Annotated in this window: 429 protein-coding genes, 8 tRNA genes and 27 pseudogenes (2 of these 464 running past the window's edge); 209 read left to right on the top strand and 255 right to left on the bottom strand. The window is 63.0% G+C overall.

From position 1 onward, the window contains the following. Positions 1-780, top strand: the 3' portion of a protein-coding gene (locus tag K6I40_RS25055) for a hypothetical protein (RefSeq protein ID WP_255681861.1). Its footprint begins 150 nt before the window's first position; the window shows 780 of its 930 coding nt (coding positions 151-930); its start codon lies off the left edge, out of view; its stop codon occupies positions 778-780. A gap of 18 nt (positions 781-798) precedes the next feature. Here K6I40_RS25055 and K6I40_RS25050 read toward each other — a convergent pair whose 3' ends face one another. Continuing rightward, the gene (locus K6I40_RS25050) at positions 799-1,308 is read right to left on the bottom strand and encodes a DUF367 family protein (RefSeq protein WP_222917980.1); all 510 of its coding nucleotides are present in this window, start codon (positions 1,306-1,308) and stop codon (positions 799-801) included. A gap of 90 nt (positions 1,309-1,398) precedes the next feature. Next, positions 1,399-1,677, bottom strand: a complete 279-nt coding sequence (locus tag K6I40_RS25045) for a hypothetical protein (RefSeq protein ID WP_222917978.1) — start codon at positions 1,675-1,677, stop codon at positions 1,399-1,401. 162 nt (positions 1,678-1,839) lie between these two features. Between K6I40_RS25045 and K6I40_RS25040 the strand changes: the two genes are divergently transcribed. After that, positions 1,840-2,163: a nuclear transport factor 2 family protein gene (locus K6I40_RS25040; protein WP_222917976.1), complete on the top strand. Its 324-nt coding sequence runs from the start codon at positions 1,840-1,842 to the stop codon at positions 2,161-2,163. A 1-nt stretch (position 2,164) separates the two neighbouring features. On the opposite strand, the gene K6I40_RS25035 is transcribed toward K6I40_RS25040, so the two are convergent. After that, positions 2,165-3,358 carry a rhodanese-like domain-containing protein gene (locus K6I40_RS25035; RefSeq protein WP_222917974.1) on the bottom strand — a complete coding sequence of 398 codons (1,194 nt, stop codon included), beginning with the start codon at positions 3,356-3,358 and terminating at the stop codon, positions 2,165-2,167. 95 nt (positions 3,359-3,453) lie between these two features. On the opposite strand from K6I40_RS25035, the gene K6I40_RS25030 reads away from it, so the two are divergent. Next, the gene (locus K6I40_RS25030) at positions 3,454-4,983 is read left to right on the top strand and encodes a stage II sporulation protein M (protein ID WP_222917964.1); all 1,530 of its coding nucleotides are present in this window, start codon (positions 3,454-3,456) and stop codon (positions 4,981-4,983) included. Positions 4,984-5,009: 26 nt separating this feature from the next. On the opposite strand, the gene K6I40_RS25025 is transcribed toward K6I40_RS25030, so the two are convergent. Next, entirely contained in the window at positions 5,010-6,383 is a 1,374-nt protein-coding gene (locus K6I40_RS25025) for an MFS transporter (RefSeq protein WP_222917961.1), read from the bottom strand. 213 nt (positions 6,384-6,596) lie between these two features. Here K6I40_RS25025 and K6I40_RS25020 point away from each other — a divergent pair, with 213 nt between their 5' ends. Further along, positions 6,597-7,313: a DUF502 domain-containing protein gene (locus K6I40_RS25020; RefSeq protein ID WP_222917959.1), complete on the top strand. Its 717-nt coding sequence runs from the start codon at positions 6,597-6,599 to the stop codon at positions 7,311-7,313. A 133-nt stretch (positions 7,314-7,446) separates the two neighbouring features. On the opposite strand, the gene K6I40_RS25015 is transcribed toward K6I40_RS25020, so the two are convergent. Beyond that, positions 7,447-8,385 (bottom strand): branched-chain amino acid transaminase, encoded by a 939-nt coding sequence (locus K6I40_RS25015; protein ID WP_222917955.1) that lies wholly within the window; start codon positions 8,383-8,385, stop codon positions 7,447-7,449. A 188-nt stretch (positions 8,386-8,573) separates the two neighbouring features. Here K6I40_RS25015 and K6I40_RS25010 point away from each other — a divergent pair, with 188 nt between their 5' ends. Both K6I40_RS25010 and K6I40_RS25005 read left to right on the top strand, forming a co-directional pair. Further along, positions 8,574-9,062: a hypothetical protein gene (locus K6I40_RS25010; RefSeq protein WP_222917953.1), complete on the top strand. Its 489-nt coding sequence runs from the start codon at positions 8,574-8,576 to the stop codon at positions 9,060-9,062. 2 nt (positions 9,063-9,064) lie between these two features. Continuing rightward, a complete protein-coding gene (locus K6I40_RS25005; RefSeq protein WP_222917945.1) occupies positions 9,065-10,171 on the top strand; it encodes a site-specific integrase in 1,107 nt (368 codons plus the stop codon). Positions 10,172-10,349: 178 nt separating this feature from the next. Here the strand turns inward: K6I40_RS25005 and ribB are convergent, their stop codons facing one another. Next, positions 10,350-11,072: a 3,4-dihydroxy-2-butanone-4-phosphate synthase gene (ribB, locus tag K6I40_RS25000; protein ID WP_222917943.1), complete on the bottom strand. Its 723-nt coding sequence runs from the start codon at positions 11,070-11,072 to the stop codon at positions 10,350-10,352. Beyond that, entirely contained in the window at positions 11,069-11,776 is a 708-nt protein-coding gene (locus K6I40_RS24995; RefSeq protein ID WP_222917941.1) for a CTP-dependent riboflavin kinase, read from the bottom strand. Before K6I40_RS24995 ends, ribB begins: the two co-directional genes overlap by 4 nt. A gap of 704 nt (positions 11,777-12,480) precedes the next feature. Between K6I40_RS24995 and K6I40_RS24990 the strand changes: the two genes are divergently transcribed. From K6I40_RS24990 to K6I40_RS28745, 7 genes are all read left to right on the top strand, one after another. Next, positions 12,481-13,644, top strand: coding sequence for a glycosyltransferase (locus K6I40_RS24990; RefSeq protein WP_222917939.1), 1,164 nt, complete (start codon positions 12,481-12,483; stop codon positions 13,642-13,644). Beyond that, the gene (locus tag K6I40_RS24985) at positions 13,641-14,837 is read left to right on the top strand and encodes a glycosyltransferase (RefSeq protein WP_222917937.1); all 1,197 of its coding nucleotides are present in this window, start codon (positions 13,641-13,643) and stop codon (positions 14,835-14,837) included. Before K6I40_RS24990 ends, K6I40_RS24985 begins: the two co-directional genes overlap by 4 nt. After that, positions 14,834-15,928 carry a glycosyltransferase gene (locus K6I40_RS24980; protein ID WP_222917935.1) on the top strand — a complete coding sequence of 365 codons (1,095 nt, stop codon included), beginning with the start codon at positions 14,834-14,836 and terminating at the stop codon, positions 15,926-15,928. Before K6I40_RS24985 ends, K6I40_RS24980 begins: the two co-directional genes overlap by 4 nt. Further along, positions 15,925-17,427, top strand: coding sequence for a sulfatase-like hydrolase/transferase (locus tag K6I40_RS24975; RefSeq protein ID WP_222917933.1), 1,503 nt, complete (start codon positions 15,925-15,927; stop codon positions 17,425-17,427). Before K6I40_RS24980 ends, K6I40_RS24975 begins: the two co-directional genes overlap by 4 nt. A 61-nt stretch (positions 17,428-17,488) precedes the next feature. After that, complete coding sequence (locus tag K6I40_RS24970; RefSeq protein WP_222917931.1) at positions 17,489-18,598, top strand: sulfatase-like hydrolase/transferase; 1,110 nt, start codon at positions 17,489-17,491, stop codon at positions 18,596-18,598. Then, positions 18,595-19,017 carry an alkaline phosphatase family protein gene (locus K6I40_RS28750; RefSeq protein ID WP_255681860.1) on the top strand — a complete coding sequence of 141 codons (423 nt, stop codon included), beginning with the start codon at positions 18,595-18,597 and terminating at the stop codon, positions 19,015-19,017. The genes K6I40_RS24970 and K6I40_RS28750 overlap by 4 nt, the downstream gene beginning before the upstream one ends. Next, positions 18,936-19,511, top strand: coding sequence for an alkaline phosphatase family protein (locus K6I40_RS28745; protein ID WP_255681859.1), 576 nt, complete (start codon positions 18,936-18,938; stop codon positions 19,509-19,511). Before K6I40_RS28750 ends, K6I40_RS28745 begins: the two co-directional genes overlap by 82 nt. A 736-nt stretch (positions 19,512-20,247) precedes the next feature. Here the strand turns inward: K6I40_RS28745 and K6I40_RS24960 are convergent. Next, positions 20,248-20,322: transfer RNA gene (locus tag K6I40_RS24960), tRNA-Met, on the bottom strand. Between the two features lie 282 nt (positions 20,323-20,604). On the opposite strand from K6I40_RS24960, the gene K6I40_RS24955 reads away from it, so the two are divergent. The 3 genes from K6I40_RS24955 to K6I40_RS24945 all read left to right on the top strand — a co-directional run bounded on the left by K6I40_RS24955 (position 20,605) and on the right by K6I40_RS24945 (position 24,765). Further along, positions 20,605-21,615: a polysaccharide pyruvyl transferase family protein gene (locus K6I40_RS24955; RefSeq protein ID WP_222917929.1), complete on the top strand. Its 1,011-nt coding sequence runs from the start codon at positions 20,605-20,607 to the stop codon at positions 21,613-21,615. A gap of 152 nt (positions 21,616-21,767) precedes the next feature. Next, entirely contained in the window at positions 21,768-23,183 is a 1,416-nt protein-coding gene (locus tag K6I40_RS24950) for a sulfatase-like hydrolase/transferase (RefSeq protein WP_222917927.1), read from the top strand. A 100-nt stretch (positions 23,184-23,283) separates the two neighbouring features. Then, complete coding sequence (locus K6I40_RS24945) at positions 23,284-24,765, top strand: oligosaccharide flippase family protein (protein ID WP_222917925.1); 1,482 nt, start codon at positions 23,284-23,286, stop codon at positions 24,763-24,765. A 16-nt stretch (positions 24,766-24,781) separates the two neighbouring features. Here K6I40_RS24945 and twy1 read toward each other — a convergent pair whose 3' ends face one another. Together twy1 and K6I40_RS24935 are read right to left on the bottom strand one after the other, a co-directional pair. Beyond that, positions 24,782-25,834, bottom strand: coding sequence for a 4-demethylwyosine synthase TYW1 (gene twy1 / locus K6I40_RS24940; protein WP_222917924.1), 1,053 nt, complete (start codon positions 25,832-25,834; stop codon positions 24,782-24,784). A 52-nt stretch (positions 25,835-25,886) separates the two neighbouring features. After that, on the bottom strand, positions 25,887-26,222 hold the full coding sequence (locus tag K6I40_RS24935) for a hypothetical protein (protein ID WP_222917921.1): 336 nt from the start codon (positions 26,220-26,222) through the stop codon (positions 25,887-25,889). 251 nt (positions 26,223-26,473) lie between these two features. On the opposite strand from K6I40_RS24935, the gene K6I40_RS24930 reads away from it, so the two are divergent. Both K6I40_RS24930 and K6I40_RS24925 read left to right on the top strand, forming a co-directional pair. Beyond that, positions 26,474-26,836: a hypothetical protein gene (locus K6I40_RS24930; protein ID WP_222917919.1), complete on the top strand. Its 363-nt coding sequence runs from the start codon at positions 26,474-26,476 to the stop codon at positions 26,834-26,836. A gap of 88 nt (positions 26,837-26,924) precedes the next feature. Then, complete coding sequence (locus K6I40_RS24925; RefSeq protein ID WP_222917917.1) at positions 26,925-27,938, top strand: hypothetical protein; 1,014 nt, start codon at positions 26,925-26,927, stop codon at positions 27,936-27,938. An 18-nt stretch (positions 27,939-27,956) separates the two neighbouring features. Here the strand turns inward: K6I40_RS24925 and K6I40_RS24920 are convergent, their stop codons facing one another. The 4 genes from K6I40_RS24920 to glpK all read right to left on the bottom strand — a co-directional run bounded on the left by K6I40_RS24920 (position 27,957) and on the right by glpK (position 33,077). Next, positions 27,957-28,643: an HAD-IIB family hydrolase gene (locus tag K6I40_RS24920; protein ID WP_222917914.1), complete on the bottom strand. Its 687-nt coding sequence runs from the start codon at positions 28,641-28,643 to the stop codon at positions 27,957-27,959. 94 nt (positions 28,644-28,737) lie between these two features. Further along, the gene (locus K6I40_RS24915; RefSeq protein ID WP_222917912.1) at positions 28,738-29,985 is read right to left on the bottom strand and encodes a cyclase family protein; all 1,248 of its coding nucleotides are present in this window, start codon (positions 29,983-29,985) and stop codon (positions 28,738-28,740) included. Between the two features lie 473 nt (positions 29,986-30,458). After that, entirely contained in the window at positions 30,459-31,532 is a 1,074-nt protein-coding gene (locus K6I40_RS24910) for a hypothetical protein (protein ID WP_222917910.1), read from the bottom strand. A 3-nt stretch (positions 31,533-31,535) separates the two neighbouring features. Continuing rightward, positions 31,536-33,077, bottom strand: coding sequence for a glycerol kinase GlpK (gene glpK, locus K6I40_RS24905; RefSeq protein WP_222917908.1), 1,542 nt, complete (start codon positions 33,075-33,077; stop codon positions 31,536-31,538). A gap of 304 nt (positions 33,078-33,381) precedes the next feature. Between glpK and glpA the strand changes: the two genes are divergently transcribed. The 5 genes and pseudogenes from glpA to K6I40_RS24880 all read left to right on the top strand — a co-directional run bounded on the left by glpA (position 33,382) and on the right by K6I40_RS24880 (position 41,184). Then, positions 33,382-35,091 (top strand): anaerobic glycerol-3-phosphate dehydrogenase subunit GlpA, encoded by a 1,710-nt coding sequence (glpA, locus tag K6I40_RS24900; protein ID WP_222917906.1) that lies wholly within the window; start codon positions 33,382-33,384, stop codon positions 35,089-35,091. Next, positions 35,092-36,407: pseudogene (gene glpB / locus K6I40_RS24895) on the top strand (glycerol-3-phosphate dehydrogenase subunit GlpB). Positions 36,408-36,521: 114 nt separating this feature from the next. Beyond that, a pseudogene (locus K6I40_RS24890) lies at positions 36,522-37,854 on the top strand (anaerobic glycerol-3-phosphate dehydrogenase subunit C). Then, positions 37,854-39,026 (top strand): AAA family ATPase, encoded by a 1,173-nt coding sequence (locus K6I40_RS24885; RefSeq protein ID WP_222917904.1) that lies wholly within the window; start codon positions 37,854-37,856, stop codon positions 39,024-39,026. The pseudogene K6I40_RS24890 and the gene K6I40_RS24885 overlap by 1 nt, the downstream one beginning before the upstream one ends. Positions 39,027-39,094: 68 nt before the next feature. Further along, positions 39,095-41,184, top strand: a pseudogene (locus K6I40_RS24880) (hypothetical protein). Positions 41,185-41,953: 769 nt separating this feature from the next. Here K6I40_RS24880 and K6I40_RS24875 read toward each other — a convergent pair. Beyond that, positions 41,954-44,878, bottom strand: a complete 2,925-nt coding sequence (locus K6I40_RS24875; RefSeq protein ID WP_222917902.1) for an oligosaccharyl transferase, archaeosortase A system-associated — start codon at positions 44,876-44,878, stop codon at positions 41,954-41,956. Positions 44,879-45,049: 171 nt separating this feature from the next. On the opposite strand from K6I40_RS24875, the gene aglG reads away from it, so the two are divergent. Continuing rightward, positions 45,050-46,009 carry a glucosyl-dolichyl phosphate glucuronosyltransferase gene (aglG, locus tag K6I40_RS24870; protein WP_222917900.1) on the top strand — a complete coding sequence of 320 codons (960 nt, stop codon included), beginning with the start codon at positions 45,050-45,052 and terminating at the stop codon, positions 46,007-46,009. 84 nt (positions 46,010-46,093) lie between these two features. Here the strand turns inward: aglG and K6I40_RS24865 are convergent, their stop codons facing one another. The 3 genes and pseudogenes from K6I40_RS24865 to K6I40_RS29070 form a co-directional block, all read right to left on the bottom strand. Continuing rightward, positions 46,094-47,023 (bottom strand): glycosyltransferase, encoded by a 930-nt coding sequence (locus K6I40_RS24865; protein WP_222917898.1) that lies wholly within the window; start codon positions 47,021-47,023, stop codon positions 46,094-46,096. Then, positions 47,013-48,170 (bottom strand): hypothetical protein, encoded by a 1,158-nt coding sequence (locus tag K6I40_RS24860; protein WP_255681858.1) that lies wholly within the window; start codon positions 48,168-48,170, stop codon positions 47,013-47,015. The genes K6I40_RS24865 and K6I40_RS24860 overlap by 11 nt, the downstream gene beginning before the upstream one ends. Positions 48,171-48,237: 67 nt before the next feature. Continuing rightward, a pseudogene (locus K6I40_RS29070) lies at positions 48,238-48,351 on the bottom strand (antibiotic acetyltransferase); the annotation flags it as partial. Positions 48,352-48,816: 465 nt separating this feature from the next. Here K6I40_RS29070 and K6I40_RS24850 point away from each other — a divergent pair. The 6 genes from K6I40_RS24850 (at position 48,817) to aglJ (ending at position 56,666) form a co-directional block, all read left to right on the top strand. Next, positions 48,817-50,019, top strand: a complete 1,203-nt coding sequence (locus K6I40_RS24850) for a glycosyltransferase family 61 protein (RefSeq protein WP_222917884.1) — start codon at positions 48,817-48,819, stop codon at positions 50,017-50,019. 858 nt (positions 50,020-50,877) lie between these two features. Continuing rightward, positions 50,878-51,687 (top strand): sulfatase-like hydrolase/transferase, encoded by an 810-nt coding sequence (locus K6I40_RS24840; protein WP_222917880.1) that lies wholly within the window; start codon positions 50,878-50,880, stop codon positions 51,685-51,687. A 91-nt stretch (positions 51,688-51,778) separates the two neighbouring features. Beyond that, positions 51,779-53,227, top strand: a complete 1,449-nt coding sequence (locus K6I40_RS24835) for a flippase (protein WP_222917877.1) — start codon at positions 51,779-51,781, stop codon at positions 53,225-53,227. 166 nt (positions 53,228-53,393) lie between these two features. Further along, positions 53,394-54,128 (top strand): UTP--glucose-1-phosphate uridylyltransferase AglF, encoded by a 735-nt coding sequence (gene aglF / locus K6I40_RS24830; RefSeq protein WP_222917875.1) that lies wholly within the window; start codon positions 53,394-53,396, stop codon positions 54,126-54,128. Positions 54,129-54,223: 95 nt separating this feature from the next. Next, complete coding sequence (gene aglM / locus K6I40_RS24825) at positions 54,224-55,564, top strand: UDP-glucose 6-dehydrogenase AglM (RefSeq protein WP_222917866.1); 1,341 nt, start codon at positions 54,224-54,226, stop codon at positions 55,562-55,564. A gap of 94 nt (positions 55,565-55,658) precedes the next feature. Then, complete coding sequence (gene aglJ / locus K6I40_RS24820; RefSeq protein WP_222917864.1) at positions 55,659-56,666, top strand: S-layer glycoprotein N-glycosyltransferase AglJ; 1,008 nt, start codon at positions 55,659-55,661, stop codon at positions 56,664-56,666. 63 nt (positions 56,667-56,729) lie between these two features. Here the strand turns inward: aglJ and K6I40_RS24815 are convergent, their stop codons facing one another. After that, positions 56,730-57,059: a hypothetical protein gene (locus K6I40_RS24815; RefSeq protein WP_222917862.1), complete on the bottom strand. Its 330-nt coding sequence runs from the start codon at positions 57,057-57,059 to the stop codon at positions 56,730-56,732. 164 nt (positions 57,060-57,223) lie between these two features. On the opposite strand from K6I40_RS24815, the gene K6I40_RS24810 reads away from it, so the two are divergent. Both K6I40_RS24810 and K6I40_RS28740 read left to right on the top strand, forming a co-directional pair. Further along, the gene (locus K6I40_RS24810) at positions 57,224-57,433 is read left to right on the top strand and encodes a ribbon-helix-helix domain-containing protein (RefSeq protein ID WP_006186097.1); all 210 of its coding nucleotides are present in this window, start codon (positions 57,224-57,226) and stop codon (positions 57,431-57,433) included. Positions 57,434-57,543: 110 nt separating this feature from the next. Further along, a complete protein-coding gene (locus K6I40_RS28740; protein ID WP_255681857.1) occupies positions 57,544-57,675 on the top strand; it encodes a hypothetical protein in 132 nt (43 codons plus the stop codon). 85 nt (positions 57,676-57,760) lie between these two features. Here the strand turns inward: K6I40_RS28740 and K6I40_RS24805 are convergent, their stop codons facing one another. Both K6I40_RS24805 and K6I40_RS24800 read right to left on the bottom strand, forming a co-directional pair. Then, the gene (locus K6I40_RS24805) at positions 57,761-58,183 is read right to left on the bottom strand and encodes a hypothetical protein (RefSeq protein ID WP_222917860.1); all 423 of its coding nucleotides are present in this window, start codon (positions 58,181-58,183) and stop codon (positions 57,761-57,763) included. 73 nt (positions 58,184-58,256) lie between these two features. Continuing rightward, positions 58,257-58,940 (bottom strand): hypothetical protein, encoded by a 684-nt coding sequence (locus tag K6I40_RS24800; protein ID WP_222917858.1) that lies wholly within the window; start codon positions 58,938-58,940, stop codon positions 58,257-58,259. Positions 58,941-59,108: 168 nt separating this feature from the next. Here K6I40_RS24800 and K6I40_RS24795 point away from each other — a divergent pair, with 168 nt between their 5' ends. Continuing rightward, complete coding sequence (locus tag K6I40_RS24795; protein WP_222917856.1) at positions 59,109-59,795, top strand: VOC family protein; 687 nt, start codon at positions 59,109-59,111, stop codon at positions 59,793-59,795. A gap of 116 nt (positions 59,796-59,911) precedes the next feature. Beyond that, a complete protein-coding gene (locus K6I40_RS24790) occupies positions 59,912-60,328 on the top strand; it encodes a hypothetical protein (protein WP_222917855.1) in 417 nt (138 codons plus the stop codon). Positions 60,329-60,364: 36 nt separating this feature from the next. On the opposite strand, the gene K6I40_RS24785 is transcribed toward K6I40_RS24790, so the two are convergent. Together K6I40_RS24785 and K6I40_RS24780 are read right to left on the bottom strand one after the other, a co-directional pair. Continuing rightward, a complete protein-coding gene (locus tag K6I40_RS24785) occupies positions 60,365-60,655 on the bottom strand; it encodes a DUF5779 family protein (RefSeq protein WP_222917854.1) in 291 nt (96 codons plus the stop codon). A gap of 61 nt (positions 60,656-60,716) precedes the next feature. Continuing rightward, positions 60,717-61,172 (bottom strand): ferritin-like domain-containing protein, encoded by a 456-nt coding sequence (locus tag K6I40_RS24780; protein ID WP_222917852.1) that lies wholly within the window; start codon positions 61,170-61,172, stop codon positions 60,717-60,719. A gap of 525 nt (positions 61,173-61,697) precedes the next feature. Between K6I40_RS24780 and K6I40_RS24775 the strand changes: the two genes are divergently transcribed. From K6I40_RS24775 to leuD, 7 genes are all read left to right on the top strand, one after another. Further along, positions 61,698-62,903 carry a 2-isopropylmalate synthase gene (locus K6I40_RS24775; RefSeq protein ID WP_255682170.1) on the top strand — a complete coding sequence of 402 codons (1,206 nt, stop codon included), beginning with the start codon at positions 61,698-61,700 and terminating at the stop codon, positions 62,901-62,903. A 326-nt stretch (positions 62,904-63,229) separates the two neighbouring features. Further along, positions 63,230-65,038: a biosynthetic-type acetolactate synthase large subunit gene (ilvB, locus tag K6I40_RS24770; RefSeq protein ID WP_222917841.1), complete on the top strand. Its 1,809-nt coding sequence runs from the start codon at positions 63,230-63,232 to the stop codon at positions 65,036-65,038. Positions 65,039-65,138: 100 nt separating this feature from the next. Then, a complete protein-coding gene (gene ilvN, locus K6I40_RS24765) occupies positions 65,139-65,801 on the top strand; it encodes an acetolactate synthase small subunit (RefSeq protein WP_222917839.1) in 663 nt (220 codons plus the stop codon). Then, complete coding sequence (gene ilvC / locus K6I40_RS24760; RefSeq protein WP_222917822.1) at positions 65,794-66,849, top strand: ketol-acid reductoisomerase; 1,056 nt, start codon at positions 65,794-65,796, stop codon at positions 66,847-66,849. The genes ilvN and ilvC overlap by 8 nt, the downstream gene beginning before the upstream one ends. Before the next feature lie 15 nt (positions 66,850-66,864). Further along, positions 66,865-67,176: a hypothetical protein gene (locus K6I40_RS24755; RefSeq protein ID WP_222917820.1), complete on the top strand. Its 312-nt coding sequence runs from the start codon at positions 66,865-66,867 to the stop codon at positions 67,174-67,176. Beyond that, on the top strand, positions 67,173-68,594 hold the full coding sequence (gene leuC, locus K6I40_RS24750) for a 3-isopropylmalate dehydratase large subunit (RefSeq protein WP_222917818.1): 1,422 nt from the start codon (positions 67,173-67,175) through the stop codon (positions 68,592-68,594). The genes K6I40_RS24755 and leuC overlap by 4 nt, the downstream gene beginning before the upstream one ends. Next, positions 68,591-69,232 (top strand): 3-isopropylmalate dehydratase small subunit, encoded by a 642-nt coding sequence (gene leuD, locus K6I40_RS24745; protein ID WP_222917816.1) that lies wholly within the window; start codon positions 68,591-68,593, stop codon positions 69,230-69,232. Before leuC ends, leuD begins: the two co-directional genes overlap by 4 nt. 3 nt (positions 69,233-69,235) lie before the next feature. Here the strand turns inward: leuD and K6I40_RS24740 are convergent, their stop codons facing one another. Continuing rightward, complete coding sequence (locus K6I40_RS24740; protein ID WP_222917814.1) at positions 69,236-71,551, bottom strand: HEAT repeat domain-containing protein; 2,316 nt, start codon at positions 71,549-71,551, stop codon at positions 69,236-69,238. 93 nt (positions 71,552-71,644) lie between these two features. After that, on the bottom strand, positions 71,645-72,034 hold the full coding sequence (locus K6I40_RS24735; RefSeq protein ID WP_222917812.1) for a hypothetical protein: 390 nt from the start codon (positions 72,032-72,034) through the stop codon (positions 71,645-71,647). A 200-nt stretch (positions 72,035-72,234) separates the two neighbouring features. Here K6I40_RS24735 and K6I40_RS24730 point away from each other — a divergent pair, with 200 nt between their 5' ends. The 5 genes from K6I40_RS24730 to K6I40_RS24710 all read left to right on the top strand — a co-directional run bounded on the left by K6I40_RS24730 (position 72,235) and on the right by K6I40_RS24710 (position 76,409). Continuing rightward, positions 72,235-73,149: an EamA family transporter gene (locus K6I40_RS24730; RefSeq protein WP_222917810.1), complete on the top strand. Its 915-nt coding sequence runs from the start codon at positions 72,235-72,237 to the stop codon at positions 73,147-73,149. Positions 73,150-73,230: 81 nt separating this feature from the next. Next, a complete protein-coding gene (locus K6I40_RS24725) occupies positions 73,231-73,506 on the top strand; it encodes a hypothetical protein (RefSeq protein WP_222917808.1) in 276 nt (91 codons plus the stop codon). 183 nt (positions 73,507-73,689) lie between these two features. Beyond that, complete coding sequence (locus K6I40_RS24720; protein WP_222917806.1) at positions 73,690-74,019, top strand: hypothetical protein; 330 nt, start codon at positions 73,690-73,692, stop codon at positions 74,017-74,019. A 102-nt stretch (positions 74,020-74,121) separates the two neighbouring features. Beyond that, positions 74,122-75,105 (top strand): 3-isopropylmalate dehydrogenase, encoded by a 984-nt coding sequence (gene leuB, locus K6I40_RS24715; RefSeq protein ID WP_222917804.1) that lies wholly within the window; start codon positions 74,122-74,124, stop codon positions 75,103-75,105. Positions 75,106-75,323: 218 nt separating this feature from the next. Next, positions 75,324-76,409, top strand: a complete 1,086-nt coding sequence (locus K6I40_RS24710; protein ID WP_222917802.1) for an alpha/beta hydrolase — start codon at positions 75,324-75,326, stop codon at positions 76,407-76,409. A gap of 367 nt (positions 76,410-76,776) precedes the next feature. On the opposite strand, the gene dph5 is transcribed toward K6I40_RS24710, so the two are convergent. Then, positions 76,777-77,550: a diphthine synthase gene (dph5, locus tag K6I40_RS24705; protein ID WP_222920453.1), complete on the bottom strand. Its 774-nt coding sequence runs from the start codon at positions 77,548-77,550 to the stop codon at positions 76,777-76,779. Positions 77,551-77,875: 325 nt separating this feature from the next. Next, positions 77,876-78,421 carry a Rieske 2Fe-2S domain-containing protein gene (locus K6I40_RS24695; protein WP_222917800.1) on the bottom strand — a complete coding sequence of 182 codons (546 nt, stop codon included), beginning with the start codon at positions 78,419-78,421 and terminating at the stop codon, positions 77,876-77,878. On the opposite strand from K6I40_RS24695, the gene K6I40_RS28735 reads away from it, so the two are divergent. The 3 genes from K6I40_RS28735 to K6I40_RS24680 all read left to right on the top strand — a co-directional run bounded on the left by K6I40_RS28735 (position 78,406) and on the right by K6I40_RS24680 (position 80,356). Further along, positions 78,406-78,897 (top strand): hypothetical protein, encoded by a 492-nt coding sequence (locus K6I40_RS28735; protein ID WP_255681855.1) that lies wholly within the window; start codon positions 78,406-78,408, stop codon positions 78,895-78,897. The genes K6I40_RS24695 and K6I40_RS28735 overlap by 16 nt on opposite strands. Before the next feature lie 295 nt (positions 78,898-79,192). Then, positions 79,193-80,182 (top strand): class I SAM-dependent methyltransferase family protein, encoded by a 990-nt coding sequence (locus tag K6I40_RS24685; protein ID WP_222917796.1) that lies wholly within the window; start codon positions 79,193-79,195, stop codon positions 80,180-80,182. Between the two features lie 100 nt (positions 80,183-80,282). Further along, positions 80,283-80,356: transfer RNA gene (locus K6I40_RS24680), tRNA-Thr, on the top strand. Between the two features lie 612 nt (positions 80,357-80,968). On the opposite strand, the gene K6I40_RS24675 is transcribed toward K6I40_RS24680, so the two are convergent. From K6I40_RS24675 to K6I40_RS24665, 3 genes are all read right to left on the bottom strand, one after another. Next, positions 80,969-81,673, bottom strand: coding sequence for an energy-coupling factor transporter transmembrane component T (locus K6I40_RS24675; RefSeq protein ID WP_222917794.1), 705 nt, complete (start codon positions 81,671-81,673; stop codon positions 80,969-80,971). Between the two features lie 67 nt (positions 81,674-81,740). After that, entirely contained in the window at positions 81,741-82,445 is a 705-nt protein-coding gene (locus tag K6I40_RS24670) for an ABC transporter ATP-binding protein (RefSeq protein WP_222920452.1), read from the bottom strand. 7 nt (positions 82,446-82,452) lie between these two features. Continuing rightward, positions 82,453-83,040 (bottom strand): biotin transporter BioY, encoded by a 588-nt coding sequence (locus tag K6I40_RS24665; protein WP_222917792.1) that lies wholly within the window; start codon positions 83,038-83,040, stop codon positions 82,453-82,455. Between the two features lie 499 nt (positions 83,041-83,539). On the opposite strand from K6I40_RS24665, the gene K6I40_RS24660 reads away from it, so the two are divergent. Further along, positions 83,540-88,555 carry a CARDB domain-containing protein gene (locus K6I40_RS24660; RefSeq protein WP_222917790.1) on the top strand — a complete coding sequence of 1,672 codons (5,016 nt, stop codon included), beginning with the start codon at positions 83,540-83,542 and terminating at the stop codon, positions 88,553-88,555. A gap of 117 nt (positions 88,556-88,672) precedes the next feature. Here K6I40_RS24660 and K6I40_RS24655 read toward each other — a convergent pair whose 3' ends face one another. Further along, a complete protein-coding gene (locus K6I40_RS24655) occupies positions 88,673-88,963 on the bottom strand; it encodes a hypothetical protein (RefSeq protein ID WP_222917788.1) in 291 nt (96 codons plus the stop codon). Between the two features lie 125 nt (positions 88,964-89,088). Here K6I40_RS24655 and K6I40_RS24650 point away from each other — a divergent pair, with 125 nt between their 5' ends. After that, positions 89,089-89,232: a hypothetical protein gene (locus K6I40_RS24650; RefSeq protein WP_222917786.1), complete on the top strand. Its 144-nt coding sequence runs from the start codon at positions 89,089-89,091 to the stop codon at positions 89,230-89,232. A 54-nt stretch (positions 89,233-89,286) separates the two neighbouring features. On the opposite strand, the pseudogene K6I40_RS24645 reads toward K6I40_RS24650, so the two are convergent. Further along, a pseudogene (locus K6I40_RS24645) lies at positions 89,287-89,756 on the bottom strand (DUF5799 family protein). Positions 89,757-89,928: 172 nt separating this feature from the next. Between K6I40_RS24645 and K6I40_RS24640 the strand changes: the two are divergent. From K6I40_RS24640 to K6I40_RS24630, 3 genes and pseudogenes are all read left to right on the top strand, one after another. Then, complete coding sequence (locus K6I40_RS24640; RefSeq protein ID WP_222917784.1) at positions 89,929-90,405, top strand: universal stress protein; 477 nt, start codon at positions 89,929-89,931, stop codon at positions 90,403-90,405. 373 nt (positions 90,406-90,778) lie between these two features. Further along, a pseudogene (locus tag K6I40_RS24635) lies at positions 90,779-91,504 on the top strand (ABC transporter permease); the annotation flags it as partial. Further along, positions 91,491-91,871, top strand: coding sequence for a hypothetical protein (locus K6I40_RS24630; RefSeq protein WP_222917782.1), 381 nt, complete (start codon positions 91,491-91,493; stop codon positions 91,869-91,871). The pseudogene K6I40_RS24635 and the gene K6I40_RS24630, both read left to right, overlap by 14 nt. A gap of 37 nt (positions 91,872-91,908) precedes the next feature. Here the strand turns inward: K6I40_RS24630 and K6I40_RS24625 are convergent, their stop codons facing one another. Beyond that, positions 91,909-92,847, bottom strand: coding sequence for a biotin--[acetyl-CoA-carboxylase] ligase (locus K6I40_RS24625; protein WP_222917780.1), 939 nt, complete (start codon positions 92,845-92,847; stop codon positions 91,909-91,911). A 319-nt stretch (positions 92,848-93,166) separates the two neighbouring features. Here K6I40_RS24625 and K6I40_RS24620 point away from each other — a divergent pair, with 319 nt between their 5' ends. Further along, positions 93,167-93,877 carry a bacterio-opsin activator domain-containing protein gene (locus tag K6I40_RS24620; RefSeq protein ID WP_255681853.1) on the top strand — a complete coding sequence of 237 codons (711 nt, stop codon included), beginning with the start codon at positions 93,167-93,169 and terminating at the stop codon, positions 93,875-93,877. 21 nt (positions 93,878-93,898) lie between these two features. On the opposite strand, the gene K6I40_RS24615 is transcribed toward K6I40_RS24620, so the two are convergent. The 6 genes from K6I40_RS24615 to K6I40_RS24590 all read right to left on the bottom strand — a co-directional run bounded on the left by K6I40_RS24615 (position 93,899) and on the right by K6I40_RS24590 (position 100,802). Continuing rightward, positions 93,899-94,879: a tyrosine--tRNA ligase gene (locus K6I40_RS24615; RefSeq protein ID WP_222917778.1), complete on the bottom strand. Its 981-nt coding sequence runs from the start codon at positions 94,877-94,879 to the stop codon at positions 93,899-93,901. Between the two features lie 67 nt (positions 94,880-94,946). Beyond that, a complete protein-coding gene (locus K6I40_RS24610) occupies positions 94,947-95,144 on the bottom strand; it encodes a hypothetical protein (protein WP_222917776.1) in 198 nt (65 codons plus the stop codon). Between the two features lie 188 nt (positions 95,145-95,332). Continuing rightward, positions 95,333-95,620, bottom strand: a complete 288-nt coding sequence (locus K6I40_RS24605; RefSeq protein WP_222917774.1) for a HalOD1 output domain-containing protein — start codon at positions 95,618-95,620, stop codon at positions 95,333-95,335. A 296-nt stretch (positions 95,621-95,916) separates the two neighbouring features. Then, complete coding sequence (locus K6I40_RS24600; RefSeq protein ID WP_222917772.1) at positions 95,917-96,696, bottom strand: 4-phosphopantoate--beta-alanine ligase; 780 nt, start codon at positions 96,694-96,696, stop codon at positions 95,917-95,919. 46 nt (positions 96,697-96,742) lie between these two features. Next, entirely contained in the window at positions 96,743-99,658 is a 2,916-nt protein-coding gene (locus K6I40_RS24595; protein WP_222917770.1) for a DUF1508 domain-containing protein, read from the bottom strand. 316 nt (positions 99,659-99,974) lie between these two features. Beyond that, complete coding sequence (locus tag K6I40_RS24590; protein ID WP_222917760.1) at positions 99,975-100,802, bottom strand: pantoate kinase; 828 nt, start codon at positions 100,800-100,802, stop codon at positions 99,975-99,977. 303 nt (positions 100,803-101,105) lie between these two features. Between K6I40_RS24590 and K6I40_RS24585 the strand changes: the two genes are divergently transcribed. Both K6I40_RS24585 and K6I40_RS24580 read left to right on the top strand, forming a co-directional pair. After that, a complete protein-coding gene (locus tag K6I40_RS24585; RefSeq protein WP_222917758.1) occupies positions 101,106-101,975 on the top strand; it encodes an alpha/beta hydrolase in 870 nt (289 codons plus the stop codon). 307 nt (positions 101,976-102,282) lie between these two features. Next, positions 102,283-102,561: a hypothetical protein gene (locus K6I40_RS24580; protein ID WP_222917756.1), complete on the top strand. Its 279-nt coding sequence runs from the start codon at positions 102,283-102,285 to the stop codon at positions 102,559-102,561. 76 nt (positions 102,562-102,637) lie between these two features. Here K6I40_RS24580 and aspS read toward each other — a convergent pair whose 3' ends face one another. Beyond that, the gene (aspS, locus tag K6I40_RS24575; protein WP_222917753.1) at positions 102,638-103,942 is read right to left on the bottom strand and encodes an aspartate--tRNA(Asn) ligase; all 1,305 of its coding nucleotides are present in this window, start codon (positions 103,940-103,942) and stop codon (positions 102,638-102,640) included. A 297-nt stretch (positions 103,943-104,239) separates the two neighbouring features. Between aspS and K6I40_RS24570 the strand changes: the two genes are divergently transcribed. Next, the gene (locus K6I40_RS24570) at positions 104,240-105,040 is read left to right on the top strand and encodes a Sir2 family NAD-dependent protein deacetylase (RefSeq protein WP_222917751.1); all 801 of its coding nucleotides are present in this window, start codon (positions 104,240-104,242) and stop codon (positions 105,038-105,040) included. A gap of 22 nt (positions 105,041-105,062) precedes the next feature. Here the strand turns inward: K6I40_RS24570 and K6I40_RS24565 are convergent, their stop codons facing one another. From K6I40_RS24565 to K6I40_RS24535, 7 genes are all read right to left on the bottom strand, one after another. Further along, positions 105,063-105,710 (bottom strand): helix-turn-helix domain-containing protein, encoded by a 648-nt coding sequence (locus K6I40_RS24565; RefSeq protein ID WP_222917748.1) that lies wholly within the window; start codon positions 105,708-105,710, stop codon positions 105,063-105,065. Between the two features lie 79 nt (positions 105,711-105,789). Further along, positions 105,790-106,461, bottom strand: a complete 672-nt coding sequence (locus tag K6I40_RS24560) for a phosphoglycerol geranylgeranyltransferase (protein WP_222920451.1) — start codon at positions 106,459-106,461, stop codon at positions 105,790-105,792. Between the two features lie 256 nt (positions 106,462-106,717). Further along, a complete protein-coding gene (locus tag K6I40_RS24555) occupies positions 106,718-106,906 on the bottom strand; it encodes a hypothetical protein (protein ID WP_222920480.1) in 189 nt (62 codons plus the stop codon). Between the two features lie 122 nt (positions 106,907-107,028). Then, positions 107,029-108,219, bottom strand: coding sequence for a threonine synthase (locus K6I40_RS24550; protein WP_222917744.1), 1,191 nt, complete (start codon positions 108,217-108,219; stop codon positions 107,029-107,031). A 148-nt stretch (positions 108,220-108,367) separates the two neighbouring features. Continuing rightward, on the bottom strand, positions 108,368-108,544 hold the full coding sequence (locus K6I40_RS24545; RefSeq protein WP_006179941.1) for a 50S ribosomal protein L37e: 177 nt from the start codon (positions 108,542-108,544) through the stop codon (positions 108,368-108,370). Next, positions 108,541-108,768, bottom strand: coding sequence for an LSM domain-containing protein (locus tag K6I40_RS24540; RefSeq protein WP_222917742.1), 228 nt, complete (start codon positions 108,766-108,768; stop codon positions 108,541-108,543). Before K6I40_RS24540 ends, K6I40_RS24545 begins: the two co-directional genes overlap by 4 nt. A 109-nt stretch (positions 108,769-108,877) precedes the next feature. Continuing rightward, on the bottom strand, positions 108,878-109,063 hold the full coding sequence (locus K6I40_RS24535) for a hypothetical protein (protein WP_222917740.1): 186 nt from the start codon (positions 109,061-109,063) through the stop codon (positions 108,878-108,880). A 192-nt stretch (positions 109,064-109,255) separates the two neighbouring features. Between K6I40_RS24535 and K6I40_RS24530 the strand changes: the two genes are divergently transcribed. Beyond that, positions 109,256-109,564, top strand: coding sequence for a hypothetical protein (locus tag K6I40_RS24530; protein ID WP_222917738.1), 309 nt, complete (start codon positions 109,256-109,258; stop codon positions 109,562-109,564). A 73-nt stretch (positions 109,565-109,637) separates the two neighbouring features. Continuing rightward, on the top strand, positions 109,638-110,597 hold the full coding sequence (locus tag K6I40_RS24525) for a zinc-dependent metalloprotease (protein ID WP_222917736.1): 960 nt from the start codon (positions 109,638-109,640) through the stop codon (positions 110,595-110,597). 114 nt (positions 110,598-110,711) lie between these two features. On the opposite strand, the gene K6I40_RS24520 is transcribed toward K6I40_RS24525, so the two are convergent. The 3 genes from K6I40_RS24520 to K6I40_RS24510 form a co-directional block, all read right to left on the bottom strand. After that, the gene (locus K6I40_RS24520) at positions 110,712-110,933 is read right to left on the bottom strand and encodes a hypothetical protein (RefSeq protein WP_222917734.1); all 222 of its coding nucleotides are present in this window, start codon (positions 110,931-110,933) and stop codon (positions 110,712-110,714) included. After that, complete coding sequence (locus K6I40_RS24515; RefSeq protein ID WP_222917732.1) at positions 110,930-111,337, bottom strand: nuclear transport factor 2 family protein; 408 nt, start codon at positions 111,335-111,337, stop codon at positions 110,930-110,932. Before K6I40_RS24515 ends, K6I40_RS24520 begins: the two co-directional genes overlap by 4 nt. 104 nt (positions 111,338-111,441) lie before the next feature. Beyond that, on the bottom strand, positions 111,442-111,993 hold the full coding sequence (locus tag K6I40_RS24510) for a hypothetical protein (protein ID WP_222917730.1): 552 nt from the start codon (positions 111,991-111,993) through the stop codon (positions 111,442-111,444). Positions 111,994-112,138: 145 nt separating this feature from the next. On the opposite strand from K6I40_RS24510, the gene K6I40_RS24505 reads away from it, so the two are divergent. Beyond that, entirely contained in the window at positions 112,139-112,393 is a 255-nt protein-coding gene (locus K6I40_RS24505) for a hypothetical protein (RefSeq protein WP_222917728.1), read from the top strand. On the opposite strand, the gene K6I40_RS24500 is transcribed toward K6I40_RS24505, so the two are convergent. Then, entirely contained in the window at positions 112,390-112,962 is a 573-nt protein-coding gene (locus tag K6I40_RS24500) for a hypothetical protein (RefSeq protein ID WP_222917726.1), read from the bottom strand. The two genes, K6I40_RS24505 and K6I40_RS24500, sit on opposite strands and share 4 nt — an antisense overlap. Positions 112,963-113,169: 207 nt before the next feature. Here K6I40_RS24500 and K6I40_RS24495 point away from each other — a divergent pair, with 207 nt between their 5' ends. From K6I40_RS24495 to K6I40_RS24485, 3 genes are all read left to right on the top strand, one after another. After that, the gene (locus K6I40_RS24495) at positions 113,170-115,905 is read left to right on the top strand and encodes an AAA domain-containing protein (RefSeq protein WP_222917724.1); all 2,736 of its coding nucleotides are present in this window, start codon (positions 113,170-113,172) and stop codon (positions 115,903-115,905) included. 88 nt (positions 115,906-115,993) lie between these two features. Beyond that, a complete protein-coding gene (locus K6I40_RS24490) occupies positions 115,994-116,839 on the top strand; it encodes a phosphatase PAP2 family protein (RefSeq protein ID WP_222917722.1) in 846 nt (281 codons plus the stop codon). Between the two features lie 239 nt (positions 116,840-117,078). Further along, the gene (locus K6I40_RS24485; protein WP_222917720.1) at positions 117,079-118,248 is read left to right on the top strand and encodes a zinc-dependent alcohol dehydrogenase; all 1,170 of its coding nucleotides are present in this window, start codon (positions 117,079-117,081) and stop codon (positions 118,246-118,248) included. A gap of 30 nt (positions 118,249-118,278) precedes the next feature. Here K6I40_RS24485 and K6I40_RS24480 read toward each other — a convergent pair whose 3' ends face one another. After that, positions 118,279-118,476 carry a hypothetical protein gene (locus K6I40_RS24480; protein ID WP_222917718.1) on the bottom strand — a complete coding sequence of 66 codons (198 nt, stop codon included), beginning with the start codon at positions 118,474-118,476 and terminating at the stop codon, positions 118,279-118,281. Positions 118,477-118,585: 109 nt separating this feature from the next. Between K6I40_RS24480 and K6I40_RS29065 the strand changes: the two genes are divergently transcribed. Together K6I40_RS29065 and K6I40_RS24475 are read left to right on the top strand one after the other, a co-directional pair. Next, positions 118,586-118,933, top strand: a complete 348-nt coding sequence (locus K6I40_RS29065; protein WP_345779413.1) for a hypothetical protein — start codon at positions 118,586-118,588, stop codon at positions 118,931-118,933. After that, positions 118,882-119,751, top strand: a complete 870-nt coding sequence (locus K6I40_RS24475) for an ion channel (RefSeq protein ID WP_345779412.1) — start codon at positions 118,882-118,884, stop codon at positions 119,749-119,751. Before K6I40_RS29065 ends, K6I40_RS24475 begins: the two co-directional genes overlap by 52 nt. Here the strand turns inward: K6I40_RS24475 and K6I40_RS24470 are convergent. The 4 genes from K6I40_RS24470 to K6I40_RS24455 form a co-directional block, all read right to left on the bottom strand. After that, positions 119,715-120,716, bottom strand: coding sequence for an AIR synthase family protein (locus K6I40_RS24470; protein WP_222917716.1), 1,002 nt, complete (start codon positions 120,714-120,716; stop codon positions 119,715-119,717). The two genes, K6I40_RS24475 and K6I40_RS24470, sit on opposite strands and share 37 nt — an antisense overlap. An 896-nt stretch (positions 120,717-121,612) precedes the next feature. Then, on the bottom strand, positions 121,613-122,614 hold the full coding sequence (locus K6I40_RS24465) for a TIGR04024 family LLM class F420-dependent oxidoreductase (protein ID WP_222917714.1): 1,002 nt from the start codon (positions 122,612-122,614) through the stop codon (positions 121,613-121,615). A gap of 139 nt (positions 122,615-122,753) precedes the next feature. Continuing rightward, a complete protein-coding gene (locus K6I40_RS24460) occupies positions 122,754-123,767 on the bottom strand; it encodes an acyltransferase (RefSeq protein WP_255681852.1) in 1,014 nt (337 codons plus the stop codon). 646 nt (positions 123,768-124,413) lie between these two features. Further along, the gene (locus tag K6I40_RS24455) at positions 124,414-125,190 is read right to left on the bottom strand and encodes a glucose 1-dehydrogenase (RefSeq protein WP_222917712.1); all 777 of its coding nucleotides are present in this window, start codon (positions 125,188-125,190) and stop codon (positions 124,414-124,416) included. Between the two features lie 114 nt (positions 125,191-125,304). Here K6I40_RS24455 and K6I40_RS24450 point away from each other — a divergent pair, with 114 nt between their 5' ends. From K6I40_RS24450 to K6I40_RS24425, 6 genes are all read left to right on the top strand, one after another. Then, positions 125,305-125,478: a hypothetical protein gene (locus K6I40_RS24450; protein ID WP_222917710.1), complete on the top strand. Its 174-nt coding sequence runs from the start codon at positions 125,305-125,307 to the stop codon at positions 125,476-125,478. After that, complete coding sequence (locus K6I40_RS24445) at positions 125,475-126,197, top strand: HAD family hydrolase (protein ID WP_222917708.1); 723 nt, start codon at positions 125,475-125,477, stop codon at positions 126,195-126,197. The genes K6I40_RS24450 and K6I40_RS24445 overlap by 4 nt, the downstream gene beginning before the upstream one ends. 217 nt (positions 126,198-126,414) lie before the next feature. Further along, positions 126,415-127,476: a phosphotransferase family protein gene (locus K6I40_RS24440; protein WP_222917706.1), complete on the top strand. Its 1,062-nt coding sequence runs from the start codon at positions 126,415-126,417 to the stop codon at positions 127,474-127,476. Positions 127,477-128,052: 576 nt separating this feature from the next. Next, positions 128,053-130,005 carry a 3-hydroxyacyl-CoA dehydrogenase NAD-binding domain-containing protein gene (locus K6I40_RS24435; RefSeq protein WP_222917704.1) on the top strand — a complete coding sequence of 651 codons (1,953 nt, stop codon included), beginning with the start codon at positions 128,053-128,055 and terminating at the stop codon, positions 130,003-130,005. 3 nt (positions 130,006-130,008) lie between these two features. Then, a complete protein-coding gene (locus tag K6I40_RS24430) occupies positions 130,009-130,464 on the top strand; it encodes a PaaI family thioesterase (RefSeq protein ID WP_222917702.1) in 456 nt (151 codons plus the stop codon). Then, a complete protein-coding gene (locus K6I40_RS24425; protein ID WP_255681851.1) occupies positions 130,454-130,909 on the top strand; it encodes a MaoC/PaaZ C-terminal domain-containing protein in 456 nt (151 codons plus the stop codon). The genes K6I40_RS24430 and K6I40_RS24425 overlap by 11 nt, the downstream gene beginning before the upstream one ends. Positions 130,910-130,916: 7 nt before the next feature. On the opposite strand, the gene K6I40_RS24420 is transcribed toward K6I40_RS24425, so the two are convergent. The 3 genes from K6I40_RS24420 to K6I40_RS24410 all read right to left on the bottom strand — a co-directional run bounded on the left by K6I40_RS24420 (position 130,917) and on the right by K6I40_RS24410 (position 135,425). Continuing rightward, positions 130,917-131,441, bottom strand: coding sequence for a winged helix-turn-helix domain-containing protein (locus K6I40_RS24420; RefSeq protein WP_222917700.1), 525 nt, complete (start codon positions 131,439-131,441; stop codon positions 130,917-130,919). A gap of 30 nt (positions 131,442-131,471) precedes the next feature. Continuing rightward, positions 131,472-132,326 carry an alpha/beta hydrolase gene (locus tag K6I40_RS24415; protein ID WP_222917698.1) on the bottom strand — a complete coding sequence of 285 codons (855 nt, stop codon included), beginning with the start codon at positions 132,324-132,326 and terminating at the stop codon, positions 131,472-131,474. A 273-nt stretch (positions 132,327-132,599) separates the two neighbouring features. After that, complete coding sequence (locus tag K6I40_RS24410; protein ID WP_222917695.1) at positions 132,600-135,425, bottom strand: ATP-dependent helicase; 2,826 nt, start codon at positions 135,423-135,425, stop codon at positions 132,600-132,602. Positions 135,426-135,599: 174 nt separating this feature from the next. Here K6I40_RS24410 and K6I40_RS24405 point away from each other — a divergent pair, with 174 nt between their 5' ends. Beyond that, positions 135,600-136,895 carry a hypothetical protein gene (locus tag K6I40_RS24405; protein ID WP_222917693.1) on the top strand — a complete coding sequence of 432 codons (1,296 nt, stop codon included), beginning with the start codon at positions 135,600-135,602 and terminating at the stop codon, positions 136,893-136,895. Between the two features lie 308 nt (positions 136,896-137,203). Here K6I40_RS24405 and K6I40_RS24400 read toward each other — a convergent pair whose 3' ends face one another. After that, positions 137,204-137,464, bottom strand: coding sequence for a HalOD1 output domain-containing protein (locus tag K6I40_RS24400; protein ID WP_222917691.1), 261 nt, complete (start codon positions 137,462-137,464; stop codon positions 137,204-137,206). A gap of 575 nt (positions 137,465-138,039) precedes the next feature. Between K6I40_RS24400 and K6I40_RS24395 the strand changes: the two genes are divergently transcribed. The 3 genes from K6I40_RS24395 (at position 138,040) to K6I40_RS24385 (ending at position 139,922) form a co-directional block, all read left to right on the top strand. After that, on the top strand, positions 138,040-138,330 hold the full coding sequence (locus K6I40_RS24395) for a hypothetical protein (RefSeq protein ID WP_222917690.1): 291 nt from the start codon (positions 138,040-138,042) through the stop codon (positions 138,328-138,330). A gap of 606 nt (positions 138,331-138,936) precedes the next feature. Next, entirely contained in the window at positions 138,937-139,320 is a 384-nt protein-coding gene (locus K6I40_RS24390) for a type IV pilin N-terminal domain-containing protein (RefSeq protein WP_222917688.1), read from the top strand. 95 nt (positions 139,321-139,415) lie between these two features. Further along, a complete protein-coding gene (locus K6I40_RS24385) occupies positions 139,416-139,922 on the top strand; it encodes a type IV pilin N-terminal domain-containing protein (protein WP_222917686.1) in 507 nt (168 codons plus the stop codon). Between the two features lie 501 nt (positions 139,923-140,423). On the opposite strand, the gene K6I40_RS24380 is transcribed toward K6I40_RS24385, so the two are convergent. Both K6I40_RS24380 and K6I40_RS24375 read right to left on the bottom strand, forming a co-directional pair. Beyond that, positions 140,424-140,768, bottom strand: a complete 345-nt coding sequence (locus K6I40_RS24380; RefSeq protein WP_222920479.1) for a hypothetical protein — start codon at positions 140,766-140,768, stop codon at positions 140,424-140,426. Further along, positions 140,765-141,286 (bottom strand): hypothetical protein, encoded by a 522-nt coding sequence (locus tag K6I40_RS24375; RefSeq protein ID WP_222917684.1) that lies wholly within the window; start codon positions 141,284-141,286, stop codon positions 140,765-140,767. Before K6I40_RS24375 ends, K6I40_RS24380 begins: the two co-directional genes overlap by 4 nt. A 229-nt stretch (positions 141,287-141,515) precedes the next feature. On the opposite strand from K6I40_RS24375, the gene K6I40_RS24370 reads away from it, so the two are divergent. Further along, complete coding sequence (locus tag K6I40_RS24370; protein WP_222917682.1) at positions 141,516-141,719, top strand: Mn2+/Fe2+ transporter; 204 nt, start codon at positions 141,516-141,518, stop codon at positions 141,717-141,719. A 154-nt stretch (positions 141,720-141,873) separates the two neighbouring features. On the opposite strand, the gene K6I40_RS24365 is transcribed toward K6I40_RS24370, so the two are convergent. From K6I40_RS24365 to K6I40_RS24345, 5 genes are all read right to left on the bottom strand, one after another. Then, positions 141,874-142,113, bottom strand: coding sequence for a hypothetical protein (locus K6I40_RS24365; RefSeq protein WP_222917680.1), 240 nt, complete (start codon positions 142,111-142,113; stop codon positions 141,874-141,876). 109 nt (positions 142,114-142,222) lie between these two features. Next, positions 142,223-142,293, bottom strand: a tRNA-Pro gene (locus K6I40_RS24360). Positions 142,294-142,382: 89 nt separating this feature from the next. Beyond that, positions 142,383-143,291 (bottom strand): RNA-guided pseudouridylation complex pseudouridine synthase subunit Cbf5, encoded by a 909-nt coding sequence (locus tag K6I40_RS24355; RefSeq protein ID WP_222917678.1) that lies wholly within the window; start codon positions 143,289-143,291, stop codon positions 142,383-142,385. Further along, positions 143,291-143,866, bottom strand: coding sequence for a (d)CMP kinase (cmk, locus tag K6I40_RS24350; protein WP_222917676.1), 576 nt, complete (start codon positions 143,864-143,866; stop codon positions 143,291-143,293). Before cmk ends, K6I40_RS24355 begins: the two co-directional genes overlap by 1 nt. A gap of 117 nt (positions 143,867-143,983) precedes the next feature. Next, positions 143,984-144,934, bottom strand: a complete 951-nt coding sequence (locus K6I40_RS24345) for a DUF106 domain-containing protein (protein WP_222917674.1) — start codon at positions 144,932-144,934, stop codon at positions 143,984-143,986. Positions 144,935-145,179: 245 nt separating this feature from the next. Here K6I40_RS24345 and K6I40_RS24340 point away from each other — a divergent pair, with 245 nt between their 5' ends. Beyond that, a complete protein-coding gene (locus K6I40_RS24340) occupies positions 145,180-146,724 on the top strand; it encodes a hypothetical protein (RefSeq protein WP_222917672.1) in 1,545 nt (514 codons plus the stop codon). A gap of 6 nt (positions 146,725-146,730) precedes the next feature. Here K6I40_RS24340 and K6I40_RS24335 read toward each other — a convergent pair whose 3' ends face one another. Continuing rightward, positions 146,731-147,366 (bottom strand): adenylate kinase, encoded by a 636-nt coding sequence (locus K6I40_RS24335; protein ID WP_222917670.1) that lies wholly within the window; start codon positions 147,364-147,366, stop codon positions 146,731-146,733. A 59-nt stretch (positions 147,367-147,425) separates the two neighbouring features. Between K6I40_RS24335 and K6I40_RS24330 the strand changes: the two genes are divergently transcribed. The 3 genes from K6I40_RS24330 (at position 147,426) to K6I40_RS24320 (ending at position 151,791) form a co-directional block, all read left to right on the top strand. Then, positions 147,426-147,875, top strand: coding sequence for a hypothetical protein (locus K6I40_RS24330; RefSeq protein ID WP_222917668.1), 450 nt, complete (start codon positions 147,426-147,428; stop codon positions 147,873-147,875). A 461-nt stretch (positions 147,876-148,336) separates the two neighbouring features. Next, positions 148,337-149,308, top strand: a complete 972-nt coding sequence (coxB, locus tag K6I40_RS24325; protein ID WP_222920449.1) for a cytochrome c oxidase subunit II — start codon at positions 148,337-148,339, stop codon at positions 149,306-149,308. After that, entirely contained in the window at positions 149,308-151,791 is a 2,484-nt protein-coding gene (locus tag K6I40_RS24320; protein ID WP_222917666.1) for a cbb3-type cytochrome c oxidase subunit I, read from the top strand. The genes coxB and K6I40_RS24320 overlap by 1 nt, the downstream gene beginning before the upstream one ends. A 275-nt stretch (positions 151,792-152,066) precedes the next feature. Here K6I40_RS24320 and K6I40_RS24315 read toward each other — a convergent pair whose 3' ends face one another. From K6I40_RS24315 to K6I40_RS24305, 3 genes are all read right to left on the bottom strand, one after another. After that, positions 152,067-152,270: a hypothetical protein gene (locus tag K6I40_RS24315; protein WP_222917664.1), complete on the bottom strand. Its 204-nt coding sequence runs from the start codon at positions 152,268-152,270 to the stop codon at positions 152,067-152,069. 182 nt (positions 152,271-152,452) lie between these two features. After that, complete coding sequence (locus K6I40_RS24310) at positions 152,453-152,740, bottom strand: hypothetical protein (protein ID WP_222917662.1); 288 nt, start codon at positions 152,738-152,740, stop codon at positions 152,453-152,455. 70 nt (positions 152,741-152,810) lie between these two features. Then, positions 152,811-154,241, bottom strand: coding sequence for a hypothetical protein (locus tag K6I40_RS24305; RefSeq protein WP_222917660.1), 1,431 nt, complete (start codon positions 154,239-154,241; stop codon positions 152,811-152,813). A gap of 81 nt (positions 154,242-154,322) precedes the next feature. Between K6I40_RS24305 and K6I40_RS24300 the strand changes: the two genes are divergently transcribed. Further along, the gene (locus K6I40_RS24300) at positions 154,323-154,589 is read left to right on the top strand and encodes a cytochrome C oxidase subunit IV family protein (RefSeq protein ID WP_222917658.1); all 267 of its coding nucleotides are present in this window, start codon (positions 154,323-154,325) and stop codon (positions 154,587-154,589) included. A gap of 1,299 nt (positions 154,590-155,888) precedes the next feature. Here the strand turns inward: K6I40_RS24300 and K6I40_RS24290 are convergent. Continuing rightward, positions 155,889-156,392, bottom strand: coding sequence for a hypothetical protein (locus tag K6I40_RS24290; protein WP_222917654.1), 504 nt, complete (start codon positions 156,390-156,392; stop codon positions 155,889-155,891). Positions 156,393-156,636: 244 nt separating this feature from the next. On the opposite strand from K6I40_RS24290, the gene K6I40_RS28730 reads away from it, so the two are divergent. After that, positions 156,637-156,765 (top strand): hypothetical protein, encoded by a 129-nt coding sequence (locus K6I40_RS28730; protein WP_255681850.1) that lies wholly within the window; start codon positions 156,637-156,639, stop codon positions 156,763-156,765. A 272-nt stretch (positions 156,766-157,037) separates the two neighbouring features. Here the strand turns inward: K6I40_RS28730 and K6I40_RS24285 are convergent, their stop codons facing one another. The 26 genes and pseudogenes from K6I40_RS24285 to K6I40_RS24160 all read right to left on the bottom strand — a co-directional run bounded on the left by K6I40_RS24285 (position 157,038) and on the right by K6I40_RS24160 (position 172,206). After that, complete coding sequence (locus tag K6I40_RS24285) at positions 157,038-157,241, bottom strand: hypothetical protein (RefSeq protein WP_222917651.1); 204 nt, start codon at positions 157,239-157,241, stop codon at positions 157,038-157,040. Positions 157,242-157,644: 403 nt separating this feature from the next. After that, entirely contained in the window at positions 157,645-159,120 is a 1,476-nt protein-coding gene (gene secY, locus K6I40_RS24280) for a preprotein translocase subunit SecY (protein WP_222917649.1), read from the bottom strand. Between the two features lie 3 nt (positions 159,121-159,123). Beyond that, entirely contained in the window at positions 159,124-159,612 is a 489-nt protein-coding gene (locus tag K6I40_RS24275; RefSeq protein WP_222917647.1) for an uL15m family ribosomal protein, read from the bottom strand. 2 nt (positions 159,613-159,614) lie between these two features. Further along, a pseudogene (locus tag K6I40_RS24270) lies at positions 159,615-160,080 on the bottom strand (50S ribosomal protein L30). Then, on the bottom strand, positions 160,077-160,742 hold the full coding sequence (locus K6I40_RS24265; RefSeq protein WP_222917645.1) for a 30S ribosomal protein S5: 666 nt from the start codon (positions 160,740-160,742) through the stop codon (positions 160,077-160,079). The pseudogene K6I40_RS24270 and the gene K6I40_RS24265 overlap by 4 nt, the downstream one beginning before the upstream one ends. Next, positions 160,739-161,287: a 50S ribosomal protein L18 gene (locus K6I40_RS24260; RefSeq protein WP_222917643.1), complete on the bottom strand. Its 549-nt coding sequence runs from the start codon at positions 161,285-161,287 to the stop codon at positions 160,739-160,741. Before K6I40_RS24260 ends, K6I40_RS24265 begins: the two co-directional genes overlap by 4 nt. Beyond that, on the bottom strand, positions 161,287-161,736 hold the full coding sequence (locus K6I40_RS24255) for a 50S ribosomal protein L19e (RefSeq protein WP_222917641.1): 450 nt from the start codon (positions 161,734-161,736) through the stop codon (positions 161,287-161,289). Before K6I40_RS24255 ends, K6I40_RS24260 begins: the two co-directional genes overlap by 1 nt. Beyond that, the gene (locus K6I40_RS24250; protein ID WP_222917639.1) at positions 161,729-162,454 is read right to left on the bottom strand and encodes a 50S ribosomal protein L32e; all 726 of its coding nucleotides are present in this window, start codon (positions 162,452-162,454) and stop codon (positions 161,729-161,731) included. The genes K6I40_RS24255 and K6I40_RS24250 overlap by 8 nt, the downstream gene beginning before the upstream one ends. A 3-nt stretch (positions 162,455-162,457) precedes the next feature. Continuing rightward, positions 162,458-162,991, bottom strand: coding sequence for a 50S ribosomal protein L6 (locus tag K6I40_RS24245; protein ID WP_222917637.1), 534 nt, complete (start codon positions 162,989-162,991; stop codon positions 162,458-162,460). Positions 162,992-162,993: 2 nt separating this feature from the next. Further along, a complete protein-coding gene (locus K6I40_RS24240) occupies positions 162,994-163,386 on the bottom strand; it encodes a 30S ribosomal protein S8 (protein WP_222917634.1) in 393 nt (130 codons plus the stop codon). Position 163,387: 1 nt separating this feature from the next. Then, positions 163,388-163,573 (bottom strand): 30S ribosomal protein S14, encoded by a 186-nt coding sequence (locus tag K6I40_RS24235; protein WP_222917632.1) that lies wholly within the window; start codon positions 163,571-163,573, stop codon positions 163,388-163,390. Continuing rightward, positions 163,566-164,105 (bottom strand): 50S ribosomal protein L5, encoded by a 540-nt coding sequence (locus tag K6I40_RS24230; RefSeq protein ID WP_222917630.1) that lies wholly within the window; start codon positions 164,103-164,105, stop codon positions 163,566-163,568. Before K6I40_RS24230 ends, K6I40_RS24235 begins: the two co-directional genes overlap by 8 nt. After that, positions 164,098-164,799, bottom strand: a complete 702-nt coding sequence (locus K6I40_RS24225) for a 30S ribosomal protein S4e (protein ID WP_222917628.1) — start codon at positions 164,797-164,799, stop codon at positions 164,098-164,100. The genes K6I40_RS24230 and K6I40_RS24225 overlap by 8 nt, the downstream gene beginning before the upstream one ends. Then, positions 164,796-165,152, bottom strand: coding sequence for a 50S ribosomal protein L24 (gene rplX / locus K6I40_RS24220; protein WP_222917626.1), 357 nt, complete (start codon positions 165,150-165,152; stop codon positions 164,796-164,798). Before rplX ends, K6I40_RS24225 begins: the two co-directional genes overlap by 4 nt. A gap of 2 nt (positions 165,153-165,154) precedes the next feature. Continuing rightward, a complete protein-coding gene (locus K6I40_RS24215; RefSeq protein WP_222917624.1) occupies positions 165,155-165,553 on the bottom strand; it encodes a 50S ribosomal protein L14 in 399 nt (132 codons plus the stop codon). Then, on the bottom strand, positions 165,553-165,990 hold the full coding sequence (locus tag K6I40_RS24210) for a 30S ribosomal protein S17 (protein ID WP_222917622.1): 438 nt from the start codon (positions 165,988-165,990) through the stop codon (positions 165,553-165,555). Before K6I40_RS24210 ends, K6I40_RS24215 begins: the two co-directional genes overlap by 1 nt. Beyond that, positions 165,981-166,445, bottom strand: a complete 465-nt coding sequence (locus K6I40_RS24205; RefSeq protein WP_222917620.1) for a ribonuclease P protein component 1 — start codon at positions 166,443-166,445, stop codon at positions 165,981-165,983. The genes K6I40_RS24210 and K6I40_RS24205 overlap by 10 nt, the downstream gene beginning before the upstream one ends. Before the next feature lie 13 nt (positions 166,446-166,458). Further along, positions 166,459-166,689 (bottom strand): 50S ribosomal protein L29, encoded by a 231-nt coding sequence (gene rpmC, locus K6I40_RS24200; RefSeq protein ID WP_222917618.1) that lies wholly within the window; start codon positions 166,687-166,689, stop codon positions 166,459-166,461. After that, positions 166,689-167,669 (bottom strand): 30S ribosomal protein S3, encoded by a 981-nt coding sequence (locus K6I40_RS24195; protein WP_222917615.1) that lies wholly within the window; start codon positions 167,667-167,669, stop codon positions 166,689-166,691. The genes rpmC and K6I40_RS24195 overlap by 1 nt, the downstream gene beginning before the upstream one ends. Continuing rightward, the gene (locus tag K6I40_RS24190) at positions 167,669-168,148 is read right to left on the bottom strand and encodes a 50S ribosomal protein L22 (RefSeq protein ID WP_222917612.1); all 480 of its coding nucleotides are present in this window, start codon (positions 168,146-168,148) and stop codon (positions 167,669-167,671) included. Before K6I40_RS24190 ends, K6I40_RS24195 begins: the two co-directional genes overlap by 1 nt. 7 nt (positions 168,149-168,155) lie before the next feature. Then, positions 168,156-168,578, bottom strand: coding sequence for a 30S ribosomal protein S19 (locus K6I40_RS24185; RefSeq protein ID WP_222917609.1), 423 nt, complete (start codon positions 168,576-168,578; stop codon positions 168,156-168,158). Next, entirely contained in the window at positions 168,575-169,297 is a 723-nt protein-coding gene (locus K6I40_RS24180) for a 50S ribosomal protein L2 (RefSeq protein ID WP_222917599.1), read from the bottom strand. The genes K6I40_RS24185 and K6I40_RS24180 overlap by 4 nt, the downstream gene beginning before the upstream one ends. A 2-nt stretch (positions 169,298-169,299) precedes the next feature. Next, positions 169,300-169,554: a 50S ribosomal protein L23 gene (locus tag K6I40_RS24175; protein ID WP_180842253.1), complete on the bottom strand. Its 255-nt coding sequence runs from the start codon at positions 169,552-169,554 to the stop codon at positions 169,300-169,302. Beyond that, positions 169,551-170,303: a 50S ribosomal protein L4 gene (gene rpl4p / locus K6I40_RS24170; RefSeq protein ID WP_222917595.1), complete on the bottom strand. Its 753-nt coding sequence runs from the start codon at positions 170,301-170,303 to the stop codon at positions 169,551-169,553. Before rpl4p ends, K6I40_RS24175 begins: the two co-directional genes overlap by 4 nt. 3 nt (positions 170,304-170,306) lie before the next feature. Continuing rightward, positions 170,307-171,326, bottom strand: a complete 1,020-nt coding sequence (locus K6I40_RS24165) for a 50S ribosomal protein L3 (protein WP_222917591.1) — start codon at positions 171,324-171,326, stop codon at positions 170,307-170,309. Positions 171,327-171,330: 4 nt separating this feature from the next. After that, positions 171,331-172,206, bottom strand: coding sequence for an RNA methyltransferase (locus K6I40_RS24160; protein ID WP_222917588.1), 876 nt, complete (start codon positions 172,204-172,206; stop codon positions 171,331-171,333). A 304-nt stretch (positions 172,207-172,510) separates the two neighbouring features. Here K6I40_RS24160 and K6I40_RS24155 point away from each other — a divergent pair. Together K6I40_RS24155 and K6I40_RS24150 are read left to right on the top strand one after the other, a co-directional pair. Continuing rightward, positions 172,511-172,581, top strand: a tRNA-Gly gene (locus tag K6I40_RS24155). 456 nt (positions 172,582-173,037) lie between these two features. Further along, positions 173,038-173,108, top strand: a tRNA-Gly gene (locus K6I40_RS24150). A 522-nt stretch (positions 173,109-173,630) separates the two neighbouring features. On the opposite strand, the gene K6I40_RS24145 is transcribed toward K6I40_RS24150, so the two are convergent. After that, positions 173,631-174,074 carry a DUF4112 domain-containing protein gene (locus K6I40_RS24145; RefSeq protein ID WP_222917576.1) on the bottom strand — a complete coding sequence of 148 codons (444 nt, stop codon included), beginning with the start codon at positions 174,072-174,074 and terminating at the stop codon, positions 173,631-173,633. A gap of 349 nt (positions 174,075-174,423) precedes the next feature. Between K6I40_RS24145 and K6I40_RS24140 the strand changes: the two genes are divergently transcribed. From K6I40_RS24140 to K6I40_RS24120, 5 genes and pseudogenes are all read left to right on the top strand, one after another. Continuing rightward, positions 174,424-174,777 carry a HalOD1 output domain-containing protein gene (locus K6I40_RS24140; RefSeq protein WP_222917574.1) on the top strand — a complete coding sequence of 118 codons (354 nt, stop codon included), beginning with the start codon at positions 174,424-174,426 and terminating at the stop codon, positions 174,775-174,777. 170 nt (positions 174,778-174,947) lie between these two features. After that, positions 174,948-175,262, top strand: coding sequence for an MTH1187 family thiamine-binding protein (locus tag K6I40_RS24135; protein WP_222917572.1), 315 nt, complete (start codon positions 174,948-174,950; stop codon positions 175,260-175,262). A gap of 89 nt (positions 175,263-175,351) precedes the next feature. Beyond that, a pseudogene (locus K6I40_RS24130) lies at positions 175,352-175,547 on the top strand (heavy-metal-associated domain-containing protein). A 75-nt stretch (positions 175,548-175,622) separates the two neighbouring features. After that, positions 175,623-176,555, top strand: coding sequence for a methenyltetrahydromethanopterin cyclohydrolase (gene mch, locus K6I40_RS24125; protein WP_222917570.1), 933 nt, complete (start codon positions 175,623-175,625; stop codon positions 176,553-176,555). A gap of 2 nt (positions 176,556-176,557) precedes the next feature. Then, positions 176,558-176,983, top strand: a complete 426-nt coding sequence (locus K6I40_RS24120) for a hypothetical protein (RefSeq protein ID WP_345779411.1) — start codon at positions 176,558-176,560, stop codon at positions 176,981-176,983. 14 nt (positions 176,984-176,997) lie between these two features. On the opposite strand, the gene K6I40_RS24115 is transcribed toward K6I40_RS24120, so the two are convergent. The 5 genes from K6I40_RS24115 to K6I40_RS24095 all read right to left on the bottom strand — a co-directional run bounded on the left by K6I40_RS24115 (position 176,998) and on the right by K6I40_RS24095 (position 182,698). Next, positions 176,998-178,335, bottom strand: a complete 1,338-nt coding sequence (locus K6I40_RS24115; RefSeq protein WP_222917568.1) for a glutamate-5-semialdehyde dehydrogenase — start codon at positions 178,333-178,335, stop codon at positions 176,998-177,000. After that, positions 178,328-179,161, bottom strand: a complete 834-nt coding sequence (proB, locus tag K6I40_RS24110) for a glutamate 5-kinase (protein WP_222917565.1) — start codon at positions 179,159-179,161, stop codon at positions 178,328-178,330. Before proB ends, K6I40_RS24115 begins: the two co-directional genes overlap by 8 nt. After that, positions 179,154-179,906: a pyrroline-5-carboxylate reductase gene (gene proC, locus K6I40_RS24105; protein ID WP_255681848.1), complete on the bottom strand. Its 753-nt coding sequence runs from the start codon at positions 179,904-179,906 to the stop codon at positions 179,154-179,156. Before proC ends, proB begins: the two co-directional genes overlap by 8 nt. Before the next feature lie 221 nt (positions 179,907-180,127). Then, positions 180,128-180,823, bottom strand: a complete 696-nt coding sequence (locus K6I40_RS24100) for a TMEM165/GDT1 family protein (protein WP_222917543.1) — start codon at positions 180,821-180,823, stop codon at positions 180,128-180,130. Positions 180,824-181,093: 270 nt separating this feature from the next. Then, the gene (locus K6I40_RS24095; RefSeq protein ID WP_222917541.1) at positions 181,094-182,698 is read right to left on the bottom strand and encodes a GTP-binding protein; all 1,605 of its coding nucleotides are present in this window, start codon (positions 182,696-182,698) and stop codon (positions 181,094-181,096) included. 447 nt (positions 182,699-183,145) lie between these two features. On the opposite strand from K6I40_RS24095, the gene K6I40_RS24090 reads away from it, so the two are divergent. Together K6I40_RS24090 and K6I40_RS24085 are read left to right on the top strand one after the other, a co-directional pair. After that, entirely contained in the window at positions 183,146-183,325 is a 180-nt protein-coding gene (locus K6I40_RS24090) for a hypothetical protein (RefSeq protein ID WP_222917538.1), read from the top strand. A 27-nt stretch (positions 183,326-183,352) separates the two neighbouring features. After that, complete coding sequence (locus K6I40_RS24085) at positions 183,353-183,622, top strand: hypothetical protein (protein WP_222917535.1); 270 nt, start codon at positions 183,353-183,355, stop codon at positions 183,620-183,622. Between the two features lie 45 nt (positions 183,623-183,667). On the opposite strand, the gene pyrF is transcribed toward K6I40_RS24085, so the two are convergent. After that, a complete protein-coding gene (gene pyrF / locus K6I40_RS24080; RefSeq protein ID WP_222917532.1) occupies positions 183,668-184,468 on the bottom strand; it encodes an orotidine-5'-phosphate decarboxylase in 801 nt (266 codons plus the stop codon). Positions 184,469-184,648: 180 nt separating this feature from the next. Between pyrF and K6I40_RS24075 the strand changes: the two genes are divergently transcribed. Continuing rightward, positions 184,649-184,915, top strand: coding sequence for a hypothetical protein (locus K6I40_RS24075; RefSeq protein ID WP_222917529.1), 267 nt, complete (start codon positions 184,649-184,651; stop codon positions 184,913-184,915). A gap of 50 nt (positions 184,916-184,965) precedes the next feature. On the opposite strand, the gene K6I40_RS24070 is transcribed toward K6I40_RS24075, so the two are convergent. The 5 genes and pseudogenes from K6I40_RS24070 to K6I40_RS24050 all read right to left on the bottom strand — a co-directional run bounded on the left by K6I40_RS24070 (position 184,966) and on the right by K6I40_RS24050 (position 188,353). Next, positions 184,966-185,385: a VOC family protein gene (locus K6I40_RS24070; RefSeq protein WP_222917526.1), complete on the bottom strand. Its 420-nt coding sequence runs from the start codon at positions 185,383-185,385 to the stop codon at positions 184,966-184,968. 108 nt (positions 185,386-185,493) lie between these two features. Then, a pseudogene (locus tag K6I40_RS24065) lies at positions 185,494-186,422 on the bottom strand (ring-cleaving dioxygenase). An 88-nt stretch (positions 186,423-186,510) separates the two neighbouring features. After that, positions 186,511-187,346 (bottom strand): annotated as a pseudogene (locus K6I40_RS24060) (alpha/beta hydrolase). 115 nt (positions 187,347-187,461) lie between these two features. Then, entirely contained in the window at positions 187,462-187,752 is a 291-nt protein-coding gene (locus K6I40_RS24055) for a helix-turn-helix domain-containing protein (protein WP_222917523.1), read from the bottom strand. A gap of 118 nt (positions 187,753-187,870) precedes the next feature. Beyond that, the gene (locus tag K6I40_RS24050) at positions 187,871-188,353 is read right to left on the bottom strand and encodes a redoxin domain-containing protein (RefSeq protein WP_222917520.1); all 483 of its coding nucleotides are present in this window, start codon (positions 188,351-188,353) and stop codon (positions 187,871-187,873) included. A gap of 114 nt (positions 188,354-188,467) precedes the next feature. On the opposite strand from K6I40_RS24050, the gene K6I40_RS24045 reads away from it, so the two are divergent. Next, a complete protein-coding gene (locus tag K6I40_RS24045) occupies positions 188,468-189,490 on the top strand; it encodes an NAD(P)/FAD-dependent oxidoreductase (protein ID WP_222917517.1) in 1,023 nt (340 codons plus the stop codon). A gap of 36 nt (positions 189,491-189,526) precedes the next feature. Here the strand turns inward: K6I40_RS24045 and K6I40_RS24040 are convergent, their stop codons facing one another. Then, complete coding sequence (locus K6I40_RS24040) at positions 189,527-190,219, bottom strand: haloacid dehalogenase type II (protein WP_222917514.1); 693 nt, start codon at positions 190,217-190,219, stop codon at positions 189,527-189,529. A gap of 146 nt (positions 190,220-190,365) precedes the next feature. On the opposite strand from K6I40_RS24040, the gene K6I40_RS24035 reads away from it, so the two are divergent. Next, positions 190,366-191,247, top strand: a complete 882-nt coding sequence (locus K6I40_RS24035; protein WP_222917489.1) for a halocarboxylic acid dehydrogenase DehI family protein — start codon at positions 190,366-190,368, stop codon at positions 191,245-191,247. A gap of 18 nt (positions 191,248-191,265) precedes the next feature. Here K6I40_RS24035 and K6I40_RS24030 read toward each other — a convergent pair whose 3' ends face one another. Then, positions 191,266-192,066 (bottom strand): methyltransferase domain-containing protein, encoded by an 801-nt coding sequence (locus tag K6I40_RS24030; RefSeq protein WP_222917487.1) that lies wholly within the window; start codon positions 192,064-192,066, stop codon positions 191,266-191,268. A 127-nt stretch (positions 192,067-192,193) separates the two neighbouring features. Between K6I40_RS24030 and K6I40_RS24025 the strand changes: the two genes are divergently transcribed. Further along, positions 192,194-194,524, top strand: coding sequence for a cation-translocating P-type ATPase (locus K6I40_RS24025; RefSeq protein WP_222917485.1), 2,331 nt, complete (start codon positions 192,194-192,196; stop codon positions 194,522-194,524). A gap of 9 nt (positions 194,525-194,533) precedes the next feature. Here K6I40_RS24025 and K6I40_RS24020 read toward each other — a convergent pair whose 3' ends face one another. Next, a complete protein-coding gene (locus K6I40_RS24020; RefSeq protein ID WP_222917483.1) occupies positions 194,534-194,746 on the bottom strand; it encodes a heavy metal-associated domain-containing protein in 213 nt (70 codons plus the stop codon). A 121-nt stretch (positions 194,747-194,867) separates the two neighbouring features. Here K6I40_RS24020 and K6I40_RS24015 point away from each other — a divergent pair, with 121 nt between their 5' ends. The 4 genes from K6I40_RS24015 to K6I40_RS24000 all read left to right on the top strand — a co-directional run bounded on the left by K6I40_RS24015 (position 194,868) and on the right by K6I40_RS24000 (position 197,815). Continuing rightward, positions 194,868-195,569 carry an SDR family NAD(P)-dependent oxidoreductase gene (locus tag K6I40_RS24015; RefSeq protein WP_222917481.1) on the top strand — a complete coding sequence of 234 codons (702 nt, stop codon included), beginning with the start codon at positions 194,868-194,870 and terminating at the stop codon, positions 195,567-195,569. 101 nt (positions 195,570-195,670) lie between these two features. Next, on the top strand, positions 195,671-196,039 hold the full coding sequence (locus K6I40_RS24010) for a methylglyoxal synthase (protein ID WP_222917479.1): 369 nt from the start codon (positions 195,671-195,673) through the stop codon (positions 196,037-196,039). 135 nt (positions 196,040-196,174) lie between these two features. Beyond that, positions 196,175-196,834 carry an HAD family hydrolase gene (locus K6I40_RS24005; RefSeq protein ID WP_222917477.1) on the top strand — a complete coding sequence of 220 codons (660 nt, stop codon included), beginning with the start codon at positions 196,175-196,177 and terminating at the stop codon, positions 196,832-196,834. 198 nt (positions 196,835-197,032) lie between these two features. Then, positions 197,033-197,815, top strand: coding sequence for a hypothetical protein (locus K6I40_RS24000; RefSeq protein WP_222917475.1), 783 nt, complete (start codon positions 197,033-197,035; stop codon positions 197,813-197,815). 128 nt (positions 197,816-197,943) lie between these two features. Here the strand turns inward: K6I40_RS24000 and K6I40_RS23995 are convergent, their stop codons facing one another. The 3 genes from K6I40_RS23995 to K6I40_RS23985 all read right to left on the bottom strand — a co-directional run bounded on the left by K6I40_RS23995 (position 197,944) and on the right by K6I40_RS23985 (position 199,531). Then, positions 197,944-198,336, bottom strand: a complete 393-nt coding sequence (locus K6I40_RS23995; protein WP_222917473.1) for a hypothetical protein — start codon at positions 198,334-198,336, stop codon at positions 197,944-197,946. A gap of 23 nt (positions 198,337-198,359) precedes the next feature. Beyond that, positions 198,360-198,818 carry a DUF2240 family protein gene (locus tag K6I40_RS23990; protein ID WP_222917471.1) on the bottom strand — a complete coding sequence of 153 codons (459 nt, stop codon included), beginning with the start codon at positions 198,816-198,818 and terminating at the stop codon, positions 198,360-198,362. Between the two features lie 77 nt (positions 198,819-198,895). Continuing rightward, the gene (locus K6I40_RS23985; RefSeq protein ID WP_222917469.1) at positions 198,896-199,531 is read right to left on the bottom strand and encodes a ribonuclease H; all 636 of its coding nucleotides are present in this window, start codon (positions 199,529-199,531) and stop codon (positions 198,896-198,898) included. A 274-nt stretch (positions 199,532-199,805) separates the two neighbouring features. Between K6I40_RS23985 and K6I40_RS23980 the strand changes: the two genes are divergently transcribed. Together K6I40_RS23980 and K6I40_RS23975 are read left to right on the top strand one after the other, a co-directional pair. Beyond that, positions 199,806-200,171 (top strand): hypothetical protein, encoded by a 366-nt coding sequence (locus tag K6I40_RS23980; protein WP_222917461.1) that lies wholly within the window; start codon positions 199,806-199,808, stop codon positions 200,169-200,171. A gap of 141 nt (positions 200,172-200,312) precedes the next feature. Then, positions 200,313-201,239, top strand: a complete 927-nt coding sequence (locus tag K6I40_RS23975; RefSeq protein ID WP_222917460.1) for a DMT family transporter — start codon at positions 200,313-200,315, stop codon at positions 201,237-201,239. 9 nt (positions 201,240-201,248) lie between these two features. Here K6I40_RS23975 and K6I40_RS23970 read toward each other — a convergent pair whose 3' ends face one another. Beyond that, on the bottom strand, positions 201,249-201,524 hold the full coding sequence (locus K6I40_RS23970; protein WP_222917458.1) for a hypothetical protein: 276 nt from the start codon (positions 201,522-201,524) through the stop codon (positions 201,249-201,251). A 362-nt stretch (positions 201,525-201,886) separates the two neighbouring features. Here K6I40_RS23970 and K6I40_RS23965 point away from each other — a divergent pair, with 362 nt between their 5' ends. Both K6I40_RS23965 and K6I40_RS23960 read left to right on the top strand, forming a co-directional pair. Further along, positions 201,887-202,669, top strand: a complete 783-nt coding sequence (locus tag K6I40_RS23965) for a hypothetical protein (RefSeq protein WP_222917456.1) — start codon at positions 201,887-201,889, stop codon at positions 202,667-202,669. Beyond that, positions 202,666-203,124, top strand: a complete 459-nt coding sequence (locus K6I40_RS23960; RefSeq protein ID WP_222917454.1) for a hypothetical protein — start codon at positions 202,666-202,668, stop codon at positions 203,122-203,124. Before K6I40_RS23965 ends, K6I40_RS23960 begins: the two co-directional genes overlap by 4 nt. A gap of 145 nt (positions 203,125-203,269) precedes the next feature. On the opposite strand, the pseudogene K6I40_RS23955 reads toward K6I40_RS23960, so the two are convergent. The 3 genes and pseudogenes from K6I40_RS23955 to K6I40_RS23945 form a co-directional block, all read right to left on the bottom strand. Further along, positions 203,270-203,999: pseudogene (locus tag K6I40_RS23955) on the bottom strand (P-loop NTPase). Continuing rightward, positions 203,996-204,370, bottom strand: coding sequence for a hypothetical protein (locus K6I40_RS23950; RefSeq protein ID WP_222917452.1), 375 nt, complete (start codon positions 204,368-204,370; stop codon positions 203,996-203,998). Before K6I40_RS23950 ends, K6I40_RS23955 begins: the two are co-directional and overlap by 4 nt. Positions 204,371-204,442: 72 nt before the next feature. Then, positions 204,443-205,240, bottom strand: a complete 798-nt coding sequence (locus K6I40_RS23945) for a protein sorting system archaetidylserine decarboxylase (protein ID WP_222917450.1) — start codon at positions 205,238-205,240, stop codon at positions 204,443-204,445. Positions 205,241-205,633: 393 nt separating this feature from the next. On the opposite strand from K6I40_RS23945, the gene K6I40_RS23940 reads away from it, so the two are divergent. Then, positions 205,634-206,830 carry a polysaccharide deacetylase family protein gene (locus tag K6I40_RS23940; protein WP_255681847.1) on the top strand — a complete coding sequence of 399 codons (1,197 nt, stop codon included), beginning with the start codon at positions 205,634-205,636 and terminating at the stop codon, positions 206,828-206,830. A gap of 76 nt (positions 206,831-206,906) precedes the next feature. Here the strand turns inward: K6I40_RS23940 and K6I40_RS23935 are convergent. The 6 genes and pseudogenes from K6I40_RS23935 to K6I40_RS23910 form a co-directional block, all read right to left on the bottom strand. Beyond that, a pseudogene (locus K6I40_RS23935) lies at positions 206,907-207,528 on the bottom strand (ATP-binding protein); the annotation flags it as partial. A gap of 18 nt (positions 207,529-207,546) precedes the next feature. Continuing rightward, positions 207,547-210,386: pseudogene (locus K6I40_RS23930) on the bottom strand (DEAD/DEAH box helicase). 119 nt (positions 210,387-210,505) lie between these two features. Continuing rightward, positions 210,506-211,141, bottom strand: a complete 636-nt coding sequence (locus K6I40_RS23925; RefSeq protein WP_222917448.1) for a hypothetical protein — start codon at positions 211,139-211,141, stop codon at positions 210,506-210,508. A gap of 85 nt (positions 211,142-211,226) precedes the next feature. Then, entirely contained in the window at positions 211,227-212,456 is a 1,230-nt protein-coding gene (locus K6I40_RS23920; RefSeq protein ID WP_222917446.1) for an ABC transporter permease, read from the bottom strand. Beyond that, positions 212,456-213,739: an ABC transporter permease gene (locus tag K6I40_RS23915; RefSeq protein ID WP_222917444.1), complete on the bottom strand. Its 1,284-nt coding sequence runs from the start codon at positions 213,737-213,739 to the stop codon at positions 212,456-212,458. Before K6I40_RS23915 ends, K6I40_RS23920 begins: the two co-directional genes overlap by 1 nt. Then, positions 213,729-214,490, bottom strand: a complete 762-nt coding sequence (locus tag K6I40_RS23910; RefSeq protein ID WP_222917442.1) for an ABC transporter ATP-binding protein — start codon at positions 214,488-214,490, stop codon at positions 213,729-213,731. Before K6I40_RS23910 ends, K6I40_RS23915 begins: the two co-directional genes overlap by 11 nt. A 676-nt stretch (positions 214,491-215,166) precedes the next feature. Between K6I40_RS23910 and K6I40_RS28725 the strand changes: the two are divergent. Next, positions 215,167-215,319, top strand: a pseudogene (locus tag K6I40_RS28725) (MarR family transcriptional regulator); the annotation flags it as partial. A 219-nt stretch (positions 215,320-215,538) separates the two neighbouring features. Here the strand turns inward: K6I40_RS28725 and K6I40_RS23905 are convergent. Beyond that, positions 215,539-215,612: transfer RNA gene (locus K6I40_RS23905), tRNA-Tyr, on the bottom strand. 127 nt (positions 215,613-215,739) lie between these two features. Between K6I40_RS23905 and K6I40_RS23900 the strand changes: the two genes are divergently transcribed. The 3 genes from K6I40_RS23900 to ftsZ all read left to right on the top strand — a co-directional run bounded on the left by K6I40_RS23900 (position 215,740) and on the right by ftsZ (position 217,934). Continuing rightward, positions 215,740-216,366, top strand: a complete 627-nt coding sequence (locus K6I40_RS23900) for a zinc ribbon domain-containing protein (protein WP_222917440.1) — start codon at positions 215,740-215,742, stop codon at positions 216,364-216,366. A gap of 195 nt (positions 216,367-216,561) precedes the next feature. Next, positions 216,562-216,741 (top strand): ribbon-helix-helix domain-containing protein, encoded by a 180-nt coding sequence (locus K6I40_RS23895; protein WP_006185704.1) that lies wholly within the window; start codon positions 216,562-216,564, stop codon positions 216,739-216,741. A 2-nt stretch (positions 216,742-216,743) separates the two neighbouring features. After that, positions 216,744-217,934 carry a cell division protein FtsZ gene (gene ftsZ / locus K6I40_RS23890; RefSeq protein ID WP_222917431.1) on the top strand — a complete coding sequence of 397 codons (1,191 nt, stop codon included), beginning with the start codon at positions 216,744-216,746 and terminating at the stop codon, positions 217,932-217,934. Between the two features lie 488 nt (positions 217,935-218,422). Here the strand turns inward: ftsZ and K6I40_RS23885 are convergent, their stop codons facing one another. Beyond that, complete coding sequence (locus K6I40_RS23885) at positions 218,423-219,382, bottom strand: TIGR00269 family protein (protein WP_222917428.1); 960 nt, start codon at positions 219,380-219,382, stop codon at positions 218,423-218,425. A 282-nt stretch (positions 219,383-219,664) separates the two neighbouring features. Next, complete coding sequence (locus K6I40_RS23880) at positions 219,665-220,384, bottom strand: alpha/beta hydrolase (RefSeq protein WP_222917426.1); 720 nt, start codon at positions 220,382-220,384, stop codon at positions 219,665-219,667. A gap of 180 nt (positions 220,385-220,564) precedes the next feature. Between K6I40_RS23880 and K6I40_RS23875 the strand changes: the two genes are divergently transcribed. Next, positions 220,565-221,263, top strand: coding sequence for a hypothetical protein (locus K6I40_RS23875; protein ID WP_222917424.1), 699 nt, complete (start codon positions 220,565-220,567; stop codon positions 221,261-221,263). 19 nt (positions 221,264-221,282) lie between these two features. Here K6I40_RS23875 and K6I40_RS23870 read toward each other — a convergent pair whose 3' ends face one another. Beyond that, positions 221,283-221,642, bottom strand: coding sequence for a hypothetical protein (locus K6I40_RS23870; protein WP_222917422.1), 360 nt, complete (start codon positions 221,640-221,642; stop codon positions 221,283-221,285). 155 nt (positions 221,643-221,797) lie between these two features. Here K6I40_RS23870 and K6I40_RS23865 point away from each other — a divergent pair, with 155 nt between their 5' ends. Then, on the top strand, positions 221,798-222,439 hold the full coding sequence (locus K6I40_RS23865) for a helix-turn-helix domain-containing protein (RefSeq protein WP_345779410.1): 642 nt from the start codon (positions 221,798-221,800) through the stop codon (positions 222,437-222,439). Positions 222,440-222,456: 17 nt separating this feature from the next. On the opposite strand, the gene K6I40_RS23860 is transcribed toward K6I40_RS23865, so the two are convergent. From K6I40_RS23860 to K6I40_RS23840, 5 genes and pseudogenes are all read right to left on the bottom strand, one after another. Continuing rightward, on the bottom strand, positions 222,457-223,458 hold the full coding sequence (locus tag K6I40_RS23860) for a bile acid:sodium symporter (RefSeq protein WP_222917418.1): 1,002 nt from the start codon (positions 223,456-223,458) through the stop codon (positions 222,457-222,459). 42 nt (positions 223,459-223,500) lie between these two features. Next, positions 223,501-223,836: pseudogene (locus K6I40_RS23855) on the bottom strand (HAMP domain-containing sensor histidine kinase); the annotation flags it as partial. 193 nt (positions 223,837-224,029) lie between these two features. Continuing rightward, entirely contained in the window at positions 224,030-224,818 is a 789-nt protein-coding gene (locus K6I40_RS23850) for an ABC transporter permease subunit (protein ID WP_222920448.1), read from the bottom strand. Continuing rightward, entirely contained in the window at positions 224,811-225,794 is a 984-nt protein-coding gene (locus K6I40_RS23845) for an ABC transporter ATP-binding protein (protein ID WP_222917406.1), read from the bottom strand. The genes K6I40_RS23850 and K6I40_RS23845 overlap by 8 nt, the downstream gene beginning before the upstream one ends. 172 nt (positions 225,795-225,966) lie before the next feature. Further along, on the bottom strand, positions 225,967-226,770 hold the full coding sequence (locus K6I40_RS23840) for a class I SAM-dependent methyltransferase (protein WP_222917404.1): 804 nt from the start codon (positions 226,768-226,770) through the stop codon (positions 225,967-225,969). 107 nt (positions 226,771-226,877) lie between these two features. On the opposite strand from K6I40_RS23840, the gene K6I40_RS23835 reads away from it, so the two are divergent. After that, entirely contained in the window at positions 226,878-227,354 is a 477-nt protein-coding gene (locus K6I40_RS23835) for an SRPBCC family protein (protein WP_222917401.1), read from the top strand. Between the two features lie 45 nt (positions 227,355-227,399). On the opposite strand, the gene K6I40_RS23830 is transcribed toward K6I40_RS23835, so the two are convergent. Both K6I40_RS23830 and K6I40_RS23825 read right to left on the bottom strand, forming a co-directional pair. Beyond that, positions 227,400-228,284, bottom strand: coding sequence for a deoxyribonuclease IV (locus K6I40_RS23830; RefSeq protein ID WP_222917399.1), 885 nt, complete (start codon positions 228,282-228,284; stop codon positions 227,400-227,402). A 276-nt stretch (positions 228,285-228,560) separates the two neighbouring features. Further along, on the bottom strand, positions 228,561-229,400 hold the full coding sequence (locus K6I40_RS23825; protein ID WP_222917397.1) for a biotin/lipoate A/B protein ligase family protein: 840 nt from the start codon (positions 229,398-229,400) through the stop codon (positions 228,561-228,563). A 217-nt stretch (positions 229,401-229,617) separates the two neighbouring features. On the opposite strand from K6I40_RS23825, the gene K6I40_RS23820 reads away from it, so the two are divergent. Further along, entirely contained in the window at positions 229,618-230,526 is a 909-nt protein-coding gene (locus tag K6I40_RS23820; protein ID WP_222917395.1) for a serine/threonine-protein kinase RIO2, read from the top strand. Positions 230,527-230,766: 240 nt separating this feature from the next. On the opposite strand, the gene K6I40_RS23815 is transcribed toward K6I40_RS23820, so the two are convergent. Further along, the gene (locus K6I40_RS23815; RefSeq protein WP_222917393.1) at positions 230,767-231,459 is read right to left on the bottom strand and encodes a DUF2071 domain-containing protein; all 693 of its coding nucleotides are present in this window, start codon (positions 231,457-231,459) and stop codon (positions 230,767-230,769) included. Between the two features lie 407 nt (positions 231,460-231,866). On the opposite strand from K6I40_RS23815, the gene K6I40_RS23810 reads away from it, so the two are divergent. The 4 genes from K6I40_RS23810 (at position 231,867) to K6I40_RS23795 (ending at position 236,023) form a co-directional block, all read left to right on the top strand. Further along, positions 231,867-232,397, top strand: coding sequence for a hypothetical protein (locus tag K6I40_RS23810; RefSeq protein ID WP_222917391.1), 531 nt, complete (start codon positions 231,867-231,869; stop codon positions 232,395-232,397). Positions 232,398-232,621: 224 nt separating this feature from the next. Further along, the gene (locus tag K6I40_RS23805; RefSeq protein ID WP_222917389.1) at positions 232,622-233,212 is read left to right on the top strand and encodes a 50S ribosomal protein L15e; all 591 of its coding nucleotides are present in this window, start codon (positions 232,622-232,624) and stop codon (positions 233,210-233,212) included. 161 nt (positions 233,213-233,373) lie between these two features. Further along, positions 233,374-235,527, top strand: a complete 2,154-nt coding sequence (pdhA, locus tag K6I40_RS28830; protein ID WP_222917387.1) for a pyruvate dehydrogenase (acetyl-transferring) E1 component subunit alpha — start codon at positions 233,374-233,376, stop codon at positions 235,525-235,527. A gap of 61 nt (positions 235,528-235,588) precedes the next feature. After that, positions 235,589-236,023, top strand: a complete 435-nt coding sequence (locus tag K6I40_RS23795; protein ID WP_222917385.1) for a universal stress protein — start codon at positions 235,589-235,591, stop codon at positions 236,021-236,023. A 104-nt stretch (positions 236,024-236,127) separates the two neighbouring features. Here K6I40_RS23795 and glmS read toward each other — a convergent pair whose 3' ends face one another. The 5 genes from glmS to thrS all read right to left on the bottom strand — a co-directional run bounded on the left by glmS (position 236,128) and on the right by thrS (position 241,402). Continuing rightward, on the bottom strand, positions 236,128-236,574 hold the full coding sequence (gene glmS / locus K6I40_RS23790) for a methylaspartate mutase subunit S (RefSeq protein ID WP_222917383.1): 447 nt from the start codon (positions 236,572-236,574) through the stop codon (positions 236,128-236,130). Between the two features lie 191 nt (positions 236,575-236,765). Further along, positions 236,766-237,476 (bottom strand): phosphoribosyltransferase family protein, encoded by a 711-nt coding sequence (locus K6I40_RS23785; protein WP_222917381.1) that lies wholly within the window; start codon positions 237,474-237,476, stop codon positions 236,766-236,768. Between the two features lie 22 nt (positions 237,477-237,498). Beyond that, positions 237,499-239,175 carry a hypothetical protein gene (locus K6I40_RS23775; protein ID WP_255681846.1) on the bottom strand — a complete coding sequence of 559 codons (1,677 nt, stop codon included), beginning with the start codon at positions 239,173-239,175 and terminating at the stop codon, positions 237,499-237,501. Next, on the bottom strand, positions 239,172-239,351 hold the full coding sequence (locus K6I40_RS23770) for a hypothetical protein (RefSeq protein ID WP_222917377.1): 180 nt from the start codon (positions 239,349-239,351) through the stop codon (positions 239,172-239,174). The genes K6I40_RS23775 and K6I40_RS23770 overlap by 4 nt, the downstream gene beginning before the upstream one ends. Before the next feature lie 95 nt (positions 239,352-239,446). Beyond that, a complete protein-coding gene (thrS, locus tag K6I40_RS23765; RefSeq protein ID WP_222917375.1) occupies positions 239,447-241,402 on the bottom strand; it encodes a threonine--tRNA ligase in 1,956 nt (651 codons plus the stop codon). A 278-nt stretch (positions 241,403-241,680) separates the two neighbouring features. On the opposite strand from thrS, the gene K6I40_RS23760 reads away from it, so the two are divergent. Together K6I40_RS23760 and K6I40_RS23755 are read left to right on the top strand one after the other, a co-directional pair. Next, entirely contained in the window at positions 241,681-242,391 is a 711-nt protein-coding gene (locus tag K6I40_RS23760) for an HAD family hydrolase (RefSeq protein WP_222917373.1), read from the top strand. After that, complete coding sequence (locus K6I40_RS23755) at positions 242,388-243,029, top strand: class II aldolase/adducin family protein (RefSeq protein WP_222917371.1); 642 nt, start codon at positions 242,388-242,390, stop codon at positions 243,027-243,029. The genes K6I40_RS23760 and K6I40_RS23755 overlap by 4 nt, the downstream gene beginning before the upstream one ends. A gap of 39 nt (positions 243,030-243,068) precedes the next feature. On the opposite strand, the gene pyrE is transcribed toward K6I40_RS23755, so the two are convergent. Further along, positions 243,069-243,596, bottom strand: coding sequence for an orotate phosphoribosyltransferase (pyrE, locus tag K6I40_RS23750; RefSeq protein WP_222917368.1), 528 nt, complete (start codon positions 243,594-243,596; stop codon positions 243,069-243,071). 171 nt (positions 243,597-243,767) lie between these two features. On the opposite strand from pyrE, the gene K6I40_RS23745 reads away from it, so the two are divergent. Continuing rightward, on the top strand, positions 243,768-244,727 hold the full coding sequence (locus K6I40_RS23745) for an alpha/beta hydrolase (protein ID WP_222917365.1): 960 nt from the start codon (positions 243,768-243,770) through the stop codon (positions 244,725-244,727). 102 nt (positions 244,728-244,829) lie between these two features. Here K6I40_RS23745 and K6I40_RS23740 read toward each other — a convergent pair. Beyond that, positions 244,830-245,374: pseudogene (locus K6I40_RS23740) on the bottom strand (CDP-2,3-bis-(O-geranylgeranyl)-sn-glycerol synthase). A 211-nt stretch (positions 245,375-245,585) separates the two neighbouring features. Here K6I40_RS23740 and K6I40_RS23735 point away from each other — a divergent pair. From K6I40_RS23735 to K6I40_RS23725, 3 genes are all read left to right on the top strand, one after another. Further along, a complete protein-coding gene (locus K6I40_RS23735; RefSeq protein WP_222917362.1) occupies positions 245,586-246,767 on the top strand; it encodes a M24 family metallopeptidase in 1,182 nt (393 codons plus the stop codon). A 63-nt stretch (positions 246,768-246,830) separates the two neighbouring features. Beyond that, complete coding sequence (gdhB, locus tag K6I40_RS23730) at positions 246,831-248,117, top strand: glutamate dehydrogenase GdhB (RefSeq protein WP_222917346.1); 1,287 nt, start codon at positions 246,831-246,833, stop codon at positions 248,115-248,117. A gap of 122 nt (positions 248,118-248,239) precedes the next feature. Beyond that, positions 248,240-248,908: a DUF502 domain-containing protein gene (locus K6I40_RS23725; RefSeq protein ID WP_222917344.1), complete on the top strand. Its 669-nt coding sequence runs from the start codon at positions 248,240-248,242 to the stop codon at positions 248,906-248,908. A 10-nt stretch (positions 248,909-248,918) separates the two neighbouring features. On the opposite strand, the gene K6I40_RS23720 is transcribed toward K6I40_RS23725, so the two are convergent. After that, positions 248,919-252,095 carry an FAD-binding and (Fe-S)-binding domain-containing protein gene (locus K6I40_RS23720; RefSeq protein ID WP_222917342.1) on the bottom strand — a complete coding sequence of 1,059 codons (3,177 nt, stop codon included), beginning with the start codon at positions 252,093-252,095 and terminating at the stop codon, positions 248,919-248,921. A 1-nt stretch (position 252,096) separates the two neighbouring features. Then, complete coding sequence (locus tag K6I40_RS23715; RefSeq protein ID WP_222917339.1) at positions 252,097-253,092, bottom strand: D-2-hydroxyacid dehydrogenase; 996 nt, start codon at positions 253,090-253,092, stop codon at positions 252,097-252,099. A 126-nt stretch (positions 253,093-253,218) separates the two neighbouring features. Between K6I40_RS23715 and K6I40_RS23710 the strand changes: the two genes are divergently transcribed. Continuing rightward, positions 253,219-254,607, top strand: coding sequence for an amidohydrolase (locus K6I40_RS23710; protein ID WP_222917335.1), 1,389 nt, complete (start codon positions 253,219-253,221; stop codon positions 254,605-254,607). Further along, positions 254,604-255,899, top strand: a complete 1,296-nt coding sequence (locus K6I40_RS23705) for a threonine/serine dehydratase (protein WP_222917331.1) — start codon at positions 254,604-254,606, stop codon at positions 255,897-255,899. Before K6I40_RS23710 ends, K6I40_RS23705 begins: the two co-directional genes overlap by 4 nt. 572 nt (positions 255,900-256,471) lie before the next feature. On the opposite strand, the gene K6I40_RS23700 is transcribed toward K6I40_RS23705, so the two are convergent. The 4 genes from K6I40_RS23700 to K6I40_RS23685 form a co-directional block, all read right to left on the bottom strand. Beyond that, positions 256,472-257,833, bottom strand: coding sequence for an aminotransferase class III-fold pyridoxal phosphate-dependent enzyme (locus K6I40_RS23700; RefSeq protein WP_222917327.1), 1,362 nt, complete (start codon positions 257,831-257,833; stop codon positions 256,472-256,474). Positions 257,834-257,998: 165 nt separating this feature from the next. Further along, entirely contained in the window at positions 257,999-259,636 is a 1,638-nt protein-coding gene (locus K6I40_RS23695; protein ID WP_222917321.1) for a BCCT family transporter, read from the bottom strand. 391 nt (positions 259,637-260,027) lie between these two features. Further along, positions 260,028-260,675, bottom strand: a complete 648-nt coding sequence (locus K6I40_RS23690) for a hypothetical protein (RefSeq protein WP_222917319.1) — start codon at positions 260,673-260,675, stop codon at positions 260,028-260,030. A gap of 88 nt (positions 260,676-260,763) precedes the next feature. Continuing rightward, on the bottom strand, positions 260,764-262,044 hold the full coding sequence (locus K6I40_RS23685) for an amidohydrolase (protein ID WP_222917317.1): 1,281 nt from the start codon (positions 262,042-262,044) through the stop codon (positions 260,764-260,766). A 329-nt stretch (positions 262,045-262,373) separates the two neighbouring features. Here K6I40_RS23685 and K6I40_RS23680 point away from each other — a divergent pair, with 329 nt between their 5' ends. From K6I40_RS23680 to K6I40_RS23670, 3 genes are all read left to right on the top strand, one after another. Next, entirely contained in the window at positions 262,374-263,114 is a 741-nt protein-coding gene (locus K6I40_RS23680) for a hypothetical protein (RefSeq protein WP_345779409.1), read from the top strand. A gap of 173 nt (positions 263,115-263,287) precedes the next feature. Then, positions 263,288-263,890, top strand: a complete 603-nt coding sequence (locus tag K6I40_RS23675; protein ID WP_222917315.1) for a hypothetical protein — start codon at positions 263,288-263,290, stop codon at positions 263,888-263,890. Positions 263,891-263,928: 38 nt separating this feature from the next. Beyond that, positions 263,929-264,366: a DUF4870 domain-containing protein gene (locus K6I40_RS23670; protein WP_222917312.1), complete on the top strand. Its 438-nt coding sequence runs from the start codon at positions 263,929-263,931 to the stop codon at positions 264,364-264,366. 30 nt (positions 264,367-264,396) lie between these two features. Here the strand turns inward: K6I40_RS23670 and K6I40_RS23665 are convergent, their stop codons facing one another. Further along, entirely contained in the window at positions 264,397-264,786 is a 390-nt protein-coding gene (locus tag K6I40_RS23665) for a Rid family detoxifying hydrolase (RefSeq protein WP_222917303.1), read from the bottom strand. A 25-nt stretch (positions 264,787-264,811) separates the two neighbouring features. After that, a complete protein-coding gene (locus tag K6I40_RS23660; RefSeq protein WP_222917300.1) occupies positions 264,812-266,194 on the bottom strand; it encodes an aspartate aminotransferase family protein in 1,383 nt (460 codons plus the stop codon). A 261-nt stretch (positions 266,195-266,455) separates the two neighbouring features. On the opposite strand from K6I40_RS23660, the gene K6I40_RS23655 reads away from it, so the two are divergent. From K6I40_RS23655 to argS, 6 genes and pseudogenes are all read left to right on the top strand, one after another. Continuing rightward, positions 266,456-266,836: a hypothetical protein gene (locus K6I40_RS23655; protein WP_222917297.1), complete on the top strand. Its 381-nt coding sequence runs from the start codon at positions 266,456-266,458 to the stop codon at positions 266,834-266,836. Continuing rightward, entirely contained in the window at positions 266,833-267,669 is an 837-nt protein-coding gene (locus K6I40_RS23650) for a proline dehydrogenase family protein (RefSeq protein WP_222917293.1), read from the top strand. Before K6I40_RS23655 ends, K6I40_RS23650 begins: the two co-directional genes overlap by 4 nt. A gap of 231 nt (positions 267,670-267,900) precedes the next feature. After that, entirely contained in the window at positions 267,901-268,860 is a 960-nt protein-coding gene (locus tag K6I40_RS23645) for a succinylglutamate desuccinylase/aspartoacylase family protein (protein ID WP_222917291.1), read from the top strand. A 1-nt stretch (position 268,861) separates the two neighbouring features. Beyond that, on the top strand, positions 268,862-270,019 hold the full coding sequence (locus K6I40_RS23640) for a pyridoxal-phosphate dependent enzyme (protein WP_222917282.1): 1,158 nt from the start codon (positions 268,862-268,864) through the stop codon (positions 270,017-270,019). Between the two features lie 25 nt (positions 270,020-270,044). Beyond that, positions 270,045-270,580 (top strand): annotated as a pseudogene (locus tag K6I40_RS23635) (NUDIX domain-containing protein). A gap of 361 nt (positions 270,581-270,941) precedes the next feature. Next, positions 270,942-272,719 (top strand): annotated as a pseudogene (gene argS / locus K6I40_RS23630) (arginine--tRNA ligase). 107 nt (positions 272,720-272,826) lie between these two features. Here the strand turns inward: argS and K6I40_RS23625 are convergent. Both K6I40_RS23625 and minD read right to left on the bottom strand, forming a co-directional pair. Next, entirely contained in the window at positions 272,827-273,354 is a 528-nt protein-coding gene (locus K6I40_RS23625; protein WP_222920447.1) for a hypothetical protein, read from the bottom strand. A gap of 320 nt (positions 273,355-273,674) precedes the next feature. Then, the gene (gene minD / locus K6I40_RS23620; protein WP_222917280.1) at positions 273,675-274,541 is read right to left on the bottom strand and encodes a cell division ATPase MinD; all 867 of its coding nucleotides are present in this window, start codon (positions 274,539-274,541) and stop codon (positions 273,675-273,677) included. Between the two features lie 193 nt (positions 274,542-274,734). Between minD and prf1 the strand changes: the two genes are divergently transcribed. The 8 genes from prf1 to K6I40_RS23580 all read left to right on the top strand — a co-directional run bounded on the left by prf1 (position 274,735) and on the right by K6I40_RS23580 (position 284,762). After that, complete coding sequence (prf1, locus tag K6I40_RS23615; RefSeq protein WP_222917278.1) at positions 274,735-275,994, top strand: peptide chain release factor aRF-1; 1,260 nt, start codon at positions 274,735-274,737, stop codon at positions 275,992-275,994. 342 nt (positions 275,995-276,336) lie between these two features. Continuing rightward, a complete protein-coding gene (locus tag K6I40_RS23610; protein ID WP_222917276.1) occupies positions 276,337-276,783 on the top strand; it encodes a universal stress protein in 447 nt (148 codons plus the stop codon). 69 nt (positions 276,784-276,852) lie between these two features. After that, complete coding sequence (locus K6I40_RS23605) at positions 276,853-277,782, top strand: NAD-dependent epimerase/dehydratase family protein (protein WP_222917274.1); 930 nt, start codon at positions 276,853-276,855, stop codon at positions 277,780-277,782. A gap of 112 nt (positions 277,783-277,894) precedes the next feature. Then, a complete protein-coding gene (locus K6I40_RS23600) occupies positions 277,895-279,055 on the top strand; it encodes a lysylphosphatidylglycerol synthase transmembrane domain-containing protein (protein ID WP_222917272.1) in 1,161 nt (386 codons plus the stop codon). Between the two features lie 24 nt (positions 279,056-279,079). Continuing rightward, complete coding sequence (locus K6I40_RS23595; RefSeq protein ID WP_222917270.1) at positions 279,080-280,246, top strand: alpha-1 4-glucan-protein synthase; 1,167 nt, start codon at positions 279,080-279,082, stop codon at positions 280,244-280,246. A 25-nt stretch (positions 280,247-280,271) separates the two neighbouring features. After that, complete coding sequence (locus K6I40_RS23590) at positions 280,272-281,396, top strand: extracellular solute-binding protein (RefSeq protein WP_222917268.1); 1,125 nt, start codon at positions 280,272-280,274, stop codon at positions 281,394-281,396. Positions 281,397-281,409: 13 nt separating this feature from the next. Continuing rightward, a complete protein-coding gene (locus tag K6I40_RS23585; protein WP_255681845.1) occupies positions 281,410-283,629 on the top strand; it encodes a glycosyltransferase family 39 protein in 2,220 nt (739 codons plus the stop codon). Positions 283,630-283,718: 89 nt separating this feature from the next. Next, positions 283,719-284,762: a pentapeptide repeat-containing protein gene (locus tag K6I40_RS23580; protein ID WP_222917260.1), complete on the top strand. Its 1,044-nt coding sequence runs from the start codon at positions 283,719-283,721 to the stop codon at positions 284,760-284,762. Between the two features lie 89 nt (positions 284,763-284,851). Here the strand turns inward: K6I40_RS23580 and K6I40_RS23575 are convergent, their stop codons facing one another. The 3 genes from K6I40_RS23575 to K6I40_RS23565 are packed head-to-tail and all read right to left on the bottom strand — an operon-like array spanning position 284,852 to position 287,852. After that, positions 284,852-285,607 carry a dolichyl-phosphate hexose transferase gene (locus K6I40_RS23575; RefSeq protein ID WP_222917258.1) on the bottom strand — a complete coding sequence of 252 codons (756 nt, stop codon included), beginning with the start codon at positions 285,605-285,607 and terminating at the stop codon, positions 284,852-284,854. A 59-nt stretch (positions 285,608-285,666) separates the two neighbouring features. Beyond that, entirely contained in the window at positions 285,667-287,304 is a 1,638-nt protein-coding gene (locus K6I40_RS23570) for a GMC family oxidoreductase (protein ID WP_222917256.1), read from the bottom strand. After that, positions 287,301-287,852 carry a gluconate 2-dehydrogenase subunit 3 family protein gene (locus tag K6I40_RS23565; protein WP_222917254.1) on the bottom strand — a complete coding sequence of 184 codons (552 nt, stop codon included), beginning with the start codon at positions 287,850-287,852 and terminating at the stop codon, positions 287,301-287,303. Before K6I40_RS23565 ends, K6I40_RS23570 begins: the two co-directional genes overlap by 4 nt. A 233-nt stretch (positions 287,853-288,085) precedes the next feature. Here K6I40_RS23565 and K6I40_RS23560 point away from each other — a divergent pair, with 233 nt between their 5' ends. Further along, on the top strand, positions 288,086-289,720 hold the full coding sequence (locus K6I40_RS23560; RefSeq protein ID WP_222917252.1) for an iron ABC transporter permease: 1,635 nt from the start codon (positions 288,086-288,088) through the stop codon (positions 289,718-289,720). Positions 289,721-289,756: 36 nt separating this feature from the next. On the opposite strand, the gene K6I40_RS23555 is transcribed toward K6I40_RS23560, so the two are convergent. The 9 genes from K6I40_RS23555 to citZ all read right to left on the bottom strand — a co-directional run bounded on the left by K6I40_RS23555 (position 289,757) and on the right by citZ (position 297,881). Continuing rightward, the gene (locus K6I40_RS23555; RefSeq protein WP_222917249.1) at positions 289,757-290,509 is read right to left on the bottom strand and encodes an SOS response-associated peptidase; all 753 of its coding nucleotides are present in this window, start codon (positions 290,507-290,509) and stop codon (positions 289,757-289,759) included. A gap of 550 nt (positions 290,510-291,059) precedes the next feature. Further along, positions 291,060-291,140 (bottom strand) — tRNA-Ser (locus K6I40_RS23550). Between the two features lie 27 nt (positions 291,141-291,167). Beyond that, the gene (locus K6I40_RS23545) at positions 291,168-291,431 is read right to left on the bottom strand and encodes a hypothetical protein (protein WP_222917247.1); all 264 of its coding nucleotides are present in this window, start codon (positions 291,429-291,431) and stop codon (positions 291,168-291,170) included. A 7-nt stretch (positions 291,432-291,438) separates the two neighbouring features. After that, a complete protein-coding gene (locus K6I40_RS23540; protein WP_222917245.1) occupies positions 291,439-291,825 on the bottom strand; it encodes a Rid family detoxifying hydrolase in 387 nt (128 codons plus the stop codon). 92 nt (positions 291,826-291,917) lie between these two features. Further along, complete coding sequence (locus K6I40_RS23535; protein ID WP_222917243.1) at positions 291,918-292,922, bottom strand: cytochrome d ubiquinol oxidase subunit II; 1,005 nt, start codon at positions 292,920-292,922, stop codon at positions 291,918-291,920. Then, the gene (locus tag K6I40_RS23530) at positions 292,915-294,483 is read right to left on the bottom strand and encodes a cytochrome ubiquinol oxidase subunit I (RefSeq protein WP_222917241.1); all 1,569 of its coding nucleotides are present in this window, start codon (positions 294,481-294,483) and stop codon (positions 292,915-292,917) included. The genes K6I40_RS23535 and K6I40_RS23530 overlap by 8 nt, the downstream gene beginning before the upstream one ends. Before the next feature lie 169 nt (positions 294,484-294,652). Beyond that, a complete protein-coding gene (ilvA, locus tag K6I40_RS23525) occupies positions 294,653-295,864 on the bottom strand; it encodes a threonine ammonia-lyase (RefSeq protein WP_222917239.1) in 1,212 nt (403 codons plus the stop codon). A 255-nt stretch (positions 295,865-296,119) separates the two neighbouring features. Continuing rightward, positions 296,120-296,569 carry a gamma-glutamylcyclotransferase family protein gene (locus K6I40_RS23520; protein ID WP_222920445.1) on the bottom strand — a complete coding sequence of 150 codons (450 nt, stop codon included), beginning with the start codon at positions 296,567-296,569 and terminating at the stop codon, positions 296,120-296,122. A gap of 163 nt (positions 296,570-296,732) precedes the next feature. Then, positions 296,733-297,881 (bottom strand): citrate synthase, encoded by a 1,149-nt coding sequence (gene citZ, locus K6I40_RS23515; RefSeq protein ID WP_222917238.1) that lies wholly within the window; start codon positions 297,879-297,881, stop codon positions 296,733-296,735. A gap of 366 nt (positions 297,882-298,247) precedes the next feature. Here citZ and K6I40_RS23510 point away from each other — a divergent pair, with 366 nt between their 5' ends. Next, positions 298,248-299,456: an MFS transporter gene (locus K6I40_RS23510; RefSeq protein ID WP_222917235.1), complete on the top strand. Its 1,209-nt coding sequence runs from the start codon at positions 298,248-298,250 to the stop codon at positions 299,454-299,456. A 54-nt stretch (positions 299,457-299,510) separates the two neighbouring features. On the opposite strand, the gene K6I40_RS23505 is transcribed toward K6I40_RS23510, so the two are convergent. Next, positions 299,511-299,885 carry a VOC family protein gene (locus tag K6I40_RS23505; RefSeq protein WP_222917233.1) on the bottom strand — a complete coding sequence of 125 codons (375 nt, stop codon included), beginning with the start codon at positions 299,883-299,885 and terminating at the stop codon, positions 299,511-299,513. 187 nt (positions 299,886-300,072) lie between these two features. On the opposite strand from K6I40_RS23505, the gene K6I40_RS23500 reads away from it, so the two are divergent. Then, positions 300,073-300,339, top strand: a complete 267-nt coding sequence (locus K6I40_RS23500) for a hypothetical protein (protein ID WP_222917231.1) — start codon at positions 300,073-300,075, stop codon at positions 300,337-300,339. A gap of 85 nt (positions 300,340-300,424) precedes the next feature. Here the strand turns inward: K6I40_RS23500 and K6I40_RS23495 are convergent. Continuing rightward, positions 300,425-300,577 (bottom strand): annotated as a pseudogene (locus K6I40_RS23495) (bacterio-opsin activator); the annotation flags it as partial. A 722-nt stretch (positions 300,578-301,299) separates the two neighbouring features. On the opposite strand from K6I40_RS23495, the gene K6I40_RS23485 reads away from it, so the two are divergent. Beyond that, the gene (locus K6I40_RS23485; RefSeq protein WP_222917229.1) at positions 301,300-301,494 is read left to right on the top strand and encodes a cold shock domain-containing protein; all 195 of its coding nucleotides are present in this window, start codon (positions 301,300-301,302) and stop codon (positions 301,492-301,494) included. Positions 301,495-301,754: 260 nt separating this feature from the next. Here the strand turns inward: K6I40_RS23485 and sepF are convergent, their stop codons facing one another. Next, complete coding sequence (gene sepF, locus K6I40_RS23480) at positions 301,755-302,117, bottom strand: cell division protein SepF (RefSeq protein ID WP_222917227.1); 363 nt, start codon at positions 302,115-302,117, stop codon at positions 301,755-301,757. Positions 302,118-302,364: 247 nt separating this feature from the next. Here sepF and K6I40_RS23475 point away from each other — a divergent pair, with 247 nt between their 5' ends. Both K6I40_RS23475 and K6I40_RS23470 read left to right on the top strand, forming a co-directional pair. Next, on the top strand, positions 302,365-303,375 hold the full coding sequence (locus K6I40_RS23475) for a hypothetical protein (protein WP_255681844.1): 1,011 nt from the start codon (positions 302,365-302,367) through the stop codon (positions 303,373-303,375). 54 nt (positions 303,376-303,429) lie between these two features. Then, positions 303,430-304,194, top strand: a complete 765-nt coding sequence (locus K6I40_RS23470; RefSeq protein ID WP_222917225.1) for a DUF1028 domain-containing protein — start codon at positions 303,430-303,432, stop codon at positions 304,192-304,194. Between the two features lie 98 nt (positions 304,195-304,292). Here K6I40_RS23470 and K6I40_RS23465 read toward each other — a convergent pair whose 3' ends face one another. Continuing rightward, positions 304,293-304,772 carry an RNA-binding protein gene (locus K6I40_RS23465; RefSeq protein WP_222917217.1) on the bottom strand — a complete coding sequence of 160 codons (480 nt, stop codon included), beginning with the start codon at positions 304,770-304,772 and terminating at the stop codon, positions 304,293-304,295. Between the two features lie 142 nt (positions 304,773-304,914). On the opposite strand from K6I40_RS23465, the gene K6I40_RS23460 reads away from it, so the two are divergent. Together K6I40_RS23460 and K6I40_RS23455 are read left to right on the top strand one after the other, a co-directional pair. Continuing rightward, positions 304,915-306,342, top strand: coding sequence for a metallophosphoesterase (locus K6I40_RS23460; RefSeq protein WP_222917216.1), 1,428 nt, complete (start codon positions 304,915-304,917; stop codon positions 306,340-306,342). 74 nt (positions 306,343-306,416) lie between these two features. Continuing rightward, entirely contained in the window at positions 306,417-306,725 is a 309-nt protein-coding gene (locus K6I40_RS23455; RefSeq protein WP_222917214.1) for a hypothetical protein, read from the top strand. Positions 306,726-306,728: 3 nt separating this feature from the next. On the opposite strand, the gene K6I40_RS23450 is transcribed toward K6I40_RS23455, so the two are convergent. Together K6I40_RS23450 and K6I40_RS23445 are read right to left on the bottom strand one after the other, a co-directional pair. Then, entirely contained in the window at positions 306,729-307,520 is a 792-nt protein-coding gene (locus K6I40_RS23450; RefSeq protein WP_222917212.1) for an ABC transporter permease subunit, read from the bottom strand. Then, entirely contained in the window at positions 307,517-308,425 is a 909-nt protein-coding gene (locus K6I40_RS23445; RefSeq protein ID WP_222917210.1) for an ABC transporter ATP-binding protein, read from the bottom strand. Before K6I40_RS23445 ends, K6I40_RS23450 begins: the two co-directional genes overlap by 4 nt. A gap of 141 nt (positions 308,426-308,566) precedes the next feature. Here K6I40_RS23445 and K6I40_RS23440 point away from each other — a divergent pair, with 141 nt between their 5' ends. Then, positions 308,567-309,865, top strand: a complete 1,299-nt coding sequence (locus K6I40_RS23440; RefSeq protein WP_222917208.1) for a ribonuclease R family protein — start codon at positions 308,567-308,569, stop codon at positions 309,863-309,865. Between the two features lie 96 nt (positions 309,866-309,961). Here the strand turns inward: K6I40_RS23440 and K6I40_RS23435 are convergent, their stop codons facing one another. Further along, positions 309,962-310,504 (bottom strand): GNAT family N-acetyltransferase, encoded by a 543-nt coding sequence (locus K6I40_RS23435; RefSeq protein ID WP_222917206.1) that lies wholly within the window; start codon positions 310,502-310,504, stop codon positions 309,962-309,964. Positions 310,505-310,656: 152 nt separating this feature from the next. On the opposite strand from K6I40_RS23435, the gene K6I40_RS23430 reads away from it, so the two are divergent. Beyond that, positions 310,657-310,818, top strand: coding sequence for a hypothetical protein (locus tag K6I40_RS23430; RefSeq protein ID WP_222917204.1), 162 nt, complete (start codon positions 310,657-310,659; stop codon positions 310,816-310,818). A gap of 166 nt (positions 310,819-310,984) precedes the next feature. Here the strand turns inward: K6I40_RS23430 and K6I40_RS23425 are convergent, their stop codons facing one another. From K6I40_RS23425 to rtcA, 4 genes are all read right to left on the bottom strand, one after another. Continuing rightward, on the bottom strand, positions 310,985-312,157 hold the full coding sequence (locus K6I40_RS23425; protein ID WP_222917202.1) for a hypothetical protein: 1,173 nt from the start codon (positions 312,155-312,157) through the stop codon (positions 310,985-310,987). Positions 312,158-312,658: 501 nt separating this feature from the next. Further along, a complete protein-coding gene (locus K6I40_RS23420; protein WP_255681843.1) occupies positions 312,659-314,239 on the bottom strand; it encodes a PGF-CTERM sorting domain-containing protein in 1,581 nt (526 codons plus the stop codon). A 108-nt stretch (positions 314,240-314,347) separates the two neighbouring features. Further along, positions 314,348-315,271 carry a bifunctional 2-dehydro-3-deoxygluconokinase/2-dehydro-3-deoxygalactonokinase gene (kdgK1, locus tag K6I40_RS23415; protein WP_255682164.1) on the bottom strand — a complete coding sequence of 308 codons (924 nt, stop codon included), beginning with the start codon at positions 315,269-315,271 and terminating at the stop codon, positions 314,348-314,350. Positions 315,272-315,575: 304 nt separating this feature from the next. Then, positions 315,576-316,619: an RNA 3'-terminal phosphate cyclase gene (rtcA, locus tag K6I40_RS23410; protein WP_222917198.1), complete on the bottom strand. Its 1,044-nt coding sequence runs from the start codon at positions 316,617-316,619 to the stop codon at positions 315,576-315,578. A 657-nt stretch (positions 316,620-317,276) separates the two neighbouring features. Here rtcA and K6I40_RS23405 point away from each other — a divergent pair. After that, complete coding sequence (locus K6I40_RS23405) at positions 317,277-318,599, top strand: MFS transporter (RefSeq protein ID WP_222917196.1); 1,323 nt, start codon at positions 317,277-317,279, stop codon at positions 318,597-318,599. A gap of 57 nt (positions 318,600-318,656) precedes the next feature. Here K6I40_RS23405 and mutL read toward each other — a convergent pair whose 3' ends face one another. The 4 genes from mutL to K6I40_RS23385 form a co-directional block, all read right to left on the bottom strand. Beyond that, positions 318,657-320,858, bottom strand: coding sequence for a DNA mismatch repair endonuclease MutL (gene mutL, locus K6I40_RS23400; protein ID WP_222917194.1), 2,202 nt, complete (start codon positions 320,856-320,858; stop codon positions 318,657-318,659). A 184-nt stretch (positions 320,859-321,042) separates the two neighbouring features. Then, a complete protein-coding gene (locus K6I40_RS23395) occupies positions 321,043-321,978 on the bottom strand; it encodes a hypothetical protein (protein ID WP_222917192.1) in 936 nt (311 codons plus the stop codon). 110 nt (positions 321,979-322,088) lie between these two features. After that, positions 322,089-322,889, bottom strand: a complete 801-nt coding sequence (locus K6I40_RS23390) for a glucose 1-dehydrogenase (protein ID WP_222917190.1) — start codon at positions 322,887-322,889, stop codon at positions 322,089-322,091. A gap of 32 nt (positions 322,890-322,921) precedes the next feature. Next, positions 322,922-323,119 (bottom strand): hypothetical protein, encoded by a 198-nt coding sequence (locus K6I40_RS23385; RefSeq protein ID WP_222920478.1) that lies wholly within the window; start codon positions 323,117-323,119, stop codon positions 322,922-322,924. On the opposite strand from K6I40_RS23385, the gene K6I40_RS23380 reads away from it, so the two are divergent. After that, complete coding sequence (locus K6I40_RS23380; protein ID WP_255681842.1) at positions 323,099-323,890, top strand: YihY/virulence factor BrkB family protein; 792 nt, start codon at positions 323,099-323,101, stop codon at positions 323,888-323,890. The genes K6I40_RS23385 and K6I40_RS23380 overlap by 21 nt on opposite strands. Positions 323,891-324,014: 124 nt before the next feature. Next, positions 324,015-324,209 (top strand): hypothetical protein, encoded by a 195-nt coding sequence (locus tag K6I40_RS23375; protein WP_222917188.1) that lies wholly within the window; start codon positions 324,015-324,017, stop codon positions 324,207-324,209. 90 nt (positions 324,210-324,299) lie between these two features. Here the strand turns inward: K6I40_RS23375 and K6I40_RS23370 are convergent, their stop codons facing one another. The 3 genes from K6I40_RS23370 to K6I40_RS23360 form a co-directional block, all read right to left on the bottom strand. Further along, entirely contained in the window at positions 324,300-324,950 is a 651-nt protein-coding gene (locus K6I40_RS23370) for a DUF5806 family protein (protein ID WP_222917187.1), read from the bottom strand. A 404-nt stretch (positions 324,951-325,354) separates the two neighbouring features. Next, on the bottom strand, positions 325,355-328,096 hold the full coding sequence (gene mutS / locus K6I40_RS23365) for a DNA mismatch repair protein MutS (RefSeq protein ID WP_222917185.1): 2,742 nt from the start codon (positions 328,094-328,096) through the stop codon (positions 325,355-325,357). Positions 328,097-328,411: 315 nt separating this feature from the next. Then, positions 328,412-328,735 carry a tRNA-binding protein gene (locus K6I40_RS23360; protein WP_222917183.1) on the bottom strand — a complete coding sequence of 108 codons (324 nt, stop codon included), beginning with the start codon at positions 328,733-328,735 and terminating at the stop codon, positions 328,412-328,414. A 105-nt stretch (positions 328,736-328,840) separates the two neighbouring features. Between K6I40_RS23360 and K6I40_RS23355 the strand changes: the two are divergent. The 3 genes and pseudogenes from K6I40_RS23355 to K6I40_RS23345 all read left to right on the top strand — a co-directional run bounded on the left by K6I40_RS23355 (position 328,841) and on the right by K6I40_RS23345 (position 330,862). Further along, positions 328,841-329,607: pseudogene (locus K6I40_RS23355) on the top strand (universal stress protein). A 156-nt stretch (positions 329,608-329,763) separates the two neighbouring features. Then, positions 329,764-330,444, top strand: coding sequence for a helix-turn-helix domain-containing protein (locus K6I40_RS23350; protein WP_222917181.1), 681 nt, complete (start codon positions 329,764-329,766; stop codon positions 330,442-330,444). 169 nt (positions 330,445-330,613) lie between these two features. Next, a complete protein-coding gene (locus K6I40_RS23345; protein WP_222917179.1) occupies positions 330,614-330,862 on the top strand; it encodes an ArsR family transcriptional regulator in 249 nt (82 codons plus the stop codon). Between the two features lie 149 nt (positions 330,863-331,011). On the opposite strand, the gene K6I40_RS23340 is transcribed toward K6I40_RS23345, so the two are convergent. The 6 genes from K6I40_RS23340 to K6I40_RS23315 all read right to left on the bottom strand — a co-directional run bounded on the left by K6I40_RS23340 (position 331,012) and on the right by K6I40_RS23315 (position 337,270). Then, positions 331,012-331,770, bottom strand: coding sequence for a universal stress protein (locus tag K6I40_RS23340; protein WP_222917177.1), 759 nt, complete (start codon positions 331,768-331,770; stop codon positions 331,012-331,014). Beyond that, complete coding sequence (locus K6I40_RS23335; RefSeq protein ID WP_222917175.1) at positions 331,767-333,191, bottom strand: APC family permease; 1,425 nt, start codon at positions 333,189-333,191, stop codon at positions 331,767-331,769. Before K6I40_RS23335 ends, K6I40_RS23340 begins: the two co-directional genes overlap by 4 nt. Before the next feature lie 215 nt (positions 333,192-333,406). Beyond that, positions 333,407-334,402: a TIGR03560 family F420-dependent LLM class oxidoreductase gene (locus K6I40_RS23330; RefSeq protein ID WP_222917173.1), complete on the bottom strand. Its 996-nt coding sequence runs from the start codon at positions 334,400-334,402 to the stop codon at positions 333,407-333,409. Next, a complete protein-coding gene (gene thiD, locus K6I40_RS23325; protein WP_222917171.1) occupies positions 334,399-335,760 on the bottom strand; it encodes a bifunctional hydroxymethylpyrimidine kinase/phosphomethylpyrimidine kinase in 1,362 nt (453 codons plus the stop codon). The genes K6I40_RS23330 and thiD overlap by 4 nt, the downstream gene beginning before the upstream one ends. Before the next feature lie 83 nt (positions 335,761-335,843). Then, on the bottom strand, positions 335,844-336,041 hold the full coding sequence (locus K6I40_RS23320) for a hypothetical protein (RefSeq protein ID WP_222917164.1): 198 nt from the start codon (positions 336,039-336,041) through the stop codon (positions 335,844-335,846). Between the two features lie 194 nt (positions 336,042-336,235). Then, positions 336,236-337,270 (bottom strand): AIR synthase family protein, encoded by a 1,035-nt coding sequence (locus K6I40_RS23315; RefSeq protein WP_222920441.1) that lies wholly within the window; start codon positions 337,268-337,270, stop codon positions 336,236-336,238. A gap of 360 nt (positions 337,271-337,630) precedes the next feature. Between K6I40_RS23315 and K6I40_RS23310 the strand changes: the two genes are divergently transcribed. The 3 genes from K6I40_RS23310 to K6I40_RS23300 all read left to right on the top strand — a co-directional run bounded on the left by K6I40_RS23310 (position 337,631) and on the right by K6I40_RS23300 (position 340,622). After that, positions 337,631-338,734 carry a putative sulfate/molybdate transporter gene (locus tag K6I40_RS23310; protein WP_222917162.1) on the top strand — a complete coding sequence of 368 codons (1,104 nt, stop codon included), beginning with the start codon at positions 337,631-337,633 and terminating at the stop codon, positions 338,732-338,734. A 168-nt stretch (positions 338,735-338,902) separates the two neighbouring features. Beyond that, positions 338,903-339,382, top strand: coding sequence for a hypothetical protein (locus K6I40_RS23305; RefSeq protein ID WP_222917153.1), 480 nt, complete (start codon positions 338,903-338,905; stop codon positions 339,380-339,382). Positions 339,383-339,491: 109 nt separating this feature from the next. Then, complete coding sequence (locus K6I40_RS23300) at positions 339,492-340,622, top strand: IMP dehydrogenase (RefSeq protein WP_222917151.1); 1,131 nt, start codon at positions 339,492-339,494, stop codon at positions 340,620-340,622. A gap of 22 nt (positions 340,623-340,644) precedes the next feature. On the opposite strand, the gene K6I40_RS23295 is transcribed toward K6I40_RS23300, so the two are convergent. Further along, positions 340,645-341,196, bottom strand: coding sequence for an XTP/dITP diphosphatase (locus K6I40_RS23295; protein WP_222917149.1), 552 nt, complete (start codon positions 341,194-341,196; stop codon positions 340,645-340,647). A 106-nt stretch (positions 341,197-341,302) separates the two neighbouring features. On the opposite strand from K6I40_RS23295, the gene K6I40_RS23290 reads away from it, so the two are divergent. Further along, a complete protein-coding gene (locus K6I40_RS23290; protein ID WP_222917147.1) occupies positions 341,303-341,632 on the top strand; it encodes a cupin domain-containing protein in 330 nt (109 codons plus the stop codon). Between the two features lie 25 nt (positions 341,633-341,657). On the opposite strand, the gene K6I40_RS23285 is transcribed toward K6I40_RS23290, so the two are convergent. After that, positions 341,658-342,308: a helix-turn-helix domain-containing protein gene (locus K6I40_RS23285; RefSeq protein ID WP_222917145.1), complete on the bottom strand. Its 651-nt coding sequence runs from the start codon at positions 342,306-342,308 to the stop codon at positions 341,658-341,660. Positions 342,309-342,421: 113 nt separating this feature from the next. Here K6I40_RS23285 and K6I40_RS23280 point away from each other — a divergent pair, with 113 nt between their 5' ends. Further along, a complete protein-coding gene (locus K6I40_RS23280) occupies positions 342,422-344,062 on the top strand; it encodes an NADH-quinone oxidoreductase subunit D (protein WP_222920440.1) in 1,641 nt (546 codons plus the stop codon). A 193-nt stretch (positions 344,063-344,255) separates the two neighbouring features. On the opposite strand, the gene K6I40_RS23275 is transcribed toward K6I40_RS23280, so the two are convergent. The 9 genes from K6I40_RS23275 to K6I40_RS23235 all read right to left on the bottom strand — a co-directional run bounded on the left by K6I40_RS23275 (position 344,256) and on the right by K6I40_RS23235 (position 351,345). Then, positions 344,256-344,540, bottom strand: coding sequence for a DUF5808 domain-containing protein (locus K6I40_RS23275; RefSeq protein ID WP_222917143.1), 285 nt, complete (start codon positions 344,538-344,540; stop codon positions 344,256-344,258). 86 nt (positions 344,541-344,626) lie between these two features. Next, a complete protein-coding gene (locus K6I40_RS23270) occupies positions 344,627-346,447 on the bottom strand; it encodes a bifunctional N(6)-L-threonylcarbamoyladenine synthase/serine/threonine protein kinase (RefSeq protein ID WP_222917141.1) in 1,821 nt (606 codons plus the stop codon). Positions 346,448-346,518: 71 nt separating this feature from the next. Further along, entirely contained in the window at positions 346,519-346,653 is a 135-nt protein-coding gene (locus K6I40_RS23265; RefSeq protein ID WP_222917139.1) for a 30S ribosomal protein S27ae, read from the bottom strand. Beyond that, positions 346,654-346,968: a 30S ribosomal protein S24e gene (locus tag K6I40_RS23260; protein ID WP_222917137.1), complete on the bottom strand. Its 315-nt coding sequence runs from the start codon at positions 346,966-346,968 to the stop codon at positions 346,654-346,656. Positions 346,969-347,094: 126 nt separating this feature from the next. Next, positions 347,095-348,156 carry a glycoside hydrolase gene (locus K6I40_RS23255; protein ID WP_222917135.1) on the bottom strand — a complete coding sequence of 354 codons (1,062 nt, stop codon included), beginning with the start codon at positions 348,154-348,156 and terminating at the stop codon, positions 347,095-347,097. A gap of 7 nt (positions 348,157-348,163) precedes the next feature. Further along, on the bottom strand, positions 348,164-348,979 hold the full coding sequence (locus tag K6I40_RS23250) for a helix-turn-helix domain-containing protein (protein WP_255681841.1): 816 nt from the start codon (positions 348,977-348,979) through the stop codon (positions 348,164-348,166). A gap of 259 nt (positions 348,980-349,238) precedes the next feature. Then, positions 349,239-350,354, bottom strand: coding sequence for a GNAT family N-acetyltransferase (locus K6I40_RS23245; protein ID WP_222917133.1), 1,116 nt, complete (start codon positions 350,352-350,354; stop codon positions 349,239-349,241). A 286-nt stretch (positions 350,355-350,640) separates the two neighbouring features. Next, the gene (locus tag K6I40_RS23240; RefSeq protein ID WP_222917131.1) at positions 350,641-350,967 is read right to left on the bottom strand and encodes a HalOD1 output domain-containing protein; all 327 of its coding nucleotides are present in this window, start codon (positions 350,965-350,967) and stop codon (positions 350,641-350,643) included. Between the two features lie 183 nt (positions 350,968-351,150). Next, on the bottom strand, positions 351,151-351,345 hold the full coding sequence (locus K6I40_RS23235) for a hypothetical protein (protein WP_222917129.1): 195 nt from the start codon (positions 351,343-351,345) through the stop codon (positions 351,151-351,153). Between the two features lie 876 nt (positions 351,346-352,221). On the opposite strand from K6I40_RS23235, the gene K6I40_RS23230 reads away from it, so the two are divergent. From K6I40_RS23230 to K6I40_RS23220, 3 genes are all read left to right on the top strand, one after another. Beyond that, on the top strand, positions 352,222-352,881 hold the full coding sequence (locus K6I40_RS23230) for a hypothetical protein (protein WP_222917127.1): 660 nt from the start codon (positions 352,222-352,224) through the stop codon (positions 352,879-352,881). 199 nt (positions 352,882-353,080) lie between these two features. After that, complete coding sequence (locus tag K6I40_RS23225; protein WP_222917125.1) at positions 353,081-353,251, top strand: hypothetical protein; 171 nt, start codon at positions 353,081-353,083, stop codon at positions 353,249-353,251. A 74-nt stretch (positions 353,252-353,325) separates the two neighbouring features. Then, positions 353,326-354,111, top strand: coding sequence for a M48 family metalloprotease (locus K6I40_RS23220; RefSeq protein WP_222917123.1), 786 nt, complete (start codon positions 353,326-353,328; stop codon positions 354,109-354,111). Positions 354,112-354,500: 389 nt separating this feature from the next. Here the strand turns inward: K6I40_RS23220 and K6I40_RS23215 are convergent. From K6I40_RS23215 to K6I40_RS23175, 9 genes are all read right to left on the bottom strand, one after another. After that, positions 354,501-354,572: transfer RNA gene (locus K6I40_RS23215), tRNA-Ala, on the bottom strand. A 223-nt stretch (positions 354,573-354,795) separates the two neighbouring features. Continuing rightward, complete coding sequence (locus K6I40_RS23210) at positions 354,796-355,497, bottom strand: rhomboid family intramembrane serine protease (protein WP_222917121.1); 702 nt, start codon at positions 355,495-355,497, stop codon at positions 354,796-354,798. Positions 355,498-355,839: 342 nt separating this feature from the next. Beyond that, a complete protein-coding gene (rpsJ, locus tag K6I40_RS23205) occupies positions 355,840-356,148 on the bottom strand; it encodes a 30S ribosomal protein S10 (RefSeq protein WP_004215311.1) in 309 nt (102 codons plus the stop codon). Continuing rightward, entirely contained in the window at positions 356,149-357,414 is a 1,266-nt protein-coding gene (gene tuf, locus K6I40_RS23200) for a translation elongation factor EF-1 subunit alpha (RefSeq protein ID WP_222917119.1), read from the bottom strand. 452 nt (positions 357,415-357,866) lie between these two features. After that, entirely contained in the window at positions 357,867-358,814 is a 948-nt protein-coding gene (locus K6I40_RS23195) for a homoserine dehydrogenase (RefSeq protein ID WP_222917112.1), read from the bottom strand. Further along, positions 358,814-359,383, bottom strand: coding sequence for an amino acid-binding protein (locus K6I40_RS23190; protein ID WP_222917110.1), 570 nt, complete (start codon positions 359,381-359,383; stop codon positions 358,814-358,816). The genes K6I40_RS23195 and K6I40_RS23190 overlap by 1 nt, the downstream gene beginning before the upstream one ends. Positions 359,384-359,537: 154 nt before the next feature. Next, positions 359,538-359,903 (bottom strand): NifU family protein, encoded by a 366-nt coding sequence (locus K6I40_RS23185; protein WP_222917108.1) that lies wholly within the window; start codon positions 359,901-359,903, stop codon positions 359,538-359,540. 60 nt (positions 359,904-359,963) lie between these two features. Beyond that, entirely contained in the window at positions 359,964-361,421 is a 1,458-nt protein-coding gene (locus K6I40_RS23180) for a hypothetical protein (protein WP_222917106.1), read from the bottom strand. A gap of 126 nt (positions 361,422-361,547) precedes the next feature. After that, on the bottom strand, positions 361,548-362,525 hold the full coding sequence (locus K6I40_RS23175) for an ROK family protein (RefSeq protein WP_222917104.1): 978 nt from the start codon (positions 362,523-362,525) through the stop codon (positions 361,548-361,550). A gap of 148 nt (positions 362,526-362,673) precedes the next feature. On the opposite strand from K6I40_RS23175, the gene K6I40_RS23170 reads away from it, so the two are divergent. Next, on the top strand, positions 362,674-363,108 hold the full coding sequence (locus K6I40_RS23170; protein ID WP_222917102.1) for a hypothetical protein: 435 nt from the start codon (positions 362,674-362,676) through the stop codon (positions 363,106-363,108). 64 nt (positions 363,109-363,172) lie between these two features. Here K6I40_RS23170 and K6I40_RS23165 read toward each other — a convergent pair whose 3' ends face one another. Further along, entirely contained in the window at positions 363,173-363,637 is a 465-nt protein-coding gene (locus tag K6I40_RS23165) for a universal stress protein (RefSeq protein ID WP_222917100.1), read from the bottom strand. A 134-nt stretch (positions 363,638-363,771) separates the two neighbouring features. After that, a complete protein-coding gene (locus K6I40_RS23160) occupies positions 363,772-364,233 on the bottom strand; it encodes a universal stress protein (RefSeq protein WP_222917098.1) in 462 nt (153 codons plus the stop codon). Between the two features lie 120 nt (positions 364,234-364,353). On the opposite strand from K6I40_RS23160, the gene K6I40_RS23155 reads away from it, so the two are divergent. From K6I40_RS23155 to K6I40_RS23135, 5 genes are all read left to right on the top strand, one after another. After that, complete coding sequence (locus K6I40_RS23155; RefSeq protein WP_222917096.1) at positions 364,354-365,094, top strand: SDR family NAD(P)-dependent oxidoreductase; 741 nt, start codon at positions 364,354-364,356, stop codon at positions 365,092-365,094. Positions 365,095-365,137: 43 nt separating this feature from the next. Next, the gene (locus K6I40_RS23150; RefSeq protein ID WP_222917093.1) at positions 365,138-365,602 is read left to right on the top strand and encodes an MOSC domain-containing protein; all 465 of its coding nucleotides are present in this window, start codon (positions 365,138-365,140) and stop codon (positions 365,600-365,602) included. A 90-nt stretch (positions 365,603-365,692) separates the two neighbouring features. Continuing rightward, a complete protein-coding gene (locus K6I40_RS23145; protein ID WP_222920477.1) occupies positions 365,693-365,872 on the top strand; it encodes a hypothetical protein in 180 nt (59 codons plus the stop codon). After that, positions 365,869-366,468 carry a cysteine hydrolase family protein gene (locus tag K6I40_RS23140; RefSeq protein ID WP_222917091.1) on the top strand — a complete coding sequence of 200 codons (600 nt, stop codon included), beginning with the start codon at positions 365,869-365,871 and terminating at the stop codon, positions 366,466-366,468. The genes K6I40_RS23145 and K6I40_RS23140 overlap by 4 nt, the downstream gene beginning before the upstream one ends. Positions 366,469-366,541: 73 nt before the next feature. Next, complete coding sequence (locus K6I40_RS23135) at positions 366,542-367,009, top strand: pantetheine-phosphate adenylyltransferase (RefSeq protein WP_222917089.1); 468 nt, start codon at positions 366,542-366,544, stop codon at positions 367,007-367,009. Between the two features lie 24 nt (positions 367,010-367,033). Here the strand turns inward: K6I40_RS23135 and K6I40_RS23130 are convergent, their stop codons facing one another. From K6I40_RS23130 to K6I40_RS23115, 4 genes and pseudogenes are all read right to left on the bottom strand, one after another. Then, the gene (locus K6I40_RS23130) at positions 367,034-367,831 is read right to left on the bottom strand and encodes a ZIP family metal transporter (RefSeq protein ID WP_222917087.1); all 798 of its coding nucleotides are present in this window, start codon (positions 367,829-367,831) and stop codon (positions 367,034-367,036) included. 111 nt (positions 367,832-367,942) lie between these two features. After that, positions 367,943-369,195, bottom strand: a pseudogene (locus K6I40_RS23125) (digeranylgeranylglycerophospholipid reductase). A gap of 450 nt (positions 369,196-369,645) precedes the next feature. After that, the gene (locus tag K6I40_RS23120) at positions 369,646-370,062 is read right to left on the bottom strand and encodes a universal stress protein (protein ID WP_222917085.1); all 417 of its coding nucleotides are present in this window, start codon (positions 370,060-370,062) and stop codon (positions 369,646-369,648) included. A gap of 180 nt (positions 370,063-370,242) precedes the next feature. Next, positions 370,243-370,392, bottom strand: coding sequence for a ribbon-helix-helix protein, CopG family (locus tag K6I40_RS23115; RefSeq protein ID WP_222917083.1), 150 nt, complete (start codon positions 370,390-370,392; stop codon positions 370,243-370,245). A gap of 201 nt (positions 370,393-370,593) precedes the next feature. Between K6I40_RS23115 and K6I40_RS23110 the strand changes: the two genes are divergently transcribed. After that, positions 370,594-370,833: a hypothetical protein gene (locus tag K6I40_RS23110; RefSeq protein WP_222917081.1), complete on the top strand. Its 240-nt coding sequence runs from the start codon at positions 370,594-370,596 to the stop codon at positions 370,831-370,833. A 206-nt stretch (positions 370,834-371,039) separates the two neighbouring features. Here K6I40_RS23110 and K6I40_RS23105 read toward each other — a convergent pair. Next, positions 371,040-371,284, bottom strand: a pseudogene (locus tag K6I40_RS23105) (multicopper oxidase domain-containing protein); the annotation flags it as partial. 199 nt (positions 371,285-371,483) lie between these two features. Between K6I40_RS23105 and K6I40_RS23100 the strand changes: the two are divergent. After that, the gene (locus K6I40_RS23100; protein ID WP_222917079.1) at positions 371,484-372,590 is read left to right on the top strand and encodes an aminotransferase class V-fold PLP-dependent enzyme; all 1,107 of its coding nucleotides are present in this window, start codon (positions 371,484-371,486) and stop codon (positions 372,588-372,590) included. Between the two features lie 41 nt (positions 372,591-372,631). On the opposite strand, the gene K6I40_RS23095 is transcribed toward K6I40_RS23100, so the two are convergent. The 4 genes and pseudogenes from K6I40_RS23095 to K6I40_RS23080 all read right to left on the bottom strand — a co-directional run. Then, positions 372,632-373,561, bottom strand: coding sequence for a ribonucleotide reductase (locus K6I40_RS23095; RefSeq protein WP_222917077.1), 930 nt, complete (start codon positions 373,559-373,561; stop codon positions 372,632-372,634). 118 nt (positions 373,562-373,679) lie between these two features. Further along, positions 373,680-374,183 carry a hypothetical protein gene (locus K6I40_RS23090; RefSeq protein WP_222917075.1) on the bottom strand — a complete coding sequence of 168 codons (504 nt, stop codon included), beginning with the start codon at positions 374,181-374,183 and terminating at the stop codon, positions 373,680-373,682. 293 nt (positions 374,184-374,476) lie between these two features. Beyond that, positions 374,477-375,196 (bottom strand): hypothetical protein, encoded by a 720-nt coding sequence (locus K6I40_RS23085; RefSeq protein ID WP_222917073.1) that lies wholly within the window; start codon positions 375,194-375,196, stop codon positions 374,477-374,479. Between the two features lie 138 nt (positions 375,197-375,334). Beyond that, positions 375,335-376,027, bottom strand: a pseudogene (locus K6I40_RS23080) (transposase); the annotation flags it as partial. Between the two features lie 48 nt (positions 376,028-376,075). Between K6I40_RS23080 and K6I40_RS23075 the strand changes: the two are divergent. Further along, positions 376,076-377,221: an ISH3 family transposase gene (locus K6I40_RS23075; protein WP_222913923.1), complete on the top strand. Its 1,146-nt coding sequence runs from the start codon at positions 376,076-376,078 to the stop codon at positions 377,219-377,221. 191 nt (positions 377,222-377,412) lie between these two features. Here the strand turns inward: K6I40_RS23075 and K6I40_RS23070 are convergent. Next, a pseudogene (locus K6I40_RS23070) lies at positions 377,413-377,709 on the bottom strand (IS5/IS1182 family transposase); the annotation flags it as partial. 111 nt (positions 377,710-377,820) lie between these two features. Between K6I40_RS23070 and K6I40_RS23065 the strand changes: the two are divergent. From K6I40_RS23065 to K6I40_RS23050, 4 genes and pseudogenes are all read left to right on the top strand, one after another. Further along, a complete protein-coding gene (locus K6I40_RS23065; RefSeq protein ID WP_222917071.1) occupies positions 377,821-378,075 on the top strand; it encodes a hypothetical protein in 255 nt (84 codons plus the stop codon). A 55-nt stretch (positions 378,076-378,130) separates the two neighbouring features. Continuing rightward, entirely contained in the window at positions 378,131-378,550 is a 420-nt protein-coding gene (locus tag K6I40_RS23060; RefSeq protein ID WP_222917069.1) for a hypothetical protein, read from the top strand. A gap of 98 nt (positions 378,551-378,648) precedes the next feature. After that, positions 378,649-378,811 (top strand): annotated as a pseudogene (locus K6I40_RS23055) (ISH3 family transposase); the annotation flags it as partial. A 142-nt stretch (positions 378,812-378,953) separates the two neighbouring features. Continuing rightward, on the top strand, positions 378,954-379,856 hold the full coding sequence (locus K6I40_RS23050) for a hypothetical protein (protein WP_222917067.1): 903 nt from the start codon (positions 378,954-378,956) through the stop codon (positions 379,854-379,856). Positions 379,857-380,337: 481 nt separating this feature from the next. Here K6I40_RS23050 and K6I40_RS23045 read toward each other — a convergent pair whose 3' ends face one another. Next, the gene (locus K6I40_RS23045) at positions 380,338-380,571 is read right to left on the bottom strand and encodes a hypothetical protein (RefSeq protein WP_222917065.1); all 234 of its coding nucleotides are present in this window, start codon (positions 380,569-380,571) and stop codon (positions 380,338-380,340) included. A gap of 198 nt (positions 380,572-380,769) precedes the next feature. Here K6I40_RS23045 and K6I40_RS23040 point away from each other — a divergent pair, with 198 nt between their 5' ends. From K6I40_RS23040 to K6I40_RS23020, 5 genes are all read left to right on the top strand, one after another. Beyond that, complete coding sequence (locus K6I40_RS23040; RefSeq protein WP_222917063.1) at positions 380,770-381,420, top strand: hypothetical protein; 651 nt, start codon at positions 380,770-380,772, stop codon at positions 381,418-381,420. A 205-nt stretch (positions 381,421-381,625) separates the two neighbouring features. Beyond that, on the top strand, positions 381,626-384,589 hold the full coding sequence (uvrA, locus tag K6I40_RS23035; RefSeq protein ID WP_222917060.1) for an excinuclease ABC subunit UvrA: 2,964 nt from the start codon (positions 381,626-381,628) through the stop codon (positions 384,587-384,589). 58 nt (positions 384,590-384,647) lie between these two features. Then, the gene (locus K6I40_RS23030) at positions 384,648-385,064 is read left to right on the top strand and encodes a hypothetical protein (RefSeq protein ID WP_222917052.1); all 417 of its coding nucleotides are present in this window, start codon (positions 384,648-384,650) and stop codon (positions 385,062-385,064) included. An 82-nt stretch (positions 385,065-385,146) separates the two neighbouring features. After that, entirely contained in the window at positions 385,147-386,163 is a 1,017-nt protein-coding gene (locus tag K6I40_RS23025) for a hypothetical protein (RefSeq protein ID WP_222917050.1), read from the top strand. 87 nt (positions 386,164-386,250) lie between these two features. After that, entirely contained in the window at positions 386,251-386,616 is a 366-nt protein-coding gene (locus K6I40_RS23020; RefSeq protein ID WP_222917048.1) for a hypothetical protein, read from the top strand. Between the two features lie 24 nt (positions 386,617-386,640). Here K6I40_RS23020 and K6I40_RS23015 read toward each other — a convergent pair whose 3' ends face one another. The 4 genes from K6I40_RS23015 to K6I40_RS23000 form a co-directional block, all read right to left on the bottom strand. Beyond that, positions 386,641-387,675 carry a PAS domain-containing sensor histidine kinase gene (locus K6I40_RS23015; protein ID WP_222917046.1) on the bottom strand — a complete coding sequence of 345 codons (1,035 nt, stop codon included), beginning with the start codon at positions 387,673-387,675 and terminating at the stop codon, positions 386,641-386,643. A gap of 18 nt (positions 387,676-387,693) precedes the next feature. After that, positions 387,694-388,695 carry a histidine kinase N-terminal 7TM domain-containing protein gene (locus tag K6I40_RS23010; protein WP_222917044.1) on the bottom strand — a complete coding sequence of 334 codons (1,002 nt, stop codon included), beginning with the start codon at positions 388,693-388,695 and terminating at the stop codon, positions 387,694-387,696. 281 nt (positions 388,696-388,976) lie between these two features. Next, entirely contained in the window at positions 388,977-389,381 is a 405-nt protein-coding gene (locus K6I40_RS23005) for a CBS domain-containing protein (RefSeq protein WP_222917042.1), read from the bottom strand. Positions 389,382-389,913: 532 nt separating this feature from the next. Beyond that, positions 389,914-390,705, bottom strand: coding sequence for an IclR family transcriptional regulator (locus K6I40_RS23000; RefSeq protein WP_222917040.1), 792 nt, complete (start codon positions 390,703-390,705; stop codon positions 389,914-389,916). Positions 390,706-391,510: 805 nt separating this feature from the next. On the opposite strand from K6I40_RS23000, the gene K6I40_RS22995 reads away from it, so the two are divergent. Then, entirely contained in the window at positions 391,511-393,154 is a 1,644-nt protein-coding gene (locus tag K6I40_RS22995) for a thiamine pyrophosphate-binding protein (RefSeq protein WP_222917038.1), read from the top strand. Positions 393,155-393,183: 29 nt separating this feature from the next. Here K6I40_RS22995 and K6I40_RS22990 read toward each other — a convergent pair whose 3' ends face one another. Then, positions 393,184-394,356, bottom strand: a complete 1,173-nt coding sequence (locus K6I40_RS22990; protein WP_222917036.1) for an MFS transporter — start codon at positions 394,354-394,356, stop codon at positions 393,184-393,186. Between the two features lie 642 nt (positions 394,357-394,998). Between K6I40_RS22990 and K6I40_RS22985 the strand changes: the two genes are divergently transcribed. Genes K6I40_RS22985 through K6I40_RS22975 form a run of 3 tightly spaced genes read left to right on the top strand, consistent with a single transcriptional unit; the run spans position 394,999 to position 402,053 of the window. Further along, positions 394,999-397,257: a hypothetical protein gene (locus K6I40_RS22985; RefSeq protein WP_222917027.1), complete on the top strand. Its 2,259-nt coding sequence runs from the start codon at positions 394,999-395,001 to the stop codon at positions 397,255-397,257. Further along, positions 397,250-398,284 carry a hypothetical protein gene (locus K6I40_RS22980; RefSeq protein ID WP_222917010.1) on the top strand — a complete coding sequence of 345 codons (1,035 nt, stop codon included), beginning with the start codon at positions 397,250-397,252 and terminating at the stop codon, positions 398,282-398,284. The genes K6I40_RS22985 and K6I40_RS22980 overlap by 8 nt, the downstream gene beginning before the upstream one ends. Continuing rightward, complete coding sequence (locus K6I40_RS22975) at positions 398,277-402,053, top strand: UvrD-helicase domain-containing protein (RefSeq protein WP_222917008.1); 3,777 nt, start codon at positions 398,277-398,279, stop codon at positions 402,051-402,053. The genes K6I40_RS22980 and K6I40_RS22975 overlap by 8 nt, the downstream gene beginning before the upstream one ends. A 4-nt stretch (positions 402,054-402,057) precedes the next feature. On the opposite strand, the gene K6I40_RS22970 is transcribed toward K6I40_RS22975, so the two are convergent. From K6I40_RS22970 to K6I40_RS22950, 5 genes are all read right to left on the bottom strand, one after another. After that, positions 402,058-402,216, bottom strand: a complete 159-nt coding sequence (locus tag K6I40_RS22970; RefSeq protein WP_222917006.1) for a hypothetical protein — start codon at positions 402,214-402,216, stop codon at positions 402,058-402,060. A 270-nt stretch (positions 402,217-402,486) separates the two neighbouring features. After that, a complete protein-coding gene (locus K6I40_RS22965; protein WP_255681840.1) occupies positions 402,487-404,256 on the bottom strand; it encodes a PAS domain-containing protein in 1,770 nt (589 codons plus the stop codon). Beyond that, a complete protein-coding gene (locus K6I40_RS22960) occupies positions 404,199-404,612 on the bottom strand; it encodes a PAS domain S-box protein (protein WP_222917004.1) in 414 nt (137 codons plus the stop codon). Before K6I40_RS22960 ends, K6I40_RS22965 begins: the two co-directional genes overlap by 58 nt. Before the next feature lie 91 nt (positions 404,613-404,703). Further along, a complete protein-coding gene (gene folP, locus K6I40_RS22955; protein WP_222917002.1) occupies positions 404,704-407,322 on the bottom strand; it encodes a dihydropteroate synthase in 2,619 nt (872 codons plus the stop codon). Positions 407,323-407,613: 291 nt separating this feature from the next. Beyond that, positions 407,614-408,648 (bottom strand): endonuclease/exonuclease/phosphatase family protein, encoded by a 1,035-nt coding sequence (locus K6I40_RS22950; protein WP_255681839.1) that lies wholly within the window; start codon positions 408,646-408,648, stop codon positions 407,614-407,616. A gap of 330 nt (positions 408,649-408,978) precedes the next feature. Between K6I40_RS22950 and K6I40_RS22945 the strand changes: the two genes are divergently transcribed. Further along, a complete protein-coding gene (locus K6I40_RS22945) occupies positions 408,979-409,350 on the top strand; it encodes a cupin domain-containing protein (RefSeq protein ID WP_222916998.1) in 372 nt (123 codons plus the stop codon). Between the two features lie 277 nt (positions 409,351-409,627). Further along, positions 409,628-410,461 carry a hypothetical protein gene (locus K6I40_RS22940; protein WP_255681838.1) on the top strand — a complete coding sequence of 278 codons (834 nt, stop codon included), beginning with the start codon at positions 409,628-409,630 and terminating at the stop codon, positions 410,459-410,461. A gap of 119 nt (positions 410,462-410,580) precedes the next feature. On the opposite strand, the gene K6I40_RS22935 is transcribed toward K6I40_RS22940, so the two are convergent. Then, complete coding sequence (locus tag K6I40_RS22935) at positions 410,581-410,823, bottom strand: hypothetical protein (protein WP_222916988.1); 243 nt, start codon at positions 410,821-410,823, stop codon at positions 410,581-410,583. Between the two features lie 197 nt (positions 410,824-411,020). Next, positions 411,021-411,803 (bottom strand): ABC transporter ATP-binding protein, encoded by a 783-nt coding sequence (locus tag K6I40_RS22930; protein WP_222916986.1) that lies wholly within the window; start codon positions 411,801-411,803, stop codon positions 411,021-411,023. 165 nt (positions 411,804-411,968) lie between these two features. Here K6I40_RS22930 and K6I40_RS22925 point away from each other — a divergent pair, with 165 nt between their 5' ends. After that, positions 411,969-413,627, top strand: a complete 1,659-nt coding sequence (locus K6I40_RS22925; RefSeq protein ID WP_222916984.1) for a hypothetical protein — start codon at positions 411,969-411,971, stop codon at positions 413,625-413,627. Positions 413,628-413,660: 33 nt separating this feature from the next. Here the strand turns inward: K6I40_RS22925 and K6I40_RS22920 are convergent, their stop codons facing one another. After that, the gene (locus K6I40_RS22920) at positions 413,661-414,815 is read right to left on the bottom strand and encodes a hypothetical protein (RefSeq protein WP_222916982.1); all 1,155 of its coding nucleotides are present in this window, start codon (positions 414,813-414,815) and stop codon (positions 413,661-413,663) included. Positions 414,816-415,180: 365 nt separating this feature from the next. Between K6I40_RS22920 and K6I40_RS22915 the strand changes: the two genes are divergently transcribed. From K6I40_RS22915 to K6I40_RS22895, 5 genes are all read left to right on the top strand, one after another. Next, positions 415,181-415,978 carry an alpha/beta fold hydrolase gene (locus K6I40_RS22915; RefSeq protein WP_222916980.1) on the top strand — a complete coding sequence of 266 codons (798 nt, stop codon included), beginning with the start codon at positions 415,181-415,183 and terminating at the stop codon, positions 415,976-415,978. Between the two features lie 106 nt (positions 415,979-416,084). Continuing rightward, a complete protein-coding gene (locus K6I40_RS22910; protein WP_222916978.1) occupies positions 416,085-416,672 on the top strand; it encodes a GNAT family N-acetyltransferase in 588 nt (195 codons plus the stop codon). A gap of 162 nt (positions 416,673-416,834) precedes the next feature. Beyond that, positions 416,835-417,533 carry a CDP-alcohol phosphatidyltransferase family protein gene (locus K6I40_RS22905; RefSeq protein WP_222916976.1) on the top strand — a complete coding sequence of 233 codons (699 nt, stop codon included), beginning with the start codon at positions 416,835-416,837 and terminating at the stop codon, positions 417,531-417,533. Continuing rightward, positions 417,530-418,237: a PHP domain-containing protein gene (locus K6I40_RS22900; RefSeq protein WP_222916974.1), complete on the top strand. Its 708-nt coding sequence runs from the start codon at positions 417,530-417,532 to the stop codon at positions 418,235-418,237. Before K6I40_RS22905 ends, K6I40_RS22900 begins: the two co-directional genes overlap by 4 nt. Next, a complete protein-coding gene (locus tag K6I40_RS22895) occupies positions 418,177-419,049 on the top strand; it encodes a metal-dependent hydrolase (RefSeq protein ID WP_255681837.1) in 873 nt (290 codons plus the stop codon). Before K6I40_RS22900 ends, K6I40_RS22895 begins: the two co-directional genes overlap by 61 nt. Before the next feature lie 205 nt (positions 419,050-419,254). Here K6I40_RS22895 and carB read toward each other — a convergent pair whose 3' ends face one another. Further along, a complete protein-coding gene (gene carB / locus K6I40_RS22890; protein ID WP_222916971.1) occupies positions 419,255-422,482 on the bottom strand; it encodes a carbamoyl-phosphate synthase large subunit in 3,228 nt (1,075 codons plus the stop codon). Positions 422,483-422,749: 267 nt separating this feature from the next. Between carB and K6I40_RS22885 the strand changes: the two genes are divergently transcribed. Both K6I40_RS22885 and K6I40_RS22880 read left to right on the top strand, forming a co-directional pair. Continuing rightward, positions 422,750-425,107, top strand: a complete 2,358-nt coding sequence (locus tag K6I40_RS22885; RefSeq protein WP_222916962.1) for a PAS domain S-box protein — start codon at positions 422,750-422,752, stop codon at positions 425,105-425,107. Between the two features lie 98 nt (positions 425,108-425,205). Beyond that, on the top strand, positions 425,206-425,406 hold the full coding sequence (locus tag K6I40_RS22880) for a hypothetical protein (protein WP_222916960.1): 201 nt from the start codon (positions 425,206-425,208) through the stop codon (positions 425,404-425,406). A 264-nt stretch (positions 425,407-425,670) separates the two neighbouring features. On the opposite strand, the gene K6I40_RS22875 is transcribed toward K6I40_RS22880, so the two are convergent. From K6I40_RS22875 to K6I40_RS22860, 4 genes are all read right to left on the bottom strand, one after another. After that, entirely contained in the window at positions 425,671-426,207 is a 537-nt protein-coding gene (locus K6I40_RS22875) for a DUF5815 family protein (RefSeq protein ID WP_222916958.1), read from the bottom strand. A gap of 140 nt (positions 426,208-426,347) precedes the next feature. Continuing rightward, entirely contained in the window at positions 426,348-426,758 is a 411-nt protein-coding gene (locus K6I40_RS22870; protein WP_222916956.1) for a hypothetical protein, read from the bottom strand. Positions 426,759-426,843: 85 nt separating this feature from the next. Continuing rightward, positions 426,844-427,092, bottom strand: a complete 249-nt coding sequence (locus tag K6I40_RS22865; RefSeq protein ID WP_222916954.1) for a hypothetical protein — start codon at positions 427,090-427,092, stop codon at positions 426,844-426,846. Positions 427,093-427,270: 178 nt separating this feature from the next. Continuing rightward, positions 427,271-428,506 (bottom strand): FAD-dependent oxidoreductase, encoded by a 1,236-nt coding sequence (locus tag K6I40_RS22860; RefSeq protein WP_222916946.1) that lies wholly within the window; start codon positions 428,504-428,506, stop codon positions 427,271-427,273. A gap of 309 nt (positions 428,507-428,815) precedes the next feature. On the opposite strand from K6I40_RS22860, the gene K6I40_RS22855 reads away from it, so the two are divergent. From K6I40_RS22855 to K6I40_RS22845, 3 genes are all read left to right on the top strand, one after another. Further along, positions 428,816-429,370, top strand: coding sequence for a DUF6149 family protein (locus tag K6I40_RS22855; protein WP_222916944.1), 555 nt, complete (start codon positions 428,816-428,818; stop codon positions 429,368-429,370). 133 nt (positions 429,371-429,503) lie between these two features. Next, positions 429,504-430,784, top strand: a complete 1,281-nt coding sequence (locus tag K6I40_RS22850) for a polysaccharide deacetylase family protein (protein WP_222916942.1) — start codon at positions 429,504-429,506, stop codon at positions 430,782-430,784. A 72-nt stretch (positions 430,785-430,856) separates the two neighbouring features. Next, the gene (locus K6I40_RS22845) at positions 430,857-432,128 is read left to right on the top strand and encodes an MFS transporter (RefSeq protein ID WP_222916940.1); all 1,272 of its coding nucleotides are present in this window, start codon (positions 430,857-430,859) and stop codon (positions 432,126-432,128) included. 78 nt (positions 432,129-432,206) lie between these two features. Here K6I40_RS22845 and K6I40_RS22840 read toward each other — a convergent pair whose 3' ends face one another. Then, positions 432,207-433,553: an ABC transporter substrate-binding protein gene (locus K6I40_RS22840; protein WP_222916938.1), complete on the bottom strand. Its 1,347-nt coding sequence runs from the start codon at positions 433,551-433,553 to the stop codon at positions 432,207-432,209. A 727-nt stretch (positions 433,554-434,280) separates the two neighbouring features. Between K6I40_RS22840 and K6I40_RS22835 the strand changes: the two genes are divergently transcribed. The 3 genes from K6I40_RS22835 to K6I40_RS22825 all read left to right on the top strand — a co-directional run bounded on the left by K6I40_RS22835 (position 434,281) and on the right by K6I40_RS22825 (position 438,558). Then, entirely contained in the window at positions 434,281-437,169 is a 2,889-nt protein-coding gene (locus K6I40_RS22835) for a methyl-accepting chemotaxis protein (protein WP_222916936.1), read from the top strand. A 132-nt stretch (positions 437,170-437,301) separates the two neighbouring features. Continuing rightward, complete coding sequence (locus K6I40_RS22830; RefSeq protein ID WP_222916934.1) at positions 437,302-438,189, top strand: homoserine kinase; 888 nt, start codon at positions 437,302-437,304, stop codon at positions 438,187-438,189. A 6-nt stretch (positions 438,190-438,195) separates the two neighbouring features. Continuing rightward, positions 438,196-438,558, top strand: a complete 363-nt coding sequence (locus K6I40_RS22825) for a hypothetical protein (protein WP_222916932.1) — start codon at positions 438,196-438,198, stop codon at positions 438,556-438,558. A 291-nt stretch (positions 438,559-438,849) separates the two neighbouring features. Here K6I40_RS22825 and pdxS read toward each other — a convergent pair whose 3' ends face one another. Beyond that, on the bottom strand, positions 438,850-439,758 hold the full coding sequence (gene pdxS / locus K6I40_RS22820) for a pyridoxal 5'-phosphate synthase lyase subunit PdxS (RefSeq protein ID WP_222916930.1): 909 nt from the start codon (positions 439,756-439,758) through the stop codon (positions 438,850-438,852). A gap of 122 nt (positions 439,759-439,880) precedes the next feature. Further along, on the bottom strand, positions 439,881-440,636 hold the full coding sequence (locus K6I40_RS22815; RefSeq protein WP_222916928.1) for an acetoacetate decarboxylase family protein: 756 nt from the start codon (positions 440,634-440,636) through the stop codon (positions 439,881-439,883). Positions 440,637-440,734: 98 nt separating this feature from the next. Between K6I40_RS22815 and K6I40_RS22810 the strand changes: the two genes are divergently transcribed. After that, positions 440,735-441,439, top strand: a complete 705-nt coding sequence (locus K6I40_RS22810) for a DUF1405 domain-containing protein (RefSeq protein WP_222916926.1) — start codon at positions 440,735-440,737, stop codon at positions 441,437-441,439. Positions 441,440-441,468: 29 nt separating this feature from the next. On the opposite strand, the gene K6I40_RS28710 is transcribed toward K6I40_RS22810, so the two are convergent. From K6I40_RS28710 to K6I40_RS22770, 9 genes and pseudogenes are all read right to left on the bottom strand, one after another. Continuing rightward, entirely contained in the window at positions 441,469-441,591 is a 123-nt protein-coding gene (locus tag K6I40_RS28710; RefSeq protein WP_255681836.1) for a hypothetical protein, read from the bottom strand. Next, on the bottom strand, positions 441,579-441,818 hold the full coding sequence (locus tag K6I40_RS22805; protein WP_255681835.1) for a hypothetical protein: 240 nt from the start codon (positions 441,816-441,818) through the stop codon (positions 441,579-441,581). Before K6I40_RS22805 ends, K6I40_RS28710 begins: the two co-directional genes overlap by 13 nt. Positions 441,819-442,052: 234 nt before the next feature. Next, positions 442,053-444,704: a valine--tRNA ligase gene (locus K6I40_RS22800; protein ID WP_222920437.1), complete on the bottom strand. Its 2,652-nt coding sequence runs from the start codon at positions 444,702-444,704 to the stop codon at positions 442,053-442,055. Positions 444,705-445,009: 305 nt separating this feature from the next. Next, positions 445,010-446,532: pseudogene (locus tag K6I40_RS22795) on the bottom strand (NAD(P)H-dependent oxidoreductase). A 159-nt stretch (positions 446,533-446,691) separates the two neighbouring features. Beyond that, positions 446,692-447,597 carry a DUF6293 family protein gene (locus K6I40_RS22790; RefSeq protein ID WP_222916924.1) on the bottom strand — a complete coding sequence of 302 codons (906 nt, stop codon included), beginning with the start codon at positions 447,595-447,597 and terminating at the stop codon, positions 446,692-446,694. Positions 447,598-447,768: 171 nt separating this feature from the next. Further along, positions 447,769-447,996, bottom strand: coding sequence for a hypothetical protein (locus tag K6I40_RS22785; protein ID WP_222916922.1), 228 nt, complete (start codon positions 447,994-447,996; stop codon positions 447,769-447,771). A gap of 48 nt (positions 447,997-448,044) precedes the next feature. Beyond that, positions 448,045-448,689 carry a hypothetical protein gene (locus K6I40_RS22780; RefSeq protein WP_222916920.1) on the bottom strand — a complete coding sequence of 215 codons (645 nt, stop codon included), beginning with the start codon at positions 448,687-448,689 and terminating at the stop codon, positions 448,045-448,047. Positions 448,690-448,740: 51 nt separating this feature from the next. After that, positions 448,741-450,219 (bottom strand): sodium:solute symporter family protein, encoded by a 1,479-nt coding sequence (locus K6I40_RS22775; RefSeq protein ID WP_222916918.1) that lies wholly within the window; start codon positions 450,217-450,219, stop codon positions 448,741-448,743. After that, a complete protein-coding gene (locus K6I40_RS22770; protein ID WP_222916916.1) occupies positions 450,216-450,503 on the bottom strand; it encodes a DUF3311 domain-containing protein in 288 nt (95 codons plus the stop codon). The genes K6I40_RS22775 and K6I40_RS22770 overlap by 4 nt, the downstream gene beginning before the upstream one ends. 177 nt (positions 450,504-450,680) lie before the next feature. On the opposite strand from K6I40_RS22770, the gene K6I40_RS22765 reads away from it, so the two are divergent. The 4 genes from K6I40_RS22765 to K6I40_RS22750 all read left to right on the top strand — a co-directional run bounded on the left by K6I40_RS22765 (position 450,681) and on the right by K6I40_RS22750 (position 454,253). Next, positions 450,681-451,571: a helix-turn-helix domain-containing protein gene (locus tag K6I40_RS22765; RefSeq protein WP_222916915.1), complete on the top strand. Its 891-nt coding sequence runs from the start codon at positions 450,681-450,683 to the stop codon at positions 451,569-451,571. A 140-nt stretch (positions 451,572-451,711) separates the two neighbouring features. Next, a complete protein-coding gene (locus tag K6I40_RS22760) occupies positions 451,712-452,131 on the top strand; it encodes an ester cyclase (RefSeq protein ID WP_222916913.1) in 420 nt (139 codons plus the stop codon). Positions 452,132-452,492: 361 nt separating this feature from the next. Further along, positions 452,493-453,998 (top strand): DNA primase DnaG, encoded by a 1,506-nt coding sequence (gene dnaG / locus K6I40_RS22755; protein ID WP_222916911.1) that lies wholly within the window; start codon positions 452,493-452,495, stop codon positions 453,996-453,998. A gap of 63 nt (positions 453,999-454,061) precedes the next feature. Then, positions 454,062-454,253, top strand: coding sequence for a hypothetical protein (locus K6I40_RS22750; RefSeq protein WP_222920476.1), 192 nt, complete (start codon positions 454,062-454,064; stop codon positions 454,251-454,253). Positions 454,254-454,398: 145 nt separating this feature from the next. On the opposite strand, the pseudogene K6I40_RS22745 reads toward K6I40_RS22750, so the two are convergent. Next, positions 454,399-454,650, bottom strand: a pseudogene (locus tag K6I40_RS22745) (DUF92 domain-containing protein); it runs 1,073 nt beyond the window's last position.

Here is a 454,650-nt window from a genome sequence, read left to right as displayed (position 1 = left end):
CTCGCCGCGCTCGGGGTGTTCGACGGGTCGGCGCTGGCAGTGGCCCTAGTATTCGCGCTCGTCGGTGGGCCAGCGTCGCTGCTCTACTGGTGGGCTCTCGTGAGGTACGGGTCTAACGGATCGAAGTGGTTCGCACAGTACGCAGTCACATCCCAACTCACGAAACGGGGCGTGGCCATCGCGACGGTTGTCGGCGCGATCATCATCGCGACTTCGATAGCCATCGTGCCCGAACTACTGGCCCTGCTGTTCGCTGTCGTCGTACTATCGCTCGTTCTCGTCAGTCCGCTCGCGACAGCGGTCGACCTCGAGCCCGATGAGTGGCGGCTGACGCTCGGCGACGACGCGCAGTTCGGCGGCAAATTGATCGTGAACCTCGAGAACGTAATCAGCATTCGGCGACTGCCACTGGGTCCGCTATCCAGCTGGCGGGTCGTCGTGGTCCGCCGGGTTTACGGCTCGACGCTGTTCGTCCCGGTCCCGGACCGACACATCGAGACGGTCGATCAGGCCCTCGAACGGGGGCTCGCAGCGACCCCGACCGCGGAGCCGAAAACGCCGGGGACGACGCGGCCGATGCGAATCGTTCTAGCAACTATCGGAACTGGGTTCCTTGTGATCGCGGTCGGCTTCGGCGTCCTCGTCATCCGGACGGAGACGACGAACGGTGGACGTGCAGTCTATCCCGTCGTGCTCCTCGTCCTGTTCGCTGTCATCATGCTCGGCTACGCCGGCTACGAGTCGTGGCTCGCGCACCGCACCGCCGTGTCAGACGGGTAGACGATCCGTTCTTCCCCGTTACTCGTCTTCCTTGTCGGCCAGATAGTCCTCCTGGACCGCGACGACCTCGCTCGAGTCCGCACACTCGCTGTACCGCCGGAGCGGTTCCTCGTTGAGCGTCAGGAAGGTCTCGCCCCAGCGGAACGGCTCGAGCAGTTCCTCGGCTCGCTCCTGCTCATCGAAAATGCAACATGCACCCGCGAGCGCCTCGACGGTGGTCAGCCGGAACGGGCGACCATAGTTGATCGGGTTCGCAGCGACGAGAAACGGGAGCGCCCGATGGACCCCGCGCATCTGAAACGACGCTTCCTCGGCGGACTCCCAAGAGCAGTCGAGCGCGACCAGTGTCCCCAGTCCCTCCTCGAGATCGGCCGGCGAGAGCGCTTGCTCGGCGTGGGGGTTGAGCACGACCCCGTAGGGCACCTGCCCCATCGACCGGTACAGGGTCGCCTTGTCGAACTTCTCGAGGCGACGCGCGGTGCACTTCTCGGGGTCGTCGTCGCCCTCGTAGTAGACGTGACACTCCACACGAGGCGATAGGAACGGCCGAGAGAAAAGGATGTGGAACCGCGTCCAGAGGGGCAGAGCGGGCCGTCCAGTCGCCGGTTCCGAAACTCGTCAGCCGGGACTACCGTCGGACCGCCACCCCCGCGTCAACAAGTGCATCGCGAGGCTGCTGCTGAAGAGCAGCGTGGCGGGACCAAGCAGGACGAGCCCGGCCGGCTGGAGCACACCGTTGGCAGCGAGGAACGCACAGCCGATCAGCCCGTCGATGGTCGAGCGCGCCGCCGCCCACGAGTCGCGGCGCTCGCGGACGTCACGGATGAGGACGGCCGACACGAAGATGCTGATTCCGATCTGATCCCAGTGAATCCCACTTGCGAGTCCGTCGAGCATTGCTCTCCCGACCGATATCCCGTCGGGACTGGTTATCCCACTCACATGTATTTAATCGTTGCTTCGAAGGGGCGAACGGCAGCGCTCCGCGCTCGCGCGTCTCGAGCAACGACCGCGTCGGGAGAGTCCCACGCTTTTGTCGGTCGCGACGAAATGTCGGGTATGGATGCGGCCGCTCTCGTCCGGCGATACTACGACGCGATCGACGACCACGACTACGACGCACTCGAGACGGTCCTCTCTCCTGAGTTCGTCCAGAACCGCCCGGATCGAACGTTCGAAGACCGGAACGCGTTCGTCGGGTTCATGCGCGACGAGCGGCCGAACCTGGACACCAGCCACGAACTCGAGTCAGTGATCGCCGAGGGCGGTCACGTCGCCGTCCGTGGCCGCGTGATCGAGGAGGCCACCGTTCTCTTCGAATTCGCGGACTTCTTCGAGATCGAGGACGGGCAAGTCGTCCGCCTCGAGACGTATTCGCGGTAACTCACGCCGAACAGTTGTTCGGCCCGAGCTCGAGTTCGACCCGTTCCTCTGGCGGTAGCTCCCGCACGCCGCGATTGTACTCGATGATCTCTTCGTAGTTCGACGGCTTCTCGCCGGCGTCGGCCATGCGTTCGACGAACTCGTCTTCCGCGAGTCCGAGCAGGTCGATCTCCCGCCGCGCGTCGCGGACGGTCGTCCGGATCGGCTCGCCGGGCGCGCCGTGTTCGAACTCGCCGTCGGCGGTGACCGTTACGTGACCAGGCAGCACGACGAGGCTCTCCGGCTCAGCCAGAATCGTCCGGTGGAGCGTCTCGTAGAGCATTCTCGCACCCCTCTCGCCCTCGTCGTGGCTCGCGGTTTCACCGCTCGCGTCTTCCGAGGCACTACGTGCCTCGCTCTCCCCGAACTCGAGTTCTGTCCGCCCCGTCGAATCGACGTGTACCGTGTCGGCGGTCAACAGCGCCCGGTCATCCACCAGCAGATTGATCATCTCGCTTGTGTGGCCCGGAGCACACAGTGCCTTGATCTCGCGCTCACCGACCTCGAGCACCTCGTTGCGCTCGAGCGGCGTATACTCGTACTCGACGTCGCGTTCGCTTGCGCGCTCCCCGAGGTAGTACGGTACCTCGAGATCATCGGCGAGGTCACGGCTGCCGGAGATGTGATCGGCGTGGACGTGGGTATCGATCACGCCCGTGATCGTAAGCCCAGCCTCCTCGGCCGCGACCGCGTACTCATCGATATCTCCCGTCGGATCGACGATAACGGCCTCGCCCGTGGCCCCACAGCCGACGACGTAGCCCAGACACCCCTTCGCACGACGCTGGAGTTGAACGATCGTCAGGTCGCCCCCGACGTCGACCGAAACGTGGTCGTAGACGCCGCTCCAGCCCTTCATCCCGCCGTCGACGGTCGCCACGTCGTACTCGTCGGTCGCCGACTCGAGGCGCGTCGCGAGGTTTCCCGACGAGAGCCCTTTCGCACAGACGGTGATCACGCGCTCGGTGTCGCCAACGACGTCTCGGAGTTCCTCGAGGCGACCGTCGAGTTCTGCTTCCGGGTCGAAGGGGAAATTGACCGCCTCCGGGATGTGCCAGGCGTCGTAGCTGTCGGCGGGGCGGGTATCGAGGATGACGAACTCCGCGTCTTCGTCCTGCAGTTCCGCGAGCCGATCGGCGGAGAGTGTGGTGACCATGTGCGTCCGTACACCTTCGATCCACGTAAGTCTCGAGCGAACGGTGCGCGAGATCAGAGCGTTCATTTAACTGATATGGGCACGAAGGGTTCGGTATGGCTCTCTCCGATTTCGTCGCCGCCGTCGTCGCCGTCTTTCGCCGCCGCCCGGGCGACCTCCTGCCGATGTACGTCCTCGGCGTCGCGATCACTGCGATCGTTCGCGTCGTCCCGTTTACTGCGATCGGCGTCGCCTACCTCTATCTCGCGACGACCGGTCGGCTGGACACGATTCGAACCCAACTGGCCGAACTGGATCCCCCGCCGACTGATCCGACCACCGATCCCGAGGAGTTCGACGCGTGGGCCAGCGGCCTCGAGCCGATCCTCGATCAGATACTGACACCGCCGCTCCTTGCCCTCGCTGCGGTGACGGTCGTCGGAAGCATCGTGTTATTTGTCCTGCTGTCGGCCGCCGTCTCCGCAGGACAACTCGCGGCCTGTTACGGCCGATTGCGAAACGACCGCGGGCTCGTGGCCGGACTCGTGGGAGCCCGCCGCTACTGGTTGCGGTTTTTCGGGCTCTTCGTGCTCGAGTTCCTCTGTTGGAGTATCGTGCTCGTTACCGCCGGTATCGGGGCCGCACTGTTCGCCGGCGCGGTTTCGATCGCGACCGGGTCGACGCTGGGGTCCGTTTTGGTCGCCCTGCTTGCGGGTCTCGTAGCGGTCGTCATCCTCGTCGTCGTTCGGGCGCTGTTCGCGTTCGCACCGGTCGCGATCGTCATCGACGATGCGGGCGTCTTTGGATCAGTTCGAAGTGCCGGCGGATTCATCCGCGCACAGCCGGTGGAGGCGATCTTCTACTACGTCGTGGCGTTCCTGGCGATTGCCGGTCTGACAACAGTCACTGGTCTGCTCTCACTCGTCGACATCGTCGCGCTTGGGTCACTGCTCTCCGTGTTGGTCCTTCTTCCGGCACTTGATCTGTTGAAAACGGCCGTCTACTGTGACTATCGGGGGCGACTGACACCGCCGGACTCGCCAGCGCGTTCGCTTCGCGGCCAACTCTGGGCCGGACTCCGCCGCGGCTGGACCGAAATGACGTCGTTCGTTCGGACGACACCGGGAACACACGTTCTTGTCGTCGTCCTCGGCATCCTCGGGTTCTGGATCGGTTGGGCGGCCGCTGGCTCCTTCGTTGGGTCGTTCGAGACGTCGATCGCGGCCCGACTCGGGGGCTGGCTCCCGCCGGCGATGGCAGTCGAACTGTTCGGCAACAACTGGCTGGTCGCGCTCACGACAGCCTATGCCGGCGTCGCCCTCGCGATCCCGGCGATCGTCTCGTTGCTGTTCAACGGCGTCGCCCTGGGGATCATTGCTCGTCTCGAGGTCGATCCGCTGGAGCTCGCCGCCTTCGTCGTCCCCCACGGAATCATCGAGATTCCGGCGATCCTCGTCGCCAGCGCGCTCGGAATTTCCATCGGTGTCACCGCCTGGCGGACGTGGCGGGGTCACGTCGGACGGACGGCCCTCGCGGACGCGCTCGAGCGGGCGTTCTGGGTGCTCGTCGGCCTCGGTATTCTGCTGGCGATCGCGGCGGTCATCGAGGGATTCGTGAGTCCGTACTATTATCGGCTGTTCCTCTGACCGCCACACGACTGCATCGCGAGCGACTATTGATACGCCTCGAACTCCTTCCCGAACAATAGGAAGTAGGCAGTGCCGATCAGCCCGATGGCGGTCGCGATACCGAAGGCAACCGTCGGATCGCCAATGAACAGTTCGCCACCGGTCACGGGGTTCGAGACACCGCTCCACAGCAATCCACCGAGCGCGGCGCTCGGAATGACGATCAGGTTCCGCAGGAGGTAGTACGCCCCCGTCACCCGGCCGCCAGCGCCGGTCTCTGCTGGGCCGACGATCAGTGCTTTGTGCGCCGGCAGGCCAGCAAATCGCAGTCCGGAGAAGGCAAAGAGTCCCGCAAGGACGGTCGCATCGGCGGGCGCGTTGATCAACATGATCGGGAAGATCGCATAGACGGCGAAGCCGAGCGTGACGACCGGCTTGAGGCCGACCCGTTCGGCGGCCTTGGCGACGGGCAACATCGTCAGGAGGGCGACGAGCATCTCGATTCCAAGTAAGATCCCGAAGTACGACTGCGGCGAGAGGGAGACGGTGCCGACCGCCGGCAGAGACAGGGTGAGCCCCACCTCGAGAAAGCGAGTCACGACGATGACGAAGAAGACGTAGACCATGCCGTTGGCGAAGCGAACGAACGTATCGCCAACCAGCAGGGGCCGGAGTTCATCCGGCATCGACCGGAGATCCGCGAGCAACTGCGAGACGCCTTCGAACGCCTTGCCGACGTCGTCCTCGGGCCGATAGAGGACGTGCTGGACGACCGTTCCGAGCGCGCCGAAGACGACCGCGACGAGCAGGATGAGCTGAAACGCGGTGACGATTTCGCCGTCGCTCGAGCCGAACGGATAGAACAGCGCCGCGGCGAACAGGGGGCCAACGAGAAATGCCGTCCGGCGGAACGTCTCGGTGCTCGCGAAGCCGGCAGCCAGTTGCGAGGGCGACACCGCCTGTTTGACGATGGCGAAGGTGGCTCCGAGCCCGAAGGATTTCCAGGCCTGTGAGAGGAGCAATCCGAGAAAGATCACGACGATTGCCAGCGATACCGGACCGATCGAAACGTCTGCGAACGCGGGCGCGACCAGCCAGATAGCGAAGCCGACCGTCGAGCAGAGGCCGAACGCGGTCAGAGCGTATCGCGACCCAATCCGGTCCGAGATCGCCCCGCCGGGATAGGGATAGACGGCGCTGATAACATTCCCAAAGGACCCGAACAGGCCGATGACGACCGCCGACGCGCCCAGCGCTGACATGTACTCGGCCATGTATCGATTCGTCATCTGAAAGCCGAGACTGAACGCGAACATCGCCGCTGAGAGGACGAGCACGTCCCGCTCGAGCGCGAGGAACTGTCGAAACGGGTCCAGGGGATCAGCCGTTTCGTCCGGCTGGTCCTGTTCGAGGCTCATACGTCTCGGTGCGCAGCGAACGGGCTTGAAATTTGGTCCACCGGTAGCGTCGTACTCGACTGGTTCCGAACGGAACGACGTTCACCGACGGCCGTCCCGTTCGATGACCCACTCGAGACGGTGTCACCCGACAGCCGTCCCCGAATACTCGAGTTCGGGGGCCGGATACGACAAAGGGAAGCGCTCATTAGCCAGTAGTGTGAGTTTCGGCACATGGCTTCGTGGAAACGGGATTTCGCGAGCGGACTGATCGTTCTGGTCCCGATCCTCATTACGCTCTACGCGATCTATTGGCTCTACGGCCTCGTCGCCGGCCTGACGCCTGGACTCATTCTCGATCCAAACGCGCTCAAGGCGTTCATCCCCGGCGACGGCGAACAGGCGGTCCAAACCCGCGAGCAGGTCGCGCAGTTCCTCCGTGTGATCGTCGCCCTGACCGTCTTCATCATTCTGACGTTCTCTGTAGGCTATCTCATGCGAACGACCGTCGGGGGACTCGTCGAACGTCTCGTCGACAACATCGCGAACCGCGTGCCCGTGATTCGCGTCGTTTACAATGCCTCGAAGATGGCCGCCGAGACGGCCTTCGGCGAACAGGAATCGCTCCAGAAACCCGTCAAACTCGAGACCTGGGAAGGGCTCCGAATGACGGCGTTCAAGACGGGCAAGGTGGCCGACGACGGCCGCGAGGTGCTCTTCTTGCCGACCTCGCCGAACATCACGACCGGCTACGTCATCGAGGTCGAACCCGACCGGATCACCGAACTCGACGAGGACGTCGAGGACGCGCTGACACGCGTGTTGAGCGCCGGTTTCGGCGACGCTAACCACCGCGGCATGGATGCCGGCATCTCGATCGACGTGGTCGACGAAGCCAGAACCGACGGTAGGGACGGAGCCGAGCAGACGAACCAGGCTGACGACGACTAACGAAATTTTGCTCTCTCGCGATGCTCGAGGCGCGCTCCTAGACACGACAAGTACTTTCTCGAAGAACAGCAGGCAAGAGAGAGTCAAATAGAATTTCGAGACCGATCAGGCTCGTTTTACCGAAGAATAGCCCTTACACGTCGACGTATTCGAACCACTCGTCGTACTCCTCGGGGGCCTGTTCGACGATGTCGAAGAACTGCTGCTGGATTTCCTCGGTGACGGGGCCGCGAGAGCCGTTCCCGATGACGACGTTGTCGACCTTTCGGATGGGCGTGACTTCGGCGGCGGAGCCGGTGAAGAACAGCTCGTCGGCGGTGTTGAGTTCGCCGCGCGAGATGGAGACGTTGTCGTGGACGGTGTAGCCCAGTTCCTCCGCGATCCGGATCACGGAGTCGCGAGTAATGCCGTCAAGGATCGACTCCGACAGGCCGGGCGTGTAAACCTCGTCGTCGCGAACGAGGAAGATGTTCTCGCCGGGGCCTTCGGCGACGTTGCCCTCCTTGTTGAGGACGATCGCTTCCGCGTAGCCGTTCCGGCGAGCCTCCTCGCCTGCGAGCATGCTGTTGACGTAGAGGCCAGTGGTCTTGGCGTTGGTCGGAATCTGGCTCGAGGCGTGTTTCCGCCACGAGGAGATCATCACGTCGATGCCGTTCTCGAGGGCGTCCTCGCCAAGGTAGGCACCCCATGGCCAGACGGCGACGGCGGTCCGGGTGGGACAGTCTTTGGGGCTGACGCCGAGTGAGTTGTAGCCGTAGTAGGCGATCGGCCGAACGTAACAGGAGGGGAGTTCCTGGCGCTTAATGAGTTCTTTCGTCGCCTCGGTGAGTTCCTCCTTCGTGAACTCGATGTCCATCTCGTACGGTTTCGCGGACTGATAGAGACGATCGAGGTGTTCCTCCCAGCGGAAGAGCGCTGGCCCGTTTTCGGTGTCGTAACAGCGCGCCCCTTCGAAGACGCCCGACCCGTAGTGGAGGCCGTGTGTGAGCACGTGGATCTCTGCGTCGTCCCAGTCGACGAACTCGCCGTCCATCCAGATCGTATTCACAGATTCCATTTCATCGAAACTCATGACTGATACTCCCAACTTTCGCCAAATCACCCTTAACCCTTTCCGTAACCTGATCACAATATTTATTAGTAATTAGTACATTATATTAGTAATAATATCATTATACAATTTGACAATACTCCCCAAACAGATACTGGGAGAAATCATCGAAGACGACCGGTACAACTGACCAATGAGGTCGAATAGGCATGGCTACGTTGAATAGCGGTGCCCGGAAAAAGGGAATCCGAAAAGAACCGCTTGATAATCTCGGTGTGTTCAAGAGCATCGAGGAGGTTCCCGAACTCTACCATCTTTCAACGCACTCCAGGGAGTACGAAGATCGTGATGTGTGGGCGGAGTGGATGACGGACGAAAAGGATGGTCTTGCGGAATCCACCCGGAAGTACAAGTACGGTCGTGCTGAGAAATTGTGGAAGTCACACATGGAAAATCGGGGGCGTCACCATGCGCTTGCGAACCCATCAGATGTGGAATCATTCTTGGCCGACCAGTTAGATCAAGTTCAGAAGGAAACCGTGTGGAATAATCGATACGATCAGATCTATCAGTTTTATGACTGGTTGACGTTCCACGCCGATTATCCCCATGTATACAATCCCGTTCTCATGGCCGCTGTTAATAGAGGGGCCGCTCGAGAGATGTGGGACTATCGTGTTCAGAAATTGATCAAGTAACTATGCAGGAGTCTACTGAGAGCAAAAAGAGGAAGTTCGCACAACAGTTTGGAAACGAAACCGATCCATTGCAGGAGTTCGAGAATGGGTTTGAGGCAGTGAATGATAACCCGTTTGATTTATTCATAGATGAAGTCGTGGTGGAAAAAGACATCACCGAACAGTCGGTAAACAACTACACGTTCCCAATCCGAGAGTGGCAGGAGTTCATGCGTAAGGTAATCGATCGCCATCCTGCGTGTCCGAAGATTTCTCATGTTGAGAAGTACGCTCGGTGGTCGGTCGAGAAGGGTAATAGCCAGGCCTATGTGAACAAGAAGCTCCTGTTCATTGGGAAAGCGTTTGACTATTTCCAGAACGAGCCAGGGTTCCCACACGCCAAGACATATCACCCAGTCGACGCGGCTAAAGAGAAGATTGATTTCTCTCAGAAGAGCGAAAAGAAGCAGCCGTATCGACTGAGCAAGGAGGAGTTAGGTGAGAAGCTACGTGAGATCAAGCACATCCGAGATCGGGCAATCATCCTGCTGCAACTGAAACTCGGTCTTCGAGCATCGGAGCTGTGTAACATCAAGCTGTCCGAGACTCACATTAACAAGCCATATCTGCTTGACCACTACGATGAGATGGGCAAGTCACCGTCTCTTGACGGGCGTGAGAACGTGGTTTACATCCCGCACAACCGAGAGGGGAACAAGTCAAAGAGGTCGCGCACCTTGCCTTTAGACGACGAGGTTCGGGCGGTGTTATTAGAATACTTGTTAGCCCGACCGGATCCTGGAGAGCCGTGGCTGTTCCTCTCGAAGTCTCGAGGACATAAGATAGATGATACGATAGTGAACGACCGCTGGAAGCAGTATTGGCATCCTGAGTATGCTGAGTCGAAGAAGCACCGAGCGGTCACGTCTCACTTCGGACGGCACTTTTTTACGACGTGGTTCCGGGTTCGAAAGGACGCGCCGGAAGAGTTAGTCAAATACATGCGGGGAGATAAAACGGGTACTGGTCACGGGTCATATGGACAGGACGCTATCGACCATTACACTCACTCGTATTATGAGGATATTGAGCGATATTACCGGGACGAAATATTCAAAATAGCTTTATAATGAATCTACAGTATACGTGGATTAGATAGTTTCTTTCTATATGTAGTATATATGAACAATTCTCAGGATTCATATCGTGGTGACGTCCATCTCGTCGAATCCCACGATCGAGAATGTTGAACCAGACTGTACTACGCATTCGTGGGTCCGCTCGCGACCGGCGTCGAAAAACAGACGATTATCGACAGCGCTCGAGGACCTCGCTACCCTCGAGATAGGCGAAGCCGTTCCGATCGGCGTAGGCGCGGGCGTCGGCCGGTGAGAGCGCTTCGCCGGTTTTGTCGTCGAGCATCTCGCAGACGACGACGGCGGGCGAGCGGCCTGCAGCGTCGGCAAGGGCGAGTCCGAGTTCGGTGTGGCCCTCACGCTGGGCGAGCAGGTCGGGTGCGGCCTTGAGCAGGTGGACGTGGCCGGGGACCCGAAACTCGGCGGCGAAATCGGTCGCCTCGGGTGCCGCGGCGGCCGTCCCCAGTGCTCGAATCGTCGTCGAGCGGTCGTCGTCGGTGATTCCGGTATAGGTGTCTCGGTGGTTGACCGTCAGTGAGAACGACGAGCGCTCGTCGTAGCCGAGTTCGTGGTCGTCAGTCGCGGGGTGGTCGACGACGTCCGAGTAGAAAGGCAGATCAAAGGCTTCCGCGATGTCGTGGCCGAGCGCGACGCAGACCAGTCCGCCGGCGTCGTTGCGCAGTCGGGCGACGGCCTCGGGTGTGACGGCGTCGGCGTGGTAGATCAGGTCCGTCTCGCCCTCGCGGTCGGCCGCGTCGTGGACGAGGATCGGCTCACCCGCGCGCAACGACTCGAGGGCGTGTTCGAACGAGTTCACCGGCGCGTTCGCCTTCGAATTCGAGCCCGCCGCGCTGCCGTCGGCGTTTGACTGTGGGCCGGCATGATGACCAGTCATTCCCGATCACCCACCGAGACGGTGACGTGATCGCCGTCCTCGAGGGCGAGTTCCTCGCGGAGTTTGTCGGGGGCAATGACCTCGAGTTGGTCGTCGTCGTGGTGGGTGCGTTCGGGGGCGATAGTGTAGGCGTTCTCGTAGATGTCGCCCTCGGTCGTCTCGATCGTCGCGGGGTAACAGACGGCGGGGCCGTAGGTCCGTTCGTCCGATTCCCAGCCGTCGATGGGGACGGGCTCGAGCGAGGCCATGGCGCTGCGCCGGCGGACGCTGTCCTCGCGGAGGTCGACGTTCAGCGTGCCGGGGAACGGCTCGTAGCCGAGCCGTTCCTCGAACTGGTGCTTGTAGCCCGACAGGGAGATGTAGTGGCGACCCTCGCCCATCCCGCTAGTGACGGTGCCCTCGAGTTCGACCTGCGAGTCCGTCTCGAAGATGCGACGGTAGTCCTCGTACTCGGCGTGGAGCGTTCGCTCGCCGGTCTCCGTAATCTTGACCCACTGGCCGTCGCTGACCGTATCGCGATCGAGCAAGTCGGCACTCTCGAGGCGCTGGAGCCGCCGAGAGGCGGTCTGGTTCGATGCGTCGAGCCGTTCCGCGAGGTGAGAACAGGAGATTTTGACGTCGCCCTCGAGCCCGCCCTCGAGTGCGAGGAGTTTGAGCACGGCGAGTTCGTCGTGCCCGACGGCGGACTCAGCTATCACTGACATACACGCACCTATTCTCTAAGCTGGTAAAAGCATACCGAATGTGGCATGCGTCACGAAACTGTGACGAGGTTCACGAACGTTTATCGCGTACTCGGAGGTAGATGAGTAGGTGGAAAAAGCCACCGATCAGATAGATGCAGCTTCAGCTCCGGTTGGGTGATCGTGCTTCGAGAGGATGCAGATCGATCACACGTTCCGCTCGACTGGCACAATGAATTGCCACGCTCTCTCCAATCGACTCGCTCGCTATCGAGGCGTTCACTCCGTTCACCCCATGCAGCGCTTGCTCATACTGTCGGACAGAACTAGTTGACTATCGATCGCTGAATTCGTCCGTCTCCACAGTCGACGGACGATCTTTCGCGATCGACTCTGCAGTGACTTCTGTCCGACAGTATCAACCAGTGGAAGATGCATTTCGTCTTCCAAGCAGTCGCTCGTCGACTCGCGACGACCTCGCACATATTCGGGCCGCGGTTCGCCAGTAGCTCACGGCCTAGCGCGCCATGGGCACGGCCAGTCCGACGTGAGAATGACCCAACGAACGGTATTCTAGAATCCGTTCGACGACCGTTCATCCGATTGGTCCGCCTCTGAAGCGAGCTATTGGTCTTTCAATACGGGTGGGATAATGGTCATAACCTCTTGCACAATGCAAGCCGACGGGCTTTGCAGCGGACCGTTGAGCGTTGAGGCGTACTCGTATGAAGCGTCTCCTCGAGGCACTGTTTGGTTTAGTTGCGCTGACCGGTCTCCCGTATCTGATCTACCTCGGCGTCTACTATCTCAGGCGGCCGTCGGGAACACCCGCCGAGACGTGGCCCCGAGAGCCGTCGGTGAGCATCGTCTTGCCGACCTACAACGAGGCGGCGATCGTCGAGTCGAAACTCGAGGAACTCGTCGAACTGGACTATCCGATGGATCGGGTTGAGATCGTTGTGGTCGACTCGAGCGACGACGGGACGGCTGATCTGGTCGAGGCCTTCTTCGCCGGCCGGCAGGAACCGAAGTTAACGCTCATCCGCGAGGACGAGCGGCGGGGGTTGGCACCCGCGCTGAACGAGGCCTACGCCGCCGCGGCGAACGAGGTCGTCATCAAGACCGACTGCGACTCCCGGATCGCACCGGACGCTATCCGGAAGGCCGCCGCGAATCTCGACGATCCGTCCGTCGCGGCGGTGACCGGACGCAACGCCGAAGTCATCGGGGACAGCGAGGTTGAGCGAGGCTACCGCGACATCCAGACGATGATTCAAGTCTTGGAGTCACATATCGACTCGACGCTGATCTTCCACGGGCCGTTCTCGGCGTTCGAGCGCGACGCGATCGTCCCGATAGACGAGGACTCGATCGCCGACGACAGCGAACTCGCCCTCAAAATACGCCGCAACGGGGGGCGAGTCATCTTCGATCCGGACATTCACTACAAGGAAGCGGCTCACTCCGAGTTCGGCAAGCGCCGCGAGCAGAAGGACCGGCGCGCGATGGGGCTGCTCCGACTCCTGTGGCGACAGCGCGACGCGCTCGGCCGACATGGGGCCTACGGTCGCGTCGTCCTGCCCTTTAACTGGTGGTTCATGGTGGTCTCGCCGTGGCTCGTCGCGACTGGGATCGCCGTGGCAACGGTCGGCTCGCTGGCCGTCCTCGGGCCGTTCGGACTAGCGACTCCCGCCGGCGTCCTCACGTTCACGGCGCTCGGCTCCCGCGATGCCCTCGGCCCGCTCCAACCGCTGTACTCGCTGTTCGACAGCCAGATCTCGCTGTTTCGCGCGAGCGTCTCGCTCGTCCGCGCTCGCGCCAACGGGGACGAGGAGACCCACGACGGCACCTGGTCGCCCGACCGAGAGCTCCGGGAGGTGTTACAGTGACCGACGTGGCGATCCTCCACGACCGCTTCCCCGGCATCGGCGGCGGTGAGGAGTTCGCCATCGAGGCCGCCCGGGTGCTCGACGCACCGATCTACACGACTTACGTCGCGGTGGGCACGGAGATCCCGGACGACGTCGACGTGATCCCGTTCCAGCAGGCCAAATACACCTCGCTGCCGTGGCGGCCCTTCCTCGAGTGGAAAAACGAGGGCATGAACCCTCTCGAGACACTGAACGTGGCGCTGGACCTGACCGACGCCCACCCGGACCTCGCGGAGTACGACGTGGTCCTCGAGAGCGCGCCGCTGTCGAAGTACTACGTCCCCGAAGTCGACCAGCGGATCGTTCACTATCCCCACAGCCCGCCACGATGGCTCTACGACCTCTATCGAGACCGGCTCTCGTCGTTCGAATTGCCGTTCGTCGAGATCGGACTCAAGGCGTACGCGAAGGCGTGGCGGGCGCTGGACAAGGAGGCGAACGACTACGTCGACCGCTTCGTCGCGAACAGCGAACTGGTTCGGGACCGCATTCGGCGGTTCTACGACCGCGACGCGACCGTCGTCTATCCACCGGTGACCGGCGACTGGCGCAACGACGGCGATGAGGGCTACTTCGTCACGTGGTCCCGGCTCGCCCCCGAAAAGCGGATTGACATGATCGCGAAAGCCTTCGCCGGACTCGACGAGCGCCTCGTGATCGCCGGCGACGGGAAACAGCGCGAGCGACTCGAGGAGTTCGCGTCGAACTACGACAACATCGAGGTGCGGGGCTACGTCGAGGACATCGAGTCGCTCGTCGCGCGAGCGACCGCGGTCGTCTACGCGCCAAAACAGGAGGACTTCGGCCTCGTCGGAGCCGAGGCCATGATGGCCGGCAAGCCCCTGCTCGGCGTCAACGAGGGGTTCACCCGGTACCAGGTCCGGGAGGGACGGACCGGGCTGTGCTTCGAGCCAACCGTCGCGTCGATCCGCGAGACGGTTCGGCGGTTCGATCCCGATGACTTCGACGCCGGCGAGATCCGCGAGGAAGCCCGGCGCTACGAGTACGATCGCTTCGCGGCGGGACTACGTGAGGTTGTCGCCGAGACGGCGGCCGTCGACGCTCCACCGGAACGGGACCGAGAAACGGACCGCGCGGACGACGCTCGAGGATTCGGACAGCAGCGTGCCGAGGGGGTGCTCGATCAGTGACGGCGAGCACGACTGCCCGCGACCAGGACAGTGACTCGACAATTCGGACGGAAACCAAGATGTCGCGTCCGCGGCGAGCGGCGACGAGCGATCGGTGTCTGCTCTATCAGAACAGTGACGCACACCCCGCTCACCGGGTCTTCGCCGATGCCGTGAGCGCCGACCGCCGCCACTTCGAAACCGGCACTCGACCGCCCGAACCGGGCGGCAACACCGACCGGACCGTCGATCGGCTTCGGACCGCAGGGACGCTGCCCGCGTACGAGACGGTCATCGCGGAGGGGAGCGCGCCGCTCCAGACCGGACTCGCGTACAAATTGCGCCATCCGGGAACGACCCTCGTCTACCTCGCCGCGGACGAGACCTTCTATACGCTCTCCGAGCGGCCGACGCGATACCTCTGGCACGGACTCAGGCCGCTCTCGAACCGACTACTCGACGGCGTGATCGCGGTCGGCCGAGACGTCTCCCGCTGGGCGCGACCCTACATCGGCGATGTCCCGGTCGCGTACGTCCGGCCGCCGATCGCCGACGAGAAGTACGAGCGGCTCGTGTCGCTCTCCCCAAGTTCGCCCGCGGACCCGTTTACGATCCTCTCGGCGGGCGAAGCCAAACCCGCGAACGGCTACGATCGGCTGGCTCGAGCGGTCGGGCGGTTCGCCGGGACCGTCGATGCCGACGTTCAATTGGTTATCCTTGGGGACGGCCACGACGAGCAGCCGTATGCGGCATTGCCCCGCGTCGTCACACCCGGCTTCGTCGATCTGGACGGGTTCGCTGACTGGTTCGACCGCGCAAGCGTCTACGTCCAGTCGTCGCGGGGCGATGCGTTTCCCGTCGCAGCGCTCGAAGGAATCCTCTCGGGAACGCCAACGGTCGTCACCGAGGCGACCGGCGTCCGGGAGCTACTGCCGTCTCGACAAGTCGTCGCGCCGACCGAGGCGGGCCTGTTCGACGGGCTAGTGGCGTTCGCCGACCTGTCGCCCGCGGAGCGGCAGTCCATCGCGAGCGACCAGCGGATCCTCGTCACTGACCTGACCGAAACGAACCAGGGAGAACGATTCAGCGCCGCACTCGCACAATTCACATGACCGGAGACGCCCGCCCGAACGTCGTCGTCCTCTGTCTGGACACCGTCAGGAAAGACGTCTACGACCGGTATGCAACCCGCCTCCGAGAGATGGCGACCGTCCGCTTCGAGGGGATGCGGGCGCTCGGCGGCTGGAGCGTCCCGAGCCACGCCGGACTCCTGACGGGTTCGGTTCCGTCGGAAACGGGCGTCCACGCACACCAGCGTCGGTTCGACCCGATCGACGCCGAGAACACCTGGATCGCACCCCTCGAGCGGCAGGGGTACGAGTCTGTCTGTGTCACGTCGAATATCTACGCCAGCCCCGTCTTCGGGTTCGATCGTTTCTTCGATCGAACGGTTCCCATCTCGCCGAGTCGCAGGCTCCCCGCGGGGATGGACGTCCAGCGACACATTTCCGATCGATCGACCGACGGCATGGAAGCCTACGCTGATTTCGTCCGGCAGGCCCTCGCACACGACCATCCGCTGCGGTCGCTGTGCAACGGCGTCCTCCTCAAACTGGACGACGTGAGCCGGAAGCTGCCGATCGAGAAGCCGACCGATTTCGGCGGTCGTTCGATCGCTCGAGCCCTCGAGCGGGAGGTCACTGAGCCCGACGGCCCGGTGATCGCCTTCGCCAATCTCATGGACGCCCACGGCCCGCATACGCCGTTTCGCGGGTTAGACGACTCGATTCACGGCGTTTCCGCCGACTTCCACTCGAGTTCGTTCCGTGATTCGGACGTGAACGTCGCGGACGGCCTCGGCGAATACGCCGCCGATGTCGAGCGCGTTCGCCAGCTGTACGCGGCGACGATCGACTACCTTGATCAGGTCGTCGCGGACCTCGTGACTGCACTGGCGACCAGTGACGACCGCGAATCGATTCTGATCGTGACGGCCGACCACGGCGAGAATCTCGGCTACGAGTCCGACGGCTATCTCATGAATCACATGAGCAGCCTCTCCGAGGGGCTGTTACACGTCCCGTTCGACGTCATCACGACTGGTGATCGCGACATCGATCTCGCGGTTGACGGCACTGATACCCGTACCGGGTCCGGCGAGCGGAGCGCATCCGACGACACCACTGCCCGTCCCGTCGACGTGGATGGGCTCAGTTCCCACGCCGATCTCGGGGGCGTGATCCGGTCGCTCGCGAGCGAGGACCCCTTCGATCCGTTCGCCTTCGAGCGCGAGCGCGCTCGAGCCGAGATCGTCGGCTCCGGCTCCGGCATCCCGGAGGGCGGCGACGAATCGTACTGGGACCGGGGCCAGCGAGTCGTCTACCGGGACGATCGGAAGTACTACCGTGACCAACTCGGCACCGAGGCGGTGTACGACGTCTCCGGGCCGCCGTCGAAGCAGGTCGAGCGCCCCGACGAGACGGTCCCGGACGGCCTCTTCGAGTCCACCTTCGGCGACTGGGTCACTGATGACGAACACGACGAGCAGGCGTTCGGCGAAGAGGTAGACGCGGCGAGCCGCGCGCGACTGGAGGATTTGGGCTATCTATGAGCACGAGAGGATCGCGGAGACCTGTGAGTACGAGTCCGCTTCGGACGGTGAACACGAACCCATGACGGATACTACCCTGCTAGTCACGGTCGATTCACTCAGGACCGATCACGTCCAGTACATGCCCCGAACTCTGGACTTTCTGGACAACACCCACGATGCCGCCTTCGCCACGAGCACCGCGACACCCGGCAGCTTCCCGGCGATTATCGGCGGGGAGTATCCGGCCGGGAACGGACTTGAGTCGGCGGCGAGCGTCGCCCACGAGTTCGACGCCCCCTGCGTCGGGATCACGACAAATCATCTGCTCTCCCAGGAGTACGGCTACGCGGCCGGCTTCGACTCGTTCACGTCGCCGAAAGGCGGCGGCGAGTCGCTGAAGGACAAGGGTGCAATCTTGCTCGAGCGGGGATCGCTCCCCTACAAGATCGCCAGTTGGGGCTACAACCGATACCAGCAGCTCCGGAGCTACGTTGAGGAGACCGAGAAGTCGTTCCGGCCCGCGGACGCCGTCGTCGATCAGTTCCTGGCCGAGATCGACGGCCGCGAGGAGTGGTTCGGCTGGCTGCACTTCATGGAACCCCACCATCCGTACGATCCGGACGGCGCGGATATCGACCGGGCGACAGCACAGCGGCTCACCCGCCGCGTGCTCTCAGGCCGCGGATCCGACGAGGACGAGACCGCCGTCCGAGAGCTCTACCGACAGGAAGTCGTCGACCTCGATGCCCGTCTCGAGACCCTCTGGGACGCGATCCCGGACGGGACGCGCATCGTCTTCTGTGGCGACCACGGTGAACTGCTCGGTGAGGACGGGCTGTGGGGCCATCCTGGCGAGATGCGCCCGGAACTCCTGAACGTCCCGTTCGGCACGCGGAACGCCCCCGATCTCGGCGAGGTCGTCTCGCTGGTCGACGTTCCGACAATCCTGACCGGCTCCGAACACGGCGTCGGCACGCTCGATCGCGAAATCGCCTTCGCCGCCTACGGGGACCGAAAGGCCGCGATGTCAGCCGATCACATCACGACTGGCGAGGGAACATATCGACTCGAGGATACCGAACCGGTGGACGACCCCAGCCTCGAGCGGGAATTCGAGCGGTTCGATCCCGCCTACGTCGTCAAGGAAGACGCACTGCAGGAAGATCTGGAGGACCTGGGATACGCATGACGGTTGTCGTACTGGCGCTCGACGCGCTCGATGCCGGACTGGTCGACCACTTCGACCTCGACGCCGTCCGCCTCGAGTCGGGCGGCGAGATCGAGACCTTCGCGAACACGCAGGACGTTCCGTACACGCCAGAGGTCTGGGCGACCGTCGCGACCGGGCTCGAGCCGGCCGAACATGGGATCACCGGCGGCGGGACTAGCGAGTGGGCGAATCCGGCGCTCGACCTTGCCTCGACGGTCACTGGTCGCCTCGACGAGTCGACTCGGGGGACGCTCGGCAACTCGTTCGGTCACGGACCGGCACGCGCGAGCGCATCGGCGAGACGGACCGCGAGTCGATGTTCGACGCCGACGACGCGGTCGTCCACAACTGGCCGGGCGTCCACGATGGCCGGCCACTCCAGCGCGCCTGGGACCTGATGAATGCCGTGGCGGAGGGGATGTCCCGAAGCGAGTTCGAGCGCGAACTGTTCGGCCTCTGTGCCCAGCAGTTTGGCTGGGCCCGCGAGATGCTCAAACACCCGGTCTCGATCGCCGGGGTCCACGTCCACACGTTGGATGCGGCGGGCCATGCCTACGCCGACGACGAGGACGCATTGGGCCGCGCCTACGACCGCGTCGGCGGGTTCGTCGATGAAATCGTCGCCGCCCTCGGTGAGGACGACGAACTCCTCGTCGTCAGCGATCACGGCATGCGCGCCGCATTCTATCCGCCCGACGCGGGCGAGAAACCGGCGAGTCACTCCTGGCGCGCGTACGCGAGTTCCACGGCAGATACCTATCCGAAATCGGTCTACGACGTGCGGCGGTGGGCGGAGGAACGCGCGGCGGAGTCCGGCACGGGCGCGTCCGGTACCGACGAGGGGATCGATATGCCGACCGACCGCCTGCGCGAACTCGGCTATCTCGACTGACCGCTAGCACCGACCCTCTCGGCTGTCAGTCAGTATCGTGATTCGTCGGACTGTCCTCGACGAATTACAGACTCCGTATCTGTGGTCGATGTGTTACTCCGCCTGACCAACCGACATGCGGTGGCGCGCGCTGTCGGCTGGCCGAACGACAGTGAGGACAGCTGACGATACCGTGCGAGGGATAAGCGAACGAGTGTCGCGAGTGAGTGAATCGGCTGGGGAGGGCGTGGCCATTCCCTGTCGCCACGATAGCAGGCCGCTCATCGTCACCGTTTCTCCGGTACCGCTTCGTCTCTCTATTCTCACGTGTGTACAGCAGCTGTCTCCGCCGTTTGCAGACGGTAGTCGCGTTCAAACCTCTGATTATCCGAGTTCAGAGAGTTATCACCTCGAGTCCGGAGTTTCTGGACGATAGCAGAGGTAGTGTTCGCCTCGAGAAATAGCGGGAGGGAGATTTGAACCACGCCAACGTCGGTCGCTTCGCTCCCTCGTTGTCTACTTCAAATCTACTCTGAACTACTTTTGACGCTCACGTCACTCGTCATGGTTCGAAAGATGCGGAGCATCTTTCGTCATCAAGCGAAACCACCGGTTTCGCGGACAGGGCGATTCCGGAGGAATCGCTTGCAGTCGGCGCAACGCGCCGACGACCTCGCGAATCTTTGATTCGCTCAGTCACGAAACGACGAAGCCGTTTCGAACGACTCTGTTCCTCGTTGTTGTTCGCGTCGAGAAGTAGCGGGAGGTAGATTTGAACTACCGATCTGCGGGTTATGAGCCCGCCGGAATCTCCTGGCTATCCCATCCCGCTGTCTGTCTCTCTCTGCTGGCCACGATTAAGGGTTGGTATTCTCTTGCCGTTTCTGAAAGACAGGTGATCACTTCCCGTGAGATCCGCTATGGATACGTCAGTGGTGTATTACCGTGCGAATCGGTCTCCGATACCCTCTCAGAAACGGTTTCAGGCGACAGTCTATGTACCGCGGTTCGACCCGCGAGCGTCGTCTGTAAACTGACATTCCGATGTCGAACTGGTCACTTGCGGATTGTAGCCACCGTATAATTATGTCCCGTTCCGGTGGAGAGGACCGCAATGCGAATCCTGCTTTTGCGGACGTGGACGACGAACATCGGGAACGGCTTCATCGACTATGGGGCGAGAGCAATGCTCGAGCGGGCATTCCCCGACGCGGAGATCGTTGAAACGGGCGGCTATCCCAACCACGCAGCAGACACCGCGGCGCTGTGGGGCGGTACCCGGAAGCTCGCGCGGATGACGGGGTACGATCGATCCGACTACGAGTCCCCGACGCACCCGATTCGACGGAACACGGTGAATATCAGCGAACTGATCGACGCCGACCTAGCCGTCCTTCCGGGCTGCGTGCTCTCGAGACCGACGTTCCGGAAGTACTACGACACGCTTCGGCAGCTCAGGGAGCGAGACATTCCAATCGTCGTCATCGGCGGGGGCGGTGAAGAGTACGACGAGGACGAACGGAAATACGTCGAAGCTGTCTTCGACGCGCTCGATATCGACGTCCTGCTCACGCGGGATCGAACCGCCTACGAGGAGTACGGCGACCTCGTCGAGTACCTGTACGACGGCATCGACTGTTCGCTGTTCCTGGGCGACCGGCACCAACCGCCCGAGGCGAATCAGCCCTTCGACGTCCACACGTTTGACAAACAGGAGGAGCCCGACATCGACGGCGCATCGACGATCATCCGACCAGATCACGCCCCCTTCGACGAACCGTACCACTTCCCGGTCGGTGAGCGAGCGAGGGAACTGGTCGGCCTCGAGACGCCGCTGTTCGAGGCCGAAAACGTGTTTGTCTCCGATCTCGTGACCGATTACCTCTTCCTCTACGCCAACGCGGACGTGGTGCGGTCCGATCGGATCCACGCCTGTCTCCCAGCCCTGACCTACGGCAACAGGGCGCAGTTCTACTTCGACACGCCGCGAGCGAACCTCTTCGATCGGGTCCCGATCGAGGGAGACGTCACGAGCGAGCCGGTCCGGTTCGATATGGACGAACTCGAGCGCGAGAAGGACGCACAGGTCGAGGCGCTCGAAGAGGGGATCGCGACGGTCCTGTGAGCGTGACCGGAACTGCGACCGGAATCCGACAGTCGCCGTCTGGTGGAGAGGCGGGGCTGAAGCCAGCGACTGGGGCCCGCATTCGACGGCGACTACTGGTGTCGCATTCGGTTCGATTGCCAGGGACAGGTTCTTTGTGGGGGTATGGTAGGATGAGCGGACACGCGACCATGGGAGACGAGCCATCTATCGCCCTCGTCGTGCTCGATACGCTTCGAGCAGATTCCTTCAACGAGCACTTCGACTGGCTGCCAGGCGTGCAGTTCACGAACGCGTGGAGCACGAGCCACTGGACGGCCCCGGCCCACGCCTCGCTGTTCACCGGTCGCTACGCGAGCGAGGCCGGCGTGACGATCAAATCGCAGGACTTCGACCGACACACGACTCGCCTCCCTAAACTGCTCCAAGATCAGGGCTATCGGACGCGGGCGTTCAGCTGTAACGTCAACATCTCGGAACGGCTGGGCTGGCACCACGGATTCGACGAGTTCGACGGCGGCTGGCGGCTCCGCGGCCTCGGCGAGAACGTCTTCGACTGGGACGAGTTCATCGCCGAACACCAGTCCGACGGCCCGGAACGCTACCTCAGAGCGCTCTGGCACTGCGTCGACGGCGACTGCGATACGACCCAATCGCTGAAACAGGGGGCCCTGATGAAGCTCCGAGACATGGGGTTCAAGGGACGCCACCGCGACGACGGCGCGGCGGAATTACTGGCGTACGTTCGCGACCGATCGTGGGGCCGAAATCGGGAGTTCCTCTTTGCGAATCTCATGGAGGCCCACCGACCCTACGACCCGCCCGACGAGTACCGCACCTATCCGGACGAGGACCCGCCCCATTTCGACGGCGTGAAGGCTACGCTCGAGGAGCCGCCACACGATCCAGAGCGGATCACGACCGCGTACGACGACGCCGTCCAGTATCTGTCGGACATATACCGGGACATCTACCGGGAACTCGCCACCGACTTCGACTATATCGTCACGCTCGCCGACCACGGCGAAGCCCTCGGCGAGTACGATGCATGGGAACACGGCAGCGGGCTCTATCCGCCCGTGATGAGGGTCCCGCTCGTCGTCTCCGCACCCGGGCCGCGTGCCGACCATCGGACGCCCGACGCGAACGGGGAGCGAGCGACGCGGGACGCTCTCGTGAACCACCTCGACGTCTACGCGACGCTGCTCGACCTCGCCGGAATCGAATCGAACCGCCGTCGGGGCGAGTCGTTCCGACCGCTGCTCTCGAGCAACCCCGCTGCACCCGAACTCGAACTGCGGTCGAACGCGCTTTCAGAGTTCCACGGCATCTCCAGACGGCGGCGGCTCTCGCTCGAGGAAGACGGCTACGAGGTCGCGCCGGTCGACACCGAACGCCACGGGCTCGCGACGGCCGACTGTTACTACTTCGAAGACCTGACCGAGACCCGGACGATCGGCGACTGCGACCCAGCTGCCCTCGAGTCAGAACTCGATCGGCAGGTCGGCGATCTCGAGCGGCGAGAGGGCCTCTCGGAGGCGGACCTCTCCGGCCTCGAATCCCAGCTCGAGGAGCTGGGGTATCTGTGACCGTGGTTCCGATGCGAGCGACCGACCGAGTCGGCAATGGCTCTGCCCGGCCGTTGTCAGTGCGACCGAATGAGCGACTGCGAACGAGTCTCCAGCAGCGATGAGTGACGCGACATCGGTCAGTCTCGGCGGCGAGACGATCAAGGCGACGACCGCGAAGTTCGCAATGGCCGCGATCGGGTTTCTCGGAACGATCGTCTTCGCACGGATGCTCGGGCCGACCGGGTTCGGCGGCTACTATCTCCTCTTTTCGCTGGTGAAGATCGCCGATCGGGCGGTCAACGGATGGGGAACGGCGGTGAAAAAGCGGTATTCGGAGGCCGACGCCCCGTCGGGAGAGCTGATCGGCAGCCAGGGCCTGTTCACGGTGGTATGGACGGCACTGGCCGTCGCAGTCGCCGTCGTCACCTCGAGCTGGCTCGTTTCCTATACGGGGCTCCCCGAGGCACCGGTACTGTTCGTCCTCTTGCTGTTCGCGGTCACGCTCTTCGAACCGCTGGATCTGATCGTGCAAGCGCGCGGCCGCGTCGGGGCTTCGATGTGGACCGATACGCTCCGATCGCTTCTCACCTTCCCGTTCCAGCTAGGCCTGATCATGCTCGGGTTCGGCGCTGCGGGAATGGCGTACGGACTCGCCGCCGCGACGTTCCTGACGGTCCCAGTCCTTTGGTATTTCATCCGGACGCGGCCGGTCGCACCGGCCCGGGAGACCGTTACGAGCCTCTGGTCGTACGCTAAATACAGCATTCCGAACTCGTTTCTCGGGCAGGCCTACGATCGGTTCGACATCATCCTACTCGGCTACCTGCTCGCGCCCGCGGCCGCCGGCCACTACGAGGTCGCGCTCAAGCTCACGGTGCCGGCGACGTTCGTGACGATGGCCGCCTCGAGCGGGCTGATGGCCCGCGTGAGCCACCGTCACAGCGAGGGCGAGACGCTTGGAGCCGACATCTCGAACACGCTCTCCTTTACGAGCATCATTGCGATCCCGATGTTCTTCGGTGCCGTCGCGATGCCGGAACGACTCGTCGTAACGCTCTTCGGAGCCGAGTACGCCGCGGCCGCAGCGCTCCTCATTGGACTCGCGGCCTACCAGATCGCGAAGACCCAAGCCGGCGTGCTCACGAGCGTGCTCTACGGAATCGACCGGCCGGACATCAACACCCGGATTTCAGCCGTGACGCTCGCCCTCAACATCGTCCTCGGCGTCGCGCTGACGCTCGCCTACGGTGCGATCGGCGTCGTGATCGCGACGGCCGTCGCCGAGACGCTCCGGTACGCCCTCTCGGCCGTCGTCATCAAACGGCAGCTCTCCTCGGTCATCCTGTTTCCTCGGACGCTCGGCGAACAGTTCGTGGCCGGCCTCGTGATGTTCGCCGTGATCGTCCCCGTAGAGCGCGCCGCCACCGTCGACCAGTGGTATCACCTCCTCGCGATCGTCGCGCTGGGCGCGGCGGTCTACGGGACAGTGCTACTAGCGATCAGCAAAAAACTCCGCGTTACGATCGTCGGCATTCTCCGGGGGTCGCGACTCGAGCGGTGGCTTCCAAGATCGTGGTCGGAGCACGGTGTAATGGACTAACCGTGGGCCGGGACCGTTAGTCGCCGGTGACCGGATCCCGCTCCCAGAACTCGCTTCCCTTCTGTAATTTCGGCACCCACGTGTCATTGGTCTTCGAGAGCAGGGCGACCCGAGAGGCCGGCACTCCCATGACCTCGTCGAAGCCGGGCATGTACTCCTGTATCTCTTCGGCGAACTCGATGACTTCCTCGTGCTCGGGCATCGCGGACCGATCGAGTCGACCTCGCGAGTGACCGACGTGCATGTAGGCTTTCAGCTCGATAAAGTCGGGGTCGGCCTGCTGATAGAAGCCGGCGTACCAGTCCGGGTTGTGCATGTTCTCGCCCTTGACGAGCGTTGTCCGGAGCACGGTCCGGGTCTCGTCCTTGTCCGCGAGAACCTCCATCGTCTCGAGGAGCTTCTCCCAGGCGTCGTCCTCCATCGCGCCGACGACCTGATCGAAGGTGTGGCGTTCGGGGGCGTCGACGCTGACGTAGAGCTGGGTCGGGTCGCAATCCCGGAGCATCTCCGGTCGAGTGCCGTTCGAGACGAGGAAGGTGGTGATGTCGCGGTCGTGGAAGGCCTCGATGAGTTCGGGCAGGTAAGGGTACAGCGTCGGCTCGCCGTCCAGAGAGATGGCGACGTGGCGGGGCTCCATCGCCTGGTCGAACACCTCGCGGGGGACCTCCTCGTTGCCGCCGAAGCCCGAGAGCAGTTTCTTCTGGAGTTTGATCGAGGCGTCGACGACTTCCTCGGGGTCGTCCCACTGGACGTCGTCCATCTCGTAGGAGTGGCCCTTGTGGTCGCGCCAGCAGAAGACGCAGCGCTCGTTACACCGGACGACCGGGGTCATCTGGATGCAACGGTGGGACTCGATACCGTAGAAGATGTTCTTGTAACACTTCCCCTCGCCGCGCATGGCGTTGGCCGTCCAACCGCAGGTCTGGGCGGCCGTGTGATTCTCGCTGTGGTAGTCCGGGCTCGAGACCTGTGCCGGTCCGCCACCGTCGCCGTCGCCATCGCCGCCGTCGGCCTCGGCGGTGGCGTCGGCGCTCGCTCCGTCGGCCCCGGGATTCGCGGAGTCGCTCATGTTGCCTGTCGTTGGGCGGGCGCGGGCAAAAGGTGTGTGGTGTCTGGGCCGACTACTCCTCGTTTCGGCGCTCGCTCGCGGAGTCGCCGCCGGGCCCGTCCGGCAGCGCGTGCGGATCGGCGGGCTCGTCGCCGTGTCTCACGTCGTCGCGCTCGAAGAGGTAGAGCGCCGGGCCCGCGATCACTATCACGAGCAACCCGGGAATCGGCACGTCCGGGGGGGCCAGATACGTGGCCAGCCCGCCGCCGCAGGTGACGACCACGAGCCCCGCCCACAGTGCCGGTCTCGAGACCTCGAGCCGGGTCGCGTCCCGGTAGACGGCGGCGGCACAGCCGAGGACAATCGCGAACCCGATGACGGTGACGGCGATCACCTGCAGCGAAACCATATCTCGAGATATACTGCCGGCCGTAAGTCAGTGTAGCGATTCGGCGGACCGTTCGCGGCAGATCGCCCACCCAGTTACGACCGGCAGTAGACGGAAACGACGGCAAACGCGTTCTGAGACGCACACTGGTGACGAGAGCGACGCTGACGGAACCGAACCGAGCATCGGCCTCGATCCGGTTCGCCGTCACCGATCGCCCGCTTCCGTACGAAAGCCTCGCGTTCTTCCCCGTTCCGGTCCAACACTCATGCATGATTGGAGCCTACACGATCGGCAAGAAAGCAGTCACGTTCGGCTACAAACGCTACGGCGTGCCGGGTGCGGTTGCATCGGGCGGCGCGGCGCTGGTCGGATACCTGATCGTCCGGCGAGCGCTGAAGTCGTCGACGAGCGACGGGAACGTCGACTCGGCGATCGACGCCGGCGAGATTCAGTCCGCGGTCGAGGAGAAGGGACTGGGCGCGGTGACCGAGAAGGGGACCCTCGATCGGGCGATCAACGAGGAGGTAGTCGGCTCCACCTTCGACATGAACGACGTCCAGTCGTCGGCCGAAGAGGAAACCAACGAGTTCGCCGACAGCGCGGGCGAGAGCGACTCGAGCGCCGAGAGCTAACATACAGCACAGACACGGACTTACTCAGCTATCGCGAGGCGGTGATGCGTTCCCGTGTAGACTCAATCGGCGTCCCTGATTCAGACAGATGACCCAGACAGAGACCTCCGAAACCGGCGACGATGCCGGCGTCAGGACCGTGCAGAACAGCTCGAGAATCGGCCGTGAGTACGCCTCGCGGACGCTGGAGTACGCCCGCGGTGGTGTCGGATCGGGTATCCCGGTGGGCGTCGGTGGCGGCGTAAGTCTCCTCGCGGGCGTCCGATCGGTCCGTCGGGGCAATTCCGAGCGCGGCTTCGGCCGACTCGCTCTGGGCGGCGTGCTCGTCGCGATCGCCCTCGCCCAGCGCCGATCGGCGGGCGAACGCGCTGACGGTCGAACCGGTATCGACCAGACCGACGTCGTCAGCACCGGCCCCGACATCGACGATCTCGAGCGGCGAGACGCCGGCGGGAGCCAGCACGCCAGCAGCGACGAGGCCCGAGAAATCGCTGGTACCGCTATCGACATCGAGGGCGCGGTTGACACCGAGGACGTGGACTCGAGTCCCGAACCCGAGAGCGATGTTGACGCAGCAGGGATCGACCAGACCGACGTCGCGGGGAGCGGCCCCGACGAGGAACGACTCGCTGATGCGGCCGCCGAGTCCGCCGGTTCCGAGACTGAGTCTGAGGCGGCAGAACGCGAGCCTTCGGCGGCCGAGCCAGAATCGTACGAGCGACTGGGTGCGGCAGCGTTCGACGAACACAGCAGCGAGATCCCGGTTCCCCAGCGCGCGTTCAACCGGAACATCCTGTCGCTTCGCTCCGAAGTATTCTGGGGGATTCGCGACGACGACGCCGTCTTCGTCTCACAGCAGTTCGATCCGATTCAGGACGGAGACGGGATCCGGTACGTTGCGAGCACCGAGATCGACGGCGACCGGAGCCTGACGATTCCCGACGCCGTGTTGAACCACTGGGACACGGTCGCGGGCGGCGGGATGGCCGTCGCCTCAGGCAACGACATCACGTTTCTCACGACCGATTCGCTGCAGGCAGATAGTCAGGTCCGGCTCGTCCCTGAGCAGTGGCTCGACGATGTGCTCGCGGACGAGGACTAGCGACGAGTCGTCGTCCCGTTACGTTCCGCCGCCTCGGACTCGCTCGAGGAGGGCGAGCGTCCCGTCGGCGTGCACATCGTCGAGCACCTCGTCGGCGGCCGCTTTCGCCGCCTCGTCGGCGTTTTCGACGGCGAACCCGCGACCGACGGTCTCGAAGGTCGAGACGTCGTTGATCGAGTCGCCGACGGCCACGCAGTCCGCGAGGTCGATACCCACGTGGTCGGCGATCGTCGTGATCCCCTCACCCTTGTTCGGATCGGTGTCCTTGACGTGGTAGGCGTAGCCAGTGTCGATCACCTCGAGCCCGTGTTTCGCGGCGATCTCGCGAAGGGGTTCGATCGGTTGCTCGAGGTTGACGGCGATCTCGGTCTCCCGCCAGCGGTTGACGGTGTCTTCTGCGCCCCAGCCAAGGTCGTAGCCGGCGGCCCGGTACTCCTCGGTGACGGCCCGGGCGGCCTCCCGGTCGGCAGTAAAGAAGACATCGTCGCCGGTGTAAACAACGCCGCCGTTCTCGGCGACGACGAGTTCGGGGATGCCGATGAAGTGACAGAGGGCGACGGGGTAGGGGAAGGCCTTCCCGGTCGCGATCACGACGGGCGCGTCCCACTCGCGGAGCGGGTCGAAGACGCGGGGATCGATCCCCCAGCCTTCGGGGCGGGTCAGCGTGCCGTCGATATCGAGGACGAGCGGCGGATCGGCTGTCATACCGGCAGATGAGGAGTCCGGCACCTAAAACGGTCGGGTCAGTGAATCGGCGTCCTGCTGGACTCGCGACAGCGACGAGAGGTCACCCCGTCGATCAGTCCCGCTTCTTCTCGGGCTTGGTTGCTTTGAGCGCGACGGGATTGACCGGACCGCCCGTGGCCCGTTCGACGTGTAGCGGTGCCGACGCGAAGAGGAAGTCGTAGATTCCGTCGTCGGCACACTGCGCTGCGAGGTCTTCGAGGCGCATGACCTCATTGAGCGAGACGCCCAGATCGCGAAGGAGCGCGCCGTGCAGCGGGATGACGTACTGGTCGCCGTCGATGGTCTGGGTGACCTTCTCAACGGCGACGTTGTCCGCGCCGATTAGCGGGATCTCCATGTCGTGCACCCAGCGGACGAGGTCCTCGCTGAAGGCCAGTCCGGGCTCGTTCAACGGGTCCCACTCCGCCTCGGAGTCGGTCACGCGCTCGATCGCGCCGGTCCGGAACAGGATGATGTCCCGCTTCCGGAGGTCGACTCCCTGGGCATCGGCCGTTGCCCGGAGATCCTCGAGCGTCACTTCCGCGCCGAGCTCGAGCCAGCCGCGGTCGTTGCCCCGCATGCGACCGACGTCGAGGAGGACGCCCCGACCCGCGACGCCGGCCTCGGCCAGCGGGGAGATATCGGCGGCTGAGTGGCCCCGCGTCTCGCTCACTTCGCCGGGTTCGCCGTCCACGCAGCCGGGAACCGCGCGATCGAACTCCTTCGTCTGGGCCGTGACGGTCTCGTCGTGGCCGTTGTAGACCTCGTCGCCGTACCAGGCGTGGCCCAGCGCGTCCATGTGGGTCGCGCCGTGAAGGAACAGCTCCGTGACGAACCGGTCGTCGGAGTACTTGATACCGCCCGGATTGGGCGTGACATCGCCCTCTGCGTAGGATTTCGCGTCCTGCGTGTTGTCGCGACGCCCAGGGGTCCGACCCGGGAACAGCGGATCGCCGGTATCCGTCGTCGGCGCGTCGGCGTCACCGGTGAGAACGTTGATCGTGTCGCCGGTCATTGGCAACTGGAGCGTGAACCGCTCGATCCCCTTCGGGCCGCGCCGCATCGCCGCCTCCATCCCCCTGTACGCCTGTTCGCTCCCCAAGAGATTGAGCGCGCCGAGTTCGTCGTCCTCTCCCCACCGCTCCCAGTTGTCCGGCAGGTCCGCGAGCACCGCCCGGAGATCGGCGTCCGTCGCCGCAACGGAGTCGACGCTCAGTCCGGCCGCTGCCATCGCCGCGACCGCACCGCAGCCTCGCATGAAGTTACGTCGATCGACGCTCGAGTCACCGCTCGGACCAGTCTCGTGATCGTGTCCAGTCATCGTGTCACGTGCTACCACTAGACTTGAAACTTGGGAATAAATGGCACTGTCTAGATAAGAGAAACCGCAATACAGGGAGGTAATGAAGTGACGATATCAATTGTAAAATTACCATCTTGGATCTGATATAGGGGACTCTGTTCTACGAGCAGCGATAGTTCGGCTGCTTCAGCAAACTTCCCATAATCAGTGACGATTTCAGATCTCACCGGTAACGATGTAACAGGCTCTGAAACGCTCCTCTACGTCGGAATCGAGTAACTAGACAGTGCCGAATAAATCGTCTCATCAGTTACACGAGGTGAATTGCCACCGTACGTTTATTATCGATTCAGTACTCAAGACCGCTGGAAAGAGGCATTCGGAGTTCAAATTATATACGATTACTCGAGTATTGAGATTGTCTCGTAGTGTAAAATACCGCAATAGTGGCCGTCTGAGAGAGGGCGAAATCGCGGAATCGATGCGCTCGTTCAGAGACCGAGGTAGCCCGCGTTGGGCAACAGACCGGCCAGATAGAGGACGCCCAGAATCAACATGAACGCCGCGATGGCCATTGCCGGCGGGTCGACGTGCGTCCCAGAGTGCGAGTAGAATACGCGCTGACTTACCTCGCCGATGAGGCCGCTGATCGCACCGAACGCACCGGCGACGAGCAAGGCAGCCGGCTCGCTGCCGATGGCTGGCATCGCGATCACTGCGCCCACAGCGCCCAGGAGCGTAATGTGGTGAGTGACCGGAATCTTCTCGACGCCGAGGTTGAGAAACAGCAGGCTCATCGCGGAGATGGCATAGCCCATGAAGATACTCCCCGTCTCGAGCCAGATGAAGCCGCCGAGGATTCCGCCGACGATTCCGATCGCAGTGACGCCGGACCACTCATACTGGTGGGGGAGCCAGGGCTCGGTCGCCAACCGATCGGTCTCGGTACCGCCGTCGGCCACCATGCGTTTCTCCTCACGCTCGAACGGCGACATGTCGAGAATGTTCGAGCCACTGATCCTGCCTACGAGCGGGTAGCCGAACACGACTCGAGCCAGCAGCGCCGTCGCGACGACCGAGAGCGCGATGTTGTCGGTCGGAAACCCGATCCCGGCCATCACACGGGTGATGAGCATTCCGAGCGCGCCGAAGATCGCCCCGACCGCGAGGATGTCGGGTTTGGTCCCGAACGCGTACAGGATGTTCTTCCCGAAGTGGTAGTCCCAGTCGTCGGGCTCCATCTCGGGGTACTTCCGCCCAGCGTACGCCGTCGCGGCGACGCCGCCGGCGAAGGCGATGTGGGGACCGGTCACCGCGCCGAAGCCGATCGTGTCGGTTATGCCAGTCGCGAGTTCTCCCGACGAGACGGCCTCAAGCCCTCCGACCTCTCGCTGGAGAACAGCGATCCCCTCGCCGAGGAAGACGACGAAACCCGTGAAGACGAACGAGGGCAGCGCGCCGAGCGCCGCGCCGAACGCACCGCCGGCGAGCGCGGCGATGAGCAGGACGGCGAACGCTTCGAACTCCATGCCGATGACGGGAACCTGCAGTAGCACCTGTATCATGGCTCACTCCTCTCCGTCCCGTGCCCAGTCGCGAGATCGTTCGACGGCGTCCGACCAGCGGTCGTACCGCCGGTCGGCCGTCTCGGGATTCATCGACGGTTCGAACTCCGCGTCGACTTGCCAGTTGCTCCGCAACTCGTCGGGATCGCTCCAGTAACCGACGGCGAGTCCGGCCGCGTACGCCGAGCCCAGCGCCGTCGTCTCGTCGACCACGGGCCGAACGATCCCCGAGCCGATGATGTCCGACTGGAGCTGACAGAGGAAGTTGTTCTTGACCGCGCCGCCGTCGACCTTCAACGACGTCATCTCGATGCCCGAGTCGGCCTCCATGGCCTCCGCCACGTCCCGGGTCTGGTACGCGATCGACTCGAGGGTCGCCCGAACGACGTGTTCCTTCCGCGTGCCCCGCGTCATCCCGACGATAGTACCGCGTGCGCGCTGGTCCCAGTGGGGTGCTCCCAGTCCCGTAAACGCAGGGACGACGTAGACGCCGTCCGTCGAGTCGACGCTGCGGGCGAGTTCCGCCGTCTGGGCGGGATTGTCGATCAGCGACATGTCCTCGAGCCACTCGATCGCCGCGCCGGTGATGAAGATCGACCCCTCGAGCGCATATTGGACGTCCTCGCCCGAGCGCTGGAAGCCGATCGTCGTCAGGAGGCCGTGATCGGATTCGACGGCCTCGCTCCCGGTGTTCATCAGGAAGAACGAACCGGTGCCGTAGGTGTTCTTCGCGTCACCGGCGTCGAAACAGGTCTGACCGAACAGCGCCGCCTGTTGATCACCGAGCGCGCCCGCGACCGGCACCTCGGCCTCGAGGAAGCCCTCCGGATCGGTCGATCCGTAGGTCGCGTCGTCGCTAGACGGGCGGACCTCGGGCAGCATTTCTTCGGGGATGTCGAACTCCGCGAGGAGGTCGTCGTCCCATTCGAGGTCGTGGATGTTGTACAGCATCGTCCGCGAGGCGTTCGTGACTTCGGTGATGTGCTCGCCGGTGAGGTTGTAAATCAGCCACGTGTCGATGGTACCAAAGAGGACGTCGCCTTTCTCCGCGCGGTCGCGGATATCCTCGGGCCGGGAGCGCTCGAGTTTGATCGGATCGGCGTTGTCGAGCAGCCACTCGGCTTTCGTCGCCGAGAAATAGGCATCGGCTTCGAGGCCGGTCTTGTCGCGAATCGTCTCGACCAGTTCGTCGTCCTCGAGTTGCTCGACGCGGTCGGTCGTCCGCCGGTCCTGCCAGACGATGGCGTTGTGAACCGGGCGGCCGGAGTCGGCATCCCACAGGAGCGTGGTCTCGCGCTGGTTGGTCACGCCGATGGCCTCGAGCTGGTTGGGGCTGATCCCTGCCTGTCCGAGCGCCTGTCGAATGACGTCTTTGGTGTTGTCCCAGATTTCCATCGGATCGTGCTCGACCCAGCCGGGTTCCGGATAGATCTGTTCGTGTTTCTCGTAGGCGTTCGCGACGACTTGCCCCTCGTGATCGAACACGATGAAGCGCGTGCCGGTCGTCCCCTGGTCTACCGCACCGACATAGGTATTATCTGTCATAGGTAGTCACCCGCACTCCCACAGACTGTTTTACTAGTGGAAGCGTGCTACTGGTAAACATTCCGACGATCATTATAAATGTTTTCAAAATCATAATTCATAGTTCATATAGGGTTGTGAAGTGGTCTCTCCATCGGCAGCTAGAAGTGCGGTTTTCGGCAGAATTTCGGCATCATATACAGCGCCGTCGGCCATTCGGCCGATTGACCGAGACGGACAATCTTCGAAACCAGTCAATTGTTATGGCCGTTGTCGCATCGCCGATAAAATAAAGATGGAGGTGTCCGTAGGGGCTACTGACAGAATGGCACGGGATACCGAGGTCCTCGTTCTCGGCGGTGGCTCGACTGGCTGTGGCATCGCCCGCGACCTGGCGATGCGCGGCCTCGAGGTCACACTCGTCGAGCGGGGGAACCTCACGGACGGAACGACCGGTCGGATGCACGGTCTCTTACACAGCGGTGGGCGGTACGCCGTCTCCGACCAGGCCAGCGCGACGGAGTGTATCGAGGAAAACGAGATCCTTCGGGAGATCGCCGGTCACTGCGTCGAGTTGACCGGCGGCCTGTTCGTCCAGCGGCCGGAAGACTCGGACGACTACTTTCGGGAGAAACTCGAGGGCTGTCGAGAGTGTGGGATTCCCGCCCGCGTACTCTCCGGGACGGAAGCCCGCGAGGTCGAACCGTACCTCGCGGATGATGTCAAACGAGCGATCGAGGTCCCCGATGGCGCGGTCGACCCGTTCCGGCTCTGCGTCGCGAACGCGATCGACGCAGAGAACCACGGCGCGCGGGTCGAGACCCACGCCGAGGTGGTCGACCTCTTGCGTGACGGCGACGACATCTATGGGGTCGAGGTGCGCCATGAGTCCGGTCCCGGTAAGCGCACGCACGCCGCGCCCGGCACCACCGAGGAGATCACCGCCGACTACGTGGTCAACGCGACCGGCGCGTGGGCCGGGCAGATCGGCGCGATGGCGGACCTCGAGATCGAAGTCCGACCCTCCAAGGGCGTGATGACGATCATGAACGTCAGGCAGGTCGACACCGTGATCAACCGCTGCCGACCGAAGGGCGACGCGGATATCGTCGTGCCCCACGAGACGACGGCCATCCTCGGGACGACCGACGAGGAGGTCGACGACCCGGACGACTACCCCGAGGCGGGGTGGGAGGTCGACCAGATGATCGATACCCTCTCGGAACTGGTTCCGATCCTCGAGGAAGCCCGAACGATCCGCTCATTCTGGGGCGTCCGTCCCCTCTACGAACCGCCGGGAACCGGCACACAGGACCCAACGGACATCACGCGGGACTTCTTCCTGCTCGATCACGCCGACCGAGACGGCGTGTCGGGGATGTCCAGCATCGTCGGCGGCAAGTTCACCACCTACCGGGCGATGGCCGAGGAGATCTCTGATCACGTCTGCGAGAAACTGGGCGTGAACGCTGCCTGTGCAACCGCCGACGAACCTCTCCCCGGTAGCGAGAACATCGAAACGCTCGAGGCGGGAATGGACGACTTCGGCCTTCGTTCGCCGGTGGCCCGCCGGAGCAAGCAACGACTGGGAAGCCGGGCGAGCGAGGTGCTCGAGACGGACGAGCCGAACCCGGTCATCTGCCAGTGCGAGGGCGTGACCCGCGCGGAGATCCGGGACGGGATCTCGCAATCTGGCTCGGACCTGAACGCGGTTCGCCTCCGGACACGCGCCTCGATGGGGAACTGTCAGGGCGGCTTTTGCTGTCAGAACATGGCGAACGAGCTTCACCCGACGTACGACGAGGAGACGGTCCGCGAGGCGCTGGACGAACTCTTTCAGGAACGCTGGAAGGGCGAACGCCACGCGCTGTGGGGCGAACAGCTCTCGCAGGCGATGCTCAACTACGCGCTCCATGCGACGACGATGAACCGGGATCGGGATCCCGCGAGCGCGAGCGGAGACATCGACTTCGCGGCCTTCGACGGCGGCCGAAGCGATCGGAATCGCGTCGACGGCTCTCGGAGGGCCGACTGAATGGCGATCGAGGACGACGTGCTCGTCATCGGCGGCGGACTCGCCGGGGCGACCGCCGCGCTCGCCGCTGCAGAGCGGGACGTGCAAGTGCGACTCGTCTCGTATAAGCAGAGTACGCTCCGCAACGCCAGCGGATTGATCGACGTGCTGGGCTATACGCCGGCGGGCGACGGGCCACTCGTGGATCCCTTCGAGGCACTCGAGACCCTCCCCGAGGGGCACCCCTACGAGCGGGTCGGGAGCGAGGTGGTCCGCGACGCCCTCTCGTTCTTCGATGACATCGCAGGCGACGCTTACGCGGGGTCGCATACGGACGCGAACGCGCTTGTCCCGACCCACGGCGGCACCGTTAAGCCGACCGCGCGGTATCCGACGTCAACCGCGGCCGGGCTGGCGAGCGACGACCGCGATACCCTGCTCGTCGGCTTCGAGACGCTACCGGACTTCGAGGCCCCGCTGGCGGCGTCTCATCTCGAGGCGGCCGGTGCCCCTTCACGGCCCGTGGCGTGACGGTTCGGTTCCCCGGCATCGTCCGGGACGACGCGAAGATCACGCGGTACGCACACTTGCTCGACCACGACGAAGCCGTCGAGACGACAGACGGAACATCAGCGGGTGAGACGACTGCTCGCACAGCCCTTGCCGAGACTATCCGAGCGCATCTCGAGGGCGAGTCCCGCGTCGGCTTCCCCGCGATACTCGGCGACGACCGCGCCGACGAGGTCAGGGCCGACCTCGCGGACCGGCTCGGCGTCGAGGTCTTCGAGGTCCCAATGGGTCCACCGAGCCTACCCGGAATCCGGCTCGAGGACCTGCTCTACGAGGCACTCGAGGAGGCGGGCGTTCGCGTGACCACGGGCGTCCCCGTGGTCGACTACGAGACCGACAGTGACGGGCCGAGCGCGAACGGGTCCGAACGGATCGATCACGTCATCGTCGACCGAAACGGGGCCGAGGTTCCCCACCGCGCCGAACAGTATGTGCTCGCGACGGGCGGACTGGTCGGCAAGGGGGTACAGTCGGATCGCGAACGGGTGTTCGAACCGATCTTCGACTGTCACGTCCCTCACGCGACGGACCGCTACGACTGGTTCGTCGACGACGTTTTCGGCGACCAGCCCTACGCGCGGTTCGGCCTGCCGGTCGACCGAGACCTCAGACCGCTCGACGCCGGCGACGATCCCGAATTTTTGAACCTGCACGCGGCGGGTGCGGTACTCGGCGGCTACGACTTCGCCGCGGAGAAGTCCGGGAGCGGCGTCTCGCTGGCGACGGGCTATGTCGCCGGTCAGCGCGCCGCGGAGGGGAGCCGATGACGGCCGTATCGGCCCGCTTGTGGAGGGTATCGGTCGACGAACGACCGACGGACGAACAACCAACGGACGAACGACCGACGCGAGCGACAGCGACGGACCGACCTACGTAATCCCATGAGCGACGCAGAACAGCCGACCGACGACGGCGTATCGGGCGACGACGAATTCGAGCCGATTCAGGTCTTCCCCGAGGCCGAGGAGATGGACCTCCGGCCGGGAGCCGATAACTGCTACAAGTGCTCGACCTGCGACACCAACTGTCCCGTCGCCGAGGTCGACGACGAGTTCCCCGGACCGAAGTTTCAGGGGCCCGAGCAGTGGCGACTCAAGCGCCAAGACGATCAGGACATCGACGACTCGGTGATGAAGTGCTCGAATTGCATGCGCTGTGACAGCGCCTGTCCCTCCGACGTGCCGCTCTCGCAGATGCACAACACCGCTCGAGGGGAGTTCGTTGAAGAACAGATGGAGAAACTCTCGCGGGAGTACATCCGCAATCGGATTCTCGCTAACTACCGGCGGCTCGCCCCCTGGGATCGATGTTTCCGCGGACGACGAACTTCGTGATGGGGCTCTCAGCGACGCAGTGGCTCGGCGAGAAGATGCTCGGGATCACGGGCGAGCGGGAGTTCCCTGAGTTCGCGACGGAGACGTTCCGCGAGTGGTGGACAGCACGCGGTGGCGCACAGGTCCAGAGCGACGAAAAGCGGATCGCGTACTTCCACGGCTGCTATTCGAACTACAACACTCCCGAGGTCGCGAAGGCGCTGGTCCACGTCTACGAACACTTCGGCTACGAAATCATGGTTCCCGACCAGCACTGTTCGGGGACACCGATGTTCGCAAACGGCATGCTCGAGGACGCGCGCCGATCGGCCGAGACGAACGTCCGCGAACTCGGTGCGGCTATCCGGGATGGCGCGGACGTCGTCGCCTCCTGTAGCTCTTGTTCGATGTCGCTGCGTCAGGAGTACCCCGAACTGTTCGACTTCGAGGGACCGAGGAGGTCGCCGAAAACACCTGGGACGCCGTCGAGTACCTTCGGGTTCACGAGGACCTCGAAGCCGAACTCGAGGGCACCTCGGTTGGCGACGAGTTCGACGACTTCGCCTACCACGCGCCCTGTCACGCTCGGAATCAGGGACTTGACGGCCAGACGACCGAAGTACTGGCCGCCATCGACGGCGTCGATGCCCACGACGTTGGCGACTCCTGCTCGGGCATTTCCGGTACATATGGCTGGAAGGCGGAGAACTACGAAACCTCCATGAAAATCGGGGACGAAATGTTCGACCACATGGAAGATTCGGAGGCGGAAACGGGGCTCACAGAGTGTCCGACTTGCTCGATGCAGATGGAACACGGAACTGGCTACGAAATTTCCCATACACTCGAGGTGCTTGAGGCAGCGCTCGTCGGGGAGATAACGGAGGCGGCCGCGCAGTAATGGACTTACAGGAGCGTATTGCCCGCCGCCGATCGGCACGGCAGGGACCGCGTGTCGTCGTCGACCGCGAGGGGCTCAGCCCGCTTGTCCACCGGCCGGAGCCAGTCGGTCGCGGCCCCGTTCTGGAGCAACTGCTCGACGCGCTCGAGCCGATCTTCGACGGCGAGCTACCGCCGCCGGTCGCAGTGGTCGGGCCGGCGGGATCGGGAACGTCCGCGATCGTGACGGCGCTGTTCGACGCACTAAATCAGGAGTTCGGCGGCTCGAACCGAACGATCGCCACGACAACGCGAGGCGGGAACACCGGCCCGGTGACGTGGTTCGTCACTGTCGACGGCCGCCACGTCGAGAGCCCGTTCGCGTTCTACCGAGCCGTGCTGTCGGAACTCTCGAGGGAACAGGTTCCCGAGAGCGGCGTCGGCACCGACGACCTGCGTGAGCGGCTATCCGACACGCTCGCTCGCCCCGACCGTCGCGCGATCGTCGCGATCGACCACCACGACGAACCGGAGACACTCGGTGCCGAGCGCGTCCGCGAACTGTTGGCCCCGGTCGAGGACTGCATCGCCACTGTCGCCGTCGGACAGCGAGCGCCCGACGATCATCGGGGACCCACCGTCACCGTTCCAGCCTACCGCGATCACGAACTCGTCGATGTCGTGACAGACCGCGCCTCGACGGGCCTCGCCGCCGGCGCGCTCGATCACGACGCCGTTCGCGAACTCGCCGGCTGGGCGGACGGGAACGCACACGACGCGCTCGCAGCCCTGTTCGGGGCGGCCGTCCTCGCGAGCGAGGCCGACGCGGATCGGATCGAACCGGGCCACCTCGAGCGAGCGCGGGACGACGTGCCCGATGATGGCGTTCACGTGAGCCGGGCGCTCGCACTTTCGGAGACCCGCCAGCGGGTGCTGCTGGCGCTAGTCGATCTCGAGTCGGGCGAGCGGCCGATTCGCGAGATCGCGACAGCGATCGCCGATCGGTCATCGCTGACCGCCGGGACGGTCAAGCGATTCCTGTACGAACTCGCGGATCGCGGCGTCATCGACCGAGTCCCGTTACCGGCTACCGACAACGGCAGCGGTCGGCAGCCGAGCACGGTCGAGCCACGGTTTCCGACGATCGCGTTTCGAGCACTTGCGGCCGTGACGGCGGCTAACGCTGATTCCTAGATCTGGTCCGGCCGATACAATCCTTTTTGACCGTGCGGGCGAATAGTTGTGACACTAACGGGTGAGATATGACGATCGAGATCGAGGAAACGACCGAGCCGACCGGACTGGAGGTGTACGACTCGATCGAGCAGCGCCGATTGCAGATCGAAACGGCGGGCACTGTCTCGCCTACTGCGGTCGAACCCGGAGGATTCTGTTTTCCTATCGACGAGAAGTGCATAATCAAGACGGACGAAATCGTTCTGGACCAACTCTACTCCGTCACGATTCACGAACAAACGGGCCAGACGGAAGCGAACTTAGATGCCGGTGAAACGGTCCAACTCGAAGAACGAACCCAGTTCGTCGGATTGAGCGGTCGTATCAAACTCTATTGTCGGATCGATTCCCCGGGAACGATCAGTGTCGGCCTGACCTCGATCCGAATCTCCCTCGATCGGGAGTCTCGAGTCGAATTAGGGATTCGATCACTCCATGAGCGACCGGCTGCGACGATTACGACCTCGGCTGACGTCGAATCCATGATGGAGGCCGTCTCCGCACTGCCGTCTGCGCTGAAGACGATCACGGCCGAACGGACGTGGCCGACGTTGCGCGGCCACCCGCCGCTGATCGAACTGGGAGATCGGCTCGACATTCCGGACGTCGTCGAGCAGCCGACGAGTGACGTAACACTCACCGTCCCGCCGGAGCATCCGTTGCTCTACCAGGCTGCGCCCCTCGCGTTCTTCCTTGACGCAACGGTTCGGCCGGGCTCCCAGCCGATGCTCGAAACGAGTCGGTTCGAGCGGGCCTTGCCGACCGGTGAAGAGTTCGAGAATACGGTCGCAAGGCTATTGAAGCGTTTCTTCTTCCTCGAATGTTTGACGAGAACGGAGGGCATATTCCGATACGAACTCCACGAGCGGCAGGTGCTTGAGGACGAGTTGCCATACGACCTCGCGGAGATCTACGAGGCGGACCTTCCGGAACGACTCGAGCAGTATCTCGACGTCCCGTACGAGCGACTCAAGCCCCACATGCCGCGCTGGCCGCTGACCGCACACGTGCCGGCCGATCCGGACACCATTGAACTGTTACCATATATAATCAACGAACTCGGTGTCGTTCGCGATTCGGATGGACGACCACCGGAAACGGTACCGCGCCCTGACGAGACGTCGGGGCTGGTTCGGTCTGCGAGCCGAGCCCGGGGATCGACACAGCCATCAGGTGCCGACCGAACGTCGTTGTCGTCCCCAACGTGACCGACGAATCCGTCGAACACGCCTGGTTCGATGACGACATCCCCCAGCACGCCTCGAAGGCGACGCTTGAGGCGTACCGGAACCAGCTCTCTCGCGACGCCAGAAACGAGTCAATCGAGATCCTGCTCGTCTGTAACGACGCTCGGATGATCGACGAACACGATCTCCTCGACGGTACCTACGGGAGCCGAGAGGTCCTCCCCTTCGAGATTCACTCGGAGTTCGGGGTCGATACCGACCGGCTCGCCCAGCTGTTCACCGACGGCGGTTACGACTTCGTCCACTACATCGGTCACGCGACCGAGGACGGCATCCGTTGTCCCAACGGCGAGCTCGATATCCGTACGCTCGAGTCGGTCGATCTAGGCGTCTTCTTCCTGAACGCCTGCCGCTCCTACGAACAGGGTCTCGCACTCACTCGACGCGGGGCGTTCGGGGGCGTCAGTACGTACGCCGACGTCGTCAACGACAAGGCCATCGAGGCCGGCGAGACGATGGCTCGACTGCTCAACTGTGGATTTCCGCTTCGGGCCGCACTCGAGATTGCTCGAACGAACTCGGCCTTGGGCGATCAGTATCTCATCGTTGGCGACGGGTCGGCAGATATCGCACAGTCCGACGGCGGTGCGCCGATGGTGGTCGACCTCGAACAATGTGGGGACGGCCAGTTCGACTTCGCCGTTCAATCGTATTCTACCAAGGAGTTCAAGCTCGGAACATCGACGGAATCGACGCTCCCGTCTGTCGCGGATCGCCACCTCAGTCCCGGCAATACGTCGTTCTCGCGTGTGGATTGGGAAGCCGTACAGGAGTACCTCATTTGGAGCGAGGCACCAATTCGAAGCGACGGTACGTTACAGTGGAACGAGGACGTCAATGTGCAGATGGTAGACGACCTGTATCGGTAGACCGTTTTTCTTTTACCGTTTCGCGTCCGACCCCTCGTCTCTTCTCAAAAAGGCTGATCGAAGTACTGATCCGTATTTACGGGCCAACCTGGGATGAACTCGTTGCCACGACCGACCCGGCCTGACTGAGCAGGACGAACATGGTGAACAGGGCGCCGATCATTCGTGGGTGCTGTGCGAGGTAATCTGTCATGCTGTCTTTCACGGACATTACATTCCAATGGTTGTCACCAACCGCAATAAAGTTATCTTATACTTACACATAGTACTAATTATAAAACAACATAGGTTCGAAGCGATGCGGCAGAACCGACGATCCAGTGCTATTGACCGGATCCGTCGTACGCAGAGTCAACAGCGTATCGGCCGAAGAATACGACGACGTAGACCCCGACGGTTCGACTATGGCAGTCGTCAGACGCTCCGCTACTGTTGCTCTGAGGTCGTCGTGACTGCTCCGACCGGTACCCGAAGCGCCCCAGCATCACAGTCACAAGAACGGTGAGCGTCAGCGCTCGAGTGCCGAACGAAACGCGGTCTATCCAGCCACCTCGTGTACACGAAATCCCGGCCCGAATGATGGGGTTGATCGACGTAACCGCTCGAATCGATCGTCGCTCTCGAGGCTCAGGGGATACCACTGACCGATCCCATCGAGACCTCTGCAGTAGCGACGAGAAGCCTTCTCATCGCTCGAGAGGGAGTTGCAATACCAAAAAACGCCTCACAGACCCAAACGGGAATATTGATGATGGCCGTTTTCGGCGGCTCAGTGGGCCGATTCGGCTGCAACCGGGGTGATCGACGCGGCCGTTTCGTTGTCGGCCGTTCCGTCCGTCGACCCGGAATCGCCCGATTCCGCGTTTCCACCGTCAGTGTCGCTTTCATTACCGGAGGTCTCGTTACTCTCGTTTCCGGTCGTTTCGTTGCCGTCGGTCTGCTCTTGATTCTCAACTTCCTCGAGACTGACGTCGACCGTCTCGCCGTCGACGACAGCGGTCTCGGAGACAGTCGCCTCGCCGTTGTACTGAGTCATGCCGTCGTCGCCCGGCACCGCCGCGCCGACGGTGTAGTTGCCGGTCGCTTCGACGCTGCTGTCGGTGTAGCCGTCGTCAACGCCGAGTTCGTCGTTGGTCGCGTACGGAACCGTCACCTCGAAGCTGCCATCCTCAGCGAGGTCCGCCCGCTGCGTGTAGGTGAACGTTCGGCCGGTGTCGGTCTCGAGTTCGACCGAGGTCCCGACCGTCGCGTTGGCGGCGTCGATCCCGCTCGTGTCGATGCTTCCGGTAATCGTCGCGCCCTCGACGCGCTCGAACGTCTTCACCGACGAGACGACGTGCGCGTCCCAGACTGGCCTGCCGAGCCCGCTATAGATCTGATCGTTGCTGCGAGCCGCCGCGAGTTGGTTCTGGATCGCTCGCGTTTGATTGGTCCATCCAGACTCACGGAGCGATACGGAACTCCGCGGGGCCAGACCGCCACTCGTTCTCATTCCACCGACGATCGAGTAGTCGTCGCTCTCGTGAACGAGCCGGTACTGTTCCATCCCCGCAGCGTCCTGGAGGTACAGTGACGACATCGTCGTGTTGTCGTAGTTGTCGTTCACAGTCGGTACCTCTCCTGTCTCGTTACCGATCTGGAACTGTTGATTTTCGATGTACGATCCGTAATCGGGGCCCGACCACTGCGTGATCGCCCCGAACTTCCCACCGGCCATCTGATCGTCGATCATGACGTACCGGATCTCCTCGTCGGTCTCGTTGCCCTGAGTGATTGCCTCGAGTTCCTCATTGGACTTATCGGCGACGGAGCCGCCGGCGGCGATCCCGTCGAGGATCAGTTCCGCTCGCTCCTCGGACTGTGCGGTCAGATACGCCGACGACGAATGTGCGTTCTGCTGGAACGGGTTCGAGTGGGGGATCCGCTCGGCCTGAGTCGTTATTAGGTGGCCGTAGTCCCACCAAGACATGACCCCGTACGAACCCTCCGGATAGTCGTAATCGCCGTCCCCAGGGTTGTACGTGCCGTAGTAATCGAGCTGACTAGCATTGTCTGCACCACCGTAGTTTCCGACCGCGGGCGTGTTCTCCTGCAGCCACTCGTTGGACCCCTCCCACTTCACCGAACTCGACTGCGGAGCGGTCTGTTCAGCTTGCCCCCAGGCCGTCGCAGTGGCCAATGGCGGCAACAGTGGAGCGAACAGGAGTAAGACGACGAGCGCGACGACGATGACCTGATAGGTCTCGATCGACCGAAGCGACTCGAGACTTCCCGTCAGGTCCAGACTGAAGAACTGCACGAGCTCCGCAACGAACGCGGCGTTGACGATTGCGACCGCGAGCAGGAGGTAGTACGAGAAGCGGATCTGCGTCGCCGCCATACTGATCAGGAACACCGACCAGACGAGGACGAGCGCGTGTTCAGCACGGAACTTGCGACCCAGGAGCGGCCGGATCGCGAGGAAGACTAACCCGGCGAGCATCGTGTAGAACGCAGTTCCGAACTCATTGAAGACGTGATTTAGGAAACTATCCGGCGCGGACGCTTCCTGAATGGTGACGTCAGTGGTCGTCCCACCGAAGGGGACCATGCGCCGCGTCGCGTTACCGATAATCGTATCGAACAGATCGGGCACGGCGAGCCACATCAGCAGGAACGTCGTGGCGATGAGCCCACCGACCGCGACGGGATAGTACTGTCGCTCGAGGTCTCGATTGTTCCACTGCCGAGCGAGCCAGGCCATGAAGACACAGCCGGCAGCCACGAGGAAGGCGGTAAGCGGCTGGAGAATGCCGAAACTCGTCGACCCAGTGTTGCCCGGTTGCTCGATGAGCAGTGCTGTGAGCACCGCAGTCACGCCGAGACTCACCGCGCCCACGAAGGCGACGTGGTCCGGAGAGATCCCTCGTAGGTAGTCGAGAGAGAGCTGTACGGTAAAGAAGACCGCAAGGATACCGATTAGCAGGACCGCCGACGGCCAGATCCAGATGTACAGTGTGAGTGCGAGTCCCGCTAGCCCACTGTAGATCGTGGGCGTTCGAAGCGCGTCCCAATTCCGATCGCCGACGAGTTCGTAGATCGGCTTTTCGCGTTCGGCGACGGTGAGTGCGACCATCATCGCGAGGATTGCGAGGCCCATGAACAGGACCTCGGCGACGTGGTGGTCGAGCTGGCCTACCGTCGATCGGTTCAAGAACTGTCCCCGCGAGAGGGCGAGCACCAGCACAGAGACGATCCCGCCGATCGTTCCTCCGAGCCGCCGACCGGCGTAGAAGACCGGAATCGCCACGAGTGCGGCCATGATCGGGATCGAGAGCAAGGAGACCGCGTACAGCGTTTCGCCGGACGGATCACCGAGGCCGACGATCATCGCCGCGGTGACGATGAGCTGGTCGAATAGCGTCCCGAACTGGCCGACGTAATTTCCGGTCGGGAACCCGGTCCAGGCCTCGTAGGGCATCGTGTGTGGATAGTTCTCGGCCGTCCAGTTGATCGTCCGCCAATGATACCACGAGTCAATCCCAGCCAGCGCGGGCGTTCCATCCTCGGTGACGAACCGCTCGTATGACTGGGTTCGCAACCAGACCATAAACAGCATCACGACCCCGATTACGGGGAGGTGATACCAGTCTCGGAACGACTCGAGGAGGGACGTTTCGGTCCCGTCCTCGACACGTTCGGTATCAGTGCTCATTAGGTTGCACCAGACCCAAGCCAAGAATAAGTCTTGTTATATACTCGTCCGGATTGATATTCGATCCTGAAACTAGGTCAATCTGTGAAGTATCTTTTGTCCGTGAGCATCATAGCAGCAGGTCCGTGCGAACGAAAAAGCTTATTCAGGCTTCACCGAAAGCCGTCCGCAATGAAGGTCTCTGTCATCGTCTGTACCTATGCGATGGATCGTTACGACATCTTTTCGGAGTGTGTCGACAGCGTCCTCGCACAGACCTACGAGTCGCTCGAGGTCGTCCTCGTTGTCGACGGCAACGAGCCGGTTTTCGAGCGCGTTCAGGAAGACTACGGCGACCTCGACGATGTCGTCATCCACTGTAACGATGAGAACCAGGGCATTTCCTACAGTCGGACTCGAGGTGCGAAGATTGCGACCGGGGATGTCGTCGCATTCATCGACGACGATGCCGTCGCCGAGGACGACTGGGTGGCGGAGCTGGCTCGCGTCTACGACGAGACGGATGCGATCGCGGTCGGCGGTCACGTCGCCGCGGACTGGGTGACCGAAAAGCCCGACTTCTTTCCTGAGGAATTCTACTGGCTCGTCGGCTGTGACGAACGCGGGATGGGCGAGCACATGTCGGAGTTGCGGAACACGTACGGCTCGAACATCTCATTCCGGCGGAACGTGTTCCTAAACGTCGGCGGCTACGACGAGAACACGGGGCGAAAGGGCGACCGCCACATCCAGGCCCACGAAGCGCCCGTTTGCATCCGAATGGCGAACGAGTACGGGAAGGGCGTGATTTATAATACAGATGCGGTGGTTCACCACAAATTATTTGATTATCGTGGTGATTTCCAGTGGCTCGTGTTCCGCTCCTTCTGGCAGGGGTACTCGAAGCGGATCATGGACCTGTTGTTGCCCGAGGCGGCGGGGGACAAAAACGAGTATTTGGGTCAGCTCATGCTCGATTTCGTTCCAAGGCGGCTTTCGGAGGGTGTCTACCAGCCATCGATACCGAAGGCAAAGCAGCTCGTGACGATCTTCGTCTTTACTGCGGCAGTCGGTTTTGGCTACCTCTACGGCTTGCTTGACGTGAACCGGTCGACACTGATGGCCGATCGTGAGGGCCCCACAAGTACCTGACGAGTCAATGGCATTCAACAAGGTCGTAACAGTCGAACGAAACGGGACTCGTTCCCATCGAGGTTTGGTATCAGACGGATCTGGTTACTGGTCTAGTCGTGGAATGTCCCCGAGGTCGTTCCGTTGCTCGCCAGTCAGATACTCCTGATAGTAACCCTGCGCACGGACCCCTGTGAGGATCTTCGAGAGTGCCCCGAAGGCGAGTCGATCGCTCGTCCCGAGGTCAGGATTGGGGGATTTGACGCCACTCGGCCGCGGCGGGATACCGGGTGCGCCGTAACGGTCGGGGTGATAGCGTTGGAGTTGGCAGAGCCCGCGGCCAACGCGGCGGTCTTTGTTGATAAGCTCGGGGATCGAGTTACGTGTTGGATGGTATATAGTGACGTTTTCGGCGTAGTGCATGTCGTAGCCCGCCTCGTGAACGCGGTTTCCGAACTCTTTGTCGCCGCCGGAGACGAGTCGATGGTCAAAGAGGCCGACGGTTTCGAACACATCTCTTCGAGTCACGAGGCAGCAGGTTGGTGTGAATTGTTGATGTTCAAGGTACTGTTCGACCGGGAAACCGGTGTGGCGATCGTAGCGGGCTGCTACTGTCGGGTCGTCAGGAAGAATGAGTTCGACGCTGCAGCCCATGTAGTCCGTATTCGTTGATTGGAACGTTCGAAGTGCTGACTCGAGCCACCCGTCGGGGACAGTCATATCGGCGTCGATGAACACGCAAACATCACCGGTAGATTCCTTTATACCCTCATTTCGGGCAGCGTACGATCCAGATATCTCGTCTTCGGTAGCTGATCTTACCTGTTCGTTTCTTTGCTCAATTTCTTCGACTACTGTTCGAGTATGATCGGTTGAACCATTATCTACCGGAAGAATCTCGAACCGTTCGCTGGAGACTGTTTGTCCAATCAAGGATGAAAGCGTTGCTCGAATTCCTTCTGGGTCGTTATAGACCGGGATGATTATCGAGACATCCGGGTTGGATCCGTCGATCGACTGGTTTTCACTCAGCATAACCAAGCGCTGTGAGTCGGTCCTCAACGATGGAATCGTCTACGGCTTCGTAGCTGTTTGGTTCTTCCGCAGTTATTTTCTTCCGCTCACCGTCAATAATCAACCAAGGCACTTCTACGAGTTCCCGACTCCGGAGTCCTGACGGGTGTCCATATGCTCTCACTGGTATTGGGTTCATTCGTTCGCCGAACAAGTTCCCATGGTCCGAGCTAATAACCGTTCGACCGGGCAATTTAGGGACCAATTCCGACACGTGGTTCAATACGATATCCAGGTTCTCTTCATAGGCTTCGACCACGTCTTCGAGTTTATACTCAGCAACCCCATACTGTAATTCGTCCCACACTGAGAACGACAGACCATCTTTCTCACTTGTTGGCTGGTAACCGCGGTGATCAAGAGACTGACCTTTCGGTCCGATAAACGGGTAGTGTGGTTGCATAAAGTGTACGAGTAACCGCTTGTTTGGGTATTCCGAAATAGCTCTCTCAGTCGCCTTAACGACAGTTTCTGGCATCACCGTCTGGTGTTCTTCATTCCACTCGGGGAGTAAATTTATGGTGTCATGAAATGTTCCATGATTTATTTGGGGAGAGAACGGATTTGCCGTAATATACACGGCATCTTCAAATTCTTTCCCGAAAAAATTCTCTTTCATGAATTCAAGACTCTGAGATCCGGCGGAAATCCGCTTCTCCAATTGACCATCGATCGTATTTTGTCGGGAAAACGAATCGTACCGACAGCCATCAAGGAGGAGTAAATTATCCCAATCTTCTTCCATTATATGTGATATATTCTCGTCAGAATCTCGCTTGTGTAGCTTCTTATTGAAACTAATCAGAGACTTGGCGGCCTCTCCCCGAAGGATGCGAGGATTATCTATTACGCGAAAAAATTCCGTAGAGAAAACTTCTCTAACGACATATCCGTTGAATAACCTAAGGAGTATATATGTTTTTCGACCTGGCTTAATCAGATACCAATCGGTAAATATCATCACAATTTTCGAGGTTACTTTCGAAGAATTTCTTATTTCGAGAGATTTCCTCGTCACTCCATTCCCACCACTGAATGTCGAGAAGTTGATTCCGAATCGTCTCGGAGAACCGCCAACTTTTCCGTTCAGCGGGAACGCCAGCGACAACAGCGTACGGATCGACGTCTCGCGTTACGATGGATCCTGCTCCGATAATTGCACCGTGTCCGATCTCAACTCCAGAGAGGATCACAACATCTGTTCCGATCCATACGTCACTCCCAATCTGTGTTGGACCTTTTGTCACATGTGGAAGTGTCGAATCGAGATAGTTGTCGTAGAAACGCATTTGGATGCTTGGACGGGTCATTAGATGGTCCCGTGCCTGAACAGTTACGTTTCGGGCAATCGCACAGAAGTTCCCAACTGATATCTCTCCAATGAGCTCATCGTTGCGCACGAGATACGTTCCTCGTCCGACCCGAACTTCTCCCTCAAGATGACTTCCGGCACCGATTACTACGTCATGCTCGAGGGATATTTCTCCAATAAACTTGCAGCCTCGCTCGATCGTAGCTGAGTTATCGAAATCTAGAATAGTGTCGACAGGGGCACGGTTTACTATCGTTACGAGTGGTTTCGAATACCGTGTTCGGCGTAAAATACCCATCCCAACTTTTCGAATAGCATCTCCGACCATTTTCTTGTACCTCTTGTAGAACAAGTATGGTCCTTTCGGTCAGCTATTTGTAAGAAGTGGGATGCGTGAGGTAGAAGTAATTGACGGCCTGTAAGTAAGGATAGTTATACCGTAATGACCCTCTTTCGACACGGACTTCGGAAAGTACGCCGAGACGGTGTTTACCAATTTTGTAAACAAGCAAAGGAGGAAGTCGTCCAAGACAATATATTACGCCACTATACAGGTGGAAAAATAGACGAAGAAACGGATATTACTACAGTAAACGAAATCTCAAACTCTGGTCATCTGATATCTCGTGATTGTATTGAAACAGATTTACACGAGATACCTCGTAAAGAGTCCGTCAAAAGTGACGAGCAGATCACGGATATTCAAGCAGATGAACCCTGCCCACAAGTATGTGGAATCGTTAACGGAGCCACTGTTCTTGCTTCGTCTGGAATCGTCTCTCTGCCCGACGGAAGATTCGTTGCGGACTCCGTCGGGCCTGTTCATCTTGCATCGCGCAGGGTCAGTGTTGCTCTTTCTATGTTCGGATATCAGCACGGATTCGCCCAACTCCGTGCGGTATTACCTTCAACAGAGCAGGATCTCCAACCGGATAGAACGGTCGACAAGGCAATTGTTCTCATTCCTCTTTGGTCAAACTATTTCCATTGGACCGTTGAGTGCTTATTGAAACTCCATTGGCTCGAGCGGTACAGGAAAACGTCGAGCGATAACGTAAAAATCATCGTTCCGAGAACGCTGTCATCATGGATGCACGAATCCTTGTCTTTACTCGGATATGATGAGAGCGACTACATATCTGCTGAATCCCGGAAAATTATTGTGAACGAATTGCTGATTCCGTCGCAAATAGAGCCAATTCCAGCACATGTGAATTGGTTACGTGACCGGATATCAGATTCAGTAGAAGTGACTGAACAGGAAGACAAGCGCATTTACATTACACGGAGAAAAGCCACAAAACGACGGGTAAGGAACGAGGGAGAAGTCATCACTGCGCTTCGGACGAGGGGATTCGAACCGTATGCTCTTGAAAGTCTCTCCGTTTCTGAACAAGTGAGACTATTCTCAAATTCAAGCGCTGTAGTTGGACCACATGGAGCCGGATTTGCAAATATCATCTATTCGAATGATACTACTGTCATCGAATTATTCGGCCAAAAGCGGCTCAATACCTATCAGAGACTTGCGACGGCGCTCGGGTTTGGATATGAACCAGTATATTGTGATGGCCATGGTTCTGATCTGGTCGTCGACACCGATAATCTACTGAAAACAGTCGACGACCAACTCAGTACTATCTAGGTAGCTGAACTGAAAAAGCTGTCAGGTCACTCATTCAAATAGATGTCCAGAGAACGAGATGATCAGTTCGGACATCATCCAATTTATTATATATATATATATATGTGTGTGTGTGTGTGCTGGGTAATACCTATTAGTATCTAAATTAGCTGGTCTGGATAGACGCCGAACTAGCGTTCTGCATACCATCGTCCTTGGACGAGTTATTTATCGAAGTATACAAATACACTGATTGGGACCCCTATGTATGGATCAGCCGAATGTTCTTCTAGTGATTCTTGATAGTGTTCGTGCCCAAAACGTGGGCCACCTTGGCTATCCCCGAAACACGACACCACGGCTGGACGAGTTCACGAATCAAGCAACGAACTATACGACTGCAAAGGCACCTGGTATTCACAGTATATCGAGTCACGTCAGCATCTTCACAGGGTATCATGTGGCCCAGCACCGTGCGACCTCACATACCGCAACGTTGACTCCTGGACACACCATCTGGGAAGAATTAAACGATAACGGATACCGGACTGGCCTTTTCACGTCAAACGCTGTTGTTTCTGAATCTTCAAATCTCGCGTCGTTTTTCGACCATGTAGAGGGTCCAAAACGTCAAGAGTTGATATTCCCGGACGCGCTCGGTCCCGGAAATGTATCCGGTAATCCGAGTTACGGGGAGTTTCTCCGAGCATGTCTCCAAAGCGATTCACCAGCGAAAGCTATTGTAAACGGACTAGGACGCGAGTTCGGCAGTTCGACCGCAACGCACGACCCCGAAAAGGAACACGGCGGTGAATACGTACGGGATTTCTTGGAATGGCGAGAATCAAGTTCTGGCCCTGGGCAGCGTGTGTAAATCTCATGGATGCACACTATCCGTACCTCCCACAGGATTCGTACGACCTGTGGGGAGACGACCAGCTGCAAAACCTCCACCGAGAGGCGATGGGGGGGCCGCTTACGACACAGTATCTCGGCGAGCGACCATTCTGGGAACTCAGAGCATCCGAAAACCTGTATGATGGCTGTATCAGGCAGGCCGACGCTTACGTTGCCGAGTTGCTCGAGCGACTAGATGCAGCAAATGAACTCGAGGAGACACTAGTTGTCATAACGAGCGATCACGGAGAGGGGTTCGGCGAGTATAGCGTCGTGAACAAGGCAGTACGTCTGATCGATCACAGTTGGGGAATCGGCGACGAAGTCTCGCATGTCCCGTTAGTCGTGAAGTACCCCGAACAGTCGAAAGCGAAAACCGTAACCGAACCCGCGTCGCTGACTCGATTTCCGCTAGTCGTCAGAAACCTAATCGACGGTGAAAGGGAAAGCTTCGTTCCCGAGGGAGGTCATGTAATTACGAGCTCGTATCGAATCGAGGAACCCGGCGACGGATTACCGTTACCGGAGGCCGAGCGAGAACCATACTTCGGTCCGTGGCATGCGGTCTGTCGCAAACTGGACGATGCCGTGATCGTTGACGCCATTCGTCGTGACGATCAGGTTCGGTACGAGACTTCGGTTCCCGACCGGCAAGTAATGAGGGATCGTGGGGACCGTGAGTTCGTCGAATTGACTGTTGATGATCTAGATACTGTCGATGTGACGGGCATCGAGGAAGATATTGGCGCTGAGGTCGAGCAACGATTACACGAACTCGGCTACAGGGCATAAATCGAACTAACGCCGTGGGAACACACCATTGCGATGGTCGGCGCAATAATAAAAAGGAGGCCTTATTAGCTTCCCACTCGCCGATAGGCGTATGCGGCTGGGCCAGACATCGATAATACATTTCGCCTCTCGGTTTTCAGCCTCTCTACTAGGTTTCCTTGCAACGATATTTATTGCGAGATACCTCGGCTCCGAAACCCTTGGGACCTATTATCTCGTGCTCTCGACGGTTGCCTGGTTAAGCATCGCCGTGAAAATGGGGGTCCCGAGCGCGCTCACCAAACGGGTCAGCGAAGGAAATGATGAAGCGGCCTATCTGATTGCCGGTGGAACGATCGTTCTTGGTCTCTTCTTCGCAGTATCTTTCTTCGTCTTGTTATTCCGAAATCAGGTTAATACCTATCTCGGCTATCCAGCTGCGAAAGTCGTGGTGTTGTTTTTGTTCGTTACTCTCACTCAGGCGATCGTCAATTCAGTACTGAAGGGACAGCATCTCGTTCATATATCGGGTGTCTTAACTCCAATTCGTACCGGAACACGGAGCCTCATTCAGATCGGTGCTATCCTCGCTGGATTCAAAATCGTAGGCCTCTTTGTTGGATATACTGTCGGTTACATACTCGTCTCCGTACTCGGTCTCTGGATAGTCGTCCGTCAGTTCGATGCTATTACTACACCGAAAGTATCGCACTATCGGAAAATTATCTCCTATGCGGAGTATTCTTGGCTCAGTGAAATCCGTACGCGTGCGTTCAATTGGGTTGACGTAGCTGTCCTCGGGTTCTTCGTGTCGTCGTCTCTCGTTGGAATCTATACGGCAGCTTGGAATATCTCCGTGTTCTTGATACTGTTCGGTGGATCATTGAGCCAGACGCTATTCCCCGAGATGAGTTCACTTTCGGCTGACGAAGACCCACAATCGGTAGCGGATCTGTTCGAAACTGCACTCTCCTATGGCGGATTAGTACTTATCCCAGGGCTAGTTGGTGGCGTACTACTTGGGGAACGCCTACTTCGAGTATATGGTGAAGAATTCACGCAGGGATCAGTCGTTCTCACAGTTCTCATCGTTGCGACATTGATTCAAGGATATCAGCGACAGTTCACGACAACGCTCAATGCTATCGACAGGCCCGATATGTCGTTTCGGGTTAATGCTGTGTTTATCATCATAAACGTGATTTTCAACATCATTCTAATACCCTATTTTGGGATTCGAGGCGCAGCTGTGGCTACTGCCTCTTCCGTTCTGGTTAGCCTTCTGGTCGCCTACGGGTCACTCTCGGCGTTGATCGAATTCTCTATCCCAATCGGAGAAATCGGAAGACAGTGGGTTGCAGCTGGTGTGATGGGAGCAACCATTTACGCCGGGCTTCAACTCGAATCGACATACGGTGACGTCCGGAATATCGTTCTAGTACTAGTACTCGTCTTCTTCGGTACAGTCGTTTATTTCGGTACGTTACTCCTCATATCGACGCACTTTCGGACTACTGTTAATCAAAACCTACCTTATAATATCCCGCTCCTTAAAGCCTGATAGAAAGGACAATAAACACTATTCTGGTCCAACGTCTATGAAATAAATGGGCCTCAATTACCGGTTCTGACACTATTTTGAGGCCCATTGATATCGGATTTTCGTCGGTATTTCGAGACCGACTATCCCCGAAGACATATAATACTCAAGTGTAATCGGTTGGCATATGCAAGCAGTTGTTTTAGCAGCTGGCAAAGGAACCCGCCTCCGGCCGCTCACTGAAGACAAACCGAAGGTCCTCGTCGAAGTTGACGACAAACCCCTCGTCGAGGACGTCATGGACAACCTCATCGAGGTCGGCGCGACCGAATTCGTCCTCGTCGTCGGCTACATGAAAGAGAAGATCATCGAGCGCTATGGCGATGAGTACGAGGGCGTCCCGATCACCTACGCCCATCAGCGCGAACAGCTCGGGCTCGCTCACGCCATCCTGCAGGCGGAACCACACATCGACGACGACTTCATGCTCATGCTGGGCGACAACGTCTTCCGGGCGAACCTCGGCGACGTGATCAACCGCCAGCAGGAGGAACGCGCTGACGCCGCGTTCCTGGTCGAGGAAGTCCCCTACGAGGAGGCCTCGAGATACGGCGTCCTCGACACCAACGAGTACGGGGAGATCATCGAAGTGACGGAGAAACCAGAAGATCCGCCGTCAAACCTTGTTATGACCGGATTCTACACGTTCACGCCGGAGATCTTCCATGCATGTCACCTCGTCCAGCCCTCGGACCGCGGCGAGTACGAACTGCCGGACGCGATCGACCTGCTCATCCAGTCCGGTCGGACCATCGATGCGATCCGGATGGACGGCTGGCGCATCGACGTTGGCTACCCCGACGACCGAGACCGCGCCGAAGAACGGATCACGGAGCGGGAAGCCGAACCGATCGAACAGTAGTGGCTGCCTCTCGATCGACGAGTCCGTTCTCGAGTCGGTTGCCGACTCGAGGGCGACCCAAAAGCGACTAATCACCGCCCTCCCTTGCAGATGTCATGAACGTTTCCATCATCGGAAGCGGCTACGTCGGCACCACCGTCGCCGCCTGCCTCGCAGACCTCGGTCACGACGTCGTCAACGTCGAGATCGACGAGGAGATCGTCGAGACGATAAACGCCGGCGAAGCCCCGATCCACGAGTCGGGACTCGCAGAACGGATCGCCGACCACGCGGGGACTAGACTCCGTGCGACGACCGAGTACGACGCGGTCCGCGAGACGGACGTCACGTTCCTCTGTCTGCCCACGCCGCAGACGGACGACGGCGGTCTGGATCTCGCGATCATGGAGGCCGGCTCGGAGTCGCTTGGTCGCGCCCTCGCAGAGAAAGACGGCGATCACCTCGTCGTCGTCAAGAGCACGGTCCTCCCCGGCACGACCGAAGACGTCGTCGGTCCGATTCTCGAGGCGGAGTCCGGAACCGAGATCGGCGACGGGCTCGAGCTCGCGATGAATCCGGAGTTCCTCCGGATGGGAACCGCGGTTCAGGACTTCCTCGAGCCGGACAAGGTCGTCTTCGGCACAGCCAGCGACGGAGCCGCCACGACGTTGCGCGAGCTCTATGCGCCGATCCTCGATCGCGAGGCGCAACGGGCCTCGAATAACACGAGCGGTGGCGAACCGCGAGCGCGCGAGGAGACGGACCTTGTTGAGACCGATATTCGCGAGGCCGAGCTCATCAAGTACGCGAACAATGCCTTCCTCGCGTCGAAGGTCTCGCTGGTTAACGAACTGGGCAACATTGCCAGGGAGTACGACGCGGACGCCTACGAGGTGCTCGAGGCGGTCGGGCTCGACGATCGGATCTCGGAGCGGTTCATGCGGTCGGGGCTGGGCTGGGGCGGCTCCTGTTTCCCCAAGGACGTCAACGCTCTGCGGGCCGGCGCTCGCGAGCAGGGGTACGACCCTGACCTCCTCGATGCAGTGGTCGCAGTCAACGACGAGCAACCGCGGCGGCTCGTTGACCTGCTCGCTGACCACGTCTCCCTCGATGGGGCCCGAATCGCGGTACTGGGCCTGTCGTTCAAGCCCGGAACCGACGACATCCGTAAGTCGCGCGCGCTCGACGTGATCGAGTACCTGACGGAGCGCGGTGCAGACGTCGTCGCCTACGATCCGGTCGCGATCGAGAACGTCCGACCCGACTATCCCGATATCGAGTACGCCGACTCGGTCGAGAGCGCGCTCGCTGGCGCGGATGGTGCCGTCGTCGCGACCGACTGGCCGGAGTTCGACGACGTTTCGTTCGAGGATATGACCTGCTCGGTCGTAGTCGACGGGCGGCGAATCGACGTCGACAAGGACGCCCTCCACGTTTACGAGGGATTGACCTGGTAGCGTTCGGGTTCCAGCGGCGGACCGACCGCGAGCCTGAAAACACGACACTGGTCAATCAGTAGCCTTTTGCAGTTCGGTAGGGGAGTACTGCCCGATGGAAGACGATGCGGTCCACACGGGCTCGAGCGTCCTCTCGGATGGCGGTGAGACGGTCACCGCTACGGAGGAGGCAACCGAGATTTCACCCGACGAGGTTTGCATTCTCATTCCGACACTCAATGAGGCTGCCACGATCGCGGACGTGATCGAGGGCTTCTACGAGCAGGGGTACACGAACGTCGTCGTCGTCGACGGCGACTCAACCGACGATACCCGTGAGATCGCTCGCGAGCACGGCGCGGAGGTGCTGGTTCAGTCCGGCGACGGAAAGGGCCAGGCCGTCCGCGAGGCCATCGAATACATCACGGTGCCGTACGTGTTGATGCTCGATGGCGACGGAACGTACGATCCGGCCGACGCCGACAAGATGGTCGATCCGCTCTCTCGAGGGTACGAGCACGTTATCGGGAACCGGTTCGCCGATATGGACGACGACGCGATGCGTGCGTTGAACGGCTTCGGGAATCAGATGATAAATCGCGCGTTCGGGTTCGTCCACGGAGCCAATTACGAGGACATCCTCTCGGGCTATCGAGCGTTTACTGTCGACTCGTTCAGACGGCTCTCGCTCGATTCGGATGGGTTCACGATCGAAACCGAACTCGCCGTCGAGTGTGTCAAACACGGCGTCGAGACGACGGTCGTGCCGATCAGTTACAGCGCCCGGCCCGACGAGTCCGAGACCAACCTGCACCCGGTCAAAGACGGCGGGACGATCATGCTGGCGCTGTACTCGCTCGCTAAGACCAACAATCCCCTGTTCTACTTCGGGAGTCTCGGAATCAGTGGCATTCTCTCCGGCGCGATCATCGCGACCTACGTCCTCTGGGAGTGGGTTCAGTACCACCAGAGCCACGAAGTCATGGCGCTCGTCTCGGCCGCCGCCATCCTGCTCGGCGTCCAACTGCTCATGTTCGGCGTCCTCTCGGACATGCTCGTGACCTTACACCGCGAACAGCGCCGGCGGCTCGAGCGAATCGCTCGAGACGAGCGCGACGAGTAACTGTGAGTGCGGCGGTGAACGGGCCGACGACGTAACCGACCGAGCTGCTGCGTGAAATCGTCCTCAGAAGGGCAAAAGCGAGCGGACCTGCGCGACGACGCCGCCCGAGTTGTCGTGGCGGTACGCCTCGAACGGTTTGTGTAGTTGGTTCAACAGCTCCTGACGAGAGTCGAACTGTTCTGTCGGCACTTCGGCGAGCATCTCGCTCAGCGGCACGTCGTTTCCGTGAACGTCATAGGGGATTCGCTCGTGGCCGATTTCGGCCTCGATATCGTCTTTCGTAGCCGGAAAGGACAGATCGGCGTCCCTGAGATGAGCGTCGACGGCAGCGATGCCGAACTCGATACTGTCGGGTTCCTCGTCGTCTCCGCTCGATGGTGGCCGGACTCCCATACTTGTATGCCTCGCTACGGAGTCGACTATAAAAATGGCTGCGGAGACGATCGGAGATCGCTGACACTGGGGAAGGACTCCATTCGTTCGAAACGATGTCTCCAATCGCCGATCTGCCATCGCTCTGCCGACACTCCTTTGGGGACCGCGCCGGAGTATGGCATATGACCGAGTACACCACGGTATCGATCCCAAAGGATCTCGCGGACCGAGTTGAGGAGACTATCGAGGGGACGAGCTTCCAGAGCACGAGCGATCTCGTCCGGTTCCTGCTCCGCAGTATCGTCATCCAACACCAGAAGGAAGGCGAACTCACCGAAGCGGAGTTCGAAGAGATCACCGAACAGCTCCGCGGGCTGGGCTATCTCGAGTAGTCGCGCTCGCGGTCGATCGCTGATGGACAACGGCTACCCACCGCGGGCCGTCCACCGGGACAGCGCTTTTCAGAGTCGAGGCGAGTAGTACCGAATGGAGGTCCAAACAGATGCCCCATATTCCGGACTTCCCGTCACAGGGCTCCGACGAGTCCGACGACGACCGAGGCGAACGAACTCCCGATAGTATCATCGACCGCATCATCGGTAACGGTGAGTTGCCGGTGACCGCCGGGGTCTGACTCCCGACCCCTCTCGTATTTTTCGTCATCAACGGAGCTATCGATCGCCGACCGTTCCTCGCCGCCTCGAGTGGCAACCGGCGTCTCAGTCGGTCAGCGATTGCCCCGGTGGCGAGGCGTTGATGATCTCGAGGGGCTGGCGCTCGCCGCTTCGGTCGAACGCGCCGAAGGACTGGTCGTCGACTTCCCACGGCGGAACGGCCACGAAGATAACCTGTGCCAGATCGTCCCGCTGCGTCACCTCGAGTTCGCGGACGGGGTGGGACACGAACCGTCCCTGTGCCTGTCGAGCGGGCGTTGAGAGATCGACCCCGAAGACGGCATTAACCGGATTGCCGGGATCGGGGAGGAAGAAATCGGTAAAGACGGGCGTTTCGGGCGGTAGTCCGTCCGCGCCCTCGAGCTCGCTCGCGGGGATGACCGAGACGCCGGTCGTCACGCCGTCGGGATCGGCGTCGCTGGCCAGATCGAGCAGGATGTCGACGAGCCCGCGGGTTACGTAGACCACAGGTGTACTATGGGTAGGTGGTAATTAGATGTATGGCCAAGGGCAGTGTGGTGTGGAGGTGATTCGGCTGCCCTCAGACGGGAAGCATCTCCCACGCCGTTTCCGCGTACAGCCGGGGCGCTCGTTTGCGGGACCGTGAGAGTGCATCCTCGAGGACGCGCGCGGCATCGGCCATCACACCGGTACCGTGACCGACGAGTACGCGTTCGGGTGCGACGCCGCGGAGGGCTGTCCGGGGCGGTTTCAGCCGCAACATCGGATGGACGCCGAGTCGCTCGTCACCAGCCAGGAAGAAGTTAGCGGTCCCGACCGTCTCGGGGACGACGAGGGTTCCGTCGGCCGGATTGTACAGTGCAACCTCCTGCCAGAAGCGGCTGTCGATGACCGTGATCGCTCGAATCCCGGTATCCGAGAGTTCGTCGTCGAAGCGAGCGACTGCGGCGTCGATCTCCTCGGTGACGCCCGTGAACCATTCGGGGAGATAGACGGGGACGTCGTGGCGGTCCGCGATCGCGGCGGCGTCGCGTTTGTGCCGGTCGAGTCCGACGACGACGCCGGCCACGTCGCCGAACTCCGCGAATAGCTCGTCGATCCCCTCAGCGTCGACGGGATCGATGACCCAGACCTCGCCGTCCACCTCAAGGGCGTGGCTGGCACGTTGCATCCGCTCGTCGGGATGGGCGATCCAGCCGACGCCGCCGTCGAAGCGATCGATCTCGCGAAAGTCGGCCGCGCGCTCGTCGACGCGAAAGCTCATGTGGTATGGTACGTTCGCTCATCCCATAAACATAGGTAAACGGTGCGTCGCGCAGTTGCCGTTGTCCTCGTTCGTGTCTCGTAACGTCCCGTCGATAGCCGCCCGCGGTCCGTTCCCATCGGACACCCCGGCGACGCTTCTATGCACGCGCCCCGCATACAGTCACCCATGCTAACCGGGCTGGCCTGGCTGGCACTCGAGGCGAAGTACCTCGAGCCGGCGAGGGAGTTCTACGAGGAGCGGTTGGGACTGACCGTCCGCGAGCGCGGACCGGACGAACTCGTCTTCGCGGCCGGGGGGACCGACCTCGTGTGTCGCCGCCTCGATGCGCTCCCGCGGGGCGGATTGCACACCCACTACGCGTTCTCGATTCCTGCAAGCGAGTACGATGACTGGTGGGAGCGACTGGCCGCGGAGTACGACCTCGAGGAGGCCCAGTTCGGCTCCACACGGTCGCTGTATTTGTACGATCCCGACGGGAACTGCGTCGAACTCGGCCAGCAGGACGTGGCCGGTCCGGGCATCGATGGGATCTTCGAAGTCGTCCTCGAGGTCGAGAGCCTCGACCGCGCGCAAGACTTCTATGAGGACCTGGGCTTCGAGACGGTCGACGAGGGCGACGCCCGCAAGCGCGTGCGGCTGCACGGCCCGATGGCGCTCGAGCTTTGGGAACCCCACCTCGGCATTGCCGACGCCCGCGGTGGCGTCCACGTCGATCTCGGATTCGAGACGGACGATCCCGGAGCGGTACTCGAGTCAGTGGCCGATCGCGTCCGATCGGTCGAGCGATCGACCGACGACGAGGTCATCGCTCGCGATCCAGACGGCCACTTCCTGACGTTCACGTCAACGTAATCTGCGGGAACTCGAGTGGACGATCGACCCGCGTGAATAGGTTCCGACCTAGGCACGATTTCACACCCTGAAACTTTCAGAGTGGGGATTTAAACCAACGTCTCCTTGTGACGAATATGTCATTCCCCGTTCGGCGTGCGAATGTCGTGTCCGGCAGTATCGTTGCCCTGCTCACTGCACCTACCGGTATCGGAGCCGCCGTCGGTGGTTGGATCGCTGCTCGTCAGACGGGTCGTCCGAGGACGGGTGCAATTGCGGGCGGGATGACTGGCGTACTCGTCGCGATCCCGTGGGCGGTCGTGGTATACGCGGCGAGTGCCGGTCTGATCGGCCGGATCGGGTATCACAACGAGTGGCTCCAGATTGGTCTCACGCCGGTCGCGCCCGAAACGTTCGTACTGTGGCAGGAGATCGGCATCGCTGTTCTCGTTGCACTCGGAATTGTTACTGCCGCCATTTTCGGAGGACTCCTCGCCGGACACTCGACGAACGGACCCGGCGACGTTCGGCGGAAACCGATACAGTCCAAGTAGGTACCATCGGTCTGTCGAAGCGGTCTCGGAACGCGACTACAGTCGCTCCGTATTCACGTCGACGCCCGGCGGCAGCACGAGCAGAAAGCCCCGAAAGTGGACGAGTTCGCCGCCCGATTCCTTGACGTCCCGTGCGAATCCGGCAGCCAGTTCGTTGACGTTACCCTCGACGCTCAGGATGAGGACGTTCCCTTTCGAGATCGCCTCGAGCCACTCGTCGGCCGATGTCTCTCCGTCGAGGACGCCGAGGACGAGACTGCCCTCGAGATCGAGTTCGTCGTCGATATGCTCCTCGACGGCCCGAAGGTCGAGGTCGAAATCGCTCATACCGGGTGGGTCGAACCGGGACGAGAAAAACGTTCGCCTCCGCCGAATTGTTGCCCAGATGTCAGTTCATGGGAAACTCCTTCTGGAAGCCGCGGAACTCGGTGCGGTGGGCTTCCTCGTCGGCGAGGATCGTCACCGCCACGTCCTCGGTGATGGGGTCGTTCGCCTCGGCCGCGGCCTCGACCAGCGACCGATAGGTCTCGATGGCGGACTCCTCAGCTTCGAGGACGCCTTCAATGACCGACTGAACGTCGGTCGTGTCTTCGGGCGGCTGGAGGCTGTGCTGGTTGGCCTCGAACGACTCCGAACCGGGCGGCGATTCATCGAGCTGTTTCAGCCGCTCGCCGAGTATCCGTGCATGGTCGAGTTCCTCCTGAATGTCTTCCTCGAGACTCGTCTTGACCTCCTCGGCGTGGATGCCGTCGAGGACGATCGCGTTGGTCTGGTAGTTCATCACGGTCTCGAGTTCGTCGATATAGGCCTCCGTCAGGATGCCGGTGATCTCGTCAGTCGTCATGCGCGCCGTCCTACCACGACCGAGCATAAAACACCCACACGCGCGTTTGCTCCGTTCATTCCGTGATTCGGTTTCATTCACGGGACCCGCTGTAACTCGTGGTGAAGCGATCGCTGATAGTCGTTTCCTGCCCGATTCCGGCGTCCGAGCCGAGAGCCAAGGATGGACGAATGTTCAGTCTATACGCTACGATTAGCTGTGAGTCCTATTTGACTGGCTCGAGAACGAATCAGATGACCGAACGTCTATCGACGGCCGCGCGCCAGCGTTCGAGCGGGTTGATCGGGACCGAACGGGCGATAATTCGAGGGTACTGCTCGAGAATCGAGTCGAGTGCTCGAAATTATCTAAACAGTACTAGGAGATACATTCTGATAATAGGTCGCCGCAGTCGTGCGATTTCCTAACCAACACTATCGATAGTGGAGATATTAGTCGCCGAACATCGTCGGCCACAGCGATAGGTTTATATAGATCGTCGCACCTCGGGTTCAGATACAATGTCTTCACAAGACAGCCCATCCTCTGACAACAGTCAGGGGGGTCGAGTTCTTCCAGGGCACGTTAGATTCCACTGACGAAATAGAGTCAGCACGTGTCTTCGATACGACCCTCCGGGACGGCGAACAGTCGCCCGGCACTTCGTTCTCCTACGACGACAAACGGCAGATCGCGTCCATCCTGGACGAGATGGGAACCCACGTCATCGAGGCCGGGTTCCCCGTCAACTCCGACGCGGAGTTCGAAGCCGTTCGTGATATCGCTTCGGCAACCAGTTCGACGACCTGCGGCTTAGCCCGCGTCGTCGACGGTGACATCGAAGCGGCACTCGATTCTGGCGTCGAGATGGTGCACACGTTCGTCAGCACCAGCGATGTCCAGATCGAGGATTCGATGCACGCCACCCGGGAGGAAGTCGTACAGCGCGCAGTCGAGTCGGTCGAACGCATCACCGAGGCGGGCGCGACCTGCATGTTCTCGCCGATGGATGCAACTCGGACTGACGAGGAGTTCCTGATCGAGGTGATCGAAGCGGTCACTGAGGCGGGAACCGACTGGATCAACATTCCCGACACCTGCGGCGTCGCCACGCCGACCCGATTCCGGGCCATGATCGAGAAGGTCTGTGCCCACACCGACGCACAGGTCGATGTTCACGCCCACGACGACTTCGGGCTGGCCACTGCGAACGCCTTGGCCGGCATCGAAGCGGGCGCGGCACAGGCGCAGGTGTCAGTCAACTCGATCGGCGAGCGGGCCGGCAACGCCGCCTACGAGGAGTACGTGATGGCCATCGAGTCGCTCTACCAGTGCGATACCGGGATCGACACGACGCGCATCACCGAACTCTCGGAGATCGTCGAGGAGAAAAGTGGCATGGACACGCCCGGCAACAAGCCGATCGTCGGCGACAACGCCTTCTCTCACGAGAGCGGCATCCACGCCGCCGGCGTCATCGAGAACTCCGACACCTTCGAACCCGGCGTCATGACCCCTGAGATGGTCGGTGCCGAACGTCGACTGGTCATGGGGAAACACACCGGGACTCACTCGGTCCGCGAGCGGCTCGTCGAGTGTGGCTTCGAGCCCACCGATGATCAGGTCCGCGCGGTCACCCGCCGTGTCAAGGACTACGGGGCCGAGAAGCGCCGGGTCACGGTCGACGACCTCGAGCGCTTCGCCGAAGAGGCTGGCATCGAGCGCCAGTCCGAGGAGGAGGTGCGCGTCTGAGGGATGTCCGTCCCGTTTGCCACCGTCCGCGAGCACTGGCTGTCGCATTCGAGCGACCGTCCCCAAGTGACTCGTAAGGATTATGACCCTCGAGGGAGCTATGTAGACAGTAATGACAGTTCGCGCTCCCCTGTCGGCTCGCGTTCGCACGGTCGGCAACAGCGCGTTCGCTCCGATTCGTATTGTAGGGGCGTCCTAGCCCCGATCCCAGTACTTCGTCGCTTCGGACCCGAATTCGCGGTATCGTTCTCAGAGCGATCACTGATCCAGCAGATGACACACTACCGTACACCACCCGATCGCCAGACAACGGCGGGAGATAACCGATGAGCGAACGCGCAGCAAAAGTTTCGCCAGCGGACGACGAACAGGACGACGACCAGATCACCGACAGCGCCACACCAGACGCGGCCACCGAGGACGACGTCAAGTCCGAGACGACCGAGCCCGTCACGACGGGTGCCGAATCCGTCGTTCGCGCGCTCGAGAACGCGGGCGTTGAGCACGCCTTCGGCGTGCAGGGCGGGGCGATCATGCCCGTCTACGACGCCCTTTACGATTCGGACATTCGCCACGTGACGATGGCCCACGAGCAGGGCGCGGCCCACGCGGCCGACGCCTACGGCATCGTCTCCGGCAAGCCGGGGATCTGCCTGGCGACATCCGGGCCGGGCGCGACCAACCTCGTCACGGGGCTGGCAGACGCTGACATGGACTCGGATCCGCTCGTGGCCCTAACGGGGCAGGTTCCGACGGAACTCGTCGGCAACGATGCCTTCCAGGAGACCGATACGACGGGCGTCACGACGCCGGTCACGAAGAACAACACCTTCGCGAGCGACTCGGATCGCGTCGGCAGCGACGTTAGCGAGGCGTTCGCCCTCGCCGGCGAAGGCCGACCGGGCCCGACGCTGGTCGACCTGCCCAAGGACATCACCAACGGCGAGACCGACCGCGAGCCCGACGCGCCGGCAGTGCCCGAGACCTACGAGGTCCAGGAGCGAGCCGACGAAGAGATCGTTAAGGCTGCGGCCGAGCGGATCGAGAACGCCGCTCGTCCGGTCATGCTGCTCGGCGGCGGCGTCATCAAGAGCGAGGCCAGCGAGGCCTGTCGGGAGTTCGCCATCGAACACGATATTCCAGTCATCACCACGATGCCCGGTATCGGTTCGTTCCCCGAAGATCACGAACTCTCCCTCGAGATGGCGGGAATGCACGGCACCGGCTACGCCAACATGGCGATCACCCACTGCGACACCCTGATCGGAATTGGCACCCGGTTCGACGACCGGCTGACCGGCGGGATCGAGACCTTCGCGCCCGACGCGGATCTCATCCACGTCGACATCGATCCCGCGGAGATCTCGAAGAACATCCACGCGGACTACCCGCTAGTCGGTGACGCCGAAACCGTCGTCGAGCAGCTTGTCGACGCGGTCGACAAGTCGCCGGAAGCGACGAAGTGGCGCGCCCAGTGCCAGCAGTGGAAATCCGACTACTCCATGGCCTACGACGCGCCGAAGGACAAACCGGTCCAGCCGGAGTTCGTCATCGAGGCCTTAGACGAGGCGACGAGCGATCGAGCCATCGTCACGACCGGTGTCGGCCAACACCAGATGTGGGCCTGCCAGTACTGGACCTACACCGAGCCCCGTACCTGGGTCTCGAGTCACGGACTCGGAACGATGGGGTACGGGCTGCCGTCCGCGATCGGTGCACGAATCGCGGCCGACGACGACCAAGAGGTCGTCTGTATCGACGGTGATGGCTCGTTCCTGATGACCTTACAGGGCCTATCAGTCGCCGTCCGCGAGGAGCTCGACATAACCGTCGCCGTGCTCAACAACGAGTACATCGGCATGGTCCGACAGTGGCAGGACGCCTTCTTCGATGGTCGTCACTCCGCGTCGGACTACAGCTGGATGCCCGAGTTCGACAAGCTCGCCGAGGCGTTCGGTGCTGAGGGCTTCCGGATTGACGACTACGACGACGTCGCTGACACGATCGAGGACGCGATTGCGTACGACGGCCCCTCGGTGATCGATGTTCACATCGATCCCGACGCCAACGTCTATCCGATGGTGCCAAGCGGCGGCGACAATGGCCAGTTCGCACTGGCGGAGGATCAGCTATGACCGTCGGACAAACCGCGTCCGACTGCAACCGAAACACCGAGACGGCTCTGCCGTCTCGAGATTCGCTTCACTTCGTTCAGCGAATCACGGGGTGTTTCGCATGAAACGCGGACTCGACGGACCCGAACCCGACGAGCGACCGACCCCCGCGGGGCGGCGCAACAAACAGGGCATTCGCATCGACCCCGAGGTCGAAGCGACTCACGAGCCCCGCCGTACCGTCATCTCGGCGCTAGTCGAACACGAACCCGGCGTGCTTTCCGACGTCTCGGGACTGTTCTCGAGGCGGCAGTTCAACATCGAGAGCCTGACCGTCGGCCCGACGGAAGACGAGGATCGTGCACGGATCACAATCGTCGTCGAGGAACCCGATCCGGGCATCGACCAGGTCGAGAAGCAACTGCGCAAGCTCGTGCCGGTCATCTCCGTGCGCGAACTCGAGCCCGACGCGATGCGCCGGGAGCTCGCACTCATCAAGGTCAACGCCGAGCGACCCGATCAGGTCGCAGCCGTTGCGGACATGTACGACGCCAAGACCGTCGACTCGAGTCCGGAGACGGCGACGGTCGAAGTGACCGGAGCGCGCCAGAAGATCGAGGCCGCAGTCGAGACGTTCAGCCAGTTCGGTATCCGGGAAATCTCCCGAACGGGGACGACAGCGTTGGCCCGCGGTACCGACCAAACGGCCACAGCCGGTTCGACAGCACAGCCCGCCGACGAGGCGAACCGCGACGACCAATACCAAAGAGCAGACGATGACTGACGAATTCACCACCGACATCTACTACGACGACGACGCAGACGTATCAACCCTCGATGATGACACCGCGGCCGTCCTCGGCTACGGGAGCCAGGGACACGCCCACGCACTGAGCCTCCACGATAGCGGGGTCGACGTGGTCGTCGGCCTGCGCGAGGGGTCGTCCTCGCGATCGGCCGCCGAAGCGGACGGGCTGACTGTCGCGACGCCCGCCGACGCGGCCGCGAAGGCCTCCTACATCTCCGTGCTCGTGCCCGACACCGTCCAGTCGGCGGTCTACGAGAACGCCATCAAGCCGAACCTCGAGGCGGGGGACACGCTACAGTTCGCCCACGGGCTGAACATCCACTACAACCAGATCGAGCCGCCGGAAGACGTCGACGTGACGATGGTCGCGCCCAAGAGCCCGGGCCACCTCGTCCGCCGGAACTTCGAGAACGACGAGGGGACACCCGGCCTGCTGGCGATCTATCAGGACACAACGGGCGACGCCAAGGAACGCGCGCTGGCGTACGCGAAGGGGATCGGCTGTACCCGCGCGGGCGTCATCGAGACGACGTTCCAGGAGGAGGTCGAGTCCGATCTCTTCGGCGAGCAGGCCGTCCTCTGTGGCGGTGTCACCTCGCTAGTCAAACACGGCTACGAGGCACTCGTCGACGCCGGCTACTCGCCGGAGATCGCCTACTTCGAGTGTCTCAACGAGCTCAAGCTGATCGTCGACCTGATGTACGAAGGCGGAAACATGGAGATGTGGAACTCCGTCTCTGATACCGCCGAGTACGGCGGTCTCACCCGCGGCGACCGCATCGTCGACGAATCCGTCCGTGAGAACATGGACGAGGTCCTCGAGGAGATCCAGAACGGCGAGTTCACGCGCGAATGGATCCTCGAGAACCAAGCCGATCGCCCAAGCTACAACCAGCTTCGAGAGGCCGAGAAGAACCACGAGATCGAGGCGGTCGGCGAGCGACTACGCGACCTGTTCGCCTGGGCCGAGGAAGACGAGAGCGAAGACGAAACCGAGTCCGTCGAAGTGCAGGCGGACGACTAACGAGACCGAGCGACCATGAACGAAACTGACGACACGACAGACACGATGGCTGCTGTCAGCCACACCAACCCCTCTACTGGGGAGACGGCTGGCCGGCTGTTCAGTCGCGGACCGACCGTCGCAGCTGACGGGGGCGAACCCGAACCGGCTGCGACCGGAGCCACCGAGGATGACGAGACCGACGGACAGACCGACGCAGGCGAGACAATGCGCGACGTCGACCACACGCCGCCGAAACAGGCCGACGATGCGAACCGCGTCTTCGAACGCGGAACCGAGCACGGACAGCGTACTAACCGAGACACCGTAGTAGAGGACGAGGAATGAGCGAAGGCACACTGTACGACAAGGTCTGGGATCGACACAAAGTCACCACGCTGCCGACCGGACAGGATCAGCTGTTCATCGGCCTCCACCTCATTCACGAGGTGACCAGCCCGCAAGCGTTCGGGATGCTCCGCGAGCGCGACCTCGAGGTCGCCTTTCCGGAACTGACCCACGCGACGGTCGACCACATCGTCCCGACGGCCGACCAGTCCCGTCCGTACAAGGAGGACGCGGCCGAGGAGATGATGGCCGAACTCGAGGAGAACGTCCGCGACGCGGGCATCGAGTTCTCGGACCCGACGACGGGCGATCAGGGGATCGTCCACGTCATTGGACCGGAGCAGGGCATCACCCAGCCCGGCAAGACGATCGTCTGTGGGGACTCCCACACCTCGACTCACGGTGCCTTCGGCGCGCTCGCCTTCGGCATCGGCACCTCCCAGATCCGCGATGTGCTCGCGACGGGCACCGTCGCCATGGAGAAACAGAAGGTCCGCAAGATCCAGGTCGACGGCGAACTCGGCGAGGGTGTCGAAGCGAAAGACATCATCCTCGAGATCATCCGCCGTCTCGGCACCGAGGGCGGCGTCGGCTACGTCTACGAGTACGCCGGCGAGGCCATCGAAAGCCTCGGCATGGAAGGTCGCATGTCGATCTGTAACATGTCCATCGAGGGCGGCGCTCGCGCGGGCTACGTCAACCCCGACGAGACCACCTACGAGTGGCTCGAGCAGACCGATTACTTTCAGGAAAACCCGGAGAAGTTTGACGACCTCAAACCCTACTGGGAATCGATCCGCTCCGACGAGGATGCCGAATACGACGACGTCATCCACATCGACGCGAACGAACTCGAACCGGTCGTCACCTGGGGGACCACCCCAGGTCAGGGGATCGGCATCAACGACCCGATTCCAGAGGCGGAAGAACTTCCCGAAGAGAAACAAGACACGGCCCGACGCGCCCAAGAGCACATGCGCGTCGAACCAGGCGACACGATGGAAGGCTACAACATCGACGTCGCCTTCCTTGGCTCCTGTACGAACGCTCGCCTGCCGGACCTGCGACGCGCCGCCCGGATCGTCGAGGGCCGCGAAGTCGCCGATGACGTCCGCGCGATGGTCGTCCCCGGCAGCCAGCGCGTACAGAAGACCGCCGAGGAAGAAGGCCTCAAGGACACCTTCGAGGAAGCCGGCTTCGAGTGGCGCAACGCCGGTTGTTCGATGTGTCTGGGCATGAACGAAGACCAGCTCGAGGGCGACGAGGCCTGTGCCTCCTCCTCGAACCGGAACTTCGTCGGCCGCCAGGGATCGAAGGACGGGCGGACCGTCCTGATGAGCCCGCGAATGGTCGCCGCGGCGGCGATCACCGGGGAGGTCTCTGACGTGCGCGAATTGAAGGAGGTGAATCTGGCATGAGCGGAGATGGTGCGGTCGACATTCCCGAAGTCAACTACGTCTCCGGCTCGGGCATCCCGATTCAGGGCAACGATATCGACACGGACCAGATCATCCCCGCCCGCTTCATGAAGGTCGTCACCTTCGACGGACTGGGCGAGTTCGCGTTCTTCGATCTGCGGTTCGACGACGACGACAATCAGAAGGAGCACCCCTTCAACGAGGACCGCTATCAGGATTCCTCGGTGATGGTCGTCAACAGCAACTTCGGCTGTGGCTCCTCGAGAGAGCACGCACCCCAGGCACTGATGCGCTGGGGGATTGACGCGCTCATCGGCGAGAGCTTCGCCGAGATTTTCGCGGGCAACTGTCTGGCCCTCGGAATTCCGACCGTGACGGCCGATAGCGAGACGATTCAGGATCTGCAGGACTGGGTCGACACGAACCCCGACGGCGAGATCGATATCGACATCGAAGCTGAGACGGTTACCTACGGCGACGAGACGATCGACGTCACCGTCGACGACGCCCAGCGCAAGGCTCTCGTCGAGGGTGTCTGGGACACGACGGCGCTGATGAAGTCCAACGCCGGCGCGGTCCGCGAGAAGGCTCGAGAACTGCCGTACGTCGACGACGCGGCGATTCCCGAGGCCGAGTAAGCCTCAGCGGTCATCCGTTTCGTTTTCTCCGAGAACTCGATCCAACAGCGATTGCAGTAGGTCGCCCCCGCCCTCGTCCGCGTTTTCCGGAGTCGAGCCGTCCGATTCGTCGACCCCGCCCGTCACCGTTTCGGATCCGTCGTCGCTGAACGCGGCCGCTGAGACGATCCGTTCGCGGTGTGATCGTCGGTCGATGTCCGCGTCGACGAACGCGGTCGGCCCCCCGTAGTGTGCCGTAATCGCGTCCCGGACCGCGTCGGGTGCTGCGTCCGCGATCGGGAGCAGCGCGTTACCAAGCCAGTCGGCGGCCGTGTAGTCGTCTGGGTAGCCGGCCCGCAGGTGACGAACGAGGTCGTCGACGGCGACGGCCGCGACCGTTGGCTCCCGCTCCGCGAGCTCGACGAATGCGTAGGCCCCGTATCGACCGGTATCGTCATCGGAAAGCCTTGAGACCAGTTCTCGAGCGCCCGCTCGTCCCTGCTCTGGGTCGCCGACCGCGACCGCGGCGATCGATCCGCCACACCGACGTGCCCACAGGTCGCCGCGATAGTCGAGCATCGACATCGCCTCTCGCACCGCACGGCCACCCAGTTCGGACGATTCGCTCGCGGCGGGACCGAGCGGCCATGCCGGATCGTCGGGGTCGGTCTCGACGAGCGGCGCGGCCACGTCGGGTACCGCCTTGGGGTGTGACCCCCGGAGCGTCCGCAGGACGCGACCGGCAGCGGTTCGCGTTTCCGGATGCACGGCGATGAGCCGGTCGACGAATGCGTCTGCGGACGAGACGAGCGCATCGGGATCGTGGTCCGCGACGGTCGCCAGTCCCCGGAGCAGGCGCTCGTTCCGTTTGTCGTCCGATTCCTCGAGCGCGGCGACGGCGGCATCGGACACCGCCGCGACCACAGCAGGAGTCGTCGCCGCGACCGTCTCCACGGTCCTGCCGACGCTTGAGCCGTACCTGTCGACGGACTCGCAGGCGGCTCGCAGCTCCGAGGCAGCCGCGTCGGGATCGATCGCCGCGAGCGCGACTAATCGCTTTTCCCGGAGTATCCCTCGCTCGCTCGGATCGCCGACGGCGGCCACGAGCGTCTCCTGGACGACCGACACTGCGTCGGGAGTGTCCTCCCGAACGGTTGCGAGCGTCCGCGCCGCTTCGCGGCTGTCTGCATCCGGTGACTCGGTCTCGAGCGCCGTAACGAGCGCCGGAACGGCGTCAGTAACGACGTCCGGATCGGTCGCGAACAGCGCCCGGAGGAGTCGAGATTCGTACTGATCGACGCCGTCAGTCCCGATCCGGTCGCGGACCGCCTCGACGTACGCCACCGGATCGTCGATCCCGCCCGGGTCAGTTTCCGCAGCGGCGGCGATCGCCGACCGAGCGAGGGGAGACGAGTCGAGATCTTCGCTGCCATCCTCCACGGGCCATCCGAGGGCCCGAAACTCCTCGCGGACAGCCCGCGTCGCGGTCGCGTCGAGTGCCCCGACGAGCGTCGAATCGACCTGCCAGTAGCACTCGTCGATCGCCGTCTCGTCGAGATCGGCCCGGAGCGCGCCGAGCGCCAGTCGACCGCGTGTCTCGGGCTCGAGCGCACTCCACAGCGCCGATTCGGGGAGATACGACGGGTAACAATCGAGCACGCCCGCAGCACGGACGCGAACGACCCGCGCGTCGTCGACGAGCGCGTCGGCCAGCGCCGCCATCGCCTCGTCGCCCCACTCGGGAACACCGTCGCGCATCCAGCACTGATGGCAGAGCGCGCCGACTGCCCCCGCCCGGACCGTCGGATCGTCGTCGTCGGTCGCCTCGAGCAGGCGGTCGGCGACGCCGTCCGGCCGGCGATCACTCCAATCGATCGCCCTCGCTGCCTGCCGGCGGGTCGCCGGATCGGCGTCCAGACACGCCGCGAGCGGCTCGAGGCACTCCTCGGGAGCGCCGTGTCGGGTACACAGATGGACGGCAGTGGAGCGCCAGTCGGAGTCCTCGAGGCGCTCTCTGACGTCGCTGACGGCGAGCTGTGGTCCGTTCATCGTTCCAGATTCGGTCGGAAACGGCACGGTACGGACGATCGCACGGGCGTAGCTACCGACGGGGCCGTCGGATTCGCGGGCGGTCACCGCGGCGTCGACCGCGTCCCACGCGGCCTCGGGCACGGTCGCGAAGAGCCGACCACCGGCGACCGCGAACGCGGCGAAAACGGTCCGAGCTGCCTCCTCTCGGTCGCCGTCGAACTCGGGTGCGCACTCGCCTCGAACCGTGTCCGCGAGCGCCGCAAGTTCACCCCGGACGGCGTCGGGCTCGCGTTCGCAGGCCGCCGTCACCGTCGTCTCGGTATCGTCGCCTCGCGGCGTCCCGCGCTCGACGAGGCGGTCGGCGAACGCGCGGAGTGCCCATAACGCGGCGGGGGCAGCGACTCAGACACGACGCTCCCCCTGTAGCCCGTGTTCGAGCAGGAAGTAATCGAGACTCTTGCGGCCGTACTCGGTGTCGGTGTAGACATCGGTCCGCAGGAACACACCGTCGACCCACTCGTAGAGGTAGCCGGTCGCCGCCTCCTCGGTGTCGGTGATGTCCATCGCGAGCGCGCGACGACAGGGCACCGTCAGCGCGGCGAACGTCTCGTCGTACGCGAATCCGTGGAGGTACCAGCCGACACGGCCGTCGTCTTCCTGCCACGTCTTCGGATCCTCCCGTTCCCGACAGACGGTCTCGTCCGCCGATCGGATCGACGCCCGGAGGTCCGCTTCCACGTCGTCCGGGTCGCGGTCGCCGGGTTCGAAGACGACGCTCGTCCAGTGACTCATGGCCGACCCACGAACGGACACCGCATAAAGGTCGGGACGGCTGTACGACCGAGTCCGTTCGCCGTTGTGCAGCGTCGCGTTGAATGTGTGGCTTGAGCAGGGTCGCGACTCGACTGGCACCCCTCGAGCCGCTCCGCGATAGCGGCAGACCCATACCGGAACCGCCAGCGATTTCGGGGACTGTCCCCGACTCACACCGTATGTCTCGGTCCCTCGACGCATCGCTTTTCCTGTTGCTCGCCGTCCTCTGGGGATTCTCCTTTCCGGCGATTTCGATCGGCCTCGAGTATCTGCCACCGCTGCTGTTCGCGGCCGCCAGGTACGACATCGCGGCGGTCCTGTTGCTGATCGCGGCCGTTATCCGGGTCGAGGAGTGGCGACCGACCGCGCGGAACGATCTCATGGCCGTCGCGGGCGGCGGCGTCTTCCTCATCGCCGGCAACGGCCTCCTCTTTATCGGCCAGCAGACGGTTCCGAGCGGCGTTGCCGCGATCTTGCAGGGGCTGGTCCCGATTATCACTGCGCTATGGGCGATCCCGTTGCTGGGTGAGCGGCTCTCGGCGCTCGGGGCCGTCGGCGCAGCTATCGGCTTTCTGGGCGTCGGGCTGGTCATCCAGCCCGATCCCGGAAACCTGCTGGCGGGCAACACCGCCCCGCGACTGCTCATCGTCGGGCAGGTCTGCAGCGTCGCGCTCGGCGGCGTCCTGATTCAGCGGGCCGGCCCGACCATCGATCGGCTGCCGCTGGTCGGTTGGTCGATGCTCATCGGTGGACTCGTCTTGCACACGGTCAGCCTCGGTACCGACGAGCTGCCTAGCGCCGAGATGATCAGCGCCGTCTCGGTGGGAGCGCTGCTCTACCTCGGCGTCTTCGCGACCGCGATCGCCTTCCTGATCTACTTCAGGGTGCTCGAGGAACACGGCGCGTTCGAGGCGGCGCTGATCGGCTACCTGGTCCCGATCGTCGCGACGGTTGCGAGCGTCTTCCTGCTCGGCGAGAAGATCGGCGTGCTGACGGTCGTCGGCTTCGTGCTGGTCGCCATCGGCTTCGCCCTGCTCAAGCGGCGCACGATTGCCGACGCGGTGGGGTTCTCGACCGGCGTCGGCACGCCGTGACTCGCGGTCCCACCGACCGGTCGCGAACCGGATCGAGCCTCGATACGTTTTTGACGCTGTACTCGAGTGTCAACGGATAGAATGATCTCCGGCGGCGGTACGCCGCTCGAGGTCGCCGAAGGCGTCGTCTCGATGGGTGTTGCTCTCGTGGCCGTTCCCGTCGGGTTGTTCGTCGCGTTCCTCTTGGTGATGACCGAACCGGTCGATCCGCGCGACGCACCCGATTCGAGATACGCACTGGTCGTCGGGCGCGCGTTCGACGGGCCCGACGGGCTCCTGACCGCTCCCGGCTCGAAACGCGACGTGATCGGGTATCAGTATCGTGTTCGCGAGGAGAGCGCGTACGTCGGCCAGTAGACGATTACCGAGGGCGGTCGCACGCGGCGGTTCCTGCTCGAGGGACCGACCCAGCGGATACTCGTCGACCCCGGTGAGACCGCGCCGACGGAACTCGAGGACTGGCGGGGCTACAATGCGGCGACGATCGACGACGAGGGCTGCCGACCCAGGACCGAGGACGCGAGAGATCCGACGCTGGCGGTGTCCATTGACGACGAGACGGCGATCGACCCCGACCGATACGAGGAGGCTGTCCTCGAGCGCGGACAAGAGGTGTACGTCTACGGTCGGGTGACCGTCGATTCGGTCTACGACGGTCGCATCGACGCGAGCGAATCGACGGGGTTCGTCGTCGACGTCGTCCCGGCCGGCGACGCACTCGACGCACGCGATATGGCCTGGCGCGACAGCGCGAAGCGAGCCCTCGAGGGCCTGTTCGCGCTCGCTGTCGCCGGGACGCTGCTGACGGGACTCGGCGTACTGGCGGTTCGGTTCGCGTCCGCGTCTCTCGGGCTGGAACCAGGACCATGATCGGTTCGAGCGACGCGATCGCCCGACGGCGGCGACACCGCCGATTCGAGCCGCGACCGTGGTATCGATACCCTCTTTTCGCCCCCGCAGAGAAGATTGGGTATGACTCACGAGATCGCCGTCATCCCGGGCGACGGAATCGGACAGGAAGTGACGCCAGCAGCGGTCGAGGTGCTCGAGGCCCTCGAAATCGACTTCGAGTTCGTCGAGGCCGACGCGGGCGACGCGGTAAAGGAGGAGACGGGCGAGGCGCTGCCCCAGAAGACCTACGACCTCGCGGCGTCGGCGGACGCGACGCTGTTCGGTGCGGCTGGCGACACGGCGGCGGACGTCATCCTGCCGCTCCGGACGGCGGTCGACTCGTTCGTCAACATCCGACCCGCCAAGGCGTATCCGGGGATCGACGCCGTCCGACCCGAGACGGATCTCGTCTTCCTCCGCGAGAACACCGAAGGCGTCTATGCGGGCCACGAGGACCGGCTGACCCAAGACGTCTCGACGCTCACCCGCGTCGTCACGGAATCAGCTTCTGAACAACTCGCCGAATTCGCCTGCGACTACGTCTCCGAGGACGAGGCACACGACGGCTTCAGTATCGTCCACAAGGCAAACGTCATGCGCGAGACGGACGGGCTCTTCCGCGATACCGTCAAATCGGTCGCCGACGAGCATGGCATCGAGACCGATCAGGTCCTGATGGACGCTTTCGCGACGCGGGTCTGTCTCGACCCCGAACAGTTCGATGTCGTTGTCTGCCCGAACCTCGCGGGCGACGTGCTCTCAGACCTCGCCGCCGGGCTCGTCGGTGGCCTCGGCCTCCTGCCCAGCGCCAACGTCGGCCCCGACCGCGCCCTATTCGAACCCGTCCACGGCACCGCACCCGACATCGCCGGTCAGGGGATCGCGAACCCCGCTGCGACGATCATCTCCGCCGCGATGCTGCTCGAGTACCTCGGCTACGACGAGGAGAGCGAGGCTGTCCACGAGGCCGTCGAGGCCACGCTCGAGGACGGGCCGCGGACGCCGGATCTGGGCGGTGATGCCTCGACCGAGGACGTGACCGCAGCGATCATCGACCGACTGTAAACGACGGAGCGCTCGCCGTTTTTAGGAGCGTGCGGTCGCCGAACTGATCATGGATCGGAACGACAGGGTTGTGATGGCGTTCGTTATGCTCAGCCACGCTATGTTTCACACCTACGAGCTGATCTTTCCGATCTTCGTCGTCAGCTGGCTCGAGGCGGGGGACTCAGCGATCGGGTCTCGGCCCGAGAGTTATCAAGGGGGCCGTAGTACCGGCGGTCATGATTCGAGACGACACCCTCGCCGGGGTCGACTCGCGAACCGTCAACACTGACCGCCTCGAGATCCACTATCTCGAGTCGGGCGGCAACAATCGAGCCAGTGACGAGGGCGAGACCGTTATCTTCCTCCACGGAAACGTCTCGTCCTCGCGGTTTTTCGAGGACGTGATGGCGGCGCTGCCAGCCCGTCACCGTGCGATCGCGCCCGATCTGCGGGGGTACGGCGATTCGGAGACGAAACCGATCAACGCGACGAACGGGCTCGGTGACTTCGAGGGCGATCTTCGCGCGCTGGTCGGCGAACTCGATCTCGAGCGGCCGTTCGTCCTCGTCGGCTGGTCGAACGGCGGCGGGGTCGCGATGCGGTACGCGATTGACCACCCCCAAGACGTCGCCGACCTCGTGCTCGTCAACCCGCTCTCGCCGTATGGCTTCGGCGGGACGAAGGATACGGACGGAACACCCTGTTTCGATGACTACGCCGGCTCCGGCGGCGGGATCGGCAACGACGGGTTCGTGGCGGGCCTCGAGAACCGCGACCGGAGCGAAGAGGGCCAGACCTCCCCGCGAAAGGTGTTGCGAACCTACTACGTCGATCCGACCCACGAGTTCGACGACGACCGCGAGGAATCGTATCTAACGGGAATGCTCGACACGGCGACCGGCGACGAGAACTATCCGGGCTCCTCAAAACGGAGCGACAACTGGCCTGGCGTCGCCCCGGGCGAAACAGGCGTGAACAACGCCATCTCGCCGAAGTACTGCGACCTCGAGGGGATCACCGAGATCGATCCCGACGAGAAACCGCCGGTGCTGTGGATCCGCGGCGATTCCGACCAGATCGTCTCGAACGCCTCGCTCTTCGATCTGGGGACGCTCGGCCGGATGGGCGAACTCCCAGACTGGCCCGGCGAGGACGTCTTCCCGCCCCAACCGATGGTCGATCAGACTCGCGCCGTCCTCGAGACCTATGCTGACCGCGGCAGTGAGTTCGAGGAAGTCGTTTTCGGCAACACGGGACATACACCACATCTCGAGATGCCCGGCGACTTTCAGGACCGGCTCGAGGCCGTCCTGCGCGGCTGAGGGGTCCGTGGTGTGGCCGCCGCAGTCCGGGAGTCCGTTACGGCCTCGCGTTTCGCGCTGGGGGCGCGTCCGCTTCTCGCTCCTCCTCTGTTTCGTTGGTCGCACCTCACTACGCATCGATCTCAACGTCGACAGTCCGTGCTTTCGGGTCACCCTTTTCGGGATTCTGACGCCGTCGAACGTGACCTCCTGACTACTCATAGGTCACCTGTTCCACCCGATCAAAATATGCCGGCCTCCGGTCCCGATCGAACCACTGCCTTGGAACCGAACATGCAATCAGTGATCGGTACTCGGTCTCTGCTCTTCCACGAGTGCGTCCCCGCTGATCACCGGGATCGCGACCGACTCCCGATCCGAGCCGACATCAGGCGATTTCGAGGGTGTCCCGGTCGGCCCCCGCCAGTTCGACCAGCGCGTCGGCCTCGAGCAGGTGACATTCCCCGGGAACGACGAGCAGGTGGAGCGGGTCGCCGAATTCCCGATCGGCCAGTTCGGTCATCGTCCCGGCCTCGACGAGCGGGTCGGGGCTGCCCGCGCGAGCGACGACGACGCCCACGAGATCGGGATACTCCTCAGCGAGCAGTGCTGCACCCACGTCGGCGGTCATGTACTCCTCTCGCTCCGTTTTGATGTCCAGATAGACGACCGTGTGAAGCCCATCGGCCCGATTATCGTCGATCGTTTCCGTCACGCTCGCGGGGAGGCCCTCGGCCCCGTGGGCGTAGGGAAACGGCAGCGTCGTCGCCTTCCCAAACCGGTAGTTCTGCAACCCGGTGAGCGCGCTGGTAGCCGTCTGTGCGGTGACGCCGTGGATCACTCGCGTCTCGATCCCACGATCGTGGGCTCGGAGGCGGAGGTCGACGTGGGTCGTCGAGATCATCGTGTCGCCCGCCGTCAGGAACGCGACGTCCTCGCTTTCGGCCGCCTCGAGCATATCTTCCGGGTGCTGTTCGACGCCCGCGCGGTCTCGGACCTCGATCTCGACGTCGTGGGCGGACTCGAGGTCCTCGATCGTCGTCCCGATCAGCCGGCTGGTGTAGAACTCGGCGTAGACGCGGTCGGCTGCTCGGAGTGCCTCCTGTCCCTCGACGGTGATCGAGCGCTCGTCGTAGAGACCGAGACCGATGAAGGTGAGCATGACCCGGTGTAGTAGGAGTGATCGGAATACGTTTTCGAGATGGTTCATGCGTCGCGGCGACCGGTAACGACTGGCCGCCTCAGTGCTCCGGGCTGTCTGAGCGGACGGATCGCCGTGCAACGACGGCCCGTTCTCGTCGGTCGCCATCGTCCCCGAAACGTGGCCCTGCGAGCCGGCGCGGACGACCCGGGAATAGCCGACCTGCGGTTTCCACTCGATGCCGCTTGAGACGGTCCGTCTGTCCATACGCTGACCAGCGCGCGGCAAGTGAACTGTCCCTGTCAGACAATGAACGGTCCAGCTTGAGCCGTCGGTACCGACGCGGTCAGAACCCGATGTGCGAGGTCGATGTGGGATCGTCGTCATCGTCTCCGTCGTCTCCGTCGTCCTCGTCGTCTCTGTCGTCGATACCACCCTCGTGAGCGAAGGTCACGTCGTCGTCGGTCAGGTAGACGGTCCCGTCGTCGACGGTGATATCGACGGACGGCAGCGTCGTGTTGGCTGCTTCGCCGTTATCGCAGTAGCCCGAACAAGAGTCGAACATCGAGCCATGTTTCGGACAGATGATCTGGTTGTCACGCATCGCGACTCCGCGGCCCGTATCGAACCGCTGCGCTTCGTGGGTACACCGATTGATCCACGCTTCGACGCCGTCGTCGGGAGCGTCAGCGACCGAGGGCTCGGAAGGCGCTCCGCGTCTTCCGGTGTTGTCGGCCGCAGGCTGACTGCTTGTCGAGCCGTGCTCGACACTGTCCTCACAGGGAACGAGAATCACCTCGTCGGGTTCGCCGTACTGATCTCGAATCGTAAACAGCCACGACCGATTCTCGTGGACCGTCTCGACGGTCGTGAGTCGTGTTCGCATGCTCATCTCGAGCGGATACGCGCGCCGAAGGGAAAAACGCTTCCGACGGCCACTCTCGAGCGCGTTCTCGTCGGCTCACGTCGTCCGCGACGCCCGGTCACATCTCAGCAGTCGAACGCGATCGGGAGATTCGGCTGGACCACCAGCACGATCACACCCGAGACGAGACCGGTACCGACGGCGATCTTCTTCCCCAGGACGAGAGCCGCTCTATCGTGACCACCCCTATCAGCGCGACTACGCTGCTACTCGAGTACATCGTAGCCGGCTTTCTCGATCGCCTCTCGAGCTCGGCGTTTCGCCGACGAATCCCCGTGGATCATCACACGACCGGCAGCGGCGTCAGCGTCAACATGGCCCACTCCGGGGAGTACCGTCACTGTGCCGGTGATAACTATCTCACACCCTTCACACGTCATATCTGGGACTTTGAGCGTGTATTCGTCCATTCTGCATTCGGACGAAGCGTCGAAGGACCATAAGATGCTGAAATTCTGATGTTTTCTGTAGTAAACGGGACGGAAGACGAGGCTCCAGCCAGTACTAACTCTCATATTCCGATAGGTTCCGACCGTTGTGCGCTGTCGGCCAGCCGTTGAGATAGGTATCGTCACGACCCACAGCGCGGCTCTCCTCGTCACAGTTTCGGTATCTCTCGTCTTTTTCAGGCCGAACCAGAAACTTGCTATAGCATATATTGATTTATCGGGGATGATCGTTCTCGAGCAGCGCCGTCGAAAACGTCAGCGTTACGGCGGGCGGACGGTCAGTTCGCGTATGGACGTTCCGTGCGTTCGCGTCGCGCCAGAAAGCGGAGAAGCCACGCGCACGGCGCTCGCCGACGCGGACCTGATCGACGACGACTACGAAATCGCCGTCGAGGACGGCTGGCTCTACATTCCGGTCATCGACCCCGATGTCGTTCGGGACATACTCGAGGACGGCGACATCGTCTCGCGTACGGTTGCCGAGCGCGAGAGTCAGACGACGCCGGCCGATCTCCTCGCGTTCGATCCGACCTACGAGCGCCTCGGCAAGGCCGCGCTCATCGACGAAGACGATCCCGAACGCGCGCGGGCGATCGCCGATGCCATTCTCGAGTCGGATCTCCCCGTGGAGACGGTGCTGAACAAGGCCTCGAAGGTCAAAGGCGAGACGCGAGTCCGTGATTGGGAGTTGCTCGCTGGCGAAAACACCGAAGTCGTCCACCGCGAGTACGGCTGTGAGTTCCTACTGGACCTGGCAGAGGTCTACTTCTCGCCGCGGCTCGCGACCGAACGACACCGCGTGGCCGAGCAAGTCGATGCGGGCGAGCATGCCTTCGATATGTTCGCCGGCGTCGGTCCGTTCGTGATCCCGTTCGCGAAACGCGGCGCGGAGTGTGTTGGGGTCGATATCAACGCGGACGCGATCGACTACCTCCGCGAGAACGCGCGCCGGAACGGCGTCGAAGATCGGGTGACCGCAATCAACGACGATGTCCGCGAGGTCGCCGCCGAGTACGATGGCTGGGCCGATCGGATCATGATGAACCTCCCTCACAGCGCCGACGAGTTCCTCGAGTCGGCCGTGACCCTGGCGGGCGAGGACTGTACGATCCACTATTACGACATTCAACACGAGGACGACCCCTTCGGGCCGGGCGAACATGCGATCCGCGCGGCCGCGGAACCGGAGTACGAGGTCACCGTCGAAACCCGCCATACCGTTCGGTCGTACGCCCCACACGAGCTGAACGTCTGTCTCGACGTCCGACTCGAGCGATAACGGGACTGTAGTTCCCGAGCATCCGGACACGTAACTTCCTCACACGACCGGATCGATTCGCAACCCTTATGCACGATATCGATCGTACAAATGAATGCGCGCCGGTGTAGCTCAGACTGGCAGAGCGAATCCTTCGTAAGGATTAGGTCGAGGGTTCAAATCCCTCCACCGGCTTTTCTCGAATGAGGAGGGTATCGTTCGAGAGTGGAGATCTCGTTTTCGGTGGGCTTGCTGTGTAATCGGTTGTAATCATAGCAGATAGCCGTGAGCGACTTGATCGGATCGATGTCGAAGCTTCTCCGATTCATGAAGTGAAGCCGCTTTTCAGACCATCTAACCGGCAGTTTCGGCACAGCAGAGCATTCACAGCCAGATTCGTAGGAGGTGCAGCGATGTTCGTCCGTCCCGATAATAAACTGAATATGACGATATCAAACATCGCGGGACAGGCCTATTGATGAATCACAATCGATTGCGGAAATCCGGCGGTAAGCAGGTATCGTAGCCGGTGTGGACCTTGAGGACGGCCGACCAACGTCGAAATCAACGATAGCATGGGCTGGAGGCGGTGAGCGTCACAGAAAAGGGGATACGACGGCAGGACGTGAATGTCTGGTGAAGGTGATGATGTGACTTCCTGCCGTACTCTCACGTATACACTCGAACGGTATAGTAGCCTCTCCAAACAGATTTGGCCCGTCGATGGAGACAGTCTCCGGAGGAGTAGTGCCAGCTATTGTGGTGTTCGAACCAATCCTCTGACGAGTAGGGAGGTGACGGTGACCGTCAGACGAACGCGGAGCACGCGAGGATGACCGCGAGGACGAGCACGGGATAGTCGGCCCGCGAGAAGGCCAGTGGCGAGAGGGTGGGGTTCCAGGCGAAACATCTCGCTTGCAGTGCGAGCGAGAGTCGATCGGCGCGGTCGAAGGCCCGCGTCAGTCCGAGTATGCCGATCGTGCTGGCGCGGTCGACCACTCCGCGTTCGGTTCCCAGTCTGGCTGCCATCGCCTCGCGGATCGTTCGGAGGTCACCCCGAAGTACGGGGAGGAACCGGAAGACGAGCCCGACGCCGATGCCGAGTATTTGCCCCGGTTTCCCGGGAATCGTTCGCTGAATCGCCGCTCGAGAGTCTCGAACCGGGGTCGAGCGAACGTAGGCCGCACTGACGAGCAGGATCAGCAGGACCCGGTAGCTCGCCAGCGCCGATGTCATCGCGGCCGATCGATCGAACCAGGGCGCACCGAACGTCACCCCCGAGAGCACCGGTGCGAGCGCGAGGATGAACAGCGCGAACCGGTAGGCCGCGAGCGCTCGGCCGAGCGGGACGTGCGCCGAGACCAGCGCGATTGCCGTCACCGCTGAGAGGACGAGCAACGCTCGCGGCGTTGGATGCGCCAGGGCAGTGGCGGCGAACCCGATCTGCACTGCCAGCTTCGTCCGGGGGTCGAGCCGGTGTGCAAACGTATCGTCGGGATCGTAGGTTACCATCTGTTCTCGCTCACCTGTCGTGCCGATAGTTCGGTTCGCCCGCTTCGATCGTCCATGGAATGCGCCGTCATCGGTCCGGAACGCGGACCTCGAGGCCCGCCAGCTCCCCGAGCGCGTCTTCGGGTGATCCGTCAACGGCGACGCGGCCGTCGTGCATGGCGATCACGCGATCGGCGAGCCCGCAGACGTCTCTGAGGTCGTGCGTCGCGAGCAAGACGCCGGTGCCGTCGGCCGCCAGCGATTCGAGTCGCTCGAGGACCGACCGGCGGGCCGGTTCGTCGAGCCCGGTAAAGGGTTCGTCGAGGACGAGGTGGGTCGGTTCCATAGCGAGCGCGCCCGCGATCGCCACGCGGGACTGTTCGCCGCCCGAGAGGGCGTCAATTCGGTTGTCGTCTCGGTCGGTCATGTTCACCGCCTCGAGTGCGGCCGCGACGCGGCGATCGATCTCTTCGCGCTCGAGGCCGAGGTTTTCGGGGCCGAAGGCGACGTCTGCACCCACGGTCGCGGCGACGAACTGGTCACGTGGGTGCTGGAAGACCATCCCGACGCTCGAGCGGGCGGCGATCAGGTTGTCTTCGACGGGCGTGCCGTTGACGCGAACCGCGCCGGAATCGGGGGTTAGCAGGCCGTTGCAGTGGCGCAACAGCGTCGTCTTCCCGCTGCCGTTGGCCCCCGCCAGCAGGACGAACTCGCCGTCGTCGATCGACAGCGACACGTCCTTGAGGACGGGGATATCGTCGAACGCGTAGGAGACCGACTGAAACTCGATCATCATATCGTCACGAGCGAACCGGCGTGATCCGGCCGGATCTGACGATGGCGATCGCTGCGGCGATCTTGAGTAATTCACCGGGAATGAACGGGAGCGCACCGGCCGTGACGGCCTCCCAAGCCCCCATCCCGAGGAGCCAAGCCATGTAGGCCGTCCCCATGCCGTAGATGACGATCGTCGCCATGACGAGTGTGCCGGCGAGAATCGGGAATCGAACGCTCTGCAGGTCGCGAAGCGTCGTTCCACGGTGGACGATGAATCCGATCAGCGCCGCGGCGATCGGATACGACCACAGGTAGCCGGCCGTCTGCCCAATCAGGATTCCGAGTCCGCTGTTCAGGCCGGCGAAGACCGGAGCGCCGGCGGCACCCGACGTGAGGTACAGTAGGACCGAGATCGCCCCCCAGACCGGCCCCAGAATGAGTCCGGCGAGGAAGACAAACAACACCTGCAGCGTGATCGGAGCCGGCGAGAGAGGGATCGGGATTGACACCAGTACTGACGCCCCCATCAGCGCTGCGAGCATCGCTGCCCGAGCGAACTGCCGGATGACGGCGTCGTCGACTGGATCGACCGAGTTCCGTTCCGTTGCCATACGCTCGCTCTCTCGTAAACCCGGATCAAGACTTCGGTTTCCGAGCCTATCGGAGAGCGGATTGACAGGTCTTCTCGAGCCAATTTCGTGGCGGACGGCGACTCGAGACTGGGACGAAACAGTGGGCTTCCACACAGCGACGGTGACAGTTGCCATCACTGTTCGATTACCGGAAGTTCGAGTAAGCAGCCGTCACTCGGCCGTTCGTGCTTGCTGCACGCTCGAGCGGAGCGGGTAATAACGTATTGTCTCGTCTCGCTAACCGGAACGACCGGCGGTCTTATGCGTTCGTTCCGCCCCGTGGTGGAAAAATGCGAACCGGTAGTACGAGGGCTGGCGATCGGGGGAATTACGTCGCGAAAGTGGGTGTCAGACGAGCCGACGACGGAGCGAAATTCCGGTATCGGAGCGGACGCCGTATCCATGATCACGCGAGTCGCGGGCGGAACGGCGGGATCGAGACGACGGAGACGAGCGACGCGACAGGAGGGTCCGTTCGATGAGACGAACGCAAACCACCATCGCCGTTGTTCTGGTTGTGGCCGCGATGGTCGGCAGCGTCGTCGCGTTGCCGGTACTCGGAGGCGGCCTCGAGCGGGTCGCGCCTGACGACGATCCCGACGCGACCGCCGAATCGCCGACCGGAGACCAGAGACGGGCAGTGGTTCAGAACGAGAGCGGGCAGGCGAGCGCACGGTCGGCGACCGGCTTCGAGTTCGAGCCGGTGACGATGGAACCGTCCGCAACCGACGGAGACCCGACTGCCGCGGACGGCGGAGCGAACGCGCAGGCATCGGTCCAGCAGGAGCACGAGGACGCTGTCGAGTCGGGCATCAGCGAGGGGATCGCACTCGTCCAGTCCCAGGGCGTCGAGGTGACTCAGGAACAGCGAGCGGCGGCGCTCGAGGGCGCTCGAGGGGCAGTTTCCCAGTATCAGACCGTCGAGGCTGAGCAGGTTCAGGCGGCGACGAAGGGCGCGGTCCACGGCGCGCTGATTCAGGAACAGTCGGTGAACGCGACCCAGATTCAGTACGCGGTCGGCGGCGCAACTGCCGGCGGGCTCTCCCAGTCCCAGTCGGTGAACGCCACCCAGTTACAGAGCGCAACCTGGGGTGCAGCACACGGTGCGGTCGCCCAGAGCCAGCGTGTGAGCGTCGAGCAGATTCAGGTCGCGACTAGCGGTGCGGCCGCGGGTGCCGCGAGTGAGGCGGGCGCGAAAGACGTTGGCGAAGTGTCGAAGATTCAGGAAGCCGCACAGGGAGCGGCCTACGGCGTGCTGACGCAGTACCAGTCGATATCGGCCGAGCAGCGCCAGCGAGTGACGCTCGAGCACGTCCAGCACGCGGCGGTCGGCGGGGCTGCCGGCTCGCTCGAGGGGAGTACGCGAGCTGCGCTCACACAGGAACAACGCGTCGATGCCGAGCAGCGCCAGCAGGTAACAATCAAGCAGATACAGAAGGCCGCTGCCGGGGCGGCGAAAGGTGCGCTCGTCCAGAAACAGGCGGTTTCGGTCGAGCAGACGCAGGCGGCGGCCCGCGGTGCGAGTCGGGGGTCGCTGAAACAGGTGCAATCCACACGTCTCGAGCAGCGCCAACGCGCCTCGATCACGCAAGTTCAGGAGTCGTCGTTCGGTGCGGCGAAGGGGGCGATTTCCCAGAGCCAAGCGGCGACCGTCGAACAGATTCAGGCGGCCGCTGACGGGAGCGCGGGCGGCGTGCTCGTCCAGCGACAGGAGGTGTCGGTCACGCAGATTCAGTCGGCCGCGACCGGTGCCGCGGAGGGTGCGGTGACCAGCGCGATCCAGCGGCAAGAGGTTTCGGTCGAGCAGGTACAGGCCGCCGCGTTCGGTGCCGGCCAGGGATCGGTGACCCAGACACAGGTCGTCGACGTGACGCAGGTCCAGCAGCTCGCACGTGGCGGTGCGAGCGGCGCGCTCGTCCAGTCACAGGAGGCGTCGGTCACGCAGATCCAGACCGCGGCGCGAAGTGCCTGCGAGGAGACGGCGCAGGTCGTCCAGTCCCAGCAGATCAGCATTACGCAACTCCAGACGCTGACTCAGGAGACTGCAGCCGACGCCGTCGCGTACGCGATCCAAGAGGATACCGACGACGTGACGGTGATCTCCCAGCACGTCGAGGTCGAAGTCGTCCAGCGCATCGAGACGATCGATCGGATCGAGGGGACGGCCTCGATCGACTTCCCCGATCAGGAGTCCGAGGGTGAGCAGGTCAGGATCGAAGACGTCTCGCTCTCTGAAGGCGGCTTCGTGGCGATCTACGAGGGCGTCGCCGTCGACGCCGATCCAGACGATATCGTCGGCGTCTCGAGCGAGCTCGAGGCCGGCGAGCACGAGAACGTCACGGTCGAACTCGACGAGCCACTCGCGGAAAGCGACGTGCTCGTGGCGGTCGTCCACCACGATACGAACGACGACGGGACGTTCCAGTACGCCGAGTCCGACGGCGAAGAAGACGTGCCGTACGTCACCGAGGGCGGCGCACCGGTGCTCGACGGCGCGTTCGTGACGGTCGCTGACGAACTCGACGAACCGAATGTGATGCTGTCGGTCAACGACCAGACGGGCGATGGTGAAACCCTCGAGGTCGCGGCGGCAAACGCATCTGTCCCCTACACCGTGACCGCGTCGTACGACGGCGAAACCATCGAGAGCGACACGTTCGCGGCCGGCGAGGAGGTCACGAATCTCACGCTCGACCTCGAGCCGCCGATCGCGGAGAACACGTCCGTCGATGTCTCGATCGTTGGCGAGGACGGAGCAGCGCTCGCGAACGAATCCGTTGAGTACACCATTGCGGACGAGCCGGACGAGCAACCCGATGCGACGCTGTCCGTGGACGACCAGACGGGCAACGGGTCTACGCTGACGATCGACGAGGCGAGTGCGACCGTCGACTACGCGCTCGCCGTCACCGATGAGAACGGCACCCGACTTGCAGAGACCGAGTCATTCGAGGCGAACGAAACGGTCACGAACGAGACCGTCGACTTGGAGCCGCCCCTCGAGGAGAACGCGACGCTCGACGTAGCAGTCCTCGGGACGGACGACGACGAACCGCTCACGAACGAGACGATCGAGTATACCATCGCGGACGAGCCCGACGAGCCGAACGCGACGCTGTCGGTCGACGATCAAGAAGGCGACGGCGAGACCCTCGATATCGGCGCAGCGAGCGCGTCCGTGCCATACGTCATTACAGCGGAGTACGACGGCCAACGGGTCGACAGCGATTCCTTCGAGGCCAACGAGACGGTCGCGGAGCAAACCCTCGAACTGGAGCCGCCACTTGAGGCGAACACGACTGTCAACGTCTCGGTTCGCGCCGCGACGGACGACGCAGTGCTGGCGAACGACTCCATCGAGTACGCGGTCGTAGAACCCGATCCGACAGAGCCGACGGCGAACCTCTCGGTGACCGATCAGACGGGTGACGGCGAGACGCTCACCCTCACCGCGGCCAACGCGTCAGTCGAGTACGCGATCACCGTCACCGACGAGAACGGGACGCAACTCGCCGAGAGCGACACGTTCGCTGCCAACGAAACGATCGGCCCGACCGAGTTCGACCTGGAGCCGCCCCTCGAGGAGAACGCGACGCTCGAGGTCGCGGTCGTCGCGGCAGCGGATGGGACGCCCATCGAGTCGGATTCCGTCGAGTACACGGTCGACGGCGAACTCCCGGAGTTCGATGTCGAGTTCACGAGTTGCTCGCGTGCGGTGGTCACCGCGTCGCTCGAGGAGGGCGATCAGGTCGCGGCGAGCACGGGATTCTATGATTCCGCCGGCTTCGGGAATACGATCATCGAGGACGCAGTCACTGCCGGTGACGAGATCGAGGCACCGTTTACTGGTACGATCGTCTTCGAGGTCGGCGACGAACGCGACGTAACGACCGATGACGACGAGGTGATCGTCGAGGTTCCCGACTACGGCACCTTCGGAACCTACATCTCCGGTATCAGTTCGCCGGAAGCGGTGCCCTTTGCGTCGATCGACTACGCGAATCCCTCGGCGAGGGAGTGCGACGAGGAGGCTCGACCGGAACTCCCGGCGCTTTCGGTCGAAGAGACGACGCCCACCGAGGACGGGAACGCCATCGACGTGACTTTCGGTTACGAGAACCCGAACAACGCGACGATCGCCGGGAACAGCCAGTTCGTCGAGGGGACCGCGACCGACGACCCGCCGTCCGAACTGGAGCCTGGCGAGGGAACGTTCACCATCGAGTGGACGCCCGAGAGCGACGACGAACGACTCGTCTGGGCGATCGACTTCGCGAACTACGGGTACGACGACCCCGTGACCGCGGCGACGCCGCCCGCCGGCGAGATCGAGCCCTCCGATCCTGCTGAATTCGGCGTCTCGATCACGAACCTCACCAGTCCGGTCGAGCGGGGTGACCAACTCGAGATCGAGGCCGAAGTCCAGAACGTCGGCGGCGAAGCGGGCACGCAGAACGTCACGCTCGCGATCGGCGATGCCACGATCGACTCGGAGTCCGTCACCCTCGAGTCCGACGAAAGCCAGACCGTCTCGTTTACCGCCGAGACGGACGACCTCGAGCCCGGCGAGTACCCCCTCGAGGTATCGACCGAGAATGAGACCGCCGAGACGACGGTGATAGTCGAGGAGAGCGGCGAGCCCGCGACATTCGGCGTCTCGATCGTAGAGACCAACAGCCCGGTCGAACAGGGCGATCCCATCACGGTCGAGGCCGAACTCGAGAACGTCGGCGACGAAGCGGGGACGCAAGACATCGAAATCGCCGTCGGCGGTATCGCCAGTGACCCGTTGTCGGTTACGCTCGAGCCCGGTGAGACCCAGACGGGCACGCTGACCTACCCCACGTCGAATCTCGAGCCCGGCGAGTACCCTCTCGAGGTATCGACTGACAACGAGACCGCCGAGACGACAGTGACAGTCGAGGAGAGCGGTGAGCCAGCCGCGTTCGCCGTGGTCGACGTTTCCGCGCCCGCCAGCGGAGACCCCGGCGAAGAAGTGACGGTAGCGGCGACGGTCGAGAACCAGGGTGATCTCGAGGGAACGCAGACGGTGACCTACAGCGTTGACGACCAACCCGTCGCCGAGTCGACCGTGACGCTCGCGGGCGGGCAAACGGCCGAGATTCCGTTCTCGTCGGCGTTGCCGGAGGGAACGTCGACGCATACGATCACGACCGACGACGATCAGGTGTCGGTGACGATCGAGGCGGCCACAGCGGGATCCGGGGGAGCGAACGGTGATGCGGGACCGGACGGTGGATCGGAGACCCCACCTGAGGACCCTGGTCCTCCTGATGATGCGGGGCCGCCTGACGATGCAGGACCACCTGACGATGCGGGACCGCCTGACGACGCGGGACCGCCCGATGATGCGGGACCGCCTGACGATGCAGAACCGGATGACGACCCAGATACCGAACCGGTCGAGACGCTGGGCGACCCAGCTGCGGGAGCCATAGAGGAAACTGCTGGAAGCGAAGAAGCCGCCGACTAAGCGGTGCACGACGCCTCGCTTCTGTCATCACTCTCGCGTGGAATCGCTCGCTTTCTCGGTAACGTTGGATGCGAAAAAGACAGTGCGGAGACTGCGCTGATCAGTGCGTCGCGGTCGTCAGTGCTGGTGACCGGTCGCCTCGCCGAACGTGACGCCGAACCGCTCCTCGAAGAGATCCATCACGCGGGCCTCCTGGGCCTCGAGTTCCGCGCCGGCGTCCTCGTCGTGGTGGACGATGTGGTGGGCGCGGCTGGCGAAGGAAAGCAGCATGACGTCACCGATGGTTTCAGCGTCACTCTGGTCGCCCTCGGCAACGAGGTCGACGAGACCGGACGGGATCGTGATTTCGTCGGTCGCGCCGTCTTCGGAACTGATCGAGAACGTCGTTGTCTGGACTTCGTCGCTCATATGCCTACGGTCGGGAACCGTCCGTAAAGATGCTGTGGCTTGCACCCGGGACGCGATCGAGGCCGAAACGCGTCGGGCCGCGACTCGCCCTGGTCTTTTTGCGTCTCGGCGTCGGAACTCCGAATATGCCATCCGTCGAACTTGAGGAGGAGACGATCGACCGACTGGATGCACTGCGCGTCGACGACGAGTCCGACGACGAGCTCATCAACGAGCTCATCAATATCTACGAAACCAGCGAGTACACGCTCTTTCACGCTGGCGACTGACGGCGAGGCCGATGCGTCGTGCTCGATATTCGGCAGTGCGACAGGCGACGGGTATCACTGGCTGTCGGTAGCCTGCCGCCGAATCGTTTCCCACTTCCCCTTCGACTCGAGGTGTGACTGGAGTTCCTCGGCGTACTCCTGCGTGAGTTGTTCGGCCGCCTCCCGTTGTTTGTCCTCCGAGGAACCGCTGTTGCCCCCGATACCGAGTGCCCCATGATCGAGTCGAAGACGCCGCCGCTCGAGGAACTTGAACCCCTGTCGGCTCCGCCACCCCCACCGGCCATCGCGCCCATCCCGGACTGGACGTTGTCGAGTTCGGGGATGATCCCGTCGATTTTGTCCGTATTGGCGACGAGCTGCGCCCGATCCGGGTCGTCGGGGTGTTCGATCTCGAACTCCGTGGCGGTCATGATTAGGCTCCACTGCTGGTTGGAAAACTGTGACGCCTCGATCTGCGTCGAGAACTCCTGATCGACGGCCATTCGCTCGCCGACGATCCGGTCCGTCCACGGATTGTCACTCATGGCCCCCGGTTGGACCGGCGGCTGTATCAGCGTTTCCCCTCTTGCCGCGTTCCACGGCGCACTCGACGGTGAGGACTCCGAATCGGTGTCTACGAAAGCTATCATCTCGGTTGACGCTCTCTCGTGTCAGGATAACGTTATATAGTCCTGTGTTGTATGATATCGTGTACCAATGTACGACTGTATCCTCGTCCCGACCGACGGCTCACGTGAGGTCGAACACGCACTCGAGTACGCTTTCGACCTCGCTCGCACGCACGACGCGACGATCCGCTCTCTCTACGTCGTCAACGCGGTCGGCTACGGCGGGTTACCCATGGAGACGGCACTCGAGGGTGTCAGCGACGCGCTTCGCAACGAGGGCCGGGCGGCGGTCAGTCGGGTTGAGGAGCTCGCACCGGCGGACGTCTCCGTCGAAACGGCGGTACTCGAGGGTGCACCGAGTCAGGTCATCGTCGAGGAGGCCGACCCCGCCGAGTGTGATCTGGTCGTGATGGGGACCCACGGCCGCGGCGGGATCGATCGACTGTTGCTCGGCAGCGTCACGGAACGCGTCGTCCGACGGGCATCGGTACCGGTGCTGACGATTCAGGTCGATCCCGACGACGTCGACGACCGCTCCGAAGAGCCGCGACTCACCGCTGAATAACCGAATCGCTTCGGATCGTTCACTGGCCGGTATTCAGAGACGAGTAACGGTTGACCCGTTGCGTTTTCCGTGTAATTCGTAGCAAAAACCGTCTTCCTGAACCGACGTGCCAGAGTGGCCTGCATCGGTTTCGACCAGCACGATACGGGAGTCGACCGGAGTGTCGATGCGGACTCGTCGCCTCACAGCGCTTCGGGGAGGAACGGTGTCACGTCGTCGTGGACGAACTCGACGTAGTCATTGTTTAACCGCCTACAGAACAATCGGAGTTCGCCGTCCGACTGGATACTCTCGAGTTTTGACTGGCCGGAACCAGGGTCGTAGTACGCGGGAACAAGTACGGACGTCTCGCACCATCGTCGCCACGACCTTCGGAACGAACCCGACGAAGACGGGACCGAGCATCGAGTTCTGGTTCGGGACCGACGGACAGGCTCGCGACATCTTTCCGCGCGTGCTGTACGGCGCGTGGTACGCGCTGAAGTTCGGGACCGCGACCGTCCTCGCGTCCACGGTCCTCGGCATCACCGCCGGCATCGTCGCGGCGTACTACGGCGACCTCACGGACAATGTCATCATGCGGACGATGGACGTGCTCCTGTCGTTCCCGTCGCTACTGCTGGCGCTCGCACTCGTCACCATCTTCCCCGAGTCGCTGGGGCTGTGGCGGGCGGTCATCGCGCTCACGCTCGTGTACACGCCGCGGTTCGCCCGCGTCGTCCGCGGGGCAGCGCTGAAAGTCCTCGAGGACGAGTACATCGAGGCGACCCGTGCGCTCGGTGCGACCGATCCACGGCTGTTGATCCGCCATGTCCTTCCGAACTGCCTGGCACCCATCACCGTTCAGTCGACGCTGAACTATGGGCTGGCCATCATCGACATCGCTGCGCTGTCGTTCCTCGGGTTCGGCGCGAGCCCCGGCGACCCGTCGTGGGGGATGATGCTCGCCGAGGGCGTCGACAAGGGCCTGTTCTCGGACGCGTGGTGGTGGTCGTTCTTCCCCGGCCTGTTCCTCGCACTCACGGTGCTCGGGTTCAACCTCCTCGGTGACGGGATGCGAGACGCCCTCGACCCCCGCATGCGAGATGCCGTCGACTGATTCCAGCGTCCCCGTCTCGAGGGCCCACGTCGAGCGTACCCGCCGACTCGTAGTCGCCGCCACTCGCTGGGTGGCCGTCGGTGCCGTGCTCGGGGCGGTCATCTCGCTGGGGCTGCTGGTGGTCTGGACGCCGCGAGCCGCGACCGATACGGCGTTCGCGCTCGGCGCGCTCGTCCTCGGGTTCGGTGTCACCGCGTGGTCGACGGCGGTCGGTCTCGGGCGAACCATCGAGGGGATGCAAGACCACCTCGACGTGAGCTCCGGGTGGACGGAAGCCAGTGCTCGCGAAGCGTTTTTCGTCGTGTCGTGGACGGGCGCGGGCTGGGTCATCGCCGCGGCCAGCAGCTCGATCCTTCTCGGCGTCTGAGGGCGGAGCGCTCCACACCGTCGAAAGACAGTACCGCTCAGACGGGGCGGAGGTGCTCACAGTCGCCGGCCGACACCGTTACTCGCCCGTCATCGGTCTCGACCACGAGCGCACCTGATTCCGTGACGTCGATCGCCTCGCCGACGATCTCGCCCGCGGGACGATCGACCCGTACGCGCTGGCCGATCGTCAGCGCCAGATCACGCCATGCCGGCACGACCGCCTCGAGATCATTCCGATAGTGATCGAACTCCTCGAGCAGGCGCTGGACGAAGCGCCGACGGTCGACGTCGCCGGCCTCATCGCGGATGCTGGTAGCACCTTCTGGGAGTCCGTTGGCGTCGAGGTTCGCGTTGACGCCGATACCAGCAACGAGCCAGTCCACCCGATCCGTCTGGCCCTCCATCTCCGTGAGAATCCCCGCGAGCTTCCGGTAGTCGCCATCCTCGCCAACCGGGACGACCACGTCGTTGGGCCACTTGATTCGAGCGTCGACGCCCGCCTCACGGACGACATTCGCCGTCGCGACCGACGCCGCGAGCGTGTACAGCGGTGCCTGCGCGGGCGTGATCGCCGGCCGCGTCACGATGCTCACCCAGACGCCGCCCGCGGGCGCGGACCACTCGCGCTCGAGGCGACCCCGACCGCCCGTCTGTTCGTCTGCGAGAACGATAACGTCTGTTGCGCCCTCGCCCGCCAGTTCGCGCGCTCGATCGTTCGTGCTCCCCACGGAGTCGTGGTACTCGACCGAGAACGGAGCCTCGAGTTCGAACTCGACCGCCGGGGCGTTGTATGCATCGACGGCGGCGAGTTCGTAGCCGGTCGCCCCGCTCTCGATCTCGAAGTCGGCCTCGCGCAGGCCTTCGATGTGCTTCCAGACGGCCGCCCGCGAGACCTCGAGGGACTCAGCCAGCTCCGGTCCCGACACCGGCCCGTCCGCGAGCGCCGCGAGGATCGCTCGTCGCGTTTCGTTCATGACTCCGCACGGGGGCCGCTCGCACTTCAATCGGCTGGATCACCGCCCGTTGCAATCATCACACTGGTGGCTCGTGCGATGCCCACTCGAGGTACCATGTAGACATCTCGATGATCTCGGACTGCTGCATTTCGATGATGTCCGTCTGGATCTCGCTCGTCTCTCTTGGATCTCGGTGACCCGGGCGTCGCGGCCGAAACGTCGTTTCGAACTGAACAGGAATACCGTATCAAGGCCCACAACGAAACCCGAAGAAAACAAACGTAGCGCTTGCCATGGAAGGGGAAACGGACCAGTGCTACGAACGAGACAATAACACATGGAAAGCGGAGACCGTCGGGCGAAAAACACTGTGGAAGTCGAGTTTCACGTTTGCAATTCGGCGTACCCGTTCGTCGACGCATCGCAGGCTGCGAACTGTCGACTCGAGCTCGAGGTGATCTTTCCGCATTCGGACGACGGGTTCGTCGAGTACTTTACCCTCGACGGTGCGCCACCAGAGCGGATCCTAGACACGATCCAACGGACCGACGGCGTTGACGCGGAACTCGTCGCACGACACGACAATGGCGGTCGATTGCAGTTCCACATCCGCGACCGCTGTGTGGCGATTACCGTCGTCGATTTCGGGGCGATTCCGCGAGTCGTCGAGGCGGATGACGGTGCCGGCCGCGTCGTCGCGGAAGTGTCCTCACGGGACGAGGCCGTCGAACTCGTCGATCGCTTCGAACGGGACCACCCGACGGTGACCGTCGATGACTATCGCGATCGGGAGCAAACGACATCGCTCTTTACGCATCATGATTTCAAACAGACCGTTATCGATGCGCTCACCGACAGGCAGCGAGAAGTGTTTCTGACGGCCTATATGAACGGCTACTACGACTGGCCGCGGAAACACGAGGCCGCAGAACTCGCCGACGAACTGGATATCACGCCAGCGACCTTCTCACAGCATCTCCGGGCCGTCGAAGGAAAAATATTCAGTATCCTCCTCGACACCAACGACGAGTGCGTCTTCGTTGAGTGAACTCGAAAGGTTCGGGCTCGATTAGCCCCGAATCTCGCGCAGCTTCTCACGGCCCGGCGCGATCAGTTCGTCGAGGGAGGCCGCGAGCGTTCCCTTCGCGTCGGCGGGGTGGAGCTCGCCCGACTCGAGGTCCTCGGCCAGTTCCTCGTAGTCCGTGTAAGTCAGGTCGCCGCCGTACTTCTCGGGGCGTTCGACGACGATTTCGTCGAAGCGCGGGAAGACGTGGTACTCGAAGAGTTCGAGGACGGGGTTTTCGAGGTCGTCCTCGGGATCCCGCGTTGGCGGACAAAAGGCGGAGTTGACCTTCTCCTCGAGCTCTTCGGTCGAGTCCTCCATCGAGATGGTGATGCCCTGGCTCGAGGACATCTTCCCCTTCCCGTCGGTGAGATTGGCGACGATGGGGGTGTGGATCGCTGGCCGGACCTCGTAGTCGAGTTCGGGCAGCTTCTCGCGGGCGAGCATGTGGACCTTCCGCTGATCGAGGCCGCCGACCGCCAGATCGAGGTCGAGGTACTCGATGTCCAGCGTCTGCATCAGCGGGTAGACTAAGTGGCTCACCTTCGCCGTCTCGTCGCCCTGAATCTCGGCCATCGCGCGCTGGGCGCGGTTCATCGTCGTCTCGCGCTCGAGGTGGTGGAGATCGAGAGTGTAGTCGTCCTCGAGCTGGAACTCCGAGCCGTAGACGAACTCCGCCTGCTCCTCGTCAAGGCCGTAGGCGAGGAACTGGGCCTTCATCTGTTCGGCGGTCTCCCGGATCTCCTCGAAGGAGCCCTTCTCGTTGAGGTAGGCGTGGACGTCCGCCAGCAGGACGACGACCTCCATGCCTGCGTCCTGCAGGTCGATGAGCTTGTTCGCGGTCAGGAGATGGCCCAAGTGGAGCACGCCGGAGGGCTCGTAGCCGACGTAGGCCCGCTTGCCCTCGGGGTCCTCTACGAGGTCGCGGACTTCCTCGTCGGTGACGACCTCCTCGGCATTTCGCGTGAGTAACTCGTAGGCGTCCATGTGTGGCAGGAACCGGAGGAGGAATTTATACTTCCTGAAAGGCGCTCGTCCGAGTCGAACGCCCGATTTAGAACGGCTTCAGGACCGACTCGACCCGATCGCGCGCCGTGCCGGCGAGGTAGCCCGTCGCCGCGCCGACGCCAGCCCCGACGGCACCGCCAGCCGGGCCCGCCACGCCGCCGACCTTCCCGCCGAGTTTCGCTCCCTCGGCCGCGCCGCGGGAGGCGTGTTCCGATCGTAGACATGGTGGTTCGAGCGATGGCATCGGCCGTCAGTTCGGACTAATGACATATAAGCATTGGTCTCGCAATGCCTCGAAGCGAATTCGTATCCCCGCTCGTACTACCCGAGCAACGACCCGAGCCTCGAACGAGGTGGAACGAGTGCGCTGAAACCCAATCCCACTCCCTCTCCGTCGGGTGTCTCGAGAAACGGTGTGATCGTTCGGTGACGCTATCCCGACAGTTCGCGGAACGTCGTCATCCCGTCCTGCTGGACGTGGACCCGGTATCCATGATAGGAGAATACGAGGTTCGCATCGACATGGGTTGGCGGCGGGGAACCGAAGAGGTCGGAGATGAGGCTATCGACGGAGCGATAGAGCGGTGAGAGCTCCGTCGGCTCCCTGTCGTCAAGCTCGGCGATGATTTCGACGAGTTGAATCGTCGTATCACCCTCCTCAGTGTTCAGCTGCCGCCGCAGCACGACGGTTTCGTCCGCCGAATCGCTCGGTTCACTCATCGCTATCGGAGCTGTCGGTGTGCAGGTGCCTAACAGTTGCACCGGCCATTGCGTGGCCCATATTGATCGCGCTGGCTGTACATGGCAGACGCTCTCTCACGAATTCCGTACCGTCGGTTGCCAACGAGCAGTTACATATCGTGATACCACATCGAGGAGACGGTGGCGGCGATCAAATCGAAACTCCTGTTCGTCGACCCGGCCGACAGGCCCCAGATCATCGAACGCGATAGCGCTCGCAATTCCGTCTCGCCGTCGAGTACGTGGAAGCGCCGAACGTAATCCAGTGCGACCGATTAGAGGTCGCCCGAGCGGATCCGCTCTTCGGCCGCCTCGAGCGCCCGCTCCCGGTCGAAGGTCTCGATAATCGCCCGCAGCTCGTCTTCGTTGGCATCCGCCAGATCCCGCGCGTGCTCGGTGATGGTCGGCACGGCGCGGATAATGTTGTCGACGATCGGCACGTCGGCCACCTGCGGCGAGCGCGACAGCGGGTTGAGGTCGATCACGATCTCGGTCTTGCCCATCTCGTCGAGCGCCTCGGCGCGGTCGCCGTCCTCGAGGGGCACGAGCACCACGTCGGCCTCGTAGATGCCGTCGGCGTCGACCTTCGAACGCTCATGGTCGAGGTTCGGAATGTGCGCGTCGGCCTCGAGTCCCTTGACCTCGTTCGCACCGTGTTCTCGGAGGTGGTCGGCGATAGCCTGAATCCGCTCGGGCGTTCGATTGAAGAGGTTGACCTCGAGGGCGGCGTCGACAGTGTCGGCGAGATCGGCCATTTCGCCGGGGACCAGCGCCGCGACGTTGCCGTTGATCGAGAGCACGGGGTGATCGGCGAGCAGGAGGTGTGCCGCGGCGGCCCGTTCCGCGTCGTCGGCGCTCGGAATCGTCTCCTCGCCCAGCAGGTAGTCGAACGCGCTGCCCCGTCCCTCGGCGTGCATCCCCTGGAGGTGCGTGATCCCCTTCTCGACGCCCCGCTCGATTCGGTGGCGAGTGAGCAGGTCCTGGTATCTCGGGTGGTCCTCTGGAATCTCCTCCTCGTGCTCAACGTCGGCGGAGACGCTGTCATAGTCGCTCACGAGCGGGGACTCGGGCCGATCAATAAAAAGTCGACTGATTAGGGCGCTATTCTGTGAAGGTGATCCAGCCGTCGGGTGCCTGCGCCTTCACGTCGTTCATCGCCTCGCGGGCATCCGTGCGGTTCGCGTAGGTCTGCGTGCTCTCCGCCATCGTCGTGCCGTACTCGTCGATCAGCTGCCAGACCCAGCCGTCCTCTGCGGTGTGTAGCTCGAACGAGACGCTGTCAATCTCGAGGATGCTCGCCGATTCGATGAGATCACGGACGTCCGCGAGTGCTGCGCGCGCGGCCTCGGTCGTGTCGTACGTTTCGGAGCCGGTCGCAACGGTCTGACCGCCTTCGTCGATGAGCCGCCAGCGCCAGTGATCGTCCTCATCGGCGACGAGTTCGAAGGAGGCGACGTCGAAGTCGACGCGTCCGGCCATCGGTGCGAGCCGGCGGACGTCGTCGATCACGTCGAGCAGGTCGGCCTTGCTCGTGGCAGCACCGACCCCGTTGGCGATCACCTCGCGATCGCGGTCGACGAGTTCCCAGGACCAGCCGTCCGACCCGTCGACGCGGATGGCAGCCTCGTCGATCGCAAAGATCGGTGCGTCGGTCGCATGTAACTGAATCTCCTCAACGCCGGCCATCGCTGCCTTGCGGTCGTCGTAGGAGACGTTCGAGTCGGCGATCTCCTCTCGATCACGATCGAGCAGCCGGAAGTGCCACTCGCCGTTGCCATACAGTTGCACGGATACGTCGCCGATCGCGGAGCGACGGGCCGAAGCAGCAGCGTCGCGCACGCCCTCGAGACTGTCGATCAGTTCGTCACGGGTCGGGTAGCCCTCGTCATCGACGGCGACCGTCTCGCCGGAGGGCATGACGAACCGCCAGTGCCAGTCCTCGGTCGCGTACGGCTGGAAGACGGCACGGTCCATCGTCCGCACGTCAGCGTCGAGATACTCGAGCAGGCGGTTCATCGCCTGGCGCGCCGCACCGCGGGTCGGATGGGTCGCCGGGTCCTCGGCGACGAGTTTGCCGGCCTCGTCGATCAGCCGCCAGCCCCACTCGTCGTCCTCGTCGACGAACAGCTCGAACGCGGCGGTTTCGATCTCGAGCAACTCGGCGTCGGGTGCCTGCTCTTTGAGCGTCATCATCGCCTCGGCGGCCTCCCGACGGGAGGTGTGTTCCTCGCCGCTGTCAGCGAGGACGTTGCCGTCCTCGTCGATGAGCCGCCAGCGCCATTCGCCGGAGTCGGCCTCGTAGACCTGAAAGGCGGCGTTCTCGAACTCGATGAGGTCGGCCTCGCTGGCCTGCTGGCGAACCCGCTCGATCGCCGTCGTCGCTGCCGCGGCGTCGGCGTGGGGTTCCGTGCTCGCGGCGACGACCTCGCGGTCGTCGGTGACGAGCCGCCAGTGCCACGGACCGGTGTCGTCCGCCGTCGCGTCGTCCGTCGTGGTCCCGCCGTCCGCGGCCGGCTCGGGTTCCTCGAGCGGCGTCGGGAGAGTGTCGTCCTCGTCGGCCGGTGCGCCGTCGGATTCCACAGCACTCGCAGTCTCCGGCGCGGGATAGACCTCGTATTCCGCATCGTCGATCTCGACGACGTCCGAATTGAGTGCGTCGTCACGGAACCGGTCGGTCCACTCCTCGACCCCGTCCTGTCCGGCAGCCCCCTCAGGGCTCCGCGCGACGACGTGCTCATTTTCGTCGACGAGCCGGTAGCGCCATTCCTCGCCCGACTCGTAGAGTTCGTAGGTCGGTTCGCCGGCCATGGTGATCGACGCCGACTCGAGTGCCGGGAGCAAGGCGTCGGCGGCCTTCTCGGCGTCGCGCCGGGAGTCGAACTCGACGACACTAGTGGCGATGACGTCGTCGTCAGCGTCGACGAACCGCCAAGTCCAGCCATCGACCCGCTCGCAGAGTTCGACGCCGACGTGTTCGATGTCGAGCAGTCGCGCCCGGTCGAATCGGTCGGTGAACGTTCGAGCGGCCTCCTCGGCGCGTTCTTGGGACGGATGGCCGGTGTCACCCGAAGCCATCGGCGTGTGATTCTCGTCGACTAACTGCCAGTGCCACTGATCGCGTTTCTCGGCGTAGGTGAACGCGGCTCCCTCGATCTCGATGACGTCGGCATCCGGGCCGCGGTCTTTCAGAAAACTCACCGACTCCTCGGCACCGTCGCGCCGGTCGAACTCGCCGGCACAGGTGCCAACAATGGAGCCGTCGTCGCGGGCCAGCGTCCACTGCCAGGTGCCGTCTCGATCCTCGTAGAGCCGGAACGCCGACGTTGTCAGTTCCATCAGCCCCGCAGAGCTGATCTGGGACTTGACGCGCTCGATACCCTCGGTCGCGTCCGGTCGCGTCACGGCGGTTTCCGTACTTTGGGCCAGCGCCTCGAGGTGGAGGACGTGCCACGTCCAGTCGCCGTTCTCGTCACGGAAGACGGCGAACTGGGCGCTCTCCATCGCGTCGCCAGTGAGGATCGGCGGCTCTTCGGTCGCGCCTTCCTCCTCGACGAACATGCCTTTCTGTCCCGTGAGCACGGGAACGAGGGCGGTCACGCCTGCGATGATCCCGATTCCGAGCGTATAGACTGAAATGACCTGAACGCTGTAGTCGACACCGAGGTTGCGCCAGTTGTTCGGATACGCCCACCCAAAAAAGCCGACGCCGGCGAGCGCGACGAGCAGTCCGACGACGCTCGCCTGAATCCCTCGCCGTCGTACCGGTAACATGAGGACGATACCGAACAGACAGAAGGTCAGTCCGGTCGCTGCGGTAACCCCGGAAATTCTGATCAGTGTGTACGGATTCCCCTCGCCTGCGTATCCGATGACGAACGTCGCGACACCGGCAGCCCCGACAATATAGCCGAAGATAAACAGCCAGTAGCCGTAGACATCCTTGCTGGAATCTGGTTCGCCGACGTAATGTTCGTACAGCTGAAATAAGTGCTGGTGAACGTCAGTGCGTGAAGTCATGGAAATGTGATCAGATAACACGAACGGACTGTAATAAAACTCTAGATAAGTATTCGAAATCAAGCACACATAGATGTCGTAATTTCTACGCTATCGAGTTAGAATAGAGGGTCGGCCAGGGGAGAGATATTGTCTCGAGAGGGAAAGAACCGTCTGTCAGGCGATTATGCGAACTTTGCTGACGAGGCGACACCGGTACCGGGCAGTCACGGCAGTGAACCTATAAAAACAGTATCGAATACCGCCATATCGTATCGCTTCCCTGTGGTTTGCCGGTAAGAGTCAGCCACTGGCTGCTATCTGGCAGCGTCCGTACCTACTTCAACACTGCACCGGCCGGATGCGTCGCACAGACCGACGGCTCGTATCCAGCGTCGGAGAGCCCCGTTCCGAGCGCGAAGACGGTCTCGCCAAGCATGGCCATCGACGCCTGCCCGCCGTTCTCCGAGACCTCGGCGATCGTCTCGGTGACCTGCTCCGTGAGCAGGCCAGCGTCGCGTGCGAACAGCCGCGAGGCGTACATGAAGGACAGCAGCGTCGGCTCCTCAACGACGCGAGCGAGTGCCTCCTTCCCAGCGGCTGTCAGCTCCTCGGTGTCGCCCGAGAGCACGTCGGCTGTCGAGAGCTCGCCGAACGAGACGTACTCGACGCGCGCCCGCGACGGAATCGCGTCGAGTTTGTTATCCTGTGGACCGCCGGGCTCGAGGCGGATCGGAACGCCACCGTGTGCCTGTGCGACGACGTCACCGAGTCCCGTCCCGGCCTGGACTTCAGCACCGTGGGCGATCGTCACGAGTTCGTTCGCGGAGAGTTTGTGCTCGAAGACGCGGTTCGCCGTGAGCGCCGTCCCGAGCGCCATCGCTCCCGAAACGCCGAACCCGGCTCCGATCGGAAGATCGGAGTCGGCCTCGACGCGGGCGCTCGCATCGAGCGTCTCGAGGACGGTCGTCACCGGATCGATCTCGACTTCCGTCCCGTCGAGTACGATAGTTGACTCTGCCGCCGGTTCGACTGTTACCTTGACACCGTCTGTAAGCGTCAGTCCCGCTCCCCGTGAGCCGGCTTTCGTCGGGTCGTCGTCCGGGTGTGCACTGAAAAATCCCGTAACATGTCCGGGGACGAACGCCGTCGCCTCCTCGCGCATTACGCCCCCGCTTTCGGCCCGAACGGTATAACCTTGCAGGTTCCCGCGATGTGTCTGTCCGACTGCGGTCCGGCTCCGCCGTCGACCCCCATCGTCGGACGTGCCGACGGCTCTCCGTTCTCGAGTGTGAATCTCCCCCGGCTGACGACAATCCATCCGACCACACCGCTCGAAGCCCTATTCGACTACTGGGCGCATCGATACTGCAGTCCCGCAGAGAACATTCGATTGGAGGCGTCTTAAACAGACTCTGTATAGAAGAAGAAAACACAATCACCAATACGCATAAGTATAGGTCGCACTATGGTGGCTCCTAACGATGCAGACGAGCGGTCGACGGACGAATCGACGACTGACCGACGAACCCTCCTGAAGACCGCCGGCACGACGATTGTCGGCGGCACAGGGCTGGCCGCTGCAGCCGGTTCGGCGTCCGCACAGTTCGGCGGTCCCGACGTGATCGAAGTCGACGACGGACTGTTCGGCTGGAGCGCTGACGACAGTCTCCCAGTCACGGACGAACTGCTGATCTTCATCCACGGCTGGTTCGGCGACACGACCGTCTCGAGTCAGGCCTCGGACGTCCAGGATTCCCTCGAGTCCGGCGGCTACTCGCCCGACGAGACCGTCGCGATCGAGTGGCCCGCGACGAATCTCAACTTCAGCGGTGCGGAGTCCGATACCGAGGACGTCGGTGAGGTCGTCGCCGGCCTCATCGAGGACTTCTACGACGCCGGCGGCGGCAACGTCCGCCTCGTCGGGCACTCGCTCGGCGGCCGCTGTGTCTACTGGACGGCCACCAAACTCAGTAGTGGCTACGAGATCGAGACCGTCGCGGGACTCGGCACTGCGGCGGACGGCTCGGAGATCTGTGGCGATCCGTGGAATTCCGGCCTCGACAACGCCTGCGAGGTCCGCAACTACCACTCCGAGAACGACTCGACGGTCGGCTCGGCCTACGGCGGCTGGGGCGACACCGCGCTGGGGACCGAAGGTGCAGGCTGCAGCCCCGCGTCGAACTACACTGACGTCGACGTGACCGGCAGCGTCGGCAGTCACCTGACGTATCTGGGCGACTCCGCAGTTGGATCGGACCTCGCCGACGCAATCAACAGCGGTTCCTGTGGCGACGATAGCGGCGGCGATGACGACGACGATAGCTGGTGGAGCTGAACGCCTGCGAGCGAACACCGTCGTCTCACGACCCGTATCGGCGGTGGTTAAAATCCACCCGCATTCACTGAGGCCCGGTTCTTACCCAATTTTTGCGCTCCAATTCGCTGCGTCGCGTTACGGTTGGTTGACAGCTGGATTGATCAAGGAGCGTCTTGCCAACGGTGTCGGCAACGTGTGGCTGGTCGGCCATTCCCTGGGAGTCGCTGTGTCCTGTGGGCGCTTGCGACGCTCCGAGGGGGTGCGAAATCGAGACCATCGCCCTTCTCGGTACCGCCGCCGACGGCTCGGAGACCGGTTGCAACCCGTGAACAACGGCCTCAACAACGCCTGCGAGGTGCGAAACTACGACTCCAAGAACGACGGGACCGTCAGTGCCGCCTTCGGCGGGACGGGCGACACCGCGGTCGGTGCCGAGGGTGTCGACTGTGATCCGGCAGACAACTACACCAATATCGACGTCAGCGATCCCATCGACGGATACCGCGACACGTTGGTCTCCGAGGTAATCGTCAGCGACCTCGCAGACGCCATCAAAAGCGACTCCTGTGACGAGGATAGCGACGACGACTGGGGCTGGTTCTAACGAACTGCTTGCTCTCAGCCGCTGCCGGTCCGGCGAAACTCCCTGCAGTCGTCTCGCTGGCTCCCAGGTCTGTCGCCTAGGGCGACAGACGCTGGCGATCACGCGGGAAGAGAACAGCTTCTCGAATGTTGTCCAGTCCGAGAATCGTCATGATCAGGCGCTCGCCACCGAGGCCGAAGCCGGCGTGGGGCGGCATGCCGTACTTGAACATCTTGGTGTAGTACTCGAACTGGTCGGGATCGAGGCCCTGCTGTTCGAAGCCCTCGATGAGCTTCTCGTGGCGGTGTTCGCGCTGGCCGCCCGAGACCAGTTCCATGCGAGGGTGCATCAGGTCGAACCCGGTCGAGAGCTGCGGATCGTCGTCGTGATCCTTGATGTAGAACGGCTTGATCTCGCTGGGCCAGTCCGTGATGAAGTAGTGACCGCCGACGTCCTGGCCGAGGGCTTCCTCGGCCGGCGTCGAGAGGTCGTCGCCCCAGACGAGTTGCTCGTCGAGTTCGCCCGTCGCGTTGATGCGCTCGAGGGCCTCCTCGTAGCTGATGCGAGGGAAGTCACCCTCCGGAACCTCAAAGTCCTCGGCGATGTCGAGCGCCTCGAGTTCGTCGCCGAAGTTCTCCTGGACTGCCTCGTAGGACGCTTTGACGATGCCTTCGGCGACGTCCATGGCGTCGGTGTGATCGCAGAACGCGCCCTCGAAGTCGATCGAGGTGGCCTCGTTCAGGTGCCGGGGCGTGTTGTGCTCCTCGGCGCGGAAGATCGGACCGATCTCGAAGACGCGCTCGACGTTCGAGCCCGCGATCAGCTGCTTGAACAGCTGCGGTGACTGGTTCATGAAGGCCTCCTCGCCGAAGTAAGTGATCGGGAAGAGTTCGGTGCCGCCCTCCGTCCCGGTGGCGACGATCTTCGGCGTGTTGATCTCCGTACAGTCAAAGTCGCGGAACTGGTCGCGGACCGCCCGAAGCACGTCCGAGCGAACCTCGAAGATCGTCTGGACCTCGTCCTTCCGGAGGTCGAGGGTCCGGTTGTCGAGTCGCGTCGAGAGGTCGGCGTCGACCTTCTCCGAGGGATCGAGCGGCAGTTCGGGATCGGCGGGCGCGATGACCTCGACGGAGTCGGGCGTGATCTCGACGCCCGTTGGCGCGCGCGGCTCCTCCTCGACCGCGCCGGAGACTTTGACGACGCTCTCGCGGGAGGCGTCCAGTCCCGTCTCGACTAAGTCGTCGTCCATCTCGTCTTTCTCGAACTTGATCTGGATCTTGCCCGAGGTATCCCGGAGAATCAGGAATGCGATGCCCCCGAGATCGCGGATCTCGTGGACCCAGCCGGCGACCGTCACGTCGTCGCCCGGCTCGGCGTCGGCAGTGTAGGTTCTGTCCTGCATACCACCCGATTCACGCAGGCGGAACTTAAGCACAGTCGTTCGGAGTCGCTGCTATTCGAGGAGTGGTATCGATTCTCGTGGGACCGCTCGAGTTCGCGAAATCGATCCGCGACATCGACCTTCAACTCGGCTGAACGATTGCTCCCACTCTCGAGACGGTCGCTGCACCGAGTCCGATTCGCTCTCGAAGCGGGCTCGGCCCGTCACACGTCCGCACGCTGGTTTCTCGATCGAGACGGCCGATTTCCCGGTATTCGCACCACGACGAGTTTTCAGCGTGCAGAACGACTACTCGGTATGGACGACCTCGAGCGACTCGCTGACGCCATCCGACGCGCAGACACCGGCGTCGCCTTCACCGGTGCGGGCATCTCCGCCCCATCCGGTGTCCCGACCTTCCGCGGCGACGACGGCGTCTGGGAGAAGTTCGACGAGGGACAGTTCACGTACGGCCGATTCCAGCGCGATCCCGAGGGGTTCTGGACGGACCGCGTCGACCTCCAGCGAGTGATGTTCGATGAGGAGTACGAGCCGAACGCGGCTCACGAGGCACTGGCCGCGATGGGGCAAGAGAGTGATCTCGAGGCAATACTCACCCAGAATACGGACGGATTACACGGCGATGCCGCGGCAGCGGTCGGTGAGGGGACGAGCGACGGCGAAACTGACGCTGCGGGCGACAGCGGGACGACCGTCCTCGAGCTTCACGGCAACTCCCAGCGGGTTCGCTGTACCGACTGTGGAAACCGCCGGGACGGCGACCCGATCTTCGAGCGCGCTGCCGACGGCGAACTACCGCCGACCTGCGAGTGTGGCGGCGTCCTCAAACCCGATGTCGTCCTCTTCGGTGAGCAACTCCCGGGAGCCGTCATCCAGCGGGCCCGGTCGCTCGCTCGCGAAAGCGACGTTTTCCTCGCGATCGGCTCCTCGCTGGTCGTCGAACCGGCCGCCTCGCTCCCGCGACTCGCCGCATCGACCGGCGCGACGGTCGGCATCGTGAACCTCGAGTCGACGCCGTGTGACGATATTGCCGACGTGGTGCTCCGCGATGACGTGACAACGGTGCTTCCCCGGCTACGGGACTTGGCCGCCGAGTGATGACCGATTCTGCGTCGCGGGGTCACTCGATGAGCTGGTCGTCGATCAACTGCGCCTGGCCGCGTCGTAGTCGCTCGCTGACGGCCTGGTTCGAAATCTCGAGCTGGGCAGCGATCTCGGACAGCCCCGTCTCACGGGGTACCTCGAAGAACCCGTGCTCGTGGGCCAGCGTGAGCGCCTCCCGCTGGGCGTCGGTCAGGGCGGGTCGGGGCCCGCGGCGTCGACCGTCGCCGTCGGCGAGTCGTTGTAACTCGAGCGAGACGCCTTCGCTCGCGAGGAACTCGTGATAGCGGCTGAACGAGGCGCGATCGGGGAACCGCATCTCGACCTCCCAACTGCCATCCGAGCCGCGACACTCGAGTAACTCGCCGCCGGCGTCGACCCACTCACGATACGCGCCGATGACGTCCGTCTCGCTTCGCTGCAGTCGGTACAGGTTCTCATCGTCGCTCCCGCCGATTCGCTCGAACTCATCGATGGTGTCGTCGGCTGCGAGCGTTCGGTCGAGTCCGTCGCGGTCGTGATACCGAAGTCGGCAGAACGCGATAGGCCGGTCGGGATCGAGGGCGTACTGGCGCTCGAGTTCAACGTCGATCGACGGCAGGGCCTCAAGGGTCGGCCCGAGTACCAACGCCGGCGACGACGCCTCGAACGCGGCGAGGAGACTCATGCCCGCTCATGCACCACGAAGCGACAAAACAGTTGAGGAAACTATCATGTGTGCCGACCGGATCGATATGGATCGCGGACTACGCGTCGTTGGCCGCGTCGACGGTCTCCCGAACCGCCTCAATACCCTCATCGTGTGCGAGATCGCCGACGACGATGACGTCGGCATGCTGGGCCATCGCGTACGCGGAGTCGTAGTCGTGGATCCCGCCGCCGTAGAACAGCGTCGACTCATCAGTCGCCTCGGCGGCGGCGTCGACGACTGCCTCGTCGCCAAGGGTGCCGGAGTACTCGATGTAGACGATCTCCTGTCCGAACATATGCTCGGCGACCGTCGCGTAGGCGGCGACGTCGTCGGCACCGAGATCGCAGTTGGCCTCCGTCAGCTCCGCGACGTCGGCCTCGGGGTTCATCACGATGTAGGCTTCCGTCGTCGTGCGCTCCCAGTCGAGTTCGCCCTCGAGCCGGACCCACTCCTTGTGGGCCTCAGTGATCCAGAACGGCGACCCGGCGTTGAAGACGGTCGGGATGAGATAGCCGTCCAGCGCATCGTCCTCGAGGACGACATCAGGATTCGAGGGCTCCTGATAGAGGGCGACGTCGTGTTCGGCACAGGCCTCGATGACCGCGCTCATATTCTCCTCGGTGATGCCCATGGTGCCGCCGACTTCGATCGCGTCGGTGCCTGTCGCACAGAGATCGCCGTAGGTCACGCCCTCGGGTAGCTCCTTGTCTGGATCAATCTTGAGAATGTGGTTCCAATCGTCCCAGGGGTAGTCATACCGCTCCGTTTCCCGACAACCAGCAAAAACGCTACGGAACGACCCCGTTTCGCGGATCCGTGCTCGAGTCCGTCTACGGGCTCGGCCTATCGACGGTCTCTACCCCGGTAGGGAGCCAGTGATGTCCTTTCTCGATTCCCGTCGACGGGCGATCCGACCGGTCATCGCACGACAGTGCGGTGCCGTTCCTGGAGCGAACCGGAGCGTTCGATGCCCGGTGGCGCGCTTACAGTTGCTCGGCGCTGACGGCTCGCATCGAACTGTCGTTCTCGACTTCCCAGATCCGGAGCACGAGGTGTGCCTTACAGTAGTATTCGGCGGTCTCGAGGCCAGTCTCCCCGTTCTCGAGGACGAGCTGGCAGGAGACCCCGTTCGAACACTCTGGTGAATGTTCACACATTTGAATTCGGTTCATCTACTCGTCTCGGAGTCAAGGCTCTGTCGGTGGAAGCGGTCGGTACCCGTGATCGACCTGGCCCTCTGCTAGCGGTTAGACGGGCTCTACTCGGATATATCACCGGCTACTGTGTTTTCGCTCTACACGCCCTGGCTCATCAGATGGCTCCGCAATACGTCGGCCTCCTTGTTGCCCGCGCCAGTATTGACGATGACAACCGTCTCCGAGCCGTCGAACGCACCGCGCTCCGCGAGTTCCCACGCCCCGCTCGCGGCCGCTGCCGCGCTCGGGATCAGTTCGAGCCCTTCCGCTTGGGCCACCCGCGCAGCAGACTCGAGGATATCCGGATCCTCAGTCGCAACCGCGCTGCCGTCAGTCTCGCGGATCGCCTCGAGGACCTGCGGGCTCGCCGTCGGGTCGGGAATCTCGAGTTCGCCACAGATCGTGTCAGGGTGTTCGACCGGCTCGTGTTCGTCGCGGCCGTTGTCGACCGCCTCGACGATCGGCGCGCAGCCGGCCGCCTGGGCGGCGTAGAGGGTGGGCAACTCGTCAGTCAGACCGAGTTCGCGGAACTCCCGCGCGGCCTTGGCAAGCGCGACGAGCCCGGTGCCGGCACCCGTCGGGTAACAGATCGTGTCGGGAACCGTCCACTCGAGTTGTTCGGCGAGTTCGTAGAACAGCGTCTTTGCGCCCTCGTGGCGATACGGCGTGTCGAACGCCCGGAGTGAGTACCAGTCGTCGTGTTCCGCAAGTCCTTCCTCGAACGCGCCGACAGCGTCGCCGTAGCGGCCACCGACGACGTTCATATCTCCGCCGTGAACATTGACCATGGCCTTGTTAGTAAAGCCGGACCGAGAGGGGAGATACGCGTGCGACTGGAGCCCCGCGCGGGCCGCGTAGGCCGCGATGGCCTGTCCACCATTGCCCGGCGACGGGAGCGCGACGTCGCTCGCGCCGTGGGAGGCGGCCGCGGTGACAGCTACCGACGCGCCGCGGTCCGTGACCGAGCCTGTCGGATTCCGGCCCTCGTCTTTGATCAAGACGCGCTCGACGCCGAGTTCGTTGGCCAGATCGGGGCAGTCGACCAGCGCCGTTGCCCCCTCGTTCGTCGTCACCGCCGACTCGCGGGCAACGGGCAGCAGTTCCGCGTAGCGCCACTGCGAGTCAAACGGACGGGCGGCGAGCGTCTCGCGGTCGAGATCGATCGCGTCGTAGTCATAGCTCGGATCGAGCAACCCGCCACAGTCCGGACACTGGTGGGTCGCGGTGGCGTCAACGGTGGCCCCACAGTCGACGCACTCGAGGCCGGCGAAGGCGTCTGTCGGTTCCATACGCGACCCTTCGCGGCGTCGAACTAAGGGCTGTCCATCGGCAACGCGATCCCAGCAGGAGTATCAATCACCGGCCCCAGAATCGGGACTCGCGGTCGCTACGCCGTGATTCGAGAAACCGGCAGAACCGAACGGGAGAACGAAGAGATCAGTTGTCGCCGGATTTCGACTGCCACTCGTAGCCGCGGCGTTTGGCGGACTTGCCAAAGCCACATGACGAGCACTCTTTCTTTTTGGTATGGTATGATTTCTCACCGCAGCGACGACACTTCGTGTGGGTCGTCTTATTCTTCTTTCCTTGGCTCGGGGTTCCTGCACCAGTCATGGAGTGATCGAAACGACGTTATCGCCGCGTATAATGGTTGTGTCTTCGGCCGGTGGCTCCTCTTCGTCTTCGCCCTCGACGGGAATCGTCACGTCCTCGAGCACTAGGTTCATGTGTTGATCGTAGCCGGCGAGATCGCCGACGTATTCGTCGCCACTCTTGAGTCGTACTGTAACGCGTTCGCCGAGTGACGCCTCGAGGACGTCCAGCGGTCGTCCACTCATACGAAAGAGCGCAGGTGACGGACACTTAATCGTACCGGTCCCGACTCCGATCGGTCTCTCTGGTAGCGGTGCCTGAGTACCGCACTCCAGGACCGACCGATCGACCGAGCTATTCGGTTTGATCGGCCTTCATGGCGTATTTCAGGAACTGTGGCGTGGAAATCGCATCGAAGACGGCGATCCCCAACACAAGCAGTCGCATCGTCCCGTCCAGAGTCAACAGGGCGATAGCAGCAATGAGGGCACCACTGGCAAGACCGATTCCCCATCTGGTGGTTGGATCTTCGAGATTCACACCCAAATACATCGCCTTACATGATAAAAATGTAATTATATCTAGTGGCCTATTGGCGAATCGATTTCATCCGCGACGGCAGTCACCTGGACGAGTCTGCAGCCACTATCGGCGCCCGTCTCCGGTCCGGACACCCCTTAGTAACATAGACCTAACCAAACGGCTAAGTATGCACTCGTTGACTCCCCGCTCATGGGAGACACAAAATTCACCCTCGTAGAGTTGCACTTCGACGGCGAAGCACAGTTCGGACTCGGATCGATCGGCGAGGCGTTGCCGATCGGCAGCACGGAGTCGGAGGCAGACCTCGAGACGGAGCCCGACCGCGACGAGGGCGCGGCCGCAGACGACGAGTCGGGCGGCAAAGGGAAGAGCGCGATCGGCGCACTGGTTGCGCTCGTCGTTCTCGTCGGCATCGCCGCCGCCGCCAAGAAGTTCCGCGGCAGTGACGAGGAGCCAGAGCTCGAGGCCGAGGAGGAACCCGACGTTATCGTCAACTGATCGCCCGCGGGCGATCGATCACATCTGCGGACCGAGCCGAACGCTTTTGCGCGTCCTCGCCGTACGGACAGTCGTGAATCTCTATCGTAGCGCCCGGGCAGTTGCCGGGGCGTCCGGTGACGATGCGATCGACTGGCGGTCAGCCGCCGACGCCGCCAAAGCTGCGACGGACCCCGGCCCGCTCGACCTCGAGTCCGGAGAGAGTGAGGCCTACGCCCGCGACGTCCGAGACGCCCGAGCCGCCGTTCGAACGGTCTCTGGCGTCGACTTCGACGTGCCCGAGACCGTCGAGATCCAGAACCGTCACCACTGGATCGACGCTAACGTCGCCACCTTCGAGCGCGTGATGGGTGCGCTCGAGACACACACAGGTGTGTTCCCCGGCGTCGCCCGGACGATTAATACGGGGACAATGACCGTCCTGCTCTCCTTCCTCGGGCGGAACGTCCTCGGCCAGTACGATCCGCTCCTCCTGGCCGACGCGCCCACGAACGATCACGCGCTGTACTTCGTCCGGCCGAATATCCTTAACGCGGCCGACAAGCTCAACGTGGATTCGGACCGGTTCCGCCGCTGGATCGCCTTCCACGAGGTAACCCACGCCGCCGAGTTCGGGGCCGCGCCGTGGCTCTCCGATCACCTCGAGACTCGCATGGAAGACGGTATCGAGACTCTCTCGGAGGGCTCGTTCGATCGAGACGCCTTCCGCGACCTCGACGCCGCGATGACCGTCGTCGAGGGATACGCTGAACTCCTGATGGACCACGCCTTCGACGACGAGTACGAGGACCTGCGGCGCAAACTCGACGCGCGCCGGCAGGGACGGGGGCCGCTCCAGAAGCTCTTCCGCCGCTTGCTCGGGCTCGGGCTCAAAGAGCGCCAGTACGAGCGCGGCAAAAACTTCTTCGAGCATGTCGTCGCCGTCCGCGACCTCGAGACGGCAAGTCTGGTCTGGGAAGGGCCCGAGAACCTCCCAAGCCACGACGAACTCGACGCGCCGGGGACGTGGATCCAGCGCGTCGACCGCCGATAGGTGACTACGTCTCGAGAGTCGTGTCTCGGGTCGGGCTCACCGGGTTCGAGGCGGAGGCTCCACCCTCACGGAACGAGGGGTCAGTTGACCCCGAGCGAAGTAGGGTGGGGTCACTTACTCGGTTGTAATCCAGAGCAGGTACCAGAGCAACACGCCACCGGCGACGCTGCCGCCGAGTATCGCCGCGCCGATGACCAGTGGGGAGGCGTCGCTCTGGAGGGCGACCAAGCCGCCGGAGAGTCCGACAAGCAGGACGAAGACTGCCTTGAGTTGACCGCTCCCCGTCACATCGCTCGAGCGCGAGGAGCCGCGTCCCGGACCGCGACCCCGGCTCATAGGACGTGCGGTGCGCTGACATGCATCGCGACGAACTGCCAGTCACTCACGCTCGAGTCGTCGGCAGCATCCCTCTCCACCAGCGTAGCGCTCCAGCGGCTGTCGAATCGGTAGCGTTCGCCGGTCGTCGTGTCCGTCCAGGCCATCGTCACCTCGTCGGCGAACGTCGCGACTCCGTCGCGTTCGGTGACGACGAGATTGTCACTCTTGACCGTCCATTCGTCGGTCGTTTCGGTCTGTTCCTCGAGGGCCGCGGCGACCTCGGCACCGCCGAACAGGGACTCGCTGATACCGAACTTGACGGTCGACTCGGTGTCCGAAAAGTAGGGGGAAAGCGGGTCGCCGTCGCGGAGTGCGTCGTAGTAGTCGCGGATGACGGCCTCGGCGCTCGCGCTCGGTGGCATGGCTCTACCGTCGAAGCCCGCTCCCAAGAGTCACCGGACGCAGACGCAGGCGGCGACGAGGCTGGCCGGGCGTCTCTGGCAGACCTGCCGAAGCGGACGCCCGTTCACATAAACCCGCGGTCGACCTCGTCGGTCTCGATCAGATCGTCGAGTTCCGCGTTCAACAGTTCATCGGCCTCCTCGAACTGCTCGGAGAGGTCCTCGAGGTCGTCGGGTCGGTCGTACTGATCGTACTCCATGGGCCCGAAGGCAGGGCTTTCCAGTGCCTCCATTACGTCGTCGAAGAGGTCCTGGGGCCGCGTCGGCGCGTCCGCGTGGGTCTGGAGAACGGTCTCGAGGCGCTTCCCGACCGTCTCGGCCTGTGATTCGTCCTCGGGCGGGGACTGGACCGCGAAGCGGCCGCCCGAGTCCCGTTCGGGCATGAACGAGCCGATCTCGTCGTCTAGGTTACGGGCGACCCGCGTGCCGACGCCCCGTACCTCGAAGGGGTTCTTCGCGTACGTTTTCAGGAAGAAGACGCCGGCCCGGGGATGTGCGAGGTACATGTCCTCGCCGACGCCGCCGGCACGGTCACCGGCGACCGCGCGCCAGTCCTCCGGATCGACGTTCCGTTCGGTGACGTCCTCGAGTACGTCCTGCCACTCGCGAATCCGCATACGCGATAGTTGGGACGCCGGCAGAATGAACGTATCGATTGCACCGAAAGACGCCACAGAGATTCTGTCGCACCAAAACACGGCTGATTCGAACCAAAAGGGATACCAGTGTTCCCCCGAAGTGAACGTAATCGACGCTTTCCCTATGTCCGTCCGCCACTCACTCTCGCTCGTCGAACTGTTTCGCGCTACCCCGGCCAAGAGTGCGCTGCTGACGCTCGCCCCGGTTGCGCTGGCGCTCGGTCAGTTATGCAATAGTTACGTTAACAGTGTCTCACCGGCCGTTTCGATCACGTTCGCTCTCGTCATGATTGGCTTTTCAGTCGTCGCGATGAGCCACCACGCCGCCGAACACCGCGTCCGGCGACTCGAGACCGAGTACGGCCCGGAGAACGCCTAAGCGCCCGGCCCAGTCTCGGTCGCAACGGTTCTGGCCTCGCGACCCTCGTAGGCGTTATACCCCGCCAGCCCGGCGATCAGGAGCCCGGTCGCGAGGGTGCTCCAGAACAGTCCGCCGGCCATCTCGAGCAGCGCGGCCGAGACGATCAGCCAGACCCCAAGGACGGCGATCAACGACGCGATACCGGTGCTGAGCGGAACGTCGTTGGTTACCCGGTAGTAGTTGTAGCCGGCGGCGACGAGGACGACGAGCCCGACCAGCACGTTGTTCCACAGTGGTGCCGGATCCGTCTGGAAGACGAACACTGAGAGGGCGACCCACGCGCCGAGGACGGCGACGAGCAGGCTGATAACCGGTGTCTTGCGCCGGCGCTCCTCGTTCGCGACCTGCATCGACTCGTTGCGGTGATCGCGGCCGCCGGATCGCTCCCCGTCTCCGATACCGGTCCCGGAATCGATGTCGGCGGCCGCTTCTTCTCGCCGATTAGTCGGCCCGTCGTTCGTTCCAGTCCCGACGTCGGCTTCGGACTCGTCGCTCGTCCGACGATCATCGCCGTTCGGGTCACTCATGGCATCGAACGTACGGCTCGCGTTCTCAAAAGCATCGCGTCCGTTCCAATCGTTGTGGTAACTCGAGCAGACCCGAAACCGTCGGTAAGACGGTATTACTGAACCAGCGCGTCGGTCATTCGATCCGTTCGGTTCGGACCGACGGGCAGCGAAAGTGCGTGCCACCACGACCGATAGCGTTTTGATCGCTCGCCCGTGACGATAGCTGTGCACGTACGCGGAACCGTCGCGGGCGAGGTCGACGTGCGGTCGGTGTCGACGAGCTACGGCGAGAGCGAACTCGCCGAAGTGCCGCTTCGGCCGGCCGACGACGCGCCGACCGGCGACGCGTCCCTCGCTCGAGGCGACGGTGGAACGGCGACGCTCGCGGACGGCCGCGAGACCACGACGGTGACGCTCTGGAACAAGTGGACCGAGTCGGCGGAGTTGCTCGAGCCGGGGATGGAACTGCTCGTGACGAACGTCAAAGAAGAGGAGTACGACGGCGAAACCCAGTACGCGACGACGGGCGAGTCCTACGTCGTCGTCGAGCCCTCCTTCCTCGTGAGCGTGACCTCGATCCGCAACTGGGTCGAGTGTCCCCGGCTCTACTACCTGAACAAGCTCTCCGGGGTGCCGCTGAACTACCCCGTCGTGAAGGGGACGCTGGTCCACGAGGTCTTCGGCGATCTGTTACGCGGGCGCGACCTCGAGGAATCGATCGAGGCCCGAGTTGAGGAACGAGGCCTTCAATTAGGGCTGCTGGGCGAGACGGCTGACGCCGTCGCCGAGGACGTCCGAGAGAACGCGACGGCGATCGAGGGGTGGCTCCAGCAGGGCCGGTTAGACGAGGAGGAAGACGGATGGCGCTCGGAACAGTTGCTCATCAGCGAGACGTTCGGCATCCGCGGCCGGGCCGATGCCGTTCGACGCGGGGCACCGGTCGAACTCAAGACCGGCAAGAACCTCAAGAAAGAACCGCGGTTCAAGGACAAGGTGCAGGCCGCCTGTTACGCCCTCTTGCTCGAGGAACACGGTGGCGACGTCGACATCGGAACCTTGCTCTACACGAAGAACTCGGTGTTAGATCGCAACGAGGAGACCGGCGATCTCAACCCGGCGAAGGAGTTCTCGATGGGCGAGGGCCTCCTGAAGTACGTCGTTCGTCTCCGTAACGAGATCGCGGCGAAGGAAATGTCGGGGGATATCCCGACCGGCTACGAGGCCGAGGCGAAGTGTGAGTACTGCTTCGAGCAAGACACCTGCATGGTCGTCTCCGGCCGGCTGGATCAGGAATCCAAGGCCGGCCAGATCGGACAATCGCTGCCAGACGAGGAACTCGAGTACTTCGACCGCTTCTACCGCGCGATCGAGGAGGAGCGCCGGGAGGTCCACCGCGAGTACGCCAAGCTCTGGGAACAGACGGCCGAGGAGCGGGCCGACGACGACCGCGCGCTGATCAACCTCGAGTTCCTCGAGAAGCGACCGCTCGAGGGCGGCCGCTGGGAACTGCGGGCCGAGCGGCCCGGCGGCGCAAATTCGAAGCTCCGTGAGGGAGATCTGGTACTGGCCAGCGACGGGGACCCGGTTCGGGGCGATTCGGAGCTGGCGCGAATCGAACGACTCGACGACGAAGTCGTGATCACGGCTGACGAACCGGTCGAAGTCACGCGGCTGGATGTCTATCCCTCCGAACTAACAACCGACCGGCTGCTCGTCGCGATGCACGACGCGCTCCTGAAAGGCAACGAGCGGCGCAAGGACATCCTATTCGGCCGCGCGGAGCCCGAATTCGCGGCGATCGGCGAGGAATTCATCGGCAATAACGAGAAACAGAACGAGGCCGTGACGAAAACCGTCGGTGCGGAGGACTGCGCGCTGATCCACGGGCCGCCGGGCACTGGGAAGACCTACACCATCGCTCGGGCCATCCGCGCAATGGTCGAACGCGGCGAGCGCGTCCTGCTGTCGGCCTTCACGAATCGAGCAGTGGACAATGCCTTAGAGGCCCTGCTCGAGCAACTCGACGATGTCATTGACGAAGATCGCGTCGTCCGCGTCGGTTCGGAGAGCGGGATCCGCGACGACATGGAGCCGTACCGCCTCGAGCGAGCGGGAGAGCCCGAGGACCGCGTTGCGAAACTACAGAACGCGCAGGTAGTGGCGGCGACGACCTCGACCTGCGGCTCGCGGGTCATGAAGGAACAGCAGTTCGACGTCGCGCTGGTCGACGAGGCCGCCCAACTCACCGAACCCGGCACGTGCGCGGCGATCAATCTGGCCGAGCGGTTCGTCCTCGTCGGTGACCACGAACAGCTCCCGCCGGTCGTTCGCGCCGAAAACGACCTCACCGAGTCGCTGTTCGAACGGCTCGTCGAGCTCTACCCCGATGCCGGCGTCATGTTGACCAAGCAGTACCGAATGAACCAGCGTATCCAAGTCTTCGCCTCAACCGAGTTCTACGACGGCCAGCTTCGACCCGCAACGCCCGCGGTCGCGTCGCGGAACCTGGACGACCTCGAGGGGGTCTCCCGGGACGCGCTGCCCGAGAACCTGCAAAATCCCGTCTCGTTCGTCGACGTCGAGGGTGACCGGAGCCAGTACACCGACGGCGAGGAGGCCGCGCGGATCGCGGACCTGATTGAGACCTACGAGGATGCGGGCCTCGAGCGCACTGATATCGGCGTCATCGCGCCCTTCCGCGCGCAGGTCTCGGAGATTTCAAAGCATGTCCCCGATGACGTCGCCGTCGACACCGTCGATCGCTTCCAGGGCTCGAGTCAGGAGGTCATCATCGTCTCATTTACCGCGACCGGCTCGCTCGAGGGTCCGATCTTCGAGGACTACCGTCGGATCAACGTCGCCCTAACCCGGCCCAAGCGCGCGTTGGTACTGGTCGGCGACTCGGCGGCGTTAGCGTCCGATCCAGTTTACGAGCGGATGCTTGAGTGGGCGCGGCAATGAGCCGGTGCGACGCGGCTCGTCGCTGACCCGGCGTGGACTGCACATTACTCCCTACATTTATCTTCCACCGAGAGTAACGACCGGTGACATGCGACTCGAGGAACAGAGCGCGGTCGTTCGAGACGCCATCCCGGCCGAGTACGCTGATCTCATCGTCTTCGTGACCGAACTCGGCGGGACGACTGCGCTCATGTTCCTGCTCGCCGTGCTGTTCTGGGGTGTGGACCGCCGCCGCAGCGCGCTCGTGATCAGTTACGCAGTCGCCGGACTGGCGCTCCTGTTGTCGCTCAAGGCACTCTTCAGGCTGCCGCGGCCGCCGGAAGACGCCATGTTGATCGCGCTTGAGGGCGAACGTGAGGGGTACGGCTTTCCTAGCGGCCACGCGTTCGCGGCGACCGTCGTCTACGGTGGTCTCGTCTCGGCGTACGACCGACTGGGAGACTGGCGGGCGGTTACCGCTGCCGGCGCGCTGATCGTCGCCGTCTCGCTGTCCCGGGTCGCGCTGGGCGTGCACTACCTCAGTGACGTGCTCGTCGGGGCAGCCCTCGGGGTCGCCTTCGTTGCGGTCATGGAGCGACTCTCGCGCGGCGACCCGACGAACGGGTTCGCGATCGCGCTCGCCCTCTCCGTGCCCGCGATCGTCGTCGCCAGCGGCACGGAGGACGCGCTGCTCGGACTCGGCGGTTCGATCGGCGGGGTGATCGGCTCGCGGCGACTCCCGGCCCTGCCGGCGCTGCGGTCCCGACTCGAAGGAGTCGCACTCGTCGTCCTCGGTGGGACGTTCGTGGCCGTCGTCCAGACGGTCGAATCGGCAGTCGCGCCGATCGAACCGCTACTCGTGACGCTGTACGCGGTCCTCGTCGCGGGTATACTCCTCGTCCCGGCCGCGGTGGGTCGACTCGAGATCGGCGTCTTCGAGTCTCGACGAGCGTGATCCGACCGCTGCTCGAGCCGAGAGCGTCGTCATGAGGATCGACACGTGAGTCGGAGGTGGACCGCATATCGGATCGCGTTCGCTGATCCATATAAATATCAACAGATACCGTTGCAAAAGCAGGGCTCATCTTTAGTGCGTTCTTGGGTGTGTCTTGCTCCCGAGGATTCTACAATGGACGGCAGTAGAACGGTCGAACCGACTGAGTCGACACGAACCGAGAGCGACGGGGCGGACCGATGAGGGCGCTCACCTGGCACGGCGAACAGGACGTTCGTATCGACGATGTCCCCGAACCCGAGATCGTCAATCCGACCGATGCGATAATCGAGGTCACGGCGACCGCCATCTGCGGCTCCGACCTCCACCTCTATAACGGCTACATGCCCGGCATGCGGGAGGGGGACGTGCTCGGCCACGAGCCGATGGGCGAGGTGATCGAGGTCGGCGACGAGGTCGAGACCCTCGAGGAGGGCGACAGGGTCGTCGTCCCCTTCACAATCAGCTGTGGCTCGTGTTGGTTCTGCCAGAACGACCTGTACTCGCTCTGTGATAACTCGAACCCAAACGCCGAGATGGCGAGTAAGATGATGGGCCACTCGCCGGCCGGCCTGCTCGGGTTCTCCCACATGTTGGGCGGCTACGCGGGCGGCCAAGCAGAGTACCTGCGAGTTCCCTACGCCGACGTCGGCCCGATCACGATCGAGTCCGACCTTTCCGACGAGCAGGTCCTCTTCCTCTCCGACATCTTCCCGACAGGATACATGGCCGCCGAAAACGCCGAAATCGAGGAGAACGACACGGTCGCGGTCTGGGGCTGTGGCCCGGTCGGGCAGTTCGCGATCCAGAGCGCGTGGATGCTCGGTGCCGACCGGGTGATCGCCATCGACCGGATTCCGGAACGACTCGAGATGGCCAGAGACCACGGCGACGCGGAGATCATCCACTTCGAGGAGGATGACGTCTACGACCGGCTAATGGCGATGACCGGCAACCGCGGCCCGGATCGATGTATTGACGCGGTTGGGACGGAGGCCCACGGCACGGGCGTCATGGGCCTCGCCGATCAGGTCAAACAGGAGGCGAGACTCGAGGACGACCGGCCCCACGTCCTCCGGCAGGCGATCAAGTGCTGTCGCAAGGGCGGGACGCTCTCGGTGCCGGGCGTCTACCTCGGGCGCTCGGACAATCTCCCCTTCGGCTCGGTCATGAACAAGGCCCTGACGATCAAGACGGGCCAAACTCACGTTCAGCGCTATTTAAACCCGCTACTGGACAAAATCGAGGACGGCGAGATCGATCCTTCGTTCGTCATCACCCATCAGGTTGGCCTCGAGGACGGCCCGGAGATGTACGAGACGTTCAACAACAAGGATGACGACTGCGTCAAGGTCGTGATGACGCCCTGACTCGGTCGATCGGCCGGCCAGCATTGCCGTCTACGCCGACGAGTAGTCAACCCTCCCTTCCTCCTCGCTCATTCGGATCCAGTACAGGCGCGTGTACGGCAAGTGGATGAATCCCTCGTCCTCGAGTCGAATCCGAACGCCCTGGACCTTTCCCGAATCGGAGATGTGGTCGGCATCGACCTCCTCCGTCGCCGTTCCGTCGGGGGCATCGTACGTGATCGTCGCCATATATACAGGAGTAAACCCTCGTCGATAAGTTCAGGGCACGCGAATTCACGCAGTTCATCGAGAGCGGACCCGGCCGGGGATTTACCGCCGTCGGCGGCGTCGAATCGCTATGTTCGAGTGGCTTCACCCGCGTCGGCCGGGCGGTCGGATCGCGGTCTGGATCGTCGCCGCCATCGCGCTCGCGTCGATCGCGACCGGCATCGGCGCGATCCTCACCCGGCCGGCCCTTGAGGCCGGCGGTTCGGTCGGCGACCTCCAGTCGGCGGCGGAGTTCAGCGGGACGATCGTCGGCTTCGCCCTGCTCGTCACCGCCTGGGGAATGCGTCGGGGTACCGGCTGGCGTACGTCACCGCCGTCCCCCTCGTGGTGCTCTCGGGAGCCCACGGGATCGTACAGTTCCGAGCGGTGTCCGTCCCGCTGGTCGCCCTCTCGATCGGCGGGCTCGCCGTCCTCGTGACGACGAGCGGACGCTTCACGCGCTCGAGTTCGCTCGACGCGACCCAGATCGGTGCGCTCCTGTCTATCGTTGGCGTGGCCTGTTACGGGACCGCCGGCGCGTACGCGCTCAGAACGGAGTTCGACGGGGTCGTGACTGTCGTCGATGCGGTCTACTTTACCGCCGTGACCGCGAGCACGGTCGGCTACGGCGATGTCCACGCGACCACCGAAACGGCGCGTCTGTTCGCTATCTCGCTGGTCGTCCTCGGGCCGGCCACCCTGGCCGCTACGGTCGGCAGCCTGTTCGAACCCGCGCTCGAGACGCACCTCGCACGAACCGGTCGCCGGGCGACGGCGCGTCTCGATTCCGACGCTGCCGCGGCCGATCGCGGATCGGGGCGGGGCGCGGAAATCGTCGTTTTCGGGTACAACGAGACGATCACACCGGTGGTCGACGCTCTCGCGTCCCGCACGTCGGTCACGGTAGTGACGACCGGGGAGCCACCTCGGCTTTCGGACGGCGTCGACGCGATCGTCGGAGAGCCGTCGGCCGGCGAAACGCTCGAGGCGGCCGGCGTCGAGACGTGTGATGCGGTCCTCGTCAACCCCGCCGGCCCGATCGATTCGGCCGCAGTGATCGACGCCGTGCGGTCGCGGACGGACGCCAGACTCGTGGCTGTCACGGGCGGGGGAGAACCCGAGTCGCTCGAGCGAACCGGGGCGGACGTCGCCATCGACATCGAGACCGTCCTGTTCGAGGCGACGATCGGCGCGTTGACTGACGGCGGCGGACCGGCGGATCAGTCGCCCGCGTCGGCCGATTCCCAGAGCGGATAGAGATCGTCCTCGATTGGCTCGGTGATCGACTCGCCGTCCAAGCGGAGTTCGGGGTCGCCACCATCGAGGTCTCGAACGATCCCGATTTCGGCAGCCTCGATCCCCACGTCCTCGAGCGCCACGAGACACTCAGCGACCGCGTCGTCGGGGACGGTCGCAAGCAGCGCGCCGGAACCGAAAATCCGCAGCGGATCGACGCCGGCTGCCTCGCACAGCGTCGCGGTCTCCTCGCGGATTGGGACAGTGTCGCGGTCCACCTCGAGTCGGACGTTCGAGGCGCGAGCCACCTCGAGCAGGCCGGCTGCGACGCCGCCCTCCGTGGGATCGTGCATCGCCGTCGCATAGTCGCGGACAAGCCGGGCGTCGGGAACGACACTGATCTCCGCGAGAAACCCCTCAGCGCGCTCGCGGATTTCGGGGTCGATGTCGAGTTCGTTGCCGAAGTCGGCCGCGAGGATGGCCGAGCCCTCGAGCCCCGCCGCTTTGGTGAGGATCACGGCATCGCCGGGTTCTGCGCCGCCGGTCGGGACGAACCGATTCGTTGCTCCCATGGCCGTCAGCGAGAGCAGCGGCCGCTCGAGCTGATCGACGTACTCCGAGTGGCCGCCAACGATCGACGCACCAACCTCGCGGGCGGCCGCGTCCAGGTCGTGAGAGATTTGCTCGAGAACGCTCTCATCGGCTCCGGTGGGGAGCAACACGACGGCCGTCAGCCAGCGCGGGTCCGCCCCCGAGACGGCGACGTCGTTCGAAGCAACGTAGACGCCGAGTTCGCCAACCCCTTTGGCGGCCAGCGAGATCGGATCGGAGCTGACCACGAGCGTACCCTCGCCGTCGGGCCAGTCGATCGCAGCGGCGTCCTCGCCGTCCGCAGGGCCCTGTACTACCGTCTCGTCGGTCTCGGCCGCTCCTGTCCGCTCGAAGACGTGGGTCAGCAGGTCGTCCGGACTCACCTTGCCGGGCATACCTCGAACTGGGACGATGCGCGGTTTGTAGCTGTCGAAGAATTCGTTTCTCGGCGGAAACCGAGAAGCTACTTCCCAGTAGATAGTAGCACGATTTCTTTATTCGAAACTGGTCGTGAAACTCGCTCTCAATAGAGGGGTATGGGGAATGAGGCAATATATGATAATGTGTTTATGCGACAACTTCATATCACCAATATGAATCGTCGTAGGGCTCTTCAATTAGGAGGAAGTGGTGTTCTCTTTCTGAGTAGCGGGTGTCTCGACTGGTTTAAAGACACAGTTCGTCTTTGTCAAATAGATATTGCCATCACTTCCGACATTAACTCGTTACAGTTACGCCTTTCTGAAAGGGAAGAGACCATCTACGAAGAAACGTACAATATTCGTTCTTCGGATGGATCGAGTAATAGAATAACTGTTGACAACTCTGACATCCCCGTAAGTGAAGGTGAATTCACTCTTCAAGTGAGAATAGACGGGCAAGAGTGGAAAGAATGGTATTTACCCCGGTCTGCTGATGGTTCCACTTCTATTTCCGTTTCACTCGGCATTGAGGGAAGCCGACCGGAAGTCTGGTTTTCGTATAGTACGGACGTAAACTGCTAAGTTTACATCTGTAGTTACCAAATCCGGCATTTTAGTTTCTCCCAACTTATGAATAAATAAGACATATTATCAACTACTGTTACAGCACTACTCTGAAAGCCCCGACACCGCTCACGGGCTGCGACTCGCTGTGCTCCTCGGCTCGCTTCGCTCGCCTGCCGTGCTTACGTCGTCTCGAACCGTGAGCGGTGTCGCCCCTTTCAGTCCCGCCCGAATGTTGTTTGACGGGGCTGCTGTCACAGCGGAAATTACAGTGACGAAGAAACAGCGTCGATCTCGAGACTCGCTCAGTTACCGGGCGCGACCGCGTCCATCGTCTGCCGGACCTGGTCTTCGCTCGCGCCCCGCGGGAAGCTGACCGCGATGGCGTCAAGGTCGTCAACGGCCTCGTACGCCTCGAGTTTCTCGCGAGCGGTTTCGGGATCACCGGCCGCACAGAGATCGTCGAGGATGGTCTCGTCGACTAGTTCGAGGGCGCGTTCGCGGTCGCCCTCCTGCCAGGCGTCGTGGATTTCGGTGGCCTCGTCGTAGCCCTGTCGCTCGAGGGCGTCGCGGTAGAACGTGCCCATGCCGCCAATGTAGAAGCCGATGTGCTGGCGGGTGAGTCTGCGGGCTTCGTCGGGGTCGTCCAGCGCACAGCAGGTGACGCCGGCGGTGACCTGGACCTCGTCGGGATCTCGGTCGCCGAGTTCGGCACCGCGTTCGATGTCCGCGAGCCGGTCTCTCGTTCCGTCGGGGGTAAGCATGATGCCGTGCCAGCCGTCGGCGAAGCGGCCTGCGAGTTCGACCGCTTTCGGGCCCATTCCGGTGACCTCGATCGGCGGCGTCGTCTCCGGCGGGTCACAGCGCAGTCGGAACCCGGCGAGGTCGAAATCGTCGCCGTCGTAGTCGACAGTCTCGCCCGAAAGCACCTGCCGGACGATTTCGACCGTCTCGCGGGTCCGCCTGAGCGGGTTGCCGTACTCCACACCGTGCCAGTTCTCGATCACGACGGGGCCGCTCGGGCCGAGTCCCAGCCGGAAGCGGCCGTCGGAGAGTTCCTGCAGCGTCGCCGCCGTCTGTCCCAGCACGGCCGGCGACCGCGAGTAGGTGTTGAGGATGCTCGAGCCGATATCGATCGACTCGGTGCGTTCGGCCATCGCCGATAGCACGGTCACGCCGTCGCGGCCCCACGTCTCAGGGAGCCAGGCGCAGTCGTAGCCGCCGTCCTCGGCGGTCTGAGCGTAGTCGACGATTGAGTCGATCGTCGGCTGTGCGGCCACCGGCAGGTGGACATCTCTGTCAGTCATCATCAGACACAGACGGAACGCACCCTTTTGGGTGTACGGGAACCGGCGGCGGGAGGACTATCGTTTACCGGGTGGCTCGAGCGACAAGAGGGTTGGAAGTCTTGAGGGCAGCTGCTCGCTGTGGCAAGTACGCACACTGCTATTTGTTTCGAATCTGGCGTGATCGTGGGAGGGAGAATCCATCGATCTCAATGGCTCTTAGGTTGCGGACTGAGAGATAGACGAGCAGGGCACCAGCGAAGGTTGCAGGTGTCAAAACGAGATGCCAGAGAATCGTGTTTTGTATCTCATGTCCAAAGAGACTGAGAGACTCACCCGCCTTTTCCAGAATGAATAACACTGGGGGATGTGTGACGTAAATACCGACGGCGTATTTCTTTCCCCATACCGGTAACGCAGTGTCCCTTCCGAGATTCGGCCGTGAGAGGAGGAAGACGAACAATGAGAGCGTGACCAGAGCAGTGGCTATCGTATAACTCGGTGCATAGATTCCCTGACTCACGGTCTGGTCCGTTATGGCGTATCCCAGTACGTATCGTTCTCCAATATGGAGAACGCCGAAGAGGATGGTTGTTCCGAGATATAGCGTGCTTCGCTCGGGAGCCGGCTGCCACTCGTGCGAGTAGATGTAGTAGCCGAGGCTCGTGTAAAAGAAGCCAAAGAACAGCGCGCTTCTGATCTCGAACGGAATATCGACGAACATCGTATAGCCAGACCCCAAGAGTCCGACGAGATGGAATCCAAGTGAAATTGGCAGTAGATACGCACTCATCGTAGACGCGATACAGAGATAAATTAACACATATGAAAAAATGAGTGCCGGAAGAAACCACAGGATCTCGGAAACGGATGTTCCGTAGTAAAGCAATTCAATCGGCGAAACGAATTCGGCTACTTTGAGAACAACGCTGCTCGTAATAGCTCGATTTTCGGCACTCGCCCGGACGATCGTTCCCGCAAGGAAAACTGGGGCGGAAAGGACGAGTCCGAACGCGTAGAGCGACGTGATACTGGTCACTCGTTTGATGAGATAGTCCGTCGGATCACCACGAGTGGTTTTGAGGGCAAAAAAATACCCGGACGCCATGAAGAAGAACGGAACTGCGAATCGTGCGGTAGTTTCCAGCACAAAATTTGCCATATTGCCGTACATCCCAACCCCTCGAAGGGATTCGTGTGGATGACGACGACAAACAGTATCGCAATTATTCGCGTTGCGTCGATACTATAGAAACGATCAGCCATCAGTCGAGTCAAATCCGGTCTCCATGTGGTTGTCGACGCCGTTGAGCAGTTCTCCAATCCAGGTACGCCTCCAGCGAGATGACTGATCTGCCACTGGCTTGCGTGTACAGGACCGAGAGATGTGCACGCGGATCAGCCGACAACCATCCGGGAGAGGCATTTCCCCTCTCTCGTGTCGTTCTCTCATACGACTCATCAAACTGTGTACCACCCGAATAAGGGGAGTCACCGTTTGCACCCTGCCACCGGATTTGCCTGAATTAAATATAGTTAGATAATCGTTATGCACGGACTATCACAGAAATCGATCAAACCGGACACATCAGTATCAGTTCCACTGCTACTAGTGCTGTCCTCCGGGGAAGCCGCCCGTTCGGTAGCAGTTCGTTCGGTAGCAGTGATCGAGAGACTGAGCTACCGAGTGGCTATTGTCCGTGAAACTGTCTCTCGGAACGCGGATCAGAACTGAAACTGTCGGACAATAGAGGGGAACCGTCCGATACCGTTCGGGCATCAATTTGCGAATCGAGCCGCCCGAACGGAGACGCGTGAGTCTACACGTCGCGCTCTTCGCTGATCTGCGGGACGCCCTGCGCCGTAATCGTCTCCCCGACGATGTACGACGAGGCCGGACTAGCGAGGAACTGGGTGAGGTCAGCAATCTCCTCGACGGTGCCGATGCGGCGGGCGACCGCCTCGCGGTTGATGTTCTCCGCGGAAACACCCATCTGGCTCTCGACGCCCGGCGTGGCGACGAAGCCGGGGGCGATGCAGTTGACGCGGACATCGTCATCGGCCCACTCGTAGGACAGCGTCGTCGTGAGGTTGATGACGGCGGCCTTAGCCGCACCATAGGGACTCATCAGCGGCGAGCCGCGCTGGCCGGCCACGCTGGCTAGATTGATCACTGAGCCGCCGCCGTCCTTCAGGTGTTCCGCGGCGGCGTGGGTGCAGTGATAGGTGCCGTTGACGTTGATGTCCATGATCGTCTTCCAGCCGTTTGGCGAGATATCGTCGAAGTCGGCCATGAACGATGCCCCGGCGTTATTCACCAGCACATCGAGCCCGCCGAACTCCTCGACGGTGGCCTCGACGAGCGCCTCGACGGCCTCGCGGTCGGTCACGTCACACTCGACGGGCAGCGCCCGCCCCGGGCTGTCGCTCTCGTTGATCGCCTCGGCGACCGGATCAACGTTGTCCTGCTCGCGTGAGCAGACGACGACGTCAACGCCGTCGTCGGCGAATCGCTCCGCAATCGACTTCCCGATCCCGCTCGAGGACCCTGTAACGATGGCCGTCTCACCGTCGACGCTGAACTGGTCGGTACTCATACGCGATCACCGGTGACTGCAACCTGTGACTGATTCATTACCATTGTTAGCATCAGTATCCTATTTGCAGCAACTGTTAATAAAGATGGGCATAGATACCGTACCGTTAAGACAATGGCAATCAATAGCACAGACGAGAACACGACGGCGGGGCGGTCGCCGCTACAGGAAAATCAGGATGTCATGATAGGAACGACACGCGACTCCGACTCGGAGCAGCGAATCAAGAACGGGGACGGCATGATGCTCGCGGTCGATCGACCGACGATTCGGAGGTCTGACCGATGAGTGAGGGGCCGGGAGCCGATAACCGAAGAGACGACGATGGCAATACCGAGTGGGAAGCCATCTTCTGGGACATCGGCGGCGTTATCCTCGCACTGGACTCGGTTCAGGGCGCTCACGCCGAGTTCGTCGCGGAGTTATGCGACCGTCACGAGGTCGATACGACGGTCGAAGCGGCTATCGACACGTGGCGGACGACCATCGGGGATTACTTCCGCGAGCGCGACGGCACCGAGTTCCGATCCGCCCGCGACGGGTATCACCTCGGCGTCGAGGCCATCGTCGGCGAGGAGATCCCGCGGGCGGAATGGGAGCCACGATTCGACGAAGTCGTCCGATCGTCGATCGAGCCGATTCCCGGAGCCCCCGAAACGATCGAACGCCTCGCCGACCGGGGCCTCCACGTCGGCGTCATCAGCGACGTCGACGACGCGGAGGGTCGAGCGATGCTCGAGCACTTCGGTGTCCGCCAGTACTTCGATTCGATCACGACCTCCGAGGAAGTCGGCCGGACGAAGCCCGATCCGGCCATGTTCGAGACGGCGCTCGAGAAGGCCGATGTGAGCCCCGAGCACTCGCTCATGATCGGCGACCGCTACGCCCACGACGTGAAGGGGGCCGTCGACGTAGGGATGCACGGCGTTGCGTTCGGGGCCGAGGATGGCCCGGCGGTCTCGTATCGGGTCGAGTCGCCCGAAGGGGTCCTCGAGATCGTCGATTGAACACGGGAAGGCTGGACTGACCGGGAGAATGATTCGATCAGGGCCGGACCGGTCCCTATGCTAACGGAAGTGAACATTGTAAAATAAGAAAGACAGCGTAACTATTTTCGTTAGGCAGCGCGGTTATGGTACCGTATACCATGTCGAGCGAGAACCGTGACCTAACGGCAGACACCGTATCGATCGCCCCGTCGGGCGATGCACTCTCCAGAGTTCCATGAGCGAGAACTACTACGAGCGTCTCGTCGACGAGGACGCGCTGGTCGCATATCTGGAAGCACATCTCGGCGCGGTCGACGACTACGACATCGCCCGCCATCAGGAGGGACACTCGAACGAGACGCTGTTCGTCACTTGGGGCGACCGCGAACTCGTCATCCGGCGGCCGCCACCGGGCGAAACGGCCGACACAGCACACGACGTCCTCCGCGAGTACCGCGTGACGAACGCGGTGTCCGACACCGACGTTCCGGTCCCGAATCCGGTGCTCGCCTGCGAGGACCACGACATCATCGGTAGCGACTTCTACGTGATGGAGCAACTCGAGGGTGACGTCCTGCGCGAGGGCGAACCTGAGCGATTCGCCGCACCCGAGCACCGCCGCCGGATCGGCGAGGAACTCGTCGACACGCTGGCGACGATTCATGACCTCGAGTACGAGGAAATCGGGCTCGGCGAGTTCGGTCGTCCCGAAGGGTACACGCAACGGCAGGTCGACCGCTGGGGGAAACAGCTCTCGTGGGCGTTCGAGGTCACTGAGGACGAGCGAGAGATTCCGGTCCTCCACGAGGTCGGCGATTGGCTCCGCGACAACGTCCCTGAGGAGCACCCTCATACGCTCGTTCACGGCGACTACAAGCTCGACAACGTCATGTTTGGCCCCGGAACGCCGCCGGAACTCATCGGCGTCTTCGACTGGGAGATGGCCACGCTGGGCGATCCGCGCGCAGATTTGGGCTGGATGCTCTCCTACTGGCGCGATTCGAAGGATCCTGAACCGGAAATCCCAGAACTGGTCACCCGCTTTATGGAAGAAGAGGGGTACCCGACCCGCCGCGAACTGGTCGACCGCTGGGAAGATCGAACCGGTTACGAGTTCGAACACGAGCGGTTCTACCGTGCGCTCGCGGTCTACAAACTCGCCGGCCTCGGCGAGATGTTCTTCCGCCGCTACCTCGAGGGCAACAGCGACGACCCGATGTACCCGAAGATGGAAGACCGCGTGCCGGCGCTGGCCGCGCGAGCGAAACGGATCATCGAGGGCGACGAACCGCTGTAGTCGGGCGACGTACCGCCACCCGGCTTCCAGTGTCTGATTGACAACCGATCGGACCCGTTAGCGGCGGGTTCAGAGCCGTCGGCTCGGCAGGCTGGCCTGGTTTCGTATCGATTCCTGTCTCATATTGGAAACACATAACACAAATTGGATGCGACCGGAAGCTAGCGGTCGTTGTCGGAAGTCGAGCCCGCGGGCTGGAAAGTGACACTCATCCGGATATCCGGAACCGGAATGGTAGTCATTGGCACCTTGATATTGCTTGCCGGCTGATTTGACCCCGAAACGGACGGAACTGGCCGTTCGTTGACCGACACGGGAACCAGCCCTCCGTATTGGTCGCCGAGAACCGCGACGAGACCGACTCGAGCACTCGCACACCGAGGCGTTCGCGAAATGAGACGAACACACCGGGTGAACCGGCGATCGGTCGCTTTCGCAGTGAGAAAATTGAGTTACTATTACCGACGTTCATTTCAAACTCGAATCGGTGTACGTGCTGTACAACGCCGAACAACGGGCTTAACATTGCTAATCTTGGTCGGTGGTATTAAGACGGCTCCGATAGACAACACGACCATGACACTCGAAAGCATTGACCGCGTTACGGTACTCGGCGCGGGGAACATGGGACACGGGATTACTGAAGTAACGGCCATGGCCGGCTACGACGTCACGATGCGTGACATCAAAGACGAGTTCGTCGAGGACGGCTACGAGTCGATCGAATGGAGTCTACAGAAACTCGAGGAAAAGGAGATGATCGACGAGTCGGCCGACGAGGTCCTCTCGCGGATCGACACGACGACGGATCTCGAGACGGCCGTTTCCGACGCTGATCTCGTCATCGAGGCCGCACCTGAGGATCTGGACCTGAAACACGACATCTTCAGCGATCTCGAGGAGTACACCAGTGGCGACACGCTGCTGGCGACAAACACCTCGAGCCTGCCGATCTCGGACATCGCGGAGGCCGTCGATACGCCCGAGCGCGTGCTGGGACTGCACTTCTTCAACCCGCCGGTCAAGATGGACCTCGTCGAGGTCATCTACGGTGAGGACACCAGCGACGAGGCGGCTGAAGCGGGCTACGAGTGGGTCGAGTCGATCGGCAAGACGCCGATCTACGTCCGCAAGGACGTCCGCGGCTTCGTCGTCAACACCATCGTCGGGCCGTTCGGCGGCGAACCCGCGTTCATGGTCTCGGAGGGCGAGGCGACGATCCGTGAGGCCGACGCCACGATGGCCCACGAACGCGACTACCCGATGGGGCCGTTCGAACTCGCCGACCTCACCGGCATCGATGTCGGCTACCACGTCCGCAAGGAGGGCGGCAGTCCGATCCCGCCGATCACGGAAGAGAAGGTCGAGGCCGAAGAACTCGGCCAGAAGACCGGAAAGGGCTTCTACGACTACGAGGACGGCGATGGGGCTGACTACGAGCCCGAAGACGCCAGCGACTTCGACTGGCTCCGCGTCGAGGCCCGCATGATCAACCGCGCGGCCTTCCTCGTCGGCGAGGACGTCGCCACACCCGAGGAGGTCGACACCGGCGTCCAGCTCGGACTGGGCTTCCCCGAGGGTATCTGCCGACGCGCCGATAAGATCGGTCTCGATACTGTCCTCGAGAAACTCGAGACGCTCTGTGAGGAGACCGGTTCCGAGCGCTTCGAGCCACATCCGTACCTCGAGCAACTCGTCGAAGCGGGCGAGACCGGTGAGGACGCCGGCGCTGGCTTCTACGACTACGGCGACGACGAGCTCGGTCCCTACCACGACCTGAACTACGACCTCGAGGATGGCCTCCTACAGGTCGAACTCGACCGGCCGTCCCGGATGAACGCGCTCTCGGCGGACCTGCTCGGCGAGATCGACGATCTGTTCGACTCGGTCGATACCGACGAGGTTCGGTGTGCAACGATCGAAGGGAGCGGCGACCGCGCGTTCAGCGCCGGCGCGGATATCTCCGGGTTCAGCGACGCGGATCCGACCGATCTGATGGACGTCACGCCCGCCTTCGAGACGGTTAACGACTTCCCGCGACCCGTCCTCGCGAAGATCGACGGCTTCTGTCTCGGCGGCGGCCTCGAACTTGCGCTGGCCTGTGACCTGCGGATCGCCACCGAGCGCTCCTCCTTTGGTGCGCCCGAAATCGGCCTCGGCCTGATCCCTGGTGGTGGCGGGACCCAGCGACTCACTCGAATCCTCGGCGAGACCCGTGCGAAGGAACTGGTCTTCCGCGGCAACCATATCGACGCCGACCGCGCCGAAGACTGGGGCCTGATCAATCGCTCTGTCGAGCGCGACGAGTTCGACAACACCGTTTCGGAGTTCGTCGACGACCTCGCCGGTGGTCCACCGATCGGCCTCAAGGTCGCCAAGAAGGTCATGAACGAGGGCCAGGACGCCAGCCTGGACGCCGCACTCGCCATGGAGAGCCAGGGCTTTGGCCTCCTCTCGAGCACCGACGACGTGCTGGAAGGCACCGCCGCGTTCGCCGAGGACCGCGAACCCGAGTTCGAGGGCGAGTAACACATGACCGGTGGACCGGCGGACGTGTCGGGCTGGCCGGAATGGGAGTCGTTCGTCCATCGTCACGGCTACCTGTCGTGGCTCGACCTTGAGGTCAAACACCTCGAGGACGGCCGAGCGGTCCTCGAGATCGAACGGAACGAGGACTTCGAGAACCCCATCGGTACCGACGGGCCGGACCCGGTCCACGGTGGTATCGTCGCGACCCTGATCGACACCGCGAGCGCGTTCGCCTTGCGGAGCACGTTTGAAGACCCCAGCGAGGCCCACCTGACGACGACGGATCTCAACGTCTCGTACCTGCGGCCGGCAACCGGTGACCTGCGCGCCGAAGCGGAAGTGCTCCGGGCCGGCGGCTCGACCGGCGTTACCAACGTGACCGTCAAGGGTACCGACGGCGAAGCCGCCGTCGGCCGCACCACCTACCGACTGTTCCGCGACGGACTCGGTGGTAAGTGATCATGTCGCTCCGATTTGGCGACCTCAAGGTTGGCCACGGAGTGGTCACCCACTCGCGGACGATCACCGAGGCCGACGTGCGGAACTTCGCGGGGTCAGTAGCGATTTCAACCCGCTGCACCTGAGCGAGGAACACACCGCAGCGACCGACTTCGGCGAGCCGATCGCACATGGGGCCTTGCTGTTCGCGGTAATCTCTGGCCTGCTCTGGCAGTACCGCCACGAGCGACCGGACGTGGTCGCGTTCTACGGCGTCGACGCGTTGCGCGTTACAGAACCCGTGACGATGGGGACATCAGTCCACGCCGAGTCCGAACTGGTCGAGAAGAAGCCGGAAGACCATCCGGTCGGGAACGGCGTCGTCCGCTACGAAACGCGGCTCGTGACCGACGACGCGGTCGCGCTCTCGTGTGAGATGCTTACCTCGTCGAATAAAACACCCTAGCGGGCAATCACCGCTCGTTGTGTTCTTCGCCGAGTTCCTCGAAGATCCGCGGATCGGTCTGGAACTTGAGGACGTTGTGGACAGCCGAATTTCGAATGTTCGAGATGACTTCCCCGTAGTCCCGATAGCAATCGTGGATCCACTGGGAAATCTCTTGACGGTCGCGGAACATCATCACCGTCTTCCACTGATACTCCCCGTCCGAGAGGAAGAAAAACAGGGTGTGTTTGTCCGCCTTGACGTGCTCCATCGCGTCGCGCCAGTTGTCGGCGAAGTGTTCAGGATTGAACTTGAACTCGAATAGCGCGAAGATGTAATACTCCTCGTTCGGAATGATCGCCTCGCGGAAGACACCCTCGTCGCGCATCCGCCGAATCGACTCGCTGACGGTGACGTGGGAGACGTCGATCCCGTACTCGGACTCGAGGACCTGCGTGAGCTCCCGCGATGACAACTGCGGATCGTTCGATAGCTCGCTGAGGATCGCGATGTCGCGATCCTTGAACTCCCAGTCCGGTGATTCGTCGCTCATACTATCGTGATACTCATATCCGACATGATGTTACGCTTGCGCTCCGGCAAGGAACTCACAAAGGCGGTCAGCATACGCCTCCGACCGGTCCTCGGGAACCCAGTGATAGGCCTCCGACAGCGGCGCGAGTTCGGCGTCCGAGATGTCCGTAGCCAGTTGCTCGGCGTAGTCGTAGGGCTGCATCACGTCGTCTTCGCCCCACAACAGCAGCGTCTCGGCAGTGATCGCGCCGTAGTCGATCTCGGTCGTGTGGTTCGTGTTCGTCGAGACGGCGTTACGAACGAGCGAGACGTGGCCCTCGTCGGTCAACCACGGCGCTTTCATGCCCGCGACGAACTCGGGGTCGGCCTCGCCGTAGGCACCCTCAACGAACGCCGACTCGAGCCGTCCCTCGAGTTCCTCGCGCGCCAATTTGGCTGTCGATGGCAGTCCCAAATTCGAGACGAACTCGACCGGCCAAGAGTCATAACAGACGGCGTTTGAGAGGATGAGTTGGTCGACCACATCAGGGTGATGTGCGGCAAAGCGCAGCGCAACGCCGCCGCCGATGTCGTGGGCGACGAGCGCGATTTCCTCGATGTCGAGGTCGTCGAGCAGGGCTTCGAGGGCCTCCTCCTGGACGCGGATCGAGCGGTTGAAATCGTCACTCATCGCGGAGTTGCCGTAGCCGACCATATCAGGGGCGATCGTCCGACGGTCGTCGGCGACCGCCGGGACGATGTCACGCCAGAGGAACGACCAGGTCGGAATGCCGTGGACGAAGACGACCGGCGGCTCTTCGCTTTCTTCAGGGCCGTCCTCGTGATAAGCGACCTCGAGATCATGGCCGTCGACCGATACCGTCGTCGTCGACTGTTGCTCGCTCCAAGTCTCGTCGTCGCTCATTTAGCTCCCTCGGTCGCACCGATACCCGTCTTTCGACGGGTCACGTCGATGTGCTGTCGGAACGTGCGATGACGGATGGTCCGCGTGAATATTTCTCGAATCACCATTGATCACACACCGCTATTTCACTTTCCAACATAAAGTCAGTTTGGGAGAGGGCTACCGATGTTAACCATCGCATCTGATAGATTTATAACTAGTATGACGCGACCGTAACGGCCGATCGATGATCGGGCAACGAGTGAATCGGGTGGCCGGCCGCGATCCGATGCACTATTCGTCTTCCGAAGTCGCTGTCAACCCTGCCAGCGACTCATCGCCGATCTCGTCGAGCACGCGCTCGTGGAACGATTGGAGAGCCGCGCTCTCGTCTTCCGCGAGGACGACGTCGCTGGCCGACAGCGTCGCAAGGCCGAAAGCCCGCGGCGTCGGTGAATCGAGTAGCTGCCGCGAGACAGTAAGCTCCCCGGCATCGATCGCGCCGACGATGTCCTCGATCTCGTCGACGTTCAGTTTGTCCTCGAGAATTTCGCGGTAGGTCTCCTCGATCACCGCGAACTCCTCGAGATCATCCGCGAAGCCCAGCAGCATCTCGCTCGAGACCTGCTGTTCGCTCGCGGACTTCTCGTAGCCCTTGTAGCGTTTGAGAATCATCAGCGAGCGGGTTGCGTTGATCCGGAAGTATCGCTGGAGCAGGTCCGTTTCGGAGAGCGACGCCCGGAGGTCATCGCGTACCTGCTCGGCCTCGAGGTCGGCGATGATCCCGTCGATGTCGACTTTCCGGTTCAGCGGCATCGAGAGGACGAAGCCGTTGTCCGCGACGGCGACGCGGACGTTCGCAGTCGCTTCCTGTGCACAGCGGTAGGCCAGCAGCCGCGAGAGGCCGTCGTTGACCTTGCGGCCGTACGCCGAGTGGACGTAATAGTGACGTTCGTACTCCTCACGATCCCGGACGACCTCGATGGCGAGGCGGTCGGGCGTGCTCACGCTTTCCGTGCCGGCGTACCGACACTGGTGGTCGAACAGGCGGGCGATGGCCCGCACGCTGTTATCGTCGAGCGGGAACTCTCGGAGCCACGCGCGGACCCGCGGCGGCCCGCCGGCCTCGTAGCGTGCGAGGAGTTCCCCCTGAAACGCGAGGATCTCGCGGCCTAGGTCGTACGAGAGCGGCAGCCGCTCGGAGTACCACGACGGGACGGTCGGCCGGGCGCTCGTGCGGTCGACGTAGACCTTCGAGCCCCGCCGGTAACAGTACTCGAAGTGATCGCCCCCGAGGACAAAGACGTCGCCCTTCTCTAAGGTGTCGAGATAGGATTCGTCCAACTGGCCGACCCACTCGTCGCCCGCACGCGTGGAGACGTCACACGTAAAGGAGTCCGGAATCGTCCCAATGTTGGTCATGTAGATGACCCGCGCGAGTCGACCTCGTTTCCCGATCAGCAGTTCGCCGACAGGGAACGTCTCGTGGTGGTGCTCTCCGTCGGGCGGGTCGTTCTCGTCGCGCCAGACCTTCGCGTAGACGTTTTTCTCCTCTAACCCAGAGTACTCGGCAGTGAGATACCGCATGAGCGACTCGTACTCGTTCTCGCTGTAGTTCCGATAGGGGTAGGCTCGACGGAGGGTCTCCGTCAGTTCGGCTTCGGGCCGGATTTCGGCAATCGCCATCCCGTAGACGTGCTGGGCGGCCACATCCTGGGCGTTCTCCGGGATCGACACCGAGTCGACGAACCCCTCCGTGGCCTTTGTGAGCATGACTGCACACTCGAGGAGCTCGTCCCGGTCGAGAGCGATCACGCGCCCGGTGACAGTCTGGCCGACGCGGTGGCCCGCACGGCCGATCCGCTGGAGCAGGGACGCGACGGACTTTGGCGAGCCGACCTGAACGACCAGGTCGATGTGGGGCATGTCGATGCCCAACTCGAGGCTCGTCGAGGTGGTGACCACGTCGAGGTCGCCGGCTTTCAGCCGCCCTTCGATGTCCTGACGGACGTCCTTCGAGAGGCTGCCGTGGTGACAGCCGGAGTTTTCCTCGTTGTAGGCGTCGAAGCGTTCCCGGAGATTGTGGAGGACTCGCTCGGCCCCGGAGCGCGTGTTCGTGAACACCAGCGTGTTCGTATGGTCCTGAATGTGGTCGTGGAGCATCCGGTAGAATCGGTCCTGGACGACCTCGCGAGGCGTGTTGATCAGGTCGTCGGTCGGACACTCGAGTTCCATGTCGAACTCGCGGGCGAAGCGGGCGTCGACGATCTCGTAGTCGCGGGGGTCACCGCCCGGTTCCGCACGACCCACGAGGAACTCCGCCACCTGGGAGAGGGGTTCGATCGTCGCTGAACAGCCGATTCGTGTGATGTCCCCCTCGGCCATCGCCTCGAGTCGCTCGAGGCTGACCGAGAGGTGGGTGCCCCGCTTGCCCGCCGCAAGTGAGTGAATCTCGTCGACGATGACGTACTCGACGGTACGGAGCTTCTCGCGAAACTTTGGCGAGTTTAGCAGGATCGCGAGAGTCTCGGGCGTCGTATTGAGAATGTGGGGCGTCTCCTCGAGCATCTGCTGGCGGTCGCTCGAGGAGGTGTCACCGTGGCGGATCGCGTGGCGAATCTCGCCCGTTGACTCCTCGCCGTCGCGTTCGGCGACGATGTCTTCGATCCCCTCGAGTGGCACCTCGAGATTGCGGTGAATGTCGTTCGCGAGGGACTTGAGCGGCGAGACGTAGAGACAGTAGACCGAGTTCTCGAGACCGCCGGGAGATTCCGTCTCTTGAGCAGACGGGCGCTGTCCGTCGATGTCGTCCGAGTCGCGAGCCCGTTCGTACAGCGAATTGATGATCGAGAGGAACGACGACATCGTCTTTCCGGACCCCGTCGGTGCACAGACCAGCGTGTTCGTCCCGTCGTGGATCTTCGGGATCGCACCACGCTGTGGCGGCGTGAAGAAGCCGTCGTTCTCGGGAACGAACTCGCCGAACTCCTCGAGCCACCACTCCTGTACCGCTGGCTCGAGCAACTCGAACACGTCGCCGTCCTCGATCGTCGCGTCGGCCGGATCAAAGGGGAGGGAGTCGTCGCCGACCGGCAACTCGAGGCACTCGTTCCCGTCCATTATCGTCGTTTCGGGGGCCGGTGTGTAAGAGGGTTTGGACAGCGGGGTGAAAGTGAAGCCCGCGGTCGACGGCCGAATCGGCACCTAATTGCTCCGTGCACTCTCGCGGACGTGTCAGTCGACATCTACTGATGACCACAATACAGTTATTCCGTCGTTCCTGACATTCAGGAAATGCTATCGTCGCGGGTCCTCGGTATCCCCGTCCTCGTTCTCGTCGTCGGGCTCCTCACAGTGGGGATCATCGGAGGAACGACGGTCGTCGATCCTGACGGGGACGGTGTCTCGCCAGTGGTCGAACTTCGCGACGGGACCGCGGTCTTCGACCCCGATACGGACGGTGACGGACTCGACGACGGTATAGAACCGCGATTCGGAACCGACCCGACCGTCGCCGATACCGATGGTGACGGGCTCGCGGACGGCGAGGAGGTCCGCGATCACGGAACGGACCCGCTCGAGGCGGATACGGACGGTGACGGTCTCGACGACGGCACGGAAGTACGCGAGTACGACACCGATCCGAACGAGACAGACACGGACGGCGATGGACTCGCGGACGACGAGGAAGTGTTCGAGTCCGACACTGATCCGACCGTCTCGGACTTGGACGACGACGAACTCTCGGATTTCGAGGAACTCGAGGAGTACGGAACGGACCCGCTCGAGGCGGACACAGACGGAGACGGCCTCGATGACGGTCCGGAAGTCCACGAGTACGAGAGTGACCCGAACGTGTCCGATACGGACGGTGACAGTCTCGACGATGGTCTGGAAGTCCACGAGCACGGAACCGATCCGACGGAGTCAGACACCGACGACGACGGGCTCCCGGATGGCGTGGAGATCCACCGGCAGGATCTGTATCCCGATGCCGACTCGCTCAGGACGGATATCTACGTCGAAATCGATACCATGGAGGGAGTCGAACTCGAGCGAAGCGAAGCCGAGCGGATCGTCGCCGAATTCGACGCGGCCCCGCTTGACAATCCCGACGGATCGACCGGTGGCGACCTCCACATGCGCTTCAACGAGACGATCCCGCGGGAGTCGTCGACCGATACCGGCGATTTGAACGGGTACCGCTCCCGCTATTTCGATCGGGACGGAACGGGGTATCACTATCTGGTTATCGTCGAAGCCATCGACGGCGAGCAAAGTACCGGAAACGTCGTCGGCAAAGCCGGGCTCGGCACGATGATGGTCGAAGCACAGTCGGGTCGCGACGAGACGGGGTCAACCGTAATGCACGAACTGGGCCACTCGCTCGGCCTCTCGAATACCAACTTCGAGGGAATCGACACCGACCAGTACAGCTTCGCCAGCTACACGAGCGTGATGAACTACAATTCACCGCCCGACTACTACGGGTTTTCCGCAGGCGGCCTCTTCAACGAGTTCGACGACTGGGGGTACATCGACGATCACATGTTTACGCCTGCGACACCGTTCGTTACCGTAGACGGGTGACTCGTACCCATATTCGGTCACCGACAGCGAAGTGGAGCCCCGCTGAGAATCCATCGCTGGTTCTCGAGCGGTCCCAAACGGACCAAACGACACGTGACTGCCACAGCGGGCCGCGTATCCGTCGGCCGAGCGGTATCCGTGACCGGCCGGTAACTCTTCGATTTCCCTCTCCACGCGCGAATCAAGCGCTGTACTGAGTGACAGTAGCCACTAGCCGTCAGTGAACACCCGACTACATGACGGCCGAAAATACGGTGTCTCACGATAACGCGTGCAAAACCATCCCGGTCAGGACTGGCTAGTTGGCGTCATTCGGCCGTAGTCGAACTGCTGGAATCCGTGGTCGTCGCCGTTATCTCGATCTTCCCCGAATCATCGATGCAGACGTGCGTTCCACGATACGTGAACTCGACGCTCACGTTCGAGTCGTCCGTCGAACGAAACAGCATGTTGAGCGCGTCTGTATCGACCACCTCGTGTAGCGGCGGTTCGAGATCAACCGGTTCGACGCCTTCGTGTGCCGCCACCCCCTGTACAACCCTGATACTGATTGGAACTGACCTTGACATATATCAATCGCCAACGACGCCCTAAATAACTCCCTCGATACTTTGCTGACGGATGGCGGACGTGCGTCAGACGATTACGGCCACTGGGAGTCAGTAGTCGATTCAAGTCAACGGAAGTCGACTCGATCGCGGTTCAAATCCAGAACACGTTTATTAATGTTTTGTATACTAGATACCAGCCTGAGATCGGCTGCGATCGCGATTGATGGCCGCGCAGCCGTAGGCTGTCAGAGGCACTCCACCCACCATAGACGGCGAACCACCGGTAGCGACACCGATCGCTCGAGACTGCCCGCGAACTGTCTTTTGGGAATACCAGCACCAGCGTGCTGGCCCGTCTCGAGGTTCGAGATCCGATGTCCGATAGCAGCGATGCCGCGGTACAGTCGTCGACTACGTGACGGCGATCGATGAACAGCGCTTCCCAGACACGCCCTGGACTGTTTTACGGACTGATGATGACACAGTGGTATGGCCGAAACAGTCACCGCAACCGGTGAAAATATAGTAGCTACTGAAACGATTTACACGCTGATCGCACAGTTGTCATGCGATTAGGTATGCAATGACTTTCAGTGGCTACTATAGCCGGACTCGAGGACGCCGGGGAATTTCACACTCAGCGCAATACACTGTTCACGTACATCCACGTCTCGGACTCGGTCACCCTCGTTATCGGGCCATTGAAGCGAATTTTGACGGCCACGAGCGCGTCTGGGTATTCCATACCCGATACAAGTGCCGAGACGCCCAGCCACAGGATCACTGCGGAATGCGTTCCCACTGCCGACGTTCGCGACGGTCTCTGCGAGGATGACTACGCCACACTGGTCGATACCACGACGGCCGAGACGCTGTTCGACTGAACTCCCGAGTGAGGCTGGCGGCAACTGGCCTGATACTCCGTATCGACCGTCCGATAGTGGGTCGATCACGTTGGCAGCGTCGGGGGCACCCCATCAAGCCACGGACGGATGCGGCCGCGGGGAGATCCAGTGCCGAGGCGATCGTACTTGAGTCCTTTACTGGGACAGCTCGCGTCGGTCATAACCCGTCAGTAGTCTTCGACCGCATTTCACGCGTCACTATACGCCGGTGGATCGTCGGCTCTTGCGAGCGCGCTCGGAGATGAACGTGTCGTGGGTATGCAGATAATAGAGTTTACTCGAGATGGCACATTCCTATCATTTTCTGCATGAATCTGGTGATCGCATGACTGCGTGGCTTCAAGGGGATGCTGGAACCCCGATAGCACCCTCTGATTCTCACTTCTGAAAGTCTTTCATCGTTCACAGAATTTCACTATCCCTTACCTATATATACAACTGACCGCTTCGGTGCTATTAGCATCGGTGACGACGCACGAGAAAGCGGGGACGCGAGGTTGGTTCCAATCCCTTTGGTCCGCACGCCTTGCTTTGCTGAGGCGGGAGATAAGCTTTCTCACCGTTCATAGCCGATGGATAACAAACATGGATTTGAAACCGTACCAAAACAAACTGGTTGGAAGCGATAGTGAACGAGCAGTATCACCCGTCATCGGAGTCATTCTGATGGTGGCAATTACTGTCATCCTCGCAGCTGTGATTGCCGCCTTCGTGCTCGACATGGGCAACATGAGCGAGTCCGCCAATGCTGGTGTTGACTTCGGCGAAAGTGGAGACGAGGTTTCGGTACAAGTGATCGATGAGGGAACACTGATTCGATCTACGTCGAGGTCGAGAATGATAGCACCACCACATACATCAATGCAAGTAACGGAGACACGAAGGATCCGTGGACTGTCGGGGACTCTGGCACATTGCATAGTAATAGTAGCGGCCTTGGCACTGGGGATTACAGTGGTACTTCCCTGAGTGGAAATCTTAGTAGTATTACCGTCTACGGCGAAGTTGGCGGTGAAGAACAAGTTGTTGCAAGTTGGGATGCTTAATTTCCAATAACTTCTAAAATGGATCTTAAGCAAGTCAAATCGAAGTTGGTCGGAGCGGAAAATGAGAGAGCAGTATCACCTGTCATCGGAGTGATACTAATGGTGGCAATTACTGTCATCCTCGCGGCCGTGATCGCCGCCTTCGTGCTCGACATGGGCAACATGAGCGAGTCTGCCAACGCAGGTGTCGACTTCAATGAAAATGGCGAATACGTTACTGTACAGGTGATTGATGCGGGTAATACCGACTCGATCTACGTTGAAGCGGAGAATGGCAGCGTTTCAGACTATATCCAACCAAACGCAACGCCAGTGGATGTGTCTGATAACTCTGATCCGTGGACTGTCGGCGATTCGCTCACAATCAACAGTAATAGCATCGCTGATTCGGAAGACGATCTTAACGGAACAGAGTATGATGGTACTCCCCCTGGTGAGATCGACGAGGGCGATATCGTTGACAAAATCACTGTCTACGGCGAGGTCGGCAACGAACTGCAGGTCATCGCGACCTGGGAAGCCTAACTAACCGCGTTCAGCCGTTTATTTTTATTTGCGCTGCCAGAACACTGGCGAGATCAATCCAGTCCCCGAGTCTATCGCGAAAAATTGCTAGTCACCAATTGTTGGAAGCATAATGCAGTGAATCCAATCGGTAGCTGTTTAGATACGCTCATTTCCCTCGGCTTTCAACGGATGTCCGGTATCGGTGCCCTATTACTGAAGTGTTCGATATTTTTTGGATTGGCTCAGGATCGATCTCACCGCGAGCATCGTCAATGGTCTCCTTCGATTCAAGAAAGTGCGTCAACGCTGCATCAATCACGACGGACATCGGTGGGTCGTCGTACTCGTCTTCGGCTATGACCGCGTTCGCGCGGTCGAGTTTGCATTGCGTTCGTGAATGAATTTCAGATTGGTTCGCTTGGTTATGGTTTCAGGGACGGTATGAACCGGGGGTGATTCACGTCACTCGAAAGTGAACAACGGTCGGTCCCTTATGAACGGGAGGCGCAGTGGACGTGATCACGGTGGAACCGACTGGACTGTCCTCAATTCTATGCACATCATGACCCGTCGCCGATGGAGGAGTGTAAGCATCGAGGTCTCCGCGTATGTAGTCTCGAGTATCCAAGGGTCCGACTCGAGGATCGGGTTCCAGCGGTCTCGCTCAGTTGATCCCGTTGACGAGCTCGAGCGTCGGGGTTCGGCTCCGGGATCTTGGTCCATCGCCTCGAGAGTCGCGCGCTTGACGCGCGTCCGCCCACAGCCCACGCAGACAGCGTCGACGGGGATGCCAAACTGACCCGCTACCGGACTCGCTAATTCAGCCTCGAGGTCACGGTCGTCGCGCTCGGCATCGACGCTCATCGTGATCCCTCCGCGGTCACCGACGGATCGACGCCCGCGGGATCGATCACGTGCGACCACGCGAGTTTCGCGACCTCCTGTTCCGAGCGCGAGCCGCCGACCTCGTACCACCGACCGGCGAGCAACTCGTCGATGAGCGTCGCCGGCACGATCGCGCGGGCGACCTGCGGCAACCCCGGCCGTGGGAGATACACCACGAACAGGTACATCCCGCCCGCCTCGAGCAGTTGCTCGTGAGCCGCTCGTTTGACGTAGAACCGCCCGCGAGTCGACCGACTGCCGTTGCTCGTTTCGATCTGGCAGCCTTTGATCTCGACTGGAACCGCCGGCTCGGCGAGCACGATTCCGTAGAACGGCAGCGACCGACTCGCCTCGAGGACAGTTGTCGTCCGGGCGTCGTGCCACGTGGCAGTGTGATCGCTGACGTACTCGAGTTCGTCGACGGTCTGGACGATTTCGGCCTCGATGGCGTCGCCGCTGGCCTTCGAACTCTCGAGTTCCGACGCTCGAGAACTCATAACGGCCCCTCCCGCGCGTTCCGAACGGCGCGCGTACAGTCGGGACAGAGCCGGCGAAGTGCGTCGACGCAATCACCGCACCGCTCGCACTCGTCGGATTCGATGAGCCGGCTCATCGCGAACCACCATCTGTTCGGTCAGTGCCTGACTGAAGTGAATGGCAACTGGCTTCGAGTACAGGCGTAGATTTTTCCCAACATTTACGGCATCTAATTAGAGAACGCTCACTATGTCCTCCGAGAAAGATTCCGAAATAGGGGAGACAACCTTTGGAATAATTGCCATTTTCACGACTATTGGAGTCGTTGGCGTCGCCATGACGAACGAGGGAGGGACCTTCGTGACATGGTTCTGGATGGGGATCGGATTGGCCGCAACATGTCTCCTTTATAGACTGGTCATTATTGCGGAACGGATTCTCGATACCACTTAATCGTTCAGTCTCGCTCGAGGACCGGCCACCGTTGGCCCGCACTTCCTGATCCTTGAGGGCGCGACGAACGTCCTCATCGGTTGCTTGATGGGCCGGATGGGCGATGGGCGTCCGACTCTTGACATCGTACAGGTGACTCGCAGGAACGAACCCGTCACGCATCGGCCTCACCTCCGTGACGGCCGGGCGACGTTTCCGGATCGGGGATCGATACATCGACGCCAGCAGCGGAGCCGCGGCTCAGTCGAGCGTAGGTATCGCAGTCGCCACACCGATGGGCACGATCGCCGTCGTCACCGAAGACACGGCGGAACCGGTCGGTGACGTGGGCTCCACAATGCTTGCACGTCGAGCGGTCGACTGACGGCCACGGAGCGACCGTCACGCTGACCACCTCCCGGTAGTCTGTCGACTACGTGGTAATATACCGAAACCGAGAATTGATTTTTCGGCCGTCTCAGGGGTACGAGCCGCTAAGAGTTGAACACTTAGAGAATTTCGAGTGGGACCGCCGAGAATTGAACTCGGGTCCTACGGACCCCATCCGCAGAGGATACCACTACCCCACGGTCCCACACGTGAACCGATGGCCGTCTGCCGCTTAAGGGTGTCGTTTCGCGGCCGGTGCGTCACCGGGTTTCGCACCCCGGCGATCAATATCGCTCAGACGAGAACGCGCTCGAGATCCACCACAACACCGCTGTCGGCGCCGACGCTGCCGACCAACTCCCCGAGACACACCGCCGCATCGTTGGGCGTGTAACAGGCGACCAGTGACCCCTGATCGATCCCGTCGTCGGCCTCGAGCACGCCCGGTGCGTAGATTGGCGCGCCCTCGGCGACCTCGCGGGCCGCGTTCTCGGCGATAGTGACGCCCGGAATCCCCTCGAGAATCCGTTCGGCGGGATCGACGACATCGTACAGTGGTTCGGGGTTGCCGTCCTCGAGCCAGAAGCCGAGCACATCGAGGAAGTCGTGGGCGCTGTAGAGCGTGCGGTCGTCGAACGGATCCGTCGCAGTGCGGCGCAGGTGACCCATGTGCCCGCCAGTGCCGAGCGCCAGTCCGAGGTCGTGGCACAGTTTGCGGACGTAGGTCCCGCTCTCGCAACGGATCCGCAAGAGGAGCCGTCGGTCTTCAACCTCGAGTACCTCGAGATCGTAGAGTTCGCGCACGCGCAGGCGACGCGAGACCGCGCTCTTTCGCGGGGGTTTCTGGTAGATCGGCCCTTCGAACTCGGCGACGACCGATTCGGTGTCGGTAGGGACCGGCGCGTGACACTCGAGGACTGCAACGTACTCCTTGCCGCCCTCGAGGAAGACCTGTGCGAGCCGGGTCGCGTCGCCGAGCATGACCGGGAGACAGCCGGTCACTTTTGGATCGAGCGTGCCCGCGTGGGCGGCGCGGTCGATCGTCGACTCGACGCCGCGCTCGGCCAACGTCTCGACGACGGCGTCTCGCAGCCAGCCGCTGACCTGATGGGACGATGGGCCGGGCGGCTTGTCGAGATTGACGACACCGAAGGTGAGTAACTCGGCGGGCGAACGATCCGCCGGTGGGCCACGAAGACTCATCAGAATTCAGTCTCGAGCTCGACGAGTGCCTTTCCTTCGTCGCCGTCAGGCGCATAGCGCTCGACGGCGGTAACGAGCATGTCGAGGACAGCGTCGGGGTCCCAGCGGGCCGTGTTCACCGAGAGATCGTAGATTGTGAGGTCCCGAATGTCGATCCCGTAGTACTCATCATACCGCTGGGCCTCGCTGGCCTCGCGGGCTTTCGTCTCTTCGGTCGCACGCGCGGAATCCTTATCCTCGCGGTCGGCGATGCGCTCACCCCGAACTCGTGCCGGCGCGTCCAGCCAGAAGCGGAAATCCGCTTGCTCGCCGGCCAGCCAGCCCGCGAGCCTGGACTCGAGGACCAGATCGTCTTCCTCGACAGCGATTTCGCGGAGCCGTCGATCGAGGTCGCGGTCGATCTCGTCGTTCTCCTCGGCGAGTTTGTTGAACTCGAGAGGGGTGTAGCCGCGTTCGTCGGCCAATTCCCGAAAAATGTCACCGCCGCTGACGTGGTCGAGATCAAAGGCATCGGCAAGTAACTCGGCAGTCGTGCTCTTCCCGCTACCTGGCGGGCCGGAGACGGTGAGTAACATACTCCCTCTGCGAGGGGGCAGGTAAAATGGGTTTTGAATCAGGGAGCGCGGGCGACACCCGGGTCTGGGAGGACAACCGGTCCGCGAACCGAGAGAGATCGGCGGCGACTGAGGTGATCAGGCGCTCGAGGGCGACATGTCGATGTTCAGCGACTTGCGCAACAGCTGGGAGAAGCCCATCGAGCACAGGAAGTACCAGACAATCCAGGCCTGCATCGGACCGAGTACTCCCTCCTGCCACTCGATCTCACCGACGAGAGGCATGACGACGGTCTGCTCTGCAGCGCCGATACTGCCCGTTCGGATCGTCCAGTACATCCAGAGGAACAGCGGGATCGTCAACAGCATGATCCAGACCATTGGGCGGAACTGCTCTTTGAACATGCCGAGGTTGTCCGCCATGGCCTCCATCTGTTCCTCACGGGCGCGTTCGATCTCGTTCTCAAGGCGTTCGATTTCCGCCTCGCTTGCGCCGCGTTCCTCGGCGTCTTTCTTTTCCTGACGGAGCTCCTTTTGCTCCTCTTGGACGGCCTGCATCCGTTCTTGGTACTTGCCCATGACCTCCGTGTTCATCAGGTTCGCCTGGAGCAGCGACGAGTAGAGGCCGGTGATCAGTGCAACCGAGAGGATCACGGCGTAGAACGGCAGTGCCGCATCGAGCGGACCGAGGACGGCGTTAACCGTACTGCCGACAACATTCTGAATCGAATCGAACCAGTAGCCGGGCATCAACAGGAGCGCGCCAACGCCGGCGAGCTTGTCCCATTGCGACCAGCTCGATTCATCCTCGTCGATGTCGACGTCGGCACCGGCACCGCCGTCACCATCACCGTCGAGGACCCGATCGAAGGCCTCACGATCGGCGATTTCGAACCCCTGGTCGCCGTCGACTAACACTCCTTTCTCGATCAGTCGCCCCCACTGGCCGCTCGTCAGGTCGTCGCTGACGTCGGCCCACTGGATCTCGCCGCCGTTTCTATCGGCTTCCTCGCGGATCGCCTCAAGGGCGGCCGCCATCGAGGAGTCCTCGCGGACGAGGGCGTCGATCTTCTCGGCTGTACGCGTCATCTGCTTGTCCTAGGCGTCGTCCGGTATACAAGTGTTTTTCTTCGGTAGTCAGAGTGACCTCGGAACGTCGCTCAGTGACATGTCGTTTAATGGACCGAAAGTTAGGTCGCTGTCGTCACGACGGAACCGCCTATCGCACGCAATGACGAGCAAGTACGTAATATTCTCTGTTACTCTATAGATATGAACTGTTTGATCGGTCGAACGGTTTATCATACGGAATTCCGAAGTACCAGTCGATATAAATGGGTCCACGACGCGATAGCGGAGCAGTTATTCCGTCGAAAAGGGGAGTAAATCCGTCGAAAAGGGGAGTAACTGCAGTAATCGGCCTTGTTCTATTGATCGGAATGGTCGCGGCTGTCAGCGTCGGTATCCTTCTCGTCGCGGGGGACACGATGACCAGTACGGAACAGCAATTGGAGAACGAGCAAGTCGAAGGGGGATTCGTCGAATTGAGTCAACAGATGCGGACGGCATCAACAAACAACGATATCTCACGGTCGATGGATCTCGCCGTCGGTCAAAACGGTGCAGTCGTAACGACCGATTCCGGAAATTTTCAGATAGAAGGTGGGGATGTTGATACGAATATCTCGATTGGAGCGATCGAATACGAAGGAGACGACGGGACTAGAATCGCGTATCAGGCAGGCGGCGTCTTCAGAGAGACAGGGCAGGAAACCCGGATCGTGTCTGCACCCCCGATCAGTTACGATCCTGAAAGGGAGTCCCTCACATTCCCAATAGTTAACGTGCGAAACGAGACGCAGCTCAGTTCCGGTGACGTGTACGTTGATCATCACGAGACGAATTCTCTTCAGAACGCAACGCTCATCGAAAACGATTCCGTGACGATTACAGTCACGAGCAAGTACTATCGTGGGTGGGAACAATACTTTGAACAGCAGGGCGGTCCGACAGCAGTACAAAATGTCGAAACGTTCCCGAACAACGAAACCGGGATCGTAACGGCCGAATTCGGCTATCGAGAAATCTCGGACGCATTCACAACTGGTGCGCTCTACGCGATTGACTACGAAAGCGGTGGAAACCCTGGTACTGACGATATCGTCGAAAAAGCGGCGTTCCCGTCATTAACTGAAGAAGTCGAACGAGTAATAAACGAGACGGAATCGCCGAACAGCGAGTATCAGGACGAGCCAATTGTGCGTCTCGGCTCGGTTGACTCCACTGAGCCGCTCGACGAGGGAGTCTACTTTGCTGATGAGGTTACGGAAAGTGGTCATCTCGATGTCGATCTCTCCGACGGCAACGCGACAGTCGTGGTCAACGGCAGCATCTATGCAGACGGTGAGACGATAACGGTGAACGACTATGAGGATGGAAATCAGCTGAGTGTCTATATGAGTGGGGACTACAATGCCAAAAACGGCGGCAATACTTGCGTTGACACGACAGGTTCTGATTGTTACACTAATAATGACGGGACCGTAATACAGCTAGTTACAGAAGAGGATTCGAAGATAGACTTCGGTCCGGGTGGTGAGTCCAGATTCGAAGGCGTACTCTATGCAGGGGGCTACAAGGCGAACTGGGAGAAGCGACACGGCTGTGAGAAACAGGTCTGTATTCACTCGAACCCTAACATCTATGGATCGATTGTCTCGTCATCGGTCGACATTCAAGGTGGCAGTGGTATCGACTTCGAGTACGATGAGGATCTCAAAGATGCCGACATGAGTATCTACCCAGATCCGAGTATCCTCCCACCCCAACTCACCTATCTCAATGTCGCCGAACACAAAGTCGACGTCAAAAACAACTGAAACGGATTAGGACGCGTCTTCGATCGTTTCCTTCACGTCTTCCCACACGTCATCCGGAGCCTGCTCCCCGTCGACGCGCTCGAGCACACCTTCCTCCTCGTAATACTCGATGACGGGCTCGGTATTCTCCTGAAATACCGACAGTCGCTCTTTGACCGTCTCTTCGGTGTCGTCGTCCCGCTGGACCAGTCGTTCCTCGACCTCGGGGTCCTCGGGCGGGTTGTACTCGACGTGATAGATATCGCCGGTGTCCGGATCCATCCGTCGGCCCGTCAGCCGGTGGACGAGTTCTTCCTCGCCAACATCGAGGTAGAGGACGACGTCGAGGTCGGTCATGTCCTCGAGTTCCTCGGCCTGCTCTAGGTTCCGCGGGTAGCCGTCGAGGACAAAGCCGTCGGCCTGACTGAGTGCCTCGTCGACGATGGCGTTGACGACCTCGTCAGGGACGAGTTCGCCCTGGTCCATATACTCGCCCGGCGTATCGTACTTGGTGTCCATCTCGGAGATGTCCATCTCCTTGTTGTTCCGGAGCGCATCGCCAGTGGTGATGTGGTCGACGTCGAACTCCTCGGTGATCTTTGCACTCTGAGTCCCCTTCCCTGCCCCGGGCGCACCCAGGATCAGGATTCGTGGCTGTGCCATACGCCACCGTTCAGGGGCAGCACATAAAGGCTTAAAGAATCGGGCACGTTCATCCGACTATGACTCGATTCGACGCCGCCGAACCCGCCGAGCGACGGAAACTCTACGTCGACGCTATCACCGCCCATCGCGAGCGCGGGAGCGGATTTCTGACCCTTGAAGCCGACGAGGGAACCCTCGAGACGAACGGTGAGACGGCAACCGAACGCGAGTCCGACAGCGAATCGGACGATGGGTCCACCGAACCGAGCGTTCCGTGGGTTCAGTTCGGCGACGGAACGATCAACCTCGACTGTACCGACGACGAGTTAGACGAACTGAAAGCCGTCCTCGAAGAGTTCCCGGCGTTCAAAATCGACGACTTGATTCGACCCGAGGACGCGGAGGGTGTAAACGTCCGGATCAGCGCGAAGGCCGACCAGAATCGGATCTCCCAGTTCGTCGACGACATGTTCCTCGAGGTGTACGACCTGCCGGCGGCGTTTCGCGTCTGGATCGTCGACATTTGAACGATAGTCCGACTGAAACGGGTGCAACACCGATTGCACAGTCGTCGTCTGATCAGGAACACTAACGTCAGTGGCTACGAGTGACAGCGGCCGACCGCATGGCCCGCTCTCGAGCGAGACTGATCGAAGCTTACGAGAGCAAACCAGACATCTCGTCCGGGATTGAGACGAATATGTTCGGTGAAATACTCGTTTATCGAGCAGACATGTATCGTCTGATACAATACACGGACCCAACAGCGATAGAAAAAAGAGTATCGGGCCCAACGAGACAGTGATGGACCGACGAGACGGAAATCGATCGATCCGAGAATCGAGACAGGGATCTGACGCCCCGGCGACCGATAGACGGCGTCAGTCGGGCGGTTTCCAAATAGATAAGTGCCCCCAGCAATCAATCTCGGACATATAACCGGAGTTCAAAAGAGGTGAACACAATCATCAACCTACTGACGACCCCGATGCAGGGAACACGTGTCGACGTGTTCGAGCGGATCTTCCTGGTCTTCCTCGGACTCGGTGCGCTCGTCGGAATCGTCGTGATCGCGTATACCTTGTACAACGCGTACAAGTACCGTGATACCGGCGAGGCCGCTGAGGATGAAGATCTGCCATCTGTCGGGGAGTTACCGACAGGCGGAAAGGGCGGTAAGAAACTATTCCTCTCGTTCGGCATCAGCGCCGTCATCGTCATCTCGCTGGTGATCTGGACGTACGGGATGCTCCTGTACGTCGAGGATCCCGGCGACGGCGGCGACAGCGCGCAGGAAGAAGCGCTCAATGTCGAAGTGACCGGCGATAGCTTCGCTTGGTTCTTCGAGTACGACAACGGTATCGAATCGACGGCTACCCTCCGCGTCCCCGCCGGTGAGCAGATCTGGATACAGTCGACGTCAGGCGACGTCTGGCACGCGTTCGGCATACCTGAGCAACGAGTGAAAGCCGACGCGATTCCGGGCGAGTACGACGAAACCTGGTTCGAGACTGATGAATCCGAAGCCGGCCAACAACAGGAGATCAAGTGCTTCGAACTCTGTGGCGAGTTCCATACCTCGATGACCGGGACGCTCCAGGTCATGGACCCCGACGAGTTCGACCAGTGGATGGACGATCAGCTGACGATGGAGTTCACGATCGAGGACCAAAACGAGTCCCGCGTGACCGAGGGCTACGAGCTCACTCTCGAGAGTCAGGAATCCGACTTCGAGGAGAGCTACACGGCCGACGAGTTCGAGAACGGCTCCATTGAAATCACCGATATCGAGCAGGGTGGCCAATACAACGTGACGATCGAACCGACCGACGGTCAGTTCGAACCGGTCGAAGACCAGTTCGACATGACCGGGCCGGTCAGCGAAACCTACCAGCTCGAGATGAACGCAACGGAAAGTACTGCCAATGAAAGCGAAACGAACGACGGAGGTGGGGCCTGATGAGTGACCTTCCGCCGATGCGGTCGGTCAAGCGCTGGTTGGTCACGACCAATCACAAGGACGTCGGCATTCTCTATATATCGACGGCGCTGTTCTTCCTCGTCTTCGGCGGCGTCCTCGCACTGCTGTTCCGCGCCCACCTGTGGGAAGCCGGCGGCACGGGACTGCTCACGAACGACCAGTACTACCAGTCCGTCTCCGCTCACGGGCTCATAATGGTGTTCTGGTTCCTGTCACCGGTCGCAAGTGGATTTGCAAATTATTTCGTGCCGCTCCAAATCGGCGCGAAGGACCTCGCGTTCCCCCGCCTGAACGCCCTGAGTTACTGGTTCTATCTGTTCTCGGGGATTCTGCTGGGGATCTCGTTCTTCCAAGGCGGCTCGTTCTCCGGCGGTTGGACGATGTACGCCCCGCTGAACGTGCCGACATATACGGGTGCGATGCAGGCGATGACTGGCGGAAACGCGACAATTCTCGCACTGACCCTGTTCGTCGTCTCGATCACGATCGGGTCGGTGAACTTCCTCGTGACCATGCATCGGTCCCGCGCCGAAGGCCTCGGCCTGTGGAACATGCCGATGTTCTCCTGGTCGTGGCTGCTCACCGTCTGGATGATGCTATTCGCGTTCGCGGCGCTGCTGGCAGCGCTCCTGTTGCTGTCGGTCGACCGCCTGTTCCTCACACAGTACTTCGCGACTGACCAGGGCTCGAGCCTGCTATGGGCGCACATCTTCTGGTTCTTCGGCCATCCGGAGGTGTACATCGTCTTCTTCCCCGCGCTCGGGATCATGTTCGAAATCTTCCAGACGTTTACCGGGCGACGACTCGTTGGCCGCAAGTGGGTCATCATTGCGATGGTCCTCGTCGCGGTACAGTCGTTCCTCGTCTGGATGCATCACATGTTCCTGTCGACGATCAACCTCCCGATCAAGACGCTGTTCATGGCGACGACGATCGGTATTTCGCTCCCCTTCGACCTGATGGTCTTCTCGCTGATCTACACGATGGTCAAAGGGCGCGTTCGCTTTACGACGCCGTTCCTGTTCTCGCTGGGTGCGCTCGTGTTGTTCATCCTCGGCGGGATCACCGGCGTCTTCCTCGGTGCCGTCGTCCTCGACTACGAGTTCCGCGGGACCTACTGGGTCGTCGCTCACTTCCACTACGTGATGGTCTCCGGCGTCACCGCGCTGTTCGGTGGCCTCTACTACTGGTGGCCCAAGATTACCGGGAAGATGTACTCCGAGCTACTCGGGAAGCTCAGCTTCGCGGTCTACTTCCTCGGCTTCAACCTGCTGTACTTCCCGATGTTCCTCGCGTGGGAGACGCCGCGTCGTGTCTTCCACTTCAGTACGGAGCTCACGCTCTACCACCGGATGGCGACCGTCGGGGCGTTCGTCCTCGGAACGGGGGTCCTGCTCACGTTCATCACGCTCGGCAAGAGTCTCGTCTCCGGTCCGGACGCGCCAGACAACCCGTGGACGTACTCGCGGACCGCCGAGTGGGCAATTCCCTCGCCGCCGCCGCTCGAGAACTGGCCCGACCGACCCAGCTACGCCAGCGGCAAGCTCAAGTTTGTCGATGACGCCGCGGCCGCGACTGACGGCGGTGTCGCACAGGAAGCGTCCGGTGCGACGGCCGCGAGCCACGAAGAGGAACACGCCGACCACGCCAGCATCTGGCCGCTCGGCATCGGTGCCGCGACCTTCACGTTCTTCCTCGGACTCAGCGGTATCACGCCGTACGTCTTCTCGTTTGTCGAGTCTCACATCCACAGCGACGTCGGTAGCTTCGTGACCCTGGACTCAGCACCCGCACAGAACGTCATCTACCCGGTCCTCGTGGTACTCGGACTGGGGATGCTCGCGGTCACGCTGTTCCAGTTCGGTCGCGAGCAGTTCGACGCACCCGAGATGGCTGTCGCCGAACGCTGGCCGTTCGGCGGCATCAGCAACGAGAAGATGGGCGTCTGGGTCTTCCTGGCCTCAGACGTCGTCGTCTTCGGTGCTGCAATCGGCGCGTACGTGTTCATGCGCATCCACATGGGATGGGGCAACTGGCACCTCGATTCGATCACCATGGCCGGCCTGTTCAACACGTACGTCCTGCTGACCTCGAGTTTCACGGTCATCCTCGCACACGTGATGGCCGAACGCGAGAACAAGAAGGGGCTGCTCGGCGCACTGAGCGTGACGGTCCTACTCGGACTCGTGTTCATGGGCGTCAAGGCCTTCGAGTACAGCAGCAAGTTCGCCGACGGTCACTACTGGTTCAGCGGGATTGAGTACTCGATTTACTTCGTGACCACCGGCCTGCACGCGCTGCACGTCTTCCTCGGGCTGTTGATCGCGCTGTTCATGATCTACCGCGTTGTCTCGATCGACGCCTACCTCGAGGACCACATGCCGGTGGAGTTCTTCGGGCTCTACTGGCACTTCGTCGACATCGTGTGGGTCTTCCTGTTCCCACTGTTCTACCTCATGTAGCGGCCGTCGCTACACGGGATTCCGTTTTTGTTCGGTTTTACGCTGATCCCTACCGATAGCAGCGGGTAGCGGACCGATGCCGGTTCCGTTCGACCGACAACGATGATGGCCACTGTCCCGTACTGCGACGGGGCGACACGAGTTTGACAACTGCGACCGATCGATCGTCCTATCATGGCCACGCAGTGACGACGGCAGAACTGCTCGAGCCGGAACGGTCGAGGAACACCGCACCGAAGCCCGTCTTTCCCCCGCACAGACTCGAGGAGCGGCTCCTACGTCGAGTCGGCGTGGGTCTCGAGCTGGCGCTCCGTTGCGGTCTCGTCCGCACTCGCGGGAACGCTCGCTTCCTCGAGCCGAACCACGACCTCGACGGTCGTCCCGATCGTTGGAAAGTCGTCGACGACGATCGAGTCGGCGGCTTCCGTCGTAGCGTCGCCGATACCTGTACCGAGCGCGGGTGGGGCGAAAATAGACACGAGCAGGAGACAGGCGACGACTCCGACGACGAGGGTAGGTACTGTTCCGAGACGGCTTGACGCTATGATACGCTCACTGTGAGTCGTGAAATAAAGAGGTCCTAGAGCGGACTATGTTGGAGAACGGATAGTCGGCCGTGATTGGCCGTTCCTAGCCGTCGGGAGCGTTACGTAAGACAGCCTTAGCCTGCCCAGACTAGCGCGTAAATGAACGTAAACAGGAAGTAGACGAGAAACACAGAGATGGCCGCCTTGAAGTGGAACGTGAACAGGTCGTACTCCTCGTCGTCGCGTTCCTCGTCGAAGGCCTCGCGCTCGGCGTCGGAACACTCTTCGGCGTGATCGACACCGATGTGGAACGTCACGTATCGCTCGGCTTGGAACGGCCGGCCACAGTACGGACAGGTCGCAGCGGGCGTCTCGTCCGCGGGCACGTCGTACTCACGTTTGAGCGCTCGATCGGTCGCCATTCGGTCGACCGTTGTGGTGGCGCGAGGAAGTGTTTGCCGGTTCAGGCCGCAAGCGATGATCGAGGTCCCGTCAGCTCGGGACGTAGGGCGGGCTCATCGTCCCCTGCGAGACGAGATAGAGGCTTACCATGGTAAAGAAGACCATGACGATAATGAGTGGATACTGGCTCCTGATTGCCTGGAGTTTGCCGGGGAACAGGTCAAAGGAAACGGTGTGGGCGACCCACACCGCAAGGACGTGACCCAGCAGGATGCCGGCGATCTCGACGTAGCCGAACCAGCCCGGCAGCGCGTATCGAGTCGGGTTCGGTGGGGGGTTCAACGGCATCGCCAGGGCATCGAGTAATGACGGCCACAGCGATATCCCGAACCCGACGTAGTGTGCAAGGTGATAGCCGGCGGCGATGGCGAGCAGCGGCGCAGCGAGTCTGTACCCGAGGTACTGACGGGAGAGGTACGTCTCGGCTCGCTCACGGGTCCGATCGATGGCGACCCAGTACACCTTCCAGAACAGAGCGAAGCCACCCACGAGTAAGAGGAGATAGACTAACACCGGCGGGAATCCGATTCTGACCAGCGCTTCGATGGTCCAGACGCCCGCCGGCGTGACGATGAACCCGCTGTAGGTCAGTTCCCAGACCAGCGCGAGCACGAACGCCACGAGCGACGTGTCGGTAATCAGATCCGGCTCGCTCAACCGCGAGCCGGGATATCGGAGCTCCAACCCGTCGTCGGTTCGCTGGATCGGTGCGACGGCTCCGTAGAGTCGGAACCACAGCGAGAGGGGATCCCCGCGTCGGAACCACGTCTCCGGTGAAAACACGACCGCACTCGAGATCGTAAACAGCGAGTACATCACGAGCACGGATAACAGCGCGCGCGGCGACGACGTCAGGGGTGCGACCACCTCGAGCCAGACGAAGGTCAACAGCGCGACGACAGCGGGCCAGGAGCCGTACGAGGACGGATAGGACTCGTAGCCGTTGGGTAGTGCCTCGGCGATCCGTCGCCAAGGGTTGAGTGCCGGCCACGGGTTTCCGACTGTATATGCGACAATCGTCAGCAACGCGCGCCCACCGGCGAACGTCACCAAGACAGCCGCGCTGATCAGTCCAATGTTCGGCCCGCCGATACCGGCCGCAAAGACGAGTGCGAGTCCGAGGAGCCCGATCACGCCAAACAGGAGCGATCCCGCGGTCAGCAGCCGGTCGAGGGTCGGCTCGAACGCGTGGTCGTGATAGGAACCGATCATATCGCGGTCGGTGACGAGCATCGTCAGCAGGGCCGAGGCACCGACTGCGCCGCCGCCCGTCGCGAGATAGAGCCACGTCGGGACGCTCACGTCACCGCCGCCGCCAGTGAGGCCGGCAGCGACGTTACTCGCGGTGACGACGCCGGCACCCGCCATGAGGGAGACGAGGATGAATCCGAGGACGATACCGGTTCGGCGAGCGAGAGCCGACCGTTTACTCATTGACGCCGATTCGTACTGGCGACCCATCTACGTATCGCTTCCACACCGGTTCCTGTCGGACGTTCGTATGAGGAAGGTATAAGTATCCGTCACCCACATTCCCCACTAATGGCGAGTATACGGACGTACACCCTCATTTACGTGGCATTGATACTGCTAGCAACAGGGAAGTTCGTCTTCTTCCACTTCCCCGAGATATTCAACTATCAACTGGCAGTGGGTGGTACGATGATCCTGGCGGTGATCAAGGTATCGCTGATCGCCGGCTACTTCCAACACCTGAAAGACGAACCACGGTCGATCACCTATCTGATGCTCACTGCGGTATTTATGGTGTTCCTGCTGACCCTCGCCGCGGGGTACTCGATCCAGTAATCTGCCTCGAGAATTCGACCCTCTCGCAGATCAAATATACACGTTTCTCGCCGTCTTCCGGCACCCCACAGCGTCAGCTCTCTCAGCGATCCGCTGACCCCGATCATTCGCCGCGTCGTTCAGTCTTCGCCAAACGGTCGTCCCCACTATAGCGAGCGAAAGCGACCGCCGATCGGCTGCTCATTACACTCCGCTGAGGACGATATGCCGTCTATACGCACGTAGTGACCGACCGTCGGCTCATCGAACGAGCGCCCGTGAACCGTTCCTTGAGGACCTGTTGCTGTCAAGCGTGACCGTCACTCCGCCGGTGTCAGCGTCGTACGTCGTGGCCCGAACCGAGACGGTATCCTCGTGGTGTTCGCTGTCCGATTACTACCCTCCCAGTTCAGCGCTGTCGTCAGTGCTGCTGAACAGGTGGTCTTGGAGACGTTTCCGTACGCCTTCTGCAGTCCGTACGGATCCCTATGTACGAGCGATTCGGTCGACCGATCAACTGGACCCGAGACGGACGCCTCGTAAACTCGTTCGACTGATGGATCGACGTGCGCTTTTCGGTACTGGTTGTTTTAAACGGAGTTCGTTCACAGGACGGTCACCCTCTGCATCGGAGTCGGAAGGTCTACGGCCAGCGATTTCGGTTACGAAATCAGGCTGACAGTTCGAACGTATTCCGGTCAGGTGGATCCACATATCATCGTGGATCGCAATCGATGATGCAGCAGCTTCCGGATACGATGAACAGAAAGAAAACGAGAACGAGTCGTTATTCGCTGCCGAACATCTGACAGATTGCTGTGCCACCTCCGCGATACGGGCGCTACGGCTACCCGTGTTCGTCCCCTTCGTCAACTGTTTCGTCGGGTGGTAATCGGTCAATTTCAATTCGGAACTCCTCAAGCGACCGAACGGTGTTGAGAAATGTGTGAGGATCGACCGGTTTCTCGACGCAGGATCCCTTGAAGTTGGATGGCGATCGCGGATCAGTGGTACGTACAGGCGAAGGAATTGCCATAGCACCGTGGTGAGAGAATGTAGTAGATAACCCCTCGTCCGGGATCACGACGCTGATGGCTGCGTTACGCTCGTTGATTGTCTCGTACGCTTTGATGCGTGGATTCGCTTTCGAAACCCGGCTGCCATTCATGAGCGGTGTTTCTCTATTATCACTGGTTCTCGTATAGATGTCCATACGCGTCAAAAATACGCACATACTGAGCACTATTTCGTCAGAATATAACAACTCCAGAAAAAGAACAGCGTGTTTCGCGGAGCCAGTTTTGCGCTAGTATTTCAGTATCAGTGTTTCTTTGTACCGTCTTCGTCTTTCCCCTTGCGTTTCTTCCGCTTCTTACCGTGGTCTTTTCGCCGTCCTTTGCTGTTTTTATCCTGATAATCTTTCTTCCGACGGTCCTTCTTCCGACGATCCTTCTTTCGGCGCCCCTTCTTCCGATGGTCTCCATCATCCTCCACGTCGAACAAATCAAGCTCTTCTATCTCCTCGTCCACCTCTCGCTTGGTTTCTCTTATCTCCTCGTCCACTTGCTGCTGGATCTGATCTCCAAGATCCTCTGGTTCGTCGTCATCGTCGTGATACTGTTTGCCTTTGCGGTGCTCTTTCTGCTTCCTGTCCCTGCGTTTCTTACCGTTGTGTTTCTTTTTCCGGTGGTGGTGTTTCTTCTTCTCCTTTTTCTTGCCGTTTTCATACTCATCGTTTTCACCTGCCGACGCTGTTCCGGCAAGTCCAACTGTACCGAGACTACACACCCCGATAGCTTGAAGGATACTTCTCCGATTGTGCATTCAGATCATGGGTAGACCGCTACCCGGATCACCAGTATATTTCGGATGTTGTTAACGCCACACACCGTTACGTACTGTTACGCGCGTCAATTGGATGTTTGAGACGCTCCCCGACGGGAATACCCGACCGGACAACTGGGAATACATCAACTGTGAATTATGGTCTCATATGGTATGAACGAGAGATCTTCTTGGTTCTCGCGGTCGGTTTCAACCCATCGGGTCTCATCCCATTCGAGGAGGCATGCGTCGTGATCTCAGTACTGACAAGACGGTCAGCGAGATCCAGGAACTGCTCGTCCATGAACACCCTGCCATCGACGTACACTGTCTCAGGGGCGGGCCCGGTCGCGTCCGAATCGAAAGCAGCTAGCGTCGTCTGTCGCGTCCGTACGAGCACGACATCAGCTTCGGGATCTCGCCACTTCGCACGACAGACACGATTACAGAACATCCGTGTCCGATCGTTGCCAGCACCGAAGCCTATCGAGATGACCGATCGAACAGCATTCGTCGGCTTGAGGCCGGCTCTATAGTGGTCGCAGCCGTCGTCAGTCATTGTCGCCGGCCACATAGACGATGCCACAGTGGCCGCGACAATGCTGCATGTTCTTGTCGTCGGTCGTCACCGGGAACGTCTCGTGTTCACACCGGGGGCAGCCTGCTCGAGTTATCGGTCCAGCACCCGTAGTGGTCGGGCACGATGCTCCAGTACGATAGCTGAGTGTTGCTCGAGATTACGGAGCGCTGCTGCTCGATTTCATCGAGATGCTCAGCAGCGTGTTCGTCGGGCTCGGCCTCTGGCACGTCGCACAGTCCGCTTCGTGGCCGCATCGTCGCCAGCGCCATGCTATGACGCCGCTGGGCACGTAATCGATGACACTCCCCGGTTGTTCATGCTCACAGTTGGGGCACCACTGCATCTCATCGCTGTAGTTCGGCACTGGTCGAACACGGGCCGATCCGAGTCACGATCGCGTCATCGGCTCGAGCCCGGAGTCACTCTTGATGAGGGTGGTGAGACCGATGCCAGAGCACTGTGAGAGTGCTTCTTGTGCTAACGTGTCCAATTTCTTCGGCTCGAGAAGATTCCTGCCATGAAGCCGTCGAGAGGGGCTGACTACCACTGGTATTTTGACAGCTGCTGGTAGCGGTCATACGCGACCACCTCTAACCAGTAGCGAACGCTCGCTACTATGGACTGATCCTGCGTGAAAAATGGGGGCGTGAAGCGCCCGAAAACAGAGTATCGCTATTCCGAGCCGAACATCTGGCGCATCATCGGATGCATTTCCATCATCTGCTCCTCGGCGATCTCCTCGTACAGCTTGTACGTAATGGAGACGGCCAGTAGCAGCCCGGTTCCACTGACACTACCGATGGTACCGAGCATGTTCGCACAGACGGCCAGCAGGCCGACCAGCGCGCCGCCGATGACGGTCACTTGCGGGATGTACCGCTCCATGACCTTCTCGATGACGCCGACGTTCTGTCGGAAGCCGGGGATCTGCATCCCGGAGTTCTGGATCTGTTGTGCCGTCGATTCCGGACCCATGTCGGTGGTTTCCACCCAGAAGATGGCGAAGACCGCGCCACCGACGACCATGAAGGTGACGTCGATGCCGATCCGCATCATTACCTGCCACCACTCCTGGGTGACACCGGACGTCCACCACATCCATTCCTCCCGGGAGTAGATCGGGGCCACGTAGTAGAAGAACCCACTGACAGGATTACCCTGTTGTGAGTAGGTTCCAAGCCAGCCGGGCATGCTACCCAACTGACTGTTCAGGATCTGCCCGATGAACTGGACGTTCGCCTGCACTGCACGAACGAGGATCATGGGCAGGACGCTCGCGTAGATGAGCTTCACGGGGAAGCGCCCGCGAGCACCCTTGACCCGGGCGTGGCTGAGCGGGATCTCGACGCGAACTGACTCCGCGTAGACGACGATCCCGAAGATCAGCAGCGTCGTCACCAGCCCGATGAGGTTCCCCTCGGAGACTAACAGGGCGTAGAGCCCCTCACCGGAAGCAATCGATCCGATATCGATCTGGCCGGTCAGAATCTCATACCAGCTATAGAAGAACCCTGCTGAGTTAGGCTGGATGAAACCAGTGACTAGACGCTGGCTCACGCCGGCGATGATGAACAGACCGATCCCGCTGCCGACGCCCCACTTGCTGACGACCTCGTCCATGTAGAGGATGAGGATCCCGCCAACGAGGATCTGGGCGAACATCAGGACCTGAATCTGTGTTGCAGTGAGTGCGATCCCACCGAGTTGCAGCGATGTCTGGACGGGCAGGAAGCCCCCTCCCGGCGGACCGGAGAACACCATCGGGAGCCCGGTCAAGATGACCATCAGGATGACCAGCAGCTTCTGGAGGCCCTGATAGAGGACCTGGTCCCGGGGATCGTCCGTGTCGAGTCCGAGTAGGTTCGCACCGCCGAGCAACTGTAAGACGATGCTCGCGGTGACGATCGGACCGATACCGACCTGCAGGACTGATCCGTGTGCTCCGCCGAGGATCGCACGGAACTCCCCGAAGAGGTCGCTCGCCCCGCCGGCCTGATACCCGAGCATCGTGATGCTCGTCAGGAAGAAGTACAACATCAGGATGCCGGCCGACCACATCAGCTTGCGCTTGAAGGGAACGTGTCCCTCCGGACGGCGCACTGCTGGCATCCGCGTGAGGACCGGTTCAGCGGCTTCCTTCCATCCCATATATTATTCCTCGTCCTGTTCAGCGTCGGCTTCTGCCTCGTCGTCCTCCTGGCCTCGCTCCGAGATGACTGCCTCGCCGCCGGCAGCCTCGAGTTTCTCCTCGGCCGCATCGGAGAACGCGTCCGCCGTTATCTCGAGCGAATTCCGGACCTGACCGGAACCAAGAACCTTGACGATGTCGACCTCGTGGCCGTCCTCGACGATGTCGCGTGCGTCGAGTCGGTAGCCGTCGTCGGTCTCCTCGGCGAGGTCGTCAGCGACGTAGAGGATCGCGTCCTCGTCTAGCTTCTGGACATCGATCTCCGCGACATCATCGCGGATGTCGTGAGGTCGCTTGAAGCCGTGTTTGCCCTTCGGTTCGTAGTTGTGGAACTCGTGTTTGCTGCGCCCGGCACGGCCGCGGCCACCACGGTGGCCCGCACCGCGTCGGTTCTTGTGGGAACCGCCGCTGTGGGTTCGCGATCCGCGCTGGCGTCGTTTTTTGCTCGTCATGGTTATCGCATCGATTCTAGGAGGTCGTTAATCTCCCCTGTTGTATGTTTTCCGAGTTGGCCGCCCTCGACGGTCGGCTTTTTGATACCGTCGTGACCCCCCGCGGTGGGTGGAGTCGAAGCGTCGGTGACAGTCCCTCGTCACGAAGTGTCGTCTCCTCTGCGAGGAGTGCCTCGGCCAGCTCACCGAAGTCATCGTACTCGGTGTTGTCGGCCAGCCATTCCTCGTCAACGTCGGACTGGTCTCCCTCGAGGGCTCCGCTCGCTTCGCGAGCAGGGTCTCGAGCACATCGGCGTCGGGCTCTCCGACGGCGACGTAGTCGTTGACCTTCGCGATCATCCCCTCGTACGCGTCGGTCTCGGGGACGAGTGCGCAGTGGTTGACGTTGTGGATGTTGAGCATCGACAGGGTGTCCTGGACGTCTTCCTGTCGATTCACTTCGCCGCGGATCTGAACGATCGCTTTCATTGGTCAGCCACCTCGGCTTCGTCTCGGTTTCGGTTGCTCCGCCGTTGCGGATGACGCGACTGAGAAGCGTTCTCGAGCGCGTTGTATGTCGCTTTCGCGAGGTTGACCGTCGTTCGAGTGTTGCCGTGGCTCTTCGTCCAGGCGTTCTCGATGCCGGCCAGTTCGAGGACGTGACGGACGGTGTCGCTGGCGGCCAGCCCTAGCCCTTCGGGGGCGGGGATGACTTCGACCTCGACGGAACCGGCTTTGCCGGTCGTCCGTCGGGTCATCGAGTGTGGCCGGTCCGAGCGGTCCTCCCAGGAACCCGAACCGCGCGGGACCTGGATCATGTTCAGTTTCGCGATACCGATCGCCTTCTGGATGGCAGAGCCGACCTGATCGTCTCGGCCTTCGGCGTAGCCGATGAACCCATCGCGGTCGCCGACAGCGACGACGCAGCGGAACTTCACGCGTCGTCCGGAGTCGGTCATCCGCTGGACCATATTGATGTCCAGCACTTCGTCTTCCATTCCGGGCAGGAGCTGGTCGACGAGTTCGGGTTCCTTCAGCGGGAGGCCAGAGTTGAGGGCGGCTTCCATCGTCTCGATTTCGCCCTCCTGGACCTTTCTGCCGAGACGGGTGACTGGCTGCCAACCGCCGTCGTTGTAGTTGTTTCCACTCATTCGAGAATCGCCTCTCGTACGTCGTCGAAGTGTTCGGGGAGATCAGTCGCGTCGAACTCGCCGCTGTACAGCGGCTCGTCGAGCTGCTCGGCGTACTCGGCGATATGCTCGCCGCGCGTACGCGACCAGTCCGCAAGCACGCTGTCATTGTGCGGGATCTCGAGGCCGGCGTCGATCGCGCCCTCCTGTATTGCGAACACCTTGTTGCCGGGCGTGGCCGTGTTGAGGCCGATGTCGAGGACCGCTTCCTCGAGACCGGCTTCGATGGCCCGTTGGCCGGCCAGCAGGCCGGTCAGATACGCCGCGGAAATGTTGCTCGTGGGTGCGTCCCAGCCGTACTCCGCCAGATCGCTCGAGTGTGCACTCGCAAGCGTCTCGTCTCCCTGAGGTCCGGGAGTGATCAGCTGCGCCGTAGTATGCTTGTTGCTCTTGCGAGCAACCAGGCGGGGCTTCCCCGATTTCAGCAGGCGCAACCTCTGGTGGTAGTCCGTCCGGACCTCACGGCGACGCCGCATCGGCACTTTGTATCGTGGTCCTGTCGCCATTATTGGTCACCGTAGTTTTCGTCGATATAGTTCATCAGGTATCGGACGCTACGGAACTCTCCACCGCCAGCCTTCTTGTAGAGCTCGCGGTACTGCGTGGGCGTCAACTCGCCCTTGTCGCGGAGGTCACGTAGCTTCCGGCGCTGTGCGCGAATCTTGTTCTGCCATTCGTCCTTCTCGTCCTGGCGTGCGCCCTTCTTGCCGCGGCGCTTGCCCTGGCCGTTCTGGTGGCCGTAGGAACGTTTTGCATTGCGCTCGCGGGCGCGGCCACGGGAGTTGCCCGAGGCATCATCTGCCTGAATGCGCCCGTCGTCGACGAGCTCGCGGATCTCGTCGCGCGTGATCGCTTCGGCGATGTCGCCCTGCGCGTCCGGATCGAACCAGACGCGATTTTTGCCGACGTCGAGGACGTCAGCGGCGAGTCGCTTCTGTGCTGAGAGATCAGTCATTTGATTCCACCTCGACTTCCTCGTAAGTCGGGTTCAGGACGCGAACGCCCTGCTCTTCGGCGAGTTCCTCGATCCGCTCGCGCTTTCGCGCACCGACAGCGGATGCGATCCGAACCGCCTCTTGGTCACCGTCGACGCCCTCGAGATCGTCCGTGTTCTCGACGTAGACTTCCTCGAAGCCGCTGGGGTGTTTGCCACGGACTTCCGTCGGCGTGCGGTAGCCGGCCTCGACTTTCGGGCCCTTGCCTTTGACACCGCGGCGCTGCTTGGACAGCTGACCGCGAGGTCGACGCCAGGATTCCGGCGTCCGCTTTTTCTTGTGGTAGTCCTGCCGCTTGAACTGCGGTTTCCCCTCACTCTGCCGGCGGTTGAGGAGTCGCTCCTCCGTCTCAGAGAGGTCGGGCGTCTTCTCGGTCAGCCCGCGGGGCTGCAGTTCCGTCTCGACGTCTTCGTCGGGTTCCGCTTCCTCCTCGACGCTTTCGTCTTCGATCTCGGCCTCGGTCTCTTCGGTGACCTCGAGGTCACCGACATCGGCCTTGATACGGGCGGCGAGTGCGTTCCCGACGCCGTCGGCTTCGGCGAGGTCGTCCTGATCTGCCTCTTTGATGTCCTGGATGGACTCGAAGCCAGCATCGCGCAGTGCGTCCGCTTTGCTCGCACCGACGCCGCTGATGTCCTCGAGCTCCTGGGGTTCGTCGTTCGATTGGTCGTCTGCCATCTATCAGGCACCTCCTTTGGCGGGTTTGTTGGTGATGTAGACCCCGTCCTGGAAGACGCGGGTGTCCTTGCCGCTGACCTTCGTCAGCTGCTCGATGTCTGCCGCCGTCTGCCCGACATCCTCCTTGCTGGGTCCGGACAGGACGAGCTGCTCGTCGTCGACGGTCACGTCGGTCTCACCGTGGATAGTTGTTCGTCGCGGTGCCTTTTCGCCGAGGAAGTTCTCGATGACGACCTCGTCGCCTTCCACGCGGACCTGCATCGGGAAGTGAGAGTAGAAGACTTCCATCTCGTACTCCCAGCCCTCGGTCACGCCGTGGACGGCGTTGCGGATGTGGCTCTCGAAGGTGCCGACGGTCGAATTCGTCTTCGCGTCCTCGGCACCACTCTCGATTACCACCTGATCGTCGTCGGATTCGACGGTCACGTTGGGGTACCAGAGGCGGCGCGTAACAGCGCCGTCCGGGCCCTCAACGGTGACGTCGAAGCGATCGACCTCGACGGTTACGTTCTCGGGGATTTGCAGTTCGACTCGCATGATTAGTAGACGTATGCGATCACCTGGCCCCCAATACCCTGCTCGCGCGCCTCGTAGTGGCTCATGATGCCACTGCTCGTCGTGACGACGAGGGCTCCGAAGTCTCGAGCGGGGAGATAGCGCTTCTCCCATTTCTCGAAGTCTTCAGCGCCAACGGCGTAGCGGGGCTTGATGGGGCCGCACTCGTTGATCGCTCCTTTCAATTCGATCTCGAACTGACCGGCTTTGCCGTCATCGACGTACTCGAAGCCGTCGATGTACCCGCGGTCGTAGAAGACCTCGAGTACGCTGCCGATTTCGTTCGAGGCGGGCGTTACCTCGTGGGTAAGATGACCCACACTCTCGGCGTTATCGAGTCCCGAGAGCGCGTTGCTGAGTGGATCGTTTCCGGTCATGTTATCGGTACTTCCTGAATCCCATGTCGCGGGCGATCTCGCGGAAGCACTGTCGGCAGAGGTTGATGTCGTATTTTCCGACAAGCCCCTGCTCGCGGCCACAGCGCTGACAGGACTCGATCTGTCCCGTTCGCTTCGCCGCGTGCTCGCCCGTGTGGTCGTTTTCTTCTGTTTCGCTTTCACTCATCGTCTGCACCCTCTACGTTCACGTCGAAGTTCGCCTCGAGGAAGCCGATTGCGTCCTCGGGAGTCAGTCGGTGCTTCGACGGGATCGACCGGGTGGCCTTGTCGCGCTTGGCGATACGGTAGCCCGGACGCACTAGGTTGACGGTGACGTCCAGCCCGAAGATCCCGATGCTCGGGTCGTATTCCTGGCTCGGGAAGTCGGTGTGTTCCGCGACACCGAAGCTGAAGTTCCCCGTGTTGTCGAACTGCGCCGCGGAGATCTCCGTCAGCGGCAGCGCCTTTTCAAGGAATTCGTAGGCGTCGTCGTCGCGAAGGGTGACCTTCGCGCCGATCGGATCGCCCTGACGGATCCCGAAGTCGGGTTCGGTTCGCTTGGCCTGAGTCCGGACACTCTCCTGACCCGTGACCGCTTCGATGATGTCCTCGGCTTTGCCGAGTTCGCGACCACCTTGGCCGACGCCCATGTGGACGACGACTTTCTCGACGCGCGGTTCGCGCATTTCGTGGAAGTCGCCGGATTCGGCTTCACTCATCGTCCGCACCTCCAGTGAAGTTCTCGTCGATGACGACGACGTACTCTTCGACAGTTTCGAAGCCGCCGTCGTCCGTCGAGACGCCGACGCTGTTCGAACCGCTGCCCGGCGTGATGTCGATCGCGTCGATCTCGCCGACCTTGCCGCCGTGGTTGCCACGGATGGCCGTCACGAGTGCGCCTTCCTCGTGGGGGAAGTGCGCGACAACGGACTTGTCGTCGTTGTCGATGACGATCGAATCCTTTGGATCGTACTCGTCGTCGACGATGACGTTCGTGCCGTCGTGCAGCGTCAGCTGGGTGTCGCCACCCGAGACTTGCTGTTTGTTCACGATCTTACCGAGGCGGCTCTGGGCCGATTCCTCGTCGATCTCGGTCAGTGCGAGTCGACCGCCCTCGTCGGGGAAGACGCGGTAGTACTCCCCGCGACCCGGGAAGGCAACGATGTCGAACATACCGATCGGGCGCTGTTCGTCGTTAATTGCGTCCCCGTTGATGAGGATCGAATCCTCAGAGAGGGCATATCGCGCTTCCTTGCGCGAGTCCACGTAGCCGAGCACGTCCCGCAGGAGGACGACGAGTGGCACGCCGTCTTCGCCGTGGGGACCGGCGTCGGCCTTGACCGTGAAGGTCTCGGTCTTTCGCTCGACCGGCCAGGACTTCGGTACCGAAAGTCGTTTCTGGTGTTTCGTCATTCGCTATCACCTTCGAGACGCGCCTCGCGACGCTCGTCCTCGAGGTCAAGCTCCGTGATTCGGACGTTCGAGGGTTCGAGCGGCCGCGGCACTTCCTCGCCATCGGCCGTCTCAACGGTCACGTCCTCGACGTGGATGGTCCCATCCTCGAGGATCGCGCGGATGACCTCGCCGTCGTCGCCGGCGTGGTCGCCGCGCATGACCTCGACCGTGTCGCCCGTGTTAACACGGGTTCGACGGGTGTCGTACTCCTCGCGGAGCTCGTCGGACAGCGTCGCGTGCAGCTGCTTCTGTCGCTCGTGCAGCGGCGCGTTTCTTGTCTGCGTTCGCTGTTTATGTGGTTGTTCAGTCATATCTATACGATCATCGTCGCCGTACTGGCGATTGCTCCGAAGCGCTCTGCGACTTCGCGGGCGATCGGCCCCTTGATCTCCGTGCCGCGGGGCTCTTCGTTTTCGTCGATGATGACCGCCGCGTTGTCCTCGAACTTGAGCCGCGTGCCGTCAGGCCGGCGGATCGCTTTCCGCTGGCGGACGACGACGGCCTCGAGGACCTGTCGGCGCATCTCCGGGGTACCTTTGGTGACCGAGACGGTCACCTTGTCACCGATCCCCGCCTTCGGCTGGCGGTTCTTGGTGCCGTGGTAGCCCGCGACGCTGATGACCTTCAGCTCACGTGCGCCGGTGTTGTCGGCACACGTGACCAGGGATCCCTTCTTCAGGCCCTGCGTGACGTCGGCTTTCATTGCCTCCATCACTGATCACCCTCGTCTGCGGCCGCGGCGAGGTCCTCATCGGAGAGCTCCGGCTCAGGCTCGGCCTGACTCGTGAGCTCTGCGAGGTCCTCGGCAGTCGCTTCTTCGGTTACTTCGACGACCACGTGCGATTTCGTCTTCGACAGTGGTCGGGTCTCTGCGATCTTGACCGTGTCACCGACCGAGAGCGGCTCGAGCACGCCCGGTACGTGTGCCGGGATGCGCGAGCGTCGTTTCATGTGTCGGTCGTACTTCGGGACCGCCACATCGTACTCTCGCTCGACGACTACGGTCTTGTCCATGTCCGTCGAGACGACTGTCCCCTCGAGGATCTGACCTCGAACGGAGAGCTCGCCGTAGAACGGACACTTCTCGTAGTCGTATTCCTCCGGGTTCTCTGGTTCCGGAGGGGTTTCAACGTCTAGTCCTATTGCCATGGTGAGTCACCACTCGTTTCCGTGCGTCGGGCGGGTCGTGAGAGCAGCCGCGATCCATCGACCGTAACGTAGGCTACATCCTCGCCGGCAGCGTCGCGGTGGTCCCGTGAGAGACCATCGCTACGACAGCTGGCGGCATCGCCGCCAGCTCGGTCCGACTCGTCCGATTCATCGGTCGAGTTGGGTTGAGTGTCGGCCAGTTTGGACGCAGTCCCCGACCCCTTCGCGAGGTCGGCGGCGTCATCTGTAATCGCGAACTCGAACGTCGAGCCCGATTTCGGCACCATCACGACCCGAGACTCGCCGTCAGTCCGGACTTCTATCGACAGGGTCTTCGTCGTCTCGATGACGACGCGACCCTCCAGACCCACTCGCGAGGAGTCGTCGCTCTCGACGACTCGGACGGGGAGTCCGTTGAGTTCGTGTCGCGGCAGCGTCTCGGGTGTCAGTGCCATTGGTGTGGTTGTGTTATTCGGCGTCCGCTTCGACTTCGTCATCCAGGTCGCCTTCCTCGCGCTGGATCGTCTTGATCCGCGCGATGGTGCGACCCAGTTCGCCGATACGGCCCGGATTCTCCGGGGCCCCACCGGCCGCGAGGACGGACTTCGCGTTCAGCAGCTCGGTCTCGAGCTCCTCGAGTTCCTCCTGCCGTTCAGGAGGCGTCATGTCGCGGATCTCTTCGACGTGGATGATCGCCATCAGGCGTCACCTCCCTCGTCTGCGTCTGCTTCGTCCGCTTCGGTGTCCGCGTCCTCGTCTTCCATCTCCTCGACGAGTTCCTCGGCTTCCGCTTCGACGTCTTCCTCGAGCTCTTCGAGCTCTTCCTCGACGTCTTCGTCGCCGTCGGGGACCTCAACGTCCTCGAACTCCTCGTCGGCGTCAGCCTCGACCTCTTCTTCGATGACCTCCTCGACGACGTCCTCGTCGAGGTCGGCCTCGGCGTCGGATTCGGCGGCTTCCTCAGCCGCAGCGTCGGCATCCGCTTCGGCGGCCTCGGCCTCCTCGGGTTCGCCCTCGAGGAGCTCCTCGACGCCGCCTTCCTCGTTGACTTCGACGGCGTCCGGAACGACCTCTTCCGGATCCATGTCTTCGCTGACTTCGAAGTCGTCGGGCAGCTCGGCACCCGGCGGGATGATCTTGACGTCGACACCGATGGTGCCGAGTTTCATGACCGCGACGCCCTGGCCGTGGTCGACGACCGTCTCGGCGGGCTCGCCGTTGTGCTTGATGTAGCCGCGGTTGAACTTCTCAACGCGCGATCGTGCGCCGGTGACCTTCCCTGAAAGGACGATCTCCGCGCCGAGCGCGCCGGCTTCCATGATCCGGTCGATCGTCGTGTGACCGGCCTTCCGGAAGTACCAGCCACGCTCGAGTGCGTTGGCCAGTCGGTCCGCGACGATCCGTGCGTTGAGGTCGGGTTCTTCGACCTCTTGGACGTCGATCTGGGGGTCCTCGAGGTTGAATCGGTCCTCGAGGGCCGTCGTGACCTTCCGAATGTTCTCGCCGCCTTTGCCGATGACCATCCCGGGCTTTTCGGCCTTGAGGACGATTTGGGTTCCCATCGGCGTCTTGGCGACGTCCATACCACCGTAGCCTGCACGGCCGAGTTCTTCCTGGAAGAACTCGTCGATCTGGGACCGCTGAAGGCCGTTTTCGATGAATTGGTGTTCGTCAGCCATTAGCTATCACCTGCTTCGTCCTCGTCGACTTCTTCGACGATAATCTCGACGTCGACCTGCGGCGTGTTCCAAGAGGACGCACGCCCCATCGCGCGCGGCTTGCGGCCCACGGACTCGCCGACCTTGTGGGCGGCGACGTGGGCGATCTCCATGGATTGGCCGTCGAAGCCCTGATGATCTGCGTTGGCTTCAACGTTCTCGAGCAGATCGAGGAACTCCTTGGAGACCTTCTCCGGGTACTTGCCGGCGTCCCAGCCGTCGATGTCGGAACGGTGTCCGGCACCGGCGTTGTGGGACTTAAAGGGCACCGACTGGTTCTCGTCGATGACGTCCTGCAGGTACGCCTGGGCCTCCGCAACGGTTCGGCCCTTGAGTTCGCGTGCGACCTCCTTGCTGTGCTTGTTGCTCATATGACGCTCCCGAAGCATGGCTTTCGCCGTGGCGTCGGGATCCGCGTCGACTGAGTAGTTGATTCCCATGCGTGGATCACTTCAGTGGGACGAACTTCGACGATCGGGTCGCGCCGATACCGGCCTGTCCGTGCTCGACGGAGGTCCGTGTCAGCTGGAACTCGCCGAGATAGTGGCCGATCATTTCGGGCTCAACGCGAACGCGCTCGAACGCCTGTCCGTTGTAGACCTCGAAGGTCATGCCAACGAACTCCGGCAGGATCGGCATATCCCGCAGGTGGGTTCGAATCGGATCGTTCGCCGTCTCCTCTTCGCCCTTCTCGCGGGCCTCCTCGAGAAGCTTCTCCTTCTCGACGGAGAGACCGCGCTGGATACTTCGCCGCTGACGTGCGGGGAGCAGTTCCACGACCTCGTCGAGCTCTAGTGCCTGCAGCTCCTCGAGCGTGTGGCCGCGGTAGGTGAATTCACCTTCACGGCCGGTTCGGTACTCCTGACTCATTTGTTGCCACCTCGACCGGTGCTCCGGGAGGCAATGTCACCGACCTTCCGTCCCGGCGGGGCGTCCCGCGAGACGGACTTGGGTTTGCCGGGGTGTTGCCGGCCGCCACCACCGAACGGGTGGTCGACGGCGTTCATGGCGACACCGCGGACGCGAGGCCACTTGGTGCCCCGGGCCTTCATCTTGTGATACTTGTTCCCTGCCTTGACGAACGGCTTCTCCGTCCGGCCACCGCCGGCGACGACGCCGATAGTGGCTCGACACTGCGGATCGAGGCGCTTGACCTCGCCGCTGGGAAGCTGAATGACCGCCGCCTTGCGGTCGTGGGTGATCAGGTCAGCGTTCGTTCCCGAGGCGCGGGCGAATCGACCGCCGTCGCCAGGGTTCGACTCGACGTTACAGACCGGCACTCCTTCGGGAATCTCCCCGAGCGGGAGCGTGTTGCCGGGCTTGATCTCCGCGGAAACACCGACCTGTAGCTCCTCGCCGACGGTGATGCCTTCGGGAGCGAGGATCAGGCGCTGATCGCCATCCTCGAACTCGACGGCAGCGATCGGCGCGGATCGGGCCGGGTCGTGTTCGATGTCGACGACCGTCCCGCGGACGATGTTGTCATCTTCCTCTTTCTTGTGTTCGAGGTCCGCCTTGTATCGGTGCGACGGGGCGCGGAATGTGGAGGTCCCGCGACCGCGTCGTTGTCCTTGAATGCGTCGTCCCATTCTCAGAACACCCCGATTCGCGAAGCGACTTCTTGTGCGTCGTCCTCCTCGGAGAGGCGGACGATCGCTTTCTTTTTACCCTTCATCGTTACCTGCGTGTTGACGTTCTCGACCGAGATCTCGAAGCGCTCTTCGACCTCGTCCCGAATCTCAGGCTTGGTCGCGTCCGGGTTGACGACGAACTGGAGCTTGTTCTCGAAGTCCATGTCGTTCATCGCCTTCTCCGTGACGAGCGGGTGTTCGATGGCCGAGCTCATCGGTCGGCCACCTCCTCGAGTGCGCTCTCGGTCCAGACGGTGAGTCGTCCCGGCTGTGCGCCGGGAGCGAGATCCTCCGCGTTAACCTCCGCGGCCGTCGTCACGTCCGCACCGGCGAGGTTCCGGGCCGCTCGCGATGGGCCGGTCTCGCTGGACGTGACGAAGAGGATCGACGTCGGCGTCTTGTACTTGCGGCCACGGGCTTTCCCCTGACCGGAGCGGACGCTGCGACCCTCGTCGGCGCGTTCGATGTCGTCCGCGAGGCCGGCTGCCTCGAGGAATTCGACGACCTCTTTCGTCTTGTGGAGGCCCTCGAACTCGTCGTCGATGACGACGGGAGTCTCGACGTCCTCGTCGAACTCGTGGCCGCGCTCGGCGACGAGTTCGGCGTCGGTCGTCGCAGCGATCGCGCTGCGGACGGCCAGTTTCTTTGCTTTCGTGTTGATCGATTCGGACTGGTCTTTCTCGGCTTTCGGCGGGTGTGCCTTGCGTCCCTTGACGGCCTGGGGAACGCGGCGAGCGCGACCCTCCTGTCGTGGGACGTGGGCCATACCGCGGCCGCTACCGAACGATTCGGCCGGCGTTCGAAGGCCGGCGAACTCGTCGGCACCGTAGTCCTGTTTTCGGTTTGCCTGCGCGGCGCGCACGGCGCGGCCGATCAAGTCCGGGCGGTACTGGGTCTCGAAGACCGCCGGGAGCTCGACCGTGCCCGCGTCGTCGCCGTCCAGGTTTCGTACTGTTGCGTCCATGTGTTATCCCTGGTTGGATGCGGTGGAGACGTAGCGCACCTCGGGATCGAGGCGCGGCTGGTCTCCGGGTCGGATCGCCGGGCGGAAGCGTACGAGACGCTGCTGTGGCCCGGGGAGCGAGCCCTTGATCAACGCGTGTGGTCCGTCGACTTCGCCGTAATTGACGAAGCCGCCGTCGACCGTCGCGTCTGCGCCGTCGCCGATGTCGACGAGGCGCTTGTTCAGTTCCGTCCGCTGATGGTAGCCCATCTGGCCCTGCTGCGGGACCGTCGAGCGGACGCGGGACGGGTTCCAGGGGCCGAGGTTGCCAATGCGGCGACGCCAGCCCTGCCGGGCGTGTTTGCCCTTGCGTTTCTGGACGCCCCATCGCTTGACGGGGCCTTGGGTCCCTTTGCCTTTCGTGACGCCGCTCGCGTCGACGTACTCGCCGGCGCGGAACACGTCGTTCATGACGTGTTCGCCACCGTCCTCGATGATCTCGAGGGCGAAGTCGACGCGGTCGTCGACGGAGCCGCCGCCGACGCGCGTTTCCATCACGTCCGGTTTCTTCTTGGGCACCGAGGGAATGTCCCCCGGAACCGTGTGGGTGATGACGCGGACGTCATCGACGCGACCCTCCTCGTGGAGGCCACGGAGCTCGTCCGTGGCAGCGTCGGTGTCGTGCTCGTCACCGGGAAGGTCCAGAACGCGATCGAGTTCAGGAACGAACTCGTCGGTCCAGACCTCGGTTATCGGCTTCATACCGTACGGCGTGTCTTCGTACGCTCGCAGTGCGACGGCGCGCATCGGCGGCGTCTCCACGATCGTCACAGGGACGGTCTCTTCCATCCCTTCGGTCGGCGAGTTCGCTTTATCGTCGACCATGACGACGTGGGTCATGCCGGCCTTATAGCCCGCGAAGCCCTGGAGCGTCGGCTGTCCGTCGTCGTCCGGCCACGAATTGAAGCGTGGGACCTCGCTGGTCGCACGCTTTCGTGGACCGAACCCGAGTGAGCCTTTGCGTGGTGTATTTGCTTGTGGCATTCTATCACTCTCTCAGTGAGAGGGGAGCGAGCGTCGCGAACAGAGCCTCCTCCGTTCGCACGACCTCGCTTCCCTGATCCGGAACCGTGTTTAGCCAGAGGTCGAACCCCGGATCGGCAGTGGGTTCGACTCCGTTATCGGCCGCGCCATCTTGTCCGGATGCCGCTTCGATGGCCGATTCCTCGATTCCGAGGATAGCCGGCAGCCCTCTCTCGGGCGCGCCGAAGGCGACGGTCATCCCGTCGTGCTGGACGCGTCCGGCCAACGTCTTGAGCCGCCCGACGGTGAGATGCTCACCGAATCGGGAGGCCGCGATACGAACGCCGGCATCCTCACGGCCGAGTGCTGCCTGCAGGTCCGTCTGCTCGATCGAAAGCCCCGGAAGGGGATCATCGATGAGCTTCGCCCGGACCGGTCGTCGCGAAGAGATCCTGACGGTCACGCGCTCCCCCTCTTCGACCGCCATTTTCGGCGGTACGTTGAGGGAGATTGGGTGTTGCAGTCCGCAATTGACCCGGACGCGCCCTTCAGGTCCGACCTCGGTCACGATTCCTTGTCTTGACGACCCCGAACCGGTAGATTCGGAGCCGGTCTGTGACATGGCGCGGAGCGGCGGCAAGACGCCCGCGTACTCCAGTTCGTCCCGCATCCCCCATGCCTCGTTGCGGAGGTATGGGGGCGTTGCGGCGTACCGCAACACGGTTTGTACGAACCCACCGTCGAACTGCCCGGTTTCTCCATCCCGATCGGGATAGACGACCAGGCGATCTGCCCGGAAGATCGTCGCCGCGCGGGCGACATATCCGAGCTTTCGGGTTGCCTCGCGTTTGTCTTCGGCTTCCCGACTGATCGACGACGGCACGAGTACGCTGACAGTCATGCCGAGACGCTTCGACGCCGCGTCACTAGACTGTAGCGATATATTGCGGAGAGGGTCTTAAAAGAATAGCGGATTCGATCCCGGCTGTCAACGCCTCTCACCCCCGAATTCATGCCGAACAGACACACACTCACTCGCGGTAACTAATCACAGGCGGCCTGCGAGAAGAAACGGACGATATCGCCTCTACACGGGGTGGTCTGTCGACTCGATTACTCGAGAATCGGCATGCTGCGGCATGCCGATGCCGGATCGATTCGCAACCCTTATACACCTATCCGGCAGTAGGTATGAGTGCAGCAGGGCGCTGGTAGTGTAGTGGTATCACGTGACCTTGCCATGGTCACAACCTGGGTTCAAATCCCAGCCAGCGCATTTTTCGATACTCAATACCGACGAGCGAAGCGAGGAGTTTGAGTATCGAAAAATCGTTCGGATTTGAACGAGAGAAGTCGCAGCCAGCGAGGGATCAGAGATCCCTCGAGCAGTCGGCGCGCAGCGCCGACGACCGCGAGCGAACGGCGTGAGCGAGCTGGGTCGTCTTCGCGTTGTTCAAACTCCCAGCCAGCGCACTTCTACGGCGAACAATTTCGGCGAGCACCGCATAGCGTGTGCACGCCAGTCGTGTAGTCGTCTCCTCGAGCCGTATCGGTGACCTCGAATCAGCGGCTGTGACTCCGAATCCGTCACCAACTGCGAGCATCGAATCGAGTCGCTCGGACGAGGTCGCGGCGAGCGTCTCGCTCGAGGTTCGTCATTTATAAATATATGTGGTGCTATCGTCCAGTTACACTCGAGACAGAGTGTCTGATGGTGCAGTGCTGATCGAGCGCGCTGGTAGTGTAGTGGTATCACGTGACCTTGCCATGGTCACAACCTGGGTTCAAATCCCAGCCAGCGCATTTTTCGATACTCAATACCGACGAGCGAAGCGAGGGGTTCGAGTATCGAAAAATCGTTCGGGTTTGAATCAGGTCAGTCGCGTGCAGCGAAATCGTTCGAAAGACGCTTCTCGTCTTTCGTGACTGAGCGAATCGGAGCTAAGCGGGAGCGAAGTCGTTCGAGACGGCTCCGCCGTCTCGTGATGACGAAAGGTGCGTTTGCACCTTTCGAACCACTCCCGCGAGGTCAGCGGGACTACGTCCTGCCAGAATTCGCGAGGTCGTCGGCGCTTCGCGCCGACTGCAAGCGATTCCGGAGGAATCGCCCTGTCCGCGAAGCCGACGGCTTCGTTTGATGACGAGAGACCTTTGGTCTCTCGAACTATGAGCACGTCTGGACGTAGTTCAAATCCCAGCCAGCGCACTTCTCTGAATACAAATCGCGAGCGTTGCATCGCAACACCGCGAATGAAAATCGTCTCGAGTCAGGATGCGACCCGTGACTGCTGATCGACGAACACCGGTTCGCCTCGAGGCGCTGCTCTAGTCGATGGTGACGACGTCCGGCCCGCTCTCGGACTCGCCGCCCTCGTCGGCGAGATCTTCGATGGCGAGTTTCAGGTTCCACTTATTGGCCTTCCAGAAGGCGTCGAAGACGACGCCGAGGACGGGGATGGAGCCGATGACGGTGTCGACACCGATGTTTGCGAGCATGCGAAGCAGCGTCGATTGGGAGACACCCAGTCGGGCGGATTCGACGACGAGATACAGCGAGACGGCCGCGGCAGCGGTGTCGCCGGCCCCCGGGAGGATCCCGACGATCGGGTCGAGCCCGACTTTGAAGTCTGTTCCTGGAACCCGGACCCCTTCGTCGAGGGTATGCGCGACGACGCGCATGCGCTTGATCGCCGCCTCGTCGACGGCGGCGGGGAGGTCGTCCGTAAGCGCCTCGAGTTCCGAACTGGTGTCGTTTGAACTGGTAGCCATACTGCTCGATTAGGCGCGTGCGTGGATAAGCCCGCGGACGGCCGTGGCAAGCGGTTAACTGATCGGTCACCGCTCGATTCGGTGCACCTCGAGATCCGCTGAGCAAGAGCACCGAACAGTGGGGCAGCAATCACCGGTTGCGTCGCAAAAGATCGTATTATCCTGAGTGTCTCCGGCGGTGACCCACCGAAAGATGAAATGAACGATCGTGAACGACTGCGCAATCGGCGTTTTTCGAATAGAGTCATACTCCCTTTTACTTCACATATGAATACTGTTTTCGGCGACGAGTGGCTTTTATACGTGGATAACTACAGTCTAATACACGATTGAACGATCAGATCTAGCAATGCAGACGGAACTCTCACCCGCAGACGGCACGGACGATCTCCAGTACGACCAGCCCAACGACCGCTACGTCTTCCACCACGACACCGACGGGACCGCGACGATCACGACGACGATCGTCCACGCACTCGCGTCGATCGCGGACACCGACGTCTCACAGGGGGAGTTCTCCCTGTACGATAGCGTCGATCCAGACGCGCTCGACCGCATCTTTAGCAAGAAGGCGGACGGGACCGAGCGTACGGGTGGGCACATCGCTTTCACCGCCCTAGAACACGAGGTGTACGTCTATGCGAACGGCGACGTCATCATCTACCCGCCCGCGGAGACGCCCCGGACGCCGACCACGAACTGACGACGAATCGCTCACTCACCGCTCGCAGTCGCCCTGATCGTTTTTCCGCGCCCGATTCACGGCTGACATGCGAGCGACGCGATCGTTCGATCCCGCGAGTCGTGCTGGCCCGCCGGAAAGGCGGTCCAGATGACACGGATTTAGGTCCCTGCCACACGTCGGCAACCGCTATGACGGTAGTTGCGCTCCTAAGCGTCGCACCGGTAATAGAGGATAGCATGGCCGGCGAGGTCGCGAAAGCGGTCGATGCGCTCGAGGAATACGATGTTTCCTACGAGACGAACCCGATGGGGACGGTGATCGAAGCCGAGACGACCGACGAACTCTTTGCAGCCGCGCAGGCGGCCCACGACGCCGTCGATGCCGATCGAGTGAGCACGGTTCTGAAGATCGACGACAAACGGACGCGGGACGTCGACGCGTCGGAGAAAGTCGCGGTCGTCGAGGAACATCTCGGCCGGCCGGCAACGAACCGCGACGAGTAACGGACACGACGCTCGCGGGCATACTCGTCTTGGGAGTTTCCTGAGGCAGACGGGGCAAGTCTCACCCCGCCGGAACCCATTCGTCCGATATGGAACAAACTACACTTGCAGTCACCGACATGTCCAGTGACGACTGTGAACGGACCGTGACCGAAGCGCTCGAGGCGCTCGAGGGAGTCGCAGCGGCGCGCGCGGATCGGGAGATCGACGAGGTACGAGTCGACGGTCGACACGGCGTCGCTGGTAGGGACCATCGAAGACGCGGGCTATACTGTCGGCGAGTAGGGAGATGACCCATGTCAGACACCGGTCAGACACCAACGGACAAACGGTTTTACTACGGAGACTGAATCATGGGTCATGGAAAGTCTTAATCGAATGGCGATCGAGCTGGTCGACGAGGCCCTCGATTACGCTGAAGAGTTGAATATCGGGGGCTATGACCTCGAGAACGACGCAACTGTACTGGACTTCGGACTCGAGTTCGACGGCGGAATCGAGGCCGCGCTGCTACTGACCGAGATCCAGACGGCGGGGATGGCGACGCCGAGCTACGAACTGGGCGAACTCGGCGACGCGTCGATCCCCTTCGTCGAGTTGTCGACGGATCAGCCGGCGCTCTCGCTGCTGTGTTCTCAGAAGGCGGGCTGGGAGGTACTGACGGAAGACTTCGAAGGTCTCGGAAGCGGTCCCGCCCGGGCGCTGGTGGCCGAAGAGGATGAGTTCCGCCGCATCGGCTACACCGACGCATTCGATCTGACGGCACTGGCGATCGAGACGGACGCGGATCCAACCGAATCCGTGGCCGAGCACGTCGCCGAACGCGCCGAGGTCGAGACGAGCAGCGTCTTCCTGCTGGCCTATCCGACCGCGAGCCTCGTCGGCAGTATTACGAACGCCGCCCGCGCTGCAGAACTCGCGACGTTCCGCCTCTCCGAACTCGGCTACGATCCCCTCGACATCGTCTCGGCGACGGGCCGCGCACCGGTCGCCCCCGTCGCGGGCGACGAACGGACGGCTATCGCCCGGACGAACGATGCGATCGCGTACGGCGGGCAAGCGCATCTCACCGTCCGGGAGGACGCCGATATCTTCGATTCGGTCCCGTCGACGGCCGCCGAGGATCACGGCCGGCCGTTCGGCGAGGTCTTCGACGACCTCGACTGGGACTTTTCGGAGGTCCCGTCGGATCTCTTCGCGCCCGCCTCGGTGACGATCGACGTAATCGGCGGCCCGACGTACGTCCACGGCGAAACGGACGAGGAACTGCTTGTCGACTCCTTCAACCTGTAGTCGTGCAGTTCAAGCCCGTTCCCGAACCGCCCACGGACCGCACACTCCTCGCGACGGTCTGTCGAACCCTCCCCGCGACCGCCAGCGACGTCGACGACTGCTGTCAACATCTTATCGACGAGACACCCCTCGAGACGCGGCGACGTGGCTCACTTTTCTGCGCGCGCTCGAGGTCGCGTACCGATTCGGACACACCGGACGACCTCGAGCAAGACGAACTCGAGCGAGCCGACGGCTCGCTGACTGCCAACGAGGTCGCTGCTGCGATCCAGAGTGAGCGACAGCAGTCCGGCGACTGGCGACGACGCTCGAACCGGGACGAGAAAGCCCAGCGCGAACGGGTTGAACGACTCCTCGAGTGGGCTGTTCTACTCGGGCTCGCGGAGAAACCGGGAGATGGCTACCGGGCCGCTCCCGCACGCGGGTAACGCGGAAAGAGAATTTATTTGTCGGCAAGGTGGCCGGGATTCCAGTCGCCGTCGAATTCCTTGTGAGTAAACGGCGTGGCGTCCTCGCCGGCGTAGGTGGCGACGAGCTGGCCGTCACCCTCGAGGTGATACTTGTAGGTCGTCAGTCCCTCGAGACCGACGGGGCCGCGGGCGTGGATCTTGCCCGTACTGATCCCGACTTCGGCACCGAGACCGAACCGGTAGCCGTCGGCAAAGCGCGTCGAGGCGTTGTGGAAGACGCTCGCGGAGTCGAGACTCCGCATGAAGGTGCTCGCGCGGTCGGCGTCCTCGGTCACGATCGATTCGGTGTGCTTTGAGCCGTGGGCGGTGATGTGATCGATCGCGGTCTCGATCGAGTCGACGATCCGGATCGAAACGATGAGATCGCCGTACTCGGTGTCCCAGTCCGCGTCGGTCGCGGCCGGCACGTCGATGATTTCTTGCGTGGCCTCGTCGCCGCGGATCTCGACGTCGGCGGTCTCGTAGCGGTCCGCGATCGACGGCAGGAACTCCGCGGCGACGTCCTCGTGGACCAGTAGGGTCTCAACGGCGTTGCAGACCGCCGGATACTGGACCTTGGCGTCGAAAGCGATGTCCTCCGCCATCGAGAGGTCGGCCGCGTCGTCGACGTAGACGTGACAGATCCCCTCCGTGTGGCCGAGGACGGGAATGCTCGTGTTGTCCTGAATGTAGCTCACGAACTCGGAGCTTCCCCGCGGCATGAGGAGGTCGATCGCGTCGTCCATCTCGAGGAGAGCGTCGACGTCCTCACGGGCTTCGATATGCTGGGCCCAGCCGTCGGGGATGCCGGCCTCGGACGCGGCGTCCTCGATGATCTCGAAGAGGATTCGATTCGAGTGCAGCGCCTCGCTGCCGCCCTTGAGGATTACCGCGTTCCCCGATTTCAGGCCGAGCGCGGCGATCTGGACGAGCGCGTCGGGCCGGGACTCGAAGACCGTCCCGACGACGCCGATCGGCACGGCGACCTTGTAGAGTTCGAGGTCCTCGTCGAGCTCCCGTGCGGAAAGCGTCTTCTCGAGCGGGTCGTCCTGGTCGGCGACGCTGCGGACCATCTCGGCGATGCTCTCGATTTTCGACTCCGAGAGCTTCAGCCGGTCGACCAGCGCCTGCGTGTACTCGCCTGCCTCGAGCAGTCGTTCGCCTTCCTCGACGTCCCTCTCGTTTTCCGCGAGGATCTCGTCGGTGCGGGCTTCGATCGCGTCGGCGATCTCTCGAAGCGCTCGCCTCCGCTCTTCGTCGGACAGTTTCGCGAGCTCTAAGGCCGCGCTCTGTGCCTCCTCGACGTCGTCTTCGATGTCGGTTTCAGTCATCGCTCACACCGTTGATGGGGACGAATATGGTGCCCACGGGCTTGGCAGTAGCGATCTTCTCGAGGATGTCGGGCTCGGTAGACTTCGCGATGAAGGCTGGCACCCCGTGCTCGCTGACGTCACGTGCGCCCTCGACTTTCGTCTGGATGCCGCCGAACCCGTCGGACGTGCTCTCGGAGATGATCTCCTGGACCGTGTCGTAGTTCGTGCCGACCGCTTCGATGCGATCGGCGTCGGGATCGTGTTTCGGGTTGCCGGTGTAGACGCCGCCGACGTCGGTCAGCGTGACGAGCAGGTTGGCGTCGACGCCCATCGTCGCCGCCGCCGAGAGCATGTCGTTGTCGCCGATCCGGATCTCCTCGGTCGCGACGGCGTCATTCTCGTTGATGATCGGGACGACGCCCCAGTCCAGCAGCGTCTCGACCGTGTTCCGGAAGTTCGTGAACCGCTCGGGGTTCTCGAGGTCGTGCTGGGTAAGGAGGAGTTGGGCCACCTTCCGATCGTACCGCCCGAAGCTCTCGGTGTAACGGTGCATGAGGTGGCTCTGTCCGACCGTCGAGAGGGCCTGCGATTCCTCGACGGTCTCGTTGGCCTGCTCGATCCGGCCGGTACCGGCCCCGATTGCGCCCGACGAGACGAGGATGACTTCCTTGTCGCGTTCGAGGAGGTCCTCGATGTCGTCAACGAGTTTGTTGAGTTTCTCGTCGTCCAGATTGGAGTCCTCGTCGGTCAGGGAGTTCGTCCCGGCCTTGACGATCACGCGGTCGGCGTTGGCCGCGAGCTGTCGTGCCTCTGTGACGGCCGACTCCTCGAGTCCCTTATGCATCGTCCTCACTGTCGAATTCGTTCGCGAGTTCTGTCGAGCGTTCTTTGGCCGCGGCCACTGCCTCGGCGACGTCCGCCTCGGCGTCGCTGTCCCAGAGGACTTCCATGCCTTCGATGGTCGTCCCATTGGGTGAACAGACGGCGTCGATCAGTTCCTCGACGCTCCGGTCCGACCGGAGGACGGTCTCGGCCGCACCTTTGAACGTCTGTGCGGCCAGCGTCTCGGCGTCGTCGGGCTCGAGCCCGCCCTCGACGCCCGCGTCGGCCATCGCCTGGATGAGATAGAAGACGAAGGCGGGGCCGCTCCCGTTGACCGCGGTCGCGATGTCCATTTTCTCCTCGTCGATCTCGGCGAACTCGCCGACGTCGTCGAGCAGTGTCCGCACCTCATCAGTGATGCCCTCGGTGGTCACGGCCGCCGCCATATCGCCCGTCTCGGCCGCGAGGTTGGGCATGATTCGGACGACGTTCGCGTCGGTCCGCGCTTCGACGTAGTCGGTGGAGACGCCCGCAGCGATAGAGAGCAGCGTCTGCTCCGGCGAGAGATCGAGATCATCCAGCACCGCGCCGACGATGTCCGGTTTCACCGCGACGATAACTACGTTCGACTCGGTCGCTTCCGACACGTCCGTCGTCGTGTGGTCGACGTAGTCGGCGACCGACTCGAGTGCGTCGGGATCGAGGTCACACGCGGTCACCGTGTGATTCCCCGATCGATGGAGTCCCTTTATCAGGGCACTCCCCATATTTCCACAACCGATAACGCTCGTCTGTACCATCTTGTCCTAGCCGAGGAACCGAGGTGGACATACCAACTTTGGTTTCGATCGGACCAGTGGGCTCGAGTCGTTCCACCGGATTTCGATATGAGTAGCCGTGATACATCGATTTGCCGCCCGTTTCGCGTCCCGAACTGTCGATACGACGGAAGGATGGCTACTACTCTGTCTTGGCACTCGAGGGTTGATCAAACGAATCCGAGGACCACGGACGTGATCGTCTCGACGATCGTCTCCCAGACTGAAACGCCCGCAACTATCTGCAACACCGTATCGAGTCCGAAAAAGAGGAAGAGCCCCGCACCGGCGAGGTGGGCCAGCCTGGCATCGAATCGGTGGGAGAACATGTGGAAGAAGTAGGCATTAGCCGCGCTCACGGGAACGATCGCGAGCATTTCGCCGGCCCAGATCGCTGGGTGAGCGCCGTACTGCACGGCGAGCCCGATGGTAACGAGTTGGGTCTTGTCGCCGAACTCCCCGACGGCCATCAGGGCGAAGATGGGAACGAACCCGCGGAGATACGGCGGAACGTCGTACCCGAAGACCGAGATATCGATCGCGTCGGCCGTCGCCGTGCCGCCGTTCGTCGCGGCCGGCCGCTGACTTGTCTCGGGTGCCGACCTGATGAGTAGCGCCGCGAAGAGCAAGAACAGTCCCGCCGTGATCGCATCGAGATATACGGTCGGGAGGATGCCCTGAATCGCCGCACCGAAGGCTATCTCGAGGGCCGTCCATCCGGCGAAGGCGCTCCCCGCGGCGGCGACCACGATCCAGGGGTTGAATCGAGTCGCGAGACCCGCGATGATGAACTGTACCTTCTCGCCGGGGAGCACCGTTAGCTGCAGGACGAACGCGGCGACAAGGACCTCGAGCCAGCCAGTCATGCGTACCGAGCGGTGGAAGAGCGCAGTTGCTCAATAACGCCACCAATCATACCGTGGTTTAGCCTCGTCTAATGTATACCTGTTATGGATCAAACCGGATGAGAGTGGACGTTCGAAACGGTGACCGAACGAGCGGTGGTCGTTTGGCTGTATCGACGGCGAAACCGAGCCCGAACCGTCGGGAATCTCAGTACACTCCGATGGTGTACGAGCGGTGACACTGGTCGCTCCGGGAGAGAACCGGCTCGAGCGGAACGTGACTGAAGGTGGTCACCCCATCGGGGACACGTCGGTAACTGTACCGACACCCTTGCTGCGACCCTCACGGAAGACAAACTTCTGACCCTCTTCGACGAGGTACGGGCGGAACTTGAACCGGACGGTGCTCTTGCCCGTATCGCCCGGGAGGAGGCGACCGTTCTCGGGATAGAAGGCTGCGGCTTCACCGATCGTCTCGAGGTGGACGACGGGCTCGTATCCCTCGCCGATCCGAGTGGGATGGTTGAGCACCATGACTTCGGCTTCGAACTCTCGGACGGGTTCGGGGTCGGCATCCCGGGGGAGCAAGACCATGCCGCGCTCGATCGCACTCTCCTTGATGCCTTTAAGCGCGATACCGACGATCCGACCCGCCTGCGCTGTGTCGACCCGGTGGTAGTGCATCTCGATCGAACGGACTTCGACCTCTTGGAAGCGACCGTCCGTCATCGGGCCGATCAGGAGTTTGTCGCCGGCCTCGACCTCGCCGGCCATCACCGTCCCCGAGGCGACCGCACCGACGCCGGTGACCGAGTAGCTGCGGTCGACGTACATCCGGAACTCGCCGGTGTCCTGTGACGTCTTCGGAAGCCGGTCGAACAGTTCGTCCAGCGTCTCGAGGCCGTCCATCGTGATCGCGCTGGTTTCGACGATCGGAACGACTCGCTCGCTGACCTCTTCGATCGCGGCGTCGACGCCATGACGGCTGACCCGCAGCGGCGACTTGTCGACCTCTCGAAGGAGTCGTTCGACCTCGCGTTCGACCTCCTCGATGCGCTCCTCATCGACGGTGTCGGTCTTCGTGATCGCGACGATCGTCGGGAGGTCGGTGGCGAGCAGGACCCCGAGGTGTTCTCGCGTCGTCCGGGTCGGCCCGTCGTCGGCGGCGACGACCAGCAGTCCGTAGTCGAGTTTCTGGCCGACGAGGCCGCGGATCGTCGTCCGGAGCCACGGCTCGTGGCCGACGGTGTCGACGAAGGAGACGAGCCGGTCGGCCTCCTGGACGACTTCGGCGCGGTCGGCCTTGCGGTTCGGATTCCGCACTCGAACTGGTCCATCGTCGTCGTCGAAGCCGTAGACGGCGTAGGACAGGTCGGCCGAGAGGCCGCGCTCGACCTCGTGGGGCTGCACGTCGAGGAACGCGCGGGTTGCACCGTCTCCGTCGTCGGGCTTGCCGGTTACGAGCGAGCCGACGAGTGTACTCTTCCCGTGGTCGACGTGGCCCGCCGTCCCGACGACAACGTGTTCGTCGTCCGTCTCGAGGACGCCGCCCTCACGAACCTGTGCGACCCCCACCAATCCTCCGTTTATTCCCCAGGTCTGGACGTCTTCGATATGGGCGTCGGCCTCCTCGGCGAGGAGGGAGAGGACGTCCATCGTTTCGGAGAAGGTGTCAGGATCGATTCCGGCGAGACCGCCGTCGTCGGTAACGCCGACCACGTACGTTGCCTCGCCATCGCCCGAGAGGAGTCGATGTCGGAGTTGCGCGGCTAGGCTCTCCCGCCGTCCACCCTCGAGGTGGACGTCTCGTGACAGTCGTTCCTTGAACTCGACGTTGCCACCGTCCTGTTCGCCACGGTCCAGGGCTCGCTCGAGGAGAGCCCGGTCACGGCTCATACCCCCTGGTAGTTGGGCACATGGCAAAAGCCTTCCTGTGCATTGACAATAATTGTCATGGCATTGCTATGCATCGATGCGAAAGCGAGGATTTGAACCCCCTCTATAGCCGCAATATTGAGTTATACACTACCGCACAATCGAACTATTGGAGGGACTGTCGCCCCGCTGGTACAGCGATAGTAGCCACTGAAACGATTTACACGCTGATCGCACAGCTGTCATGCGATCAGGTGTGCAGTGACTTTCAGTGGCTCCGATAGTGATCGCGTCGAGAGGGCAGCGCCGGAGAGCGTGAGTGCCTGCCGGTGACTCGTTCGGGTGGGTTCGAACAGACGACAACTGTGTCGAGTGAGACGCTCTCTCCTCCTATACCATACTCGATGGGGACCCACCGTCGACGCATTCCGGGGCCGCTTTCAAGACGCTCGAGACCCTACGAGTAGTATGAGTGTTAGCGGCCTCTGTCAGATCTGTGAATCCCGTCCCGCACAGGAACGGTGTTCCAACTGCGGCACGCTTGCGTGCGAGGTCCACTTCAAGGAGACCATGGACCTGTGTGCCGACTGCGCCTCGCAGGCTCAGCCGGATCCCGGGAACGATGACGTGGAGATCAACCGGTTCTAATCGACGACCACGAATGAACTCGATATCGTGACCTCGATTCGCGACCTGCTCAGCGAGTCAGTCGGCGTCGGAGAGCGGTTTCGTTGCCGACTCGAGGAGCGCGAGGGAACCCTCGTCGCCGAGCATCCGAACGACACCAGTCCGATGGACATCGCCGTCGTCGAGGGGCTGGACCGGCTCGCGGAGCGCCCGCCAGCGGAGCCGGTCACGGTCGAAATCGTCGGCCGAGTCGTCGACGGTCGGATCGCGGGACGGGTAGTCGATCGCGAGAGCGTCGACGGAAACGAACACGAGTAACCGTAACCGCCGGCTGACAAGGTATCAGTTCAGTCAGTCAGCGTTTTATTCGCGATACCGATTCAACCGCTTTTTCAGCCGCTTCGCCGCCTGGCCGCTGGCCGCCGCGAACTCCTCACCGTCGTCTTCCCCTGCGAAAATGATCCCGCGCGAGGAATTGACCAGCCCGACGCCGTCGGCCAGTCCGTACTCGACGGCTGCCTCGGCGTCGCCGCCCTGTGCACCGATTCCGGGGACGAGGAAGGGGAGGTCCGGTACCTGCTCGCGCAGTTCCTCGAGTTCCGCGGGCTGGGTCGCGCCGACGACGAGCCCGACGTTGTCGTTCTCGTTCCAGAGGTCTGCCAGCGCCGCGACGCGCTCGTAGACCGGTTCGCCCGTCTCGAGTTCGAGGTCCTGAATGTCGGCCCCGCCCGGGTTCGAGGTCCGACAGAGGACGAAGATGCCGGCCTCCTCGTCAGCCAGAAACGGCTGCAGGGAATCCCGGCCCATGTAGGGGTTGACGGTGATCGCGTCGGCTTTCTCGAGCAACTGTGCGTACTGCCGGGTCGTGTTGCCGATATCTGCGCGCTTGGCATCTAACAGGACCGGTACGTCCTTCCCGTGGGCGTAGGCGATGGTCTCCTCCAGAGCGGCCCAGCCGTCGGGGTCCTCGTAGAAGGCCGCGTTCGGCTTGAAAACGGCGGCGTGTTCGTGGGTCTCGTCGATGATGCGGCGGTTGAACGCCCACCGCGGGAGGTCGTACTCTTGGAGGTGATCTGGAATGCGCGACGGATCGGGATCGAGCCCGACCGAGACGACGCTGTCGACCGTTCGGATGCGGTCGTGCAGGCGGTCGAAGAAGTTCATGGCGGAACTGGCCACGCAATGGTCGAAAAGGTTGCTATCCGGTTGGCCGACCGGAGCGGACGACTCGTCGACAGTGCCGGTTGGCCCGATGCCGTAAGCCCGTCGTGTGCTACGTTATACCGGGTCGTTCCAAATATTTTAGACATCAGCTACTTCGTTCATGTACTAGTGTATCACTGTATGACGATTCGACAAAGCGCAGCGTCGTTCTCGCGTCGACTTCGGGACCAGGTTCGGTCGACGCTGACGGACGAAACGGGAATGGTGGGCAACGAGACTGCCCAGGGTGACCACGGGGAAGCGGAGTGCGTCTCGAATTCGTTCGGCAATCTCTTTCACTGCTCGCGGTGTGGCGACGTGTATATCGCTACCGAGAAACGCATCTGTTCGGAGTGTGACGAAGAGGTCGAACAGGTCCGATCGACGCTGGCGTGCAACGGTCCCTGATACCTCGCGTCCTGTGCTCGCTCGCGTCGTGTTCGCGCTCTCAATTCTCGTTACACCTCAAGGACTTCGATCAGGTTCCCCTCGGGATCGCGCAGAAACATGATCGTGGTGCCGCTCTCAGTCGTTCGCGGCTCGCTGATTGTCGGCACGTTCTCTGGAAGGCTCTCGGCGAAGATCTCGAGGTCGTCGACCGAGAAGCCGACGTGTGACGCGCCCGGTTGATTGAGCCCCGCCGCCGGGGAGCCTCGGGCTTCAGGGTCGTACTCGACGAGTTCGATCCGGGTTCTGTCCGCCTCGAGGTGTGCGAAATCGGCACTCGCACCCTCGACACCGACAGCGTCGGCGAAGGCCTCGCCGCCGACGCTGAACTGATCGATGACCGAGAGATCGAGCACGTCTCGGTAGAACGCGAGCGTCTCCTCGAGATCGGCGACGGTGATACCGATGTGGTGTGCACTGAGATCTGTCATTAGTCGGATCATACGAGCGCACCGGAAAAACGCTTCCGTCTGCGCCGTCCGCGCAGTCGGGCGGCAGTGAGTCCGTCAACCGACGGCGAGGGTGATCCACTCGAGTCGTTACTCCGAAGACAGCTCTGGCAGTCCGGCTTCGATCTCATCACGTCGGTCTTCCAGCCACTCGGGGAGGACGAGGCGCTCGCCGAGCGACTCGAGGTCTTCGTCGACCGTGTACCCCGGTTCCGTCGTGGCGAACTCGAAGAGGACCCCGCCGTGTTCGCGGACGTAGACCGACTCGAACCACTTGCGGTCGATGATCTCGGTCGGCCGGAGTCCCTGCCCCTGGAGCACGTCGCGCCACTCGGGCTGGTCGTCGGCGGTCGTTCGAAACGCCACGTGGTGGACGGTGCCGGCACCGGGCTGTCCACGGGGGCCTGTGGCTTCTCGCAGATGTCGACGACGTATCCCAGGTCGCCGTCACTCTCGTACCGCTGGCGGCTGCCGTCCGCATCGGTTTCGCTGTACCCCATCGTCTGCAGGACTTCCGCGGTCGGGCCGGCCGTCGCCAGTGACAGCGTCACGCCGAAGAAGCCCCGAATCGCGTGCTCGTCCGGAACCGGCCCCTCGGGCGGATCACCCGCGGGTGCATCGGATCGAGCAACGAACTCGAGCGGGAGCCCGTCCGGATCCTCAAACGAGATGACGGTGTCGCCGAACCGTTCGGTGGGCTCCTCGGCGTCGACGCCGGCGTCTGCCAACCGGTCGGTCCAGAACTCGACCGCCCCGTCTGGGATCAGGAACGCAACTGCGCTAGCCTGTCCGGTGCCGACCTGTCCGGGACGGGCGTCGGTGTACGGAAAGAACGTCATGCTCGTCCCCGGACTCCCGCTGTGGTCGCCGTAGAACAGGTGGTAGACCGAGACATCATCCTGATTGACGCTTCGTTTCACCAGACGGAGCCCGAGTGTCTCGGTGTAGAACTCGAGGTTACGGCGGGGATCGCTGCCGATGGCGGTCACGTGGTGGATGCCGGGAATGTCCGCGGGCATACGCAGGTGTATGCGATTCGCGCTGAATAATCCCGGGTACGGGGTGGTACGGGACGGGACTCGGCGGACGGAAGACCGGGTCAGCGGATCAGTTCCCGTCGAGGAACTCGCGAAGCCGGTCGCCGTAGGCGTCCGGTCGGTCGGCCATGACCCAGTGGGTTGCGTCGTCCAGCCCGACGAGTTCGGCGTCGTCGATGTCGTCTGCCAGTCGCTCGGCGTAGGAGATTGCCTGGAACTCGTCGTCGGCACCCCACAGCAGGAGTGTCCGGGCCGAAATGTTGCTCGGGTCGATCTCGGTCGTGTGGCTCGTGTTCGTTCCGATCGCGTTTCGCGAGAGCGAGACAACCGCTTCCTCGGAGTCCCACGGGGCGAGCATTCCCTCGATGAACGCCTCGTCGGGCTCGCCGGTCAGGGTATCCCGGAAGAGCCCCTCGAGCAACTCCTGCAGATCGTCGGCGCTCATCCCATCGATCGTCGACGGCAGCCCGAGGTCGACGATCGTCTCGATCGGCCACGAGTCGTAACTGACTGCGTTCGAGAGCACGAGGGTCTCGACCGCATCGGGATTGTGTGCGGCGTAGCGAAGCCCCACACCGCCGCCGAGGTCATGCCCGACGAACGAGAGCGTCTCGAGGCCCAGTTCCGCGACTAACTCGTCGATCATCACCTCTTGGGCTCGTATCGAGCGGTCGAAACCGTCGTGCATCGCGGAGTTCCCGTAGCCGACCATGTCCGGCGCGATCACGCGATAGTCGTCCGACAGCGGCGGTGCGACCTCGCGCCAGAGGAACGACGAGGTCGGGATGCCGTGGCAAAGAGCACCGGCTCCCCGTCGCCGTCGTCGTAGTAGGCGACCTCAAGGTCATGTTCGTCGACAGTGACGGTCGCTGTCTCCTGATTCTCGGCCCATGTCTCGTACTCCATACCGTGTCGCGCTGCCACGCCGACGCCGAAAGAGGTTTCATCGGTTGGAATACTGACTGTTTCACAGAATCGGGCTCGAGGACCGTCGGCGAGACGAGCGTTCCGGTCGGCTCTATTACGAACTGGGTTCTCGAGCGGACGGGTCCGCAAACCGGTTGCCGTTGAGGGAGTAAACGTGTTGTCTGGCGTCCGCAAAGGAGATTTGCGAGTCGACGAGGTCGTGTTCCTCGAGTTGCTTCAGCGCGTAGCGGACAGTTCGGGCGGGGAGCATCGTCTCCTCGGCGAGACGGGACTGTGTGAGGCTGCCTTCGTGGGCGAGGACCGTTAGCACGAGTTTGGCGCTCGGCGGGGTCTCGTCGACGACGTCGGGAGCGGTTTCCGCGGTGAGAACGACCTGATCACTCATGTATCGGTCCTCTCGCCGCGAACTGTCTTTAATGATACCCTGCGATGTATCGATCGTGCACACCCGCCGTTAGCGACTAGTACTCGTTCGAAAAAGCCCCTATACAGCCAACGAGTAGCTACTCGCCGAACGGGTTTTCGTAATCGTTCTGGATGAAGTACCGAACCCAGTTGCCGTAGGTTCGGTCGGTGGGATTGTCCGCGACCTGTTCGTACCGGACCGTCCCCTCCTCGTCGACGACGTAGACGCCCGCGATACCGGTAAGGCCGTGGCTCGTCTCCTCAGTCCCGCTGTATCGGTTGGCCACCTCACCGTCCGGATCAGCCTGGAGTTGGATCTCGAGGTCGTAGCGGTCGCGCATCTCAGTGAGTCGCGGCAGGGTATCGGTCACGACCGGCAGGATATCGACGTTCTCGTTGAACCAGAGGTCGTAGGAGATCTGACTGAACGTCTGGAGCTGTTCCGCACAGAAGCTACACCAGTGGCCGCGGTTGATGATGACGATAGCTGGCCCTTCTTCGAGGCGGTCCGAGAGCGAGACCTCGTCACCGGCGGTGCTCGGAAGTGTGAAGTCGGGCGCTCGCTTGCCTTCTAATCCCATACGCCGACGAAGGTCCACAGTGGGGTATGTCTGCGAGCTGAATGTGGAAGCAATGGGTGGCGGATACCGGGGCCCACACGGATACTTTGGGACTGCGCGGTGGAGGAAGGCCCCATGACGGACGATTCGACCGACCAGCGGGAGTACGATGTCGTTGTAATCGGCGGCGGACCGGCGGGACTGACCGCCGGGCTCTACACCACCAGACTCGGCCACTCGACGGCCGTCATCGAGCGCGGCGGCGGCCGCGCGGCGATGATGCAGGACGTCCACAATCTCGTCGGCGTCACGGAGGACACGAGCGGAAATGAGTTCCTCGAGACGGGGCGCGAGCAACTCGTCGCCTACGGCTGCGACGTGATCCGCGAGTTCGTCTCCTCGGCCGGCGAGACGGACGACGGCCGGGTTCGCATCTGCGGCACCGACGCGGATTACGTTGCGGACTGCGTCGTCCTCGCGACGGGGTTCGACGATGTCCATCCCGACCCGCCGCTGCCGCGAACCGGCCGCGGGCTCCACTACTGTCTGCACTGCGACGCGTACATGTTCGTTGACGAGCCGGTCTACGTGATGGGCAGCAGCGAGAGCGCGGCCCACGTCGCCGCGATCATGCTCAACTTCACCGACGACGTAGATCTGCTGACGCGGGGTGACGAACCCGAGTGGAGCGACGAAACCGCGACGATGCTCGAGGATCATCCCATCGATATCGTCCGCGAGGAGGTTACCGGCGTCCGGAACGGCGAGGACGGCTGGCTCGAGGCACTCGAGTTCGCCGACGGGACCGAGCGAGAGTATCGGGGCGGGTTCGGAATGTACGGCTCCGAGTATCACAACGGGCTGGCGGCAAATCTGGGCTGCGAGATCAACGACGACGGGACGATCGCAGTCGACGATCACGGCCGAACGAGCGTCGACGGTATCTACGCGGTCGGCGACGTCACGCCGGGACACAATCAGGTCCCGATCGCGCTCGGCGAGGGCGCGAAAGCAGGCATCGCGATCCACTGGGAGCTGCGGGAGTTCCCCCGCGAACTCGAGGAGACCGAAACGGCAGGCCCCATCAGGGACGAGCAAGTGCCGGGGATTCCGGACGAGTTGCTCGAGCAAGCCGTTGAGTTCCACACCTACGACTGACCGAGCCGCTCGACGGACTGTCTCACCGTCGAGAGATCAATCGGCCTCGAGTTCGTCCGCGAGGTCGTGGAAGCTCTCGATCGTCAGATCGGGATCCATCTCGTACGGTCCCCAGAGGGTGTCCTGGCGGTTTATCCAGACGCCCTGCATCCCGGCGTGGATCCCGCCGGGCACGTCCCACCAGCCCGCCGCTACGAACGCGATCTCCTCGATCGGCGTCCCGATCCGGTCGGCGGCGTGGCGGTACAGCTCGGATTCGGGTTTGAACTGCTCGACCTCGTCAGCGCTGACCGTGTCTTCGATCAAATCGCCGATATCGGCGTACTCGAGCAGCGACTTGAGCATCTCCTCGTTGCCGTTCGAGACGATATAGCAGTCGTAACCCGCGTCGCGAAGCCGTTCAATGCCGTCGTGAACGTCGTCGAAGACCGGCAGGTCGTGGTACGTCGAAAGGATCTCCTCGCGCTCGTCCTCGTCGATGTCAACGCCACACGTCTCGAGGGCGTATCGCAGCGCGTGCCGGTTCATCTCGTAGAACGAGTCGTACTCCTCGATGGCATTGCCAACCATCGCGTAGGACAGCGACCGCTCGCGCCAGAGCTTCGCGACGAGTTCGGGATCGTATTCGTCGAGATGCTCCGAGAGGGGCTCGGCGACGGCGGAGACGTCCACGAGCGTCCCATAGGAGTCGAACGCGATCGTCTCGACCGCGTCGGGGTCGAACGACATAGCTCGGCCTACCGCGCCGCTGTCGAAATAGTTTGGCCCGGCACCGAATCTCCTCGAACGCAGTGCTTTCGGCGCTCGCGGACGGCGATGCGGGCCGGACCGCTTGCTGGCACGAAACTGATAGAGCGTGCCGTGGACGCCGCAGTATGGATCCAAGTACACAGCTGTACGAGCAGGATGCGACGGGCTGGCAGCGCGGCATGTACGAGGACGTCAAGACGACACTTCGCGCACCGATCGTCAACTGGTTCTTCCGGACGCTGACGGCCAACGAGCCCGTCTTCGCGCGGTACATGTGGGGGCAACTCAAACCGCTCTTCCAGACGCGCGCGTTCGGGGACTACACCGTCTCGTACCGAGACACCGTGCTCTCCGCGCTCGAGGACGGATCTCCGGACCTGCCGCGCTACCGGCGCGACGACCTCGACGTCCGACCGGCCGAGTGGCGCGAACTCCGGGGGCAGCTCGCGACGTTCGACATCGTCGCACCGCGACTCGCGCTCACGTTTGCGGTCTGTGACCGAGCGATGAACGACGGCCCGCTCGAGTCCGATCCGGACGACGCGGCGTCGATGGCACCGCTTCCGCCGTGGCTCGACCGCGACCGCGGTCGATCCGTGACGATGATCGACGACGACGGCGTTCCCAATGACCTCTCGGACGCTATCGACGGTATCCGAGAGTTTCACGGCCTCGAGGGCGGGCTACCGAGCATCTACCGCTGTCTCGCACAGTGGCCGGGGTATCTCGATCTGGCGTGGACTGACCTTGAGCCGATTCTCGAAAGTGCGGCGTTCGAACGCGGGTGTGACGACGCCGACGCGGTCGTCGACGCACACCTCGAGAAGCTTCCGTACGTGCCTCGGCTCTCGCCGACGGCGCTCGCGGATCAGGGGTTCGACAAGTCGACGGTTGAGGAGCTGCAAGAATTCGTTCGATCGTTCAACCGAGGTGCCATCGAAACGGTTCTCACGGCCATCTTCGTCTACGCGGCGACGCTCGACGCTGCCGGCGAGCGATCGCTCTAGGACGGCGCTCGAGCACCCTCAATCGATCACCGCCCGCACCTGGAGGTACTCGACGCGGATCGCGTTGTCCCCGAACCAGTCCTCGAGCGCCGCGACCGCGTCCCGGCGGAGCGCGGCCCGCGAGTCGTCATCGTCCATCCGCTGAAGGACGGGCGAGAGCGGGCCGGACTCCTCGGCGAACTCGCGCCAGAAGTGATGGGGCGTGGCGTACCGGAACTCGAGCAGCCGGCGCTGGAACGAGCAGTCGGTGACATCGGCGAACTGCTCGCGGACGAAGTCGGGGTCGCCCCACTGAAGATGCGACCACGGGTCGCTGGGTGAGTCAGCGACGTGGTCGGTCAGGACCTCGGTGAGGTCCCCGACGACGCCGTTGGGCGACCACGCGGTGAAACAGACCCGGCCACCGGGTTTGGTCACACGGCGGAGTTCCGCACCGGCGCGGGTCGAGTCCGGCGCGAACACGTGGCCGAAGTTCGAAAGGACGACGTCGAACGCATCGTCCGCAGCGGGGAGCGTCTCGGCGTCGCCGGTGACCCAACCGATATCGTCGTAGCCGGCGAGGGTCGCGTTCTCGCGGGCGAGCTCGAGCATGTCGTGGGCGAGGTCGAGGCCGACGACCGCTGCGCCCGCACTGCGGGCTGTCAGCGCAGCGTTGCCCGTCCCGCAGCCGACGTCGAGGACGCGGTTGCCCGGATCGATGCCCGCGACGTTGACCAGCCGCGCGATGGCGGGCAACATGTTCGGTGCCATCGCGGGATACCGGCCGGCCGACCAGACGTGTCTCGCCGATCGATCGTCGGGCTCGGTTGGATCATTCATACCACGGTATCGGCTCGCCACGGACAAAAATCGGCGGTCGCTGTGAGGCGAGGGAGAAGTGTTCGGAGCGTGTCGTGGTAGCGGCGAGCGGTTGCTTTTGTGGCGTAGCGCGCTAGTCTTTACCACGATGGAGACCGCACGAGAGCAGTTCGCTGTCGGCGGAATGAGCTGTTCGTTCTGTGCCGAGAGCATTCGGAAGGCGTACGACCGGACCGACGGCGTGGCGGACGTGGACGTGAGCCTCGCCCACGAGGGGGTCCTCGTCCAGTACGACGAGGTGACGGTAAGCGAGGTCGAGTTGAAGGATACCCTGCGGGACCTCGGCTATACGATCCGCGATCCGGACAAGCAAATGCGGTTCCGAGAACAACAGGCGGAACTCGAGTCGGGCAAACGTAGACTCGTCCTCACCGGCGGTGCGTCCGTCGTCGCTGCCGCGCTGATGCTCTGGATGATCGTCGTGCGGGGACGGTTCGAGTCGGGATCACTGTCGATGGACCTCGTAACACTGGGCCTCGCGCTGGGGACGATGTTCGTCCCGGGTCGCTACATCCTCGAGAAGGCCTACCACAGCCTTCGTCGCGGTATCTTCAACCAGCACGTCCTCCTCGAGGCTGGCGCGTTCGCCGGGTTGCTCGGTGGGCTCCTCGGTCTGACCGTCTTCCCCGATTTCCCGACCGTCCACTTCTTCGCCGTCGCCGTCTTCATCACGACCTACCACGTCCTCTCGGAGTACACCAGCCTGCTCGTTCGCACCCGCGCGTCGCAGGCGGTGCAGGACCTGCTCGATCTCAGGCCGGACACCGCTCGTCGCGTCGCGGACGACGGCACCGTCGAGGAGGTCGCAGTCGACGACCTCGAGGTGGGCGATCGCGTTCGGATCAAGCCCGGCGAAAGCATCCCCGTTGACGGCGTCGTCCTCGAAGGGGAGTCGGCCGTCGACGAGTCGGTGGCGACCGGCGAGTCGATCCCCGCGGAGAAGGGGCTGGGTGACGACGTGATCGGCGGGAGCGTCACCCAAACCGGGACGCTCCTCGTCGAGGTGACGGCGACCGGATCGGACGCGTTCCTGAATCGGGTCGCCCGCGAGGTCGAGGAGGCCCGCGCAATGAAACCCAGTATCGTACAGCTCGCCGACCGCGTCCTCCGGTACTTCGTTCCCGGTGTGCTCACCGTCGCCGCGCTCTCCTTTTGCTTCTGGCTCGTCGTTCCCGCCGTCTGGCCGGGCGGTCCGTTCGGTGCAGGGCCGAACGTACAGCGCGGCACGTTCGCCGCGCTCGCGGTCCTCGTGCTCGGCTACCCCTGTGCGCTCGGGATGGCGACCCCGCTGGCGCTCATCCGCGGCGGCGGCGCGGCGGCGAATCGAGGCATCCTGTTTCGATCGGGCGACGCATTCCAGCTCTTCCCCGACGTCGATCGCGTCGTCCTCGACAAGACCGGTACGATCACGGTCGGCGAGCCCGCAGTCGCCGAGATCGTGTCACTCACAGACGGGAGCAACAAGGAAGGTGTCCTCGCCACAGCCGCGAGCGCGGAAGCGTTCAGCGAACACCCGCTCGCCGACGCCGTCCTCGAGCGCGCAGACCACTGCGGAGTGACGTACGAGGATCCGGACACCTTCGACTCCGCGACCGGCAAGGGGGTCCGCGCCTCGGTCGACGGCGAGGAGGTTCTGATCGGGAAACCGGATTGGCTCGATGTCGAGGGCGTCGGCGTTTCGGGAGCTAGTGACGAAATCGAGCGCCTCCAGCATCGCGGACTCACGGTGTCCGGCGTCGCACGCGACGGAGTGCTGATCGGCCTCGTCGGTATCGGTGACGAGATCAAGGACGACGCCGGCGCGACCGTTCGGCGGCTGTTCGCGGCGGACGTCACGCCCGTGATGATTACCGGTGACGGCGAACGGACGGCCGAAGCGGTCGCCGAAGACGTCGGTATCAACCGCGTGATGGCTGACGTCCTCCCCGGCGAGAAGCGCGACGAGGTCGGTCGCCTGCAAGCGGCGGGCCACCGTGTGGCGATGGTCGGCGATGGCATCAACGACGCGCCGGCGCTCACGCAGGCAGATATCGGCATCGCGATCGGTGCCGGGACGGACATCGCGATCGAATCCGCCGATGTCGTCCTTATGGGCGAGCGGTTGGGCGGAGTAATAGATGCCTATGAGATCGGGCTGGAGAGTTACCGGAAAACGAAACAGAACCTGGTCGCCGCGTTCGCGTTCAACGGCGTCGGCGTCGCCGCAGCCACGACGGGACTCGTCCATCCGGTGGTCGCGATGATCGCGATGGTCCTATCGGTCACCGCCGTCCTCGCCAACAGTTTCGCCGGTCAGTTGCTCTCGGGTGCGGACCTCGACGCGGACGGTTCCGTTCGGGACGACCGATCGGCGGAGATATCGACTGACGAGCCTTCAGCAACGGAAGCGACGGTACCGGCGAGGAACCTCGAGAAGTGATCGGCGTCGTTACGCGGTTCCGGGGACTTCGTAGCCGGCCTCCCGAATGGCCGCGTGGAGGTCGTCCTCCGTGATGCCCTCGTCGACGACGACCTCGACGCGCTCGTTCTCGTGATCGGCCTCGACTCGAGAGACCTCCTCGAGGGTCGTCAGAGCGCTTTCGATGGTGCGTTCGCAGCCATCACAGGACATGCCGCTGACGGAGATTGTCTGTCGTTCCATATCGGAGGGTTGCCGCTCGAACCAAAAGACGATTCTGCCGACGACGACCGCGAGCGGTGCCCTCGTGTTCATGTGGGAGTCCCCGGACAACATTTTGGGAACCGCGGCCGTCTCTCGTCCCATGGCGCACACAGCAGTGATCGCCGGCGTCGGTCCCGGTCTCGGAGAATCGCTTGCCCGGAAATTCGTCGACGAAGGCTGTCAGGTAGGACTGTTCGCTCGGTCGACGGACTACCTCGAGGAACTGAAATCCGATCTGGGCGACGATGCACTCGCTGTCCCGACGGATATCACGGATCCCGAGGCAGTCGAGGCGGGCTTCCGGGCGGTTCGCGACGCGTTCGGCCCCGCGGATATCCTCGTCAATCACGCCAGTGGCGGTTCCTGGACGGGACTGCAGGGGATTTCACCGGACCAGTTCGAACGGGCGTGGCGGACATCGGCTTACGGGTCCCTGCTGTGTTCACAGGAGGCCGTCGACGATATGCTCGACGACGATGGCGGAACGATCATCTTTACTGGCGCAACGTCGGCGGTCCGCGGCCGCGGCGGTGCACTCGGATTCAGCGCGGCCAAGTTCGCGGTTCGCGGGATGGCCGAGTCGATGGCCCGCGAACTCGGTCCCGACGGTATTCACGTCGCCCACGTCGTGATCGACGGCCAGATCGAAACCCCGGAGGTCCGGGAATTACAGCCCGACCGCGACGAGGACGACTACCTCGACCCAGACGCGATCGCCGACTCATACTGGCACCTCGTCACCCAGGACCGGTCGGCATGGACACTCGAGTTAGACGTTCGACCCCATGTCGAGGAGTTCTGACCCGAAATCGAAGTCAACTCTCGTCGAGCGTTGCCGGACCACCGACAGGAGCGACTGTCCTGTAGACGAGCGCTTATTTCCCACGGGGCCGATGGATCGGTATGACACGCGTCGCGTTGATCGCCCACGACGAGAAGAAGCCGGATCTCATCGAGTTCGCACAGGCCCACGAGGACCAATTGCGAGCGTACGACCTGATTGCGACCGGCACGACCGGAAAACGGCTGATAGACGAGACCAGCCTCGATATCGAGCGCAAGGAGTCGGGACCGCTCGGCGGCGACCTGATGATCGGTTCGGAGGTCGCGGAAGAGAAACTCAATGGTGTGGTCTTCCTCCGAGATCCGTTGCGAGCCCAGCCCCACGAGCCCGACATCTCGGCGCTGCTACGGATCTGTGACGTCCACGATACGGCGCTCGCGACGAACCTCGCTTCCGCGGAGTTTCTCATCGAGGGGCTGGCAGAGTAGACTGCTGCCCGTCAGCGAGATGAGTCTCGACGAACGGGGACGGGACGGAATCCCGCAGCCGGCTGACGACTGAGCGGATGCGGCAGGCCACTCGGAAGGGATAGCTTCAACCGGCTCGAGCACCCTGACACACCTATGCCACAAGCGGTCGTCTTCGATCTCGATTACACGCTCGCCGTCCCCCGACGGGATCGAGCGACCATCCTCGAGGAGGCCACGACCGCAACGGGTGCGCCCTCGCTGACGCGCGAGTCGTACCTCGAAGCACACCGACGAAATCTCACTAGTGAAACGCGCGAGCCGATTTTCGCCGACCTGCTCAAAGACAGCGAAAGCGACGCCGACCCGGCTGCCGTCGCGACGGCCTACCGCGAGACGATTTCCGAGGACCTCGAGCCGCTACCGGGCGTCGAGGCCATGCTCGCCGGCCTGCATGGCAAGTATCGGGTCGGCCTGCTCACCAACGGCCCCGTCCGCGCCCAGCGGGACAAACTCGAGACGCTGGGCTGGACGGATGCCTTCGACGCCGCGCTCGTAACGGGCGAACTCGAGGCTGGCAAACCCGATCCGCGGGCGTTCGAGGCAATCGTCGGCGAACTCGGCGTTGACCCCGCCGATGCGGTCTATGTCGGCGACGAGATCGAAGCCGACGTTCGGGGCGCAACCGAGGCCGGACTGCGAGCGATTCAGGTGCTGCTCGAGGACGGACCCGGACCCGATCCCCGCGCCGTCGCCCACGTCGAGCAGACCGAGATCGCGGCTCTGCTTCCGGAGATCGTCGCGGATCTCGAGTGAAACGAACGCCCGTTGATAGCCGCCTCATCCGGAGCGGACAGTCTCTTCCTGCTACGCATCCTAGAGGCGAGGCTGACTCAGTCGTTCAATAATCCACGAGTGTCTCGAGAGGCGATGCAAAAGGGAAATCGTCTCTCACTTCCATTCAGACAAACACAATGTATATACTTTTGACATTAGAGAAATGATCAATAAATCATGCCTTCCAACGGCTTTCTCACTCCGTTTCGTCGAGATCTCTTGTTGGCGGTCGTTGCGCTTGTTTTTCTCGCCACTCCCGTCGGAGTCTCGGCAACGAACATTTCGGAGACGACGTACACGTACGAGCGCGCGGAAGTCATCGTTGACGACGAGGACGGGATCACGTATGCTGGCGACCCGCGGTTGAAGCTGTTTAACACACACCTGAGCGAGGATATCGGTTGTTCGGTCCCTCAGGATATCCGGTTGTGCGCGTTCGAGCGACAACTCGTCGCAAACGCCACGATCCCGACCGAGGTGTACACGAGTAATCCGTCTCTCCCGTCTCCCGCGTTTGACATAGGTATCGACCGATATCGGTACGTTCAGAGTAACGGGTCCGTCTACGAGCCGACCTATGCTGCGAATCGGACGGTTCAAAACGAGAACGGACTATATCGGGTCGATCTGACACTCGAGTCGGCCTCGGCGACGGACGCGCTCCGCGATGTCTCGATAGATGCCACGACCGAGAACGTCGATGCCCCGTCGGTCGTCGTCGAAGCCGCCAGACAAGGGACCGCTTCCGCGGACCACGAGGCTGAGATTCCACAGACACCGGTTCGCGTCGACGATGACACGTATTACCGCGTCTATCGGACCGATCGAAACGAGCCCGCACCGCTGGGTCCGTTCTACGGTATCGTTCTCTCGCTGTTCGGTCCGATAATCGGTCTCTCTCTCATCTATCGTCTCTCCCATCGTATCGAGATCTCGTACGTCGGTGAAGAAGGGCCGTAGACGCTGCTAGACCTTTGCTCGCCGGCTCGTACAGACCTCGAACGTGTCTATGCCGCGGTTCGCCAGTGACTCACAGTGAGCTAGCGCGTGCCACCGCACGTCGATTACCCACCCCGTACGTTCCGCGATTACGACTCAGTTTCCTCGAGCCGCTGGCTCACGGTCTGTAACACGTCCGTCGCTCGCTTGACCTCGGCTCCACTCTCGACAAAGACGAGCGTTTTCGGCGGCTGCGTCGCCTTCGGACGCACTCGGAGGCCGATGTCCGACGCCGTCTCGGCCGCTGCGTCCTGACCCGCCTCGAACTCGAGGTGGGCCCTGTCGTCGTGGATGAACGCGCGAGCGATCCGCTCGTCGCGGCGGGTGACGTCATAAGCGCGAGCGCCGTCGGCCGTCGGCTCGACGTCTCGATCGGCGTTAGTGACGGCAAAGCGTGCGAGTTCGCCGTCCTCACGGCCGTCGATTTCGCTCGAGAGAAGTTCAGCAATCCGGCGACCGTCGGTGATCCGGTCCTCGACCATACCCGTGGGTCGGGTCGGCGGGATTAGTCGTCTTCGGTGTCGAGCACGGCTGCCCGGGCGATCGGTGCAAGATCATCGACAGTGATCCCTTCGCGACGGGCATAGATCACTGCAGCGGCCTCGATCGTCAGCCCGAGTTCCTGTTGGACGGTATTGATCGCACCGACCGCCTCGTGTTTCTCCATGCCCTCGGCGACCAGCGAATCGAGGACGCGTTCGAATGCCGAGCGTTCTTGCAGGAGGTCCTCCTCGGGGACGAAATCTTCCGGGACCGTCACCTCGGCGGGGTCGAACGTGACCGCGAGACCGTCGTCGCCGCGCTCGAGGAGTCCCTCGCCCGTAGCGACATCGATCAGCCGCTTGGCCTGATCGGGGGAGAACCAGTCCCGATCGAGCGAGAGGGCGACGACGAACTCGTTTTCCTTGAGGCGACGGGTGCCGTTCTGGATGAACGGGGCGGCGACCGCGACGCGGAGACTCATCGGAGAGGATTTGCTCGAGCGGTGAGAAACGATGGCGGTTCCGACCGACCTGCGGCCGGGACGGTGCCATCCGGCGATCAGTCGGAGGCGCGACCGCCGCCGTTGCGATCGGCTCGGGACGGCGGCGGGAACTCGCCGGCGCTCGGCTCAGGGGTTTCGGGGAGGACACAGCGGTCGGGTTCGCGGTTGACATGACGGTACTGGTTCGGCGCGTTCGCGAGCGGATGGGCAGGATTCTGATCGCTATCGATCCGTGCGGCCCGTACCTCGTCGAACCCGCTGAGTCGGGCCCGAATCCCGCGCCAGTGATACTCCGTCGCGGTCGGGACGGAGACGGGACGCGGCGATTTTCCGTCCGGATGCTTCGTCGCGAGGATGGCGCTGTTGACGTTACTAGCGAGCGCGTCGTGGTCGATGAGGACGCCGACGGCGGCGTCTCGCGGCGCTCGCGCTGCGAGGACGTCGAGTCCAAGGTGGAGGGCTCGATACTCCGCAACATTGTTGTCCGGCGGCGTATCCGTGGTCGCGACGCGTGCGACGCGGGTGCCGTCGCGCGTTTCGATAACGGCACCCAGCCCGCCGCCCGTTCCCCGGAAGGACCCGTCGGTAGCGACGTAGAAGTCACGGTGATGGGTTCGAGGGGGGTGGGCGATGTGAGGCGTGGGCGACTCGTCGAACAGATCCCGCAGTGCGGACCGGCCGTGAGCGGCCATGGGAGTTTGTAGGCCGGTTACCTACTTAATCATGTCGTCCGTGATAACAAATGCCAATATAGTCCAGGGGAGCGGTCCGTACGACACAGTCTCATTCCAGAGTTATTCACTTGGAACGAACCGTCAAAGCAGCCAACTAAAACGACGTACATCCGTAAAGCAGGGTATATAGCGCCCGAATAAGCGGCGCAGTGAAATTGGGGACGCGGCCGAGCGTTCAGGACCCAATCTGTGTTGGCAGCAGGAGTAATACCACTGGGTACATTGAAAAAGTATGAATCAGACGAACGCCGACCGGATGGAAGCAGCCTGTTCCCTTCTCGCGGAGTCCGAACGGCGATTTCTGCTCTACCAGCTCGCGGATGATCGGACCGCGAACCTCGAGGATCTCATCAGGCAGGTCGCGGTCTGGGAGCTCGATGCCCACGCCAAAACGATCGACAAGGAGGTGAGACAGCGTATCTATGTCTCGCTCGTCCACAACCACCTGCCGCGACTCGAGGACTACGACATCATCGAGTACGACCTGCGGAGCGGCGATATCGTGCTCGCGGAGGGGTTCGACGACATCAAACCGCTACTCGAGCAGTTCAGACAGACCGAAGAGAAACCCGAGATTCGCGAACGACCCCCACTCTGAGCCGTTCGACTGATACGGACTCAGCTGCCAAATCCTTCCACTCCCCTCCCCCCTCCTTTTGACGAGCGAATCGGCAGCTTGCTCGACGCTGTAGTCATTTCGAACCGAAATGCATAGGATATCCCCATCGAGAGAGCTACCGTGAGCCGGTATCGAAACCTCGCGCTCTTCCTGGTGCTCGCAACGCTATGGGGATCCGCCTTCGTCGCGATCAGTGCCGGCCTCTCCTATATCCCGCCGGTTCTGTTTGCGGCACTGCGCTACGATATCGCCGGTCTCCTGATGCTCGGCTACGCGGTGTATGCCGTCGATAACTGGCTGCCCCGCGGCCAAGTCGAGTGGACACAGGTCGCCGTCGGTGCCGTCCTCTTAATCGCGGCCTACCACGCGTTTCTGTTTGTCGGACAGCAAAACACGACGGCCGCGGCGGCGGCGATCCTGGTGAGTCTCTCGCCCGTCCTGAGCACCGGGTTCGCGCGGCTGCTGGTCCCCTCGGACGCACTCTCGCCGGTCGGCATCGTCGGCATCGTCGTCGGCCTCGGAGGCGTCGCTGTCATTGTCCAGCCCGACCCGGCCAATCTTCTGGCTACCGACGCAGTGGCGAAGGGCCTCGTCTTCTGTGCCGCGGCGGCGTTCGCACTCGGTAGCGTCCTCACTCGTCGACTCGACGCCTCGCTCCCGATCGAGACGATGGAGGCCTGGTCGATGCTCGGCGGCGCGGTCGTCATGCACCTCGTGAGCCTCGCGATCGGCGAACCGCTCGAGCCGGCTGCATGGATCCGCCCTGAGGCGATCGGCGCGCTTGCCTACCTGTCGCTGGGCGCGAGCGCGATCGGTTTCCTCATCTATTTCGACCTGCTCGAGCGACTAGGTGCCGTCGAGATCAACATGGTCTCCTATGTCGCACCGATCGTCACCGCGGTCGTCGGCTGGCTCTATCTCCGCGAAGTCGTCAATACCGAGACGTTCGCCGGGTTCGGCCTCATCGCAATCGGTTTTCTCCTCGTCAAGCGGCGGGCGATCCGACGGGAATTCAGCCACGTCCAGTCGCGTGGCTCAAGCGAGTAATCTGCGCCGCTACCGGCGATGTGAGTGGCCGACGTAGAGCGCGAGGAGGTTGCCGATGAGCAAGCCAAGAAACAGAATGCCGTCGAGCGAGGACGAGAGTCCGGTCGCGAGCAGGGGGAGGTACAGAATCGGCATGGCGATCGCCACCCAGAACCCCGCGGCGCGGATCGGGGTCGCGAGCCCCGGTGCTGCGCGCTCGAGCGCGCCGTGATCGTCGTCGCGGTAGTCGTTCGGCGGATTCGAATCGGCGGACCGCTGATCGGAGAGGGAGGGAGGACTCACCATCGAACTCACTGAGAGTGGTTCCTTGACGGCGACGACGCAAATACCGGGTCCACCGTTTCGATAGATTACGGTGAATTCAGCGGAATCGGACGACTGAACAATCTATTTACTCCGGGAAAACAGTTGTTTGGCCCGCGAATCACGACAGTACCGATCGACGAATTCGAATCGGAGACCCGTTCTCAGCTTTAAATACGAAGGCCGGGCAACGCTCGCCATGAGCGACATCGACCGGATCGAACAGCGGTTGGCCGCCGTCGAACACGTAGTCGTCGACGGCGACGTCAAACTATAGTAACAACTGAAACTATTTACGCGCCGATCGCACAGCCGTCGTGCGATCAGGCGTGCAGTGATTTTCAGTGGCTACTATAGACGAACTCGCCGACATCGCGTCCGTCGCCGACGACCTCGAGGAATTCACCGCGCGGCTCGATGCACACGAGCGCCGCATCGCAGATCTCGAGGGGCGGGTCGACGCGCTCAGCGGGTTCATCGGTAGTGTCAAATCGGTCAACGACGACATCGAACGTCGCGCTGATGTCGCGGTCGCCGCCGTCGGTCGCCTCGAACACCGGCTCGATGAACTCGAGCAAGCCGTCGACGGAACCGACGTCGATGGGCTCGCTCTGACACCGCCCCGAGACGATGAGGGCACGGCTGACGACCGGACGGACGTGCCGGGGATGGACATGCCGGGGGCGAACGGGCCAGCCACCCGGACCGATCGCGAGTCGACCGGGCCGTCGGACGCGTCGATCACTGCGACCGAACCGACTAGCGGTCCGCCTCTCGTGGAACACACCGTCTCGGAAATCGTTTCCCCAACCACCGACGGGAACGGCGACCCCGGCGAGAGTCAGCCGAATCCGGTCGCTGACCGTCCACCGATCTGGACCGCGTCGATGGCTCCCGGTTCCGAGACCGAGTCATCGCAGGACGTACTCGAGCGTCGGCTCGCCGACTCAGCCGATTCCGGAGCAGTCGATTCCGACTCAGTTGATCGGGATCAATCGGCCGATGGCACTTCCTCGAGCGAGGCGGCAATGGCGACAGATGAGCCTCGCGAGTGGGCTCACGGCTCCGACGGCGACGATGGGTCGACCGAGGGCGTGTTGCAATCACTTCGCGCACGACTACCGTGATTCGGTACGTCGTCGCGGTCGTGCTCACGATTGCACTCATCGCGCTCGCTGTCCCGGCGATCGAGCGGGGGGCATCGATGAACAGCCAGCGGCAGGTCGAGACGAGTATCGCGGCGATCGACGATGCGGCGACGTCTCTCACCGAAACCGAGGAAACCCCGCCCGACGACCATCCTGCACCCCGGCGAGTCGTCGACGTGACGCTGCCGCAGCGCTCGCTCACGACCGAGTCCGTCGATCACTTCGAGATCACGCCTCGAGAGAGCTACAGTTCCGTTCGGTACGTCCTCGCGGACGGAACGACGCGGGAGGCGGCGATCGGGGAACGCATCGTCTGGAACGACCCCGCTGCCACCGAATCGGTCGAACTCGGTGGGGTCGGCACGACGCGACTGGCCCTGACCCTGCGATCCGACGTGAACGGTGACCCCGTCGTCGTTGCGAGCCGTGTGTGAGTTTAAATCGGATGCCGCTGCCAGCAACGGTATGTCACAGGACGGGACCGGACGCATTCGATCGGTCATCGACGATTTCGGCGGGCGTGACTACTTCGGTCGAGCCGGCCGTGGCGTCGGCCGCCTCTTCGATCGGACCGACGACTCAGCGTCGGCGTGTCGCTGTCGAACGTCCTTCGAGGGCAAGACTCTCGTCCTCGATGCGGCCGACTGCGACGGTGCTCTCGGTGCCGCAAGCGCCTGCCGGCGAACGGTGGTCGACACGCTCACCGACCGCGATGCGGAACGGATCGTCGTCCGCTCGAACGGGCTCGAGTATCGGTACGCCGACCCCGGCGTCGCTCTCCTCGGATCGGCCGGTCGATTCGTCGCACTGCTCGGCGATCGCGTCGGTCGCGTCGGACCCAGTCTTGTTGAGAACAACCGCTGCGACCGGTGTCTCGAGGTCGAGCGCGAGCTGTCTCGTGTGCAGTGCGTCGGCGAGTGCTGACTCGACCGGCGTCGACCGTCAACTGTGCGCTCTCGAGTTGCCGACCGACATCACGTGCCAGCCCGGCGGGGCAGTCGATGACGACGCGGCCGTACTCCCGCTCGATCCGCTCGATGACTCGCAGAAACGCTGTCAGGTCCGCCGCGCGGGCACCAGAGAGCGTCCGCCCGGACGGAAGAAAGCGGACCGGTCCGTGCTGGTTGATCGCCTCGAGTGGCTCGGCCTGGCCGGCCAGTACGTCATGCAGGGTCGGCCCGTGACCACGCGGGAGGTCCGGGGTCGCGAGGTCGCCGTCGATGACGACTGCGTCAAGTTCGTGTCCGAGATTTACGGCGATCGTCGATTTGCCGACGCCGCCTTTCCCACCACTGACGGCGACGATCATCGCTGCCGTCCGAGGATGTTGAGCGTCGGTCGCCAGTTGGGCAGTGACGCGAGTACGTCAGTCGTCGCCGCGGACTGGTCGCTCGAAACGCGGCGTGTCTCGGTCACTTCGAGCGGCGGATCCGCGGGGTCGGACGGTACTGACGGACTCGCGAAGCCGACGCCGCGACATTGTGTGGGCTTGACAACACCTTCCCAGCGCCCGTCAGTCCACTCGGGGGCCGGATGCTGTTCGCGGTCCGGGGACCAGAGTGGACCGTCGATGCGACTTTCGATACGGACGAGTTGAGGCGTCGTCAGGGCGTTCGCAACGGTCGCCGAAATTAGCGTTACGCCCTCGGTACGGTCCGTCTCCCAGTCAAGTTCGATCACGGCCGGTTTGGCCGCCCGATACCGTAAAAACGTCATCACTACCGGCGGGTCCGATGACCATGCGCTGTTCGACTACTCGTTTCGGTCGTCGACATCGGGCCCGCCGTCGGTTTCGATATCGAACGTACTGGAGAGGTCCTCGGCCGAAGACTCGAGCACTACGGTCTCCCCGGCGGTCATCGAGTCACCGATATCGACGGCGATGTCCGCAAGGTCGACTGCGGGCGGAAAGAGGAGGTCGACGCGGCTTCCGAAGGCGATGTGGCCGATACGGTCGCCGCGATCGATGTCGTCGCCACGTTCGGCGTAGGGATGGATGCGGCGGGCGAACGCGCCGGCGATCAGTGTTACTTCGGCGTCCGAGTCCGGTTCGTCGGGGTGTGCAGTCGGGGTCTCGTCCGCGGTCCTCGTCTCGCTGTCCGTTGCGACCGGTTCCCCGCCGTCGTCCGCGATCGTCGCTGCCTCGTCTCCGTCTGATGGGAGATTGGGAGACTCGGTCTCGAGGCGGACGTGGACGCGTTCGTTGCGGTCGGACTCCTTCGAGAATGCGGGTCGGTTCGCGCCGGAGACGTGTTCGACGTCGGTGACGCGGCCGGCGAAGGGGGCGCGGACGACGTGGACGTGCCAGACGTTCATGAAGACACCGAGCCGGACCCGGTTGCCCTCCTCGCGGAGGACGGAGACGTTTCCATCGGCCGGCGAGACGACGCCCGTCGGCGGCGGGGAGCGTTCGGGGTCGCGAAAGAAGGCGAGGGTGGCGGCGCCGACTGCGAGGGCGACGAGGCTCGCGGTGACGCTGATAATGATGGCAAACGGGGCAGCGAGCAGCGGAAGGATAGCATACTTCCAGGCCCCCGGCGCGAAGTTCATGGACGAATTGACGGGATCGAATCGTATGGCCGTTACGGATCGATCACTCGGACGGTCACTCGGAGCCGCTCGCGTATCGAACGATCCAGTGAGCGCGGAATACGGTTTGACGATGACCGCACTCAGTGGCAATCGCTCGCTAGGCGGCTGGAATGGGGATAGGCTGGACGTACTGTCGCGATAGAGAGGCCATACACCCGTAACAGACGTTCTGGAAGGCGATGGACGATAGGTAACGGGGTTCGATTCGACCGAACCGTCGTCACAGGGTGATCGTTTGTCACCGCGGAGCGTTCGTCCCTCTCTGCGTTTTCCCGTCGCTACATATTCGAAGATACCGTTGGTGGCCGAGAATAACAATGGGCCTCTTCGTGTCGCAAGCGGTCGCCAGCGATGAAACGACGAACATATCTCGGCGTTGCCGCGGCGGCCGTGCTCGCGGGCTGTTCGAGCACCGAAGAGGCAGAGGACGAGTCCCCGGAGAACGGGAGCAGCGAGGCCGGAACCGACGACGAAGCTGAGTCGGGCGACGGGGCGAGAGCCAACGCGTTCGACGACTTCGAGAACCTCGACGAGTGGGAAGAACGGATTGGTTCCCTCTCGGCGGATGCCGATCGATCGTATACCGGGTCCCAATCCGCGAGACTCGAGGCAGAGGACGGAGACGATCAGGTCAGAATTGTTCGGGAACTGTCCGAGCCCCGCGATCTCTCGGGGACCCGACCGGGGCTCGCGATGGCGACGGAGGAGGAGGCCGATGTCGTCGTCCAGGTGATCGACGAGGACGGCGACCGGCTCGAGTTCCGACAGCGAACGCACGCCGGAACGCCGCTCGTGCAGTGTAACTTCGGGATCAGCGATATCGACGGCGACCCGGATCTCAGTGCCGTGAGCGAAATCCAACTCCTCCGCTGGACGGGCGAGGATGACAAAGGGTCGGTGTGGGTCGACGACCTCCAATTCGTCGACGCGCCGGAGACCGGACAGGTCATGCTCCAGTTCGATGGCGGCTACGAATCGGACTATACGCGTGCACTGCCGATCCTCGAGGAATACGACTATCCCGCAGTATCGTTCATTATGACGGGTCGGATCCGCGATGACGACGGCGACGAGGGCGACCACCTCGTTCGCGATCAGCTGACGGCACTCGCCGACGCTGGGTGGACGATCGGGAGTCACTCGGCACACGGGGCCGACCTCACCAATCTCTCGGCGGATCGCGACCCCGAGACGGAAGTCGGCGACGCCGTGGAGTGGCTCGAGGACGAGGGTTCGAAGAGGGCGCACAGTACTTCTCGTACCCGTACGGTCGGTACGACGGGGACGTGCTCGAGGCCGTCACGACGCACCACGACCTCGCGTTCGCCGGTCGCTATCCGTCCCAGGGGGCCGCCACGAACCCGCACCTCTGCTCGCGGGTTACCGGTCTCGACGCCAACGAGGCGCGTTCGATACTCGAACTCACCGCCGAAATGGGCGGCGTCACGTCGCTTGCCTTCGGTGAACTCGATGACGACGCCGAGTCGGTACTCGAGGAGACGGTCGGTCATCTCGACGAGCTCGAATCGGCCGGCGAACTCGAGGTGATCCTTCCGGCGGACGTCGAAGACGCGGTCGTTCGCTGACCGGCGGCCTCGTCCCGCCGTTCGAGCCGTCGACTGCGTTACCGCGAGCCGTCGGCCGGGATCGTGACGGTGAACGTCGATCCCTCACCGGGTTCAGAGTCAACCTGAATGCGGCCGTCGTGGCTCTCGAGGATGCGGCAACAGAGCGCGAGCCCAATGCCAGTTCCGTCGTACTCCTCGCGGTTGTGCAGTCGCTAGAACACGCGGAACAGCGCTCCTGATCGTCAGGATCGATACCGATCCCCTCGTCCGCGACCGAGATCTCCCAGTTCTTGCCGTTGCGCTCGGCATCGATGTGCACTCGCGGCGGGTCGCCCTGGATCTCGAGCAATGACTCGGCAGTAATCTCGGCGTCGGCCCCCTCGATCATCACCTGCAGATCAGTCAGGACGTCCTCGAGGACGGCGTTGAGACGGGTTCGAACGGATCGCCCTGCGAGTCGATCCAGGAGTACTCGAGGAGGCCGTCAATCATGTCGCGCATGCGGTCCGCGCCGTCGACGGCGTAGTCGATGAACTCCCGGCCGTCCGCATCGAGTTCGTCTGCGTACTGGCTCTCGATGAGTTGCAGGTAACTCGAGACCATCCGCAGGGGCTCTTGGAGGTCGTGAGACGCGGCGTAGGCGAACTGCTCGAGGCGTTCGTTCGAGGCTTCGAGTTCGGCGACGGCCTCGGTGCATCAGTCCCAGAACGACTGGGTCCGCGCGTACTCTCGCTCTTTCGAGAGGATATCACGGTAGAACTCGGCTTCGTCCTCCCGGAGCTTGTTGATGATCCGGGCGGCGTTGTGGGGACCGACCCCGCGGGCGGCCATGGCGATCACGGCCTGCTTCCCGTGGCTCTGGACGAGACTCGCGGCTCGGAACGCGCGTTCGGTCATCTGCTGTTGCTCCTCGTCTTTCTCCTGAGATCGGACCGCCTGCACGACCTCGTCGGCCCATGGGTTCAGGGAGGCGACCCGGGTCGACCCGCACTCGGGACACTCGGGCTGGTCGGGCACCCGCTTGACCACCGTCTTCACCTTCCACTCCTTACAGTGGGTACACAGCAGGATGACGCGGTCGTCCTGTATCCGCTCCTTGACCGTCTTGATGACGCTCGCGTCGGCATTTTCCGGCGCGAGTAGTTCCTTGCCTCCCGACGAGCGACCGCCCAGCCCGATCGGCGTCCGCCCGCGGTGGGTCACCAGCTCAAGCTCGCCCGACTGGAGCCCCTCGAGCACCGCACTCGCGCGCTCGATATCGAGGTCCTCGTGGAACACCTCCCGAATCGCCTCCTCGTACATCGGCGTGTCCTCGAGCGCCGAGAGCAACCGGTCGTTCGAGATCCGTCCCGACCCATTGCTCTGCCAGCGCTTGAGCGCACCGAACTTCGCGGAGACCTGTGCGAGCCGGAACGCTAAGGCGTCGGAGCGCTTGAGCCCGAGTTCGACGATCGCCTCGACGTGGTCGGGGTCAGTCTCCTCGAGCACCTCGATCACTTCGCTGGTCGCGATCGAGTTCGGCACCTCGAGTTCGATCCGGTAGGGATCCGTCTCGAGCCCGACGGACGAGCCCGCACGCTGGCCGAGCAGTGCAGAGAGGATCCGGCCGAGCGTCTCGTTGGCCATGTGGCCGAAGGGGGCGTTGAGCACGATCGTTCGCCCCTGTCGCTCGAGCACCAGTCGATCGGCCGTCGGCATCGGCGACTCGCTATCGATCTGGGCCTTGAGTTGCGTGCAGGCCTCGGTCAGCGTGTACTCGTCGGACGGGTAGCGATGGGCGAGTTCGCGGCCGACCGCAGCGGCGTCGGCTCCGGTACTAAGCTGGGGCTCCGCGACGGCGCGGATCTCGCCGACCTCCCCTGCGACCGCGGCGGGAACCGGGATCTCCTGTCCGATCCACGACGGCACCTCGCCGGCGGGGTCCTCGATCGGGCTGACCTTGACCCGAGCGTCCTCGTCGTCGATTTCGGCGATCCGCCACATCTCGCCGCGCTGAATGAACACCTCGCCCGGCTGGGCGAAGTTGACGACGAACCGCTCGTCCAGGGTCCCGATCTGGCCCCCGAGGCGATGTCGTGGACCTCGTAGGTCTCCTCGTCGGGGATCATCGAGAGATTGGCGTAAACGTACTGCCAGGTGCCGCCGGTAGTTTCGATGCGATCTTCGGCCTCGTCGAACCAGAGGATCCGGTTCCGGTCCAGTTCCGAGATTATTTCGCGGACAGTCGCCTCAGGGACGTTCCGGAACGGGTACGATCGCGTGACGGTCTCGACGGCTTCGTCGACGTACGTATCTCCGCGGCTCTGGACGATCGCCGGTAACTGATTCGCGACCACGTCCAGACTGCCTTCGTGGATCGCTGCCGGCTCGACCTCGCCATCGCGGGCTCGTCGTGCGATCGACAGCGCCTCGAACGTGTCGTCCGGTCGCGTCGTGACGATCGTGCCACTCGAGACCTCGTCCTGACGGTGGCCCGCGCGGCCGATCCGCTGGAGCAGTCGGGTGACCTGCCGCGGGCTCTTATACTGGATCACGTGATCGACCTGTCCGACGTCGATCCCGAGCTCCATCGAAGAGGTACAGAGCAGGCCGTCGAGGTCGCCGGCTTTGAACCGGTCCTCGACGTCGATCCGGGCCTCCTTCGAGAGCGAGCCGTGATGGACGCCGATCGGCAGGTCGAGTTCCTTGAACCGCGAGCCTAACGCCTCCGCCGTCTGGCGCGTGTTGACAAAGATCAGCGTCGACTCGTTCGTCTCGACCAGGTCCCGAATCAGCCGGACGTGACTGGCCGTGTCGGCTTCGGTCATCAGTTCGCCCGCTAACTGCTCGTCTTCCGCTGTGATCTCAGGCTTGCGGACCGTCACGTCGACGTTGCTCCCGACGTCGATTTCCCGGATCTCACAGGGTCGACCGCCCGTGAGGAACTGGCCGACCTCACCCGGATCGCCGACGGTCGCCGAGAGGCCGATCCGCTGGAACCGCCCCGCGAGGTCGTGGAGCCGCTCGAGGCCGATCGCGAGCTGTGCGCCGCGCTTCGAGGCGGCGAGTTCATGGACCTCGTCGATCACGACGTGGGAGACGTCCGCCAGAGCCTCGCGCAGCCGTTTGCCGGTAAGCATCGCCTGGACGGTCTCGGGCGTCGTGACCAGCACGTCCGGCGGGTCTTCGGCCTGTTTGCCGCGCTGATACTGGGTCGTATCACCGTGGCGGACGTCGACCTCGAGATCTAAGTACTCACCCCACCACTCGAGGCGCTCGCGCATGTCGCGATTGAGCGCTCGCAGCGGGGTAATGTATAGCGCGCCGAACCCCTCCGGCGGGCCCTCACCTGCCACGAGATGGTCGAAGACGGGTAACATCGCCGTCTCGGTCTTGCCACTCCCGGTGGGCGCGATCACGAGCGTGTTCTCACCGGCCGACAGCGGCGGAATCGCCAGTCGCTGTGGTGCCGTCGGCCGGGAAAACCCGCGCTCGGAGAGCGCCCCGCGAACCGTCGTTCCGAGGTGCGTAAACGCCGCGACGTCCCCGTCAGTCATCGAAACGCGCTAGGATCGAACGCCGGATAAGGGCCACGTTTCCGGTGAATTCGATGGGGATCGCTCGAGTCGGCGTCGGCGATCACGGCAATCGACCGACGCGGCGGCCGAGGGTCGGTTCACTCCGCAAAGTCGTCGCTCTCACTCTCGGAGTCGGTAGTCTCGTCCTTGGAGTCCGCGTCGGTGTCGATATCGGTGTCGACGAGGTCCTCAGCGACGTCTTCGTCGACCGCCATCTCGCCCGGCTCCGCCGGTTCGCCCTGCACGTCGGGCTCGGCACGCTCGGCGATCTCCTCGTCCGAGCGCTCGTCGGTGTAGTCGGCGTTCGTCTCCGTTTCGTCGATCACATCGCCATCGGGTTCGTCCGTCTCCGTCGGCGACTCGATATCGGGCTCGCGTTCCGATTCATCGCTTCGCGGTCCGTCGATGGATATCTGCGTAATATCGTCGGGGACGGTGCCACCGGCTCGATTCCGAATCGTGTCGATCGAGCGATCGCCCGGAACGGCGTCCACGGCTCGGCTCTGGATGTCGTCGGGAACGGCGTCGTCCAGATTGTCCCGAACTTCGTCGACGGACTGGACGGGCACGTCGTCCCGCGAGCCCAGTACTCGCAACGCGGCGTAGGTGAACGCGAGCAGGCCGGCCGCAGTGAGGAGGTGTCTGCCGAACCGTCTCCTACGCGAGGCGACAGCTGTCGATCCCGATCCGGACACCGCGGTTGATCGCTCGCGGGCGGGTGTTCGAAGTTGCATCACGACATATACGGGTGCAACCGGCAAGTGGGTTCGGGGTGCGAAAGCCGGCACCGATCCCAACCCCGAGGCGACTGGTTGGCGGTCAGGCCTCGAGGTGTTCGATGCGGGCGTAGCGGCCCGCTCGCCAGCCAGCGACGATCGCGACGACCGTGCCGACGACGAGTGCGAGCGCAAAGCCGCCGAGATAGACCTCGAGCGGTGTCTGCAAGAGGTTCTCGAAGCCAAGCACTGAGGCCGAGAACCGGTTCAGTCCGAGCACGGCCAGCGGCGTCGCCGCGAGGCCGGCAAGTCCACCGACCAGGCCGATAACGAGCCCCTGTGCGCCGATCGTGCCGGCGAGGACTCGCCGGGACAGGCCGATCGCACGGAGTGCTGCGAGTTGCTCGCGCTGCTGATGGGCCACGAGCGCGAACAGGTTCGCCGTCAGGACGACGCCGCCGACGATGGCGAGGCCGACCAGCGTCGCGCCGCTCGCGAGGACGATCGTCCGCTCTTCGATCATCGACTCGACCTGTTCGTCGCTGGTTCGCACGTCGTACTCGGGGTACTCCTCACTGAGGTCGCTCGCGACGGCATCTCGGTTGGCGTCGTCCGCCACGTCCGCGGTGATGAACGTTGCCCGATCGGTTCCCGACGTGCCGGCGACAGCCTGTACGTCCCCCAGTGGCATCGTCACCGTGGGCGAGCTCAGATACTGCGAGTAGTAGCCGGCGGTCCCGACGACGGTGAACTCGTGGGCCTCGGCCGTCTGCCTGCTCGTCCCGACATAGATCGTGTCGCCGACGGAGACGTTCATTGCGTCGGCGACGCGTGGATCGATTACGATCTCGTTGGTCGTCGGCTCCTCGGGCGGAGGACCCGCGGCGGCCTCCTCGTCGACCTCGAACCCGCTCCCCGTTCGGAAATCGAACCCCTCGTGGGTCTGCTGGACACCGACCGCGGGCCTGCGTTCCAGCTCCGAGGCGTTCGTTCCGATATAGACGTCGTACATCGCGATCGGAGAGGCGGTCCGGATGTCGTCCCGAGCAGTCATTTCGGCAGCCATCCCGTGGGAGCCCACGATCGGGTTCTCGGTGCCGCTCGCAGCCGGATCGACCGGATCGCTCGAGACCCAGATGTCCCGGTTGGCCCGATCCAGTCCCTTCTCACCCTTCTCGACGACGCCGACGCCGAGGCTCGCGAGCACCGTCACCGAGAGCACGGCCAGCATGACCGCGAGGACTGTCAGGACCGTTCGACCGGGTGACCGACGGAGCTGTGCGACTGCAAGCCCGACGACGGCGCGGGTTCTGACGATCGCTCGTCCCAGCATTATCGGCCCACCTCCTCGAGGACGGACGTTCGCGCGGCCACGGCCAGCGGGTAGGGAACGGCGACCAGCCCCGCGACGAGAGCGACGACGATCGCGTACGGGACGAACACCGGGTGGAAGTGGGCGACCGCGCCCGGTGCGACGGTCGCACCGGCGACGGCGTTGACGGCGACGATCCCGGCCATGCCGAGTCCGATACCGACGATCGATCCCACCAGCGTCGTGATCCCTGTCGACACCACAACGATGGCGAGCCGGCTGTGAGTTGGGAAGCCGACCGACTCGAGGACGGCGAGGGTGCGCCGGTCCTCGTCGACAGTCATTCCCATGGTCGTCGCGACGAACGACGCACAGATGGTCACGCCGACCAGCAGCGCGATCACGCTCGTCGCGAACGCCAGGCCGTCTTCGAACAGCGTCGACGGATCGGTGCCACCAGCCACCTCGACCGCCGCGGCGGGGTAGGTGTCGGCGGCAGCCAACTGCGCCGCCTCGGAATCGCCCCAGAGCAGCAGCCGATCGGCGAGTTCGCCGTTGTCGGCGCCCGAGAACGACTGGAGTTCGCTCAGGTGAACCAGCGCGATCGGGGCACCGCCACCGCCCGCCCCCTCGTCCGCGACGGCCGCCACCGTCACCGAGGGGTTCGCTTCGCTGGCCCGTTCCGTGCCGCCCATCGAGACGGAGAGTTCGTCGCCCGCGGTGGCATCGAGTCGCTCCGCGGCGGTCGGAGAGAGGACGATCTCCCCGTTTCGCGGCCCGTCGTAGCTCCCGTTCGCGTAGTGGGGATCTCCCGACTCGAGGGCCGTCGTCGACAGCCCCGCGACGGTCCGCGACTCCTCGTCCGGCACGATACCGATCAGCCGGACGGGACGGGGATCGCCGTCCGTCGACTCGAGTCGCGCCGTCTCGACCAACACCGGCGAGGCGTGCTCGACGCCGTCCCGCGAGCGGATCGTCGCGGCCCGCTCGTTGGTCGCACCGAGCCGCGGCCCCTCGACGCCGTCGACGGACGACAGCGTCCCGCTCTCCTCGGGCGTGATCCGGACGTCCGCGTCGTCCTTGTTCGCCACGCCACCGTCGGCGAGCGCCAGCGCGACGCCCGTCACGACGACCAGAAGCGCTATCGTCAGTGCGACGGCAGCGATTGTCGACGCGATTCGGCCCGTCGTTGTTCGCGTCGCGCGTTGCCACCACCTGGAGAAAGTCAGTCCGACGACCCCTCGCCAGCGCGTCCGACGCCGCGAACCGGCGTCCGTAGGCAGGTCGTCGGCCTCATCGGACATCGTCCACCCGTCCGTCACACAGCGTGACGACACGATCTGCGACATCGAGCGTGGCCTTGTCGTGCGAGGCGACTACCACCGCCCGATCGCGTCCGACGTCAGTCAGCACCTCGAGAACGTCCCGGCCTGTCGCCGTGTCGAGTTCGCCCGTCGGCTCATCGGCGACGATCACGTCCGGATCCGTCGACAGCGCCCGCGCGATCGCGACCCGTTGGCGCTCGCCGCCGCTGAGTTCGCTGGGGAGATGCGTCGTTCGGTCACCGAGCCCGACCGCCTCGAGCAACGTTGTCGCGCGGTCCCGGCGGGCGGCCCGCGGAACACCCGACTGTACGAGCGGCAGTGCGACGTTCGCACGAGCGGAGAGCGATGGTAAGAGGTGGAATCGCTGAAAGACGATGCCGATATGGCGTCGCCGCATCCGCGTTCGCTCCGCGTCGGACAGCGCCGCGAGGTCAGTTTCGCAGAGCTCGACGCTGCCCGCCGTGGGGACCAACAGCCCCGCTACCGCGTGTAACACCGTCGACTTCCCGCTCCCGCTCGGCCCCTCGAGGCCGACGATCGTCCCCGTTGGGACATCGAGAGAGACGTCCCGGAGTGCAGTCACCGTCCGCTCGTCACCCGAGCGGAACCGCCCGCCCGTCGACCCGTACTCGTGGGTGACTCCCTCGAGGCGAGCGGCCGTCGCCGGTTCGCGTTCGTCCGTCCGATTCCCCACTGACGATCGCGAACCGTGTACTGATTGGTTGGACATTCGCAACGGTCTCACTCCCAGCGGACGGCCCACCGGCTCATTGTTTCGACCCGGTTACCCCTGGCAGACGGGCGTTACAGGCAGTTTCATGGAGACAATGGTCTTGAGACCGCACGCTCAGGAGCTGTCCGTCCCGTTGGGAACCGACGCGGTATCGGACGTCGTCGACCGACGCCACCGACCGGTAGGGACAGGTTGTCCCGCCAATCCCGTGGAAACGGGGCCGTACAGGTCAGTGAAGACGGACGTTTTCGGTCGCGGTCAGTCATTGATTTGACGGGCCGCTCCGTGATCGTCTAGCAGCGTGGCGACGATCCCGACCGACTCGGAGTCGACCTCGAGTGCCAACGTCTAGAAATCGGAATCCCCAACGACGGGTGATCACCGGCCGAGTGGCCAGTAGCCGTGATCACGAACTCGCGAACGGCCGTCCGTCCGCCGTCGGCCTCGGGGTGGTCACGTCAGCTGCTCACCGTCGTCGTCAAGGACGATCCCGCAGTCGTCACAGCACCACCAGCCGACCACCGGATCGCGTTCGGGCACTGCCGCGCCGCAGTCGGGACACCGTATCGGCTCCCCGGCTCGAGCGTTGGTCGTCTTACGCTCGCAGGCGTCCGCGAAGCGTTCGACGCGCTGGACGAGGAAGGCCTACCCATCGTCGGTCAGAGCAGCGACTTCTCGCCAGCATATCGCTCGGCGATGTCGGACGCTCGCGGAGAAGAGATCACTTACCCATCTCGGGAATGGTGTTTACGTCATTACGGACGAGGGAGAGACATATCGCGAGGAGGACCTCGACACGGAGACGTGGACTCGAGGAGAACGGTAACTCAGCCTGACCTGTAAGTTGTCGGTCGCCTCGAGAGGCCGGAGACCGAAAAACGGCAGGCTAGCCGCTTCGGGATTGATTGGTGAAACGGTCAGATCGCCCTGATTTGAACAGATGTCAGACGGTCGCGCTCACTCCGTTCGCGCGCTGCGACTGGCGTGTTCAAATTGGCTCGGTTGGACGTGCTTTCCGCTCACCGTTTGGTTTGCGGAAAAGCAGTCCGCCCTCCCCGATTTGAACGGGGGGCAAGTCGATCTACAGTCGACTGCTCTACCAGTCTGAGCTAAGGGCGGGTGCACTCAAACGTAGCCGCCGTGATGCACATAAGGGTTATTATTCGGGACGCCTCGTACATGTCAGGAATCGTTATCGGCAGCATGATTGATATAGGAGGCGTGATAACACGGAAGCAACTCACCGATGAGCAAGATCACGTTCCGCGCCGACGACGACCTCGTCGAGCAACTCGAGGACTTAGAGGCCTCCAAGAGTGAAGCAATGCGGGAGGCGCTGCGGTCGTATCTCGAGGGCAACGAGCCGGCGCGGAGCGGTAGGGACCGTTCGGACCAGCACAGCGATGGAGAGGGAGCCATCGACGAACTGGTTCGGAAACGGGTCGACGAGCGACTCGAGACACGATTGCGGGAACTCGGACTCGAGCACACGAGCGCGCGAGAACCGACGGCTGACTCGCAGGACATCAACGTCAGCATCTCGCTCGAGGGGGCGACGCAGTCCGACGAACGGGTCCAGATCGACGACGGGCGCACGCGAGAGACGACGAGCCAGTTGACCGAGGACCAGCAATCGACGCGGGCGCGCGAGCTGTCGGACACACAATCCAGCGAGGGAAGCGTCCAGTGCAACCAGTGTGGTGACCAACTCGACGGCGACCACGTCTACTGCCCCAATTGCGGCGAAAAAGCCTCGCGACGGCTGTTTTGTGACTGCGGCGACGAGGTCCGGTCGGACTGGTCGTTCTGTCCCGGCTGTGGTCGTCGGACACCTGCAGCGGACGTCCTCGAGTCAGACAAGCAACAGTACTGACCGGTGTAAGACACGGAAAGTCAGGCTCGGCGAAAGCTTTATTATTCAGGCCGAACTTCCACTTATTCGCGTAAGACGGATTGTCTTACACCCGTCGATAAGACGGAAAATCGCCCGATGTCGGGCAGTTCCGTCGTAAGACACGCCGCGTCTGACAGGGGCGCGCCACCGTCTTACCCAACGGGGAATACAACCATGGAGCGTGTGACACTGCGAATCCCGAAACAGCAGATCGAAGAAGTAGAACAATTAGTCGACTCGGGCGAATTCCCGAACCGAAGCGAAGCGATCCGATCGGCCGTTCGTGAGATGATCAACGAGCAACAGGACGGACCTAGTGAACAGTCCGGCAAACGCAACTGGGCTAAGGTGTAACGATGCAGGATATCGTCCAGGACGCCTTGGAGAACGCGGAGGAAGAAGCCCAGAAGATGGACGCCCCGATGGACGGTGACGACGAGTTCGGGGAGCCCCGAATCGTGATCGTCGGTGCGGGTGGTGCCGGTAACAACACCATCAACCGGCTGTACAACATCGGTGTCGACGGTGCAGACACCGTGGCGATCAACACGGACAAACAACACCTCAAGATGATCGAGGCCGACACGAAGATTCTCGTCGGCAAATCGCTCACGAACGGGCTCGGCGCTGGCGGCGACCCGTCGATGGGCGAGCGCGCGACCGAGATGGCCCAGGGCACAATCAAGGAGGTGCTGGGCGACGCAGACCTCGTCTTCGTGACCGCCGGCATGGGCGGTGGCACCGGCACGGGTGCCGCCCCCGTCGTCTCGAAGATCGCCAAAGAGCAGGGTGCGATCGTCGTCGGAATGGTCTCGACGCCCTTTAACGTTGAGCGCGCCCGTACGGTCAAAGCCGAGGAAGGCCTCGAGAAGCTGCGCGAGCAGGCTGACTCGATCATCGTGCTGGACAACAACCGACTGCTCGACTACGTTCCGAACCTCCCGATCGGCAAGGCCTTCTCGGTGATGGACCAGATCATCGCCGAGACCGTCAAGGGAATTTCGGAGACGATCACCCAGCCATCCCTGATCAACCTAGACTACGCTGACATGTCCACGATCATGAATCAGGGCGGCGTCGCGGTGATGCTCGTCGGCGAGACCCAGGACAAGAACAAGACCGACGAGGTCGTCAAGGACGCGATGAATCATCCGTTGCTCGACGTCGACTACCGCGGTGCGTCGGGCGGACTCGTCCACATCACCGGCGGCCCCGACCTCACGCTGAAAGAGGCCGAGGGCATCGCCGACAACATCACCGAACGCCTCGAGGCCAGTGCAAACGTCATCTGGGGCGCACGAATCCAGGATTCGTACAAGGGCAAGGTGCGGGTCATGGCGATCATGACCGGCGTCCAGAGCGCACAGGTGCTCGGCCCGACGACCCAGAAGCAGGCCGACAAGTCCCGCCAGAGCATCGAGGGCGTGACCGAGGCTGAGTTCGACGCGAGCAAGAACGTCGAGAACGCCAGTTCCGGGTTCGGCGCGCAAAGCGACGGCGGCCGCGACGAAGTCGATCGACAGAACGGCGTCGACGTGATCCGGTAATCGAGATATCCCGGACCGATCCGGCACGACCACACGATTGACACACCACCATCGTGCCGACCGGTGATCGGTTTCACGAGGTATGTTTTATACAAATTCGGTTTGCGAGTGGCGACACTCGTCGTGGCTCAGTACGTGCCACCCTATCGCCGAATGATATGTGGACGCACAGCTGCACTATTGCTGAACGACTTTCGTCGATAGGAGAACCTGTTCAGATGTGCTATAACTATCTCAGGATTACGTCCAGTATATCTGGCGAGTCTAACAACTGTAGGAACCGAGAGAAAAGTGAACCAATACTACTCGAGTCAAACGGTTGTCGTACGCAGTGTCGACGAGGTCGTGCTGCGTATGACACGGTGTATACGCTGTAGAGCGGCGTCCATACCCCCAATCGGAATCGCGGGTCCGAGGATGAACAATCAGTGAACGGAATTGAGACGGCGAGAGTGGGGGAAACGGATGATTGAGGGCAGAACTCGAACTCAGACTAACGACTCGAGCAGCGAGCACTTCCGACAAACCTCTCGAGTCGTCGTCGATCCACACTTGACGCACTCCTGTAGGTCAGCACCGTCGTCGCCGGCGTACTTCTCGGCCGCGATATCCGCGAGTTCCTCGTATCCCGAGAGGATCGAGTGGCGAGTCCCGGGATGGTTCTCCTCGAGATCGTAGATAAGCTGCTGGATCTCACCCCGGTAGGCCTCGCTGGCGTGCGGACACTCGGTGATGTGTGCCGGGAGGTCGTTGATGTGGGCGTAGAGGGCGACTTCCTTCTCGGGGACGTCCCGCAGCGGCTTCGCCCGCGGGACGAACTCGTCTTGCTCCTCCCGTTCGGAGAGGGGGCCGAGGCTGGCGTCGAAGTGTTTCGCCATCTGTTCGACGTCCCCCTCGAGGATGTTCATGAGCGCGGTCTGGGCCTCGTCGTCGAGATTGTGGCCAGTCAGGAGGAGATCGGCGTCGTATTCGTCGGCGTACTCCGAGAGGAGATCCCGGCGGAAGACGCCGCAGTAGGCGCAGGCGGCCATGTTTTCGGGGTCGTCCTCGACGACGTCGTCCATCCGGACGCCGAACTCCTCTTCGTAGCTGACGAGTTCGTGGCGGATCTCGAGGTCCTCGCAGAGTTCGACGCAGGCATCGACCGATTTGTCTCGGTACCCCTCAATGCCCTCGTGAATCGTCAGCCCGACGAGTTCGATGCGGGGATCCTTGGCGAACGTCTCGTGGAGGATCTGTGTGAGGACGACACTGTCCTTGCCGCCCGAGAGGCCGATCACCCAGGTCTGTGGATTCTCGGGCGTCACGTCGTGGGGGACGAGATCGTCCCGGCGGACCCGGCGACGCACCCGCTTTTCGACCGATTCGCGGAAGTGATCCGCACAGAGGTGTGCCCCGGAGTAGGCGGCGTGCATGACCGCCTCCTCGTCACAGCGGTTACAGTCCATTAGCGGTCCGTTGTCGGTCACCGCCAATCACGGTTTCGTCTGGCGGAGGCGACCGGCGGCGTCTCACGACGATGTCTTACAGTCAGTGTGAGCGGTCAGCCGCGGTCGTCGCCGCCTCGAGATGGCACTACTGAACGACCCCGCTGAGCGCTCTCGATGAGGTTCTCGCGATCACACGACGGTGATTTCTGCGTTCCCTGCTTCAAGGTGGACCGCAACTGCGCGCGCTGATCGACGCGCTCTGAGCGAGGGCGGTGGCGGCGGTGCGATGGCGCGTCTGGTTCAAGCGGGGACCCGTTCTCGCTCCTCGACGGCGTCGGAGCCGTCCTCGAGAGCGGCGAGCAAGAGGTCGACGTAGCGGTCGCGGGCGGCAGAGGAGAACAGTTCGTGGCCGCCGTTGTAGAGGACGACGTGTTCGGCGGGTACTCGCTCGCCGATCGGTCGGAGACTGACGACGGGATCGCGCAGCGAGCAGAAGACGACCGCGTCGTGGTCGATCGTCAGGAGGTCGGCCTGTGCGCGGCGAGTCTCTCGGATGAACGCCGGCGAGATCCACGACGGCGTCGTCTCGATCTGGTGGTCCGTCGTCCGTTCGCCCAGTGCCTCCTCGTCGAGGTCGCCGATCGGGAGACACGGGAAGGTCGTTGGGAGCTTCGAGACCGCGTCCAACAGCGGCTTGGGGAAGTCCTCGCCGTACCCCCACCACGGACTCAGATAGACGTGATTGTCCGCGCCGTCCAAGGCCTGGGCTACGAGCGCGCCTGCGCTGTGGCCCAGTAGCTGGTACTCCTCGAGGTCGCGGACGTACTCGGCGACCGGCTCGAGCCAGTCGGCTTTGAAGTCGTCGATATTCGTGGGGAGTTCGAACGCGTGGACCCGGTAGTCGGCCTCGGTCAACTGTCCGATGAGCCAGCTGACGTTCTCGTGGGTCCAGCGATTGCCCCAGCCCATGACGAAGACGAGTTCCTCCTCGCCGTCCTCGTTGAAGATCCGGTGTCGCATAGGTTTCCGTTCGCCGGGAACCGATAAAAACCTGATCTCTCAATGCGGCGCTCGAGACGGTCGCGGCGTCATGGCGGTTCGGCCATGACTGAGTCGGGCACGAACCCGCGGAACCGCTGGCGGGTGTCACTACCGCCCCACTGAGAAACGACTTTGCGCGTCGACGCCCAAGGGAGCGCAATGACTGGATTTGACCGCAGTGACGCGGTCGATCGCCTCGAGGAGATCGTCAATACCGTCGCGAACGAGCGGATGCCGGTGCCGGTCCGCGAGGTGTGGGCCTTCGGCGACGTTGCGCTCGGTCTCGATCCCGTCGAGCGTCTGGACGTCTACGTGACCAAGGACATCCTGCTGCGCGACGACAGCGAGTCGACCGACTCGAGCGCCGGTGGGGACGACTCGGACGGACAGGATCCAAACGCCCGGTTCCGAGAGTCCCACGGCATCGAAGGCGTCGGTAAATCCGTTCGAGCGGACTGGGCTCGCGACTATCCCGAGTATCTCCGGGCCAACGCGAACGGCCACGCCGCGCCGGAAGGGTGTTTGGCCGCCCACCTTCTCGCGGACGATGAACCCGTCCACCTCGAGGTCTGTAACTCGCCGTTCGAGGACAACGTCACCCAGCGTCTGCGTGGCGCGCAACTGCGCGAGGACTACACCCAGTTGCTCGATCCCCGTGGGGTCTGCCTCTGGGCCGAGGGCACCAGAAGCGACGAGGCGTTCCGGAAGCTCCGCGAGGGCGAGCTGGCCCTGCCGACGCTGTCGGCCGCCCTCGAGATGCTCGGCATGGACGACGACGAGGCCGAAACGGCGGCACAGGAGCTCCACGCCTGGCGCGAACGTCAGGACGGCGTGACGGTTCGCGGTGACGTGGTCTGACGCTATCAGTACCGCTGTCTTACGCGTCCTGTACGTCCTGAACGATCGTGTGAACCTGCTCGAGCCGTTCGGATACTGTCGCGCGATCGACACGAACGACTTCACTTCGGCGATCGTACTCGACCAAACCAGCTTCGTCTAGTTTCGGCAGGTGAATATGGCGGAGTTCCGTCGCGATGCGGTGCTCGTCGGCGTCATGCGCAGCCGTTTCCGGTGCCCGCTCAACAACGTACTCGACGAGTTCCTCGTTCGTGACGACGTCCGTCTCCGTCTGCATCACGTACCGACAGAGTGACCGACGACAGGAATTGCCCAGTACGTCGAACAACACGTCGATCGATTCCGGTTCTCTGGGCCGCGTTCCATCTCTGCCATTCATTGCCCAACAATGGACGGTTCCGTCGGATAGGGACGGCGCGTAAGTATTCACGTCCTTTATACTAGTTGTTATTTGCCTCGTGGATTCGGACCACAAGTAAGAAACCGTACTGCGACGTTCCAAGAGATAATCGCTATATGCTACTCGCTACGCTCTTGGTCGATTATCCTATTTTGCGCGAAACGCTCTCAGAAGCGCTCGATATCGAACTTACGTGGGAACAATCGGATCTCACCGGGGACGGTGGTCATCAGATGCTCGTCTGGGTCGACGGCGACGGGTTCGAGAAGTTCGACGCCGGCCTCGAGGCCGATCCGACCGTCATTGCGTCGTCCCCGGTTGTCGAGTTCGACAGCCGTCGCCTCTACCAACTCGAGTTGACGCCCGATGGCCAGCGAGTGAGCGTCTATCCGACCGTAATCAAAGAAGGCGGCGTCCTACGAGAAGTGACCGCGACACACGAGGGCTGGTATTTCCGCGTCGCCTTTCCGAGCGACGAGGCGCTCGAGCGATTTCACGCCTTCTTCATGGAGCACAGTCTGGAGGTCGAAATTCGAGAGCTGTACGACGAAAGCGAGTCACTCGGGCTAGCGGGGTCGCGATCGCAGTATGGGATAACGGACCGACAGTGCGAGGCACTCGTCGCTGCCGTCGACACCGGGTATCTCGACATTCCGCGATCCTGTTCGCTGGCCGAACTCGGCGAGCGGTTCGATATCTCGCCGAACGCAACGTCGGAACGTTTCCGGCGCGGCGTCAAGCGACTCATCGAGAACACGGTGTATTCGAGCAACTGATCGCCGTAACTCACGGGTCACTCGTCCGGTTCGATACCGGGGACCGCAATCGTGTCCGGTGCCTCCGAGACGAGCCACGCCGGCACGACTCGAGTGAGGACGACCATGCCGGTCAGTTCGACGAGCGTCTGGGTGACGACGACCGCCGGAGCTAGCTCGTAGCCTGCAGGGAGCGCAAGTGCCAGCGGGAGTACGACTAGCGAATTTCGCGTCACAGCGGTGAAGATGAGCGCGCGGCTCTCACCGGTATCCATTCGGAGGAGCCCGGCCGTCACTCGACCGAGAAGCGGCATGACGACGAGAAAGGCGACGTACACCGGGACGACAGCGGCGATCTGACCGATCGAGTCCTGGACGCGAGGCAACTGGGAGACGATCACGACCAGCAGAGTCGCACCCATCATCGGGACGGGAAGCCACCCCATCGCCGCCTGCCATCGGCGGCCGGTTTCCGACCGCGTCGCCCCCACTTCGGTGAGCCATGCGAGCGCCAGCGGCATCACGATGAGAAAGAAAAACGCCTCAAGGAACGGTTCAGGCTCGACGATAGTGGCAATCCGGCTTCCCATGAACAGCCAGAGATAGACCGGCAATAGGAGTAACTGCAGGAGCAGTAATGCCGGCGTCGCAGCGGTGATCTGCTCGGCGTCCCCGCCGGCGAGGTCGGTAAACGCGATCACGTAGTCGATACAGGGCGTCAACAACACCATGAACGCACCGACGAGAACCACCGGTTCCTGCGGGAGAAATCGAGTGAGCCCGTAGACGACGACCGGGACGACGAGGAAGTTCAGCCCGAACGCACCGGCCATGAACCGGCCGTTCGTAAACGCCGCGCGAAACCGGACGAAGGGAATCTCGAGGAAGGTCACGTAGAGCAACACCGCGAGAACGGGGGTGATGAGCCGCTCGAAGAGCGCTGCGATCGCCGGTCGCCCCACTCCGATCCCGACGGCGAGCGCGACCGCGACTGCGTAAACGGCGATCTGGTGGCGCTGCAACCGTTCCTTCGAACGCATTACACGGGCGTTAGCACGAGAATCGTAAATCAACCGTGGTCTCTAGGCCACGAATTCGACCCCGGTAATCTCGAATCGCGCGCCGCCGTCCGATCCCTCGGTAACGGTTATCGACCAGCCGTTCGCGTCGACGATCCGTTCGACGATCCCGAGCCTGTACCCCGTTCCCTCGCTCGCGGTGGAGTAACCCGGTTCGAAGACCTGCTCGCGCCGGTCGGCCGGAATCCCGCACCCGTCGTCCTCGAGGAAGAAGCCGTCTGCGAGATCGTCGACGGTAACGGTTACGCCCGAACCACCGTGTTCGACGGCGTCCTGCTGAGTTTGCGATGCAGGGTTCGTCGATCCGTGTTCGACGGCGTGGCCAGACAATCGCTCGAGTGCGGCGTTCTGATACAGGACAACCCCGTCCTCGTCGAAAACGGTGTAGAGGTCCGGACTCCCCTCGACGAGCGCTTCGAAATCTGGCATCGATATGATCGGTGTTTCGCAGTCGAACGGTATCACTTGCCTGGTCGTGTTCCCCCAATGACAGAAACTGATATGTTACCGAATCCGGCACTGTGAGTCGGTTTCAGTGGATATCGATCCGTCCGAACCACAGTTGGCTCGCGACGAGGAAGGCGAGCGTCATCGCGACGAGAATCCCCGCCCCGACGAGGTCGTAGCTCCCCTCGAGCAACACTGCGTTCGGATCGTAGTAGCGCATCGGTGCGATCGCACCGACCGTCTCGGCGTCGGTCCCGGTGAGCAGCGACTCGGACAGGAAGAGCACGAACGTGACCCCGAGAGCGACCCGCTGGGCGATCGCCGCGCGATCGAAGGCGACCGACGCGAGCAGGCCGATCCCGGCGCAGGCGAACAGATAGGGGATCGAGAGCAGGTGGACCGCGAGCACGTCCGCGGCGGCGAGGGGGTGGTCGATCAGTCGCGCGCCGACGTAGACGACGACCGGCGGCAGGAGGTTCGCGCCGACGATCGGGACCGCCATCGCAGCGAACCGTTCGCCGACTACTCGCGCCCGGGAAATCGGAATCGAAAGCAGAATATCCATCCGGCCGCGATCGACGTCGTCGGCGATCGCTCCCGCTGTGGCGTAGGCCAGATACAGGCCCAGCATGATGATCCAGCCGAAGGTGTAGAGCTCGAACGAGAGGAACCCACCCAGACTCGTCATCGTTTGTATGCCCATCACCTGCAGAATCGGTTCGGGATAGGCGGCCAGCAGCTGGTTGAGGTCGACCTCGGCCTCGAACGACGGGTAGACCCAGATGACCATCGCCGCGAGCAGGGAAAGTCCAATCGAGAGATAAATACTACCCCGAATCCGCCGGCGACCATCGTACCGCGTCAGTTCAAACATCGCCATCACCCGTGTTGCCCTCGCCTGCGCTACCAGCGACGGCCCCGCGATCGCCCTGCTCGCCCCGGTCGGTCGTTGCCGAGCCGCCGTAGAACCGCATGAAGACTTCCTCGAGGGGCGCTTCCTCGATCGAGAGGTCGAGCAATCGGTACTCCCGGAAGGCTGCGAGCAGGGCGTTGACGTCCCCGGTGAACGTAAAGACGTATTCGGTCCCGTCGCTCGGGCCGGCCCCGGTATTGGACTCGAGCCCGTGAACGCCGTCTATTTCGAGCGATTGAATTGGGATCGACTCGTCGGCGTGGAGCCGGACGAACTTGCCGCTTCTGTCTAACAGCGATTCGACGGGCTCGACCGTGACCAACTGTCCGTTCCGAATGATCCCGACGCGATCGCACAGCTTGCGGACATCGCTCAGGATATGCGATGAGAAAAACACCGTCAGCCCCGCCTCCCGCTCGGCTCGAACGAACTCGTTGAACCGCTGTTGTAACAGGGGATCGAGCCCGCTGGTTGGCTCGTCTAAAATCACCAGGTCGGGGTCGTGCATGAACGTCGTCACCAGCCCCAGTTTCTGGACGTTCCCCCGCGAGTACTCCCGGATCTCGCGATCGAGCGGCGGGTCAAACAGCTCGAGCAACTCGTCGCTGCGCTCGTTGCCCTTCAGCGAGGCGTGCAAGTCGAGGATCTCTCGGCCGGTCGCCGTCTCGTCGAACGCCGGATCGTCGGGGAGGTAGCCGAGCCGACGCTTGGCCTCGAGCAGTTGCTCCTCGTCGGTTACGTCCCGTCCGAGCAGCCGGGCCGTTCCGGCGGTCGGCGAGAGCAATCCGAGTAGCGTCCGGATCGTCGTCGTCTTCCCCGCGCCGTTCGGTCCGAGGTAGCCGAAAATCTCGCCGTGCTCGACATCGAACGTGACGCCGTCGTTGGCGAGTACCTCGCCGTAGTCCTTCGTGAGCCCCTCGAGTTCGATTGCGGCCATACGTTGCCTTAGTGGCCTGACACCATTGCTGTGGTGGTCCAGCGGCCGGTCGTGGGTCAACGGAGACGCGCATTCGACCGTGCGTGGCATCAAAATGCACGTTTCAGCGACTGTGGCCGACGGTGAATCGAACAGTGACTGAACGAGCGATATCGGCTGCTCGAGCGGCGAGCTACGACTCCGGAACGCGGCCGACGGTCACGTAAAACGGCACCCGTTCGGTCCGTCGGTAGTCGCGGTCACGCATCTGCTCGATCACGTCTCGACCCATCTCGCGCCACGACCCGCGGAGGTCATCGTACTCGCCTTCGGTCAGCGCGCCGGCGAGCAACGTCGTCCGATCGTCGGCCAGTCCGTCACCGGTCGCCTTGCGGCGGGCAGCCGTCAGCGCGCCGTCGCTGTACGGCGGCTCGACCGTCCGAACGTGATCGTACCGGCGGGTTTCGAGCACCTCGAGTCCCGCTGCGTCGAACGCCTCGCGGGCGTCGGCTCCGAGCGCGACGTCCGTCTTTACGCCGTCGAGGTAGGCCCGGCGCGCGCGGCGCTCGAGTTGGCCTTCCGCGTCGACGCTCGAGTCGATCTCGACCGCAGCGTTGTCGGGTTCGACGGCTGCGACGAGGTCGCTCGAGACGCGCGCGAACTCGGTGACGGCGGCCGCGGGCTCGGGCAGATTGATCAGCAACGCCTGACAGACGACGAGATCGAAGGTGTCGTCGGAGAACGGAAGTTGAAATGCATCACCCGCCACGACCGGGACGTGCTCGCCCGCGGTCGCGAGTAGGTCGGGATCGGCGTCACAACCGATTACCTCGCCCGGCGACTCCGCTGCGAGGACGCGGCTCAACTCGCCGGTCCCACAGCCCACGTCCAGAATCCGGTCGCGAGCGTCGAGGGCGAGCGATTCGAGGGCGTCGCGGGAGTCGGCCCACATCCCCTCACGGGTTCGGCTGAGGTACGATTCGGAGAACTCGCGCACGGACGGCCGTACGAGTGAATCGAGTAAAAACGGGTCGGTTTCTCGAACTGGTCAATACCGATTCACTCATCAGCAATAATTAACTCGCCGGAAGAAAGGAACCAGATATGCCTACGCTCGAGCTCGAAACCACGATTCACGCCCCCATCGAGCGAGTATTCGACCTGGCCAGGTCCGTCGACGCTCACCTCGAGACGATGGCAGACCACGACGAATCAGCCATCGAACGGCCGAGTACGGACCTGTTGTCCGAGGGCGACCACGTGACCTGGCGAGCTCGTTACTTCGGGCTTCACCTGGAGATGACGGTCGAGATATCGGACTGTCAGCGACCGACGTTCTTCAGGGACGAGCTCGTTTCCAGCCCGTTCGCCGAGCTCCGCCACGATCATCACTTCACGGCCGTTTCGAGCGACGTCACGCGACTGTGTGACGAGTTCTCGTTTTCCTCACCCGGTGGACCGGTCGGGACGCTCGTCGATCGTGCGTACCTCGATCGGTACATGCGAGAGCTTCTTGCACAGCGAAACGCGCGGTTGAAGCGGGTCGCAGAAACCGGAGAATGGAAATCGTTTCTGGAGTGAGTTGCCGTCAAAACGGCGAGTTTCGTGGCAGCTGCCCTGAAACGATTACGGTCGCACCGGCTCCGCCTGTCGGAGCTCTTTGACTTTCTCGATGTTCCACGCGAAGCCGCGGCCGTCCTCCGTCGGCGTCTCGAGCGCGAACGGAAGCTCCCGCAGATCGGGATGGTTCACGATCGCCTTCATGCCGTCCTCACCGATGTAGCCCTCGCCGATGTGGGCGTGTTCGTCCTTGTGGGTGCCGACGTCGTGTTTCGAGTCATTGAGATGGATGTACTCGAGGTACTCCAGGCCGACCTCGTCGTCGAAGCGACCGACGGTCTCGTCGACCGCCTCGGGGGTCGTCAGGTCGTTGCCCGCGACGAGCGTGTGGGCGGTATCGATGCAGATCCCGATATCCGTCTCGGTGCGGTCGATGATCCCCGCGAGGTGCTCGAACTCGCCGCCGAGCTTCGTCCCGCTGCCCGCGTCGGACTCGATGAGGATCTGAACGTCGTCGGGAACCTCGAGGTCGTCGATGACGCTCGCGGCGTTGTCCAGTCCGCCCTCGACGCCAGCGCCGGTATGGGCTCCGAGGTGGACGTTGACGTACGGAATTCCGAGTCGTTCGGCGGCGTCGAGTTCCGCCTGCATGCTCTCCATGGACTTCCGGCGGAGGTCGTCTTTGGGCGTACAGAGATTGACGAGGTAGGCCGAGTGGATGACCCACGGCCCCTCGAGTCGTTCGTCGCTCTCATCTCGGAAGCCCGCGGCCGCCTCGTCGCTGATCTCGGGCTGTGCCCAGACCTGCGGCGAGGTGGTAAACACCTGCCCGCAGTTCCCGCCGAACGCGGTCTGGCGGTGGACCGCATTGCGGAGGTCGTCGTACGGCGGTGTTTCCTTGTCAGACGAGACGCGCGATCCGGAGATCGAAACGTGTGCGCCAACCTTCATGGCCACTCGTCAGTACCGGTTCGTGATAGGTACTTCGGAGCGACTCGAGTTCAAACAGCGTCTCTATGCTTGGCTAAGATGCGTGCAGTGGCGCGTGCTGGGCTACAGTTTGCCAGTGGCGAACCGTCGCTCGAAGCCGCGTGAGGTCTTCGTTCACTCTGTTCACGAAGACCTCGCGCGGTGTTCTCCGCGATTCACTGATCGTTCATCGCAGGATAGCACGCGCCACCGCAGCAGTCACTCGAGTCACGTCACGAGCGGCCGGTCGATCACTAATTATTGCTGCTCGCCGGCCTCAAGCACCTCCCGGTCCCGAACCCACGCGTCGGATCCAAATTTCCGGTCGGCAAGGTCACGGGCAGCCTCGAGTTCGCCGTCGCGCCACGTCGATTCCTCTGCGTCAGCCCAGTCGCGCAGCGCGCCTGCGATCGCGTCGACGGCCTCCTCGCGGTCAATTCCAACTTCGTCTCGGATGCTCGTCACCCGATCCGTGAACGTCGACTCCTCGAGATCAGTATCGAAGACACCGACATGTTTCCGGGGCTCGAGAGCGTAACTGATCGAGCCATGCTGGATGACGACATCGCGCTGGCGGTACTGTGCGTTACCGCTGATCTTTTTGGCGTCCGCGCCCGCGTCCGCCGGTGCGACGATGTCGTGTGCCGGGTTGATGTCCCGCAGATAGCACGAGGGATGATAGATCGCGTCCTGTTCGGCCGACGCGAAGGCCGCGTCGACGCCCATTCGATCGAAGGCCTCGAGGATCGGCTCGCAGAACAGCTCGTAACAGTCCATCAGGTTCCCCGGAACCTCGTCGGCGGGTGCAACGATGGTATAGGAAATATCGGCGTACCGGTCGTGATAGATCCCGCCGCCGCCGGTCTGTCGGCGCGTCACGTCGATCCCTTCCCGATCGCAGAAATCCCAGTCGACCGTGTCGGCTTCCTGTCGATACCCAAGCGAGAGTGTGCTCGGTTCCCACGAGTACGTACGGACGGTTCGAACATCGTCCTCGAGCGCCGTTCGCGCGGCGATCTCCTCGATGGCCATCTGTGTCGCTCCGTCACGGGGTTCGTCCCGAATTAGCCGCCAGTCCCGATCGGCCAGTGCCGTCATGTGCGAAGCCACGCGGACGAGGTGGAAAGTGATTCCGACGGATGCGCGATTCCATATAGCATTATAGCATTTATCATAAGTAGGGGCGACTAGGTCCGAGGGGCTCGAGACAGCGTCGGACCACGATCAGCGGCCACGACCCAAGGGCGGGCGCAACCAACGCTGCTGGTGGCCGGCCGTCACGCCGTTTTTACGTACACACCGGCTACGGACTCCTATGGTGCGAAACGTCGCCGGGTTGCTCCCGGAACTCGACGAGGAAGACTTCTATCTCCTCTCGGGGGTCGAACAGGGGATGCGGTTCTCCGAGTGGGTCCAACGGGAGAAGCTCCCGAAGTTCGCCAACATGACCGAAGAGGAGGTCGACTACCGCCTCGAGCGTTGTCTCGAGCGCGGGTTAGTCGAGAAGAAGACGATCCAGTACGAGGGATACACCCTCCAGTTCGAGGGCTACGACGTCCTGGCCTTGCGAGCACTCGTTGAGCAGGACACGATCTCGGAGTTCGGCTCGCCGCTGGGCGTCGGGAAGGAAAGCGACGTCTACGAGGTCAAGTCCTACAAGCCCCTCGCACTGAAGTACCACCGCGAGGGCTATACGAACTTCCGGAAGGTCCACAAGGAACGCGATTACACGTCGGACAACGACCACGTCTCCTGGATGTACACCGCTCGAAAGGCCGCCGAGCGTGAGCATAGCATTCTCGAGGAACTCTACCCTGACGTCGCGGTTCCCCAGCCGATCGGGCAGAATCGCCACGCCATCGTCATGGAGAAGATGGACGGCGTTGAGCTCTCCCAAACCCGCCTCGAGGACGAACAGGTGCTGGGTGTCCTCGAACTACTGCTCTCCGAAATCTCGCGTGCGTACGTGAACGGGTACGTCCACGCGGACATGAGCGAGTACAACGTCTTCGTCAACGAGGAGGGCGTGAAAGTCTTCGACTGGCCCCAGGCCGTCCCGACCGATCACGAGAACGCCGAGGAGTTCCTCCGGCGTGACCTGACGAACATCGTCGGCTACTTCCGCCGCAAGTACCCCCAGCACGTCCCCGACGAGCTCGCGAGCGACGACATCGCTCGCGCCATCGAAGACGAGTCGTTCGAGTCACTCGCAGCCCACGTCTGAGAACCCGCGACCGAAGCAGCGCCACCGCTTCTCGAGGAATCGACGTTTTCGTGCGCGTAAGCGCCGTGTTCACGCTCGAGAGCGGCGTGATCGCAAGTCGCCCGTCGTAGCACAAATAGTGGACGAACTCAGAAATAAATCGAAAGACGCTATATCAAAGTAGTGTAATACCCTCTGCTCGGAGAGGGAATCTGTCGATCCGTTGTGCCAGTAGTTGCCTACTGTCCGTTACCCAGTAGTTCACTCCCATCGCTTGCTCTGTCCGGCGGTCACGTCGACGCCCGGGCTGTAGTAATAGATCGGCTCCGCGTCCGGCAGTCGAAACCCGTTGGCAGTGAGTAGCGTGTTAGTCTCGACGGCGGCGGCCGCTGGATAGAGCGTCCACGGGTCATGTTCGACGGTCGTGTATCTGAGCGTGTCGTCGGGTGCTTCGGTGAAAAACCGGTACCGCTCGACGAGGAACCGCGCCAGCGAATCGTCGGCCGCCGAAAAGGAGTCTCCGGTCGGTCCGTAGGTTGCTTCGTAGGCCGCGGGTCGCGCCCCAGGATGCCGACGGCGACTCGAGAACGCTACTCGGCCGTCGGCTTCGGTAAGCGAGATTCGGGCGTAATAGTAGGGGAGATGTTGGAAGCAACGCGCACCGAGCACGCTCATCACGCCCTCTGCATCGAGACTGAAGAAGTAGACGCCCGGCTCGCCGTCACAGGTGACGTACGTCCGGAGGTTAATTTCTGGCAGTGGGATTCCCAGCCGCGACGGGATCCCTCGCGGCCGAACGGTGACGTTGGTAAACGGAACGACCGAGAGCCACCCAGTGCCGTCATGTTCGTCGACGGCGAGTCGCTCGGGGAGGTGTGCGTCGATTACGTCGGCAGCGACGGGCCAGTTCTCGAACAGGAGGTTCCGCCATCCCATCTCCAGCGAGCAGACCATGTCGAAGTATTGGTAACCGTACCGAAATGAATTGCCGTTTCGGTATCATGTGACAGCGCGGACTGGAGAGCGACGATCTCGTCGTGTGAACGCGAGAATCATGGCTCGAGTTATATGGGTACTCTTTCCGAAGTTGCTCGGGTTCCTAGATCTCGCCTCTGTTCTTCAAGGACGCAGACCTGTGTTCCGACCGCGCGAGAAACGCCGCCCCAACGCCCCCGGCCCCGGTTGTCGACCCACCACACACCTGTGTTGTCGCTCCCGAAATTGGGTTCTCGCTCATCGTCTCCCCCTGTTATCGCCTTCCCTCTTTTAGGTTGCCCTAAATATTGTCGTTCTCCGCCGGAGACTGTCGCAGCGACCGACGGATGGTGGACTTAATCCCACTCGCGTTCGTAGCCCTACATATGAGTGGTGATAACACACAGAGTCTCGACAGTGTCGGTATCTGGGGCGGCGGCGTCACCGGCGGACTGGTTGCCGGGATCGCGATGGGGCTGGTCCTCCACCTCGGCGGGAACCAGATTGAACTGTTGGGCGGGCTCGCGACGGATCCTGGCACGGCGGTCGGCGTCGGCTGGACGATTCACCTGATGTTGAGCATCGCGTTCGGGCTCCTGTTCGCCGTCATTGTCTCGAGGAAGGCGATCCAGCAGCTGGTAGACAACTTCAGTGACTACGTCGTCATGGGGCTCGCTTTCGGTTCGGTCCTCGGGCTCTTCGCCGGCGGCGTCCTGTTTCCGCTGGCGATGGAGCGGGCCGGCGTGGCAGCGTTGCCGCTGCCGTTCCTCCCGATCACGGGACCCACAGCGGAGCTGTTCAGCGCGCTCGTGTTCGGCCTCGGCCACCTCGTCTACGGACTGGTGTTGGGCTCCGTCTTCGCGACGATCAACGGGATCACGCCCAGCGGCGTGCGTGATTTCGTCGCGATACGGTAATCCGGAAATCGGCCGGCAGTCGGGCGATCGCTTCGCGAATTGCTAACACGGCTACTACGGAGTTCGAAGCCCTTATACTCGAGAGCTGGGAATTGGAAGTAGACTCGCTGGTTCGCGCGGGCATCAGCGGGCACCTGTACGACGCGGTGTCACAGGTCGGGATGTGATCCGCGGGGCTCGGCCCCGGTCGGGATTGAACCACGCAACGCCCGCGGGAGAATACAATGGCAAAAAGCTTCTATTCCCACATCAAGGACGCATGGAAGGACCCCGACGACGGTAAGCTCGGGGAGCTGCAGTGGCAGCGCAAGCAGGAGTGGCGCGACCAGGGTGCGATCGAACGGATCGATCGCCCGACGCGTCTCGACAAGGCACGCGAACTCGGCTACAAGGCCAAACAGGGCATCATCGTGACCCGGGTCTCGGTCCGCAAAGGGACCGCCCGGAAGCAGCGACACAAAGCCGGTCGGCGTTCGAAGCGCCAGGGTGTCAACCGTATCGGGCGGCGGAAGAACATCCAGCGCATCGGCGAAGAGCGCGTCTCCCGGAAGTACCCCAACATGCGGGTGCTCAACAGCTACTGGGTCGGTGAAGACGGTTCGCAGAAGTGGTTCGAAATGATTCTCGTCGATCCGAACCACCCCGCGATCGAGAACGACGACGATCTCAGCTGGATCTGCAACGACGACCACACGAACCGCGCGTTCCGTGGCCTCACCAACGCTGGCAAGTCCAACCGCGGTCTCAACAACCGTGGCAAGGGCGCAGAGAAGGTTCGTCCGTCTAACACGGGCGGTCAGGGCCGCGCGAAGTAACGCGCACAGTTACCGCAGCCGATTTCACGCCGATTTTTTCGGACTCGCCTCAAGAGCGCGAGCGCCGTCAATCACTCGGGCAGTCTGGACGATGTCGAGCCGACCGCAAGGCGCGCCATCGCCGAGACGGACACTAAGTGTACAACCGTGGTACCGGCCGTATGCCACGCTCGCAGGTCGCCACCTTCTCGATCGATCGCGTCGAGATACTCGACGAGGACGGCCGCGTCGACGAGTCGCTCGAGCCCGACATCGACGACGACCGGCTCCTCGAGTGGTATCGGACGATGAAGCGGTCGCGCCGACTCGACCGTCGGGTGATCGCCCTCCAGCGACGGGGTGAGTTAGGAACGTTCGCGCCCGCGACGGGACAGGAGGCCGCCCAGGTCGGAAGCACCGCGGCGCTGGATGAGACCGACTGGACGGTGCCCGCATTCCGCGAGCACCCCTCGGCGCTGGCCCGCGGGGGCTCTGCGCAAGCGATCATCGAGTACGCGATGGGGCTCGAGGAGGGCGGGGAGCCGCCCGACGACGTGCCGATGATGCCGCCGTCGATCGCCGTCGGAACCCAACCGCTGCATGCTGCCGGAATCGGGTGGGCGGAGTCGATGAACGACACTGATTCGGTCGCGCTCACCTACTTCGGGGACGGCGCGACCAGCGAGGGCGAGGTCTACGAGGCACTGAACCTGGCCGGCGTCTACGAGGCACAGACCATCTTCTTCTGCCAGAACAATCAGTACGCGATCTCGACGCCGCTGTCGAAACAGACGCGAGCGGCGTCGCTCGCTCAGAAGGCCGTCGCCGCGGGCATCGAGCCGATTCAGGTCGACGGCAACGATATTCTGGGCGTCTACGCGGTGACGAAGGAGGCCAGAGAGCGCGCCCGCCGCGGCGTCCCGACGCTGATCGAGGCGACGACCTACCGGCGGGAGATGCACACGACGGCGGACGATCCCTCTGTCTACCGCACCACCGAGGAGGAGGAATCATGGGAACCGTTCGACCCAATCCTTCGGTTCGAGCGCTATCTCCGCGAGCGCGGGATTCTTGGCGACGAGACGGTCGAATCGATCGAGTCCGAGATCGAAGCCGACCTCGAGGAGTCACTCGAGGCGGCCCGAGAGACGGAAGCGAACGCCGACCCGGTCGACATGTTCGACACCGCGTACGCGGATCGACCCCCGTATCTCGAGCGCCAGCGAGAGGCGTTCGTCGCGGACGAGGAGTATACGGTCGCGCCAGCCGATGGAAGCCAACGCGGTGACGGTGGGTCGGCGGCAGATTCGGGCACTGGTGATGGAAGCAGTGCTGGCGAGACGGCAGAAGCCACCGATACGGACCTCGCAGACGCCGAGCGACTGAACATGGTCGAAGCCATCCGAGGGACGCTCCGTGCCGAACTCGAGCGGGACGACGACGTGCTCGTCTACGGTCAGGACGTCGGTGTCGACGGCGGCGTCTTCCGCGCGACGCAGGGACTGCTCGACGCCTTCCCCGGCCGAGTTCACGACGCGCCGGTGGCCGAGGCGGGCATCGTCGGCCTCGGCATCGGCCTCGCGGCGGCGGGCTACCGACCGGTCGCCGAGATCCAGTTCGCCGGGTTCACGTTTCAGGCCTTTTCGCAGATCCACCAGCATCTCTCGCGGATGCGGAGCCGCTCGCGCGGACAAGTCACCTGTCCGATGGTGGTCCGCGCGCCCTACGGCCTCGGTGTGTCGGCACTCGAGCACCACTCCGAGAGCTACGAGGCAGGCTACGCCCACATTCCGGGGCTGAAAGTCGCGATCCCCTCGACGGCTCGGGACGCAGCCGGACTGTTGCGGTCGGCGATCCGCAGTCCCGATCCGGTCCTCTTCTTCGAACCGATGCCGCTGTATCGGGCGGCCCGGCGACCGGTGCCGGAAGAGACGGTCGTCCCACTGGGAGAGGCGCGCACGGTCGAACAGGGGACCGACGCCACCGTCGTCACGTGGGGCGCGATGGTCCCGGAGGTCGAGGACGCAGTCTCCGATGTCGCGGCCAATATCGAGGTGATCGACCTGCGGACGATTAGCCCGATGGACACCGAGACCGTCCTCAAATCGGTCCGCAAGACCGGTCGGTGCGTCGTCGTCCACGAGGCCCCGCGGACAGGCGGATTCGCCGGCGAGATCGCCGCCCGGATTTCGGACGAGGCTGTCTGGTATCTCGAGGCACCGATCGAACGGGTGACGGGCTACGACGTTCCCGTTCCGCTCCCGGCCCGCGAGGAGTCGTATCGGCCAGATCCGAACCGGATTCGAGCGGCGATCGAACGGGTGCTCGCCGCGTAGGTGCTCCCAGAGTTCCGAACCCGGAGGTGGACTTATTCCGAGGGCCGACGTACGGGTAGGTATGGCAAACCACGTTCTCGTCGCGATCGATGACTCGACGCAGTCGACTGAGGCGCTCGAGTTCGCTTGCAGGGAGTATCCGGAGGCGACGATCACTGCGCTCTACGTCCTCGATCCGGGCGATTTCTACGCGGTCAGCGGTATCGAAGGAACCGCGATGGCGAACTACGACGAGATACAGGGCCACCACGAGGAGCGAGCGGAGAAGATCCTCGAGACGGCACGGGAACAGGCGGCCGAACACGGCGTCGAACTCAAGACGGAGCACGTCCTTGGGAGTGTCTCACGATCGATCGTGGATTACGCCGCCGAGCACGATGTGGATCACATTGTCGTTGGCAGCCACGGCCGGACGGGTGCGAGTCGAATTCTCCTCGGCAGCGTCGCGGAGACGGTCGCCCGCCGGTCGCCGGTGCCGGTGACGATTGTCCGGTAGTCGGTCCGTTGCCAATAGCGGTTACAGACTCGTGTGCGGAGACAAACGTAGCGACCGCTACCCGCTCGAGTCGGTGCGTGAAAAGAGGTGACGCGTCGGTCAGATCAGGCCGAGACGGTCTGGCCTTCCTGCTCGCTCTCGGTCGAGCGCATGTCCAGGTCGGCCATCAGGGCGTCGATGGCCTCCTCGGGATCGGTCTCGGAGTCGAAGACTCGGTCGAATCCCATCTTCCGGAAGAACGACCGCGTCTCGTCGAAGTCGTCCTGTCCGACGGCGAGGTTGCCGCCGATGTAGGTCGTGACGTCGAGGTCGGCCTCGGTGATCCGCTGGTGGAAGCCCTCGCAGTCCTGTTTCGCGTGCCCGTAGAGCGAGGAGACGAGTACAGCCTCGGCGTCGTTGGCGGATGCGGCTTCAACGAACTCCTCCTGAGAGCTCTGGACTCCCAGGTTGACGACGTCGAATCCGGCTGCCTCCAGCGCCTGTTCCAGGATGGTAATCCCGACGACGTGAGCGTCGGATCCGATCACGCCGAGGATGACTGTCTTCGTCATGTGCGTACCACCACAAACCGGGGGACCACCATAAACCTAATGATTAATAATGTGGCAATGGTTCGCACGGTTTCCGTCCTGCGATTACTCGGCGTTTTTCGGCGGACGGGGCCCTCACTAATTCGTTCGTCCCCTCGTGAAGAAAATCGCTGTCCGATCGTCACGGTACTGCGCGGAACGCGAGTCGCACGTCAGACGGTCGTCAGCGCGCCGACCGACGCGTCGGTGCGCTCGCGGGCGCGCCGGATACCGTCCCCGCCGGCCGCAATGAGCGCGAAGACGCCGGCGACATCGGCCTCGGCGGTGTGAGCGATGTCTAGCAGGAGTTCCTGGGTCTCGCCCGATCGGATGAGATCGTCGACGACCAACACCGATTCGCCCGGGGCGATGGCCGAGGCGGGCAGGTAGTAGGTGAGTTCGATGCCGGACTGCAGGCGCTGGCGGGCCTCGATAAACTCCTCGACAGCGGTCTCCTTGCTCTTCTTCGCGTAGGCACAGCGGACGCCGTAGTAGCTCGCGAGCGCGGCCGCGAGCGTGATCCCGTCGGTCGCGGCGGTGAGGACGACGTCCGGGCGATCGAAGTCGAACCCGTTGGCCACGACCGGAGCGGCCAGGTCGAGGAACGGCTGGTCGAAGACGGTCGCGGAATTGTCGACGTACCCCTCGTCATCGACGCGGATGCGGGCGTTGAGTTCCTCGGCGAGCGCCTCTCGGCCGAGATCCTCGACGACCTCGCGTGCGCGGTCGGTCCCCGGCAGCACGTGGCCGTTGACGTACCGATTGAGATCGCCCGCCGGAAGCCCCGTCGTCTCGGCGAGTTCGTCGTAGGTCCGCGTCTCCTTCAGCATCCGCAACACGTCGACGGCCCGTAACTGGAGGGCTGCCTTCTCGGCTCTGTTCATACAGATATGCATGATTCCGCAACTATGGGTATTGCGATCGGGTTCGAACGATGGGATCAGCACGAACGTGGCTGTGTCGCGTCGGCGGGCGCGTCCCTCCGGAACACGGAGTCGGTCCGTCACCTGTTGGCCACGGATGGACCGGTTTCGGGCCGCTCGAGGTCATCTCCGTGTCCGTGTCGACGGACGAGGCGCTGCATGACCCGCGCCTTCGCCTTCCGGAGGACGGCGGGAGCGCCGCCGATGGGAGACGAATCGACGGTGGGAACGCCGAACAGGTTCTGCGGTTTGTCGGGGTGTGGACGGTTCGTACGCTCGTCGACCGCGACGCGTCGATCGCACCGGAGTGATTACGCCTCGAGCCGATCCTCGAGAACGGCGACCGCCTCGGGTAACGCTTCGAGTCGTGCGCCGATGACGACGTACTCCGCATACTGGTCGAACAGGTCCGTCCCAGAGGCATCGACCACGCTTCGGATCGAGGCATCGACCCGCTCGAGTCGTTCGCATTCGTGCGCGAGAGAATCGCCGCCCAGCGACGGATCGTCGGGTGCGAACGATGCGTCGGCCGCGGTCTCGAGCGCGGATTCGCGGACCTCGCGAACGTCGTCGACCGTCTCGATAGTTCGGTGAGCGCCGTCTTCGATCCGTTCACGAATCGTCTCGAACGCGCGTCGGTCGCGCTCGAACGCGCAGGCCTCACGAAGTGCGGACGCCGTCCGGCCGGCCGCCGCTTCGTCCCTCGTCCGCGCACGCGCTTCGACAACCGAAAGCGCCCTTCGCGAAGCACCCGTTCGGCGACCGTCTCCGAGACATCGGCGTCGACCGATTCGACGAGACCCGATGAGTGACCCGGGATGTCCGCCGCATCGATCGCGGCGAGCGATCGGTCGAGCGCGTCCTCGAATCGTGTTTCGAACGATCGATCGTCGTCGAGCCGCGCCTCGTGGCGACGCTCGAGTTCCGTCGTGAACGCGAGTGCCGCTCGAGCCCGCTCGATTACGCCGCCGATTTCTCCGACGGAGAGGGCGACGGTCGTGTCGTCGCGTGATCGGTCGTCGAGCCACCGACCGGCGGTATCCAGCTCGCTCTCGAGGCGCTCGAGCCACCGACCGGCGGCGGCCAACTCGCTCTCACGGCGGTACTCGAGGAGCAGCGTTCGCTGCGGATCGGTGCCGAGATACTCGCTCTCGGTTTTCTGTCGCTCGACCCGTGTCGCGACGTCCTCGAACGCCGATTCGAGCTTGTCTCCGGATGGGCCATCGTCCACCGCATCGAACGCGATGGCCGCCTGGCGGGCGAAGCGACGCGCGACGATACTGCGTCGCATCGTGTGGAACCGATCCGACGACTCTGCGACCGCCTCGTGTTTGTCCCGTGCAATCTCCCGCGTGCCGTCGATCTCCCTCCGCACGGCATCGATCGATACGTCATCGGCCTCGAGCGGGTCCGGAACGGACTCGAGCAGTTCGTCGAGTCGGTCGATGGCGTCGTCGACGGCGCCCTCGCTCGGCCGGACCGGTGCCGGCCGGGCGACGTTCAGCGCGTCCATCGACAGGATCGAGTCCAGGTCGTCGGCTTCGAACTGCTGAGGCGAGTCGTCAGCCTCGAGGAACTCGAAATCGAGACAGCCGGCCGCCGCGCCGAGGGCACCCGTCCCGACCGCGCCGAGCACCGTTTGTCGCTCGAGGCGGGTCATTCGTTGCCCTCCGCGTGTCCGTCACCGTCGGTTTCGGACCCCGGTTCGCACGACGGACTCACGTCGTCGGTTCCGTCGGGGGCGGTCGAACCGTCGGCACAGCCGGTGGCGGCCGTACCGGTCGCGGCGACCCCCGCTCTGAGCGGTCCGCGTCTCGAGGTATGGAGGGCAGACATATGTTCACGTTCGAGGTGTTAGATAAGTATCTTGTCGTTGTGGCGACGATAACTCGTGCTCGCGAGAACGGAAAAGACGGACGGCACTCGAGCGCTCAGTCTTGCAGGAAGTCCGGTTCGGTCCGCTGTTCCTCGATTTCGTCCTCGAGGTGCGCACGGAACTCATCGATCTCGACATCGTACTCTTGGTCCTCGAAGCGGTCTCGAACCGAGATGTTGCCGTCGTCCTCCTCGTTGTCGCCGACGATGATCTGATAGGGGACCCGGTCGTCATGGGCCGCGCGGATCTTCCGCTCCAAGGTGGAGTCGCGACCGTCGACCTCGACGCGGAAGTCGTCGAACTCGTTCGCAACGCGGTGGGCGTAGCCGAGATTGTCGTCGGAGATCGGTAGCACGCGGACCTGTTCGGGCGCGAGCCAGAGCGGGAACCGGCCCTCGTAGTGCTCGATGAGCATCATGAAGAACCGCTCGTAGCTGCCATAGAGTGCGCGGTGGATCATCACGGGCTGGTGCTCCTCGTTGTCCTTGCCGACGTAGTTCAGGTCGAACCGGTCGGGCATGTTGAAGTCCAGTTGGACCGTCGGCCCGTCCCACGAGCGGCCGATGGCGTCCTCGAACGCGAAGTCGATCTTCGGCCCGTAGAATGCACCGTCGCCCTCCTCGATCTCGTACTCGTGGCCGTGTGACTCGAGGACGCTCTCGAGTTGCTCCTCCGCACGCTCCCAGATCTCGTCGCTGCCGACCGACTTCTCGGGGCGCGTGGCCAGAGCCATCTCGTACTCGAGGTCGAACGTGTCGAGCACCTCCGTGATCATGTCCATGATCTGCTCCACTTCCGACTTGATCTGCTCGGGGCGGACGAATAGGTGGCCGTCGTCGATGGTGAAGGCCCAGACCCGCGAGAGGCCCGATAGCTCCCCGCGTTGCTCCTTGCGGTAGACCTTCCCGTTCTCGGCGTACCGAATAGGGAGGTCACGGTAACTCCAGGACTGATCCTGGAAGATCGCAGCGTGGCCAGGACAGTTCATCGGCTTCAGGCCGAACTCGTCGTCGCCGACGTCGAAGATGAACATGTCGTCCTGGTAGTTCTCGTAGTGGCCCGACCGGTGCCAGAGGTCCGTCTTGAAGACGTGGGGCGTCTCGACGTAATCGTAGCCCGCGTCCTTGTTCAGCGTCTCGACGAAGTCCTCGAGCTCCTTGAGGATGGTCTTCCCGGCTGGGTGATACAGCGGCAATCCGGGGCCCGTGACGTCCTGAATCGAGAACAGGTTCATCTCGTTGCCGATCCGACGGTGGTCGCGCTTCTCGGCTTCCTGTTTGCGCTCTAAGAAGTCCTCAAGGTCGCCCTCGTCGGCGAAGGCGGTGCCGTAGATGCGCGTCTGCATCGTGTTGTCCTCGTCGCCGCGCCAGTAGGCACCGGCAATCTCGAGCAGTTCGACAACGCCGATCTCGCCAGTTGATTCGACGTGGGGGCCGGCACAGAGATCCTCCCACTCGCCCTGCGTGTAGAACGTGACGGTGTCTTCCTCCTCGGCGAACTCCTCGAGAAGCTCGAGCTTGTAGGGTTTGTCGGCTAGTCGCTCTCGTGCCTCCTCGATCGAGACGACCTCGCGCTCGATCTCGTAGTCGGCCTCGATGATCTCCTCGATTTCGTCCTCGAGGTCGGCGAGGTCCTCCTCGTCGACGTCGAGGTTGTCGAAGTCGTAGTAGAAGCCCTCGTCCGTCGGTGGGCCGATGGCGAGATCGACATCGTCGTAGTGGCGCTCGACGGCTTGGGCGAGACAGTGGGCCGCGGAGTGGCGCATGACATCGAGATATTCGTCTGACTGGTCCGTGATGATCTCGAGTTCGGCGCCGTCGTAGGCGGGTTCCTCCTTGGCGACGAGTTCGCCGTCGAGTTTGCCGGCGACCGTGTCGCTACCGAGACCGGGACCGATCTCGTAGGCGCAGTCCTCGACAGTCGCGTCGGCGTCGACTTCGAGTTCGGATCCGTCGGGCAGTACGACCGTTATCTGTTCCTGTGACTCTGATTCTGGCTCTGGTTCTGACATGGGTGTAGCTGGTAATAATCTGGGAACTTCGGTGAGAAGTTCGGTCGGACGTCCGCCGTGGCCGCTCGGCTGTGGGTCGATACCGACACAGCGAGCGGTAGGTGTGGGTTAGAAGCGGGCGAAAGCCCCTGTAAAGCGGACACCTACCATCGTGGATTCGAATTCTCTCGAGTGGGATAAAAGCCTTCTGATGGTGTGTCACCGCGGCGGCACTGATCGCATTTTCACGCTCCCGTTCGGACCGACAGTCGTTTTTCGGTTCCCGTTGCATTCCCGGTATGAGTGCCGACGCCGTCTTCTTCGACTTCGACAACACGTTCTATCCCTACTCGCCGTGCAATCGGGCGGGGAAGGACGCCGCTCGAGAGACCGCGCGGGAACTGGGCTACGACTTCGATCGCCAGGCGTTCGAGGCGTTCTACCAAGACGGGCGTCGGGCGATCAAGCGTGAAGTTCCCGGTACGGCGGCCTCTCACGATCGATTCCTCTACTTCAAACACGCGCTCGAGCGCCACACCGGCCGACCGAAGCCGACCGAGGCGCTCGCGCTCGGCGAGGCGTACTGGGCGGCGTACATCGACGCGATCGATCTCGTTCCGGGCGTCGAGGAGACCCTCGAGACGTTGCGAGATCACGGGATCGACGTCGCGGTCATCACGAACTTCACGGCGCGGACCCAACTCGAGAAACTCGAGGCGGTCGGACTCGCGGAAGACATCGACCTGCTGCTGACCTCCGAGGAAACGGGCCGCGAGAAACCCGGGTCGGTCATGTTCACGCTGGCGCTGTCGCGCCTCGAGCGTCGCCCGTCCGAGACGGTGATGGTGGGCGACAACGTCGAGGCCGATATCGTCGGGGCCAACGCAGTCGGCCTCGAGACGGTGCTGTTCAGCGCCGACGGCGACGAACCCGACGGTCCACTCGAGGGCCACCGGGAGCCGGACCACCGGATCGATGCGTTCGCGGACCTGACGGAGGTGGTGCTGTGATCCTCGAGAACGAACGCCGGGCAGTAGTCGAGTCCGCACCGGAGCTCGCAGCGCTAACACCCGGGCGAACGGGAAATTTGAGCGTTCGCGACGGCGATACCGGCGACGCCTTCGCGATCACGCCCACCGGCGTCCCCTACGACGGCTTCGGCGCTGCTGACGTCCCGGTCGTCGACGTCGACGGCGAGGTCCGCGACGGGCGGATGGATCCGAGCAGCGAAGTGCCGATGCACGCCGCGATCTACCGCCGCGAGGACGTCGGCGCGATCGTCCACACCCACTCGCCATGGGCGACGACGCTGGCCGTCGCCCGCGAACCGCTCCCGCCGATCCACTACATGATCGTCGCGGTCGGGAAGCGCGTACCCGTCGCCGAGTACGCCCCTTACGGAACCGACGCGCTCGCTGAGAACATCGTGACCGCGATGACCGGGGCCGACGCGACGGCGTCGCTCATCGAGAATCACGGCCTGGTGGTCACCGCACCCGACCTCGAGACCGCGCTCGAGAACACCCACCACGTCGAGAGTCTCGCCAGGCTGTATCTCCAGTCGCGGGCGGCCGGCCTCGAACCGGCGACGCTCTCGGACGCGCAACTCGAGACGGTCCTCGAGAAATTCGAGTCGTACGGGCAGTGAACGTTCGTCTCGCTCGCCGCCGAGCCGACAGCCGGTCGGTTAGTCGCGGTCGGCCAGCAGTTCGCTCGCGGTTACCAGCGCCTCCATCTCGACGCCGGCGTCTTCGACGTTCTCGCGGCCGCCCTCCTCGCGGTCGACGACGACCAGCGCGCGCTCAACGGTCGCGCCCGCCTCCCGGAGTGCCTCGACGGCATCAACGAGGCTCGTTCCCGTAGTCACGATGTCCTCGACGACGACGACCTCCTCGCCCTCGTCGAGTCGGCCCTCGATTAGGTTCCCGGTCCCGTACTCCTTGCGCTGTTTGCGTGCGATGACGTAGGGGACGCCGGCCGCGACGCTGGTGGCCGCGGCGAGCGGGACGCCGCCGAGCGCGACGCCGCCGAGTTTGTCGTCGGGTACGAGTCGCTCGGCGAAGGCCTCGGCAATGGCCTCGAGACAGTCGGGATCGGTCTCGAAGAGGTACTTGTCGACGTAGTACTCGCTGGTGCCGCCGTGGGAGAGTTCGAACTCGCCGAACTGGACGGCGTCGGCCGCGCGCAGGGCGTCGATGAGGTCCTGATTCGTCATTGCTCGACAAGGCGCACCGAACCGAAATAAGCGGTGTGGAACGGAGCGCCAGCCGAGAGCGAGTGGGCGGCCGGACGAGACGGTTCACGAACCGGTCGATCGATCGGCCACAACACGAAACTGGGTTACAGTTCCTGTATTTTTTATAGCCGCCGACGAGTGCGTCACATAATGACACCGTCCAGTGCAGACGAGCCACACCCGGACGTACAGGCGTTTCTCGAACTCTACGAATCGATCGACACGCCGTCGTTCGATGAGGTCTCGGCCCGGGAGGCCCGCGAGATGTTCGACGAAATGCAGGTCACCGAGGAGCCCGATATCGAACTTGAGTCCGTCGAGGACCGGATCATCGACGGCCCCCATGGCGACCTGTCGATCCGGATCTACGATCCCGGCACTGACGGTGACGACCGACCGCTGCTCCTGTACTTCCACGGCGGCGGCTGGGTCATCGGAACCATCGATACTCACGACGGGGCCTGCCGAAAGCTCGCCGCTGACACCGGCTATCCCGTCGTCAGCGTTGACTACGGACTCGCGCCCGAGCACCCCTTCCCCGAGGGACTCGAGGACTGTTACGCGGCGCTCGAGTGGGCGGCCGACGCGGCCGACGATCTGGATGCCGATCCGGAAAAACTCGTCGTGGCAGGCGACAGCGCCGGTGGCAACCTCGCGGCGGGCCTGTCGCTGCTCGCCCGGGATCGCGGCGGTCCTGAGATCGCCTATCAGTTACTAATCTATCCCAGTACGGGGAAGGTGACCGAGACCGAGGCCTACGAAGAGAACGGCGAGGGCTACATGCTCACGAAAGACGATATGGCGTGGTTTCGCGGTCATCTCTTCGAGAGCGAGATCGATCAGGGGAACATCTACGCCATGCCCCAGCTCGCATACGACCTCTCGGACCTGCCGCCGGCGACGGTCATCACCGCCGGCTTCGACCCGCTCCGCGACGACGGGGCGAACCTCGTCGAGCGACTCGAGAACGAGGGCGTCTCCGTCGCACACCACCACTACGACGATATGATCCACGGGTTCTTCAACATGATCTCCGAGCCAGTGAACCTGGATCGGGCCCACGAGGCCCACGACGACGCCGTCGCCGATCTGCACTCAGCGTTCGAATAGGCGTCGCAGTCGTCGGATCGCTCTCAGTCCGATCCTTCTCGAGAACGGGCAGAGATCAGTTGTACTGCCGACTCGGTCCAGAGAAAGACGATTGGGCGACGCCTACCACGGCTCGTTCTTCAGCCCGAGTTTGTATGCGATCATGTTCGTCGTCACATGTAGGATCGGCGTGAGGACCACGACGACGAGGATGACCTCGAGCGTGAACCACTCGCGGAACCACTCGAAATCCAGCAGGGCGACCAGGGGAAGCGAGACGACGACGAAGTCCAGCTGATCGAGACCGGGAAACATCGCGCCGCGCTGGCGGCCGCTTCGGCGTTTGAGGAACGACGCGAGGATGTCGCCGAGCATGGCACCGCCGGCGAGGCCGAGCGCCGCGAGCAGGGTGAATTCCGGCACCGCGAAGCCGAGCGCGCTGCTGACATCCTGTGCGAGGACCGTCAACACCGCCGCGAGCGCGAGGCCCGCCGCGATTCCCATTGCCGTGCCGCGCCAGGTCTTCCCGTCGCCCAGCACGCGCTTGTCCCCCACGTCCGGCCGCCGTCGATCGGCCGCCCGCCGCCGGCGAGCACCGCGGCGTTGTTGGGGACATAGGCGGGCAACATCGCCCAGAACGCGATCACAATAGTCTCAAGGATTGCCATATCGGCGGGACGAACCGACGTGTCTTAACGGGCGGTGGTTCGGATGGAGCCAATTCGGTAGTGCTCGAGGTGGCCGCATCCGGACCTACTTTCCAAGAGTCACTGCTCGTCATCGACTCGACCCGCATATATGTAAACAGTATCTGTGTTCTGCATACACGAAAAGTTTTTAGCACTACTGATTGATGCTCCTCGTAGGATCCCTGTTATCATGCCACGAGAGCATATCTTCGACGAGGCCGAGTACGAGCGGCGGGTCGCCCGGACGAAGGAGCGACTGCGCGAGGAGGATCTCAACGCCATCGTCGTCGCCGACCCGGCGAACATGAACTATCTGACGGGGTACGACGGCTGGTCGTTCTACGTGCACCAGGCCGTCGTGGTCACGCCTGACCGGGACGAACCCGTCTGGATTGGCCGCGACATGGACGGCGGTGGCGCACGGGCGACGACCCACCTCGGCGAGGAAAGCATTCGCGCGTACAGCGACGACCACGTCCACTCGCCGCACGACCTCCACCCGATGGACTACGTAGCGGGCGTCCTCGAGGAACTCGACGTCGCGGACGGCCGGATCGGCCTCGAGATGGATGCCGCCTACTTCACCGCGAAGTCGTACACGCGCCTGCAGGAGAACCTCCCCGAAGCGGAGTTCGAGGACGCGACGCTGCTGGTCGGCTGGGTCCGGATCAAGAAGTCCGAGCAGGAACTCGAGTACATGCGCGAGGCCGCCCGAATCTCGGAGAACGCGATGCAGGCAGGCCTCGACGTCATCGAGGAGGGCGTTCCGGAGTACGAGGCCGCGGCCGCAATCTACGAGCAGTTGATCACGGGCACCGAGGAGTACGGCGGCGACTATCCCTCGATCGTCCCGCTGATGCCGTCGGGCGACCACACCGGCACGCCGCATCTCACGTGGACCGACCGGGAGTTCGAGGACGGCGATCCGGTTATCATCGAACTCTCCGGCTGTCGCCACCGGTATCACTCCCCGCTGGCTCGCACGACGTTCGTCGGCGACCCCCCCGCGGAACTTCAGGAGACCGCCGAGATCGTCGTCGAGGGGCTCGAGGCGGCGCTCGACGCTGCCGAACCCGGCGTTACCTGCGAGTCGGTTGAGAAGGCGTGGCGCGAGACCATCGCGCAGTACGGCCTCGAGAAGGAGGATCGGATCGGCTACTCGATGGGACTGGGCTACCCGCCGGACTGGGGTGAACACACTGCGAGTATCCGGCCCGGCGACGAGACCGTTCTCGAGGAGAACATGACGTTCCACATGATCCCGGGCATCTGGACGGACGAGATCGGCATGGAGATCAGCGAGACGTTCCACGTCACGAGCGACGGCGCGGAGACGCTGGCCGACTTCCCGCGAGAACTGTTTACGACGTAATGTGGACTGTCCCGTCCATAGCACGGCCGCCATACTACTACCCGCAACACTACCATCATACTGATGACCACACCATCACCCGAGACGGAGAACGAACCGACAGATGAACCTGGTTCGGCGCTCGTCACCGCCCGCCGACAGTTAGAGCGAGCCGCGACCCACGTCGACGTCAATCCGGGCGTCATCGAACGACTGAAACACCCGACGCGGGTCCAGCAGGTGTCGGTGCCCCTCGAGCGCGACGACGGCTCCGTCGAGGTCTTCACCGGCTATCGGGCCCAGCACGACGACGTTCGGGGCCCCTACAAGGGCGGCCTGCGCTACCACCCTGAAGTCAGCGCCGAGGAGTGTACCGGCCTCTCGATGTGGATGACCTGGAAGTGTGCCGTGATGGACCTCCCCTTCGGGGGCGCGAAAGGCGGTATCACCGTCGATCCTAAATCGCTGACCAAGGACGAGACCGAACGGCTCACACGCCGGTTCGCCGAGGAACTTCGCGACGCGGTCGGCCCGAAGAAGGACGTCCCCGCGCCAGACATGGGCACCGACGCCCAGACGATGGCTTGGTTCATGGACGCCTTCTCGATGCAACAGGGCAAGACGATCCCCGGCGTCGTCACCGGCAAGCCGCCGGTCATCGGCGGTTCCTACGGCCGCGAGGAGGCCCCCGGCCGCTCGACCGCGATCGCTGCCCGCGAGGCCATCGAGTACGATGATCGCGAGGTCTCGAATAGTACGGTCGCCGTTCAGGGCTTCGGTAGCGTCGGTGCCAACGCTGCCCGTCTGCTCGAGGACTGGGGTGCGACCATCGTCGCCGTCAGCGACGTCAACGGCGCGATCTACGATCCCGACGGGCTCGAGACGCACGCGATTCCGACCCACGACGAGGAGCCCGAAGCGGTGCTCGAACACGGCGCACCGGAGACGCTCAGTAACAGCGAGATTCTCGAACTCGATGTCGACGTAGTGATTCCTGCAGCCGTCGGCAACGTCATCACCGCGGACAACGCCGACGCCATTGCCGCCGACATCGTCGTCGAGGGCGCGAACGGTCCAACGACGTTCGCCGCCGACACCATCTTAGAGGAACGGGGCGTGACGGTGATCCCGGACATCCTCGCGAACGCGGGCGGGGTGACGGTCAGCTACTTCGAGTGGCTCCAGGACATCAACCGCCGGCAGTGGTCCCTCGAGCGGGTCAACAGGGAACTCGAGGAGCACATGCTCGAGGCTTGGGACGACGTTCGCACGGAGGTCGACGCCAAGGGGCTGACGTGGCGCGACGCCGCCTACGTGGTCGCGCTGTCCCGGATCGCGGAGGCGAAGGAGACCAGAGGGCTCTGGCCGTAGCCGATTCCGGTCACCAGTCAGGAGTGAGACGATCCGGTCGGCGAGACGATCCGGTCGGTTTCTCGACGGGTGCGAGCGGGCGAAGGAAAGGGCTCATGATCTAGCAGTCGTATGATCCGATAATGGCGCCGTGGAAGCGGATCTTCGCGAGCGGGCTGATCCTTATCGGACCGATACTCGTTACGCTGTACGTCATCTACCGTGCCTATGCGATCGTGACCGGAGTCACGCCAGCAGTCGTGCTCAACGCCGACCTGCTGGCCGGCTACATCGGTCACGAGCCGACTCGCGTTCTCATCGTCCGAGTCCTCCAGATCACCGTCTCACTGAGCACCTTTCTACTGGTGACGGTCATGGTCGGAACCCTGACCCGAACGACGATCGGTGAACTCTTTGCACGAAGTATTGATGGCATCGCGAACCGCGTTCCGGGGCTTCGTGTCGTCTACAACGCGTCGAAGATCGCCGCTGAAACGACGATTGGCGAGGAACAGGCGCTGCAGGAATCGGTCAGCGTCGAGAGCTGGGACGGTACTCAGATGCCGGCATTCAAGACCGGACACACGACCAGTGACGGCCGAGTGGTGCTCTTCATTCCGACGGCACCGAACGTCTCCTCAGGGTTCGTCGTCGAAGCCGAGGCGGATCGGATTACCGAAACGGACGAGAGCGTCGAAGAGACACTCGCTCGAGTCCTGAGCGGCGGGTTCGGTGAGTCGGAACATCCCCAGAAGACGGGTCCGACTGCCCCGACCGACGCGTCCGGTGATCATTCGACGGACGACGAGTGAGGGGCCCAGACTATCGCGAGAGCGCGGCGGCGACTTTCTCCACCGGATGTGGCGGTTCGTCACGGCCCTCGTCGTCCGATAGCTGCGTCCGGCAGGACGCGCCTGGCGCGACGACTGTCTCGCCGTCGCTGTCGTCGATCTGATCGGATAGGATGTCGCCGATCGCCCGACTCAGCGAGTAGTGTTCGGCCTCGTAGCCGAAGGAGCCGGCCATGCCACAGCAGCCCGAATCCAGTGCGTCAACCTCGTAGCCGACCGTCCGCAGGACCGTCGCCGCGTGTCCGTCCTTTTTCGTCGCCTTCTGATGACAGTGACCGTGGTAGGTCAGCCGTTCGTCGGGCGCGGCGGTCGGCAGTCTGGCCGCCAGATCGAAGCGATCGAGATACTCCATGACGCCGTAGGTGTTGGCCGCGACCCGTTCCGGGTCACGTCCGGAGAGCAAGTCGAGATAATCCGACTGGAGCATTACCGCGTCCGAGGGCTCGACCAAGACGACCTCCCAGCCGTCCTCGATCCGGGGTGCCAGCGCTGCAACGTTCGTCTGTGCGCGCTCGCGTGAGACATCAAGGAACCCCTTCGAGTGGGCCGGACGGCCCGTCGACGTGACATCGTCGGGGATTTCGACGTGAACACCTGCCGTCTCGAGCACCTGCACCGCCGCTTTCCCCGCTCGCGGATAGTTGTAGTTCGTGTATGTGTCGGGGAAGAGAAGCACCTTGCGCGTGGCCTCCTCGAGCGGGATCCGGGAGCCGCCTCGCCTCTCGAACCAGTCCGCGAAGCTCTCGCTCGCGAAGGTCGGAAGGTCACGTTCGCGTGCGATTCCGACCGTTTTCTCGGCGATCGTCCCAGCGCCGGGCAGCGAGGCCGCCCAGTTCGAGAGCGGGGTGAGGGCGGAGCCGACAGCGTTCAGCCGATCGACGTTGGCGAAGAGCCGATCACGGAGGCTCGCGCCGTTTTCCTGATTATTCGCGTGCTCGACTTCGGCCTTCAGCTTCGCCATATCGACCTCGCTGGGACAATCCCGCGCACAGCCCTTGCAGCCAATACAGAGGTCCATCACCTCGGCGAGGAACTCCGCGTCGGTGCTTGCCGCGTCGAGTTCGCCGTTCATCGCTCCGCGGAGCATGTTCGCGCGCCCGCGGGTGCTGAGACCCTCCTCTTCTGCCGCACGATAGGTCGGACACATCACGCCGCCGGTCGTCTCCTGAGAGCTGCGACAGCCGCCACAGCCATGGCAGAGTTCGACCATCCCCTGCATGCCGTTGCCGGTATTCCACTCGAGGGCAGGATCAAACCCCGCCTCGAACTCGTATCCCGGCGAGAACCGCAAGTGCTCGGTCATGTTGTGGTCGCCACAGATGTTACCAGGATTCAGGAGCCAGTCCGGGTCGAACGCCGTCTTCAGGTCATGGAAGAGCGACCAGACGTCCTCGCCGTACAGTTTGCGGTTCCACTGGGTCCGGGCCCGGCCATCGCCATGCTCGCCCGAAACCGAGCCGCCGTACTCGACGACCAGATCGGTCACGGCGTCGGAAATCGCCTCGAACTGATTGAGGCCGGCCGGGCTCTTGGTGTCGACCAGCGGCCGCATATGCATACAGCCCGGCCCCGCGTGGGCGTAGAAGCTCGCGAACGTGTCCTGTTCCTCGAGGACTGTCTGAAAGTCGGCGACGTAGTCCGCGAGGTTCTCGGTCGGCACGGCCGTGTCCTCGATGAAAGAGATATGCTTGGCGTCGGACGTTCGTGAGAGCAAGATTGGTGCCGCGCTCTTGCGGAGTTTCCAGAGTTCGGCGCGGTCGTCGGGCTCGTAGGCCTCGAGGGCGTCGAACGCACGGATGGGGTCGGCGTCAATATTCGATTCCAAGGCGGCCGTTCCGCCGTTGGGTTTCGGTGCCTGTGAATCGGGAAGCCGGTCGGCGAGCATCTCGGAAACCTTTCGCCGTGCGTCGGCCTCGCTGTCGGCATAGAACTCGACGAGTAGCGCCGTCTCGGTTCCCTCGGGGAGGTTCGCCGCAACATCGGCGAACTCCTCGGTGTCGCGAGCGAGGTCGAGCAACACGTCGTCGATCGCCTCGATCGCCGCGGGATCGAACTCGCGGACGATCGTGTCGACGTCGGCCATCGCTTCGAGCAGGTCCTCGTAGGTCAACAGCGCGACGCCCGTCGTCTCGGGGACGGGCTCGAGGGAGACCGTCGCCTCCGTGATGACACCGAGGGTCCCCTCGCTGCCGGCGAAGACGCGGGCGAGGTTGACGGTCGCATCAGGTTTCGGGTTCCCGTCGATTGCGACCGTCTCGTCCGTATTTTCGTCGAACGCCTTCGGATCGCCGTACGCCTCCGCGACGAGCCGATCGAGGTTGTAGCCGGAGACGTTCCGTTTGAGTTGTGGGAAGACCTCGGCGATCGCCTTGGCCTCCTCGTCGACAACACGACGCAGCGCGGCGTAGATCTGCTCGAGCAGACACCCCTCTGAATCGGCCCCTTCGCGGAGTTGGGCGATCGTCACCTCGCCGAATCGCTCGACGGAGCCGTCGGCGAGGACGACTTCGCATTCCTCGACGTAGGCGTCGGTCTTCCCATACTGCAGCGAGTGCGCACCGGTGGAGTTGTTCCCGATCGCGCCGCCGATCGTGCTCCGGTTCCCCGCCGCGGGATCGGGCGCGAACTTGAGATCGTGGGACTCGAGCGGGCCGTTCAGGTCGGCGAGGACTGTCCCCGCCTGCACCGTTGCCCGCCGGTCGTCGGGCGTGACCTCAAGCAAGCCGTCCATGTGGGTCGTGAGATCGAGGACAACGGCCTCGTTGACCGCTTGACCGGCGAGACTTGTGCCACCGCCACGCGGGAGGACCGGAATTTCGTTGTCGGCGCAGTAGTCGACGACAGCGGCGATGTCCGCAGTCGAGCGCGGCAGCACGACCCCGACGGGCGTCACCTCGTAGGCGCTTGCATCGGTCGCGTACAGTCGCCGGCTGTACTCATCGAACCGAACCTCGCCGTCGATGCGGTCGTCGAGCGCCGAGACGAGTTCGGGGCGGTCGATATCGCCGCCGACGTAGTCGTACTCGGCACGCAGGTCCGCAGCGGGATCGCCCGCTCGCGGATCCGGCGGCGGCCCGAGATCGATCTCGTCCGGGGTCGACGTCTGATCGCTGTGGTCGGTCGTCGAACGCGAGTTATCGGTCGCCATCTTAGGCGTGGCTCGAGTCAGACTCGGGCCGATAGATGGCGTTTTCGAGTTCGCCGCTCGTCTCGAGCGCGTCGACGTTGTGCGCGACGATGTCGGCCAACCGGTCCCAGTGTTTCGGCGTGTGACCGCCGGTGTGCGGTGTGATGAGACAGTTCTCGAGGTCCCAGAGTGGGTGGTCTGCGGGGAGTGGCTCGGGGTTGGTCACGTCGAGCGCGGCCCCGCGGATCCCTTCGAACTGCAGCGCCGAGACGAGCGCGTCGGTGTCGACGATGCCGCCGCGGGCCGCGTTGACGACGACTGCGTTCGGTGGTAGCGTCGCCAGTTCGTCCTCGCCCACGAGCCCGCGGGTCAGGTCGTTAAGCGGACACGCGAGCACGACGTAGTCGCTCCGGGAGAACGCCTCGTGAACGTCGTCCTCATCGAAGCCGAGCACCTCGTCGGTCGGGCCGCCCTTCTCGGGGGTGTAGCGGATGCCGATCGTCTCGACCTCGAACCCCTCGAGTCGCTGGACGACCGCCTGGCCGATCGACCCCAGACCGACGATCGTGACGGTGCTGTCGGTGAATTCGTACGACTGGAAGTGCCTCCACTCGCTGTTCTCTTTGCGCCGCCAGCCCTCGTGGAGCCGGCGCGCGAAGACGAGCATGTTCCCGATCGACTGCTCGGCGATGCCGGGGGCGTGGATGCCACCTGCATTGGTGACGGCGATACCGTGGTCGGCCAGCGCGTCCATCGGCAGGTGGTCGGTGCCAGCGAAGGTACACGCGAACAGCTCGAGTCTGTCGGCGCGCTCGAGGAGGTCTGCATCGATCGTGATCCCGGTGACGACCCGCGCTTTCGGTACGAGTTCGCGCTCCTCTCTGGGCGTCCGCGCGAGCGCGACGGTGTGATCGGGCAGCCGCTCGCGCAGCGTTTCGGCGTACGACTCCATCGACAGCCCTTCCGTCCCCTCTCGAAGGACGACGACATCCGGATCTGCGTCTAAATGTGCGCTCATGTGGAAGTGTCCGCGTCGGTGTGACGCTTTGCCCTACCATTGTCACAGGCCCCCTTATCCTTTTGTGTAACCGGTGTAAACGTTGATTGTGTATAATTAAGTCGCTGGGGCGCGTCAGTGACTCGCATGACCGAGCCAATACGGGACCGCCTCGTTAGCCTCCGGCGCAGCTTTCACCGCCACCCCGAGCCCGCGTGGCGCGAATTCACGACGACGGCCAAACTGGTCGAGGAGATCCGGGCCATCGGTGTCGACGAACTGGCCGTCGGCCCCGACGCCTACGACCCCGCCGATCGGATGGCCGTCACTGACGACGACCTCGAGCCGTGGGTCGATCGCGCCCGCGAGCGCGGTGCGGGCGAGGACATCCTCGAGCGGATGACCGGCGGCAACACCGGCGCAGTCGCCGTCCTCGAGCGCGGCGAGGGGCCAGCGATTGGGCTGCGCGTCGACATCGACGGGCTGTTCATCGAGGAATCGACCGATGCGGAGCACGATCCCGCGGCTGAGGGCTTTCGCTCCGAGATCGAGGGGACGATGCACGCCTGCGGGCACGACGTCCACATGACCTGGGGGTTAGCGGTCCTCGAGGCGATTTCCGAGAGCGGTGAGGGACTCAACGAGTCGCGATCCTCGTCGGAACAGGGTTCCGACGTAGATTTTTCGGGACGGCTGGTCGTCTTCTTCCAGCCCGCTGAGGAGACCGGCGGCGGGGGCTGTCCGATGGCGAAAAGCGAGTTCGCAGACGATCTGGACTACCTGCTCGCGGTCCACGTCGGCCTCGATCATCCCACGGGCGAGGTCGTGGCGGGAATCGAGAAACCGCTGGCGATGTGCCACGTCGACGTGACGATAATCGGAACCTCCGCACACGCTGGCAAGGCTCCGAACGAGGGGGCAAATGCCATGCACGCCATGGGGGCCGGGATCGTGAACGCCTACGGCATCCCCCGCCACAGCGACGGGATGACCCGGGTGAACATCGGGAAGGCCGAGGCCGGGACAGCGAGCAACATCATCGCCGAACGTGCCTCCATGGAGGCCGAAGCGCGGGGTGAAACGACCGAACTGATGGAGTACATGAAGCGCCACCTCGAGCGCACGATGAAATCGGTCGCGACAATGCACGGCTGCCGGGCCGAGGTCGAGGTGGTCAGCGAGTCGCCGCGAGCCGACAGCGACGCCGAACTGCAGGCACTGGTGAGCGAGGTCGCCGGCGGCGTTTCGGGGATCGAGCGCGTGCTGCCGGCAGCCGACTTCGGCGCGAGCGAGGACGCGACCTTCCTGATGGAGCGCGTCCAGGCCGATGGCGGGCTGGCGACCTACATGATCGTCGGCACTGACCACCCGACCAGCCATCACACGCCGACGTTCGACGTGGACGAGGCGAGTCTCCAGCACGGCGTCGACGTACTGGTCGAAACGATTCGGGAACTCGAGGCCCGGCATCCAGTGCCGCAAGTCGACGAAACGGAGGCCGTCGAGGCGGTCGAACGCGCGGAGGCCGGCGAATGACGGAGGGCAACGAGCCGGGCGAGCATCCCAGTGCGGGTGAGAGTGATGTGAGCGAATCGAACGAGAACCGAGTCACCCTCGAGGATATCGAAGTGGCTCGGGACCGTCTCGCAGATGTCGTCCATCAGACGCCACTCGACACCTCACGGACGTTCGCCGAGATGAGCGGCGCGGCCTCGGTCGGGCTCAAACTCGAGAACGTCCAGCGGACGGGCTCGTTCAAGATCCGCGGGGCGTACAACACGATGGCCCAGTTGTCTCCCGCGGAGCGCGAAGCAGGGGTTATCGCCTCGAGTGCGGGCAACCACGCCCAGGGCGTCGCGCTGGCCGGCGACCTGCTCGATATCGACACGACGATCGTCGTCCCCGAGGTCACCCCCGCTGCGAAGATCGAGGCCACCCGCGGCTACGGGGCCACAGTCGTCGTTGAGGGCGACATCTACGAGCGCTCCTACGAGTACGCCCTCAAGCGCGCCGGGGAGACCGGAGAAACGTTCGTCCATCCCTTCGACGACGCAGACATCGTCGCAGGGCAGGGGACGATCGGGCTCGAACTCCTCGAGCAGTACCCCGAAATCGACAGCGTGCTGGTCGCCATCGGCGGCGGCGGGCTCATTTCGGGGATCGGCACGGTGCTGAAAGCCGCCGAACGAGATATTCGGGTTATCGGAGTTCAGCCGGAGGGTGCGGCTCACGCCAAACCGTCACTCGAGGCCGGTGAGATCCGCCAGCTTCCGGACGTCGACACCGTCGCGGAGGGGATCGCGGATACACGCATGCTCGAAACGACCTTCCAGATCGCCCGCGCAGTCGTCGCCGACGTGGTGAGCGTGAGCGATCGGGAGATCGCCGCTGCCGTGGCGCTGCTGGCCGAGCGCGCGAAGACGGTCGCCGAGAGCGCCGGGGCTGCGCCGCTGGCCGCCGCGCTTTCGGATGATCTGGGCCTTGAGGGCGAACACGTTGGCGTCGTGATCTCCGGAGGAAACGTGAATCTCACCGAGCACGCCGAACTGACTCGAACCGGTCTGCACGAACTCGAGCGCTATGCGGACGCGAGACTCGCGCTCGAGGGGTGGCCGACGGCGGTCAGCGGAGTAGTCGAAACGGTGGAAGCCGAGGGTGCCGAACTGGACGTCCTCAAGCGCGCCCGGCGGACGTCGATCGACCACCCAAATCGGACGCCCGTGACGATCGGCCTCGAGGGAAGCGGTCCCGAGCATCTACGTGGCGTGCTCGAGGCACTCTCTGAACTCGAGGGGGTTTCGGTCGTCGAATCATCTCTCGAGAGATAGACTCTTCGCTGACTGACCGAACACTATTAGCGCGCTGAACCGCGACGGGGTCGCGGTTTGACTACCGCGAGGGATGAGTGAGCGACCGTAGGAGCGAACGAATCGGGTGGGGAGGGTATGGCTCTCCTCGTTGCCACGGTTTGTGAGTGTCCAACGGGGTCACTACCCCCGAGCTGTTCGTCGGCGGAAATGAGCGCGCTGCTCGTGCTGGCAACACGGAATTTCCACGCCCTCCCCAGCCGATTCGCTCAATCGCGTTGCTCCTTCACTCATCCACAGGAAGACGCTTCACGTCTTCCACGCCTTCGTTCACTCCGTTCACGAAGACCTCGCGCAGGCTCGAGCCACGGTTCGCCAGTGGCTCACCTTGTCACAGCGCGCGCCATCGCAAGAGGACCGCCGGTACGGGTCGAGATGCACGTCGTCCACTAATATTTGTGTGATGATGGCTCTGTCACACGAAAGTGAATCGATGAAACAGTATTCGTTTATCGGACTGTTCAGCAGCGATCTGCGATACACTCGAGCCACCGCGAAAAACGAAAATTGATAACCGAAAACTCAGGACCGAATCACGCCACTTTCGCGCTCGGGCCGACAGCCTCGATCGCCTCGAGGAAAATACTGATCCCTAACTCGATCTCGCGTTCGCTCGAGTCCAGCGGCGGGAGCAGACGGATGGTTTTCTTCCCACAGCCCAGCGTCAGCAGGCCGCGCTTGAGGGCCGCCTCGACCACGGCGGACCGACGCTCCGGGGTATCGAACTCGACGGCGAGCATCAGGCCCTTGCCGCGGACGTCCACGACGGAGTTGGACGCATCGTCGCGCAGGATTTCTTTCGCCTGTTCACCCCGTCGGGTGGCGTTGTCGAGCAGATCGTGTTCCTCGATCGCCTCGAGTGTGAACGCGCCCATCATCGAGCCGAGCATGTCGCCGCCGCCGAAGGTCGATCCGAGCCGGTTCTTCTCGCTGGGGAAGACCTCGGACCGTGAAATCGTCGCGCCGACGCGCAGGGCCTTCGCGCTGGCGATGACGTCGGGTTCGATGGGGTAGTGATCGGAAGCCCAGATCTCGCCGGTGCGGCCGATACCGGACTGGATCTCGTCGACGACCAGCGGGATGTCGTAGGTGTCGGTGACGTCCGCGACCTCCTGCATGAACGCTTCACTGGGGAACCGGTAGCCGCCGACGCCCTGAATCGGCTCGAGCGCGATGAAGGCGACCTCGTCGGGGTCGATGTGACCGCCTTCGGGTGCGAGCATGGTGCGGAGCTGCGAGCCGCCGCCCGCGAAGAAGCCGCAGTCGCAGCTGTCGGCGTCACAGCCCCGATCGGCACAGAACGGCACCGTCTCGATCCCGCTGATTTCGGGGTAGTGGCGCGTGTAGACCTCCTTGGACTTCGTCAGCGAGAGGGTCCCGAGCGTGCGGCCGTGGAAGCTGCCCGCAAAGGCGACCCCGTACTTGGCCGGCGCGCGGTAGTCATTGGTGATCTTCATCGCGTTCTCCATTGCCTCCGCACCGGAGTTCGAGAGGAAGACGGTGTCCATCCCGTACTGACTCGAGACCTCGGTGAGTTTCTCCATGAGGTGACTCGAGCTGGGGATGTCGGCCTCGTCGGGACTCGGGCCGGAGCCGAAGTACATGTCCTGGCCCGCGATCTTCATCGGTTCGACGAGGTCGAACTCGCGGACTTTGTCGAGGACTTTCGCGTTATTGTAGCCCAGCGGTGCCGCGCCGATGTGACAGGTGAAGTCGAGGAGAACATTCCCGTCGACGTCCGTCACGAACGGGCCGTCGGCCTCCCGCGTCACGTCCCAGACGAAGTCGTGGGAGTACTCGCTGGGTGCGGAGTGCTCCTGGTGGAAGTCGACCCACTGCTGCGCGTTCGGACCCGGAAGCGCGTCCGCATTGGGTTCCGCCGTGTCCCTATCCATACACAATTTATGTGTACCTCATACATTAAATCTTGTTATGGGTTGGCGAGACGGTGTGTGGACGACCGCAGTGATGACCGCTGTCGCTTCCCGCGTGCCAAAAACGGTAACAGCATGACGGCCGAGACGGATCGTCGGCCAGCGAGGTGGAGGGCCGCGGACGGCTCAATCGTCGTCGGTTTCGACCGGCCCGCCGGGACCGGACGGCGACTCCGGTTCGGTCTTCCGGCTCGAGCCGATGAGGACGGTTTCCTCTTGCAGTAGCAGGCGGCCTTCGGTCGAACTGAAGTGTTTGATCAGTCCGAGCATCGCGAAGAAGCAGACGAAGGCGAACGGCGCACCGGTGATGATCGCCGCCGACTGCAATGCGCTAACGCCGCCGAGAATCATGAGGATCGCGGCGGTCATGCCGAGGACGACGCCCCAGAAGATCCGGTTGATGTTCGACGGGCTCGCCTTCCCGCCGGTCGTCATCATCGAGACGGCGAGCGTCGACGAGTCCGCGGACGTAATGAAGAACGTCGTGACGAGGAGCATGAACGCGACCATGAACACCGTCCCGAGCGGGAACGCGTCGAACATGATGAAGCCGGTCGTTTCAGCGCCGAGCTCGAAGGCCATCACCTGACTGAAGTCGGCGATCCCGTTGTGCTGCATCCAGACGGCCGTTCCGCCGAGCGAAATGAACCACGGAATCGTCGCTGCCGAGGTCGCGACGATACCGGTGAATGCGACCTCGCGAACGCTTCGGCCGCGGGAAATCCGCGCGATGAACAGTCCCGCGAACGGAGACCACGAGAGCGCCCACGCCCAGTAGAAGACGGTCCAGGTGTTCGCCCACTCGGTGCCACCTTCGATGCCGGCACCGGTAAAGAGACTCATCGAGACGAAGTCGGTGATCATCCCGCCGATTGCCTGCGTTCCGAGCAGGACCAGGAAGATCGATGGTCCGACGATGAAGGTCGCGACCAACAGGATGACGAAGAGGATCATGTTGAAGTTCGAGAGTCGACGGATCCCCTTGTCGACCCCGAGCACCATCGAGAGGGTAAACAGGAGCGTCATCGTCGTCACCACGAGGATGATCCCGACGTTACCGAGGTCGATTCCCCACTGGTAGTTGAGGCCGCTGACGAACTGGCTCCCGATGAAGCCCAGCGACGTCGCGACGCCACCGATGGTCGCGAAGACGGCGAGAATGTCGATGACCTTCGCGACCGGCCCGTCCAGGTTCTCCTTCCCGAGGATCGGCGTGAGCGCCGAGGATACTCGGAGGGGGACGCCGTCGTAGTTGTACGCGAAGTAGCCGATCGCGATCCCCATGATCGTGAACACGGCCAGCTGCGGCAGCGCCCAGTGGAAGAGCGTCTGTTGTATGGCGATGCTCATCGCCGCGCCCGACTGACTACCGACGTCGAACAGCGGTGACGGGTTGTCGTAGTAGAACAGTGCCTCGGTCGGCCCCCAGAACACGACACCTGCCGCGAAGCCTGCGGAGTACAACATCGCGAAGAACGAGAGGAAGCTGTACTCGGGCGGATCGTCACCGAAGCGAAGTTTGCCCCACGGACTGACGATTAGGAACAACAGGAAGACAACAATCGCGAACACGATCGCCAGCAGTGCCCAGTTCAGGTACTCGAGCATCGCCGTATTGAGCGCCGAAATGGTGTTCTCGACGAGACTCTGGTTGATGAAGAACGTCGCGATCACGCCGACGGTCAACAACGCCCCGAACGCGAAGACGATCGGATCGATCTCCTCGAGGAACTCGTTGACCATTCCGCCCTCGGCGTCGCTCATCAACTCACCCCCGTACTCGGACGGCAGCGTGCTGATTGACCGTGTCTCCACCTGGCAGACACCATGCTGCGTGATGGCATACCGAGTTAATCGGAAGCGTACACAATAAGTGTTTCTCACAGTGCGAAAGTATCTACAGATTGTGTTTATTGAATGTTCGCTCGAGAGACGAGCAGATGGCGCTCCTGAATGCCATATCCAGCACCAGTAACCGCATATACACGACAATCCAGCCACAAGCTGATCAGAAATTGCCAATTTAGACACTCGATCGCAACCCGGTATCGATCAGTCACCGACGCGATGGAGCGAAATACCGATCGATTTGACGGCGTGCTAGCAGTGAGGGATCGACACCCGTACTCGAAAATCGATTTCGGATCCGCGTTCGTCAGTTCGTCAGTTCGTCGAGGGTCTGTTCGCGGGATTCGGTGCTCTCGGCAACTCGCTCCGCGAATTCGTCGACGCGATCCTTGATCTCTTCGCGAGTGTCTTCCGGCGAGAAGCCGTCGGACATTGTCAGCAGACGCACGAACGCCCGGAGTTCCTCGTCGGTCAGCTGTGCGAACTCTTCGTTCTCGAGTTTGTCGACGACTTCGTCGACGTCAATCTGGCCGACCGGCTCGACGTTGAACTCGACGTTGACCATCCGGTAGTTCGAGCCGGCGAGTCGCTGTTCGGCCTTCCCAACGCCCTCGGAAAGCATGTCCTTGAACGGGGTGTGATACCCCATCGTCCCGAGGTGGAGGAAGGCAAGCATATCGGTGATTCCCTGCGTGTAGGCGTCGCGGTCCTCGTCGTCGGGATCGAAGACCGTCTCTCGGTCGCGCTCCTCCATGTACTCGAACAGAATGCTGAAATCGAGGATTGCGTTCCTGACGCGCCGTCGGATTCGGTTTCGCTTTTGTTTCTTTGAGTGATCCGTGTAGTCCGTCTTCCGACCGAGCAGAAAGTCGCGGTCGGAGGGCGTGAGAACTCCGCGCGGGCGATCCGAGTCCGCCGCCGTCCGCAGCGACTCCGGCACGTCGTCCTGGCTCATAGGGAATACACGGAGAGCGGTCGAATTAACGTTTCCCATCCGGCGAACGTGATTTCAGACGAACAATTCACAAGCTGGGACCGCCGTCTCACGGCCGGCGACGGGAGAGTTCAGTCGCCGTTTCCGACAGCAGCGCCACCCCGATCTCGAGGCTTTCCTCGTCGATATCGAACGTCGGCGTGTGGTGGCTAGTCGGGTGGTCGGTGCCGACGAGGACGTACGAGGCGAGGCCGTCGTCGTCCTGGACGCGCTGCATCAGATAGGTCACGTCCTCGCTCACGCCGAACTCCTCGCTCGAAATCACTCGCTCGACGCCGTCGACCTCCCAGGCGACGTTGCCGACGAGATCTCGCAGCGCGGGATGGCTGTCGACCCGTGGCGACTCGCTGATCACCCGCGGCGTCACGTCGCAGTCGTGCATCTCGGCGGCGGCGTACAGCACTCGCTCGAGTTCCGTGCGCGTGTACTCCATCAATGAGGTGGTCTCGCCGCGGACCTCGGCCTCGATCGCGACCTCCTCGGCGATGACGTTGCTCGCGGTGCCGCCCTCGATACAGCCGACGTTCACCCGCGTCATCCCCTCGCTGTGTCGAGGGATAGCATACGCGTTCTGGATCGCGGTCGCCGCGGCCTGTATGGCGTTTGCCCCCTCGTTCGGTGCCTTCCCCGCATGGGCGCTCGCGCCCTCGAAGGTCGCAGTCAGGTGGGCCATCGCCAGCGGCTTTTCGATCCCCGCGACGACCTCGCCAGTCGGGTGATCCAGCCCGATGTGGACCGCCAGCAGGTAGTCGACGTCGTCGAGGTAACCACTCTCGGCCATCGCCTTCCCCCCGCCGGAGATCTCCTCGGCGGGCTGGAAGAACACCTTCAGCGTCCCAGAAAAGTCGCTTTCCTTCACCGCCTCGAGCGTGCCCAGCGCCATTGCGAGGTGGGCGTCGTGGCCGCAAGCGTGCATGTAGCCGTCGTGTTCGGATCGGAACCCCTCCGCTGCCGGCCGGTGATCGCTCTCGTCGGACTCCCGCATCGAGATCGCATCGAGATCGACGCGCAGCCCAATACAGGGGCCCATTCCCTGCTCAAGGGTCGCGACGACGCCTGTATGCCCACCGGCAGTGCGCTCGAGGATGTTCGATCGGACCCCCGCTTCGCGAGCGCGCTCGAGCCACGGCTCGAGGTCGGCATCGGACGGAACGGCCATCCGTGCGTCGGTCGCCAGGACCTCGCGGCCGACAGCGATCTCGTCGACGCCGATCCGCTCGAGTTCCTCGACGACGCGCGCGGTCGTCCGAAACTCGCGCCAGCCGGGTTCGGGATGGCGGTGAAATGCCCGCCGGAGATCACTCAATCTGGTTCGCACGTCGTAGGACATTCTTGCCGCATCTACGCGCGCGAGACACTTAGTCATAGTCAATAATCGTATACTGATTACGCACGATCAATGGAGAGCATCGGGGATCAAACGGTGTTCGACCCGGACTCTCGACACGGAAACAAAGGACTAACGCGATTGGACGAAATCCCGTGGAGGGCCGAAGGGGCGGCCACATATAGTAGCCACTGAAACGATTTACACGCTGATCGCACAGCTGTCATGCGATCAGGTGTACAGTGACTGTCAGTGGTTACTATCGGAGCGTGCAGTGGCGCTCCCGTTGGCATAGAGTCTTATTACTGAGCGTAAATCCAGACGTGAATTCGGTGGCCGCCACGCACCAAAAGGCGTCCGCGAACCACTGCCGGCGTTCGATTCACGGTTCGAAATCGGCCGTCGTCACTCGAGGGGCGGTCGGCGTCCGCCAAATTCTGGCGGGGATTTATGCGATACCGAGTCGAGCGCGGTCGTACACATGTCGACGCTTCCAGCGTGGATCGAGGATCGGATCGACACGGAACCGAGCCGCGCGCTCACACAGCGCCGCGTCGTCGAGGCGATGCTGGCAGCGGACCGCCCCTTCTTTCTCGGCATTCCAGCTTCGAGCGCAAATCGGCCCGGACGCCAGCGAGGGACAGGTCCGGAATCGACTCGAGGAACTCCACGAACGCGACGTTGTCGCCATCGAGACGGTTCCGGCGGCGACGACGCTCTACTATATCGACCGTCTGAGACGAGCCGAATCACATCACCGTCCGCGACGAGCCGAATCACATCACCCGGGCGAACCGCGGGCACGGTCGCCGGCGAATCCGCTCGATCACCTCTCGGCGAGCGACTTCCTCTTGCTTCGAGAGTCTGGCGCGATAAGGACACTCGTTCTCGCGGGCTATCAACTCAGTCTGGTGCTGTTCACGCTCGGGATCGTCCTGTCCGCCGCCGGACTCGATGCACCGGTCCACAGCGACCACGGTCTCTGGACCGCCGCACTGAACCTACTCTTGTTCTGTGTCGTGATCCGGATCGCCGAACGGACCGCGCGACGGGTTCGCTCGCGGCGAGACTAATCCTGACTCGAGCCCACCCTCAGCGGACACGTCGAACGTGTGCCCGCTATGAGGGGCTGTTCAGTCGCGCGTTCAACCAGTAAACGAGGGGTTTTGCGGGCGCAAAGTCGTGTTTGGTGCCCACCAAATTCATCTGGGGGTTTAATTTATCGCCCACGATTGTTCTATCAACGATGGCAACCCTCCCGACGTGGATCGACGAGCGGATCGATCCAACACTCGACAAGAAACTCACGCAGCGACACGTCGTCGAGGTCATGATCGAGTCCGACCGGCCGTTCTTTTCGATCCAGCAACTTCAGTCTCGCGTCAGCCCGACCGTCAGCAAGGAGACCGTGCGGAATCGGCTCAACGAGCTCCGAGAGATCGACGTCGTCGCCGCAGAGACCTATCCGGAGACGATCACACTGTACTACGTTAACCACCCGGAATCGCCGTGGCCGCTCTCGCCGGAGGGGCAACGCGCGCTCGATCACGACTCGCCACTCGAGACCCTGTCGTTGGCGGACTTCCTCCGACTCCGGAATTCGGCCGGCATCAGGACGCTGGTGCTGGCGGGCTTCCAGCTCAGCCTAGTGCTGTTCTGCGTCGGCGTCGGGATGATCGTCCTGTCGATGGACGCTCCCGTCGAGGCGAGTCATGGACTGCTGGCGGCCGCCGGCAACCTCTTCGTCGCCTGTCTAGTCCTCCTCGGTGCCGAGCGCCTCGCTCGAAAAGTCCGTGACGAGGGCGTCAACGGAGCCGTCCCGACGCCCGATCGATCCGGTCCGAAGTAACGCGCACGTCTCACGAACCACCTGCTGAATTCAAACCCATGTCAACGAACCCGTCACCGACCGACTCGTCCACGACCGAACCCGGCCCGTCGATCCTCGCGGAGCGGACGCTCCTGGGGATCTTCGTCCATTTCATCGCGATACTGCCGCTCGTCGGACTGATCGCTACCGTCGTTATTTACGCGGTCTCGAATCACGAGTTCACGCGAGCCAACGCTCGGAACGCACTCGACTGGCACCTGTTCGTCAGCGGGTCGTTCCTCGCGACGTTTGTCCTCGTGTTCGGACTGGACGCGCTGTTCGAGTACGTCGCACTCCCGGGGATAGTCGAAACCGCCGTCTTCCTCCCCGTCTTCGCACTGGCGTTCGTCGCAATCTTCCTCGGATTCTTCAGCGTCTTCGTCTGGATCGTCGCGATGGCGAAGGCCATCTTCGGCGAGGCGTGGCGCTACCCGTTCGCCCCCGAACTGGTGTGATCGAGCCGGCCTCTCTCGACCGTCGCACCGTTAGCCGAGGTACGCGATGGCGTCGAGTTCGACGCGGACGTCCTCGGGGAGCCGCGAGACCTCCACGCAGACTCGAGCCGGCGGCTCCTCGCCGAAGCGCGCGCCGTAGGCCTCGTTGACCCGCTCGTAGTCTGCGAGGTCGGTCAGGTAGACGGTCACTTTGACCACGTCGGCGAGGCCGTCACCGCCGGCTTCCGCGACGACGGCGGCGATGTTGTCGAGTACCCGCCCGGTCTGGGTTTCGACGTCGCCTTTCACAACCGCGCCCGTCTCGGGATCGACGGGGCCGTAGCCGGAGACGTACAGCGTCTCGCCGGCGCGAATCCCCTGCGAGTAGGGGTTGTCGGTGCTCGGTGCGTCGTCGGTCTCGATGGAGTCGATGTCGGACATGGAACTCGTTCTCGTCGCTCGAGATTCAGGCCGCTTGTTTCGCTTCCTCAGTCACCTGCTCGATCGCCTCGACGACGACGTTGAGCGCCGTCTCGGCCAGCTCGTGGGTGAGCACCAGCGGCGGCAGGAACCGGAGCACGTTGCCGTGGCGACCGGCCGTCCAGATCAGGACGCCGCGTTCGAAGCAGTACTGCTGGATCGCGTCGACAAGGTCGCCGTCGGGCTTCCCGTCTGCATCGACGAACTCCGCACCGATGAACAGGCCCTTGCCGCGGACGTCGGCGAGTCGGTCGTTGCCCTCGCTGGCTTCGCGGAGTCGGCCTTGAATGTAGTCGCCGAGGTCGCGGGCGTGCGCGAGGAGATCGTGGTCCTGAATGTACTCGATGGCACGGGTACCGGCGCGCATCCCGACGACGTGGCCCCGATAGGTGCCGGCATGGTCGCCCGGGCCCCACGTGTCCAGATCCTCGTGGTACATCGTCGCCGAGAGTGGGAAGCCGACGCCACCCAGCGCCTTCGCGCTCGTCATCACGTCGGGAGCGACGCCGTCCCAATCGCTGGCCCACCACTGGCCGGTGCGGCCGAGGCCGCTCTGGATCTCGTCGAAGACGAGTGTCACGTCGTTGTCGTCGGCGATGTCGCGCAGCCCCTGCAGGAAGCCCGCTGGCGGCGTGACGATACCGCCCTCTCCCTGGATCGGTTCGACGATGATCCCTGCGGGATTCGCCAGCCCGCCATAGGGGTCCTCGACGATCGCCTGGACCTCCTCGAGCGCATGGTCAACCGCGTCCTCAGGCGTCTTGTCCTGTCGGAAAGGGTGGGGGTACGGCGCGTGGACGACGTCGGAGAGCAGCGGCGTGTAATGTTCCTTGAACTTCTTGTTCGACGTGACGCTCATCGCGCCGGTCGTCGCGCCGTGGTAGGCACCGCGGAACGCGATGAGGCCGTCGCCGCCGGTGTTGTACTTCGACAGCTTGATCGAGGCTTCGATCGCGTCGCTACCGGTCGGACCGCCGAAGACAACCTTGTTCTGCCCCTGTAGGCCGTCGGGCGCGATCTCGTCGAGTTTCTCGATCAGCTCGAGACGCGCTTCGGTCGGGAAGTCGACCGTGTGGACGAACTTGTCGGCCTGCTCGTGGACCGCCTCGAGCACGTAGGGGTTCGAGTGGCCGACGTTGAGCACGCCAATCCCCGCGAAGAGGTCGATGTAGGTGTTGCCGTCAGCGTCGCGAACCGTGGCACCCTTCCCCTCCTCGAAGGCGATCGGGATGTCGTCCGGGTAGGCGACCGCACTGCTGTCGATCTCCCGCTGTTTCTCGAGCAGCGCCCGGGTGTTCGGGCCAGGGACGGAGTCGACGTCTGGTGCATCCTCGAAGTGGAGTTCGTCGATCGGCGGTCCTGCCGTCATACGTATGGGCAGGTGAAACAATTATAAATAACTTGTCCACAATATCTATGCAGGCTGTATACAATTATCGATAACAACCTGTGTGTCGAAACCTGATACGGGAAACGCCGGACACGAATTTCGTCTCCGGTTTCGTGGGAGCGACTGAGCGAGCCATCTCCGGTACCCGGTTTGACTATTCGTCGGACGAACGGAACGGTCCGTACCGGAGTTGGAATAATTAGGATAATTTATGTGACTTCGGCGACAAGGAGGGGACGAATGTTACCCGCTGACGGAATCCACGGTTTCGGCGGTGTTCAGGCCGCATTCTGTGCGTACGTGGCTATGACGGCCGGGATTACGATCGGCCTCTGGTGGCTCGGACTGCCGACTACGCTGGCGCTCGTCGCGTTCTTGGCGGTCGGTGCGGTCCTTCTGATCCCGTTTGGCCGGTGTTCGCCGAACGTCATCCTGAACACGCGAACCGGTGAGCGGACGGCGGATCCCTCCACACCGACCACCCGCGAAAGCGACTGCAGGGCGTTCGCACGGTCATCGAACGAATCGCGCGAATCGGCGACGAGTCAGGTCGACGGAGGCGGCTGTCGCCGAGAAACGGAGGAACAACCTTACGCGTGGCGACCAGTATATCTGATATGATCCCGCCCATCGCGAACCGGTTCGTCGCGGGGGAATCTCCTGCGGAAGCGCTCGAGCACGTCCGCCAACTGAACGACCACAATGTGAAGGCCATCGTCAACCTGCTCGGGGAACACTACGACGAGCGCGACCCCGTCGAAGCCGACGCCGCCGAGTACCGACGGCTCGTCGCCGATATCGCGGGTTCCGGACTCGAGGGCTGCATCTCCGTCAAGCCCTCGCAACTGGGCCTGGACCTCGGCGAGGACGTCTTCCGGGCGGAGCTGGCCGACATCGTCGACGCGGCGGCCGAACACGGCGTCTTCGTCTGGGTCGATATGGAGGACCACACGACGACCGACGCGACGCTGGACGCGTTCGAAGCGTTCGCCCACGAATACGGGGGCGGCGTCGGTATCTGCGTCCAGGCGAATCTCCGACGGACGCGAGCCGATGTCAGACGTCTCGCCGACGTCCCCGGCAAGGTCCGATTCGTCAAAGGGGCCTACGATCCGTCGTCCGACGTGGCCTACACCGATTCCGCGCGGATCGATCGGGAGTATCGTGACCTGCTCGAGTACGCGTTCGAGCACTACGACGGCGGGATCGGGGTGGGGAGCCACGATCCGGCAATGATCGAGCGCGCGAAAGCGCTCCACGAACGCCACGGTACCGAGTTCGAGATACAGATGCTCATGGGCGTGCGCGAGGACACCCAGTACGAACTGGCCGACGAGTACGAAGTCTGGCAGTACGTCCCCTACGGCGACCGCTGGCTGTCCTACTTCTACCGGCGGGTCATGGAGCGACGGGAGAACCTCCGGTTCGCGTTCCGCGCCGTTCTCAGCGGCTAAACGAGAGCCGCGAATATCGGCACTGTGTGGGTGTCACAGCGATTCAACTGTATTGGAGCGCTATTAGTGCCTCGGCGTCCCCGCAGACGACAGTACGGCGGGACCACTATCGAGTATCGATCTCGAGCGGCGACGGAAGCGGACCGATCGGCCCGGAGCGCTCGCGTCCGGTGCCCACTGGTCGAGATCAAAGGATAGTATAAAGGCAAACGGATCCATCGTGGTGGACATATGACGACGACGCTCGGAACCGCAAGCGCGGGGCCCGGCGAGATCGATACGGGCCGTCTCGAGATCGGCGAGACACGGGATGGGAGCCCGTTCGGACTGCCGGTCGCCGTAGTAAACGGCGCGGCTGCGGGGAAGACCCTCTACATGCAGGCGGCCAGTGACGGTGACGAACTCAACGGTGTCGGCGTCGTCCAGCGCGTCGTGCCGCGACTCGATCCCGCCGAGATCTCGGGGACGATCCTCATCGTCGGGATCGTCAACTATCACGCGTTCCAGGTCGCCGAACACCGCAATCCGATCGACGACACGAAGATGAACCGCGCCTATCCCGGTAACGAGGGCGGCACCTCGAGCGAGCGGATCGCAGCCGTGACGTTCGACGCCGCGACCAGGGCGGACCTAATTCTCGATCTCCACCAGGGATCGACCAGCCGAATGTTAGACGAGGTCCGCGTTCGCTGCGGGAAGCGCCATCGACTCCACGATCAGTGTCTCGAGCTCGCGAAGGCCTTCGGCTGCGGGTACGTGCTCGACCAGAAGGGACCGGATGGCCAACTGGCTCGCGCGGCCCCCGACGACGGAATTCCGACCGTCGACCCCGAACTCGGCGGCGCGGTCGGCTGGGACGAGGAGAGCATCCGAAAGGGCGTCGCGGGCGTGTTCAACGTGCTCCGATACTACAACTTCCTCGAGGGAGATCAACCACTCGAGTCCCAGACCCGCGCCAGAGGATTCGAGCAGTACGGCGCACCTGCAGGCGGACTCGTGACCATGCACAAGGAACTCGGCGACCGTGTACGACCCGGCGAGACGGTGTTCGAAGTGACGACCCCCTTCGGAGAACCGAAAGCGGAGGTGACGGCCGACGGCGAGGGCATCCTCTGGCGGGCGCGACGACTCCCGCAGGTCGCGACCGGCGAGTACGTCTGTTCGATCGGAACCGACATCGGTGAGTACTGAGATGGCCTCCGATCTAACCTGTCCCGACTGCGGGACCGTCTACGAGGCCGGGCCGGACGAACCGTGGCGCTGTGGCTGTGGCCGCGCACTGGAGTTCACTGAACGCCCTCACCCGCAGGGCGATCCGCTCCCGCTGCACAGCCTCGATACCAGCGAGGGGCTGTGGACGTTCTTCGAGTTCCTCCCGATCGAACAGCACGTCACCTTCTATGAGGGTTTTACGCCGACGGTCGAGGCCCCCGACTGGGACGCGCAGTTCAAACTCGAGTACGTCTTTCCGACGGGCTCGTTCAAGGATCGGGGCGCGACGACGACCCTCTCGCGGGCCATCGAACTCGGCGTCGAGAAGGTCATCGAGGACTCATCGGGCAACGCAGGCGCATCGATCGCGACCTACGCGGCCCGCGCGGGCGTCGACGCGGATATCTACGTCCCGGCGGACGTCAAACAGTCCAAACTGATGGCGATCCAGCGGGCCGACGCCCGCCCGGTTCGCATCGAGGGGACCCGAGAAGACGTGACTGCGGCCTGTCTCGAGGCCGTCGAAGGCGACACGAGCGGCGACGAGACGGCGGCCGACGAGGGCGATGTCCCGTATCAGGCGGGCGAGGGCTGGTACGCCAGCCACGCCTGGAATCCTGCCTTCTACGCCGGGACGATGACGTTCGCGTTCGAGGTGGCCGCCCAGCAGGGGTGGACCGTCCCCGACGCCGTCGTCCTTCCGATCGGTCACGGGACGCTCTTCCTCGGCGCGTATAGGGGCTTCTCCCTGCTCAACGAGGCCGGTATCGTCGACGGAATGCCTCGTCTCCTCGGCGCACAGGCGGCCGGCTACGCACCGATCGTCGCCGCGCTCGGCGGCGATACCATCGACGAGGAGGGTGAGCGGACGGCCATCGCCGACGGCATCAAGATCACAGAACCCGCCCGCGGCACCGAGATCCTCGACGCGATCGCGGCGACCGACGGCGATGCGATCGCGCTCGGCGACGACCCGATCGAGACCGCGCTGGATCGTCTCCACCGCAATGGCTTTTACGTCGAGCCCACCTGTGCGGTCGCGCCGGCGGCGCTCGAGCAGTACCGTGAGGATGGCGTCATCGATGCCGACGACGATGTTGTCGTCCCGCTGACCGGCAGCGGATTGAAAACCCTATGACGGTTCGGTTCTGAAACGTCGATAGATGGTCAGCCGACCGCCGACGTTCTGTCCCGACTGCGGTACTCACCTTGAGTCGATCACCTTCGAGAATCGCGAGCGCATGCGCTGTCCGGACTGCGACGCGATCGTCTGGCACAACCCAGTCCCCTGTGCCGGCGTCGCGGTCGTCGACCGATCAAGGCCGGAGCCGGCAGTGCTCTGCGTCGAACGCGGCATCCCGCCCGGGGTCGGCGAGTGGACGATTCCCGGCGGCCACATAGAGATCAGCGAGGAACCCGCGACGGCGGCCGCACGCGAACTCGTTGAGGAGACCAGCGTCGCCGTCGATTCCGCCGACCTCGAGATCCTGAGCGCGTCGACGATGCCGCCTCGAGCGGGCAAACACGTCGTGACGGTCCACTACGTGGCCGACCGCGCCGACGCCGAGGGGGGCCGGATGCGGGCAGCGACGCGACGGACGCTCGATTCTGGACGCCGGCCGAGTTCGACACTTCTGACGAGACCTTTCGACCGGTCCACGAGGAGCGGTTCCGGGAAGCCGCCGCACTGTTCGAGTGACGAGAGAGATCGGTCTATCATTCGGCTGTGGTGATACTCGTGTGGTCGGATTCGACAACTACGTTGTGTGAACAGTGTGTTCTGACGGAATCGAGGTGAACGAAGTGTCCTGCTATCGTGGCGGCAGGGAATCGCCACGCCCTCCCCAACCGATTCGCTCGCTCCGGAGTCGCTCGCTCATCCCTCGCACGGGTTTGGCGGCCGCCTTCGCTCTCGCTCAGTCGGCTGCCAGTGCGCGCCACCGTATACCGACGCTGGCGCAGGAAACGAGCGAGTAGCCCTCGACATAATGCTCACTCTCGAGACATCCGTCGAGACGAAACCCGACATTCCTTTACTCGAGCCCTGAATACGGGCGGGTATGTTCCTCTCCCTACGCGCGGAGGTCGAGGACGCCCTCGAGGGGCGCTCTCCGAACTCGACTTCCCGACGGACGATCTCGGGATCGAAGAACCGCCGGACGACGTCGAGAGCGTTCTCGCCTCGAACGTGGCGTTCCGACTCGCCGGCGAGGCCGGTGCACCGCCGCCGCAGGTCGCCGGGCAGATCGCCGGCGAGATCGACGCCGACGAACTGACCTACGTTGCCGAGATTCAGACACAGGGCCCGTATCTCAACTTCCTGCCGAGTGACACGTATCTCGCGGCGACGCTCGAGGCGGCAACCGACGAGACGTACGGCGCGCTTTCGGACCGCGAGGAGTCGGTCGTCGTCGAGCACACGAGCGCGAATCCGACGGGGCCGGTCCACGTCGGCCGCGCCCGGAACCCGATCATCGGCGACGCCGTCGCCAATATGCTTGATTTCGCCGGCTATGATGTCGACCGCCACTACTACGTCAACGACGCCGGTCGACAGATGGCCGTCTTCACCTGGGCCTACGAGACCTTCGACGAGGACGATCTTGAGGGAGAGCCCGAACGCGACCGTATCGAGTACGACCTGGTGCGCTACTACCGCAAAGGCAATGCCTACCTCGAGAACGCGCCCGACGAGGCGGCCGAGGAAGCCGAGGCCGAGATCGAATCGATCATGCAGGGCTTAGAGGCGGGCGACGACGAGGCCTACGAGCGGGTCAGCGAGGTCGTCGATCAGGTGTTGGGGGGCATGACGGAGTGTCTTGCTCGCCTGCCCGCCGAGTTCGATGAGTTCGTTAAGGAAACGCGGTTCATGCGCAACGGCGCGACCGACGACCTCGTCGACCGGCTCAAAGAACTCGACGAATCGGTTTACGAGGAAGACGCCTGGCAACTCGAACTCGAGGACCACGGCATCGATAAGAACCTCGTCTTCCTACGCTCGGACAGCACCTCGCTGTACGCGACCCGGGATCTGGCCCACCACGAATGGAAGTTCGACAACTACGACCGCGCGGTGACGGTGCTGGGCGAGGACCACAAGCTACAGGCGAAGCAGGTCCGGACGACGCTCGAACTGCTGGGCAACGAAACCGAGCAGCTTCGGCAGGTGCTCTACTCGTACGTCAACCTCCCTGAGGGGAAGATGAGCACGCGCCAGGGAACCGGCGTCGACCTCGACGATCTGCTCGACGAGGCGATCAATCGCGCCCGCGACGAGGTCGAGGACCGACTGGACGACCGCATCCGTGACGACGACCTGGACGAGGACGACATCGAACGCATCGCCCACCAGGTCGGAATTGGCGCGGTCCGCTACGACATCGTCTCGAAACAGCCGACAAAGGCGATCACCTTCGAGTGGGATCGCGCACTGGACTTCGAAGCCCAGTCCGCGCCCTACGTTCAGTACGTCCACGCGCGCTGCTGTGGCATCCTCGAGGAAGCGGGGATCGACCCCGAGACTGGGATGGCCGACGTCGAGACCGCCGTCGACGCCGACCTGCTCGAGACCGAGGCCGAACGGGACCTGCTCGAGACGATCGCGCGGTTCCCGGCGGTCATCGACGAGGCCGCTGCCGACCTCGAGCCACACCAGATTGCGACCTATACCCGGACGTTCGCCGATCGATTCAATGGCTTCTACCGGGAGTGTCCGGTGCTTTCCGATGACGTCGACCCCGAGGTCCGCGAGGCACGACTGGCGCTGGTCGCGGCCTCGAAACACGCGGTCGCGAACGCCCTCTCGATCCTGGGCGTGGCCGCGCCGCGGTCGATGTAAGATCGGCGACGATCGCTCTCACTACTGCGTCTGTCACGCCGGGCGGCCCCACGGCTGTTCGTCGTTGCAGCCGAAAGAACAACCGGTCAACGCAACTGAGCGACCAGTTACCGCGTTTCGTCGGTGGTCGCGAGGACGGTCTCGACGAACTCGTCTTCGCTCATCTCGTCGTTGATGTACGCGAGCGCCCACTTGACGTCGACGTAGAACGACATCACCTTCGCGCCGTCTTGCTCGAGGACCCACGTGACGCTGTTGATATTGGCCGCGAACTTCTCGGAGTCGGTGATCGCTGCGGCGATCGTGTTCCCGAGGGACTGCAGTTCTGCCCGCAGCGTCTCAGGATCGGTCGTCGTCGTCGTCGCGACGACGTCGATCTCGTCGCCATCCTTGTTGACGTCTTTGATCGACATCTTGTCGCTGCCGACCTTCAGCTTGTCGCGGTCGAGGCCGGGAATATCGGTTTTGTCGTCGGTCTCGTCGGTGTCGCCGGTGTCGTCGCCCCCGTCGTCAGAGAGTGATTCATCGTCGTCGTTCTCCGGGTTGGAATCGTCGTCAGTCTCGTCACTGGAACAACCCGCGAGCACGGTTGCGAGCGCTGCGCCACTGCCGAGGAGGATCTTTCGTCGCTCCATGGACGACCCATCGAGAACCGTCATGATTAGTAATCAGTTCGTTACTGTTTTTGTCGTCGAGGCCGACGAATTCGGGTCCGACTACCCGCTGTGTCGACATCGGAAGGGGGTGACAAACGGATCGAAAGGAGTGCGTTCTCGGGCAGGAGTGTCGATACAGCGAGCGTGACTATCTGCCACCAAAGACAGTCACGTACCGGTGGTAATCACTGCATTCGAGCAGTCGAAACCAAACGAGGAGCGACTCGAGGGCGGAAAGAACCGATTACTGACGACCGTACGGTTTTCGGCCGACGGAACGCAGTCGAATCGAGACAGAATCAGGGATCGGATTCGGCTTCCGTGATCGCACTCGAGACATCGTCGTGAGCTGCCTCCCGTCCGTCGTCTCCGTCGGTCGAATCGGTCGCGGTGGCGTCGGCAGTCGCGGCATGCTCTTCCGCATCACTCTCGTCGCCGTCCGCCGGGACCGGGATTTCGACGCCGGTCAACTCCGCTGTGAGTCGGCGATAGGCGACCGCCGCGGGACCCTGGGGCTCGAAGACGACCAGTGGCGTGCCGGCGTAGACGCTGTCCCGGGCCGCCGGATCCTCGGGAATCGTCCCGAGAAGGGGTACCTCGAGGCGGTCGGCGATCTCGTCGTGAGAAACGTCGCCATCCGGGTGGGTGCGGGTGAGGACGAGACCCGCGATCTCGCCGCCGGCGCGATCGGTCAGTTCGATGGTCTTCTTCGTGTCGTGGACGGCGGCAGGCTCGGGCGTCGAGACGAGGACGACGGCGTCGGCCAGTCCCAGCGGCAGGACGGTCTCGTGGCTGATGCCGGCACCGACGTCGAGAAAGACGTAGTCGAACTGGGACTGCAACTCTTCGACGGCCTCCCGCAGCCCTTCGGGAGAGGTTTCGGCGTACTCGTCGAGGTTCGTGCCGCTCGGGACGGCGACGATATTGTCCGCCAGTCGGTAAGTGGCGTCGTCGATCGATGCATCTCCGGCTAACACGTCGTGTAGGGTAGTCGAGTCAGGGGTGAGGCTGACGAACCCGGCGAGGTTCGCCATGCCGAGGTCGGCGTCGACGATCGCGACGCGCTCGCCGGCCTCGGCCAGCGCTGTGCCGAGGTTGACCGTCGTTGTCGTCTTCCCGACACCGCCTTTCCCGCTCGCGATGGCATAGACCGTCTCATGGGACATACGTAGATACTGTCCGGACAGTGGAACGGCATCACCTTAAATCGTCACCTCCCGACTCGTGGCGAGGGGACGACACGTCGCTGAGACGATTCCGGCACGGGAACCCGGTCGCGCCGACCGTTCCTCCGGCAGCCGTTGGCATCCGGCGGGTGTGTCAAAGGATTCTTACCCACAGCCCCGTTTTATACGGCTAATGAGCCAGGAGGGTGAGCAGGAGCACTCGGACCGGAAAAAGTACGAGTTCCGGAAGGTCATTGAGGACCTAAAGGACTACGACGGCTCCGGAACGCAGCTCGTGACGATTTACATTCCCGACGACAGACAGATCAGTGACGTCGTCCAACACGTCACGCAAGAACACAGCGAGGCGGCCAACATCAAGTCCAAGCAGACCCGGACGGCCGTTCAAGACGCGCTGACGAGTATCAAGGACCGACTGCGATACTTCGACACCTTTCCACCGGACAACGGCATCGTGCTCTTTTCCGGTGCCGTCGACTCCGGCGGCGGCCGCACCGATATGGTCACCAAAGTCCTCGAGAGTCCGCCCCAGCCCATCGAGTCTTTCCGCTATCACTGTGACTCGGACTTTCTGACTGAACCCTTAGAGGAGATGCTGGCCGACAAGGGCCTCTTCGGCCTGATCGTCCTCGACCGACGCGAGGCAAACGTCGGTTGGCTGAAGGGCAAGCGTATCGAGCCAGTCAAATCTGCCTCCTCGCTGGTCCCCGGCAAGCAGCGAAAGGGTGGCCAGTCCGCCCAGCGATTCGCCCGCCTGCGCCTCGAGGCCATCGACAACTTCTATCAGGAGGTCGCGGGGATGGCGAACGACCTGTTCGTGCCGCGACGCCACGAACTCGACGGGATTCTCGTCGGCGGTCCATCGCCGACCAAAGACGAGTTCCTCGACGGCGACTACCTCCACCACGAACTGCAGGACTCCGTCCTGGACAAGTTCGACGTCGCCTACACCGACGAGTCCGGCCTGAAGGACCTCGTCGACAACGCCGAAGACGCACTCGCCGACGCGGAGGTGATGAAGGACAAGAAGGTGATGGAGGAGTTCTTCAAGGAACTCAACGCGGGCGACCTCGCGACCTACGGCTTCGAGCCAACCCGCCGGAACCTGGTGATGGGGTCGGTCGATCGGCTCCTAATCAGCGAGGACCTCCGGAAGGACGTCATTACCTACGACTGTCCTGAGTGTGATACCACCGAGCGCGAGGTCGTCGACCGGCGCAAGTCGACACCGACCCACACCTGTACCGAGTGCGGCACTGACGTCGAAGGGACCGAAGAGAACCGCGAGGACGCAATCGACCACCTCATCGATATCGCCGAACAGCGCGGCACCGAGACCAAGTTCATCTCGACGGACTTCGAGAAAGGCGAACAACTCCTCAACGCCTTCGGCGGCTTCGCCGGCCTGCTTCGCTACTCGACCGGCGTCTAAACACTGGCCTTCGCGACAGGTCAGCGAACCGGTTTCGGCTCCGTATTCCCATCTCTCGTCTATCCCTCATCTCCCAAGAAAACGGCGGGGTTTCGCGCTGCTCTCGCTGTAAGCGCCCCTCGAGGCGGAAACGGAACGTCTGAGACAATGTGTTCCGAGAGGGTACCGAGCAAACTCGCCTCCGTGTAGTACGGCAGTTCGATTCGCCACCGCCGCTCCCGGCTGAGAACATGTATATTTCATGACTGAAACCCGGATACGACGGGAAAAGTAGCGGTCAGGAGTGGGAGCGGAGGTGGTAATACCACACAGATTTACGTATCAAGTTGTCGTATATAGGATATGGAACGAGCACTCGTCGTCGTCGAACCGACAGCGGAAGCCAAAGAACTCGTCCGTGAAGCCGGATCACTTGCCAACGGCGTCAACGCATCCGTCGTACTCATTCACGCGACGACCGATGAAGAATACGCTGCTCGCAGGCAAGCGATGTCATCGATCGCTAGCTCGGGTGGTGAGTATACGGCCGATGATGCCCATGAAGGGGCAGAACAGTTCGCACGGGACGTCGCAGCGGACGTCCTATCCGACCTCGAAATCCAGTACGAAACGGTCGGAGACGTGGGCAAAAAAGGCGACATCATTCTGCAGGCTGCCGAGGAACACGAGTGTGACCATATCTTCCTTCCGGGCCGGAACCGCTCACCCACGGGCAAAGCCCTGTTCGGTGACGCCACACAAAAGGTGGTGTTGGATTTCGACGGGCCGGTCACGGTCGTGACGAACTGAGCCGTCGTTTCCGGGAGCCGCCGACGCCGAACCACAACTACTTATCATGCCGTCAGTGAACCACCGATCATGTCCATCTCGAACCGAAGCGTGCTTGTCACGGGCGGTGCCGGGTTCATCGGCTCACACCTCACCGAGCGCCTGCTCAAGGACGGCACCGACGTAACCGTCGTCGACGACCTCTCGAACGGCGACCGCGACCGCGTGCCCGACGAAGCCGACTTTCTCGAGGCCGATCTCACCGATCCCGACGCCCTCGAGGGACACCTCGAGGAGATCACCCTCGTCGTCCACCTCGCGGCATCGAAACACGTCGACACGGATCGGCCCCACGGCCAGTTCGACGACAACACGCAGATGACCCGGAACATCCTCGAGGCGATGGCCGAGGCCGACGTGACGGAGATTGCCTACACATCCTCCTCGACGGTCTACGGGGAGGCTCCGCGGCCGACGCCGGAGGACTACGCTCCCCTCGAGCCGATCAGCGCCTACGGGGCGAGCAAACTGGCCGATGAAGGGCTGCTCTCGGCGCGGGCCCATAGCCACGACCTCACCGTCTGGAATTTCCGATTCGCGAACGTAGTTGGCCCGCGCCTTCGTGGGGCAGTGATCCCCGACTTCATCGAGAAGCTTCAGGAGAATCCGGAAACACTCACTATTCTCGGCGACGGCCGTCAGGAGAAGTCCTATCTGCACCTCGAGGACTGTCTCGACGCGATGCTCTACACCATCGAGCACGCCGACGACGCGATGAACACCTACAACCTCGGCACGCGCACGACGACCTCGGTCGACCGGATCGCGACCATCGTCGCCGAAGAGTTAGGCGTCGATCCCGACCGGGAGTACACGGGCGGCGAGCGCGGCTGGACCGGCGACGTGCCGAAGATGCGTCTCTCGATCGAGAAGCTCTCTGCACTGGGCTGGGAGCCCCATCTCTCGAGCGACGAGGCGGTCCGCCGATCGACCCGCGAGATCATCGACGAACTTCGCTGAGAAGGGAGACTGCGGCTATTCTATCCGCGTGAAATGTACGCGAGAGTGATCGTTGCCTCCGTCTAGAGGAGTTTTAGGTGGGCTTAAATATCTGGACTCGAAGGACCCGAGCATGAACGATGGGGGTGAGAGAACGGGCTCGCAAGATGTCGACCGCGAGTCGCGTTCGGGGACCGATAGATCAGCGAGCGATAGGCTCGCCGCGGCACTGACTCGCCGTCGACTGACGATCGCGGGAACGATACTCGTTCTCGTCGGTCTGCTCGTCGCCCTCCGAGAGATCGATATCCGGACCGTTACGACCGAGATCTCGAGCGCTGATCCGCTCCTGATCGGCGCCGCGATCGCCGTCTATGCCGTCTCGTGGCCACTTCGGGGTCGCCGGTACGGCGACGTGCTGGCCGCGATCGGATACCGAGGCGGGACGGTCGTTCCGACACTGGCCGTCTTCGTCAGTCAGACGGCGAATCTCGCGATTCCGGCGCGGGCCGGTGACGCGGTTCGTGCATACGTAATGCGGACCCATCGCGACGTTCCCTACACCGCTGGCTTCGCGTCGCTGGCCGTCGAGCGAGTGTTCGATCTGGCGACGATCGCCGCGCTCGCGGGGCTCGCGACGGGCTGGCTCGCGCTGGGCGGGTGGGCCGGTCCGCTCGAGATCATCGCGGAGGCCGGCGGCGCGCGGACCGCCCTCCTCGCTGCAGTGGGCGTGAGCACGGCGACCGCCGGTGTCGGCGTCGTCATCGTCACGTCCGCTCGAGCCGATCACGGACTAGGCGTGTGGCTCCGGACGCGAGCGAACGATCGGCCACGACTCGAGGGGGTGCTTGAGGCCGCGCTCCGATTCGCGGGCGACGTACAGATCGTCGCCCGTCAGCCGCGAGCGCTGGCGACGATCGGGGCAGGGAGTCTGCTGGTGTGGATACTCGACGTTCTCACAGCGGTGCTCGTCCTCGCGGCGCTGGGTAGCGGGCTCGCGGTTGGCACGCTGCTGGCGGTCGGGACGCTGGCGGTCAGCGTCGGAAACCTCGCGAAAGTCCTCCCGCTGTCACAGGGCGGCGTCGGGCTCTACGAGGCCGCGTTCACGGCGCTCGTGGTCGGGTTCACTCCGATCGGTGCGAGCACGGCGCTGGCCGCGGCGATCGTCGATCACGCGCTGAAAAACGGCGTAACGCTGGTCGGCGGGGCCGGTGCAGTCACCTCATTGGGTGTTTCGCTCTCGGATGCGGCAGAGTCGAACCCAGAAGAGATACGGGAGACCGATAAACTTTAGGCAGGCCTAAAAGATAGCGGTGCAATGAGTCAGGACATCTGCGTCATCGTCCCGACAATTCGGGAGTACGAGTGTCTGCGCTCGTACTTCGGAAACGCTCGCAATCACGGGTTCGACCTCTCGCGGCTGCACGTCGTCCTCGTTACCGAGGACTTCTGTGAGACTGACGGGATGGAAGCGATGCTCGAGGACGAAGGCGTCTCGGGCGAGGTCTTCGACGGGAGCCGCCGCGAGGAGTGGTACGCTGACCACGACGTCTCCGAATACGGTCACGTCGTGCCAGCGGCGAGCCACGCCGAGACCAGCTTCGGGCTGCTCTACATGTGGGCTCACGACGAGTTCGACTACGGCTTCTTCATCGACGACGACACGCTCCCCCACGAGGATCAGGACTTCTTCGGCATGCACATGGCGAACCTCGCCTTCGAGGGCGAGATTGAGGCGGTCTCCTCGGACGAGCAGTGGGTTAATGTCCTCTACCAGAACGCCGACGAACACGGGCTCTATCCGCGCGGCTACCCCTATTCGGCGATGAACGAAACGGTCGAAACCGGGACGACCGAGATCGGCGGCGGCGAGGTTGTCGCCTCGCAAGGACTGTGGACCAACGTCCCCGATCTCGACGCCGTCCGCATTCTGATGGACGGCGACCTCGAGGGCCAGGCTCAGACCCGGACCTCTAGCGACGATTTCGGCGACGATTTCGTTGCCGCACGGGGCAACTACCTCACCGTCTGTTCGATGAACCTCGCCTTCCGTCGCGAGGTAATTCCCGCGTTCTACCAGCTCCCGATGGACGACAACGAGTGGGCGGTCGGCCGCTTCGACGACATCTGGTCGGGCGTCTTCCTCAAGCGTGCCTGCGACGTGCTCGGCAAGCGGATCTACAACGGCGCGCCCCTCTGTGAACACAACAAGGCCCCCCGCAGCACCTTCGACGACCTGAACAACGAGGTGCCCGGCCTCGAACTCAACGAACACCTCTGGCGCGTAATTGACGATGTCGGCGGCGACGCGGACGACTACGCCGACGTCTTCGAAGCAATGGCCGACGAACTCGCCGACGGCGACTGGGAGGAGTACAATAACGGCGCGTTCTTTACGTACGTCGGCGAACACATGCGCGACTGGCTCGACTGTCTGTCGGCTCTCGAGCAGACGACACGAATTGCGGGGAATCGACGCCTATAAGTACATTTAGGTCGGCCTAAACCACATGACGAAGCGACACGATTTCACGGCCCGGCGGACATTTCTCGCCGGATCTGCTGGACTTGGAATGGCCGGCCTGGCCGGTTGTACGGGGTTGATCGGGAACGACGAGGAAGAGGAGGGGAACGTCTTCAAGCAGATCGGCTCCGGCCGTGCAGGCCGTGGCCAGCCCGGCGGGACGCCGATGGCGGAACTGCCCGACCTCGAGGGCGAACTCCACATCTACTCCGGGCGAAACGAGTTCCTCGTCGGGACGCTCATTAGCAGTCTCGAAGATCAGTACGACGATTTCGTGGTCGACGGCCCCCGGTACGCCGACTCCTCGCAGCTCGCAAATCAGATCGCCGAGGAGGGATCGGGCACTGACGCTGACGTTTTCTTTACTGTTGACTCGGCCGCGCTCGGCGAGGTCGCAAACGAGGGGATGGCCCGATCGCTTTCTGACGATGTCTTGGAGATGGTTCCCGCGGAGTTCCAGACCGACCAGTGGGTCGGGACCTCCGGACGCGTCCGGACGATACCCTACAACACAGAGGCGTTCTCCGAGAGCGACATGCCCACGAGCATCGACGCCTACACCGACTTCGAGGGCGACCTCGGCTGGGCCCCCTCCTACGGCTCCTGCCAGTCGTTCGTCACCGCGATGCGCCTGCTCGAGGGCGAAGAGACGACTCGAGAGTGGCTTCAAGCGATCGTGGACAACGGCATCACCGCGTACAACGACGAGATGGCAGTCTGTCAGGCCGTCGCGGACGGCGAAATCGATGCTGGATTCACGAACCACTACTACATCCAGCGGGTCCTCGAGGGATCCCCGGACGCGCCGATCGAGACGGTGTTCACCGACGGCGACGCCGGTGCGACGTTCGACGTCGCAGGCGCGACCGTCATCGAAAACACGGACACCCCCGAGCTGGCGGAGAACTTCGTCCGTCATCTGCTCTCGGCGGAGGTCCAGGAGTTCTTCGCGGTGGAGACGTTCGAATACCCGCTGATCGCGGAGGGCGAACCCGTCGGCGAACTGCCGCCGACCAACGAACTGGACGTGCCGGATCTCGATCCGTCGGAGCTGTCAGACCTCCAGCCGACGCTGGACCTGATGCGCAGCATCGACGGCATCAGCATCTGAACCCCCTCTTCTCGTGATCCACGATCTGATTCGCCGGGTTCGGTCGGGGGACGCCCTCAGCGAGCGGCCACGCCGCGTTCACCTGGCCGCACTCGCCGTCGTCTGTCTCGCCGGCCTCGCAGTAGCGATCCTCGCGACCGAGCTCTTTCCCTATCACTCGAGCAATGACGACGAGGGAGTCTATCTCCTGCAGGCCGCCATGCTGCTCGAGGGACAGCTCACGCTTCGGGCCGGCGAACTCGCCGACGCGTTTCAGCCGTGGTTTTTCGTTCAGGACGGCGGCCGACTCTACTCGAAGTACTCGCCGGTTATCCCCGCGATGTACGCCGTCTCGATGGCGCTGTTCGGCGAGCCGCGGGTGACGCTCGTCGCCGTTGCGGTGGGCAACGCTGCACTGGTCTTCGTCCTCGGCTCGATGGTGTTCGACCGGCAGGTCGGCGTCGTCGCCGCGGCTGTCTTCGCCGCCGCCCCCATGACGTTACTGACGTCATCGGTGTTTCTCCCGTATGCACCGACGACGCTACTGAATCTCCTCTTTGCGGTGTGGTACCTCCGCGGCGTCCGTGGGGGGCGACTCCGCGACGCCGTCTTGGCCGGTGCGGCGATCGGACTGGCCTTCTTCGCTCGGCCGTACACCGCCATCCTGTTCGCCGCACCCTTCATCTGTCACGCGGGCTGGTCGGTATTGCAATCGGTTCGGGGCCGCTGGTGGGAGCGGGGACTCAGACCGCTTCCGGGACCAGTCCGGCGAAACGGTCTCACCGCCGCAGCCGGATTCGCATTCGTCGGGCTGGCACTCGCGTACAACGCTCGCGTCACGGGATCACCGCTTACCTTTCCGTACGCTGCGTTCGCCCCGCTCGACGGGCCCGGGTTCGGCCACCGCGAACTCCTCGACCACTCGCTCGAGTACACGCCGGCAGTCGCCCTCGAGGCGAACGGGGCTGCCCTCTGGTACTTCGCTACGCGCTGGTTCACAGCCGGACCGCTCGGAACGGTCGCCGCACTTGGGGGGCTGGCCGTCGCGCTGTGGCGGTGGCTCCCCGTTCCAGAATCCGGCGGAACGGGCAACTGGAAGAGCGACCGAACCGCGGGCCTGCTGCTGGCCGGGCTCTTCATCTCCGTCACGCTCGGGAATGTCGCGTTCTGGGGCAACTACAACGTCCACGAGGGGATCGCCGATCCGACCACCGGACTCCTCTCGAAGTTCGGGCCGTTCTATCACTTCGACCTCCTCGTCCCCCTGTCGATCTTCGCGTCGTTCGGCGTCGTCGTCGGCGTTCGGCGGTGTCGCGACGCCGCGGTCCGAAGCCGAATCGCGACCGTCGCCTCGCCGCGGACGGCTCGAGCCATCGTCCTCGTCGCCCTGCTCGTGAGCGTTCTCGTCGCCGGCGCGGCGAATGCCGCCCTCCTCTCGGCCCCAGTCGAACGAAATGCCGTCCACACCGAGCGCTTCGAATCCGCCTACGAGCCCGTCGAGGAGCACGACCTCGAGAACGCGCTGGTCTTCATGCCGACACCCTACGGCCAGTGGCAGAATCACCCCTTCCAAGCGCTCCGGAACGACGGCGGCCTCGACGGGGAGGTCGTCTACGCACTCGAGGGGGCACCAGCCCGCGATTTCGCCGTCCTCGATGCCTATCCGAACCGGAGCTACTACCGCTACAGCTACCGCGGTGAGTGGACGGCAACGCCTGATGACGAGATCGTCGCCCAACTCGAACCGCTCTCGGTCCGGTCGGGCGAGCGACTCGAGGGGACCACCACCGTCGGGATCGCCAGCCGTGTCGATCGGGTGCGGGTCCGCCTCGAGAACAACGGCGAGGTCGCCGGCTACACCGTTGCCAACCCCGATAGCGAACTGTCCGTCGGGTGGGCCCTCGAGCGCGATGCATCGACCGGAAGCGATACAGAAGCGAACGCCACCGACGACCGCGGGATCGGTCACCTGAACCGATCACCGAACGAGACAGTGTCGTTCGACGGGGCCGACGAGGTCGTGCTGACGATCACGCAGGTCCAGCCGGAGGGCGCAACGTACACCTACCGACAGGCGGTGACCGTCCGTGCGACCGAGGACGGCGTCGAGGCGATCCGGCCGCCCGAACGGACGGGCTGTCGGCTCGTCACCGACTGCGGCACCGAGGGAACCTACCTCCCCGACCGGCCGGAGACCCACAGCCGGTGGGAGACATTCGAGACACGACTCGAGGAACGGGAGTCGGCGTCGTAGGGGCGGTTCGGCTGTCGGCGAGTCGACGAGCGGTGCGATGGGGCATTTCAGGCACCAGCATTAGGGGCCGACTCGCCGCCAAGACGCCTATGACCGAGAAACGGTGCGGTACCGTCACGAGCAGTAGTGGAGTCGACGACGCCGGAGCGGTCTGTTGCTGGCGGCCCACATGGCGGGACACCGACCGCTGCATCTGGCACACCGAGACCGCCGTTCCGGCGGCGGCGTACGAACAGGAGCAGCCGGAGCCGGACGAACGGCTCGACGGGGCGAACTTTCAGGGAGCGACATTGAGCGGAAAGTCGTTCCTCGCGGGGCGATCGCTCGTCGAGGCGGACTTCACGGATGCGGTCCTCGACGGTGCTGATCTCTCGGGGACGGATCTTCGCCGGGCCACGTTTCGGGACGTTGACGCCCACGGAACGTCGTTCCGGAACGCGAACCTTCACGATGCGGTATTCGTCTTCGTCGATCTCCGCGGTGCGGACTTTCGGGACGCGAGACTCTATCGTGCGGGCCTGACCGACGTTCGACTCAATCTCGAGACGGCGTTCGGCGAGCGGTCGGTGTACGAAGACGAGATCCCCCAAGCGTCGTCAGACGACCAACTCGCGGAACGAGCCGACTCCGCACAGTGGGTCTACCGGGAGCTACAGCGGCTCTATGACGAGAACGCGTTCCCGGAGCGAGTCCACACCTACTACCTTCGCGAGATGAACTTCCGCCGGCGACAGGCCTGGCGACTCGGAAACTACCTGCAGGCGATGAAGCTCGCCGGCTCGCGCTGGGTCATGCAGTACGGGACGAGCCCGTGGCGGGTCGTGGCGACCTCGCTGCTCCTAATCCTCGTCTGTGCGGTGCTGTATCCGCTGACAGGCGGCATCCGCGAGGTCGGTACCAACAGTGCGGTCACGTACCAGATCGAAAATCCCGCCGACGCGCCCAGTCGCGTCCTCGTTCAGGCGTTCCTCAAGAGCCTCTACTTCAGCGTCATCACCTTCGCCACGCTGGGATACGGTGACATCCAGCCGGTCGGAGGATGGGCCCGCGCTGTCGCTGGTATCGAAACCCTGCTCGGATCGCTCTTGATGGCGCTGCTGGTCTTCGTCCTGACGAGAAGCGTCCACTACTAGGTTTACAGCGACCCGATCTGAATCGGTCGTTGAGGCCATCGCTCAGGCATCGAATCGGGGCACGGTACGCTGTCAGCACACGGGAATCGCTACTGCGTCGGCCGGTGTGGCAGCTCTCGGAGCCGCTCCTCAAGGGAGACTTTGACGATCGATCGCGCGATTTCGAGACCGCCTTTCAGCGGATCGAGTTTCGTCTGCCCGGCGCGCTCACGGTACTCGATCGGGTGTTCGCGAACGTCGTAGCCCCGCATCAGCGGGCGGATCAGGAGTTCGGCCGAGAGGCCGGTGTTCTCGGTCCACTCGATCGATTCGACGACATCGCGGCGATAGGCCCGCATTCCGGTAGTCGTGTCGTGGACGCGGGTGCCCATCAGCAGACTCGCGATCGCCGCGAACGCGTGATTCCCGAAGCGGTTGAACGCCGGCATCGCGTCGGCACCGTGGTAGAGTCGATCGCCGCTGACGACGTCGTGGCCCTGATTGATCAGGGCGAGGAACTCCGGCAGTTGTTCCATCGGGTAGGTATCGTCACAGTCAGTCGTCACGACGATCGGCCGATCGGGCCCTAAAATCGCCGCGCGGACGGCGACGCCGTACCCTTGCGGTCGCTGTTCGATGACCGTCGCGCCGTGCTCGCGTGCGATTTCGGGCGTGCGATCCGAGGAGCCGTCAACGCAGACGACCTCCGCCTTCCCATCGGTGACGTCCTCGATGTCCGAGAGCACTGTGCCGATCGCTTCCGCTTCGTTGTAGGTCCCCATGACGACGCTGACATCGTCGAAGGTGTACCGTTCGCCGGATTCGTTGCTCCCCCCTGTCGTCTCGGTCTGCTCTCCGCTACTCATTGACGGTACTCTCGACCCGCCGCATTTATGCTTTAGGTTTGCCTAAACGGGGCCGGCGATTACGCGGACTCGAGGATGTGATCCGCGGCCTTCAGCGCGAGCGCCGCGATCGTCAGCGTCGGGTTCATCGCCCCGGCGGTCGGGAAGACGCTACTCGAGGCGATCCAGCAGTTTTCGAGGTCGTGCGTTCGCAGCGTGGGATCGACGACGCTCTCGGCGGGATCGTTCCCCATTCGGGTCGTTCCCATGTGGTGGTTGGTCGGAACGGTGTTTTCGGGACCGTCCTGCCACTCGATCTCGGCATCCAGCTCCTCGAAGACGTCCCGCTGGATCTCGTTTGCCCGTTCCATCGTCCGGCGTGCTCGATCGCCGACGGTCCAGTGGACATCGGGGACGGGGTTGCCGTGATCGTCGGTCCGCTTGGGATCGAGGCCGACGTAGCTGTCCTCGCGGGGGAGCTGTTCGACCAGCGCGCCCATGGCGATGTGATTGCCGTAGCCGTCTTGGATTCGCTCGAGCAGGGCATCACCCCAGTCGTCGCCGGTCAGCGCCATGCCGACCGGCGAGGGCCCGGCGAAGTTGAAGAACTCGAGTTTGAAGGGGGCGTACTCCTCGTCGGCATCGTCGTAGAACTGGTGGGACTCGCTGGTCAGGAAGCCGACGTGGTTCTGCCGGGTCGGCTCGTCGAGGACGCCGAATGTGCCCGCAAAGCAGTGCTCCATGAAGTATCGGCCGACGAGGCCGCTCGAATTAGCCAGGCCGTTGGGGTACTGATTCGATTCGGAGAGCAACAGGAGGCGGGGCGTCTCGACGCCGCCACAGGCGACGACGAAGTCGTCGGCCGCCTGCCGATGGCGCTCGTCGTCAGGTGTCGCGTAGACGGCCGCCGAAATCGAATCAGCGTCGTGCTCGAGGCGCTGGACAGGCGCATAATCGATCACGGTCGCGCCCTCGCGTTCGGCACGCTCAACGTGGACGGTCGCATCGTACTTCGCGCCGGATGGACAGACGGGTTGGCAGGTTCCGTAGCCGACGCAGGCGCTGCGGTCGTCATAGCCCTCGGAGTTTCGCGCGTTGGGCACGGAGTGCATCGCGATCTCGAGTTCGTCGCAGGCCTCGGCGAACAGTCTATCGCTGTAGGAGGGCGGAAACGCCGGCATCGGATGCGGCTCTTCGCGAGGCGGCGCGAAGGGGTTGTCGGCGGCACCGGCGATCCCTAGTTCCCGCTCGGCCTGAGCGTAGTACGGTTGGAGGTCCGCATAGTCGATCGGCCAGTCCGTCCCGACCCCGCGGACGCTCCGGGAGTTGAAATCGGCCTCGTGGAGGCGCATTACCATCCCCTGCCAGTGGAGCGTCGACCCGCCGACGCCCTTGACTCGAGCGCGGTTCAGCGGGTAGTGCTGGTCACCCGATGTCGAGAACGCATCGCGCTCGGGATCGCCGTCCCAGACGTCCTGACGACCGTACGCTGGTCTGATCGCCCGCTCCTGTCTGGCGAGCCTGTCGACCGAATCGAACCGCGGCCCGGCCTCGAGGATCACGACCTCGCGGCCAGCCTCGGCGAGTCGATCTGCGACGATCCCGCCGGCTGGACCCGCGCCGATCACGCAGACGTCGGCGTCCTCGACCGGCGTGCGATCCGCGTCCTCGTCGGTGACGGGCGCCGCCGACTCGGCGGGCGGTCGACTGCCGCTCACGCGCCGGACCCCCGCTGGTAGCTCTCGAGCCCGCCCGAGTGGCCGATCGGGTTCTCGATGCCGGCTAACTCGCCGCCTGTCGGCGAGGTGTACAGTGCCAACAACAACTCATTAACGACGTAGTAGCGCATCCGTTCGGCGGGCCGCCCCTCGGGATCTTCCGCCGCGGTATCCGTGCCGATCTCCCGCAGGCACCGATCCCGATCGTCCGGCGAGAGCGCCGGGAAGGAATCGCCGAACCAGTCGTCGGCGCGCTCGTTCAGTGTCGTGACCGTGGCGTCGACGTTCGCTGCGTGGGACTGATCCTCGAGTCGCCCCTTGAGGAAGGTCTCGACGAACGTCGCCGTGCCGGTGACCTCGCTGGGGTAAACGACCTCGGCGACTGCGACCAGCGTCTCACGAATCCGTTCGGTGTCGATATCGGCCGACGGATCGTCATCGCTCCCGTCGGGGGCGGATCCGGTCGGGGCCGCACAGCCCGACAGCGTCCCGCCACCGACGCCGAGCGCGGCCAATGCGGCGACCGCGTCTCGCCTGGTCAGCTCCATGCGAGGGAATTAGGCAAACCTAAACCTTATACTCGTTGGAACGAGACGCTCGAGTACCCACCGAATCGTCGCGCGGCCGCGATCGCCGTCGGCCGGACCCGGCGAACGCAACCGACAGTCGGCTACGAGCGTGTCAGCACAGTCGGACGGGAACCGCCAGCTATTCCGCCGCGTCCGAACGACCGTCTCGATACGCGCGACGCACACATCCATACATTTCCGACGACCTCTCTATGAGATCACTCCTCTCACGACGACGCGAGACGACCGATGGACCGCCACTCGGACTATTGCTCCTGTCCGGTGCCATCGCCGTGGGCGTATTATTCCCGCTCACATATCTCGTATTCGAGGCGACGACCGTCGACACAGCCCGGCTCTGGAAGATGCTCGCCCGCCCGCAAACCGCGTCGATCGTCACGAACAGCCTCCTGCTCATGACCGGCGTCACAGTGCTGTCGACGCTGATCGGCGTTCCGCTGGCATGGCTCACCGTCCAGACGGACCTGCCCTTCCGCCGGTTCTGGGCCGTCGTCGCCGCCCTCCCGCTGGTCGTCCCGAGCTACATCGGCGCGTTCGCCTTCGTCTCGGCGTTCGGCCCGCAAGGCGAGTTCCAATCGATTCTCGAGCCACTGGGCATCCAGCAGTTGCCCGAAATCTACGGGCTTCCGGGCGCGACGCTCGTCATCACACTCTACACCTATCCGTACGTCTACCTGACGGTGCGAGCCGCTCTGCTCTCGTTCGACACAACACTCCTCGACGCCGCTCGGACCCTAAACCACGATACGTGGACGGCCTTCCGCCGCGTAACGCTCCCGCAGGTCCGCCCCGCCATCGTCGCCGGTGGCCTGCTCGCAGCACTGTACGCCGTCTCCGATTTCGGGACGCCGGCGATCATGCAACTGCCCGTCTTCACGCAACAGATCTTCCTCGAATACCGCTCCTATGGCCGGGACTATGCGGCCTTCCTCTCGCTCCAGTTGCTCGCCATCGTGCTCGTCGTCCTCGTCCTCGAGTGGTGGGCCCGTCCCGACCGGACGGTTCAGGGCGACGGCTCCGAGGGCTCGAGCGAACCCGTCGTCGAACTCGGCAAGTGGCGTTGGCCGGCGACGCTACTGCCCGCGGGCGTCACCGGCATCGCGCTGTTGGTTCCGCTATGGATCCTCGGGCTCTGGCTCGTGACCGCCGATCCGGACGCGCGGCCGTCACTGGCCTTCGAACTCGAGTACGCGGTCAACTCCGTGATTGTGGCCGGTGCGGCCGCGTTCGTGGCCGTGCTCGTCGCCTTGCCGGTCGCGTACGTCGCGGCCAGATACGACTCGCCGCTGTCGACGCTCTTTGAGCGGTCGACCTACGTCGGCTTCGCGGTACCGGGAATCGTTCTCGGGCTCGCACTCGTCTCGTTCGCCACGACCTACGAGGGCATCCGCCGGACGTACGACCTGACCACCCTGCCAGCGCTCTACCAGACGATCCCGCTGCTAGTGTTCGCCTACGTGATCCGATTCATGCCCCAAGCGGTCGGCTCGATCCGGACCACGACGCTCCAGGTCGATTCGAAACTCGTCGAGGCCGCACACACGCTGGGTGAGACGCCGCTTCGCACGTTCAGAAAGGTGACCTTACCGCTCATCGCACCGGGCGTGACCGCCGGGGCGGCGCTGGTCTTCCTGACGACGATGAAGGAACTTCCGGCGACCCTCCTCTTGCGGCCGACCGGCTTCGAAACCCTCGTCACCATCATCTGGAAGGCACAGGGCGAGGCCTTCTTCCAGTACGCCGTCATCCCCGCCCTGCTGTTGCTCGCCGTCTCCGGCCTCTCGCTGCTCGTCCTCCTCACCCAGGGCGGTCGTGAGGGGATCTGAGCTGCCCGCTCAACCGCTGTCTCCACGTGCTGTCAGTCACACACCCTCAACCGGTTCGACCAGCGACGGCTCGTCAGTCGCCGGATCGTTCACCGCCGTCGAAACCGGATAGGCCCGCATTCCATCGGTCGGCCGCGGCTCGAGGACTTCCCGACCGGCATCGCCCGATAGCCACCGCTGCTCGGCGTCAGGTTCGAGGATTACGGCCATTCGATGGTGCAAGTTCGCCACGAGGTCGTTCGGTTCGGTCGTGATGATTGTAAACGTCTCGAGCGGGCCGTTTTCGCTCTCGTCGTCGACGCCGCCACCGAATGCGTCGAGCCCGGTCTGGGTCGTTTCAGGTTCCCAGCGCTCCCAGAGGCCGGCCATCGCAAACACCCGGTTGTCCTCGAACCCCACTCGATAGGGCCGTTTCCCGTCGTCCGTTTCGACCCACTCGTAGAAGCCGTCCGTAGGAACCAGACACCGACCCGCCGAAGGCGTGTCGAGCGCTCGTTCGCTCGGCTCGCGAGAACACCACTGCTGCTCGTAAGCCGCTTTGAAACTCGGCTTCTCGTCGACGGATTCCGCTCGGGCGTTGATCAGCCCGCCGCTGTCGTCGTCCGCCCACGACGGCACCAGCCCCCACTCAAGGTGCTGGAACGCCTCCGGCTCCTCGTTCGTGATCACCGGGAGTTCCTGTCCCGGAGCCATGTTGTACCGAGGGGTGAACTCCGCGTCCCGAAACCGGGCATCGAACCGCGCCTCGAGGTCGTCCTGCTCGACAACGAGCGTGTAGCGACCGCACATACCCGACCGTTGGACCGCCAGCACAAAGGCTCATCCGGTCGCGGTCGTCCGGACGACCGGAACCGCTCGGAACTTGAAATAACAGTCCCGAAGACGCCCGTACACAGTAGTATGACGCGCTTACTCCGATTCGAGCGGCCGGTACGTCCCCCGTTACGATATCCGATCCCAGTGGAGTCTCCGGTGGGGTCATCATGGACGACCGATACGAAATGGTGGTGTGTCAAAGCGGTAGCCTGGAACTCAGAGATCCGGATGACCCCGACTGTTGGATCGCGACCGACTCCCCTGTCGAACTCGAGCGGTAACGCGCTCCTTCCCCGTACCCCTTCCCTTCAATAATTCGATCGAGAAAACCATCGATAGCTGCCGCTCGGTGGAATGAAAACTGGAAGAGCGCCAGAACTGGGATTTGAACAGATTCGAGACGGTCAGTTTCACTTCGTTCGGCCGCATCCGACTCGCGTGTTCAAATCCTGTCTGTGTCGTTTCGCGATTTTGGATTACCCGCACCGCTACGCGTCGCTCGTAGCAAGTAAAATCACGAAAACGCCAGGACAGGGATTTGAACCCTGAATCCCAAAGGGAACACGCTTTCCAGGCGTGCGCCTTACCATTCGGCCATCCTGGCTCAGGTCATCCTAACCGCGTCTGTTGTTTAACCCTTACGAGATTCGTTTACCGTCCCGCGATCGGCCGCCCACGACGCGAGCCGCGGCTCGAGCAGGTACGCCCCGGTTCCCGCACCGAGGCCGACCAGCAGTGCGAGCCCTAGCGCCTGCGTGATCGTCGCGAGCGGGTCGGCGAGCAGGGCGTAGCTCTGGACGAGCACCAGAAACGACAGGCAGCCGACGATGCCCCAGAGGACGGCAGATTTGGTCCGCGGATCGATTCCCATCTTCCCGGCGGGATAGCCGCTCACGCTGTCGTCACTCGTCTTCGACGGATGCAACGGCTTCGATTTCGATGCCAACGCCCTTCGGAAGCGCGGCGACCTCGACGGCGCTACGGGCCGGCGGCTGATCGTCGAAGTAGTCGGCGTAGGCCTCGTTCATCGCCTCGAAGTCGTCGATGTTCTCGAGGAAGACGGTCACCTTGAGGACGTCCCCGTAGCTCGCGTCCGCTTCGTCGAGGACGGCGTCGAGGTTGTAGAGGGCCTGCTCCGTCTGATTCTCGATGGACTCGTCGTCGAGCAGTTCGCCGTCAGCGGTCATGGGGATCTGACCGGCGGTGAACACCAGCGAGCCGTTGCTGGTCGCCTGACTGTAGGCACCGACCGCAGCGGGTGCGTCGTCAGTTTCAATGATCCGTTTCATATCTAACGCGTGTATCCGGCCGCGCTTAAAGCCTCGAGATCAGGAGTCGGCATCAGGAGGGGCTCGAGGAATCTCGAGGACCGGCGGGAGAGTCAGTATCCCTCTGCCTCGACCGGTCCCGAGAACGTCGAGTAGAGGACCGCAAAGTACGTGCAGACGAGCGGAACGAGGAGGGCCGCGGACAGCGTCAGCAGCCCCAATGCGGGCGGCGAGATCGCAGCCTCGGTGGCGGTACGTCCAGTCGCGGGGTCGAGCGTTGGGGACAGCAATACGGCAACGAGCGCGACCAGCGCGTAGGTCAGTCCGCCGGCGGTGAGGAACGCAAGGAGATCGCGTTCGCGTCGAATGGTGAGGGCGTAGCTGCCGCCGAGGACGACCGATGCGGCGACGAGCGCCATCGGGACCGGCTCAAGCAGGGCGGGACGAACGGCGGGTCGGGCGGCCAACGCGAGAAGAATCGCAGTGATCGAAAGGAGATACGCGGCGAGGGCACGCAGGCCCCACATTCGAGCATCGTCCGCGAGCTGTCCGTCGGTCTTCAGTGCGACGAAGGCACCGCCGGTGACGACGGTCAGCGCGACGACGGCGAAGCCAACGAGCACGGTCACAGGGGCCTCGGTGACCGTCGTTCCGAGCAGCCAGTTGCCGACGAACGTGCCGAGCAGGAACGGCGAGGCGATGCTGCCGACGACGAATGCACGGCCCCACCAGCGCTTCCACGCCTCGTCCTCGCGTTGCTCGTAGAACTCAGGTGCGAGGCCGCGACAGATGAGCGCGCCGAGGACGCCGAAGAGCAGCAGGTAGTGGCGACTGAACAGCGTCGCATAGATCGGCGGGAACGCCGCGAACAGGCCGCCACCGAAGACGACCAGCCACACTTCGTTCCCGTCCCAGAAGGGACCGATCGCCGCGAGGATCCGCTCGCGTTCGGCCTCGTCGGCTCGCGTCGCGAACAGTGCCCCGGCCCCGAAGTCGAACCCGTCGAGGAAGAGGAACGTCCCGAGGAACGCGAAGACGATGGCGACCCACAGTGTTGGTAGATCGACTGGGAGCGAGCGTGCGAGCGCAGCGAGCGGGAGGCTGACGGGCTCAGTCATCGCTGCTTACCTCCGGCGTCGGCGTCGAATCCGATGGACTCGAGTCCGGGTCGGCGTCCGAGTCGGGATCCGCTTCCGACTCCGACCTCGAGCCAGCGGCCGACTCGACGGCGGGCGGCCCCGCCAAGATAATCCGTCGAACAACGTAGCTGTAGCCGACGAGCAGGGCGGTATAGACGAGTGCGAAGCTGGCAAGCGTCAGCGTTGCTTCGGTGCCGGTGAGACCGGGTGAGACGCCATCATCGGTCTTGAGCAAACCCTGAACGACCCATGGCTGGCGGCCGACTTCGGTGACGATCCAGCCGGTTTCGACGGCGACGAAGCCGAGCGGCGCAGAGCCCATCAGTGCGAGGTGGAGTCGCCGATCCGTCGTTAGGTCACCGCGTCGCCAGCGGTAAGCACTCCATAGCGCCAGGCCGACGAACCAGAAGCCGAGCAGTACCATGGCGCGGAACGACCAGAAGACGATCGCGACCGGCGGTGAGCCGTCGAACTCGTCGAGACCCGTCACCTCGTAGGACGGATCACCGCCGCTCGCCAATACCGATGCCATTGCTGGAATATCGACTGTCCAGAGGTTCTCTGCACGGGGGTCGGTGAGGGCGCTCGGATCGGTCGGAACCGCGAACAGGTGGAGCGCGGCCGGCGCTTCGGTCTCGTACTGTGCCTCCATGGCGGCGAACTTCTGGGGCTGGGTCTCGGCGACGTGGCGCGCGTAGGAGTCACCGTGGACGACCTGGAAGGGCGCAGTCACGAGGAGGACGACCAGCGCAATTTTCAGAGTAGTTCGCCAGAAACGGGCGTCGTCGTTGCCGGTAGTCGTCTCTCCGGCGGCCACGCCCGAGTCCGAACCCGCGCCCATCGCTTCGTCGCTCTCCATTACTTCGTCGCTCTCGATGTCGTCACCGCTCTCACCGCCATTGCTCGAGCGGTACAAGAAGTACGCCGCCACGCCGGCCATGAAGAGCGCGACCGAGAGGACGGCCGCGGACTGCATGTGGACGAACATCCAAGGGAATCGAGGGTTGAGGTAGGCGGCGACGGGATCGACGAGCGTCACGATCGGCTGGCCGTTCTGTTGGGCGAGTTCGTACCCGCGCGGCGTCTGCATCCACGAGTTGGCGATGAGGATCCAAAGCGCTGAGAGCCACGTTCCCAGTCCGACGGCGACCGCCGATAGCATGTAGAGCGCGTCACCGACCTTCTCGCGGCCGAAGACGAAGACGCCGAGGAACGTGGCCTCGAGGAAGAAGGCCATCATCCCTTCGACGGCCAGCGGACCGCCGAACAGTTCGCCCGCGAACGTCGAGAAGGCCGCGAAGTTCGTCCCGAACTCGAACTCGAGGACGAGGCCCGTTACGGTGCCGACGACGAAGCTGACCGCGAAGATGCGCGTCCAGAAGCGGCGCTGACGCTCCCAGAGCGGATCCGACGACCGGATCGACTTCCATGTGAAGTAGACGAGGAAGGGCGCGAGGCCCATGCTCATCACCGGGAAAATGATGTGAACGATGGTCGTGAGCGCGAACTGGAGTCGACTGGCGAGGGCTGGATCGACCATTGTGATATCCGGGCAGGCTACCCGATCGAAGATACTCGCCCGCCATTTGATGGCCCCTCGTCGATTCTCGAGCGCTGGGAACCGCTCGGAGCGTTGAGTATGCCGTCTCCTCCCGGCGGGGAAACGGAGCGGGATTGGGAGAGAACGATCGCGGAGTGGATCGCCGCCGTTAGGCGAGCACGTCGACCTCGTAGCCCGCATCCCGGAGCGCCGAGAGGAAGCTATCGACGTGGTCGGGGCCGCGCATCTCGAGTTCGATCTCGACTTCGGTATCGTTCATCTCGACATCGCGGGAGGTCCGGTCGTGGTGGATGGCGTAGATGTTGGCCCGGTGGGCGGTAAAGATGTCCAGGAGGTCCTCGAGCGCGCCCGGGCGGTCCTTCAGCACGGTCCTGATCTTCAGGTAGCGGCCGGTCTCGACGAGGCCGCGGACGATGACGTTGGTCAGCGTGTTGAGGTCGATGTTGCCGCCACAGAGCGCGGGGACGATGATCTCGTCCTCGGCGTAGTCGAACGCCTCGAAGAGGACGGCGGCGAGCGGGACCGCGCCGGCCCCCTCGACGAGCGTCTTCGAGCGCTCGAGCAGGTAGACCAGGGCGACCGCGATCTCGGGGTCCGAGACGGTGACGACCTCGTCGACGTACTCCTGAATATAGGGGAACGTCTGCTCGCCGACGCTGCGGGTCGCGATGCCGTCCGCGATGGTGTCGACGCCGTCGAGGGAGATCCGTTCGCCCTTTTCGAGGGACTTCGCGGCGCTCGAGGCCCCCTCGGCCTGGACACCGATGACGCGCGTGTCGGGTTTTTGCTCTTTGATCGCGGTCGCGATGCCGCTGATGAGGCCACCGCCGCCGATCGGAACGACGACCGTTTCGACGTCGGGGCAGTCCTCGAGAATCTCGAGGCCGATCGTTCCCTGCCCGGCCATAATGTACTCGTCGTCGAAGGCATGGACGTACGTTCTGTCCTCCTCGCGTTCGATCTCGTGGGCGCGTTCGGCGGCCTCGTTGTAATCTCGCCCGGAGAGGACGACCTCCGCGCCGTAGCTCTTGGTCGCCTTGACTTTCGAGATCGGCGCGTGCTCGGGCATGACGATCTTCGAGTCGACACCGGATCGCGTCGCTGCGAGCGCCACTCCCTGCGCGTGGTTGCCCGCGCTCGCGGTGACGACGCCCGCATCCTTCTGTGCCTCGGAGAGCGTCGCGATTCGGTTCGTCGCTCCGCGGATCTTGAACGCGCCCGTTCGCTGGAAATTCTCCAGTTTCAGGCGGATATCGGCACCGGTCATCGACGAATAGGTATGGGAGTGCTCAAGCGGCGTGTGCCGAGATGTCTCTCGGACTCGCTCGCGTGCCTCGAGAATATCTTCAAGTTCCAGCATACGCCCGTCTACTCGGCGTAGGGTGTAAGGATTACTGTCGGGAACCGCGCGAGCCTGTTGCCGGGCCCGTCGACCCCAACAGCGATATGCCGTCAAACCTGGACGGCACGACAGGGAATACAGGGAATGCACGGCGTGTGACGTGCGAATAGAGAAGTGGACCGGGACCATATAAAACTCATGCACCCACGGCGGAAGTGAAACCGCAAGCAGGCGTCGGGAAAAGTTCAGCGTCAGACGCGGGACAGACGAACGTCATCCGGGTCGACGAACCGCGATATCGGCCCGTGAAACGAACCCATCCACGCGGTCGTGGAACGGTCCGTCTCCGGGCCAGGTCACGTCGACGCCGAGTCGATCCGGATCCCCGACGTACACCCAACACCGTTCGTCGATCGTCCCTCCCGCCATGTCTCCCCGTCGGTCATCGCTCCGGCTCATCTGCGGCACCGCGACCCGGACGTAGAGCCCGCTCTCGACGCTCTCGTACCGGTCGAGTCGCTCGAGGCCCGCGTCGTCGACTGCGAGCAGCCGTCCGTCGATGGTGCCACCGGGTGCAAGCGTCGGATACCGGCCGTCGACCCGATGGAGCCCCTCGAGCGTCGCTCGGCCGACGAACGCCGCCGCCGTGTCCGACCGATCCGTCTCAAGAACGGTCCTAACCCGCTTCGGATCGGTCAGCGTCCCGTAAACGAAGACGTCCACGAACGATAGTTGTGACTCGAGGGACTTGCTCGTACTGCCGTCCGATCGACCTCGACAGCGCCACGTCCGCAGTCGTCGACGGTAGCCGACGACGGGAGCGTCTACCGGTTGCTCGAGCGATGTCGGCAAAGAAAGGGCATCGAAAACGCAATTCGGGCCGCGCTTACCGATCCTCGACCGGGACGAACTCCTGATTCTGCGGGCCGGTGTATCGGGCGCGTGGGCGGATGAGGCGGTTGTCTCCCTGGTACTCGAGGACGTGGGCGATCCAGCCGCCGGCGCGACTCATGGCGAAGATGGGGGTGTACATGTCGATCGGGATGCCTAGCTGGTAGTAGACCGAGCCGGAGTAGAAGTCGACGTTCGGGGCGATTCCCTTCTCGCCGAGGCCCTTCTCGTCGGTGAGGTACTGTTCGATGGTGGTGGTGTAGTTGTACCACTTGTCCTCGCCGTTTTCGGCGAGTTCCTTGCTGCGTTCCTGCAGGATCTTCGCGCGGGGGTCCTTGACGTTGTAGACGCGGTGGCCGAAGCCGGGGATGCGACGCCCCTCCGCGGTCGCCTGCTCGACCCACTCACGGTGGTCGAGGTCGCTCTCGTCGATCTCGATGAGGACCTCCATGACGTCCTGATTTGCGCCGCCGTGGAGCGGCCCCGAAAGGGCGCTGATGCCGCCGGTGACGGCGCTGTAGATGTCTGCCATCGTCGAGCCGATGACCATCGAGGTGAACGTCGAGGCGTTCAGCCCGTGGTCGGCGTGGAGGATGAGCGCCTGATCGAAGGTTTCGGCGGCGATGTCGTCGGGTTCCTCGCCGGTCAGCATGTAGAGGAAGTTCGCGGCAAGACCCAGATCGGGGTTGGGGTCGACGGGCTCCTCGCCGAGGCGGTAGCGCTCGAAGGCCGCGAGCGCGGTCGGGATCTTGGCCGTGATCCGACGGCCCTTCCGAAGCGTCGCATCGAGGTCTTCGGGATCGGCGTCGTCTTCGGGTTCGTACGCTGAGAACATCGAGACTGCAGTCCGCAGGGCGGCCATCGGCTGTTCGTCGGCCGCAGCGAGGCGCTCCATCGTCGTGAGGACGTCGTCGTTGACCTCGCGTTCGTCCATGAGGGCGTCCGCAAACGGCTCGAGTTCGTCCTCGGACGGGAGATGACCGTTCCAGAGCAAGTACAGCACTTCCTCGTAGCTCGCGCCGCGAGCGAGGTCCTCGATCGTGTAGCCACGATAGATCAGCCGACCCGCGTCACCGTCGATCGAACTGAGCTCCGATTCGGCAACCAACACGCCCTCGAGCCCTTTCTTGAGGTCGTCAGACATAGTCAGGGATTTCGGACGCCAATGGAAAGTATTATCGTTTGGCTGGTGGCGGCGGTCGGCACATTGGATGTGTTTATTTTGCCGCTTTCACGAACACGTACGGGTGGTATTTTCGCCCTGAAACGGACACACAGTCAGTCGATACCCGACCAGACTACTATAATTGTCTTTCGTGGGAGTTCGCTCGAGCGGAGGGATCGGTCGCGACAGCGGGAGTTCGTCGAAAATTGACCGGCTGAAACCGGACAGAACGGTCGTGACGGAATCGATAGGGCGAACTCGATTAGCTACGAACAGCATATCGATCGCGTGGACGGAACCACGTCGTCACTCTTTTTGATGCTCTTTACCAAGGACCGCCGGCTAATGGATAGGTCATACTGGCGGACAGTGTTGCTCGTCACGATGTGGCAGATTTCCGCAAGTATCTGTTATTACACGATCTTTGCCGCAACGCCGTTTTTTCGGGACGCGTTCGGACTGTCCCGATTCTCAGTCGGAATCGTCGTCACCACACTCACGCTCGGCTACGCTATCTTTCTGTTGCCACTCGGCGCGCTGACGGATCGGTTCGGCGAGCGATTAACGCTGACACTCGGTCTCATTGGGCTCGCGACGGGGACCCTTCTGGTCGCGGGAGCGCCGACGTACGCGCTGTTGCTCGCGGTCGTGTTCGTCCTCGGATCGATGTACGGAACCGCGATCCCCGGGACGAACAAGGCGGTCTTTGACAACATCGAACCGGGTCGTCAGAATCTCGCGATGGGCATCAAACAGGTCGGCGTTACCGGTGGCAGCGGCATCAGCGCGCTTCTGGTCACCGGCCTCGCAGGAGCACTCTTCTGGCGAGTCGGCTTTCTCGTCGCCGCGGGGATCGGCTTTCTCGTCGCCGTCGGCTTCTATCTCGGCTACGCAAGCGAGCACGACGGAGGGACGGCCGACTACCCCGACTTCGAAGCACTGCTGTCGAACCGGCCATACCTTCTGTTGACGACCGCTGGGCTCTTTCTCGGGGCAGCTCTGTTTACGACCACCGGGTACACGGTCCTGTACGTCGAGGAATCGATCGGCGCGTCCGTCGCGTTCGGCGGTATCGTCCTCGCGCTCGTCCAGTTGTTCGGCAGCGTCGGGCGCGTACTAACGGGCTGGCTGAGCGACGTACTCCCCGGAAAGCCACGCGTCAGGATCGGGCTGGTACTCCTCGCCCAGTCGCTCGGCAGTGCCGTCATGTTCGTCGTCGTCGCGTCGACGACCACCGAACTCGGTGCCGCAGTCGCGTTTTCCGTTCTCGGATTTTTCGTCCTCGGCTACACCGGCGTCTACTACTCCGTCATGGCGACGCTCGTCCGAGCGGACGAGATGGGCGGTGCGACCGCTGGCGGGCAGCTCGCGCTCACCAGCGGCGCGCTCGTCGCACCACCGGCGTTCGGATACCTCGCCGATACGGTCGGCTACCGGACCTCGTGGCTCTTTCTGGCCACCGTCGTGACGATCGCTGCCGTACTCCTCGTCCAGGTCGTCCGGACGCCGCCATCGGTCGCGAACCCCGCTGCGGCCGACGCGTCCGAGAAGTAGGGTCGCTGTCGCTCGAGCGACAGTGACCCATCGCTACGACCGCGCTTGCGGCGCTTACTCGAGTTCTTCGACCAGTTCGACGACGTAGCCGTCCGGATCCTCGACGAACGCGACGCGGACGTCGATGTCAACCATTGTCGTCGGCTCCGTCTGGACCGGTGGCGCTTCTCGCTCTGCCAACCGCTCGAAGGTCTCGTCGGTGCTATCGACGCCGACCGCAACGTGGGCCATCGTCCCCGAATCGATTTCCGGGCCGCCATCGGGATCGTACTTGAACTGGAACTCACCGTTCTCACCGCCGATGTAGACGTTTTCGACGCCGTCGTCGGCAGTGAACGACCAGTTCTCTTCCAGTCCGAGGCCGTCGAGATAGAACTCGCGCGTCCGCTCTATGTCCGATACCCATAGGGCCGTGTGAATGACGTCCATGTGATCGCGGAGGACGCCGCCGATCAAAGAGTTACTGGCAGCGCCCGGGACTGCCGGTTCTCGGTGGCGGCAGGGACGCTGGGCGCGATCGTCACAGTCAGCTACAGGCTGTTCAGTGTCCCTCGAGGATCAATACGACGTCGATCTCCCGAGCGTGACCTGATTCGATGAGAGAGACGAGCTCGGGATGGACGACGGATGGACTTTCACGGCCATTGACTTGCTCGCGGAGTTCGTGACCCAATTCGAGGTAGTGGGAGAGGCCGAGTCGTCTTCGGAGTTCAGTATCATCTACGAGCAGACGACCGGTGATGGCGATCGCATCGGAATATACGGGAACGTGACCGGTTATGGGACGACCACGTATCTCTCCCAGCCCACGTTGATTGCGTTCGGGCCAACGGAAACCATGGATTGCGGTCCTCGTCGACCGTTGTGCGACGAATCGAACTGATCAGGCGGTCCGTCGATCAGGACTCGAGAATCGCGTCCATCAGCTTCGTCTGGGCCGCCGCCAAGTGTTCGGTGAACGTCGATCGGGCGACGCCGAACTCCTCAACGACCGTTCCCTCGGCCGTCGCCTGAAACGACCGAGAGACCGAGTCGACCGATTTCTCGAGGGAGGCGGAGACGTCGGCCACCGGACAGTCCGCCGGTTCGTCGACGACGACAGTTGCACGAAAGCCCGTCATATCGTGTTCGTACGTCCGCACGCGGGATAACGGCGAACGGGAATTCCCGCCGGGTGAAAATTCCACATACAGGCGGGGCAGTCGGCGAATCGGCGAGGGCGGCAGCGCTCGCCCTGACGCGATATTGCCGTCCCAACACCACTCCTCGTACTGGTGGACCGGGCCGGGTTCAGCGATTCCGGCCTCGCCTAACAGGTCTGCCAAGGCGTCGGAGGCCGGTAGCTTCCCGTCGGCGACGCTGCGCGGATCGCGAAAGCGGTCAGCCGGAACGCTGACTGCGCCCGGACGTGACCCAGTTGTTCTATAGTAGCCACTGAAACGATTTACACACTGATCGCACAGCTTTCATGCGATCAGGTATGCATTGACTTTCAGTTGCTACTACAGTTTCGCGCCTCGCGGACGTCGACGACTGTGACCGAGTCCGCGTCACGGTGGGCTGCGAGCCACGACGGTGAGACGATCCCGAGATCGGGACTCTCGAGCGATTACCTGCATACGGGCGTCGGAATTTCTAACATATTTGTCACCATTCGTATGGCCCACCTTTATTCGTCCCTCGAGACGGAACGGACCGCTCGCACGAGAGCCACAACAGGTCAGGATCGTCACAGAATACGGCAAGGAAGACCGAATCTATGTATCGTGCGAACAACTCCGACGGTCGTGATACCGAGACTCTCGGAAGTCTTATCCCCCGATCGGCCCTACATTTGTTTGTAATGGCGAAAGGAAGCGTTGATTTCTTCAACGACACAGGCGGCTACGGTTTCATTGAGACGGACGACGCAGACGACGACGTTTTCTTCCACATGGAAGATATCGGCGGTCCGGATCTCGAAGAAGGCACAGACATCGAATTCGATATCGAACAGGCTCCCAAGGGCCCGCGCGCGAAGAACGTCACGCGCACGTAAACTCGAGTTCAATGCGTTGCTAACGGCGACGCGACAATACCAATAGCAGTTCATTTTTCGGAGAGCAGACGACCAGTACGAGCGACATCATCAGTTCAGCTCACCAGAACCGACCGGGAGCAGTAACTACCGAGCGAAAAAGAACAACGGATTCGGCTCCCGGTCGGCCGTGTTCTATCTATCGAGACGGCTAGCAGCTTCTACCGGTAGCATCGAATCAGAAGTCAATCGAGGAGCGAACGACCGGCCGATAACTGCCGCTATAATTTCTGGCCCAGCTTTTCGCGGCTGATATGGACGCCGGTCGGCGTGATAATCATCTGATCGTCACCCTTTCGGACGATATCGCCGTCGACCTCCTCGGCGACCTGCCGGAGTTCGTCGACGATGTGTTCGACAGTACTGTCTTCGGTTCGCAGGCGCGTGATATCCGCGATGACAATGTCGCCGTCGTAGACGGCGTCCTTGATGTCAATCGCGTCCGCCTGGCTTCCCACTTCCGCGATGTGTACCTGCATCGCTGCTCCGGCAGAGTCCGTCGAGACATCCTCGAGATTCAGTTCTGCGTAGTCCTCGACGGATCTGGACTGGTTCCCGCCGAGAATTTTGCTCATGAGTCCCATTGGCGGTATCCAGCGCCGCCGTCAGTATAGTTCTTACGTCAGACGTGACCGTTCAATCGAGGCAAACGCAAGCGGGCAGGGCCGGTCATCGAGCGCGAGCAGCGAGCGATATTGGTTCGGCCGGCTCGGCCGCAACGGCACGATCGCCGTCGAAAGCCCTCATCGTCGGAAATATTCTACCATATTCATGTTTTATATGTGTTTTCGGCGGAGTAATTTTATCACGGGTAGCAATGAATGTTCATTCATGGAACTCACGGAGAAAGCGGCGATGGCGAAAGCCGCGCTCGGCAACGACTTTCTGCGCCGCCAACTGCTCCTGTCGTCGATTATCGGCCCCGTTCAGAAGCGCATTCACGGCAACGACGGGGAGTACATCATGGATGCAGATTGGGACAACCTCCTCATTCTGGACGGCTGTCGGTACGACCTCTTCATGCAGCTCTACGCCAATCGATCGCTGGAGGGTGAGGTGAGCGAGTTCCGGTCGCGTGGCAGTTCATCGCCGGAGTTCCTCACGGAGAACTTCGCTGGGCGGACATACAACGACACTGTCTACGTCACTGCAAACCCCCACGAGAAGCGGATCCTCGACGAGACGTTCTATCACACCGACCGCGCCTGGATCGACGAGTGGAGCGATGACGAAGGCGTCGTGCTCCCGGAGGACCTCGCCGACTGCGCGCTGGCTGCTCACGAGTCCCACCCGAACAAGCGACTGATCGTCCACTTCATGCAGCCACACGCCCCCTTCATCGGCGACACGCGACTCGACGCGGAGAGCGGTCTCATGGAGGGACTCCGCGGGGCCGTGCTCGAGGACGACAGTGATATCGAGTTCGAGTCGGTCTGGCAGGCGCTACGCGAGGGCGAGGTCAAAGCCGGTGTCTTCTGGGAATCTTACCGGGATAATTTGCATCGGGTACTCGACGAAGCGCTCCCATTGGCTGACCGCCTCCCCGGGAAGACGGCAATCACGGCCGATCACGGGAACGCGGTCGGCGAGTGGGCAACGCCGTTCCCGGTCCCGGTATACTTCCATCCGAGTAATATCCGGATTCCGGTCCTGAACACCGTCCCTTGGTACGTCCCGTCGTACTCCGAGCGGAAACCGATCGTGCGGTCGGAGCCGGTCGATTCGGTTGCTGACTCGGTGGCCGTCGAGGATACTGACGACGATAGTCCCGCCGATACGGAGGGCGATGCCGACGAGGATGTCGTCGAGGATCGGCTTTCGGCGCTCGGCTATCTCGAATAACGCCCATCGAAACGACGGTCAGGTTTTTATTTTCAGACGGAAATTGTGTAATCGATGACATTCAGCATCTGCGTCCGCGAGGAGTACGAGACCGAGAGCGGCGACCAGCACCGCCGATTCGGCGTCGCGGTCACGACGCGGTTGCCGGGCGTGGGGACGCTCTGCCCGTTCGTCAGCGATCGGGGTGCCGTCGCGACCCAGAGCCTCGTCAACGTCGAACTCGGCGAGCGCGGCATCGAGTACATCGACGACGGCCTCGCGGTCGACGACGCTCTTCAGGCCCTGCTCAACGCCGACGACGGCGCGCCTCAGCGCCAGCTACACGGCGTCGACGATGAGACGACCTTCGCCTTCTCCGGCGACGAGTGCGTCGATGAGTTCGGCCACCGCGAGGGCGACCACTACACCGTCGCGGGAAACATGCTGACTGGTGAGGTCGTCCTCGAGGCGGCAGCCGACGCCTACGCGGCGAATGCGGTCCACGACACGACGGACTACTCGACCGGTCCGAGTGCCGTCACGGAAGACGTCGATACCGACCCGCTCGCGAAGCGACTGATCGACGCGCTGGCGGCCGGCGACCTCGAGGGAGGAGATAAACGCGAGGAGCTGTCGGTCCAGAGCGCGGCGGTGGTCGTCGAGACGACGGAGTCACACGCCGTCGAGCCGCCGTACAACGACCTGCGGCTCGACGCAACCGAGACACCGATCACGGATCTCAGAGAGACCTACGAACTCGCGGAACAGGGCTACAGGGACACTCTCGCACAGTACGAAGGCGCGTTCGAAGCGGATTCGCTGGACGCGGCCTCGGAGTGAGGCGTTCGATCGACTCGTACGGCCCGCGCTCCGACGGCGCGGTCACTCGAGCGAGCGCGACTCGATCAGAATCGATTGATTCGCCGTTTGCAAGCGAATTAGCCGGTGAACTCGTAGAGTTCGTCGCCGACGTGGTGCAGCGAATCGACGACTTTCCCTTCGTCGCCGGCCATCTCCGTGCCGTCGACGCGAGCACGGCCGACCGCGAGCACTTTGCCGTGAGATTCCTCCGCGATGACGACCAGATCGTTCGGCGAGATTTCGTCAGTCGCCTCGGTGATCCCCGGACGCATCACGTCGGCCCCGTCGCTGACGAACGAGACGGCTCCTGCGTCGACGGTGACCAGTCGTTTCTCGGGCTCGTAGGCGTTTGCTCCACGGACCGTCAGGAACGGGCCCTCGTCGAAGTACGCGACCTGTGGCTCGCCGTCGATGAGGACGACCTCCCAGTCGGTGTCCTCGAACTCGACGCGCTCGTAGGCGTCGCCGTCGGGCGAGACGCCGAGTTGCTCCTCGAGGACCTCCTCGAGATCGGACACCGCGTCGCTACGGAGGTGATGTCGAGACTTGACCTGCATACTCGTGCTACCGCCCCGTACGCATTTAATAGAATAGATTTGAAGCCGCGCGTCGGGTGACAGGGTCGCGTAAGTCCGAGACGCGAGTGCAGTCGGGGAAACCACTATCCCGGCCCGTCTGGTAGTACGCCGGACTGCGCCGATGGCCAGCGAGTACGTCTTCATCAGCGACCTCCACATGGGCGGCGACGAACAGCTGACAGCGCTCGATTTCGAGGCGGAGCTTCTCTCCTTTCTTGCGGACCTCGAGGACCGCGGCGGCGACGTCGAGTTGATTATCAACGGCGACGCGTTCGGGCTGTGGGAGTACGCCGAAGTGACCGGACCGGCGAAACTCGAGCGAGTCATCGACGATCACCCGCGGGTCTTCGAGCAGCTCCGCGCGACCGGCGAGGAGATTGACATCACGCTCATTCCGGGCAACCACGACTACGATCTCGCCTGCTACGACGCCCACGTCGATCGCCTCGCCGAGTTCAACGTCACCCTGGAACAGGAAATTTCGATCACCCGCGAGGTCGGCGATGGACGGATCTGGATCGAACACGGCCAGCAACACGACGCGAACAATCGGCTGCCGGACTGGGGGAATCCCGACGCGCTCCCTGTCGGCTACTTTATCGTCCAGCGGATCGTCGCCGCCGCCGGCCGCTACTCCGAACGGGCCAGGGGCGACTGGCTGCGCGATATCCAGTCGGTCGCGCCGATGGAGGAACTCCCGCGGTGGCTCCTCTCGAACTACTTCTATCGGGAGATGAGTCCGTACTTGCGGGCGGTCGTCGTGCCGCTGTTGCTGTTTTTCAACCTGACGCTGCTCTACCTGTTCGGGACCGTCCTCGAGGTGCTGGGTATCCTCCCGGCGCGGTTTTTCACCGACAACGCCGTCGTCCACGCGCTTGGCATCGCCGCGATCGTCCTCGAGGTTATCGTCACCGTCAACCTTGTGATCATCGCCGTCCTGCTGTTGCTCGCGGTACCGCTGTGGTTCTTCAGACGGGATCTCAGACGCACACTCGAGCGCTTCGGCGTCATGCTCTCGGGCGTTCGCATCGGACAGGGCGACCAGCCCTTTCTGAACGCGGCCAAAGCAGTATTCGAGTCCCACCCCGACGTCGCCGTCTTCGTCTACGGACACACTCACCGGGCGTCGCTCACGAGATGGGGCGACCGAGTCGTCGTCAACACGGGCACCTGGCTGAAAAAGCTCCGGCACGTCGAGACCTGGTTCTCGCGGCTTCCGGGGGTGTACTACCCCTCGTTTCGCCTGACCTACGTTCGGATCTTCGGCGAGGGGGATCGGATCGTCGTCGAGTGCGAGGAGATCAAAACCGAAGGGTCGATCGACCTCACCCGCTTCCAGCGACTGGTCGCGCGTCACCCGCCATCGCCGGACCCGATCCCGGCACGAACGGTGATCGATCCCGACGGCCGACTCGAGCACCCGGACACGTCCGACTCCGATTCCGACCTCGACCGTGATACCGGGCAGCACTCTGCGCCCGTCGCCGGAGACGACGCATCGGCGGACGAGAGCGACCGCGCTGACCGGGAGCGCGAGCGATCCCGGTAGATCGATCGTCCTGACCGTCAGGACGGGGGAAATGTGTGACAATCGCTAAGTATGACCACACCGTCGGATCGCGTATGTGGCCCTCTCGGAACCGGACGGAGACGGTCACCTGTCTCGCCTGTGGTACCGAGCGCCCGCGCGACGAGGCTCGCGAGTACGACAAGCACGGTGACCGCTGGGATCGCGACGGCAAGACCTTCGAACACCTCTGTAAGTCCTGTCACAGCGACCTCTGTCACCACCCTCGCGACGAACTCGAGGGACTGCTGGTCGATCTCGAAGCCGGCAAGCGGGATCGAGACGTCTTTCTCGCGAGCTATCTCTCGACGGTCGAGGAGCGGTACGGCACGCTCGAGGAGCGGGGGAGGGAGCGAGAGCGATAATCGCTAGAGGTCGGCCGTCACGAACCGCCAGTAGCCGACGAGGGGGGCGAGCACTCCCCACCCCAGCAGGACGGCGGCGCTGAACCAGACCAAAGAGCGATCGGCTTCCGAGCCGGTCACGGGTTCCAGCAACTGTTCGTAGGCGAGGCTCGGAGAGAGCGCGCCGACGTACGACATCCACCACGGTCGCGTCGCCGGCTCTTCGAAGCCGGCCGCGGCGTAGGCGAGGCCCTCGGGCACGACCCGCCAGACGAACAGGAGGAGAAGCAACGCGCCGAAGACGGCGAACGTCGCCCACGTCTGGGTGCGGACCGTTGCCGAGATGCCAATCGCGATGGCAAGGTACGCGAGCCCCAGCCAGGCACTGGCGAGGAGATACGCGAGGACAGCGGTCGTCGGGACCGCGTGTCCGGTAACAAAGACGACGGCGACGCCGGCGAGGACGCCCGCGAGCAGGGAAGCGAGAAAGATCGCGTATCGACCGGCATACGTCCCGAGGACGATATCGCGTCGGTCATGTGGAAGTCCGAGCAAGAGCGTCAGCTGACCGTTCGAACGCCGCCTGACGATCGCGCTGGAGGCGAGCAGCAGTCCGGTCACCGGCACGAGGAGCATGCCGGGAAGCGCGAATTGGCCGACGAGGTCGCCGGAAACGGCGTACCCCTGGTTGACCTGCCTGACGTGGAGTTCGGCCATGACGGCGAAGACCAGCGCGAACGTCGCGGCGAGCGCGTACAACTGCCGGTTGCGGATCGCGTCGCCGATCTCCTTTCGGGCGATCAGCTGCCAGTTCACGCCGACCCCTCCGTGTAGGAAACGAATAGCTCCTCGAGCGATGCCTCACCGGTCGAGAAGTCTCGGATCGTCGCACCGGCGGCCCGGATCTCGTCGAGTACCCGGAGTTTCGCGTCGGCAGTACAGCCGACGACGAGGGCGTCGTCGCGTTCGTCGACCGTCGAGACCCCGTCAACGGACGCGACGACGGACGCGACCGCGGCCGGCTCGTCGGCCAGGTCGACAGTCAGCTCCGCACCGGCGTCGGCCGTCTCGCGGAGCCCGTCGATCGTGTCGACGGCAACGAGATTGCCCGCCCGGAGAATGGCGACGCGGTCGGCGACCGCCTCGACCTGTGCCAGGATGTGACTCGAGAAGAAGACAGTGGCACCGCGGTCGCGTTCCGCGCGGACGATCTCGCGCATTCGTCGGACGCCGTGGGGGTCGAGCCCGGTCGAGGGTTCGTCTAAGATCAACATGTCGGGCTCGCCGACCAGAGCCATCGCGAGCGCGAGGCGCTGTGTCATCCCCGTCGAGTAGTCCGCGGCGGACCGGTCGGCGGCATCGGCGAGGCCGACACGCTCGAGCAGGGCCGCCGGATCGTCGTCGGCGTCGGCGGCCTCGATCGCGTATACGAGGTGCTGGCGGCCGGTCATCGTTTCGAACGGTGCGAAGCCCTCGGGAAGGATACCGACACGTTTCCGGACGGCGACCGGCGCTTCGGTAACGTCGCGTCCGAGCACGTCGACCGAACCGCTCGAGGGGTGCGTATAGTGCAACAGGATATCGATGGTCGTCGACTTGCCGGCACCGTTCGGTCCCAGGAAGCCGAACACTTCGCCGGACTCGACGGTCATATCGATACCGCGGAGGGCATGAACGTCACCGAAGCGCTTGGTGACGTCCCGGAGGGATATCGCGGGCATTCACCCACAGTTATGTTAGATACAAAATGTATCTTTCTGATCGAGTACGTGCTGCCCCGCGATATCGGCGGTCCGGGCGCTCGCGATCGGACGGATTCGCGTCCCGACACGACTTTCACTCTTACGTGCGTAGCCCTCGCCATGAGTGACGACGCACAGGCCGACGCCGGTACGGTCGAAGGCCAGGGACCCGTCGAGGTCTCGGAGGATCTCGCGCGCCATCTCGAGAACAAGCGCGAGGAATTATTCGAGAAGTTCGAACTCCGCGACGAGTTCCCGCCCGAGGTCTTAGAGGAAGCCAAAGCCCGAACGGAGGGCGTGACGGCCGAAATCAGCGATGAGATCGACGAGCGGAAGGATCTGCGGGATCTGACGACCTGGACGACGGACCCGATCGACGCCCAGGACTTCGACGACGCAATTTCGATCGAGGAACGAGACGACGAGTACGTCCTCTGGGTACACATCGCCGACGTTACCCACTACGTCAACCCTGACACGGCGATGTGGGACGAGGCCGTCGAGCGCGGAAATACGGTCTATCTCCCCGGCTACACGGTCCACATGCTGCCGCCGGTACTCGCCGAGACGGTCTGTTCGCTAGTCGCCAACGAGGACCGGCTCGCCCACACCGTCGAGATGCACCTCGACAAGGAGAACTTGAGCTATGAGAACATCGAGATCTACAAGTCGGTCATCCAGTCCGACGAACGACTCACCTACTCGCAGGCCGAGAACCGCCTCGAGGACCCCGACGCGCCGCTCCACGACGAGAACGCGCTGGTCTACGACCTCGCCGAGCAGATGCACGAACAGCGCAAGGAGGACGGCTCGCTCGTCCTGAACCCGAGCCGCGACCGGGCCCACACCATCATCGAGGAGTGCATGCTGAAGGCCAACAAGGCCGTCACGCACGTACTCATGTGGAACCGCGGCGTCTCGGCCATGTACCGAGTTCACCCCCAGCCCAGCCCCGACGAGTGGTCCGAAGCGCTGCGAGAAATTCAGGATCTCGATGGCGTCTCGATCCCTGGCAGCACCTGGGACGACCCGCGGAAGGCCGTCAACGCGACGCTCGAGGAAGCGCCCAGCCGCCAACTGGACAAGATCCAGTGGGCGGTGATGAAGGTGATGCCCCGTGCGCGGTATATGAACGACCCCTTCGGCGGTCACCACGCGCTGAACTTCGAGATCTACGGCCACTTCACGAGCCCCATCCGGCGGCTCTCGGACCTGATCAACCACTGGATCGTCTACCAGAACGACGTTCCCGAGAACCTCGTTGAACTCTGCGACCGCGCCAGCGATAAGCAGAAAGACGCTGAGCAGTGCGAACGCGAGTACAAGACCTTCCTCCAAGAGGTCGGTCTCGATCCGATGGCGGTCAACAACCGCGGGATCGAAGTTGTCGACGACGCGGAAGCAGACAAAACGTTATAACGGTCTCTTCTACAGCCCCTCTCGCTTGAGGAACGTCAGTACGGTGTTGGCTTCGCCGCCACGCGTCCGATTCGGCCGCCCCGCCGTCCGGTCGGACTAGTCAGAATCCGAAACCGATTTCTCGTAGACGTGTTCCTCGAGCCCTGCCGCCAGATCGGACTCTCGGGTCCCGATGCGTTCGAATTCTCGAGATTCGTAGAAGGAAATGCCGACATCGTTGGTGGCGAGGACAGCCAACCGGAGGCGATCGAACTCCGTCGCGAACTCAGTCTCGAGGTCCTCGAGCAACGCGGTTCCGATCCCCTCGTTCCAGTTGTCGGGTCGAACGTAGAGACGGGCGAGAAACGCGACCGACGAGTCCTCCGGCCAGGGGACGGCGTGTGCAAAGCCGTAGTAGTCGGGATCGAACCCGGGACTGGTGGCAAGCGATTCCGTTGCGACGAGAAACGCGGCGTCACTGCGGCCGCTCGCCTCCGTAATCGACGACTCGAGGTCACCGATTGCGTACCACTCGTCGACGACGTCGTTGACCGTCTCGGGGCCGAGGATACCGTCGTAGGCGGCGTGCCAACTCTCGCGTGCGACCTGGTGGACGGCCCAGACGTCGTCGACCGTCGCTCGTCGGACGTCTCGAGTCACACTAGACGGTATCACAGCACTCATCAAAAAGCGACACCCGACCGCCATCGATCCGGTACGTTCGTTGCACGATGAATCCGGCACAGAGCGGACGAGCGTCGCGGGACCCGTGCCGGAACGGATTGCTTTCGCGCGGTTTTGTCAGTAGTAACATGGCACTGGTGTCCGAGCGATTTGACGGCGGGCGAACCCATCCGTTCCCTGAAAGCGGCTCCATAGTCCTGCCCGCCATGATCTTCCCGCTTCCGGTCCCCATTGCGGTCGCTCGTGTTCAGACCGCCGAAGTCACCGATCAGCGTGTCACAGAGAACTGACAGACGTGACACATCACTCGAGATGGCGTGCACTGTGACCAGTTCGCTCGAACCCGACGGTCACACTGCATCGGATTCCGGGACTCGATACTGACGCGAAAAGACGGTCGTTCGGTGTGGCTATCCGACAGTGATCGAAAACGCAGAAAGACCGGAGGACGGTTCGCTACCGTCGGACGCGGGCGGCGGTACCGATCAGCAGGGCGACCAGCGCACCGCCGACACCGAAGCCGGGGACGCTATCTTCGCCGTCACTCCCGCCGTCTTCACCGCTACCGTCGGCGCTCTGGATGACCACGTCTCGCTCCGAGAAGTGGTCGATCGCCACGAGCACGTCGGCGGCGGCCGACGCGTCGCTCGACTGGGTCACCATGTAGCGGGGCTCCTCGCCGATGCCGCCCTCGAGTTCGCTGTAGGACGATGCCTGTGCGGCGGCCTCGCCGTCGACGGTCACCGCGAGGTCGTCGGCGCTCTCGGCACCGGCGACGGCGGCCTCGGAGACGCTCGCGATGACGACCGTCCCCTCGCCGTGGGTGCGTTCGACCGACATCTCGAGGCGATCCCGGCTCTCCTCGGACGTATTCACGGCGATGTCCTGGCCGTAGGTCGCGACGTCGGTGACGCGCTCGCCGTCGCGCTCCTCGGCGTAGACCTCGGCGGTCGCCGTGCCGTTGGCGATCAGTTGTTCCTGTTCCGCGGCGTTCTCGTCGCGCTCGCCATCCGCATACGAGCGGAAGACCAGCGTCGAGTCGCTCTCGAGGTCCGCGGTCACGTTTCCGTTCTCGGTGACGGCTACCTCGCCGTCGCCGACCACGACGAACGCACCGGTGCGTTCGCTGCCGTTGACGACGACGCGGTCGTCGCTTTCGGCGTTGGCCGTGCTGTCGGCGGCAAGGTCTACTTCGACGTACTGGGCCTCGTTGCCGGCATCAACGGTTAGGATCCCGCGCTCGCTGTCGTGAGCGGTCATCGACGCGGATCCGTCGGTCGCGATCTCGGCGCGCGTCTCGGACTGGGCTCGGAGGTCGAGTCCGAGTCCGGAGAGGTTCACCACGGCGTCGAGTCCGACGTTCGAACCGAGACCGGTCCGACTGTGGTGTTCGCTCTGGGACGCGACGGTCACGTTGTCGAACACCTGCTGGCCGTCGACACGGTAGTCGACGAGAGCGTTGCTCGAGGCGTCGAATGCGACGTGAGTGCCCGTGTAGGCACTCGCATCGGCACTGCCGTCGCTCTGTTGGGAGGGCGATGCTGCGCTCGCACCCGCGCCGACGGCGGCGGCCGGAAGGGCCGCCGTCGTGACAAGGAAAGCGAGTGCAACGACTGTAATTCGATTCATTGCACTCGTCCGGTGACAGTGGGGCATAAAGGTCCTTCTGACAGAGCCATCCAATTGTGTGTGAGAATAGCGTACGCGATCGGAGAGATTGCACAGAGCAGTCCCCGATCGTGTGAGGTCCGTAACGGCACGAGTAGAGTGTCGGGTCGCGCCGGTCGTTTGAACCACTATCTCGGTGATGTGCTAACATCGATTTTACCGACTAACCGCCAGCGGACACGCGACTACGCAAATGAGGATCGGAAAAGAACCAGCACAGTACAGCGATCCATCTCTACAGCGATTCCCCGAAAGTCACAATCACGTCACACAGCCCACACCGATAGCCGGAGGTTCCCTCGCGCCGTTCTCCGTCGCTGTTCTCGACGACGAGAGGGATCGATGGTACGGCACGGGAGCACTGCGATCAAATGGTGTATCGCTGCGTGGTGACAGCCATCGCCGTTTGCATCGAGTGCCGTCGAAAAGTAGCGGGCAGTGATCGAGTACTGACACCACCGTCTAGTTTCGGACTCGAGCGAGCAGTCCGGTGGTCGAGATCGCAACGACGGCAATGCCGGCGCCGAAGCCGGGAACGCTGTCGCCGTTTGCGTCACCGGTGTCGTCCTCGCTGGTGATCTCGCTGTTCTCCTCGTTGCTCTCGGAATTATCTCCGTCGCTCGTACTGCCATCCTCGGCGGTCGCACCCTGGATCGTTGCCGTCCGCTCGGAGAAGTGGTTGACGCCGATGTAGACCGTCGCCTGCCCCTCCGCCTGAGCGTTCTGTGCGACCATGTATCGGGTCTCGTCGCTGCCGATTGCGCCTTCGACCTCGCTCTTCGAGTCGACTTCGGCCGCGGCCTCGCCGTCGATTGTTACTGACAGGTCCTCGAGGCTGCCGACGGCTTCTTCTGAGACGGTCGTCATCACGACTGTTCCCTCGTGCGTGGCGCGGTCAACGGTGACGTTGACGCGATTTTCGGCGCTCTGGCTCACGTTCGCGGTGGTCTCCTGACCGTAGGTGACGGCGTTCGTAGCTGTCTCGCCGTTGCGATGCTCGGCAGTCGCTTCGACGGCTGCGTTGCCCTCAGCGATCAGCGACTCCTCGTATTCGTCGCTCTCATCGCGTTCGCCCTCCTCGTAGGAACGGAACGCGAGCGTCGCGTTCTCGCTCAGTGCCGCCGACACGTTGCCGTCGCCGGTGACGGTCACCTCGCCGTCGCCGGCGACAAGGAAGACTCCCTCGCGGTCCTCGGTTTCGACGACGACGCGGTCGCCGTCGGTGCGGGCCTCAGCGCTGGCCCCGAGCTCGGCTTCGACGTACTGGGACTCGTTGCCGCTTTCGACGACCAGCGTGCCGTGCCGGGTATCGTGGGCCGATACCGTCGCATCGCTTTCAGTCCGGGCCTGCGCGCTCGTCTCCGTCTGCGTCGTCACGGACAATGCTGCGCCGTTTAGCTGCGTCACCGCGTCCAGCTCCGCACCGGTCTCAAGCGTCGTCTCGGACTCGGCCTCGCTCTGGGACTGGACGGCGACGGACGCAAACGGCTGGTCGCCGTCGACGCGGTAGTCGGTGATGGCGTCGCCTTGCATGTCGAACCCGACGTGGGTGCCCGCGTAGGCGTCACCCTCTGCGGTCCTGTTCGACTCGTCGTCAGTCGTCTCGTCCGAGTCCGACTCGGCCGTGGTGTTGGCCTCGACTTCGGCCTCAGCCTCGGCCTCGACGGACGTTTTCGACTCCGCGTCCGCGGTCGTATTCGAGTCGATGTCGACGGACGTTTCGGACTCGCCTTCAACACTCGTTTCGGACTCACCCTCAGTCTCCGTCTCGGACTCGCCCTCAACGCTCGTCTCCGAATCAGAGTGGGCGGTCGACTCCATTTCCCTCGACGTACTCGAGTCAGTACTCGTCTCCGAGTCGACCTGCGTACTCGAGTCGAGTTCGCCGTCCGAGTCGGCGTCGGCGGTCGTATTCGCCTCGGTTTCGGTCTGAGTGGTTGTCTCCGATTCTACCTGCGTCGTCGTTGCACCGGCGGCCGCGGCCATCGTCACCGTACTCGCGACCACGAGCAGTGCAACCAGTAGTGTGGCTCCACGATTCATTACACCCATTGCTTTTGATGGGTCGATAAAACAGCTTCTGGCAAACCCGTCCAATCGTCACCGCAGCCGTCTCGAGTCGTGCCCAACCGTTGACACCACCTGGACGAACTACCGCGAAATATCCTCGCCCTGGTTTTTGACGACGCTCTCGACCTCGTCCGCGGTGACGAGCGCGACGTCGCCGGGGATCGTCCGCTTGAGCGATGCGGTCGCCGCGGCGTACTCGAGGGCGGTCGGCACGTCGTCGCCGTCGAGTCGGCGAGCGATGAACGCGCCGGAGAAGGCGTCGCCGGTGCCAATCGGATCGATGGTCTCGGTCTCGTAGGCGTCATGGCCGTGGACGACGCTATCGTGCCAGCCGACCGCACCTTCCGAGCCGCGGGTGACGACGACGGTCGTGAACTCGTACTGCGAGCCGAGCTTGTGTGCGAGCTGTCGCGGGTCGCCCTCGAATCCGAGGACCGTTCGCGCGTCGCGGGCGGCAATGATGAGGACGTCGATACCGGGGAACAGTTTCGTCAGCGTCTCCTTGGCCTCGTCGGGTGACCAAAGCTTGCGCCGGTAGTTGAAGTCGAAGGCGGTCGTCGTCCCGCCCTTGCGGGCTGCTTTGAGCAGGTTCAATGTCGTGTCCCGGAGCGTCGAGGAGAGCGCAGGCGTGATCCCAGTCGTAAAGAAGACCTTCGCGTCCTGAATCCGGTCGATATTGAACTCGCGGGCCTCCGCCGTCGCGACGGCGGTGTTGTCCCGGTCGTAGATCACGTTCGTCCCGCGGGGTTTGCCCGCGTGCTCGAGGTAGTAGGTTCCCTGACGGCCGCGGTGGCTCCAGACGATGTCAGTCTCGATGCCGTGTCCGCGGAGTTCGCCAACGACCCGCCGTCCGAGCGCCGTCTCGGGCACTTTTGACATCCAGGTCGCCGACGCGCCCAGTCGATTCGCTGCGATTGCGACGTTGCTTTCGGCCCCGGCGGCCCGTACCTCGAACTCGTCGGCGTTCTCGAGGCGTTCGCTGTCCGGCGGCGACAGCCGGAGCATCGTCTCTCCGAAGGTGACGATGTCGCTCTGGCTCACGGCTCGACACCTCGGATCGCTCTGCGGTGAACGGCAGTCACTCTGTCGGCCATACTCGGGCCAAGGGACGGCGCTGCTATAAGTTGTGGCGGTTATCGACGCCCGACCACGCTCGACGGATCGCGGTGACGGGGAAAGATCGCCGTCGAGTACCCGCTGGCGGAGTCACTCCTGTGGCTCGATTGTGACGATACCATTCAGAAGCGAAGACGGAACGGAACCGGCTCCTTCTCGTCACCGTGAAATCCGCCCGACTGCCTCCGAGACGCTACTCGCCACTGCGGAGCGGTGACGCGACCGAGACGACCGTCGTCTCGCTGCCGGCCTCGAGATCCACCCTGACTCCGAACGCCTCGAGCAGTTCACACCGCGTTTCGACGTGCTCAGTCACGGCCGGCACGCGAACCCGGCCGCCAGCGAGCGCGAGGAACATGAGCAACTGGTCGGCCATGTGCCGGTCGACCGGGGCCGTTCCCTCAAGGAATCGGTTCGTGGCGTCCGCGGCGTCTTCGCCGACGCGCTCCGCGGGCTTGCCGCGCTCGCCGAGGGCGGAGAAGCCGGCGATGCCGGTTCCGTGATCGATGCGAAGCACCAGCGCGGAGCCCGGAGAGGGGCTTTCTGCCGTGATTTCGCTGCGCTCCATGAGTTCGAGCGCCAGCTCCCGATCCAGCCGCTCGAGTGCCCCTTCGGCCTGCCGTTCGGCGACGTCGCGATCCGCCAGCGACTCCGATTCGATCGAGTAGAGTCGGAGTCCCTCGAGCGGTCCCTGTTCGACGATCTCGATCCGCTCGGGACGCGAGGGCTCAAGCTGAAGTGTAACCTCGCCACCGCCGTCGGGATAGAATCCGCGACGATCGACCTCGCAAGTCGCCTCGATGCCGAATCGGCGGACAATCGGGAGCTTCACGTAGCGGAAGTAGTCCAGCGGCGGCGACCACGCCACGTCCGTCCCGCCGGTGACCGTCACCGACAGCGGGGACTCGAGGACCGTCGCCAGCGGTAGCAAGGCGTTGCACAGCAGCGTCGCGCTGCCGGCAGTTCCAATGTCAACGGCGTACTCTCCGCCCGTCGGGTTCCCTGGGTCGAATTCGACAGTCTCCGCACCTAGTTCGGCACCCGACATGTTGGCGTCGCAGAGCTCCGCCATCGTCTCGAGGACCGCCAAATGCTGATTGCGGAGCCCGGGCGTCGATCGATCGCCACGGACATTCTCCAGCCGGACCGGTTCGTTCTCGAGGATCGACAGCGCGAGCGCGGTCCGAAGAAATTGCCCGCCGGCGCTTGAGCCGTCGAGTTCGCGAGGGGGCGTCATGGGGTAGGGTATGGCCTCGAGTCACCTACCAGTGCCGACACCGGTTCGTCTCGAGGGTATCGGGTTCGTCCGCGACGAGTGAGTCGTTCAGTAGCCATCTAATTGGAACGACGAAGCGGTAGCGTGGAAACGGCGACGACATGCGTCCTGCTATCGTGGCAACAGGGAATCGCCACGCCCTCCCCAGCCGATTTCTGCTCACGGGCGCGTAGCGCCCTCTGCTCACGGGCCGACGGCCCGTTCGCACGGTATGCGGGACCGCCGGTCCCGCACTATTCGCATGGTTCGCGGAACCTTTGGTTCCGCGCTAACGCTCGCTCCCTTCGGTCGGTCGCACATCCACTGTCAGAGCTTGCTCTGACAAGCCTTTGCTCGCAGGCTCGCAAAGACCTCGCACGATATCGTCAGCTGGCCTCACTCTGCTTCCGGTTCCCTGCGGTCACCGTTTGCTTTCCGAGGTGCTCGCGTGGCTCACACCTCGCGACGTTCGGCCAGCCGACAGTGCGCGCCACCGCATGACGGTTGATCAGTCTGAAGTCACATCGGTCACCTGTACTGCCCGGCGACGGACTGTACCGACGATACGGCCTCGTGCATCGACCCCGCTATTTCCGGTTGGTGAACCTTTTCGGTGCTCCGCGGAAGAGTCGTGTTACCATGCGACTTTGGCGTGATCCGCTCCGGCGGCGATGGGTCCTGTGGGCGGTGATGGGGGTCCTCTTCCTGCTGGTTAACGTCAACCGCCTCTCAACAGCGGTCCTCTCCGAGGACCTCATGGCGGCGTTCGGGACGACCGGCGCACAACTCGGCACGCTACACGCCGTCTTCTTCTGGGTCTATGCAGTGATGCAGATCCCGTCGGGCATCCTTGCCGATCGGATCGGCCCCCGACTAACGGCCACAGTCGGTGCGGCGGTGATGAACGTCGGCGTCATCGGCTTCGCGATCGCGGACAGCTACCTTACAGCGACGCTTGCACGCGGGCTGGTCGGCCTCGGCGGGAGCGTGATCTTCGTCTGTATCCTCCGCTTCTGTGCCAACTGGTACCGTGACGACGAGTTCGCGACGATGAGCGGTGCGACCTTCGCCGTCGCTGGGTTCGGCGGCGTCTTCGCTACGACGCCGCTCGCGGTCGCAGTCGCGGCATTCGGTTGGCGATCGACGATCGGCGCGCTCGGCGTCGTCGGCCTCGCGATAGCCATCGTCATGTTCGCGCTCGTCCGGGACTCCCCTGTCGACGCCGGGTTCGACCGCATCGAGGGCGTGCCGGGACAGGAGATCCTCACGAACGCCCAGCTGGAAGGACACCTCTCGAGCGTCCTCGGGGATCGCTGGCTCTGGGTCGTCAGCGTCATGCTGTTCTGTTCGACCGGGGTGAACATCACGCTCTTCGGCCTGTGGGGCGTGCCCTACGTCGTCCAGACCTACGACGTCTCGGTGACCAGAGCCTCGACGCTGACCTTGCTGGGTGGCGTCGGCCTGATGATCGGCCCGCCCGCGGTCGGCTGGCTGTCGGACCGACTCGACAGTCGGATCGAGCTGATGGTCGCCGGCGGCGCGTGTTACGTCTGCTGTCTCGCCCTGATCGCGGTTGTCGGGAACCCGCCGCTGCCGGTCGTCGGCGCGGTGTTCCTGCTGGCCGGGATCATGCTCGGGGCGTTCGTTCTGGGCTACTCGGTCATCCAGGAACGCCACCCCAGCAGCGCGAGCGGGATCTCGACTGGGACGGCCAACGCCGCGGCCTTCTTCGGCGCAGCGATCCTCCCGACCCTGATGGGCCGAGCTCTGGACGCCTACTGGACCGGCGACCTCGTCGGCGGCGTCCGGGTGTACTCGGAGACCGGCTATCGGATCGCGTTCGGTATCGCCACCGTCGCCGGCGTGATCGCCTTTGGCTGTACCGTCTGGCTCTACAGACGCGATTGTGCGGCGGCTCCGGATCCGGACGGGCCGAGCCTCGAGGGCGCGAGCAGCGAGTAACGAACGACGAGAGAGAAAGAGACCGATTGATTTCGAGACCAACCCTCGAGTGGCGGCCTACCCGCCGTGACCGGGATAATCCCGCTCGAACCGATCCTCGATCTCACCCTCATCGAACTGGACGACTACCGGCCGCCCGTGTGGACAGGAGTAGGGGTTTTCGCAGTCGTCTAACGCCGCCAGCAGGTCGACAACCGATCCCTCCGTCAGCGACGTGTTCCCGGTGATCGACGGATAACAGGCCAGATCCCCGAGGAACTCGTCGGCCAGCGCGTCGACGGTCTCAGCACCGGCCTCGCGGTCACCCTCGACGAAGGAGGCGAGCACGTCTCGCAACCGTTCGGGCTCGAGCGTCTCCTCGAGCACTGCGGGCACGGTCGTCACCGCGACGGTCCGGTCGTCAACGCGGTCGGCATAGAAGCCGAGTCGTGAGAGGGCCTCGCTGTAGTGGTCGAAGGCCTCCGCTTCGGCCGCGGTCAACTCGAGTTCGACGGCGTCAGCGAGCGCCTGTGCGGTCGGGTCGTCCGCGAACGCCTCCTGCAGGCGCTCATAGTTGACCCGCTCGTCGGCGGCGTGCTGGTCGATCAAGACGAGCCCGTCGGGGGTCTCACAGACCAGATAGGTGTCGCGGAGCTGGCCGAGCACCCGCAGGGCAGGCAGCGAGTCGAACTCGGTTTCCTCGCCCGTCGCGGCCTCACCGGACAGCGTCCGCTGTTCGGTCGCGGCGTCGAACTTGTGTCCGGGACCGTGGTCGCGATCCGCAGTCGAGTCGGGGTCCCGTTCCGGATCGGACCGACTCGAGTCGGCGGGCGTCGCCGTCGAATCGGCTGCGACATCACTGTCCGTCTTCGGTTCCGCCTTGGCGCTGGACACGGTCGCGTTCGTCGACGGTTCGTCCGGGCGACTCGAGCGAGATTCCGGGCTCGCGGATCGCTCGTCGACAGCAGGGTCCGAGCCGCTCGAGTCGGTTCCAGAACTTGCGTTCGCGGACTCACCGGTCGATGACCGGTCGCCCGTTTGGGACCCCGCATCCGGGGCCGCCGGTTCGTTTCCGCTGTCGTTTGGGTCGTCAGCGGTCGACGCCTCAACACTACTTTCGAGGGTCGGGGACTCCCTGCCGGTCTCTCCGGACGACTGGCTCTCGGTCCCGCGATCCCCGGGATCGACTCGCGCCTCGCCCGGTGCCGACCGGCCACGGGGCGCGCGGGATCGAAGGAGGCCGTGCTCGAGCAGGGCGCTCTCGACCGCGGCGTCAACCTGCCGGCGGACCGCGTCGTCATCGTCGAAGCGCACCTCTCGCTTGCGGGGGTGAACGTTCACGTCGACCGCGTCGCCGGGCACCGCGAGGAAGAGGGTGACAAAGGGGTAGCGGTCGCCGCCCAGTTGCGTGCCGTAGGCACCCATGATCCCCTCGCGAACGGCGTCGGCGGTCACGGCGCGACCGTTGACGTATGTCGCGAGGTAGTCCCGACTCGAGCGGTTCGTTTCGGGATGGGAGACCAGTCCTGAGACGGACTCGAGCGGGCCGGGCGGGAGTTCGTCGCTGTCGGCCTCGACGGGGATCATCGCCGAGGCGACCTCGCGGCCATAGACTGCCAGAACGGCGGCCTGCAGGTCGCCCTGACCCGTCGTCGAAAACACCTCGCGGCCGTCGTGGGTCAGCGTGACCGCCACGTCCGGGTTCGCGAGGGCGTAGCGGGTGACGACGCGGTTGACGTGGGCGAACTCCGTCGCGGTCGTCTTGAGGAATTTCCGGCGGGCGGGCGTGTTGTAGAACAGGTCCTCGATTTCGACAGTCGTCCCCGCCGGACAGCCCGTCGGCTCAACTGAGACGACGTCGCCGCCCTCGTAGACGAGTTCCGTCCCCGCGCCGTCCCCACCGCGGGGCCGCGAGCGGATAATCATCCGCGACACCGAGCCGATGGTGTGCAGCGCCTCGCCGCGGAATCCCAGCGTGGTGACGCCGGACTCCAAGTCCTCGAGCCCATCGATCTTGCTGGTCGTGTGCTCGCGGACGGCCGCGCTGACGTCCGCCTCGGACATACCCTGCCCGTCGTCGGCGACGCGAATCAGCTCCGTGCCGCCGTCCTCAACGGTGACGTCGACGCTGTCGGCGTCGGCGTCTAAGCTGTTCTCGACGAGTTCCTTCACCGCGCTCGCGGGTCGCTCGACGACCTCGCCGGCGGCGATGCGCGCGACGGTGTCCTCGTCTAACTGGTGGATTTCGGTGTCGTCTCGGGGTTGCCGTTCCGTCGTCATTGGTCCGTCCGCTCGTGGTTGTGCCCGTCGGAAGCGGGGCGTGTGCCCCTCGCTCGGAGCCGTTCTGACAGCTCGTCCGTCGATCGACGCTTGGTCCCGATCGTTCCGCTCATAGTTTCTACTCGTGTTCGAGCGTCGTTAAATTGTGGTTTGGTGATCGACGTCAATTCGGTCGTACGGCCGCCTACGGTGCCGAACACGATTCGCGCTGCTCGGGGTTCGTCCCGACGGAACCCACCGTTCCGTGTCGTGCCGCCTCGATGGCGTCGACGACGGTGTCGAGATCCTCGATTGCCGACTGATCACAGCGGATATCTGGCCGCCACCGCCGCTCGAGGACGAGTCGGTCGTCAGTGAGCCGGACATCAGTAATCCGGTTCCAGGGAATGAATCGTCTGTACGACGGAACGAACCGCGGTCCGACGACGACGCCGGCGTCGTACGCGTGAACGTCAGCCCGGGCGTACTCGAGCCCGGACACCGAAAGCAGGGTGACCGCAGTGCCGTCCGGTCTCGGGAGCGAGAGCGTTGGTGCCCACCCGAGCGCGACGAAGGTGATCGAAGCCAGGATCAGGACGACGGAGAGTCGGGTAACACCGGTGAAACCGACAAGTACGATAGCGAACGAGAACAGCGTGATGCCGGTCCCGATCATGGACGCGTTGGTTCCGGACTGGAACCACGTCCAGTCCGCGAGCGATTCGCCGACATCGATCGCCGCGCCGACGAAGGCGTCATGCGTGGCCAACGACAGCAGCCGGGCCGAGGCGACGATGCCACCCACCGAGACGCCGAGCACGACGGCGACCCAGTCCCTCGAGACGGTATCGGTCGCGACGAGGGCAGCCGTCCCCATCGCGACGGCCAGCGCCGGGACGCAGAGGATGGCGGTCCGCCACCGTCGGGCACCGAACCGGACCGTGAACGCGGCGTTGACACGCGCGGCGATGGTCCCACAGAGCACCCCGGCCGTGAACAGGGTCGGGATGAGCGCGAGGATCGCGTCGCTCGAGACTCCCGCAGTGACCGCGAGCAGCGAGACGAGACCGATCGCGACTGTGGCGACGTACAGTCCCGTGGCAGCGGACGTGTCGACGCTCACATCCGGGTCGGTCATCATCACTCGACAATTGGTACTCGACCGACATATCCGTTTCCCGGTGCCGCCCAAGCGGGTTTCGGGTCGCGACCGCCTCGATCCGTGCGCGCTCGCGAAGTGCGTGACCGCCCTCAGTCCTCGAGGCCGAGATCCTGCGACATCGAGTTGCCGGCGCGGGGCACGCCCTTGACGGTGATCGTCTCGCCGTTCATGAACGAGGCGGCGGGACTCGAGAGGAACTGGACGGCGTCGGCGATCTCCTCGGCGTGGCCGATGCGTCGGTCGGTCTCCTCACGGGGCGGCATGTCCTCGCTGTCGATGCCCAGCGTCTCCGCGACGCCGGGCGTCTGAATCAGGCCGGGTGCGATGCAGTTGACGCGGATACCGTCCTCGGCCCACTCGACGGCCAGCGTTTCGGTCAGGCGGATGATCGCCGCCTTCGACGCGCCGTAGTGGCTCTCGCCGGGCGCGGCGTGCTGGCCGTTCACGCTCGAGAGGTTGATGATGACGCCGCCCGACCCCTCGCGCATGACCTCGCCGGCGAGTTGCGTGCAGTGAACGGTGCTGTTGAGGTTCAGATCGACGATGGTCTTCCAGCCGTTTTCGGAGATGTCCTCGAACGGTGCGACGAACTCCCCGCCGGCGTTATTGACGAGGATATCGACGTCGCCGAACTCCTCGACCGTCTCGTCGACGAAAGTCTGGACCTGCTCGCGCTCGCGGACGTTGCACTCGACGGCGATGGCGTCACCCGCGTCTTCGGCCTCGTTGATCCCCTCGGCGACCGGACCGACGCGATCTATCGACCGCGAACAGATCGCGACGTTCGCGCCGTTCGCTGCGAGCGTCTCCGCGATCGCCTGTCCGATTCCCTGGCTCGCGCCGGTGACGATCGCGGTCTGCCCCGCGACGTCGAAGTCTGCTTCGTGCATCGTGCTAACGGGTGCCCTACCAGATCAAAATTCTACCGATGGTCGTCGATCGGGCCGTCGTCGGCCTCGAGTCCGGACTCCGGCGTTCGTCTCGAATCGACACCCGTCGCGTCGGCGACGGCGGCGACTGCCAGCGCCGCCCTTTTCGTGACCGCAGCCGTCCGGTCACTATGGACCTGCGACGGATCCGCTCCGTCGCTCGAGACGTTGTGGTCATCGTCGATGAGCACAACGTGACGTTCATGGCGGGGAGCATCGCCCACGCCGCGTTCCTCTCCCTGCTACCGCTCTTGCTCCTTCTCTTTATCGTCGCCGGTGCAGTCGGCAACGAGTACCTGACCGAGCAGATCGTCGCGGTAGCTCGAGACCACCTCAGTCCCGCCGGCCAGGGGCTCGTCTACGAGGCGTTGACCCACGCGTCCAAGCGGGCCGGGGCGTCGCTCATCGGTATCGTTTCACTGCTATGGGGCATGCTGCGCATTTTTCGAGGGTTGAACACTGCATTCGACGAACTGTACGGCGAGGGAGAGCGCTCCGTTTTGGGCAAGTTCGTCGACGGCATCGTGGTCTTTCTCGCCATCGTGATCGCCACCACCGGTGTCAGTTTCGCGACGGCGACACTGGCAATAGTGGCCCATCCCGCCGTCGTCGCGGTGACTCCGCTCGTCCTGTTCTGTGGGCTAGTCGTCGCGTTCTTCCCCATGTACTACGTCTTCCCGGAACCGGACGTCTCGGCTCGGGAGGCCCTGCCCGGGTCCCTCATCGCCGCCGCGGGCTGGGTCATCCTCGAGGCGCTGTTCGGGATTTACGCGGACCTCGTGAACACCGTTGGGACGTTCGACACGTTTGGTGCGGTCATCCTCCTGCTCATCTGGCTCTACGGCACTGCGTTCGTCCTTCTGGTCGGCGTGGCGGTGAACGTCGTGATCGGGGAGTACCACCCCGAAGCAGGCCCCGCAGACAGCAACGAACGGGAATCGACCGAATCCGTTCACGGGTAGCCGGACCGATACCGACCCGCTCTGTCGGGACCGATCCAATTCGTCCCGTAAATCGGTGAAAGAGCTAAGGACTGTCCGATAGTCAAGACCACTGTCGAATTCGGAGACGGAGCGTTCCAATATCATGAGCAACTACACTGTCGACGTACCCGACGGGGCGGAACGCGGGATTCGAATCGAATGTGACGACCACGGTGAATGGGAGGAGTTCCAACCGGGGTATCGAACCGTCGCGTTCTACTGCGAGCGCTGTGGCCTCGAGATTGAACTGGATCTCCGCGATTGTTACGACTGGCGGGATCTATGCGAGCGGTGCTGATCGCAATTCGATCTCGAACGATCCCCTAAACGGGCCAGCGGGCACGGCTACGCACAGGCTCACTCTCGAGTCCGTCGCTCGAGTGGGTGCTCAGTCCTCGCTCGCTTCAGACTCGCGGTCTTGGGGCTCGTTCGCTTCGGCCTCGCGTTCTTGGGTTTCGCTCGCTTCGGCCCCGCGTTCTTCGGACTCGCTCTCGTCAGTGTCACTCTCGGCGGCGAGTTCAGCCGAGACCGCTTGGCTCGTCGCGCGAACCTCGTTCATGTACTCGGCGAGTTGAGTCTCGACGCGCTGTTCGGTCTCGAGGTCGATCGTGCCGCCCTCGGTTTCGATCAGGAGCTTCGCGGTCTCGACGGCTTCGTAGAGGATCGCATCGAGTTCGTCGGCCGTGTAAAACCCGGAGAGTGCGCCGTACATCGTCGTGTTCGCCGCCTTCTGTACCTTCTCATCGAACCGATGCTTCGCACTGCTGACGGACTGCCCCGAGTACGTGTCATCCATAAACGGGATCAGATCAGGGAGATTCTCGCCGACCGTTTGCATCGGTACGCCCGTCGGGGTGCGGAAATCCTGACAGGCGCGGGCGATCGCCCACTCGCGCGCGGTGAACGCGGTCCTGTCTTTGAGGAACTCGTTGACGCGGTCGTACTCGGCCCCGCGGATCTTCGTAAATCGCTTGCCGTCCGGATTGCCGGCGTACTTGCTCGCCGATCCGTCGTTCGTAGTGGTGGTTTCGTCGGACATGATGTGTCTCAGCTGGTCGCCCGAAGCCCCGCCACGGGGACGATCCGTGGTACGCCGACCGGGGTCTCCCGTCGCGGTACGGTCGTCGTGAGCGCGACGCAATTGCCGTATCCATGGAACGCGCGGCTCGAAGGTAAGGGGAGCCAAGCACAGTGAAAGTGAAGGTGGTCGCTGTCGGATTCGCTCTCGACAACGCAGCGGACCTCCGCAGTCGATTCAGTGAAATCCGCAGGCAGACGGGAGGTTACGGCGACCGAACCACTCCGGCATCGGCAGTCGGCATTCACCGGAAACGTGGTGTGTCAATCGGTAGCTAAGGGGAGGGAAGAGGAGACGCTATCGTCCATCACCGACACCGCGATTTCGGCAGACTCGAGCGGAGAGTCGACCGACATCGCACGCGATTACTCCTCGAGTCGCTCCTGTAGCTTCTGGACTTTCGAGACGAGTTCGATCGGCGGCGTCGTATTCACGTCGATCGACTCGAAATCCTCGAGGACGGCCTCGGTCTCGGGATCGATCGCCTGCCCGTCCGATTCGGTCTCTGTCGGACCACCATCGGTCGACGTCGACTGGGCCTGGGACTGTCCCTGTTCCGTTCCCTGCGTCTGCATCGTCCCGCTGCCCAGATCGAACGTGGCCTGAACGGGCTCGCTCGAGGCCCCGCCCTTCGCCTCGATGGCTTTCTCCTCGCGCAGGCGCTCTAAGACGTCTCTCGAGCGGTCGACGACGGGATCGGGGACGCCAGCGAGGTCGGCGACGTGGATCCCGTAGGAGCGATCCGTCGGGCCGTCGCGAACCGTCCGGAGGAACGTCACCTCGCCGTCGCGTTCGTCCGCCGCGACGTGGACGTTGGCGACGCGCGGGAGGTTCTCCGCGAGTCCAGTCAGTTCGTGGTAGTGAGTCGCAAAGAGCGTCTTCGCCTTGACTTCGTTGTGGAGATACTCGGTCGCGGCCCAGGCAATTGAAATCCCGTCGTAGGTCGCCGTCCCACGGCCCACCTCGTCCAAGATGACCAGCGACTCCTCGGTCGCGGTGTGGAGGATGTTCGAGAGCTCGCTCATCTCGACCATGAACGTCGAGCGCCCCTGTGCGAGTTCGTCCAGCGCGCCGACGCGGGTGAAGATGCCGTCGACCAGCCCGATCTCAGCCTCCTTTGCGGGGACGAAACTGCCAACCTGAGCTAACAGGACGATACAGGCGACCTGTCGCATATACGTCGACTTCCCGGACATGTTGGGACCGGTGACCACGAGGAAGCCGCGATCCCCGTCTGTGCGTCCGCTGGCGCGTTCTTGGCTGGCGGCTCCAGCCGCCGGCCCCATCCGTACGTCGTTGGGTACAAACTCCGTCGTCTGCTCGACGACTGGATGGCGACCCTGCTCGATCGTGAGCCGATCGCCCCGATGCAGTTCGGGCTGGACCCAGCGATTTTCGGCCGCGTGGGTCGCCAGACTCGCGAGCGCGTCGACCGTCGCCAGCGCCCGCCCCACGTCCTGGAGCAGTTCGGCCCGCGCGGCGACTTCGTCGCGGAGGTCCTCGAAGAGGTCGTACTCGAGGTCGCCGCGCCGTTCCTCGAGGCGTAGAATTTCGCGTTCCTTCTCCTCGAGTTCGTCGGTGGTGAACCGTTTGGAGTTCTTGAGCGTCTTGATCTCCTCGTAGTGGTCGGGAACGCCGTCGGCCGCGGACTTGCCAACCTGAATGTAGTAGCCGTCGGTCTTGTTCCGGTCGACCGTCACGTGAGAGAGGCCATACTGGCCCTTCTCGCGTTCGTCGAGGGCGTCGAGCCACTCCATGACTGCTTCGTGGCGCTCGATCACCTCGTCGAGTTCGTCGTCGTACCCCCGCTGGAGGAGCTCCCCCTGCGTTACCGTCGATGGCGGATCCTCAGCGATCGCGTCCTCGAGGGTCCCCCAGAGTTCCCGAGCGGCGTCCAAATCCGGCCGGTCGACGATCTCCGAGAGCGGCGAGTCAGCCAGATCCGGATTCGATTCGATCGTCTCGGCCAGCGCGGGCAGCACCGAAAGCGTCTCCCCGACCGCGAGCAGGTCCCGCGCGTCCGCGCTGCCGTGGGTCGCCTTCGAGGCGAGTCGCGCCAGGTCATAGGCCTCGCCGAGTCCGTCCTGGATCTCGTCACGGGCGAGCGCCGCCGTCGAGAGCGCAGCGACGCTCTCCTGACGTTCCTCGAGTGTTGCGAGCGAGCGCCGCGGGCGCTGGAGCCACTCCTTCAACAGGCGGCCGCCAGCGCTGGTCTTGGTGTGATCGATTGTCGCGAACAGCGAGCCGTCGCGCTCGCCCTGCATCGTCTCGGTCAACTCGAGGTTGCGCTGGGTGGTCGCGTCCATCGTGACGTGATCGTCGCCGTGGTGGGCCTGAATGCGGGTCATCGAGGCGAGCACGCCTGCGCCGGTTTCCTCGACGTACGAGAGGATCGCGCCGGCCGCTGCGATGGTCGGCTCCCCGACCGACAGCCGGTCGACGGTCTCGGTGCCGAACTGCTCGCGCACGGTGTGGTCAGCGCGCTTGGGCGCGAACGATTCGGTCTCGTGGAGGGTGAGCGTGGCGTCGACCCGTTCACGGATGTTGTTCAGCAGTTCGTCGTCGGTCCGCGCGTCAGGCCCCGGCAGGACTTCGACCGGATCGAACCGGTAGAGTTCCGTCAGCGCGTCGTCGTCGTCCGCGGCATCCGCGACAAGAAACCGGCCAGTCGTCACGTCGGCGAAGGCCAGCCCATACTCGGATTCACCGTCGCTCGAGCCGCCGGCGATCCCACCGTCGACGACCGCCGCGAGGTACTGGGCGTCGGCGTCACTGGTCTCGAGGAGCGTTCCGGGTGTCACGACGCGGACGATCTCCCGCGCGTGACCGGAGTCGGTCTCGTACTGGTCGGCGACGGCGACTCGGTAGCCGCGTTCGACGACGGCCTTGAGATAGGGCGTCAGATCGTCGAGCGGCACGCCAGCCATGGGGTAGGACGAGCCGTGTGAGGACTTCTGTGAGACTTTGAGATCGAGTTCGTCGCTGACGGTCTCGGCGTCCTCGCCGAAGAACTCGTAGAAATCACCACACTGCATCGCCAGTAAGTCGGCGTCGGTTTCCTCTTTCAGGGAGAAGAACTCTCCGACGATACCCGTCGCCTCGGTCATATCCGGAGACTGTCCTTCCACCGCAAAAACCCTGCGGGATCCGCGGTGAAAGTGGTCTGTCAATGACCGGATCGGGGTCCCGACAACTCCCCGCTCCGAACGTCGTCTCGGCCTTCGAGTTGGCTTCCCGTTTCCGTCTGTCACTTCCGTCCCTGGGCTCGGTACTGCCTTCACAGCCGGCGAGGAAAACCGAGAGATGATACTGCTCTCGAGGAGGACTGTCCGCTGGTTCAGACAACGAGTAACACTGTCCAGTGATGCGTCTTCGGATCATTGCTCTCGGAGACGGTTCGACCGGAGCGAATCGGTGACGGATTAGTACAGCGGGCCACCCAATGGGACCGCCTCATCCGGCGATACCAGTACGGGATACCCCTCCTCGCTGGGGACACCGACCGTCAGTGCCTCGGATTTGAACCCGGCGATCCGTACTGAACCCAGGTTCGTCGCACAGAGTACCTGCCGACCGACGAGTTCGTCGGCGTCGTAGTGGTAATCGAGTTGGCCAGCGGACTGGATCTCCTCGTCGCCGAGGTCGATCCAGAGTTTCGTCATCTCCGGCTTCTCGGCTTCAGGGAACGATTCGGCGTTGATCACTTCACCGACCTCGATGTTGGTGTTGAACGGACTCTCGACCATGTGCCGTGATATCGCTGCACCGAAAATTAGGTATCGGTTCGCGAACCGACGCGTCCGGCAAGGGTATATCACGCGTCCCGTGGGAGGACCAACCGAACCCCAGCCATGCCAGACCCTCGCGATCATCGCGTGTTGATTCCGGTCGACGTTCTCGAGGGCCAGCCCGTTCCACAAACGATCATCGACGCGTTCGCGTCGATCCCGGTCGTCCTGCTTGGGTATCGTGAACTCCCCGACCAGACCGGGCCGGATCAGGCGCGCGACCAGTACGGCGACCGCGCGCAGGCTGAACTCGCGGAACTCCGGACAGTGTTCGAAGACGCCGGCTGTGACGTCACGTCGCGGCTCGCGTTCACCCACGACCGGTTGGCGACGTTCGAACGCGTCGCCGTCGACGAATCATGCGACGCCATCTTGCTGCTCAATCCGGCACCCGTCCTCGAGACAGTGCTCGTCGCGCTCCGGAGCGACGTCACCGTCGAGCACATTGCCCGTCTGCTCCACACGATCCTCACCGGCACTGACCTCGAGCTCACGCTGTTCACGTCGCGTCCGACGAGGCAAGTCGAGACGCGGGCGCGGAACTACTCGAGCAGGCGCGCTCGGAACTGGTGGCCGCGGGAGTCGATGCGGATCGGATCGACAGTACGGTCGTCGTCGACGACTCGCCGACGGACGCCATCCTCGAGGCTGCGGCCGAGCACGACCTCCTCGTCGCGGGCGAGAGCCGGCCGTCGATCCGTCGCTTCGTCTTCCGGGATCGCGCCGAACGGCTCGCTAAGCGAACGGTCGATCCGGTCCTCGTGATTCGCGGGGAGTACCTCGAATCGGAGAGCGACGGGGAACCCGTCGACGGCGAGGCCGACGGCTGACTGACCGGGCGGTCGTTCAGCAGCAGTCAGGGGCCCGATTTTCGTCGTTCAGAGTCACCTCGAGCATCCCGTGCAGTCGTAGAGAAGCAGTCACCGGAGCGTATCGATCCCGCTGGCTCACTGCCCCTTCTTCAGCCTCGGACGCCTAGCTCAGCTATGCTGATCGCTACCGTCCGACTCGATCTTGACGCCGTCGCGCTCGACCAGGCCTTCGATTCGGTGCCAGGAATGTCGATCGAAGCCGAACGCATCGCCGCACACAGCACCGAATGGACGATGCCGTGCCTGTGGGTCGCTGCCGACGACTTCGACGCGGTCACCGACGCGCTCGCAGCCGATCCATCCGTGGATACGGTTATCGAGACCGACGAGTTCGGCGACGAGAGATACTACCATCTCGACTGGAACGAGGAGGTCATCGACCGGATCACCGCCTACGTCGATCGCGAAGGGGCAATTCTCGAGGCGGACGCGACTGACGACGGCTGGGAGTTGGAGATTCGCTTCGTCGGCCGCGATCAGTTCGATACGTTTCGGGAGACGGTGCGAGAGCAGGGGAACACGTTCGAGCTGTTGAACATCTACGAGCCAGGTTCACCGCGTCAAACAGCGGGTAGCGTGACGCCAAGCCAACGAGACGCCCTCGCAACCGCTGTCGAACTCGGCTACTACGAGGTGCCACGCGCGATTTCCATCCGGGAACTCGCGGACGAACTCGACATGGCTCATCAATCCGTCTCGGAACTCCTCCGCCGAGGGACGGAAAACCTCGTCAGTTCCCATCTCGTGACGACTGCTGCCGACGATCAGTCGCGTTCCGGCGACGCTGGCCGCTGACTATCACTGAAAATATTTAAAGACCAGACATGGCGGGGCGCAATTGCATCCGACCGGATGCCCTAATGTATATAATGAGTGACACACAGTCCGAACCGAGCAGCCTCAATCGACGTGAGACGCCTGACGCGGCCCTCGAGGCACTCTCCCACGTCCATCGGTTTCGGCTTTGAAGGCCTTACGCGAACGGAATCCACGGGAAGCCATCATCGCTCCCGTCTCCGATGACGCGGGACCGGACGCGGAATCGGAATCGGTGCGGATTGAGATGTATCACATCCATCTGCCGAAACTCGACGACGCGGGATTCGTCGAGTGGGATCGAGAGCGGGATCAGGTGAGGAAGGGGCCGAAATTTGAGACGGTCGAGGAGCTACTCGAACAGCTGGACGGCACCGAGCAGACACTACACGTCTGATCCATGCCCGATCGTTTGCGGGGCTCGGCGACACGTCTCCGCGGCTCGGACGAATCCCAGAAGCTGCAGGGACACAACGAGAAGTCAACCCGGATCGATCCGGATCCCGAATAGAGTTACCGCCCCGAAATGGAGCCGTAAGGCAGCGATTACGAGTCCTCGAGACTCGCGATTCGGTCTGTATCCGACGGTCGATCACTGCGTTCTGCCCCAGCGTCACGTTCCTCGAGGGATCGAACGACGAGCACCGGTCCGACCGATTCGGCGGCGACGTGGTCGGCCCTCTCCCCGAAGACGAGCGACCGGAGCGACGGAGCCTGTTCGCCCATGACGATGGCGTCGTGACCGGGTGCGGCCTCGATGAGCGCCTCGAACGAGGAGTCACCGACCGCGAGTTCGGTCTCCACGTCAATGCCGCGCTCGGAGAGGATCATTGTGGCTGCCTCGAGTGATTCCCGGCCACCGGCTTCGTCGTTGGTCGCGAGAAAGAGCGTAATGCCAATCTCGCGGTCGCCGACCAGTTCGGTGACGAACGAGCAGATTCGATCGACGGCGACTTCGCCCGTCAGCGTCACGAGGAAGCGATCGACCGGCCCGGTGACGCCCGTGATGGCGTAGGCGTCCGCCGCCACCTCCGCGGCAACTCGGTCGACAGTTTGCTCCCGATCGTGGGTGAACACGAGGCGATGATCGGCGTGTCCGCCGGCCGCCTCAAACTCCGCCGCGAGACTGTCGAGGGCGTCGGTCGCCCGATCCTCGTACTGCAATCGTGCCTGGTCCGGCGGCGTCTGTTCGGGCAGGACGTGATACCCGAGCACGGTCACGTCCACGGGTGCGAGCAGCGTTGGCAGTCCGGCGGAGACTGATTCGCCCTCGAGTATCGCCAGCGGAACGAGGATGCGTGTCATTGGAGCCCTCCATTCAGGGTCACGTTCCGGGCGTAATAGGCGTACCACCCGGCGGTTGCGATCATGATCGCGATGCCGACGAGCTGTGAGACGGGCCGCATGAAGCCGATCAGGGCGAAACTGGCGAGCGCGCCGAGTATCGGGACGACGGGATAGCCGGGGACTCGGAAGTCGGGATCGTACCACTCCGGTTCGTTTCGGCGCAGGACGAGTAGCGCTACGCAGATCAGTCCATACATGACGAGATGGAGGAACGAGGCGACCTCCGCGAGCAGTTCTACGCGGCCGGTCGCGACCAGCACGAGGATCGGCCCGCCGGCCATCCCCAGCGCGATGTGGGGCGTGCCGTACCGGAGATTGATGTGGCTCGCCCGCCGCGGTAACAGGGCGTCCCTCGAGACGGCATAGATGGCTCGAGACGTGCTGAGAACCGATGCGTTGGCACTCGACATCGTCGCGAGCAGGCCACCGAAGACGATCGCGAACGCCCCGGCTGCGCCGAGGTAGTGGCGGCCGACCTCGACCATCGCCGTCTCACCGAATTCGGAGAGTCGCTCGCTCCCGAACGCGCTCGTCGCAACGAAGATGGTCACCACGTAGAGGAGTCCGACGACGAGTACGGAGCCGACCATCGCGCGCGGCAGGTTCCGCCCGGGATCGTTCATCTCCCCGGCGACGGTCGCCACCTGCGCGAAGCCGAGATACGAGGTGAACACGAGCGCGGCCGTCGTCAGGACGGACATCGGACCGAACGGCACGAACCGTTCGGGGCCGGCCGGTTCGCCGAGGAGGCCCACCGCGTCGAGGCCACCGTATCCGAGGAAGCATACCAGAATCGAGAGCAGCAACGCAACGATACCGTTCTGCAGTTTCGCCGCGTTTTCCGTCCCCGTGACGTTCAATACGGTAAAGCCCGCGCCGAACAGCAGTGCCAGCGGGATGACGAGGCCGTTGCCGACTGCAATGCCGAGTTCGGCGAGCGTGTCGACGGCGTAGTAGCCGAAGCCGACGAGGTAAAACGCCGTCGCGAACACCAGCCCGAACCACAACGACAGCCCGACGACGGTCCCCGCGAGCGCGCCCAGTGCGCGGGAGATATAGTAGTAGCCGCCACCGCTCCTCGGCATCGCCGTCGCGAGTTCGGAGGTCGGCAGCGCGACGAGCAAGGCGACGAGCGCGCCGAGAGCGAACGATGCCGCCGCCGCGGGACCGGCCTGTCCGGCCGCCAGCCCCGGAAAGACGAAAATGCCGGCCCCGATCATCGTTCCGATTCCGATGGCGAGCCCACCGGAGAGCCCGAGCGTCCGCTCGAGTTCGGCGTCGTCGGTGATCGTCGCGTCGTCAGTCTCGACCGTCGGCTCGACCTGCGGCGACTCTCCCTCGAGGTTAGATCCACCGGCCGACGACGGCGAACTACCCATATGATAACACGACTCTCGCCAGAGAGTTAGTACTACTGTCACGTCCGGGTGACTGTCGTCGGGACGACACCGCAACCGGCGGGTCCGCTGTCCCTCTCCGACCGCGAGCACCGCATCAAACGGGCCCTCGAGCGGCCACCGAGGGACCAGCGCCGCCGAGACAACTGCCCATCGAGAGACCAACGTTCTGAGACAGCTGCCGGTTCTCGAGCCGGCTACGCGAGCAGTTCCTCGGCCAGCAGTGACAGGCTCTCGTCCTCGTCGGCGGCTGCGTCCGGAACCGCGAGCATGACCTCTTCGATACCGGCGTCGGCGTAGTCCGCGAGCGACTCGCGGACGTCCGCCGGCGTTCCCGTAGGAGCCGTCTCGAGGTAGCCCGCGAGGAAGAACTCGCGGGGCTCGCTCGGACCGTCGTCGGGAAGGAACTCGCTCCGGAAGGCCTCACGCTTGTCTTCGGCCGCGTCAGTCGTCTCGCCGACAAAAACGAACAGCTCGGCAGACTTGCGGATCTCGTCGTATCGATCCTCGCTCTCGCAGTGTTCCCGGAGCACATCGAGCTTCTCGGCGAAGTCCGCCGGCTCGAGGGTCCCGTAGTTCCAGCCGTCGGCCAGGTCGGCGGTGTAGCGCAAGGTAAAGTCCTCGCCGCCGCCACCGATCCAGATCGGCGGATGGGGCTCCTGAACCGGCTGGGGTTCACAGAACGCCTCCTTGAGATCGATCTCGAGATGCTCGCCCTCGTGACTGTACGTCTCCTCAGTCCAGAGCCCCTGCAGGATCTCGACCGTCTCGGCAAGCCGCCGGAGCCGTTCGGCCGGCGGCTCCCGAAATTCGTAGCCGAAGCGGTCGTACTCGTCCGCGTACCAGCCGCCGCCGAGCCCGATCTCGAGCCGGCCGTCGCTGATGCGGTCGACCTGTGCTGCCATCTTCGCCAGCAACGCGGGATGGCGGTAGGACTGGCTCGTGACGAGCGTGCCGAGTCGAATTCGGTCGGTGGCCTCGGCGACCGCGCTGAGCGTCGTCCAGCACTCGTTGACTCCCCGTCGTGGGTCGCCGATCCACGACTGGAAGTGGTCCTCGAGCCAGACCGCGTCGTAGCCGAGCGATTCGGCCTCGAGTGCGGCGTCCCGAACCGTTCCCATCTCAGTGCCGTACTGCGGGAGGATGAGCCCGACGTCGAGGTCGGTCGCGGACCCTGACTCGTCGGCGCTCATTCGGTTACCTCTCGGTCGAGGGCCAGCGTTCGATCGGCGAGCGTCTCAGGATCGCTCGCGACGATTTTGACGAGCGCTTCCTTCCCGACCTCTCCGCGGTCGATGACGGCGACGGGGGGTTCGTCGCGGCCCTCGAGGGCCTGCCGGGCTCCCCAGCCCATCGTGCTGTCTTCCGTCTCCCTGATCTCGTCCGGCTGTCGGTCGCGGTCGTACTCCGCGATCGACCATTCGAGAGCCTCGAGCGCCGCCTCGACGTCCGCGTCGAACCGGCAGTTAACGGCGAATCGGAGGTCGGGGACAAATTCTCGGGCCGATAAGAGGAAACGGGCGACGTGACTCGAGGCCCCGAACCGAACGCCGCGGTTCGGCTGGACGCCCGAGAGCGTGCGCGTGATTCGACCCTCGACGGCGGCGGTTTCGGCGACGGATTCGGCGTAGGGCGTCGCGCCGACGACGTTCATCCCGACTTCGGGGACCAGCGTCGACACGTCGGCGTCGACGAACCGGTCGACGACCGCCTGGACTTCTTCGGCCGTCAACTCCCTAGCGGCCTCGTTTCGCAGCGGGACCATGTGATTGACCGCGCCGTGACCCTTGCCGACGTCGTAGTAGTAGCGGACCGCGCGGGCGAGGAACTCCGTGGAGCCCTCGACGGCCGTTTCGAGCGGTTCGCCCTTCGCGAGGCGGGCAGTGATCGCCGATCCCAGCGTACAGCCCGAGCCGTGGGTCGCCTCGGTGCCGACCCGTGGGTGCTCGAACGTCCGGACGCTTTCGTCGGTGACGAGGGTGTCCCGAACCGTCTCGCCGGGGACGTGGCCACCCTTGACGAGGACGGCGTCGACGCCCGTCTCGAGGAGTGCTTCACCGGCCTCGCGGGCGGTCTCCTCGTCGGTGACGGCGATGTCCGTCAGCACCTCGGCTTCGTCGGCGTTGGGCGTTGCCAGCGTCGTCTGGTCGAGCAGGTCCTCGTAGGCGCGTTCCGCTTCGGGCTCGAGCAGCCGGTCGCCCGAGGTCGCGACCATCACGGGGTCGACGACCAGCGGGAAGTCGAACGCCTGAGCGTACTCGGTGACAGTCTCGATGACGTCGGTTGTCGCGAGCATTCCCGTCTTCGCCGCACCGACCGCGAAGTCGTCCGTGACGGCCGCGAGTTGGGCCTCGAGCTCCTCGATCGGGAGAACGAACGAGGACTCGACGCCGCGGGTGTTCTGGGCTGTGACGGCGGTGATCGCCGACGTGCCGAAGACGCCGTGGGCGGCCATCGTCGCGAGGTCGGCTTGGATTCCCGCGCCGCCACCGGAGTCACTGCCGGCGATCGTCAGTGCGACAGGCCGGCTATCGGGTGCTGGTATTCGCATACGAAATCGTATTCCCGGATTATACTAAGCGATGATGGTCAGCGAAGCTGAGAATCGTCCTCAGTGGAGTCGCGCACGCGGAGTCAGTCAGTGGTGAGCTCGAAGAACCCGCGTTCGTGTTTGATCACGCCTGCGTCGTTGAGCGCCGAGATCGCATGACTGACGGCTTCCTCGCTGCAATCGTGCTCGTCCGAAATCGTCTGCCTGAGTGACTTGTGGGTGTGTCGCTCCCGCTCGAGTTCGTCGACGATCGCCTCCTTCAGAAGTTCGGGGTCGCTCATCGCTCTCAACGCCGCTACTCCCTCGATACGGGTATCCCTTGCCCCGTATTGTCGTCCCCATCCGTATCCGCGGCGGCGAGTCTCACTATTTGAGTATTCAGTCGCATGCCGCCATCGACACTATCCCACTCACGACGGGGCGCGATCGCTTGAGGCCATCGAGCGCGAACCACCGAACTGCGTTGCGAATCGATCTACTCGGTCGCTTCTTCCGCCAGTGCAGCGTATGCGTCCCACGACGGATCGACGGTCGGATGCTCGAGTCGGGTTCCATCGACGAGCACCTCGCCATCCTCAGCCTCAGTGGCTTCGACGCGGCCGATTTCGGTGACCGGAGTGCCTCGATCCTCGAGTGCTGCGCGCACGTCACCGACGCCGGCAGGGTCGACCGCGATCAGGAGCGAGCCGCAACTGGTCGCCGCCCAGGGGTCGAACTCGAGATGATCACAGACCTCGCGGACGCCGGGACGCAGCGGGACGGCCGCGCGGTCGACCGCGAACCGAACGCCTGCACCGTCGGCCATCTCGGTTAACGCGCCGGCGAGGCCGCCTTCGGTCACGTCGTGCATCGCTCGTACCGGTCCCGCGGCGGCCGCGGTGAGTGCATCGCGGACGGAAAAAACCTCCTCGAGTCGGTCCTGTGCGTCCGCGATCACGCCCTCCGGGAGATCGAGCTGTTCGCCGAAGAGGGCGCTCAAGAGGCCGACCGATTCGACGGCGGGGCCGTTCGTCAGGAGGAGACGGTCGCCGGGACGGGCACCGTCAGGGCGGACGATATCGTCGTGCTCACCGACGCCCATCGCGGTCGCAGCGCCGACCCACGGGTGAGAGACGTCCGTATAGCGGGCCGTATGGCCCGTCACGACCGCAACCCCGAGATCCGCACACTCCGCGTGGATCGTCTCCCAGACCGTCGCGAACTCATCGTCGGTCATCCCCTCGGGGAGCGTGAAACAAATCGAGAGATGCGACGGGGCCACGCCGCTGACGGCCACGTCGGCGAGGACGAGGTCGAGGGCGAAGCGTGCGGCTCGCTCGAGGCCCAGTGCGGGGAGGATCGACAGCGGGTCGGTGGCAGTGACCAGCGCCTGACCGCCGATATCGAGGACGCCGAAGTCGACGCCGTGGGTGGGTCCGACGGCGACGTCGTCGCGGTCGGCACCGAGGTTCGGTGCGATGTGTCGGTCGAAGAACGCACGATCGATTTTCCGAGGTCGCTCACGATTGATCGATACTAGTCAGCGGCCTTATCCGTGCTGATTCGACGGTGCAATCGGGATCAGGCCGCGATCAGGTGGGAGCGTACTCTCGGCCGATATCGGTGTATTGGTCCGATTCAGGCACTCATACGTCGGTTCAACCCCCCTCCCCCAGCAATGAAGAGTAGGTGGATAACTGGATTCAGTCTGAGAAGATAACCGTGGAATCCGATATGTCCGGAACAAATTGTGGAACCGGGAGCCGGCGACCGATGTCGTTGCCCGAATCCGGTCCGGTCACGTAACCATTTTCAGTACCATTGACCGAGAATATCAACGGCGAACGGTTACAGACAAGAGTCAAGTTTGGCCCCGAATTATCGGGGATAGATGGCGTACTCGTTCCGGTCACGGACCGATTCCGACCTCGAGTTCTCCGCGAACGAACTCGCGGGTGCGCTAGGTGATTCGGTTACTGTCCTGCCGCTACTCGTAGCGCTGGGGGCGACGACGAGCGTCTCGCTATCCCACGTGCTGGTCGGCTTCGGCGTCTTCCAGATCGTCTGGGGAGTGTACTACGGGCTGCCGCTCTCGGTCGAACCGATGAAGGCCCTGATCGGGCTGGCCATCGTCGGGACATTGTCGTACGCCGAACTCGCCGCCGCCGGATTGCTCGCCGGCGGCGCTCTCCTCGCAGTCGGGCAACTGGGGCTCGTCGGTCGTCTTCAGCGGGTAGTCGGCGAGCCGGTCATCCGCGGCGTGCAACTCGCCGTGGCCTTGCTCTTGCTCGAGGCGGCCGTCGACCTCTCGATCGGGAACCCGCCGGTAGCGGCGGGCGGGCTCGCCGTGGTCGGCTTGCTGGCGCTCGCGGGCTACCGGGAGGCAAGCGTGCTGGTCGTGCTCGGGCTCGGCGCAGTTGCGGCCGTCGCGATGGCCGGCGTTCCGACGCCGACGGTTCCGGAACTCACGGCCTTCCCCGCCGGGTCGCCGTCGTTCAGCGGGGCCGCGCTCAAGGGGACCGTCGCCCAGTTGGGGATGACGGTCGGCAACGCCGCAATCGCGACCGCCCTGCTCTGTGGCGATCTCTACGACCGGGATATTTCGGCGGACGCGCTCTCGACGAGCATGGGCATCACCTGCCTCACGGCGATCCCGCTGGGTGGCGTGCCGATGTGTCACGGAAGCGGCGGCCTCGCCGGGAAGTACGCTTTCGGCGCGCGAACCGGCGGCGCGAACGTGCTGCTGGGGATCGGCTACCTCGCGCTCGCGTTGGTCGCCGCTGGGGCCGTACTCACCGCCTTCCCGATGGCGATTCTGGGAGTCCTGCTCGTCGTCGTCGCACTCGAGTTGGCTCGCGCGGCGTTCGCACCCGTCGACGATCGCCGGTCGCTTGCACTCGTCGCCGCCGTCGGGGTCGTCGGCCTTTTGGGCAACGTCGGCGTCGCGTTCGTCCTCGGCACCGTCGCGTTCTGGCTGCTCTCGCGGCGGTCGTAAGCGTCCGAGCGGGCGGTCGACAACCGCGAGCCGGACGACCTTTGATCCCGTAGTCCCAACCGCCACCGATGAGCGCGAGTTGGGCTGACCTGTTCGACCGCGGGGCGGAGTACGACGGCGACTGCAAGGCGATCCGGGACGAACTCGAGGCGATCCGAGAGGAAACCGATGCCTGAACGCGACGAACCGAACCCCGCCCGAATCGTCGCCGACGCCGACGTGCTCGCGGCGGACCTGCTCGTCGGCGGCGACGCACGCGAGGCGCTGGATCACGTTCGCCGCCACTCCTGGGTCGAACTGATTGTGAGCGACCCGCTGCTCGAGCAGACGGAACGGCTCGTAACGGCGCTCGCCGACGCCGACCTGGCCGCGGACCACCGCGAACGGCTCGAGGCCGAGCGCGTTGCGGTCGACCAGCCCGAGGGCGACCATCCCGGACTGGCGTCGGCCTATCAGGGCGAGGCGGCCCACCTACTGTCGTATGACGACCGACTTCAATCGGCGACGGCCGGCCTGACCCTGCAGCCCCGAATCTCTGTCAGTGTCCGCCCGCCGGACGCGTTCGCCCGCCTGTTCGATCCTGCGAGCCTGTACGAGGCCGTCGAGGGCGGCGAGTATCCGGGCCCGGATCGGGACCCGCGAGCCTGACGGCGGTCGCGGCGATAACGCGATAGCGGACCCGCGGTGACCCTCCTCGCAGAATCTGCGAGCGGGCCGGGAGCCTTATCAGCCGGGGACGCGTGGATGGTAAGGGGTAATGAACGATCTACGAACAGGGTTGAGCTACGGTGACGTGCTCCTCGTTCCGAAGCGCTCGCCAGTCGATAGCCGCAGCGACGTGACGCTCTCGACGAGGCTCACGCCAACCATCGAACTAGACACGCCGCTGGTCTCCGCCGCGATGGACACCGTCACGGAGGCTGAACTGGCGATCGAACTTTCGCGCGCCGGCGGGATCGGTGTCATCCATCGGTTTCTCACGCCGGACGAACAGGCCGAACAGGTCGAACGGGTGACCGCCGCCGACGAACAGGTGGCTGCCGCAGTAGGTATCAACGAAGACTACGTCGGCCGTAGCGCCGCGCTGATCGACGCCGGCGTCGACGCGCTCGTCGTCGACGTGGCCCACGGCCACCTCGAGCGTTCGATCGAGGCCGTCGAGGCCCTCCGGGCGGAGTTCCCAGATATCGACCTCGTCGCCGGCAACGTCGCGACGCCCGCCGGCGTCGAGGACCTCGCAGCCGCCGGCGCGGACTGCGTGAAAGTCGGCATCGGTCCCGGCTCCCACTGTACTACCCGGAAGGTGGCGGGCGCGGGCGTCCCGCAGCTGACCGCCGTTGACGACTGCGCGGAGGCGGCAGAGGACCTGGACGTAACGATCTGTGCCGACGGCGGGATTCGAACGTCCGGCGACGCAGTCAAGGCCCTGATGGCGGGGGCCGACACCGTGATGCTGGGGAGCCTGCTGGCTGGCACCGAGGAAGCGCCGGGCGCGGTCGTCGAGGTTGACGGCGCTCGATACAAACGCTCGCGGGGGATGGCGACTACGACGGCCGCCAAGAACCGCGACGACAAGGAGAGCGACGTTCGCGCCGACGAGGGCGTCGAGGCGCTGACGCCGTACAAGGGACCGGTCGCCGACGTCGTCACCGAGTTCTGTGCCGGCATCCAGTCCGGGCTCTCATACTGCGGCGGGGAGACGATCCGCGACGCCCGCGAGAAGGCCGAGTTCATCCGCGTCGCTCCCAGCGCGAAGGAACGCGAGGGCTACCACGCGGATCAGGATTGGGAGGGCGTCAGCGTCGATAGCGAAGTGAAGACCGTCACCGAAGCACAGCTCGCGGCGGACGACGACACGGTCGGGACCACCGCAGAGGGAGACGACTGACGGCCGAGTAGGATCCGGCGAGCTACTCGTCGCGGCTGGCGTACCACTCCGCAAATGCCGCCAGCGCGCGACCGCGATGCGAAATCGCGTTCTTCTCCTCGGTGCTCATCTCAGCCATTGTCTGGCCGTTGTACTCGAAGATGGGGTCGTAGCCGAACCCACCCTCGCCGCGAGGCGCGACGAGGGTACCGGCGACCGAACCCGCGAACGTCTCTGTGCCGTTCTCGTCGGCGTACGCGAGGATGGTCCGGAACGTCGCGCGGCGATTCTCCTCGTCCTCCGCGAGCCGCCAGAGCCGCTCGACGCCGACGGTGTCCTCGACGTACGCCGAGTACGGACCCGGAAACCCGCCCAGCGCGTTGACGAACAGCCCCGCGTCGTCGACGAGCACCGGATCGTCGCTCCCGAGTTCCTCGAAGGCCTCCCGTGCACCGTGGGCCGCGATCTCTTCGAGCGAGTCGCTCTGGACCTCGGTGTAGTCGTACTCGATCTGCTCGACGGGCTCGATGCCCTCGAGGTAGTCCCGCGCCTCGCGGACCTTCCCCTCATTGCCGGTGACGAATCGAATGGCCATGTCCGAGTCGGTGTCCCGGGACGGAAAATAGGCGTCGGTTGTCCGTTCGTCCCTCGAAGTCCGGTCCCCGAAAAAACCACAAGGTGATGTCGGAGTAACACGATGTATGGACATCACCGAGTGGGACGATCCCAACCGAATCGACGACCTTGCAGGCGGCGAACGTCGCGTGCTGTCTGCCACTGACGAACTGATGCTCGTTCACTACTCGCTCGAGGCGGGCGCAGAGGGGGAGCCACACGCTCACGACGAGACGACGCAGGCGACGTTCGTCATCGAGGGGACGCTCGAGCTCCGCGGCGAGCGCTCACGGACCCTCGAGGCGGGCGATTCGTACGTCGTCCCACCGGGAACGGTACACGGCGTGCGAGCCCTCGAGGCCTGTCGCGTCATCGACGCGTTCACACCGCCGCTCGAGACGTATCGGTCTGAGTAGCGATCGCGTCCGCGGCAGGCTCTCACTATAGGTCGAGGGCGTCCATCACGGTTGCCTCCGCCTTTCGGAGGTGTTCGGCAGCCGTGCCGGGCGCACAGTCAAGTTCTGCGGCGATATCCTCGACGCTCGCCGAGCGGGGAACGTCGAAATACCCGAGGCCGCGAGCGACTCGCAGGGCCTCGCGCTGGCGCGCTGTCAGCGCACCGACCGCGGCGTCGCCCCCATCGTACTCGCCGATACGGTCGACGGTCGTCTCGATGCCATCAGGCACCCCCTCGAGCGCTCGCTGGAGGTCGTTCGATTCGCCGACGACCGAGAACCGGACCGTCCAGTCCGACCGGTACTCCAGGGGTGGTAACACGACGAGACTCCGCCGGGTAAAGAGCTCGAGGAGACGTTCGTCGACGCCTTCGGGAGCATCGCGCACGTAGACAGTGAACGTCCGATCGCCGGTCCGCGTGAGTTCGTACTCGCTCACCCGGACGGTGTCCTCGAGTGCGGCTTCGTAGACATCCGGATCGCCGACGACATGGAAGATGAAGGCGTTGTCGTCACCCCCGTCGAAGTTTCCGTGGACCATCCGATAGGCATCGAACGCGTCGCTCTCGGCGACGAACCGGTGCATCGGATGGATCGTCGCCGCGTCGTAGCGCAGCGTGAGTCGAACCGTCTTCACGGCCGGAGGGTCCGGTCTGCATATATAAATAGCCTAGCCCGTGACGCAGAATCGACTCGTCTCCCGTCTCCGAATAGCGGAGTATGACACCAGGTTCGACGCTCGAGTCCCGGATGACCGGGGCAGGGGGTTCGGAGGGGAATATCGACCTCGAGAGTCTGCTCGGCGACGCGGTCCTCGATCGGGACGACCACGAGAACGCACCCGCGTTCGTGATCCGGCCGGACGAGGTTCAGGATGTCCTCACGACGCTGCGAGACGAGGCGGGATTCGACCACTGTTCCTGCGTGACAGCCCAGCAGTACCCCGACCGGTTCGAGACGATTTACCACCTGAAGTCCTACGCTGACCCGACGCGCGAGGTGAGCGTCGTGGTCCCGACGCCGATCGACGAGCCGGTCAGCGAGTCGGCGACGCCGGTCTTCGAGACGGCCGACTGGCACGAGCGCGAGGCCTATGACCTCGTCGGGATTGAGTACGACGACCATCCCGACTTGCGGCGGATTTTACTACCCGAAACATGGCAGGGACATCCACTTTCGCGGGACTACGACCAGGAACAGCCACAGGTCGTCACCCTCTCGGAGCACGCGAATCCTATCGCGGGCGACGAGCACGACGCCGCGTCGGAGACGATGTTCTTGAATATCGGCCCGCATCATCCCTCTACCCACGGCGTGCTCCACGTGAAGGCGATACTCGACGGCGAGACGGTCGTCGATGTCGACCCCGATATCGGCTACATCCACCGCTGCGAGGAACAGATGTGTCAGCAGAGCACCTACCGCCACCAGATCATGCCCTACCCGGACCGCTGGGACTGGGTGTCCTCGGGGCTCCTGAACGAGTGGGCTTACGCCCGCGCTGTGGAGGATCTGGCCGATATCGAGATCCCCGACTACGCGCAGGTCGTCCGGACAATGGGTGCTGAACTCTCACGGTTGGCCTCTCACTTCATCGCCGTCGGCACCTACGCACTGGACATCGTGGGCGAGTTCTGTGCCGCCTTTCAGTACGCCATCCGCGACCGCGAACTCGTCCTCGACTGCCTCGAGGAACTGACCGGCCAGCGGATGATGTTCAACTACTTCCGGCTGGGCGGGGTCGCCTGGGACCTGCCCGAACCACGCGAGGACTTCATCACTGGCGTCCGAGACGTCCTCGATAGCTTCCCCGCCAAGATCGACGAGTATCACGACCTGCTGGTCACCAACGAGATCTTCCAGCGCCGCTGCATCGACACCGGGGTCCTCGAGCCCGACGCGGCGAAACAGTACGGCTGTACCGGCCCCGTCGCCCGCGGCTCCGGGATCGACTACGACCTCCGGCGAGACGATCCCTACGGCTACTATCCGAACCTCGAATGGGATGTCGTCACCGAACCCGACGGCGACAACTATGCCCGGCTGCTCGTTCGACTGCGGGAAATCGAGGAGTCCGCGAAGATCGTCGATCAGTGTCTGGATCTGCTCGCCGACTGGCCGGACGACGAGCGAGAGATCCAGAGCAACGTCCCCAGAACGCTCAAACCCGACGCCGACGCAGAGATCTACCGCGCCGTCGAGGGGGCGAAGGGCGAACTCGGAATCTACATCCGCGCTGACGGCACCGACACGCCGGTGCGGTTCAAGATCCGCAGCCCGTGTTTCTCGAACCTCTCCGCGCTGCCCGAAATCGCCCGCGGCGAGTACGTCGCCGATCTGATCGCGTCGATCGGGAGCCTCGACTGTATCATGGGCGAAGTCGACCGCTGATCGGTGATTGTTGACTGGGGGTCAGCAGGTTGGCGGATTACGGATCGGTGGATTGCAGAGTAGCTGGTCGGCGGTCCGTGATATCACTCGAAAAAGCGCAGGTCGCGTCGTTCATACGGTCTACTGTAAGTCATTTCCGGCGCAATCCCGTCCGCTCTGGGGTTGCGCCGGTAAATCGTTACAGTAATCCGTATCAGTCGTCGCTGTCGTCGACGATGACTTCGACAGGTTCGTCCGCGGTGTCGTCGCTTTCCGCCGTCGCGCCCTGCTCCTGTTGCCAGAGGAGCGCGCCGGCGACGGCGACGACGACCCACGAGCGCCAGTTAGCGAGGTTCAGGGTGTAGCCGACACCGAAGGGTTTCTCGACGAGCATCCCTTCGCCGGGCTGCCAGTACGACGAGAGCATGCGACTGATGCTCGGTCGTTCGAAGTTGTACGGGACCCCAAGAATCTCACCGGAAGTCGGCTTCTCTGCCATGGCAGGTGATACGTCCTCCCTGATAAGAGTATTGTGTGCTGTGACGATCGCTGCAATCGGCCAACCGCGGTCGGTCGAACGAGAAGCTACTTGCCGTTCGATTGATACCGCCCGCGTCCCTCAACGTCTCGCAGGCGCTTGAGCACCCGTTGTTCGCCGACCTCGCGATACCCCTCTCGGACCGCCTCGCGGAGCGGCTCGGGATCATCGGCGGTCCCGACGAGGCTCTGGTCGAAGACGTGGAGGTCCATCGCATAGTCCTCGACGTGGTCGGTGTGATAGCCGAGGCCGAAGTCGATGAGGGAGGTCCGCTCGGAATCGTGCTCGCGGCCGTCGGCCGCTTGCTCGTTCGGTGGGGCGTCACGTCCCGCGCGCCCTACCCGGATATTCCGCGTCGTCGGATCACCGTGGACGAATCCCGCGTGGTGGAGCCGCGCGAGGTGACGACCGACATCGCGGACACCCTCAACCGTCAGCCCCTCCCGCAGGTCCCGCTCGCCGACGTATTCGAGTTCGAGGCGCGCTTCATGCAGATCGATGTCCGAGAGCACGGGTGTTGGGACCCCTTCGCGGCGTGCCAGGCTGGTCAGTCGGGCCTCGAGCGTCGTCCGTTCGCGACGGAGTCGATCGTCGAGTTCGGGGTGACGATAGGTCTTTGCCTCGCGGCGCTTTGTCACACGGCCGGCGTCGGGCGCTATGTCGACGACCGCTTCGGCCCCGCGGACCTGCCGGTCGTCCTCCTGTGCCCCGCCGCGGCCGGCTGCGAGTTCTGGCTCGTCCGTGTGATCGCAGTTCCTCGCGTCACCGCTCGCAATTCCAAGGTCCTCGCTTCGCTCGGAGCTCGTCCGCCACGTCACTGGAACCTGATCGGGCCGGAAATCGGAGTCGACCCGTGAGTCCTCGAGCGCGATCGTATCACCGGCTTCGTACATCTTCGCACCCAATACCGCGATCATTCCCGCGTTGTCCCGCAGGAAACGGGGCTCAGGCGCGTGGAACTCGGCCCCGCGCTGGGCACACATCTCTTCTAACATCTCGCGTAGGCGGTCGTTTTGTCCGACGCCGCCGCCGAGGACGAGTTCGTCGCTGCCCGTCAATGAGAGCGCGCGCTCGGAAACTTCGGTCAGCATGCCGAAAATGTTCTCCTGCAGGGAGTAGCAGATGTCCTCAACCGGCACGCCACCGTCGGACTCGCTCCGCTCGTCCGACGAGCCTCCGCTCGCGTTGTTCGCGGAGACGCCGTCGTAGGCCTGTTTGGCGGCGCTCATGATCCCCGAGAAGGAGAAGTCCATCCCCTTGACGACGTAAGGGAGGTCGACGTACTCGCCGTCTGCCGCCGCTGCTTCGACCTTTGGCCCGCCAGGGTGGGACCAGCCGACGTGGCGCGTGAACTTGTCGATTGCGTTGCCGACGCCGGTATCCATCGTCTCACCGAGCACGCGATAGCGCCCGTTGCGGTAGGCCAACAGGTGCGCGTTCGCTCCGCTGGCGTTGAGACACACCGGCGAGTCGAAGCCGGAGGTATGGCGACCGATCTCGAGGTGGGCCACCATGTGGTTCACGCCGACCAGCGGCACGTCGAGGGCCTGGCTCAGCGCTCGAGCGGCCGTGCCGACGATGCGAAGGCAGGGACCGAGTCCCGGGCCGCGGGAGAAGGCGATCGCATCGACTGGCGACTCCGTCGCCGGGCCCTCGTGGATTTCGCGGGCGTGCTCGAGGGCCTGTTCGACGACACGCGGAACGGCGTCGTGCATGTGTTCGGCGGCTTCACGAGGGTGAATGCCACCGCTCTCGGGCTGGTAGGCGTCGCTCTCGATAAACACGTCGTCGTGCTCGGCGTCGAAGACCGCTGCGCTGGCGGCCCACGCAGTGCCTTCGATCCCGAGGATCCGGAGGGTATCAGTCACGGATAAAAACGGCTGCTACCGGCGTTCGACGTGCCACATCCGTATTCGGCACGTCGCCCATCGGTCGGAGGTTACTCCCACTCAGTATAACTGCACTTCCCGCAGTGCTTGCGGTCGCCGTGATCGGCGAGGAAGACGTCACCACAGCGGGGGCACAGTTCGCCCTCGGTGCTGCCGTCGTCGCCGTAGAGTTCGTGTCGTGCCATTTATGCTTCCTCCGCCTCGGCTTCGGCCTCGTCGTCCGCGCCGATCTTGTTTCGCTCGAGCATGTGGTCTTGCTCGACTTCGCGGGCGTAGTCGTCGGTCTCGTAGACTTTCGCCTGACCAACGGTCTTGCGCATCCCGAACTTGGTGTCGAGTTTGCGGATGACGACCTCGTCGGCGTCCTTGTTCAGCTTCGCCGCGAGGCTGTCACGGACCTGCAGACGGGAGGGCGTGGCGTCCTCGTGGACGAGTTCGAAGGTCACGTCCGTTCGATGCAACATGGGGTTCTCCGTTTCGGAGATGATGTCGACGTCCATGATATCACTCAGTTACCTTACTATCCCCGTGTAGCGCCTAAAAGGATTTCGAAGCGGCCCACCCGCTTCGACGTGATCGACCACCGAGGGAACCGGCAGTACGTCGAATTCAGCGGTCGAATTGGCTCACGGGAGTGCGACCAATCCGCGCGGTGTCTGTGACTCGAGTCCTGCCGGCCAGTCGATATCGATCCCATCCCACGAGTCGCCGAAGTCACGCGTGACGAAGAGGCCACGGTTGGTCACAGCGTAGACGAGACCCGGCTCACCCGTCGTCGCGAACACCGCTCGGACGACGCCCTCGCCGGTCGGGAGGCCACGTCCGTCGAGTCGATCCCACGAGGTGTCGCCCGTACGACGGTAGACGTACGACTCCGCCCTGCTTTCCGTGTGGGCCGTTGATGCGCTGCGTGCGCTCGAGACGAGCACGCGGTCCGGATCACCGGGGTCGGGGACGACGCTCCAACAGTATCGGTGGTCGAGCCCCGTCTGTGGCCGCCGCCACGTTTCGCCGCCGTCGTCGCTCTCGGCGTAGCCGTCGCCGGCTGCAGCGTAGAGCCGTCCCTCGCGGTCGGGATGGGTCGCCAGACTGTGGTTATCCCGGCGCGATCCCGGCGGTCGTTCGTGCCAGGTCTCGCCGCCGTCGGGCGTGTACACGAACGCGCCCGCCTCGATCCCGACGTACAGTCGGTCGGGATCGTACGGATCGACCTCGAGCCAGCGGACGTGGTGGGTCTGTGGCCGCGGCGGGAACAACCACTCGGCTTCGGAGGGGAGATCGGTCAGTCCCTCGAGATGGGCCCACGTTTCGCCGCCGTCGCGAGACCGGTAGATTCGGCTGGGCTCGGTGCCGGCGTAGACGACTTGTCGTCCGCGCGGGCTGATCGTCACTGCCGTCACGCGATCGCTCTCGAGGGGCTCATCGGATTCGGTTCCGCCCGTTGGTGTCCGCGTCCCGGCTGCGAACTCGGTCTCGAGGCGGACGAACGTCTCGCCGCCGTCGGTGCTTCGGAACAGGCCGTCCGCGACGGTCCCGACGTAGTAGCGGGCCGGCGCGTCGGGGACCGCTGTGACGCACTCGAGGTTGCGGCCCTCGAGTCGCGTCTTCGTCGTCCAGTCGCCAGGTTCGGTCTCGTCGCCCGTACAGACGAGCAAACGATCTCGGAGTGCGATACTTACCCGTACCATACGAAAGCTAACGGGATCCCAACGAATATACTGTCGCACAAGGTCTACTTGCGAGGACGACTGATTCGACAGTCGGTCCTTGCAGTCGCCACGAGCGGAGACGGTTATCGAGACGGGCCGGTCGGTGTCGGGCCCCGCTCACGGTCGGTTTCGGTCTGCCGGTCGTCGCCAGTGACGAGCGTCGACATGAGCCGGGCTTCGATCCGGCGGAGGTGTTGGCCGACAGTCCCCGCGGAACAATCGAGCCGGGCAGCGATGTCCCGTAGGTCACCTGACGGGGCTCCTCGTAGTAGCCCTCTCTGACCGCAACGCGCAGGACCTCTCGCTGGCGGGCCGTCAGGGCGGTGAAGGGCTGCTCCTCAGACGGGTCGTAGTTACCGAGGCGCTCTATTTCGACGTCGACGATCGCCTGTGTCTCCTCGATGACCCGGCGTAACGCCTCCTCACGGCCGATCTCCGAGACGCGAAGGCTCCGGTTCTCCGGCCCCGTATACTCGAGGGGATAGTTCAGCAACACTGCGTGTCGACGATGGATCGCGAGAAGCTCGCGCGTGAGGTCGCTGGGCCGATAGTGCAACTGGAGGATCGTCGTCTCGCCGTCATTGGTGAGCTGATAGTCGACGACCGTCGGCCCCGTTTCCTCGAGCGCACTCTGGACGGCCGTCCGCTCTCCCCGTATCACCTTTTGAGTGATGATCGTCTCGTCGGTGAGCTGATCGATATTTTGAATGGACTCGAACGTAATGCCTCGCTCACGGAGTCGTTCTGCGCCCTGATCGAAGTATCCCCGTGTTGGTGTGAGAGCGTATGTCACGTATCGCATGCAACCGAATGACTGGTTTATCACAGAAAACAGTTGTGACTGTTTATCGGTTAATTAAATAACGAACGTAAGTGGTACGAATTTGGATCGCGTCTACAGGCTGATATCCGCGCCGCAATCGAACGCTCGAACGGGATCCCTTACCATTGTAAATAACGACAGGATTGGTAGTATTCGCTGCTCCGACCGGTTATTTTCGATCGATCGGGCGTCAGCGCAATGCGACGACGAGTGCAACGTCCACTCCTCTCGAGACAGATTACGTATAATACGGCCAGTATAGCGCTCGTCCGGCCTTTACTAGCGGCCAGAGGGGACTACACCCGCGTTCCCAGATGAGGATCGGGACGGCCCGACCGCCGAACCCCTCCTTGAATCGGAAGACGCCATCCTCGAAGTCCGTGTTCGTACTCCCGAAGTCGTAGGTCTCGTATCCGTGGTCGATCCCCCACTGGAACACGTGATCGTAGAGCAGTTCCGAGGCGTGATCGTCGAAATACTCCCGCGGAACGGCGGCGAAAAAGCCGTGAATCGAGTCGCGCTCCTCGTCGAGCAACTCGAGCATTCCGCCGGCGTACTCGCCGTCGATCCGAATGGTCAACAAGAGGAGTCGGTCATCCATCGTCTGGAGCGCCTCGAAGAACGAGAACGGGTACACCTCCCCGCCGACGCGGTCCATGACGCGTTCGTAGGTGCTGTAGAATCGCTGTAGGTTCTCTCGAGTGATCTCCTCCTCGACGATTTCGTAATCGACGTCCTGTCCGTGTTCGATTCCCCGCCGCCGGGTCCGGCTCATGTCGGCGAGGATTTCGTCGCGCCCCTTCGTGAGATCGAGCAGGAACCGGCACTCACGGCGGTAGGGTTGGTAGCCGTTGGACTGGAGCGTGTCGTTGTATCGGAGATAGCTCATGTCCAGCCCCCGGATCTGGTGGACGATTGTCCGCCCGCGACAGAGTTTCGGGATGGCCTTGCTGACACGCTCGAGGGACTCCGTCGTATCCGTCGGGAGCAATGGTCCGCCAAATCCCGGGTACAGCGACGAGAGCCGGTTGAACGGCGTCTTCTCGATTTCGACCACGAAGTTTGGCATCCCCCCGATCGTGTTCCCGTCCTTGGTGACCTCGAGGTGGCGGGGCGTGTAGCCGAGTCCCGTCTCGATCGCGTTGAGCCACTCGTAGCGATGGAACACGCTGCCGCGGCTCGAGCGCTCGACGATCCCGTTCCACTCCGCTTTCCCCACGTCCCGTATCGAGTCGACGACGGTCACCTCGAGACTCGATTCCCCGTTCCTCGCGGATTGCCCGTAGCGGTTCGCGAACAGCGACCCGATACGATGGACTCTGGAGCGAGTGTTGCCGCCGGTCTTTTGTGCCATTGTTCCCTCTCAAGAGGGGTTCCCTATTTGGTAGTCCGTCCATTCCTTCCCGGGTCGCTGACGGTAACGGCACCCAACCGATTCGAGGCCGAAGCTGTTTGGTGGGTAGCAACCAGATAACGGGTTCTCGAGGCGGCGGTTCCGGTCGTCGCCGCACGTGGCCGACCCTAATCATCGGGGTCGATATGCCGGCTACAGCCGCTAACGCGCTCGCGTTCGGGGCCGAACTCGAGTCCGGCCTCTCGCCGGCGCTCGAGACGGATGCGGATCGGACCGATACCGGCTCCTATCGGTCGGAGCCCACCGACGGTTTCCGCGGGGGATCGTCGACGATCCGTATCGATCCGGCTCCGTCGACGACAACGGTGTGGCCCTCGTATCCGAACGACACGCTCACCGACCGGTCGCGTTGTTCGGCGTGGGTGACGATCTCCGCCAGCGCGTCGACCTCCACAGTGTCGTAGAGGGGCTCGAGATCGGTTTCGTCGACGCCAGTTATCGTAGCGATGCTCCGGATGATGGCCTCTACCATCGTTTCATCCAATTTCCGTTCCGTCACGAACGGGGTGCCACCATCGGCTCTGCAGTCATCGTGATACTGGAAGTCGTTCATAAAGCCGTGTGAAATATATGGATAAACGATGATCAACGTTCCCCCAATGTGTTTTGTGGGTGATAGTACGAACGAGCGAAACGACGGCCGAGAGGCTCTCTCGGACGCGATCCTGTCTCGCCGACTCGAGGCGGCCGTTCCGAACAACCCCGACGGTGGGCACTGCGCCCGCCGAAAGGGTCATTACTCATCGCCCAAACCCGGGAGCGCGGCGGGCGACACGCGGCAGCCACAGGGAGCCGCGTAGGCGTCCATCGGCCCGACGACGGTCGTCGTGATGATCGGCTCCCCGCAGCTCGGGCAGTCCGGCAGCACGCTCGAGTCGTCCGGGTCCTGTTCGTTCGTGGGTTCACTCGCGCTTGAGGCATCGTTCGTCATCGTGGCCTCCGCTCGAGGGTAGCAGCGGTCTCGATGACGGGCACCGCAGGTGTTTCTGTCGGGTGATTCAGCGGTCGTGCGGGACGTTTATATCCCGGTAGAATGTACGGAATCATGGCTTTCGAAGCCTCGTCGGCTTGGAAGCCACGTCTCGGGTGGTGCAACACCCGGGGCATTTCGTTGCGTGCCCCCTGTGTCTCGCGGAGAGTGGCTTCCGTTATAGTTTCTAACTGTTAGTTACTTATATCTACTGTTGGATGATGGGATTGGTTTGGGTTCTTTTTTGAGGTCGTCGCTCATCGACTCACCTCAGGATTGTCAACGAAATGGTTGAATTCGGTACTCTTACCGTGGCATAGCGCGCATTCAAGCATGGTCTCAGTGTAATGGGACCGCGGACGAATCGCGCACGGCGCTGTGTCTGGATGGCTCACTCAGGTCTTTTAGAAAAAGATGCTAACGGAGCAACCCCTTTTATTCAATCACGAAAAAAGGACGCCGATATCTTAAAGGGGATTTAGAGATAGACAGTTCAGATGACAATTAATGTCTGGACGAATACTAGGAAAAAGTGACTACCGATTAGAATGGGGGCTCACTCAGTCATATCATCTCATATCAAATGGATATAATATATGTAAGATATCAGTCTTATTCGTAATACTTGGTTATGTACTTGGCGGTGTTCTAACAGATGGGGACTCATTGTTTTCAATCTATTCTGAAATCCCATCTGCGCTAGGAGAAAGTATACTGCAAATCATACTAACTGCCTCTTTCATATTTTTGATAAGTTAAACCGCGGTATTCCAACAAAACCATCTCAGTTTCGATATATTGATGCGTTTTTGGATTTTGATAACAGGAGCATCATGGGTGATATACGGTAGAATTTTTAACTATTACAGTTCATCTTCGCCTGAAAATCCGATTATCTATCTCCCATGGGTGATATTTCTCACAGGGCTCTTATCAATAAATGCTGGTATAGCGATAAATGGGCTATCAAGATTTATATTACAGATTATATACGTAATGTCTAATTGTAAAGATCCAAGAAAGGAGATTAAGTCTGTAACATCGTCAATTTGGCGTTCACTCAGAATACTGAAAAAGATTCAGGCAATCTCTGAGAGGAATGATGAGAACTATCTAAAGACGTTCAAAAGGGTAGTCGGAGAAGGGATCAATTCTATAGATGAGAATGGCTTTACTAAGAAAGAAGAAATAGAATCTGTAGTTGAAAGAGATCCTATAGTAGATAAGAGACTAGTTTCGAGCCATCTTCCATTCATTATTTCTTATTTAATGGTGATGACTGCGACAATGTCCATAATATGGTATGACTTCAACAACAGTTATTCATATATGCTTGATTTTGCGTCACTTCTGTTATTCCTAAGCTCCCCTATTGGGGTAATCTCTGGCATATTTAAAGATTCAGACTATGTATCATATGTGTCCTATGAATGGAATTCAGAACCTCTTTCTATCTATTATTATACTTCATTTTTGTTATTTTATTCTTTCTTATAGCTACCGGCTATGTTTCGGTGGTGGATTCTGTCCAAATCACAGATCGCTATAAATATCAAATGATTGGCTGCTACTTAGCGATAGTCCTCCCAGCATTTTATTATCTGTATAGTCGAATAGCCCATTTCAGAGAATATAAAAGAATGTGATTTGGTTTTATATGGTGTCTTTATGTAGGATCGGGAGGCCAAAGACAGCGATGGTCTCTCCGCAAGATCCGCAGGATGACCTACTGATAGTGGAAGTGCTCATTTACTATGGCCATGAGTTTGAGGACACTAATTCGAACCGAGCCACCCAGGCGTGGCAACTCGCCGCCGATCTCGCAGGCGAGCATGAACTCACACTACTCGAGCACTCACCGCAGTAGTACTCAACACCGCGATATTCGCTCTCAGCTTTTTATGCCTGCTCGTCGCGCTGAGCCTCTTCGTCTCCTCGATCGTGCCGAACCAACTCCTGGACTGGACCGCCATCGCTGCACTCGGTGGCATCCTCGGTTTGCTCACCGTCGCCTGGTGGATTCCACGGACGATCCGAAACGAGCGCCGGTACCTCCTCGAGAAGACGAGACACGTCGCAGAGACGGACGCAGTAGAACTCGAGGCGACAGTCAGACGACTTGCCACCCAGTTCGATGTTCCAACGCCTGCGTTGCGAGTGCAACCGATCAACACGCCAGTAGCATATACGACCTCCCGACCGGCAGCTCCCCTCGTGAGAACGGGGACCGCGAATACTCCGGTCGTGGTTCTCTCGACCGGACTCATCGAAACCGTGTCACCGGCGGAACTCGAGGCCATCCTCGCACACGAACTCGCGCATATCGTCAATGACGATCTCAGGCTGATCACAGCTATCCTCGTCCCACTCATGACTGCTGAGCTTCTGTACGAGGGGACGTCCCCGTCGGACCCCCTCGATCTCATCGGGTATCTCCTTGCAACCGTTGCCGCGATCGGCGTCGGCGTGTTTTCTCGAGAGGTGGCAGCAGATCGAGCCGCTGCGATTGTGACCGGGAACCCAGCGCAACTCGCAGCCGCACTCGAACGACTCTACGAGTCCGAACCACAACGGCCATCTGAAGACCTTCGAAACCATGCCCAAGTGACGAATGCTGTCAATTTCGTTCCGACGATCACCCCCGAGCGAACTGCTGGTCATCTCTGGTCGACACATCCCTCACTCGAGACGCGTATCGAAGAACTGCAATCGGTGATAGAAGACTAATTGTGGAACTGGCACACTGTCTGGAACCCGTTCTGAGAACAGCATCCGGCGGACCAAAGATGGTTCCCGCGCAGCGTGAAACCGACCGCAGCCGCCGTAGTGGATCGTGCTTTGACTTCGACCACTTCTCGAGGGCTTCGCTGACGACCGTGGCGACGTTCTCAAAGCTTCCACCTTCAGCAGAGAACTGTATCCGCACGAAACAGGACTCGCCGGAAGTCACGCGAGCGAAGCGACGTGAAGGAGCGGACTCACCAGGATTTGAATCCGAAATGTGACGTTCCTGCTCGCTCGTTCTACTCGCTTCGCAAGCTGAACTCAGAGGGCTTCAAATCCCGCCTTCGACGACGATTCGCACCGCTCGTGAATTTGCTCGCGGCGCAGAATAGTGGACTCGCCGGGATTTGAACCCGGGGCCTCTTCCTTGCGAAGGAAGCGATCTACCACTGATCTACGAGCCCTCGCACGTTCCTAACCCCGGTTTCTATTTGTAGCTTGTGTTTCGGGGACGGATCGGGACACGACACCACGGGGACTGGACTCGAGACGGGTCGCCGATCGACGAATGTAGATAGTACAATCGTGAGTAGTAAAATCGCGATTGAGATACGCGTCTGAATATCGGTGAACCGCCGCGAAACGATCGTCTGAGTGATCCATGGTCCGTCGTCTCCCATCGAGCGCTCAGATTCCCGCGGAGTCCGACCGAGCGCTCGAGCCGACGGCGAGGACTCGAGCACGCCCGCCGACGGCCCCGACCAGGAACCCGGTGAAGTGGGCGATCAGCGCGACGCCGGGCGAGGCGGTGGCGAGGGTGACCGCGATCGCGAGCCCGACGAAGACGAGGAGCGCCAGCCAGTCAGGGATGTCGACGAACGAGGCCAGCCCGTTCGAGAGACGGTTCGACGTGACGAGATAGCCCAGCAGGGCGAAGACGGCACCACTGGCCCCGAGGACGGATGTCGACGCGACGGGGACGAACGGCATCGCCGCGAGGGCGCCCGTCAGAACGACCTGGGAAATCCCCGCGATCGCACCCATGATCGCGAAGAAGGCGTGGAAACGGAGTCGCGTCGTGGCTCGCGCGACCGGCCAGCCGAAGACGAGCAGCGCGAGGGTGTTCGAGACGAGATGGCCCAGCCCGCTGTGGGCGTAGACGCTCGTCACGATCGTCCACGGGTTCGTCGTCAGCGGTGGCGCGAGAACGAAGAATGTGCCCATCACGCCCGCAAACGCGGTAATTTCCTTGGCGACGTAGACGACTGCGAAGACGACGAGCACCTCGAGAATGGGGCTCCCTGAGCCCGTCTCTGCCCCGCCGTCGCCACTGGAATCGGATCGCATGTCGAGTTCCGACTGCGTTCGTGACTGCGAGCGCCTCGCCATACGAATGACTGCGATGGCGAACGTCAAAAGTCCCAGCACTTCTGGTGGAGGGAACTCTGATGCGGGCTCGAGTAGAGTACTGATGAGGTCCGAATGGGGAGTTCTGACGACCGGGCTCGAGTGGGCTGCGATCGTGGTGGCGAGGGGCAGCCCACACTCACCGCAGCCGAGTTCTACTCACGGGTATGCGGGACGGTGAAACCGTTGTCCAACGGGACGACGGACAGAAGAACTCGTGACTGTTTCGAGTCGCTCAGCTGTTGCTCGCTGAATCGTGTTCGCCGGCTGTAAAAACGGTAAATAACTCGTATCCGAGTCGATCAGAACGGCCTCGATGAGCGATTAGTCTTCGAGGACGATCTCGATCGAGACGTCGTTTGGCACCTGAATGCGCATGAGCTGTCGGAGTGCGCGTTCGTCGGCGTCCAGATCGATCAGGCGCTTGTGGACGCGCATCTCCCAGTGCTCCCACGTTGCAGTACCCTCGCCGTCAGGCGACTTCCGGGTCGGCACTTCGAGGGTTTTCGTCGGCAGCGGGATGGGCCCGCTCAGGTTGACGCCGGTGTTGTTCGCGATCTCGCGGACGTCGTCACAGATATCGTCGAGGTCGTCTGGACTCGTGCCCGCGAGTCGAACGCGTGCCTGCTGCATTTATTGTTTCTCGTGAACTTCGAGGACCTTTCCGGCGGCGATGGTCTGACCCATGTCGCGGATGGCGAAGCTCCCGAGTTCGGGGATTTCACTGGATGGCTCGATGCTGAGGGGTTTTTGTGGTCGGATAGTGACCACGGCAGCGTCACCCGACTGGATGAAGTCTGGGTTCTCCTCGGCGACCTCGCCGCTCGAGGGGTCCATTTTCTTGTCGATGGACTCGATCGTACAGGCAACCTGAGCCGTGTGTGCGTGGAAGACTGGCGTGTAGCCAGCCGTGATCACGGATGGGTGCTGCATGACGACGACCTGGGCCTGGAACGTCTCGGCGACGCTTGGCGGGTCGTCGGCGGGGCCACAGACGTCACCGCGGCGGATGTCGTCCTTACCGATGCCGCGGACGTTGAATCCGACGTTGTCACCGGGATCTGCTTTGGGCACCTCTTCGTGGTGCATCTCGATCGTCTTGACCTCACCGCCCACGTCGCTGGGCTGGAAGGAGACGTTGTCGCCGGTGTTCAGGATGCCGGTCTCGATACGTCCGACGGGGACGGTACCGATACCGGAGATGGTGTAGACGTCCTGAATCGGGAGTCGAAGCGGCGCGTCCGTCGGTGGCTCCGGCTCTGGCAGGCTGTTCAGGGCCTCGAGCAGGATTTCGCCGTCGTACCACGACGTGTTGTCGGACTCCTCGGCGATGTTGTCGCCTTCGAACGCCGAGATCGGGATGAACGAGGCGTCCTCGGTGTTGAACTGGACCTGCTTGAGCAGCTGATTGACTTCTTCGACGACATCATCGTACGTCGACTCTTTGTAGTCGACGATGTCCATCTTGTTGATGCCGATGATGAGTTCGTCGATACCGAGGGTTCGAGCCAGGAAAACGTGCTCCTGGGTCTGGGGCGCGACACCGTCGTCAGCGGCGACGACGAGGACGGCGTTGTCCGCCTGGGATGCGCCCGTGATCATGTTCTTCACGAAGTCGCGGTGGCCAGGACAGTCGACGATGGTGAAGTCGTACTCGTCGGTTGAGAACTCCTGGTGGGCGATGTCGATGGTGACACCACGCTCTCGTTCCTCGGCGAGGTTGTCCATGACGTAGGCGAACTCGAAGCCGCCCTTGCCCTTCTCTTCCGCTTCTTCGCGGTGCTGTTCGATGACGTGCTCGGGTACGCTCCCCGTCTCGTAGAGGAGTCGTCCCACGAGCGTACTCTTGCCGTGGTCAACGTGACCGATGATGGCCAGGTTCTGGTGTTGGTCGCTCATTGTTGTAGCTCACGCGCAGAGGCGCTTATATCGGTCCCTTTGGCTCGTTGCGGTTAAAACCATTTCGAAAGCGTATTCTGGTGATCCCGACGCCCTCTTGCGGTTTGGCTAGCATTCACACGCCACGGAACGTTCGAGAGACGCCGACTGTCGGTGAGGAAACGGCCACGAGAGCAGTGAGAACCCGCCGAAGTGCACCGAAATTCCGACGCGCGTCCGATCGACGGTCTCGCCCGGCAGAGGCGACCCGCCGCTCGACGACGCCGGTCTCGATTTCAACTGGTCGTACCGAGGTGCAACATGCGGAGACAAGAGACGGCATTCGAGCGAGACGAGAAATGGAGCGAGCCACAGAAGTAGTCGAGCGATCTCATACGGTCTACTGTAAGTCATTGCCGGCGCAACCCCGTCCGCTCTGGGGTTGCGCCGGTAAATCGTTACAGTAATCCGTATCAGAGCGGCGGCAGCCGACCGACGTCCGAGAGCACTGCCGTCGCCGTCTCCGGACCACCGGCACCACGGCCGCTCGAGTGAAGCGAGCCCGCGTTCCGCGTTTCGATCTGAACGATGTTGCGCGTGCCGGTCACGGCCAGCGCGCCGTTTTCGGGGACGAGCCGCGGTCCGACGCGGACGCCGTCGCGGGTCGCCTCGCCGATGAGACGGATCGTGCGGCCGTCCTCGGCGGCGAGATCGAGCGCGCTGCCCGGAATATTCTGGATACCCTCGACAGTCGCGTCCTCGAGCGTGAACCCGCCGTCGGCGAGTACGTTCGCGAGGATGACGAACTTCAGCGCGGCGTCGGTGCCGTCGACGTCGAAGGTCGGGTCGGCCTCGGCGACGCCCAGGTCTTGGGCCTCCGCGAGGACGTGTTCGTAGTCCAGCCCTTCGGCGGCCATCCGAGTGAGGATGAAGTTCGCAGTGCCGTTGAGCACGCCTCGGACCGCGGTAACGGCCTGTGGCGTACAGTCCTCGACCGTCGAGAGCACTGGAATCGCGCCGCCGACGGTCGCCTCGAATCGGATCGAGCCTGCGTGCTCGTCCTCGATCGCGCGGAGTTCTTCGTAGCGCTCTGCGACCGGACCCTTGTTCGCCAGTACGACGTGGCGGTCGGCCTTGAGTGCACGTTTCACGTGCGTGAAGCCGGGTTCGGCGTCGCCGAGCGTCGTCGGGGTCGCCTCGATCAGCACGTCGTACTCAGTTCCGAAGACATCGTCGGGGTCGCTGGGACCGACAGCCTTGCCGCCGACCTTGCGTTTGAGGACCTCGTTGACGGCGATTCCGTCGGGATCGACCGCGGCGGTGGTAGAGTCGGCGAGCGCGACGACCTCGTGATCGTACTCGCCAGCGAGGTCTGCGACCGACCGACCGACGTCACCAGCACCGAGGATCGCGAGTCGCATCAGGTCTCACCTCCGAGCAATGGTTCGACGAGAGTCAGGTCCTTGTCATCACCGATCGATCGGATGGCTGTGAGTACGTCCTCGGCGCGACCGGAGTCGATCGCGAGTCGCGCACGCGCACTCGAGATACCCTCGGTTCCCTCGGGCGCGGCCAGTGAGAGGTCCAGTACGACGGCGTCGGCCTCGTCCTCGATCCGCGAGAGGGTATTCGAGAGGTCGGTTTCGACGAGGTGACCGATCAGCACGACGTTTACCTCCTCGCCGTAGTGCTCCGCGCCGGCCTGAATGACGTTCACACCAGCGTCGCGGAGTCCTTCGACGATGTCGTCGAACCGATCCGGCGGACACTCTAGGTCGACCTCGACGGGGATGTGGCCGCGGGGCGTGATATTGCCGCGCTCGTGGTGGATACTCAACAGATTACCGCCGTTGTCAGCGATGGGGGCGAGCGTGCGAAGCAACTCGCCGGGTTCATCGACGAGTTCGAGCCGGACGGTATAGGCCCGAAGGCCGCCGTCGGTCTCGGTGTCGAGTTCGTCCTTGTCACCAGGGTCGGGCGCGTTACCCATCGCCGACACCTCCTGCCTGTAGGCGTCTACTCGTCATGATATCTGATGTCCGTAATGGGCGCGTAAAAGGATATAGGACTTCCCAAAACTATCCGTCCCTGTCAACTGGGACCACACGGTGCGGGCTTCTAGACGGGAACGGACTCGAGGGCACTCAGAGGTGGTCTTTCCCCGGGTTCGACGAGCCCCAGTCGCCGCGGCCGCCTTCGGTCCGGTCGACGCCCATGATCGTTTCGGGCTGGTCGGGGCCGCCGAGGCTGTCGCGTGCGTCGGGGACCCGTACCGTGACCTCGTCGATCTCGGGCCAAGTGATGAGTTCGGCCTCGATGTTGCCCGTCGTCACGCCGCTGACCGAACAGCCCTTACAGCCGCCACCGAGTTCGATAATGACCTCGCCGGTCTCGGGGTCGGCCGCCCGCACCGCGCTGGTCCCGCCGTGCATTTGGATAATTGGCATCTCGCGCGCCATCCACTGCTCGACGCGTTCTTTTAGCGACGCCTCGTCCTCGGAATCAGTCATGTGCTATGCTAGGCACTGGAACGGTGAATAAGTTCGGTTGCATGGCCGAAATCAGCCGAATTAATCCTGAACGTTTCCGCGTCGACGCAGCCGCTCGAGGGCGACCCCGCTACCGATGAGACCGGCGACGCCAGTGAATCCGGGGATCGAGTCGTCGGTGTTTCCGGTCTCGTTCTCGCTGGATTCGGTTCCGCCCTCGGACCCGTTCGCACCGTCGCTTCCGCCCGTCTCGTTCCCATTTATTTCCCAGTCGGCGGGGTCCTGAAGCGACGGCGGGTCGGCCTGTTCGCCAGGCTCGATCGGGAAGGTGTAGAGAGCGCCCTCGATCGATGTGTTCGGGATCGCCTCCGTACTGCTCGCGAGGAACGTTTCCCCGGGTTTGACGACGCGTGCGGTCCAAAACCCCGTCGTTCCGGGGTCACGCCACCAGGCGAGCCGTTCGGGGGCAGTAGGATCGGAGATATCGTGGATCTGCACGCCCGCTCGGTACCACGACGAGTAGAGTTGCCCGTTGCGAAGCTCGAAGTTGTGCGACGTCGTCCACATCCCGCCACTGCGGGACTCGTCGGTCGTCCGCGGTGGATCGATCGATCCCCGGTGCTCCGGCCGTTCGGGGTCGCTCACGTCGTAGAGGTCGATCCCGCCCGGCCGATCGGGCTCCTCGCCGCCGGTTGCCCAGGCCTCCCGGCCGACCGCCAGCAACTCGCCGGTGTCATCGACCGCGGCATAGTGATCGTTGCCCGGCAACCCGTAGACGGCCTCCTGGCCGCCGATCTCGCGTTGCTCCGCGAGCGTGGTGTCCGAGACATGGGAGACGTAGCCGGGGTCGTTCGGATCGCTGACGTCGATCAGATAGGTTCCGGCGTTCCAGTAGGGAAGGTATGCGGTTTCGTCCTGGACGTAGACATCGTGCAGGTAGCGGGCAAGCCAGTTGATATCCCGCCACCCGGGCTCGTGTTCCACAAGGGACCAGTAGCCGAGTTGCGTGATTTCGTCGCCCCCGACATCGAAGATCACGAGCGGGTTCTGATCGCCTGTGTTCGCGGGGACGAACAAGAGATCGTCCTCGAGATAGCAGTTATGAATGTGGTACCCGGTATCGTGTGCACCGGTTGAGACAGGATTTGCGGGATCGCTGACGTCGTAGCAGCAAAATCCCGTCGTCGAAAAACCGGGGTTCGCCGGCCCCGCGGCGACCAGTCGATCGCCATCAACGGTCACGTCGAGGACCTCAGACAGGATCCCGCCGCTGAGTTCGATGTCGCGTTCCTCGGCGAGAACCGTTGGCTCCGCGGGATCGCTCACGTCGACGGACGCGAATCCGGTGGTCGCAGCGACGTATGCGGTCTCGCCGTCGTCGCCGACGACGGCTTCCGCGGCACCGGTAACGGGGACCTGTCCGAGCGGTTCGTACACCCCCTGTACGGCCGCACCGCTCGATCGGGACGCCGCCGCTGCGGTCGGCAGGGACAGGGCAAGGCCGACACTACTCGCTCGGAGGAACGCTCTCCGCTCCATAATTACGCCACCGGAGCGCAGGTATATAGAGGTGGCCACTCGAGCCGGAGATTCCGCTCGGCGGACAGATCGGTATCCGAGCGTCGCGCGTCTCGCAGTCCGGACGCCGATCGGATTGCGGGCGGGTCAGCCCCGTAGTCGTCGCCGATCCCCAGTCCCCTCGGTCAGGGCGCTCGCCAGCGCACCTTCGACGACGACATCGTCGCCGAGGTCGGTGACGCGGATCTCGGGGACGTTCGTCATCACCATCTCCGACACGCGTTCGCGGATCGGGTCGACGACGAGCTCCTCGTTGTGCAGGGCGACCGCGCCGCCGAAGGAGACGACGATCGGGGCGAAGGAGTGGACGACGTTGGTCACGCCGATGGCGTTCCAGTGGGCGAGTTGCTCGATGACGTAATCGGCCAGTTCGTCCTCGCCGGCCAGTTCGAAGATATCCTTCGCCGTGAAGTCCGGCCCCTCGAGCGGGAGGGCCGTCGAGATCGTCGGGTCGTCTTCGGCGAGCAGGCGGGCGTAGTCGGGGATGGCGTTGCCCGAACAGTAGGCCTCCCAGTGGCCGTCGCGGCCGCAGCCACAGGTCAGGCGACCCTGCGGGTCGACGACGCAGTGGCCGACCTCGCCGACGTTGCCGTCCCAGCCGTTCATCACGGCCCCGTCACAGCAGACGCCGGCACCGATCCCCGAGGAGATGGTGATGTAGGCCATGTCGTCCGGGTTGCTGGCGGCGTGAAAGCGCTCGCCGATGACGCCCGCAGCGGTGTCGTTGTGGAGGTAGACGTCCTCGCTGTCGATCAGTTTCGTGATCGGTCCCGTCAGTGGGATCCGATCGATCGAGTTAGGAAGGTTGGCGGGATCGATCACCGCTCCCTCCGCGAGATCGAACGGGCCGATCGAACCGATTCCGGTGGCGGCGATTCGCTCGGGATTGACCCCGGCGTCGCCACACGCCTCGCGAAGCGTTCGAAGGACTCCTTCCGTCACGTCGATACCCGTCGGTCCGCGTGGTGTGGATCGGCGGCTCACGCCGATCGTCGTCCCGTCGGCCTCGGCGACGATGGCCCGGACATTAGTCGCGCCGAGATCGACGCCCGCATAGTAGACCATTCTATCCTAAGGGACGACCGCGGCCGTACTTAACTACCCAGATTATACTCGACAACGAGTAGCGATTTCGATACGTTACGGACCCGATAGGTGACCGACAGCGAGCGGTCGGCGACACACGTATGGTACCATGTCTCATAGTTGGCGTATGGCCACCGACGACACGCATCCGAATTCGGACACGTCAGCCGAGTCGGAACCAGTGCTGTCCGACGCGGAGTGCGAGGCCCTCCACGAAGTCGAACTCGGCCTCGAGTGGGCCCAGCGGGCACAGGGCTGTCTGCTCGAGTTTCACCACGCGACGGGCCACGGGATGGACCACCTCTACCGGGCCGAGGAGTTGCTCAGGGCGACCGGTCACGACAAGTTCGCGGACGAAATTCGAACCGAACTGCTTCCCCACGGCGTCGTCGATGAGGAGCGCTGGTCCTACGATGTCCTCGAGGACTTCCAGGAGACGCTGTTGGCCGAGACGCGATCGCTCGAGCGACGGGTCCGACGGGAGCTAGCTGACGGTCAGCGCCACGTTCGCGAGCGCCGACAGGAACGGGAGTGGAAGCGATACGCTGACGAGCAGGACTGAGGTGACGGCGGGCAAACGAGAGAGTCGGGGACGGAACACGGGGTCCGAGAGCGTCGCGTCGTCGCTACTCCATCACGTCGAGATCGCGGAAGTAGGTGACCGGACAGGGTGCCTGTAGGATGATTTCCTGCGAGACGGAGCCGAGAACGGCCTTTTCGGCGGGCGAACGGCGACGACCGCCGACGATCATGCGGTCCGCATCGACGTCGATCGCCATGTCGACGACTTTTGTACTGACTTCGCCGAGCGCGCCCTTGATCTCGTACTCGATGTTGGCCTCCTCGAAGCGGTCGGCCAGTTCGGGGACCGGCGCGCGCTGGGCAGCGACCTCGTCGGGGTCGACGTCGTCGACGCGGGCATCGAATCCGAGGTCATCGTAGATATCCTCGTACTCCTCTTCCGTGAAGGCGTGGCCGATCACGACCGTCGCACCGAGTGGCTCGGCGATTTCGAGTGCCGTCTCGGCGAGTTCCGGTGCACGTACTGAGTCCATCGGTCCGACTGCGAGGAGTACTGTATCGATTGCCATACCGTCACAGTGGTGAGGCCACCCGCTTAAGTATTCTCGTCGTTGCAGTATTGCGGAAATCGCGCCGATAGAGCGGTGTTGCCACTATTGTAGCAAACCAAACCGCCAAGCGATACTACTCAGTGGTTGCTGAGTTACTCGGCTGCTTCGTCGTGTCGGACGAACGTGACAGGACAGGGTGCCGACAGCAACACTTCCTGTGCCGTCGATCCGAAGACGGCTTTGCCGGTCGGCGACCGGCGTCGCCCGCCAACGATAACGCGGTCCGCATCAGTGCTGGCCGCCAGATCGACGATCGTCGGCCCGTGTTCGCCGACCGCGCCCTGGACCTCGTAGTCGACATCGTGCTGGTCGAGGATATCCTGCAGATCGTGGATCGTCGCGTGACGCGCTGCCACCGCGTCAGGATCGATCTCGTCCATCTCGGGATCGAACTCGAGGCGGTCGAGCACGTCGTCGTACTCGCTGCTGTTGAACACGTGTGCGAGGACGACGGTCGCATCGGCTGGTTTCGCTACCTCGAGAACTGCTTCGGCAAGTTCGTCGCTGCGGTCGGCGTCGCCGGGGCCGACGGCGAGTAATACTGTGTCTAGCATAGATGGCGGGTTGACCATGCACCGACGTAAATCCGCGGGTTACGGAACCCAATGTCCCGTCGACACAGACGAGGCTCGGTTTCCGGGCGATTTTTCCACGCCGTTGCCGACTGACACTGCATGGAGGGACCCGACCTCGCAGGACAGACGGTACTCGTCACAGGGAGCGCGAAAGGTGTCGGTCGCGAACTCCTGTTGGCGACGGCCGACTGCGGCGCGCGGACGGCGGTTCACTACCACACGAGCGCCGACGCTGCTCGCGAGGCGGCCGACGACGCCCGCGAGCGCGGTGCGGAGGCAGCGATGACGATCCAGGGCGACGTGACCGATCCCGAGAGCGTCGACGGCCTCTTCGCGGCCGTTGAAGCCGAACTCGGCCCCGTCGACGTACTGGTCAACAACGTCGGCGACTTCGCGCCCGCCCACTGGGCCGACCTCGAGTTCGCGGACTGGAACCGAGTCCTCGAGACCAATCTCACTGGGACCTATCTCTGTTCGAAGCGGGCGCTGCCCGGGATGCGAGAAACCGAGTATGGGCGGATCGTGAATATCGGCTACGCCTCAAGCGAGCAGGGGCTCGTCAATCCCAAGAACTTCCCCTATTTCGTCGCCAAGAAAGGCGTGTTGATGTTTACGCGCATGCTCGCGGCGGACACGCAGGACGACGGAATCACGGTCAACGCCATCTCGCCGTACGTCGTCGAGAACTCCGATGAGTTCCCCGAGGAATTGCCCCGCGACCGACCCGCGAGCTTCGAGGATCTGATCGGGCCGCTGTACTTCTTCCTTGATCCCAAGAGCGACTACGTTAGCGGGGAAAACCTCGAGATCGACGGCGGCTGGTTACCCGAACGCGTCTGAGGCAACCGATTGATATACCTCGATCGCGGCCGTCTCCGCGCTCATGTCGTCGACAGGAACGGTCCGGGCAATCCACGTCGCGCCGGAACAGGGAGCACCGACGGAACGAGTCGACCGCGTCCGAGCTGCCGCCGAGTGCGGTCTGGAGGGCGACCGCTACTACAGTGCCGACGGGACGTTCGCCGACCGCGAGGGCAGCGACGTCACGCTCATCGAGGGCGAGGCACTGGCCGCGGTCGAGCGTGACTACGATATCGACTTCGAGCCTGGCGTCCACCGCCGGAATCTCACGACTACCGGAATTGCGCTGAACCACCTAGTGGACGATCGATTTCGGATCGGCGAGGTCGTCTGTAAGGGCATCGAACACTGCGAGCCGTGTTCGTATCTCGAGCGTCACCTCGAGGCGCAGGGGATCCGCGAGGCGCTCGTCCATCGCGGCGGACTTCGGGCGCGGCTCCTCGAGGGCGGCGTCGTGACGAGCGGTGACCGTATCGAGCGAATATAGATCTAATCGGCAATAACAGCATCATACGACCCCTATTCTGACGGTCAGAGAAACAAAATATACGTTCCACCGGATGACATGTGAGAATCAATGAACGAGTCTGACATCCAGTCGCTGATGGATCAGGCGACGCTCGATCGGTGTGTTCGGGCCCGGGAGGCCCCCGAGTGGCCCCAGTACATGTTCTCGGAAGACGACGCGCAAGCGCCGTCGACGTGTCCAATCACGATCACTCGGGCACATCCGAAACCCGCTGTACAGCTCCCATGACGGACGCCGAAGCTGAAACCGACGAATCGGGCGTCGACCGCGCCCGACTCGCGAACGCCGTCCTCGTCCTGATCGACTTCCAGCGGGGGTTCGACGACCCCTCGTGGGGCGACCGAAACAACCCCGACGCCGAAACGAACGCGGCGCGGCTGCTCGAGCACTGGCGCGATCGAAGCCGGCCGATCGTCCACGTTCGCCACGATTCGACGGAACCCGACTCGCCGCTCCAAGGCGACGGCCCCGGCTTCGAGTTCAAACCCGAGACGGCACCGCTGACGGACGAACCGACGATGGTGAAATCGGTCAACAGCGCGTTCATCGGGACGGACCTCGAGGGCTGGCTGCGCGATCGAGGCCTCGAAACGGTCGTCATCGCGGGGCTCACGACTGACCACTGCGTCTCGACGACGACGCGAATGGCGGAGAACCTCGGTTTCGACCCGATTATCGTCGGCGACGCGACCGCGACCTTCGCTCGGTCCGTCGACGGCGAGACCTTCGATGCGGAAACGGTCCACCGCACCGCGCTAGCCCACCTCGAGGGCGAGTTCGCCGAAGTGGCGATGACCACCGAACGTCTCGAGCGCGAGTCCTGAGCTGACGACAGCAATCGGTCCAACGAGCAGTGTTCCGCACATAACTATAGGGACACTCGTACTCGAGTCGCGTATGCGAGTCGCAGTCGCCGGCACGTTCGGGCCGCTCCACGACGGGCATCGAACGCTGTTCGAACACGCGCTCCGATTCGGTTCGGACGGCGTCGTCGTTGCACTGACGGGTGATGACCTCGCGGTCCAGACGCGTCACGAGCCCCGTCCGATCCCACCGTTCGGCGAGCGAGTGCGGGCCGTCTCGGACGCCATCGCCGGACTCGACGAGTGGGACCGCGACGTCGAAATTCGGGAACTCGAGACCGAGTACGGAATTGCCACCGACGAGCCGTCGATCGACGCGCTGGTAGTCTCTCCCGAGACGGCCCCTGAACTCGAAGTGATCAACGACCGCCGCCGGAAGCGCGGCTTCGAGCCGCTGTCGGGAATCGTCGCGCCCTACGTCCGTGCCGACGATGGCGAGCGCATTTCCTCGACCCGGATCGTGAACGGAGAGATCGACGAACACGGGCGGGTGCTCGAGTAGGTGTGACGACGGCCACGACCGCCGCTACACGAACGTCAGCGGCACCATCACGAGGATACCGACGACGATGCCGCCCGCCAACTCCGGCTTTCCACCCCACGGCAGCCGTTCGCCGATCTCGAGCGCCTCAGGGACGAACTCCGTGAGGACGAGATAGATCATCGCGCCGGCGGCGAAGCCAAAGCCGTAGGGCAGGAACTCGCGGGCGTAGCGGACGAACGCGAACGCGACGACGGCCCCGATTGGCTGAGGGAGACTCGAGAAGACGGCCCACCAGACGAGTTTCCAGTTCGCGACGTCCATCGAGCGCAGGGGGATCGAGATCGCGGTCCCCTCTGGAACGTTGTGGATCGAGATTGCGATCGTCATGAAGATCGCCAGCACCGGAATCGTAAAGCCGAGCAGCTCGGTGCCACCCTCGAGGCCGAGATCGGCGAAGGAGACGCCGATGGCGACCCCCTCTGGAAAGCTATGGACGGTCAGGACCCCGAGAATGAGGACGAGTTTCTTGAAATCGGCCTCCTCGTACGTCCGTGGATCGATGTCAGCGTCCAACAGCACGTCGTGGGCCACGACGACGAGCGCGATGCCGGCCACCATGCCGATCGCGATTTCGAGGGGCGTCCCCTCCGCCAGCCCCTCCTCGACGAGACCGAACAGCGACGCCGAGACCATGATTCCCGAGGAGAGTCCCCAGAGAACCACGTTTCGCCGGTCGCTGATCCCCTCGAAGAAGAAAAACGGGAGCGCACCGAGACCGGTCGCCAGCGCCGTGAGCAGGCCCGCGACAAACACTAATAGGAGGTTCTCGAGGAGCGCCATCTATCGGATATAACGGACCGATCATACAAATTGGCGGCGAAGGCGGCGTCTATAACCGTTTTTCCGGGTCAGGTTCGGACCGGCTATCGAACGAGAGGGGCCGCGGTTTGCCTACGAGAGAAGCGATCCGAGATCGAGATCCAGCCGCTGTTTCGCGAGGTCGACGAGCAATGGTGCGTCCCCGGGCTCGAGCAGTTTTGCGATGGCGCGGACGTTACCCTTGTTCGCCTCGGCCAGCATGTCGTCGTCGAGTCGCTGGAGGTCTCGCATGAGGTCGTCGTAGCGCTCGTTCGGTGCGAGATAGAGGAGCTGTGTCATCAGCAGCCGGCTCTTGGCGTTGGGTGCGACGTCGCGGTGCCAGAGCGTGTCATAGACCTCGAGGTTCTCGGCGGTCGGCTCGACGCCATCGTGTTTGAGACAGCTGTCGGCGGTGGCAGCGGCTGCGCGACCGGACTGCATGCATTTGTTGATCCCTTCGCCCCAGAGCGGGTCGAGGGTCGGCACGGTATCGCCGATCGCCATGAACCGATCGGTGTGGAGTTTGGTTGGTTCCTGAATGTGGGCCGAGCCGCGGTGTTGCTTGCCCTCGATCGGTTCGGCGTTCCGGAACCGCGGATCCGTCTCGAGCCAGTGAGAGAGGTAGTCGTCGATAGTGAAATCGTCGCGACTGTACTGGTCGTGGCTGCCGTTCTGGATGTAACAGAGGCCGACCTTGGCAGTGTCCTCGCCCGTGTGGAAGATCCAGGAGTAGCCGCCAGGGGCGATCTCGTGGTCCAGTCGTAACATCATAGCGTCGCGCAGGTCCGCGAAGCCGGGGCGATCGATGTCGATCCCCTCGAACTCGTACTCGATGCCGATGGCGTGATTCTCGCGTTTGAGATCGACGATGTCGAGTTTCTTCGCGAGAGGCGCGCTCGGTCCCGTCGCGTCGATCATAATATCGCCGTAAACCTCTTCGTCGCCGTTGTAGGTGACACCGACGATCTCGCCGTTTCCATGATCGGCGCGGTGACGCGAGCGTCGAACCGGTACTCGGCCCCGTCGTCGCAGCTGTCTTTCACCAGATAGCGTTTGAAGTCCGCGAACTCCAACACCGCGCCGGTCTGGTCGCGGACGTAGTGTTCGGTCGGCGACTCGAGGACGACGCTGTCGGTGTACTGCATCACGACGTCGTCAGGGATACCGAAGGCAGCCATCATGGAGTGGAAGGTCCCCGCGGTGGACTTGTTACTCTGGCGCGGGAACTCGTCCTCGGCCTCGGTCTCAAGGACGACGACGTCGTACCCCCTGGCGGCGAGATCGCGGGCACACTGTGCGCCGGCGGGACCGGCACCGGCGATGACTACGTCGTAGCGGTCGTTCATGTAATCCAGACTGTGGTGGACCTTAATTAGTTTGTCCTGTTACGGTCGCCGGTACGTGGCGGAATCCCTTGAGTACCGGCCCTGACACTGGAAGAGCGTAATACCGTGATCACAACGTCGGTATCGCGCGATATTCTGCCATCCAATCAGGTCGAACAGAACGGATGTATGCGTCCTTTGTGTCGTGGTCAGAGTTGCCACGTCACTCGACGAGTTTCCGGACGGAATGCCAAGCGAGAGCGAGTGGTAACTCGGGCAACGACCGCTCCACGAGTACGTCACCCCCAGCGGCGGAACAACTTCACCCCCCAGCAGCGGAGCAACTCACTCACATCGCGATCAACGACTCCGGGACCGAACGCTACGAGGACCTCAACGATGCGATCGGTCTTTGTTTCGATGCGCTGGTAGGAGTTCCTCTGCTGACGACGAAACGGCTCGAATCGATTGTTATCGAACGATCGTCACCGGAACGGGTGCCTGTCGAGCGGTCTGCTCCGCCACGCTGCCCAGCAACACCCTCGAGAAGCCGGTCCGGCCGTGACTGCCGACGATGATCCGGTCTACGTCGTTGGCCGCGGCGTAGTCGACGATGGCGTCGGACGGCTGGCCGATAATCGTCTCCGTCTCGAGCACGCAGCCGTGGTCGGCCGCGCGGTCCTCGGCTTCCGCGAGCAGTTCCCGGGCGGCTTCCTGCTGGCGCTCGAGCAACACGTCTGGGCCGAGGTGTGCCACCTCGCCGTAGCTGCTATCGGTCGGATCGATCGCGTGAACGACCGTGAGCTCGTCGTCGGGGTGTTTCGTACACGCGAAGTCGAGTGCTGCCCACCCCGGCTTCGAGTCGTCGAGCGCGACCAGCAGGTGCATATCGACTAATACGGGGACCAACCACTTGAGTGTCATCCACTATCATACTTGATCAGCCGGAGCGTCTCGAGGAACCGTCTCCGCGAACGCAAGTCCGTCGTCGCCGGCTGTCTCCTCTGGCTGTTTCCTCATCGGTCTCGTCAGTGGCAGGGACGGACGGGGATTCGAGCCCCATCCTCCTTACTCGGAGTACCCTTCCTGCAGGAACGCCCCTTCGGTCTCGTACATCGAGACCAGTTCCTCGATGAGTTCCTCGGGCGATTGGCCCTCCTCACAGTGGCTGTCGAGTCGGTCTTTCAGGTCGTCGTCGATCTCGAGTGTTTGTGTCATGGTGGTAGTACCGTCACGGCGCGATCGGAGCGCGGTCGAACGCGTGGCCGTATTGTCGGGAGCCAGCGTCAAATAGTCCCGGGACGCGTGTGCAGCCGGAGTTGACTACCGCTGAACGACGGGCGACGATTGGGACATTCTCGGAGGGACCGGCACGAGACGGCCGTTCGTTTACCCGGATGGTCGCGGTAAGAAACGACTATGACAGCGCCACTGACCGACGACGCGGTCGGCAAGACGGTCGTCGATGTCGAGGGAAAGGAACTCGGCATCGTCTCGAAAGTCGAAAACAAGAGGGGCTACGTCGATCCCAACCCCAGCCTGGCGGAGCAGGTGCTCGCCTCCGTCGGCTGGGAGGGCGAAGACAAGGAAGACTATGTCATCACCGAGGACATGCTCCAGCGGGTTGACAACGAAGTAGTCCTGCGAGGCGAACTGTAACGCCTCGAGTCGGACAGTCGAAACTACTCGACGGACCCATCGTCGAACGACTGTTCGCACCAGGTCGTCCAGTCGGAGAGCCGCTCGAGTTCGCCGCCCTGCTGGCGGATCGCGACGGCCGTGTTGAACAGGACGGCGGCGACGAGCGGCGTCCCGACGAGCCGATGGCGTCCGCAAACAACGGCACCTCGAGACGATCGCTCGCGATCGGGGACCTCGAACGTGAGGGTGACCCGATCGCCGCGCCGGACCCGGATCATCGGTCCAGGGCCTGCCCTTCGAAGGTCATGTACTCGAAGGTGACCCCCGGCTCGATCTCGGCGGTCACCCGCTCGGTCCGGATCGTAATGTCGTGTTCGCGAGGCTCGTCCCAGTCGACCGGCTCCGGGATGTCCGTGGGATCCCGCGCGATCCGGTCAACGTCGACGGGCTTCGCCGCCGGCAGTCCCTCCGCAACCGCCGGCTCGTCGGTTCCAGTGCTGTTCCTGTATGGTGGACATACGTTCAATAGCATCGACGATTCCCGAGGAACGGTAATTATATTGGCCGTTCCCTGTATATTGTGGGCATTCATATACTCCCACAGGGCGAGGCACGACCGCGATGGTTAACCGCCAGAACGAACACGGAACTGGACGAACGACCATGCAATGGATCCGATCGAGATACGCGAGTCGATGCCGGCCCTCGAGTCTGGCGTCTACTGCAACTGGGGTGCCGGCGGCCCGAGCCCGCGCCGCGTCGTCGAGGCGGCCGAATCGGCGCTCGAGCACCACGAGTATGAGGCACCCACGGCAGACGGAATGTATCCCGCAGCGTTCGACGTCTACGACGAGGCGCGGACGGCCGTCGCCGACCTGCTCAACGCCGCGCCGAGCGAGATCGCACTCACACAGAGTACGACCGACGGAATCAACCGCGTTGCAGGTGCGTTCGACTGGGACGAGGACGACGTCGTCGTCCGAACCGACCTCGAACATTCGGCGGGGATCCTGCCATGGCAACGCCTCGAGCGCGAGCACGGCGTCGAAGTTCGGGTGCTCGAGACCGCTGACGGACGGCTCGATCTCGAGGCCGTGAAAGCGGCGGCCGAAGACGCGACACTGTTCTGTGTGAGTTCGCTCACCTGGACCCACGGAACGCGACTACCGATCCGAGCAGTCGTCGACATCGCTCACGACGCCGGAGCGCTGGTCCTAGTCGACGCCGTGCAGTCGCCCGGTCAGGTACCCGTCGACGTCCACAAGTGGGGTGCCGACTTCGTCGTCGCAGCGGGCCACAAGTGGCTTCTCGGCCCCTTCGGTGCCGGCTTCCTCTTCGTCCGCGACGGCGTCGAGCGGGATCTCGTCCCCGCCGCGATCGGCTACCGCAGCGTCGCGGATGAGAACGCCAGCGACTATCGGTACGCAGCGGGAGCGCAACGGTTCGAGGTCGGCACCGCGAGCCCCGCTCCGTACGCCGGACTGACGGACGCGATCGACGTGCTCGAGGACATCGGAATCGAGACGATTCAACGGCGGATCGAAACGCTCACCGACCGGCTCAAGGACGGCGTTCCGGATGAGCGACTGTTGAGCCCGCGAGAGTACGAGTCCGGACTGGTGACGATCGCCGACGACGACCCGGAGGGGGCTGTCGAGCGGCTCGCCGATCGGGGAATCGTCGTCCGGCCGCTGCCGGCTCCGGACGCGGTCCGCGCGTCGATTCACGCGTTCAACAGCGAGGGGGACGTGGACACGCTGCTCGAGGCGCTGTAGGTGATCCAGCGGACGAGAGCGGGAGCCTTCGGCCTCACGCGTCAGTCGGCGGCTCGTCGTTCCTGAAGGGCGGCCCGAACGTCACTGTACCGCTCAAACCGGTCGGCACCGATGTAGTCGACGGTGTCCTGCAGGTACTGGGTTATCTGTTCGCCGATCTCCCGCGGGTCGTAGCCGTCGAACGGCTGGTCGTCGTCAAGGGGACCCGTTAGCAGTCGATTCTCGACGTACTCCTCGATGCGCGGCTCGTAGACGTCCACGACGATGGCGGGTTCGGCCTCAGCCAGTTTGCTCATGACCCAGCGTCCGTTCTCGATGTGGCGCGTCTCGTCCTGTCGGACCTTGCCAATCGCCGCCTGGAACGACTCAAGGACGACGTCTCGGTCCATCTCCTCGGCTTTCAGTTCGATCATCTGATCGAAGCTGAGGTAGCCGCCGCGGGCGAGTTGCGCCTCGACGATTCCCATATAGTTCAGATAGGCCTCGCCGAGCGCATAGACGAGTTCGGTTCGGTCGCCGCTGTCGATCGCCGCCAACAGGTCGTCTGCAGTGTCGTAGAGGTCGTCGGTGCTGTACCCCTGCTCCTGATAGCCGCCCTCGCGGTACGGGGCCGTCTCTTGGGTGCCGAAGACTTCCTCGAAATATCGGCTGAAGAAGTCGGTGTGCTTGGCCTCCTCGTACACCTGCTGGGCCAGGTACATCTCCTCCTGTACGGTGTCGAACGGCATCTCGTCGTTCGGCAGGGCATCCAGCGCCATCATGTACGGCGCGAGGGTCCGCGTGACGTCCTCCTCGCCGTCGTAAAATCCCGAACACGTCGCGAGGAACCGGTGTTGTTCGGCCTCGGCGAACTGGTTCCAGTCCTCCCGGTCCTGCTCGAGGTCATACTCGTCGGGATCCCAAGTGCCCTCTCGTTTCCCCTTTCGGTAGAGTTCGTAGGACGTCTCGCGCTCGCTGTAGTCGATCGCCATATGTTGTCTATACAACACTATGCGCAATGAAGATTCGGGTGAGTGTCACAAGACGGGCGCAGATCGGCGGCTGGACGGCACAGCGCTCGCGTTCCTCGCTCCGTTCCGCTCGGTCCAGTTATTCGGTCTCGGAATCGGCCGACGCAGCCGCCGCCTCGACCATCGTCTGTCGTTCGTCGAAGTATACCGGCGCGTCGGCGTCGGCTTCGAACTCGACGACGCGAGTCAGCGCCTCCTGGCCGTCGTCGACGGTCGACGGCAGCTCTTCGGCCAACTCGGTGTAGTCGGCGGCCAGGTCCTGAAACGCCTGCATCCGGGCCTGTTTCGCCTCGACGAGGAGTTGCTTCTCCTCGAGTTCCTGCTGTAACTCCTCGATTGCCGTGACGTCGACCTCGCTGGCGTCGGGCACGTCCGCGGTCGAGGGCGTTTCGGTCGCCTCTACCTCGTCGGGCAGCGCCTCGAGGCGCGACCGGATCTCGGCCATCTCCTGATCGATCTCGTCGAGGAGTTCGTCGGCTTCCTCGCCCATCGTCTTAACGCTGCCCGAGAGCAGCCCGGCCTGGGTGCGGCAATACTCGACGAAGTCCTCAACCGCGAGTGCGTCCGCGGCGTCCTCGCTCATGGTCGCCCTTTGGGCTGCCGGCCGAAGTCACTTTGGTCCGGGTACTGATTTCCGGGCTCGAGACCGGGTCACAGCGATCGCGGCTCCGGAAGCGGTCAGTCGATTCGTGTTACGGGGATCGAGACGTGAAGTGGACGTTTCGGAGACGATCGTCGACGTTGCTCTTCGCTAGCTGTTGCTCGACGGTGGGCTCGTACTTGGAACGTACCGATTCGGTCAGTAAAGGGTGAGCATGTAGACAACCCGGTACTGGCCGAAGGATTGGGGGCGAGGTTATTTTCCTACTATGAGCATTACTCTTTGAGCGTGACGACCCCTTCTGTTGAGTTAAAATGGATACGGCGCTTCTTATCAACTGTGAGACTCACGCGAGCAAATTCAAAGTCGTCGGATGGCTGTTCAACTTTAAGAACAGAAAACCACGTGTCAATATCGTCGGTTTGTTCGTAGGGGTCGGTATAGTAGCCATAGAGATTAACAATACCCCCATCCACTTCCATACGCGCCCAGCGGTGTTCAACTGAACCGGAGCCGAAACCAGACTCAACAAGGAGTAACATATACTCGTTGAAATCAACGGTATAGAGTTCATCTTTGTGAAATACCGCCTTATAGTCATCCATATTTTGCACTACTCTAACTTCATAGGCCCCCTTATTTGGACTATTTACATCTGTGAAGCTAGTATCCCGTACATGACCAACTGGGACAGACAGAGTCTCAAACGTGAGTGACGACTCGGTATCCATGTGTTCGCCGAGGTACTCATCGTTCCACTCGTCGAAATCTTCGGGATTATTTGGCTTATCCGACTGCTCTATCTTGTAGGAGGGTTTAGTGACTCGTGGGTCTTTTTTGATTGTCTTTTCATTGGTTCCATCACTGATTCGGGATTTATTATTGTCTTTATTCCCGTTCTCACTACCATCAGTTGGTAGACTATCTGCGAGACACCCAACAGATGTGGTTGAGACGCCGATCCTGACACCAGCGAGGAAATGGCGACGTTCCATATTCCAATTAATGGATATGAAGTTAAATATATTTTATGTATACAATTATACTTCATAGCTCCACTAGCTGATCAACATTCTTATTTTGCGGATGATTGTGTTTTGAATACCATAGTCGAGCGTGTCATAGAATCCATCTCATAATATCTCACAGCCCGGATCGTTTCCTCGCTCGTAGTTGGTGATGGCAACGACGAGTCGTAGACAGAGCGCAACAAATACTTCTGTTCGTGCGTGAACGCGGCCTCGGGCGCGGACATGCCCGAGGCCGCAGTCCTTGACCGCGTCGTTGGTTCGTTCGACGCCTGTCCGGTTGTTGTACGTCTCGTCCAAGATAGATTGCTTCAGCTGAACGTCCTCGCTATGTTCCTCGATGCGATCTTCGACCCTGTACCCGATGTCTTTCGGGTCGTCAGTGTTTCGTGGATTGTACGGAGCGATTGGCACGACCCCTGCGGCCAGCAGGTGGTCGTGCCAATCGAGGACGTCGTAGGCGCTGTCTCCCAGCATCCAGACCGGCGTACCGACGGCGAGCGCGTCACGCATGACGCGCATCGCCGTCTCTTGAGATGCTTGCTTGGATTGGGTGAATTCCGCTGCAATTGGGATCTTTGAACCGGTTGAGACGATTGTACAACCGAAGCCGTAGTAGTACTCCTCGGCTGTTGGGTCGTAGTTCCACGATGCAGCGTCGTTGTACTGGATCGCTTCGACGTGGGTTGAATCGATAGAGTATGTTGAGTCGAGCAGGCCGCGGACAGCGGCCTGCTCGACGAGCCTGTCGAAGACATCGTCAACAATGTGTTCGAGGTCGGTGAGAAAGCGATCAATCCTCAGTCGATCACATCGGATTAGGATGAGTGTCTGCTTGGCGAAGGTGTGAAAGCAACCCAAGCAGACAACGAGCTAAAAGAAGAGCACCTGCTTAATTTTGTCGTCAACAGTCTCGATGAGGAACTTTCGCTGGAGCTCGGGGAGAATGTAGCGGTCACGACGGAGGAATTGTACGAGGTCCTCGCCGGCGCCAGCGCCGGCGGGACCTCAATCAATCACGTCTGCGAGAAAACAAACGACTCGCCCCACGCCAATACCGTCCGTGGATATCTTACCGATCAGTTCGATCTTGATACCGTTGAAGCGGTTGGGAACACGCTCCTTCAACGGGATGTTCTTGAGACGCTTCCAGATCGACCGGTGGAGGTCGTCGCCGACCTCCACCTCGATCCCTACTACGGTGACGAGGACGAGACGGAGTCACTGTATTTCTCGCAGGCGAAACGAGGAACCACTGCCTTTCACGCCTACGTCACGCTCTACGCACGGGTGCGTAACAAGCGATACACACTGGCGGTTCGCCAGCTGGTCGCTGGCGAAGTCACCAGCGATGCTCTTGATGAGTTCCTCGAACTCCCCGACGGCCTTGACCTGCGCGTCAAGGCCGTCTACCTTGATCGCGGATTCTACAACAGCACCTGTCTCGAACTGCTGTACGCGCACAACTACGCCTACATCATGCCAATCGTCAAGTGGGGTGAGACGATTCAAGACGAACTCAGCAGAGGCTGGAGTCGCGTGATCGAACACGAACTCGCTGGGCGGGTAACATTCCCTGTGTTCATCGACTGTGTCTACCAGCGAGGACGATACGACGAGCACGGGGTGGCGCGTCACGGCTACGCCGTTGACGCGCCGTTCATTGACACACCACAGGATGCACGAGAACACTATCGCAAGCGCTTCGGCATCGAATCAAGCTACCGATTAGCCAAGCAGAGCCTCGCTCTCACCAGTTCACGGGACGCTGGGCTTCGGTTATTGCTGTTTGTCGTGAGTCTGTTGCTGCAGAACGTCTGGCGATACCTCCACTGGATGTACGTGGCGGCGCCCCGCCGTGGGGGGCGCCGCCTCTGGGAGTGGTCGTTCACGGAGTTCTGTGAGATGGTGGTTCGTGCTGCCTGGACAGCCCTCGGTGTGCGCAGAGCTGTCCCAGCGAATCAACCACCCGACGACCGGTTCTTCCGGTAGCTGTCCCTGAATTGGGGCTGCGCTCGTGAGTGGCTACACTGTCGCGTCGGCGGCGATCCGCCGCCGACAGCGACTGACTGATGTCAGATCCTGCCACCACCATCGTTCCGAAGGCTATCCAGACATTACGGACGTAGATTCAGTGCCTACTGGAGGAGATCGTGAGCCTCTCGATGTGATCGACTGATCCTGTCTCTAGATGGCGGTTTGTCGAGTCCGCAGTAATACCAGACAAGGCCGTTCTGAAGTTCTCGTGTAACTGGGCGCGTACCGTAGACATCCTCGTAGTAGCAGTGCAGAAAGCCACGAAAGAGATCTGGTGGCTGATGCACTCGTGTTCGCCCCCGCCTGCCGGGGGCGAACACGTCGTACTCCAGCAGAAACTCGAACACAAGATGATCAAACAGCGGTACTGTCTCGGTAGCCGCCGCATCCAAGAAGTCGTCTACCGAAGCTACGTCTTGCAGGGCGTTGGTACTGCTGGACACAGTTTCCAAACCCTGCGGCCTCCCACGGGAGGCTTTCCATGATACGATCCAGTGGGAGAAAGATAATTTTATATATATATATATAGTAAGGGATAAAATGTTGATGGAGTCATGAAAGAAGATTACAATGATATCAATAGGCGTAGTGTTCTCAAATCAGCTAGCGGTCTTATTGGTGGCAGTCTCATGGCTGGCTCCGCCGCTGCGGCAAAGGACAAGAAAGCGATTGGCAATCAGAAAGCCAACAAGTTCGAAAAACTCACAGATTCGATCACGGTCGCCAACGGTAAGGCAAAAGTGAAAGGTCAGGTGAACGCACTCGGGAAGGAAAAGCGAAACGTCGGACATCTGGGAAGGAAAAGTTGAGATCTCTGCTAACGGGAAATCGCTCACATTCACTGCCCAAAAAATTGCTAAACAAATGAATAAAGGTGTAGAAAAAGGATACTGGAAAATAAAAGAGAGTGCCGGCGAACTTGACGTTGATCTAACCGAAAAAGGGCGTAGTCGATTTCTCAAGAGTGGCAACAATCGCAGACGTCGGGTCCAGGCCCAAAGCCACTGTGATGGGAAAGTAGGGATTAGCGACGACGTGGGCTATCTTGATGACGACGCCGTCGATAGTATTCAATGGGGAGCCGTATTATCTGCCGGCACCTTCACTATCGCTACTGTGATCGCCGCCTATTTTGCAGCAACTGCATTGGCGCCGGTTGTGATGGCAGTGGCGGCCGTCCTCGCGACGACGACTGCGATCTATATCGGTTTGACTAATGAAGGATGTGGCATTGAAATCAGGTCTGATTTAGAGATCATATCTTCACAGCATTGTGACTGCTAAGACTGGTACTTCCCAACCGACGTAATCAGCTGAATCGTATCGACGAGTTGGTCATGAGAAAGTCTGCGTCTGGATGTGTTCAGCATCCGTTTACAGCCGTCGTCCGACCGCGAAAGGGTGGGCGCGACCTGCCCGAACAGTTCACATTCCAGACGTTCTGTGGCTGGATTCGCCACGAACTAGAAGCAGAGGTAGCGCGGCGGTGGAAGATCGAGACGAACGTATCGGCGTCCCGACGCGTACGCTCCGGTCGCGGGCTGACGGCCAGCCCGCGACCTTGGGCCGGTGAGTCTTCAGTAACAGCACTCGTCAGAAACCGCTTCAACTCCCTCCTTCACGCTGAGGTCAACACTCAGTTTTCAGCGTACCTAAATACTTTATACGCCCCACATCAAAATCAAATATGAAATATAATACCGAAAACTCGGTAGTTTCACCGGATGGATTGGGTCCTCGATTCGGCGTGCTCGTCGGCAGCTACGTAGCCGCGCTGATTGCGCCGACGCTTACTCTGTTCACTGTGGAGTATTTGGGCTTGCGCAGCAAAGTGCTTGCATTCGCCGTTCTAGGAACGATCGGTATTACTATCGGTTCCGGGACGGCATTCCTAACAACCGACAACGGACAAATAGCCTCTTGGCTGAACTCAGGTTGGGTAGCCTGGCTCTTCCCGCTTCTCGGACTCGTTCCAATGATGGCTTACCATTTTAGTGTCCTCGAGGTGGTCGCTGTCTATCTCATTGACCCGGCTTCCATCCCCGTGTCAAGTCTCGTCGGTGCGACTGGGTTCCTACTCGGGATTGTCGCAGCTGTGGCAGGTGAGATTGCCATACTCACGGCTCGTAATCGGGTTGCGTCTTCCGCTATCGCATCCGAGAACGTCCTGATAGAATGGACTTCCAGGTGGCCGCGGGCTCACAGAATAAAAGTGCAGATATTCACCATGGTCACTGGATTGGTCCCAGTTGGACTACTTTCATTTTGGCTTCCTCCATATCTGACTGTGTTAACTGCTCTCGTTGTCGTCGTCACAGTATCTAGTACAACAAACACAGTGCTGTCTGATAGAGCCTATAAGCTTACTCCGGCTGGGTTAGAGCTTCGTCGGAGTGGAGGTGGAAAACTTGTCACCTGGCGCCAATTTATACCAATGTCACAGATAAAATACGTTACAGTGTTGGAGAACCATGTAATATTACATCGATCCGGTCTTTTACCGAGTATTCGATTCGATCGAAACGATCTCCGGTTTGATGACGAAGAAATCATCAATAATCTCGAAGAATACCTTAATAGACGAGAATAAGGTGACACAGATCCGTCCCATAGCGTGATAACCCTGCCTCACGGAGCGTCTTCTTGCCCTGTGCTTTCGCCTCGTCGTCGCTATCACAAACTACGAACGCGGAGACAATCCGGGAAGCACGATCATCACGATGTGAGAAGAGTTCTATGACACCCTCTAGTCAGTAAGCAAGTTCACATAGCGAATTGCTGTTCTTCTTTGCAGGTAGTTCAGGTTAGAGTTCTATGTGGAGACTACCTACCAATTGCCCAGTTCTACGTCTGACACTTGTCTCAAAGCCCCAGAAGGCTTCCTATATTGAGTATGTCATAGAGGGTAGCGGCTGCAAGTCCGATAGCGGCACCGATAAGGACTTTCCGTATTATGTCCATTAGAGTAACAATTGACGTTTAGATTGTTTAGTTCTGACAATAAGTTCGAACATATAGTGAACGGGATATTCACTAAAATGGCTGAAAAAGGTTTCAGCGGAGCCGGAACGCTATTTCTTGTGCGTGAAGATGACCACCTGATCGTCCGCCGATCCTACACACAAATCCAGTTGCTTCGACAGATTGAGACTCGCCGGATTCTCTTTGCAGACGACGAGGTCATCGAACTGGGAGTCACAGGCCGGGCAGGCGACTGCCACCGTGTTCTGATAACTCTTGATCGCCTCGTTTTCCTCACGAAACGTCAGCGAGGACACGAGTTCGTCGAGATCGATATCGTCCATACGCCCTCTTTCGAGCCGATATCCATAAATACAGGCGAAAGAGCGGTCTGATCGTCTCGCAGACCGCAGGCCGATTTATCGTGTCCGCCGAACTGAGACCGCGTCGAACTGCGATACCGTGGAACTGCGGCTCTCGACGCCGTTGGGACCCACCGATTGAAGAGCGTCGGGCCCGCCAGACGTGACCTGTACCACGGTATGACCCCGCGATATACCCTCGTAACTGCGATCACACTGTCGACGCTCGTTCCCGCGACCGTCACCGGCCGAAGCGACCTCGAGGACGTCGTCACGAACCCCGCGACGCTCGAGGAACTGGCGCTCGCGGTCGGGCTCTACGTCCTCGCGACCGTCGTCATCGGAGCGCTCGTTCTCGCGGTCTCCCAGTCGTCCGTTCGGCGGATCGAAACCCGAATCGTCGAGGAACCGGTGACTACGGGCGTGATCGGCATCGCCATTCTGGTCGGCGGCGTCGTCGCGTTCGCGGTCCTGATGGCCGTCGCGTCGCTCCTCGTCGCGGTCGGCGTGCCGGAACCGGTCGGGACCGGACTCGAGGCACTGACGGTCGTGTTCCCAATCGCGCTGACAGTTTCCAACACCGTCGGTGTCATCGTCCTCGGCTCGAGGCTGCTCCGGCGGGCCGGTCGCGGACCGAAACCGAACCCGTGGCTCGCGCTCGTCGTCGGCGCGATCACGGTCAACGTCCTCTATCTGATTCCAGTGGTAAACATCGTCGTCGTCCTCGGTCTCGTCGCCGTCGCGACCGGTGCGATTGCCAGCCAGTGGTGGCACAATCGCGGGGACGAGTCGTCCGATTCGACGCCCCGCAAGCGTTCAGCGGATGGCTAATTTTGGGGGACGCGAGCGACACGCCACACCAAACTCCACCTCCCTGCCGATTCGTGACGATACCGACGACGGCCGAGTGTCATGTGCCAACCAATGACGTGGCATCGGCCTTTCAGACTCGTTAAGTCCTTGCGGCCACTGACTCAGATACAATGAATCTGGAACTGCGTCGACAAGAGAGACAGTGTCTATTTGCGACCGAACGATGAGTAAGGATTACATCGACGTACGCGGCGCAGAAGAGCATAACCTCAAGGACATCGACGTCACGATCCCCCGCGAGGAGTTCACCGTCGTCACCGGCCTCTCGGGCTCGGGGAAGTCCTCGCTGGCGTTCGAGACAGTCTACGCGGAAGGGCAACGGCGCTACATCGAGAGCCTCTCGGCGTACGCCCGAAACTTCCTCGGCCAGATGGACAAGCCACAGGTCGAGACCGTCGAGGGCCTCTCGCCGGCGATCTCGATCGACCAGAAGAACGCCGCGAACAACCCCCGCTCGACCGTCGGAACGGTCACGGAACTGCACGACTATCTGCGGCTCCTCTACGCCCGCGTCGGCACGCCACACTGTCCCGAGTGCGGTCGCGAAGTCGGCGAGCAGAGTGCACAAAACATGGTCGAGCGCATCCTTGAACTCCCCGAGGGAACGAAGGCCAAACTCGCGGCACCCGTCGTCCGCGACCAGAAGGGTGCCTTCGAGGACCTCTTCGAGGAACTCGTCTCCGAGGGGTACGCCCGCGTCGAGACCGACGGCGAGGAGTACGACCTCACGATGGACGACCCGGACTTGGACGAGAACTTCGATCACACCGTCGACGTGATCGTCGACCGCGTGAAGGTAAGCGCTGAGGACCGCCCGCGCATCATCGACAGCGTCGAGACGGCGCTCGACGAGGCCGAGGGCGTCCTGAAGGTCATCCTCCCAGACGCCTCCGAAGAGGTCGCCGCGGACCTCGGTGAAGAGGCCCGCCGGACCGGCGCGCTCGGCGAGGAAACCGAGGAGAACGACCGTTTCGTCGTCGAGTTCTCGAAAGATCTCGCCTGCACGCACTGCGGAATCGATATTCCCGAGATCGAGACCCGTTCGTTTTCGTTCAACTCGCCACACGGTGCCTGTCCGGAGTGTGAGGGTCTCGGCGAGACGAAGGAGGTCGACGAGGACCTCGTCCTGCAAGACGAGTCCAAGCCGCTCAAGCACGTCTTCGAGCCCTGGAGCTACAACCGCTCGTACTACCAGACCCGCCTCGACGCCGTGGCGGAACACTTCGGCGTCTCGCTGTCGACTTCCTTCGAAGACCTCGAGAAGGACGTCCAGCAGGCGTTCCTCTACGGCACGGACGGCGAAGTGGTGTTCAAGCGCAGCACCAAGAACGGCACCCGCCGGAAGCAGAAGCACTTCGAGGGCGTCATCCCGAACTTAGAACGCCGGTACCTCGAGACCGACTCCGACTCGACGCGGGAACACATCGAGGACTACATGTCGGTCACGGAGTGTCCGGCTTGTGACGGAACGCGGCTGAAGCCCGCCTCGAGAGCAGTACTCGTCGACGACACCTCTATCACGGAGATCAACGCGATGAGTATCGGCGACGCTCGCGATCACTTCGAGGCGATGGAAGCAGACCTCACCGAGCGCGAGAAGGTCATCGCCGAGGAGATTCTAAAGGAGATTCGAGCGCGACTCGGATTCATGTGTGAAGTCGGCCTCGACTACATCACGCTCGATCGGGAGGCCTCGACGCTTTCCGGCGGTGAGAGCCAGCGGATTCGCCTCGCCACGCAGATCGGCTCCGGGCTGGTCGGCGTCCTCTACGTGCTCGACGAGCCCTCGATCGGGCTCCACCAGCGGGACAACGACCGGCTACTGGACACCTTAGAAGAGCTACGCGACCTCGGGAACACCCTGATCGTCGTCGAACACGACGAGGAGACGATGCGCCGCGCGGATACCGTCATCGACATGGGGCCTGGTCCCGGCAAGCGTGGCGGCGAGGTCGTCGCCAACGGCTCCGTCGAAGAGGTCAAATCGGCCGAGGACTCCGTCACTGGCGACTATCTCTCCGGTCGGCGGCAGATACCGGTGCCCGATGAGCGACGCGACCCCGACGGCGCGCTGACGATCCGCGGCGCGCGCCAGCATAATCTCAAGGATCTCGACGTGGACATCCCGCTGGGCTGCTTTACCGCCATTACGGGTGTCTCCGGCTCCGGGAAGTCCACCCTCATGCACGAGGTGTTCTACAAGAGCCTCGCCCGCCAGATGAACGACAACACGTCCGTGATTCCGGGCGACCATGACGCCCTCGAGGGACTCGATCAGATCGAAACCGTCCGGCTGATCGACCAGTCGCCGATCGGCCGGACTCCACGATCGAACCCCGCGACGTACACCAGCGTCTTTGACTACATCCGCGAGCTGTTCGCCTCGACGAAGCTCTCGAAACAGCGGGGCTACGAGAAGGGGCGCTTCTCGTTCAACGTCAAGGGCGGCCGCTGCGAGGAGTGTGGCGGCCAGGGCACCGTCAAGATCGAGATGAACTTCCTGAGCGACGTCTATGTTCCCTGCGAGGAGTGTGACGGGGCTCGCTACAACGACGCCACGCTCGACGTCACCTACAAGGGCAAGACCATCGCAGACGTCCTCGAGATGAGCGTCGAGGAGGCCTACGACTTCTTCGAGTCCTCGGGCCAGATCCGCCGTCGGCTCAAACTGCTGAAAGACGTCGGACTCGACTACATGAAACTCGGCCAGCCCTCGACCACCCTTTCCGGCGGGGAGGCTCAGCGGGTCAAACTGGCAGAGGAACTCGGCAAGAAGGACTCGGGCGAGACGCTCTACCTGCTCGACGAGCCCACCACCGGACTCCACAGCGAGGACGAGCGCAAACTCATCGACGTCCTCCACCGGCTGACCGACAACGGCAACACCGTCGCCGTCATCGAGCACGAACTCGATCTGGTGAAGAACGCCGATCACGTCATCGACCTCGGCCCCGAAGGCGGCGAGAACGGTGGCGAAATCGTCGCGACGGGTACCCCCGAAGACATCGCACGACTCGAGGACTCCCACACCGGGCGCTACCTGCGCGACCTGCTCCCAAAGATCGATCTCGAGGGGCCACGCGGTGAACGCGTCGAGCCCATGACGGCACCGATGGACGACGACTGATCGACGAGCCGCGACGAGTGGGAACCACTAACTACGACCCCGCCAAATCAGCCGCGCAATGAGCGGGCTGAAGACAGTCGTTCGCCATGGATTCACCGGTGGCGGCGTCGCAACGCTACTATTAGCGGGCCTCTTCGTCGTGAGTGGTGGCTCGACGACTCCGTCGACGTTGTTACTGATCGGTTGGCTCACCGCCGTCGGTGTGGTATTACTCCTCGCCGGGACTCGAGAGCGACTCGCCATCGGCGATCGGACCGTCGGCTGGCCCCGTGTCGCCGCGGTCGGAATCGGGATACTCGCTGTCGGCTGTGGCGGGTTCGGGCTCTCCCAACTCCGCGGGCTCGAGGCCACCAGCGGTCCGTGGCTGCTCACTGCCACAGCCACGGTCTTCGCGATGGGATATCTCATCTGGTTCGCCCGCGAGTGCTGGACCGGTGGCCGACAACTGGACGGCGAGATGTTCGCCGTCGAGTAACGGTTCAATCGCGTGGTCTGTCCGTTTCAATAGTTGGCGGTGCCGTGTCCGTTCTTTTCAGTACCGGCGTTGTCGAGTCGATATGAGCGCCCACGACCGGGAGCTGTCCACGACTGCGGACGGTGAGGAGAGCCAGTTGACGTACCAGAAAATAACCGAGTCGCCGGCTAAGCGCTGGCTAATGCTCGACGGCCACCGGCTGGTGATCGCCGGACTGTTAGCGGTTGGCCTGTACGTCGCCGTCATCGCGCTGTACGTTGCTGGGTTGTTCCCCGTAAACGACGCGGGGACCGTTGTGACACTCTACGGATCACTCGTCGGTGGCACGCTGCCGTTCATCACGATCGTACTGGCGATTAATCAGCTCGTCCTCTCCCAAGAATTAGGCTGGACATCGGATCTCAGGACTCGGTTCGAAGGGATGACCGAGTTTCAGCAGGACGTCGAGGAACTGACCGAGTCGGGCGTCAGTCCGGCGTCACCGGCCGCCTTTCTGAACGTCATCGTCACGGCGACCGTCGACCGCGCCCGGCGGCTTCCCGACGCGCTCACGGACGATGTCGACCCGGCCAAGCGAACGGAAGTCGAGCGATTCATCGAGGCCTTCAAGTCGGACGGGGAGACGGTCTCGGACGCGCTCGAGGACGCCGAGTTCGGGACGTTCGAGGCGCTGTCGGCAGTTCTCGGCCACCATCAGGGCAACTACTACCACGCGGCGCGGACGTTCCGCGACGAGTGGGGCGACGCCTTCGATGAGACGGAACCGCTCGAGGAGTTGATCGAGTTACTCGGCTTTCTCGCGATTGCTCGGCAAACGTTCAAAACGCTGTACATTCAGCATGAACTCGCGGTCCTCTCGCGGATGCTTCTCTACGTCGGCTTCCCCACGCTGGTCGGCGGCGGCCTATTGCTCGTCTCATATGCGCGGATCACTGACGCGGTCGCGAGCGCTTGGCTTCTGCTGGCGATCGCCGCCGCCGGCGTCGTACTCGTCTTTCTCCCCTTTATGGTCTTACTGAGCTACGCACTCCGGATCGCGACGATCGCCGCTCGAACCGCTGATTTCGGCCCCTTCGTCCCGCGATCCGCGAGCGAATGACGGCCGTTCCTACTCGATGTCTGCCGCCGAGACCGCGCGGGGTCGGCCAGGCGTACAGCCAAGGGGAGCGGTAAACAAGGGATACGTATGCCAGAGGACACCACTCCGGCCGAGGAGCCGACCCCCGTCGAGGAGGATCGGACGGACTCGTTCGACCTCAAGCACACGGAGCGCGTCCGAATCGGCGTCACACGTGGGGAAACTGACCTCGAGTTGGGACCGCCGCGGGACTATCCCGATCGGGCTGACGTTTCGGTCCGACCCGAATCGGCGGACGGCCACCGCGTCGTTCTCAGTATCGACGCGATGGCCGGCGACCACGGGACGGGCCACGCGGACGTCGAGCTGACGCCGACGGAGGTCCGTGCGTTGCGAGATCAACTCGACGAGACGGTTCGGTGGATGACTGAAGACGAGGGGTCCCAGAGCGGCGCTGACCCTGACTCGACCTAACGGGCGAGTCTCTGGCATCAGTGCTCAGGATACGACGAGACGATCGGAGACGGCCACGGAGATACGTGCGCCGCCGCTCTCGCTCACTCTGACGGACACGTCCCAGCCGTGGGCTTCGGCGATCTGTTCGACGATCGCGAGCCCGAAGCCGGTCCCGGTATCGGCAGTCGTGTAGCCGGAGTCGAAGACGGACTCCCGCTGTGGCTCCGGAATGCCGGGGCCGTCGTCGGCAACGGCGAACCCATCGTCCTCGAGGGAGACGGTGACGGTGACGTCGCCCCCGCCGTGTTCGATCGCGTTGCGGAAGAGGTTCTCGAACAGTTGGAGGAGACGATCTCGATCACCGTCGACGGTTCGGTCGGCGTCGACGACGAGTTCGGCGCCGCGAATGTCGACCTGACGCCACGCGTCGCGGGCGACAGTTTCGAGCGAGAGCGGTTCGGTTTCACCGATGGATTTGCCCTGCCGAGCGAGCGTGAGGACGTCCTCGATTATCGTCTCCATGCGGTCGAGCGAGTGTTCGATCTCGTCGAGGGAATCCGCCGACCCGGTTTCGCGGACGACCTCGAGGTGACCGCTGGCGACGTTGAGCGGATTTCGCAGGTCGTGGGAGACCACGGAGGCGAACTGCTCGAGTTGGTCGTTCGTTCGCTCGAGTTCACGCTCCCGTTCCTTGCGCTCGGTGATGTCCCGCGCGTTGAGGACGACACCCTCGACGTACGAGTTCTCGACGAGGTTCCGTGCTACGACGTTGACGACGCGCCACTCGCCACTGTCGTCGGGAACCCGGTATTCGACTCGAGGTTGGCTGCTGGGGTCGTCTAGCGCTCGATCAAATGCTTCGCGAGCCGCCTGCGTATCCTCGTCGTGGACGTACTCGAATGCATCCTCGCCGACGATCAACTCGGGCGAGACGCCGAACAACCGGGTGACCGAGGGGCTCGCGAACGTGATCGTCCCATCGGGGTCCAAGACGAAGACGATGTCCGTGGCGTTCTCGATCAGTTCTTGGTAGCGCTTCTGTACCGCGTGTCGATCGGTTACGTCGCGGAGAATCAATAGCCGTCCGATTCGATTCTACCCCTTGGATAGCGTCGAGACGGTCGCGACGAGGAACCGTTCGTCGCCGTCGATCGTGACCGAGAGCTCCTGCTGGATGTGGCTCCCGTGTTCGTGCTCGTCGACGAGCGACTCGACCGTCGAGAGGACGGTGTCGACGTGATCGCCGATGATCTCGTCGCCACACTGAAAGATGGCGTGGGCGGCGGGGTTGAGGTCGACGATCCGATCGGCGGTGTCGAGGACGACGTAGCCGTCGCGCATGTTCTCGACTACCGAATCACGAGCGACGGGAACGATATCGAGGAATCTGAATTTGAATATCGCGTACCCGAAACAGAGGCCGGTGAGCACGAACGCGATCGGGGTCAGATCGACCTGGCGCGAGAGGAACGGATACGCCTCGAGAACGTAGAGAATCCCGGCTATAATCGGAAAAACGATTCCGACTGACACCGCGAGTGCCTGACGTCGGTAGAGTTCCTTCGACGTGAACGAGTATCTCACGAGGATTGCCGTGCTGGCTATCGACGACGCTGTATTGTAGAGGACGAACAGCAAGAAGAGTCCAGTAAAGGAGCGATCGATGTAGATGAGGTCACCGACCCGGTCGGGTTCCAGCGTCCAGAGCAATCCGTGGGACCAGTTCGTCAGTGCGAGGACGATTCCGACGACCGGGACGATCGAGAGCAAGACGACCGTCTGTCTTGTGACGAGATCTTTCCGTCCGGTGAACGTGAGCGCAAAACAGAGCAGTGACACTGAGGACCCGAGATACCCGACATAGAGGAATCCAAGAGCTGCCTGCTTGAGCTCGAGTACGGCCGTCGAAAACTGAACGGCTCGCATGAGCGCCCAGAGAGCCGATGTCGCCATCGTAGCGATGAACGCGAGCAGCGTCTTGTCGAATCCATTCGCTCGGCCGAGTCTGATCGAGTAGCCGGCCAGCGTCAGGAGGACCGCTGCGCCGACGACAAACGGTATCGTATAAGGGATGAACTGAAATAAGTGGGTATTCATCGGTAGGGCTATCGAGAGGTACGTATAACAGACGTAGGAACCGGCAAGGATGTTGCGGCCGATCCGCGATGCGAGTACGATCGGTTTGGCGGTTCCGCAACCGGTCAGTATCGAGTGACGCCTGAGAAGCCGTCCGTCTCTCTTTGCGGGCGCACCGCTTCTGCTTCGCGCAGTTACGAGATGGCAGTGGCGTCTCGAGCGGCAGCGTATGGTCACGGTGCAAGAGGGGGGCCGCACCCCGCTCACTTCAGAAGGAGGTCACCAGGTCCGATCCGCGAAACTCACTCCGGACTCGGCGACTGCTCGCGCGAGAGGTAGCCCGCCAAATCCGACGTGGTGACCATCCCGATGACGCCCTCGTCCTCATCGACGACGGGAATATGGTGGAAGCCGCGTTCGATCATCACATCCGCGGCGTCGCGGATGCTATCTTGAGCGGATGCCGTCACGACGTCGCTGCTCATATACTTCGAAACCAACGTCTGATCCTTCGGCTTCTGTTCGGCAACGATCCGAACGAAGTCCGTCGTCGTCAAGATCCCCTCGAGCTGATTGTCGTCGTCGACGACGACGACCGAACTGATTTCATTGTCGAGCATTTTCTGAGCAGCGTCCTCGACGAGCGTGTCTGGCGTCACCGTGTGCAGTGACGAGGACATGACCCGAGCGACGAAAATATCCTCCATACCATACAGTATTCAGTATACAATATAAGGATTGTCGGACTGACCCCCATCCGAAACGGTGACATGGATAGAGTAGTATGCGAGCCGGTTCGGTGGGACCTGACTCGAGACGGTCGAATCCGTGCTGTCGATCGGACTCGAGAGACCGGTTCGAACCCGAACCAAAGACGTAGTTCAGTACGTACCATTCTTCATATATTTATACCAATCTATCAGAGAAGAGTTCTTCTGAGGTAGAAACGAAAGTTCGACCATTCACTCGCCAGATAGCGGTATTTCCGTGCTTTGAGGGCATTTGTGTCGGTTATCCTTGCAGCCGGATTCGAGGCTGTTCGACAGCGACAAAAGGAAGAACAAGCGGCCCCATACAGCCCAAATAACCCACTATATCCGATTAAGCCGGTATGAGATGTGATTTTGGTCGCACATGTACATATCTATACAAACTATCATTCGTATCTGATGTCTGGAGTCGATTCGAACTCGAGGAGCGCGGTCGCGAGGGTGGAGTGAAGACGCCGACTGAGCCGTCTCAGGAGTGGGCGAGATTTAACTCGAGTTCGTTGATGACGCTTCGGATCGTGTCGGGAATCTCCGACTCGAAGCGCTCGCCGCGCATGCGATGGCTCGGGCCGGCGACGGCGAACGCGCCGATGACTGACCCCTCTGGTCCCGTCAGTGGCACGCCGACCGCGCAGAGTCCGTGCGTGCTCTCGTCGATATTGAACGCGTATCCTCGTTCACGGACTGCCTCGAGTTCTTCGAACAGTTCGGCTTCGGTAGTGATCGTCTCGTCGGTGGCGGCTGGCAACCCGTGACAGGCGACAATCTCGCGAACGCGCTCGTCGGGCAGGTTCGCCAAAATCGCCTTGCCGCCGGCGACCTGATGCATGTAGAACCGTTTTCCGATCCGAGCACGGCTGAAGACACCCTTTTTCCCGGCTTTTCGGTCGAGGACGATGGATCGGCCGCGCTGTTCGATTGAGAACTGGACCGTCTCCCCGGTGATATCCGCCAGTTCTCGGACCTTCGGCTCGATGTACTGAAGCCCCTCGACCTGATGGAGGGCGTAGCCACCGACGTCAAGGAATCGGAGGCCGATCCGGTAGGTATCGCCCTCCTTGACCACGTAATCGTGTTTGCGTAGGGTGATCAGGTGTTTGTGAACCGTCCCCTTCGATTTCCCGATCGCGTCGGCTAGCTCCGAAACCCCGGCTCCGTCTCGAGCCTGTAGCTCGTCGACGATCGCGAGCGAGGTTTCGACGCTCTTGATTATCGGTGAACCGGGTTCGCGTTCCCGATTCCCGGCGTCGTTGTGGGACATGATATGCGTCATAGCGCCCGTACCCATAAAAATGTTCACCAATGAGAAACGTCTCCGCGAACTATTTCGCTCTCCGATAGCGACGGCTATTCCCATCAATTTGGTCGCCGTCACCATTGGCAGCAATCCAAAAGAAACGACCTTATTGAGTTCCTGTAGAGAGGGTGTAGAGAGCCGATAGTACAAGTGACAACGATGACGACCACAATCGACGACGCTATTGGCGACGGAGGCAGTCTGTACCTTGCGTAATTTACTCACCAAATCCCCTTCGCAGCAGGACACGATTACGACGAGAGACAGATCGGCTATACTGTCGGTTCCGGTGACGATCGGCATTCGGATATCGTTTCGCGAATCGAAATATGGAGGCGTTCTGAGCCAATCCTTGCGATACCGCTGCTCGAGACGGCCCAACTTACACTGTTTTCGACCGCCGACCGTGGTATCATCGGACCGTGATTCGAATCAGTGTGACGGAACGCAGGCGAAACCGGACGAATAGATGAATTCAATCACACATCCATTGTTCATTTGAACGGATGTATTAGTTTGTCGACCCGGCTAATCGCAAGCCGAGACGACGAAAATCGACCGAGAATCCCCCATTAGGCTTACATAGATATGGATGTAATTCATACTGATAAGTGGGAAGCCCATACGGATCCGGATGAGACGATATGAGCGAATAGATCACGGAATCAGCGCTGAAAGCGGTGTTTCACGGCTCGAGTCGTCGCTCGGAAAACGAGGCCGAGAGCGGACTGACGGGAGATCATAAGTGCCTGGTTTACGAGGTGAGCGTATGGACGTGAGCCGAGCGGTCATCGAGCGATTGGCGGCCGACGGGATTAACACCGTGTTCGGCATCCCGGGCAAACAGACACTCCCGTTGAACGAGGCGATCGGAGCGCGGGACGACATTCAGTTCGTCATGGCTCGCCACGAGACTGCCGTCACTCATCAGGCATGGGGGTACGCGGAGACCAGCGGGGAGCCCGCGGCGACGGCCGTCGTGCCCGGTCCGGGCGATATGAACGCGATGAACGGGCTGAAGAACGCGCTCAACGACTGCACGCCGCTCGTGCACATCGCCGTCGAGACCGAACCCGAGATCCGCGGTGGCGACGGCATTCACGAGACGCCGCCGGACACCTACGACAATGTCGTCAAAGCGAATCTGCTCGTCGAGGCCCCCGAGAGTACGCTCGCCATCCTCGAGGAGGCCATCGCGATCGCCGAGACGGCACCGAAGGGGCCGGTCCGGGTCGGGATTCCGAAGAACTTCCTGTCGATGGACGTGCCGCTCGCGACACCGGCGGAGTACAGCCGTGACTCGGTCTCGGGGGCCGCGGATCGCGATATCGATGCAGCTGCCGATCGTCTCGCCGACGCCGATGAGCTGGTGATCATCGCCGGCGGTGGCATCCGCGCCGCCGAGGCGAGCGACGACCTCCGGCACGTCGCGGAGCGACTCGGCGCGCCCGTCGTCACCACCTACAAGGGGAAAGGCGTCCTCCCCGATGGTCCCGACGGATACGTCGCCGGAACGCTGTCGGGCAGTGCATCACCCGAGTTGCTCGAACTCCTCGCGAGCGCGGACGCGGCGCTCGCGGTCGGCACGGACTTTGACGCCGTCACGACCCGCTCCTGGTCCGTGAGCGTGCCCGAGACTCTCGTCCACGTCACGCTCGATCCCGGCGATCTCGGGACTGGCTACGACCCGACAGTCGGCATCGTTGCCGACGCCGGCGAGGCACTGTCTGCGCTCGAGGACGCGCTCGCCGACCGCGAGTTCACGGCCAGAGACGCCATCGAGCGTGCGAGCGAGATCCGAACAGCGACGAGCGAGCGACTCGAGGACCTGCGAGACTCGTCGCCGCCGATCACGTCGGTTAGCGCGCTCGAGGCGATTCGGGAAGCGGTCCCGCGGGAGGCGATCGTGACGGCCGACGCCGGCGGTTCCCGCGTGTGGGGACTCAACGTCTTCGAGGCCGCGGGGCCGCGCTCGTACGTCAATCCGGGCTCGTGGGCGACGATGGGAACCAGCCTCCCGTCGGGAATCGGCGCACAGGTCGCCAACCCCGACCAGGACGTGGTCGTTCTAGTCGGCGACGGCGGACTCATGATGTGTGTCCACGAACTCCACACGGCCGTCTCCGAGGGGCTGCCGATCACTATTGTCGTCTTCGTCAACGAGGACTACGCGATCATCAGCGACGATGCCGGCCGGAACTACGATCTCGAGGCCGGCGAGTACGACTGGACGGACGCGCCGATCAGTTTCTCGGGCCTCGCGACGAGTCTCGGGATGCGGGCCGAGCACGCAGAGACGCCGTCGGGAATTCGGTCAACGCTCGTGTCCGCGCTCGAGGCAGCGGAGCCGGTTCTCGTCGAGATTCCGACGGACCCGAGCGAACCACAGGCGAGCGACTGGATGAGCGAGTAGGCGGGTTCAGGGGTGGAATCGGGCTTCAGTTAGTACCCCAGTGAGAGGACATTGTTCATGGCGATCGTCACCAGCGCGATCGCCATGATCGTCGAGAGGAGGCCGAACGCGACCATCCAGCCGAACAGATCGGCGGCCGTGCCGATGGCGACGCTCCCCGTTGCGCCGAGTATCATGTAGGCGGTCCGGACGAGTCCGAAACCGAGGCCGCGTTCGGAGGAAGAGAGCACGTCCATGAACCGCGATTGCAGCGGTGCACCCCAGGTCATTGCGACACCGACACAGGTGACTCCGGCGATCGCCGTTACCAGCCCGTCGCCGGTGACCAACACTGCGAAGCCGACCAGTCCCGCCGTCATCGTGATCGCGGCGGCGGCGTCGCGCGAGTAGCGATCGGACAGCGACCCGATCAGCGGCTGGACGCCCCCGTTGACGAGGAAGTACAGCGAAAACAGGAGGCCGGCCGTCGTCCGCGGGAGACCGTAGCCGACCGCGAGGAACGTCGGGAGAAACGACGCTGTGGCCTGCCAAGTGAAGGCACCCATCGCACAGAGCGCGGTCGTGTAGGCCACGCTGGGGCGGGCCAGCAACTGCGAGAGAAGGGACGGATCGACCTGGTCTCGCATCCGCCGATCGGGATAGCGCGGCTCCGTCGGACGGGTTTGGAGGAAGAAGAGAACAATGATCGGAATCCCGACGGCCGTCCCGACGGCGATCGCTGCGCGCCAGCCGTATCGGTCGGCGGCGATCGCGGCGAGCACCGGCGCGGCGAGGCCGGCGATCGGCGCGCCGGAGACGTGGATCCCGATCGCACGTCCCGTTTGATCGAACAACCGAGTGAGTAGCGTCGTCGCGACGCTGTAGTGGAGGCCGGCCGCCCCGCCGAGGACGATTGCGAAGAGCAGGAAGGCGACGTACGTCGGTGATAGCGCAAGGATGGCGCTCGCGACCGCCGTTCCGCCGATTGCGGTCAGGATGATTCGCCGCTCGCCGAATCGGTCGCCGAGCAGCCCGCTCGGAAACTGCGAGAGCGCGTACGCGGCCCACATGCCCGACAGCGCTAGTCCGACCGCGCCGGTACTAACCGAAAACGTCTCGACGATGTCGGGAACGACCGGACTGATCACCAGCCGCGCGGTCACCGTTACGAAGAACGCGAACGTACAGAGAACGAGGACCGTATTCCTGTATGACCAGTTCACTGAGAGGGCGTTTGACGACTGCCCGAAAAGCGGTTTCGATAGCAGTCGCCGGTCGACAAAGCGTCTTCGGAAGCGTCACACAGTAAGTGATCCTCGAGACCGACCGCCCTAACGGTTGTCTGTGGATCGACCGACTGCCGTTCGATCGGAGATTCCGACTGACAGTCCATCCCACTGTCTCACCGGGCCGGTAAACAGCGATATTCGAAGTATCGAGAATCATAGGGTTGTCAAGAGAAGTAATAGATGACTCATATCCGTCCGTTTCCGATACACGTGTATTAGTAGCCAGTTATCGGTCGTAATAGACCCCTGTTCGAAGATTACCCGGATCAGCCGGTTCTGTCTCATTCAGAAACACAGTATCATCTATATGGCCGTAGAATTTCCCCTACTGCTCCAATACGATACTACTGCTAGTCCAGACCCAATTCAGTCTGCCAAGCATTCATATTTTATATTATTACTACTGCAATAGGATAGTTTCGGCTGTGATCGCAGGCGAGGAGTGGTTCGGAGTCGGACTCGAGTACGACGACAGAACTCGAGTCCGATCGATCGGAGTCAATCCGCACACCGAATCGGATCGAATCGTGCCCACATTTAAATACTAATTCCGTCATACACGGTGACGTACGACCGATGACCGCCACGCCGCCCGCACTCGACGGAACCTGCAAGCTCCTTCCCGCACCTGCGCCGGGGACCGACGTGTTCGCGACGGTTGCCGCGGAGTACGCCGCTCTCGCCGCGGAACACGGCCCGCGGAACGTCCTGGTGCTGAAACGGCATCCGGCGGGTCTCGAGACACTGATCGAGGCGTTAGCCGATGCCGACCTCGAGCGGACCGACGATGGTCCCCGCTCGCCCCGAATCGAGTCGCTTCCGGAACACGCCTCGAAGACCATCGAGGAATACGATCCGACGCTTTCTCGACTCGAGTACGAGGAACGTATCGAGCTCATTTCGATGGTAATCGACGGCGCGAGCCGATCGGTTCCCGCCTACCTCGAGCGCGCGGCCGACCACGAGAGCTTCGCGCGCGACGTTGGGCAACTGCTGCTCGCGGCGACCCGCCAACGGATCCGGCTCGATGACCTCGATTTGCCCCATGACTGTCTGGCCTTCCTCTACGCGATGAACGACCGGTTCCATGCGGAACTCGACGATCGAGGCTACGTCGAGCGGGCGGACGTGATCCCGCAAGCGGTCGACTTGCTCGAGGCGAACGCGGACGGACTGCGAACCCGCGTGACCGCCTCCTTCGACGCCGTCCTCGCCGTCGAATTTGAGGAGTACCGCCGACTCGACCGACGATACCTCGCGGCGCTTTCCGGCGACGTCGACCTCGTCTGTCTCGGCGAACGCCACGCCAGCGTCGAGCGCACCCGGGTCGAACCGGGCTGCGTCGAGGAGGCGGCGAGGGATGCTGGCCTCGAGATCGAGTCACTCGAGCCCGTGTCCGATTGTGAATCTACTGATGCACCGCCACATCAACCGATCACGCGGTTCCTCGCAACGGGCGAGCCGCCGGAGGGAAACGTCGATACCGGTGACGGGTCCACAGTGGGAGACCCGGCAGGTCGGGCCCGACGCATCCGCACCGAGACCGCCCGTGAACAGGTCCGGGCAGTCGCGACCGAAATCCAGTCGCTGTCCGACCGCCACGGCTGGTCCGCCGACGAGTTCGCCGTCGCCGTGCCGCGAATCGAGCGGGTTCCGGAGACCAGACGGCGGCTCCGGGACGCCGGAGTGCCGACCGCGACGATTGGGACGCCCTCACTAGCCGAAGACCCTGCAGTGAACGAACTGTATGCGGTCATCACGTGCCAGTGCGAACGAGAGCGCGACGGCGACGCACTCGAGCGGTTCGATCCCGCCGAACCGTCCCGCGAGTCCCGGGACTCGAGCGACCCGCGAGACGTCTCGCTGAACCGTCTTCAGGCCCGCGTCCCCGACTTTTCGACGGCCCTGCTCGCCGAAACCGCCGGGTCGAGCGTCCGCCGCTCGCTCGAGCGCTGGATCCGCCGGACGGACCTGAAAGGACGAATCGCCCGCGAGGAGGAATGGGTCGACGCCCGTGAGCAGTACGAAGGTATGAAGCGCGTCCTCGAGATCGCCCGTTTCGTCGAGGAGACGGACCTCGTGGGGCCGGACTGGCAGGGGTTGCGCCGAATGCTCCGGCGAACGATCAGGTACGACGCGCCCTACGTCCATGCGGTCGAGACGCGGCCGCCGACCGGCGGCGTCACCGTCTGTGCCGTCGACGACCTGAAGTACGACTCGCGGCAGGCGGTCTTCCTGCTGGATCTGATCGACGAGACCTACCCGGGCGAGCAGTTCCTCACCCAGCTGTTCCCATCGGCGTGGCTCCGAGAGATGCCGACCTATCCCGCGGTCACCGACCCGTCGCTCGAGGAGATCGCGGAGACGTTCGAGCCGGTCGACGCGACCGCTGTCGGCGATCCCTTCGAGACGTACCACGCCCAGCGCTCCCGCAGGCGGCTCGCACTTGGTGCGCGCGCGGCCGAGCGTGCTCTCTACTGGTGCTCCTACGAGCGCGGTGCCGGCGGCCTCCAGCGGACCTACGACGAGTCGCGCTATCTGAAACTGCTCGAGTCGACGCCCGGACTCCGCATCGAAGACGTCGACGCCGCGGGCGACGCGGCCATCCACGGCGAGACGAACGCCGTCGAGGCGCTGCTCAACCAGCCCCGCGGCGAACTCGAACGGGTCCTCCGGGAGGCCAGCACCGGCGGCGAGGCCGACCTCGGCGAGACCGAGGCGCTGTTCGAAGAGATCGCAGTCGTGCTCGAAGAGGGCGACGTCGACGACGAGCTCGCCGAGGCGGTCCGCTCGCAGTTCGAGTTCGCTGCGGGCGAGGTGATGCGCGATGACTGACGACGCGACGACCGCCCCCACGATCGACGTCGACGGCCTCCGCACCGCGCTCCACTGTCCGCGCCGATACGAATTCGCCCACATTCACGGCCTCGAGGGGAGCGACGATGACGCGGTCGCCGACCGCGTGGACGTGTTGCGGACCGCCATCTGCGACGCGCTCCGGAGCGGGGAGACGGAGCAGGAGGCGCTCGAGGCCGTCGCCAGCGATCGGCTCTCGACGCTGTGGAACGAGCACGACGAGCCGTTTCACTCCAGAACGCAGCGCCGTCACGAGCGACGAGTACTCGAGGCAACGCTTTCGGCATACCTCGAGCGCGTCGGGGCAGACCACGCCGCGGGGATCGAGCGATTGGACGCCGACGCGGCCCGCGGCGAACTGATCGGGCCGGGACTGCCACTCTCGAGCACGGTCGAGGTATCCGATGGGGACCACGAGGCCGGACGGGCGATGATCGACGCGACGGTAGACTACGTCTACGGCGACGGCTCGTCGATCGTCGGCGTCCGGTTCGTCCCGACGCTCGCGCCGCTGGGTCACCTGCGCTACCGGTCCGACTGGGAGGGTGACATCGCCGAACTCTTCACCGACCACTTCGACGAGGAGTCGACCACATTCGAACCGGACCCGGTCGGCTCGCTCTTCGAGACCGCCGTCGTCCTCGACGGGCTTCGCGGGCTCCGCGACCGGCTCGGGCTCGGTGACCGAACCTGTCGATATCTCCAGATTCCGCTGGCAGAGCGCTCGGGAACGACGGTGAACTGGGTCCAGGACACCGTCGAGACGAGCCTCGAGGTCGTCGATCTGACCGACGTTTACGTCGACCACCACACCTACGGCATGACACACGACCACCGAAACGAGACCGTCGACGACCGACTCTCGAGGATCGCTGCGAGCTTGCTCTCTGGCCCCTTCGATCCGTCCGAGCGCTGGGCACAGATCGCAGAGCACGCGTGTCCCGACTGTGACTACACTGTCTGCTGTCAGGAGTATATCGCAGCGGAGGTGCGGTTCGATGGGTAACAACTCGCGGCGGGACGGCAGTGGAGAGCGACCGCTCGAGCCGGGGGCCGACCCGACCGACGACGGACTTGACGCGACGGCCGCTGCCGGCCTCGCGTCCGCCGCCGAGATCGAACCGAAGGGCAACCAGGAGGCGGTCATCGACAGCCGCGCGGCCTGTACCTCAGTCGACGCGGGTGCCGGCACCGGGAAGACGACGACGATGCTCGTCCGGATCGAGCGCGCCATCGAGCGGGGCGATGTCGACCCCGACGACGTGCTCGTGTTAACCTTCGCGAACGAGGCGGCCGCGAGCATCCGGGCGGCGGTCAGCGAGCGGCTCGAGCCCGACGCCGCGGCGGCGATCGACGTCTACACCTACCACTCCTTCTGTTACCGGCTGGTCCGGGAGTACGCCTACTACCTCGGGTATTCGCCGGAGTTCGACGTCGTCACCGAGCGCACGCGTCGCCGGCTCATCGGCCGCCTGCTCGCAGACAACGACTACGACTTCGCGGCCGCGTCGACCCGCAACGACGGCTCGCCGGCCGACCTCGTCGATGCCATCGACCGGTTCATTCAGTCGATGAGTCAGGAAGATATCACGCCCGACGACCTGCAGTCGGGGCTGCCGCCAGTGCGGACCCTCGAGCTGTGCAACGAGTTCGTCCTCTGGCTCGAGCGGACCGCCGGTGAGGACCTCTCGTTCGACAACGAGGCGCTTCGCTATTTCAACCGGGACGAGTACCTCGAGACGGCCCGGGAATCGCTGGTCGACTACGGCAAACTCGTTTCCTACTGCCGGGAGAAGATCGCGGAGGCACCAGCGGCCTTCCGCGACGACGACCTGGTGCAGGACGTCGATCGTTATCTCCGAGTGCTCCAGCAGTGCGTGACCGATACGATCGATGCGCTATCGCTGGACGACCCGACGACGAAACACCTGCCGCGGGCGCTGTTCGGCAACCGAATCTGGGGGCAAGCGACGAGCCGGATCGAACAGACCCCCTTCGGCCGGCTGAAACACTACGTCGAGTTCCTCCGGTTGGCCCGCCACTACGCCGACGTTTACGCGGATTACCACGACGCACTCGAGGCCGAGCGGGCGATGGACTTCGACGAACTGGTGCGGACGGCGACCGACCTGTTAAACGACGACGCGATCGCCGACGAGATCACCGGCCAGTGGACGCAGGTCTACTGCGACGAGTTCCAGGACACCGACGCGACCCAGTTCTCCCTCCTGACCGAACTCACAGACGGCCCCGACCGGCCGGACCTGCTCGCGATCGGCGACAAGGACCAGGCCATCTACGGCTGGCGCGGCACCGACCGAGAGGGGTTAGACCGGCTTGCCGACGCCTACGACGACCACGAGGCGATCGAACTCGAGCTCAACTTCCGCTCGAGACAGGAGATCCTGGACCTGACCAACGCCTGTGATTACGGTCCTCAGTCCTCGAAGACGCTGCGGGAGGACGGCCGGACGGCCGGCACCTACGACGAGGACGAGCCGCCGGACCGGGTCGTCAAAGTCGAGAGCGATCGGGTTCCACAGTCGACGTCCGAGCAGGTCGCGACGACGGTCTCGCGGCTGCTCAACGGCGAGGCCGCGAACGTCCCACAGCGCTCGCTGGGCGATATCGCTGTCATCGTCCGGACCAACCACCACGCACAGCAGGTCGCGGACGAACTGCAGGAGCTACAGATTCCCCACGAGATATCCGGCTCGCCCCGCGGCGAGATTTCGCCCGGGATTCGGACGGTACTCTCGTATCTCAGAGTCCTCGTCAAGCCGGATGCCGACGCCCACCTCCGACGTGTGCTGCTCTATCGCTACCGCTTCACCGAAGGCGACCTCGCGACGCTGCAGCGGCGGGACGGATCGCTGTCCGATGCCGTGATGGACGCCGACCCGGCGACGCTCGATCTCGAGCGACCCGACCGACTCGAGACGGTTCGAGCGCACCTCACGGCCCTCGAGCGGTTCCGAGATGTCTACCCGCTCTCAGGCTTCGTTCGACGGTTCCGAGAGCTAACTCGAATCGAGTGGTTCTGTACGAGCGATGAACGGGCGGCGTTCGACCGCCTTGAGCGGTTCGTCGAGGCCTACGATTCCGATGGCGTCGTCCAGTCGCTGTCGACCGAGTTCGTGGACGCGCTGGCACAGACCCTGCGAAGCGGTGGGAGCGACCGAACGCGTGGGACCCACTCCGAGGACTGCGTCGACGTGATGACGGTCCACCAAGCGAAGGGCCTCGAGTTCAATACCGTCCTCGCCCCCTACCTCTCGGACGAGGAGTGGTGCGTCGACGGCGACTACGTCGAGCGGGCCCGCTACCGATTGCTGGCTGCGACGCTCGATGATGACGTGGATTCGCCACTGCTCGCCGATCTCGCCGCCGAGCGGGTCGCCGAGGAGTGGCGGGTACTCCACGTCGCGCTCACCCGGGCCGAAGCGCACCTGTTCGTGTTCGGCTCCGAGTACGAGTACGACGGTGACGACGACGAACTCGCGGCGTCGACGGCCGAGGCTTGCCTGGCGAGCGACATCGAGTGGTCAGTGACCGGCCAGCGGATGGATCTCTGGTCGTCGCTGACCGAGAGCTTTGATCGCGTGCGGGAGACCTACCCCGAAACCGTGGTCGATCGCACCGACGAGATCGCCGCCTCGGCCGGCGAGAGCCCGGGAACGATCACCTACTACGCCGACTACGGCGACCGCCCCATCGAACCGCTCGAGACCCGCGAGGCGATTGCGACCGTCCACCAGCTGGGACGGCTGCTTCGCGACGGGACGCTGTTGTCGGCAGCCGACGCCGCGAGTCACGGCCCGCACGAGGATGGGAGCGACGACCGATCGGCGGCGGACGCACCGACTCGAGTCCCCAGCGGTCGGCGAGCCTCTGCGCTGACGACCGACACGGTCCGGTTCCCGGTCGAGACGCTCGCGACGGCGACGGAGCTCCCGGTCGCGATGCGCCACAGCTACTCCGCGATGGACACTCACGAGACCTGTGCCCGGAAACACTACCTCGATCACGTCGTCCGGGCGATCGACGACCCGCTCACGGCGGTCGCGGTGGACGACGAGGAGATCGAGACGAACGGTGGGACGCCCGCAGCGACCGGCGACCCGTCGTCGCGACTTGTCGGCACCGTCTTCCACGACGTCGCCGAGGAGGCGTTCCACCGCGAGTACCGCACCCGTGAGGCGTGGCGCGAGGCCGCCGTCCGACAGCTCACCGCCCGGGACCTGCTCGCACACCGTGAGCCGGTCCTCGCCTGCGTCGACCACTACTTCGCGGCGACCGCGCCGGAGTTCGATCGCCCGGTCGCCGACTGGGAGCCGCTGGCCGCGGAACTCCCCTTCTCGCTCGAGGATGTGACCGGAGTGACGGGGGACGTCGTCGGCTACGTGGACTCGGTCCGGCGGCTTCCCGACGGCGGGCTCGCAGTGCTGGACTACAAGGCCACCGCGGAGCGGATCGAACCCGACGACGCCGTCCAGTTGTCGCTCTACGCACGGGCCTGCGAGGATCGGTTCGACGAACCGATCTCGGCCGTCGGCTACATCTACGTCGGCGACGTTGACGGCCCTCGCGTTGACCTCCTCGAGCCCGACGAGCTCCCGTCCTGGGAGTCAGTCCTCGAGACACTGGAAGCGGTCGACGAACCATCGTTCACGGAGACGACGCCGGGGGACCACTGCCAGCACTGTCCGCACCGGTCGTTAGGCTGTGGGCCGGCGGAGTACACGCCCGAAATCAACGAAGCGGGCGACGACTGAGGGGTCAGTAGGCCCTCGCGAATTCGGGATAAGTGAGGAGAACGACTCCCACAAAGAGCAGCATGAGTGGATCGTACGGGACCGCGAGCGGGCCGTCGACCAGTGTCGAGGCACCGACGAGCGAGAGCGGGATCCCGGCGACGTCGTCAACCGGCGTTCCCACGCCGGCACTATAGTAGCCACTGAAACGATTTACACGCTGATCGCACAGCTGTCATGCGATCAGGTGTGCAGTGACTTTCAGTGGCGACTATAGCTCTCGATGCGGCGTTTCGGGATTTCGAAGAAGCTTCCAATGGCTCGGCAGACGAAACCGACGACGATCAGCGACGCGAGACTGTTCACGAGTCCGTTAGAGAGGGGCATACCGGCATCGAGCGGCGCGACACCAAGAAATGGAAGGAATGTATGATGACGCCGTCGCCGACCGAAATCACGACTCTCGATCGCTCGCGGCGGGGAGCGTAAACGAGAAGATCGTTCCCTCGCCGGAGTCGGAATCGACCCAGATGTCGCCGCCGTGGCGCTCGACGATCCGCTCGCACAGCGCGAGGCCGATTCCAGTCCCCGCGCCGGTGTGTTCCTCGCGGGTGTGAAGTCGCTGGAACACCTCGAAGATGCGCTCTCGGTCGTCGGGATCGATCCCGATCCCCTCGTCGCTGACCGAAAGCAGCCACTCCGCGCCGTCGCGCTCAGCACTGATACGAACTCGCGGCGGCTCGTCCCCGCTGTACTCGATCGCGTTCGACAGCAGGTTCTGGAACACCTGTCGGAGCTGGTTGGCGTCGCCCTCGACAACGGGCAACGGCTCGCTCGCGATCTCGGCGTCGGTCTCCTCGATCCGGATCTGGAGGTCGGTGAGCACGTCATCCAGCACGTCGTCCAGATCGGTCGGCTCCAGTGGATCGCCCCGGGTCTCGATTCGCGAGTACTCGAGCAATCCATCGATCATCTCGCGCATCCGCTGGGCCCCGTCGACGGCGAATTCGAGGAACTCCTCGCCGTCCTCGTCGAAGACGTCGCCGTACCGCTGCTCGAGGAGTTGGAGATAGCTCGTGACCATCCGCAGCGGCTCCTGTAAGTCGTGGGAGACGGCGTAGGCGAACTGCTCTAAGCGCTCGTTAGACTCCTCGAGCTTTCGCTGGTACTCCCGGCGTTCCGTGATGTCCTGAACCATGACCATGCCGGCAAAGGTGTCGCCGTCGTCGTCCGCGACCGGCAGCGTGTACGCGACCAAGTGGCGGCCGTGGAGCTCGATCTCGAACGAGTTGGATTCGCCGTCGAGAGCGGCTTTAAAGTTCGGCTCGAACTGGGCGGCCAGCGGTTCCGGATACCGCTCCCAGAGGGTCTTGCCGACGATCTCTTCAGCCGAGGTACCGACATCGTCTAGGATCGCCCCGCCGGCAGCCGTATATCTGAGATCCTCGTCGAACAGCCCTACTGCACCGTTCGGGAAATTCTCCACGATCGTTCGATAGCGCTGCTCGGACTCCGCGAGTTGGCGCTGGGCGGTCCTGCGCTCGGTGACGTCGCTCAGCGTGATAACGCCGCGGACCACCTCGCCGGTCTCATCACGGATCGGCATGCCCTCTGCCTCGATAATCCGGCGTTCACCGTCGAAGGCGTCGATCTCGAGGATGTCGGGTTCGGTCACCTCCTCGCCGCGAAGCACCCGGGCCAGCGTCATCTCCTCGGGTTCGACTTGCTCGTCCGAATCGGCCCATCGCACCGAATACTGTCCGTACTCCTCGACGGAGTTGGCGTCGAACACATCGCCGCCCCAGACCGCATGTGCGGTGTCGTTGGCCGCGACGATCGCACCGTCGGCCTCCGCGACGACGACGCCGACCGGGAGCACCGCGAACAGGGTCTCGAGTTGCTCCTTGTTGCGCTCGAGTTCGCGCTCGCGCTCCATGCGTTCGGAGATATCGCGGTCCGAGACGATGATCGATACCACCTCGCCGTCGTCGTTCGTGACCGGCCGGAAGTAGCCGCTGAGGGTGTACCGCTGACCGTCCGGACCGGTAAGGTCCGTCTCGAGGTCCACGTACTCGCCGGCGGCCGCTCGCTCGGTCCACTCCTCGACCACGTCTCGGACGCCGTCACTCTCGCCCCACCACGGCGTCTCCCAGAACGGCTCGCCCGTCACCGCCTCGAGGTCGCCGTCGATGTACTCCATCGCCGTTCCGTTGATATCGAGCACCGTCCCGTCCGGCTCAGCTCACAGGGGATCGTCTCCCCGTCAGCAGTCCGGACCGTCAATTCGAACGTTTGCTGCTGTCGGTCATCCGTCGAGAGCTGAGTTGAGATCTCCCCTTCGATTCGCTGGCAATCGCCTTCGTCGAGGACTAGCGAGATATGCTCGCCGAGGTGTTCGTCGCTCGTATAGCCCGTTAGCTCGAGAATCCGATCGTTGACTGCGACGAACTGTCCGTCGGGATCAAGCTGGTAGATGCCGTCGTCGACGATATCCACGAGCGTTCGATAGCGCTGGAGCGCCTCGGAATCGTCTACGTCCTCCCAAAAGTCCGTCCCCGAGATCCCCGCTCGTTCGCTCATATGATCGGACGTGGCCGTCAAGCAGTATAAGTCCCGCCCTGGAACGGACGATCAGCGGTTTCGAAGGCGTCTCGGCCGAGAAACGCGGGGATTACGATTCCCAGTCAAACTGCTCCGGATTGCGCGCGGCGAGCGCCGTCCGAACCGCGGCGACGTTCTCGGGAACGTCGTGGACGCGGACGAGGTCGGCCCCTCGATCGGCCGCGAGTGCGCTGGCCGCGACGGTCGCCTCGAGTCGCTCGCCGGCTTCACGGCCGACCGTCGCGAACATGGACTTGTGGGAGTGGCCGAACAGCACCGGACAGCCGAGTGCGTGGAACTCGTCGATCCGATCGAGGAGTTCGAAGTTCTCGGCGGCGGATTTTCCGAAGCCGATGCCGGGATCGACGATGATCTGATTCCGGTCGAGGCCAGCCTTTTCGGCTAAGAGGATGCGTTCGGAGAGTTGGTCGATCACGTCCGCGACGACGTCGTCGTACTCGATGTCGCGGTCCGGGACGACCGGCGCGTCGATGCTGTGCATCACGACCAGCCCCGCATCGTGCTCGGCGGCGACGAAGCGCATCTCCGGGTCCTCGAGCCCCGAAACGTCGTTGATGATATCGGCACCGGCCTCGAGCGCGGCGTCAGCGACGGCGGCTCTACGGGTGTCGACCGAAATCAGGGCATCGAGGTCGGCGATCCGTTCGATCACAGGGACGACCCGCTCGAGTTCCTCCTCGATCGAGACGGGAGCCGCGCCCGGCCGGGTCGATTCCCCGCCGATGTCGATCACGTCGGCGTCGGCCGCGATCATCGCCTCGGCGCGGGCCACGGCATCCCCGAGGGCGTCGTACTCGCCGCCGTCGTGGAAGCTGTCTGGCGTGACGTTCAGAATTCCCATGACGGCTGTCCGATCCGTCCAGGGGTAGTCCGGGCCGCTCGAGCCGTCAGCCGTCCGGATGGGAGCGTGGGGCCGACCGGCCGGCTGGATCGAGTCCGTCACGTCGCCGTCGGTTCCGCTGTTGGCTTCTGTATCGTCCGCGACGCTGACGCCGGCCTCGGCGTCGAGTTCGAGCGTGTCCCGCAGTTCTTGGGTGACATCGGTCAATCCGTGGGGTCGCGAGCGACTCTCGAGGGCCTCGACGAGCGCCTCGAACTGGGTGAGTGTCCCCATCAACACGGCGTCGACGGCCTCGTCGTTCCGTTCGAGGCCCGAAAGCGCGCATTCCCCGCCCAGCCGCAGCAGTTCCTCCTTGAGGACCGTTGCCTGTCGGTCCCGCAGCGCCGTCCTGACGACCCGGTGGACGGCGTCGCCGTCCAGCCGTTCCACGTCACCCGCAGCAACGTTCGCCGCCGCGAGCGCGTCGCGGGCGTCAGAGCGGTCGCGGACCCGTTTGGAGACATCGGTTCGAGTCCATCTCGAGCGGGCCTCCGCGACCGCGAACAGCGACCCGGTGACGAGCACGCAGTCGTCGCTCTCGGCGTCGGCGAGGGCGGTCGCGAGGGCGTCCGGGACCGCGGTCTCGGTACGGACGGTGCCGACGCCGGCGTCGACGAAGACATCGGCGAGGACCGCCCGATCTTCAGCCCGATCGAGCGTCGGTTCGGTCGTGACGACGGTGTCCGGCGTCGGCAGCGCGGCGGCCATTTCGCGGTGGTCCTTGTCATGCATCGCGCCGAAGACGAGGTAGAGGTCGTCGTAGTCGTAGGTCTCGAGCGTCTCGGCGAGCCCCTCGCAGGCACCCGGATTGTGCGCGCCGTCGAGGACGGTCAACGGTTCGGTATCGAGCACCTCGAATCGGCCCGGCCAATGCGCGCTCCGTAGCCCGCGTGAGAGGTTCGTCTCCGAGACGTTGCCGACCTGTCCGGCGAGGGCGGCAGCGATGCCGGCGTTTGCGGCCTGATGCTCGCCCAGCAGCGGGATCCGCGTCTCGAGGTCCCACGCCTCAGCGTCGATCGAGACAGCGGCTTCGGTGTGGTTCGTCCGCCCGCCGTAGGCGACCTGAACGTCCGGACTCGAAGCAGTCTCATCCCTGTCGCCACCGTCGTCAACCCCACTATCAGTGGCGTCCGCTGCCGGTCCGACCGTGACGACATCGCCGGCAACGTCGCGGATCGCCTCGAGCGGGCTTCCGGTGACGCCCGTGACCAGCGGCGCGTCGGCTGGGGCGACGTGGGCCTTGTCGCGGGCAATCTCTTCGACGGTGTCGCCGAGAATTCCCGTGTGCTCGAGGGTCACGCTTGTGACCGCGCTGGCAACCGGATCGACGACACTCGTGGCGTCGTACTTGCCACCGATACCGACCTCGAGGACGGCGATATCGACGTCCTCGCGGCCGAATTGCCAGATTGCCATCGCGGTCATCGTCTCGAAGAAGGTCGGGGACTCGCTATCGGCTCCGCGCTCGGTGATGTACTCGCGAACGGCGTCGACGTAGTCACAGACCGCCGCCTGCGACATCTTCCGGCCGTCGACGCGGACGCGCTCGCGGAGGTCCTCGAGGTGTGGCGAGGTGTAGAGGCCGACGGAGTAGCCCGCCTCGCGCAGTGTCCGCTCGAGCATTCGGGCCGTGCTCCCCTTCCCGTTGGAGCCGGCGATCTGGACGAAGTCGACGGTTTCGTGTGGGTTCTCGAGGTAGGCTAGCAGCCGGGCCGTCGACTCCGTGCCCGGCTTCGGGCGGAACCGCCGCAGATCGAAGAGGAAGTCCGCCGCCTCGTGATACTCCATATCCGAACCACAGAGTCTGGCCGCTTTAGGGTGTCGGACTCCGCTCTCGGGCCGTGTCTCGAGTGGGCCACGGGACCGGTCGACGGCCATCCCTCGTCCGTCTGGATCTTCTTCGCGGACGAGTCCTCTCGTCACCGTCGACGGGTTTCGACCGGGTCGCCCGGACGCGGGTCGAACGCCCGGTCCAGCGGCTGCGCGAGGAGACAGATGACGGCTGAGTTCGGCGTTGTGCTCGGCGCTCGTCAGACCGCGGGTGTCGAAAAATACGGCGACCACCGATCGACCTGCGTCTCACGTGCTCGTCGCCGTCAGCGACAGTTCCAGACCAACGTGATCGGTCAGGTAGTTCGGGACCTCGCCATCGTCGTCGGCATAGAACTGGGTCGGCGGCGCGAGTTCTCGCCAGAACACGCGGCGCTCGATCGTTTCGACGCTCAGTTCCATCGTGTGGTCGGACGCGGGTTCCTCGAGGAAGACGTAGTCGATTCGCTCGCCCGCGTCGTCGCTGGGGCAGTACGCCGGCGGTGCATCGGTCGGATCGAAGGCGCAACCGTCAACGATCGCGTCGTCATTCGTTCCGCCCGGCCCGCTCCCGTGGTCGATCCACGTGTCGGACAGCCCGGCGGTCGACGTGAACCTCTCGAGGGCGTCGGCCGCTTCGCCGTCCGGCGCGATGTTGAAATCACCTGCGACAAGGGTCACATTCTCCGGACTGGACTGCTCGGCGACGAACTCGCCCAGTTCGTCGAGTTGCTGGCTCCGCAGCGCCGGGATATCCTCGTCGCCACCATCGGCCCACGGGAGAGGTGATCCAGTCACCAGATGCGTCGTGAACAGGTCTACCTTCCCGGGTCCGAGGTCCAGTTCGACGTACTGTGCCCCTTTCCCGACATGTGCATCGACGTAGGTCAGATGATCGTCCGGTTCCGCGCCGTACTCGACCGTCGCCTGATCGGTCACGGAAACGCCCGAGACCAGATCCAGCAGTCCCGAGCCCTTCTCGCCGCCGTCCGGTCCGGGGCCCGAAATCGCCGTTCCGGTCCCGGCAGCATCGACGTACTCGGTTTCGATCGTCTCCTGTTCGTCATTGAAGATTTCACAGAGCCCGACGACATCGTAGCCCTCCGCACCCAGCCGCTGGCCGAGTTCGACCGTCCGCTCCTGATACTGCGGTTTCGCCGCGACGTCGAGCGATGAACCCATGACGCCCTCGATGCCGTCGACGAGCCACGAGTTCACCCAGAGGAACCGATACGACTCGTATACCGCCCGGACGGAACCCGTGGCGCCTGCCGCGCCAAGTACGATGCCGCCGAGTCCTGCCACACCAGATTTCAGCGCTGTTCGCCGTCGAATTGTGGAAGGATTCGTGTCGTTAGTCATGCCTCCGGCTCCGATTACCGATCGAAACGCCATAATTCTTGTTAGGGAATTGAATGTTTATGTAACGAGTAGTATGTAGAAATATATTCGCGTCTCGTGCGACGAGAGCCACGAAATCGTTCGAGTGCACAGAGGCTCACTCCAGGGGAAGGGTTGCAACCGGCATGATCGAAGCCGTCCGCTCGAGTGCGGGCCAACGACGCTAACACGTTCGGGAGAAGAGCGATCGGTCCGGCCCGGCCACGTGAGAGAGACTGCCGGAGGAGATCACTGATGCCAGCAACCGATTTCGACACCGAACGGACGTACGACGAGGATCGATTCAGCACGCGACCCGTGTTCCAGAGCGACCGGATGAAGGTCGTACTCAGCTACTTCGAGCCGGGACAGTTCATCCCGGTCCACGCACCCGGCAGTGACGTCGCAATCTGCGTCCGCTCCGGAACCGGTGTCGTCCGGGAGGGAGAGACCGAACACGTCGTCGGGACCGACGACGTGATTGTCGTCGAGGCCGATGTCGACCGGGGAATACGGGCCGACGATGACGGACGGCTTGAAGCCCTGCTCACGACCAGTCCGCCGCCGACCGACGCCGAGCACGCGCCCGTTCAGGAAGGGCTCCGGCACGGTGTCTTCGATCCCTGACTCGAGCCCTGTTCGTACTGTGTTCGCCGCCACCGATCCGTTCTCGAGTCCCCGATAGATACTGCTCTGTTACGTTCACAAGCTATCACAGAGTGCTATATGCTGTTGGGAGTGTGACATCTCATCGATAGCAGAAGGGCAGCTATCATACGCTATGGTCGACTCAAATCAAAGCCGACTCCCGGGCGGTCGACGGACCGGTAATCGAAGGACGTTCCTCCGCGCCGTGACGTGCGTCGGAACGACGCTCACAGCGACCGGCACCGTCACCGGGCGCATGATTGATCGAGAATTCCCACCGCGAAAGCGCACGGAATGGAGCGAGCCAATAACGCTCGGAAACGGCGAGCTGCGGACGTTTACCACGGTCACGCCGTCGGGCGACCCGGCGTCCCACGGCGTCTTGCTCGATCGCGATGCGCTCACCGACCTCCCGTCAGCTGCAGAGTTGCGAACCCGGGCGGAACGCGGCGATCCTGGCGACAAATACGGACCGAACGGCGCGGCCGTCGAAATCCATCACGCGTGGTCACAGGAGTTCTTCGTTCCATTTCCCGAAACGGCGGCGACGCCGTTTACCTTCCTTGGCCTGACCTGGAACCCGGAGGGGCATCCGCCGGCTGGAACCTACGACGTTCCGCACATCGACGTCCACTTCCATATGCTCGAGGCGGCCACGATAGATGCCATTGCAGGGCTGGACGCAGCGTCGTACACCATCCCGGAACCGCGGCTCCCCGAGGGATATGTCCGCGTTCCCGAACCGAGTCTCGACGGTGACTTCGCGGTCGTGACGGACATGGGTGAGCATCTGATCGACCCCGAACCACCGGAGATTGCCGGCGGCGAGTTCACGACCACGCTCATCTGGGGTGCATACGATACGACCGGCGATGGGCGTGGCGAACTCACGTTCGTCGAACCGATGATAGCGAAGCGACACCTCGAGGCCGTGACCGGCACCGATCGGTACGAGATTCCCCAGCCGACGATGTATCCGGCGGCCGGTGAGTATCCGACGGTCTACGGCGTCCGCGATGTCCCCGGCGACGATGCGATCGCGATCACTATCGAAGCGTTCAGTCCCGCTCGTCGGACTGAGAGTCACTGATGCGCCAGCCGTTTGGCGTCGCTCCGAGACGGGGCTACGCAGAGACTAGACTGGTATCGAGACGAATTCGATATCGTTCCGACTGTGGCACAAGCGTTGAGCGCCGCTACCGGGCGAAATCACGTTCCGTGAGGTCTCGTCGGGGGCCGGAAGAACAGGCCGTCGAGCAAGGCGATGATGGCGATGACGACACCGCCGAGAAGCGTCGCCTCACTGGAGAGATCGAGGATGCGGCCGACGAATCCAGCGACCGCGAAGGCCGTCGGGATCAGTCCGAGCAAGAGATCGTATCGGTCAATCGTCGAAGCGTACTCGGCGAGTCGAGCAACCGGCTCGATTCCAGTGATGTCTCTCCGTCTCATCAATTCTCACCTCCCGATGGGACGTCCGATCCCATCCCACTAAAAACATGTGGAGATTGAGGGGCACATAACGTAGCTACGCACCCATCCACCGATCTCATCCAGTTTCAGCGATCAGGCTGCGATCACCGGTCTCGTCCGCCGACCGTTCCGCCGGTCGAACCGACTCGAGCGCTCCTGGTGACTCGACGGTCGCGTCACTCCGCAGCCTGCTCTTTCGCCAGCCCGTCCTCACCGGGTTCGCGGGTGATCTCGAGGAAGGCATCCTCTAAGCTGCGGGCGTCGCCGGTCTCTGCGCGGGACTTGAGCGTCTCGGGGTCGCCTTCGGCGACGAGTTCGCCGTTATGGAGGACGCCGATCTCGTCGGCCAGTTCGTCGACGACGGGGAGGATATGCGTCGAGAGGAAGATCGTCATCTCCCGGTCGGCGAGTTCGGCGATCGTGTTCCGCATCGTCCGAGCGGCGCGGGGATCGAGCCCGCTCGTCGGTTCGTCGAGGAAGGCGACCGCCGGTTCGTGGAGGACCGCCTGGATGACCCCGACCTTCTGGCGCATCCCCTTCGAGTAGTCCTCGATCCGTTTGTCGGCGTCCTCGAGCAGGTCGAAACGCTCGAGCAACGATTCGATACGCTCGCCGGCCGCGTCCTCGGGCATATCCCGCAGGCCGGCGGCGTACTCGAGTTGTTCGCGACCGGAGAGTTCGTCGTAGATGGGCGGCTCCTCGGGGAGATAGCCGATATGAGGGGTGACGGACTCGCGGTCCGTAATCGGGTAATCAGCGACGCGAGCCGTCCCGTCGGTCGGCTTCGTCAGCGTCGTCAGCATCCGCATCGTGGTCGTCTTCCCCGCGCCGTTGGGGCCAAGGAAGCCGTAGACCGTGCCACGCTCGACGGCCATCGTCAGATTGGAGACGGCGGTCGTCTCGCCGTAGCGTTTCGTCAGACCCTCAGTTTCGATAGCAGCGGCGGCGACGGGGCTCATACGATTCCTTTCTCAGCGGTATAATTAAATGTGTGTCACGTCCCGCAGTAGCGTCGACGCGACCCGAATGACAGAAAACCAAACAATTTACTGGCAGCGTGATGCGATTTCAGGTATGCAACCCGTTCGTTCCCGGTCCCCGCACCCGAACCGAGGTGCTCGCTGATGGCACCTGCGCTCTCCATCGCCAGAACAGAGGTTCGACGAACGATTCGAGCGGTCGCCGACAATCGGACGAAACTGCTCATGATGGCGGTGGTCGTGTTGTTTGCGCTCGGTCCGGTTACGGCCGTCGCACTGCTCATCTTTCCGGCACTCGGCGAGGAGGCCGCCACCGGATCGCTCTCCGCGACCGACGCGGCGACGGTGACCGAGTTCGTCACCGGTGGAACGGCAGTCCTATGGCTATTTCTTGTCGTCATGGCGATTATGCGAACGGTTACGGAAGTCGCCGACGTCGACGAACCGGCGTTTCTCCTGCTCTCGACCACAGTCCGGAACGCCGTCATCGGGGTCGTCGCTGCGGAGATCGCACTCTTTGCGATCTGGCTGGTACCGCCGACGGTACTCTCCGCGACCGCGTTTGCCTACGGTGCGGGAACGGTGCTTCCAGTGATCGTCGCGCCACTGCTGATCGGCCTAGTCCTGTGTACCGCCGTCCCAGTCGGGTTCACCATCGGCGTCTGGATCCGACACCTTGTCACCGTCTACGAGCCGATCGCCCGATATCGAACGCTGTTGTTCGCCGCGTTCTGGGCCGTCTACTTCGGCGCGGTCGCGACCGGCGGATTCAATGCGGTCATGGGAACGCTATTCACCGCGTTACAGGCCAGCCCCCTCGGGTGGCCCGGTCACCTGCTGGTGGTCGGAATCCCCGGTATCGATTCGTCCGCGACCGGAATCGGGGCTGCGATCGGCGGCTCGCTCCTCGTCGTCGGACTCGCGATCGCGGCCGCGATTCCCTCCGCAGAGCGCCACTGGTTCGCGGATCCGGCACGGACCGAAGACGAGGAAGTCGACGAGACGACGTCGTCTGATCGGCTCGCCGGACTCCTCTCGGGGACGCTCTCGCGGCCGGTCCGAACAGTGACGGTGACCGCGATCCGTCGAACGAAACGGGCACCCATTCGACTGGTGTACGTCGGCTACCCGCTGCTGGGCGCGCTCGGGTTCGTCCGGCAGATCATCGAGCTGGGGACGATACCATCGTTCATGGCCGTGTTGTTTTCCCTGTACGTCGTCTGGGCGGCCGGCGTGCTGTTCACGCTCAACCCGCTTGGTGATCTCGGGCCGGCGCTGCCCGCCGTCGTACCGTCGACTCTCACCGGTCAGCAGGCGATTCGGGGCCGAATAATCGCCGGTGTGCTCATCAGCATCCCATTCGCACTCGGTATCTCGCTCGTCACTGGTTTCGTCAGTCCGCTCTCGCTGGAGCAGACCGCAGCGCTCGTCGCCGGAACCGCGGTCGGTGCGGTCGCCACGCCGGCACTGGCAGCCGGGATCGGCTCGGCGTTTCCCCGCTTCGGCAGCGTCAGCGTGACTAACAACCGCGAGGCGGTGATGCCGAGCAAGACCGCCTTCGTCGTTTATACGCTCGCAATCGTGCTCCCGACGGTCGCCGCCGTCGTGCTCTCCCTCGAGGCACCAGACCTGATCGCCGGCCTGATTGCGTCGGCCGCGGCAGTGACGCCGCTTTCCGAGCTCTCGATCTCCGCCCGCACGATTACCGTCGGAGCATGGATCGTCCTGATCGCCGGCCTGATCGCGCCGGTCATCTCCTATCGCTACGCGGTCGAGCGGTTCGACTGGTATACGCTCGAGTGAGTCGATCGAAGTTCGCCGCCGCTCGCGACGATCCTACTGTTCCGGCGTCGGTACCCACTCTCCGTCAACGTAGTTCTCGACCGAGAGTGACTCGGCGGAGAGCGCGTCCACCGAGACGGACGTGGCCGTGATCGTCGTCGAGTTCGAACTGTTTCCGTCACTGGTGTTGGTACTATCGCCGTCCGCAGTACCGGTGTCAGATTCTCCGATCTGACGCTCGAGAATCGTCCCACCGTCGCCGACTGCGACGTCGTATGACGACCCGCTCGCCACGCCGTTCAGTTTCGATTCGAGCGCGGTTTCGTACTGCGTCCACTGGCCCGCGGACTGGCGCTCGTACAGCATGCCGCCGTCACCGGCAGCGATCCCGTCGGCACCGCTACGGTCGATAGCGCGGATAGCCCGTCGCCCGTCGTCGACGACATGGGGCGTCCAGCGAAAGCCGTCGTAGCGGTAGACGATCCCGGACCCGGCGGCGACGTTCACGTCTCGTTCGCCCTGGCTGGCGATATCGAAGAACGCACCGCCCGCGAAATCGATACCGATCTGCTCCCAGGTACTCCCGCCGTCGAACGTCTCGGCGACGAACTGGCTCGTACTGCAGACGTGGCCCGCCTCTCGAGCGTGGAAGTCGATGCCAGGAATCGTCGAGCCGCCGCCGGGTTCGGTCACCTCGTCGTACTGGATCGCGCCGCTGTCCTGCCGGACGCCGACGAGGAGTTCGCCGGATCCGTTGACGAAGTAGAGGCGCTCGTTCTCGCCGGCGGTCCCCTGTACGGCGCAGTCCTCCCACGTGCTCGTCTTTCCGCCCGGCGAAGAGTAGTTCGTCAGCGTCTGCGTCTCGACGTTGTACTCACCGATGACGCCGCTCCCACCGACGAACCAGACCGCTGTCCCGTCGTCGGTGGCGTCGATTCCGGTCAGCCGACGACTCCGCGCCTGCGGACCGTAGCCCACGACCGTCTCCCAGCCGCTCTCCCGTCGGGCGACGACGTTCCCGTCGGCACCGGCCGCGAACGGCCCCGCGGCGGTATCGACGGCATCGTTGAGTGACTTTCCGGTCGGTGATTCGACCTGCTCCCATTCGCTTTCGTTCGATTGTGCGGCCACCGAGCCGAGCGTGAGAACGCTGGCAGCCGTCGATGCAGTTGCGAGTCGAAGGACGTCGCGTCTCGTCTGGTCGGGCATAAATCGCGACCCAGGGTAGCGCTTGAGTCGGTAAAAACCCATACGTCGTTATAGATATTTTTACCGACCGAAAACAGAAGATCTAGCCGCCGTGGTGCACTCTCGAGACTCGATATCGATCACCGGAATAGTCCCGTCGAGACCCGGACGGACGGTGTCCGAAACCGGGACCTCGATATCCGACAGAACGGTCTCTATTCGCGTGGTCATCACCATAGCGGGGTCGTGCCGTGTCTCGGAGGCGAGAATTGAACCGCGTCGGCTGCGGGCGTTCCGCGTCCGTACACGGGAATTGGCCCCGAACGGCGAGGAACGTGTCACTATCGATGCAGAGGCCCTACACCGTCCGAGGTCGTTTACGGAGCATGGAACTGAATCACGTACGCCGGGGGACGGGCGAGCCGTTACTCCTCGTCCACGGACTGGGTGGAAGCTGGCGGACGTGGCGGCCAGTACTCGAATTACTCGCCGCCGAGCGCGAGGTGATCGCCATCGATCTTCCCGGTCACGGTGGAACGCCGCCGTTGTCCGGCGAGACATCCGTCGACACCCTCGCCGACGCCGTCGGTTCGTTTCTGGAGCGGAATGATCTCGAGGGCGTCGACGTGGTCGGGAACTCGATGGGCGGGCGGCTCGTGCTCGAACTGGCGCGCCGGGGCGAGGTCGGCGCGACCGTTGCGCTCGATCCCGGTGGGTTCTGGAAGGGATGGGAGCGGTACTTCTTCTACGCGACCCTCGCCCCGTCGATCCGTCTCGTTCGCCTGCTCCAGCCCGTGATGGGGCGGCTCATGGATAGCGCCGTGGGTCGCACGCTGTTGCTGGCTCAGCTCTCGGCACGCCCCTGGGAGCTGCCCGCCGACGTCGCACTCGAGGAGATGCGGACTTTCGCGGACTCGCCGTCCTTCGACGAACTCCTGCGTCGATTGGCATTCGGACCCGGTCAGGAGGGGACGGACTCCACCCCGGGCCCGGTCGTGATCGGCTGGGGCCGCAAGGATCGGGTCACCCTCCCGCGGCAGGCGAAACGCGCGCTGAAGCGGTTTCCCGACGCACGATTGTACTGGTTCGAAGGGTGCGGTCACTACCCCCACTGGGACGCCCCCGAGGAGGCGACGCAGTTGATTCTCGCGTGTACCGGAGAGACAGCGGTAACGACCCAGTAAGGAACGACGAGCGCGACCGATTCCGACTCGCACGCCGTGCCCGCTCGAGTAGAGGGGGTCCGTCGACCCGACCCTTTATTCGATCGGCGGCGAAATCCGATGACCGATGCCACGACTGTGGCGGCTGACGCGCAATCGGTACGGCCGTGCCGCCTACGACGCACTCGCACAGGCAGGGATCACAGCGACGGTGATGGACGAGTACGTCGCGGCGCTCGACGAGAGCGAGTTCGACGCGCTCGCGCCGGACGGCAAGCGATCATACGCGATCGAAGCCTGTGAGCCAGCACAGGTCGCATCACTCGACGCGCCAGTGGCCGAACTCGGTCCCGACGAGCGCATCGTCGCCGCGCTCGAGGACGGGCGAGCACGAGGATATCTCTTTCTCTCAGTGGATACCGCCCACGAGATCGATCCCCTCGAGCGGACGCTCGCGTTCGACGGTGCCTACATCAGACGCGTCTTCGTCGATCCGGAACACCGAAACCGCGGTATCGCGACGGCGATGGTCGCCGAGGCCTGTCGACGGGCGCGCGAACGGAGCGCACAGCAGGCGACCGCGCTCGTCGCCGTCGATAACGCACCGTCGCGTTTACTGTTCGAACGCCACGGCTTCGAACCGCGTCGCCGTCGGCGCTACGTTAGGGTCGGCCCGTTCTCCCATCGGGCGACTCGAGCGACTCGAGCGATGTAATCGGTGGCCCAGGTCGACCCCGTTCGCTGCGTTCCCAGCTGGTGAGACGATCGGAACGCTCTCGAGCGGTACGTATCTCTCCACATCTATATAGAACGGTAGTAAGTAAATAGTTGTCAGAGCAGATTTATGCCGGTCCCCGTGGAGTCTCCACTCGAGCGGATGGCCAGTGAACTGCGAGAGGCGATACGAGGGGTCTGGAATCGGCTCGATCTCGCCGATCGGCGGGTCGGCAACGCGGCGGATCGAACGAACGTCTTCGGACAGCTCACGGGGGCCGATTATATCAGCCTCGGCGCGCTGTTCGTCGGGTGGGCCAGCGCGCTCCTGTTCGCTCGCGGGGAGCCCAATTGGGCACTGCTGGTCATGTTCGGTGCCTTCCTGCTGGACAAGGCCGACGGGTGGTACGCTCGCCGCACGGGAACGTCGTCACCGTTTGGTCGCCAGGTAGACTCCTTCATCGACATCTTCGCGTATCTGGTCCCGGCGGTCCTCCTGTATCACTTCGTCCTCGCACCGAGTGTGTACGCGAGCCTCGTCGTCGGGTTTCTCGTCCTCGCGTTCGGCGGACTCAGGCTGGTCCGGCACAACAGCGAGGGGTTCGGATCGGACGGCGGCGAGAGCTTCTACCATGGGACTACCGTCGTGCACACGAACCTCGTCGTCGTCGCAAACTACTTCCTCATCATCCTCGTCGGGGGCTGGAACGGCTGGCTGGCAGGGCTCGTCATCGGTGCCGTCTGCCCGCTGATGATCTCGGACTACAAGGCCTATAAGACCGATACCACCCACGTGCTGGCCGGCCTCGCCGCGGTCGCCGCCGCCGGGCTGGCGATCGCCCTCGAGTTCGGCCACCTATGACGGGTCATGCGATCGGCGTTGGCGATAGGGCATCGCGAACGCTGCGTATCGATCCCCACGTCCATACCAGCGCCTCCTACGACGGAACGACGACGCCAGCGGAACTGGTCCGGACGGCACGGACTATCGGCCTCGACGGCATCGTCGTCACCGACCACGACACGGTCGACGGCGCAACCCGGGTCGCAGAACTGGCACCCGACGATCTCGCTGTCATCGTCGGCTGCGAGGTTTCGACTGCCGACGGCCACCTGCTCGCGATGGGCGTCGACGCCGCACCCGAACCCGACCGCCCGCTCGCCGAGACGGCACGGGCGGTCCGCGCCACAGACGGCGTCACGGTCGTTCCTCATCCGTTCCAACGGTCCCGACACGGCGCTCGCGAGGCCGCAATCGATAGCGTCGACGGCATTGAAGTCTACAACGCCCACACGGTTACGAACGTCCGGAACCGACAGGCCGACCGGTTCGCGACGCGCTGTGATTATCCACAATTCGGGGGAAGTGACGCCCACCGTCCTAATAACGTCGGCCGCGCCGCCACGACGGTTCAACTGCCCACGGACACCGCTCCGACGCCGAACGCGATCCTCGAGTCGATGCGCGCCGGCCGGACTGCCGCCGTCGGCGAGCGGACGACGACGTGGCAATACCTGAGCAAGGTATTCAGGAACGCGAGGCGAAAGACTCCCTCGCTGCGCTGAGTTCGGTTCCTGACCCCCCTCGAGTCGACGGCGCGGCGACAGCTCGACTCGAGCAGCGGTGGGTCACCATCATTCCTCGAGCGTGTGTCGTCCTTGGAGGCGAAGCCTCGTTGCTTATCAGTACTGAGCGCTATATAGCGACCAGTATCGCTATGATGGCGCTCACACACGGGTTCGCGGCCCTCGCCGCCGCGGTCGTCGTCCTTCCAGTTCTCGGCGACTACGTCGGGGCGCCCCTCCTGCTCGCGGCGGCGTTCGTCGGCGGGCTCGCGCCGGACGCCGACCTGCTGGCGAGCCATCGGAAGACGCTGCACTATCCGGTCGGCTTTTCGGTCCTCTTCCTCGTCTTGCTCGGCGCGGTCCACCTGACGGCGTCGGCTCCACTGGTGGTCCTGACGGTCGGGGTCGGAGCCGCCGCCCTGCACGCCGTCTCCGACGTGTTCGGCGGCAGTGCGGAACGGGAACCCTGGAATCCGGTGACCGAAAACGGCGTCTACAACCACGTCCTCGGCCGATGGCACCGACCGCGACGGTACGTTCGGTACTCGGGCGCGCCAGAGGACTTCCTGGTCTGTCTCGGGTTCGCGGCCGTCACGATCTCGTCGGGGAGCACGCCGGCAGCAGCCGACATCGCCCTGTTCTCGCTGGTCGCGGTCGCGGGACTGTACTCGCTATGTCGAAAACGGCTCGCGGCGATCGGTGCTGGGATCGGGGGCCTCGTCCCAACGAGGCTACGCGCAATCCTCCCGGCGGTACGCATCAGAGAGACGGAAACCGACGGGACGACGATCGACGTCCGGTTCGGCCGCTGAGTTCTGCCGACTGGATTCGAGAGAACGGACATCGAGTTCCCCTTACCGTCTGACAGGTCCTACTCAGCAATCGTTCTACTACTTCCGTCCTAGTGCGCCAGTTGGGTTAGCAAATTCGCGGTCGGGAACGTCAACCGAACAAATCGCTCGCTACAGTCAAAAACGGTGAAAGCGATACCTGCGACGGAACGACTCGAGCGCTCCCTTACTCCGCCGAGCCCCACTTGGCGGCGTGCTTCGGACGGTCCGTCACCGACGCGACCTCGAGGTCGCCTTCGAAGCTATCGAGCGCTTCGACGTAGGCCTCGGCGCTGGCTTCCGTCGACAGGTAGGGAATCTCCTCTTCGACGGCCATCTCGAGGGAGTCGCGGTCGCGGCTGACGACGAAGTCGACCGTCCCCTCGCGGATGGCCTGTGGGACGTCATCGAACGACGCGACGTCGAAGTGATCCTCGAAGCCGTCGACATCCAGATCGACCACAGCAGTACCCTCGCTGACGGCGTTATCGGCGGCCTGCTGGGCCTTCCAGTAGGCCGTGCCGGAATCGCTGGCCGTCCCCATGACCTCGCCGGTGGACTTCATCTCCGGACCGAGACGCGGGTCCGAGCCCGGCAGACGGTCGAAGGGCAGAACGACCTCCTTGACCGAAGTGTGGTCGGGGATCTGCTCGTCAACCTCGAGACTCGAGAGGGTCTCGCCGGCCATGACCTTCGCGGCGAGTTTGGCGATCGGGACGCCGGTCGCCTTCGAGACGAACGGGACGGTACGCGAGGAACGCGGGTTGGCCTCTAAGACGTACACCTCGCCAGCGTCGGACTCGTCAGAGTCCGACGAGCCATCCGGGCCATGCCCGGAGACGCCGCGGACAGCCAGCTGGACGTTCAGCAGGCCCTTCGTTTTGAGCGCCTCGGCGATGTCCTCGGTGACCTCGCGGACGCGCTCTATGGTATCCTCATCGAGCGAGCGCGGCGGGATCATACACGCGGAGTCGCCGGAGTGAACGCCCGCCGTTTCGACGTGTTCCATGATGCCGCCGATGATGACGTTGCGGCCGTCAGAGACCGCGTCGACGTCGAGCTCGATCGCGTCCTCGAGGAAGTCATCGACGAGGATCGGCTTGTCGGGTGCGACACGAACCGCCTCCTCGATGTAGGTCTCGAGTTCCTCGTCGTTGTAAACGACGTCCATCGCACGGCCGCCCAGCACGTAGGAGGGGCGGACGAGGACGGGGTAGCCAATGTCGTGGGCCAACTCGAGGGCTTCCTCCTCGGAGAAGGCCGTGCCGCCCTCGGGCTGGGCGATGCCCAGTTCGTCCATCAGGGCGTTGAAGCGGTCGCGGTCCTCCGCGAGGTCCATCGCTTCGACAGAGGTGCCCATGACCTCACAGTCAAGCCCGCGGCGCGCGAGTTCGTCCTCGAGCGGTTCGCCGATGTTGACGGAGGTCTGACCGCCGAACTGGACCATCACGCCGTCGGCACCGGTCGCCTCGGCGACGTCGGCGACCTCCTCGGCCGTGATCGGCTCGAAGAAGAGGCCGTCGGAGGTGTCGTAGTCCGTCGAGACGGTCTCGGGGTTGTTGTTCACGACGTAGGCGTCGATCCCCAGTTCGCGCAGGGCGCGGACTGCGTGGACCGAACAGTAGTCGAACTCGACACCCTGTCCGATGCGGATCGGGCCACCGCCGACGACGATCACGCTCTCGATGTCGCGATTGACCTCAAGTTCGCCTGCAGCAGCGTCGCCCAGCAGTGGGCCGGACTCGAACTCGGACTTACGCGCAGAGTAGTAGTACGGCGTCTCGGCCTCGAACTCGCCGGCGCAGGTGTCGACCTGTTTGTAAGTACGGCCGGGAACCTCGGTTTCGACAGTGTCGACGTCCGCGCCGGCGGCGGAGGCGATCGTTGCGTTGGTGTGGCCGGCGATCGCAGCCTCGGTGAAGTCACCCTCCTGGGCGGCGATCGTCGAGTCGGCGATGCGCTTGAGGCGCTCGGTGTACCACTCGAAGATGCCCGTCAGTTCCTGGACTTCCTCAACAGTGTAGCCGCGTTCGAACGCCTCGAACATCGCGTAGGGACGGTCCGGCGACGGGCGCTCGAGGTAGTGGTCCTCGAGTTCGTCGTCGCTGACTTCGGCCCAGTCGACGTCGGGTTCGTACTCGCTCGAGCGAAGTGCCTTCAGGAGACTTTCCTCGAAGGTGCGGCCGATGGCCATCGCCTCGCCGGTCGACTTCATGGCCGTCGTTAGCTCGAAGTCGACGTCGTCGAACTTGTCCTTGGGCCACCGCGGAACCTTCGTAACCACGTAGTCGATCGCGGGCTCGAAGGCGGCGGTTGTCTCGCCTGTAATTTCGTTCGTAATCTCGTGGAGGCGCTTGCCAAGCGCGACCTTTGCGGTCACACGGGCAATCGGGTAGCCGGTCGCCTTCGACGCGAGTGCGGAAGAGCGGGAGACGCGCGGGTTAACCTCGACGACGCGGTACTCGCCGCCAGGGGTGCCGTCGTCGTGCCAGGCGAACTGGATGTTACAGCCGCCCTGAATACCGAGTTCACGGATGACGTCGAGTGCGGCGGTACGCATCTCCTGATGCCCCTCGTCGGGGACGATCTGAGAGGGCGTGACGACCGTCGACTCCCCGGTGTGGATGCCCATGGGGTCGATGTTCTCCATGTTGCAGATGATGATACAGGAGTCGTCGGCGTCGCGCATCACTTCGTACTCGTACTCGACCCAGCCAGCGATAGACTCCGTGATGAGTACCTCGCTGTTACGGGAGAGGCGCAGGCCCTTACGGACACGCTGGAGGAGTTCGTCCATCTCCGCGACAACACCGGAACCGGAGCCGCCTAATGTGTAGGTCGTTCGGGCGATGACCGGCAGCCCGCCAACCTTGTCGACGGCGGCCTGGACGCGGTCTTTCAGATCGTCTTCGGTTAGTTCCGAAACCTCCTCGCCCTCGTCGAGCGAGATGGTTGTCGACGCGGGAACCGGCTGGCCGATCTTCTCCATGCGCTGGCGGAAGAGGTCGCGGTCTTCCGTCGCATAGATCGTGTCCAGCGGCGTTCCCATGATCTCGACGTCGTACTCCTCGAGGATTCCTTCCTCCGCGAGTTCGGCGGTGACGTTCAGCCCGGTCTGGCCGCCCAGCCCGGCGATGACGCCGTCGGGGTTCTCCTTGCGGATGATCTCAGCGATGGCGTCGGTCGTGATCGGCTCGATGTAGACCTCGTCGGCCATCTCCGGGTCCGTCATGATCGTCGCAGGATTCGAGTTCACGAGGACGACGCGGGCACCTTCCTCCTGGAGGGCTCGGCAGGCCTGTGCGCCCGAATAATCGAATTCAGCGGCCTGTCCGATCTGGATCGGACCGCTCCCGATCAACAGGATCGTGCGCCCGTCGCCCGTCTCGGCGTCTGTGGCGGTGTCCGTACTCATTTGTCTTGTCGAATTGGAGTTCGTACATCGTAATAAGCCCCACGATACAGTACGAATCTCGAAATCGATTTTCGAAATTCGAACCCAGTAGGAGTTATCACCCTGAATCAGTCCGAATTCGCAACGGTTGCCACCGATCCAGCGGCTGAGTGTGAACCCCACTCACGCTTACCGATGGCGGCCGATAGCGATATTGAGATCGGAAATAACCGGTATTTCCGGCCACACACCTTATGACGACTCGTTCCATCTCTTTAGAATATCTAGATGATTGCGTCCGGTATCATCCGTTTCCAGCATCCAATCACCGTTATCTACGCCGACCCGGACTCTGCGGTTCGCCACCGAACCGTCGACGAACTCGAGTCAGCTGTAGATGGACTCGTAGTCGAACCCGTCGCAACGCCGGCCGAACTCCGCAGCACGCTCATAGACGCGGACGAGCAAACGTGCGTCGTGACCGAATATCGGTTCACCGAAACGGACGCGCTGTCGATGCACGAACGCATCAGAGCCGAGGGAGCCGCCGAAATTCCGTTCGTTCTCTACACCGCCGACGGCGACGAGCGGCTCGCGAGCGACGCCATTACGACCGGGCTATCGGGATACGTCTCAAAAGACGGCGCAGATTCGATCAAGCGACTGCTCGCACAACTCCAGACGGTAGTCGACGAGGGACAGCAGTCAGGCAACGGCGAGCGGGTCGTTGATCCATCCCAGTCGGTCCGAACGCGAGGAACTGACCGTGATCACTTCGCCGCGCTCTTCGAGTACAATCCTGACGCCGTCATCGTGACGCGCCGCGCCGATCCGAATCGGATCGTCGACGTCAACCCCGCGTTCGAGGACATCTTCGGCTACGAACGCGATGCAATCTCCGAGGATTCGCTCGACGATGTCCTCGTTCCTGACGACGCCGAACCGGTCTGCATCGCCGGGACAGTCGGGCTCGGTGAAGTGGTCACGGCGACCGTCGAGCGCCTGACGGTCGACGGACGCAGAGACTTCTCTCTCCGCGGGTTCGCGGCCGAAATCGACGGCGACGTCTACGAGTACGCGATCTATACCGACATCAGCGAACGGAAGCGGCGGGAACGCGAACTCGAGCAATATCGGACCCTCGTCGATACGGTCGGCGATCCGATGTTCGTCCTCGACGCGGAGGGATGGATCGAGATGGCCAACGACGCGATGGCCAACATGCTCGGGACGACGCGTCCCGAACTCGTCGGCGATCATCCGAGCAATTACATGTCCGACGAGGACGTCGAACGGGCGAAACAGACTCTCCGCGAGATCCTGTCCGACGATGATCGAACATGGGAGACCTACGAGATGCAGTTCGAACCCGTTGACGGCGACCCGGTTCTCGTCGAGAACAACGTCGCACCGCTGGTCGACGAGAACGGGTCGTTTACCGGCAGCGTCGGCGCTATCCGAGATATCAGCGACTACAAGGAGCGAGAACGACGGATTCACTGTCTCCACGAGGGGACCCGGCGGCTGATGGCCGCGGAGAGCAGCGAAGAGGTCGCCCGGGTGGCGAGCGAGATCGCCCATGACGCGTTGTCGCTCGAGACCAATTCGATCCACCTGTACGAGGAGCGAGCGGACCGATCTGCCTCAAGTAGCGACGACCCGTCACGAGAGCCCGGCGTGCTCGTCCCGGCGGCGATGACCGACGAGACGAAAGCACTGCTCGGGACGGTCCCGACCATCGAACCGGGCAACAGCATCGCCTGGGACGCCTTCAACGCCGGCGAGACGATCGTTCACGGCGACGTTCGCTACGCCGACAACGTTCGAAATCCCAAGACCTCGGTCCGGAGCGAGGTCCACATCCCGCTCGGCGAGGCGGGGATCTTCATCGCCAGTTCGACGGCGACGAACGACTTCGATCCGGAGACGATCACGCTCGCACGCATCCTCGGGGCCAACGTCGAAGCCGCACTCGAGCGGGCCTGCCGCGAGGACGAACTCGCCGTGCGAACGACCGAACTCGAGCGCCAGAACGACCGGTTGGACGCCTTTGCGAGCACCGTCTCCCACGACCTCCGGACCCCGCTCACACTCGCAGCGGGCCACCTCGATAACCTCGAGTCTCACCTCGATGCCGAAGGCGAGCGATACCGCGAGGAGATCGAGTGGGCGGTCGACCGGATGGATGCCCTCATCGAGAACGTCCTCACGCTCGCCCGGAGCGGCCAGCGACTGACGGAGACGGAACCCGTCGACCTCGACGACATCATCGAGCAGGCCCATCGGACGGTCGGCCCCGAACTGACCGTCATCCAGGAGGGGGCGTTACCCACTGTCGAAGCCGACGAAGAGCGGCTGCTCGTGCTTTTCGAGAACGTCTTCCGAAACGCACACGACCACGTCGGGACTGACGTGACGATTACGGTCGAGCCGACTGACGACGGGTTCGCCATCGGTGACGACGGCCCCGGAATCCCGTCGCGCGAACGTGAGAAGATTCTCGAATCCGGATACAGTACCGCCACGGACGGGACCGGCTTCGGACTGGCGATCGTCTCCGAGGTCGTCGAGGCCCACGGCTGGTCGATCGCCGTCGGCGAGAGCGAGGCGGGCGGGCTTCGACTGGCCGTTTCGTTCGCAACGTAGCGATATCGACTCTGCAGTACTCTCCACAGAGATCGATCGTCACACTCGTATCGCGGAGCCCCGAAGTTATATTTGTAGATACTATTTTATTATATATAATGACTGCATCGGATGAGTCGAACGGGAGGACGCTTCACCAGGCCCGGCTCGTTCTCCAACTCGGCCTCGGTAGTGCGCTGCTCGCATACGGCGTCGCTCGAAAGATGGACGTTATTACGTGGAGCCTCCCCGGAATCGTCTCTCTCATGATAGGCATCAGTCTATTTGCGTATGGGATATTTCTCGCGACGCGACCGTGAGGTCACACATCGTTTCCACCCGAAGGAGATCCTACGTCTCGTCGTGGGAATGCAGTGTGGAACCGTCCTTGCAAAACCATCACCGCCAACCTGCTCGATGGATCAGATCACGGGAATCGACGATTGCAGGCCGCTCGAGACGCTCTGCGCTACCCATTGACGCGTCTCACGTGGGTCGCGTCTCATACGGTCTACTGTAAGTCATTGCCGGCGCAACCCCGTCCGCTCTGGGGTTGCGCCGGTAAATCGTTACAGTAATCCGTATCAGAGGGGCTGGTCGTGTTCGCTCTCGAATTCGCGCTGTCGGCGATACTGATCGACGAACTCCGCGACGTCGAACTCGAGCATCTGGGACTCGAACTCGGTGACGGCGTCGTCGTTCTCGGCGTGGCTGATCGCGTGTTCCATGAGTTCGACGACGAGTTCGACGACGATCTCGTGGAGTCGACGGGCGTCGAAGTCGGTCATCCACAACAGCGTGTAGCCGACGGCACCGTCGTCGCTCGCGTCGTAGACGACGACCTCCTCGGGGAACTCCTCCAAGACGACGCCCAGCAGGTGGGGCGTCCCGAACTCCTCGAACTCGTCATCAGTGTCGATCGTTTCCTGGAGGACGGCCACGAGCGACTCCGGGAAGAAACGCGAGGGCGGATGGACGTCGGTCACGACGGCGTGGGCGTCGCCGCAGGGACAGGTATACTCGCGCATCCCCAGATCGATTTCGTGGGGGTCGACGCTCTCCCCGCAGGGAAGCTCGAGCCGATCACCGCTGTCGGAACCCGGGACGCCGGAGTCTGCCATTGGCAGCGCTTCGGCTGGAGTCGGCATAAGGGCGACGACTCGCGGAGAAAAACGGGAGACTCGTCTCGCTGCAGCTCAGGGGACGAGAACGGTCCGAGGAGTACGACTCGACCGTTTCGGGGAGAACGCCGACGGCGGAGCTATGGCCAATCGTCGCGGACCTGTTCCGCCTCGTCGTCCTCGTCATCGGCATGTGTTGCCGGTACCCAGTCCGCCGCGTCGGCGGCGTCGTGGACGTCGAGGTACTCCCAGCCGACCTCGTCGGCCAGTTGCTCGTCCTCGTCGTTCGCACCGACGTAAACGTAGCGGTCAGTGTCGAACTGGTCTTTGACGCCCTCGAGGCTCTCCGCTTTCCCGCGGGGGCCGGAGAAGAAGTCCTGTCGAATGCGATTCTTCCGCGTGAAGTTCGTCACGACGTAGGTCGGTTTCTCGGAGACGACGCCGATGTACTCGGTCCACCCTCTGGCGTCTTCGAACACGCGCTCGGGCGAGGCGAGTTCCTTGAGCGCCTCGAGTTCGAACGCCAGTGTCATGTCGCTGTCGCCGTTCATGCGTCATCGAAGGCGCGCACACGGGAAAACGACTTCGATACCACCCACTGGACGAGGGGTCTGGCTCGCGACTCCATTGGCCCACTCAGACGCGTTCGACGCGGTAGTAGTCCGTAAAGACGATCACCTCGCCCGGCTCGAGATCGGTCTCAGCAGTCGAAACGGGTCTGTCCTCCGAAACGGCGCGATAGACGGCCCCCAGTGTCTCCGAATCGAATTGATCAATATGACGAACTGTCGCGTTCGTCGTGACCGACTCGACGCGCTCGAGTCGAACGTCGGCGTGTTCGAGGCGGGCTGATCGACGGCGAAGTTCACTGGCAGCCATGTTCATTGTTACCAAATAGCTTGCTTAGACTTAATAGTTCCGGCTCGTGGGGTGGATGGTCTCCGGATCGAGGCGATAGAATGGTCGCATCAGTCTGCATATGGATCGAAACTGGCTGTAACGATACAACGCAGTAAGCGCCTCGAGAGGGGAAAAACGGACAGCGTGAACGGAACGGTTCGAATTACTGTTCCTGGGGTGCAGCGAGTTCGTCCAGATCGACGGACTGTTTGAGGAGCACGTCGGCCTGGTCGGCGACGACGCGCTGTTCACGCATCAGCTGTTTGAACTTGCTCTGGGGCGAGAGGTCACCGATGAGGACGCCACCGACGATCCGGCCGTCCTTGAAGGCGACACGTCGCCACTCCGTGTCGCTGTAGCGGCGCTCGGCGTATTCGTCGCCCAGCGTCGGGTGACCGAAGGAGAGGAACGGGAAGTCGAAGTGCGTGATGGAGTACGAAGAGACCCACTGGAACCCTTCGGCTTCCTCGTCGGCGGCCATGTTGATCGCGGCGACGCGGCCCTGCTCCTTGGCCGAGCCCCACGAGCCGTTCTGGCCCCGCTCACCGAGCAGGACGTCGTAAAACTTGGTGAGGTCGCCCGCAGCGTAGACATCGTCGACGTTGGTCTGCATGTACTCGTCGACGATGATCCCGTTGTCCTGTTCGATCCCGGATCCGCGAAGGAATTCCGTGTTGAAGTTGAGCCCGATGGCGGCTCCAACGAAGTCACACTTGTAGCGGTCGCCGTTAGGGTCGACCGCGGCGGTGACGCGACCGTCGTCGGTTTCGAAGTGATCGACGCCGCTGTCGAAGGCCGGCTCGACGCCGACCTCTCGCATGCCCTCGTGCATTATCTCCGCGCCATCGCCCGAGAGCGCGTAGCGCCACCAGCGGTCGCCGCGCATCAGGTAGTCGGCCTCGATACCCTGTGCACCACAGACCGCAGCGAAGTCGATGCCGAGTAATCCGGCACCGACGATGACGCCCTTGTCGGCGTTTTCGGCATGTTCGCGGATGCCACGGGCGTCCTCGAAGGTCCAGAAGTGGTGGATCCCGTCGGCATCGCTGTTCTCGACGGGCAGCTGTGTTGGTGTCCCGCCGGTCGCCACGAGCAGCTTGTCGTACGGTATTTCGCCGCTGTCGTGGGTAGAGATGATCTTCGCGTCGGTGTCGACGCTCGTGACATGGGTGTTCAATGAGAGGTCAATGTCACGTTCCTGATACCAATCCTCGTCGTGGATCGAAATGGGGGCTTCGGGGAGTTTGCCTTTCGCGTGTTCCTTGATGAGAATCCGATTATACAGCGGCTCCCCCTCATCGGTGATAACGGTAATCTTCGCGTCCGGGTCTTCCTCCCGGAGGGTCTCGGCGGCCGAACTACCCGAGATCCCGTCACCGATGATGACGTACTGAGTCATATCCGGAACGTTCGTAATGCGGGTTAAAGTGGGTTGCTATCTCGTCTATTTTACCAGACGGGAGAGTGTGGCACAACAATCGTAAACTAGTGACCGAATATATTCACCAACGTGCTCCCAATGCGACTATTTCGGCACCATTTCTCGAGAGAGCAAGGTTTGCTGCCATCTCTGACGACGGTTACTCCGTCATCGATGGCCGGTCCGTTCGACCGGAGTGGCGGCAAGAAACGTGGGATGTCGATCGGTCGGTGGGATCGAACATTGTTGTCCGAACCGTTCTTTAGGACTCCTGCCCAAAACGAGTGCATGAAACTCCGCCAGAACGCGAAACACTTCGCGTATCGGAAGTCACTCGAGACCCCGGGGATTCGATCAGTCACTAAGTCGGGACTCGTCAGACTCCATACCAAGATCTTCAGCGGCAAGGCCGATCCCGCCCACGCTGAGGAGCGAAACGCCCACCTCGACGGACTCTTCGACGCGACGATAGACGCCTACCTGCGCGCGCTGCAGGAGGGCTACTCCGAAGCCGAGGCCCGCGAGATCACCCACATTCAGGCCAACTTCGACTTCTACAATCACGGCTGGACCGAGATGATGGAGTTTCCTATCGACGAACTTGAGGCCCATTACGACCGCTACCGGCAGTTCTTCGAACGGTGGGACGTCACGATCGACGAACCGCTCGGCCAGTTCGCGCCGCCGGAGGGACTCCCCGAGGCACCGTCGACGCCCGAGAGACTCGAGGATCCCGAGCACCCTCACGCGGAGGGTGGCTTCGCCGACGACGTCTACGTCGAGACCGACGACGGTGAACTCGTCGTCGGCGGTCGCGAATCGGCCGAGGACGACGACCGCTGAACGTCATCGGGGCGCGGCTCTCGCGGTCAGAAACGATCTCGCGGTCTGAATGCGATATAGCGTCTGATTACGTCCGCAACGGCGACAGTAACGGGCTCGTAACAATATCCCCGTTCGATATGTTCCGTCGTGAATGCAACGACGGCACTATCTCGCAGCGACATCGGCGTTCTGTCTCGCCGGCTGTCTCACCTCGAGATCATCCGATTCGTCACCGACTGATTCCGATTCGAATGCGAGCAGAGATCCCGACCCACCACCGCAGACCGAATTCGGCGAGCAACCGGCGACGGACGACCCAGCACTGGCCGGGACAATCGACGATTTCGAGACGCTCGACTCGTGGAAGGCGTTCGGCGGAACGCTCTCGGCCGACTCGAGTCGGTCCCTCGTGGGCACCCAGAGCGCTCGCCTCGAGATACCAGCGGCCGAACGGACTGGCGGCATCGTGACGGCGTTCTCGGAACCGCAGGATCTCGCCGACGTCGTTCCGGGTCTCGCCGTCGCATCGGACAGCCTCGTCGTCCCTTGGCTCCGATTGGTCGACGACGACGGAGTGGAGATCGACTACCGTCGTGGAATCAAAGGCGGCCTCCCCCTCGTCCGGTACAACTTCGGCGTCGAGGAAATCACGACGGGGTTCGATCCGACCGCCGTTCGCGAGGTGTACGTCCTCGTCAGGACGGGCGACGGCGAGACGCAAACGGTTTGGATCGACGACCTGCATCTCGTGCCGCGCCCCGAGACCGGGAAAGTGATGATCCAGTTCGACGACGCCCACGTCACCGACTACACGAGAGCCCTCCCGATCCTCGAGAAGCACGGTTATCCCGCGGTGTCGTTCGTCAATCCGGCTCGGATCGAAGCGGAGACCCGCGGTGCCGACGACCCCGGCGGCTCCCCCCGGCTCACGGTCGATCAGGTCCACGAACTCCACGACGCCGGCTGGGTCATCGGCAACCACTGCTACTCCCACCCTCACCTATCGGAACTCGAGACGGAGACGCAGGAAACGGAGATCAAGAAAGGGAAAGCCTGGCTCGAGGCGGAGGGGTTCGGGGAGGGTGCCCAGTACTTCGCATACCCGCATGGAGATTACGACGACCGAACGCTTGACCTCGTCGAGCAATACCACGACATCGCTTTCGCGGGCGGCCGACCCGTTCAGGGATACGCCGTGAACCCGCGGCAGACGTCCCGGATCGGCGAACCCAGCGCCGAGCGAGCGCGGACGGCCGTCGAGCGCACGGCGTCGATGCGCGGGATCACCTCGCTGTTCTTCCACCGCCTCGAGGGCGATTCCCTCGCCGCCTTCAAGGCGATGGTCGACGCGATCAGCGAGTACGAGTCCGCCGGCGAACTCGACGTGATCCTGCCGGCGGACCTCAAGCGGGAGTTCCGGTTCGGGTTTTAATGCGTCTCGAGAGCGGTCGACGCCGGTTCCCAAGCGGCTAAGTGTGCGGAGGGTCCGCGTTCGGGTAACGCAATGGGGCTGAACGCGAACGATCGCGCGATCGCGAGCTTTACCATGGCGGGCCACGCGCTCGTCCACTGGTTCGAGACCTCGATCCCGATCTTTCTGGTCGTCTGGCTGGCCGAGTTCGACGTGGGGGTCGCGCTGTTTGGGATCGTCGTCGCGCTCGGCTACGCGCCCTTCGGGATCGGCGCACTCCCGGGCGGGATCCTCGCGGATCGGTACGGCACGAAGCGGCTCATCGTCCTCTGTCTGGGCGGGATGAGCGCCGCCTTCCTCGTTCTCTCGCTCGCAACCTCGATCTACGCAATCGCCATCGGACTCGTCCTATGGGGGGCCGCCGCCAGCGTCTACCACCCTGCCGGGCTGGCACTCATCAGTACCGGCGTCGAGGAACGTGGGACCGTCTTCGCCTGGCACGGCATCGCCGGCAACGCTGGCATTGCGCTCGGCCCCTTCGTCGCCGCGACGCTGCTGATCTTCCTCGAGTGGTCGCTCGTCGCGGCCGTCCTCGCCGTTCCTGGGGTCATCGCCGTCCTCTACGGTCTCAGCGCGGAGTTCAATCCCACCGCGGCCGTCGAGGAAGACGTCGACGCCGGCCCCGACGAGGCGCTGTCATTGTCGGAGTTCGTCTCGAACTCGCGGGCACTCTTTGCGAGCGCCTTCGCGGTCATCTTCCTCATCGTCGCCGTCGAGGGGCTGTACTACCGCGGAATGCTTACCTATCTCCCCGAGATTCTGCACGGACTCGCAGCGATCGAGGGGCTGGTCGTTCCCGCCGGCCTCGAGGGGATCGAACCCGCCGACTACATCTACGTCGGACTGTTGGTCGTCGGGATGGGCGGCCAGTATGTCGGCGGGAAACTGACCGATCGGATCGCGCCGGCACGCGGGCTGCTCGCGATCTTCGCCGTCCTCGCGGTGCTCGCACTCGCCTTCGTCCCGGTCACCGGGATGGGACTTGCCGCTATCGCCGTCCTCTGTGGCGTCTTCGGCTTTTTCCTCTTCGCGATTCAGCCGTTCTACCAGAACGCCGTCGCAGTGTACACGCCGGCGGATACCCGAGGGCTCTCCTATGGGTACACTTATCTCGGGGAGTTCGGCCTCGGATCGGCGAGTATCGCTATCGGTGGCTTCGTCCTCGGTGAATGGTCACTGACGGCGTTTTTCGGGATGATTGCGGCCGTTGCGATTACCGGGGCCCTGATCTCGGTGGCACTGCTCGCTGGCCTCGATCGATTCATCGATACCGACCGCTCCGTTAACGCGAACGCAGACGACTGAGAGATATCTGCACGAAGCGAGTATCGAAAACGAAACCGTCGAACGATCAATATGCGTCCGTTCTGCGACCGATGTTGTTTACGCGAGCCACGACGGCGTCACGTAGTCCGCGGTCGCCTCCTCCGGCGGCCAGATGACTTCCTGTCTTCCCTCACCGTCGTCAGTCTCCTGCCACTGGAAGTAGATCGTCTCCTCTTTCCTGTAGACGAGGTCGTGGTCGACCGGCGTTCCCTCGACGTCGGTCCCCTGATCGTAGAACTCGGCCGTACCGGCGCTACCGGTGAACGAGACGTCCTCGAGTGCGGGAACGAGTTGCTCGTGGTCGAACGTCCCCTCCTGTTCGATTGTGTGTGCGAACAGCTTGATCGCGTCGTAGGTGTGGTAGCCGGTGTAGACGGGATTCGATCCCCCGTGCATCCCCTTATATGCATTAACGAAGTCCTGAGTTTTGTCTGTGATCTCACTGGTCGCCGTAGCGCTGGTCTGGCCGATCCCGTACTGACACTTCCCGCCGACCAGATCGTAGTACGCCGGGAGCTGCATCGGCACGTGGATCCCGCCGAAGTCAAACTCGCGCTCAGGCACCCCCCAGTCCAGCAGCGCACTGGTCCCGGTATGGGCGGTCGTGATGAATATCGCATCGGCGTCTGCCGCCTCGACCTCATCGTACCGACTCTCGAAGCTGTCTATCGCCGGCGGATATCGCTCCTCGAGCGCGACATCGACGCCGGTCTCCTCGATCCGGCTCTGATAGACCTCCCACGGTTTTTCCGTCCACTCGTAGTCTTCGGCGAGGAGTGCGATCGAGTCCCAGCCGACCTCACCCGCCATATCCTTCAGGAAGTCGATCTGCATCCGTCCGAGGTCGACGTCGTTGTTCGGGCCAACACGGAAGTGGTACTTGTAGTCCTCGTACTGCTCTCGGACCATCTGACTCACTTTGGTCGTCGCCGCACCGGTGGTCAGATGAATCGTCTGCTGTTCGGCGATGTCGTCGATAATACCCAACAGCGCCTCGCTCGCGAACACGCCGGTCGTCACGTCGACATTCTCGTCAAGAATCAGCCGTTGGTACTGTCGGCGGGCCTCCTGCGGGCTCGAATTCGTATCTCCCAGAACCAGTTCGACCTGTCGGCCGTCGAGACGGTTGTTCTCGTTGAGTTCCTTGACCGCGAGCTCTGCGGATCGGTACATCGACCGACCGATCATGTCGCTGTCCGGGTCCGGTGCCAACAACCCGATCTTGACCGGATCCGCGCCGTCGCTACTACCGACGACCGACCCGGCCGTCTCGAGACAGCCGGCGAACGCCGTCCCGGCCGCAACCCCACCCGTCGTTTTCAGGAGCCGCCGTCGATCCACGGTCCGAGGGCCGGTCGTTTCCCCATCCCTCGGGTCTGTATCTAGATAGCTGTCGTCAGACATCTTGACAGTCTTTTCGTCCTGACTTGCTTAGTATTTGTGGATAACTACCAGCGTGCAGATTCATATCTAATCAATTTCGGAAAGTGAAATTTCGCAGACTGTGTCATCTCAATCTGCAATCGTCGTGAGAGTCGGGCAACGCTCAGAGCCACGGTGGTGTCCGATACGCAACGGTCGCGTGCTGCTCGATCCGGATCACTTCCCGAGCCCCTCGCCGTCGCCGTTTCCTGGCACTGGATGAAGGTTGTCGTCGGCTCAGTATCTGAGGGATGAGGATGTTGGGGATTTCGATCAGAGTAGTCAATCGTCCCCAGCTGGAGACAATCGGCAACCGGCAGACTGACCGCGCTACCGGTCGCAGTCAAGAGGTACTGTCGCTTCGGGCCGAACCCACTCTCCCCGTGATCAGCGCTCGCCCTCGAGTCAATCTCGGACTGTACATGTTCACGTATCACAAACCTAATTTGTGCGCCGTTGGCAATCACTCGAAACGGCTCTCATCAGGCGATCAAAACGTGTTGAGAGGGTAATTGAACGACGAAGGTCTTTCGACACTATGACAGACATACAGTATTGGGTATTGGTTTTTACATTCTCTGCGGATATTGATGGACATTATACGAATGAATTAGTGATTTGGGAAACAAACGCCACTCGAAGCCAGTTATCAGCTCCGATAATCACGGAACACCATTTATGTAGTGGCGAACTCAGGCGTTCTCTATCTATGGATTTCGCTCGACGGTTGGTGCCGACAGCTATCCGACGCAGGTACGCGGTCAAGTTCGGGATCGCGTTGCTCATACTCGGCTTATCTGTCGGACTGATCGGTTTCGTTGCAACAGGGACAATCGCTAATCAAGTGGAGGATCGAGTGCAGAGCGATCACGCTTCCGCTGCTGGGCAGGAAGCCCAGAGTATGCAGATGTGGAACGAACAGAACGAGCACACGATCGGGATGATCGCCCGATCGGACGTCGTCGCCAGTGACGATTCGACCGCGATCGAAGGGCGCTTCCTCGACTGGGAGGAACATTTAGACGCCGACACGTTCGATATCTCCTACGTCAACCTCAATAACGAGACCGTGACGGCGAGTACCAACGATGCATACCAGGGGGCGTCGGCGACCGACATCAATAACGTCCCGAGCGGAGCCTACGAGGACGCCACGGAAACCGTCCCCTGGGTCTCGGATGCCTATCTCGCCGATGGCGAGTTCGGCCAGAACACCACCGTGGTCACATACGTCCAGCGCTCCGCCGAAAACGAAAACCGGGCAATCGTCTATACCGCTGATCTCGAGGCATATGCCAACCAGCTGCAGGACGAGGAGGGAGTCACGACGGTGGTCCTCGACGGCGACAATAATGTCATGCTCGACAACGCTGGCTACGGCAAGAATCACGAGACGCTCGGCTACACCTACAGTGACGACAGCAATCTCGTACAGAGAGCACGGACCGAGGGTGCGAACACCCAACAGGTCTCCGGCTCGTTGCTCTCGTTCGATAACTACGCCTACGGCCTCGGTGAGGATAACACGGACGACTACGTCGCCAGTTCCGCTCGCGTGTTCGGGACCGACTGGGTCGTCCTGACCGTCGAACCCACCGACCAGGCACTCGGATTCGTCAACAACGTCAACCAGTGGGGACTCGTCGCGACGATCCTCGGCGTCCTCATGATCGGCGCGGTCGGTGCGGTCCTCGGCCGGAACACTGCCGTCTCGATCGATCGGCTCACCGATAAGGCAAGCGAGATGGAGGAAGGCAATCTCAACGTCGACCTCGAGACCAAACGGATCGACAACATCGGTCGACTCTACAACGGCTTCGACTCGATGCGCGAGGCGTTGCGCGAGCAGATCCAGGAAGCCGAAGCCGCCCGTAAGGAGGCTGAACGCGAACGCGAACGCGTCCAGGAGATCAACGGACACCTCGAGGAGAAGGCCGCCGAGTACAGCGACGTGATGGAAGCGGCCGCCGACGGCAACCTGACCGCTCGGATGGAGGCCGACGGCAACAACGAGGCGATGGCCGAAATTGCCAAAGACTTCAACGAAATGCTCGACGAAATCGAGCAGACCATCGCCGAGCTCAATCGGTTCGCGACCGACGTCGCGACCGCGTCCGAGCAGGTGACCGCCTCAAGCGAGGAGGTTCGATCCGCTTCGCAACAGGTCACCGAGTCGATTCAGGAGATTTCGGACGGTGCGGATCGACAGAACGAGTCGCTCCAGTCGGTCAACCAGGAGATGAGCGGCCTCTCGACGACGACCGAAGAGATCGCTGCATCCTCGAACGAGGTGGCCGACATCGCCGAACGGACCGTTGATACCGGACATGAAGGGCAGGAAGCCGCCCAGGCGGCGATCACTGCCATGGACGGGATCGAGAACGAGGCCGGCGACGCCGTCACCGAGATCCGACGGCTCGAGGAGGAGGTCCAGCAGATCGACGAACTGATCAACACGATTTCCGAGATTGCCCGCCAGACCAACATGCTGGCACTGAACGCCAACATCGAGGCCTCCCGCTCCGCGAGTGGCAGCGATGACGAAGGGTTCTCCGTCGTCGCGAAGGAGGTCAAGGCACTCTCCGAGGACGTCGCCGACGCGGCCGACGAGGCCGAAGACCGACTCGAGGCGATCCGTAAGCGGACCGAGACCTCCGCTGCTGAGGTCGAGGGCACGAGTTCCGACATCGAAAACGCCAGCGAGCAGGTCGAGGAAGCGGTCAACGCGCTTGAAGAGATCGCCGAACTCGCTCAGGAGACCAACGTGGGCGTTCAGGAGATCTCCGCAGCGACCGAAGAGCAGGCGGCCTCGACGCAGGAAGTCGTCGCGATGGTCGACGACGCGGCGACGATCTCCGAGGAGACGACCTCGGAAGCCGAGAATGTCGCCGCCGCGGCCGAAGAGCAGACGACTGCACTGACCGAGGTCACGAAGTCTGCCTCGAGCCTCTCCGAACAGGCCTCCCAGCTCTCCGGAGCGCTCGACCGGTTCGACACCGACATCGACCACGCGGACGTCGACTTCGAATCGACGTTCGACGTGGACGCGGAACTGGATGCACCCGCAGCGAACGTCGATTCCGATGCGGCCAGCGGCGAAGCGACCGAGCAGGAACAGGGGATCACGTTTGATGCCGACGCCGCGGGCGAGCAAGGCGAATCCGACGAAACTCTCACGTTCGACGACGGAGACGAGGACAGTCTGGACGCAGACACCGCCGATGGCGGCCAGTCGACCAATACCACGCTCGAGGCCGAGCCGTCCGATGCCGAGACGCCGACCGCCGACCCGGCTGCTCATGCCGGCGACGGACCGGCAACCGGCAGTGAGGCCGGCAATGGCAACGAGACCGAGGAGATCGGTGCCGAAGAAATCCTCGGAATCGAAGGGAGCGACGATGATACGGATGAAACGGGCGCTGAGCCGCTCGAGCCGGTCAATGATGGCGTCAGTTCGGAAAGCGCCGACACCGAGTCGGATGCAGCAGATACCGGCTTCGAGACCGACGAAGCGACGGCCGACGACGGAGACAACATGGACGAGGGTGAGGAGGACGACGATGACGTGTTCACGTTCGGTGCGACAGACGAGGAGTAACCCCGTAATCAGTTTCGGGTAGTCAGTCGTTGCCGCGCCCGACACGATTCGGTTCAAATTACGGAATAATCGTTCGCAGGTATCGTCGATGTTGTTCGCTACCTTTTGACTGCCGTCTGGGAAGGAATCGGCATGCTTACCGTGCGGGCACCCGCGACGAGTGCGAACCTCGGGAGTGGCTTCGACGTCTTCGGCGTCGCTCTCGGAACGCCCGCCGACGTGGTTCGGGTTGAGCGCGCCTCACAAACGACGATCACGGTTACCGGTGCCGGTAGCGAGTATATCCCGGAAGACCCCGCCAAGAACACGGTCGGCGCGGTCGCGGAGGCGCTGGATGCCCCCGCCCGTATCCGGATCGACAAGGGCGTTCGGCCGTCTTCGGGACTGGGATCGTCGGCCGCGAGCGCGGCCGCCGCCGCCGTCGCACTGAACGAACTCTACGATCGGGGTCACTCTCGAGAGGAACTCGTCCCCGTCGCCGCCGAAGGTGAGGCGCTCGTCTCCGGGGAAGCACACGCAGACAATGTCGCGCCCTCGCTGCTCGGCGGCTTCACCGTCGTCACCGACGACGGCGTCACGCGGATCGACGCGTCAGTCCCCGTCGTCGCCTGCCTGCCGGATATCTCCGTTTCCACGCGCGACGCTCGCGGCGTCGTCCCCGACTCGGCCTCGATGGACGACGTTGTCGACACAGTCGGCAACGCCGCCACGCTGACCGTCGGCATGACGCGAGACGATCCAGACCTCGTCGGCAGGGGAATGAACGACGAAATCGTCACGCCCGAACGCACCAAACTGATCGACAGCTACGAGAGCGTTCGCGAAGCCGCCCTCGAGGCGGGCGCGACCGGCGTCACCGTCAGCGGTGCCGGCCCGGGAATCCTCGCGGTCTGTCACCGCCACGACCAGCGGGCGATCGCCTCGACAATGGTCGATGCCTTCGACGCGGCCGGCGTCGAGAGCCGTGCGTATCAGACCGCCGTCGGGCAGGGTGCTACGCTGTACCGGAACGACTCGTAGCCACGGATGGGAACGAGAACCGATGGCATCCTCGCAGGAATCGCGCTCGCCGCGTTCCTGGGTCTCGCCATCCTCGCCAATGCATCGCTCTCGCTGCGTTTCCTGCTCGTCGGCGGTATCGCGACGATTACCTTCGAACTGCTCGCTGCTCGAGACCCGTCACTCGTTCGGTACTACTGGGAACGACGGACCGTCCAACTCGCATCGCTCGCGGTGGCGATCAGTGGAGCTGCCATCGGTGCTCGAATCGCGCCGGTGCCGGTACTGTCACTGTGCTGTGGCGCGACGATAACCTATCTAGTTTTTCTCGCGCTCCTCCGAACGGGCGTCGTCCCGCCGCTCGAGACGTGGTGGGAGTCGGACGCGTGACGCTTATGGCCCACTTCGGGCGAGTGGCTGTCTTCCAGCGACGGCCGTAGATCCGCGGGAGGGCATCGACCGTCGCGTGTCGAACGTTGGTCGGGACGGTCGACACTCTCGTGGAGACGCTCAACTGCTCGGTGCCTGCTGTAATTCGGTCGGCGAGTTGCTCGACGCTGGTTGAGGTTATTGTCTAACTCATACAGTCGGGACGCTGCAGACGCACAAAACGGGCGTGCTTACCGATCAGTCGTCGTTCCGGAGCGTCAGAAAACGAATACAGGTCCGATCCGCAGGCTGTTAGACGCCGCGACCCTGCATCTTCTCTTCTTCGGGGAGATCGGCGTTGGCATCGCCTTTCATGCTCTTGCCGAGGTTCTTCGAGATCTCCGCGAGCGTCTCGGGATCGTCCCAATTGTTCGTCGCTTCGACGATCGCTTCGGCCATCTCGGGCGGGTTCTCTGCGCCGAAGATGCCGCTGCCCACGAAGATACCGTCGCACTCGTGGTGCATCATGAGTGCGGCGTCGGCCGGTGTTGCGATGCCGCCTGCGGCGAAGTTGACGACCGGAAGTCGTCCCATCTCGGCGGTCTCGTGGACCAGTTCCGCGGGCGCTTCGATATCGCGGGCGAAGGCCTCTCGTTCCTCGTGGCTCATGCCCTCGAGTTTCCGAATCGCGCCCTTGATCGTGCGCTGGTGGTGGACAGCCTGATTGACGTCGCCGGTGCCTGCCTCGCCCTTCGTTCGGATCATCGCCGCGCCTTCGTCGATCCGGCGCAGCGCCTCGCCGAGGTCGCGCGCGCCACAGACGAACGGCGCGGTGAAGTCACGCTTGTCGATGTGGTAGGCGTCGTCCGCCGGGGTGAGCACCTCGCTCTCGTCGATCATATCGACGCCGACGGCCTCGAGGATCTGGGCCTCCTTCGTGTGTCCGATGCGGGATTTACCCATGACGGGGATCGAGACTGAGTCGACGATCTCCGCGACATCGGCGGGGTCGGCCATCCGGGCGACGCCACCGCGCTTGCGGATGTCTGCGGGGACGGCTTCGAGTGCCATTACGGCGACAGCGCCGGCCTCCTCGGCGATGCGGGCCTGTTCGGGGTCGACGACGTCCATGATGACGCCGCCCTTCTGCATCCGTGCGAACCCGCGCTTGACGAGATCGGTCCCGCGACGCAGTTCCTCGAGATCGGTGTTTTCGGCCATACGCCGCGGTTAGGAGCCCCGGCACTTACGCGTGTTCTTTGGGGATGATTCAGCCGCGAGAGTCGAAACCGTTCGGTAGCTACCTACTACCGGATCGCGATCGCCCGCCCGTTCCAGCCGCGTCACCCGTCTAGCCGCTCGCCCTCGAACAGGCACGCTCGAACGGCCGACCCGTACAGCCGTGCGAGCGGCTGTTGCCACAGTCCGAGTTCGCGGGCCAGTTCCGATGGGACCTCGAGGTGGGTGCCGATCGACGGCCCGAGGCCGATAGCCATCTCGCCCCGGATTCGGGCCGGCGTCCGCAGGAGATTTCCGTCTTTCCGCGTGTAGCTGGCCATCGTCCAGTCGCGTGCTCGCGGCTCGAGTCGGGGCCGGGCAGCCTCGAGTCGGACGGAGTCGTCTCCATAGCGGCCGCCCTCGACGACGATACGGACGCCGTCCGGGCCGTCAGTCACCGTGATGTCGGCTCGTTCCTTGGGATAGCCCCAGATCTCGCGCCCGAGCGCGACTGACGGCTCGGTTGTCACCGGGAGCCAGTGGACGTAGCCGCCGAGTTCGCTCCCTGCGAGCTGTGCGAGAGGGAGGGTTGTTCGACTCCCGTAGACCGCCGGAACGATGACTGCGAACTCGTCGTAGGGCTCGAGCCCCGTGCCGTCTCGACCCCCGCCGACCCGGTGGTACTGGATTCCGACGACCGTCACACAGCCGATACCGGGCGCGATTGCGAGCGCGGAGAGGTCGTCCGGCAGGACCGCCTCGAGCCGGCTGCGACGCGCGGGAACGGTGACGCCACCCATCGCGAACGAGAGTTCGAGCGGGAGTTCGACCGTATGTCCGGTCGAGAGTTGGGTTCGTGGTCGTTCGTCGGCCGTCGTCATAGCTGGGGCTACTGCGGGCGTGATCGTAGAAGTACGGGTCGCTGATGTCGGAGTGACAACCGCTACTGTTTTGCGGGTTCCGGCCGTCGCGCCGGACAATGACCGCGTCGACTCGGATGGCGGATCACGATCGAGCCGACGGCAAGTCGCTACCGTCGTCTCTCGCGCCGGTTCCGACGACCCTCGAGGACCTCGGGCTACGATTCGCGTGGCTCGTCGTGGCGATCAACCTCGCGGGGACGGCCTTTGGCTTCTGGTACTACTCCGGACAGTTCGCCGAGACCACGGCCGTCCTCTGGCCTTGGGTGCCGGACAGCCCGCTCGCGACGCTGTTCGTCGCGCTGGCGATCGCCTGCTGGAAGCTCGGCCGCGAACAGCCGTGGCTCACGGCAATGGCCTTCTTCGGCAACATCGTGCTGGGCCTCTGGACGCCATTGACGTTGCTTGCCTTCGCTGACTCCTACACCTACCTCCACCCGCTGATGTACCACTTCCTCTTCTGGAGCCACCTCGCGATGGTCGTCCAAGCTCTGGTCCTCCACCGAATCAGCGACTTTCCGGTGTGGGCAGTCGCCGTCGCCGCCGTCTGGTACTGGAGCAACCTGATCGTCGACTACTTCGTTCCCATCGTCGGCGAGCCCCACCACACGATCATCCCCGTCGGGCGAGAAACGGCTCTGTTCCTCGAGGCCGACGCACTCGGCGTGATCGCTGCCGGCGAGGTGACATTCGTCCTTCTAGCGCTGTTTCTCGCGCTCGCGATCCGGGTCAAAAAGTGCGAAGCTGCCCGGAGTCGGCCGTAGCGACTGACTCGAGTGGCAGTATTCGTCTCCTACAGGTCGTTGACGTACGCGAGTTCGAGGTATGGATCCAACGAGCGGGCCGCGGCTCGGCGCTCGACCGTCCCTGCGTCCGCGTCGTACCGCAAGACATCCGAGTCGACTAGCTTCCGCAAGTGATTGTGGTGGAACTCGACGGCGATCTGTTCGAGCCGTTCGGGGTCGGCTGCCTCGTGATCTGCGATCCGATCAACGAGGTCCTCGAGGCTGACTGCCCCACCTTTCGGGAGAGGTAGTACAACGCGTACCGGCGCTGTTCCGCGAGCAAGAGTTCGAAGATCGTGTTCGAGGGAAGGATCTGGTCGGTGTCCGCGGATTTCGCGTCCGAGATATCTGTCTTCATGGGTGCTCTGTACTCGGCTTACGCGGCGGCAAACGACGCATCGGCTCTGATCAACTTCAGCAGAGCACGTTTCACGATTGTCCGATGATGGTATAGCTATTCCGTTACTGCTGTTATTTTCAACCATATTCCAATAGAGTATGGAAATACAGATACAAATTAGGAGAAGACAGTCAACATATCACCACTCGGTCGAGAGATACGTCGTCATCCAGCGACTCGAGGATGAGACCCCTATTTGAGGATGACGACCGCCGACTCGGTCTCGATCATCTCGCCGTCGCCCGAGTAGGTGCGTTCGAGTTCGACGTCGAAGAGTTCGTCCTCGAGTTCCTCGCCGGCGACCCGAAGCACACCCGCATCCTCGTCGATCTCGTACTCGCCGCTCTCGATTCCGGCATCGATCTCACCGACCTTCGACCCGAACTTCGGGCCGAGCGTCGAGTAGTCGAGGTCGATTTCGGCGACCTCGGTCGTGATCTCCGGCGGTTCCTCGAGCGCCGTGAGGTCCTGTACGTGCATCACGTGCTGGATCGCGCCTTCGAAGCCGTCGATGGGACCGTAGACGGCCACCGACTCGAGGTCGGCGTTCAGCGGCAACTGGTGTTCGCTCTTGTAGCGTCGCAGGGCGGAGATAACTTCCATCGCGGTCTCGCCGGCCTCGAGGTCGGCCTCGTAGCCCTGCGGGGCGGGCCAGTCGCGGGTGTGGATGCTATCGAGTTCGCCCTCGCGATCCGCGTACACTGCCTGCCAGATTTCCTCCGTCGTATGGGGCAGGAACGGTGCCCACAGCTCGAGGAAGGTTCGATGCGCGGTCCGCAGCGCGTACTGGGTCGAGGGCTCGTCCTCGCGGGTCTTGGCGATCTCGAGGTAGTCGTCACAGAACGTGTTCCAGAAGAAGGTCCGCAGCCGGTCGCGGGCCTTCGCGAACTCGTAGTCCTCAAGGTGGGCCGTGAGGTCGTCGACGGCGTCGTCAAGTTCCGCGAGGAGCCAGCAGTCGATCGCCTCGAGGTCTTCGGGCTCGGCAGGGTCAGCTGGCGCGAGCGTGTCGACGAGCTTCGAGGCGTTCCAGAGCTTGCGCAGGAGCTTCTCGCCCGCGGTGAGGTCCTTCTCCTGATACGGGAAGTCGTCGCCGACGGCGGCGCTGGCGGCCCAGAACCGAACGGCGTCGACGGGATACTCGGACAGTACCTCGTCGGGTTCGACGACGTTGCCTCGTGACTTGGACATCTTCTCGCGGTTCTCGTCGAGCACGTGGCCGTTGATCATCGTCGCGTCGAAGGGCACCTCGCCGGTGTGCTCGTAGCACTTGACGATGGTGTGGAACAGCCAGAACGAGATGATGTCGTGGCCCTGGGGCCGGAGATCGAAGGGGTACAGTTCGGGGTTGTCCATCGTGAACGCCTCCGCGTCGGTGTCCCAGTCCCAGCCGGCGTTGATGAGCGGAGTCAACGAGGAGGTCGCCCACGTGTCGAAGACGTCCTCCTCGGCCTCGAACTCGTCGTGACCGCACTCGGGACAGGCGGAGACCGGTGGCTCGTCGCTGAGGGGATCGACTGGCAGATCCTCTCGCTCGGCCATCACCGGATGGTCGCAGTCCGCACAGTACCAGACCGGGAACGGAATCCCCGAGTCGCGCTGGCGCGAGATCAGCCAGTCCCACTCGAGGCCCTCGATCCAATGCTCGTAGCGGGTGAACATCTTCTCGGGGTACCAGTCCATCTCCTGGCCGGCCTCGAGGTACTCCTCCTTGTGATCGAGAATTTCGACGTACCACTGCTTGGAGACGCGATACTCGACGGCGGTGTCACACCGTTCGTGGACCTGGACCGCGTGGGATATCTCCCAGCGGTCGCGCAGGGAGCCCTCGTCCTTGAGGTCCTCGACGATGGCCTCGCGGGCCTCCTCGGTGGACATGCCCTCGTAGTCGCCGGCGAGGTCGGTCATTGTCGCGGACTCGTCGATGGCCACGCGAAGCGGGAGGTCGTGGGCCTGGTACCACTCGATGTCGTTCTGGTCACCGAAGGTACAGCACATCACGACGCCGCTGCCCTTCTCCATGTCGACGCGCTCGTCCTCGATGATCGGCACCTCGTGGCCGAAGATCGGGATACGGGCGGTCTCGCCGACAAGGTCCTGGTTCTCCTCGTCGTCGGGGTGAACGAAGACGGAGACGCAGGCCGGAATGAGTTCCGGTCGCGTCGTCGAGATGATGAACTCCTCGCGTGGCGCATCTGCTCCGACCAATTCGAACGCGATGTCGTTGAAGTGTGAGCCGCGCTCGTCGTCCTCCATCTCAACCTGCGAGATGGCCGTTTCGCACTCCGGACACCAGATCGCTGGTGCCTTCTTCCGATATTCGCGTCCCTTCTCGTAGAGGTCGAGGAAGGAGAGCTGCGAGACCCGCTGGACTCGCGGTTCGATCGTCTTGTAGGTGTTGTTCCAGTCGATCGAGGTCCCGAGATTCTGCATCTTCTCCGTAAACTCAGCCTCGTATTCCGCACAGACCTCGCGGCAGAGTTCCTGGAACTCGCGGCGCTCGTAGTCCTGATGCCGGATGTCGAGTTCCGACTCGGTCAGGCGCTCGCTCGCGATCCCGTTGTCGTCGTAGCCAAAGGGAAAGAGCACGTCGCCATCGTGCATTCGCTGGAAGCGCGCGGCGAAATCCTGCAGGGTCGAACCGTAGAGATGGCCCATGTGCAGGCTACCCGAGACCGTCGGTGGTGGGGTGTCGATCGAATAGACGGTGTTCAGATCCTGCTTTTCGTCGCCGTCGTAGGCGTAGACGTCCGCGTCGATCCAGCGCTGCTGCCAGCGCGACTCGACCGCTTCGGGGTCGTAGCCGCCCTCGAGGCTAGGTTCGTCGTCCTGTTCTGGGGTATCCATGCTCATGCTATCACCGCCCGTCGCGGGCGTCGTCGATGCGTCGTCCGGCTGTGCAGTTGGCTATCGTCCATAGAGCGGTCGTTGCTCGGTGAATGCTGGTCGGCGACAATACATCCGTCGAAACGGGGTGGGAATTGGGGGCTAGAGAGCCCCTACGAAAACAGTGTCGCGCGGGCCATCGAACGGGTCGGCCGTCACCGCGACGTACTGGCTCATACGTTCGAATTCGGATAGCGACCGTGTTAGATGTTTCGCGTCTCAGCGGGCGTGACCGGACAACTGACGGCTGCTCAAGAGAAACGAGATCACAGCAGTTCCATCAGCGGCACGACGCCGAACCAGACGATATAGGCCAGCGACGCGGCCATCAGTGCGTCGATGCGACCCGGCATCGCAGCGGCCTTGAGACGATCGCGTACCAGCCAGCCGATCGCGACCGCGTGAGGGACGCTGAGAGCGACGAGGGGGCCGTAGGCCCGGGGGAGCACCTCGAGCGCGTACAGAAGGACGCTCGTCGTTGCAGCGAGCAGCGCAGTTGCGGTCGCCACCGTCGCAACGGTGTTGATGCCGAACCGGACAGCCAGCGTCGCCTTGCCGACAGCGCGGTCGGCTTCGACGTCCGGGACTCCTGCGAGGGTGATCGACGGAAGAATTGACAGGCAAAACGGCACCCCTAGCAGCCACGGCTCCGGGTCGCGCCACGAACCGCCGAGAAAGACGAAGCCGCAGAGCAAGACGCCGAGACTGTGGGTGATGGCCACGTCGAGTTCTCCAAGCGTGCGATAGGAGAGTTGCAAGGGCGGCACTGTGTACCCAAGCGCCAGCACTGCAAGAATACCAATTGCGGTGGCCATCGCGAGCAACGAGCCGGCACCGAACACGAGGACGGCGAGGGCAGCGACTGCAGCGAGTACGAGGGCGTTCCGAACGCCGCCTCGAAGGGTCGATCGATCGATTTCGCCGTCGACGAGCACTCGAGAGCCGCCCGTAAACGGGCCTGCGAACGTATTCCGTCGATCCGTCTCGTAATCGAAGTACTCGTTGCTCAACACCGTCGCCGCCTCGAGGCCGAACAGGAAGCAAACCCGAACCAGTAGACCGCCGAGGAGAACACGTCGCTCGAGCTGGTTGCCGCCAGCGCGCCAACAGTGTAGGCGACCCACGCCATCGGATAGAACTGGAGTCGGAGCGCTTTGAGCCATGTCATGAGTCTGCGTTTTGTTCGCGTCGCCGGCGGCTCCGGGCCGTCAGCAAGACTGCGGCCCAGCCGCGTCACTTTCTCGAGCCACGCCTCGCGTTTCGACGGGCTCGAGTCCTCGATCGGACCCAGGTTCGTGACGCGCGTGGTCCGGATGCCAGCGTATCCCAGCGTCGCACGCTTGATCGCGTTGGTACCGGGTCGTCTGAGTATCCACCGATAGACCACCGGTGGCACGTCCATGGTCACGATCAACTCGGCGGTCGTGTCGTTCAGCAGTTTCCGGCGGCCTGCACCCTCGCCCTCCTCGTAAAACGAGAACGCGAATCCGGGGGTAAAGGTGCGGTCGAAAAACCCCTTGAGCAGCGCGGGCATCGTTCCCCACCAGTTCGGATAGACGAATACGAGGTGGTCCGCCCACTCGATCCGCCGCTGGGCGTCGACGAGGTCGTCCTCGAGCGGCTGGTCCTCAGGACTCTCGGTTCGAACGTGGGGATCGAACTCGAGGGCGGCGAGGTCGAGCCGGCAGACGTCGACGCCCGCCTCGCGGGCCCCCTCCTGATACGCGTCAGCCAACCCTCCGCAGAAGCTGTCGGTTCTGGGATGGCCCAGAACGACCAACACGTTCATTTCGAATTCGGGTTCCAGACGAACCGTTGTAAGCGTACGTCCGGCACTGCTCGTCGACGTTGTAAGCGTATGTCCGGCACTGCTTGTCGGGGGTCTCCACAGCGGGCACTCCGCCGTGTTCAAGACAGAGAGTCTATCGTCGCCGTCGTGTCCTGTCGACTAGTCGCCGGTCTCGTTATCCGAGTGGGCCCGCACCCACAGTTCGCCGATTCGCGAGAGTCGGGTTCGGTAGGACTTACCGTGTTCCTCGCGCTCGATGTAGCCCTTCCCGCCGGGGCCCAGCCGATCGACGTTGTAGATAACCTTCGAGCGGAAACTGTCGGTGTACTCCTCGTTCAACTCGCGGGCCAACGACTCGGCGAGTTCCGAGACGGAATCGAATTCGCCGTCCTCGCCGAGTTTGTAGAGAATCAGCTCCTCGAAGGGCTTGACGTTCGAGAAGGAAGCGACCGGCAACTCGACGATATGCTTGCCGTCAATTTCCTTCGCACCGATAGTCGTCCCCCGCTCGTCGAACTCGGCTAATAGGTCGCGAGCGGTCTCCAGACGGCTCTCGAGGCGGCCGTCGTCGGTCCCGTCGTCCCCACCGCGGAGGTCCTCGAGCAGGGCGATCTGTTCGCGTAGTTCCTCCGCGAGTTCGGTCTCTAAGTACTTCTCGGGGGCGGTGTAGTAGGTGTGGATCCCCTCGCGGTCCTCCTGCCGTTCGACCATCAGCGAGTGGGCGGCGTTGGCGAAGGCGAAGCTCACGGTCCGGGGCATCGCGGCGACGTTGACCCAGACCTCGTTGCCGGCGTCGAGTTCTGCGGTGATGAGTTCATAGGCCTGCTCGAAGGCGTCGTCATAGTCGTAGACATCCTCGAGAACGAACCGCTCGGTCTCGGCCCCCAACAGGTTCTTGAAGTCCGTCTCGAGTTTCTTCGAGAGATGCCGGGAGTACTCGACGTTGGCCTCACTGCCGACCGCGCCCTCGAGTAAGATGACGCTGTCAACGTCGATCTGATCGCGTACCAGGGGTGCGATCAGCCGGTCGTAGTCGAAGCCGACCGGGACGATGTGGGTTTGCATATCCGATACGTGGGCCGGTATTTATAAAAAACACCAGTTTCGGGACTGTTGTCGACACGTGACCGGACCGTCTCGAAGTCGGTGACGGACGAATACCGCAACGGAAATCCAGGAACGAACAACGAACTGCTCGGTTCTGTGTTCGACGGGCGGTTCGAATCGTCAGTCGCGTTACTCGGTCAGCGGCATGAGGATACCAAACACGAACGGGGAGGTGAAACCGATGGCAAAGCCGATCATCGTCAGTGCGAAAAAGAGTGTGTTCTCCCACTGCGGGAGCGATCCGAACACCGCGTGCCCGACCAGTTCGCTTCCTGCCCCGATGACGAAGAGGGTGAGCCCGAGGAAGAACCCCGTTTTCGCCATCTTCGGGTAATCGTGGCCACTATAGTGTGCCATATCGGAAAATCGATACTCGATCAATTAACTATTTCGACGGAAGCCGGATCAGTCGTCGGCCGCGTCCTCGAGTTCGAGCCCCCGGAACACGTCCACGATCGCTTCCCGATCGCGGGCCGGATCGACGTCGAGGGCAGCCGCCAGCAGGTCCGCGTCGTCGGGAGCCTCGAGCGGGAGGATCCCGCCAGCCATTACGTACGTGTCGGCGGCGGGCCAGACGGCGACGTGGGCTTCGGCGTCGATCGTCTCGGGCTCGCCATCGGGTCCCTCACCGCCGTCGGCCGCCGCACCCGAGTCGGTCGGATACGCGACCTCGAGGACGGAGAGATGCCCGACGGAGCCGTCGGGTCGGTCGATGTATTCGTTCGCGCGTTCCGCGCCGACCTCGATACCGTCGTCCTCGACTGTGTCGACGAACTGTTCGCGCGCTTTCGGAGCCGCCATCTCGAGTGCGTCGGCCGATGACAGACCGATCGTCGACAGGGAGGGACTGATATCGAGGTCGACAGTAAATAGCGACCGCGCTGGGATGTCGCCGTCCGCGCGGAGTCGCTCGAGTGCGTCGGCGGTCGGTCGGTGTTCGAAGACGGTCGTCTCAGCAGTGACCGTTGCCAGCGAGAGGCTGCGTTCGTCGGTTCGGCTACCGAGACGACGCCAGTCGTCAGCGACCGCGGGCGGCAGGTCGATAGTCATTCGTCAGCGCGTATGCGACCGGGGCCGTTCAGCGTGGCGGTTCGAAAGCCGTCAATCAGCGCCAAGCCGGTCAAAGTAGATCGCGCGCCGCTCGGCGGCCGCCGGCGAGGTCACCAGTGAGACGGCGACGGTGATGACGAGCCCGAGTCCCATCCCGACGAGGCCGGCCGACCAGCCGGCGTAGGAGTCCGGGACGATAGCGAGGAAGAGACTCGAGAGATAGAAGGTTTGGCTCACCAGTACCCCTGCAGTGATTCCCGCTCGCGTAATCGTGCGCCAGTAGAGCGCGAGCAGGACCGGCAACGCGAGCTGAGCGAAGCCGCTGAAGGCCGCGTTGCCGATATCGAACAGTGTCGCGGGCTGGAACAGACTGACGATGAACGCAGCAGTGGCGAAGATCACGACCCCGCCACGGGCCAGCAGATCCTCTCGGCGGTCGGAGAGGTCCTGCTCGATAAACGGACGATAGATATCTCGCGTGAAGTACGACGAGCCTGACAGCAGCATCGAGTCCGAAGAGGACATCATCGCGGCCATCGCGCCGGCGATGACGAGTGCGGCGAACCAGGTCGGCGTGTACTCCGCGAGGACCAGCGGGAGGACGTTCGCTCCCTCTGGAACCGCGACCTCGAGGCCGGCCGCCCACGCGCCGAGCATGAACGAGGGGACGAACAGCAGGACACAGAGGATCGGCCAGAGGGCGAAGGAGCGCTTGAGAACCGTTTTCGAGCCTGCAACGAAGAAGCGCTGGTTGACCTGCGGGAACATCGCGACGCCGAAGCCGATCGTGATCGCCGTCGAGAGCATCCACGGGACCGTGTAGTAGTCACTCCCTAGCGAGAGGAAGCCGCCGGTTTCGGGGTTCGACGCGAGGGCGTCCGTCGCAGCGCCGGGCCCGCCAACGGCCGCAAGCACCCACAGCACGGCGACCCAGGTCGTGATGAGCATGAACGCGCCCTGCAGCGTGTCAGTCCAGGCGATCCCGCGCATCCCGGCGACGACGACGTAGAGGATCATGAACGCGGTGATCAGCCCGGCTCCGGCGGCGTAGGGAACAGCGCCCGCAGTCAGGGCCTCGAGAGCGGTGCCGGCTCCGACCTGCTGGAGCATGACGTATGGGAAGAGCCACAAGAGGCTGACGCCGGCGATGAGCCCGCGGAGCCACCGCGAGCCGAAGCGGTCGCCCAGCATCTCGCCGAGGGTCACGTACCCGTACTGTTGGCCGAGGAGCCACTGTTTGTAGCCGATGACGTACCAGAGGACGGCGAAGATAATGCCGTCCATCAGCCCCATGACCAGGATCCACTCGGGCCCCCGCGCGTAGGCGATGTTCGGCCCGGCGAAGAAGGTAAACGCCGATAGCAGCGTCGCGAAGGTGGTAAAGAGGAGGACGACCGTGCCGAGCGTTCGGCTCGCGAGGTAGAAGTCCTCGGCCGTGCGGTCAGTCAGCCGGTAGGCGACCAGCCCGACCGCGAGGGCGATCAGGAGGTAGCCGACGATAATCGAGAGTTGGAGCGTGACCGCCCTCACGGCGAGTCACCTCCGGGTCGTCCGTCTCGAGTGTGCTCGGGTCGAACCGCTCCCCGGTCGCGTGGGCTGCCATCACTCTCATCGGGCTCGATGCCGATCCCCCAGGCGCGCTGCGTGAACAGCCAAAAGACGATCGATGCGAGACCCATCCAGCCGACGTGCCACCACAGCCAGACCGGAAGTCCGGCGACGACGGTCGACGACCCCCATAAGAACCACGGAATCGCGAGTCCAGCGAGGACGAGTCCGACGACGGTCCAGAGCCCCAATTCGTTTCGGCGCATGTGTGACCCTTTGTCCCGATGTGGGTAATTCTTACTGTTCGAACACCGATATCGAAGAGGATTATTCATCAATCTGGCTCCCCGCCCTCATCCGGCGGTTTTCGATAGCTAAAATCGCTCTTTCACCGAGGAAAAAGAGTATATGTGTTTGACATCGAATACGAATAGAACCTCGATATGGCCCGTCTCTTCCCCTTTCGCTCCGACACGGCCGCCAAAGAGGGCCAACCCCGTGTCGTCGACCTCGAGGGCGAGGACGCTGACGCGGTGTTCGGCGCGCTCTCCTCGACGACGGCTCGGGAGATCTACTCGTATCTCGACGACGAACCCGGCACGCCCAGTGACATCGCCGATGCGATCGACTCCTCGATCCAGAACGTCCGATATCACCTAAAGAACCTTGAGGACGCCGGCCTCGTCGAGGTCGTCGACACCTGGTACTCCTCGCGTGGCAACGAGATGAGCGTCTACGCGACGACCGACGGGCCGCTGATCGTGACGAGCAACGAGTCGCGGGCGACCCAGCTGAAGGAGGCGCTCTCGCGGTTGATCGGCGGGATCGGCGTGTTGGCCGGCGGCAGTCTGCTGGTCCAGTACGCGATGACGCAGTGGCTCGCGCCGACCGGAACGGAAGCGACGGCGAACGGCGGCGCGCAGCCAACTGGGTCAGAGAGCGGACCGCAACCGACAGAACCGGACGATGAACATGACAGCGAGACGCTTCAGAGGACCGACGACGCAGCGGAGGACGGCTCGAGCTCGGACTTGACCGAACAAGGCGGGAGCGACGATATCGGTGCTGCGGACGCCGAAACGCCGGACCACGGCTCAGCTGACGGTGCCAGTGGCGGCGATGCGGGGGCGGCGGACCCGACCGGTGATCCGGGGACGACGGATCCAACGTTGGACCCTGACAACGAGACGATCCAGAACGCTACCAACGGCGGCGCGGAGGCGATAGACACGGTGTTCGGAACCGTCCCGCCGGGACTGCTCTTCTTCCTCGGCGGACTGGTCGTTCTTCTCGCGATCGCGATCTACTGGTACTGGTATCGGCCGACGTATTGAGAGACGGACGACGCGGTTCGTACTGCGACGCCAGCACCCGTCAATCGATCGCTACCGACTGCTCGAGCCATATCACCGTGTATGCTCAAGGCGATGCATTATGCTACCATATAGCATACGGAGTCTTGGGGTGGGAGACAGTGGCCAAAACAACACTAGACGCCGAACAGCTCGTCAGCCAGTATGTAGAGATTTGGAACGATCAGGAGTTCTCGAGGCTCTCCGACGTCGTCGCCGAGTCATTTACGTTCACGTCGCCAACCACGGGGACGATAGAGGGCCGCGAGAACGTCGAAGCGTACGCCCGCGACGTTGTAGCGGGGTTTCCTGACTTTGAGATAACCGTCCACGAAATGCTCGCCGACGAGACCCTCGTCATGGCCGAAGGGACGCTCTCGGGGACTCACGAGGGAGCGTTCGACGGCATCGAGCCGACCCACGAGACACTCGAACTTCGGGACATGGCGAGGTTCGTTGTCGAAGACGGCAAACTTCAGGAAGAACGGGCGTTCTTCGACCGGTACGAGTTCCTCGAGCAACTTGGACTCGTCGACGAGTGACCGCCGCGCTCCGCTTTTCGACGCCGTCGTGTTTTCGGCCCGTTGCGGCTATAGTAGCCGCTGAAACGATTTACACACTGATCGCACAGCTGTCATTCGATCAGGTGTGCATTGACTTTCAGCGGCTACTATAGTTCACAGTCGTAGCGACCACCCATCGCATATCGGGTTCGCGGAACCACGACGATCCAGCCGACTCCGCTGAGACGCCGACCGATGGAGCGTGCGGATCGTCGGCGAACCGATCGCGACCGACGGCTCCGGAGGTCAACAGCTATTTGCCTCTCACGAACGAAATCCTATATAAATCGGTCTCCGACGCGATTCCCGCGTCATCGCCCCTCGCGGGGACAGATCTCCAATGGAAGACACTTCGAAATACCTCATTCACGCGGACGTCACGGCTGACGGGGTCGTCGAGCGCAGCGACGTCGTCGGCGCGATTTTCGGGCAAACTGAAGGCCTGCTCGGCGACGACCTCGACCTCCGCGATCTCCGGCAGTCCGGCAAAGTCGGCCGGATCGACGCCGAAATCGCGAGTACCGGGGGTCAGTCCCACGGTCAGGTGACGATCGCTACCAGCCTCGACAAAGTCGAAACTGCCACCCTCGCCGCCTCCCTCGAGACGATCACCCGAGTCGGCCCCTGTCGGGCCGACCTCGAGGTACGCGAAATCGAGGACGTGCGCGCGGCGAAGCGAAAGGAAGTCGTCGACCGCGCGAAGGAACTGCTCCGAACGGGCTTCGACGACACGATCATGTCCTCCGAAGAGATCCTCGCAGAGGTCCGCCAGCACGTCCGCGTCGAGGACATCACCGAGTACGAGGAGCTGCCCGCTGGCCCCCACGTTACGGATAGCGACGCCATTATCGTCGTCGAGGGTCGCTCCGACGTGCTCACCCTGCTCAAGTACGGCATCAAAAACGCGATCGCGGTGGAGGGGACGAACATTCCCGACTCCGTAGCCGAACTCACCTGCCACCGCACGGTCACGGCGTTCCTCGACGGCGACCGCGGCGGCGATCTGATCCTCGAGGAACTCGCTCAGGTCGGCGACATCGATTACGTCGCCTTCGCCCCTGCTGACAACTCCGTCGAGGATCTCGACCACCACGAACTGTTCGCCGCGCTTCGGAACAAGGTCCCCTATGAGACCGTCTCGGAGCTGAACGAACCCCGGGAAGCGGTCGCCGCAACGGACGGCAGTGCGTCGCCCGCACCGCGGCCGACAGAACCCGCGACCGCGTCGCCGAAGACCATCGATGAGGGACCGAACAGGTCCGACAGCGATTCGAACGGTCAGGCAGAGCCATCTACCGACGCGAGCGAGTCATCCACAGCGGCCGACTCGAATGTCACCAGTTCGACGACCGAAGCGACGGAGGAGTCGGTGGCGAGAGCGAAAACGGAACGGGCGGGCGCGGAGCCGACACCGAGCGGGTCCCAGCCCCCGGCACGGCATGCCGACGAGATCGAGAGCGAATCGGTCGATAAGGAGGCCGACGACGGGGTGGAGCCCGACGTCACGACCGACGCGACTGGCAGTCCCGAAACCGTCTACGGCCACGCGACCGCCGTCATCCGTTCGGGAACCGACCGCGTTCGATTCCTCGACGCCGACAGCGAGACGATCGATGAGGTCGACGCGTGCGACGCCTACACCGCCCTCGAGGAACTCGAGACGGTGCCGACAACAGTCGTCCTCGACGAGATTCTCGGCCAGCAACTGCTGGATCTGGCGGCCGATCGCGGCGTCGAACGGATCATCGCACGCTCGCTCGGACAGTTCACCAAGCGCCCGACCGATGTCCAGATCCATGCGGTCGACGATATCGCCAAGCGGCCGCCGGACGCCGAGCGGCGCTGACCGATTCCCAGTCACTGGTTGCCGCCGAGTCGTTGATATGCTGTGAGCGCCGACCGACTCGTAATGACCCCACCAGTCATGGCCGCGGTCGCGTTGCTCGGTATCTGGGCCCTCATGATGGTCTGGGCGACGACCACTGCCGCGACAGCCCAGTCACAAGCCGATGGCCAATCCGAGCGTACTGGCTCCAAATCACAGCGCGACCAACGTGATGGTATCGACTCGAATCGTTCGTTCCACGCTGGGGACGACTGAACCGCCGGCGACTGCATCGATATCGATTCTCTCGAACAGTCCAATACACCTCGATAGCGGCGTCACAGGCGGTGCTGAGTTAGTCGTTGATTCCGATGTACGATGTAACTGAGTCCAACGAGAGCTGTCTCGCGTGATCCACCGCTCAACCGAGCACGGCGAACGACAGCACCAGAAACGCACACACGAGCGCACCCGACAGCGTCGCCAGGAAGTTCACGCCCTGATTGCCCAAGATTGTTCCCTCGAGCGTCGCGCCGAGCAGACTGTCGACGGTCATGCCGGCGATACCGGCAGCGGTGATGATCGCCGCACCGAGGACCCCGACCTCGGGAAAGAGTCCGTAGGTGATGCCGGCGACGACGGCCGCGCCGACGATACCCGCGAGTTCCCCCTG

Origin of the sequence: Natrinema sp. SYSU A 869, assembly GCF_019879105.1 — an archaeon.
Lineage (GTDB): Archaea > Halobacteriota > Halobacteria > Halobacteriales > Natrialbaceae > Natrinema.
This window is presented reverse-complemented; position numbering and strand designations above follow the sequence as displayed.

Coding starts and splice junctions, on each gene's coding strand:
- K6I40_RS25045 (WP_222917978.1), bottom strand. CDS start 1,677: ATGCTCGACGGACTCGCAAGTGGGATTCACTGGGATCAGATCGGAATC.
- K6I40_RS25040 (WP_222917976.1), top strand. CDS start 1,840: ATGGATGCGGCCGCTCTCGTCCGGCGATACTACGACGCGATCGACGAC.
- K6I40_RS25035 (WP_222917974.1), bottom strand. CDS start 3,358: ATGGTCACCACACTCTCCGCCGATCGGCTCGCGGAACTGCAGGACGAA.
- K6I40_RS25030 (WP_222917964.1), top strand. CDS start 3,454: ATGGCTCTCTCCGATTTCGTCGCCGCCGTCGTCGCCGTCTTTCGCCGC.
- K6I40_RS25025 (WP_222917961.1), bottom strand. CDS start 6,383: ATGAGCCTCGAACAGGACCAGCCGGACGAAACGGCTGATCCCCTGGAC.
- K6I40_RS25020 (WP_222917959.1), top strand. CDS start 6,597: ATGGCTTCGTGGAAACGGGATTTCGCGAGCGGACTGATCGTTCTGGTC.
- K6I40_RS25015 (WP_222917955.1), bottom strand. CDS start 8,385: ATGAGTTTCGATGAAATGGAATCTGTGAATACGATCTGGATGGACGGC.
- K6I40_RS25010 (WP_222917953.1), top strand. CDS start 8,574: ATGGCTACGTTGAATAGCGGTGCCCGGAAAAAGGGAATCCGAAAAGAA.
- K6I40_RS25005 (WP_222917945.1), top strand. CDS start 9,065: ATGCAGGAGTCTACTGAGAGCAAAAAGAGGAAGTTCGCACAACAGTTT.
- ribB (WP_222917943.1), bottom strand. CDS start 11,072: ATGACTGGTCATCATGCCGGCCCACAGTCAAACGCCGACGGCAGCGCG.
- K6I40_RS24995 (WP_222917941.1), bottom strand. CDS start 11,776: ATGTCAGTGATAGCTGAGTCCGCCGTCGGGCACGACGAACTCGCCGTG.
- K6I40_RS24990 (WP_222917939.1), top strand. CDS start 12,481: ATGAAGCGTCTCCTCGAGGCACTGTTTGGTTTAGTTGCGCTGACCGGT.
- K6I40_RS24975 (WP_222917933.1), top strand. CDS start 15,925: ATGACCGGAGACGCCCGCCCGAACGTCGTCGTCCTCTGTCTGGACACC.
- K6I40_RS24970 (WP_222917931.1), top strand. CDS start 17,489: ATGACGGATACTACCCTGCTAGTCACGGTCGATTCACTCAGGACCGAT.
- K6I40_RS28750 (WP_255681860.1), top strand. CDS start 18,595: ATGACGGTTGTCGTACTGGCGCTCGACGCGCTCGATGCCGGACTGGTC.
- K6I40_RS28745 (WP_255681859.1), top strand. CDS start 18,936: ATGTTCGACGCCGACGACGCGGTCGTCCACAACTGGCCGGGCGTCCAC.
- K6I40_RS24955 (WP_222917929.1), top strand. CDS start 20,605: ATGCGAATCCTGCTTTTGCGGACGTGGACGACGAACATCGGGAACGGC.
- K6I40_RS24950 (WP_222917927.1), top strand. CDS start 21,768: ATGAGCGGACACGCGACCATGGGAGACGAGCCATCTATCGCCCTCGTC.
- K6I40_RS24945 (WP_222917925.1), top strand. CDS start 23,284: ATGAGTGACGCGACATCGGTCAGTCTCGGCGGCGAGACGATCAAGGCG.
- twy1 (WP_222917924.1), bottom strand. CDS start 25,834: ATGAGCGACTCCGCGAATCCCGGGGCCGACGGAGCGAGCGCCGACGCC.
- K6I40_RS24935 (WP_222917921.1), bottom strand. CDS start 26,222: ATGGTTTCGCTGCAGGTGATCGCCGTCACCGTCATCGGGTTCGCGATT.
- K6I40_RS24930 (WP_222917919.1), top strand. CDS start 26,474: ATGATTGGAGCCTACACGATCGGCAAGAAAGCAGTCACGTTCGGCTAC.
- K6I40_RS24925 (WP_222917917.1), top strand. CDS start 26,925: ATGACCCAGACAGAGACCTCCGAAACCGGCGACGATGCCGGCGTCAGG.
- K6I40_RS24920 (WP_222917914.1), bottom strand. CDS start 28,643: ATGACAGCCGATCCGCCGCTCGTCCTCGATATCGACGGCACGCTGACC.
- K6I40_RS24915 (WP_222917912.1), bottom strand. CDS start 29,985: ATGACTGGACACGATCACGAGACTGGTCCGAGCGGTGACTCGAGCGTC.
- K6I40_RS24910 (WP_222917910.1), bottom strand. CDS start 31,532: ATGATACAGGTGCTACTGCAGGTTCCCGTCATCGGCATGGAGTTCGAA.
- glpK (WP_222917908.1), bottom strand. CDS start 33,077: ATGACAGATAATACCTATGTCGGTGCGGTAGACCAGGGGACGACCGGC.
- glpA (WP_222917906.1), top strand. CDS start 33,382: ATGGCACGGGATACCGAGGTCCTCGTTCTCGGCGGTGGCTCGACTGGC.
- K6I40_RS24885 (WP_222917904.1), top strand. CDS start 37,854: ATGGACTTACAGGAGCGTATTGCCCGCCGCCGATCGGCACGGCAGGGA.
- K6I40_RS24875 (WP_222917902.1), bottom strand. CDS start 44,878: ATGAGCACTGATACCGAACGTGTCGAGGACGGGACCGAAACGTCCCTC.
- aglG (WP_222917900.1), top strand. CDS start 45,050: ATGAAGGTCTCTGTCATCGTCTGTACCTATGCGATGGATCGTTACGAC.
- K6I40_RS24865 (WP_222917898.1), bottom strand. CDS start 47,023: ATGCTGAGTGAAAACCAGTCGATCGACGGATCCAACCCGGATGTCTCG.
- K6I40_RS24850 (WP_222917884.1), top strand. CDS start 48,817: ATGACCCTCTTTCGACACGGACTTCGGAAAGTACGCCGAGACGGTGTT.
- K6I40_RS24840 (WP_222917880.1), top strand. CDS start 50,878: ATGGATGCACACTATCCGTACCTCCCACAGGATTCGTACGACCTGTGG.
- K6I40_RS24835 (WP_222917877.1), top strand. CDS start 51,779: ATGCGGCTGGGCCAGACATCGATAATACATTTCGCCTCTCGGTTTTCA.
- aglF (WP_222917875.1), top strand. CDS start 53,394: ATGCAAGCAGTTGTTTTAGCAGCTGGCAAAGGAACCCGCCTCCGGCCG.
- aglM (WP_222917866.1), top strand. CDS start 54,224: ATGAACGTTTCCATCATCGGAAGCGGCTACGTCGGCACCACCGTCGCC.
- aglJ (WP_222917864.1), top strand. CDS start 55,659: ATGGAAGACGATGCGGTCCACACGGGCTCGAGCGTCCTCTCGGATGGC.
- K6I40_RS24815 (WP_222917862.1), bottom strand. CDS start 57,059: ATGGGAGTCCGGCCACCATCGAGCGGAGACGACGAGGAACCCGACAGT.
- K6I40_RS24810 (WP_006186097.1), top strand. CDS start 57,224: ATGACCGAGTACACCACGGTATCGATCCCAAAGGATCTCGCGGACCGA.
- K6I40_RS28740 (WP_255681857.1), top strand. CDS start 57,544: ATGCCCCATATTCCGGACTTCCCGTCACAGGGCTCCGACGAGTCCGAC.
- K6I40_RS24800 (WP_222917858.1), bottom strand. CDS start 58,940: ATGAGCTTTCGCGTCGACGAGCGCGCGGCCGACTTTCGCGAGATCGAT.
- K6I40_RS24795 (WP_222917856.1), top strand. CDS start 59,109: ATGCTAACCGGGCTGGCCTGGCTGGCACTCGAGGCGAAGTACCTCGAG.
- K6I40_RS24790 (WP_222917855.1), top strand. CDS start 59,912: ATGTCATTCCCCGTTCGGCGTGCGAATGTCGTGTCCGGCAGTATCGTT.
- K6I40_RS24785 (WP_222917854.1), bottom strand. CDS start 60,655: ATGAGCGATTTCGACCTCGACCTTCGGGCCGTCGAGGAGCATATCGAC.
- K6I40_RS24780 (WP_222917852.1), bottom strand. CDS start 61,172: ATGACGACTGACGAGATCACCGGCATCCTGACGGAGGCCTATATCGAC.
- ilvB (WP_222917841.1), top strand. CDS start 63,230: ATGAGCGAACGCGCAGCAAAAGTTTCGCCAGCGGACGACGAACAGGAC.
- ilvN (WP_222917839.1), top strand. CDS start 65,139: ATGAAACGCGGACTCGACGGACCCGAACCCGACGAGCGACCGACCCCC.
- ilvC (WP_222917822.1), top strand. CDS start 65,794: ATGACTGACGAATTCACCACCGACATCTACTACGACGACGACGCAGAC.
- K6I40_RS24755 (WP_222917820.1), top strand. CDS start 66,865: ATGAACGAAACTGACGACACGACAGACACGATGGCTGCTGTCAGCCAC.
- leuC (WP_222917818.1), top strand. CDS start 67,173: ATGAGCGAAGGCACACTGTACGACAAGGTCTGGGATCGACACAAAGTC.
- leuD (WP_222917816.1), top strand. CDS start 68,591: ATGAGCGGAGATGGTGCGGTCGACATTCCCGAAGTCAACTACGTCTCC.
- K6I40_RS24735 (WP_222917812.1), bottom strand. CDS start 72,034: ATGAGTCACTGGACGAGCGTCGTCTTCGAACCCGGCGACCGCGACCCG.
- K6I40_RS24730 (WP_222917810.1), top strand. CDS start 72,235: ATGTCTCGGTCCCTCGACGCATCGCTTTTCCTGTTGCTCGCCGTCCTC.
- K6I40_RS24725 (WP_222917808.1), top strand. CDS start 73,231: ATGATCTCCGGCGGCGGTACGCCGCTCGAGGTCGCCGAAGGCGTCGTC.
- leuB (WP_222917804.1), top strand. CDS start 74,122: ATGACTCACGAGATCGCCGTCATCCCGGGCGACGGAATCGGACAGGAA.
- K6I40_RS24710 (WP_222917802.1), top strand. CDS start 75,324: ATGATTCGAGACGACACCCTCGCCGGGGTCGACTCGCGAACCGTCAAC.
- dph5 (WP_222920453.1), bottom strand. CDS start 77,550: ATGCTCACCTTCATCGGTCTCGGTCTCTACGACGAGCGCTCGATCACC.
- K6I40_RS24695 (WP_222917800.1), bottom strand. CDS start 78,421: ATGAGCATGCGAACACGACTCACGACCGTCGAGACGGTCCACGAGAAT.
- K6I40_RS24685 (WP_222917796.1), top strand. CDS start 79,193: ATGGACGTTCCGTGCGTTCGCGTCGCGCCAGAAAGCGGAGAAGCCACG.
- K6I40_RS24675 (WP_222917794.1), bottom strand. CDS start 81,673: ATGGTAACCTACGATCCCGACGATACGTTTGCACACCGGCTCGACCCC.
- K6I40_RS24670 (WP_222920452.1), bottom strand. CDS start 82,445: ATGATCGAGTTTCAGTCGGTCTCCTACGCGTTCGACGATATCCCCGTC.
- K6I40_RS24665 (WP_222917792.1), bottom strand. CDS start 83,040: ATGGCAACGGAACGGAACTCGGTCGATCCAGTCGACGACGCCGTCATC.
- K6I40_RS24660 (WP_222917790.1), top strand. CDS start 83,540: ATGAGACGAACGCAAACCACCATCGCCGTTGTTCTGGTTGTGGCCGCG.
- K6I40_RS24655 (WP_222917788.1), bottom strand. CDS start 88,963: ATGAGCGACGAAGTCCAGACAACGACGTTCTCGATCAGTTCCGAAGAC.
- K6I40_RS24650 (WP_222917786.1), top strand. CDS start 89,089: ATGCCATCCGTCGAACTTGAGGAGGAGACGATCGACCGACTGGATGCA.
- K6I40_RS24640 (WP_222917784.1), top strand. CDS start 89,929: ATGTACGACTGTATCCTCGTCCCGACCGACGGCTCACGTGAGGTCGAA.
- K6I40_RS24630 (WP_222917782.1), top strand. CDS start 91,491: ATGCCGTCGACTGATTCCAGCGTCCCCGTCTCGAGGGCCCACGTCGAG.
- K6I40_RS24625 (WP_222917780.1), bottom strand. CDS start 92,847: ATGAACGAAACGCGACGAGCGATCCTCGCGGCGCTCGCGGACGGGCCG.
- K6I40_RS24620 (WP_255681853.1), top strand. CDS start 93,167: ATGGAAAGCGGAGACCGTCGGGCGAAAAACACTGTGGAAGTCGAGTTT.
- K6I40_RS24615 (WP_222917778.1), bottom strand. CDS start 94,879: ATGGACGCCTACGAGTTACTCACGCGAAATGCCGAGGAGGTCGTCACC.
- K6I40_RS24610 (WP_222917776.1), bottom strand. CDS start 95,144: ATGCCATCGCTCGAACCACCATGTCTACGATCGGAACACGCCTCCCGC.
- K6I40_RS24605 (WP_222917774.1), bottom strand. CDS start 95,620: ATGAGTGAACCGAGCGATTCGGCGGACGAAACCGTCGTGCTGCGGCGG.
- K6I40_RS24595 (WP_222917770.1), bottom strand. CDS start 99,658: ATGACTTCACGCACTGACGTTCACCAGCACTTATTTCAGCTGTACGAA.
- K6I40_RS24590 (WP_222917760.1), bottom strand. CDS start 100,802: ATGCGCGAGGAGGCGACGGCGTTCGTCCCCGGACATGTTACGGGATTT.
- K6I40_RS24585 (WP_222917758.1), top strand. CDS start 101,106: ATGGTGGCTCCTAACGATGCAGACGAGCGGTCGACGGACGAATCGACG.
- aspS (WP_222917753.1), bottom strand. CDS start 103,942: ATGCAGGACAGAACCTACACTGCCGACGCCGAGCCGGGCGACGACGTG.
- K6I40_RS24570 (WP_222917751.1), top strand. CDS start 104,240: ATGGACGACCTCGAGCGACTCGCTGACGCCATCCGACGCGCAGACACC.
- K6I40_RS24565 (WP_222917748.1), bottom strand. CDS start 105,710: ATGAGTCTCCTCGCCGCGTTCGAGGCGTCGTCGCCGGCGTTGGTACTC.
- K6I40_RS24555 (WP_222920480.1), bottom strand. CDS start 106,906: ATGAACCGAATTCAAATGTGTGAACATTCACCAGAGTGTTCGAACGGG.
- K6I40_RS24550 (WP_222917744.1), bottom strand. CDS start 108,219: ATGGAACCGACAGACGCCTTCGCCGGCCTCGAGTGCGTCGACTGTGGG.
- K6I40_RS24545 (WP_006179941.1), bottom strand. CDS start 108,544: ATGACTGGTGCAGGAACCCCGAGCCAAGGAAAGAAGAATAAGACGACC.
- K6I40_RS24540 (WP_222917742.1), bottom strand. CDS start 108,768: ATGAGTGGACGACCGCTGGACGTCCTCGAGGCGTCACTCGGCGAACGC.
- K6I40_RS24530 (WP_222917738.1), top strand. CDS start 109,256: ATGGGAGACACAAAATTCACCCTCGTAGAGTTGCACTTCGACGGCGAA.
- K6I40_RS24520 (WP_222917734.1), bottom strand. CDS start 110,933: ATGAGCCGGGGTCGCGGTCCGGGACGCGGCTCCTCGCGCTCGAGCGAT.
- K6I40_RS24515 (WP_222917732.1), bottom strand. CDS start 111,337: ATGCCACCGAGCGCGAGCGCCGAGGCCGTCATCCGCGACTACTACGAC.
- K6I40_RS24510 (WP_222917730.1), bottom strand. CDS start 111,993: ATGCGGATTCGCGAGTGGCAGGACGTACTCGAGGACGTCACCGAACGG.
- K6I40_RS24505 (WP_222917728.1), top strand. CDS start 112,139: ATGTCCGTCCGCCACTCACTCTCGCTCGTCGAACTGTTTCGCGCTACC.
- K6I40_RS24500 (WP_222917726.1), bottom strand. CDS start 112,962: ATGAGTGACCCGAACGGCGATGATCGTCGGACGAGCGACGAGTCCGAA.
- K6I40_RS24490 (WP_222917722.1), top strand. CDS start 115,994: ATGCGACTCGAGGAACAGAGCGCGGTCGTTCGAGACGCCATCCCGGCC.
- K6I40_RS24485 (WP_222917720.1), top strand. CDS start 117,079: ATGAGGGCGCTCACCTGGCACGGCGAACAGGACGTTCGTATCGACGAT.
- K6I40_RS24480 (WP_222917718.1), bottom strand. CDS start 118,476: ATGGCGACGATCACGTACGATGCCCCCGACGGAACGGCGACGGAGGAG.
- K6I40_RS29065 (WP_345779413.1), top strand. CDS start 118,586: ATGTTCGAGTGGCTTCACCCGCGTCGGCCGGGCGGTCGGATCGCGGTC.
- K6I40_RS24470 (WP_222917716.1), bottom strand. CDS start 120,716: ATGCCCGGCAAGGTGAGTCCGGACGACCTGCTGACCCACGTCTTCGAG.
- K6I40_RS24465 (WP_222917714.1), bottom strand. CDS start 122,614: ATGACTGACAGAGATGTCCACCTGCCGGTGGCCGCACAGCCGACGATC.
- K6I40_RS24460 (WP_255681852.1), bottom strand. CDS start 123,767: ATGTACGGCAATATGGCAAATTTTGTGCTGGAAACTACCGCACGATTC.
- K6I40_RS24455 (WP_222917712.1), bottom strand. CDS start 125,190: ATGAGTACCGACCAGTTCAGCGTCGACGGTGAGACGGCCATCGTTACA.
- K6I40_RS24450 (WP_222917710.1), top strand. CDS start 125,305: ATGGCAATCAATAGCACAGACGAGAACACGACGGCGGGGCGGTCGCCG.
- K6I40_RS24445 (WP_222917708.1), top strand. CDS start 125,475: ATGAGTGAGGGGCCGGGAGCCGATAACCGAAGAGACGACGATGGCAAT.
- K6I40_RS24440 (WP_222917706.1), top strand. CDS start 126,415: ATGAGCGAGAACTACTACGAGCGTCTCGTCGACGAGGACGCGCTGGTC.
- K6I40_RS24435 (WP_222917704.1), top strand. CDS start 128,053: ATGACACTCGAAAGCATTGACCGCGTTACGGTACTCGGCGCGGGGAAC.
- K6I40_RS24430 (WP_222917702.1), top strand. CDS start 130,009: ATGACCGGTGGACCGGCGGACGTGTCGGGCTGGCCGGAATGGGAGTCG.
- K6I40_RS24420 (WP_222917700.1), bottom strand. CDS start 131,441: ATGAGCGACGAATCACCGGACTGGGAGTTCAAGGATCGCGACATCGCG.
- K6I40_RS24415 (WP_222917698.1), bottom strand. CDS start 132,326: ATGAGCGACGACGAGACTTGGAGCGAGCAACAGTCGACGACGACGGTA.
- K6I40_RS24410 (WP_222917695.1), bottom strand. CDS start 135,425: ATGGACGGGAACGAGTGCCTCGAGTTGCCGGTCGGCGACGACTCCCTC.
- K6I40_RS24405 (WP_222917693.1), top strand. CDS start 135,600: ATGCTATCGTCGCGGGTCCTCGGTATCCCCGTCCTCGTTCTCGTCGTC.
- K6I40_RS24400 (WP_222917691.1), bottom strand. CDS start 137,464: ATGTCAAGGTCAGTTCCAATCAGTATCAGGGTTGTACAGGGGGTGGCG.
- K6I40_RS24390 (WP_222917688.1), top strand. CDS start 138,937: ATGGATTTGAAACCGTACCAAAACAAACTGGTTGGAAGCGATAGTGAA.
- K6I40_RS24385 (WP_222917686.1), top strand. CDS start 139,416: ATGGATCTTAAGCAAGTCAAATCGAAGTTGGTCGGAGCGGAAAATGAG.
- K6I40_RS24380 (WP_222920479.1), bottom strand. CDS start 140,768: ATGAGCGTCGATGCCGAGCGCGACGACCGTGACCTCGAGGCTGAATTA.
- K6I40_RS24375 (WP_222917684.1), bottom strand. CDS start 141,286: ATGAGTTCTCGAGCGTCGGAACTCGAGAGTTCGAAGGCCAGCGGCGAC.
- K6I40_RS24370 (WP_222917682.1), top strand. CDS start 141,516: ATGTCCTCCGAGAAAGATTCCGAAATAGGGGAGACAACCTTTGGAATA.
- K6I40_RS24355 (WP_222917678.1), bottom strand. CDS start 143,291: ATGAGTCTTCGTGGCCCACCGGCGGATCGTTCGCCCGCCGAGTTACTC.
- cmk (WP_222917676.1), bottom strand. CDS start 143,866: ATGTTACTCACCGTCTCCGGCCCGCCAGGTAGCGGGAAGAGCACGACT.
- K6I40_RS24345 (WP_222917674.1), bottom strand. CDS start 144,934: ATGACGCGTACAGCCGAGAAGATCGACGCCCTCGTCCGCGAGGACTCC.
- K6I40_RS24340 (WP_222917672.1), top strand. CDS start 145,180: ATGGGTCCACGACGCGATAGCGGAGCAGTTATTCCGTCGAAAAGGGGA.
- K6I40_RS24335 (WP_222917670.1), bottom strand. CDS start 147,366: ATGGCACAGCCACGAATCCTGATCCTGGGTGCGCCCGGGGCAGGGAAG.
- K6I40_RS24330 (WP_222917668.1), top strand. CDS start 147,426: ATGACTCGATTCGACGCCGCCGAACCCGCCGAGCGACGGAAACTCTAC.
- coxB (WP_222920449.1), top strand. CDS start 148,337: ATGCAGGGAACACGTGTCGACGTGTTCGAGCGGATCTTCCTGGTCTTC.
- K6I40_RS24320 (WP_222917666.1), top strand. CDS start 149,308: ATGAGTGACCTTCCGCCGATGCGGTCGGTCAAGCGCTGGTTGGTCACG.
- K6I40_RS24310 (WP_222917662.1), bottom strand. CDS start 152,740: ATGGCGACCGATCGAGCGCTCAAACGTGAGTACGACGTGCCCGCGGAC.
- K6I40_RS24305 (WP_222917660.1), bottom strand. CDS start 154,241: ATGGGTCGCCAGTACGAATCGGCGTCAATGAGTAAACGGTCGGCTCTC.
- K6I40_RS24300 (WP_222917658.1), top strand. CDS start 154,323: ATGGCGAGTATACGGACGTACACCCTCATTTACGTGGCATTGATACTG.
- K6I40_RS24290 (WP_222917654.1), bottom strand. CDS start 156,392: ATGCACAATCGGAGAAGTATCCTTCAAGCTATCGGGGTGTGTAGTCTC.
- K6I40_RS28730 (WP_255681850.1), top strand. CDS start 156,637: ATGCGTCGTGATCTCAGTACTGACAAGACGGTCAGCGAGATCCAGGAA.
- K6I40_RS24285 (WP_222917651.1), bottom strand. CDS start 157,241: ATGGCGCTGGCGACGATGCGGCCACGAAGCGGACTGTGCGACGTGCCA.
- secY (WP_222917649.1), bottom strand. CDS start 159,120: ATGGGATGGAAGGAAGCCGCTGAACCGGTCCTCACGCGGATGCCAGCA.
- K6I40_RS24275 (WP_222917647.1), bottom strand. CDS start 159,612: ATGACGAGCAAAAAACGACGCCAGCGCGGATCGCGAACCCACAGCGGC.
- K6I40_RS24265 (WP_222917645.1), bottom strand. CDS start 160,742: ATGAGTGGAAACAACTACAACGACGGCGGTTGGCAGCCAGTCACCCGT.
- K6I40_RS24260 (WP_222917643.1), bottom strand. CDS start 161,287: ATGGCGACAGGACCACGATACAAAGTGCCGATGCGGCGTCGCCGTGAG.
- K6I40_RS24255 (WP_222917641.1), bottom strand. CDS start 161,736: ATGACTGATCTCTCAGCACAGAAGCGACTCGCCGCTGACGTCCTCGAC.
- K6I40_RS24250 (WP_222917639.1), bottom strand. CDS start 162,454: ATGGCAGACGACCAATCGAACGACGAACCCCAGGAGCTCGAGGACATC.
- K6I40_RS24245 (WP_222917637.1), bottom strand. CDS start 162,991: ATGCGAGTCGAACTGCAAATCCCCGAGAACGTAACCGTCGAGGTCGAT.
- K6I40_RS24240 (WP_222917634.1), bottom strand. CDS start 163,386: ATGACCGGAAACGATCCACTCAGCAACGCGCTCTCGGGACTCGATAAC.
- K6I40_RS24235 (WP_222917632.1), bottom strand. CDS start 163,573: ATGAGTGAAAGCGAAACAGAAGAAAACGACCACACGGGCGAGCACGCG.
- K6I40_RS24230 (WP_222917630.1), bottom strand. CDS start 164,105: ATGAGTGAAGCCGAATCCGGCGACTTCCACGAAATGCGCGAACCGCGC.
- K6I40_RS24225 (WP_222917628.1), bottom strand. CDS start 164,799: ATGACGAAACACCAGAAACGACTTTCGGTACCGAAGTCCTGGCCGGTC.
- rplX (WP_222917626.1), bottom strand. CDS start 165,152: ATGACTGAACAACCACATAAACAGCGAACGCAGACAAGAAACGCGCCG.
- K6I40_RS24215 (WP_222917624.1), bottom strand. CDS start 165,553: ATGGAGGCAATGAAAGCCGACGTCACGCAGGGCCTGAAGAAGGGATCC.
- K6I40_RS24210 (WP_222917622.1), bottom strand. CDS start 165,990: ATGGCAATAGGACTAGACGTTGAAACCCCTCCGGAACCAGAGAACCCG.
- K6I40_RS24205 (WP_222917620.1), bottom strand. CDS start 166,445: ATGGCACTGACACCCGAGACGCTGCCGCGACACGAACTCAACGGACTC.
- rpmC (WP_222917618.1), bottom strand. CDS start 166,689: ATGGCGATCATCCACGTCGAAGAGATCCGCGACATGACGCCTCCTGAA.
- K6I40_RS24195 (WP_222917615.1), bottom strand. CDS start 167,669: ATGGCTGACGAACACCAATTCATCGAAAACGGCCTTCAGCGGTCCCAG.
- K6I40_RS24190 (WP_222917612.1), bottom strand. CDS start 168,148: ATGGGAATCAACTACTCAGTCGACGCGGATCCCGACGCCACGGCGAAA.
- K6I40_RS24185 (WP_222917609.1), bottom strand. CDS start 168,578: ATGAGTCAGGAGTACCGAACCGGCCGTGAAGGTGAATTCACCTACCGC.
- K6I40_RS24180 (WP_222917599.1), bottom strand. CDS start 169,297: ATGGGACGACGCATTCAAGGACAACGACGCGGTCGCGGGACCTCCACA.
- K6I40_RS24175 (WP_180842253.1), bottom strand. CDS start 169,554: ATGAGCTCGGCCATCGAACACCCGCTCGTCACGGAGAAGGCGATGAAC.
- rpl4p (WP_222917595.1), bottom strand. CDS start 170,303: ATGGACGCAACAGTACGAAACCTGGACGGCGACGACGCGGGCACGGTC.
- K6I40_RS24165 (WP_222917591.1), bottom strand. CDS start 171,326: ATGCCACAAGCAAATACACCACGCAAAGGCTCACTCGGGTTCGGTCCA.
- K6I40_RS24160 (WP_222917588.1), bottom strand. CDS start 172,206: ATGACTGTCAGCGTACTCGTGCCGTCGTCGATCAGTCGGGAAGCCGAA.
- K6I40_RS24145 (WP_222917576.1), bottom strand. CDS start 174,074: ATGGCTACCAGTTCAAACGACACCAGTTCGGAACTCGAGGCGCTTACG.
- K6I40_RS24140 (WP_222917574.1), top strand. CDS start 174,424: ATGCAGACGGAACTCTCACCCGCAGACGGCACGGACGATCTCCAGTAC.
- K6I40_RS24135 (WP_222917572.1), top strand. CDS start 174,948: ATGACGGTAGTTGCGCTCCTAAGCGTCGCACCGGTAATAGAGGATAGC.
- mch (WP_222917570.1), top strand. CDS start 175,623: ATGGAAAGTCTTAATCGAATGGCGATCGAGCTGGTCGACGAGGCCCTC.
- K6I40_RS24115 (WP_222917568.1), bottom strand. CDS start 178,335: ATGACTGAAACCGACATCGAAGACGACGTCGAGGAGGCACAGAGCGCG.
- proB (WP_222917565.1), bottom strand. CDS start 179,161: ATGCATAAGGGACTCGAGGAGTCGGCCGTCACAGAGGCACGACAGCTC.
- proC (WP_255681848.1), bottom strand. CDS start 179,906: ATGGGGAGTGCCCTGATAAAGGGACTCCATCGATCGGGGAATCACACG.
- K6I40_RS24100 (WP_222917543.1), bottom strand. CDS start 180,823: ATGACTGGCTGGCTCGAGGTCCTTGTCGCCGCGTTCGTCCTGCAGCTA.
- K6I40_RS24095 (WP_222917541.1), bottom strand. CDS start 182,698: ATGAGCCGTGACCGGGCTCTCCTCGAGCGAGCCCTGGACCGTGGCGAA.
- K6I40_RS24090 (WP_222917538.1), top strand. CDS start 183,146: ATGAGTGTTAGCGGCCTCTGTCAGATCTGTGAATCCCGTCCCGCACAG.
- pyrF (WP_222917532.1), bottom strand. CDS start 184,468: ATGAACTTCTTCGACCGCCTGCACGACCGCATCCGAACGGTCGACAGC.
- K6I40_RS24075 (WP_222917529.1), top strand. CDS start 184,649: ATGACGATTCGACAAAGCGCAGCGTCGTTCTCGCGTCGACTTCGGGAC.
- K6I40_RS24070 (WP_222917526.1), bottom strand. CDS start 185,385: ATGACAGATCTCAGTGCACACCACATCGGTATCACCGTCGCCGATCTC.
- K6I40_RS24055 (WP_222917523.1), bottom strand. CDS start 187,752: ATGAGTGATCAGGTCGTTCTCACCGCGGAAACCGCTCCCGACGTCGTC.
- K6I40_RS24050 (WP_222917520.1), bottom strand. CDS start 188,353: ATGGGATTAGAAGGCAAGCGAGCGCCCGACTTCACACTTCCGAGCACC.
- K6I40_RS24045 (WP_222917517.1), top strand. CDS start 188,468: ATGACGGACGATTCGACCGACCAGCGGGAGTACGATGTCGTTGTAATC.
- K6I40_RS24040 (WP_222917514.1), bottom strand. CDS start 190,219: ATGTCGTTCGACCCCGACGCGGTCGAGACGATCGCGTTCGACTCCTAT.
- K6I40_RS24035 (WP_222917489.1), top strand. CDS start 190,366: ATGGATCCAAGTACACAGCTGTACGAGCAGGATGCGACGGGCTGGCAG.
- K6I40_RS24030 (WP_222917487.1), bottom strand. CDS start 192,066: ATGAATGATCCAACCGAGCCCGACGATCGATCGGCGAGACACGTCTGG.
- K6I40_RS24025 (WP_222917485.1), top strand. CDS start 192,194: ATGGAGACCGCACGAGAGCAGTTCGCTGTCGGCGGAATGAGCTGTTCG.
- K6I40_RS24020 (WP_222917483.1), bottom strand. CDS start 194,746: ATGGAACGACAGACAATCTCCGTCAGCGGCATGTCCTGTGATGGCTGC.
- K6I40_RS24015 (WP_222917481.1), top strand. CDS start 194,868: ATGGCGCACACAGCAGTGATCGCCGGCGTCGGTCCCGGTCTCGGAGAA.
- K6I40_RS24010 (WP_222917479.1), top strand. CDS start 195,671: ATGACACGCGTCGCGTTGATCGCCCACGACGAGAAGAAGCCGGATCTC.
- K6I40_RS24005 (WP_222917477.1), top strand. CDS start 196,175: ATGCCACAAGCGGTCGTCTTCGATCTCGATTACACGCTCGCCGTCCCC.
- K6I40_RS24000 (WP_222917475.1), top strand. CDS start 197,033: ATGCCTTCCAACGGCTTTCTCACTCCGTTTCGTCGAGATCTCTTGTTG.
- K6I40_RS23995 (WP_222917473.1), bottom strand. CDS start 198,336: ATGGTCGAGGACCGGATCACCGACGGTCGCCGGATTGCTGAACTTCTC.
- K6I40_RS23990 (WP_222917471.1), bottom strand. CDS start 198,818: ATGAGTCTCCGCGTCGCGGTCGCCGCCCCGTTCATCCAGAACGGCACC.
- K6I40_RS23985 (WP_222917469.1), bottom strand. CDS start 199,531: ATGGCCGCTCACGGCCGGTCCGCACTGCGGGATCTGTTCGACGAGTCG.
- K6I40_RS23980 (WP_222917461.1), top strand. CDS start 199,806: ATGAATCAGACGAACGCCGACCGGATGGAAGCAGCCTGTTCCCTTCTC.
- K6I40_RS23970 (WP_222917458.1), bottom strand. CDS start 201,524: ATGGTGAGTCCTCCCTCCCTCTCCGATCAGCGGTCCGCCGATTCGAAT.
- K6I40_RS23945 (WP_222917450.1), bottom strand. CDS start 205,240: ATGAACTTCGCGCCGGGGGCCTGGAAGTATGCTATCCTTCCGCTGCTC.
- K6I40_RS23940 (WP_255681847.1), top strand. CDS start 205,634: ATGAAACGACGAACATATCTCGGCGTTGCCGCGGCGGCCGTGCTCGCG.
- K6I40_RS23925 (WP_222917448.1), bottom strand. CDS start 211,141: ATGCAACTTCGAACACCCGCCCGCGAGCGATCAACCGCGGTGTCCGGA.
- K6I40_RS23920 (WP_222917446.1), bottom strand. CDS start 212,456: ATGCTGGGACGAGCGATCGTCAGAACCCGCGCCGTCGTCGGGCTTGCA.
- K6I40_RS23915 (WP_222917444.1), bottom strand. CDS start 213,739: ATGTCCGATGAGGCCGACGACCTGCCTACGGACGCCGGTTCGCGGCGT.
- K6I40_RS23910 (WP_222917442.1), bottom strand. CDS start 214,490: ATGTCCAACCAATCAGTACACGGTTCGCGATCGTCAGTGGGGAATCGG.
- K6I40_RS23900 (WP_222917440.1), top strand. CDS start 215,740: ATGAGCAAGATCACGTTCCGCGCCGACGACGACCTCGTCGAGCAACTC.
- K6I40_RS23895 (WP_006185704.1), top strand. CDS start 216,562: ATGGAGCGTGTGACACTGCGAATCCCGAAACAGCAGATCGAAGAAGTA.
- ftsZ (WP_222917431.1), top strand. CDS start 216,744: ATGCAGGATATCGTCCAGGACGCCTTGGAGAACGCGGAGGAAGAAGCC.
- K6I40_RS23885 (WP_222917428.1), bottom strand. CDS start 219,382: ATGGACTGTAACCGCTGTGACGAGGAGGCGGTCATGCACGCCGCCTAC.
- K6I40_RS23880 (WP_222917426.1), bottom strand. CDS start 220,384: ATGCGACACCGGATCTTCAACGAGGACGGCGAGGAGGAACTCGTCTTC.
- K6I40_RS23875 (WP_222917424.1), top strand. CDS start 220,565: ATGACTGGATTTGACCGCAGTGACGCGGTCGATCGCCTCGAGGAGATC.
- K6I40_RS23870 (WP_222917422.1), bottom strand. CDS start 221,642: ATGAATGGCAGAGATGGAACGCGGCCCAGAGAACCGGAATCGATCGAC.
- K6I40_RS23860 (WP_222917418.1), bottom strand. CDS start 223,458: ATGCGTTCGAAGGAACGGTTGCAGCGCCACCAGATCGCCGTTTACGCA.
- K6I40_RS23850 (WP_222920448.1), bottom strand. CDS start 224,818: ATGTTTGAACTGACGCGGTACGATGGTCGCCGGCGGATTCGGGGTAGT.
- K6I40_RS23845 (WP_222917406.1), bottom strand. CDS start 225,794: ATGGCCGCAATCGAACTCGAGGGGCTCACGAAGGACTACGGCGAGGTA.
- K6I40_RS23835 (WP_222917401.1), top strand. CDS start 226,878: ATGCCTACGCTCGAGCTCGAAACCACGATTCACGCCCCCATCGAGCGA.
- K6I40_RS23830 (WP_222917399.1), bottom strand. CDS start 228,284: ATGAAGGTTGGCGCACACGTTTCGATCTCCGGATCGCGCGTCTCGTCT.
- K6I40_RS23825 (WP_222917397.1), bottom strand. CDS start 229,400: ATGACGGCACTGGCCGATCGGGACTGGCGGCTAATTCGGGACGAACCC.
- K6I40_RS23820 (WP_222917395.1), top strand. CDS start 229,618: ATGGTGCGAAACGTCGCCGGGTTGCTCCCGGAACTCGACGAGGAAGAC.
- K6I40_RS23815 (WP_222917393.1), bottom strand. CDS start 231,459: ATGGTCTGCTCGCTGGAGATGGGATGGCGGAACCTCCTGTTCGAGAAC.
- K6I40_RS23810 (WP_222917391.1), top strand. CDS start 231,867: ATGAGTGGTGATAACACACAGAGTCTCGACAGTGTCGGTATCTGGGGC.
- K6I40_RS23805 (WP_222917389.1), top strand. CDS start 232,622: ATGGCAAAAAGCTTCTATTCCCACATCAAGGACGCATGGAAGGACCCC.
- pdhA (WP_222917387.1), top strand. CDS start 233,374: ATGCCACGCTCGCAGGTCGCCACCTTCTCGATCGATCGCGTCGAGATA.
- K6I40_RS23795 (WP_222917385.1), top strand. CDS start 235,589: ATGGCAAACCACGTTCTCGTCGCGATCGATGACTCGACGCAGTCGACT.
- glmS (WP_222917383.1), bottom strand. CDS start 236,574: ATGACGAAGACAGTCATCCTCGGCGTGATCGGATCCGACGCTCACGTC.
- K6I40_RS23785 (WP_222917381.1), bottom strand. CDS start 237,476: ATGAACAGAGCCGAGAAGGCAGCCCTCCAGTTACGGGCCGTCGACGTG.
- K6I40_RS23775 (WP_255681846.1), bottom strand. CDS start 239,175: ATGACCCGCCTCGAGCGACAAACGGTGCTCGGCGCGGTCGGGACGGGT.
- K6I40_RS23770 (WP_222917377.1), bottom strand. CDS start 239,351: ATGTCTGCCCTCCATACCTCGAGACGCGGACCGCTCAGAGCGGGGGTC.
- thrS (WP_222917375.1), bottom strand. CDS start 241,402: ATGTCAGAACCAGAGCCAGAATCAGAGTCACAGGAACAGATAACGGTC.
- K6I40_RS23760 (WP_222917373.1), top strand. CDS start 241,681: ATGAGTGCCGACGCCGTCTTCTTCGACTTCGACAACACGTTCTATCCC.
- pyrE (WP_222917368.1), bottom strand. CDS start 243,596: ATGACGAATCAGGACCTCATCGACGCCCTGCGCGCGGCCGACGCCGTC.
- K6I40_RS23745 (WP_222917365.1), top strand. CDS start 243,768: ATGACACCGTCCAGTGCAGACGAGCCACACCCGGACGTACAGGCGTTT.
- K6I40_RS23735 (WP_222917362.1), top strand. CDS start 245,586: ATGCCACGAGAGCATATCTTCGACGAGGCCGAGTACGAGCGGCGGGTC.
- gdhB (WP_222917346.1), top strand. CDS start 246,831: ATGACCACACCATCACCCGAGACGGAGAACGAACCGACAGATGAACCT.
- K6I40_RS23725 (WP_222917344.1), top strand. CDS start 248,240: ATGGCGCCGTGGAAGCGGATCTTCGCGAGCGGGCTGATCCTTATCGGA.
- K6I40_RS23720 (WP_222917342.1), bottom strand. CDS start 252,095: ATGGCGACCGATAACTCGCGTTCGACGACCGACCACAGCGATCAGACG.
- K6I40_RS23715 (WP_222917339.1), bottom strand. CDS start 253,092: ATGAGCGCACATTTAGACGCAGATCCGGATGTCGTCGTCCTTCGAGAG.
- K6I40_RS23710 (WP_222917335.1), top strand. CDS start 253,219: ATGACCGAGCCAATACGGGACCGCCTCGTTAGCCTCCGGCGCAGCTTT.
- K6I40_RS23705 (WP_222917331.1), top strand. CDS start 254,604: ATGACGGAGGGCAACGAGCCGGGCGAGCATCCCAGTGCGGGTGAGAGT.
- K6I40_RS23700 (WP_222917327.1), bottom strand. CDS start 257,833: ATGGATAGGGACACGGCGGAACCCAATGCGGACGCGCTTCCGGGTCCG.
- K6I40_RS23695 (WP_222917321.1), bottom strand. CDS start 259,636: ATGAGCGACGCCGAGGGCGGAATGGTCAACGAGTTCCTCGAGGAGATC.
- K6I40_RS23690 (WP_222917319.1), bottom strand. CDS start 260,675: ATGAGCCAGGACGACGTGCCGGAGTCGCTGCGGACGGCGGCGGACTCG.
- K6I40_RS23685 (WP_222917317.1), bottom strand. CDS start 262,044: ATGTCCTACGACGTGCGAACCAGATTGAGTGATCTCCGGCGGGCATTT.
- K6I40_RS23675 (WP_222917315.1), top strand. CDS start 263,288: ATGGCAACCCTCCCGACGTGGATCGACGAGCGGATCGATCCAACACTC.
- K6I40_RS23670 (WP_222917312.1), top strand. CDS start 263,929: ATGTCAACGAACCCGTCACCGACCGACTCGTCCACGACCGAACCCGGC.
- K6I40_RS23665 (WP_222917303.1), bottom strand. CDS start 264,786: ATGTCCGACATCGACTCCATCGAGACCGACGACGCACCGAGCACCGAC.
- K6I40_RS23660 (WP_222917300.1), bottom strand. CDS start 266,194: ATGACGGCAGGACCGCCGATCGACGAACTCCACTTCGAGGATGCACCA.
- K6I40_RS23655 (WP_222917297.1), top strand. CDS start 266,456: ATGTTACCCGCTGACGGAATCCACGGTTTCGGCGGTGTTCAGGCCGCA.
- K6I40_RS23650 (WP_222917293.1), top strand. CDS start 266,833: ATGATCCCGCCCATCGCGAACCGGTTCGTCGCGGGGGAATCTCCTGCG.
- K6I40_RS23645 (WP_222917291.1), top strand. CDS start 267,901: ATGACGACGACGCTCGGAACCGCAAGCGCGGGGCCCGGCGAGATCGAT.
- K6I40_RS23640 (WP_222917282.1), top strand. CDS start 268,862: ATGGCCTCCGATCTAACCTGTCCCGACTGCGGGACCGTCTACGAGGCC.
- K6I40_RS23625 (WP_222920447.1), bottom strand. CDS start 273,354: ATGGAGCGACGAAAGATCCTCCTCGGCAGTGGCGCAGCGCTCGCAACC.
- minD (WP_222917280.1), bottom strand. CDS start 274,541: ATGTCCCATGAGACGGTCTATGCCATCGCGAGCGGGAAAGGCGGTGTC.
- prf1 (WP_222917278.1), top strand. CDS start 274,735: ATGAGCCAGGAGGGTGAGCAGGAGCACTCGGACCGGAAAAAGTACGAG.
- K6I40_RS23610 (WP_222917276.1), top strand. CDS start 276,337: ATGGAACGAGCACTCGTCGTCGTCGAACCGACAGCGGAAGCCAAAGAA.
- K6I40_RS23605 (WP_222917274.1), top strand. CDS start 276,853: ATGTCCATCTCGAACCGAAGCGTGCTTGTCACGGGCGGTGCCGGGTTC.
- K6I40_RS23600 (WP_222917272.1), top strand. CDS start 277,895: ATGAACGATGGGGGTGAGAGAACGGGCTCGCAAGATGTCGACCGCGAG.
- K6I40_RS23595 (WP_222917270.1), top strand. CDS start 279,080: ATGAGTCAGGACATCTGCGTCATCGTCCCGACAATTCGGGAGTACGAG.
- K6I40_RS23590 (WP_222917268.1), top strand. CDS start 280,272: ATGACGAAGCGACACGATTTCACGGCCCGGCGGACATTTCTCGCCGGA.
- K6I40_RS23580 (WP_222917260.1), top strand. CDS start 283,719: ATGACCGAGAAACGGTGCGGTACCGTCACGAGCAGTAGTGGAGTCGAC.
- K6I40_RS23575 (WP_222917258.1), bottom strand. CDS start 285,607: ATGAGTAGCGGAGAGCAGACCGAGACGACAGGGGGGAGCAACGAATCC.
- K6I40_RS23565 (WP_222917254.1), bottom strand. CDS start 287,852: ATGGAGCTGACCAGGCGAGACGCGGTCGCCGCATTGGCCGCGCTCGGC.
- K6I40_RS23560 (WP_222917252.1), top strand. CDS start 288,086: ATGAGATCACTCCTCTCACGACGACGCGAGACGACCGATGGACCGCCA.
- K6I40_RS23555 (WP_222917249.1), bottom strand. CDS start 290,509: ATGTGCGGTCGCTACACGCTCGTTGTCGAGCAGGACGACCTCGAGGCG.
- K6I40_RS23540 (WP_222917245.1), bottom strand. CDS start 291,825: ATGAAACGGATCATTGAAACTGACGACGCACCCGCTGCGGTCGGTGCC.
- K6I40_RS23535 (WP_222917243.1), bottom strand. CDS start 292,922: ATGACTGAGCCCGTCAGCCTCCCGCTCGCTGCGCTCGCACGCTCGCTC.
- K6I40_RS23530 (WP_222917241.1), bottom strand. CDS start 294,483: ATGGTCGATCCAGCCCTCGCCAGTCGACTCCAGTTCGCGCTCACGACC.
- ilvA (WP_222917239.1), bottom strand. CDS start 295,864: ATGCTGGAACTTGAAGATATTCTCGAGGCACGCGAGCGAGTCCGAGAG.
- citZ (WP_222917238.1), bottom strand. CDS start 297,881: ATGTCTGACGACCTCAAGAAAGGGCTCGAGGGCGTGTTGGTTGCCGAA.
- K6I40_RS23510 (WP_222917235.1), top strand. CDS start 298,248: ATGGATAGGTCATACTGGCGGACAGTGTTGCTCGTCACGATGTGGCAG.
- K6I40_RS23505 (WP_222917233.1), bottom strand. CDS start 299,885: ATGGACGTCATTCACACGGCCCTATGGGTATCGGACATAGAGCGGACG.
- K6I40_RS23500 (WP_222917231.1), top strand. CDS start 300,073: ATGGACGACGGATGGACTTTCACGGCCATTGACTTGCTCGCGGAGTTC.
- K6I40_RS23485 (WP_222917229.1), top strand. CDS start 301,300: ATGGCGAAAGGAAGCGTTGATTTCTTCAACGACACAGGCGGCTACGGT.
- sepF (WP_222917227.1), bottom strand. CDS start 302,117: ATGGGACTCATGAGCAAAATTCTCGGCGGGAACCAGTCCAGATCCGTC.
- K6I40_RS23475 (WP_255681844.1), top strand. CDS start 302,365: ATGGAACTCACGGAGAAAGCGGCGATGGCGAAAGCCGCGCTCGGCAAC.
- K6I40_RS23470 (WP_222917225.1), top strand. CDS start 303,430: ATGACATTCAGCATCTGCGTCCGCGAGGAGTACGAGACCGAGAGCGGC.
- K6I40_RS23465 (WP_222917217.1), bottom strand. CDS start 304,772: ATGCAGGTCAAGTCTCGACATCACCTCCGTAGCGACGCGGTGTCCGAT.
- K6I40_RS23460 (WP_222917216.1), top strand. CDS start 304,915: ATGGCCAGCGAGTACGTCTTCATCAGCGACCTCCACATGGGCGGCGAC.
- K6I40_RS23455 (WP_222917214.1), top strand. CDS start 306,417: ATGTGGCCCTCTCGGAACCGGACGGAGACGGTCACCTGTCTCGCCTGT.
- K6I40_RS23445 (WP_222917210.1), bottom strand. CDS start 308,425: ATGCCCGCGATATCCCTCCGGGACGTCACCAAGCGCTTCGGTGACGTT.
- K6I40_RS23440 (WP_222917208.1), top strand. CDS start 308,567: ATGAGTGACGACGCACAGGCCGACGCCGGTACGGTCGAAGGCCAGGGA.
- K6I40_RS23430 (WP_222917204.1), top strand. CDS start 310,657: ATGGCACTGGTGTCCGAGCGATTTGACGGCGGGCGAACCCATCCGTTC.
- K6I40_RS23425 (WP_222917202.1), bottom strand. CDS start 312,157: ATGAATCGAATTACAGTCGTTGCACTCGCTTTCCTTGTCACGACGGCG.
- K6I40_RS23420 (WP_255681843.1), bottom strand. CDS start 314,239: ATGAATCGTGGAGCCACACTACTGGTTGCACTGCTCGTGGTCGCGAGT.
- kdgK1 (WP_255682164.1), bottom strand. CDS start 315,271: ATGCTCCGGCTGTCGCCGCCGGACAGCGAACGCCTCGAGAACGCCGAC.
- rtcA (WP_222917198.1), bottom strand. CDS start 316,619: ATGACGCCCCCTCGCGAACTCGACGGCTCAAGCGCCGGCGGGCAATTT.
- K6I40_RS23405 (WP_222917196.1), top strand. CDS start 317,277: ATGCGACTTTGGCGTGATCCGCTCCGGCGGCGATGGGTCCTGTGGGCG.
- mutL (WP_222917194.1), bottom strand. CDS start 320,858: ATGACGACGGAACGGCAACCCCGAGACGACACCGAAATCCACCAGTTA.
- K6I40_RS23395 (WP_222917192.1), bottom strand. CDS start 321,978: ATGATGACCGACCCGGATGTGAGCGTCGACACGTCCGCTGCCACGGGA.
- K6I40_RS23390 (WP_222917190.1), bottom strand. CDS start 322,889: ATGCACGAAGCAGACTTCGACGTCGCGGGGCAGACCGCGATCGTCACC.
- K6I40_RS23375 (WP_222917188.1), top strand. CDS start 324,015: ATGAGCAACTACACTGTCGACGTACCCGACGGGGCGGAACGCGGGATT.
- K6I40_RS23370 (WP_222917187.1), bottom strand. CDS start 324,950: ATGTCCGACGAAACCACCACTACGAACGACGGATCGGCGAGCAAGTAC.
- mutS (WP_222917185.1), bottom strand. CDS start 328,096: ATGACCGAGGCGACGGGTATCGTCGGAGAGTTCTTCTCCCTGAAAGAG.
- K6I40_RS23360 (WP_222917183.1), bottom strand. CDS start 328,735: ATGGTCGAGAGTCCGTTCAACACCAACATCGAGGTCGGTGAAGTGATC.
- K6I40_RS23350 (WP_222917181.1), top strand. CDS start 329,764: ATGCTGATCGCTACCGTCCGACTCGATCTTGACGCCGTCGCGCTCGAC.
- K6I40_RS23340 (WP_222917177.1), bottom strand. CDS start 331,770: ATGACACGCATCCTCGTTCCGCTGGCGATACTCGAGGGCGAATCAGTC.
- K6I40_RS23335 (WP_222917175.1), bottom strand. CDS start 333,191: ATGGGTAGTTCGCCGTCGTCGGCCGGTGGATCTAACCTCGAGGGAGAG.
- K6I40_RS23330 (WP_222917173.1), bottom strand. CDS start 334,402: ATGAGCGCCGACGAGTCAGGGTCCGCGACCGACCTCGACGTCGGGCTC.
- thiD (WP_222917171.1), bottom strand. CDS start 335,760: ATGCGAATACCAGCACCCGATAGCCGGCCTGTCGCACTGACGATCGCC.
- K6I40_RS23320 (WP_222917164.1), bottom strand. CDS start 336,041: ATGAGCGACCCCGAACTTCTGAAGGAGGCGATCGTCGACGAACTCGAG.
- K6I40_RS23310 (WP_222917162.1), top strand. CDS start 337,631: ATGGCGTACTCGTTCCGGTCACGGACCGATTCCGACCTCGAGTTCTCC.
- K6I40_RS23305 (WP_222917153.1), top strand. CDS start 338,903: ATGCCTGAACGCGACGAACCGAACCCCGCCCGAATCGTCGCCGACGCC.
- K6I40_RS23300 (WP_222917151.1), top strand. CDS start 339,492: ATGAACGATCTACGAACAGGGTTGAGCTACGGTGACGTGCTCCTCGTT.
- K6I40_RS23295 (WP_222917149.1), bottom strand. CDS start 341,196: ATGGCCATTCGATTCGTCACCGGCAATGAGGGGAAGGTCCGCGAGGCG.
- K6I40_RS23290 (WP_222917147.1), top strand. CDS start 341,303: ATGGACATCACCGAGTGGGACGATCCCAACCGAATCGACGACCTTGCA.
- K6I40_RS23280 (WP_222920440.1), top strand. CDS start 342,422: ATGACCGGGGCAGGGGGTTCGGAGGGGAATATCGACCTCGAGAGTCTG.
- K6I40_RS23275 (WP_222917143.1), bottom strand. CDS start 344,540: ATGGCAGAGAAGCCGACTTCCGGTGAGATTCTTGGGGTCCCGTACAAC.
- K6I40_RS23265 (WP_222917139.1), bottom strand. CDS start 346,653: ATGGCACGACACGAACTCTACGGCGACGACGGCAGCACCGAGGGCGAA.
- K6I40_RS23260 (WP_222917137.1), bottom strand. CDS start 346,968: ATGGACGTCGACATCATCTCCGAAACGGAGAACCCCATGTTGCATCGA.
- K6I40_RS23255 (WP_222917135.1), bottom strand. CDS start 348,156: ATGGTACGGGTAAGTATCGCACTCCGAGATCGTTTGCTCGTCTGTACG.
- K6I40_RS23250 (WP_255681841.1), bottom strand. CDS start 348,979: ATGCGATACGTGACATACGCTCTCACACCAACACGGGGATACTTCGAT.
- K6I40_RS23245 (WP_222917133.1), bottom strand. CDS start 350,354: ATGGCACAAAAGACCGGCGGCAACACTCGCTCCAGAGTCCATCGTATC.
- K6I40_RS23240 (WP_222917131.1), bottom strand. CDS start 350,967: ATGAACGACTTCCAGTATCACGATGACTGCAGAGCCGATGGTGGCACC.
- K6I40_RS23235 (WP_222917129.1), bottom strand. CDS start 351,345: ATGACGAACGATGCCTCAAGCGCGAGTGAACCCACGAACGAACAGGAC.
- K6I40_RS23225 (WP_222917125.1), top strand. CDS start 353,081: ATGGTCTCTCCGCAAGATCCGCAGGATGACCTACTGATAGTGGAAGTG.
- K6I40_RS23210 (WP_222917121.1), bottom strand. CDS start 355,497: ATGGCGAGGCGCTCGCAGTCACGAACGCAGTCGGAACTCGACATGCGA.
- rpsJ (WP_004215311.1), bottom strand. CDS start 356,148: ATGCAGCAGGCACGCGTTCGACTCGCGGGCACGAGTCCAGACGACCTC.
- tuf (WP_222917119.1), bottom strand. CDS start 357,414: ATGAGCGACCAACACCAGAACCTGGCCATCATCGGTCACGTTGACCAC.
- K6I40_RS23195 (WP_222917112.1), bottom strand. CDS start 358,814: ATGCGACTCGCGATCCTCGGTGCTGGTGACGTCGGTCGGTCGGTCGCA.
- K6I40_RS23190 (WP_222917110.1), bottom strand. CDS start 359,383: ATGGGTAACGCGCCCGACCCTGGTGACAAGGACGAACTCGACACCGAG.
- K6I40_RS23185 (WP_222917108.1), bottom strand. CDS start 359,903: ATGACTGATTCCGAGGACGAGGCGTCGCTAAAAGAACGCGTCGAGCAG.
- K6I40_RS23180 (WP_222917106.1), bottom strand. CDS start 361,421: ATGGAGCGGAGAGCGTTCCTCCGAGCGAGTAGTGTCGGCCTTGCCCTG.
- K6I40_RS23175 (WP_222917104.1), bottom strand. CDS start 362,525: ATGGTCTACTATGCGGGCGTCGATCTCGGCGCGACTAATGTCCGGGCC.
- K6I40_RS23170 (WP_222917102.1), top strand. CDS start 362,674: ATGGCCACCGACGACACGCATCCGAATTCGGACACGTCAGCCGAGTCG.
- K6I40_RS23165 (WP_222917100.1), bottom strand. CDS start 363,637: ATGGCAATCGATACAGTACTCCTCGCAGTCGGACCGATGGACTCAGTA.
- K6I40_RS23160 (WP_222917098.1), bottom strand. CDS start 364,233: ATGCTAGACACAGTATTACTCGCCGTCGGCCCCGGCGACGCCGACCGC.
- K6I40_RS23155 (WP_222917096.1), top strand. CDS start 364,354: ATGGAGGGACCCGACCTCGCAGGACAGACGGTACTCGTCACAGGGAGC.
- K6I40_RS23150 (WP_222917093.1), top strand. CDS start 365,138: ATGTCGTCGACAGGAACGGTCCGGGCAATCCACGTCGCGCCGGAACAG.
- K6I40_RS23145 (WP_222920477.1), top strand. CDS start 365,693: ATGAACGAGTCTGACATCCAGTCGCTGATGGATCAGGCGACGCTCGAT.
- K6I40_RS23140 (WP_222917091.1), top strand. CDS start 365,869: ATGACGGACGCCGAAGCTGAAACCGACGAATCGGGCGTCGACCGCGCC.
- K6I40_RS23135 (WP_222917089.1), top strand. CDS start 366,542: ATGCGAGTCGCAGTCGCCGGCACGTTCGGGCCGCTCCACGACGGGCAT.
- K6I40_RS23130 (WP_222917087.1), bottom strand. CDS start 367,831: ATGGCGCTCCTCGAGAACCTCCTATTAGTGTTTGTCGCGGGCCTGCTC.
- K6I40_RS23120 (WP_222917085.1), bottom strand. CDS start 370,062: ATGCACCTGCTGGTCGCGCTCGACGACTCGAAGCCGGGGTGGGCAGCA.
- K6I40_RS23115 (WP_222917083.1), bottom strand. CDS start 370,392: ATGACACAAACACTCGAGATCGACGACGACCTGAAAGACCGACTCGAC.
- K6I40_RS23110 (WP_222917081.1), top strand. CDS start 370,594: ATGACAGCGCCACTGACCGACGACGCGGTCGGCAAGACGGTCGTCGAT.
- K6I40_RS23100 (WP_222917079.1), top strand. CDS start 371,484: ATGGATCCGATCGAGATACGCGAGTCGATGCCGGCCCTCGAGTCTGGC.
- K6I40_RS23095 (WP_222917077.1), bottom strand. CDS start 373,561: ATGGCGATCGACTACAGCGAGCGCGAGACGTCCTACGAACTCTACCGA.
- K6I40_RS23090 (WP_222917075.1), bottom strand. CDS start 374,183: ATGAGCGAGGACGCCGCGGACGCACTCGCGGTTGAGGACTTCGTCGAG.
- K6I40_RS23085 (WP_222917073.1), bottom strand. CDS start 375,196: ATGGAACGTCGCCATTTCCTCGCTGGTGTCAGGATCGGCGTCTCAACC.
- K6I40_RS23065 (WP_222917071.1), top strand. CDS start 377,821: ATGAAAGAAGATTACAATGATATCAATAGGCGTAGTGTTCTCAAATCA.
- K6I40_RS23060 (WP_222917069.1), top strand. CDS start 378,131: ATGAATAAAGGTGTAGAAAAAGGATACTGGAAAATAAAAGAGAGTGCC.
- K6I40_RS23050 (WP_222917067.1), top strand. CDS start 378,954: ATGAAATATAATACCGAAAACTCGGTAGTTTCACCGGATGGATTGGGT.
- K6I40_RS23045 (WP_222917065.1), bottom strand. CDS start 380,571: ATGGACGATATCGATCTCGACGAACTCGTGTCCTCGCTGACGTTTCGT.
- K6I40_RS23040 (WP_222917063.1), top strand. CDS start 380,770: ATGACCCCGCGATATACCCTCGTAACTGCGATCACACTGTCGACGCTC.
- uvrA (WP_222917060.1), top strand. CDS start 381,626: ATGAGTAAGGATTACATCGACGTACGCGGCGCAGAAGAGCATAACCTC.
- K6I40_RS23030 (WP_222917052.1), top strand. CDS start 384,648: ATGAGCGGGCTGAAGACAGTCGTTCGCCATGGATTCACCGGTGGCGGC.
- K6I40_RS23025 (WP_222917050.1), top strand. CDS start 385,147: ATGAGCGCCCACGACCGGGAGCTGTCCACGACTGCGGACGGTGAGGAG.
- K6I40_RS23020 (WP_222917048.1), top strand. CDS start 386,251: ATGCCAGAGGACACCACTCCGGCCGAGGAGCCGACCCCCGTCGAGGAG.
- K6I40_RS23010 (WP_222917044.1), bottom strand. CDS start 388,695: ATGAATACCCACTTATTTCAGTTCATCCCTTATACGATACCGTTTGTC.
- K6I40_RS23005 (WP_222917042.1), bottom strand. CDS start 389,381: ATGGAGGATATTTTCGTCGCTCGGGTCATGTCCTCGTCACTGCACACG.
- K6I40_RS23000 (WP_222917040.1), bottom strand. CDS start 390,705: ATGTCCCACAACGACGCCGGGAATCGGGAACGCGAACCCGGTTCACCG.
- K6I40_RS22995 (WP_222917038.1), top strand. CDS start 391,511: ATGGACGTGAGCCGAGCGGTCATCGAGCGATTGGCGGCCGACGGGATT.
- K6I40_RS22985 (WP_222917027.1), top strand. CDS start 394,999: ATGACCGCCACGCCGCCCGCACTCGACGGAACCTGCAAGCTCCTTCCC.
- K6I40_RS22980 (WP_222917010.1), top strand. CDS start 397,250: ATGACTGACGACGCGACGACCGCCCCCACGATCGACGTCGACGGCCTC.
- K6I40_RS22975 (WP_222917008.1), top strand. CDS start 398,277: ATGGGTAACAACTCGCGGCGGGACGGCAGTGGAGAGCGACCGCTCGAG.
- K6I40_RS22960 (WP_222917004.1), bottom strand. CDS start 404,612: ATGAGCGAACGAGCGGGGATCTCGGGGACGGACTTTTGGGAGGACGTA.
- folP (WP_222917002.1), bottom strand. CDS start 407,322: ATGGAGTATCACGAGGCGGCGGACTTCCTCTTCGATCTGCGGCGGTTC.
- K6I40_RS22945 (WP_222916998.1), top strand. CDS start 408,979: ATGCCAGCAACCGATTTCGACACCGAACGGACGTACGACGAGGATCGA.
- K6I40_RS22940 (WP_255681838.1), top strand. CDS start 409,628: ATGATTGATCGAGAATTCCCACCGCGAAAGCGCACGGAATGGAGCGAG.
- K6I40_RS22935 (WP_222916988.1), bottom strand. CDS start 410,823: ATGAGACGGAGAGACATCACTGGAATCGAGCCGGTTGCTCGACTCGCC.
- K6I40_RS22930 (WP_222916986.1), bottom strand. CDS start 411,803: ATGAGCCCCGTCGCCGCCGCTGCTATCGAAACTGAGGGTCTGACGAAA.
- K6I40_RS22925 (WP_222916984.1), top strand. CDS start 411,969: ATGGCACCTGCGCTCTCCATCGCCAGAACAGAGGTTCGACGAACGATT.
- K6I40_RS22920 (WP_222916982.1), bottom strand. CDS start 414,815: ATGCCCGACCAGACGAGACGCGACGTCCTTCGACTCGCAACTGCATCG.
- K6I40_RS22915 (WP_222916980.1), top strand. CDS start 415,181: ATGGAACTGAATCACGTACGCCGGGGGACGGGCGAGCCGTTACTCCTC.
- K6I40_RS22910 (WP_222916978.1), top strand. CDS start 416,085: ATGCCACGACTGTGGCGGCTGACGCGCAATCGGTACGGCCGTGCCGCC.
- K6I40_RS22905 (WP_222916976.1), top strand. CDS start 416,835: ATGGCCAGTGAACTGCGAGAGGCGATACGAGGGGTCTGGAATCGGCTC.
- K6I40_RS22900 (WP_222916974.1), top strand. CDS start 417,530: ATGACGGGTCATGCGATCGGCGTTGGCGATAGGGCATCGCGAACGCTG.
- carB (WP_222916971.1), bottom strand. CDS start 422,482: ATGAGTACGGACACCGCCACAGACGCCGAGACGGGCGACGGGCGCACG.
- K6I40_RS22885 (WP_222916962.1), top strand. CDS start 422,750: ATGATTGCGTCCGGTATCATCCGTTTCCAGCATCCAATCACCGTTATC.
- K6I40_RS22880 (WP_222916960.1), top strand. CDS start 425,206: ATGACTGCATCGGATGAGTCGAACGGGAGGACGCTTCACCAGGCCCGG.
- K6I40_RS22875 (WP_222916958.1), bottom strand. CDS start 426,207: ATGGCAGACTCCGGCGTCCCGGGTTCCGACAGCGGTGATCGGCTCGAG.
- K6I40_RS22870 (WP_222916956.1), bottom strand. CDS start 426,758: ATGAACGGCGACAGCGACATGACACTGGCGTTCGAACTCGAGGCGCTC.
- K6I40_RS22865 (WP_222916954.1), bottom strand. CDS start 427,092: ATGAACATGGCTGCCAGTGAACTTCGCCGTCGATCAGCCCGCCTCGAA.
- K6I40_RS22860 (WP_222916946.1), bottom strand. CDS start 428,506: ATGACTCAGTACGTCATCATCGGTGACGGGATCTCGGGTAGTTCGGCC.
- K6I40_RS22855 (WP_222916944.1), top strand. CDS start 428,816: ATGAAACTCCGCCAGAACGCGAAACACTTCGCGTATCGGAAGTCACTC.
- K6I40_RS22850 (WP_222916942.1), top strand. CDS start 429,504: ATGCAACGACGGCACTATCTCGCAGCGACATCGGCGTTCTGTCTCGCC.
- K6I40_RS22845 (WP_222916940.1), top strand. CDS start 430,857: ATGGGGCTGAACGCGAACGATCGCGCGATCGCGAGCTTTACCATGGCG.
- K6I40_RS22840 (WP_222916938.1), bottom strand. CDS start 433,553: ATGTCTGACGACAGCTATCTAGATACAGACCCGAGGGATGGGGAAACG.
- K6I40_RS22835 (WP_222916936.1), top strand. CDS start 434,281: ATGGATTTCGCTCGACGGTTGGTGCCGACAGCTATCCGACGCAGGTAC.
- K6I40_RS22830 (WP_222916934.1), top strand. CDS start 437,302: ATGCTTACCGTGCGGGCACCCGCGACGAGTGCGAACCTCGGGAGTGGC.
- K6I40_RS22825 (WP_222916932.1), top strand. CDS start 438,196: ATGGGAACGAGAACCGATGGCATCCTCGCAGGAATCGCGCTCGCCGCG.
- pdxS (WP_222916930.1), bottom strand. CDS start 439,758: ATGGCCGAAAACACCGATCTCGAGGAACTGCGTCGCGGGACCGATCTC.
- K6I40_RS22815 (WP_222916928.1), bottom strand. CDS start 440,636: ATGACGACGGCCGACGAACGACCACGAACCCAACTCTCGACCGGACAT.
- K6I40_RS22810 (WP_222916926.1), top strand. CDS start 440,735: ATGACCGCGTCGACTCGGATGGCGGATCACGATCGAGCCGACGGCAAG.
- K6I40_RS22805 (WP_255681835.1), bottom strand. CDS start 441,818: ATGAAGACAGATATCTCGGACGCGAAATCCGCGGACACCGACCAGATC.
- K6I40_RS22800 (WP_222920437.1), bottom strand. CDS start 444,704: ATGGATACCCCAGAACAGGACGACGAACCTAGCCTCGAGGGCGGCTAC.
- K6I40_RS22790 (WP_222916924.1), bottom strand. CDS start 447,597: ATGCAAACCCACATCGTCCCGGTCGGCTTCGACTACGACCGGCTGATC.
- K6I40_RS22785 (WP_222916922.1), bottom strand. CDS start 447,996: ATGGCACACTATAGTGGCCACGATTACCCGAAGATGGCGAAAACGGGG.
- K6I40_RS22780 (WP_222916920.1), bottom strand. CDS start 448,689: ATGACTATCGACCTGCCGCCCGCGGTCGCTGACGACTGGCGTCGTCTC.
- K6I40_RS22770 (WP_222916916.1), bottom strand. CDS start 450,503: ATGCGCCGAAACGAATTGGGGCTCTGGACCGTCGTCGGACTCGTCCTC.
- K6I40_RS22765 (WP_222916915.1), top strand. CDS start 450,681: ATGGCCCGTCTCTTCCCCTTTCGCTCCGACACGGCCGCCAAAGAGGGC.
- dnaG (WP_222916911.1), top strand. CDS start 452,493: ATGGAAGACACTTCGAAATACCTCATTCACGCGGACGTCACGGCTGAC.
- K6I40_RS22750 (WP_222920476.1), top strand. CDS start 454,062: ATGACCCCACCAGTCATGGCCGCGGTCGCGTTGCTCGGTATCTGGGCC.